The sequence below is a fragment of the Methylocystis sp. JR02 genome (assembly GCF_030063565.1).
Taxonomy (GTDB): domain Bacteria; phylum Pseudomonadota; class Alphaproteobacteria; order Rhizobiales; family Beijerinckiaceae; genus Methylocystis; species Methylocystis iwaonis.
The window spans coordinates 1,687,501-2,140,228 of the sequence record NZ_JASIRC010000001.1 but is presented as its reverse complement, the minus strand read 5'-3'; the positions used below and the strand labels follow the sequence as shown (position 1 = coordinate 2,140,228).

General features: G+C 64.1%; 400 protein-coding genes, 5 tRNA genes, 1 other RNA gene, 5 pseudogenes and 1 riboswitch (2 of these 412 running past the window's edge). Of the genes and pseudogenes, 231 read left to right on the top strand and 180 right to left on the bottom strand.

Translation table 11 applies throughout. The features are described 5' to 3' along the window. Positions 1-455 carry the 5' portion of an SGNH/GDSL hydrolase family protein gene (locus QNA11_RS10130; RefSeq protein ID WP_283482932.1) on the bottom strand. The gene continues 337 nt to the left of window position 1, outside the view, so 455 of the gene's 792 nt are visible here — the first part of the coding sequence; the start codon lies at positions 453-455; its stop codon lies beyond the left edge, outside the window. Between the two features lie 80 nt (positions 456-535). After that, entirely contained in the window at positions 536-1,558 is a 1,023-nt protein-coding gene (locus QNA11_RS10125) for an acyltransferase family protein (RefSeq protein WP_283482931.1), read from the bottom strand. A 193-nt stretch (positions 1,559-1,751) separates the two neighbouring features. Here QNA11_RS10125 and QNA11_RS10120 point away from each other — a divergent pair, with 193 nt between their 5' ends. Further along, entirely contained in the window at positions 1,752-2,552 is an 801-nt protein-coding gene (locus tag QNA11_RS10120) for an enoyl-CoA hydratase (RefSeq protein ID WP_283482930.1), read from the top strand. Between the two features lie 352 nt (positions 2,553-2,904). On the opposite strand, the gene rpoC is transcribed toward QNA11_RS10120, so the two are convergent. The 13 genes from rpoC to QNA11_RS10055 form a co-directional block, all read right to left on the bottom strand. Continuing rightward, positions 2,905-7,080 (bottom strand): DNA-directed RNA polymerase subunit beta', encoded by a 4,176-nt coding sequence (gene rpoC, locus QNA11_RS10115; RefSeq protein WP_202072871.1) that lies wholly within the window; start codon positions 7,078-7,080, stop codon positions 2,905-2,907. A 236-nt stretch (positions 7,081-7,316) separates the two neighbouring features. Next, entirely contained in the window at positions 7,317-11,459 is a 4,143-nt protein-coding gene (rpoB, locus tag QNA11_RS10110; protein WP_283482929.1) for a DNA-directed RNA polymerase subunit beta, read from the bottom strand. Between the two features lie 150 nt (positions 11,460-11,609). Beyond that, complete coding sequence (gene rplL, locus QNA11_RS10105; RefSeq protein ID WP_202072869.1) at positions 11,610-11,987, bottom strand: 50S ribosomal protein L7/L12; 378 nt, start codon at positions 11,985-11,987, stop codon at positions 11,610-11,612. Positions 11,988-12,032: 45 nt separating this feature from the next. After that, positions 12,033-12,548, bottom strand: a complete 516-nt coding sequence (rplJ, locus tag QNA11_RS10100; RefSeq protein ID WP_202072868.1) for a 50S ribosomal protein L10 — start codon at positions 12,546-12,548, stop codon at positions 12,033-12,035. Positions 12,549-13,059: 511 nt separating this feature from the next. Beyond that, positions 13,060-13,473 carry a hypothetical protein gene (locus tag QNA11_RS10095; protein ID WP_283482928.1) on the bottom strand — a complete coding sequence of 138 codons (414 nt, stop codon included), beginning with the start codon at positions 13,471-13,473 and terminating at the stop codon, positions 13,060-13,062. Then, positions 13,470-15,881, bottom strand: a complete 2,412-nt coding sequence (gene pheT, locus QNA11_RS10090) for a phenylalanine--tRNA ligase subunit beta (protein WP_283482927.1) — start codon at positions 15,879-15,881, stop codon at positions 13,470-13,472. The genes QNA11_RS10095 and pheT overlap by 4 nt, the downstream gene beginning before the upstream one ends. A 139-nt stretch (positions 15,882-16,020) precedes the next feature. Continuing rightward, entirely contained in the window at positions 16,021-16,296 is a 276-nt protein-coding gene (locus tag QNA11_RS10085; RefSeq protein ID WP_349362192.1) for a DUF2442 domain-containing protein, read from the bottom strand. After that, complete coding sequence (locus QNA11_RS10080; RefSeq protein WP_283482926.1) at positions 16,293-16,517, bottom strand: DUF4160 domain-containing protein; 225 nt, start codon at positions 16,515-16,517, stop codon at positions 16,293-16,295. Before QNA11_RS10080 ends, QNA11_RS10085 begins: the two co-directional genes overlap by 4 nt. 2 nt (positions 16,518-16,519) lie before the next feature. Beyond that, entirely contained in the window at positions 16,520-17,599 is a 1,080-nt protein-coding gene (pheS, locus tag QNA11_RS10075; protein ID WP_283482925.1) for a phenylalanine--tRNA ligase subunit alpha, read from the bottom strand. 194 nt (positions 17,600-17,793) lie between these two features. Further along, positions 17,794-18,771 carry a bifunctional enoyl-CoA hydratase/phosphate acetyltransferase gene (locus tag QNA11_RS10070; RefSeq protein WP_283482924.1) on the bottom strand — a complete coding sequence of 326 codons (978 nt, stop codon included), beginning with the start codon at positions 18,769-18,771 and terminating at the stop codon, positions 17,794-17,796. 13 nt (positions 18,772-18,784) lie between these two features. Further along, a complete protein-coding gene (locus QNA11_RS10065) occupies positions 18,785-19,303 on the bottom strand; it encodes a DUF3280 domain-containing protein (protein WP_283482922.1) in 519 nt (172 codons plus the stop codon). Next, on the bottom strand, positions 19,300-20,061 hold the full coding sequence (locus QNA11_RS10060; RefSeq protein WP_202072862.1) for a M48 family metallopeptidase: 762 nt from the start codon (positions 20,059-20,061) through the stop codon (positions 19,300-19,302). Before QNA11_RS10060 ends, QNA11_RS10065 begins: the two co-directional genes overlap by 4 nt. A 280-nt stretch (positions 20,062-20,341) precedes the next feature. Then, on the bottom strand, positions 20,342-20,986 hold the full coding sequence (locus QNA11_RS10055) for an SCO family protein (protein ID WP_202072861.1): 645 nt from the start codon (positions 20,984-20,986) through the stop codon (positions 20,342-20,344). Between the two features lie 551 nt (positions 20,987-21,537). Here QNA11_RS10055 and QNA11_RS10050 point away from each other — a divergent pair. Next, positions 21,538-23,052, top strand: a complete 1,515-nt coding sequence (locus QNA11_RS10050; protein WP_283482921.1) for a helicase HerA-like domain-containing protein — start codon at positions 21,538-21,540, stop codon at positions 23,050-23,052. Positions 23,053-23,266: 214 nt separating this feature from the next. Further along, positions 23,267-24,151 (top strand): RNA polymerase sigma factor RpoH, encoded by an 885-nt coding sequence (gene rpoH / locus QNA11_RS10040; RefSeq protein ID WP_202072859.1) that lies wholly within the window; start codon positions 23,267-23,269, stop codon positions 24,149-24,151. A 128-nt stretch (positions 24,152-24,279) separates the two neighbouring features. Here rpoH and QNA11_RS10035 read toward each other — a convergent pair whose 3' ends face one another. The 4 genes from QNA11_RS10035 to QNA11_RS10020 all read right to left on the bottom strand — a co-directional run bounded on the left by QNA11_RS10035 (position 24,280) and on the right by QNA11_RS10020 (position 29,187). Further along, positions 24,280-24,579 (bottom strand): hypothetical protein, encoded by a 300-nt coding sequence (locus tag QNA11_RS10035; RefSeq protein ID WP_283482919.1) that lies wholly within the window; start codon positions 24,577-24,579, stop codon positions 24,280-24,282. A gap of 88 nt (positions 24,580-24,667) precedes the next feature. Beyond that, positions 24,668-27,406, bottom strand: a complete 2,739-nt coding sequence (locus tag QNA11_RS10030) for a type ISP restriction/modification enzyme (RefSeq protein ID WP_283482918.1) — start codon at positions 27,404-27,406, stop codon at positions 24,668-24,670. Beyond that, positions 27,403-27,981 (bottom strand): hypothetical protein, encoded by a 579-nt coding sequence (locus QNA11_RS10025; protein ID WP_283482917.1) that lies wholly within the window; start codon positions 27,979-27,981, stop codon positions 27,403-27,405. Before QNA11_RS10025 ends, QNA11_RS10030 begins: the two co-directional genes overlap by 4 nt. Before the next feature lie 111 nt (positions 27,982-28,092). Beyond that, positions 28,093-29,187: a M48 family metallopeptidase gene (locus tag QNA11_RS10020; protein WP_283482916.1), complete on the bottom strand. Its 1,095-nt coding sequence runs from the start codon at positions 29,185-29,187 to the stop codon at positions 28,093-28,095. 91 nt (positions 29,188-29,278) lie between these two features. Between QNA11_RS10020 and QNA11_RS10015 the strand changes: the two genes are divergently transcribed. Further along, positions 29,279-29,968, top strand: coding sequence for an SDR family oxidoreductase (locus QNA11_RS10015; RefSeq protein WP_283482915.1), 690 nt, complete (start codon positions 29,279-29,281; stop codon positions 29,966-29,968). Positions 29,969-30,215: 247 nt separating this feature from the next. After that, complete coding sequence (locus QNA11_RS10010; protein WP_283482914.1) at positions 30,216-30,752, top strand: GNAT family N-acetyltransferase; 537 nt, start codon at positions 30,216-30,218, stop codon at positions 30,750-30,752. 21 nt (positions 30,753-30,773) lie between these two features. Here QNA11_RS10010 and QNA11_RS10005 read toward each other — a convergent pair whose 3' ends face one another. The 4 genes from QNA11_RS10005 to QNA11_RS09990 are packed head-to-tail and all read right to left on the bottom strand — an operon-like array spanning position 30,774 to position 34,476. Next, a complete protein-coding gene (locus tag QNA11_RS10005) occupies positions 30,774-31,517 on the bottom strand; it encodes an ABC transporter ATP-binding protein (RefSeq protein WP_283484193.1) in 744 nt (247 codons plus the stop codon). Then, on the bottom strand, positions 31,468-32,223 hold the full coding sequence (locus tag QNA11_RS10000; RefSeq protein WP_283482913.1) for an ABC transporter permease: 756 nt from the start codon (positions 32,221-32,223) through the stop codon (positions 31,468-31,470). The genes QNA11_RS10005 and QNA11_RS10000 overlap by 50 nt, the downstream gene beginning before the upstream one ends. Beyond that, on the bottom strand, positions 32,220-33,185 hold the full coding sequence (locus QNA11_RS09995) for an ABC transporter substrate-binding protein (RefSeq protein WP_283482912.1): 966 nt from the start codon (positions 33,183-33,185) through the stop codon (positions 32,220-32,222). The genes QNA11_RS10000 and QNA11_RS09995 overlap by 4 nt, the downstream gene beginning before the upstream one ends. A gap of 58 nt (positions 33,186-33,243) precedes the next feature. Beyond that, the gene (locus tag QNA11_RS09990) at positions 33,244-34,476 is read right to left on the bottom strand and encodes a glycosyltransferase family 4 protein (RefSeq protein ID WP_283482911.1); all 1,233 of its coding nucleotides are present in this window, start codon (positions 34,474-34,476) and stop codon (positions 33,244-33,246) included. A 262-nt stretch (positions 34,477-34,738) separates the two neighbouring features. Here QNA11_RS09990 and QNA11_RS09985 point away from each other — a divergent pair, with 262 nt between their 5' ends. From QNA11_RS09985 to QNA11_RS09975, 3 genes are all read left to right on the top strand, one after another. Then, a complete protein-coding gene (locus QNA11_RS09985) occupies positions 34,739-36,559 on the top strand; it encodes a putative bifunctional diguanylate cyclase/phosphodiesterase (protein ID WP_283482909.1) in 1,821 nt (606 codons plus the stop codon). 74 nt (positions 36,560-36,633) lie between these two features. Next, positions 36,634-38,649, top strand: a complete 2,016-nt coding sequence (parE, locus tag QNA11_RS09980; protein WP_202074145.1) for a DNA topoisomerase IV subunit B — start codon at positions 36,634-36,636, stop codon at positions 38,647-38,649. Between the two features lie 190 nt (positions 38,650-38,839). Then, the gene (locus tag QNA11_RS09975; RefSeq protein ID WP_283482908.1) at positions 38,840-39,904 is read left to right on the top strand and encodes a sensor histidine kinase; all 1,065 of its coding nucleotides are present in this window, start codon (positions 38,840-38,842) and stop codon (positions 39,902-39,904) included. A gap of 110 nt (positions 39,905-40,014) precedes the next feature. Here QNA11_RS09975 and QNA11_RS09970 read toward each other — a convergent pair whose 3' ends face one another. The 4 genes from QNA11_RS09970 to argJ form a co-directional block, all read right to left on the bottom strand. After that, positions 40,015-41,388 carry a DUF2252 domain-containing protein gene (locus tag QNA11_RS09970; protein ID WP_283482907.1) on the bottom strand — a complete coding sequence of 458 codons (1,374 nt, stop codon included), beginning with the start codon at positions 41,386-41,388 and terminating at the stop codon, positions 40,015-40,017. Between the two features lie 40 nt (positions 41,389-41,428). Further along, positions 41,429-41,830 carry a (deoxy)nucleoside triphosphate pyrophosphohydrolase gene (locus tag QNA11_RS09965; RefSeq protein WP_283482906.1) on the bottom strand — a complete coding sequence of 134 codons (402 nt, stop codon included), beginning with the start codon at positions 41,828-41,830 and terminating at the stop codon, positions 41,429-41,431. Between the two features lie 8 nt (positions 41,831-41,838). Next, a complete protein-coding gene (locus QNA11_RS09960) occupies positions 41,839-42,357 on the bottom strand; it encodes a carboxypeptidase regulatory-like domain-containing protein (RefSeq protein WP_283482905.1) in 519 nt (172 codons plus the stop codon). A gap of 462 nt (positions 42,358-42,819) precedes the next feature. Then, complete coding sequence (gene argJ, locus QNA11_RS09955) at positions 42,820-44,067, bottom strand: bifunctional glutamate N-acetyltransferase/amino-acid acetyltransferase ArgJ (RefSeq protein ID WP_283482904.1); 1,248 nt, start codon at positions 44,065-44,067, stop codon at positions 42,820-42,822. 224 nt (positions 44,068-44,291) lie between these two features. Here argJ and QNA11_RS09950 point away from each other — a divergent pair, with 224 nt between their 5' ends. Next, positions 44,292-46,055, top strand: a complete 1,764-nt coding sequence (locus tag QNA11_RS09950) for a patatin-like phospholipase family protein (RefSeq protein WP_283482903.1) — start codon at positions 44,292-44,294, stop codon at positions 46,053-46,055. 222 nt (positions 46,056-46,277) lie between these two features. On the opposite strand, the gene QNA11_RS09945 is transcribed toward QNA11_RS09950, so the two are convergent. After that, on the bottom strand, positions 46,278-47,165 hold the full coding sequence (locus tag QNA11_RS09945) for a peptidylprolyl isomerase (protein ID WP_283482902.1): 888 nt from the start codon (positions 47,163-47,165) through the stop codon (positions 46,278-46,280). An 89-nt stretch (positions 47,166-47,254) separates the two neighbouring features. Beyond that, the gene (locus tag QNA11_RS09940) at positions 47,255-50,233 is read right to left on the bottom strand and encodes a bifunctional [glutamine synthetase] adenylyltransferase/[glutamine synthetase]-adenylyl-L-tyrosine phosphorylase (protein ID WP_283482901.1); all 2,979 of its coding nucleotides are present in this window, start codon (positions 50,231-50,233) and stop codon (positions 47,255-47,257) included. A gap of 1,118 nt (positions 50,234-51,351) precedes the next feature. Here QNA11_RS09940 and QNA11_RS09935 point away from each other — a divergent pair. Together QNA11_RS09935 and QNA11_RS09930 are read left to right on the top strand one after the other, a co-directional pair. Next, positions 51,352-52,200, top strand: coding sequence for an ATP-binding protein (locus QNA11_RS09935; protein WP_283482900.1), 849 nt, complete (start codon positions 51,352-51,354; stop codon positions 52,198-52,200). After that, the gene (locus QNA11_RS09930; protein ID WP_283482899.1) at positions 52,201-52,530 is read left to right on the top strand and encodes a hypothetical protein; all 330 of its coding nucleotides are present in this window, start codon (positions 52,201-52,203) and stop codon (positions 52,528-52,530) included. It abuts the gene before it with no gap. Between the two features lie 164 nt (positions 52,531-52,694). Here QNA11_RS09930 and QNA11_RS09925 read toward each other — a convergent pair whose 3' ends face one another. After that, complete coding sequence (locus QNA11_RS09925) at positions 52,695-53,156, bottom strand: cupin domain-containing protein (RefSeq protein ID WP_283482898.1); 462 nt, start codon at positions 53,154-53,156, stop codon at positions 52,695-52,697. A gap of 140 nt (positions 53,157-53,296) precedes the next feature. Here QNA11_RS09925 and QNA11_RS09920 point away from each other — a divergent pair, with 140 nt between their 5' ends. From QNA11_RS09920 to QNA11_RS09900, 5 genes are all read left to right on the top strand, one after another. Further along, positions 53,297-54,175, top strand: coding sequence for a chorismate mutase (locus tag QNA11_RS09920; RefSeq protein WP_283482897.1), 879 nt, complete (start codon positions 53,297-53,299; stop codon positions 54,173-54,175). A gap of 3 nt (positions 54,176-54,178) precedes the next feature. Further along, positions 54,179-55,291, top strand: a complete 1,113-nt coding sequence (locus tag QNA11_RS09915; protein WP_283482896.1) for a pyridoxal phosphate-dependent aminotransferase — start codon at positions 54,179-54,181, stop codon at positions 55,289-55,291. Further along, positions 55,284-56,195, top strand: a complete 912-nt coding sequence (locus tag QNA11_RS09910) for a prephenate/arogenate dehydrogenase family protein (RefSeq protein WP_283482895.1) — start codon at positions 55,284-55,286, stop codon at positions 56,193-56,195. The genes QNA11_RS09915 and QNA11_RS09910 overlap by 8 nt, the downstream gene beginning before the upstream one ends. A gap of 207 nt (positions 56,196-56,402) precedes the next feature. Further along, positions 56,403-57,005 (top strand): response regulator transcription factor, encoded by a 603-nt coding sequence (locus QNA11_RS09905; protein WP_281928875.1) that lies wholly within the window; start codon positions 56,403-56,405, stop codon positions 57,003-57,005. Positions 57,006-57,177: 172 nt separating this feature from the next. Next, positions 57,178-57,615, top strand: a complete 438-nt coding sequence (locus QNA11_RS09900; protein WP_283482894.1) for a hypothetical protein — start codon at positions 57,178-57,180, stop codon at positions 57,613-57,615. On the opposite strand, the gene QNA11_RS09895 is transcribed toward QNA11_RS09900, so the two are convergent. The 5 genes from QNA11_RS09895 to QNA11_RS09875 all read right to left on the bottom strand — a co-directional run bounded on the left by QNA11_RS09895 (position 57,616) and on the right by QNA11_RS09875 (position 61,792). Then, the gene (locus tag QNA11_RS09895) at positions 57,616-57,945 is read right to left on the bottom strand and encodes a polyhydroxyalkanoic acid system family protein (protein ID WP_202074161.1); all 330 of its coding nucleotides are present in this window, start codon (positions 57,943-57,945) and stop codon (positions 57,616-57,618) included. Between the two features lie 397 nt (positions 57,946-58,342). Beyond that, a complete protein-coding gene (gene glnA / locus QNA11_RS09890) occupies positions 58,343-59,752 on the bottom strand; it encodes a type I glutamate--ammonia ligase (protein ID WP_202074162.1) in 1,410 nt (469 codons plus the stop codon). Between the two features lie 98 nt (positions 59,753-59,850). Next, positions 59,851-60,189, bottom strand: a complete 339-nt coding sequence (locus QNA11_RS09885) for a P-II family nitrogen regulator (RefSeq protein WP_165052984.1) — start codon at positions 60,187-60,189, stop codon at positions 59,851-59,853. A 188-nt stretch (positions 60,190-60,377) separates the two neighbouring features. Further along, on the bottom strand, positions 60,378-61,238 hold the full coding sequence (gene sseA, locus QNA11_RS09880; protein ID WP_283482893.1) for a 3-mercaptopyruvate sulfurtransferase: 861 nt from the start codon (positions 61,236-61,238) through the stop codon (positions 60,378-60,380). Between the two features lie 17 nt (positions 61,239-61,255). After that, on the bottom strand, positions 61,256-61,792 hold the full coding sequence (locus QNA11_RS09875; protein ID WP_283482892.1) for an NADPH-dependent FMN reductase: 537 nt from the start codon (positions 61,790-61,792) through the stop codon (positions 61,256-61,258). Positions 61,793-61,920: 128 nt separating this feature from the next. Here QNA11_RS09875 and QNA11_RS09870 point away from each other — a divergent pair, with 128 nt between their 5' ends. After that, positions 61,921-62,337, top strand: a complete 417-nt coding sequence (locus tag QNA11_RS09870; protein WP_202074166.1) for a hypothetical protein — start codon at positions 61,921-61,923, stop codon at positions 62,335-62,337. A gap of 55 nt (positions 62,338-62,392) precedes the next feature. Further along, positions 62,393-63,211 carry a DUF3108 domain-containing protein gene (locus QNA11_RS09865; RefSeq protein WP_246744986.1) on the top strand — a complete coding sequence of 273 codons (819 nt, stop codon included), beginning with the start codon at positions 62,393-62,395 and terminating at the stop codon, positions 63,209-63,211. A gap of 21 nt (positions 63,212-63,232) precedes the next feature. Here QNA11_RS09865 and QNA11_RS09860 read toward each other — a convergent pair whose 3' ends face one another. Further along, positions 63,233-63,631 (bottom strand): DUF1190 domain-containing protein, encoded by a 399-nt coding sequence (locus QNA11_RS09860; RefSeq protein ID WP_202074168.1) that lies wholly within the window; start codon positions 63,629-63,631, stop codon positions 63,233-63,235. 835 nt (positions 63,632-64,466) lie between these two features. On the opposite strand from QNA11_RS09860, the gene QNA11_RS09855 reads away from it, so the two are divergent. Then, positions 64,467-65,240 carry a response regulator transcription factor gene (locus QNA11_RS09855; protein WP_202074169.1) on the top strand — a complete coding sequence of 258 codons (774 nt, stop codon included), beginning with the start codon at positions 64,467-64,469 and terminating at the stop codon, positions 65,238-65,240. A 17-nt stretch (positions 65,241-65,257) separates the two neighbouring features. Here the strand turns inward: QNA11_RS09855 and QNA11_RS09850 are convergent, their stop codons facing one another. Next, entirely contained in the window at positions 65,258-66,052 is a 795-nt protein-coding gene (locus QNA11_RS09850; RefSeq protein ID WP_283482891.1) for a YdcF family protein, read from the bottom strand. Positions 66,053-66,263: 211 nt separating this feature from the next. Continuing rightward, positions 66,264-67,943 (bottom strand): electron transfer flavoprotein-ubiquinone oxidoreductase, encoded by a 1,680-nt coding sequence (locus QNA11_RS09845; RefSeq protein WP_283482890.1) that lies wholly within the window; start codon positions 67,941-67,943, stop codon positions 66,264-66,266. Between the two features lie 121 nt (positions 67,944-68,064). Here QNA11_RS09845 and QNA11_RS09840 point away from each other — a divergent pair, with 121 nt between their 5' ends. The 8 genes from QNA11_RS09840 to QNA11_RS09805 all read left to right on the top strand — a co-directional run bounded on the left by QNA11_RS09840 (position 68,065) and on the right by QNA11_RS09805 (position 74,777). Beyond that, complete coding sequence (locus tag QNA11_RS09840; RefSeq protein WP_283482889.1) at positions 68,065-68,562, top strand: HXXEE domain-containing protein; 498 nt, start codon at positions 68,065-68,067, stop codon at positions 68,560-68,562. Further along, positions 68,559-69,551: an HlyD family secretion protein gene (locus QNA11_RS09835; RefSeq protein ID WP_283482887.1), complete on the top strand. Its 993-nt coding sequence runs from the start codon at positions 68,559-68,561 to the stop codon at positions 69,549-69,551. Before QNA11_RS09840 ends, QNA11_RS09835 begins: the two co-directional genes overlap by 4 nt. A gap of 175 nt (positions 69,552-69,726) precedes the next feature. Next, on the top strand, positions 69,727-70,662 hold the full coding sequence (locus tag QNA11_RS09830) for an ABC transporter ATP-binding protein (protein ID WP_283482886.1): 936 nt from the start codon (positions 69,727-69,729) through the stop codon (positions 70,660-70,662). 17 nt (positions 70,663-70,679) lie between these two features. Further along, a complete protein-coding gene (locus QNA11_RS09825) occupies positions 70,680-71,840 on the top strand; it encodes an ABC transporter permease (RefSeq protein WP_283484192.1) in 1,161 nt (386 codons plus the stop codon). 43 nt (positions 71,841-71,883) lie between these two features. After that, positions 71,884-72,093 carry a hypothetical protein gene (locus QNA11_RS09820; protein WP_283482885.1) on the top strand — a complete coding sequence of 70 codons (210 nt, stop codon included), beginning with the start codon at positions 71,884-71,886 and terminating at the stop codon, positions 72,091-72,093. A 20-nt stretch (positions 72,094-72,113) separates the two neighbouring features. After that, positions 72,114-72,539 carry a hypothetical protein gene (locus QNA11_RS09815; RefSeq protein WP_283482884.1) on the top strand — a complete coding sequence of 142 codons (426 nt, stop codon included), beginning with the start codon at positions 72,114-72,116 and terminating at the stop codon, positions 72,537-72,539. Between the two features lie 97 nt (positions 72,540-72,636). After that, complete coding sequence (locus tag QNA11_RS09810) at positions 72,637-74,259, top strand: ABC-F family ATP-binding cassette domain-containing protein (RefSeq protein ID WP_283482883.1); 1,623 nt, start codon at positions 72,637-72,639, stop codon at positions 74,257-74,259. Between the two features lie 200 nt (positions 74,260-74,459). Next, on the top strand, positions 74,460-74,777 hold the full coding sequence (locus tag QNA11_RS09805) for a hypothetical protein (RefSeq protein ID WP_283482882.1): 318 nt from the start codon (positions 74,460-74,462) through the stop codon (positions 74,775-74,777). Positions 74,778-74,968: 191 nt separating this feature from the next. Here QNA11_RS09805 and QNA11_RS09800 read toward each other — a convergent pair whose 3' ends face one another. Then, the gene (locus QNA11_RS09800; RefSeq protein ID WP_283482881.1) at positions 74,969-75,340 is read right to left on the bottom strand and encodes an ArsR/SmtB family transcription factor; all 372 of its coding nucleotides are present in this window, start codon (positions 75,338-75,340) and stop codon (positions 74,969-74,971) included. An 85-nt stretch (positions 75,341-75,425) separates the two neighbouring features. After that, on the bottom strand, positions 75,426-77,366 hold the full coding sequence (locus tag QNA11_RS09795) for an ABC transporter ATP-binding protein (protein ID WP_283482880.1): 1,941 nt from the start codon (positions 77,364-77,366) through the stop codon (positions 75,426-75,428). Positions 77,367-77,710: 344 nt separating this feature from the next. On the opposite strand from QNA11_RS09795, the gene QNA11_RS09790 reads away from it, so the two are divergent. The 6 genes from QNA11_RS09790 (at position 77,711) to thrS (ending at position 81,353) form a co-directional block, all read left to right on the top strand. Then, positions 77,711-78,148 (top strand): KGG domain-containing protein, encoded by a 438-nt coding sequence (locus QNA11_RS09790; RefSeq protein ID WP_246744988.1) that lies wholly within the window; start codon positions 77,711-77,713, stop codon positions 78,146-78,148. Between the two features lie 25 nt (positions 78,149-78,173). After that, entirely contained in the window at positions 78,174-78,371 is a 198-nt protein-coding gene (locus tag QNA11_RS09785) for a hypothetical protein (protein WP_202074181.1), read from the top strand. A gap of 28 nt (positions 78,372-78,399) precedes the next feature. Further along, complete coding sequence (locus QNA11_RS09780) at positions 78,400-78,600, top strand: hypothetical protein (RefSeq protein ID WP_202074182.1); 201 nt, start codon at positions 78,400-78,402, stop codon at positions 78,598-78,600. A 37-nt stretch (positions 78,601-78,637) separates the two neighbouring features. Next, positions 78,638-78,859 carry a hypothetical protein gene (locus tag QNA11_RS09775; RefSeq protein ID WP_281928848.1) on the top strand — a complete coding sequence of 74 codons (222 nt, stop codon included), beginning with the start codon at positions 78,638-78,640 and terminating at the stop codon, positions 78,857-78,859. Between the two features lie 18 nt (positions 78,860-78,877). Then, positions 78,878-79,174 (top strand): DUF5789 family protein, encoded by a 297-nt coding sequence (locus QNA11_RS09770; RefSeq protein ID WP_202074184.1) that lies wholly within the window; start codon positions 78,878-78,880, stop codon positions 79,172-79,174. Positions 79,175-79,415: 241 nt separating this feature from the next. After that, positions 79,416-81,353, top strand: coding sequence for a threonine--tRNA ligase (gene thrS / locus QNA11_RS09765; RefSeq protein WP_283482879.1), 1,938 nt, complete (start codon positions 79,416-79,418; stop codon positions 81,351-81,353). 100 nt (positions 81,354-81,453) lie between these two features. On the opposite strand, the gene QNA11_RS09760 is transcribed toward thrS, so the two are convergent. Then, on the bottom strand, positions 81,454-82,554 hold the full coding sequence (locus tag QNA11_RS09760; RefSeq protein WP_283482878.1) for a HupE/UreJ family protein: 1,101 nt from the start codon (positions 82,552-82,554) through the stop codon (positions 81,454-81,456). A 171-nt stretch (positions 82,555-82,725) separates the two neighbouring features. On the opposite strand from QNA11_RS09760, the gene QNA11_RS09755 reads away from it, so the two are divergent. The 3 genes from QNA11_RS09755 (at position 82,726) to QNA11_RS09745 (ending at position 85,273) form a co-directional block, all read left to right on the top strand. Further along, positions 82,726-83,865 (top strand): HupE/UreJ family protein, encoded by a 1,140-nt coding sequence (locus tag QNA11_RS09755; RefSeq protein ID WP_283482877.1) that lies wholly within the window; start codon positions 82,726-82,728, stop codon positions 83,863-83,865. Positions 83,866-83,913: 48 nt separating this feature from the next. After that, complete coding sequence (gene nikR, locus QNA11_RS09750; protein WP_283482876.1) at positions 83,914-84,348, top strand: nickel-responsive transcriptional regulator NikR; 435 nt, start codon at positions 83,914-83,916, stop codon at positions 84,346-84,348. 88 nt (positions 84,349-84,436) lie between these two features. Continuing rightward, positions 84,437-85,273, top strand: coding sequence for an outer membrane protein (locus tag QNA11_RS09745; protein WP_283482875.1), 837 nt, complete (start codon positions 84,437-84,439; stop codon positions 85,271-85,273). On the opposite strand, the gene QNA11_RS09740 is transcribed toward QNA11_RS09745, so the two are convergent. Then, positions 85,274-86,629 carry a transposase gene (locus QNA11_RS09740; RefSeq protein WP_283481505.1) on the bottom strand — a complete coding sequence of 452 codons (1,356 nt, stop codon included), beginning with the start codon at positions 86,627-86,629 and terminating at the stop codon, positions 85,274-85,276. On the opposite strand from QNA11_RS09740, the gene QNA11_RS09735 reads away from it, so the two are divergent. Both QNA11_RS09735 and QNA11_RS09730 read left to right on the top strand, forming a co-directional pair. Beyond that, entirely contained in the window at positions 86,548-87,231 is a 684-nt protein-coding gene (locus QNA11_RS09735; RefSeq protein ID WP_283482874.1) for an outer membrane protein, read from the top strand. The genes QNA11_RS09740 and QNA11_RS09735 overlap by 82 nt on opposite strands. Positions 87,232-87,404: 173 nt before the next feature. Beyond that, positions 87,405-89,834 (top strand): TonB-dependent receptor, encoded by a 2,430-nt coding sequence (locus tag QNA11_RS09730; RefSeq protein WP_283482873.1) that lies wholly within the window; start codon positions 87,405-87,407, stop codon positions 89,832-89,834. 61 nt (positions 89,835-89,895) lie between these two features. On the opposite strand, the gene QNA11_RS09725 is transcribed toward QNA11_RS09730, so the two are convergent. Together QNA11_RS09725 and QNA11_RS09720 are read right to left on the bottom strand one after the other, a co-directional pair. After that, on the bottom strand, positions 89,896-90,123 hold the full coding sequence (locus tag QNA11_RS09725; protein ID WP_283482872.1) for a BrnA antitoxin family protein: 228 nt from the start codon (positions 90,121-90,123) through the stop codon (positions 89,896-89,898). 34 nt (positions 90,124-90,157) lie between these two features. Beyond that, the gene (locus tag QNA11_RS09720) at positions 90,158-90,451 is read right to left on the bottom strand and encodes a BrnT family toxin (RefSeq protein WP_283482871.1); all 294 of its coding nucleotides are present in this window, start codon (positions 90,449-90,451) and stop codon (positions 90,158-90,160) included. Between the two features lie 171 nt (positions 90,452-90,622). On the opposite strand from QNA11_RS09720, the gene dnaG reads away from it, so the two are divergent. The 3 genes from dnaG (at position 90,623) to QNA11_RS09705 (ending at position 95,469) form a co-directional block, all read left to right on the top strand. Beyond that, the gene (gene dnaG, locus QNA11_RS09715) at positions 90,623-92,530 is read left to right on the top strand and encodes a DNA primase (protein WP_283482870.1); all 1,908 of its coding nucleotides are present in this window, start codon (positions 90,623-90,625) and stop codon (positions 92,528-92,530) included. 209 nt (positions 92,531-92,739) lie between these two features. Next, a complete protein-coding gene (rpoD, locus tag QNA11_RS09710) occupies positions 92,740-94,758 on the top strand; it encodes an RNA polymerase sigma factor RpoD (RefSeq protein ID WP_202072208.1) in 2,019 nt (672 codons plus the stop codon). Between the two features lie 75 nt (positions 94,759-94,833). Further along, complete coding sequence (locus tag QNA11_RS09705) at positions 94,834-95,469, top strand: Uma2 family endonuclease (RefSeq protein WP_283482869.1); 636 nt, start codon at positions 94,834-94,836, stop codon at positions 95,467-95,469. A gap of 210 nt (positions 95,470-95,679) precedes the next feature. Here QNA11_RS09705 and QNA11_RS09700 read toward each other — a convergent pair whose 3' ends face one another. Genes QNA11_RS09700 through QNA11_RS09685 form a run of 4 tightly spaced genes read right to left on the bottom strand, consistent with a single transcriptional unit; the run spans position 95,680 to position 98,880 of the window. After that, positions 95,680-95,886, bottom strand: coding sequence for a type II toxin-antitoxin system HicB family antitoxin (locus QNA11_RS09700; RefSeq protein ID WP_283484191.1), 207 nt, complete (start codon positions 95,884-95,886; stop codon positions 95,680-95,682). 34 nt (positions 95,887-95,920) lie between these two features. Further along, positions 95,921-97,192, bottom strand: a complete 1,272-nt coding sequence (locus QNA11_RS09695) for an MFS transporter (RefSeq protein WP_283482868.1) — start codon at positions 97,190-97,192, stop codon at positions 95,921-95,923. Further along, complete coding sequence (locus QNA11_RS09690; protein ID WP_502867528.1) at positions 97,192-97,935, bottom strand: DUF1345 domain-containing protein; 744 nt, start codon at positions 97,933-97,935, stop codon at positions 97,192-97,194. The genes QNA11_RS09695 and QNA11_RS09690 overlap by 1 nt, the downstream gene beginning before the upstream one ends. A 12-nt stretch (positions 97,936-97,947) precedes the next feature. After that, positions 97,948-98,880 (bottom strand): polyprenyl synthetase family protein, encoded by a 933-nt coding sequence (locus QNA11_RS09685; RefSeq protein WP_283482866.1) that lies wholly within the window; start codon positions 98,878-98,880, stop codon positions 97,948-97,950. Positions 98,881-99,268: 388 nt separating this feature from the next. Between QNA11_RS09685 and QNA11_RS09680 the strand changes: the two genes are divergently transcribed. After that, positions 99,269-99,556 carry a YMGG-like glycine zipper-containing protein gene (locus QNA11_RS09680; RefSeq protein ID WP_202072213.1) on the top strand — a complete coding sequence of 96 codons (288 nt, stop codon included), beginning with the start codon at positions 99,269-99,271 and terminating at the stop codon, positions 99,554-99,556. Positions 99,557-99,764: 208 nt separating this feature from the next. Here QNA11_RS09680 and QNA11_RS09675 read toward each other — a convergent pair whose 3' ends face one another. The 4 genes from QNA11_RS09675 to QNA11_RS09660 all read right to left on the bottom strand — a co-directional run bounded on the left by QNA11_RS09675 (position 99,765) and on the right by QNA11_RS09660 (position 103,158). Next, entirely contained in the window at positions 99,765-100,184 is a 420-nt protein-coding gene (locus QNA11_RS09675) for a DUF2267 domain-containing protein (protein ID WP_283482865.1), read from the bottom strand. A gap of 73 nt (positions 100,185-100,257) precedes the next feature. After that, the gene (locus tag QNA11_RS09670) at positions 100,258-101,142 is read right to left on the bottom strand and encodes an isoaspartyl peptidase/L-asparaginase family protein (protein WP_283482864.1); all 885 of its coding nucleotides are present in this window, start codon (positions 101,140-101,142) and stop codon (positions 100,258-100,260) included. A 129-nt stretch (positions 101,143-101,271) separates the two neighbouring features. Further along, positions 101,272-102,168 carry a helix-turn-helix domain-containing protein gene (locus tag QNA11_RS09665; protein WP_283482863.1) on the bottom strand — a complete coding sequence of 299 codons (897 nt, stop codon included), beginning with the start codon at positions 102,166-102,168 and terminating at the stop codon, positions 101,272-101,274. A gap of 408 nt (positions 102,169-102,576) precedes the next feature. Further along, positions 102,577-103,158 (bottom strand): helix-turn-helix domain-containing protein, encoded by a 582-nt coding sequence (locus QNA11_RS09660; RefSeq protein ID WP_283482862.1) that lies wholly within the window; start codon positions 103,156-103,158, stop codon positions 102,577-102,579. Positions 103,159-103,457: 299 nt separating this feature from the next. Between QNA11_RS09660 and QNA11_RS09655 the strand changes: the two genes are divergently transcribed. Beyond that, positions 103,458-103,940, top strand: a complete 483-nt coding sequence (locus QNA11_RS09655) for a hypothetical protein (RefSeq protein WP_283482861.1) — start codon at positions 103,458-103,460, stop codon at positions 103,938-103,940. 30 nt (positions 103,941-103,970) lie between these two features. Here QNA11_RS09655 and QNA11_RS09650 read toward each other — a convergent pair whose 3' ends face one another. The 6 genes from QNA11_RS09650 to QNA11_RS09625 all read right to left on the bottom strand — a co-directional run bounded on the left by QNA11_RS09650 (position 103,971) and on the right by QNA11_RS09625 (position 112,855). Continuing rightward, positions 103,971-105,611 carry an efflux transporter outer membrane subunit gene (locus tag QNA11_RS09650; RefSeq protein WP_283482860.1) on the bottom strand — a complete coding sequence of 547 codons (1,641 nt, stop codon included), beginning with the start codon at positions 105,609-105,611 and terminating at the stop codon, positions 103,971-103,973. Beyond that, positions 105,608-106,732, bottom strand: coding sequence for an ABC transporter permease (locus QNA11_RS09645; protein ID WP_283482859.1), 1,125 nt, complete (start codon positions 106,730-106,732; stop codon positions 105,608-105,610). Before QNA11_RS09645 ends, QNA11_RS09650 begins: the two co-directional genes overlap by 4 nt. A gap of 2 nt (positions 106,733-106,734) precedes the next feature. Beyond that, the gene (gene rbbA / locus QNA11_RS09640; RefSeq protein WP_283482858.1) at positions 106,735-109,515 is read right to left on the bottom strand and encodes a ribosome-associated ATPase/putative transporter RbbA; all 2,781 of its coding nucleotides are present in this window, start codon (positions 109,513-109,515) and stop codon (positions 106,735-106,737) included. A gap of 48 nt (positions 109,516-109,563) precedes the next feature. Continuing rightward, entirely contained in the window at positions 109,564-110,592 is a 1,029-nt protein-coding gene (locus QNA11_RS09635) for an HlyD family secretion protein (RefSeq protein WP_283482857.1), read from the bottom strand. Positions 110,593-110,711: 119 nt separating this feature from the next. Next, positions 110,712-111,887: an acetate/propionate family kinase gene (locus QNA11_RS09630; RefSeq protein WP_283482856.1), complete on the bottom strand. Its 1,176-nt coding sequence runs from the start codon at positions 111,885-111,887 to the stop codon at positions 110,712-110,714. Positions 111,888-112,174: 287 nt separating this feature from the next. Continuing rightward, positions 112,175-112,855: a hypothetical protein gene (locus QNA11_RS09625; RefSeq protein WP_283482855.1), complete on the bottom strand. Its 681-nt coding sequence runs from the start codon at positions 112,853-112,855 to the stop codon at positions 112,175-112,177. Between the two features lie 447 nt (positions 112,856-113,302). Here QNA11_RS09625 and QNA11_RS09620 point away from each other — a divergent pair, with 447 nt between their 5' ends. After that, complete coding sequence (locus QNA11_RS09620; protein ID WP_349362190.1) at positions 113,303-114,157, top strand: hypothetical protein; 855 nt, start codon at positions 113,303-113,305, stop codon at positions 114,155-114,157. A gap of 237 nt (positions 114,158-114,394) precedes the next feature. On the opposite strand, the gene QNA11_RS09615 is transcribed toward QNA11_RS09620, so the two are convergent. From QNA11_RS09615 to QNA11_RS09605, 3 genes are all read right to left on the bottom strand, one after another. Further along, positions 114,395-115,156 carry an FkbM family methyltransferase gene (locus QNA11_RS09615; protein ID WP_283482854.1) on the bottom strand — a complete coding sequence of 254 codons (762 nt, stop codon included), beginning with the start codon at positions 115,154-115,156 and terminating at the stop codon, positions 114,395-114,397. A 237-nt stretch (positions 115,157-115,393) separates the two neighbouring features. Continuing rightward, positions 115,394-115,469 (bottom strand) — tRNA-Lys (locus QNA11_RS09610). Positions 115,470-115,581: 112 nt separating this feature from the next. Beyond that, on the bottom strand, positions 115,582-116,127 hold the full coding sequence (locus QNA11_RS09605) for a hypothetical protein (protein ID WP_283482853.1): 546 nt from the start codon (positions 116,125-116,127) through the stop codon (positions 115,582-115,584). A gap of 271 nt (positions 116,128-116,398) precedes the next feature. On the opposite strand from QNA11_RS09605, the gene mdh reads away from it, so the two are divergent. Beyond that, complete coding sequence (mdh, locus tag QNA11_RS09600; RefSeq protein ID WP_202072228.1) at positions 116,399-117,361, top strand: malate dehydrogenase; 963 nt, start codon at positions 116,399-116,401, stop codon at positions 117,359-117,361. A gap of 9 nt (positions 117,362-117,370) precedes the next feature. On the opposite strand, the gene QNA11_RS09595 is transcribed toward mdh, so the two are convergent. From QNA11_RS09595 to rpmB, 3 genes are all read right to left on the bottom strand, one after another. Beyond that, positions 117,371-118,396, bottom strand: a complete 1,026-nt coding sequence (locus QNA11_RS09595; protein ID WP_283482852.1) for an SDR family oxidoreductase — start codon at positions 118,394-118,396, stop codon at positions 117,371-117,373. Between the two features lie 84 nt (positions 118,397-118,480). After that, a complete protein-coding gene (locus QNA11_RS09590; protein ID WP_202072230.1) occupies positions 118,481-119,752 on the bottom strand; it encodes a family 1 glycosylhydrolase in 1,272 nt (423 codons plus the stop codon). A 169-nt stretch (positions 119,753-119,921) separates the two neighbouring features. Next, positions 119,922-120,218, bottom strand: coding sequence for a 50S ribosomal protein L28 (gene rpmB, locus QNA11_RS09585; protein ID WP_202072231.1), 297 nt, complete (start codon positions 120,216-120,218; stop codon positions 119,922-119,924). A 389-nt stretch (positions 120,219-120,607) separates the two neighbouring features. On the opposite strand from rpmB, the gene QNA11_RS09580 reads away from it, so the two are divergent. From QNA11_RS09580 to QNA11_RS09570, 3 genes are all read left to right on the top strand, one after another. Then, positions 120,608-121,498, top strand: coding sequence for an NAD(P)-dependent methylenetetrahydromethanopterin dehydrogenase (locus QNA11_RS09580; protein ID WP_202072232.1), 891 nt, complete (start codon positions 120,608-120,610; stop codon positions 121,496-121,498). Between the two features lie 172 nt (positions 121,499-121,670). After that, positions 121,671-122,180, top strand: a complete 510-nt coding sequence (gene fae, locus QNA11_RS09575; protein WP_281930978.1) for a formaldehyde-activating enzyme — start codon at positions 121,671-121,673, stop codon at positions 122,178-122,180. A 127-nt stretch (positions 122,181-122,307) separates the two neighbouring features. Then, the gene (locus QNA11_RS09570) at positions 122,308-123,336 is read left to right on the top strand and encodes a hydantoinase/oxoprolinase family protein (protein ID WP_283482851.1); all 1,029 of its coding nucleotides are present in this window, start codon (positions 122,308-122,310) and stop codon (positions 123,334-123,336) included. 98 nt (positions 123,337-123,434) lie between these two features. On the opposite strand, the gene QNA11_RS09565 is transcribed toward QNA11_RS09570, so the two are convergent. From QNA11_RS09565 to QNA11_RS09510, 12 genes are all read right to left on the bottom strand, one after another. Then, positions 123,435-124,025, bottom strand: coding sequence for a DUF447 domain-containing protein (locus tag QNA11_RS09565; RefSeq protein ID WP_283482850.1), 591 nt, complete (start codon positions 124,023-124,025; stop codon positions 123,435-123,437). Beyond that, entirely contained in the window at positions 124,009-125,427 is a 1,419-nt protein-coding gene (locus QNA11_RS09560) for a DUF6513 domain-containing protein (protein WP_283482849.1), read from the bottom strand. Before QNA11_RS09560 ends, QNA11_RS09565 begins: the two co-directional genes overlap by 17 nt. Positions 125,428-125,870: 443 nt before the next feature. After that, complete coding sequence (locus QNA11_RS09555; RefSeq protein WP_281930982.1) at positions 125,871-126,431, bottom strand: flavoprotein; 561 nt, start codon at positions 126,429-126,431, stop codon at positions 125,871-125,873. Then, positions 126,428-127,063 carry an amino acid kinase family protein gene (locus tag QNA11_RS09550; protein WP_283482848.1) on the bottom strand — a complete coding sequence of 212 codons (636 nt, stop codon included), beginning with the start codon at positions 127,061-127,063 and terminating at the stop codon, positions 126,428-126,430. Before QNA11_RS09550 ends, QNA11_RS09555 begins: the two co-directional genes overlap by 4 nt. A gap of 1 nt (position 127,064) precedes the next feature. Continuing rightward, complete coding sequence (locus QNA11_RS09545; RefSeq protein ID WP_283482847.1) at positions 127,065-128,180, bottom strand: (5-formylfuran-3-yl)methyl phosphate synthase; 1,116 nt, start codon at positions 128,178-128,180, stop codon at positions 127,065-127,067. A 217-nt stretch (positions 128,181-128,397) separates the two neighbouring features. Further along, positions 128,398-129,708: a bifunctional folylpolyglutamate synthase/dihydrofolate synthase gene (locus QNA11_RS09540; RefSeq protein ID WP_283482846.1), complete on the bottom strand. Its 1,311-nt coding sequence runs from the start codon at positions 129,706-129,708 to the stop codon at positions 128,398-128,400. A gap of 21 nt (positions 129,709-129,729) precedes the next feature. After that, positions 129,730-130,593, bottom strand: a complete 864-nt coding sequence (accD, locus tag QNA11_RS09535; protein WP_202072240.1) for an acetyl-CoA carboxylase, carboxyltransferase subunit beta — start codon at positions 130,591-130,593, stop codon at positions 129,730-129,732. Continuing rightward, complete coding sequence (gene trpA, locus QNA11_RS09530) at positions 130,590-131,480, bottom strand: tryptophan synthase subunit alpha (RefSeq protein WP_283482845.1); 891 nt, start codon at positions 131,478-131,480, stop codon at positions 130,590-130,592. Before trpA ends, accD begins: the two co-directional genes overlap by 4 nt. A 178-nt stretch (positions 131,481-131,658) precedes the next feature. Then, on the bottom strand, positions 131,659-132,057 hold the full coding sequence (locus tag QNA11_RS09525; protein ID WP_283482844.1) for a PIN domain-containing protein: 399 nt from the start codon (positions 132,055-132,057) through the stop codon (positions 131,659-131,661). A gap of 26 nt (positions 132,058-132,083) precedes the next feature. Beyond that, the gene (locus QNA11_RS09520) at positions 132,084-132,326 is read right to left on the bottom strand and encodes an antitoxin (protein ID WP_202072243.1); all 243 of its coding nucleotides are present in this window, start codon (positions 132,324-132,326) and stop codon (positions 132,084-132,086) included. Between the two features lie 54 nt (positions 132,327-132,380). After that, entirely contained in the window at positions 132,381-134,303 is a 1,923-nt protein-coding gene (locus QNA11_RS09515) for a potassium transporter Kup (RefSeq protein WP_202072244.1), read from the bottom strand. 24 nt (positions 134,304-134,327) lie between these two features. Further along, complete coding sequence (locus QNA11_RS09510) at positions 134,328-136,283, bottom strand: potassium transporter Kup (RefSeq protein WP_283482843.1); 1,956 nt, start codon at positions 136,281-136,283, stop codon at positions 134,328-134,330. Positions 136,284-136,527: 244 nt separating this feature from the next. Between QNA11_RS09510 and QNA11_RS09505 the strand changes: the two genes are divergently transcribed. From QNA11_RS09505 to QNA11_RS09485, 5 genes are all read left to right on the top strand, one after another. Then, positions 136,528-137,319 carry a dienelactone hydrolase family protein gene (locus QNA11_RS09505; RefSeq protein ID WP_283482842.1) on the top strand — a complete coding sequence of 264 codons (792 nt, stop codon included), beginning with the start codon at positions 136,528-136,530 and terminating at the stop codon, positions 137,317-137,319. A gap of 212 nt (positions 137,320-137,531) precedes the next feature. Further along, a complete protein-coding gene (locus tag QNA11_RS09500) occupies positions 137,532-138,557 on the top strand; it encodes a Ppx/GppA phosphatase family protein (protein ID WP_283484189.1) in 1,026 nt (341 codons plus the stop codon). 71 nt (positions 138,558-138,628) lie between these two features. Continuing rightward, the gene (locus QNA11_RS09495; RefSeq protein WP_283482841.1) at positions 138,629-139,849 is read left to right on the top strand and encodes a divergent polysaccharide deacetylase family protein; all 1,221 of its coding nucleotides are present in this window, start codon (positions 138,629-138,631) and stop codon (positions 139,847-139,849) included. Continuing rightward, the gene (locus QNA11_RS09490) at positions 139,846-140,352 is read left to right on the top strand and encodes an RNA pyrophosphohydrolase (protein ID WP_283482840.1); all 507 of its coding nucleotides are present in this window, start codon (positions 139,846-139,848) and stop codon (positions 140,350-140,352) included. The genes QNA11_RS09495 and QNA11_RS09490 overlap by 4 nt, the downstream gene beginning before the upstream one ends. Positions 140,353-140,516: 164 nt before the next feature. Beyond that, a complete protein-coding gene (locus QNA11_RS09485; protein WP_283482839.1) occupies positions 140,517-141,128 on the top strand; it encodes a class I SAM-dependent methyltransferase in 612 nt (203 codons plus the stop codon). A 39-nt stretch (positions 141,129-141,167) separates the two neighbouring features. Here the strand turns inward: QNA11_RS09485 and QNA11_RS09480 are convergent, their stop codons facing one another. From QNA11_RS09480 to QNA11_RS09465, 4 genes are all read right to left on the bottom strand, one after another. Further along, positions 141,168-141,740 carry a GNAT family N-acetyltransferase gene (locus QNA11_RS09480; protein WP_283482838.1) on the bottom strand — a complete coding sequence of 191 codons (573 nt, stop codon included), beginning with the start codon at positions 141,738-141,740 and terminating at the stop codon, positions 141,168-141,170. A gap of 62 nt (positions 141,741-141,802) precedes the next feature. After that, entirely contained in the window at positions 141,803-143,425 is a 1,623-nt protein-coding gene (locus QNA11_RS09475; RefSeq protein ID WP_283482837.1) for an autotransporter outer membrane beta-barrel domain-containing protein, read from the bottom strand. Between the two features lie 466 nt (positions 143,426-143,891). Then, the gene (locus QNA11_RS09470) at positions 143,892-144,158 is read right to left on the bottom strand and encodes a helix-hairpin-helix domain-containing protein (RefSeq protein ID WP_283482836.1); all 267 of its coding nucleotides are present in this window, start codon (positions 144,156-144,158) and stop codon (positions 143,892-143,894) included. A 189-nt stretch (positions 144,159-144,347) separates the two neighbouring features. Beyond that, positions 144,348-144,872 (bottom strand): hypothetical protein, encoded by a 525-nt coding sequence (locus QNA11_RS09465; protein ID WP_283482835.1) that lies wholly within the window; start codon positions 144,870-144,872, stop codon positions 144,348-144,350. A 339-nt stretch (positions 144,873-145,211) separates the two neighbouring features. Between QNA11_RS09465 and QNA11_RS09460 the strand changes: the two genes are divergently transcribed. Beyond that, entirely contained in the window at positions 145,212-146,522 is a 1,311-nt protein-coding gene (locus QNA11_RS09460) for an IS4 family transposase (RefSeq protein ID WP_283482376.1), read from the top strand. 257 nt (positions 146,523-146,779) lie between these two features. On the opposite strand, the gene QNA11_RS09455 is transcribed toward QNA11_RS09460, so the two are convergent. Then, positions 146,780-148,126, bottom strand: a complete 1,347-nt coding sequence (locus tag QNA11_RS09455; protein ID WP_283484188.1) for an RsmB/NOP family class I SAM-dependent RNA methyltransferase — start codon at positions 148,124-148,126, stop codon at positions 146,780-146,782. A gap of 139 nt (positions 148,127-148,265) precedes the next feature. Here QNA11_RS09455 and QNA11_RS09450 point away from each other — a divergent pair, with 139 nt between their 5' ends. After that, positions 148,266-148,499: a DUF1674 domain-containing protein gene (locus tag QNA11_RS09450; protein ID WP_283482834.1), complete on the top strand. Its 234-nt coding sequence runs from the start codon at positions 148,266-148,268 to the stop codon at positions 148,497-148,499. Positions 148,500-148,504: 5 nt separating this feature from the next. Here QNA11_RS09450 and QNA11_RS09445 read toward each other — a convergent pair whose 3' ends face one another. After that, on the bottom strand, positions 148,505-148,927 hold the full coding sequence (locus tag QNA11_RS09445) for a SufE family protein (RefSeq protein ID WP_283482833.1): 423 nt from the start codon (positions 148,925-148,927) through the stop codon (positions 148,505-148,507). A gap of 118 nt (positions 148,928-149,045) precedes the next feature. On the opposite strand from QNA11_RS09445, the gene QNA11_RS09440 reads away from it, so the two are divergent. Genes QNA11_RS09440 through yidD form a run of 3 tightly spaced genes read left to right on the top strand, consistent with a single transcriptional unit; the run spans position 149,046 to position 150,824 of the window. Next, positions 149,046-149,642: a LemA family protein gene (locus QNA11_RS09440; RefSeq protein ID WP_283482832.1), complete on the top strand. Its 597-nt coding sequence runs from the start codon at positions 149,046-149,048 to the stop codon at positions 149,640-149,642. Between the two features lie 10 nt (positions 149,643-149,652). Beyond that, entirely contained in the window at positions 149,653-150,501 is an 849-nt protein-coding gene (gene cysE / locus QNA11_RS09435) for a serine O-acetyltransferase (protein ID WP_283482831.1), read from the top strand. An 8-nt stretch (positions 150,502-150,509) separates the two neighbouring features. Next, positions 150,510-150,824 (top strand): membrane protein insertion efficiency factor YidD, encoded by a 315-nt coding sequence (yidD, locus tag QNA11_RS09430; RefSeq protein ID WP_283482830.1) that lies wholly within the window; start codon positions 150,510-150,512, stop codon positions 150,822-150,824. 7 nt (positions 150,825-150,831) lie between these two features. Here yidD and QNA11_RS09425 read toward each other — a convergent pair whose 3' ends face one another. After that, complete coding sequence (locus tag QNA11_RS09425; protein ID WP_283482829.1) at positions 150,832-151,635, bottom strand: hypothetical protein; 804 nt, start codon at positions 151,633-151,635, stop codon at positions 150,832-150,834. Positions 151,636-151,797: 162 nt separating this feature from the next. After that, entirely contained in the window at positions 151,798-152,142 is a 345-nt protein-coding gene (locus QNA11_RS09420) for a DUF6477 family protein (protein WP_283482828.1), read from the bottom strand. 116 nt (positions 152,143-152,258) lie between these two features. Between QNA11_RS09420 and QNA11_RS09415 the strand changes: the two genes are divergently transcribed. Then, entirely contained in the window at positions 152,259-152,627 is a 369-nt protein-coding gene (locus QNA11_RS09415; protein ID WP_283482827.1) for a helix-turn-helix domain-containing protein, read from the top strand. Further along, positions 152,624-153,466: a DUF6456 domain-containing protein gene (locus QNA11_RS09410; protein ID WP_283482826.1), complete on the top strand. Its 843-nt coding sequence runs from the start codon at positions 152,624-152,626 to the stop codon at positions 153,464-153,466. Before QNA11_RS09415 ends, QNA11_RS09410 begins: the two co-directional genes overlap by 4 nt. Before the next feature lie 128 nt (positions 153,467-153,594). On the opposite strand, the gene QNA11_RS09405 is transcribed toward QNA11_RS09410, so the two are convergent. Beyond that, entirely contained in the window at positions 153,595-154,119 is a 525-nt protein-coding gene (locus QNA11_RS09405; RefSeq protein WP_283482825.1) for a hypothetical protein, read from the bottom strand. Continuing rightward, positions 154,112-155,914, bottom strand: coding sequence for a family 1 glycosylhydrolase (locus QNA11_RS09400; RefSeq protein WP_283482824.1), 1,803 nt, complete (start codon positions 155,912-155,914; stop codon positions 154,112-154,114). The genes QNA11_RS09405 and QNA11_RS09400 overlap by 8 nt, the downstream gene beginning before the upstream one ends. A gap of 235 nt (positions 155,915-156,149) precedes the next feature. Between QNA11_RS09400 and QNA11_RS09395 the strand changes: the two genes are divergently transcribed. Then, positions 156,150-156,833 carry a L,D-transpeptidase gene (locus QNA11_RS09395; RefSeq protein WP_246744782.1) on the top strand — a complete coding sequence of 228 codons (684 nt, stop codon included), beginning with the start codon at positions 156,150-156,152 and terminating at the stop codon, positions 156,831-156,833. 144 nt (positions 156,834-156,977) lie between these two features. Here the strand turns inward: QNA11_RS09395 and QNA11_RS09390 are convergent, their stop codons facing one another. The 3 genes from QNA11_RS09390 to QNA11_RS09380 all read right to left on the bottom strand — a co-directional run bounded on the left by QNA11_RS09390 (position 156,978) and on the right by QNA11_RS09380 (position 159,416). Continuing rightward, complete coding sequence (locus tag QNA11_RS09390; protein ID WP_283482823.1) at positions 156,978-157,571, bottom strand: hypothetical protein; 594 nt, start codon at positions 157,569-157,571, stop codon at positions 156,978-156,980. 1 nt (position 157,572) lies between these two features. Continuing rightward, entirely contained in the window at positions 157,573-158,421 is an 849-nt protein-coding gene (gene cysE / locus QNA11_RS09385; RefSeq protein ID WP_283482822.1) for a serine O-acetyltransferase, read from the bottom strand. 227 nt (positions 158,422-158,648) lie between these two features. After that, positions 158,649-159,416 carry an alpha/beta fold hydrolase gene (locus QNA11_RS09380; RefSeq protein WP_202072270.1) on the bottom strand — a complete coding sequence of 256 codons (768 nt, stop codon included), beginning with the start codon at positions 159,414-159,416 and terminating at the stop codon, positions 158,649-158,651. Between the two features lie 160 nt (positions 159,417-159,576). Between QNA11_RS09380 and QNA11_RS09375 the strand changes: the two genes are divergently transcribed. The 3 genes from QNA11_RS09375 (at position 159,577) to QNA11_RS09365 (ending at position 160,925) form a co-directional block, all read left to right on the top strand. Further along, positions 159,577-159,653 (top strand) — tRNA-Arg (locus tag QNA11_RS09375). A 279-nt stretch (positions 159,654-159,932) separates the two neighbouring features. Next, on the top strand, positions 159,933-160,472 hold the full coding sequence (locus QNA11_RS09370; RefSeq protein ID WP_283482821.1) for a site-specific integrase: 540 nt from the start codon (positions 159,933-159,935) through the stop codon (positions 160,470-160,472). Between the two features lie 45 nt (positions 160,473-160,517). Beyond that, positions 160,518-160,925, top strand: a complete 408-nt coding sequence (locus QNA11_RS09365; RefSeq protein ID WP_283482820.1) for a hypothetical protein — start codon at positions 160,518-160,520, stop codon at positions 160,923-160,925. A 66-nt stretch (positions 160,926-160,991) separates the two neighbouring features. On the opposite strand, the gene QNA11_RS09360 is transcribed toward QNA11_RS09365, so the two are convergent. The 6 genes from QNA11_RS09360 to QNA11_RS09335 form a co-directional block, all read right to left on the bottom strand. Further along, a protein-coding gene (locus tag QNA11_RS09360; protein ID WP_502867526.1) for an IS3 family transposase occupies positions 160,992-162,142 on the bottom strand; the annotation gives its coding sequence in 2 pieces (ribosomal slippage) (positions 160,992-161,881 and positions 161,881-162,142; 1,152 coding nt in all). A 71-nt stretch (positions 162,143-162,213) separates the two neighbouring features. Further along, on the bottom strand, positions 162,214-162,339 hold the full coding sequence (locus tag QNA11_RS09355) for a hypothetical protein (RefSeq protein ID WP_283482817.1): 126 nt from the start codon (positions 162,337-162,339) through the stop codon (positions 162,214-162,216). A gap of 100 nt (positions 162,340-162,439) precedes the next feature. After that, positions 162,440-162,649, bottom strand: coding sequence for a KTSC domain-containing protein (locus QNA11_RS09350; RefSeq protein WP_283482816.1), 210 nt, complete (start codon positions 162,647-162,649; stop codon positions 162,440-162,442). Beyond that, positions 162,646-164,565, bottom strand: a complete 1,920-nt coding sequence (locus QNA11_RS09345; protein ID WP_283482815.1) for an ATP-binding protein — start codon at positions 164,563-164,565, stop codon at positions 162,646-162,648. The genes QNA11_RS09350 and QNA11_RS09345 overlap by 4 nt, the downstream gene beginning before the upstream one ends. Then, positions 164,562-165,815: an SIR2 family protein gene (locus tag QNA11_RS09340; RefSeq protein ID WP_283482814.1), complete on the bottom strand. Its 1,254-nt coding sequence runs from the start codon at positions 165,813-165,815 to the stop codon at positions 164,562-164,564. Before QNA11_RS09340 ends, QNA11_RS09345 begins: the two co-directional genes overlap by 4 nt. 64 nt (positions 165,816-165,879) lie before the next feature. Further along, complete coding sequence (locus QNA11_RS09335; protein ID WP_349362189.1) at positions 165,880-169,302, bottom strand: TM0106 family RecB-like putative nuclease; 3,423 nt, start codon at positions 169,300-169,302, stop codon at positions 165,880-165,882. Positions 169,303-169,562: 260 nt separating this feature from the next. On the opposite strand from QNA11_RS09335, the gene QNA11_RS09330 reads away from it, so the two are divergent. The 9 genes and pseudogenes from QNA11_RS09330 (at position 169,563) to QNA11_RS09290 (ending at position 186,064) form a co-directional block, all read left to right on the top strand. Further along, positions 169,563-170,258, top strand: coding sequence for a hypothetical protein (locus QNA11_RS09330; RefSeq protein WP_283482813.1), 696 nt, complete (start codon positions 169,563-169,565; stop codon positions 170,256-170,258). Between the two features lie 4 nt (positions 170,259-170,262). Next, positions 170,263-170,814: a BREX protein BrxB domain-containing protein gene (locus QNA11_RS09325; RefSeq protein WP_283482812.1), complete on the top strand. Its 552-nt coding sequence runs from the start codon at positions 170,263-170,265 to the stop codon at positions 170,812-170,814. Further along, positions 170,811-174,272 (top strand): BREX system P-loop protein BrxC, encoded by a 3,462-nt coding sequence (gene brxC / locus QNA11_RS09320; protein WP_349362188.1) that lies wholly within the window; start codon positions 170,811-170,813, stop codon positions 174,270-174,272. Before QNA11_RS09325 ends, brxC begins: the two co-directional genes overlap by 4 nt. A gap of 12 nt (positions 174,273-174,284) precedes the next feature. Beyond that, complete coding sequence (locus tag QNA11_RS09315) at positions 174,285-177,848, top strand: Eco57I restriction-modification methylase domain-containing protein (RefSeq protein ID WP_283482810.1); 3,564 nt, start codon at positions 174,285-174,287, stop codon at positions 177,846-177,848. After that, positions 177,845-180,181, top strand: a complete 2,337-nt coding sequence (gene pglZ / locus QNA11_RS09310; RefSeq protein WP_283482809.1) for a BREX-1 system phosphatase PglZ type B — start codon at positions 177,845-177,847, stop codon at positions 180,179-180,181. The genes QNA11_RS09315 and pglZ overlap by 4 nt, the downstream gene beginning before the upstream one ends. Beyond that, complete coding sequence (brxL, locus tag QNA11_RS09305; protein ID WP_283482808.1) at positions 180,178-182,232, top strand: protease Lon-related BREX system protein BrxL; 2,055 nt, start codon at positions 180,178-180,180, stop codon at positions 182,230-182,232. Before pglZ ends, brxL begins: the two co-directional genes overlap by 4 nt. A 254-nt stretch (positions 182,233-182,486) precedes the next feature. Then, on the top strand, positions 182,487-183,437 hold the full coding sequence (locus QNA11_RS09300) for an ArdC family protein (protein ID WP_283482807.1): 951 nt from the start codon (positions 182,487-182,489) through the stop codon (positions 183,435-183,437). Then, a pseudogene (locus tag QNA11_RS09295) lies at positions 183,434-183,804 on the top strand (DUF2958 domain-containing protein). Before QNA11_RS09300 ends, QNA11_RS09295 begins: the two are co-directional and overlap by 4 nt. Positions 183,805-183,925: 121 nt before the next feature. After that, positions 183,926-186,064, top strand: a complete 2,139-nt coding sequence (locus QNA11_RS09290) for a ParB/RepB/Spo0J family partition protein (RefSeq protein WP_283482806.1) — start codon at positions 183,926-183,928, stop codon at positions 186,062-186,064. A gap of 70 nt (positions 186,065-186,134) precedes the next feature. On the opposite strand, the gene QNA11_RS09285 is transcribed toward QNA11_RS09290, so the two are convergent. After that, entirely contained in the window at positions 186,135-188,141 is a 2,007-nt protein-coding gene (locus QNA11_RS09285; protein ID WP_283482805.1) for an ATP-binding protein, read from the bottom strand. A gap of 213 nt (positions 188,142-188,354) precedes the next feature. Here QNA11_RS09285 and QNA11_RS09280 point away from each other — a divergent pair, with 213 nt between their 5' ends. The 4 genes from QNA11_RS09280 to QNA11_RS09265 all read left to right on the top strand — a co-directional run bounded on the left by QNA11_RS09280 (position 188,355) and on the right by QNA11_RS09265 (position 195,960). Further along, positions 188,355-192,689, top strand: a complete 4,335-nt coding sequence (locus QNA11_RS09280; RefSeq protein ID WP_283482804.1) for a strawberry notch-like NTP hydrolase domain-containing protein — start codon at positions 188,355-188,357, stop codon at positions 192,687-192,689. Beyond that, positions 192,689-193,750: a DUF7146 domain-containing protein gene (locus QNA11_RS09275; protein ID WP_283484186.1), complete on the top strand. Its 1,062-nt coding sequence runs from the start codon at positions 192,689-192,691 to the stop codon at positions 193,748-193,750. The genes QNA11_RS09280 and QNA11_RS09275 overlap by 1 nt, the downstream gene beginning before the upstream one ends. A gap of 323 nt (positions 193,751-194,073) precedes the next feature. Next, positions 194,074-195,009 (top strand): DUF2493 domain-containing protein, encoded by a 936-nt coding sequence (locus QNA11_RS09270; RefSeq protein WP_283482803.1) that lies wholly within the window; start codon positions 194,074-194,076, stop codon positions 195,007-195,009. Positions 195,010-195,066: 57 nt separating this feature from the next. Further along, positions 195,067-195,960, top strand: a complete 894-nt coding sequence (locus QNA11_RS09265) for a hypothetical protein (RefSeq protein ID WP_283482802.1) — start codon at positions 195,067-195,069, stop codon at positions 195,958-195,960. A gap of 229 nt (positions 195,961-196,189) precedes the next feature. Here the strand turns inward: QNA11_RS09265 and QNA11_RS09260 are convergent. After that, positions 196,190-196,933: pseudogene (locus QNA11_RS09260) on the bottom strand (SDR family oxidoreductase). Between the two features lie 181 nt (positions 196,934-197,114). On the opposite strand from QNA11_RS09260, the gene QNA11_RS09255 reads away from it, so the two are divergent. From QNA11_RS09255 to QNA11_RS09240, 4 genes and pseudogenes are all read left to right on the top strand, one after another. Then, positions 197,115-197,270, top strand: a complete 156-nt coding sequence (locus QNA11_RS09255) for a hypothetical protein (RefSeq protein WP_283484244.1) — start codon at positions 197,115-197,117, stop codon at positions 197,268-197,270. A gap of 82 nt (positions 197,271-197,352) precedes the next feature. Beyond that, a complete protein-coding gene (locus tag QNA11_RS09250; protein ID WP_283482801.1) occupies positions 197,353-197,607 on the top strand; it encodes a FitA-like ribbon-helix-helix domain-containing protein in 255 nt (84 codons plus the stop codon). Then, positions 197,604-198,026: a type II toxin-antitoxin system VapC family toxin gene (locus QNA11_RS09245; protein ID WP_283482800.1), complete on the top strand. Its 423-nt coding sequence runs from the start codon at positions 197,604-197,606 to the stop codon at positions 198,024-198,026. The genes QNA11_RS09250 and QNA11_RS09245 overlap by 4 nt, the downstream gene beginning before the upstream one ends. A gap of 13 nt (positions 198,027-198,039) precedes the next feature. Continuing rightward, positions 198,040-198,277, top strand: a pseudogene (locus QNA11_RS09240) (hypothetical protein); the annotation flags it as partial. 8 nt (positions 198,278-198,285) lie between these two features. Here the strand turns inward: QNA11_RS09240 and QNA11_RS09235 are convergent. Further along, positions 198,286-198,984 carry a PIN domain-containing protein gene (locus QNA11_RS09235; RefSeq protein WP_283482799.1) on the bottom strand — a complete coding sequence of 233 codons (699 nt, stop codon included), beginning with the start codon at positions 198,982-198,984 and terminating at the stop codon, positions 198,286-198,288. A 4-nt stretch (positions 198,985-198,988) separates the two neighbouring features. Next, on the bottom strand, positions 198,989-199,651 hold the full coding sequence (locus QNA11_RS09230) for a hypothetical protein (protein ID WP_283482798.1): 663 nt from the start codon (positions 199,649-199,651) through the stop codon (positions 198,989-198,991). Positions 199,652-199,814: 163 nt separating this feature from the next. Between QNA11_RS09230 and QNA11_RS20740 the strand changes: the two are divergent. Further along, positions 199,815-200,254 (top strand): annotated as a pseudogene (locus QNA11_RS20740) (hypothetical protein). A 606-nt stretch (positions 200,255-200,860) separates the two neighbouring features. Next, positions 200,861-201,190: a DUF736 domain-containing protein gene (locus QNA11_RS09220; RefSeq protein ID WP_283482797.1), complete on the top strand. Its 330-nt coding sequence runs from the start codon at positions 200,861-200,863 to the stop codon at positions 201,188-201,190. A 161-nt stretch (positions 201,191-201,351) separates the two neighbouring features. On the opposite strand, the gene QNA11_RS09215 is transcribed toward QNA11_RS09220, so the two are convergent. Next, entirely contained in the window at positions 201,352-203,253 is a 1,902-nt protein-coding gene (locus QNA11_RS09215; protein ID WP_283482796.1) for a patatin-like phospholipase family protein, read from the bottom strand. A gap of 102 nt (positions 203,254-203,355) precedes the next feature. Beyond that, positions 203,356-203,583 (bottom strand): helix-turn-helix domain-containing protein, encoded by a 228-nt coding sequence (locus QNA11_RS09210; RefSeq protein ID WP_283482795.1) that lies wholly within the window; start codon positions 203,581-203,583, stop codon positions 203,356-203,358. Between the two features lie 197 nt (positions 203,584-203,780). Between QNA11_RS09210 and QNA11_RS09205 the strand changes: the two genes are divergently transcribed. The 16 genes from QNA11_RS09205 (at position 203,781) to QNA11_RS09130 (ending at position 218,970) form a co-directional block, all read left to right on the top strand. Next, positions 203,781-204,071: a DNA -binding domain-containing protein gene (locus QNA11_RS09205; RefSeq protein WP_283482794.1), complete on the top strand. Its 291-nt coding sequence runs from the start codon at positions 203,781-203,783 to the stop codon at positions 204,069-204,071. 148 nt (positions 204,072-204,219) lie between these two features. Continuing rightward, positions 204,220-204,429, top strand: a complete 210-nt coding sequence (locus tag QNA11_RS09200) for a transcriptional regulator domain-containing protein (protein WP_283482793.1) — start codon at positions 204,220-204,222, stop codon at positions 204,427-204,429. Further along, positions 204,395-205,003, top strand: a complete 609-nt coding sequence (locus QNA11_RS09195) for a DUF2285 domain-containing protein (protein ID WP_283482792.1) — start codon at positions 204,395-204,397, stop codon at positions 205,001-205,003. The genes QNA11_RS09200 and QNA11_RS09195 overlap by 35 nt, the downstream gene beginning before the upstream one ends. 185 nt (positions 205,004-205,188) lie before the next feature. Beyond that, complete coding sequence (locus QNA11_RS09190; RefSeq protein WP_283482791.1) at positions 205,189-205,440, top strand: helix-turn-helix transcriptional regulator; 252 nt, start codon at positions 205,189-205,191, stop codon at positions 205,438-205,440. Positions 205,441-205,455: 15 nt separating this feature from the next. Beyond that, a complete protein-coding gene (locus QNA11_RS09185) occupies positions 205,456-206,571 on the top strand; it encodes a replication initiator protein A (protein WP_283482790.1) in 1,116 nt (371 codons plus the stop codon). Further along, positions 206,568-207,206, top strand: coding sequence for a ParA family partition ATPase (parA, locus tag QNA11_RS09180; RefSeq protein ID WP_283482789.1), 639 nt, complete (start codon positions 206,568-206,570; stop codon positions 207,204-207,206). The genes QNA11_RS09185 and parA overlap by 4 nt, the downstream gene beginning before the upstream one ends. After that, positions 207,203-207,457, top strand: coding sequence for a ribbon-helix-helix protein (locus QNA11_RS09175; protein WP_283482788.1), 255 nt, complete (start codon positions 207,203-207,205; stop codon positions 207,455-207,457). Before parA ends, QNA11_RS09175 begins: the two co-directional genes overlap by 4 nt. Then, positions 207,454-207,972: a DUF2840 domain-containing protein gene (locus tag QNA11_RS09170; protein WP_283482787.1), complete on the top strand. Its 519-nt coding sequence runs from the start codon at positions 207,454-207,456 to the stop codon at positions 207,970-207,972. The genes QNA11_RS09175 and QNA11_RS09170 overlap by 4 nt, the downstream gene beginning before the upstream one ends. Continuing rightward, positions 207,969-208,514, top strand: a complete 546-nt coding sequence (locus QNA11_RS09165; protein ID WP_283482786.1) for a S26 family signal peptidase — start codon at positions 207,969-207,971, stop codon at positions 208,512-208,514. The genes QNA11_RS09170 and QNA11_RS09165 overlap by 4 nt, the downstream gene beginning before the upstream one ends. A 34-nt stretch (positions 208,515-208,548) precedes the next feature. Next, positions 208,549-208,884 carry a DUF736 domain-containing protein gene (locus QNA11_RS09160; RefSeq protein WP_283482785.1) on the top strand — a complete coding sequence of 112 codons (336 nt, stop codon included), beginning with the start codon at positions 208,549-208,551 and terminating at the stop codon, positions 208,882-208,884. Positions 208,885-209,116: 232 nt separating this feature from the next. Then, on the top strand, positions 209,117-209,821 hold the full coding sequence (locus tag QNA11_RS09155) for a lytic transglycosylase domain-containing protein (protein WP_283482784.1): 705 nt from the start codon (positions 209,117-209,119) through the stop codon (positions 209,819-209,821). A gap of 288 nt (positions 209,822-210,109) precedes the next feature. Next, entirely contained in the window at positions 210,110-211,849 is a 1,740-nt protein-coding gene (locus tag QNA11_RS09150) for a relaxase/mobilization nuclease domain-containing protein (protein WP_283482783.1), read from the top strand. A gap of 232 nt (positions 211,850-212,081) precedes the next feature. Further along, positions 212,082-215,264 (top strand): tetratricopeptide repeat protein, encoded by a 3,183-nt coding sequence (locus tag QNA11_RS09145; protein ID WP_283482782.1) that lies wholly within the window; start codon positions 212,082-212,084, stop codon positions 215,262-215,264. 326 nt (positions 215,265-215,590) lie between these two features. Next, entirely contained in the window at positions 215,591-217,573 is a 1,983-nt protein-coding gene (locus QNA11_RS09140; RefSeq protein WP_283482781.1) for a conjugal transfer protein TraG, read from the top strand. A 7-nt stretch (positions 217,574-217,580) separates the two neighbouring features. Then, complete coding sequence (locus QNA11_RS09135; RefSeq protein WP_283482780.1) at positions 217,581-218,015, top strand: CopG family transcriptional regulator; 435 nt, start codon at positions 217,581-217,583, stop codon at positions 218,013-218,015. A gap of 151 nt (positions 218,016-218,166) precedes the next feature. After that, entirely contained in the window at positions 218,167-218,970 is an 804-nt protein-coding gene (locus tag QNA11_RS09130) for an HNH endonuclease (protein WP_283482779.1), read from the top strand. Between the two features lie 11 nt (positions 218,971-218,981). Here the strand turns inward: QNA11_RS09130 and QNA11_RS09125 are convergent, their stop codons facing one another. Further along, positions 218,982-219,758 (bottom strand): YecA family protein, encoded by a 777-nt coding sequence (locus QNA11_RS09125; RefSeq protein ID WP_283482778.1) that lies wholly within the window; start codon positions 219,756-219,758, stop codon positions 218,982-218,984. A gap of 638 nt (positions 219,759-220,396) precedes the next feature. Between QNA11_RS09125 and trbB the strand changes: the two genes are divergently transcribed. The 11 genes from trbB (at position 220,397) to QNA11_RS09070 (ending at position 230,100) form a co-directional block, all read left to right on the top strand. Continuing rightward, complete coding sequence (gene trbB, locus QNA11_RS09120) at positions 220,397-221,347, top strand: P-type conjugative transfer ATPase TrbB (RefSeq protein WP_283484185.1); 951 nt, start codon at positions 220,397-220,399, stop codon at positions 221,345-221,347. Next, the gene (locus tag QNA11_RS09115) at positions 221,344-221,685 is read left to right on the top strand and encodes a TrbC/VirB2 family type IV secretion system protein (protein WP_502867525.1); all 342 of its coding nucleotides are present in this window, start codon (positions 221,344-221,346) and stop codon (positions 221,683-221,685) included. The genes trbB and QNA11_RS09115 overlap by 4 nt, the downstream gene beginning before the upstream one ends. Then, a complete protein-coding gene (locus QNA11_RS09110) occupies positions 221,685-221,960 on the top strand; it encodes a VirB3 family type IV secretion system protein (protein ID WP_283482777.1) in 276 nt (91 codons plus the stop codon). Before QNA11_RS09115 ends, QNA11_RS09110 begins: the two co-directional genes overlap by 1 nt. Before the next feature lie 7 nt (positions 221,961-221,967). Further along, positions 221,968-224,406: a conjugal transfer protein TrbE gene (trbE, locus tag QNA11_RS09105; protein ID WP_283482776.1), complete on the top strand. Its 2,439-nt coding sequence runs from the start codon at positions 221,968-221,970 to the stop codon at positions 224,404-224,406. Then, entirely contained in the window at positions 224,403-225,140 is a 738-nt protein-coding gene (trbJ, locus tag QNA11_RS09100) for a P-type conjugative transfer protein TrbJ (protein WP_283482775.1), read from the top strand. The genes trbE and trbJ overlap by 4 nt, the downstream gene beginning before the upstream one ends. 11 nt (positions 225,141-225,151) lie before the next feature. Then, positions 225,152-225,487 carry a putative entry exclusion protein TrbK-alt gene (gene trbK-alt, locus QNA11_RS09095; protein WP_283482774.1) on the top strand — a complete coding sequence of 112 codons (336 nt, stop codon included), beginning with the start codon at positions 225,152-225,154 and terminating at the stop codon, positions 225,485-225,487. Next, entirely contained in the window at positions 225,484-226,839 is a 1,356-nt protein-coding gene (gene trbL / locus QNA11_RS09090; protein WP_283482773.1) for a P-type conjugative transfer protein TrbL, read from the top strand. Before trbK-alt ends, trbL begins: the two co-directional genes overlap by 4 nt. A gap of 3 nt (positions 226,840-226,842) precedes the next feature. Further along, positions 226,843-227,532: a conjugal transfer protein TrbF gene (trbF, locus tag QNA11_RS09085; RefSeq protein ID WP_283482772.1), complete on the top strand. Its 690-nt coding sequence runs from the start codon at positions 226,843-226,845 to the stop codon at positions 227,530-227,532. 125 nt (positions 227,533-227,657) lie between these two features. Continuing rightward, entirely contained in the window at positions 227,658-228,650 is a 993-nt protein-coding gene (gene trbG, locus QNA11_RS09080; RefSeq protein ID WP_502867559.1) for a P-type conjugative transfer protein TrbG, read from the top strand. After that, entirely contained in the window at positions 228,647-229,846 is a 1,200-nt protein-coding gene (locus QNA11_RS09075; RefSeq protein WP_283482770.1) for a TraB/TrbI/VirB10 family type IV secretion system protein, read from the top strand. The genes trbG and QNA11_RS09075 overlap by 4 nt, the downstream gene beginning before the upstream one ends. Next, a complete protein-coding gene (locus QNA11_RS09070) occupies positions 229,843-230,100 on the top strand; it encodes a DUF2274 domain-containing protein (protein ID WP_283482769.1) in 258 nt (85 codons plus the stop codon). Before QNA11_RS09075 ends, QNA11_RS09070 begins: the two co-directional genes overlap by 4 nt. On the opposite strand, the gene QNA11_RS09065 is transcribed toward QNA11_RS09070, so the two are convergent. From QNA11_RS09065 to QNA11_RS09050, 4 genes and pseudogenes are all read right to left on the bottom strand, one after another. Then, the gene (locus QNA11_RS09065) at positions 230,064-230,960 is read right to left on the bottom strand and encodes a LysR family transcriptional regulator (protein ID WP_283482768.1); all 897 of its coding nucleotides are present in this window, start codon (positions 230,958-230,960) and stop codon (positions 230,064-230,066) included. The genes QNA11_RS09070 and QNA11_RS09065 overlap by 37 nt on opposite strands. A gap of 74 nt (positions 230,961-231,034) precedes the next feature. Further along, positions 231,035-231,367 (bottom strand): annotated as a pseudogene (locus QNA11_RS09060) (aldo/keto reductase); the annotation flags it as partial. A 484-nt stretch (positions 231,368-231,851) separates the two neighbouring features. Continuing rightward, positions 231,852-233,222 (bottom strand): tyrosine-type recombinase/integrase, encoded by a 1,371-nt coding sequence (locus tag QNA11_RS09055; RefSeq protein WP_283482767.1) that lies wholly within the window; start codon positions 233,220-233,222, stop codon positions 231,852-231,854. Between the two features lie 349 nt (positions 233,223-233,571). Then, positions 233,572-234,045, bottom strand: a complete 474-nt coding sequence (locus tag QNA11_RS09050; RefSeq protein ID WP_283482766.1) for a hypothetical protein — start codon at positions 234,043-234,045, stop codon at positions 233,572-233,574. Between the two features lie 110 nt (positions 234,046-234,155). Between QNA11_RS09050 and QNA11_RS09045 the strand changes: the two genes are divergently transcribed. Both QNA11_RS09045 and QNA11_RS09040 read left to right on the top strand, forming a co-directional pair. After that, a complete protein-coding gene (locus QNA11_RS09045; RefSeq protein WP_283481505.1) occupies positions 234,156-235,511 on the top strand; it encodes a transposase in 1,356 nt (451 codons plus the stop codon). A 605-nt stretch (positions 235,512-236,116) separates the two neighbouring features. After that, complete coding sequence (locus tag QNA11_RS09040; RefSeq protein ID WP_283482765.1) at positions 236,117-236,896, top strand: SDR family oxidoreductase; 780 nt, start codon at positions 236,117-236,119, stop codon at positions 236,894-236,896. 277 nt (positions 236,897-237,173) lie between these two features. Here the strand turns inward: QNA11_RS09040 and QNA11_RS09035 are convergent, their stop codons facing one another. Beyond that, positions 237,174-238,232, bottom strand: coding sequence for an alkene reductase (locus QNA11_RS09035; RefSeq protein ID WP_283482764.1), 1,059 nt, complete (start codon positions 238,230-238,232; stop codon positions 237,174-237,176). 113 nt (positions 238,233-238,345) lie between these two features. Here QNA11_RS09035 and QNA11_RS09030 point away from each other — a divergent pair, with 113 nt between their 5' ends. Beyond that, positions 238,346-239,701, top strand: a complete 1,356-nt coding sequence (locus tag QNA11_RS09030; protein WP_283481505.1) for a transposase — start codon at positions 238,346-238,348, stop codon at positions 239,699-239,701. A gap of 27 nt (positions 239,702-239,728) precedes the next feature. Here the strand turns inward: QNA11_RS09030 and QNA11_RS09025 are convergent, their stop codons facing one another. Further along, entirely contained in the window at positions 239,729-240,259 is a 531-nt protein-coding gene (locus tag QNA11_RS09025) for a flavin reductase family protein (protein WP_283482763.1), read from the bottom strand. 407 nt (positions 240,260-240,666) lie between these two features. Here QNA11_RS09025 and QNA11_RS09020 point away from each other — a divergent pair, with 407 nt between their 5' ends. The 17 genes from QNA11_RS09020 to hypE all read left to right on the top strand — a co-directional run bounded on the left by QNA11_RS09020 (position 240,667) and on the right by hypE (position 254,807). Next, positions 240,667-241,749: a hydrogenase small subunit gene (locus tag QNA11_RS09020; RefSeq protein WP_202072275.1), complete on the top strand. Its 1,083-nt coding sequence runs from the start codon at positions 240,667-240,669 to the stop codon at positions 241,747-241,749. Between the two features lie 195 nt (positions 241,750-241,944). Continuing rightward, positions 241,945-243,735 carry a nickel-dependent hydrogenase large subunit gene (locus tag QNA11_RS09015; protein ID WP_283482762.1) on the top strand — a complete coding sequence of 597 codons (1,791 nt, stop codon included), beginning with the start codon at positions 241,945-241,947 and terminating at the stop codon, positions 243,733-243,735. 11 nt (positions 243,736-243,746) lie between these two features. Next, positions 243,747-244,475 carry a Ni/Fe-hydrogenase, b-type cytochrome subunit gene (gene cybH / locus QNA11_RS09010; protein ID WP_202072277.1) on the top strand — a complete coding sequence of 243 codons (729 nt, stop codon included), beginning with the start codon at positions 243,747-243,749 and terminating at the stop codon, positions 244,473-244,475. After that, the gene (locus QNA11_RS09005; RefSeq protein ID WP_283482761.1) at positions 244,475-245,038 is read left to right on the top strand and encodes a HyaD/HybD family hydrogenase maturation endopeptidase; all 564 of its coding nucleotides are present in this window, start codon (positions 244,475-244,477) and stop codon (positions 245,036-245,038) included. Before cybH ends, QNA11_RS09005 begins: the two co-directional genes overlap by 1 nt. A 33-nt stretch (positions 245,039-245,071) precedes the next feature. Continuing rightward, a complete protein-coding gene (locus QNA11_RS09000) occupies positions 245,072-245,302 on the top strand; it encodes a hypothetical protein (RefSeq protein WP_283482760.1) in 231 nt (76 codons plus the stop codon). Positions 245,303-245,310: 8 nt separating this feature from the next. Further along, the gene (gene hypC, locus QNA11_RS08995; RefSeq protein ID WP_283482759.1) at positions 245,311-245,610 is read left to right on the top strand and encodes a HypC/HybG/HupF family hydrogenase formation chaperone; all 300 of its coding nucleotides are present in this window, start codon (positions 245,311-245,313) and stop codon (positions 245,608-245,610) included. Positions 245,611-245,619: 9 nt separating this feature from the next. Next, on the top strand, positions 245,620-246,057 hold the full coding sequence (locus tag QNA11_RS08990) for a thioredoxin domain-containing protein (protein WP_283482758.1): 438 nt from the start codon (positions 245,620-245,622) through the stop codon (positions 246,055-246,057). Next, positions 246,054-246,905 (top strand): hydrogenase expression/formation protein, encoded by an 852-nt coding sequence (locus tag QNA11_RS08985; protein ID WP_283482757.1) that lies wholly within the window; start codon positions 246,054-246,056, stop codon positions 246,903-246,905. The genes QNA11_RS08990 and QNA11_RS08985 overlap by 4 nt, the downstream gene beginning before the upstream one ends. Beyond that, positions 246,902-247,105 (top strand): rubredoxin, encoded by a 204-nt coding sequence (locus QNA11_RS08980; RefSeq protein WP_283482756.1) that lies wholly within the window; start codon positions 246,902-246,904, stop codon positions 247,103-247,105. Before QNA11_RS08985 ends, QNA11_RS08980 begins: the two co-directional genes overlap by 4 nt. Before the next feature lie 150 nt (positions 247,106-247,255). Beyond that, the gene (gene hybE, locus QNA11_RS08975) at positions 247,256-247,738 is read left to right on the top strand and encodes a [NiFe]-hydrogenase assembly chaperone HybE (protein ID WP_283482755.1); all 483 of its coding nucleotides are present in this window, start codon (positions 247,256-247,258) and stop codon (positions 247,736-247,738) included. Next, entirely contained in the window at positions 247,735-248,862 is a 1,128-nt protein-coding gene (locus QNA11_RS08970) for a nickel-dependent hydrogenase large subunit (protein ID WP_283482754.1), read from the top strand. The genes hybE and QNA11_RS08970 overlap by 4 nt, the downstream gene beginning before the upstream one ends. Next, complete coding sequence (hypA, locus tag QNA11_RS08965; protein ID WP_202072286.1) at positions 248,855-249,196, top strand: hydrogenase maturation nickel metallochaperone HypA; 342 nt, start codon at positions 248,855-248,857, stop codon at positions 249,194-249,196. Before QNA11_RS08970 ends, hypA begins: the two co-directional genes overlap by 8 nt. Further along, positions 249,196-250,134, top strand: coding sequence for a hydrogenase nickel incorporation protein HypB (gene hypB, locus QNA11_RS08960; protein ID WP_283482753.1), 939 nt, complete (start codon positions 249,196-249,198; stop codon positions 250,132-250,134). The genes hypA and hypB overlap by 1 nt, the downstream gene beginning before the upstream one ends. A 5-nt stretch (positions 250,135-250,139) precedes the next feature. Continuing rightward, on the top strand, positions 250,140-252,431 hold the full coding sequence (gene hypF / locus QNA11_RS08955; protein WP_283482752.1) for a carbamoyltransferase HypF: 2,292 nt from the start codon (positions 250,140-250,142) through the stop codon (positions 252,429-252,431). Beyond that, positions 252,422-252,646, top strand: coding sequence for a HypC/HybG/HupF family hydrogenase formation chaperone (locus tag QNA11_RS08950; RefSeq protein ID WP_283482751.1), 225 nt, complete (start codon positions 252,422-252,424; stop codon positions 252,644-252,646). The genes hypF and QNA11_RS08950 overlap by 10 nt, the downstream gene beginning before the upstream one ends. After that, the gene (gene hypD / locus QNA11_RS08945) at positions 252,643-253,767 is read left to right on the top strand and encodes a hydrogenase formation protein HypD (protein WP_283482750.1); all 1,125 of its coding nucleotides are present in this window, start codon (positions 252,643-252,645) and stop codon (positions 253,765-253,767) included. The genes QNA11_RS08950 and hypD overlap by 4 nt, the downstream gene beginning before the upstream one ends. Continuing rightward, positions 253,725-254,807, top strand: a complete 1,083-nt coding sequence (gene hypE / locus QNA11_RS08940; RefSeq protein WP_283482749.1) for a hydrogenase expression/formation protein HypE — start codon at positions 253,725-253,727, stop codon at positions 254,805-254,807. Before hypD ends, hypE begins: the two co-directional genes overlap by 43 nt. Before the next feature lie 198 nt (positions 254,808-255,005). Here the strand turns inward: hypE and QNA11_RS08935 are convergent, their stop codons facing one another. The 9 genes from QNA11_RS08935 to QNA11_RS08895 form a co-directional block, all read right to left on the bottom strand. After that, entirely contained in the window at positions 255,006-257,216 is a 2,211-nt protein-coding gene (locus QNA11_RS08935; protein WP_283482748.1) for a TonB-dependent receptor plug domain-containing protein, read from the bottom strand. A gap of 16 nt (positions 257,217-257,232) precedes the next feature. Beyond that, on the bottom strand, positions 257,233-258,534 hold the full coding sequence (locus QNA11_RS08930; protein WP_283482747.1) for a di-heme oxidoreductase family protein: 1,302 nt from the start codon (positions 258,532-258,534) through the stop codon (positions 257,233-257,235). Then, a complete protein-coding gene (locus QNA11_RS08925; RefSeq protein WP_283482746.1) occupies positions 258,531-259,868 on the bottom strand; it encodes an ABC transporter substrate-binding protein in 1,338 nt (445 codons plus the stop codon). Before QNA11_RS08925 ends, QNA11_RS08930 begins: the two co-directional genes overlap by 4 nt. 303 nt (positions 259,869-260,171) lie before the next feature. After that, complete coding sequence (locus tag QNA11_RS08920) at positions 260,172-261,029, bottom strand: xanthine dehydrogenase (RefSeq protein WP_283482745.1); 858 nt, start codon at positions 261,027-261,029, stop codon at positions 260,172-260,174. A 206-nt stretch (positions 261,030-261,235) separates the two neighbouring features. After that, positions 261,236-261,808, bottom strand: a complete 573-nt coding sequence (locus tag QNA11_RS08915) for a hypothetical protein (RefSeq protein ID WP_283482744.1) — start codon at positions 261,806-261,808, stop codon at positions 261,236-261,238. 360 nt (positions 261,809-262,168) lie between these two features. After that, positions 262,169-264,565, bottom strand: coding sequence for a glycosyltransferase (locus QNA11_RS08910; RefSeq protein WP_283482743.1), 2,397 nt, complete (start codon positions 264,563-264,565; stop codon positions 262,169-262,171). A gap of 339 nt (positions 264,566-264,904) precedes the next feature. Beyond that, a tRNA-Ala gene (locus tag QNA11_RS08905) sits at positions 264,905-264,980 on the bottom strand. Between the two features lie 123 nt (positions 264,981-265,103). Beyond that, positions 265,104-266,465: a PleD family two-component system response regulator gene (locus tag QNA11_RS08900; RefSeq protein ID WP_283482742.1), complete on the bottom strand. Its 1,362-nt coding sequence runs from the start codon at positions 266,463-266,465 to the stop codon at positions 265,104-265,106. A gap of 14 nt (positions 266,466-266,479) precedes the next feature. Continuing rightward, positions 266,480-266,854 (bottom strand): response regulator, encoded by a 375-nt coding sequence (locus QNA11_RS08895; protein WP_165053463.1) that lies wholly within the window; start codon positions 266,852-266,854, stop codon positions 266,480-266,482. Positions 266,855-266,937: 83 nt separating this feature from the next. Here QNA11_RS08895 and QNA11_RS08890 point away from each other — a divergent pair, with 83 nt between their 5' ends. After that, positions 266,938-267,243 carry a DUF3572 domain-containing protein gene (locus QNA11_RS08890; protein ID WP_202072299.1) on the top strand — a complete coding sequence of 102 codons (306 nt, stop codon included), beginning with the start codon at positions 266,938-266,940 and terminating at the stop codon, positions 267,241-267,243. A 71-nt stretch (positions 267,244-267,314) separates the two neighbouring features. Here QNA11_RS08890 and QNA11_RS08885 read toward each other — a convergent pair whose 3' ends face one another. Further along, on the bottom strand, positions 267,315-267,725 hold the full coding sequence (locus QNA11_RS08885; protein ID WP_281931083.1) for a GlcG/HbpS family heme-binding protein: 411 nt from the start codon (positions 267,723-267,725) through the stop codon (positions 267,315-267,317). Between the two features lie 199 nt (positions 267,726-267,924). Between QNA11_RS08885 and QNA11_RS08880 the strand changes: the two genes are divergently transcribed. The 5 genes from QNA11_RS08880 to QNA11_RS08860 are packed head-to-tail and all read left to right on the top strand — an operon-like array spanning position 267,925 to position 272,579. Beyond that, the gene (locus tag QNA11_RS08880; RefSeq protein WP_283482741.1) at positions 267,925-269,418 is read left to right on the top strand and encodes an FAD-linked oxidase C-terminal domain-containing protein; all 1,494 of its coding nucleotides are present in this window, start codon (positions 267,925-267,927) and stop codon (positions 269,416-269,418) included. A gap of 1 nt (position 269,419) precedes the next feature. Continuing rightward, a complete protein-coding gene (gene glcE / locus QNA11_RS08875) occupies positions 269,420-270,637 on the top strand; it encodes a glycolate oxidase subunit GlcE (RefSeq protein WP_283482740.1) in 1,218 nt (405 codons plus the stop codon). A 1-nt stretch (position 270,638) separates the two neighbouring features. Next, positions 270,639-271,925, top strand: coding sequence for a glycolate oxidase subunit GlcF (gene glcF, locus QNA11_RS08870; protein ID WP_283482739.1), 1,287 nt, complete (start codon positions 270,639-270,641; stop codon positions 271,923-271,925). Between the two features lie 31 nt (positions 271,926-271,956). After that, the gene (locus QNA11_RS08865; protein WP_283482738.1) at positions 271,957-272,247 is read left to right on the top strand and encodes a nucleotidyltransferase family protein; all 291 of its coding nucleotides are present in this window, start codon (positions 271,957-271,959) and stop codon (positions 272,245-272,247) included. After that, positions 272,244-272,579, top strand: a complete 336-nt coding sequence (locus QNA11_RS08860) for a HepT-like ribonuclease domain-containing protein (RefSeq protein WP_283482737.1) — start codon at positions 272,244-272,246, stop codon at positions 272,577-272,579. Before QNA11_RS08865 ends, QNA11_RS08860 begins: the two co-directional genes overlap by 4 nt. A gap of 6 nt (positions 272,580-272,585) precedes the next feature. Here QNA11_RS08860 and trpS read toward each other — a convergent pair whose 3' ends face one another. After that, positions 272,586-273,620 (bottom strand): tryptophan--tRNA ligase, encoded by a 1,035-nt coding sequence (gene trpS, locus QNA11_RS08855; RefSeq protein WP_281931092.1) that lies wholly within the window; start codon positions 273,618-273,620, stop codon positions 272,586-272,588. Between the two features lie 132 nt (positions 273,621-273,752). Here trpS and QNA11_RS08850 point away from each other — a divergent pair, with 132 nt between their 5' ends. Together QNA11_RS08850 and QNA11_RS08845 are read left to right on the top strand one after the other, a co-directional pair. Beyond that, positions 273,753-274,046: a type II toxin-antitoxin system TacA family antitoxin gene (locus QNA11_RS08850; protein WP_283482736.1), complete on the top strand. Its 294-nt coding sequence runs from the start codon at positions 273,753-273,755 to the stop codon at positions 274,044-274,046. Further along, on the top strand, positions 274,043-274,531 hold the full coding sequence (locus QNA11_RS08845) for a GNAT family N-acetyltransferase (protein WP_283482735.1): 489 nt from the start codon (positions 274,043-274,045) through the stop codon (positions 274,529-274,531). Before QNA11_RS08850 ends, QNA11_RS08845 begins: the two co-directional genes overlap by 4 nt. Here the strand turns inward: QNA11_RS08845 and hslU are convergent. The 3 genes from hslU to QNA11_RS08830 all read right to left on the bottom strand — a co-directional run bounded on the left by hslU (position 274,521) and on the right by QNA11_RS08830 (position 277,499). After that, the gene (gene hslU / locus QNA11_RS08840) at positions 274,521-275,822 is read right to left on the bottom strand and encodes an ATP-dependent protease ATPase subunit HslU (RefSeq protein WP_283482734.1); all 1,302 of its coding nucleotides are present in this window, start codon (positions 275,820-275,822) and stop codon (positions 274,521-274,523) included. The genes QNA11_RS08845 and hslU overlap by 11 nt on opposite strands. After that, positions 275,822-276,385 carry an ATP-dependent protease subunit HslV gene (hslV, locus tag QNA11_RS08835; protein WP_283482733.1) on the bottom strand — a complete coding sequence of 188 codons (564 nt, stop codon included), beginning with the start codon at positions 276,383-276,385 and terminating at the stop codon, positions 275,822-275,824. The genes hslU and hslV overlap by 1 nt, the downstream gene beginning before the upstream one ends. A 223-nt stretch (positions 276,386-276,608) precedes the next feature. Beyond that, entirely contained in the window at positions 276,609-277,499 is an 891-nt protein-coding gene (locus QNA11_RS08830) for a hypothetical protein (RefSeq protein WP_283482732.1), read from the bottom strand. A gap of 405 nt (positions 277,500-277,904) precedes the next feature. Here QNA11_RS08830 and hisB point away from each other — a divergent pair, with 405 nt between their 5' ends. From hisB to coaA, 7 genes are all read left to right on the top strand, one after another. Next, on the top strand, positions 277,905-278,501 hold the full coding sequence (gene hisB / locus QNA11_RS08825; protein ID WP_281931095.1) for an imidazoleglycerol-phosphate dehydratase HisB: 597 nt from the start codon (positions 277,905-277,907) through the stop codon (positions 278,499-278,501). 43 nt (positions 278,502-278,544) lie between these two features. Beyond that, positions 278,545-278,952 (top strand): DUF2628 domain-containing protein, encoded by a 408-nt coding sequence (locus QNA11_RS08820; protein ID WP_283482731.1) that lies wholly within the window; start codon positions 278,545-278,547, stop codon positions 278,950-278,952. After that, the gene (gene hisH, locus QNA11_RS08815) at positions 278,949-279,599 is read left to right on the top strand and encodes an imidazole glycerol phosphate synthase subunit HisH (RefSeq protein ID WP_283482730.1); all 651 of its coding nucleotides are present in this window, start codon (positions 278,949-278,951) and stop codon (positions 279,597-279,599) included. Before QNA11_RS08820 ends, hisH begins: the two co-directional genes overlap by 4 nt. After that, on the top strand, positions 279,596-280,330 hold the full coding sequence (gene hisA, locus QNA11_RS08810; RefSeq protein WP_283482729.1) for a 1-(5-phosphoribosyl)-5-[(5-phosphoribosylamino)methylideneamino]imidazole-4-carboxamide isomerase: 735 nt from the start codon (positions 279,596-279,598) through the stop codon (positions 280,328-280,330). The genes hisH and hisA overlap by 4 nt, the downstream gene beginning before the upstream one ends. A gap of 223 nt (positions 280,331-280,553) precedes the next feature. Then, positions 280,554-281,333 (top strand): imidazole glycerol phosphate synthase subunit HisF, encoded by a 780-nt coding sequence (hisF, locus tag QNA11_RS08805; protein WP_283482728.1) that lies wholly within the window; start codon positions 280,554-280,556, stop codon positions 281,331-281,333. A 190-nt stretch (positions 281,334-281,523) separates the two neighbouring features. After that, positions 281,524-281,847 carry a phosphoribosyl-ATP diphosphatase gene (locus QNA11_RS08800; protein ID WP_283482727.1) on the top strand — a complete coding sequence of 108 codons (324 nt, stop codon included), beginning with the start codon at positions 281,524-281,526 and terminating at the stop codon, positions 281,845-281,847. Beyond that, a complete protein-coding gene (coaA, locus tag QNA11_RS08795; RefSeq protein ID WP_283482726.1) occupies positions 281,844-282,803 on the top strand; it encodes a type I pantothenate kinase in 960 nt (319 codons plus the stop codon). The genes QNA11_RS08800 and coaA overlap by 4 nt, the downstream gene beginning before the upstream one ends. A gap of 175 nt (positions 282,804-282,978) precedes the next feature. Here coaA and clpB read toward each other — a convergent pair whose 3' ends face one another. The 4 genes from clpB to QNA11_RS08775 all read right to left on the bottom strand — a co-directional run bounded on the left by clpB (position 282,979) and on the right by QNA11_RS08775 (position 299,569). Continuing rightward, a complete protein-coding gene (gene clpB / locus QNA11_RS08790; protein ID WP_283482725.1) occupies positions 282,979-285,606 on the bottom strand; it encodes an ATP-dependent chaperone ClpB in 2,628 nt (875 codons plus the stop codon). 551 nt (positions 285,607-286,157) lie between these two features. After that, positions 286,158-288,380 carry a transglycosylase domain-containing protein gene (locus QNA11_RS08785; RefSeq protein WP_283482724.1) on the bottom strand — a complete coding sequence of 741 codons (2,223 nt, stop codon included), beginning with the start codon at positions 288,378-288,380 and terminating at the stop codon, positions 286,158-286,160. After that, on the bottom strand, positions 288,377-294,196 hold the full coding sequence (locus QNA11_RS08780; RefSeq protein ID WP_283482723.1) for an alpha-2-macroglobulin: 5,820 nt from the start codon (positions 294,194-294,196) through the stop codon (positions 288,377-288,379). The genes QNA11_RS08785 and QNA11_RS08780 overlap by 4 nt, the downstream gene beginning before the upstream one ends. A gap of 129 nt (positions 294,197-294,325) precedes the next feature. Next, positions 294,326-299,569, bottom strand: a complete 5,244-nt coding sequence (locus tag QNA11_RS08775) for a hypothetical protein (RefSeq protein WP_283482722.1) — start codon at positions 299,567-299,569, stop codon at positions 294,326-294,328. Between the two features lie 252 nt (positions 299,570-299,821). On the opposite strand from QNA11_RS08775, the gene QNA11_RS08770 reads away from it, so the two are divergent. The 12 genes from QNA11_RS08770 (at position 299,822) to QNA11_RS08715 (ending at position 312,574) form a co-directional block, all read left to right on the top strand. Then, entirely contained in the window at positions 299,822-300,223 is a 402-nt protein-coding gene (locus QNA11_RS08770) for an SH3 domain-containing protein (protein ID WP_283482721.1), read from the top strand. Positions 300,224-300,555: 332 nt separating this feature from the next. Beyond that, a complete protein-coding gene (ccoN, locus tag QNA11_RS08765) occupies positions 300,556-302,211 on the top strand; it encodes a cytochrome-c oxidase, cbb3-type subunit I (protein WP_202072324.1) in 1,656 nt (551 codons plus the stop codon). An 11-nt stretch (positions 302,212-302,222) separates the two neighbouring features. Then, positions 302,223-302,978 (top strand): cytochrome-c oxidase, cbb3-type subunit II, encoded by a 756-nt coding sequence (ccoO, locus tag QNA11_RS08760; protein WP_283482720.1) that lies wholly within the window; start codon positions 302,223-302,225, stop codon positions 302,976-302,978. Next, the gene (locus QNA11_RS08755; protein ID WP_283482719.1) at positions 302,968-303,171 is read left to right on the top strand and encodes a cbb3-type cytochrome c oxidase subunit 3; all 204 of its coding nucleotides are present in this window, start codon (positions 302,968-302,970) and stop codon (positions 303,169-303,171) included. The genes ccoO and QNA11_RS08755 overlap by 11 nt, the downstream gene beginning before the upstream one ends. After that, positions 303,155-304,069 (top strand): cytochrome-c oxidase, cbb3-type subunit III, encoded by a 915-nt coding sequence (ccoP, locus tag QNA11_RS08750; protein WP_283482718.1) that lies wholly within the window; start codon positions 303,155-303,157, stop codon positions 304,067-304,069. Before QNA11_RS08755 ends, ccoP begins: the two co-directional genes overlap by 17 nt. Before the next feature lie 155 nt (positions 304,070-304,224). After that, positions 304,225-305,676 (top strand): cytochrome c oxidase accessory protein CcoG, encoded by a 1,452-nt coding sequence (gene ccoG, locus QNA11_RS08745; RefSeq protein WP_283482717.1) that lies wholly within the window; start codon positions 304,225-304,227, stop codon positions 305,674-305,676. 9 nt (positions 305,677-305,685) lie between these two features. Beyond that, a complete protein-coding gene (locus tag QNA11_RS08740; protein ID WP_283482716.1) occupies positions 305,686-306,216 on the top strand; it encodes a FixH family protein in 531 nt (176 codons plus the stop codon). 197 nt (positions 306,217-306,413) lie between these two features. Continuing rightward, positions 306,414-308,705, top strand: a complete 2,292-nt coding sequence (locus QNA11_RS08735) for a heavy metal translocating P-type ATPase (RefSeq protein ID WP_283482715.1) — start codon at positions 306,414-306,416, stop codon at positions 308,703-308,705. Next, positions 308,702-308,857, top strand: coding sequence for a cbb3-type cytochrome oxidase assembly protein CcoS (gene ccoS / locus QNA11_RS08730; RefSeq protein ID WP_283482714.1), 156 nt, complete (start codon positions 308,702-308,704; stop codon positions 308,855-308,857). The genes QNA11_RS08735 and ccoS overlap by 4 nt, the downstream gene beginning before the upstream one ends. After that, positions 308,854-309,957 (top strand): MFS transporter, encoded by a 1,104-nt coding sequence (locus tag QNA11_RS08725; protein ID WP_283482713.1) that lies wholly within the window; start codon positions 308,854-308,856, stop codon positions 309,955-309,957. Before ccoS ends, QNA11_RS08725 begins: the two co-directional genes overlap by 4 nt. Before the next feature lie 231 nt (positions 309,958-310,188). Beyond that, entirely contained in the window at positions 310,189-311,352 is a 1,164-nt protein-coding gene (locus QNA11_RS08720; protein WP_283482712.1) for a serine hydrolase domain-containing protein, read from the top strand. A 526-nt stretch (positions 311,353-311,878) separates the two neighbouring features. Further along, positions 311,879-312,574: a hypothetical protein gene (locus QNA11_RS08715; RefSeq protein WP_283482711.1), complete on the top strand. Its 696-nt coding sequence runs from the start codon at positions 311,879-311,881 to the stop codon at positions 312,572-312,574. A gap of 246 nt (positions 312,575-312,820) precedes the next feature. Here the strand turns inward: QNA11_RS08715 and QNA11_RS08710 are convergent, their stop codons facing one another. Beyond that, entirely contained in the window at positions 312,821-315,085 is a 2,265-nt protein-coding gene (locus QNA11_RS08710; protein ID WP_283482710.1) for a lytic transglycosylase domain-containing protein, read from the bottom strand. 206 nt (positions 315,086-315,291) lie between these two features. On the opposite strand from QNA11_RS08710, the gene dapA reads away from it, so the two are divergent. Both dapA and smpB read left to right on the top strand, forming a co-directional pair. After that, positions 315,292-316,185 (top strand): 4-hydroxy-tetrahydrodipicolinate synthase, encoded by an 894-nt coding sequence (gene dapA, locus QNA11_RS08705; protein ID WP_202072338.1) that lies wholly within the window; start codon positions 315,292-315,294, stop codon positions 316,183-316,185. Positions 316,186-316,194: 9 nt separating this feature from the next. Further along, entirely contained in the window at positions 316,195-316,671 is a 477-nt protein-coding gene (gene smpB / locus QNA11_RS08700) for an SsrA-binding protein SmpB (protein ID WP_202072339.1), read from the top strand. Positions 316,672-316,825: 154 nt separating this feature from the next. On the opposite strand, the gene QNA11_RS08695 is transcribed toward smpB, so the two are convergent. Beyond that, positions 316,826-317,437, bottom strand: a complete 612-nt coding sequence (locus tag QNA11_RS08695) for a LabA-like NYN domain-containing protein (RefSeq protein WP_202072340.1) — start codon at positions 317,435-317,437, stop codon at positions 316,826-316,828. 443 nt (positions 317,438-317,880) lie between these two features. Between QNA11_RS08695 and rpoZ the strand changes: the two genes are divergently transcribed. Both rpoZ and QNA11_RS08685 read left to right on the top strand, forming a co-directional pair. Beyond that, on the top strand, positions 317,881-318,267 hold the full coding sequence (rpoZ, locus tag QNA11_RS08690; RefSeq protein ID WP_165053578.1) for a DNA-directed RNA polymerase subunit omega: 387 nt from the start codon (positions 317,881-317,883) through the stop codon (positions 318,265-318,267). A 368-nt stretch (positions 318,268-318,635) separates the two neighbouring features. Next, the gene (locus QNA11_RS08685; RefSeq protein ID WP_283482709.1) at positions 318,636-320,852 is read left to right on the top strand and encodes a RelA/SpoT family protein; all 2,217 of its coding nucleotides are present in this window, start codon (positions 318,636-318,638) and stop codon (positions 320,850-320,852) included. Between the two features lie 178 nt (positions 320,853-321,030). On the opposite strand, the gene QNA11_RS08680 is transcribed toward QNA11_RS08685, so the two are convergent. From QNA11_RS08680 to QNA11_RS08665, 4 genes are all read right to left on the bottom strand, one after another. Further along, entirely contained in the window at positions 321,031-322,422 is a 1,392-nt protein-coding gene (locus QNA11_RS08680) for a cytochrome-c peroxidase (protein ID WP_283482708.1), read from the bottom strand. Between the two features lie 270 nt (positions 322,423-322,692). Beyond that, positions 322,693-323,541 carry an MOSC domain-containing protein gene (locus QNA11_RS08675; RefSeq protein ID WP_283482707.1) on the bottom strand — a complete coding sequence of 283 codons (849 nt, stop codon included), beginning with the start codon at positions 323,539-323,541 and terminating at the stop codon, positions 322,693-322,695. 309 nt (positions 323,542-323,850) lie between these two features. Next, entirely contained in the window at positions 323,851-324,738 is an 888-nt protein-coding gene (locus QNA11_RS08670) for an AraC family transcriptional regulator (RefSeq protein WP_283482706.1), read from the bottom strand. A 248-nt stretch (positions 324,739-324,986) separates the two neighbouring features. Beyond that, complete coding sequence (locus QNA11_RS08665) at positions 324,987-326,615, bottom strand: carboxylesterase/lipase family protein (protein ID WP_283482705.1); 1,629 nt, start codon at positions 326,613-326,615, stop codon at positions 324,987-324,989. A 159-nt stretch (positions 326,616-326,774) separates the two neighbouring features. Between QNA11_RS08665 and QNA11_RS08660 the strand changes: the two genes are divergently transcribed. Further along, complete coding sequence (locus QNA11_RS08660) at positions 326,775-327,533, top strand: pyridoxine 5'-phosphate synthase (RefSeq protein ID WP_283482704.1); 759 nt, start codon at positions 326,775-326,777, stop codon at positions 327,531-327,533. Positions 327,534-327,590: 57 nt separating this feature from the next. Here the strand turns inward: QNA11_RS08660 and QNA11_RS08655 are convergent, their stop codons facing one another. Next, entirely contained in the window at positions 327,591-328,847 is a 1,257-nt protein-coding gene (locus QNA11_RS08655) for a DUF2336 domain-containing protein (RefSeq protein WP_283482703.1), read from the bottom strand. A 108-nt stretch (positions 328,848-328,955) separates the two neighbouring features. Between QNA11_RS08655 and QNA11_RS08650 the strand changes: the two genes are divergently transcribed. Beyond that, positions 328,956-329,624: an aldolase/citrate lyase/malate synthase family protein gene (locus QNA11_RS08650; protein WP_283482702.1), complete on the top strand. Its 669-nt coding sequence runs from the start codon at positions 328,956-328,958 to the stop codon at positions 329,622-329,624. Positions 329,625-329,644: 20 nt separating this feature from the next. Continuing rightward, positions 329,645-330,628 carry an RgsD C-terminal domain-containing protein gene (locus tag QNA11_RS08645; protein ID WP_283482701.1) on the top strand — a complete coding sequence of 328 codons (984 nt, stop codon included), beginning with the start codon at positions 329,645-329,647 and terminating at the stop codon, positions 330,626-330,628. Positions 330,629-331,031: 403 nt separating this feature from the next. On the opposite strand, the gene QNA11_RS08640 is transcribed toward QNA11_RS08645, so the two are convergent. Continuing rightward, positions 331,032-332,525, bottom strand: a complete 1,494-nt coding sequence (locus QNA11_RS08640; RefSeq protein ID WP_283482700.1) for an outer membrane beta-barrel protein — start codon at positions 332,523-332,525, stop codon at positions 331,032-331,034. A gap of 341 nt (positions 332,526-332,866) precedes the next feature. Here QNA11_RS08640 and QNA11_RS08635 point away from each other — a divergent pair, with 341 nt between their 5' ends. After that, on the top strand, positions 332,867-334,387 hold the full coding sequence (locus tag QNA11_RS08635; protein WP_283482699.1) for an FAD-dependent oxidoreductase: 1,521 nt from the start codon (positions 332,867-332,869) through the stop codon (positions 334,385-334,387). A 328-nt stretch (positions 334,388-334,715) separates the two neighbouring features. Here QNA11_RS08635 and QNA11_RS08630 read toward each other — a convergent pair whose 3' ends face one another. Next, positions 334,716-341,711, bottom strand: a complete 6,996-nt coding sequence (locus QNA11_RS08630; protein ID WP_283482698.1) for an apolipoprotein A-IV repeat region-like domain-containing protein — start codon at positions 341,709-341,711, stop codon at positions 334,716-334,718. 282 nt (positions 341,712-341,993) lie between these two features. Here QNA11_RS08630 and QNA11_RS08625 point away from each other — a divergent pair, with 282 nt between their 5' ends. After that, positions 341,994-342,395, top strand: coding sequence for an Hpt domain-containing protein (locus QNA11_RS08625; RefSeq protein ID WP_283482697.1), 402 nt, complete (start codon positions 341,994-341,996; stop codon positions 342,393-342,395). 76 nt (positions 342,396-342,471) lie between these two features. On the opposite strand, the gene QNA11_RS08620 is transcribed toward QNA11_RS08625, so the two are convergent. Continuing rightward, on the bottom strand, positions 342,472-343,068 hold the full coding sequence (locus QNA11_RS08620; protein WP_283482696.1) for a cysteine dioxygenase family protein: 597 nt from the start codon (positions 343,066-343,068) through the stop codon (positions 342,472-342,474). Positions 343,069-343,215: 147 nt separating this feature from the next. On the opposite strand from QNA11_RS08620, the gene QNA11_RS08615 reads away from it, so the two are divergent. From QNA11_RS08615 to arsA, 6 genes are all read left to right on the top strand, one after another. Next, complete coding sequence (locus QNA11_RS08615) at positions 343,216-343,557, top strand: hypothetical protein (RefSeq protein WP_283482695.1); 342 nt, start codon at positions 343,216-343,218, stop codon at positions 343,555-343,557. Positions 343,558-343,662: 105 nt separating this feature from the next. Continuing rightward, positions 343,663-343,977: an ArsR/SmtB family transcription factor gene (locus tag QNA11_RS08610; RefSeq protein ID WP_202072355.1), complete on the top strand. Its 315-nt coding sequence runs from the start codon at positions 343,663-343,665 to the stop codon at positions 343,975-343,977. A 13-nt stretch (positions 343,978-343,990) separates the two neighbouring features. Then, positions 343,991-344,497, top strand: a complete 507-nt coding sequence (locus QNA11_RS08605) for an ArsI/CadI family heavy metal resistance metalloenzyme (protein WP_283482694.1) — start codon at positions 343,991-343,993, stop codon at positions 344,495-344,497. Positions 344,498-344,499: 2 nt separating this feature from the next. Further along, positions 344,500-344,922, top strand: a complete 423-nt coding sequence (arsC, locus tag QNA11_RS08600; protein WP_283482693.1) for an arsenate reductase (glutaredoxin) — start codon at positions 344,500-344,502, stop codon at positions 344,920-344,922. Between the two features lie 10 nt (positions 344,923-344,932). Then, entirely contained in the window at positions 344,933-345,292 is a 360-nt protein-coding gene (arsD, locus tag QNA11_RS08595) for an arsenite efflux transporter metallochaperone ArsD (protein WP_202072358.1), read from the top strand. 9 nt (positions 345,293-345,301) lie between these two features. After that, positions 345,302-347,062 (top strand): arsenical pump-driving ATPase, encoded by a 1,761-nt coding sequence (arsA, locus tag QNA11_RS08590; protein WP_283482692.1) that lies wholly within the window; start codon positions 345,302-345,304, stop codon positions 347,060-347,062. 126 nt (positions 347,063-347,188) lie between these two features. Here the strand turns inward: arsA and QNA11_RS08585 are convergent. The 5 genes from QNA11_RS08585 to amoC all read right to left on the bottom strand — a co-directional run bounded on the left by QNA11_RS08585 (position 347,189) and on the right by amoC (position 351,487). After that, positions 347,189-347,262 (bottom strand) — tRNA-Gln (locus QNA11_RS08585). Between the two features lie 176 nt (positions 347,263-347,438). After that, positions 347,439-348,134, bottom strand: coding sequence for a hypothetical protein (locus QNA11_RS08580; RefSeq protein ID WP_283482691.1), 696 nt, complete (start codon positions 348,132-348,134; stop codon positions 347,439-347,441). Between the two features lie 241 nt (positions 348,135-348,375). Then, entirely contained in the window at positions 348,376-349,662 is a 1,287-nt protein-coding gene (gene amoB, locus QNA11_RS08575) for a bacterial ammonia monooxygenase, subunit AmoB (RefSeq protein WP_202072361.1), read from the bottom strand. Positions 349,663-349,731: 69 nt separating this feature from the next. Next, positions 349,732-350,502: a bacterial ammonia monooxygenase, subunit AmoA gene (amoA, locus tag QNA11_RS08570; protein WP_202072362.1), complete on the bottom strand. Its 771-nt coding sequence runs from the start codon at positions 350,500-350,502 to the stop codon at positions 349,732-349,734. Positions 350,503-350,716: 214 nt separating this feature from the next. Then, positions 350,717-351,487 carry a bacterial ammonia monooxygenase, subunit AmoC gene (amoC, locus tag QNA11_RS08565; RefSeq protein ID WP_202072363.1) on the bottom strand — a complete coding sequence of 257 codons (771 nt, stop codon included), beginning with the start codon at positions 351,485-351,487 and terminating at the stop codon, positions 350,717-350,719. 744 nt (positions 351,488-352,231) lie between these two features. Here amoC and QNA11_RS08560 point away from each other — a divergent pair. Next, on the top strand, positions 352,232-352,987 hold the full coding sequence (locus QNA11_RS08560; RefSeq protein WP_283482690.1) for a hypothetical protein: 756 nt from the start codon (positions 352,232-352,234) through the stop codon (positions 352,985-352,987). 301 nt (positions 352,988-353,288) lie between these two features. Here QNA11_RS08560 and QNA11_RS08555 read toward each other — a convergent pair whose 3' ends face one another. From QNA11_RS08555 to QNA11_RS08530, 6 genes are all read right to left on the bottom strand, one after another. Beyond that, positions 353,289-354,083: a TOBE domain-containing protein gene (locus QNA11_RS08555; RefSeq protein ID WP_202072364.1), complete on the bottom strand. Its 795-nt coding sequence runs from the start codon at positions 354,081-354,083 to the stop codon at positions 353,289-353,291. A 58-nt stretch (positions 354,084-354,141) separates the two neighbouring features. Beyond that, entirely contained in the window at positions 354,142-354,927 is a 786-nt protein-coding gene (locus QNA11_RS08550) for a cyclase family protein (RefSeq protein ID WP_283482689.1), read from the bottom strand. Positions 354,928-355,035: 108 nt separating this feature from the next. Then, positions 355,036-355,845: a hypothetical protein gene (locus tag QNA11_RS08545; RefSeq protein ID WP_283482688.1), complete on the bottom strand. Its 810-nt coding sequence runs from the start codon at positions 355,843-355,845 to the stop codon at positions 355,036-355,038. A gap of 87 nt (positions 355,846-355,932) precedes the next feature. After that, a complete protein-coding gene (locus QNA11_RS08540; protein WP_283482687.1) occupies positions 355,933-356,823 on the bottom strand; it encodes a substrate-binding domain-containing protein in 891 nt (296 codons plus the stop codon). A 652-nt stretch (positions 356,824-357,475) separates the two neighbouring features. Continuing rightward, positions 357,476-359,224, bottom strand: a complete 1,749-nt coding sequence (locus QNA11_RS08535) for a PQQ-dependent sugar dehydrogenase (RefSeq protein WP_502867524.1) — start codon at positions 359,222-359,224, stop codon at positions 357,476-357,478. Between the two features lie 199 nt (positions 359,225-359,423). Next, positions 359,424-360,515: an AI-2E family transporter gene (locus tag QNA11_RS08530; protein WP_283482685.1), complete on the bottom strand. Its 1,092-nt coding sequence runs from the start codon at positions 360,513-360,515 to the stop codon at positions 359,424-359,426. A 78-nt stretch (positions 360,516-360,593) separates the two neighbouring features. Between QNA11_RS08530 and dinB the strand changes: the two genes are divergently transcribed. Then, positions 360,594-361,715: a DNA polymerase IV gene (gene dinB, locus QNA11_RS08525; RefSeq protein WP_283482684.1), complete on the top strand. Its 1,122-nt coding sequence runs from the start codon at positions 360,594-360,596 to the stop codon at positions 361,713-361,715. Between the two features lie 244 nt (positions 361,716-361,959). Here the strand turns inward: dinB and fae (QNA11_RS08520) are convergent, their stop codons facing one another. The 8 genes from fae (QNA11_RS08520) to QNA11_RS08485 form a co-directional block, all read right to left on the bottom strand. Then, entirely contained in the window at positions 361,960-362,502 is a 543-nt protein-coding gene (gene fae / locus QNA11_RS08520; RefSeq protein ID WP_283482683.1) for a formaldehyde-activating enzyme, read from the bottom strand. Between the two features lie 89 nt (positions 362,503-362,591). Continuing rightward, entirely contained in the window at positions 362,592-362,987 is a 396-nt protein-coding gene (locus QNA11_RS08515) for a hypothetical protein (protein ID WP_283482682.1), read from the bottom strand. Positions 362,988-363,102: 115 nt separating this feature from the next. Beyond that, entirely contained in the window at positions 363,103-364,185 is a 1,083-nt protein-coding gene (locus QNA11_RS08510) for a quinone-dependent dihydroorotate dehydrogenase (RefSeq protein ID WP_283482681.1), read from the bottom strand. Beyond that, positions 364,182-364,523 (bottom strand): DUF952 domain-containing protein, encoded by a 342-nt coding sequence (locus QNA11_RS08505; RefSeq protein ID WP_283482680.1) that lies wholly within the window; start codon positions 364,521-364,523, stop codon positions 364,182-364,184. Before QNA11_RS08505 ends, QNA11_RS08510 begins: the two co-directional genes overlap by 4 nt. Beyond that, on the bottom strand, positions 364,520-364,921 hold the full coding sequence (locus QNA11_RS08500) for a type II toxin-antitoxin system VapC family toxin (protein WP_283482679.1): 402 nt from the start codon (positions 364,919-364,921) through the stop codon (positions 364,520-364,522). The genes QNA11_RS08505 and QNA11_RS08500 overlap by 4 nt, the downstream gene beginning before the upstream one ends. Beyond that, positions 364,918-365,226, bottom strand: a complete 309-nt coding sequence (locus tag QNA11_RS08495; protein ID WP_283482678.1) for an AbrB/MazE/SpoVT family DNA-binding domain-containing protein — start codon at positions 365,224-365,226, stop codon at positions 364,918-364,920. Before QNA11_RS08495 ends, QNA11_RS08500 begins: the two co-directional genes overlap by 4 nt. Before the next feature lie 6 nt (positions 365,227-365,232). Further along, entirely contained in the window at positions 365,233-367,434 is a 2,202-nt protein-coding gene (mdoH, locus tag QNA11_RS08490; protein WP_283482677.1) for a glucans biosynthesis glucosyltransferase MdoH, read from the bottom strand. Beyond that, positions 367,422-368,960, bottom strand: coding sequence for an OpgD/OpgG family glucan biosynthesis protein (locus tag QNA11_RS08485; RefSeq protein ID WP_283482676.1), 1,539 nt, complete (start codon positions 368,958-368,960; stop codon positions 367,422-367,424). Before QNA11_RS08485 ends, mdoH begins: the two co-directional genes overlap by 13 nt. A gap of 228 nt (positions 368,961-369,188) precedes the next feature. Between QNA11_RS08485 and glmU the strand changes: the two genes are divergently transcribed. From glmU to glmS, 3 genes are all read left to right on the top strand, one after another. Beyond that, complete coding sequence (glmU, locus tag QNA11_RS08480; RefSeq protein WP_283482675.1) at positions 369,189-370,556, top strand: bifunctional UDP-N-acetylglucosamine diphosphorylase/glucosamine-1-phosphate N-acetyltransferase GlmU; 1,368 nt, start codon at positions 369,189-369,191, stop codon at positions 370,554-370,556. A gap of 102 nt (positions 370,557-370,658) precedes the next feature. Further along, on the top strand, positions 370,659-370,862 hold the full coding sequence (locus QNA11_RS08475; RefSeq protein WP_283482674.1) for a hypothetical protein: 204 nt from the start codon (positions 370,659-370,661) through the stop codon (positions 370,860-370,862). A gap of 191 nt (positions 370,863-371,053) precedes the next feature. After that, the gene (gene glmS, locus QNA11_RS08470; protein WP_283482673.1) at positions 371,054-372,883 is read left to right on the top strand and encodes a glutamine--fructose-6-phosphate transaminase (isomerizing); all 1,830 of its coding nucleotides are present in this window, start codon (positions 371,054-371,056) and stop codon (positions 372,881-372,883) included. A gap of 203 nt (positions 372,884-373,086) precedes the next feature. Here glmS and QNA11_RS08465 read toward each other — a convergent pair whose 3' ends face one another. Continuing rightward, positions 373,087-374,568: an FAD-dependent oxidoreductase gene (locus QNA11_RS08465; RefSeq protein WP_283482672.1), complete on the bottom strand. Its 1,482-nt coding sequence runs from the start codon at positions 374,566-374,568 to the stop codon at positions 373,087-373,089. 137 nt (positions 374,569-374,705) lie between these two features. On the opposite strand from QNA11_RS08465, the gene QNA11_RS08460 reads away from it, so the two are divergent. Further along, positions 374,706-375,530 carry an ABC transporter permease gene (locus QNA11_RS08460; protein ID WP_202072383.1) on the top strand — a complete coding sequence of 275 codons (825 nt, stop codon included), beginning with the start codon at positions 374,706-374,708 and terminating at the stop codon, positions 375,528-375,530. After that, entirely contained in the window at positions 375,520-376,281 is a 762-nt protein-coding gene (locus QNA11_RS08455; RefSeq protein ID WP_283482671.1) for an ABC transporter ATP-binding protein, read from the top strand. Before QNA11_RS08460 ends, QNA11_RS08455 begins: the two co-directional genes overlap by 11 nt. Here the strand turns inward: QNA11_RS08455 and QNA11_RS08450 are convergent. Both QNA11_RS08450 and QNA11_RS08445 read right to left on the bottom strand, forming a co-directional pair. Continuing rightward, a complete protein-coding gene (locus tag QNA11_RS08450; RefSeq protein ID WP_202072385.1) occupies positions 376,260-377,423 on the bottom strand; it encodes an LptF/LptG family permease in 1,164 nt (387 codons plus the stop codon). The two genes, QNA11_RS08455 and QNA11_RS08450, sit on opposite strands and share 22 nt — an antisense overlap. A 142-nt stretch (positions 377,424-377,565) precedes the next feature. Continuing rightward, entirely contained in the window at positions 377,566-378,459 is an 894-nt protein-coding gene (locus tag QNA11_RS08445; protein WP_202072386.1) for a hypothetical protein, read from the bottom strand. A 51-nt stretch (positions 378,460-378,510) separates the two neighbouring features. On the opposite strand from QNA11_RS08445, the gene QNA11_RS08440 reads away from it, so the two are divergent. The 4 genes from QNA11_RS08440 (at position 378,511) to hrcA (ending at position 383,311) form a co-directional block, all read left to right on the top strand. Continuing rightward, on the top strand, positions 378,511-379,746 hold the full coding sequence (locus QNA11_RS08440) for a glycosyltransferase (RefSeq protein WP_349362220.1): 1,236 nt from the start codon (positions 378,511-378,513) through the stop codon (positions 379,744-379,746). Further along, positions 379,743-380,987: a glycosyltransferase gene (locus tag QNA11_RS08435; RefSeq protein WP_283482669.1), complete on the top strand. Its 1,245-nt coding sequence runs from the start codon at positions 379,743-379,745 to the stop codon at positions 380,985-380,987. The genes QNA11_RS08440 and QNA11_RS08435 overlap by 4 nt, the downstream gene beginning before the upstream one ends. A 158-nt stretch (positions 380,988-381,145) precedes the next feature. Then, positions 381,146-381,934, top strand: a complete 789-nt coding sequence (locus QNA11_RS08430) for an outer membrane protein (protein ID WP_202072388.1) — start codon at positions 381,146-381,148, stop codon at positions 381,932-381,934. Positions 381,935-382,225: 291 nt separating this feature from the next. Beyond that, the gene (gene hrcA / locus QNA11_RS08425) at positions 382,226-383,311 is read left to right on the top strand and encodes a heat-inducible transcriptional repressor HrcA (protein ID WP_202072389.1); all 1,086 of its coding nucleotides are present in this window, start codon (positions 382,226-382,228) and stop codon (positions 383,309-383,311) included. Positions 383,312-383,482: 171 nt separating this feature from the next. Here hrcA and QNA11_RS08420 read toward each other — a convergent pair whose 3' ends face one another. From QNA11_RS08420 to QNA11_RS08410, 3 genes are all read right to left on the bottom strand, one after another. Next, positions 383,483-383,986 (bottom strand): hypothetical protein, encoded by a 504-nt coding sequence (locus QNA11_RS08420; protein ID WP_283482668.1) that lies wholly within the window; start codon positions 383,984-383,986, stop codon positions 383,483-383,485. Between the two features lie 221 nt (positions 383,987-384,207). Further along, positions 384,208-384,489 carry a hypothetical protein gene (locus tag QNA11_RS08415; protein WP_283482667.1) on the bottom strand — a complete coding sequence of 94 codons (282 nt, stop codon included), beginning with the start codon at positions 384,487-384,489 and terminating at the stop codon, positions 384,208-384,210. A 288-nt stretch (positions 384,490-384,777) separates the two neighbouring features. Then, positions 384,778-387,021, bottom strand: a complete 2,244-nt coding sequence (locus tag QNA11_RS08410) for a primosomal protein N' (protein ID WP_283484183.1) — start codon at positions 387,019-387,021, stop codon at positions 384,778-384,780. 97 nt (positions 387,022-387,118) lie between these two features. On the opposite strand from QNA11_RS08410, the gene QNA11_RS08405 reads away from it, so the two are divergent. The 21 genes from QNA11_RS08405 (at position 387,119) to recN (ending at position 412,652) form a co-directional block, all read left to right on the top strand. Next, entirely contained in the window at positions 387,119-387,649 is a 531-nt protein-coding gene (locus tag QNA11_RS08405; RefSeq protein WP_283482666.1) for a hypothetical protein, read from the top strand. Between the two features lie 53 nt (positions 387,650-387,702). Further along, positions 387,703-388,089: RNase P RNA component class A (gene rnpB, locus QNA11_RS08400), an RNA gene on the top strand. A 341-nt stretch (positions 388,090-388,430) separates the two neighbouring features. Continuing rightward, positions 388,431-389,471, top strand: a complete 1,041-nt coding sequence (gene rsmH / locus QNA11_RS08395; RefSeq protein WP_283484182.1) for a 16S rRNA (cytosine(1402)-N(4))-methyltransferase RsmH — start codon at positions 388,431-388,433, stop codon at positions 389,469-389,471. After that, complete coding sequence (gene ftsL / locus QNA11_RS08390) at positions 389,471-389,950, top strand: cell division protein FtsL (protein ID WP_283482665.1); 480 nt, start codon at positions 389,471-389,473, stop codon at positions 389,948-389,950. Before rsmH ends, ftsL begins: the two co-directional genes overlap by 1 nt. A gap of 38 nt (positions 389,951-389,988) precedes the next feature. After that, a complete protein-coding gene (locus QNA11_RS08385) occupies positions 389,989-391,776 on the top strand; it encodes a peptidoglycan D,D-transpeptidase FtsI family protein (protein ID WP_502867558.1) in 1,788 nt (595 codons plus the stop codon). After that, positions 391,776-393,230 carry a UDP-N-acetylmuramoyl-L-alanyl-D-glutamate--2,6-diaminopimelate ligase gene (locus tag QNA11_RS08380; RefSeq protein ID WP_283482664.1) on the top strand — a complete coding sequence of 485 codons (1,455 nt, stop codon included), beginning with the start codon at positions 391,776-391,778 and terminating at the stop codon, positions 393,228-393,230. Before QNA11_RS08385 ends, QNA11_RS08380 begins: the two co-directional genes overlap by 1 nt. Continuing rightward, positions 393,227-394,645, top strand: coding sequence for a UDP-N-acetylmuramoylalanyl-D-glutamyl-2,6-diaminopimelate--D-alanyl-D-alanine ligase (locus QNA11_RS08375; RefSeq protein ID WP_283482663.1), 1,419 nt, complete (start codon positions 393,227-393,229; stop codon positions 394,643-394,645). Before QNA11_RS08380 ends, QNA11_RS08375 begins: the two co-directional genes overlap by 4 nt. Positions 394,646-394,655: 10 nt before the next feature. Next, positions 394,656-395,738, top strand: coding sequence for a phospho-N-acetylmuramoyl-pentapeptide-transferase (gene mraY / locus QNA11_RS08370; protein ID WP_202072396.1), 1,083 nt, complete (start codon positions 394,656-394,658; stop codon positions 395,736-395,738). Between the two features lie 2 nt (positions 395,739-395,740). Further along, a complete protein-coding gene (gene murD, locus QNA11_RS08365; RefSeq protein ID WP_283482662.1) occupies positions 395,741-397,168 on the top strand; it encodes a UDP-N-acetylmuramoyl-L-alanine--D-glutamate ligase in 1,428 nt (475 codons plus the stop codon). Beyond that, entirely contained in the window at positions 397,165-398,325 is a 1,161-nt protein-coding gene (locus QNA11_RS08360) for an FtsW/RodA/SpoVE family cell cycle protein (RefSeq protein WP_283482661.1), read from the top strand. Before murD ends, QNA11_RS08360 begins: the two co-directional genes overlap by 4 nt. 2 nt (positions 398,326-398,327) lie before the next feature. Then, complete coding sequence (gene murG / locus QNA11_RS08355) at positions 398,328-399,428, top strand: undecaprenyldiphospho-muramoylpentapeptide beta-N-acetylglucosaminyltransferase (RefSeq protein ID WP_283482660.1); 1,101 nt, start codon at positions 398,328-398,330, stop codon at positions 399,426-399,428. A gap of 14 nt (positions 399,429-399,442) precedes the next feature. Continuing rightward, positions 399,443-400,855, top strand: coding sequence for a UDP-N-acetylmuramate--L-alanine ligase (murC, locus tag QNA11_RS08350; protein WP_283482659.1), 1,413 nt, complete (start codon positions 399,443-399,445; stop codon positions 400,853-400,855). Positions 400,856-401,000: 145 nt separating this feature from the next. Then, positions 401,001-401,921, top strand: coding sequence for a UDP-N-acetylmuramate dehydrogenase (gene murB / locus QNA11_RS08345; RefSeq protein ID WP_283482658.1), 921 nt, complete (start codon positions 401,001-401,003; stop codon positions 401,919-401,921). Next, positions 401,922-403,466 carry a hypothetical protein gene (locus QNA11_RS08340; protein ID WP_283482657.1) on the top strand — a complete coding sequence of 515 codons (1,545 nt, stop codon included), beginning with the start codon at positions 401,922-401,924 and terminating at the stop codon, positions 403,464-403,466. It begins immediately after the preceding gene. Positions 403,467-403,565: 99 nt separating this feature from the next. Next, a complete protein-coding gene (locus QNA11_RS08335) occupies positions 403,566-404,489 on the top strand; it encodes a D-alanine--D-alanine ligase (protein WP_283482656.1) in 924 nt (307 codons plus the stop codon). Then, entirely contained in the window at positions 404,456-405,451 is a 996-nt protein-coding gene (locus QNA11_RS08330; RefSeq protein WP_283482655.1) for a cell division protein FtsQ/DivIB, read from the top strand. Before QNA11_RS08335 ends, QNA11_RS08330 begins: the two co-directional genes overlap by 34 nt. 4 nt (positions 405,452-405,455) lie before the next feature. Further along, positions 405,456-406,769, top strand: a complete 1,314-nt coding sequence (gene ftsA / locus QNA11_RS08325; RefSeq protein ID WP_202072405.1) for a cell division protein FtsA — start codon at positions 405,456-405,458, stop codon at positions 406,767-406,769. A gap of 154 nt (positions 406,770-406,923) precedes the next feature. After that, positions 406,924-408,636: a cell division protein FtsZ gene (ftsZ, locus tag QNA11_RS08320; protein WP_283482654.1), complete on the top strand. Its 1,713-nt coding sequence runs from the start codon at positions 406,924-406,926 to the stop codon at positions 408,634-408,636. A 128-nt stretch (positions 408,637-408,764) separates the two neighbouring features. Next, positions 408,765-409,727 carry a UDP-3-O-acyl-N-acetylglucosamine deacetylase gene (gene lpxC, locus QNA11_RS08315; protein WP_283482653.1) on the top strand — a complete coding sequence of 321 codons (963 nt, stop codon included), beginning with the start codon at positions 408,765-408,767 and terminating at the stop codon, positions 409,725-409,727. Positions 409,728-409,904: 177 nt separating this feature from the next. Beyond that, positions 409,905-410,792 carry an outer membrane protein assembly factor BamD gene (locus QNA11_RS08310; protein ID WP_283482652.1) on the top strand — a complete coding sequence of 296 codons (888 nt, stop codon included), beginning with the start codon at positions 409,905-409,907 and terminating at the stop codon, positions 410,790-410,792. A gap of 183 nt (positions 410,793-410,975) precedes the next feature. Continuing rightward, entirely contained in the window at positions 410,976-412,652 is a 1,677-nt protein-coding gene (gene recN / locus QNA11_RS08305) for a DNA repair protein RecN (protein ID WP_283484180.1), read from the top strand. A gap of 110 nt (positions 412,653-412,762) precedes the next feature. Here recN and nth read toward each other — a convergent pair whose 3' ends face one another. Beyond that, positions 412,763-413,461, bottom strand: a complete 699-nt coding sequence (gene nth, locus QNA11_RS08300) for an endonuclease III (RefSeq protein ID WP_283482651.1) — start codon at positions 413,459-413,461, stop codon at positions 412,763-412,765. Between the two features lie 49 nt (positions 413,462-413,510). On the opposite strand from nth, the gene QNA11_RS08295 reads away from it, so the two are divergent. Further along, positions 413,511-414,002 carry a DUF2244 domain-containing protein gene (locus QNA11_RS08295; RefSeq protein WP_283482650.1) on the top strand — a complete coding sequence of 164 codons (492 nt, stop codon included), beginning with the start codon at positions 413,511-413,513 and terminating at the stop codon, positions 414,000-414,002. On the opposite strand, the gene QNA11_RS08290 is transcribed toward QNA11_RS08295, so the two are convergent. From QNA11_RS08290 to QNA11_RS08280, 3 genes are all read right to left on the bottom strand, one after another. Beyond that, the gene (locus QNA11_RS08290) at positions 414,003-414,647 is read right to left on the bottom strand and encodes a DedA family protein (protein WP_283484179.1); all 645 of its coding nucleotides are present in this window, start codon (positions 414,645-414,647) and stop codon (positions 414,003-414,005) included. Between the two features lie 81 nt (positions 414,648-414,728). Then, positions 414,729-415,205 (bottom strand): hypothetical protein, encoded by a 477-nt coding sequence (locus QNA11_RS08285; protein ID WP_283482649.1) that lies wholly within the window; start codon positions 415,203-415,205, stop codon positions 414,729-414,731. A gap of 277 nt (positions 415,206-415,482) precedes the next feature. Then, positions 415,483-415,923, bottom strand: a complete 441-nt coding sequence (locus tag QNA11_RS08280; protein ID WP_283482648.1) for a VOC family protein — start codon at positions 415,921-415,923, stop codon at positions 415,483-415,485. 156 nt (positions 415,924-416,079) lie between these two features. Between QNA11_RS08280 and QNA11_RS08275 the strand changes: the two genes are divergently transcribed. Together QNA11_RS08275 and QNA11_RS08270 are read left to right on the top strand one after the other, a co-directional pair. Further along, the gene (locus QNA11_RS08275; RefSeq protein ID WP_283482647.1) at positions 416,080-417,483 is read left to right on the top strand and encodes a cation diffusion facilitator family transporter; all 1,404 of its coding nucleotides are present in this window, start codon (positions 416,080-416,082) and stop codon (positions 417,481-417,483) included. Positions 417,484-417,553: 70 nt separating this feature from the next. Continuing rightward, the gene (locus QNA11_RS08270) at positions 417,554-417,814 is read left to right on the top strand and encodes an exodeoxyribonuclease VII small subunit (RefSeq protein WP_283482646.1); all 261 of its coding nucleotides are present in this window, start codon (positions 417,554-417,556) and stop codon (positions 417,812-417,814) included. A 3-nt stretch (positions 417,815-417,817) separates the two neighbouring features. Here QNA11_RS08270 and QNA11_RS08265 read toward each other — a convergent pair whose 3' ends face one another. Genes QNA11_RS08265 through recF form a run of 3 tightly spaced genes read right to left on the bottom strand, consistent with a single transcriptional unit; the run spans position 417,818 to position 420,498 of the window. Further along, positions 417,818-419,134, bottom strand: a complete 1,317-nt coding sequence (locus QNA11_RS08265; RefSeq protein WP_283482645.1) for a DUF3422 family protein — start codon at positions 419,132-419,134, stop codon at positions 417,818-417,820. Positions 419,135-419,139: 5 nt separating this feature from the next. Beyond that, the gene (locus QNA11_RS08260; protein WP_283482644.1) at positions 419,140-419,328 is read right to left on the bottom strand and encodes a hypothetical protein; all 189 of its coding nucleotides are present in this window, start codon (positions 419,326-419,328) and stop codon (positions 419,140-419,142) included. 36 nt (positions 419,329-419,364) lie between these two features. Then, positions 419,365-420,498 (bottom strand): DNA replication/repair protein RecF, encoded by a 1,134-nt coding sequence (recF, locus tag QNA11_RS08255; protein ID WP_283482643.1) that lies wholly within the window; start codon positions 420,496-420,498, stop codon positions 419,365-419,367. Between the two features lie 231 nt (positions 420,499-420,729). On the opposite strand from recF, the gene coaBC reads away from it, so the two are divergent. The 7 genes from coaBC to QNA11_RS08220 all read left to right on the top strand — a co-directional run bounded on the left by coaBC (position 420,730) and on the right by QNA11_RS08220 (position 427,174). Beyond that, a complete protein-coding gene (gene coaBC / locus QNA11_RS08250) occupies positions 420,730-421,977 on the top strand; it encodes a bifunctional phosphopantothenoylcysteine decarboxylase/phosphopantothenate--cysteine ligase CoaBC (protein WP_283484178.1) in 1,248 nt (415 codons plus the stop codon). Beyond that, positions 421,974-422,438 (top strand): dUTP diphosphatase, encoded by a 465-nt coding sequence (gene dut, locus QNA11_RS08245; protein ID WP_283482642.1) that lies wholly within the window; start codon positions 421,974-421,976, stop codon positions 422,436-422,438. The genes coaBC and dut overlap by 4 nt, the downstream gene beginning before the upstream one ends. Beyond that, on the top strand, positions 422,435-422,872 hold the full coding sequence (locus QNA11_RS08240) for an RrF2 family transcriptional regulator (protein ID WP_202072419.1): 438 nt from the start codon (positions 422,435-422,437) through the stop codon (positions 422,870-422,872). Before dut ends, QNA11_RS08240 begins: the two co-directional genes overlap by 4 nt. Positions 422,873-422,884: 12 nt before the next feature. Then, on the top strand, positions 422,885-423,661 hold the full coding sequence (locus QNA11_RS08235; RefSeq protein ID WP_283482641.1) for an enoyl-CoA hydratase: 777 nt from the start codon (positions 422,885-422,887) through the stop codon (positions 423,659-423,661). Between the two features lie 184 nt (positions 423,662-423,845). Beyond that, on the top strand, positions 423,846-424,118 hold the full coding sequence (gene rpsT / locus QNA11_RS08230; RefSeq protein WP_165055313.1) for a 30S ribosomal protein S20: 273 nt from the start codon (positions 423,846-423,848) through the stop codon (positions 424,116-424,118). Between the two features lie 938 nt (positions 424,119-425,056). Then, positions 425,057-426,553 carry a chromosomal replication initiator protein DnaA gene (gene dnaA, locus QNA11_RS08225; protein ID WP_202072421.1) on the top strand — a complete coding sequence of 499 codons (1,497 nt, stop codon included), beginning with the start codon at positions 425,057-425,059 and terminating at the stop codon, positions 426,551-426,553. A 141-nt stretch (positions 426,554-426,694) separates the two neighbouring features. After that, on the top strand, positions 426,695-427,174 hold the full coding sequence (locus QNA11_RS08220; protein WP_283482640.1) for a J domain-containing protein: 480 nt from the start codon (positions 426,695-426,697) through the stop codon (positions 427,172-427,174). A gap of 216 nt (positions 427,175-427,390) precedes the next feature. Here the strand turns inward: QNA11_RS08220 and QNA11_RS08215 are convergent, their stop codons facing one another. After that, entirely contained in the window at positions 427,391-428,470 is a 1,080-nt protein-coding gene (locus QNA11_RS08215) for a polyamine ABC transporter substrate-binding protein (protein WP_283484177.1), read from the bottom strand. Between the two features lie 75 nt (positions 428,471-428,545). Here QNA11_RS08215 and QNA11_RS08210 point away from each other — a divergent pair, with 75 nt between their 5' ends. Next, positions 428,546-429,016, top strand: coding sequence for an MmcB family DNA repair protein (locus tag QNA11_RS08210; RefSeq protein ID WP_283482639.1), 471 nt, complete (start codon positions 428,546-428,548; stop codon positions 429,014-429,016). Between the two features lie 241 nt (positions 429,017-429,257). On the opposite strand, the gene QNA11_RS08205 is transcribed toward QNA11_RS08210, so the two are convergent. The 7 genes from QNA11_RS08205 to yajC form a co-directional block, all read right to left on the bottom strand. Then, positions 429,258-429,860, bottom strand: a complete 603-nt coding sequence (locus QNA11_RS08205) for an ActR/PrrA/RegA family redox response regulator transcription factor (protein WP_283482638.1) — start codon at positions 429,858-429,860, stop codon at positions 429,258-429,260. Between the two features lie 157 nt (positions 429,861-430,017). Next, complete coding sequence (locus QNA11_RS08200; protein WP_283482637.1) at positions 430,018-431,352, bottom strand: ActS/PrrB/RegB family redox-sensitive histidine kinase; 1,335 nt, start codon at positions 431,350-431,352, stop codon at positions 430,018-430,020. 30 nt (positions 431,353-431,382) lie between these two features. Further along, positions 431,383-432,231, bottom strand: a complete 849-nt coding sequence (locus tag QNA11_RS08195; protein WP_283482636.1) for a phytoene/squalene synthase family protein — start codon at positions 432,229-432,231, stop codon at positions 431,383-431,385. 85 nt (positions 432,232-432,316) lie between these two features. Next, positions 432,317-432,691: an Mth938-like domain-containing protein gene (locus tag QNA11_RS08190; protein ID WP_281928590.1), complete on the bottom strand. Its 375-nt coding sequence runs from the start codon at positions 432,689-432,691 to the stop codon at positions 432,317-432,319. A gap of 24 nt (positions 432,692-432,715) precedes the next feature. Then, positions 432,716-433,792, bottom strand: coding sequence for a protein translocase subunit SecF (gene secF / locus QNA11_RS08185; protein WP_283482635.1), 1,077 nt, complete (start codon positions 433,790-433,792; stop codon positions 432,716-432,718). 15 nt (positions 433,793-433,807) lie between these two features. Continuing rightward, complete coding sequence (gene secD / locus QNA11_RS08180) at positions 433,808-435,397, bottom strand: protein translocase subunit SecD (protein WP_202072428.1); 1,590 nt, start codon at positions 435,395-435,397, stop codon at positions 433,808-433,810. Between the two features lie 43 nt (positions 435,398-435,440). Then, entirely contained in the window at positions 435,441-435,950 is a 510-nt protein-coding gene (yajC, locus tag QNA11_RS08175; protein WP_283482634.1) for a preprotein translocase subunit YajC, read from the bottom strand. A gap of 262 nt (positions 435,951-436,212) precedes the next feature. Here yajC and QNA11_RS08170 point away from each other — a divergent pair, with 262 nt between their 5' ends. Next, on the top strand, positions 436,213-436,530 hold the full coding sequence (locus tag QNA11_RS08170) for a hypothetical protein (protein ID WP_281928586.1): 318 nt from the start codon (positions 436,213-436,215) through the stop codon (positions 436,528-436,530). 77 nt (positions 436,531-436,607) lie between these two features. On the opposite strand, the gene argE is transcribed toward QNA11_RS08170, so the two are convergent. Together argE and apaG are read right to left on the bottom strand one after the other, a co-directional pair. Then, entirely contained in the window at positions 436,608-437,765 is a 1,158-nt protein-coding gene (gene argE, locus QNA11_RS08165; protein WP_283482633.1) for an acetylornithine deacetylase, read from the bottom strand. Positions 437,766-437,783: 18 nt separating this feature from the next. Beyond that, complete coding sequence (gene apaG, locus QNA11_RS08160; protein WP_202072432.1) at positions 437,784-438,176, bottom strand: Co2+/Mg2+ efflux facilitator ApaG/CorD; 393 nt, start codon at positions 438,174-438,176, stop codon at positions 437,784-437,786. Between the two features lie 207 nt (positions 438,177-438,383). Here apaG and QNA11_RS08155 point away from each other — a divergent pair, with 207 nt between their 5' ends. The 6 genes from QNA11_RS08155 to QNA11_RS08130 all read left to right on the top strand — a co-directional run bounded on the left by QNA11_RS08155 (position 438,384) and on the right by QNA11_RS08130 (position 443,068). Continuing rightward, positions 438,384-438,758, top strand: coding sequence for a DUF2946 family protein (locus tag QNA11_RS08155; RefSeq protein ID WP_283482632.1), 375 nt, complete (start codon positions 438,384-438,386; stop codon positions 438,756-438,758). A 164-nt stretch (positions 438,759-438,922) separates the two neighbouring features. Continuing rightward, complete coding sequence (locus QNA11_RS08150; protein ID WP_283482631.1) at positions 438,923-441,559, top strand: TonB-dependent receptor; 2,637 nt, start codon at positions 438,923-438,925, stop codon at positions 441,557-441,559. 1 nt (position 441,560) lies between these two features. Then, on the top strand, positions 441,561-442,067 hold the full coding sequence (locus QNA11_RS08145; protein ID WP_283482630.1) for a DUF2946 family protein: 507 nt from the start codon (positions 441,561-441,563) through the stop codon (positions 442,065-442,067). A 105-nt stretch (positions 442,068-442,172) separates the two neighbouring features. Continuing rightward, positions 442,173-442,391 carry a hypothetical protein gene (locus QNA11_RS08140; RefSeq protein ID WP_246744794.1) on the top strand — a complete coding sequence of 73 codons (219 nt, stop codon included), beginning with the start codon at positions 442,173-442,175 and terminating at the stop codon, positions 442,389-442,391. Positions 442,392-442,402: 11 nt separating this feature from the next. Further along, positions 442,403-442,810 carry a hypothetical protein gene (locus QNA11_RS08135; protein WP_202072437.1) on the top strand — a complete coding sequence of 136 codons (408 nt, stop codon included), beginning with the start codon at positions 442,403-442,405 and terminating at the stop codon, positions 442,808-442,810. A 99-nt stretch (positions 442,811-442,909) separates the two neighbouring features. Further along, positions 442,910-443,068 carry a hypothetical protein gene (locus QNA11_RS08130; protein WP_202072438.1) on the top strand — a complete coding sequence of 53 codons (159 nt, stop codon included), beginning with the start codon at positions 442,910-442,912 and terminating at the stop codon, positions 443,066-443,068. A gap of 362 nt (positions 443,069-443,430) precedes the next feature. On the opposite strand, the gene QNA11_RS08125 is transcribed toward QNA11_RS08130, so the two are convergent. Continuing rightward, positions 443,431-444,615, bottom strand: a complete 1,185-nt coding sequence (locus QNA11_RS08125; RefSeq protein ID WP_283482629.1) for an O-succinylhomoserine sulfhydrylase — start codon at positions 444,613-444,615, stop codon at positions 443,431-443,433. Between the two features lie 76 nt (positions 444,616-444,691). After that, a riboswitch (SAM riboswitch) is annotated at positions 444,692-444,770 on the bottom strand. Positions 444,771-444,876: 106 nt separating this feature from the next. On the opposite strand from QNA11_RS08125, the gene QNA11_RS08120 reads away from it, so the two are divergent. From QNA11_RS08120 to QNA11_RS08080, 9 genes are all read left to right on the top strand, one after another. Then, entirely contained in the window at positions 444,877-445,983 is a 1,107-nt protein-coding gene (locus QNA11_RS08120; RefSeq protein WP_283482628.1) for a 2'-deoxycytidine 5'-triphosphate deaminase, read from the top strand. A gap of 27 nt (positions 445,984-446,010) precedes the next feature. Further along, a complete protein-coding gene (locus QNA11_RS08115; protein WP_283482627.1) occupies positions 446,011-447,411 on the top strand; it encodes an ATP-binding protein in 1,401 nt (466 codons plus the stop codon). A gap of 58 nt (positions 447,412-447,469) precedes the next feature. Beyond that, positions 447,470-447,544 (top strand) — tRNA-Gly (locus QNA11_RS08110). Between the two features lie 153 nt (positions 447,545-447,697). Next, positions 447,698-447,922, top strand: coding sequence for an integrase (locus QNA11_RS08105; protein WP_283482626.1), 225 nt, complete (start codon positions 447,698-447,700; stop codon positions 447,920-447,922). A 133-nt stretch (positions 447,923-448,055) separates the two neighbouring features. Next, on the top strand, positions 448,056-449,396 hold the full coding sequence (aroA, locus tag QNA11_RS08100) for a 3-phosphoshikimate 1-carboxyvinyltransferase (protein ID WP_283482625.1): 1,341 nt from the start codon (positions 448,056-448,058) through the stop codon (positions 449,394-449,396). Then, complete coding sequence (gene cmk / locus QNA11_RS08095; RefSeq protein ID WP_283482624.1) at positions 449,393-450,025, top strand: (d)CMP kinase; 633 nt, start codon at positions 449,393-449,395, stop codon at positions 450,023-450,025. Before aroA ends, cmk begins: the two co-directional genes overlap by 4 nt. A 154-nt stretch (positions 450,026-450,179) precedes the next feature. After that, positions 450,180-451,073, top strand: a complete 894-nt coding sequence (gluQRS, locus tag QNA11_RS08090) for a tRNA glutamyl-Q(34) synthetase GluQRS (protein ID WP_283482623.1) — start codon at positions 450,180-450,182, stop codon at positions 451,071-451,073. Positions 451,074-451,190: 117 nt separating this feature from the next. Then, complete coding sequence (locus QNA11_RS08085; protein ID WP_281928563.1) at positions 451,191-451,463, top strand: phosphopantetheine-binding protein; 273 nt, start codon at positions 451,191-451,193, stop codon at positions 451,461-451,463. A gap of 20 nt (positions 451,464-451,483) precedes the next feature. Further along, positions 451,484-451,741, top strand: coding sequence for a phosphopantetheine-binding protein (locus QNA11_RS08080; RefSeq protein ID WP_283482622.1), 258 nt, complete (start codon positions 451,484-451,486; stop codon positions 451,739-451,741). Here QNA11_RS08080 and QNA11_RS08075 read toward each other — a convergent pair whose 3' ends face one another. Further along, on the bottom strand, positions 451,742-452,728 hold the final stretch of the coding sequence (locus tag QNA11_RS08075) for a peptidoglycan DD-metalloendopeptidase family protein (RefSeq protein WP_283482621.1). Its footprint extends 1,053 nt past the window's final position; the window shows 987 of its 2,040 coding nt (coding positions 1,054-2,040); the start codon falls outside the window, past its right edge; it ends in the stop codon at positions 451,742-451,744. It lies immediately after the preceding gene.

The following is a 452,728-nucleotide window of genomic DNA, read 5'->3' as shown; positions in this document are numbered from 1 at the left end:
AAATAATCGACGAGCTTCTCGGTGAACTCCACATAGGCGCTAGCGCCGATATGTTGGATCGCGTCATTGACGCCGGTCATCAGAATGACCTTGTCCGGCGCATTGCCCTCAAAGAGGAAAGAGAGCCTGTCTTTTGGGAATTTCTTGCGCAGCTCCGCGTAGAGAAGGCGGGAGTTGCGGCCGTTGAAGCCGATGCTGCAGGCCCGCACGCCGCGGCCGCCAAGCCGCTCCGAGACGGTCCTGGGCAGGTCCGGGAAAATCTTTCCGTCGGAAGCCCAGGATTCGCCGACGACCAAAATCCGGTAATTATTCGGGCCGTCGTTGACGAGGGAGCAGTCGACCGTCGGCGCGTCGGACCGCTTGAGGCTCAATAGGCCGAGGCCGGTCACGACGGCGAGGAGGAAGCACGCGCGCCGCAGATTTGGCAGCAGAACCGCAAACCTCAGCCTCAGCAAAGCGCCGCCCTCCGCTGCGGCATGACGCCGCAGCGGCCGGAAGCTATCAGCTTCGCGCGCCAGCCGCTACATCGACGAGATCACGCCGCCGCTGTTTGCGCGACGCCCATCGGCTCGGCCGCCATGCGTCGGCCGGAGACCCAGGCCGCGCGCAATTTCCCGATCGGGCGGTCGATCAGCAGCCAGATGAGATAAGAGCCGGCGAGGATGAGGGCGATCGCCTCGGCGCTGAGCAGAAGGCGATCCATATAGGAGCCTTCGCCCGTCCCGATCGCGCCGATCACCGACCAGTGCAGCAGGTAGAAGATATAAGACATGTCCCCAACCATGCGGTCGGTCGAACCGGACGCCTGCCGCGTGGTGTAGATGGCCCAGGGCGTCATCAACACGGCGATGACGAGATTGGCCTTGCTGCTGAAGGCGAGCGCCGCCGTCTGCGTCGGGTCGAGATTTATGAAAAAGAAAAATCCATAGGCCAGGAGCAGCGCGACGCTCGCCGCAAGCGAGCCATAGGCGAGACGACGCGAGGGCCTGAGGTCATGGGTCGCCGCCGCGACGCCGATGCCGAAGAAGTAAAGGAAGGGCAGGACAGTCGCCGAGCCGCCGAGCTTGGGCGCAAACAGTGAGAGCGCCACGCAGCCGAGCACGGCGTAGAGGTTGCGCGAGACGAGGAAGACGACCATCGGCGCGACGAGATAGAACTGGACTTCCATATCGAGCGACCAGCCCGGCACATTCGCCTGATAGGGCAGTGAATTATAGCCGAGGATCATCACATTCGAGAAAAGCTGGTGGATGAGCCCGCCGACATTTTCCGGCGCGCCGCCGCGCCACCAGAGCAGCGCCCAGGCGATGGCCGAGCACAGCGCAAAGACCGGCGCGACGCGCCACACGCGCGAGACGAGAAAGGTGACATAGGACCAGTTGGTCTTCGAATAGGTCTTCGTCCACATGGTCGCGACCCAATAGCCGCTCAGCACGAAGAAGATCAGCACGGCCGACATGCCGAGGTTGAACTTGGTCGTGTGATGCAGAAAGACCGACAAGGCCAGCGCCATTCTCAGCGCGCCGGGCGCGGCGAACTTATCCGTTGTGACCGACATTGCTGCTCCAAGTCGCGCCGGGATCGAAGCTGCCACCATTACGCGCTTGTTGCGCCGCGGCGGTGTGGCAAGAGGTCGCGAGGGGGCGCGGGCGCCTGTGGCGTGGGGTCGCAGGCGGCAAGCCCAAATGCTTGCGTGGATTGTCCGCGAGACTGGTGTTTGCGGCGCAAACCAAGTCCTGTACTAATCCGGCATGTCCATTATCTCTCCCACGCCCAAGCTCCGCGTCGAACTCGCTCATGGCGTCGCGCGGCTCCTCATCGACAATGGTTCGAAGCGCAACGCCTTCGATCTCGAAATGTGGCGCGCCTTGCCGACGCTGATGGCGGCTTTGGAGGCAAAAGTCGACGCGCGCGTCATCGTGCTCTCCGGGGCGCCGGGGCTGCCCTTCTGCTCGGGCGCCGATATTTCGGAGTTTTCGACCGTGCGCGCCACGAGCGGCGGCGGCCGCGCTTATGAGCAGGCCAATGTCGAGGCGTTCGACGCCATTTCGTCCTGCTCCAAGCCGACTGTCGCCGCGATCAGCGGCTTTTGCATGGGCGGCGGCATGGGGCTGGCCTCGGCCTGCGATCTGCGCGTGGCGCGGGAGGGGACGGTGTTCGGCATTCCGGCCGGGCGCCTCGGCGTCGGCTATCCGCCCTCCGCCATGCGCTATGTGGTGACGGCGGTCGGCGCGCAACGCGCCATGGAAATGTTCTTCACCGCCCGCCGCCTCACGGCGCGAGAGGCGCTGGGCGCCGGTTTTCTTTGCCGCCTTCTGGATCAGGAAACCTTCGAGGGGGCGGTCGACGAGCTCGCCGAAACGATCGCCGCCAACGCCCCCTTGACCCTATGCGCCGCAAAAGCCGCGATCCGCGCCGCAGCGCAATTGCCGAATACGCCGACGCTGGAAGAATGCGAGGCGCTCGCCGCGAAATGTTTCGACAGCGCCGATTACATGGAGGGCAGGGCGGCCTTTCTGGAAAAGCGCGCGCCGAAGTTCACCGGAAAATAAGCACGCCGTCATTGCGAGAAGCGTAAGCGACGAAGCAATCCAGAGCCACATCATGGCACTGGATTGCTTCGCTGCGCAATGACGGCGGCGATCATATCATTTCCGTTTAAATAGCTCGGATTGCGGCTTGTCATTCCCGACGGGCCGAAGGCCCGATCGGGAATCCAGAGCCGCGCCCGTCATTGCGAGCGAAGCGAAGCAATCCAGGGCGGCGAGGCGGCCCTGGATTGCTTCGTCGGCTCCGCCTCCTCGCAATGACGGCGGTGGTTTCCTGTGTGTCCAAACGGCGCGAATAGCTAAAAAAAGGCCGCCCGTTTCCGGGCGGCCTCTGTATCTCACGCGCTGAGCAGCGTCACTCCGCCGGCGGCAGGGCCGGGGCGGGTTCGACGCCTTCCGCGCGCTGCGTGATGATGAGTTCGTCACGCCCGCCGGCGATGCCGCGGTATTTGGCCATCGCCGCGCCGGTGCCGGCCGGGATGAGACGGCCGACGATGACGTTCTCCTTGAGGCCGACGAGCGGGTCGATCTTGCCGTTGACGGCGGCCTCGGTGAGGACGCGCGTCGTCTCCTGGAAGGAGGCGGCGGAGAAGAAGGACCGCGTCTGCAGCGAGGCCTTGGTGATGCCGAGCAGCACCGGGGTGCCATGCCCGGGCTTGCCGCCGTTCTCGATCGCCTTGGCGTTCGCCTCTTCGAGCTCGAGCTTATCCACCTGCTCGCCTTCGAGGAAGCCGGTGTCGCCCGGATCGACGATGTCGATCTTCTGCAGCATCTGACGGACAATCACTTCGATGTGCTTGTCGTTGATGTTCACGCCCTGCAGACGATAGACCTCCTGGATCTCGTTGACGAGGTAAGCGGCAAGCTCCTCCACGCCCTTGATCGCCAGAATGTCGTGCGGCGCCGGATTGCCGTCGACGATGTAATCGCCCTTTTCGACGACGTCCCCGTCCTGAAGGTGAATATGCTTGCCCTTCGGGATCAGATATTCGACCGGCTCCGCGCCGTCTTCCGACGGCACGATGCTGAGACGCTGCTTGTTCTTGTAGTCCTTACCGAACTGCACCGTGCCGGAGACTTCCGCGATGATCGCGTGATCTTTCGGACGGCGCGCTTCGAAGAGTTCGGCGACGCGCGGCAGACCGCCGGTGATGTCGCGGGTCTTGGCGCTCTCCACCGAAATACGCGCGACAATGTCGCCGGCCTTCACCGTGCCGCCGGGCTCGACCGCGATGATCGAGTCGACGGGCAGCAGATAGCGGGCGTCGCCGCCGCGTTGCAGCTTGGCGACCTTGCCGTCCGGGCCCTTGATGACGATCGAGGGCTTGAGGCTCGCCGAACGCAGGTTGAGGCGATAGTCCATGACCATGCGCTTGGCGATGCCGGTCGACTCGTCGACCGTTTCCGCCAGCGACTGGCCTTCGACGAGATCCTCGAAGCCGATGGAGCCGTCCACCTCGGAGATGATGGGACGGGTGTAGGGGTCCCATTCCGCGAGGCGCTGGCCGCGCTTCACCTGATCGCCGTCGTCGACCTTCAAGCGCGCGCCGTATAGGATACGGGTGGCCGCGCGCTCCGTTCCGTCGGGGCCGAGGATCACCACGGCGACGTTACGCGCCATGACGATCAGATCGCCGTCGGAGTTGCGGGCGACGTGACGGTTGCGGATGTGGACCGTGCCTTCGAAGTTCGACTCCAGGAAGGACTGGTCCGCAAGCTGCGCCGCGCCGCCGATGTGGAAGGTGCGCATGGTGAGCTGCGTGCCCGGCTCGCCGATCGATTGCGCCGCGATGACGCCGACGGCCTCGCCCATATTGACGGGCGTGCCGCGCGCGAGGTCGCGACCATAGCATTTGGCGCAGACGCCGTTCTTGGCCTCGCAGGTGAGGACCGAACGGATCTTGACCTCCTGAATGCCGGCCTTCGTGATCGGATCGAGATGCCATTCCTGGATCATCTCGCCCGCGGGCACGATCACCGACCCATCCTGCGCCTTCAAATCCTCCGCAGCCGTGCGGCCGAGGATGCGCGACGCAAGCGAGGCGACGATCTGGCCGGCGTCGATGATCGCCCGCATGCGGATGCCGCCCGTGGAGCCGCAATCCGTGGAGGAGATGATCGAATCCTGCGCGACGTCGACAAGGCGGCGCGTGAGGTAGCCCGAGTTCGCGGTCTTCAACGCCGTGTCCGCGAGGCCCTTACGGGCGCCGTGGGTGGAGTTGAAGTATTCGAGAACCGTCAGGCCTTCCTTGAAGTTCGAGATAATCGGCGTCTCGATGATCTCGCCCGAGGGCTTGGCCATCAGGCCGCGCATGGCGGCGAGCTGGCGCATCTGCGTCGGCGAACCGCGCGCGCCCGAGTGCGACATCATATAGATCGAGTTGATGGGCATATCGCGTCCCGCATCGTCCTTACGGACGGCGGAGATGCGCTGCATCATCTCCTCGGCCAGCTTCTCGGCGCATTTCGCCCAGGCGTCGACGACCTTGTTGTATTTCTCGCCCTGGGTGATGAGGCCGTCGTTGTACTGCTGCTCATATTCCTTGGCGGCGGCGCGCGTCTCGCCGACGATGCGCTCCTTCGTCTCCGGCACGACCATGTCGTCCTTGCCGAAGGAGATGCCGGCCTTGAAGGCTTCGCGGAAGCCCATCGCCATGATGCGGTCGCAGAAAATGACCGTCTCCTTCTGACCGCAGTTGCGGTAGACGGTGTCGATCATGTTCGAGATTTCCTTCTTGGTCATCAACTTGTTGACGACGTCGTAGGGAATCTTGTTGTGCCTGGGCATAAGCTGGCCGAGCATCATGCGGCCCGGCGTCGTGTCGAAGATTTTCGCCACACGATTGCCCGCCGCATCATAGGTCCAGCCGCGGCCTTTGATCTTGCTGTGCAGCGTGATCGCCTTGGCCGCGAGCGCATGCTCGATCTCGCCCTGATTGGCGAAGCACATGCCCTGGCCCGGCTCGCCGTCGCGCTCCTGCGTCAGATAATAGAGGCCGAGAACGATGTCCTGCGACGGCACGATGATCGGCTGACCATTGGCCGGGTGCAGGATGTTGTTCGTCGACATCATCAGCACGCGCGCTTCCAACTGCGCTTCGAGCGACAGCGGGACGTGCACGGCCATCTGGTCGCCGTCGAAGTCGGCGTTGAAGGCCGCGCAGACGAGCGGATGAAGTTGGATCGCCTTGCCCTCGATCAGCACCGGCTCGAAGGCCTGAATGCCGAGACGGTGCAGCGTCGGCGCGCGGTTGAGCAGCACCGGATGCTCGCGAATGACCTCGTCGAGGATATCCCAAACCTCGGGCTTTTCCTTCTCGACGAGCTTCTTCGCCTGCTTGACTGTCGCCGAATAGCCCTTCGCGTCGAGGCGCGAATAGATGAAGGGCTTGAACAGCTCCAGCGCCATTTTCTTGGGCAGGCCGCACTGATGCAGCTTCAGCTCCGGACCGACGACGATGACCGAGCGGCCGGAGTAGTCGACGCGTTTGCCGAGCAGGTTCTGGCGGAAGCGGCCCTGCTTGCCCTTCAGCATGTCGGCGAGCGACTTCAGCGGACGCTTATTGGCGCCCGTGATGACGCGGCCGCGGCGGCCGTTGTCGAACAGCGCGTCGACGGCCTCTTGCAGCATGCGCTTTTCGTTGCGGATGATGATGTCCGGCGCGCGCAGCTCGATCAGCCGCTTCAGGCGGTTGTTGCGGTTGATGACGCGGCGGTAGAGATCGTTGAGGTCGGACGTCGCAAAGCGGCCGCCGTCGAGCGGCACGAGCGGACGCAGATCCGGCGGGATGACCGGGATCTCTTTCAGGATCATCCATTCCGGGCGGTTGCCCGACTGGGTGAAGGCCTCGATGATCTTGAGACGCTTGGCGAGCTTCTTGGGCTTCAGCTCGGTCTTCGCCTCGGCGATCTCCTGACGCAGGCTCGCGGCGATGCCTTCGAGGTCCATCGACTCGAGCAGGCGGCGGATCGCCTCCGCGCCGATCATGGCGGTGAAGTGATCCTGGCCATATTCGTCCTGCGCCGTCAGATATTCCTCTTCCGACAGAAGCTGACGCTCCTTGAGCGGCGTGAGGCCCGGATCGATGACGATATAGGACTCGAAGTAGAGGATGCGCTCGAGGTCCTTCAGCGTCATGTCGAGCAGAAGGCCGATGCGCGAGGGCAGCGACTTCAGGAACCAGATATGCGCGACGGGCGCCGCGAGCGAGATATGGCCCATGCGGTCGCGCCGCACGCGCGCCAGCGTGACTTCGACGCCGCACTTCTCGCAGATGACGCCCTTGTACTTCATGCGCTTGTACTTGCCGCACAAGCACTCGTAGTCCTTGATCGGCCCGAAGATGCGGGCGCAGAACAGGCCGTCGCGCTCGGGCTTGAAGGTGCGGTAGTTGATCGTCTCGGGCTTTTTGATTTCGCCGAAGGACCAGGAGAGGATCTTCTCCGGGCTCGCGATCGAAATCTGAATCTGGTCGAAGGCCTGCGTCGCCACGACCGGATTGAAGAGATTCATGACCTCTTGCTGATTCATGGTCTTCTCCTGAGGCGCAGCGGAAGCAGCTTCTAACCGGCTTGCCGTTACGCCGAAAATCTTTCCGCTCGATCCTCTCCCGCTTGCGGGAGAGGGTGATCCTCGCGTGAGCGAGGGTCGGGTGAGGGCCCTCATCCGTCATCGCCATAGCCCGTCTGTAAGGACGGGCGTCTTTGCAGACGCCCTATGGCGGCGACACCTTCTCCCGCAAGCGGGAGAAGGGAGGCATGTGTTGATTACTCCGCCGCCTCCGCGGCGGTGGGCGGCGCGAGCTCTTCTTCCTCGGGCGTCGCATTGGTGAGCTCGACATTGAGCGCCAGCGAACGCATTTCCTTGATGAGCACGTTGAAGCTCTCCGGAATGCCCGATTCGAAGGTGTCGTCGCCGCGCACGATCGATTCGTAGACCTTTGTGCGGCCCGCGACGTCGTCCGACTTCACCGTCAGCATTTCTTGCAGCGTATAGGCGGCGCCATAGGCTTCGAGCGCCCAGACCTCCATTTCGCCGAAACGCTGGCCGCCGAACTGCGCCTTGCCGCCCAGCGGCTGCTGGGTGACGAGCGAGTAGGGGCCGATCGAGCGCGCGTGGATCTTGTCGTCGACCAGATGGTGGAGCTTCAGCATATAGATGTAGCCCACGGTCACCTTACGGTCGAAGGGCTCGCCCGTGCGCCCGTCGAAGAGCGTCACCTGACCGGACGACTGATGCCCGGCCTTGGTCAGCATGTCGACGATGTCCTTCTCGCGCGCGCCGTCGAAGACGGGCGTCGCGATCGGCACGCCGCGCTTCAAGTCCTTCGCCGTCTCGACGAGAATCGTCTCGTCGAGATTGTCGATCTCCTCGTCCGGCCCATAGACGTCGGTCAGCGCGTTGCGCAGCACGCTCGCGTCCCGCGACTTCATATAAGCGTCGACGGCGCGGCTCACCTGCTTGCCCAGACCCGCGCAGGCCCAGCCCAGATGCGTCTCCAGAATCTGGCCGACGTTCATGCGCGACGGCACGCCGAGCGGGTTCAGCACGATGTCGACGGGCGTGCCGTCCTCGAGGAACGGCATGTCCTCCTGCGGCACGATGCGCGAGACCACGCCCTTGTTGCCATGGCGGCCGGCCATTTTGTCGCCGGGCTGAATCTTGCGCTTCACCGCGACGAAGACCTTGACCATCTTCATCACGCCGGGCGGCAGCTCGTCGCCGCGCTGCAGCTTCTCGACTTTGTCGAGGAAGCGGTTTTCGAGGCCCTTCTTCGACTCGTCATATTGCTTGCGGACGGCTTCGATCGACGCCATCAGCGCGTCGTCCTCGATGACGAAAGTCCACCACTGCGAGCGGGGATATTCGTCGAGGATCGCCTGCGTGAGCGCCTGATCCTTTTTGAAGCTCTTCGGGCCGGCGATCGCGTTCTTGCCGATGAGCGTCTCGGCGAGACGCGCATAGGTGTTGCGGTCGAGGATGGCGAGCTCGTCGTCGCGGTCCTTGGCGAGACGTTCGATCTCCTCGCGCTCGATCGCCTGGGCGCGCTCGTCCTTCTCGACGCCGTGGCGGTTGAACACGCGCACTTCGACGATCGTGCCCTGCACGCCCGGCGGCACGCGCAGCGAGGTGTCGCGAACGTCCGACGCCTTCTCGCCGAAGATGGCGCGCAGAAGCTTTTCTTCCGGCGTCATCGGGCTCTCGCCCTTCGGCGTGATCTTGCCGACGAGAATGTCGCCCGCCTGCACTTCGGCGCCTATATAGACGATGCCCGCTTCGTCGAGATTCTTCAGCGTCTCTTCCGAGACGTTGGGAATATCGCGGGTGATTTCCTCGGGGCCGAGCTTGGTGTCGCGCGCCATCACCTCGAATTCATCGATATGGATCGAGGTGAAGACGTCTTCCTTCACGATGCGCTCGTTGAGGAGGATCGAGTCTTCGAAGTTGTAGCCGTTCCACGGCATGAAGGCGACGAGCACGTTGCGGCCGAGCGCGAGATCGCCGAGGTCCGTCGAGGGGCCGTCGGCGATGATGTCGCCCTTCTTCACCAGATCACCGACGCGAACGAGCGGCTTCTGGTTGATGCAGGTCGACTGGTTCGAGCGCTGGAACTTCATCAGCCGGTAGATGTCGACGCCGGGCTTGGCCGGATCGAGGTCGCCCGTCGCGCGGATGACGATACGGGTCGCGTCGATCTGGTCGACGACGCCGGTGCGGCGCGCCGAGATGGCGGCGCCGGAGTCGGCGGCGACCACAGCCTCCATGCCGGTGCCGACGAGCGGCGCGTCGGCCTTCACCAGCGGCACGGCCTGACGCTGCATGTTCGAGCCCATGAGCGCGCGGTTGGCGTCGTCGTTCTCGAGGAACGGGATGAGCGCCGCGGCGACCGAGACGAGCTGCTTGGGCGACACGTCCATCGCGTCGACCTTCTCGCGCGGGACGAGCATGACGTCGCCGGCGTGGCGGCAGAGCACGAGGTCTTCCGTCAGATTGCCGTCGGCGTCGACCGGCGCATTGGCCTGGGCGACGTGATATTTCGCCTCTTCCATCGCCGAGAGATAGGCGACCTCATCCGTCACCTTGCCGTCGCGCACGCGGCGGTAGGGCGCTTCGATGAAGCCGTATTTGTTCACGCGCGCGAAGGTCGCGAGCGAGTTGATGAGGCCGATGTTCGGACCTTCCGGCGTCTCGATCGGGCAGATGCGGCCGTAATGCGTCGGGTGCACGTCGCGCACCTCGAAGCCGGCGCGCTCGCGCGTCAGGCCGCCCGGACCCAGCGCCGAGAGACGACGCTTATGCGTGATCTCGGAGAGCGGGTTGGTCTGGTCCATGAACTGCGAGAGCTGCGAGGAGCCGAAGAACTCGCGCACCGCCGCGGCGGCGGGCTTGGCGTTGATCAGATCCTGCGGCATGACCGTGTCGATGTCGACCGAGGACATGCGCTCCTTGATCGCGCGCTCCATGCGCAGCAGGCCGAGGCGATACTGATTTTCCATCAGCTCGCCGACCGAGCGGACGCGACGGTTGCCGAGATGGTCGATGTCGTCGATTTCGCCGCGGCCGTCGCGCAGATCGACGAGCGCCTTCACCACCGCGAGAATATCGTCGCGGCGCAGCGTGCGCATGGTGTCGGGCGCATCGAGGTCGAGGCGCATGTTCATCTTCACGCGGCCGACCGCCGAGAGGTCATAGCGCTCGGCGTCGAAGAACAGCGAATGGAACATGGCTTCCGCCGTGTCCATCGTCGGCGGCTCGCCCGGACGCATCACGCGGTAGATGTCGAACAGCGCTTCTTCGCGGCTGGAGTTCTTGTCCACGGCAAGCGTGTTGCGGATGTAGGGGCCGATGTTGATGTGGTCGATGTCGAGAATCGGCAGCTCGTCGAAGCCCTTCTCGAGCAGCGTCGGAAGGGTCTTCGCCGTAATTTCGTCGCCAGCTTCGGCGAAGATTTCACCGGTCGACGGATCGAAGAGATCCTGCGCGAGATACTGCCCGTAAAGGTCCTCCGCCGAAACGCGGATCGCCTTCACGCCCTTTTCGGCGAGCTGGCGCGCGGCGCGCACGGCGAGCTTCTTGCCGGCTTCGAGAATGACCTGGCCGGTGTCGGCGTCGATCATGTCGGCGACGGCCTTCACGCCCTTCATGCGCTCAGCGTCGAAGGGCATGCGCCAGTTCTCGCCATCGGCGGCGTAGGTGATGGTCTTGTAGAAGGTCGACAGGATTTCTTCGCCGTCGAGGCCGAGGGCGAAGAGCAGCGACGTCACCGGAATCTTGCGGCGGCGGTCGATGCGCGCATAGACGATGTCCTTGGCGTCGAATTCGATGTCGAGCCAGGAGCCGCGATAGGGAATGATGCGGGCGGCGAAGAGCAGCTTGCCCGAGGAGTGGCTCTTGCCCTTGTCGTGGTCGAAGAACACGCCCGGCGAGCGATGCATCTGCGAGACGATGACGCGCTCGGTGCCGTTGACGACGAAGGTGCCGTTCGACGTCATGAAGGGCATGTCGCCCATATAGACGTCCTGCTCCTTGATGTCCTTGACCGACTTCGCCTGCGTGTCGGGATCGACGTCGAACACGATCAGGCGCAGCGTCACCTTCAGCGGCGCGGCGAAGGTCATGCCGCGCTGGCGGCACTCGTCGACGTCATATTTCGGCTGCTCGAATTCGTAGCGGACGAATTCCAGCAGCGAGACGCCCGAGAAGTCGGAGATCGGGAAGACGGATTTGAAGACGGACTGGAGGCCTTCGTCGGGGCGGCCGCCCTTGGGCTCGTCGACGAGCAGGAACTGATCGTAGGAGGCCTTCTGCACTTCGATCAGATTGGGCATCGCCGCGGCTTCCCGGATATGTCCGAAGAATTTGCGTGCGCGCTTGCGACCGGTGAACTTGCGGGCCAACGTCTGAGCCATGTCGCTTTTCGAGCCTCTTGTGATGAGAGCGAATGGGGATTAGCGAACAGCGGATCTATCCGTCCTGCGCTGCTCGCTATTCGCCACTCCCTCTCCCGATGCGGAAAAACCCTCTCCCGCCGCAGCGGGAGAGGGGAAATAATCGCGAGCTTACTTGAGCTCGATCTTGGCGCCGACCTTCTCGAGGGTCGCCTTGATCTTCTCGGCCTCTTCCTTCGAAGCGCCTTCCTTCAGCGGCTTCGGAGCGCCTTCGACGAGGTCCTTGGCTTCCTTCAGGCCGAGGCCGGTGATCGCGCGGACTTCCTTGATGACCTCGATCTTCTTGTCGCCGGCCGAAGCCAGGATCACGTTGAACTCGGTCTTCTCTTCAGCGGCCGGAGCGGCGGCGCCGCCGGCCGGAGCAGCGGCGACGGCGACGGCGGCGGCGGCGGAGACGCCCCACTTCTCTTCGAGGAGCTTCGCGAGCTCAGCCGCCTCGAGGACGGTGAGAGCCGAGAGGTCTTCGACGATCTTTTCGAGATTAGCCATTTGTAGCGTCCTTTGAATTTGGTTCGATTTGGTTCTGCAAGCCTCTTAGGCCGCGTCCTTGTTGGCGTAAGCGCCGAACACGCGCGCAAGCTTGGCGGCTGGCGCGGTCGAGAGCTGGGCGATCTTGGTCGCGGGCGCATTGATGAGGCCCACGAGCTTGGCGCGCAGCTCGTCGAGAGACGGCAGGGTCGCAAGCGACTTGACGCCGTCCGTATTCAGCAGCGTGGCGCCCATGGCGCCGCCCAAAATCACGAATTTGTCGTGATCCTTGGCGAATGCCACGGCGACCTTCGGCGCCGCCACCGGATCGTCCGAATAGGCGATCAGGGTCGGCCCCTTGAGCAAGGGGCTGATGTCGGCGACGTCCGTGCCATCCAGAGCGATCTTGGCGAGGCGGTTCTTGGCGACCTGAACGGTGGCGCCCGCTTCGCGAGCCTGCTTGCGCAGCCTCTGCATCTGGGCGACGGTCAAGCCGGAGTAGTGCGCAACGACAACTGCGCCGGCCTTCGAAAAGACCTGCTGCAGCTCCGCTACGGCTTCTTTTTTCTCCGCTCTATCCACGGTTGCTCTCTTCTAACAGGCGGGAAACCCCGCCGGTTGCGACATGCCGCCCGCGGGAAGCAGGCGGCGCCGTAGATCCTGTCCCCGAAACGAAGCGCCAGACTGGCGAACCGCTCCGGTTGAAGGGGCGCGAACCAAATTCGAAGGACGGTGGCGTTTCCGCCAGCGGCCAAAAATTTCGGTTTCCCCGTCTGTGCAGGCCGCCTTCGGACGACAGATTTCTCTGAGGTCCTCCGGGCGATTGAGCCGCTTGGAGTTGTGGATAACTCCGCGCCGGCGCCGGCAGTCTCGGACAGGACATGGCCGGACAGGACGCGAGGCTGAAGCCCCGGGTCCGCCGGCCTATCCACCGTCTTTCCCTTGAGCCATTGACAAAGCCGAGGTTCGGACGGAAGCTTCAAAACTGAGGTCGGGGTCGATTGCGTGTCTAGCCCCGGAACGGCCTATTTAATGGGGCCGCGCGCGTTTGCCAAGAGGCAATTTTGATCCCCTTGCCCCTCGGGCATTCGATCTAGCGCCTCCCCGGCGTAAACTCCATCCGTATCCGGCCGTGCGTGTGAAAACCCCGGCCGTAGCTCGATGCGGTTGCGTGGCCTGAGCCGGATTTCGAGGCTCCTCTGCTTGCGCCGCCCTTCTCCCCCTCGCTCGCAACGCCCGGATAGCTCGCGCCATGCTGGCCCCGCATCGGGCCGAAAGAGGCGAGGCAGAGATTATAGGCGTTGGCGTCCTTGATCGCCTCGCAGTCGTCGATCTTGCGCGGACCGGCGAGGGCGGGAGACGCCAGGAAAAGGGCGATGATAGCCAAGAGCGGCGCGTCATTGCGAGCGAAGCGAAGCAACCCAGGGGTGGCGACGCGGCTCTGGATTGCTTCGTCGCTGCGCGCCTCGCAATGACGGCGGGCGCCTTCTTGCTGGCTGGTCGTCACCGCAGCGTCGCCCCGGTCTTCTTGCTCGCCTCGGCGACGATCTTCTGCGCCACAGCCTCGATCTCGGCGTCGGTCAGCGTCTTCTCGCGGGGCTGGAGCGTCACCGCGACGCCAACAGACTTCTTGCCCTCCGGCACGCCGACGCCCTCATAGACGTCGAAGACGCTGACATCGGTGATGAGCGCTTTGTCTGCGCCCGCGACGGCCTTGACGAGATCGCCCGCTGGCGCCGAGCGGTCGACGATGAAGGCGAAATCGCGCGAGAGCGGCTGAAGGTCGGAAAGATCGAGCTTCGGCTTGATCTTGGTCGGCTTGGCCTTGGGCGCTGGCAGCACGTCGAGGATGATCTCGAACGCCGCGATCGGTCCCTCCACGTCGAGCGCCTTGAGCGCGCGCGGATGCAACTCGCCGAAATAGCCGACCACGGCCTTGGGGCCAAATTGCAAAGTCGCCGAACGGCCCGGATGGAACCAGGCGGGCCCGCCGGGGACGACCTGCAGCCCGCCGGTCGCCACGCCAAGCGCGCCCAGGAGCGCCATGACATCCGCCTTGGCGTCGAAGGCGCCGGCGCGCTGCGCGGGCGCGGACCAATGCCGGCCCGCGCCGGAAAGGCCGCGGCGGATGCCGGCGGCGGCGAGCCTTTGGCCTTTCTCGGTCGGGTCGATGAAAATCTGCCCGACCTCGAAGAGGTCCTGATCGCCCAGCCCGCGGGCGGCGTCGCGATGCGCGGCGGCGACGAGGCCCGGCAGCAGGCTTGGCCGCATGTCGGAAAGGTCCGCCGCGATCGGATTGGCGAGGGCGAGGCCCGGCGCGCCGCCGCCGAAGGCTTCCGCTTGCTCCTTGGAGACGAAGGACCAGGTGACGGCCTCGACGAGCCCCTGCGACGCCAGCGCGCGGCGGGCGTTGCGGGCGCGTTTCTGCATCAGCGTCAGCACGGCGGCCGCGACGCCTTCCGGGCGCGGCAGCGGCGTCGAGGGCACATTGTCGACGCCATAGATGCGGACGATCTCCTCGACGATATCGGCCTTGCCTTCGATGTCCGGCCGCCATGTCGGCGCAGTGATCTTGGCGCGCTCGGTTCCGGTCTTTTCGACGGTGAAGCCCAGGCGCTCGAGAATGGCGGTCGCTTCCGCTTGCGTGACGTCGACGCCTGCAAGGCGCTGCGTTTCACTCCAGGGGAAGTCCACGACGCGCCCCTCGCGTGGGACAGCTCCGGCGATCACAAGTTGCGAAGCCTCGCCGCCGCAAAGCTCCAAGACGAGCTGCGTCGCGAGCTCCATTCCGGGGAGAGCGAAGTCGGCGTCCACGCCGCGTTCGAAACGGTAGCGCGCGTCGGTGACGATGCCGAGTTTGCGGCCAGTATGGGCGATGTTCTGCGGGTCCCACAACGCCGACTCGATCAGCACGTCGGTCGTGTCGTCGTTGCAGCCGGAAACCTCGCCGCCCATGACGCCCGCGATGGATTCGACGCCATTGTCGTCGGCGATGACCACCATGGTCTCGTCGAGCGCATGCGTCTTGCCGTCGAGCGCCAGCAGCGTCTCGCCAGCGCGCGCGCGGCGCACGGCAAGATTGCCCGTCACCTTATTGGCGTCGAAGACATGCAGCGGGCGGGCGCGGTCGAAGGTGAGAAAATTGGTGATGTCGACGAGCGCATTGATGGGACGCAGGCCAATCTCGCGCAGGCGCTTTTGCAGCCAGGACGGGCTCGGGCCGTTCTTGACGCCCTTGACGAGGCGCAGCGCAAAGAAGGGCGCGAGATGTTTGTCGTCCGCGACGAAATCGAGCGTGACGCCGACCGGGCAGGGGAATTTGCCCTCGACGGGGAGAATGTCCCTCTCCTTCAGCACGCCGAGCCCCGCCGCTGCGAGATCGCGCGCGACGCCATAGACGCCGGCGGCGTCCGGGCGGTTGGGCGTGAGATTGATCTCGATGACTGGATCGTCGAGCCCCGCCCATTGCGCGTAGACGGCCCCCACGGGCGCGTCCTCGGGCAGCTCGATGATGCCTTCGCTTTCCGTTGCAAGGTCGAGCTCCTCGAAGGAGCACATCATACCGAGCGACTCGACGCCGCGAATGACGCCCTTGCCCAGCGTAATCTTCTTGCCGGGAATATAAGCGCCCGGCGCCGAGAAGACCGTCTTGAGACCGGCCCGCGCATTGGGCGCGCCGCAGACGACCTGCACCAGATCGCCCGCGCCCGTATCGACCTTGCAGACGCGAAGCCGGTCGGCGTTCGGGTGCTGCGCCGCCTCGGCGATTTGCGCGATGGTGAAGTCTTTAAGCTGCGCGGCGGGGTCGTGCACATGCTCGACTTCGAGGCCGATGCGCGTCAGCGTCTCGACGATCTCGGCGAGCGTGGCGGAAGTGTCGAGATGCTCTTTGAGCCAGGAGAGGGTGAGTTTCATTTCTTAATCTCGATGCATTCGCAAGAAGACGTGTCCTTGAATGTCGTCTTCGATGCCGAGTTTCGGCGTAGACTTCTTCGTAGCGCGCTAAGCAGTTGGTCTCCCGACGGCGGGGCATATTTCCGACATCGTCGCAGAATCAGGCTGCCCTTTCCGGCGGAACCGCGCCGGGCGCTCTCTGTCCACGCAACATGCTGGCGACGCTGATATCTTCGTCGACCTGCGGCCAGTGCATTCCCATCGGGGAAAGTTCGACGACGTTACGCTCCTCACGCGACGCCGTCGCCAGACGCGGATACCACCATAGCGGCGTGCGCAAGATGCGACCATCGGCGAGTGCGACAGTAAGAAACTCGTCGTCGCATTTTGCCTCGATTGGCCGGCTGTCTTCGACCTCAATTTGCAAAGTGGTCATGCCACACCTTCAGAAAGGGTTCCATCCCGTTCGTCACGGGTCTTCTTGATGATTTCGTTCAGCTCCTTGGCCGAGAAGCCTATATTGACCGCGAGGGTGACGTTCTCAAGCCAGATTTTCGCTTCGTTCCGGTCCTTCGCAACGTGGATGTGGGCTGGTTCCCACCCATCCGCCGAGTAGAAAAAGAAGCGATAGCCTTTCCATCGCAGCAGCGTCGGCATCGCTACCCGCTCAACCCGCCCGCAAGCGTCGGGAAATCCAGCGGCCTGAACCCATAATGCTCCAGCCAGCGCGTATCGGCGTCGAAGAAGGCGCGCAGGTCCGACATGCCATATTTCAGCATGGCGAGGCGGTCGATGCCCACGCCGAAGGCGAAGCCCTGATAGATATCGGGGTCGTGCCCGCAATTGCGCAGCACATTGGGATGCACCATGCCGCAGCCCAGAATCTCCATCCAATCCTCGCCTTCGCCGAAGCGGATTTCGCCGCCCTGGCGCCGGCACTGCACGTCGACCTCCATCGAGGGCTCGGTGAATGGGAAGAAAGAGGGGCGGAAACGCAGCTTCACGCCCTTCACCTCGAAGAAGCTCTTCAGGAACTCCTCCAGCACCCATTTCAAATGCCCCAGATGCGTCGACTGGTCGATCACGAGCCCCTCGACCTGATGGAACATGGGCGTATGGGTCTGGTCGAAGTCGCAGCGATAGACGCGCCCCGGGCAGATCACGCGGATCGGCGGCTTTTGGGAGAGCATGGTGCGCACCTGCACCGGGCTCGTATGGGTGCGCAGCAGCCTTTTCTCGCCGGCCTCCGGCGAGAGGAAGAACGTGTCCTGCATCTCGCGGGCGGGGTGGCCCTCGGGAAAGTTCAGCCGGGTGAAGTTGTAATCGTCGCTTTCGATGTCCGGCCCCTCGGCCACAGCGAAGCCCATATCCGCGAAGATGACCGAAAGCTCGTCCATCACCTGAGAAATCGGATGGATGCGGCCGCGCTCCAGCGGGCTCCGCGCCGCGGGCAGGGTCACGTCGAGCGTCTCGGCCTTGAGCCGCGCCTCCAGCGCCGCCTCGGCGAGCGCGGCGCGGCGGGCGGCGAGCGCCTCGGTGGCCTTGTCCTTCAGCGCGTTGATCTTGGCGCCTTCGGTCTTGCGCTCCTCGGGCGACATTTTGCCCAGCGTCGAGAGCAGCGCCGAAATCGCGCCCTTTTTACCCAGCGCGGCGAGACGCACAGCCTCGAGCGCCGGTTCGTCGGCGGCCTCTGCAATCTGGCGGAGCGTGTCTTGTTCGAGTTTCGCGATATCGGTCATGTCGGCGCGTCTGTTTGCGGAATAGGCGGTAAGCGCCCGTCATTGCGAGCGAAGCGAAGCAATCCAGGGCGGCGATGGCGACCCCTGGCTCGCTTGGCGGCTTTCCCCTCGCAATGACGGCGGAAGCCAGAGCCTGCCCCGCTGCCTGAAAGATTTCCCGCGCCTTCTGCCACGCGCGGGGCCTTCTGTCGAGGCTAGGTCGTCGCCCTCGGCCGATGCGCGAAAAGCTGGGCCAGGGCCGAGGAGGCCACGCGCGACTTCACATCGTCAGCGCGGCTGGTCAAAACGATGGGAACACGGGCGCCCAGCACGACGCCCGCCGTGTCGGCGCCGGCCAGAAACACAAGCTGTTTGGCGAGGATATTCCCGGATTCGAGGTCGGGCGCGACGAGAATGTCGGGGTCGCCAGCTACCTCGGAGGCGATATGCTTGGCGTCGGCGGCGTCGCGGGAGATCGCATTGTCGAAGGCGAGCGGACCGTCGAGGATCGCGCCGGCGATCTGGCCGCGGTCCGCCATTTTGCACAAAGCGGCGGCTTCGACGGTCGAGGGGATTTTCGCCTCGACGGTCTCGACCGCCGAGAGGATGGCCACCTTCGGGCGTTCCATGCCGATCGCATGGGCGAGGTCCACGGCGTTGCGAACGATGTCGCGCTTGATGTCGAGCGCGGGCGCGATGTTGATTGCGGCGTCGGTGACGAACAGCAGCTTGTGATAGGTCGGCGCGTCGATCACGAAGACATGGCTGATGCGCCGGTCGGTGCGCAGGCCCGTGCCGTCGCGCACCACGGCCGCCATCAGCTCGTCGGTGTGCAGCGCGCCCTTCATGATGGCGTGAAGCTTGCCGCGCCGTACCAGCTCGACCGCCTGATCCGCCGCCGCATGGCTATGCGGGGCCTCGACGATGTCGACGTCCTCCAGCGAGACGCCGGCCTCGCGCGCGGCCGCCTCCATTTTCTTGCAGGGGCCGATCAGCGTCGGCACGATCAGCCCCTTGTCGCGCGCCGCCAGCGCGCCTTCGAGCGACGGCCGGTCGCAGGGGTGAACCACCCCCATGCGGATCGGCGGCAGGGATTGCGCGCGCGTGACCAGCTCTTGCAGCAGCGCCCCGCGCGGCCGGGCGAAGACGGCGCTCCAGGGCGGAGGGGCTTTGCCGCTGTCGCATTCGCTCATCTCTGTCGCCCTTTCAGATCGCCGGGTCGCGCGCCAGCCGCTCGATGAAGAATTTTGCCGCCCGCGCGTAAGATTGGTCGTTGTCGCCGCGGAAGTCGAAGCCTTGATGATAGATAAGCTCGCCGGACGACGCCTGCGTGATGGAGACGCCCAGGCTCAATATCAGCGTGCTCACCTTGTTGACGAGGCCGGTCATGACGAGATCGGCGCCGGCCTTTTTGCCGAGCGCGGCGGCGCAATTGCAGGTGCGAATATAGGTCTGGGCGAGGAGCCTATCGAGCTCGTCCTGCACCGCCGCGCGGTCGACGATCTCATAAGTGCCCTGCGCCGCGAGCCCCGAGGCGATGGCGTCGCGCACGTCCGCGAGCCGCCGCGCGTGCTCGGCGCGCTGATCTACGGGTTCGTTGGAGGTGTCGATAATTTCGAAATCGAGGACGAGAAGACGTTTCTCGGTCTTGACGCCAGCCTGCGCCCGGGCCGCGAAGGGAAGAAGCGCCGTCGCAGCGATGAGCCGCCGCCGGTCGAGCATCATCCTTTGGCTCCATATTTGTGCAGATGCGCGCCATGCGCCGAAAGCCATGCCTCGGCGCGATCGGTCTCGGGACACAGGCGGCGCGCCAGCGACCAGAATCGCGGCGAATGGTCGAGATGCACCAGATGCGCCACCTCATGGGCGGCGAGATAGTCGAGAACGAAAGGCGGCGCCATGATCAGCCGCCACGAAAAATTCAGCGATCCTGTCGATGAGCACGATCCCCATCGGCTGACCGGATCGCGCAGCCCGACGCCGCGCGGCGGCAGGCTGAGCGCCGAGGTGTGGCGCGCGACGGCGTCTTCGAGGTCGCGACGCGCCTCGCGCTTGAAGTGATCCTGCACGCGCCGGTGCACATGCTCGGCCTGGCCGGCGACACAAAGCGCCAGCGGCGTCTCTACATCGTCGCGCTCTTCCGTCCACACGGTGCCGCGCCGATCGGGCAGATGGATGACGGCGTGATCGACGCCGCGGAGGGGAATGAGCGAGCCATGCGCGAAGGGAATCGTCTCGGGCAGCCGGTTCAATCGCGTGGCGATCCAGGCGGCGTGACGCTGGGCGAAGGCGCGCGCCTCGCGAATCGAGGCGCGGCTCGGCATGGTGAGAACCGCGTCACGCGCGGCGAATCGAACCCTCAGGGTAAAACGCCGCGCAGTGGTCGCGCGGCGCAAAGCGACGACGATCGTTTCGCCGGCGTGTTCTAACGTAAGGAGGGACGTTCCCTTGCCGGAAGGGCCGTCGCGCAAAAGGCGAAGCATGCGGACATGCTAGCGAAAGGCTGCGTGAGTCGCGAGTTCGAAAAACGCAACTACCGCAAAAAATTCGCTTGGCGTAGACTTGCGAGTCGTCCTGCGCCGCGGTGAGGGCGCGTGATAGGAGATCGGCTTGTTCGGGCGGCGTCATTCCCGACGCTCGCTCGAGCGAGCGATCGGGAATCCAGAGCAAAACCGGCGCTTTTGTGGCTCTGGATTCCCGGTCGGGCTTTCAGCCCGCCGGCAATGACATGCCCCAGTGCGAGCTATTCAAACGGAAATGGCGTTACAGATAACGCGCCAGATCCTTCGCCGCTTCCTCGGGTTTCCGGTTGACGTTGAAGGAAGTGACGAAGCGGCCGTTCTTGTCCATCAGATAGACAACCGTGGTGTGATCCACGGCGTAGTCCTCATCCTTGCCCGGCGCACGCTTCGCGTAGATGCGATAGGAGCGCAGCATGGGTTCGAGCTGCGCGCGCGGACCGGTGAGGCCGGTGATGCGCGGGTCGAAATTCGCCAGATAGTCCTTCAAAACCTCCGGCGTGTCGCGTTCTGGATCGACGGTGACAAAAAGCCCGCCGACTTTTGCGTCGGGTCCGAGCGCGCGCAAAATCTCCGACATCTCGAAGAGGGTCGTGTGGCACACGTCGGGGCAATGCGTGTAGCCGAAGAAGATGAGATAGGGCTTGCCGAGCAGCTCCTTCTCATTGACCTGCGCGCCCGTCTGCGACGTCAGTTGAAACGGGCCGCCGATGGCGGAGGCCGGCGGCGCAGGCGGCGTGTTGCTCGTCACGGCGACGAAGACGCCGAAGATAAGGGCGAAAACTGCGCCCGCGCCGATGAGCAGGCCTTTGGAGATCGCAGGACCGTTCGCCGCCTTTTTGTCGCCGCGCTTGTTCCTGCCGTTTCCCTTCACCGACCCTCTGGACATGCGTGCCTTCCCTGCGTCTTGTCGGCCGTCGCGTTACGGCGTCTCGTTTTGATTTTCGAACTTATGCGCCTGAATCGAATTCCGCAAAAGTTGGCCGCTTTCGCGATGGAGAACTCGCTTCGCTTATCGGTCGGCGCGGTTTCTGGTCGCTCCGCCAATTGGGGTCGAGCGGAAAGCAGGCCAGGCGATGTGCGCGTCGAAGTCATCGCGCCGTCGGTCTCGAGTTTCGCGACGTCGCGCCGTGGCATTCTGTCCTTCGGGTGCGGGACGATCGTAACGTCGACGGCGCTGCCGGGCTTTGTTCTCCAGATTGACGGCGGCTGCAAGCTAGAGGGCTGCCGGCCGTGGCTTGGGGCGCTTGCCGCATGCGCCCGGTTGCGACGGCGAACCTCTCCGACACGAATTTAGCCCGGCGCAGCGCATTCGCCAAGTCACGGCTTTTCGTCACGGCGTTTCGCCTGCGCGAAGATGCTGCGCTGCAGCGCGGATGCGGGTGGGGCGAGAATGATGTAGCTTCCGTCTCCGCCGATTCCCAGCGAGAGCGCCACGTCATGAGCCAAGCCAGCGAAAGCCGCCCCAACGCCGTCCCCGGTAAGATTCTCGTGGGCGCGGCGCATGGCGGGGCGGGGGCGCGCGCCTATCGCTATCTGACGCTGTCGCTCGGCAACCGCCACGGGCTCATCTCCGGCGCGACCGGCGGCGGCAAGACGGTGTCGCTGCAGCTCCTCGCGGAAGGCTTCTCCAATGCGGGCGCCTCGGTCTTCCTCGCCGATGTGAAAGGCGACCTTTCGGGCCTCTCCCAACCGGGCGACGCCAAGCCTCCCTTCGTCAAACGCGCCGAGGAAATCGGGTTGGATTACGAGCCCGACCGTTTTCCGGTGGTCTATTGGGACGTCTTCGGCGAGCAGGGCCATATGGTGCGCGCCACCGTTTCGGAAATGGGCCCGCTGCTCATCTCCCGCCTGCTCGACCTCAACGAGACGCAGGAAGGCGTCATCAATATCGTCTTCAAGGTCGCGGACGAGCAAGGGCTTTTGCTGCTCGATCTGAAGGACCTTCGCGCCGCGCTCGCCCATGTCGCCGAAAACGCGGCGGAATACAAAGTCAAATACGGCAATATCGCGCCGGCGAGCGTCGGCGCGATTCAGCGCCAGCTCCTCGTGCTGGAGACGCAGGGCGGCGACAAATTCTTCGGCGAGCCGGCGCTGGAGATTACGGATTTCATCCGAACCGATCGCGACGGGCGCGGCGTGGTGAATATTCTCGCCGCCGACAAGCTGATGCGCGCGCCCAAGCTCTACGCCACTTTTCTTCTGTGGATGCTCTCGGAGCTTTTCGAGACGCTTCCCGAGGTCGGCGACCAGGATAAGCCGAAGCTCGTCTTCTTCTTCGACGAGGCCCATCTCCTTTTCGACGATGCCCCGAAGGCGCTGCTCTCGGCGATCGAGAAGGTCGTCCGGCTCATTCGCTCCAAGGGCGTCGGCGTCTATTTCATCACGCAGAATCCGCTCGACGTGCCGGACGCCGTGTTGGGTCAGCTCGGCAATCGTATCCAGCACGCGCTGCGCGCCTTCACGCCGCGCGACCAGAAAGCGGTGCGCGCGGCGGCGGAAACCTTCCGCAAGAACCCCTCTTTCGACACGGCGGACGCCATCATGCACCTTGGCGTCGGCGAGGCGCTCGTCTCCATGCTCGGCGACAAGGGCGCGCCGGAGATCGTCGACCGCGTGCTGATCGCGCCGCCCGCCGCCCGCGTCGGCCCCGTGACGCCGCAAGAGCGCGCCGCGGTCATGGGCGAGAGCAAATTCGCCGGCAAATATGACACGCCGGTCGATCGCGACTCGGCTTACGAGAAGCTACAGGCGGGCGGACAAAACGCCGCAGGCGGCGGCTTGATCGGGACCATCGGCTCCGTGTTGGGCAAGCTCTTCGGCTCGGCCAAGGGCAAGAATCTCTCGCCGGCCGAGGCCGCGCTGCGGTCGGCCGTCCAAAGCGCTGCGCGCACAGCGGGAAATCGCATCGCCAAGGAAATTTTGCGCGGCGTCCTGGGCGGCATCAGTAAATAGAATCTTAAGCTTCGCGAAGTGTCGGGACACCCCGGCGACGCTTTCGCCGGGCCTTTATTACGGAATCTTAATCCCGACTTTAGCGAGTTGTCACGTAGCGGTCATTTTCCTGCCCGTCGTTTCCGGCCTATACTATCCTTGTTGCGATCGGCGAATGCGCGATCGACCGTCGCGGGCTTGCCGCCCCGGGAGCCCGTCAGGGGAGGGACGAGATATGGCGAATACTTTGCCCATCGTCGCGGAAGGCGGGCTCGCCCGTTACCTTGCCGAAATCCGCCGGTTCCCGATGCTGGAGCCGCAGCAGGAATATATGCTCGCCAAGCGTTGGCGCGAACATGAAGACCCGAAGGCCGCTCACGCGCTTGTCACCTCGCATCTGCGCCTCGTGGCCAAGATCGCCATGGGCTATCGCGGCTACGGCCTGCCGATCGGCGAGATCGTCTCGGAGGGCAATGTCGGCCTGATGCAGGCCGTCAAGCGCTTCGAGCCGGACCGCGGCTTCCGCCTCGCTACCTATGCGATGTGGTGGATCCGCGCCTCGATTCAAGAATACATCCTGCGCTCCTGGTCGCTCGTGAAAATGGGCACGACGGCGAGCCAGAAGAAGCTCTTCTTCAATCTGCGCAAGGCCAAGAGCCGCATCTCCGCCTTCGAGGAGGGCGATCTGCGGCCCGAGAATGTCGAGAAGATCGCGACGCGCCTCGGCGTCTCGCAGCAGGACGTGATCGAGATGAACCGCCGCATGGGCGGCGACGCCTCGCTCAACGCGCCGCTGCGGGAGGAGGGCGAAGGCGAATGGCAGGACTGGCTCGTCGACGAGAGCGACGACCAGGAGCGCATTCTCGCCGCGCAGGAGGAGAGCAACAATCGCCTGAAGGCGCTGCGCGGCGCGCTCGACGTGCTCAACCCGCGCGAACGCCGCATCTTCGAGGCGCGCCGCCTCGCCGACGATCCGGTGACGCTCGAGGCGCTTTCCGAAGAGTTCGGCGTCTCCCGCGAGCGCGTCCGCCAGATCGAGGTCCGCGCCTTCGAGAAAGTGCAGGCGGCGGTGAAGACCGGCGTGGCTCGGATCGAGGAGACGCACGCCGCGGCGATGTGAGGGGGCGAGAGCCCCTTCACCCGCTCTCCCCGTCATTGCGAGCGCAGCGAAGCAATCCAGGGCCACGATGAGGCTCTGGATTGCTTCGCTTCGCTCGCAATGACGTAAGCGCGCAGATTCAGTGCGCGCTAAGCGGCGATGTCGAGGCGCTTCAGCTCGGCCTCGAACTCCAAACGAAGCTGATCCCGTTCGTCTTCCGGCAGCCAGTTCGACATTTGCGGGAAGAGCAGCCGGTTCAGCCGCGTCGTCTCATGGGGCCAAGGCGATCCGTGCTGGCCGGCGCGCAGCTCCGCGAGCATTTTTTGCAGGCGACGCCTGATCATCTCGGGATCGACCTTCGCAGCCGCGGGCGCGCGGGCGGGCTCGCCTGCAAACAGATCGCCTTGCGCCGGGCGATGGCCGAAGAGGTCGGGCGCGTCGTGGGTCATCCGCTCACCTTGTTTCCGTGAGGCGAAATTACCCCCTCGACAGCGCGCCTTGAAGGCGCCGGCCGCAGGCGTCCACAGCCGAATGGGCTCATGTCTCTGAATCTGCGAAGGACGCAGGCAGAAGCGGCGCGGCGCAGATGCGCGCGAGGAGGTCCGCTTGCGCCGGTTCGAGCCTGACCAGGCGCCCGAGCACGTGAAGCAGATTCATCAGATCGGTCGTATAGTCGTCGAGCCAATGGTCGGGCTGGATTTTGTCCAGCGGCGAGGGCGGGCGCCGGTCGCCGATGATCGGCCGCGAGCAGTCGAGACGGCGATAGCTGAACCATTGACGAAGCACATTCTTGCCCGAGACCTCATAGTCCCACACGGCCTGCGGAACATTGTCGATGAAGCCCTTGCCGATCAGCAGCCGCCGTGCGATCGGGTCGTAGTCCATCGTGTCGGGCAGAGGCTCGGGCGCGCCGGGAATGCCGCCGCCCTTGGGGATGAGGGGGCCGTCGCCCTTGGGCAGACGCGGCGGACCGGCCGGGCGACTGGCCGTCGGGTCGGCGAAGCGCTCGCCATAGCAATGAAGCCAGACGATCTCGCGGCCGCGCCGCGCCGCTTCCGTGAACAGCGCGGCGTCGGCGGTGAGGGGGACGCACAGGCCCGGCCGCACGAGATCGGCCTGAAAGCGCGCCGCGAAAGCCGGATGCGCGAGCAAAGCGGCGATATAGGCCATCACATCCTCTGGGCCCACGTCGAAGCCATAAGCGGCGGAGAGAAGCGCGGTGAGTTCGGGCTTGATGTTGGGAATCGTTGCGGCGGCGTCGCGCCAGAGCGGGAAGACGCGGCCGCCACGGCCGTGGAAGTGGTCGAGGTCGGGAATCGATCCAGCCAAGGAAACGGCGGGGCCGGCGCTTGGCGACGCCCTAACCAAGGCGGTCAAATGCACCTGCATGTTCGAGTGCCACTCCCACAATTTCGGGTTCGGTTGATTTATCAGCCTCGCGTCGGGAATGATCCACTGACGGTCTAGGGTTCGAAATGCATATCTCTCCGAGCGCGCCATTGGGCCCGTCTCATTGAGAATCCTTCCTGTTCCGGCATGCCGTCCCGCCAAAGCCCGCGCTACGGATTTGCGAATATGTTTGTCGCCGGGCTCGTCGCTGCGAATATGGGGATGGAATAACAGCTCCTTTCGATCGGGGTCTTTCTCATTGAGAAGCTGATTCCACCGCTCTGATAGCGAGCCCGCGTCAGGCGCAACGACCCATGTCCTACCCGGCATGACCCCCGAGCCGTTATACTCAAACAAATCCTCGAGCGCCGCGAACTCGCTCCACGAGCCGCCGGCTTCCGGCAGAAATGGATCGCGCCAGCCACTTGGCCCGTCGACCCAGCCGGCGCCCACGAGCGACACTTCTGCTAGTTCCTCGAACTTTACCTCCCGCTTTCCCTCGGGCAGCGCACGAAAATGCAATCGCGCCGGCGTCGTTCGGTCCTTGCCCGCCGGGCGGACGGCGAGCACGATGCACACCGGCTGCTGCACGCCCTGAAAGATGCGCGTCGGCACATCTGGTTGATGGCCTTCCGGCGAACAGTCGATGACCCAAATATCCGAGCAGTCGCGACGCAGATCGTCACGCATCTTCTGGAAGCCCGGCCCGTTGAGGAAGCCCGCGACAGTGATGAAACAGACGATCCCGGCGCGTTCCTCATCCGGCTCGCCGGTGGCCGCATACCAGCCGGAGCCGAAGACCTTCAGCGTCGCCCAGCGCCAGAAATAGACGTAGAGGTTCTTCAGATGCTTGGCGTGGGCGCTGACGCCCCATTCCGTCGGCGGCGACCAACGGGCCAGCGGCGCCGGGAGTTCTTTGTTCGTGTCGCTCCCCGCCTCGATCCAACCGCCGCGTCCCTTCGCCTTTTCCTTGTAAGGCGGATTGCCGATCACCACCGTGATCTTCTCCCGCCGCTTGATCTCATTCGCCTGCTTGCGCGACTCGCCGATGGGCTGGGTCAGCGCCGAAAACTGCGTTTGCGTCGCGTAAGGGTCGCCGAGCGTGTCGGTGATGAAGAGGCGCAGGGCCGGCAGGTTGCGCCCGTCGCCGTCCTTGACGCTCATCAGCGTCTGGATTTCCGCCATGAGCCGCAATTGCGCCACCGCGAAGGGGCCGAACTGCATCTCGAAGCCGATGAGCCGCTCGACGGCGGAAGCGACGGCGCCGGGCACCGCGCCCGGACCGAGGTCGTTCTCCACCGTCCGGGCGATCGCCCGCAAAGCGCCGAGCAGATAGGCGCCGGTGCCGACGGCCGGGTCGGCGAGCGTCACCTCGCGCGAGGCCAGTCCTTGCGGCAGGCCGAAAAGCGAAGGGTCTCGCAGCGCTTCATCCACCAGCCGCACCATGGCGGCGACAACTTCCGGCGGCGTGTAGTAGGAGCCCGTGCGCTTCCTCAGCGCATTGTCGTAGACCGCGAGGAAGTCCTCGTAGAAATACAGCCAGGCGTCGGCGTCGCCCTTGGTGAGCGTCGGCCAGTGCACGGCGTCGAGCACGCGGGCGAGCGTGCGCAGCGCGCTGTCCAGCGCCTGCTGCACCTCGGGACTGTCGGTCAAGAGGCGAAGCGCGGTGGCGATCAGCGAATTCGACTTGCGAAGCGCCAGCGCCGCCTTGTCGATGCCGTCCTTCAGCTCGATCTCGCGGGCGCGCGCGACCAGTAGGCCAAAGGTCACCGCCTGCGCATAGCCGTCGGCAAATTCTGCGTCGGTCGCTTGCGGGAAGAGAAGCCCGCGCCACTCTTGCGCCAGCGACGTCAGGCCGGGATTTTTGCGTTCCAGCTCCTCCGTCACTTCGTCGCGCAGCAGACGGCACAGCCGCGCGGAGGTTTCGGCGAGCTGCTTGACCGAGCGGGCGGTTCGGGGCGCCAGCGAAGGAAATCGGCGATGAGCGGGAGAAGCGTCGCCGGCGCCGCGAGCTTCGCGCCGGCGGTCTCGACGTCGCCTTCCAGCTCGACGATCTTGTCGATCATTTGGCCATCGCGCCACAGGCTGAAGCTGTTGCCGTCCGTGTAGAGCAGGTTCGGCAAGGATTTCAGTTTCAGCCACTGCTTTTTGTCGTGCTCGTCGGTGAAGCGGTGCGGGTTCGCGCCTTTCCCCGGAGCCTTCACCTCAATGAAGCCGACGAGGGCGTTCAGAACGGCGACCGCATAGTCAGGACGCGTCGCCAGCGCGCCGAGCGCGCTTTCGCCGACCAGCGTGACGGCCGCATCCGGCAGGCCGACGAGCGTCGTCAGCTCCTGGAACAGGCGTTCGAGCGGCGCCCGCAATTGGTCTTCGGGCGCGCCGGAAGCCGCCCGGTTGGCGAGCTTCGCTTTGCAGCTTTTTCCAAATGTGGAGACAACGACGGAAAGAGTAGGGGATGTCACGACGGCTAAAATGTGAGGGTGAAGATTGGGCCGCTACGATGCAGGCCCTGGCGCTTTTTCGCAAGCCCATGATCGTCGCCCGAGTGCATGGGCCCTGCAGCTCGCGCCAAATCAGCCCTTGGGGCTGCTTCCCTCGCAAATCCCCTTCAGCGCATCCCACTCTTCATCGCTCAAAAGCGCCGGCGCCGTTTCGCCTTTGTCGGCGGCTTTCAGCGCCTCCAGTCGGTCCGCGCTCAGCGGATGGTCGTGAAGAATGCTCGACGGGCCGCCGCCGTCCGCGCCGGTGATGCGCACCAGCAATTCGCCCATGGGCTTTGCGGGCCGGCCGAGCGCGTTGAGCGTCCTGGCGGCGAAAGCGTCGGCCTGCGCCTCGTTTTCACGCGAATAGGCGGCGGTGAACACGGAGTTGCCGACCAGAATCATGGCCGAGCCCCCGGTCACATCGCCGAAGACAAGGCTGACGAGCATGGCCGCGCCGCCCGTCTCGATGAGGCGGCGCAGATGGTCGCGGTGCTCCAGATGCCCCAGCTCATGGGCCAGCACGCCGATGACTTCGTCCTGCGAGCGGGCCTTATCCAGCAAGCCGGAGAGCAGATAGACCTTGCCGCCGGGCAAGGCGAAGGCGTTCGGCGTCGTGGCGGCGACGACCTCGATCGTCGCGGGCAGGCGCAGATGGGCGGCGCCCTGGAGGCGGCGGGAGACTTTCTGCAAGGCTTCCACGCCCTTGGGCGCGTTGCAGCTTTTGCCGGAGAAGGTCTTGCGGGCTTCGTCGTCGGCGCTTTCGCCGAGTTTCTTTTCCCAGTCCACGGGAATGGCGGGGGCGATGAGGCCGGCCATGCGCGGCACGCCGCCCCAGAGGAGGGCGCCGAACATCACGCTGGCGGCGAGGCCATAGACGAGCCTCTTGCGCCCTTCGAGGTTAGGCGCGTCCTTCTCGCCCAAAAGCAAGAGGCAGTGGCGCGCGATGTCGGCCTGCGTTTGCGGATCGTCGATTTCGAGGCAGGCGCCCTTGGGCGCGCCGAGCGCCGCGAGCCGCATGAGGCCGCCGGGCGGCGGCAGCCGGCGCACTTCCGCATAGGGCCAGGCTGCGACGAGGACGCCGTTTTCCACGATTTCGAGCGCGGGGCCGAAGACGAGTATGACCGCGCGGCGTCTTTCGACATAGCCGTCGAAAAAACTGGCGTTGCCGGTCGCTTCCCTCGTCACGCGCCCCTCCTCGACCGAAGGCTAGCACCGCGAGAGCCAAAGATAAAACGCGGCGCTATATTGAAAGGCGAAGCGCAGCGGGAGATCGATTATGTCGCATTGGTTTATCGCCGGCGCGAGCCGGGGCATTGGTTTGGAGCTGGCGCGCCAGCTCGCGCTCAGGGGCGCGCGCGTCACCGCGAGCGTGCGGAGCGAAAACGGCCGCGCGGCCCTGCGGGAGGCGCTGGCCCCGTTGGGCGCCAGGGGGCAAATTCTCATCTTCGACACGCGCGATGCGGCGCAAATTCATGCGGCCGCCGCAGAGGTGAGCGAGCCGATCGACGCGCTTGTCGCCAACGCCGGCGCCTATGGGCCGCAGCGCCAATCGACGCTCGATATGGATTTCGACGGCGTGCTCGATCTCGTCAACATCAATACGCTGGGGCCTTTGCGCGTCATTCAGGCGTTTCTGCCGCTTCTGCGGCAGGGCGAGCGGCCGCGCATCGCAGTGATGTCGAGCGTGCTGGGCTCCATGGCGCTGGAAGGGACGTTCAACGTCGGCTACCGCCTCTCCAAAGCCGGGCTCAACAAGATCGTTCAATGTCTCGCCGACGATCTGAAGCCCGAGGGCGTCGCGGTCATTTCCATGCATCCGGGCTGGGTGCGCACCGACATGGGCGGGCCCGACGCGCCGGTCGGCGTCGAGGAAAGCGCCGCAGGAATCATTGGCGTCGTCGAGCGGCTGACGCTCGCGGATACGCGGCGGTTCGTCGATTACAAGGGCGCGGAAATCGATTGGTGAGCGCGGCCGACAGGCCCCCTCCCTAACCCTCCCCCGCATAGGGCGTCTGCAAGACGCCCGTCTCTCCACGGGCTATCGCGGGAGAGGGGACGCTCACGATCGGCGAACTCGATGCGGGCGGCAATCTGCTCCCTCTCCCGCGTAGCGGGGGAGGGTTGGGGAGGGGGTCACTTCTTGGAGCGCCCGACCGCCAACGCCAACAAGGCGGAATACGAACCGCAGGAATGAAACCCGACAGGAACTTCGAATGGACATTGTCGAAACCGACCGGCTGATTTTGAGAAACTTCAGGCAGGGCGACGCCGCCGATCTCTTTGCCTATTTGCGTCAACCCAGGTCGAATTGTTTCGTCTCACTCAGACTTGCGGATCTCGACGCCGCGCAAGCGGAAGTGGAGACGCGCAGTCGCAGTGATGAGCATATCGCTGTGTGCTTGCGGGGCGTCGACAGGCTGATCGGCGATTTGTTCTGCGTCCATGAGCCGCCCGACACATTTTCTGTGGGGTGGAATTTCAACGCGGATTTCGGCGGCGCCGGTTACGCCACCGAAGCCGCGCGGGCGCTCGTCGAGTATTTGTTCACGGTGAAGCAGGCCCGGCGTCTCTACGCTTATGTGGAGGAAGACAACGTCGCCTCGCAGCGCCTGTGCGAAAGATTGGGGATGCGGAGGGAGGGGCTGTTCAGAGAGTTCGTGTCCTTTGTGACCGATGACGACGGCGCCCCAATATTCGAGAACACGATGCAATACGCCATCCTGCGTAAAGAGTGGACGGCGCGACGATAGCCGTCCAGGTCTTCTCGCGGGCTATGAAGGCTCGCGTCGCGCCGCGGCCAACGCCTCGCGCGCTTGCGCCTCCAGCGTCTCGGCCGCTTCCTTGCTGAGCCGCCCCCTTGGCGTCGCAATATCGAGCGTCGCGACGACGCGGGCGGGGCGCGGCGAGAGCAGGAAAATCCGGTCCGCGAGCGCGATCGCCTCGGCAAGGTCATGCGTCACGATCAGCGTCGTGATGTGTTTCTCCTCGATCAGCGCCGCGATCCTGTCGCGCAGCGCGCGCGCGAGCGCGGCGTCGAGCGACACGAGCGGCTCGTCGAGAATGAGAAGATCGGGCTTTACGGCGAGGGCCCGCGCGAGCGCCGCGCGCCGCGCCAGGCCGAGCGACAATTCGCCCGGATAATGCGTCGCATGTTCGGCGAGCGAGAGTTCGTCGAGCAGCGCGGCGATCTCATCCTCGCTCGCCTCCGGCGCGGCGATCCGGATATTGTCGGCGACGCTGCGCCATGGCAGCAGGCGCGGCTCCTGAAACACCATGCCGAGCCGGCCATGCGCGGGCAGATGAATATGTCCGGCATAATCATGGTCGAGCCCGGCGATCAGCCGCAGCAGGGTCGTCTTGCCGCAGCCCGAGGGGCCGACGAGGGCGCCCGCCTGTCCGATCGGCAGAGTCAGGCGCAGATCGTCGAGCGCGCGCAACGCCCGCCCGTCGGCGCTCCTGTGATCCTTATGCGCGATCGCGACGTCGAGCGCCGCCGCGCCGCCAGCGGGCGACATGTCGTTCAAGGGGTTGCACCAGAAAGGTTTCGACGGCGAGCATGAGGCCGACGAAGGGAAGAGCGTAGGCGAACAGCAGCTTCATGTCGAACTGCTGGAACGCCATATTGATCTCGAAGCCCACGCCATTGGAGCGCCCGAGCAGCTCGACGACGAGCACGATTTTCCACACCAGCGACAGGCCGGAGCGCGTCGCTGCGGCGAAATAGGGCGCAAGCTGCGGCAGGACGATGTGGCGCAAGCGCGTGGGCGGCGAAAACTTGAAGGCCTGCGCCATTTCTTCGAGCTGCGGATCGAGCGCGCGGGCGCCTTCGCGGATCATGACGACGGCGTTCGGCAGCTTGTTCAGCGCCACGGCGCCGATGGCGGCGGCCTCCGTCAAGCCCGCCCAGACATAGGCCAAGACGATCACGACCAGCGCCGGCAGATTGAGCAGCGCGACGAGCCAAGGGTCGAGCAGGCGGTCGGCGATCCTGTTGCGGCCCATGAGGTAGCCGATCGCCGCGCCGAGGCTTATGGCGAGAACGAAAGCCACGATCACGCGCGCGAGCGTGATCGCGAGATTGGAGAATAGCGCGCCGGAACGCGCTTCCTCCATGATCGCCTCGAATACGAGCGCCGGCCCCGGCAGGCGCCGCGGCTCCGAGAGCCATGCGCCGATCTGCCAAAGACCGAGAAGCGTCGCGAGCGATATGAGGCGGATCAACGCGCGGCGGCCTCGCCGCCCTTGTAAAAGGTTCCCGGCGCGAGGGTTTTGCCGGGACCGACGAGCTTCTCGCCCCCGGTTTCGGCCAGCACTTTATAGAGCGCGGCGGCGTCCTTCTCCTCCTCCGCGATCGATCGCTTGGGGATTCCCGCGACATAGCGCTTACGGTAGATGTCGAGCGTCGCGGCGTCCTTTTGGCCGATGCGGCTTGCCGCCGCCGCCCAGGCTTTGTCGTCCGTGGCGAGAAGCGTTTTGGCCTTGCCCGCCATCGTGAAAAACCGGGCCAGCACATCCTTGTTTCTGGCGGCGAAAGCGTCGTCGAACACATAGCCGGTGATGACGACATTGCCTTTGGCGCCGAGCGCCTTCTCCACATCGACGATGTCGATCGCGCGCGCGAAACCCTTGCCTTCGAGATCAGCCGCGAAATTCCAAAATTCCAGCGCCGCATCGATTTCGCCCTGCACGGCCTTCTCGGCGATGAGCGGCGGCGCGCCATAGAGAATGGTGGCGCTTTTGGCGAGATCGACGCCTTGCTTCAGCGCGAAGGCTTCGAGCATCAGCCAGCTCTTATCCAAAGGCCCGCCAGCGACGCCGAGCTTCTTGCCGACGAGATCCTTCACGCTTTTGATCGAGGCGTCCCGCGTCATCACCGCGCCGACCCCGGTGGAATAGGGGTAAAGCGTGAGCTTTGCGCCCTGGGCGCGCTCGCGGGCGACCCAGAGCCAGTCCGAAACGATAAGATCCGCGCTTCCGCCTTGGATGGCGATCTTGCCCGCCTCCGGCGAAGCCAGCTCCGTCACCTCGAGCTCCAGCCCCACCGCCTTGTCGAGGCCGAAGCCTTTCACGACGGCCATCTCCCAGCCGGTGGTGCCGGTCTTCTGCAAGGCGAGGCGCAGTTTTTCCGCCTGCGCTGGCGCGGCGAAAAGAACGGCGGCGGCGAGAAAGGCGAGGCGTTTCATGTGCTTTCCTGGATTAGCGACGATGGTCTTACCGCAGGAAAAGCCCTGCGTCGATGCGCTACCGGGTCGCGCGCGCAAGCATTTGGTCATAGACCGCAAGGGTTTCCGCGACATGGCGCTCCAGCGTCGCCGGCGACGCCCAATAGGCGTCATAGGCGCGGTTCGACATTTGCGCGATCACCGCGTCGTTTCTCAGCTCGCGGATGGCGGAGGCCAGCGACTCCACGTCGCCGCTCTTGAACCATAATCCGGTAACGCCATCCTCCACCGCCTCGCGCGCCGCGCAGCCGTCGGCCACGATAACCGGCGTGCCCATCGCCTTCGCTTCCAGCGCGGTGAGCCCGAAGGTCTCGTACCAGAGCGAGGGAAACACCAAGGCGCGCGCCGCGCGCATCGCCGCGCGCACCTCTGCCGGCGAGCGCCAGCCGAGGAGTTGCGCTTGCGGATAGCGCGCGGCAAGCTCCCCGGCGATCGGGCCGTCCCCGATGAAGATCGGCGTCACGCCCACCCGCTGCGCCGCTTCGGCGAAGAGAAACGCGCCCTTTTCGGCGGAAAGCCTGCCCACGAAAAGGAAGCCGCCGTCTGTCGGGTCGCCCTTATGGCCGAGCGGCTCGGCTTCCACCGGATTGGTCACGCGATGGATGGCCGCACCTGCCGGCAGACAGGAGGCGAGCACTTTCTCCTGCAGATCGGAGAGCAGCAGAATATCTGAAAAGGTTTCAGCCAGATGCGCGACATGCTCGGCGATGAAAAGGCGGATGTTGCGCCAGAGTTTGAACGGATAGTTGCGCGAGTCGCAATGCGTCGTCCAGCAGGCGACCGACATGGGTTTCAGGGGGCAGACGTCGTTTTTCTGGAAATTATAGAATCCGCCATTCGGGCAGCTCAGAAAGAATTCATGCATCGTATAGGCGGCGGGCAAGCCGCTCGCCTGTATCGGCTTGGCGATCGACGGCGACAGCGCCTTCGCCCAGCCATGCACATGGACAATCGCCCGCTCCCTCGCGAGTGCGCTCAGCGTCTCGTCGAGCGCCTTTGCGGCTTCGAAATTCCAGATTCCCTGCCGGGCCGCGTCGAGGCGGGAGGGATTGCCGAGAATATCATGCTGGCCGAGACTAACGGTTTCGACGCCGGCCGCCTCTAAGCGCGCATCGGCCGGGCCGCAGGCGGAAAAGAAAATCACTCGGGCGCCCGCGGCCTTCAGGCCCAGCGCGCTTTCGATCGCGACCTTGGATTGGCCGCCGCTGACAAAGGCATGATCCACGCAGATGATGACGGTGAAGGGGCGCATGGCGGCTCCAGGGAAAAGACGCGGAACCTTACCGGGGCGAGCTTGCGCGGGCGTAAATGCGCGACGCCCCAATGTATTCATAGGTTTAAAGCTAAGCTTTATTAATCTTTTGCGCGCAATTCTGGCGACTGTGCAATTATCGAGTGCTTTGTCTGCGAAACGCGTTGCGAGCGAGAGACAATCCATTTGATTTTAGCGCGGGCACGGGAAGCGCTTCATGGATAGGGCGGACATGGACTGCAGCGGCTGCGGGAAGCCTTCCATGCTCGGGCTGAAAGCAATACAGCACGCGGCTCTGGAAGGCGTCGCGCGCGACCAGCCCGTGAAGGCGATCATGAACCGGCTCTGCCTTCAGGTGGAGCGGCTGGCGCCCGGCGTCATCTGCTCGATTCTGTCGGTGGACCCTCTGGGAAAATTGCGTGTGCTGGCGGCGCCCAGCCTGCCGGAGGATTATTCCGCCGCGATCGACGGTTTGCTGATCGGCCCGTCGGTCGGCTCCTGCGGCACGGCCGCCTATTTCGGAAAATCCGTGGAGGTGACGGACATCGCCACCGATCCGCTCTGGGCGGATTTCAAGGATCTCGCTTTGCCGATCGGGCTGCGCGCCTGCTGGTCGTCGCCCATACGCGCCTCCGACGGCCGGGTCATCGGCGCATTCGCCTTCTATTACCGCACCTGCCGTGGCCCGAGCGCGCTCGACCGCACCATTGTCGAGGCCTGCATAAACCTTTGCGCCATTGCTCTGGAGCAAGAGGAGCGCAAAGCCAGCATCCATCGCCTCGCTTATTTCGACGGCCTGACCGGGGTCGCCAATCGCGCGGCGTTCGAAAAGCGTGGACGCGAGGCGGTGTCGGAGGCGGTCAAGAACGACTCCAGCCTCGCCATCCATTGGATCGATCTGGACGGCTTCAAGAATATCAACGATACGCTCGGCCACGGGGCCGGAGACGCGGCGCTGCAAATCATCGCCAAGCGGATTGCGGACGTGCTGCGCTCTGGAGAGTATCTCGCCCGGATCGGCGGCGATGAATTCGTGGTGCTCCAGCAAGCCGCCGGCAAGCAGGAGGAGGTCGAGGCGCTCGCCCGCCGGCTGATCGCGGCGGCGGGCGAGCCCGTCGATTTCGGCTTCGGGGTCTTCACCTCCATCGGCGCCAGCATCGGGGTCGCGCGCGCGCCGCAGGACGGCCTGGCTCTGCCCGATCTGATGAAAAAGGCCGATCTCGCGCTCTATGAGGCAAAGCTCGCCGGCCGCAGGCGGTTCTGCTTTTTCGACGCCGAGATCGAAGCCCATTTCGCCTCGCGCTGGCAATTGGAGCAAGATCTCAAGCTGGCGCTCGCCCGTCAGGAGTTCGAGCTCTATTTCCAGCCGATCGTCGATCTTGCCGAGGCGAAGCTCGCAGGCTTCGAGGCGCTGCTGCGCTGGCGCCGGCCGGGCCACGGTTTGCTGAGCCCCCCGCTGTTTCTCGACATCGCCGAACGCATGGGGCTGATCAACGACATCGGCGCCTGGGTTTTGAAGGAGGCCTGCACATGCGGGGCGTCGCTGCCGCACCCGCTTCGCGTCGCCGTCAATCTCTCGCCGACGCAATTGCTCAAGCCCGGCTTTGCGCTGGAGGTGGCCAAGATCGTCGGCGAAAGCAAATTCTCCCCACGCCGGCTCGAACTCGAAATCACCGAATCGGCGCTTTTTCTGGAGAACAGCGCCACGCTCGCTTGCCTGAAGGATCTGCGGCGCCTCGGCATTTCCGTCGCCCTCGACGACTTCGGCACGGGATTTTCGGCTTTGTCGCATCTGCGGGTTTTCCCGGTCGACCGGATCAAGATCGATCGGTCCTTCGTGCAGGAGGCCGACAAAAACCCCGAAACGGCGTCGATCATCCGCGCCATCACCGGGTTGGCGCGGGAGCTCGGGGTCAGGACGACGGCCGAGGGGATCGAAACCGAGGCGCAGTTGCGCAAGCTCAAGAGCCTGGGCTGCGACGAAATCCAGGGCTATCTCGTCAGCCGCCCCAAGCCGCTCGGGGCCTTCCAGAATTTGGAGGAGCTGGCGGTCGGCGGCTCCCGCCCGGCGAAAACGGCGTAAGCGCGGCCATTCGTCCGCCAGTCCTTTGGCTGGAGCCTCGCGCATCGCCTTCCGAATCGCGCTAAGATGGCCGTATGGCCACGAAACCTGATCTTTTCGGCGGCGCGCCGCGCAAGGCGCCCGCGCCCAAAACCGCCGCGAAACCGACACCCGCGGAATATGACGCCGGCTCCATCGAGGTGCTCGAGGGGCTGGAGCCCGTCCGCCGGCGCCCCGGCATGTATATCGGCGGCACGGACGAGACCGCGCTGCACCACCTCTTCGCCGAGGTGCTCGACAACGCCATGGACGAGGCTGTCGCCGGCTACGCCACCTTCATCGAGGTGACGCTGGAGCCCGATGGCTGGCTGACGGTCAACGACAATGGCCGCGGCATTCCGGTCGGCCCGCATCCCAAGATGAAGGACAAATCCGCGCTGGAGGTCGTCATGACCGTCCTTCACGCGGGCGGCAAATTCGATTCCGGCGCCTATCAGACCTCCGGCGGCCTGCACGGCGTCGGCGTGTCGGTCGTCAACGCTTTGTCCGAGAAGGTGGAAGTCGAGGTCGCGCGCGAGCAGCAGCTCTACCGCATGGCGTTCTCGCGCGGCCTGCCGCTCGGCAAGCTCGTCAATGTCGGCAAGATCAACAATCGCCGCGGCACGCGCGTGCGCTTCAAGCCGGACGCCCAGATTTTCGACGCGAACGCCCATTGGAAGCCGGCGCGGCTCTTCCGCATGGCGCGCTCCAAGGCCTATCTCTACGGCGGCGTGGAAATCCGCTGGCGCTGCGACCCCTCGCTCATCGAGCCGGGCTCGGACGTTCCCGCCGAGACGGTGCTGTGCTTCCCCGGCGGGTTGAAGGACTATCTCGCCCGCGAGACGCATGACAAGGAGCTGGTCACCGACCAGCCCTTCTCCGGCAAGGTGACGCGCGAAGGGGGGCATGGCTCGCTCGAATGGGCGGTCGCCTGGTTCGCCGAGGATGACGGCTTCATCCATTCCTACTGCAACACGGTCTGGACGCCCGACGGCGGCACGCATGAGGCAGGTCTTCGAAACGCGCTGTTGAAGGCGCTCAAGGACCACGCTGATCGCACTGGTCAGACAAAGCGCTTCAAGGACGTGACTGCCGACGATCTGATGAGTCAGGCGGCGGCGATGATCTCGGTCTTCATCCGCGACCCGCAGTTTCAGGGCCAGACCAAGAACCGGCTGATGAGCGCCGATGGCGCGCGCATCGTCGAGGGCACGGTGCGCGACGCCTTCGACCATTGGCTCGCCGCCGCGCCGACGCAGGCCAATAAGCTGCTCGATTTCGCGGTCACGCGCGCCGAGGAGCGCCTGCGCCGCAAGGCCGAGAAGGACGTCGCCCGCAAGACCGCGACGCGCAAATTGCGCCTGCCGGGCAAACTCGTCGACTGCACCAATAATTCGGCGGAAGGCTCCGAGCTCTTCATCGTCGAAGGCGATTCCGCCGGCGGCTCCGCGAAGGAGGGCCGCAATCGCACCATGCAGGCCATTCTTCCCCTGCGCGGCAAAATCCTCAACGTCGCCTCGGCGACCAAGGACAAGCTCCTCGCCAATCAGCAGCTCGCCGATCTCACGCAGGCGCTGGGCTGCGGGCTCGGCGCGCATTATCGCGAGGAGGAGCTTCGCTACGAGAAGGTCATCGTGATGACCGACGCCGACGTCGACGGCGCCCATATCGCCTCGCTGCTCATCACCTTCTTCTACCGGCAGATGCCGCGGCTCATCGAGAACGGCCATCTCTATCTGGCGCAGCCGCCGCTCTATAAGCTCACGCAAGGGGCGAAAACGGTCTATGCCCGCGACGACGCCCATCGCGACGAGCTGATCCGCACCGTGCTCACCGGCAAGGGCAAGGTCGAGACCAACCGTTTCAAAGGCCTGGGCGAGATGAGCGCCGCCCAGCTCAAGGAGACGACCATGGACCCGGGTAAGCGCACGCTGCTCAAGGTGGTTTTGGTCGGCGAGGAGCGCGAGGAGGTGGCCGATTGCGTCGAGCGGCTGATGGGCAACAAGCCGGAGGCGCGCTTTGCGTTTATCCAGGAGAAGGCGGCGTTCGCGACGGAATTGCTGGATATTTGATTGCCCCCCTCCCTGTCCCTCCCCCGCAAGCGGGAGAGGGGACGCTCACGATCAGCGTGGTCTATGAAGTCCGCAATCTGCCCCCTCTCCCGCGAAGCGGGGGAGGGTTGGGGAGGGGGCCAACCAGCTACCACCCGCTCGCGCCCGCGCCCGTCTGCCTCTATAATGCCGCATCTCCGAAAGGTGATGCGTGAGCGATACGGACACATTCCCCGACGCCGGCGAGGCGCGCGGCGCGGCTTCGGACTGCGGCGCGATCCAGGATCAGGCCTATGCGCTCGAGCGCATGCAGCTCGCGCTCGACGCCGGCCGCACGGGCGTCTGGGATTGGAACCTCGTGACCGGCGCGGTGCATCTCGACGCCCGCGTGCGCCAGCTCTGGGGCCTCCACGACGACACCGAGCCGAGCTTCGACGTCTTCCGCAATGCGCTGCACCCGCAGGACAAACGCCGCAGCAAGGAGGCCGTCGGCCTCGCGCTCGATCCGACCTATGAAGGCGATTACGAGATCGAATATCGCGTCATCGGCGTGAAGGACAAGATCGAGCGCTGGGTGTCGATCCGCGGCCGCACCTTCTTTGAGAACGGGCGGCCGGTGCGCATCCTCGGCACGGCGCGCGACATCACCGAGCGCAAGATGCGCGAGCAGCATGTGCGCGTGCTGCTGCGCGAATTGGTGCATCGCTCGAAAAACCTCTTGGCCGTCGTGCAGGCCATGTCGCGCCAGACCGCGGCGGGCGCGCCTTCGGTGGAAGAATTTCAGCGCAAGTTCAGCGCGCGCCTTCAGGCGCTTTCCATGGCGCATGATCTTCTTGTGTCGCAGGATTGGCGCGGCGCCTCCATGCGCGAATTGGTGGGCGCGCAGCTCGCCTATTGCATGGACGTTCCCAAGGACGACCTTCCCGAGCATGCGCGGATCGAGGGGCCGAAGATCAATCTCAAGCCGGAGGCCGCGCAGAACATCGGCCTTGCGCTGCACGAGCTCGTCACAAATGCATTGAGCTATGGCGCGCTCTCCGTGCCGGAGGGAAGCGTCTCGCTGACATGGGATTTCGAGGACGACCGGCTCAACATCGAATGGCGCGAGCGCGGCGGCCCGCCGCTCGTCACGCCGCCGAAGGAAGGCTTCGGCCACAAGGTGGTCAAGAAGCTTGTCGCCCAGGCGCTCGACGGCGAGGCCACATTGAGCTTCCCGCCGGACGGGCTGATCTGGACGCTGTCGATCCCCGCGAGCTTCGCAATGATGCGCGAGTAGCCAATCAGGCCCCGCGCCGTCATTGCGAGCGAAGCGAAGCAATCCAGGGCCGTAATGCGGCTCTGGATTGCTTCGTCGCTTTGCTCCTCGCAATGACAGCGGGTGTCGAATTACTCCGGCTGCGCCGCACGATAGGCGTCGAAGTCATCCTTCGTCTGCTTCGCATAAAGCATAGCAAACGAAGCCAGCGCATCCTCGAAAGCCTCGCCCTTGCCCATGTAGCCCGCGAGCACGGCCGGCCGCGACGAGCGCGCATGGGCGCGCGCCAGCGTGCTGCCGCACAGCTCTGCGTAGCGCGGGAAGGCCTCGTCCTTCAGCAGTTCCGAGATCGAGCCGAGACGTCGCGTCTTGAGATGGCGCATATAAAAGCGCCTCCCGGTCTCGGCGTCATCCGCATGGGCGAGGAAAATATCCGACGCCGCCTGCATGACTCGCTGCCCTGTGGTCACGCGCTTTCCTTGCGACTCTTTCCAGCCTCCCTGGCCGAAACGCTCCAGCACGGAAGGCCGCGCTTCCTTGATCTGCAAAGCGAGCGGCTGGTCATCTTCCGACATATAGAGGCCGATGGCGCAGAATGTGCCGACGCTGCCGACGCCCACGGCCTTGAAGGCGGTGTCGCTGAGCCGATAGCGCTCGAACAGCGTGGCGAAGGGCGCCTGTAGGCCGTCTTGCACGAGATGCTCGAAAAGCTTCGGCAGATCGACATCCGCGCCCGGATCGCGCAGCGACTCGAGATGTTGAAGCTTCGGCGGCTTGTCGACGAAGCGCCAGCCGTCGCCGACCTTTTCGATTTTCGGCAGACCGTCGATGCGGTCCTGAGGACCATTCCCCTCATAGATCGCGGCGCTGAGCTTGTCGTGCAGCACGCGGTCGCGCAGGGCTTTGACAATGTCGCGCAAATGGACGCGCACATTCCAGACCTCGATCGGCGACATGGCCGCGAGCTCGAGCATGCGATTGCGATAGGTCTTGACCGTGCGGCGGGCGAATTGGCGCGCTTGGCTTTTGGAGAAATTCATATCCAGCGCCGCCACTGCGACGCTCGTCGCCAAACGCCGCAGATCGAAGATGATGTCGACATGCGGCAGCGTCTCGTCGAAGTCGTTGACGTCGAAGAGGATGTTGCCTTCCGGCGACGAGAAGGCGCCGAAATTCATCAAATGACAATCGCCGCAGGCCTGCGCGGTCACGCCGGGCGTAAGCTGGCTTGCGAGATCGAACGCCATGACATCGGCTGCGCCGCGCAGGAAAGCAAAGGCGGACTCCGCCATCGCTTTGCGCCGCATGGGCAGCAAGGATTGCAGACGCGGGCGTTCCGTCTCGGCAATGATCGCGATCGGATCGCGGATTTCGGGCGGGACAAAATCCGCGAGCGCCTCGCGCGGGACCGCCTCACGCAGGCTTTTCCCGAGCTTGTAGCAGTCGCGCCGACCGAGGCCGGCGGCGTCGCGATGTCCGAGATCTTGCCAATCGATTTCCGTCATGAGCGGATGTTAGCCCGCCCACATGGCGTTACCAAGTCGTCTACCCAAGCAGATCGATCAGCGGCGCGATGAGCGGCGCGTCGGCGGGCGGCATGTCATATTTGCGCAAATCCCGCGCGCGCGCCCATTTCACCGCCTGGCCTTCCGCGGGCGTCACGAAGCCTTCCCATTTGCGGCAGACATAAAGCGGCATGAGGAGATGGAACTCCTCATAGGCGTGGCTCGCGAAAGTGAGCGGTGCGAGGCAGGGGGCTTTCACGGCAATGCCGAGCTCCTCCGCAAGCTCGCGGATCAATGCATCTTCGGGCCGCTCGCCGGGGTCGATCTTGCCGCCGGGAAACTCCCACAATCCGGCAAGCTGCTTGCCCTCGGGACGCTGCGCGATCAGCACGCGATTATCGGCGTCGACAAGCGCGCAAGCGACGACGAGGAGGAGTTTCATGCAAAGCCCTATTTGCCGGAGATGACGACCTCGACCGGCTTGGTCTCGGCGCCGGTCACTGTGGCTTCCTCATATATCAGGCCGCCTTCCGTCACAAAGGACTGCTCAGGCTTCCAGATCACCTGCGTGGACAGATAGTAGCGGCCCGGCGGCACGTTTTCGAATTTGAATTGTCCGGTGGGCCCGGCCTTGGTCGTGCGGGTGTGGGCGACATAATCCGGGTCGGGGTCGTTCTTCGGGATGGACGAGGCGGGCGCGAATTTGGCGCCGTGGAAGTAATAATCGAGCCGAGCCTGGGCGTAGCTCGTCACCGGGATCAGCCGCACGACTTCGCCCATCGCATAATGAACATGCGCCCCGGTTTTATCGGGCAGAAAAGCCTGGCCTTGAATCGTTGTCTTGCCCGGTTTGTCGAGAAAGGCGGCCTCGGCCGCGTCAAAGCGCGCCTGTGGCGGCGGGGCGGACGTCGAATTGCAGGCGAGGAGGGGGAGAGGAAGGAGAATAAGGAAAAGACGCGATAGAAACATATGCAACGCCTTAAAAACGATTGTGCAAAAATGCAGGTCTCCGGGCAATCGAGTGAATAGAGAACTCGCGTCGTTAGCCCCAATACCTCCCCTTTACGGGGAGGTCGGCGGCCAAAGGCCGCCGGGTGGGGCTCGCGCCGCAACCATTTCGATGGGGCTGGGCCCCACCCGACTCAGCTTCGCTGCGCCACCCTCCCCGTAAAGGGGAGGGATCAGCTCACGCCCAGCATCCACTCGATTGCCAGAAGCAGAGTTTCAGTATGGCGTGTGAAAAGCAAGCGCCGTCATTGCGAGCGGAGCGAAGCAATCCAGAGCCGCGCCGACGTCGCTGGATTGCTTCGTCGCTTACGCTCCTCGCAATGACGGTTGACCTTGCGCGACTGCGCCCGTCATTCCCGGCAGGCCGGAGGCCTGACCGGGAATCCAGAGCAACGGCGACGCTCTTGCGAGCCTTCAGGAAACTCAGCTCCGGTAATCCCCGTTGATCGCGACATATTCCTTCGTCAGATCGCACGTCCACACGGTCGCGGCGCCGTCGCCGAGGCCGAGGTCGACGTTGATGACGATCTCCTGCCGCTTCATGATCTCCGAGACTTCCTGCTCATTGTAATCCGGATCGCGCAAGCCCTTGAAGGCGACGCGCACGCCGCCGAACCAGATGGCGAGTCTGTCGCGCTCGGCATATTCGCCGGCCTTGCCGACCGCCATCACGATGCGGCCCCAATTGGCGTCTTCGCCGGCGATCGCCGTCTTCACCAGCGGCGAATTGGCGATTGCAAGCGCAACCCGCTTCGCCGCCTTCGCGCTTTCGGCGCCGGTCACCGTCACTTCCACGAATTTGCGCGCGCCCTCGCCATCCTTCACCACCTGATGGGCGAGGTCGAGCAGCACGGCGTCGAGCGCCTTCTTGAACTCAACGAGACGCCGGTCGCTGGCCTTTTCGATCTTCGGCGCGCCGCGCTTCTTGGCCGCGCCGGTCGCAAACAGCAGCAGCGTGTCGGACGTAGAAGTGTCGCTGTCGACCGTGATCGCGTTGAACGAGCCCTGCACGGATTTGGCGAGCATCGTCTGCAGCGCTTCGGCGGCGATGGGCGCGTCGGTGAAGACGAAGGAGAGCATGGTCGCCATGTCCGGGGCGATCATGCCGGCGCCCTTGGCCATGCCGCTGATCGTCACTTCCACGCCGCCGATCGTCGCCGTGCGCGTCGCGAGCTTGGGGAAGGTGTCGGTGGTCATGATGGCGCGCGCCGCCTCTTGCCAGCCGTCGGGCCGCGCCTCGGCGGCGAGCTTCTCCAGCACGCCCTCGAATTTCGTCGCGTCGAGCGGCTCGCCGATCACGCCCGTCGAGGCGATGAAGATCTGCCGGTCGCTCGCGCCCGTCGCGGCGGCGGCGATCTTGGCGGAGCGCTTCACCGCTTCCGCGCCGACCTTGCCGGTGAAGGCGTTGGCGTTGCCGGAATTGACGAGCAGCGCCTTCGCCTTGCCGCCCTTCAGTTTTGCGCGGCACCAGTCGACCGGCGCCGAGGGGCATTTGGATTTGGTGAAGACCCCCGCGACCGCGGCGCCCTCGTCCATGACGGCGAGCATCACGTCGGTGCGGCCGGCGTAGCGAATGTTCGCCGCGCCGGCGGCGAAGCGCACGCCGTCGAGCGGCGCGATTTCGGGAATGGTTGCGGGCGCGAGCGGCGAGAGGGGGGCGTCATGGGCCATGGTGAAAACCCTGCGTATATCGATGCGGCCGCCTGAAGAGGGCGGCGCGGAGAATGTGTTTGCAAATGGGGTTTGGCGGCATGGAGCCGCGCCGTCAAGCCGCGACGCGCGCGGCGGCGGCATTTTGCGCAGTCATTCTCCGTTGCGTGCAAAAGTTTATACTCCCGTCACGGCGGCCTGCTTGTCTGGCCCTTCGCCGCAAAGCACTTTTCAAGGAGATTGATGTGTCGAAGCCTTTCTACGAAATCGGCGTGGTGTTATCCGGCGCCATCTCGGCGGGCGCCTATTCGGCCGGCGTCATGGATTTTCTCATCGAAGCGCTCGACGCCTATGAGAGCGCCAAGGCGCATCCCGGCTGGGACGGCCCCACGCATGACGTGCGCATTCCGATCATGGCAGGCGCCTCGGCGGGCGGCATGACCGCGGCGATTTCCGCGCTCCACGCCTTTCGCCGGCCCGAGCATGTGTGGCCCGGCAAGCCGCTGCCGCTGCCGCCCGCCAATCGACTTTATTCGAGCTGGGTTCACGACATCGACATCATGCGCCTTCTCGAGACCACCGATCTCGACGGCGCCAGGGCGGCGCAGGGCGTGAAATCGGCCTTGTGCTGCGACGTCATCGACGAGATCGTCGCTAACGCTTTCGAGCTTTCGGGCGAAATACGGCGGCCAAATTGGGTGGGACGCGGCGCCTCGCGCGATCTGCGCGTGTTTCTCACGCTCACCAATCTGCGCGGCGTGCCCTATTCCTTCCAGCTCTTCGGCTCCGACGATCCGCGCCGATACGGCATGCTCAATCACGGCGATTATCTCGATTTCAACATCGGCGTGGCGCCGGGGCAGGCGGATGGCGCGCTGGCGCTGGACATTGGGAGCACGCAGACCGACGGTTGGGAGCTTTTCCGTACGGCCGCCAAGGCGACAGGCGCCTTTCCGGTCGGCCTCGCGCCGCGCTTCATCCAAAGGAACGAGCTCGATTACTGGCATAGCCAGCGGGTCGGCTTCGACTCCGATGGCGGCTTCACGCCTGTCTATCCGGACGACTGGGTGAAATCGGTCCAGCCCTATTCATTCGTCGCGGTCGACGGCGGGACGATCGACAACGAGCCGCTCGAGCTCGTGCGGCGTTATCTTGCCGGGACAGGCGGAAGCAACGAGCGTAGCGCCGACAGAGCGAATAGATCGATCATCCTCATTTCGCCCTTCCCCAATCTGCAGAAGACGACCCTCGAGGGCCGCGGAGAGAGGCTTCTCGACGTCCTGCCCAGATTATTCTCGACGCTGATCGATCAGGCGCGCTTCAAGCCGGACGAGCTGGCCCTGGCGCAGGACGAGCGCGTCTATTCGCGCTACATGATCGAACCAGAGCGGGCGCCCAATGCGCATCCCGACTCCAAGCTCTATCCGATCGCCTGCGGCGTTCTCGGCGGCTTCGGCGGCTTCCTGCACCAATCCTTCCGCCACCATGATTATTTGCTCGGCCGGCGCAATGCGCAGGCGTTCTTCCGAGCGAATTTCTCGCTGCCTGTCAGCAATCCGCTGTTTGCGGAATTCCCCGAGGCGTTGCGCGAAAAATGGCTCGTGCGCGACATCGACAGCGGCGATCTTCGTTTGCACGACACCGAGCGCGGCAAGGAGCCGGGTCTGCCGATCATCCCGCTCACGCCGGAGATACAAGGGGTCACGCCCGACATGATGAAAGAAATCGCCATCGGCGCCAGCGATCTGCCGCGCCCTCAGGTCTTCGACAACCCGGTTGTCAGAGGCGATCTGCAGAGCGCGATCGAGAAGCGCGCCGCGACGGTCGTCGCCGCTTTGGTGGAAAACGATCTCAAAGCCTTCACCTCGGGACCGCTCGGCTTTTTCAAGCGTCTCGGCGCCCGGCATTTCGGAACGGATATGGTGGTCGCGAAAGCCAATAACGCCATTTTCGGCATTGGGGGCGCAATCGACAATGTCAGAAACGCTTTTTTCGAAACGAAAGTTTGAAGGCGGAAAATGCGCCGTTACTCCCGTCGGGCGAAAAGCCCGACGGAGAATCCGGCCCCCACCGTCATTGCGAGGAGCGAAGCGACGAAGCAATCCAGGGCAGCGAGCGTGGCTCTGGATTGCTTCGCGTCGCTCGCAATGACGGAGCTGGTTTTGCTCTGGATTCCCGATCGCTCGCTTTGCGAGCGTCGGGAATGACATCGACCCGGTCGAGCGGTCGCCTTACTTCTTCTTCTCTTCCGGCTTGGCCGCCGGCGCCGGAGCCGCTGCGCCCTTGGCGGCGTCGGCCGGCTGGTCGGTGCGCTCGATCTTGGCGCCTTCGCGCAGCTTCATCACCAGCTCGCTCTGCGCCTTCTGCACGACATAGCGGGCGACCTGCTCCTTGACCTGATCCATCGGCGGGAAGGTCTTCGGGCGGGTCTCGTCGAGCTTGATGATGTGCCAGCCGAACTGGGTCTTCACCGGCTCGGAGATGTCGCCGGGCTTCATCTTCGAGGCCGCCTCGCCGAATTCCGGCACCATGCGGTCCTTGGTGAACCAGCCGAGGTCGCCGCCCTTGGAGCCCGGGTCTTTCGAGACTTCGCCGGCGACCTTGGAGAAATCCTCGCCGCCCTTCACGCGCGCGAGCGCCTTCTTGGCCTCTTCCTCGGTGGGCACGAGGATGTGATGGGCGTGGAACTCGGTCTCGGGCTTCTGGTTCTTGGCCGCCTCGTCATAAGTCGCCTTGATGGCGGCGTCGGTCGCGGCGTTCTTGGCGACATTGCCGAGCAGGGTCTCCATCAGCGCCTTGTCGCGCAGATAGGCCATCTTCCTGGCGAAATCCGGGGTTTCGGCGAGCTTGTCGGCCTGCGCCTTCTGCACGACGAGCTGCTCGTCGATGAGGAAGTCGATAATATAGCTGTCGCGCGCCTTGCCTTCGAGCTGACGCGGAATGCCCGGGCCGAGGTCCTCCATGGCGATCTTCAGGTCGTCGTCGGTGATCTCGACGCCATTCACCTTGGCCAGCACCTTGGCCTGCGCGGGCGCGGCGGCGGCCATCAGGGCGACGAGACCGAGCGTCCCGAAGGCGACGCCGGCCAGGGAACGCGCGTTATAGCGGGCATTTGACATGATATGCTCCAGAAATCGAGGCAGAAGGCCCCAGAAAAGCCGCCGCCACGGTCGGCGCGGAAAGTTCCTGCGTGACGAATGGGGCGTATCTATGCCGGAGGCGGCGCCTCTGACAACTCCCCAGCGCCGGTAGCGGGCCCAGAAAACGGTCCGATGACAGACAGGAAAATCTCCCGCGTTCTCTTCTGAGAATCGGCGAGCAGCGCCTCGAGATGGGAGAGATTGGGCGAATCCCCGACCCGCAGCAGAAGCTCGGTCAGCCCGCGCGGCGCGTCCGTCGCCCGGAATGGCCCATCGACGGCGAGGCGCAGCACTTGCGTGAGCCCCTGGTAAAGGCTCGCGGCGGCGCGAAGCGTCTCGGCCGCGCCGGCGTCTAGCAGGCCGGCGTCGCGCAGTCCGCGCAGCGCCAGGGGCGTCGTCGTCGAGAAAATCTCCGGATGCGCCGCGCCATGCAGAAGCATCAGATATTGGGCGATGAACTCGATGTCGATCAGCCCGCCCGCGACCTGCTTCACCTCCCAAGGGCTGGTTGAGCCCTTGGCCTGCTCGATGCGCTTGCGCATGGCGAGCACGTCGATTTTCAGCTTATGCGGATCGCGCGGCCGGGTCAGCGCGGCGCGGATCGCCTCTTCGACTCGGGCGGCGAAGTCAGCCGGCCCGGCGACGACGCGGGCGCGGGTGAGCGCCATATGCTCCCATGTCCAGGCTTCTTCCGCCTGATAAGCCTCGAAGGATTTAAGGCTCACCGCGATCGGCCCCATATTGCCGGAGGGGCGCAGGCGAAAATCGGTTTCGTAAAGCGTGCCTTCGGCGGTCGGCGCCGAAATCGCGGTGATGAGACGCTGGGTGAGGCGGGCGTAATATTGCGCCGTCGAGAGCGAACGCTCGCCGCCGACGGACTCCGCGTGGGGATCGGCCTCGTAGAGCAGCATGAGGTCGAGATCGGAGGCGGCGGTCATCTCGCGCCCCCCGAGCTTGCCCATGGCGACGACCGCCGCCGCGCCCTTTTCGATGCGGCCATGCGCCTTTTCGAACTCCTTGCAAACCTCTTCGAAGAGGCAGGCGATCAGCGTCTCGGCGAGGCGCGTATAGGCGGCGCCGGCGTCGGCCACCGAGATCGAGCCGGTCAGCACGCGCACGCCGATCAGAAATTTCTGCTCCTGGCCGAAGATGCGGGCGCGGTCGAGCGCATCTTCATAGCTGCGCGCCTCGGCGAATTGCGCCGTAAGCCGCTCGCGCAGATCGGCGTCGCTCGGCAAAGTGTGGAAGAACGCCGGCTCCATCAAGGCGTCAAGCACGCGAGGCCGCTTCGAGATGGTGGCGGAGAGCTTCGGCGCCGCGCCGGTGATGGCGGCGAGCAGCGTGAGCAGGCGTGGCTGCGAGACGAGCAGCGAGAAGAGCTGCACGCCGGCCGGAAGCTTCTGGATGAGCTTATCGAACGCGAGAAAAGCCTGATCGGCGTTTTCCGTCGCGGCGAGGGCTTCCAGTAATTTCGGCGTGAGTTCGGTGAGGCGTTCGCGGGCAACGGTGGAGCGCGTCGCGGCATAGCGGCCGAAGTGCCAGCCGCGAATGGTCGCCGTGACCATTTTCGGGTCTTTGTAGCCCATGCGCGCGAGCGTCTCGATTGTCTCAGGATCGTCGTCATCGCCCGTGAAGACGAGATTGCCGCCCGTGGCGGAAAGCTCGGGCGCGCTTTCGAAGAGCCGCGCATAATGGCCCTGCACGATGTCGAGCCGCTTCATGAGCGCTTCGGCAAAGTCGTCATAGCCCGCAAAGCCCATCATGCGGGCGATAGTCTCGACGCCTTCCTTCGTGTCGGGCAGCGTGTGTTTCTGCTCGTCGGCGACCATCTGAATGCGATGCTCGACGTCGCGCAGGAAGAGATAGGCTTCGCGCAAATCGTCGCGCGCCTGCACCTCCACCCAGCCGCTTTCGACGAGCTGGTCGAGCATGGGCAGCGTCGCGCGGCCGCGCAATCTTTTGTCGCGTCCGCCGGTGATGAGCTGCTGCGTCTGCGTGAAGAACTCGATCTCGCGAATGCCGCCGCGCCCCAATTTGATATTGTGGCCAATGACCGCGATCTTGCCGTGACCTTTATGCGCGTGGATCTGCCGCTTGATCGAATGCACGTCAGCGATGGCCGCGAAGTCGAAATATTTGCGCCAGACAAAGGGCGACAGCTCCTGCAAAAACTGTTCGCCGGCGTAAATGTCCCCGGCGACGGGCCGCGCCTTGATATAGGCCGCGCGCTCCCAATTCTGGCCCATGCTTTCGTAATAGGAGAGCGCCGCTTCCAGCGGAATGGCGATGGGCGTCGCGCCGGGGTCGGGGCGCAGGCGCAGATCGGTGCGAAAGACATAGCCGTCGCTGGTGCGCTCGCTCATGATCTTCACGATGCGCTTGGTGAGCTTCACGAAGAGATCGACGTCTTCGGAAGGATCGGTCAGACGGGCGCGGGAACGGTCGAAAAAGACGATGAGGTCGATGTCGGAGGAGTAGTTCAGCTCATAGGCGCCGCCCTTGCCCATGCCGAGGAAAATCCAGCCCGAGGCGCGTTCGGGGTCGCGCTGGTCGGCGAGCTCCAGCTTGCCTGCGTGCTGGGCTTGGCGCAGCGTGAAGCGAATGGCGGCGGAAAGCATGGCGTCGGCGATGCGGGTGAGCGCCTCCGTCGCCTGCAAAGTGTCCCAGGCTTTGGAGAGATCGGCGAGCGCGATGACGAGCGCCGCCTCCTGCTTGATGAGCCGCAGGCGGCGCATGATCTCGGCTTCGTCGTCGGTCTCCAGCGCCTTGGTTTCGTCGATCAACGCAGCGATGCGCGTCTGCGGATCGGCCGCCAGCGCCGCCGCCAGCCGCGCCGGATCGCGCGCCGCAAGATCGGTGAGATAGGGGGAGGAGCCGAGAACGCCGAAGAGCAGGTCGCGCGCCTTTTGGTGTTCGGCGAGGAAGGACGCGAGCGGGCCCTTGTCTTTCTCCAGCACGCGGTCGAGCGCCTTTTGCGCTCTTTCGGCGTCCGCGGGGGAGATGATGATTTTCGCGCGGGAGAGCAGGGCGTCGGCGTCGAGCGTCAAGGCTGTCCTCTAGTTTTTGTGTCAGCGCGGCATCGCCATCCGCGCCAATCCCTCCTCTTAACACGCGAAAGCGGGTTCGGGACCCACGGACCGCGAGCCTTCAGGCTCGCATATCGCAGAGCGAGCCTGAAGGCTCGCGGTCCAAGGGCGCCCGGCGTTCTGCGATGGGCTGCTCATGATTCCCAAAACGCCGTGCTCTCCCCTTCTCCCGCTTGCGGGAGAAGGTGGCCCTCGCGTCAGCGAGGGTCGGATGAGGGCCCACCGTTTATCGTTCCCACTCATCCCCAAGCCCCTCACCCAACCTCTCCCCGCGCTGTGCGCGGGGAGAGGGGCAGAGCGCGGCCGTCGCAAAGAATTTCGCCCCCTAATTTATCCCCACCCTCAAAAACCGCCTTATCCTTCCCCCGCCTCGCCAACTTGCAGGGGCGTCGTCAGGGTCGGCGGCGCCGGCGGGGTCGGTTAAGCGCGGGACGCGACCCTCGTTCCGTGCGGGACTCCGGCGCCGCCCGCCGGGTCTCTCCTTCGTGGGGAGATTGCGCGGGAGAAATCCCACGCAAAGGCTGGGCATAGTTTTCGCGCCCGCAACACGCGGCCCGAGTACCGAAAGGGAAAGCGCCGGCGGGCCGGAGGCGGCGCATGTCGAGGCCCTTGCGACGCGCTCGGAGGCTGATCCAGCCTCCGGGAAAGAAGCGGCCGCCGTCTGGCGGTCGTGCCGGACGGAGGAACCGCCACAAGAGGCGCTACTTCGGCCCGGAAAGGTGCGCGCGAATAAAGACCGCAGCCGGGACGCTCCGGCCCCGATGCGCTTATTTTTCACGCTACCGGCCGAACGGGGCCGGGGCGTCCCGGCTTCCTGTATCGCCTCGCGTCGGAAATCGGCGGCGGGATTTGTGGCGCTGCATTGCCCCCTCCCCAACCCTCCCCCGCTTCGCGGGAGAGGGAGCAGATTGTGGCCTTCATCAGCAATGCAGATCGCGAGCGTCCCCTCTCCCGCTTGCGGGGGAGGGACAGGGAGGGGGCGTTTCAGTGATGTGACGGATGCACGTGGTCACACGCGCCAGCGCACCTCACGCAATTTGCGATAAGGTTGCGCTCGAGATTTTTGTTTAGGACGCCCCATGTCGAAAAAGAATATCGCCGCCCATCTTTCCCGCATCGCCGACGCGCTCGAGCGCCTCGCGCCGCCCGCGCCGCCGGCGCCGGATTTCTCGGCCGCCGAAGCCTTTGTCTGGCGCGCGGCGGGCTCGGTCTTCCATCCGGTCGAGCGGATCAACCGCGTGAGCCTCGGCCTGCTCGAGGGGATCAACCTTCAGCGCGATATTCTCTTCTCCAACACCGCGCGTTTCGCCCAGGGTCTGCCCGCCAATAACGCGCTGCTCTGGGGCGCGCGCGGCATGGGCAAATCCTCGCTCGTCAAGGCCGTGCATGGCGCGCTGGCGGGGGAGGGGCTGCTCAAGCTCGTCGAAATCCATCGCGAGGACATCGAGGCTCTGCCCGATCTGCTCGGCGCCCTCGCCGGCGCGCCCTACCAGTTCATCGTCTTTTGCGACGATCTCTCCTTCGACGGGCCGGAGACGAGCTACAAGGCGCTCAAAAGCGCGCTGGAGGGCGGCGTCGAAGGGCGCCCTGGCAATGTCCTCTTCTACGCGACGTCGAACCGGCGCCATCTCATGCCGCGCGACATGATGGAAAATGAAAGCGCCAATGCTATCCACGGCAAGGAGGCGGTCGAGGAGAAGGTCTCGCTTTCCGACCGTTTCGGGCTTTGGATCGGCTTCCATAATTGCAGTCAGGGTGATTACCTCGCGATGGTCTTCGGCTACGCCCGCCATTATGGCCTGGAGGCGGCGGAGGCCGATATACGCGCGCAGGCTTTGGAATGGGCGATGACGCGCGGCGCGCGCTCGGGCCGTGTGGCGTGGCAATTCGTGACCGACCTTGCCGGGCGGTTGGGGAAGACGCTGTAGATGAGACGGACGGCTCTCCTCATCGTCGCGCTGGCGATCGCTCTGCTCCTGCTTTGGCTGTTTGCGCCGAGGCCGGAGGAGGAGGCGGGGCGGCGCATCGAGGGCCACGCCAAAATCGAACTGATTGAAGCCTGCAATCAGGCGGCCGCCGATACCGGGCGCGCCATTCGCTTCACCACTGCCGATGTCGTCGCGCCCGCTAAGGAAGCGGTCGAGACGGCGAGCGGCGTGGCGCTGCTCGCCTCGATCCTGCAAGCGCGCCGCGCCGGCCAGCTCTGCGCCTGGAACGGGATCGACCCGCCGACGATCACGGCGGAGGGATCGAGATGAAATCCGGCTCGCCGACACAGCGTCCGAGGCGGTCTCGCTTGCTCCTCAGGAAGACGCCTAAGTGTTTGGCGCAGATGCAGAAGTCCCTCATGCTGAGGAGCCTGCGCAGCAGGCGTCTCGGAGCACGAGGGGCGTCGCAACGCCGCTTTGTCAGCAGAACCGCCTCAGGGCGCCGGATGCGAGTGGCCTTCGCCCTCCTTGGGCTCGGGGATCAGCGAGCCTTTGCCGTCCGGCAGGCCTGCGGGCAACAGCTCGAAATTCAGCAGCACGACCGGCGCCTTGCCGACATTCGACGATTCATGGGTCTGGGCGCCGGTCTCGGTGAAGCAGTCGCCTGCTTTGTAGACGGTGGTCTTGCCGCCGATGGCGTAGGCCATTTCGCCCGAGACCATGCAGCGGATGCCCGGCCCGACATGGTGGTGGGCGTGCATATAGCCGGCCTCGTCCATCGTGACCTGCGTCACGCGGATTTTGTATTTGCCGGTGAGCTCGGCGAGATGACCGAGGTCCGAAAGCTCCGCCAGAGCCTTGGCGTGGAAGCCCTTGAGATCGACGCCATCGGCGCGAGCGGCGCCGGCGAAGGAGAGGCAGAAGAGGGCGAGGCAGGCTGCGAGCTTATTCGACATGGCGCTTCCTTTATTTCTGGCCCGCCAGTCTATCGGAGCCCGGGCGCCCAGCAAGCGACCTTGTCGCTTTGCGCCGGCGCCAGGGGAGGCCCGCGCCGCCCCCCTTCACTCTCGCGGCCTGCTGGCCTAAGAGAAGCGCCATGCGCGACACGCCCGAGCTCACCTCCGCCGCCGACATGCTTGCCGATTTGCGCGGCGAGATCGACCGCATCGATCTCGATATGCATCGGCTGCTGATGGCGCGCGGCGAGATCATCGACCGACTGATCGCGGCCAAGCGCGCTCAGGGCGGCGGCTGCGCCTTCCGGCCGGATCGCGAGGCGCAGATGATGCGCGCGCTGGTCGAGCGTCATCATGGCCTGCTGCCGCTCGACGCGGTCGAGGGCATCTGGCGCGTCATCGTCTCGACCTTCACTTATGTGCAGGCGAATTATTCCGTGCATGCCGACGACTCGGGCGGCGACGCGCAGATGCGCGACAGCGCTCGCTTTCACTTCGGCTTCACCGTGCCTTATGTGGCCCATCACGGCGCTCGCGCGGTGATCGACGCGGTTGCGGCCTCGCGCGGCGATCTCGGCATGTTGCGCGCAGCCGGCGCCCTGGAGGAGGGCGCCTGGTGGATGCGGCTCATCGGCGAGCGCGCGCCCAAGATCATCGCGCGGCTGCCTTTCGTCGAACGCCCCGATCATCCGGCGGGTCTGCCCGTCTTCATCGTGGCGCGGCTCGCCGCGGACGCCGCGTCGCGCGACATTCTTCTGCACGCAATCAATTTGCCGCATTGGACGCACGCCATCCCCGCCGTCGTCTCGGCGCTAGAGGGCGAAATCCTCGCCAGCGCGCCCCATGCCGGCGGCCTGTCGCTCATGGTGGCCGCCCCGGGCCGCGTCGAGGCCGCGCGCTTTGCGCAGGAGTTGGCGGCGGCCGGCGTGGCCGACGCCATCGTGGAGCCCATCGGCAGCCACGCCGAAAGATATGAACTCAGCGAAGCGCGCAGCGGCGTCTTTGCGCCCAGGAGCTAAGCCATGACGCGTCCCATTCCTCGCCCCGGCGTCCTCGATATCGACGCCTATGTGCCCGGCAAGGCCGGCGCGCCCGGCGCAGGCCGCGTCTTCAAGCTCTCGGCCAATGAAACGCCGCTCGGCCCGTCGCCCGCCGCCGTGCAGGCGCTGCGCGACATGGCGCATCAGATCGCCATCTATCCGGAAGGCTCGTCGGCGGCGCTGCGCGAGGCGGTCGGCGCCCGCTATGGGCTCGATCCTGCGCGCATCATCATGGGGGCGGGCTCCGACAATATTCTCGAGCTGCTGGCGCTTGCCTATATCGGGCAGGGCGACGAGGGCCTCTACAGCCAATATGGCTTCCTGGAATATAAGATCGTGACGCTCGCCGCCGGCGGCGTCCCTGTCGTTGCGCCCGAGACCGATTACACGGCGAATGTCGACGCCATATTGGAGCGCGTGACCGAGAAGACGAAGATTGTCTTCCTCGCCAATCCGAACAATCCCACCGGCAGCTATCTTCCGGCCGCGGAGGTCGAGCGGCTCGCCAAGGGCCTGCCGGCGCGCACGCTTCTCGTCCTCGACGCCGCCTATGCCGAATATGTCATGCGCGCCGATTACGAAGCGGGGATCGCGCTCGTCGACGCCCATGAGAATGTCGTCATGACGCGCACCTTCTCGAAGATCTATGGTCTGGCGGGCGTGCGGCTCGGCTGGGGCTATGGGCCGGCGCATGTGATCGATTCGCTCAATCGCATCCGTTCGCCGTTCAACGTGTCGAGCGCGGCCTCGATCGCGGGCGTCGCCGCCGTTCAGGATACGGCGCATGTCGCGGCGGCCGTGGCCCACAACGAAAAATGGCTGCCCTGGCTGACGCGCGAAATCTCGGGGCTAGGGCTCGAGGTGTTGCCGAGCGTCGGCAATTTCATCGCCATCCGTTTCCCGCAAACGCCGGGCCGCACGGCCGCCGACGCCGATCGGTTCCTGACAGCGCGGGGCCTCGTGCTGCGCGCCATCGGCGCCTATGGCATGGGCGAATTTCTGCGCCTGACCATCGGCTCGCAGGAGGCCAATGAAGCGGTGGTCGCCGCGCTCGGCGATTTCATGTCCGACAGGAAAGCGGCGGCTAATGGCTGAGCCGATCTTCGACAGGCTTGCGATCATCGGCGCGGGCCTCATCGGCTCGTCCATCGCCCGGGCGGCCCGTGACTATGGGGCGGCCGGCGAGATCGCAATTGTCGACGCCTCGCAGCAGGTCATGGCGCGCGTGCGCGAATTGGGCATTGCGGACGACGCAGGCGGCGATGTGGCGCAGGCTCTGAAGGGCGCCGATCTCATCATTATCTGCACGCCGGTCGGCGTCTGCGGCGTGGTCGCGCAAGCAATCGCGCCACATCTCGAAAAAGGCGCCATTCTCTCCGACGTCGGGTCGGTGAAAGGCGCGGTTGTGGCGCAGATTGCGCCCCATGTGCCCTCGGGCGTTCATTTCATCCCCGCGCATCCGCTCGCCGGCACCGAATTCTCGGGCCCCGACGCGGGCTTTGCGACGCTGTTCCAGAATCGCTGGTCCATCCTCACGCCGCTCGAAGGCGCAGACGTGGCTGCGGTGGCGCGGCTCGCGAATTTCTGGACGCGAATCGGCGCGAAAGTCGAAACGATGAGCCCCGAGCACCACGACAAGGTGCTGGCGCTCACGAGCCATCTGCCGCATCTCATCGCCTACAACATCGTCGGCACGGCGGATGATTTCGGTGAGCAGACGCGCTCGGAGGTCATTAAATTTTCGGCCTCGGGCTTTCGTGATTTTACCCGCATCGCCGCCTCCGATCCGACTATGTGGCGTGATATTTTCCTCAATAATCGCGAGGCGGTCCTCGAAATGCTCGGACGCTTCAACGAGGACTTGAGTGCGCTTCAACGCATGATTCGCCGCGGCGACGGCGAGGGACTCTTCGACTTCTTCACCCGCACGCGCGCTATTCGCCGTTCGATCGTCGAGCAGGGACAAGACACGTCCGCGCCGGATTTCGGCAGGAGATAATCAAAACCAAAACACAACTTAGACGAATTTAGCTTCGCCTCGAGCATTGACTGTGCTAGAGTGCTTTTATTCTAGCAGCGCGTTTTCCGTCGACATCGAAACATGTGGACGCCAGAAATCGCGAATTTTTCAAGAATGAAGCGCGCTTGTCGCAGAAGACTTATGAGCTTTTGCGGGTGGCGTTCTAAGACGTTCAAGGACGTCGACATGCCGACTATCTATGTCGTTGCGCAAGAGCAGGACGAACGGGCGGCTATTGCCGCGCTTGTTTGCCAGGAGTGTCGCTCCGTCGAGGTTTTCAAAGACGTGTCGGCCTTTCTCGCCCATAAGGACCCGAGCGAGCCCGGATGCGTCATTCTGGAGCTCAAAGAGCCAGCCTCCGCGTCGATTCGACGGTTGCGAGAGTTCCTCGAGCCGCTGCCGATCATCGTTGTCTCGCCCAGCGCAGTCGTTGCGCGAGCGGTGCAGGCGATGAAACAGGGCGCCGCGGATTTCCTCGCCAAGCCGCTCGAAAAAGAGAGGCTCGTTTCCGCCGTGCAGCGGGGACTCGACATCAGTTGGGCGCGAATGGAGCAGACGCGGCGCAAGAATGAGTTGCTCGCGCGATACCAAACGCTCAGCGCGCGCGAGAAGGATGTGGTCGGCGCCATCCTCGATGGGCGCCCGAACCGGGAAGTCGCTTTGCAGCTCGGCATTCGACCACGCACCGTCGAGATTCACCGCTCGAATGCAATGGCCAAACTTGGGGCGCGAACCTTGCCCGAGCTGGTGCGCATCTGGTTCGACCTCGCAGACGGCGATATGTGCTGAATTAAGCGCCAAAGAGGCACTCGGGAGTCATGTAAATACTTGCGAAAACCTCGTTTCACAGAGAATTAGGTATATTCCCCAAATTGAGCGGCGCGCCTGTCGCGGCTAGGTTCCGGGCCACAGTTTCGGTGTCCGCTGCGGCTTGTTCCAGCGTTTCGTGCGGGGAGTACAAATGACCGAACTCGGCAAATTTGGCGTTGCTTTGGCGTTGAACGAAATCACTCTTTCAGCATCCGTTACCCCCATGCATCGGACGCTTCTCGCAAGTTATCGGATGAATGCGCATCGCGGCGAGACGTCGGCTCGCGAGCTGATTCTGAGCGATCTTCGCAGCTTTCTCGATCTCGGCGCGCTCGACCGCGCCACGGACATACTGATCGTCCTGGCGCTTTTCATGAGAGAATCAGCGCGCAATGAGCGGCGTCTGTCGCTCGCGAAAAGGCGCCATCACGACGCCATTGCCCTCCAACGCGGGCGTGGCGCCACGCGGGCGCATTACGCGGTTGGCAAGAATGCGAATGCTCTACAGCAGCCGAACCTGCGACTGGTGTCGTCCGAAAACATGCATCTCGAGGCGGTGGAAAGCGAGGGGGGCGACGCCCTTCGCTGATCAGGAGGTCTTTTTTCCGGGGCCGATGCGCAAGACGTCATTCGCGTTGCGAGAGATGAAATCCTGAAGCCCGCCGGAGAGCTTGGCGAGCAACCAGGGCAGTTGCACCTCTATCCGAACCAGCTCGGGCAGCACCGTCATTCGCGCCGTCGCGCTTTGGCCCAGCGCGGCGACGCGGACCGTGGCGACGTCGCCCGCCCAGCTTACTTCTGACTGCGCGACCTTATCCACATATTCACGCTGCAGCATCTCGATGCGCTCGGCGAGACGCTTTTTCGCGGTCTCCACTCCAAGATCATGCGGCACGGTGATCGTTATGGTGTTCGCCATGAGCGCTTCTCTCTGCCCGACGCTGATGTAGGCGCCGGCGCGCCTAAAGGAAAGCGTCGCCCTCTCCCTATCTGATAGCATTTCCGTTTGAACAGCTCGCATCGAATCCAGAGCCATAAAAGCGCTGGTTTTATTCAGAGCCCGTCATTGCGAGCGAAGCGAAGCAAACCAGGGCAGCGATGCGGCCCTGGTTTGCTTCGTCGGCTCCGCCTCCTCGCAATGACGGCGGTGAGTTCCTGTGTGTCCGAGCGTCGGGGATGGCGCCGAACCAATCGCGCGGATCTCGGATGAACTATCGCAGTAAGCCGCGCCGCTAAAAAAATGGGCCGCCCAGAGGGCGGCCCACCGATTCTCATCCGTAAGTCTCCAGCTTCACCAGAAGCCGGCTCCTTATGGATCAGTAGCTGTAATACATATCGAACTCGACCGGATGGGGCGTCATTTCGAAGCGATAGACGTCCTGCATCTTGAGGTCGATGTAGGCGTTGATGAAGTCTTCGTTGAACACGCCGCCGGCCGTCAGATAGGCGTAGTCGGCCTTGAGGCTGTCGAGCGCTTCACGCAGCGAGCCGCAAACCGTCGGGATCGCCTTCAACTCTTCCGGCGGCAGATCGTAGAGGTCCTTGTCGGCCGGCGCGCCCGGATCGATCTTGTTGGCGATGCCGTCGAGGCCGGCCATCAACATGGCCGCGAAGGCGAGATAGGGATTCGCCGTCGGATCGGGGAAGCGAACCTCGATGCGCTTGGCCTTCGGGTTGGAGCCGAAGGGAATGCGGCAGGAGGCCGAGCGGTTGCGCGAGGAATAGGCGAGCAGCACCGGCGCCTCGAAGCCCGGGACCAGACGCTTATAGGAGTTGGTCGACGGGTTGGTGAAGGCGTTCAGCGACTTGGCGTGCTTGATGATGCCGCCGATGTACCACAGGCACTCCTGGGAGAGGCCGGCGTATTTGTCGCCAGCGAACACCGGCTTGCCTTCCTTCCAGATCGACTGGTGGACGTGCATGCCCGAGCCATTGTCGCCGTAAACCGGCTTCGGCATGAAGGTCGCCGACTTGCCATAGGAATGCGCCACCTGATGGATCGCATACTTATAGATCTGCAGGTGGTCGGCGACGGTGACGAGCGTCTCGAACTTGAGGCCGAGCTCATGCTGGGCGGAAGCCACTTCGTGGTGGTGCTTCTCGACCTTGACGCCCATGGCCGCCATGGCGGCGAGCATCTCGGAGCGCATGTCCTGGGCCGAGTCGACCGGCGGAACCGGGAAGTAGCCGCCCTTGGTGCGGACGCGGTGGCCGAGGTTGCCGCCCTCATAGGCGGTGTCGGAGTTCGTCGGCAGCTCGACCGAGTCGAGCTGGAAGCCCGTGTTGTAGGGGTCGGACGAGAAACGGACGTCGTCGAAGACGAAGAATTCGGCCTCGGGGCCGAAGAAGGCGGTGTCGCCGACGCCAATCGACTTCACATGCGCCATGGCCTTCTTGGCGATCGAGCGCGGGTCGCGGTTGTAGGGCTGGCCGGTCGCCGGCTCCACGACGTCGCAGACGATCGACATGGTCGAGGCCGCGAAGAAGGGGTCCATGGTGACGGTCGAGAGGTCGGGCAGGAGCGTCATGTCCGACTCGTTGATCGCCTTCCAGCCGGCGATCGACGAGCCGTCGAACATGATGCCTTCGTTCAGCGCCTCTTCGTCGACGATCGACACGTCGAAGGTCACGTGCTGCCACTTGCCGCGCGGATCGGTAAAGCGGAAGTCGACGTATTTTACGTCGTTGTCCTTGATCTGCTTGATTACGTCCTTGGCAGTTGTCATGTCGATCCTTGCCTCTTCCTTGGGTTTAGTTGCATGCGTTTGCGGCGCAGCGGAGCGGCGAAACAGTCTTTCTAGGAAGCTCACGATAGCCCCGAAGGTTAAATCGCGTCCACGCCGGTTTCCCCCGTGCGGATTCTGATTGCGCCCTCGATGTTCGAAACAAAAATCTTGCCATCGCCGATGCGACCCGTCTGGGCGGCCGTGCGAATGGCCTCGACGGCGCGATCGACGGCCTCGTCCGCAAGAACGATCTCGATTTTTACTTTCGGCAGGAAGTCAACGACATATTCGGCCCCCCGGTAAAGCTCGGTGTGACCCTTCTGGCGGCCGAAACCCTTCGCCTCGGTGACAGTGATGCCTTGCAGGCCAGCCGCCTGCAGCGCCTCTTTCACTTCATCGAGCTTGAAAGGTTTAATGATCGCCTCGACTTTTTTCATCGCTTGTCCCCGCTGCGCCTGAAGCTCCCGCCCGCACCCGCGCTTCGCCTTTGCCGACGCCGCCGAGCTTCTACCACCTGAGCGATTTCCGCGCCATGGCCAATCGGTCGGCGCCGAAACCCGTGATGATGCCTGATATTTAGGCTATATGATTAAGTTATGAGCTAAATTTGCTCGATTCATCAGCGCTAGTCCGAATAGGAAACAACCGGCAGATCGGCGCGGGCGCCCCACTCCGACCATGAGCCGTCATAGACTGTCGCCATCGGCCGGCCAGCGGCGGCGAGGGCAAGGCTGAGGATGCAGGCGGTCATCCCCGATCCGCAGCTTGCTATCGTCCGCTTTGCAGGATCGAGGCCCGCCGCTGCGAAAGCGGCTTCCAATCCCGCTTTGTCTTTCATCTTTCCGCCCTCGATCACCTCGCCAAAGGGCAGATTGTGAGCGCCGGGCATATGGCCGGCGCGCAGCCCCGCACGCGGCTCGGGGGCGCGGCCCATGAAGCGCTCAGCGGCGCGTGCGTCGACGACCTGAGCGTCGCCGCTCGAAAGCGACGTATCTAGCTGTTTCCAATCTGCGACGAGTTCCGGATTGAATGCGGGCGTAAAGTCGCGCGGTTCGCGGGTGACATCGCCCGTCTCGAGCGGCCGGCCCTCCGCCTTCCACGCCGGAAGGCCCCCGGAAAGGATCGAGACCTTTTTCACGCCGAAGACCTTCATCGTCCACCAGAGGCGCGGGGCCGAGAAGAGGCCGACGCTGTCGTAGATGACCGCGCGCATGCCGTCTCCAAAGCCCAGCCGGCGCATCTCGGCGGCGAAGACCTCGGGCGAGGGGAGCATATGCGGCAGGCCGGTCGAGTGATCGGCGATCGCGTCTATGTCGAAGAAGACGGCGCCCGGGATATGCCCCGCCAAATATTCGGCCCGCGGATCGCGGTTCGCCGCCGGCATATGCCAGGACGCGTCGAAAACGACGATGTCAGGCGACGCGAGATTATCGGCAAGCCACTGCGGCGGAACGAAAAGCGTGGAGGGGTTGATGTCAGGCGCCATGTATTCTTCTTCCCTCTTCAAGTGGCGGCGCGGGCCAGCGCGCTCGTGACGGCGGCGATTTTTCGCAGAAGCGTTTCGTTCCGGATCTCCCCGTCCGCGTCCAGCGCGTCCCGGCCAACGGGGACGTCGGCGCAGGCGGCTTCGACGACATTTGCGCCGGCCTTGTCAAGGACAAGGCGCAGCGCATGGACGTGCGCGCCGCCATGGGCGGATGGATTGATCCACCCCACGGGGCGGCGGTAGAGGCTGCCTGCGCCGATGGTCCAATCGAGCTGGTTTTTGAAGCTGCCCGGCAAGGACCCGGCATATTGGGGCGTCGAAAACAGGATGGCGTCGGCGCGCGCGAGGTCTTCTCTCAGGTCCCGCACGCCGGGCGGCGGGGCGTCATGGTCGCGATCCGGATTGAAATGCGGCAATGCGTCGAGCCCGCAATAGGGCGACATCTCGACGTCGGGGCCCGCGAGCCGCGCCGCCGCCGCAAGCACGGCCGCATTGACCGAGCCGGCGCGCAGGCTACCGCAGATCGAAACGATTCTGGTCCGTCCTTGCGTCATCCTCGCCGCCGACTCTTCACCGCCGCCCCTTCGTCGCCGTCCCTTGGGCGCCGGCGCTGCTTGCATCCAGCGCCATCCGGGGGACAATAAGCCGATTCGATTCTCACTGTCTCCCTGGCGCGGTTATCATGCTCGACATCCCCGGCAAGGCCTGCGGCCCCTGCCATTTCTGCTGCAAGGTCCTCGAAATCGAGGAGATGAAGAAGACCGCGGGCAAGCTCTGCGAACATTGCGCCGGCGCGGGAGGTTGCGGCGTTTACGCAACGCGCCCCGAGGTTTGCCGGGATTATTACTGCCAATGGAAAGAAGATCGCGGGCTGCCGGCGACGATGCGGCCCGACAAGGTCGGGACGCTCCTCATGGACGATCCGGACAGCGACGAGTACCACGCCGTTTGCGATCCGGAGAAGCCCTTTTCCTGGCGCAATCCTCTCATATTCAGACATCTCGTCTCGGAAGCGAAAGCCGGTAGGATGGTCGTCGCCAAGGCGGGGCTGCGCGCCTGGCGCATCTATTCGGACGGGCATTGGCAGGAGTCGGCGTGAGGCTTCGTTCCGCGGCGCGCCACCTACTGCAGTCTTGAGCAACATGAGCCGGATCTTGAAGCTTTTCCCGCCCTCCGCGGCTTTGCCGATTGCGGCGCTGCTTTGCGCCGGCGCCGGGCCGACCGCGGCCGAAACGATCAAGGCGCACTACGCCTTGAGCCTGATGGGGCTCTCGATCGGCAGCGCCTCCGCCTCGGGCGTGGTCGAGCCGGAAAGCTACCGCGTCGATATTTCCATGCGGACCTCGGGACTCGCCAATCTCGTGAACAACACCAAGGGGGCGGCGACCGCGAGCGGCGGCTTGACCGCCGCCGGCCCGTCGCCTTCGGCCTACGCCAATACGACCTCGAACAATGACGAGACGCGCACGGTGCGGATGTCGCTCGCCAGCAACGCCGTGCGCGCAGTCGAGGTGAAGCCGGAGCCGTGGGACGCGGAAATGCGCGTTCCGCTCAATGACGGCGCCAAGAAACGCATCGTCGATCCCGTCAGCGCGCTGATCATGAGCGTTCCGCAGAGCCAGGAGCTCATTGGGCCGGCCGCCTGCAACCGCACGATCTCCGTGTTCGACGGCGTGACCCGTTTCGACGTCCAGCTCTCTTTTGCGGGCGCTCACACGGCTCAGACGCACGGCTATTCGGGGCCAGTCGCCGTTTGCTCGGCGCGCTACACGCCGATCGCCGGACACCGCCCCGATAGTAAGTCGACCCGCTATTTGGCTGAGAACCGGGATATAAACGTGTGGCTCGCGCCCTTGCCGGACGTGCATGTCGTCGTGCCGATCCATATCGACATGCGCACCGGCGCGGGCCAGCTCGTCATCGACGCCTCGGATTTCCAGATCGCGCCACGGCGCGCCGACGCGGGCAGATGAGCCAAGCGGAGCCTTAGCCGCTTAATCGATACGCACTTCCTTGGTCTTTTTCCGGTTGCGGCGATCGGACTCATATTCGAGGTAGCGGATTTCCTTCGGCTCCCCGTCGGCGCGCAGGCAGAACGCCGGGCGAGGCGTAAAGCCGCCGGCCGGATTTTCGAAGCAATCAGAGAAACGCAGCTCGCACTGGAACATGGTCTCGGTTTTTGGAGCCGCCTGCGCAGCGACGGCGTGGGCTTTGTCGACCGCCTGCTTGCAGAGCCCGGAATCGAACCCCCAGGCCTGACATTCGCTCACCGAGGACATGTATTTCCCGTCTTCCGTGCAGGCTGGGGCCGTGCGCCGCGCATAGAAAAACGAGAAGCCGGCGGCGGCCAGCGCAACGAGGATGACGACCAATTTCAAAGGCGTGTTAGCCATGAGCGCTCGCTTTGTTAATCATTCGGACATTAGTCGTCTGCAATACGGGCGGGCAAGCGCAATCTCCACGGCCGTCTCGCGCGACGACAGTCCCGCGCCTGCGCATTTGCGCGCCGACAACGAGGTCGCTTGACAAGGATCAGCGACTACAATAGTTCGTTGCATCACCGCATTTCGGAACCACGGTCGATGAGCTGTGGAAGCAAACGCTCACCGAGCGCGGACAGGGCAGAACAGATATGCGCCCGCCCTTTCGAGGATCGCGTTAAACGCGCGATGGGAACATGTCGGCGATGCGATCCTAAAACTTGGTATCTGACGATTCCGCCGGCGACGACGGATCAGATGGCAGCATGTCGGCTAATGGTTAGAACCGACAGTTAAGTGTGACAGAAGGAGGAGATAATGGGCGCTATTCTCGAACTCACCAGCTATGCGGCGACCCCCGTCGGCATGATCGCGATCATCGTGATCGGCGCGGCTGCTTACTTCGCTGCGCGTTGGGTCTTCACCGACTAATTCAGCGCTTCTAGCAGCTTACGTTCAGGCGCGACGCGTCGGCACTTGCCGATGCGGCGCGCCTTAATTTTTGCGCGCACGCATTTTGGCTTCTTGTCACGTGAGAACGCTTGCGTCTTGCCGCGCTATGAGTATTCTTGGCCCACCTCCCAACTCGAATGGGCAGGTATTTATTCGGCGTCGCTTCGAGGACGGCCAAACAGATCAGCGGCTGTCGCGATGCATATGAGGCGTTTTTTCCGTTCTCGTGGCGCGGCCATGCGAAGCTGGAAGAAATGGGAGCGCCTACCTTTTCGATCAGGGCTGGGAGGGGCGGATGGACAATATCCGGGCGAGCGGGGAAAGTGCGGATCTCGCGAAGACCGCTCCGCGCCCAGAAGGTGACGACGGCGCGCCCTCGCAGCAGGCCGCCAGCATCGATGTCGCCATCGCCGACAAGAGCCCGCTGATTCTTGCCGGCCTCGACAAGCTCCTGTCCGACGACAAGCGTTTCAACCTCGTCCTCAAAGTGACGGATGGCGAAGAGTTTCTCGAGGCCGCCCGGCAGCAGAAATTCGCGATCGCGGTCATTGGCTGGCAATTGCCTACACTGCATGCGCGCGATGTTTTACGCGCCCTCTCGCGCCAGGTCTCGGCGCCCAAGATCGTGGTCTATAGCGGCACCAACGATCCCGCGGCGCCTGCCGAGACACTGCAGCTCGGGGGCGCGGGCTTCGTCTCCAAGCGCGCCCCGCCGGAACGGCTTCTCGACGTGCTGGCGGCGGTGGCGGCGGGCGATATGGTCTTTCCCTTCGTCGATATCCGTAAGATGCGCAGCGATCCTTTGGAGAATCTCACGCTGCGCGAGAGAAGCCTCTTGTCGGCGCTGGGGTCGGGCCACACCAACAGCCAGCTCGCCAAGGATTTCGGCGTCTCGATCAACACGATCAAATTTCATCTGCGCAATCTTTTCGAGAAGCTCGACGTGCGTAACCGCGCCCAAGCGATCGCTTTGTTTCTCGAAATGAAACACGGTAGCTGGCCGGGCGGCTCCGGCGGGCGCAGCATGGAGCCGACGACAACCACGCGCGGGCGGCGGCGCGCCGAATAAGCGCGCTCTGCAATTTTTTAGGGCGCCGGAAAGAGCGCGTCGGTCTTTCCCGTCAGCCAATAGGCGGCGAGGCCCACCCATTCATGCGCCGCGAATTCGAGGAGCCCGAAGCTTCGCGACGCGTGGCGCGGCACGCTCCAGCCGCTCATCTCGCCGGCCGTGCGGTAATCGACGGGATAGGCGATCACGGGAAAGCCGGCCTTGCGGAAGATGCCGACCGAGCGCGGCATATGCATCGCGGAAGTGACAAGCAGCCAGCGCTCGCCGGGCTTGGGCTGCACGAGGTCGCGCGTGAAGGCGGCGTTCTCGAATGTGTTCCGGGATTTGTCTTCGTAAAGCACATCGCCCTGGTCGAGGCCGACCTCCCGCCAGAAGCGCCGCACCGTCCCCGCTTCCGTATAGGCCGACCCGCGCAAGGCCGAGGTGCCGCCCGTGAAGACGAGGCGCGCCGTCGGATACTGCCGCTTCAAGGCGATTGGCGCGGTGAGGCGCTCCGCCGCTTCGGCGAGGGTGACGCGGTTGCGCATGCCGCTCAGATTTTCGTCGACAGAGCCGCCGAGCACGATAATCCCATCCGGCGCCGGCATGTCATCGGGCGGCGGCGGAAAACGCGCTTCGAGCGGAATCGCGACGAGACCGGCGAGCGGCGAAAAGCCCATGACGAGCAGAAGGACGATCGCGCCGCCGGAGAGCGCGCAACCTGTCCTTTTGAAACGGGTGACAGAAAGTGCGACGCCGAGAGCGCCGATAAACAGCGCGAAATGCGTCGGCGTCGCGAGAAACTCGAAAATCTTGGAAAAGATGAAGAACATGGGAGCTCAGTGAGAAAATGCGCGCCTCACGCCATTGGCGCAGGGTTGGCGCCGAGAAGGGAGAGGAAGTCGAGCATCGATCGGTTCTCTGTCATTCCCGACGCTCGCGAAGCGAGCGATCGGGAATCCAGAACGACATTAGCGCTATTGAGGCTCTGGATTCCCGGTCGGGCTTTCAGCTCGCCGGGAATGACAAGCCGTCCGAGCGGCCTCACATATTCGGATAGTTCGGCCCGCCGCCGCCTTCCGGCGGCACCCAGGTAATGTTCTGCGCCGGGTCCTTGATGTCGCAGGTCTTGCAGTGCACGCAATTTTGCGCGTTGATCACGAAGCGCGGATCGGCCTTCGCCTCCTCGTCGCCATAGACGACTTCATAGACGCCCGCCGGGCAATAGAGCCGCGCCGGCTCGCCATAGATCGGCAGGTTTTGCTCGATCGGAATCGACGGGTCGGCCAGCTTGAGATGCACCGGCTGGTCTTCCTCGTGGTTGGTGTTCGAGACGAAGACCGAGGAGAGCTTATCGAAAGCCGGTTTCTGCGTGAGCTTCTGATAGACGATCGGGGTGACTTCCGAGAGCGGCTTCAGGCAGGCATGGTCCGGCTTGCCGTGCTTAACCGTGCCGAAGAACGAGAAGCCGAAGAGCTCATTCGTCCACATGTCGAGGCCAAAGAGCGGCGCCCCGAGATAAGTGCCGAGCTTGGACCAGATGGGCTTGACGTTTCGCACCGGCTTGAGGTCGCGGCCGATATCCGACGCGCGCCAGGCGGCGTCGTAAGCGCTCACCTCGTCATGCGCGCGGCCTTCCGCGATCGCCGCGGCCACATGCTCGGCCGCGAGCATGCCTGAGAGAATGGCGTTGTGAGAGCCCTTGATGCGCGGCACATTCATGAAGCCTGCCGCGCAGCCGATCAGCGCGCCGCCGGGGAAAACGAGCTTGGGCACGCTCTGCCAGCCGCCTTCGGTAAGCGCGCGCGCGCCATAGGCGAGACGCTCGCCGCCTTCCAGCGTCGGCGCGACCATCGGGTGGCATTTGAAGCGCTGGAATTCGTCGAAGGGCGAGAGGGTCGGGTTCGAATAGTTCAGGTGGACGACAAAGCCGACCGACACCAGCCCATCCTCGAAATGATAGAGGAAGGAGCCGCCGCCCGTGTCGGACTGCAGAGGCCAGCCGAAGGAATGCTGCACGCGGCCGGGGTGGTGCTTCTCCTTGGGGATGCGCCACAGCTCCTTGAAGCCGATGCCAAATTTCTGCACGTCGCTGTTCTTGCAGAGATCGTATTTGGCGAGCACTTGTTTCGACAGAGAGCCGCGCGCGCCTTCCGCGAAGAGCGTATATTTGGCGCGCAGCTCCATGCCGCGGGTGAAGCTGTCCTTTGGCGTCCCGTCGCGGTCGACGCCCATGTCGCCCGTGGCGACGCCGAGCACCTCGCCCTTGTCGCCGTAGAGAATCTCGGCGCCCGCGAAGCCGGGATAGATTTCCACGCCCAGCGCCTCGGCCTCCGAGGCCAAGAAGCGCACGACATTGCCGAGCGAGCCGATGAAATTGCCGTGGTTATTCATCAGCTTCGGCATCAAAATATTGGGGATGCGGAAGCCGCCCTTCTCGGAAAGCAGCAGGAACTGGTCGTCGTGCACCTGCGTCTTCAACGGCGCTTCGTCGTGCGACCGCCAGGAGGGGAGGAGGCGATCGAGGCCGATGGGATCGATGACGGCGCCGGAGAGAATATGCGCGCCGGGCTCGGAGCCTTTTTCGATGACGACGACGGAAAGATCGGGCGCGACCTGCTTGAGTCGAATCGCGGCGGCGAGGCCGGCCGGTCCTGCGCCGACGATCGCGACATCGTAGTCCATGCCCTCGCGCTCGGGCAATTCCGTAATCTCTTCAGACATTTCCGATCCCTTTTCGCGTCCTTTTCGCGCAGCGTCGGCGGCACTCTAGCCTTTTTCTTCGCGGCGCGCCAAAACTAGGCCCTGGAGTCGGCGGATTGGGCGGCTCGGAGGCGATCAACCGATGTTTTCTTGCCTCTCCTGGCCTGCCGCAGTCTGGTTGTTTATCGCGGCGACTGCATTGCACAATCTGGAAGAGGCGATCTGGTTGCCCGGATTCTCGGGCTTTCCTCCTCTCGCCTCGGTTCCGCCCCGCGCATTTCGCTTTGCCGCGGCGGCGCTCACCCTGCTTTTTGGCGCGGCGGGCGCGCTTGCGATTGGCGGCGGCGCGCATAGCTTGGGCGCTTATCTGATTTGTGGCCTGGCGCTGGCAATGAGCGTTAACGCCGTCGCGCCTCATCTGGCTCTCAGCCTCGCGCGTCGAAGCTATATGCCCGGCAGCGCGACGGCTCTCGCGCTCGTTTTGCCGAGCGGCGTTTTCCTTATGGGCAAGTCGCTCGGCGAGGATTATCTCTCCCCGCGCGTCTTCGCTGCGGCGGGGCCAGCGACGGCGCTTCTCCTTCTTCTTGCGACGATCGGCTTGCTGCGTGTCGGCGTCTTGCTCGAAAGGGCGGGCGCATGAGGCGACTCGTCGCGCTCCTCGTTCTCGTCATCGTGCTCGCCGGTCTTTGGTGGGGCCTCACGCGCAATAATGGGGCGCGGCAGATTGCCTTCCTTGGCTACGTGGAAGGTGAAACCCTCTACATTGGCCCCAATGAAGGCGAGCGGCTGGCGCAGCTTTTCGTTGCGGCCGGCTCCGTCGTGAAACCCGGCGATCGGTTGTTCGACATGTCGACCACGCTTCTCGATCGCAGCCGCGCCGAAGCCGTCGCGCGCATCGGCCAGCTCGAGGCGCAGGTGCAGAACCTCCAGGCGGCCATCAACCGCCCGCAGCAGATCGCGGTGCTGCAAGCCGCGCTGGAGCGCGCCGAGGCATCGCTCACCTTGTCGCGCAATGATTACGATCGCCAGCGCAAGCTTTTCGCCACCGGCGACATTCCGAAGTCCACACTCGACCGCGCCGAAATGGCGCTGAGGCGCGACGAGGCCAGCGTGAAGGAGGCGCGGCGACAGGTGGAGGCGGCGCGGATTCCGGGGCGCACGCAGGAAATCGAGGCGGCGCAGGCATCGCTCAATCAGGCACATGCGCAATTGCAGGCGATCGACATTCGCATCGGCCGCCAGAATGTCGTCGCGCCGGCCGGCGGGGTGGTGCAGGATGTGTTTTTTCGACCCGGCGAAGTGGTGAACGCCGGCCAACCCGTGGTGGCGCTGCTGCCGCCGGAGAACCGCAAGGTGCGGTTCTACGTGCCGGAGCCGCGTCTCGCCGGCGTCAGGCTCGGTGGGCGCGCGCGGGTGCAATGCGACGGCTGTCCGGGCGATCTCTACGGCCGCATTTCATTCGTTGCGAGCCGGCAGGAGTATACGCCGCCGGTGATCTTCAGCGATGTCGAGCGGGCGAAACTCGTTTTCAAAGTGGAGGCGCGGCTCGAAGGGAAGGCGCGGGAGCTGCCTTTGGGAATGCCGGTTTCGGTGACGCCACTTGCGGAAGCGGCGGAGGTGGGAAAATGAGAAAGCCGCTGTTTTTGGTTGTTGCCGGAAACCTCTCGGCGTCATGCCCGGCCTTGTGCCGGGCATCCACGCGAGGCAGCCGCGGCGCGGTCGCCATGCCATCAAGGTCTTTGCAGCTTCGGGGCGTGGATGGCCGGGACAAGCCCGGCCATGGCGGTTGAGAGGCGGGCGGGCAATGACAGAATCGGCCTCGCCCGATATTGCGATCGACGTCTCGGGCCTCACCAAAATCTTCGGCGAGAAGAAGGTCGTCGATAATTTCACCCTGCGCGTTCGTCGTGGCCATATCCAAGGCTTCCTAGGCCCCAACGGCAGCGGCAAAACGACGACGATCCGCATGCTGTGCGGCCTGTTGACGCCCGATGGCGGCGAGGGGCGTTGCCTCGGCCTCGACATCCGCACGCAGCAGGACGAGATCAAGCGCCAGGTCGGCTACATGACCCAGGGCTTCTCGCTGTATCGCGACCTCACCATCCGCGAGAACCTTGAATTTGTCGCGCGCATCTATGGTCTCGAGGCGCCGGAAGACATGGCGCAGGCGGCGCTGGAGCGGCTTGGGCTCACGGCGCGGGCGGGCCAGCTTGCGGGCGAGCTCTCCGGCGGCTGGAAACAGCGGCTCGCGCTCGGCGCCTGCATTTTGCCGGGGCCTTCGCTGCTTCTGCTGGACGAGCCGACGGCCGGCGTCGATCCGAAAGCCCGCCGCGATTTCTGGGACGAGATCCACAATCTCGCCAATGAAGGCCTGACCGTGCTCGTCTCGACGCATTACATGGACGAGGCCGAGCGCTGTCACGAGATCGCTTATATTCTCGATGGGAAACTGCTGGTCTCGGGCACGATCGAGGACATTGTGCGCAACGCAGGGCTCACGACCTATGTCGTCACCGGCGAAGGGCTCGACGCTTTGGCGGCCGAATTGAAACATGCGCCGGGCGTCGACATGGTCGCGCGTTTCGGCGCGGCCTTGCATGTCGGCGGTCGCGATGCCGGCGCGATGGAGGCGGTCGCCGCGCGCTACGCCAACGCGAGCCATCGCTGGACGCATGACCAGCCGACGCTGGAAGATGTCTTCATCGACCTGATGACGCGCAACCACCGGAACGGCCAATGACGCAAGCGCCGAGACGCATGGATGCGAGACCCGCGCGGCGGGGGCGCCTCGCGCAATCCTGGCAGCGGCTCGTCGCCATGTTCGTGAAAGAGTTTATTCAGCTCCGCCGCGACCGACCGACGCTCGCCATGATCGTCGGCATTCCGCTCATGCAATTGCTGCTCTTCGGGTTTGCGATCAACACGGACCCAAAGCATTTGCCCACCGCAGTGCTGATGAGCGACGACAGCCCGATTGCGCGCGCGCTCCTCGGCGCCTTGCGGGCGACGGACTATTTCGACGTCAAATATGTTGCGAAGGGAGAAGAGGACGCCGATGCGTTGATCCTCTCGAACCGCGCGCTCTTCGTCATCCAGATCCCGCCAGATTTCTCGCGCCGGCTGGTGCGCGGCGAGCGTCCTTCGCTCCTTGTCATCGCGGATGCCACTGACCCCACTGCGACCATCGGCGCCGTTGCGGCGGCTGCCGGCGCCGCCAATCAGGCGCTGGATCGCGAACTCACCGGACCGCTCGCATCGCTCGCCCAAAACGCGCCGCCCTTCGATTTGCAGGTGCAGCGCCGCTACAATCCGGCGGGAGAAGCGCGCCGCAATATTGTGCCGGGGCTCATCGGCACCATCCTCACCATGACGATGCTGATCTATACGGCGCTATCCGTCACGCGCGAGACGGAGCGCGGCACGATGGAAGCGCTGCTCGCTATGCCGGTGAAGCCCGTCGAAATCATGCTCGGCAAGATCACGCCCTATGTTTTGGTCGGCGCCGTGCAGATGGCCACGATTCTGATCGTCGCGCGCTTTCTCTTCCAGGTTCCGATCGTCGGCTCGCTCTTCGTGCTCGTGCCGCTGACGCTGCTGTTCATTATCGCCAATCTGTCGATGGGCTACACGCTTTCGACCATCGCCGAGAATCAGCTCCAGGCGATCCAAATGACGTTCTTTTTCTTTCTGCCGAGCATGCTGCTCTCGGGCTTCCTCTTTCCCTTCTATGGCATGCCGGTCTGGGCGCAATATATCGGCGAGGCGCTGCCGCTCACCCATTTTTTGCGAATCGTGCGCGCTGTGATGTTGAAAGGCTCGGGCTTCGTCGATCTCGCGACGGACGCCGGCGCGCTGGCGCTGTTCGCGCTTGTCGCAATGAGCATTGCCGTCATGCGCTTCCGCCAGACGCTGGATTGACGGACGGCCGCGGACGCCTAACATTGAGACCATGGAGGCAGCCATGACGAAGCCAGAAGCCGACCCGATCACGCGCTTCAACACAATCTGGAAAGTTGCATTTGTTCTCGCGCTGCTTCTTGGCGCCTATAATCTCTGGTCCTTCTTCAACAGCAGCCGCTATCAAGCCCTCTGCGGCGCCTCCTATTGGGAGCTGAGCCGCGCGCAGCTCGACGCCTGCCTGGAGCAGAAGCAAAATCTGGAAGGCAAATAGGCCGGCGAGGGGAAATCGCGATGGGCAGGACTTTCGCTTACGCCATTTGCTGTGCGCTTATCCCGGCGGCGGCTGGCGCCACCGAAATTCATCTCGATTGCGCGCGGTCAAACCAGACAGCGATGGTCGATATCGACACCGACCGGCAGTTTTTGCAGATCATGTGGGGCGAAGGGGTCGCCGAGGAATATAAGCAGGGCGACTCCTATATTTCCGGGCCGGACAAATACGGGCGCAAGGAAAAGGTCGTCTATGTGATGGGCCTCGACAAGAGCCTCGTCACCTTCGGCACGGACCGGCTCTGCATGGAGGACGGCGCCAAAAAATGCCGCGAGCAGCACGTGCGCAACACACTTGACGTCGCGCGCGGCGAAATGAAATACGATAATGGCGACGAGATCGCCGTTCTGACCTGCCATCCGGCGCCGCCGGGGCGGCGGTTTTAGGCGTAAAACCGCGCTCCCAGCTTCTGACGGGCCCGCTTTCATCCGGAAAGGCTGCGGCGTCGTAAGTCGCACAGCTCCCTCCGTGACAAGGGCCCCTATGATTCGCGTGGAAAACATCAGCAAGCAGAACGGCTCCCAGATCCTTTTCGTCGAGGCGTCCGCGGCGCTCCTGAAAGGGGAAAAAGCCGGCCTTGTCGGCCCGAACGGCGCCGGCAAGACGACGCTGTTTCGGATGATCTCGGGCCGCGAGCTGCCAGACGAAGGCCAGGTCTCGACTGATCGCGGGGTCACGATCGGCTATTTCAATCAGGAAGTCGGCGAAATGTCGGGCCGCAGCGCCGTGGCAGAGGTGATGGACGGGGCGGGGCCCGTCAGCGCCGTCGCCGCGGAGCTGCGGGAGCTCGAGGCCGCCATGGCCGATCCCGACCGCGCCGACGATATGGACGCGATCATCGAACGCTATGGCGAGGTGCAGGGCCGCTTCGAGGAGCTCGACGGCTATGCGTTGGACGGGCGCGCGCGCGAGGTTCTCGCCGGCCTCAACTTCAGCCAGGAGATGATGGACGGCGATGTTGGCGCGCTGTCCGGCGGATGGAAGATGCGCGTCGCGCTCGCCCGCATCCTGCTCATGCGCCCGGACGCCATGCTGCTCGACGAGCCGAGCAACCATCTCGACATCGAAAGCCTCATCTGGCTCGAGGCCTTTCTGAAAGGCTACGAGGGCGCGCTGCTGATGACCTCGCACGATCGCGAATTCATGAATCGCATCGTGTCGAAGGTCATCGAGATCGACGGCGGCGCGCTGAACACCTATTCCGGCGATTACGAATTCTATGAGCAGCAGCGCGCGCTCAACGAAAAGCAGCAGCAGGCGCAATTCGAGCGTCAGCAGGCGATGCTCGCCAAGGAGATCAAATTCATCGAGCGCTTCAAGGCGCGCGCCTCACACGCGGCGCAGGTGCAGAGCCGCGTGAAGAAGCTCGACAAAATCGAGAAGATCGAGCCGCCGAAGCGCCGCCAGACCATTCTCTTCGAATTCCGACCCGCGCCGCGCTCGGGGGAGGATGTCGCGACGCTGAAGAGCGTGCACAAGAGCTACGGAAGCCGCCGTATCTATGAAGGGCTCGATTTCGCGGTACGCCGCAAGGAGCGCTGGGCGGTGATGGGCGTCAACGGGGCCGGGAAGTCGACGCTGCTCAAGCTCATCGCAGGCGCGGCGCAGCCGGACGACGGCGCGGTGACCATCGGCGCCAGCGTGAAAATGGGTTACTTCGCCCAGCATGCCATGGAGCTTCTCGACGGCGACCGCACGGTTTTCGAGGAGCTGGAATATACTTTCCCGCAGGCGGGGCAGGGGTCGCTGCGCACGCTCGCCGGCTGTTTCGGCTTTTCCGGCGACGACGCGGAGAAGAAGTGCAATTTTCTCTCTGGAGGGGAGAAGGCGCGGCTCGTGATGGCCAAGATGCTTTACGATCCGCCGAATTTCCTCGTGCTCGACGAGCCCACGAACCATCTCGATCTCGCGACAAAAGAGATGCTCATCGCCGCGCTCGCCGAATATGAGGGCGCGATGCTCTTCGTCTCGCATGATCGCCGCTTCCTGGGGGCGCTTTCAAATCGCGTTCTCGAGCTGACGCCCGAGGGCGTTCATAAATATGATGGGGGCTATACGGAATATGTTGCGCGCGCGGGCTATGAAGCGCCGGGATTGCACGATTGACCGGCGCGGCTTCTTCTTGGAACTATTATAAAAAGCTCAATATTTGAGCGCTCCGCCCGCTTGGCTAAATCTCGGACATGCGCCACTATGTTGCGTGTCTATATAGCGCTGGCGGGCGGCCTCCAAAGCTGGGCCGGGAGAGAAGATCGGACGCTGCTCTCTTGACCATCGGCGCGCAACCTTGATGACGGAACGCATCCATGACCGATCTGGTTGAACAACGCGCCTTACAGTCCACGCAAACGCTTCCCGGCGCCGCCCCCGCCGAAGAGCAACCCAACGCTTTTGCGAGCGGCGTCGCTCTTCAAGACGCGACTGTCCTGATCCATGTGCGCTTCCGGCCGGATGGCAAGGTTTGGGAAATCGCCGAATGCCCCGACGGTCTCGATAAGGACGAATGGTTCAAGCGGCTATGCGGGCGCGCGGGAGACAGATTCCAGACGCGCTGCGGCGCGCGTGGACTCTTCCGCCTGTCGCTCGCGCAACTCGAGGCGCTGAAAGCGCCCATCCTTCACTGATACGAAATCTGCTGGTTGGCTCGCTGTATTCCCGACGCTCGCAAAGCGAGCGATCGGGAATCCAGAGCAAAACCTGCGTTCTTGTGGCTCTGGCTTCCCGGTCGGGCTTTCAGCCCGCCGGGAATGACAAAAGCCTGCGAGATGCAGAAGCGATTAAGTGTTCGGAGTCGCGTCGCCGCGCGCCTGCATAATTATCTCCCGCAAAAGACGTCGTGCAGCAGCGCGATCACGCGTTGCACGCGCTCGTCCGCGAGCGAATAATAGATTGTGCGAGAGTCGCGCCGCGTCGCCACAAGGCCGTCCTGCCGCAATCTCGCGAGATGCTGCGAGAGCGCGGATTGGCTCAGCCCAACGGCCTCCTGCAAATCGGTGACGCAAATTTCGCCCTTATGCAGCTCGCACAAAACCATGAGCCGATGCGCATTGGCGATCGCTTTCAGAAAATGCTCGGCCTCCTCGGCCTTGGGAATGAGGGCCTGGATAACGTCGGCTTGCGGTTTCGACGTCGAGCTTCTGGCTGTCCTCTGGGGTTTCGGCAAAAGCGTGAGATCCTGAAGCGTCATATGCGTGGCCCCTTGCTGGTCAGCGGGCAGATCGCGTTCTGAAAAAGCCATGTTGACGCAGTGCTAGCGCCAATCCGGACTATAGTCAACTAGTTCTATAGACTTTGGCAGCAACTTCTTGTTCGGCCGTCGCAACTTTGGCGTCCCGGCCTTTGCGCCCAGCGCCGGCGCCGCGTTTAGCGCGGCGAGCGGCCTTGTCGTCTGTCTGCCGGCGCCAGAGCCGCGCATAGGCGCCGCCCTGCGCCAGAAGCTGCGCATGCGTGCCAGTTTCGACGATCCGCCCGGCGTGCATCGCAAAGACCTGATCGCAGTCCACCACTGAATCGAGCCGATGGGTGACGAGCAGGACGGTGCGGCGTCTCTTGAGGCGGTGCAGAGTGTCGATCAGCCGCAGCTCGTTTTCGGGATCGAGCGCGCTCGTCGGTTCGTCTAGGACGAGGAAGGGCGCTTCGCTCACCAGCGCTCTTGCAATCGCGAGGCGCTGTCGTTGGCCGCCGGAGAGATTGGCGCCCCCTTCGCTGAGCACTGTGTTGTAACCCTCCGGGAGCGCGTCGATGAACTCCGCCGCGCCTGCGAGCGCTGCGGCGTCTTCGATATCCGCGTTGCTCGCCGACGGCCTTCCATAGGCGATGTTCTCGGCGACGCTTGTCGGAAGCACGAGATTGTCTTGTGTCACGAAGGCGAAATGCGCGCGCAGATCGACGAGACGCGCTCGGCGTATGTCGAGGCCGTCGAGCCGCACGGCGCCGCGAGACGGGTCGTGAAAACGCAGCATCAACTTGAGCAGCGAGCTTTTGCCAACGCCGCTCGGCCCAACAAAAGCGACCATCTCGCCCGGCGCGACTGTGGCCGTGATGTCCGACAGCACCGGGCAGTCGCGCCGATAGGCGAAGGAAACATGGTCGAAAGAGAGACGTCGCGGGCGCGGCGGCAGCGGTTGTGCGTCCGGCCTGTCCTTGATCGCCTCAGGCTCGTCCAGGACGAAAAACACACGCCGCGCGGCGGCTTCGAATGTGCGAATTTTCGAGAAAAACTCGGCGAGCCATTTCAGAGGGTCCCAAAGCTTACGCAAATAATCCATGAAAATGATCAGCGCCCCGACCGTCATGCCGTCCGGCGTCGGCGCGAGAAACTGGTCATGATACACGAGCCAACCGCCATAGCCGAGAATGATCGCGCCGCCGATCGAGAGGATAATGTCGCGCGCGAGCGGATAGAGCTGCTCCTGCCAGTTCAGTCGCAATAGCGCCTTTACGCTGCGCGCGACGGCGTTCTCGAAGCGGCGGAACTCGAAGGGCTCGCGTCGGAAGGCCTGCGACAGCGGCACGCGCGACATCGCCTGCTGGATATGCGCGGTGAGATCGGCGTCGATCTGCTTCGACTCGAGCGCGCGCTGGTGGATGCGCATGCCGAAACGCCAGTTGCTCCACAAGATCAGCGGAGCCACTGCATAGGCTGCGAAAGTGAGCGGCGCGCTGCGCGACAGCAGGATGGCCGTCATGACGGTAAGCGTTACGGCCGCAACGGAGGTGCCGATCATAATGTCGACGACGCCCCACGGTCCGAAGGCGTCGGTGGTCAGGCGGTAGATGGAGTCGCCCAGCGGGCGCGATTGGTGATAGCCCAGATCGAGCCGTTGCAGCTTGCCGAAAAGATCGGCGCGCACGCGCGTGGTGCCCCAATAGTTCAGGTAAAAATTGATCATCATCCGCACCATCCAGGCCGAATAGCCGATGATCTGCAGAGAGAGGCCGATAATGACGAGGCCGACAATCTGCCCCGGCTTGTCCTCTGGCAGGACGGCGAGAAAATAGCCGTGCAGCCAGCCGCCTTTCGGCTCCGTTGTCAGCACCGAGTCGACGAGGACGGCAAGCGGCCAGGCTTCCAATAATCCGACGCCCACGGAAACGCCGATGAGGAAGACCAGCGTCGCGATCCAGGGCCAATTGGGCGAAAAGTAAGAGAAGGCGCGTTCGTAGACGGTGCGTTTTGCGCCGGCGTGCAGTCGCTCGTCTGTCGGGTTCATGCGCCCTTCAACGCGCGGCCAAGCAAAAAGGTCGCGCTGGCGCGCTGTGCAAACATACTGGCAAACAAGAAAAAACCTGTCTTGCGGAAGCGGGGCCGGCGATCTGCCCATATGAACGTCTTGCTACGTATTCGTACTTACTTCCCATGCCCAACGCGCAAACGATCTAGCGCTGATCGCTTCGATCGTCCGGCGATCGCGACCGGCGTTTCAGTCTCTGAAGCGCCGGCGCTCTGGCAACCGGATGAGAGGCTGCTCGGCTGGAAGGATGCGCTGACCGGCTACGGCAGGGGCTGAAAAGAGCCCTCGAACTTCCAGCGCAGCGGTGGAAACGGGAGGTCAACATGCCACGCAGTCACGGCACGGAACAGGGAAAAGGAACCGAGAAGTCCAAGGGCACCATGACGGTTCAGGAAGCCGGCAAGATGGGCGGCGAGATCCGCAAGGAAGAGCTCGGCCCGGAAGGCTATTCCGAGATCGGCAAGATGGGCGGCGAGGTCCGCAAGGAGCAGCTCGGCCACGAGGGCTATTCGGAAATGGGTAAGAAGGGCGGCGAGGCGCGCAAAGAGCAGCTCGGCCCGGAAGGCTATTCCGAACTCGGCAAGATGGGCGGCGAAGCGCGCAAGGAGCAGCTCGGTCCTGAGGGATACTCCGAACTCGGCCACAAAGGCGGGCAGCGCGTGAAGCAGCTCATCGAGGAAGGCAAGCGCGCCGAAGGCGAGGGCGCTGGCGAGGAGGAAGAAGGCGGCGAGGAAAGCCCTCGCGGCAAACCGCGCCACTGACGCCGACTTTTGAAGGAGAAGCGAGATGGCCCAGCGGCAATCTGGTCAGGAACCCGGGAAGGCCGGCAAGGGAAAGATGACCGTCCAGGAAGCCGGCCACCTCGGCGGCGAGAAGGGCGGCCATAAGGGCGGTCAGCGGGTCAAGGAGCTGATCGAGGAAGGCAAGGAGAAAGAACAGGAACAGTCGACGGGCAAGGGCGCCCAACCCAAGCAGCGCCACTGACGGTGGGCCACAGGAGAAGGAGGCCATCATGCCGCAGAAGCACACTGAGCCCGAGAAGCCGCCGGTTCGGCACGGGCAGATGACGGTCGAGGAGGCGGGACGCCTCGGCGGCCACAAGGGCGGCCAGCGCGTGAAGCAGCTTGTCGAGGAAGGCAAGCGGGTCGAGCGCGCGGAAGGCGCCGAGGACATCGAGAACACGCAGGATGAAGAGGAGGACGGCGAAGCCTGATCCTTGGGTTTCGCCGCAACGGCGAAAGGAACAGAAGATGCCGCAGAAACACAGTGGAACGCAGGGCGGCGGGAAGTCGCCGGCCAAGCCGATGACCGTCAAGGAAGCCGGCAAGATGGGCGGCGAGATCCGCAAAGAAGAGCTGGGGCCCGAGGGCTATTCCGAGCTTGGCCACAAGGGTGGGCAGCGCGTGAAGGAGCTCATCGAGGAAGGCAAGCGCTCCGAGGGCGGCCCCGCGAAGGGCGGCAAGAAGCACTAGCCGCGCTAGGAGGACATCATGCCTCGAACGACCGAAAACACGGGCGAGGGTCGCGGCAGCGGCCATAAGGGACCTGCGAAGGGCTTCGCCTTCGGCGTCGCATCGGTGACGCAGGCGCTCCATGGCGCAAGCTTCCCGATCTCCAAGGAGGATCTCATCCGAGAGCACGGCAAGGAGGAGGTCAACTGGACGAAGGACAGCTCCGAAAGTCTGGGCGACATTCTCAGGGACGTGGATAAGGACGAGTTCCTTTCGGTCGCCGACGTCGCTTCGGCCGTTTCCGAAGCGCACCGGGAGGAGGGGGAGGAGGAGTAGCTTCCCCCCTCCAAGACCATCGACCAAGACCGTCGACCAGAGGGGGGCCGGCGGGCTGCTCGAAAGCAATATTCCCAAGATTGTGAAGCGTTGTTTTTTGCGCAGAGGCCGGCGGCGGAGGCCGACTGGCTGCGGCCTCGATTGCGCCGCCGCGCCCGCGGCGTTACAACGCGCTCCTTCACACATCGCTGAGCGACTCACGCCGATCCGTGTCGGCGAATGAGCGCGACAGGAGCGTCATATGGTTGCGGTTACTTTCCCCGACGGGGCGTCCCGTCAGTTCGAGGCCGGCGTGACGGGCTTCGACATCGCCAAAAGCATCTCCCCCTCTCTGGCCAAGCGCAGCGTCGCCATGACGCTCGACGGCGCGCTCGTCGATCTGATGAAGCCGGTCGAGAAGGACGCAAAGCTCGAATTCGTCTCGCGCGACGACCCCCGCGCGCTGGAGCTTATTCGCCACGACGCCGCCCATGTGCTGGCCGAGGCCGTGCAGGAGCTTTACCCCGGCACGCAGGTCACCATCGGCCCGGTCATCGAGAACGGCTTCTATTACGATTTCCATCGCGCCGAACCCTTCACGCTCGAGGACCTGCCCGTCATCGAGAAGAAGATGCGCGAGATCATCGCCCGCGACGCGCCGATCGTGCGCGAGGAATGGGACCGCGATCACGCCAAGACATGGTTCATCGCCAAGGGCGAGACCTTCAAGGGCGAGTTGATCGACAGCATCAAATCGGACGAGCCGCTCTCCGTCTATAAGCAGGGCCACTGGCTCGATCTCTGCCGCGGCCCGCATCTGCCGTCGGTCGGCAAGATCGGCAACGCCTTCAAGCTGATGAAGGTCGCGGGCGCCTATTGGCGCGGCGACTCCACCAAGCCCATGCTCTCGCGCATCTACGGCACCGCCTGGACGACGCAGGAGGAGTTGGACGCCTATCTGCATCGCCTCGAGGAGGCCGAGCGCCGCGATCATCGGCGTTTGGGCCGTGAGATGGATCTCTTCCATTTCCAGGAGGAGGGACCGGGCGCGATCTTCTGGCATCCCAAGGGCTGGACGCTCTTCCAGTCGCTCGTCTCCTACATGCGCCGCAAGCAGAAGGCCGCCGGATATACGGAGGTCAACACGCCGCAGGTGCTCGACCGCGTGCTGTGGGAGACCTCCGGCCATTGGCAGACCTATCGCGAGAACATGTTCGTCACCAAGACGGAGGACGAGCGCGTCTTCGCGATCAAGCCGATGAACTGCCCCGGCCATGTGCAGATCTTCAAGAACGGCTTGAAGTCCTACCGCGACTTGCCGGTGAAGATCGCCGAGTTTGGCGTCGTGCATCGCTACGAGCCCTCGGGCGCGCTGCACGGCATGATGCGCGTGCGCGCCTTCACGCAGGACGACGCGCATATCTTCTGCTCCGAAGACCAGATCATGGACGAGGCGCTGAAGATCAACGATCTCATCCTCACCATCTATCGCGACTTCGGCTTCGACGACGTTGTGGTGAAGCTTTCGACCCGGCCCGAGAAGCGCGTGGGCTCCGACGAAGCCTGGGACAAGGCGGAATCCGCTTTGTCCCGTGTGCTGGATGAGCTCGCCAAGCGCGGGTTGAAGACCGGCGTTCAGGAGGGCGAAGGCGCTTTCTACGGGCCGAAACTCGAATATACGCTGCGCGACGCCATCGGCCGCGAATGGCAATGCGGCACGACGCAGGTCGACTTCAACCTGCCGGTGCGCTTCGGCGCTTTCTATATCGGCGCCGACAGCGAGAAAAAGATTCCGGTGATGATCCACCGCGCGATGTTCGGCTCGCTGGAGCGCTTCACCGGCATTTTGATCGAGCATTACGCCGGCCATCTGCCGCTGTGGCTCTCGCCGCTGCAGATCGTCATTTGCACGATCACGCAGGAGGCCGACGACTACGCCTATGAGGTGGCAGCGGCGGCGCGTAAGCTCGGCCTCAATGTCGACGTCGACGCGCGCAACGAGAAGATCACCTATAAGGTGCGCGAACATTCGCTCGCCAAGGTCCCCGTGCTTCTCGTCGCCGGCAAGAAGGAGGCGGCCGAACGCACCATCTCCATCCGCCGCTTTGGCTCGCAACAGCAGACGCAGCTCGGCATCGACGAGGCGCTGAGGCAGCTCGCCGATGAGGCGACGCCGCCGGATGTGAAGGGGGCGGCGTAGGTCGCATATGCCGGGGGGGGGGTGCTGAGGCGCCCCCTCCCCACCCTCCCCCGTTTCACGGGGCGCTTTAGCGGGGGAGGGACAGGGAGGGGGCGTTACGTCACGCCCCCGGAATGACCCCGATGCGCTGCAGGAACCAGAAGGCGCCGGCGAGCGCGATCAGCCCGGAGAGGGCGTAGACGAGCTTGTCGTGGCGTTTTCCGTCGGTGTGGCGATCGATGTAGAACAGGATCGGCAGCACCGCCATGACGATGGCGACCTGGCCGGCTTCGACGCCGATGTTGAAGGCCGCCAGCGCCGGCACGACCGCGCCCTGCGGAACGCCCATCTCGGTCAGCGCCGAGGCGAAGCCGAAGCCGTGGATGAAACCGAAAAGAAAGGTGTTGCGCCAACGCTGGTCAATTTTGCGCGACCAGAAGTTCTCCGCCGCGACGAAGATGATCGAGGCGGCGATCAGCGCTTCGGTCAGCGACGAGGGCAGGGTGAAGATATTGAGCGCCGCGAGCGACAGCGTGATCGAGTGCGAGATGGTGAAGGCCGTGACGATCTTCACCACGGGCATGACGCTATGCGCCCAGAGGATCAGCGCGAAGAGGAAGCAGAGGTGGTCGTAGCCGGTGACGATATGCTCGACGCCCGCCTCGAAGAATTTCACCATGAGCTGGCCGGTCGTCTCCATGGGCTGTGAGAGGTCGAGCGGCGGATTTTGCGGATAGAGCATGGTCTCGCCGGCGTTCTCGCCGAAGAGCGAGACGAGATGCTTGCCCTTGGAGCCCTGGGCGGCGAGAAGCTTGGTCGCGTCGTAGAACGCCTTGCCGGTCGTCCCCGAGCAGTCGAAGCGCATGACGATCAGGGCGCTGTCCTGGTTGGTCGGGTCTTCGCCGGCTTTCTCGACCTTGGCGAGGCAGGCGCGGCCGGCCTCGTCACGCATGGCGACGCGCTTGGCGACGAATTTGCCGATCTCCTCCTCCAGCACGCCCGGCGGCGAGAGATCGACGCCGGCGCGCTCGTCCATCGTGTCCTGGAACATGCGCTCGAGGTCGGTCGCGAGGAAGCCGACGTCCACCACATAGACGCGATTTGCCTGCGGCGTGATTTTGGCGGTGGAAATATCCGGCGTATGCGCCAGCGCCGGCGCGGCAACTCCGATCCCCATGCAGAACAATAGAAGGGCGGCCAGTCTCCTCCCGAACCCGGTCATCTCGACGTTCCTCTTGTTATGGTTGGCGCGCACCATGCCAAAGCTGGGGAGGGCGGACAAGATCGCGCGCAGGTGATTCGTTTGGCAGGAGCTTGGCGCTACTGTTTGTATGATGTATTTAGTTATTCATCATACAGCGCCGCTGCGAGGCGCCAAGGAGAGCAGGCGTCCATGTTTCCCAAATTGGCTATTCTTCCAGCGTGTTTGATCGCGGCTTTGAGCTTCTCGACCCCGGCGGCGGCGCATACCGCCGACATTTCCAGCGCCCGGGTCGTGCCGGAAGGCGAGAGCAAATTCCGCGTGGACGTCGGCGTGCTGGGCACAGACATCGAGCGCATGTTCCAGGAAACCCAGGCCGAGCGCGCGGGCGTCGATCTTTCTCCGCCAGGCGTGCTGGAACAGGAGATCGGCAAATTCATTCAAAGCCGCGTCTCTTTGCAGAATGAAGGAGGCGTCACGTGCAAAAGCGAGGTGGGCTCGGTCGGGGAGGACCCGACCAATCCTTACGACGCCAAAATCGTCCTGCATGTCGACTGCGCGGAAGCGCCGGGCCAGATCTTTTACCACCCCGAGAAGCTTCTCGCCGCGCAAGGGGCGCGCGGCAAGCATCTCTTCAGCGTCGGCGAAAAGAAAGAGAGCGATCAGCTTACGGAAGCCCAGAAGCGCGGCGCCGAGCCCGCGCCGGGGCAAACGATGCTTTTTCCCGGCGACGCCCCCGTCGATCTCTCCAAGCCCTTGCTCTCGCCTTGGCAGCTCGCGCCCAAATTTTTCGCCGCCGGCGTCGAGCACATCATGACCGGTTACGATCATTTGTGCTTCCTCCTCGCCGTCGTCCTGTGGGCGACGCGGGTATGGCCGGTCGTGAAGATCGTCACCGCCTTCACGGTTTCACATTCGATCACTTTGACGCTGGCGGCGTTGCAACTGGTCGATTTGCCGAGCTACTGGGTCGAGATCGCCATCGCATTGTCCATCATCTATGTCGCTGTCGAAAATTTCTTCACCCGCAAGACAGAGGGCCGGTGGCGCGACACTTTCGCCTTCGGCTTCATTCATGGTTTTGGTTTCGCCAGCGGCCTGATCGAACTGGGCGTGCCGCAACGCGCCATCGTGCCGGCGCTCGCAAGCTTCAACCTCGGCGTGGAAGCCGGTCAGATCGGCGTGGTGCTTGTCGTGCTGCCCCTGCTTATGGCCACCGACAGGGTCTTCAACAAGGGCGAGCGCAGTCCGCGGCTTGTCTATGCGTGCTCGGCGGTCATCGCGGTTTTTGGGGCGTATTGGCTGCTGGCGCGGGTCGGCGTTGTAAAATAGCGCGTGCGTTGCTAGTTGCTTCGGGGTTCACAAGCCGGAGCAACTGCCTTGCAACGCGTGACGGTGACGATCGACGACGAGCTGATGAGCGCGCTCGATCTCTACATGGAGGCCGGCGGCCATCAGAACCGCTCGGAAGCCGTGCGCGACCTCGTGCGAGCGGGGTTGCTCAAAGAGCCCAAGGTCGATGACGACGCGCGCAATTGCGTGGCGGCGCTCGTTTATGTCTATGATCACGAGACCCGCCAACTTTCCAAGAAGCTCGTTCACGACCATCACAGCCACGCCGATATGTCCATCGCGACGCTGCATGTGCATCTCGATGAAGCGAGCTGTCTCGAAGTCTCGCTGCTGAAAGGGCGGAAATCCGAGGTCGAGCATTTCGCGAGCCATCTCATCGGCGAGCGCGGCGTGCGCTATGGGCAGCTTGTCGTGGTTCCGGCGCAGCCGGAGGATGAGGAGAAGGGCGCGACGCCGGCGTGACGTTCGACTGCTGGAAGGCTCAGGCGTCGAAAGGAAAATTAACCAAGCTTTGCAATTAAATTCTAACTCTAAAGAAGGGTTGGGATTTATGAGAAGGCTTCTGATTACAGGTTCTTTACTCTTTGCTGCCTCCGACCTCGCCCAGGCGGGACATGCGACGTTGTATAATCACCCGGCGAATTTTTCCCCCGCGCCGCTTCCCGCCCCGGTTTTCGCGCCACAAAGCGCGCCGCTCGTCACGAAATCGGGGATCGTTCCGCCGCCGGCTCCACCCATTGCGCCAAGTTGGACAGGCTTCAACCTGGGCGTCAATCTGGGCGCGGGATGGGCGAACACGAGCCTCAACGCCCCCATGCTGGGGAATTTCAGCGGCATCGGAATGTATGGCGTTACCGGAGGCGTAACGGCCGGCTTCGACTACCAATTTTCGCCGCAGATCGTCGCCGGCGTCCTTGCCGAGGGCAATTTGAACAGCACGAGCGCGGTTGGCTCTCTCGCCGGCGCCGGCGAAGCCGATTTCCGGGAAGCCGGTTCGTGGGCATTACGCGGCCGGCTCGGCGCTCTGACGTCCGAGGAGACATTGGTCTATGTTACCGCCGGCGTCTCGGAGGCCTATACGCGGCTGAGCTTCCCCAATACCGGGCTCAACGGCGGCGGCGCCACCTATACAGGACCCGCCTTCGGCATCGGCGTCGAGACGCGGCTGGATGGCGGTCTTTATGGCCGCTTCGAATATGTGCACGCAATCTACGACAGGCATTGGTTCATGGCCGGGCAGCTCGGGGCGGCGCCGGAGGCCGGCTTGGCGCGCGTGGGCCTTATCTTCAAGCCGGCGGAATACCTTGCGACGGGCGTTTCGAGCGCGCCGCCGATGCGGGAGGATTGGACAGGCTTCTATCAGCGCGGTGACGAAGTCGCAGCTTGATTAATCGGGTTCCGGAGCGGCGATGACGGCGAGCAAGGCCGGCGCGCCGCCGATGTCGGCGATGATGACGATGCCCGTGGCGCTATCTGTCCGAATAACGAACAAAAAGGCGTTTCTGGCCGCCTCGGCGCGTTCTCTTGGCGTCCCGCAGCCGACGAGGGCGCGCATCAGGACGCCAAGATTGAAGCCTGCGACGTGGATCAGATAGCGCTTGGCGATGTTCTCGCGACCGCGAAGCCAAGCCCGGCGCATGCCGCCGCCATCCAGCACATGGGCGAAGCTGCGTTCGACCAGCTCACCGCGCTTGCGCATGGCGGCGCGTCCAACGCCCGATTTCAGCCGTGCGCGGTTGGCGTAAACGGCGTCGCGCGCTTCTTCGTCTCCATGCCAGCGCAAATAGCCCTTCGCCGGCAAAGGCTCGCTGATCCGGCTCTTCCACTCGCCGTCGTCAAGGCCTTTCAAAACCTCGCGCGAATGATAGCCTTTGTCCGCGATGATTTCGCAAGGATCGTCCGGCGTCGGCGCGAGGCCGACAGCCGAGAGATTGGCCTTCGCCGTCTCCAGCGTGTCGCCAAGCGTCGTCGTATCGCCCTTGTCCGCCTCGTGGATCGGCGCGGCGACGATCACGCCTGTGTCGAGGTCGACCGCATGTTCCGGCTTGTAGGCGAGATGCGTCGTTCCGTCCTTCATCCGCGCGATCTTCGCCTCGGCGTCCGTGGCGCTCGTCCAATCGTCGTTCGAGAGCTTCTTGCCTTTGCGCTTACGGTCGAAACGCGCCAAATCCTCGGCGTTCGGCGTCGCGATCCCGCTTTCCTTCGCCATGCCCTCGAGCATTGCGCGATAGGTCTCGCCATTGTCGCGCCGCACGATGCTGCGCAGCGCCGCGTTCGCCTCCATGGTCGAGCCGTCGACGCCGATGCGCTCGCCCTTCACGAGGCCGCGCTCGGCGACGAGCTTCAAGATGAAACCGAATACCTTCTCGTGAACCTCATGCGGCAGACGCGAGCGCGTCTTCGACAGCCATGAATGATCCGGGACTTTCTCGCGCGTCGATAGCCGCAAGAAATCCCGCAACGAAAAGGAATCCGCGCAGCGCCATACGATGCCGCGTTCGCTGTCGAGCCCTTCGAAGTAGCCCACCATGTGCATGCGGAAATAGCGCCCTGGTGGCAACGAGGGCGCGCCCATCTTCGCCGCGTAGTAGGGCTTGCAGGCGTTCTCGACGAAAACGTCGAAGCCCGCGTCCAGTAGAACCTTCTGAAGCTCGTCGTAAAATGCGTGCCCCGGAGAGCGCGGCAGATCCGCCCAGCCGACAACCAGATCTTCCTGCGTCCCCGTCTCACGCCGCATCGCCATCGAACCAACCTCGGCCGAATCTCACTTGGAAACGGAATCAGTCAGACGCGACTTCGTCAACGGGCTGCTATGCCGGTCTTCAGGGCGGCTGGGGATGGAACAGCACTCGCCTCGCGGGCAACAACAATGCGTGGAAATTGGATGGCATTGGCGGCAGCGGGCCTATCGGCGGTGGGTTGATCGGCTACGAACGTCAATTCGGCGTCGGGGTGGCGGCGCTGGAGGCGGACGCGAGCGCGAGCGGGGTCAATTCGTCGTTTTCCACGCCGAACCTCAACGGAAAAATCGCCTACGACTGGGATTATTCTCTGCGCGCGCGCTTCGGGCGGCTCTTCGGCAACACGCTTGCTTTTGCGTCGGTCGGCTGGACCCAGACATATGCGAGGCTGACGACGGGCGGGCTTGGCGGCCTCACCACGTCTCACGTCTTCAGCGGCGTGCAGCTCGGCGGCGGCGTGGAGACGATGCTGACGCCGCATATCGGCGCGCGACTCGAATATCTGCACAGCTTCTACGGCAAGTATGCGAGCGTTCTGGGCTCGTCGATCGACGCGACGCCAACCGCCGGCAAAACGCGCGCGGCGGTCGTCTATAAGTTCTGATAAATAAATGGCCTGATCCTTAGAATCAGGCCATTTATTTCGAAAAGAGCAAAAGAGCTTCGTTGCAAAAAAGTCACATAAGCAACCAATCGTTTAGCCCTCATTGACAGCCAAAACATGGCGTAAGAAGCTTTTAAAAAAAGATCACACGTATAGGTTTGGCTGGGGGGCTAATGAAGCACCGTCTCACGTCCGTCTCTGTCTTCGCTATAGGGGCGGCTCTCGGCGTTTCCCCGGCTTTTGCGCAACAGGCGTTGCCGACGATCACCATCGGCCATACCCATGCCGTTTCCCATACGCATGGCGGCAAGACGCACACCCACGAAGTTTACCACACCCATGTCGTGCCGGCGCCGCGTTTGACCGTCGCTCAGCCGGCGCCCGCCGCGCCGGCCGGCCCCACGCCGCCGCCGATCACCTCCTCGAGCGAGAAATTCTTCACCGGCAAGGAAGTCAATTCCATCCCCTTCGCGCGTCCGGGCGAGGCTCTGGAGATCGTGCCCGGGCTCGCGGTCACCCAGCACTCGGGCGAGGGCAAGGCGAATCAGTATTATCTACGCGGCTTCAACCTCGATCACGGCAGCGACCTCGCGCTCTATCTCGATGGCATGCCGCTCAACATGCGCACGCATGGCCACGGGCAGGGCTATGCGGACGCCAATTTCATGATCCCAGAGCTGCTCGGCTATGTGCTCGCCCGCAAGGGGCCCTATGACGCGCAGGACGGCGATTTCTCCTCGGCCGGCTCGATCTATCTCCAATACAAAGACAAGATCGACAAGGGCTTCTATCAGTTCACCGGCGGCAGCTTCGGCTATGGCCGCGCGCTCGCCATCGCCCCCTATAAGGATTTTGCCGGCGGCTCGGCCTATGGCGCCGTCGAATCTCAATATTACAACGGGCCCTGGGAGCGCGGCGACAATCTGCGCCGCATCAACAGCGTGTTTCGCTGGCAGCGCGGCACGCAGGAAGACGGCGCGGCGGTCACCTTCATGGGCTACGCCAACCGCTGGTATTCGACCGATCAAATCCCCGAGCGGGCGGTCAATAGCGGGCTTCTTTCGCTCTGGGGCACGTTGAACCCGACGGACGGCGGCGACACCACCCGCTTCTCACTCTCGGGCCGATGGAGTCAGACTGAGGGCAATCATTCGAGCCGCGTCGAAGCCTATGTCGTGCGCTCCACGCTCGATCTCTACAACGACTTCACTTATTTCCTGTCGAACCAGAATCTCGGCGACCAGTTCCGCCAGTTCGACCGGCGCTGGATGGCGGGCGTCAATGCGCAGCACAGTATCAAATGGGACAGTTTCGGCCTGCCGGTCGAGACGCGCATCGGCCTCCAGGGCCGCTATGACGATATTCGCCTCGGCTTGCAGAACGCGTTCCGCCGCACGCCCTTCGAGACGGTCCGCAACGACGGCGTGGGCGAGGGCAGCATCAGCTTCTGGACCGATACGACCGTGCGTTGGACGCCCTGGCTGAAAACGGTCACGGGCGGGCGCTTCGATTATTTCAACGCCAACGTCAATTCGCTGCAGTCGCTCTGGGGCTCTCCTGTCGTTGCGACGAGCGCGGGCCTGCCCGCCTTTCTCTGGACGGGGCCCTTCAACAGCGGCTCGAAAGACTCGGCCCTCTTCAGCCCCAAAGCCTCGATCATCCTCGGGCCCTGGGCGAAGACGGAGCTCTTCGCCAACTACGGCGAAGGCTTCCATTCGACCGACGCGCGCGGGACGGTGCAGCGTTTCTCGACCTCGGAGCTCTCGGACCAGGATAGTTTCTCGGTTGTCGCGCCCATTCCGCTGCTGGTGAAGTCGCGGGGCGCCGAGATTGGCGCGCGCACCAAATTCATCGAGGGTCTCGATTCGAGCGTCAGCTTCTTCTGGCTCAATCTCGACTCCGAGAACCAATTCGAAGGCGACAGCGGCACGACGATATACGGCCGTCCGAGCCGCCGCTACGGCGTCGAAATCGCCAACCATTACCGTCCCGTGTCTTGGATCAATTTCGACGGCGACGTCGCGCTGGTGCATGCGCGCTATCGCGGCTTCGACACAGGCCAGGCGCTGGCCTACGCCGATCTGCTGACGCCGGAGGCTCTCCCTTACGGAACCTTCCTCGGCAATGCGCCCGGCAATTATCTGCAAAATTCAGTCGCCATAACGGCCATGGGCGGACTGGAGATCGGCGAGGCGACGGGCTGGTTCGGGGCGATCAAATATCGCTATATCGGCCCCCGCCCGCTGACCGAGGACGGCTATCTGAAGTCGCCGGCGACGGGCACGGTCAACGCCCGGCTCGGCTATCGCTGGGCGGATGGCTGGCGGTTGCAGCTCGACGCCTTCAACATCTTCAATTCGCGCTCCGACCAGATCACCTATGGCTATGGCTCGCTGCTGCCGAGCGATCCGCTCTACGGCCAGTGCCGCGCGGGCGTCGCGCCGAGCGCGGTCTGCGGCGTCGGCGTTATGGACCGCCACTTCAAGCCCGTGGAGCCGCCGGCGGTGCGCGTGACCTTCTCGGGGCCGCTGAATTTCGACGGCGGGCCGGTGACGACGTTGCCGAATTTCGCCGAGCCGTTTGGGCCGCTTGCGAAGAACTGAGGGTTGCGATCGCGGTCGCGGCTATTTGGGGAAGCGAGTCGCAAATAAGCCGCCGCCGCATCTAGGCGCGTTTGCGCTCCTGCATGTAACTGCGCAAGACGGCGTTGATGCGGCGCTGATAGCCAGGCCCTTCCGACTTGAAAAAGTCGATCAGGTCCTGGTCCAAGCGGATCGAGATGGCCTGCTTCTTCGGCGGAACGACGAGTTCCGCCTTGCTCCAGTCGATCGGTTCATATTCCGCCCAATCGGGATCGCTCGCGATCGCGGCGTCTTTTTCCGCGTCGTCCATATCCCGGATGGGTCTTTTTTTTCGAGCGCCGTCTTCAAGAGCCGTCGCTGCAAAGCTTGTTGTAGGTTTCACGTTCATTGGTCCTCGCCATTCGGGCCGAGATGATGCGCGTCCGTTCGTTCCGTTCGGTGCAGACTACCGCGACCACCGGCCCCGCCGCGGAGCCGACTGCGATCCAGCGAACCTCACCGTTTCGATCGGATGGAATCCGCAGATAGGGCCCCTCGAACACTTCAATCGCCGTTTCGAAGTCGATGCCGTGTTTCTCCCAGTTCGCCTCATTCTTTGCCGGGTCCCATTCAAAGGCCCCAAAATGGACGCCTGCCATAGATTTCACCTATGATTTTTTGCACCGGAGATGCGGCGCATATCAGTGATTTTTTTGAAAATTATCGCTTCGGAGAAGTGGCGTGGCGCAAAATCGCATATATGATCGTATATACGTCCCGCCTGGAGTCAAGTCCATTTGCCTCGACCGTTTGGGCCTGTAGAAGACAACATGCGTTTCTCTCCCTCCTTCCTCGATGAAATCCGGGCGCGCGTGCCCGTCTCCGAGGTGGTGCGCCATAAGGTGAAGCTCAAGAAGCAGGGGCGCGAGTGGCGCGGGCTCTCGCCCTTCAACGCCGAGAAGACGCCTTCCTTTTACGTCAACGACCAGAAGATGCGCTGGTTCGATTTCTCGGCCGGCAAGAGTGGCGACATCTTCGATTTTCTTACCGAATCCGAAGGGGCCTCTTTCCCCGAGGCTGTCGAGCGATTGGCGGCCATGGCGGGCCTGCCTATGCCCCTCGAAACGAACGAGCAGCGGGTCGAGGAGCAAAAGCGCGCAACGCTGCAAGAGGTTTCGGATTGGGCGGCCGAGTTCTTCCAAAAGCAGCTCGCGGGCCCTGCCGGGCGCGAGGCGCGCGCCTATCTCGATCGCCGGCAGGTCTCCGCCGCCTCGCGCGAAAAATTCCGCCTCGGCTTCGCGCCGGCCGAACGCCATGCGCTGCGCGACTATCTCGCGGGCAAGGGCGCGACGGTCGAGATTATGATCGAGGCCGGGCTCCTCATCCACGGCGACGATATTCCGGTTCCCTACGACCGTTTCCGCAACCGCGTAATGTTCCCGATCTGCGACCGGGGTGGGCGGGTCATCGCTTTCGGCGGGCGCGCCATGGAGGCGGACGCGCAGGCGAAGTATTTGAACTCCCCGGAGACGCCGCTCTTCCATAAAGGAGCCACGCTCTACAATCTCCACAATGCCCGCAAAGCCGCCCATGACGCGGGGACGGTCATCGCCGTCGAGGGCTATATGGACGTCATCGCCCTCACGGCGGCCGGGTTCGCGCATGCCGTCGCGCCGCTCGGCACCGCGCTGACGCCCGAACAATGCAATCTCCTGTGGCGCATGGCCGAGGAGCCCATCCTCTGTTTCGACGGCGACAAGGCGGGGCTCAAGGCGGCCTTCCGCGCGGTCGATACGGCGCTGCCGCTCATTGGTCCCGGCAAGACGCTGCGCTTCGTGCTGCTGCCGGATGGGCAGGACCCGGACGAATTATTGCGCGCCGGCGGCCCGGGCGCCGTGCAGCAGGCGGTGAGCCAGACCTTGCCGCTCGTCGATCTGCTCTGGATGCGCGAGACCGAGGGCGTCGCCCTCGATACGCCCGAGCGCCGGGCCGGGCTCGAACGGCGCTTGCGCGAGATCGTCGGCCAGATCGGCGATGAAACTTTGCGCCGCTATTATGGAGAGGAATTGCGCGACCGCCTCGCCCGGCTTTTCGGCCGCGCGCCTGCGACGCCTACCAGGGCGCGCGATTTCACGCCACGGCGCGGCGGGGCCTACCGTCCCGGCGCAACGGAGGCGGGGCCAGTCCGGATCAGCCAGTCGCTCGCCAATTCCCCGCTCTTTCGCGGCGTCAAGCCGCCGATCGCGCCGCGCGACGCCCTGATTCTGCTCATTTTGATGAATCACCCGGACGTGCTCGCCGCCCAGGTCGAAGAAGTGGCGGGGCTGGAGTTTGCCTCGAACGAGGCCGCCGCCCTGCGCGACGCCTTCGTGCGCTGGACCGAAACCGGCGGCGGCGAACGCGCCGATCTGATGCAACACCTTGAAGAGTCAGGTCTTGGCGGCGTCGCGTCGCGGCTCGAGGGCATGGTCGCGCATGCCGCGCTCTGGAGCGTGCGGCCGGAGGCGTCGCCTGCCGACGCCGCGGAGAGCCTGCGTCAGGCTTTGGTCTTGCATCGCCGTTTCTGGGCGCTAAATAAGGAGCTTCGCGCGGTGGAAGCCCGACTGGCGGCGAACTCCAGCGAGCAAGATTTAGCGCGTCTGAGGGATATTCAAACGCAACTCTCCGCGCTAGATGGCGCGGAAGCGGCTCTGGAGGGGTTCGGCGCCTCTTCGGGCCGTTCGACGCGCTCGCTTTGACTTTCTGGACCCAGCGCGCAATTTGAGTGTGGTTAGCGGGACTTTAAGACCCCGCGCGGAATGTGGAATACGAGCCGGCGCCTGGGTTTTTGGCCCGCGCCCGGGCAGGGGAAAGCCGGAGTTCGCGACCTCCGGCTGGCGATCGACAGATACGAGGCCTGGCCAGCAGCCCCATGAGGCGCTGCGGTCGGGAGCGTGTGGAGCTGTGTATGGCGAAGAAAGACGAAGACAAGGTCGATAATGAAGGCGCCGTGACGGCAGACGCCGCCGACGGGCCGCTTCTCGACCTCAATGACGCCGCCGTCAAGCGGATGATCAAGTCCGCCAAAAAGCGCGGCTTCGTCACCTATGCCGAATTGAACGCCGTCCTGCCGTCGGAGGAGGTTTCCTCCGACCAGATCGAGGACGTTTACGCGATGCTCTCCGAGATGGGCATCACCGTCTCCGAGGGCGAGGATCCGGACGACGCCGAGGAAGAGCAGGCCGCCGAGGAAGAGGAAGCCGAGGGCGGCGAGCTCGTCGAGAACACGCGCGCGACGGCGGTGGCCACGCGTTCCTCCGAGCCGGCCGATCGCACCGACGACCCGGTGCGCATGTATCTGCGCGAAATGGGGTCGGTCGAGCTGCTCTCGCGCGAGGGCGAAATCGCCATCGCCAAGCGCATCGAGGCCGGCCGCGAGGCGATGATCGCGGGCCTCTGCGAGAGCCCGCTGACCTTCCAGGCGATCATCATCTGGCGCGAGGAGCTCGAGGCCGGAAAGGTTCTGCTGCGCGACATCATCGACCTCGAGGCGACCTACGCCGGCCCCGAGGGCAAGGCGGGCGCGAAACCCGCCGAGGAGGAAGAGGGCGAGGGCGGCGAGATGGCGCCGGCCACCGCGCCGCGCACGCCGCCGGCAGGTCTTGCCGAGGGCGCTCCCTCAGAGGAAACCTTCGAGGAAGAAGACGACATGGAGAATTCCGTGTCGCTGTCAGCCATGGAGGCCGAGCTCAAGCCCAAGGTTCTGGAGACCTTCGCGCGCGTCGCCGACGCCTATAAGAAGCTGCGCCGTCTGCAGGACCAGAATGTCGAGAACAAGCTCAAGAACGAGACGCTGACGCCCGCTCAGGAGCGCAAATACAAGCAGCTCAAGAAAGAGATCGTCACCGACGTCAAGTCTCTTTCCCTGAACCAGAATCGCATCGAGGCGCTGGTCGAGCAGCTCTACGACATCAACAAGCGTCTCATCGGCTATGAGACGAAGCTGCTGCGCCTTGCCGACAGTTATGGCGTTGCGCGCGAGGACTTCTTCGACAAATTCCACGGCTCCGAGCTCGACCCTAAATGGGTGATGCGCGTCGCGCAGCTTCGCTCCAAGGGCTGGAAGGAATTCGTCGCCGAGGAGAAGGACCGCATCAAGGATCTGCGCGCGGAAATCCATGCGCTGGCGACCGAGACGGGCTTGGAGATCTCCGAGTTCCGCAAGATCGTGCATATGGTGCAGAAGGGCGAGCGCGAGGCCCGTCAGGCGAAGAAGGAAATGGTCGAGGCCAATCTGCGTCTCGTCATCTCCATCGCCAAGAAATACACCAACCGCGGCCTGCAGTTCCTCGACCTCATTCAGGAAGGCAATATCGGCCTGATGAAGGCGGTCGATAAGTTCGAATATCGCCGCGGCTACAAGTTCTCGACCTACGCCACCTGGTGGATTCGTCAGGCGATCACGCGCAGCATCGCGGATCAGGCGCGAACGATCCGCATTCCGGTGCATATGATCGAGACGATCAACAAGATCGTGCGCACCTCCCGCCAGATGCTGCATGAGATCGGCCGCGAGCCGACGCCGGAGGAGCTGGCCGAAAAGCTCGCCATGCCGCTCGAAAAAGTGCGTAAGGTGCTCAAAATCGCCAAGGAGCCGATCTCGCTCGAAACGCCGATCGGCGACGAGGAGGATTCGCATCTCGGCGATTTCATCGAGGACAAGAACGCCGTGCTGCCGATCGAGGCGGCGATCCAGTCGAATCTGCGCGAGACGACGACGCGCGTTCTGGCCTCGCTGACGCCGCGCGAGGAGCGCGTGCTGCGCATGCGCTTCGGCATCGGCATGAACACCGACCACACGCTGGAGGAAGTCGGCCAGCAGTTCTCGGTGACCCGCGAGCGTATCCGCCAGATCGAGGCGAAGGCGCTGAGGAAGCTGAAGCATCCGAGCCGGTCGAGGAAGCTGCGGAGCTTCTTGGATAACTGAGTCCCAGTTAGGGAAGATAATGCGAGCCTTCAGGCTCGCCGCATTTAGAAAAACGACGCCGTCCTGGCGCGCGGCGTGTTATCATCCTGCGCCATGAACCCGCATCTGCGACCAGACGCTTTGCCTCTCGTCACCCAGGCCGCCGACGGCATGCTCCGGCGGCGCTTCAGCGTGAGCGAGATCGAGGCGATGGTCCGCGTCGGCATCATCGACGCGGACGAGCGCTTCGAGCTGATCGGCGGGGACGTCGTGCCCATGTCGCCAAAAGGCGCCCGGCACGAGTGGATCAAGGGTGAGCTCAATCGTTTCTTTCAAAGAGTCGCGCCGCAGCATTTAACCGTTGCGCCGGAAACCACGCTGCGTCTCGACGCCTCGACCTTTGTCGAGCCCGATTTCTGCGTCTTTCGGCGCGACCTCGATTTGAGGGCGCTCGACGGACCGGCGGTTTTGATTGCGATCGAGGTCGCGGATTCGAGCCTGAATTACGACAAGGGCCGCAAGATCGGCATTTACGCCGCCTATGGCATTCGAGAAGTCTGGGTCGTCGACGCCTTACGAGCGACGATCTGGGTTCACCGCCATTTGGGGGCGGCAGGCTATGCGGAAATTATAGAGGCGCCGGCGAGCGCGGTGGTAACGCCGATGCTTGCGCCCGAGCTTGCTGTCCGCTTGGCGGATTTGGGCATAGGGCCGGTCGCAGAGAGCGTTTGATACGAGATCCGCTTGGTCGGTTCGGTGTCATTCCCGGCGCTCGCGAAGCGAGCGATCGGAAATTCAGAACCAAACCAGCGCTTTTGTGGCTCTGGATTCCCGATCACGCTGCGCGCGTCGGGAATGACAAGGCCGAATGCGAGCTGTTCAAACGGTAACGGTGTGACTGCCCGTCCGACCGTCGAGCCGTGAACACGGCGCGATTTCGATTCAGGCGTCGATATACTCGGCGACTGCAGCTGGCGCGGGAACCGGAAGCCCGTCCGCTTCGAGCCCCTCGATGTGGAAGCGAATGGCGTCGCGGATCTCTTGCTTAATCTTTTCCAGCGTGGCGCCCGTGGCGATGCAGCCGGGCAAATCTGGGACGTAGGCTGAGAAATTACCGGCTGCTTTTTCAATGACGATAGCGTAGCGCATCATTTTTTCCTTATGCCGGGCTATCAGCTTCCAGCTACCTTCGCATCTTCTCTCCCGTCTCGGGCATGGTCGCATAAACAACCAGCGATACGAAAATCGCCGCGCTCGCATACCAATAGAACCAGCTCTCATGGCCCTGCGTTTTGAACCACAGCGCCACATATTCGGCCGAGCCGCCGAAGACCGAGACGGTCGCCGCATAGGGCAGGGCGACCCCTGTCACGCGGATGGCAGCTGGGAATAATTCGGCCTTCACCACCGCATTGATCGACGTGTAGAGCCCGACGATCAGCCAAGCCACGCAGATGAGGGTGAAGGCTGTCCAGGCGTTGCGCGCGTCTTGGATGGCGGCCAGCAGCGGCGCGGTGCATAATGTTCCGAGCAGGCCGAAGGCGATGAGCATGGGGCGGCGTCCGATCCGGTCGGAGAGCGCCCCATAGATGGGTTGCAGCATAAGCGCGAAAAGCAGAGAGCCCGCCGAAATCCATGTGGTCTCCGCGGCGCTCAGCCCCGCCGAGAGCTTGAGGAATTTCTGCATATAAGTCGTGTACACGTAGAAAGCGATCGTGCCGCCGAGCGTCAGCCCCACGACCGTCGCCGTCTCGCGTTTATGCGAGAGCAGCGCGTGTAGCGAGCCGCGCGCCTTCTCCGCGCGCGCCGCTTTGAAGGCGGCGGTTTCGACAAGATCGCGGCGCATCAGCAGAGCGACGATGGCGAGAAGCGCGCCGATGGCGAAAGGAATGCGCCAGCCCCAAGCGCGCAGCGCATGGTCGTCGAGCAAGACATTCTGCAGCACGAGCAGCACGACAAGGGCGAGGAGCTGTCCCGCAATCATCGTGACATATTGGAAGCTCGCGTAGAAGCCACGCTTCTCTGGCGTCGCCGTCTCGGCAAGATAGGTTGCGCTCGACCCATATTCGCCGCCCAGACTCGCGCCCTGCAGCAGCCGCGCGAACAGCAGCAGCGCCGGCGCCGCCGCGCCGATCGTGGCGTAGGTCGGCGCAAAGGCGATGATGAGCGAGCCCGCGCACATTAGAAGCACGGAGAGCATCAAAGCCGCGCGCCTGCCGCGCCCGTCGCCGATGCGTCCGAAAATATAGGCGCCGATGGGGCGCATGAAAAAGCCGAGCGCGAAGACGCCCGACGCTGAAAGCATCTGCGCCACGGGATCGTCGCCGGGAAAGAAAGCGTCGGCGAAATAGAGGGAGAACGCCGAATAAACGTAGAAGTCGAACCACTCCACGAGATTGCCGATCGAGCCAACGAGAATGGCGCGGATGCGCGCTTTGTCGTCGGCGCAAAGCATCAGACGAATTGGCTCGCAATATTCACCATCAAAGCGAGGATGGTGGTGTTGAAGAAAAACGAGACGACGCCATGCATGAGCGCCACGGCCCGCATCGGCCGCGAGCAGATGTTGACGTCGGCTGTCTGGCAGGCGACGCCGATGACGTAAGAGAAATAGAGGAAGTCGATATAGTGCGGCGCGGGCGTGTTCGGGAAGTTCAGGCCGCCGCGCGACGGCGAGGCGCTATCCGACGCATGGGCTTCTTCACTGTAATATTCGTGGGCGTAATGGAATGCGAAAATCAGATGCATGAAGGTCCATGAGGCGACGACGGTTGTCACCGCCAACGCAATATGCGCGCCTTTTTCGTCGGCGAAGAGCATCTTCGACTGCCCAAGCTCTGCGATGATGGCGCCGATCGCCACGAAGGTTGTCGTGGCGGTGAGGAAAAGCACGGCGCTGCGGCCTTCGTCGGAAAGCTGGGCGCGGCGGCGGATCGACTCATGCGTCGCGCGTAGAATGATCCGCGCCGCGGTGAGGAGATAGAGCAGCACGGCGATATCCCAGCCGATCAGCGCGCGCGTCACGAGCGCAAATTCGGTTGGAAGCCAGTCGATGGCGACCTCGGCTCGATCGATCGCTTGCGGGATGGCAAGCCCGGCGGCGGCGCCGATCGCGCCGCAGACGGCAAGCCTGTCGTGCGCGCGCAGCACTCGCCACGGCGCGAGAAATGGCGACCGGCGCGGCTTCGTTTCGCGCACGGGCATGTCGTTTCAGTTGCGCCGTGCGGCGACGAAGCGAGCGGCTTCGGCGAGGATTTCGGTTTTTTCCGCCAGCCCGGTGTCGGCGAGCGCGGTTGTCGCTTCTTTCACGAGCGTATCGCAGCGCGCCTTTGCGCCGTCCAATCCCAGAAGTCCGACCAGCGTCGCCTTGCCGCGTTCGGCGTCCTTGCCGGCGCGCTTGCCGAGCGCGGCGCTGTCGCCTTCGGCGTCGAGAATGTCGTCGGCGACCTGGAACGCCGCGCCGAGCGCTTTGCCGTAACGGGTGAGCGCCGCCGCCTGCGCGGCTGTCGCGCCGCCGAGAATGGCGCCGGCGTCGACGGCGAAGCGCAGCAGCGCGCCCGTCTTCATCGCCTGCATCTGCAGCGTCTCTTCGATGGTCAGAGGCACGGCCGCCGTCTCGGCCGCGAGGTCCAGCGCCTGGCCGCCGACCATGCCGCCGAGCCCCGCGGCGCGGGCGAGCGCCAGCACCAAAGCGGCGCGCAGAGCAGCGTCGGCGTGGGTCGCGGGATCAGCCACGACGTCGAAGGCGTAGGTCAGCAAGCCGTCGCCGGCGAGAATGGCGGTCGCCTCATCGAAGGCCTTATGCGCGGTGGGGCGGCCGCGGCGCAGATCGTCGTCGTCCATCGCCGGGAGGTCGTCATGGACGAGCGAGTAGCAATGGATCATCTCCAGCGCGCAGGCCGTGCGCAGCGCGCTCGCGCCTTCGACGCCAAAGAGGCGCGCGCTCTCGATGACGAGAAACGGCCGCAGCCTCTTGCCGCCGCCCAGCGTCGAATAGCGCATCGCCTCCAGCAGGCGCGCAGGGCGCGTAATCTCATCCGGCAGCGCCGCCGGGCCGAGCAAGGCGTCGAGCGCGGCTTCCGTCGCTTCGGCGGCGGAATCCAGGCGGCGGCGAAACTCTTCGGCGCGGTGGGCGGCGTCCATTGGCTATCCTTTGCAACTTAAGGGGTGCGCCCCTGCTACCAAATTTGGCGGACGAGCCCAAGCCCTCCGCCCAAGCCGACCGAGGCGGTCGCCGCCGCAAAGGCGCCCGAAAGGCCAAGTTAGAATGGCCCCCGGCGGAAACAAACGGCCTGTTGTATTTTCGCGACAGCGACGCGCGGAGCTTTTCTTTAGTCTCCCGTCGCGCCAGAGGCATCGCTGGCGCATCACCCGCGCGGCGGGTCGATCGAAATGTCGCCAAGCTGCGCGGCGGGTTCCTGGGCGTTTGCGTCGAAGACTCGGTTTCGCCGAAGAGTTCAAAACTTGGTTTTGGCGACGACTTGCGGCCGCCGCGCCAGGCGCGCGCGGTCATTCCCGAAAGGAGACGGATATGAAAAAGATTCTGCTGCTGACGGCGGCGATCGTTGCGGCGCCGCTCGCCGGCTGCAACTCGCCCACCGACCGCGCGCTTGGCGGCGCGGCGATCGGCGGCCTGGGCGGCGCCGGCATCGGCGCGCTGGCCTCGGGCGGAAGCGCCACCGGCACGCTGGCGGGCGCGGCGATCGGCGCCGGCACGGGCGCGCTTGTCGGCGCCGCGACGGCTCCGGCGCCGCGCTGCGCCAAATGGGGCTATGACTATTACGGCCAGCGCGTCTGCGTCGCCTATTATAACCAATAATACCATTTCCGTTTGAACAGCTCGCATTGGGGCTTGTCATTCCCGGCGGGCTGAAAGCCCGACCGGGAATCTAGAGCCGCCAAAGCGCCGGTTTTGCTCTGGATTCCCGATTGCTCGCTTTGCGAGCGTCGGGAATGGCAGCGAACCAATCAAGCGGATCTCATAATAAGTTACGAAGGCCGCGCGGCGTTTGCCCGCGCGGCCATGTTTATCCGTTTGGCCACAGGAATTGCGAAAGGCCCGGAATAGGGTCGGTCATCACGCGCAGCTTCTCCTTGCCGATGACGAGCTCCGCGCCGCCGAAAATCTCATGGGCGAGGCGCTTGAGTTGATCCGCCGAGAGGCCGAGCGCCGAAAGCTCGGAGGTCAGCGCAAGCATATCGCCCTTGGCGCCGCCCATCAGCCCGCCCATCCCGCCGAGCACGCCGCTCAGCAGGCTCTTCTTGCGCGGCGCCGCCTCGGCCTCGGCGATGGCCGCTCGCGAGCCCGGAACGCCGTCGATCAATTCGTCGGCGGGGCCGTTGGGATAGCGCTTGAGGAGGAAGCCGAAGACGTGGCCGACCGCAAGACGCGCAATGGCGGGGTCGGTCCCGACGGAATTGGCGATATGGGCAATCCACTGGTCCATAAAGTTCTCCAAGATCGACAGTCTGGGAGCCTTCTCGCGTGCCGAGGCAGGAGGCGCAACCATTGGGCTGGCGTCAGCCCGCCGCGACGGCGATTTCGCCGTTCTCGAAAGAAGCCCTGAGCATGCCCGGGGTCGAATAGGCGGCGCCGCATCCGCCGTTGCGATCAACGATGATCAGGCCGCCCGAACCCTTCACTTTTCTCACGAGATAGGCAATCGCGGCCGTTGCTGCGTCCGTCGCGGTCATGCCTTGCGTCTCCACGAAGACGGAGGCGACGCGCGCCAGCGAGGTGCGCAGGAATTGCTCCCCGATCCCCGTGCAGGAAACAGCGCAGGAGTCGTTATCGGCGAAGACGCCCGCGCCGATCACCGGCGAATCGCCGATCCGGCCGAACATTTGATTGACGAGGCCGCCCGTCGAGGTCGCCGCCGCGAGATTGCCGGCGCTGTCGCGCGCCACCGCGCCGACAGTTCCGAGCTTGCCGTCCTCTGTCGCAGCGTGATCGAGCGTCGTTGCGCTGTGCGCCTTCGCGCGGGCGAGCTGCGCTTGCCTCTCGGGCGTGAGAAAATAGGCGTCTTCTTCAAAGACCGCGCCCTGGTCGCGGCCGAAGCGTTCGGCGCCTTCGCCAATGAGGAAGACGTGCGGCGTCCGTTCCATCACGAGCCGGGCGAGCAGGACCGGATTGCGCACGCGTCTGACGCCAGCAACGGCGCCGGCCGTTAAGCCGCGTCCATCCATGACCGATGCGTCGCAATAGACGGCGCCATCCGCGTTGAGCACAGAGCCACGGCCAGCGTTGAAGAGCGGATCGTCTTCGAGCAGGCGCACACACTCTGTCACAGCGTCGAGCGCGGAGGCGCCTTTTGTCAGCAGGTCGGCGCCGGTTTCGACAATGGCGCGCAGCGAGGGAGCGAAGCGCTCGGGCGCGCCTATGGCGCCGGCGCCGCCATGGATCATCAGTGAGTAGCCCATGTCGTAAGAATGGCGTCTCCTGCGCCGCCCGGCAACGCCGGATACTCGCGTTCGCAAGTTTTACGACATGGCGCTAGCGAGGACGGGCGCTAGCGAGGATGGGCGCTCGAGCGTTCAGTCGCTGGGATAGTCTTCGGGCTCCACCACCGCGCCATGCGGAGCGAGGGGCGTATATCGACCATGCTTGGCGCGGCCCTGCCTCCTTATCTCGCGCGGCGATGCGCCGAAGCGTTTTTTGAAGCAGCGATTGAAGTGGGATTGGTCCGAGAAGCCGACCTGATAGGCGATGTCGCCGATGCGGCTCGTGTCGAAGCAGGAAGAATTCAGCATGCGGAGGGCGGCGGTCAGACGGAGCTCCTGCAAGCGTTCCGAAAATGATTTTCCGCTTTGCTTGAGAAGCGCATGCACATATCGAACGGTGATCGACAGGTTCCGCGCCACCCTCCTCGGTGAGAGCTGCGGGTCTGTATAGTTCCTCTGAATTTCCCTTAAAATGTTGCTCATATGCTTCGCGGGCAAGCCCGTCAGCCCGGGTGGCGCCGTCCGATCCTCGCAGGCGTTCAGCAGGTAGGAAACGCTGTCGATCACAAATAACTTCAGCGTCGAATCGATCAAACGACTGGTTTTTTCGTCGATTTCCTCGTTCTTGACGCATGTATCCAAAATGCCGTCGGTGACGCTGTCGAGCAGTCTCAACAGGCAGGCGATTTCATTGTCGGACGCGGCAGGGTCGTATTTCTTGTGGTATGCATGCTGTCTGGATTTGTTTTTGTCCTCGACGCCGATCACCCGATACAGACAGGAGGTCCGCGTCCCCGCCAGGCGGCTTCTCTCCGCGCTCACAATCCGGCTCAGATCAGTTGAGAGATGCACGAGCTTAGCTTCTGGATGCAAGGCGGAAACGTACCAGATGCGGTTCTTTCCGGATGACGGAGGCAAGCTGTCGCACAGCTCCGCTTCTCCTCGCGCAATGAAGAAATCCCCATTGGTGGCTTTGCTGAAATAATTCATCGTTACGTCCGCCGTCTATTGCCGCGCTCCGCGGTAAAATGTCGACGCGCCACGCCCCGCCAGGGGCGGGGTCGGAAAAATCCGGGCGACGTCCTTCTCCATAGAGAACGAATGTCGGAGCGGCATTGACCTGTCTCAAGATTAAATGTGTAGATAAGGCTCAGGTCAAGAGAATTATAATAGTAAACAGCTTGGATGCGTCCTTTATTTGTTTGTCTGACGTATACATTGATTGTGAACGCGGCGATTAATATTTTGTTTTGGCATGCGAATGCGTCTGTATTTGAGTTTTCCTCGGGACAGGGCGTGCTTGTGCTGTCGCCGGCTCTCTTTGACGATGGCCTGTGCGAGCGCCGGCGCGCGAAGCTACAAATAGCGGCCTGGCCCGATTGGGCTTCCACGCTCATCTCATCTGGGATCGTCGGCCGATTGCGTGGTTCGTGCGATCCGTCGACCATCGGAAGCCGCTTTGCCAAAGGTCCTCCGATACGCGTGAGCGAAGTGGGCCGAGTCGAAAAAGCCCGATGCGTGGGCGGCCTCGGTGAGAGAGGCCCCCTCGGCGACTTGACGCCAGACGCCGCGCAGCCTGCTCCAGGCGCGATACCGACGAAACGGAACGCCGATCTGTCGCGTAAACAGGTGCTGAAAGCGAGAGGCGGATAATCCAACCCTCCGCGCGAGCTCGTCCACCGGTGTCAGATCGAAATAACGTGCGTGGAGCAAATCGACTGCGGCGGAAAGACGGGGATCGATGAGCGCGGCGTTCGATGTTTTCTTGGCAAATACCGTTACGTCGGACAGCGCATCTTCAAGCCACTGCACGCTGGATGAGTCCTCATAAAACGAGCGGAACAGCGGGATTTCGGCCGAGTCGCCGATCAGCGCGCGGTTGGTCTCCGAAAAATTGCGAAGAAGCGGAGACAGGACCCCCGACGCGCCCAAATTCGGCTCCAAATAGAGAGCGGCGAAAGGCTCTCCGGCAAAATCCAATTCATGCGAGACGCCCGGGGGGATGATTGCGGCGCGGCACGTGAGCCAAGGGCCGCCTTGCAAGCGCAAACGAAACTTCCCGTAAAGGCCGGCCAAAAGAACCGGCGCGCCGCCCTGGTGATCGCCGAGATAGGCTGTGGCGCCGGCCCAGAAGGCGCAGCCCCTCCCGACGTGCAGAATTGGCGCTGGCTGCTCCACTCCCGCAGCACGTTTATACAAGCGCGTCGCATCCGCCATCGATAATCTCCTCAGATCGCAATTCGACGCTGAAACGCGTCGTCATTTAAAGAAGGCCAAAAATGCGGATTACTTTTCTTTTAGCGTTTGCCGGCCTGTTGCTGGCAATCGCCCTTACGATCGCCTGGGTTTTGGCGGTAACGCTGTTCTTCCCGCACGGGCAACTCGCAGGGCTCATTGTCGATCGCAACAGTCTCATCAGATCGCATATAGACTACCTGATGATGGCCCAATTCATATTTCTCTTTGCGCTGCTTTTCCGGCAGTATTCAATCATTCCGCCGTGGTGGGTGATGGGCGCTAGCTGTTATGGCGCTTTCTTCAATCCCCTGGGATTTCTGAAGTGGGCGCTAATTGCGAAGCCCCCTGCAGACGCGCCGCCGATCGAGCCTCATTTCTCGCTTCAGGGCGCGGCGACTTTCACCTGCACGACGGTCGGATTTCTTGCAGCCGTCGTGCTCATAATCGGAGCTGCATGGCGATCATCAAAGGCTAGGAGCGAGGCTTTCGCATCGCAAGCCCGCGCGGACGCCAGCGCTATTTAAACCCGTCCGCCGCCGGCCAAAGGACCTGCTCTAATTCGCGGGTCTGCCCGGCGGCATGGGCGCCGCTTCGTAATCGGGCGGCAGCAGAAGCGGCGTTTGCCCGGCCGGCGTGGGCAGCGTCAGTTGTTCCGCCGGTGGCGGGGTCTCGGAGGGCAGAAGATTGCCCCAATCGGTGCGGTTCATCATGCCTGCCTGCATGATCTCCGGCACGATCGGCTTGCCATTGCGGATTTCCCAACCGCCGCCGAGAGCCTTGTAGAGGGCGACAAGATTGGTGGCGATGTTCGAGCGCGTGTCGGCGAGCCGGTTGCGTTCCTCCAGCAATCGCGTCTGCGCGTCGAGCACGCGCTGAAAATTTTCGGCGCCCTCGCGATATTGGATGAAGGAAAGCTCGACGGCGCGCTCCGCGGCTTTCACGGAATTTTGCAGACTGGCGGCGCGTTGCTGCGCCTTCAGGAAGCCGACAAGCGCATCCTCGACCTCGCGGGCGGCTTTGAGCACCGTATCTTCGTAATTGACCAGCGCCTGCTGGAAGCGCGCGTCCTGCGCCCGGATATTGTTGGCGATGCGGCCATAGTTGAGAAGCGACCAGCGAAAGCTCGGTCCCGTCGAGAGGAAAAGACTGCCGGGCGCGAAGATTTTGCCTAAATCCGAGGCCTGCACGCCGATCTCGCCGAAGAGGAAGAAGCGTGGATAGAGATCGGCTTCCGCAATGCCGATGCGCGCGCTCTCGGCGGCCGCATTCATCTCGGCCTTGTGGAGATCGGGCCGGCGCCGCAGCAACTCCGCCGGCAGGCCAACGGCGACGCGCGGCGAGGCGGAGGGGATTTGCCGCGGCCCTTGCAGCAATTTATCCACGCCGCCCGGCGGGCGGCCGAGCAGGACGCTGAGCGCATTTTTGGCGCGCTGCAGACCGGTCTCCAAATCGGGAATGCTGGCGATGGTATTTTCGAGCAGAGCGCGCTGCTGAGCGACGTCGAGCTCGGACGTCGCGCCCGCGCGGAAGCGCGCTTCGGCGATCTGCAGGCCCTCTTTCTGGAGCCGCACGTTCTCACGCGCGATCTCGATGAACCTTTCGAAAGTGCGTACGCTGACATAGCTGCGCGCCACTTCCGCCGTGAGAGAAACGAGCGCATTGTCGTAATCTGCGATCGCGCTCGACATTTGCGCTTCCGCCGCCTCGACATTGCGGCGGTAGCGGCCCCAGAAATCGATCTCCCAGCTCGCGTCGAATCCGATCGAATAATCGGCGAAGGCGTGCGTCGGCAGGCTGGCTCTATTCGCGGCCTGTTCGCTGATCTTGTTCCAGGTCGCGGCGCCGCTCCCCTCCTGCTGCTGCGGGAAAAGCTGGCCGATGGCGACGCCGAGCTGGGCGCGCGCTTCGAGAATGCGCAGCCCGGCGATTTGCACGGGCAGGTTCTGCTCGGCGGCGAGATGAACGAGGCGATCGAGCGTGGGGTCCTTGAAGGTCCGCCACCAATTGCTCATGACTTGTTTGTTGGAAACGCGCTTGTCGCTCTTTTCGATCCAATTGTCCTGGACCGAGGCTTCCGGCGGCTGGAAATCCGGGCCAACCGCGCAGCCGCTGATCGCGAGCGCCAGGCCCATCGCAGAAAGGGCGCTTCCGGCGAAAGTAGCCGACGGCCGCGGCTTTTTCTTTGCGCGCATCATTTCGTCACCGTGATGGATTTTCGAAACAGCGAGAGGCTGTAGCTGAAAAAAGCGAGGCCGATCGCCGCGACCATGACAAATTGCGGCCAGACGGCGCTCAAGCCGCCGCCGCGATAGATGATCTTCTGCGAGAAGCTGACGAAGTGCCGCGACGGCAGAAAGACGGTGATGTATTGCAGCCACACCGGCTGGCTTTCGACCGGCGTGTTGCCGCCCGAAAGCAATTCCAGCACGACGACCACGAGAATGATGAGCAGCGCGAATTGCGCCATGGAGCGTGAGATCGTGCCGAGGAAGATGCCGAGCGCGGTGGCGAAGAAAAGATAGAGCCCGACGCCGGAGAACCATAAGGCCACCGAGCCCGCGAAGGGAACTTCCAGCGCCTTCATCACGATGAGATAGAGCGACGCCGCTGTGGCGAAGAGGATCACGAGACTATTCGCCCAGACTTTCGCCATCGCGATCTCGAAGGCGGTGAGCGGCATGACGAGGAGATGCTCCAGCGTCCCATGCTCGCGTTCGCGGATCACGGCCGCCCCGGTGAGAATGATGGTCAATATGGTGATCTCGTTGATGATGCCGACAATGCTCGCAAACCATGCGGTGACGCCGTTTGGGTTGAACAGGCGGCGAATGACGAGATCGATGGGTTGGGGCGAGGCGCCGCTGGCGCGGCTGAAGAATGAGGTGATGCGCTGATTGACGATATTTTTGATATAGCCGGCGCCGATCGACGCCTGTTGCATCGCGGTAGCGTCGATGCTGAGCTGAATATCGGGATGGCGTCCGGCGCTGAGATCCGACTGGAAACGCGGCGGGATCGACAGGACGAACATATAGCGGCCCTCGTCCATCGCCGGCTCCGCCTCGTCGGCGGTGATCATTTCCGGCTCCTGGAAGCGCGGCGGATAAAAGGCGTTCATCAGCTCCTTGGAGAGCGCCGAGCGGTCTTCGTCGACGAAAGCGATGGAGGCGTTGTTCACCTCGCTCGACGTGCCGGTGGCCTGCGCATAGATCGAGCCCGTGAAAGCATAGGCGACGAAGAAGAGCATGACGGAGTCGCTTGCGAGGCTGCGAAGCTCCTTCAATCCGAGCCAGAAAATATTGAGCAGCGACTTCATCGCTACTTCTCCTGCTTTCTGAGCCCGAGCGTGCTCACGATCCAGAGAACGGGGGTGCAGCAGGCGAGGAAGATCACGTCGCGCATCAGGAGATCGGCGCCCAGCCCCTTGGTGAAGGCGCCGGTGCTCGCATGCATGTAATAACTTGTCGGCCAGATCGAGCCGATGATCTTGGCGTTGCCGGCGAGCGTCGAAACCGGCTGCAGCATGCCCGAGAATTGGATCGTGGGAAGCAAGGTGATGATGGCGGTGATGAAGACCGCCGCCACCTGGCTGCTCACGAAGGTCGAGATCACGAGGCCGATGCCGGTTGTCGCCGTGACATAGAGCAGGGTGCACAGGGTGAGCATCAGGAAGCTCCCCTTGATCGGGATGGCGAATACGGTGACCGCCATGGCGACGAGGATGAAATAATTGAGCATGCCGATGGCGATATAGGGAATTTGCTTGCCGAGCAGATATTCGATCCGCCGCGTCGGCGTGACGTAGAAATTGATGATCGAGCCGAGTTCCTTCTCGCGCACCACGCTGATCGCCATCAGAATGGCGGGGATCAGGATCAGCAGGATCGGCGGGACGCTCGGGACCATCGCATAGACGCTCTCGAACGTCGGATTATACATGTAGCGCTCCTGAAAATTGGCGCTGTACTTTTGCGGCTTCAGATCGAGCCCGTTGGCGGGATCGCGCAACGCCGTGCTTTGCACATTCTGCACATATTGCGACACCGTCTCGCCGCGAAACGTATTGGCGCCGTCGACCTGGGCCATGACCTCGGGCCGCGCGCCTTTGCGCAGGTCTCGTCCGAAACGAGGCGGAATTTCCAGAACGAGCGATATGTCGTCGGCTTGCAGCCGCTTCAGCGCCTGCTCGGCTGACTCCACCGCCGGGGTTTCGACGAAATAGCGCGGCGTGCCCTGGAACTCGTCGAGATAGGCGCGGCTCTCGAAGGATTGGTCGTGATCGAAGGTCGCGTAACGGACATGCTCGACATCCGTCGTGATGCCGAAACCGAACACGAGCATCAGCAAAGCCGAGCCGACGAAAGCAAAGGCGAGGCGAACCGGGTCGCGCAGGATTTGCATGGCCTCATTGGCGCTATAGGCGCGCAAGCGCTCGAGCCGCAGCGCAATGCCGGAGAGAGGGGCCGGCGTTTTCTGTTCTTGGCTCTCACCCGCGGAAGTGGCGGCCGCCTCGCTCTTGCCCGCCGTTCCAGCGCCGATCGCGTCTTCCATATAGCCGATGAAGGCTTCCTCCAGTGTGGCGGCGCCGCGCGCCTCGATGAGCTTCTGCGGCGCGTCGCAGGCCAGCACCTTGCCGGCGTTCATGAGCGAGATGCGGTCGCAGCGCATCGCCTCGTTCATGAAGTGGGTGGTGACGAAAATCGTCACGCCCTGATTGCGCGACAGATCGATCAGCAGCTCCCAGAAACTGTCGCGCGCGACCGGATCGACGCCGGAGGTCGGCTCGTCGAGAATGAGGAGCGGCGGATCGTGTAGAACTGCGACGGCGAGCGACAGGCGCTGGCGCAGGCCCATGGGCAAATCGCTAGCAAGCGCGTCCATATAGGGGCCGAGGCCGAATTTCTCGACGAGAGTGTCGATGCGCGCACGCGCCGTTTCATCGGGGATATGATAGAGCTTCGCGTCGAGCAGGAGGTTCTGACGCACGGTCAATTCGCCATAGAGCGAAAAGGCCTGCGTCATATAGCCGATATTGTTGCGCACCTCTATGCTGCCGGCTTCGACAGAGTGGCCGAACAGCGTCGCTGTCCCTTCCGTTGGCGGCAGCAGGCCGGTGAGCATCTTCATCGTCGTCGATTTGCCGCAGCCGTTCGAGCCGAGAAATCCGAAGATTTCGCCGCGCTCGATGGTCAGCGTCACATGATCGACGGCGACGAAATCGCCGAAGCGGCGCGTCAATCCTTTTGCGTCGATCGCGATTTCCGTCTTGCCTTCCGGGCGCGGAGGAATCGTCAAATCGACATGCCCCGTGCGCTTTTCTTCCGGCAGAAGCTGGATGAAGCATTTTTCCAGATCGCTGACGCCCGTGCGCGCCATCAGCTCGGCGGGCGCGCCGGTCGCGAGCACTTTGCCGGCATCCATGGCGACGATCCAATCCCATTGCTGGGCTTCGTCCATATAGGCCGTCGAGATGACGACGCTCATCGTTGGACGGCTGGCGCGGATGTCGTCGATCAGAGACCAAAATTGGCGGCGCGACAGCGGATCGACGCCGGTGGTCGGCTCGTCGAGTATGAGGAGGTCCGGCTCGTGCACCAGCGCGCCGCACAGGCCCACTTTCTGCTTCATGCCGCCAGAGAGCTTGCCGGCCGGACGATCAGGGAAGGGGCCGAGACCCGTGGCGTCGAGAAGCTCTTTGACTTTGTCTGCGCGCTCCTGCTTCGAGAGGCCGAAGAGCCGCGCCATGAAGTCGACGTTCTCTTGCACGCTCAGCTCGAAATAAAGATTCTTGCCGAGGCCCTGCGGCATATAGGCGATTCGCGGGCAGGCGTCGCGGCGGTGGCGCGCGTCGGACATGTCGCCGCCGAGCGCGACCACCTTGCCTTGCTGAATCTGCTTCGAGCCGGCGATCAACGCCAAGAGAGTCGATTTGCCGACGCCGTCGGGCCCGATCACGCCGACCATACGGCCCGACGGAATCTCGAGCGAAAGATCGTCGACGGCGACCGTCGCGCCATAGCGATGGGTGACGCGCTCGATCGAGACGACGGCGCCCGGCGTTTCAGTCTTTGTGGCGGAGAGCGGCGGCTCTGTGCTCATGGTCCCCGAGCTTCTGCGCGCGTGTCGGTTGGGCGCATCAGCGCCGGCTCACTGGCCGTTCTCTTTGGCGGCGGCCGCCTTGCCATTGGTCTCGGGCGGCTCCAGCGTCTTCTGCAGCCACGACGGCCACTCGACGGAATCGTCGAGCTTCACATAGCCGACCCCGCGCACGCCGGTTTTCAAATATTCGATGAAAGCCGAGACCGTCTTCTCCGGCACTTTGATCTTGACGCGGAACATCAGCTTCTCACGCTCGCTGCGCGTCTCGACCTGCTTCGGCGTGAATTGCGCCTCGGGCGAGACGAAGCTCACATAGCCTGCGACAGTGCGGCCCTCGACGTGATCCGGGACGATGCGCGCTTGCGCGCCGAGCCTCACGCGCGCCGCGTCGGCGGCGGGAAGATAGATTTCCATATAGACGTCTTGGAGATTGACCAGCGTCATCGCCTTGCCGCCGGCCGCGAGAACTTCGCCCACCTCCGCGAGCTTGTAGAGCACGCGCCCGAGCACCGGCGAGCGTAGCGTCGCGTCGTCGATGCGCGTCTGGATCGTCGCGACCTTCGCCTGCGCGACGGCGACCTCCTGCAGGATCGTGCGCAACTTGGCTTCTTCTTCCTGAAGACTGGCGGTCGTGGTCTTCAGTTGCGTATTGCGCACATCGAGCTCACGCTGGGAGCCGGCGCGCTGGGCGACGAGATTCTTGCTGCGAACGACCTCTACTTTTGCAAGCTCGATCTGCGCCTTGATGCGCTCGATCGTCGCCTTCTCAACCGCTTCTTTTTCCTGAGTGGCGACGACATTGAGCTTGGCTTCCTCGAGCTGCGCTTCAATCGTATTGGTGTCCATCAGGACGCAAATGTCGCCGGGATTGACGAGGTCGCCTTCCTGAAAGCGGATTTCCTTGACCCGCAGGGATTCCTTCGGCGAGATGTCGACGAGCTTGGCCTCGACGCGTCCATTGCCGGACGCAATGCCCGCGGGCAGCGCATTCTGCCGGCTAAGCCAATATTGATAACCGAAATAGCCGCCGATGCCGACGACAGCCGCGACGATGATCAAAGTGGTTCTTCGAGACATCGGAGCAAATTCCCCGGCCGCCGCCACAACGGAGCGATTCCATCCGCGAGCGGAACACTAGCATTTTTTCGGCGGGAGCAGGGCCATTGGCGCCCTTGTTCACAGGAGATGGCGAAGCGTCATCCGGCGCTCAGGATCGCCCAGGCGCTTTTCGCGATTTCGAGTTCCTCATTGGTTTTTATGACAAAAACGGCCACGCGGGACCCCGCGGCGGAAATTCTTTGCTCTCCCGTTTGATTCGCGGCCGGGTCGAGCGCGACGCCGAGCCAGGCGCAGCCTTCGCAGACCTCCGCGCGGGTTTCTTTGTCGTTCTCGCCAATTCCGCCGGTAAAGACGATGGCGTCGAGCCCGCCGAGCGCCGCGGCGAGCGAGCCGATCTCGCGCAGGATGCGATAGACGAAAAGCGCGGTCGCTTCCCGGGCCGCGGGCTCGGATGAAGCGCGCAGCGTTCGCATGTCGGAGGATATGCCGGAGACGCCGAGGAGCCCCGATTTGCGATAGATCAAATCCTCGATCTCGCGCGGGCCGAAACCGTATTGGTCGATCATATGCAGCAGCACGCCGGGATCGATCGAACCGCAGCGCGTGCCCATCATCAGCCCGTCGGCGGCGGTAAATCCCATGGTGCTCGCGACGCTGCGCCCGTCCTTTACCGCGCAGAGGCTCGCGCCATTGCCCAGATGCGCAATGATGACGCGGCCTTTCGCGATCTCGGGCGCAATCTCTCTCAATCGGCCCGTCACATATTGATAGGAGATGCCGTGAAAGCCGTAACGCCTGACGCCCGCTTCCGAATATTTCCGGGGAATGGCGAAGGACTGGGCGATCGGCGGCTGAACGCGATGGAAGGCCGTGTCGAAACAGGCGACCTGGGGCAGGTTGGGATGCTCGGCGTGCATGGCGCGGATGACCGCAAGATTATGCGGCTGATGCAGCGGCGCGAGCGGAATGAAGGACGCAAGCCTGTCGGCGATGTTCCCGGTCACGATCAAGGGCGCGGCGAAATCCGGCCCGCCGTGCACGACCCGATGGCCCATGATGGAGATGTCCTTGCCGTCGAGCCAGTCTGCGGCGATGCGCATCATTGTTCTTGTGGCGGCGGCGTGGTCGAAGCCTTCGGGCGGCGGGTTTTCCGTCAGGAGCGTTTCGCCGGCCGCGTTCGAGAGCCTGGCGCGCGGCGTCGCGCCAATGCCTTCGACGAGCCCCTTGAGCCGCAATCGAGGCGCGGCCGCCGCGTCGAAGACCGCGAATTTTATGCTGGAGGAGCCGGCGTTGACGACGGCGATGCTGGACATGTCGTTGATCCGCTACGGCGACGAGAGGAGAGTCGCCGTCAGTATACGCTGCGTCGACGCCGGGGTCCGCCTAAAACCGCTCTACGGCTGGTTTTATGGGTCGGCGCGCGGGCGCGCTGTCTTCATGGCGCATAAGCCCCTCGCAGCGCACACGCATCTTCGCGCCGCCGCCCGGCTGGGATCGTTATGAAACATATGCGTCGGCGCGAACGTCGGGGCGAGAACCCGGCACATGGGCTGCGCGCGCCCGTCTCGATCGCTTCGAGGGCCGCGCCGCTGGCCACATGCTAACTCACGGCGGCGCTCTGCGGCTCTCGCTGCGCGGCAAGCGGTAAAGTCGCCAGGTTTTCGCCGAGCGGATCGAGGCCCAAAGCGTTCATTTTGAAGTAAAGCACCTTGGCGCCCGCCGCATTGGTTCGCTCGTGCCAGATCGTGGAGCCCCAGAAAACGATCAAATCGCCTGGCCGCGTGTCTATCGTCACCGGGTCTACGCCCCTCAATGCGTTTTCGGGCTTCTCGCTTTCGGAAAGCGAAGCGAGGAATTCGTCGTAGCTGTCGAAGGTGTTTTCGCTACGCTCGTGATAGGGATAAAGAATAAGACGCGAGGCGGCTCCGACCTCCAGCGGAACGCCGATCGAGAGTTGCGTTCCGTGCCTGTCCTTGTGCGGCGGCGGATTTTGCGGCGCGTCCTCACGATAGACTTTCAAATGCCGTTCCGAGATGATGAGATCCGTGTAGGGCAGCCCGGTCAATCGGCCGATCGTCTCGACGAATTCCGCGACGGCTTCTCGCTGCTCGGGGAACGTAAAGAGATATTCCTGCTTGAGACGCCGCTTCGAGCGGGAGATGTCGCCGCCGCTTATGCAGCGCTCGATCTGCGCCTTCGCATAGTCGAGGAACTCGGTGTGCATTCCTTGTTTGACGACGATAAAACCATTCGCGGCGAAATCATCCGCGTACGCGCTCAAATTGTCCCGCCACGATCCGAACAGTTTCATCATAGCTCGAGCCCTCTTGCGACAAGGAATTGCTCGCACAAGCCGTCGCGCAAAGGAACGGGTCATGATGCGTAATTCGTTTTTGCCGCACGCTACTCCTCGAAGCGCCTTTTCTCAGCAGATCGGAGGCGTAATTATAAGGCGCTCGAGAACGTACAGGCGGCGGGGTGTTTGGAGAAGCCCTGTGATTTTGGAGGCAGAATGATTTTGCGCGGGGCTTACCTTATTCGCCGGTTTCTCACTTCAGCTCGCCGCAACGAAAAACAGGCGCAGGCGGACAGGATTCGCGATCAGTTCTATGAGCAATGCTGGCGAGAGGCGGCTCAATCGTGTGGCGGAGAATTTGCGCGCATCGGGGAAGGCGTTTCCCGGATTACCCACAAGATCGTCCGCCGGCCTATTTTTGTGGACCGTAACTTGAACGTGCTCGACAGTCACGCCGCGGTTCAGGCAACGGATGACAAGCCGGCGACCTACCGGCTGGTTCGAGAACTCGGGGCGCCTGTTCCGGACCACGTCGTGCTGCGCGCCGATGCGCACAAGGCGGCTTTGGCGTTCATTCAGTCCCACGGCGGATCGTTCGTTGTAAAACCGGCGTCGGGAACCTCGGGCGGCGTCGGGGTGACGTCGAATGTTCGCACTGCGTCGGAGCTGAGACATGCAATGGCGTGGGCTGGGGCCTATTGCTCCCGCGTGCTCGTCGAGCGCCAAATCGAAGGAGACACATACCGGCTCCTTTATTTGAACGGCAATCTCTTGGATTGCGTGCTGCGAATGTCGCCGAGTCTCGTGGGCGACGGAACCTCGACTGTCCGAAAGCTGGTCGAAGAGGAGAATCGTTTGCGGCTTTCCGAGGGGTTCAAACGCAGCCAATCCCTTCTGAGGATCGACCGGGACATGAAAGCGACGCTCGCCGCGCAAGGGCTCGGCCTGAACTCTGTCCCCACAGACGGTCAGAAGTTCATGATCAAGCAAGTCGCCAACGACAATTCCGCAAACGAGAATGTGTCGATGATCGATAGTGTGGCGGTGTCGACGATCGAGATCGGCCAACATATTGCAGCGATATTTGGCCTGAAATTGGTGGGTTTGGATATAATGACGCCGGATATCAGCAAGCCTCTCGGGGAAGCGCATGGCGCAGTCATAGACATAAATGGCGATCCGGGTTTCTACTATCACTATTACAAGGACAGCGGGCGGATCGCCCTTGCCGAACATATTCTGACCGAGGTGATAAAAGCGGCCGAGAGCGACGTTTGTCCGGCGTGATCGGTTCGCGATGAAAAAGTTCGCTTGGGGCTTTCGTCATTCCCGGCCGGCCGAAAGCCCGACCGGGAATTTAGCGCCGCAAAAGCGCTGGTTCGGCGCTGGATTCCCCATCGCTCGCTCGAGCGAGCGTCGGGGTGACGTCGAACCAATCGAGCGGATCTCTTATTGGCCCGTCGCGGGGCGTGTCAGCCCAATGCGGGGAAAGACAAAGCGATGCATGGCCGGGCGTGCATTCCCTCACGCCGCTTCCCTTGCGCTGGCGGGATTCGCGACGCTCTCGCCGAGCTGAGACAGGAGACAAAGTGTGTCGAACTCGAGCTCGCTGAAGCGATAGCCTTCCTTCAGGAGCCTGCGGTAGAGCTTCTCGAGCATCGCGCGCGTCGAGTGGCAATGTTCGAAATGAATGATCTGCGGCCTCATGCCGCAATCGAGGAATTGGTGGACGATCTCGACGTCATAGCCTTGGACGTCGGTCAACAGCACATCGACCGACTCTATGCCGTGCTTTCGAAGCAGGGAGCGAACGGACAGACAGGTCACCTCGATCGACCGCGTCTCGGCGTCGAAATCGTGCACTGCGCGCTGCAATGCGTCTTTCTTGAGGCTTGCGAAGACGGTCAGGTTCGCCGAGCCATCCGGCGAATCTGCGACGTGCAGCTTTGCGACGCCGTCGACGTCGCTGATCGCCGCATTTTCGAAGGAGAGCTGCGGTTCGCAAGCGTAGTTTTGCTTAAGGCTTTCGAATACCCGCCGCTGGGGTTCGACAAGCAGGCCGCGCCAGTGATGTTTCAGCACGAAGCGACGCAGCGGATCGTCCCTGATCCCGTCATTGGCTCCGATCTGCACGAAAGAAAAGCCCGGCCGGTCCGTCGACGCCTGGATCAGAGCCAGCTCCAGGAAATCGATCGGCGCCTCCATTCGCCGTTTGATTGGCGAGAGCCGGTAGCCACAGCGCCCGAGACCCTTCTGAACGAGTGATTTAATTTTGCTCACGATCATTTGTCCGATCCTCCGGGACGGATCAGACTATTGTCGTCGGCGCTTCGGACAAGCGAGATTCAGGGGTAGCTCGATTGATCCATGCTGACCCGCCGCCGATTGAGACTGGGGCCACGTCCATCTGTCATTGCTGGATGGTTCGTTGGCTGCCACGATGGGCTATTACGGATACGAGGGAGGGCTCGCCGCCCGTGCGCCACTCGGTCCTACATCAGCGATATAAGCCTATGATTTTAATGGTGGGCGCACAAGGGCTCGAACCTTGGACCCGCTGATTAAGAGTCAGCTGCTCTACCAACTGAGCTATGCGCCCGTCCGGCGGGCTCACGCCCTCGGAACGAGGGTGCGAATAACAAATGCCGGCGCCCCTGTCCAGCGCCGTCTTGCGTCCGCCGTCAAATTTCTGTCGTGCGGGGACTTATCCCCTATTTTTGCGCCGGCCAGCCATGGATGGCGCGCGCCTTGGTGACGAGATCGGCCCAGGGACCCTTGTAGGCGTTGCCGGCCTCCGCCGTCGCCGCGGATTGCTTTTTCTCGCAGATGTCCTTGGCTGAGGCCGATTTCGGGCCCTCCACGAAGAAATAGACGACGTTCAGCTTCAGCGTCGAATAATGCTGGTCGAGCACCGTGCCGCGCTTCAGCACATTCACGCCCCAGACCGTATTTTTGCGTTCCGCCGGGGCGACGCCGGGCTTGAACCCATAGCCATAGTCGCCTTCGCCCTTCACGAGGTCGAAGCGCACATAGCAAAGCTCGCCCTTGGGCGGGGCCGGCTGGAAGACCAGTTCGCGCGTGACGATGGTGTCCTGATTATTGTAGCGAACCGTCGTATCGACCGGGAAATGCCAGACATCGACTTTGTCGAATTGCTGCAAAAGGTCCGCCTCGTCCTTGTCCTGGGCGGCCATGGCGGAGTCGGCGGCCATCAGAGCGGCGGCGACGATAAGGCTGCGAAAAACAGAAACGCCCATTTATGTTCCCCTCCAGGCGCGGCGAAACGCGCTTCTTGGCAGGTGGGAAGCGGCGCTTGCGCCCGCAAGCCCTGCGCTCATGCGCCCGGGGGCGGGATGCGCGGGATTGAGGCGCCGTCCTGCGGGCGCCATGGATTTGGGCGAAGTGCGACAGAGTTGGGCCCTTTGTTACGCCGGGCCTTTCTTGTGTCGAAAAAGCGGTCCGCGCGTCTTCCATCCGGCGCCAAACCGCGCTAGCAGTTTTCGCGAAGATCCCAGCACGAGATTGATTATGTCGCGAAAGAAAATCGCTCTGGTCGGCGCCGGCAACATCGGCGGAACGCTCGCTCACCTCGCGGGCCTGAAGGAGCTTGGCGATATTGTTCTCTTCGACATTGTTGATGGCGTGCCTCAGGGCAAGGCGCTCGACATTGCCCAGTCTTCGCCCGTCGCCGGCTTCGACGCGCATCTCTCGGGCGCTTCGGACTATTCGGCCATCGCGGGGGCCGACGTCGTCATCGTCACCGCGGGCGTGCCGCGCCAGCCGGGCATGAGCCGGGACGACCTTCTGAGCGTCAATCTCGGCGTCGTGTCGAAAGTCGCCGGCGGCATCAAGCAATATGCGCCGGACGCCTTTGTCATCTGCATCACCAATCCGCTCGACGTCATGGTCTGGGCGCTGCAGAAAGCCTCGGGCCTGCCGACCAACCGCGTCGTCGGCATGGCGGGCGTGCTCGATTCGGCCCGCTTCCGCTATTTCCTGTCCGAGGAATTCAATGTCTCGGTCGAGGATGTCAGCGCCTTCGTGCTGGGCGGCCACGGCGACGACATGGTGCCCTCGGTCCGCTACTCCACCGTCGGCGGCGTCCCGCTGCCCGATCTCATCGCCTTGGGCTGGACGACGCAGGAGCGCATCGACGCCATCGTCGACCGCACGCGCAAAGGCGGCGGCGAGATCGTCGGCCTGCTCAAGACCGGCTCGGCCTATTATGCGCCGGCGACCGCGGCCATCGACATGGCCGAGAGCTATCTCAAGGACAAGCGCCGGGTGCTGCCCTGCGCCGCCTATCTCAATGGCGAATACGGCGTGAACGGCCTTTATGCCGGCGTGCCGACCATCATCGGCGCCAATGGCGTCGAGAAGGTGATGGAGATCAAGCTCGACGTCATCGAGCAGGCTATGTTCGACAAATCGGTGAACAGCGTGAAAACGCTGATCGAGGCCGCGAAAAAGCTCAACTCGGATTTCGCCTGAGGCGGCGTCTCAATGGGGGCGTGAGGCGCGCCCCCATAAAAAGGCGCCCGTCAGCAAGCCCAGCCCCGCCATAATGGCGCCGCCGCGCAAATGCGCCGGATCGACCGCCATAATGTGATCCTTTGCCCTTTGCGTAAAGCGGCCGCGCGGACCATGATCCCGGTGGTCGGGGCCGATGAGCTCGTCCGGGTCTCCCGGTAAAACAGGGTCGTTGGAGAGCTGCTTCTCGTAAGCGTTCCAGGCGAGATAGCGGTCGAGAAATCCTGGCGCGACCATCTGCCCGATAATGCTCTGCACGGTCGGCGCGCCGAGCCACAATTCGCGCGGCGCGCGCCGGGCCTGCGCCGCTTCGACAATCGCTTGCGCGATGGCTTCCGGTTCATAGACGGTCCCGATCGGCTGGTGCCGTTTTACAAAATGCGTATGCGACCAGTCGAATTGCGGCGTGTTCACGCCGGGAAGCTGGGCCATGGTGAGGCGGATGTTGCTGCGATCGTGAATAAGCTCGGCGCGCAGCGAATCGGTGAAGCCGCGGATCGCGAATTTGGCGGCGCAATAGGCCGATTGCAGCGGGATGGCGCGATAGGAGAGGGCGGAGCCGATTTGAATGATGTGGCCCTGGTCGCGCTGGCGCATATGGCGTAGCGCCGCGAGCGTCCCGTGGACGTAACCGAGGAAAGTCGCTTCCATCACGCGCCGATATTCCTCGGGGGTGATCGCATCGACAGGGCCGACGACCGTTTCCATCGCGTCATTCACCCACACATGAATATGACCCCAGCGCGCGACGACCGCTTCCGCCGCGGCGAAGACGTCGTCGGCTTTGGAGACATCCGCCAGAAGCTCGAAGGGCTGGCCGCCCGCATGGGCGACGTCGTGATAGGCGCCGTCCAGGCCCTCCGGGCTTCGAGCCAGGAGAGCAACGCGATAGCCGCAGCGCGCGAAGGCGACGGCTACCGCGCGGCCGATTCCTGCCGAGGCGCCGGTGACGACCGCGACGGGGGCTTCCTCATTCGGGGCAGACTCTCGTGACATGGGGCCACTCCATTCAGCCGCCCGCGACAGACATGTGAGACGCGCGCCGCGCGCGGCAACAGGCGCGGCGCTTTTTCGGCGCCCCTACCGATTTTCCGATGTTTCCGTTTTCTGCTGGACGGCGCGGGGCTCGGCGCGTTCGGGGCCATAGGGCGCGAGCGGCACCTTGAGGCAGACGCTTTGCGCCGGCAGCACTTCGCGCCAGTCCTTGATGAGCTGCTTATAGGCTTTTCCGACCGCTCTGGGCTTGCGGTCGAGATCATAGAGACCAAGCGGATTCACCCTGCCGCGCGCTTCGCGCAAGGCAATGTCCCAGTCGATCTGGTCGATCAGCGAATACCATGTGAAGCCGACGATCGGCATGCCGGAGTTTCTGACGCGCAGCACATTCGCCCATTCCTTGCGAAGCCAGCGCACAGCCTCGTCGCAGCACGGGCCTTCGCTGGTGTTGGTTTCCGTATGCATCACCGGCAGGCCGTAGCGCTCGTAATATTGGCGCGTGATCTCGTTGTAGCCGAAGATCTCGCCGGAGGAGGCGGTCTTGCCGTCCTTCGTCACGGTGTGCTCGTTGCGCCAATAGTAGTCGTTGCCCATGATGCAATGGCTCTTGAGATGCTCGCGCATGAAGAAGTCATATTCGTCGACGCTCATTCCGTTATCCATGAGGAAACGGAACATCTCCGAGTTGACGCGCCGGCCGTAATTGAGATCGAGCGAGAGAAAACGCCGCTCGTTCAGCCGCTCGGCGTGATCGAGCGATTGCGGATTTTCTGCATGGAAATACTCAGTCGATTCGCTCTGGATGAAGATCGCGTCCGGCCGCACGGCGAGGATGGCGTGCATGGCGAGCACATTTGCTTTCACAATGTGCTTGAGCGCCGTGACGAAGCCGCGATCGGTCGTGAGCTGCTCGTTCCACCAGCCGTAAGCGGCGGAGTAGGTGGCGCAGACGAACATCTCATTGACGGGCGTATAGAGCTGCACGGCGGGGAAGCGCTTGGCGAAGGCGCGGGCGTAGCAAGCGAAGAGCTCAGGGAAGTCCGGGTTCTGAAAATTGCCGATCCAATCCGGCACACCGAAATGGCAGAGATCGGTGATCGGAATCACACCACGTTTCTCGAGATCGCCGAAGGTCAGATCGGCGAAGCTCCAGTCGTAGCGGTCGGGGCCCAGCCAGGTAATATGCAGCGGTACGCCGTAGCGCAGCGTTTTGACGCCGAGATCCTGGGTGAGATCGAAATCCTCCCGCCAGCGGCGATAATGGTCGCAGATTTCCATCTCGTCGATTCGCTTGCGGCCATTGTCGATCGTCGGGCTGCTGTTCTCGATCCCCGTGCTGAACATGAAATGCGTCATCGCGCGCCTCGCCGACCGCCGCCCAAACGATTAGCTATGGGAGACGCTGCGGACGGAAAGGCGCGATCAAACAGGAAAACCCCGCCGCCCGAGGCGACAGGGTTTGGGCGAGCCTTCAGGCTCGCAATTCAGGGAGCGAGCTGAAGGCTCGCGGTCCGTTTCCGGAAGATCAAGCCGTCGCGGCGGCGGCCTGCTTCTTCTCGATCTCGCGCTTGAGCACGCGGGCGCCCTGCGACAACTCCTCGTCGCGCGCCTTGGCCAGGAAGGCGTCGAGGCCGCCGCGATGCTCGACCGAGCGCAGCGCCGCAGCCGAGATGCGCAGGCGCACCGAGCGGGCGAGGACGTCGGAGGCGAGCGTCACATTGACGAGATTGGGCAGGAAACGCGTGCGCGTTTTGCGATTGGAGTGGCTGACGAGATTGCCCGTCTGCACGCCCTTGCCGGTCAGCTCGCAACGCCGGGACATTGAACTTCCTTTCGAACCGTTTAGTGCTTCCAAGCGCCGAGAGAGCCAGAGGCCCAGTTTCCACCGGCGATGGGGGAAAACGACAAAAAAGCTCGTCACTCCCGCGCCGAGCCCTGTTCGCGAGCCTTATAAGAGCAAAGCCCGCCGAGCGTCAACCGGGCCAAGCGCATTGCTTTGCGGCGGCGCACATGGCGTTTCGCGGCGCCATATTCGCCTCTGGACATTGGCTTCGTTCTGGGCTCTAAGCCTGTCGGCTCCGGGGGTGAGGCGCGCCTGCGCTTATCTTGCCCGGATAAACTTGAGAAATCGACAGCGCCGGCGCCTGTCCTTCAGACGCGCCCGCCTCGCCAGGGCGCCGGGCCATAATGACAAAGGTTGGGGATCTTCCTATGGCCAAAGCAATTCTGCATATGCTCAGCACCTTGAAGCATATGAGTCCGTTCGACGTGAACATGGCCCTCGACGCCGGCTATGACGCCGCCATTCCCTACACCAATGTCACGCTCGACGAGGTCACCGCGCTGGTGCAGGACGCCATGTTCTCCCGCGCCCCCTCCGCCGCGCTGAAGACGGGCATTTTCTTCGCCGGCCGCGACGCGGTTCTCGCGCTCGACATGCTGGAAGCGGCCAAGAAGGCGCTGCTCAAGCCCTTCGAAATTTCGCTCTTCGCCGACCCCTATGGCTCCTTCACCACCGCCGGCGCGATGGTCGCCTGCACCGAGAAAGTGCTGAAGGACAAGAAGCAGCGCGACCTCAAGGGCGCCAAGATCGTCATCTACGGCGCGACGGGCGTCGTCGGCTATTCCTCCGCGGTGATCGCGGCGCTCGAAGGCGCCGAGGTGACGATCGTCGGCTATAGCGGCCTCGAGCGCGTCACGGTCCAGGCCGAGGAGATGAACAAGCGCTTCAATATCAAGGTGGCCCCGGCCGACGGCAGCACCCAGGATCTCGTGCGCGCGCTGCTGCTCGATCATGAGATCGCGCTCTGCTGCGCCCGCGCCGGCGTGCAAGTGCTCTCGAAGGCGGACCTCTCAGCGGCCAGCAATCTGCTCATCGCCGCCGATGTCAACGCGGTGCCGCCGCTCGGCGTCGAGGGCCTGGGCCTGCACGACAATGGCGTCGTGATCTCGGAGCATGGCGCGCTCGGCATTGGCGCGCTCGCCATCGGCAATGTGAAATACGGCGCCGAATCGGGCCTTTTCAAGCAGATGGTCACCTCCGACAAGCCGCTCTGCCTCGATTTCCGCCACGCTTTCGCTCTGGCGCGCGAGCTCGTTTAACATACCGCGCGTCCGCGGATTTTCCGCCTTGGCAAGGACGCGCGAAACTGATTGAGTGCGCGCCGCGGAAGGGCCCGCGGCGCTTCTCAAGGCCGGCGCAATTTTGCGCACGGCCCTTTCCGAAACGCCTGCCGTCGAGGCAGGGCGTAGGTTTCTTCGAAAGGAAACGCACATGGCCAAGATCACCAAGATGCTGGTCGGCGAGTCGCTCGTCGGCGAGGGTAACGAAGTCGCTCACATCGACCTCATCCTGGGCCCGCGCGGCTCGGCCGCCGAGCTCGCTTTCGCGAACGCTCTCGTCAACAACAAGGACGGCTTCACGACCCTTCTCGCGGTTGTCGCGCCGAACCTGCTCTGCAAGCCCAACACGATCCTCTTCAACAAGGTCACCATCAAGGGCGCCAAGCAGGCCGTCCAGATGTTCGGCCCGGCCCAGCACGGCGTCGCCAAGGCCGTCGCCGACTCGGTCGCCGAGGGCGTGATCCCGGTCGACGAAGCTGACGACCTCTTCATCTCGGTCGGCGTGTTCATTCACTGGGACGCCAACGACGACAAGAAGATCCAGGACTACAACTACCAGGCCACCAAGGAAGCCATCGCCCGCGCCGTCGCCGGCGAGCCGAAGGCCGCCGAAGTCGTCGCCAAGCGCAACGACGCCAAGCACCCCTTCGCTCCGAACTAAGTTCGAGCCAAGGCTTGGAATTGAAGGGGAGCCGACGGGCTCCCCTTTTTTGTTTGGACCGCGAGCCTTCAGGCTCGCTCGATAAAAGCGAGCCTGAAGGCTCGCGGTCCCCTGCACGTTAGCGACAATGACCGCGATCATCGGCTGGGATATCGGCGGCGCCCATGTGAAGGCGGCGCGAGCGGAGAATGGGCGGCTCGTCGCCGTGACGCAGCGCGCCTGTGCGCCGCATCTTGGCCTGGCGCATCTCGAGGCGCCGATCCGCGAGACGCTGAAAGAGCTGGGGCCGGCGACGCATCATCGTGTGACCATGACCGCCGAGCTGTCGGACGCTTTCGAGAATCGCGCGAGCGGCGTCGTTTCAGTGGCGGCGATCGCGGCGCGAGAGATCGTCGGCGATGCGCTTTTCTACGCTGGCGCCCGCGGCTTCGTCGCGCGCGCGCAAATCCGTGAGGCCGCAGAGGCCGTGGCTTCCGCCAATTGGCGCGTCAGCGCGGAGCTTGTCGCGCAGCATTGTGCCGACGCTCTGTTCATCGACATGGGCTCGACGACGACCGATCTCGTTCCGATTCGCGGCGGCCGCGTCTGCGCTGAGGGCGCGACGGACGCCGAGCGGCTCATGAGCGGCGAGCTTTGCTATGCTGGGTTTTCGCGCGGCGCGCCCCAGGCCTACGCCACGCGGGCGCCCATCGACGGACGATGGACGCCCCTCGTCAACGAGGCCTTCGCGTCGATGGCGGATGTTCGTCGCATTCTCGGCGATTTGCCGGAGGGAGATTGCGGCGCTGATTTGTCGCCGACAGCCGATGGCAGGTCCAAGACCGTCACCGCCTCTCACGCGCGGCTTGTGCGGCTCGTCGGTCTCGACACAGGGCAGCTCACGCCATTGCAGGGGCGCGCGCTTGCGGAACATGTCGCGCGGGCGCAGATGCGCGCGATAGAGGATCAGATCGCTCTGCTGGCTTCCCGCGAAGCCGTCGCGCCCGATGCGCCCGTCATCGGCGCCGGCGTCGGCCGCGCGCTTGTCGCGCGTCTCGCGCAGGCGCAGGGCCGCGCCTATCGGGATTTCGCCGACTTTATCGCCGCATCAGACGAGCTGCGCGCTCTGGCCGCTAATTGCGCGCCAGCAGCGGCGTTGGCGCTTCTTTCGGTTTGATCGGTGACCCCCTCCCTGTCCCTCCCCCGCTTTGCGGGAGAGGGGACGCTCACGATCCGCTTTGCCGATGAAGGCTGCGATGTGCCCCCTCTCCCGCGTCAGCGGGGGAGGGTTGGGGAGGGGGCCGCGGCTTTCTCCAAATGCGCAGCGATCTTCCTCATCACCATCTCCCAGGCCTCGCGCTCGTCCTCTCCGGCCGTCTTGTCGATCGCGATCTTGAGATAAGCGATCTCGCTATCGATCTTCTCGCGCGAGAGCCTATCGAGCCGCGTCGCGAGAATTGCCGCCTCCAACACGGCGGCGCGCGCGCGATTCATGCCGAGAAACGGACGGTGCGATTCCGTGTGCTGCACGCGGCAAAAGAAGCGTGGGCGCACGGCGTCCTCCTCCACGCGCTCCACTTCGAGCGCCGCATGCGCGAGCGCCGCCGACAGGCGCGGCGCCGGCCAGCCAGTCACATCCGTCAAAGAAAAGTTACGCACGCCCGTCACAAGGCTCGCGAAGATGCGCGCGTCATCGGTGAAGCTCGCCGTGAGCTTCCCATTGCGTTCAAGATTGCTCAGCGTCGTCGAGGGCCGGAAGGGCGCGGCGATCCAATAGCCGCCTTCCTCGATCAATCCGAGCGGCGCCACATGCGGCAGGCCTTCTGCCGTCAGCGTAGTGACGACGCATTCATGAATCAGAGGCATTGCCTTTTTCCTCGCGGGCCTTGCGCATGGTGTGTCCCATCTCTTTGAAGCGGGCCGCGTCTTCTTCGTCCTTGTCGATGGCGGCGCCGAAATCGAGCGGCTCGTCCTGGCGGTAGCGCTTGCCGAGCTTATAGGCGAGTTCGGCCTTCATCAGCTCCGCGCCGAGATAGAAGGCATGCGCGCCGTCCTGCTCGACGTTCAGATGCGGAAAGAGCGACATGGCGTCGGTCTCGACACAGTGGAAATTCTTGGCGAAGACATGCACGCCGTCGCGCGTGACATCTATGCGGTAGTTCACATCGCGCAATTCGCGGGCAAGTTCGGCGATCTCTTCCGGCGTCGCGGAATAGGGGCGCTTGTCGTGCACTTGCAGCAGCGCGTCGCTGTAGCCTTTTGGCAAAGCGCGATCGGCGCGCGCCGCATACATCAGGCGCCGCGCCGCGTCGTGCTCCTGCAGCGTGCGGCGCGTGTGCGGGCTCACCTGCACGGTGAGAAGATGGCGGATATTCAGCTCCGAGCAGATGCCGAGCATGGCCGCCGTGACGCCGGCCGAATCGGCGTCGGTCAATTCGGTGAGATTGCCCGTGCCCATCATGATCTCTGCGTCGGGCTCGCGCGCGCGGATTTCGACGTAACGCGCGATCGAGGCTGCGAAGCCGAAGTGAATAGGGTCGAGAATCGGATCAAGAATGAAATCGATTCCGCGACGTCTTGCGATGCGCGCGGCGCGTTGCAGCGAATCGAGATCGCCATGCGGGCGCGGCACGAGGATCGGCACGAGCGGCGAATTGTCGGGTAGGATCGAGAGCGTTTCTTCGTCAAGGCTCAAGAGATGATCGACGCCGGCCTTGGCGGCGCGCGTCAGCTCCGCGACGCTGGCGGAATCGACCGAGACCTTGAAGCCTTCTAACTTCAGCGCTGCGATCGTTTCTTCCATATGGTCGAAGGGCGTATCCGGCAGGCAGCCGAGGTCGATCACATCGGCGCCGGCGCGTCGAAGCTCGCGCGCCTTGGCGATCACCTCTGCGACGCTCATCTTCGAGGCGTCGACGATCTCCGCGAAGATGCGCATGTCGTGGCGCGAGAGATCTGGCTTGGCGCCGCCGCGGCCGAGATAGGCGGGGAGGTCGGCGACCTCCTCCGGTCCGCGCTCAAAGGGCACGCCGAAGCGCTGCGAAAGCGTATCGAGATCGGCCCGGCAGCGGCCCGGCACGATGACGCGGTCGGCTTCGACGGGGCGCGGCAGGCGGCGCTCGATGATCTCCTGCGTCATCAGCGCCGCGACTTTCACGCCGATATTGTGAATGCGCCAGCCCTGCGCCGCCTCCCCGAAGCCGGCGACCATCCGCTCCAGACGCGGATAGGCCAGATGGCCGGTGAGAAACAGCAGGCGCTCGCTCATGCTTGGGCTTTCTTGGCAAGGTTTCTTGGCGTCACGCTTGGTCGCTGGGCGTGAGCGTATCCCTCCCCTTTACGGGGAGGGTGGCGCGCGAAGCGCGACGGGTGGGGTCAGCCCCAACCACTGTCGTAGCGGCTCGAACCCCACCCGGCGGCCTTCGGCCGCCGACCTCCCCGTAAAGGGGAGGTAAGGGGGTCAACCACGCCAGATCGCCATTTGCCCAACTACCTTCGATCCGATTTAGCACGAAGTAGGGGCCTTACCCCACCCCGGCCTGCTTTGCAGGCCGACCCCATTTGAACGGCTTGCATGGGGCGCTGTCATTCCCGGCGGGCCGAAGGCCCGACCGGGAATCGCTGGTTTTGCACTGGATTCCCGATCGCTCGCTTTGCGAGCGTCGGGAATGACCCTCGCCCGATGACGGCGCCACGCCACGGACCGAGGGCTCAGCTCTGCCCCGAAAGCTCGCGCTTGCGCCGCTCCACGGCCTCCTGCAGCGCGGCGAGGCTTTCGGCGACTTGCGTCGCCTCGAAGGATTTCAGCCGGTCGGTGTTCTCCAGATCGATGCGGCGCGGATAGACCATCACCATGCCCTTGGGGGCGCGGGTCTCGAGCTCCGGCGCGGTGTCGCAAGCGAAGACGATGGTCGGCACGCGGCATTTGCCGGCCTGCGCGAAGACATTGGTCGCGAGATTATCGGAGATGCCGGCGACGGCCTTGGCGACCGTATTGGAGGTCGCGGGCGCGACGACGAGCGTATGGTAGACGTTGTAATAGAAATTGCCGACCGGCGCGGCGCTTGCGGTCGTGTCCTTAAAGATGCGGATCGTGTCCGGCAGATCGAGGTCGTGCTTATACATCCGCACGACTTCCGCCGCCGCCTTGCTGACGAACAGGTCGCAATGGTCGAGACCGCGGATCATCTCGAGACATTCCGTGAAGAAATGGCCCGAGCCCGTGAGCGCCCATCCCCAACGCGGCGAAACGACGTCTTTCTTTTTTGTCATGAAGCGATCTTCTGTGTTGCGGAAGCGACAGGCGCGCCGGGCAGGGCGCCGCTGGCCATGAGCGCGCCCGCATTGGCGAGCGCGCGTGGGCCGGCGACATTGACGGGCATGCCGTCGACATAGTCACGAAAAGCCGGATCCACAATGCCGGCGGAGGCGATGCTTTCCAAAGCAGAATCGGCGCCGATATCGACGCTTTTGATCAGTAACAAGGCGCCTGCGCCCGTTTGCCGCGCGAGCCAGGCGGCGAGACTATCCGAGGTGACGTCCCAGCCGGGCGCGATGTCGCGCGCCGCGCCGACCATCTTTGCGGCGCGCCACAAAGCGATCTGGCCGCGCCGATGCGCCGCGTCGATCTCTTCGCGCGTCGCCGCCAGCGCAAGGCCATAGAGGTCGGCGAGCGCCAGCGCATATTGCTCCATGGCGAGGATCGCCATGGCGTGCGCGGCTTCTTCGGAAAATTTGAGCTTCGGCTGCGCGGCGCGCACGGCGTCGGCGAAGGGGCCGCCGCCGCAAACCAGCGTCAGCCGGTGCGGCCAGCGCGCGAGCGCCTCGATCCAGCGCGCGAGATCGGGCGAGTCGTGGAGACTGCCGCCGACCTTCGCGACGAGGAGGGGCGCGCGCGTCGTCATGTCAGTCCGGCACAGCGTGCTTATGGTCGTGGCGTTCGCGGCGGATTTTGACGCCGACGGCGCCGGGCGCCACGTCGAGCTTCTCGACCTGCACGGTGACCGCGCGCACGCGCTCGTGCAGCAGCACGCTTTCGGCGAGGCGCTCGGCGATCGTCTCCACCATCGCGACATGCCCGCCGGCGAGGATCATTTTGATCGCGTCCATGATGACGTCATAGGAGAAGACCGCGCGCATGTCGTCGGAGATTTCGGCGCGCGTCACCTCGGCGTCGACATTGAAGCGCACGCGCTGCGTATGGCCATATTCATGCGCATAGGCGCCGACTTCCATGGGCAGCACATAGTCGTGCAGGAAGACGCAATCCGTGTCGTCGACGCCCGGCGGCTGGATGAAGCCGCGGGCGATCAGCGCCCATTCGGCCGCCATTTCCTCGACGACGTCGGGGCGGGTCGGGATGAGGTCGCGGATCAGCGCCACGGCGGCGGCGGAGAGCGCGCCCTGCCGATCGCCTTGCTCGCAGAGCGCGCCGCGAAAGCCGATGACGTCGGCGCCGGTGACGAGAAGACGCGGCACGTCCGGCGGCTCCAGCGCGCCGGCGAGGCCCGCCGCCAACCGCAGCTCGTGGCAGCTCGCCGCAAATTCGGAAAGCGCGCCGACCGTCATGATGTCGATCAAGCGGCCGTTGTTTTTATGCGCCGTGTCGAGCATGGCGCCATGGAAGCCGGCCTTGGCCAGCGCTGGCAGCCGCGAGAAATCCGGATGCAGATCGGCAAAGAGCACGGCGACGAGCTTCACGCGCTTGGCGATCGGCGCGAGGGCGGCGATGATCTCGTCCGCGTCGGGCGTCGAGGGCAGGGCGAATTTCACATATTCGACGCCGGTCTCGATCGCTTCCTCGAAGGCTTGGCGGGCGTGTGCGGCGTCATGCGGGAGATCCACCACGGCGCTGACCGGGCGCCGGCCCGCCACAGCGGCGACGATCTCCTTGATCTGCGCCAAAGACAGCGCGCCCAGTGCGCCGCGGATGGGGTCCTTGCAGTCGATGATGTCGGCGCCATAGGCGAGGGCGGTCTCCGCCTCCTCTCGCGACAGAACGCTGGCCAACATCAGTGTCATTTATTCAGGCTCCAGGAGAAACTCATCGCGCAGTTTTCTCCCTCTCCCGCTTGCGGGAGAGGGTGGCCCCTGCGTCAGCAGGGGTCGGGTGAGGGCCCGCCCTCATCCGTCACCGCTTCGCGGCGACACCTTCTCCCGCAAGCGGGAGAAGGAAGAATTCCGCGCGGGGCGGATTCTCCATATACGCTCTTGTCACTTCTGTGAATTGCCGCGCTGGCTACTCGATCTGCGACCCATTGGCCGAGAGCACCGCCGCCGCGAGATAGAGCGAACCGGCGATCAGCACGCGCGGCGGCTGATCGAAGTGGTGCGAGGCGAGGATTTGCAGCGCTTCCTCGACATTATTGGCGTGCGCCGCCACAGGGATGCCTTCGGCCCTGGCGAGCGCCGCGACTTCCTCGGGCGGCCAGCTTTTGTGCTCGCCCTCCACCGGCACGGCGACCATCTCGCGCGCAAGGCCGGCGAAATGGCGCAGCAAGGCGCGGACGTCCTTGGTGGTTTGCGCGCCGCAGATCAGCGCCAGCGGCCGGGGCGCGCGGTCGTGGAACTCGGCCATGGCTTCGGCCAGCACGCGGCCGCCGTCGTCATTGTGGCCGCCGTCGAGCCAGACTTCCGCATTGGCGGGCGCGAGATCGACGATATGGCCGCGCACCAGCCGTTGGAGCCGCGCCGGCCATTCGGCGCGGGTGAGGCCGGCCTCGATGGCGGCGGTCGGCAGATCAGGCGCGACGGCGCGCAGCGCGGCGATGGCGTTGGCGGCGTTCTGATGCTGGTGGCGTCCGGGGAGGCGGGGCAGGGGCAGATCGAGCAGCCCGCGCTCATCCTCGAAGACGAGCCTGCCATTTTCCTCGCGGACGTAGAAATCCTGTCCGGCGACACAGAGCGGGGCGCCGACGCGGCGGGCTTCGCGCTCCAGCACCCTCTCGGCCCCCTCCGGCTGGAAGCCGATGATGGCGGGGGCGCCGCGCTTGAAAATGCCGGCCTTCTCATAGGCGATCTTTTCGACGCTATCGCCGAGGAACTCCATGTGGTCGAGCGAGACGGAAGTGACGATCGCGGCCTTGGGGCTTTTGATGACGTTGGTCGCGTCGTAGCGCCCGCCAAGCCCGGTTTCGAGCAGCAGCCAGTCGGCGGGGTTGTCCGCGAAGAGCGAGAAGGCCGCCGCCGTCGTCACCTCGAAGAAGGTGATGGGCTGGCCGCCGTTGACCTCCTCGCAGCGTTCCAGAATGGCGTTGAGGCGCGCGTCGTCGACGAGCTTGCCGCCGCCCTCGGCGCCGAGCCGGATGCGCTCGTTGAAGCGGATCAGATGCGGCGAGGTATAGACATGCACCCGCTGCCCGGCGGCTTCCAGCATGGCGCGCAGAAAGGCGATGGTCGAGCCCTTGCCATTGGTGCCCGCGACATGGATCGTCGGCGGCAGGCGCAGGTCAGGGCGCCCGAGCGCCTCCAGCAGCCGCTCGGCGCGACCGAGCGACAGGTCGATTTTCTTCGGATGGAGTGTGAGCAGCCGCGACAGGATCGCGTCCATTGCCGTCGCGCCTTTCGTAAATCAGGCGGCCCGGCGGGGCGGCGTCTTGGTGAGAAGGCCGCACAGGCGCCCGAGCGTCTCGCGCATCTCCTGACGCGCCACCACCATGTCGACCATGCCGTGATCGCGCAGATATTCGGCGCGCTGGAAGCCTTCGGGCAGCTTCTCGCGGATGGTCTGCTCGATGACGCGGGCGCCGGCGAATCCGATAATGGCGCCGGGCTCGGCGATCTGCACGTCGCCGAGCATGGCGTAGGAGGCGGTGACGCCGCCTGTCGTGGGATTGGTGAGCACGACGATATAGGGCAGGCGCGCGTCGCGCAGGCGCTGCACGGCGATGGTCGTGCGCGGCATCTGCATCAGCGAGAACATGCCTTCCTGCATGCGGGCGCCGCCGGAGGCGGTGAAGATGATGAAGGGCGTGCGCTTGGCGAGCGCATGGTCGATGCCTGCGACAATCGCCTCGCCAGCCGCCATGCCGAGCGAGCCGCCGAGGAAGTCGAAATCCTGCACGGCGGCGGTGACCTGCGATCCGTTGAGCTTGCCGGTGGCGAGCGTCACGGCGTCCGGCGCGCCGGTCTTGACGCGATATTCCTTCAGCTTGTCGACATAGCGCTTGATGTCGCGAAACTTTAAGGGGTCAATCGGCGCTTCCGGAGTCGGCAGCAGCTCCAATTCGCCATTGTCGAAGAGGTTGGTCAAGCGCACGTCGACCGGGCAGCGCATGTGATAGCCCGAACTCGGCACGACATAGAGATTGGCCTCGATGTCCTTATGGAAGACGAGCTGGCCGCTCTCGGGGCATTTGACCCAAAGATTTTCCGGCGCCTCGCGTTTGATGAGGGCTTTGATCTTCGGCGGAACGACGTTGGAATACCAGTTCATGCCCAAAGCCTCTTGAGCCAGGAAAATACGCCGCCGTTTTTGGCCGGGGCCCCGCCGGCCGGCGCCCGCGCGCTCCGCACGCCGGCCGCGATGCTCGCGACGAGCGAGGTCACGGCCTCGACGCTCTTTTCCGTCGCCTTGCCGCCCTCGTCCAGCGACGCCTTCAACGCGTCGACCAGCGCCGAGCCAACCACGACGCCGTCCGCATAGCGGGCGATCTCGGCGGCGTTCTGAGCGTTTTTGACGCCGAAGCCCACCGCGATCGGCAGCTTCGTATGTCCCTTGATCCGTTTCACGGCCTCGCTCACGCCGGCGTAATCCGCGAGCGCCGCGCCGGTGATGCCGGTCAGCGACACATAATAGACGAAGCCTGAGGTGTTTGCGAGCACCTTGGGCAAGCGCTTGCCGTCGGTCGTGGGGGTGGCGAGGCGGATAAAGTTCAGCCCCGCGTTGCGCGCCGGGATGCAGAGCTCGGCGTCTTCCTCCGGGGGCAGATCGACGACGATCAGACCGTCCACGCCCGCCGCCTTGGCGTCCGCCAGGAATTTATCGACGCCATAGACATAGATCGGATTGTAATAGCCCATCAGCACGATAGGCGTGGCGTTGTCGCCGGCGCGGAAATCCTTGACGAGCTGCAGCGTCCCTTTCACCGTCATGCCGCCCTTGAGCGCCCTGAGCCCCGCGGCCTGGATCGCCGGGCCGTCGGCCATGGGGTCGGTGAAGGGCATGCCCAGCTCGATGACGTCGGCGCCGGCCGCAGGCAGCGCCTTGAGGATGTCGAGGGAGGTCACGGGGCCAGGGTCGCCCGCCATCACGAAAGTCACGAGAGCGGCGCGCCCTTCGGATTTCAGGGCGGCGAAACGGTCGTCGATACGGGTGGACATATTGGCGGCGATCTCTCGGTTCCCCCCTTCTCCTGTCGGAGAAGGCGCCGCGCGGAGGCGCGGCCGATGCGGGCTCTCACCCGGCCCCCGCTCACGCTGGGGCCACTCTCTCCCGCAAGCGGGAGAGGAGAGAGCGTGGGTGCTGATTATTCCGTGGCCAGCGTTCCGTCCACCCTCTTTATGAATCCCTCGTCCAATCCACGACTTTCATGATCGGGGCGAGCTTTAGAAGCGCGGCGTCGTTGGTGACGAGGACAGCGCCAGCGGCGCGCGCGTGGGCGGCGATCAGCATGTCCATGTTCGTAAGAGACAAACCTTTCGCCGCGAGATCGCAACGAAGCAGCGCGTATTCCGCCGCCGCTTCCGATGTCCACGGGAGAATCGCGACATGCGAGAGGAAATTCTCGACCAGACGTGCGAGGTTCGTGGCGTGAGCCGTTTTGGCGACGCCGAAACGAAGTTCCGCCTCTGTCAACACCGAGACGCTGAGGTCTGCGGGCGGCGTCTTTTCCAGATGGCGCTTTAGCGGCTCAGACGCCTTGCGGATGATAAAGCTCGATATATTGGTATCGAGCATGAAGTTGGGCTCCCGCATCAGGCTAATCAGGGAAAGTCGCGCGTCGGCGGCGGACTGGCGTCCCTGTCTGTCAAGAAATCCGAGGGCACTTCGGTTTCCGACGCAAGCTCGAAGAAATCCTCCCAGCTCGTCGGGCGTCTCGAAAGAATGACATCGCCGGTGACTTCGTCTCGACGGATGAAGACTTCTTCACCCTCGAACCGATATTTCGCAGGCAAACGAACGGCCTGGCTGCGGCCGTTCATAAAGAGTTTGGCTGTATCGGTCATTGACGCACCCCGAGCTATACCAGAGTATAGATCGGGTTCGATCCTCAGACAAGCCTAGATCGTCACCTGCGCCCCAAGCTCCACCACGCGATCGGACGGGATCGAGAAGAAGTTTGTGGCGTTCGCCGATTGCTTGGTGAGGGCCACATAGAGCTTGTCCTGCCAGGGCGGCATCTCCGAGGACGGGCTTTCTTTGATTGTCCGCCGGCCGAGGAAGAAGCTCGTGGTCATGATGTCATATTTGTAGCCGGCCTTGCGCATCAGGGCGAGCGCCGCGGGCACGCGCGGGCTTTCCATGAAGCCGAAATGCAGTATGGCCAGGTCGAAATCGTTCGAGATTTTCGTTAGCTCGAAGCGCTTGTGCGGCGGCACGCGCGGGCAGTTTTCCGTGCGCACGCACAGGATCAGCACGCGCTCGTGCAGCACCTTGTTGTGCTTGATATTGTGCATGAGCGCGGTCGGCGCGACATTGGGGTCGTTGGTGAGGAAGATCGCCGTGCCCGGCGCGCGCATCGGCTTCGATTTCTCGAGCATCGGGATGAGTTCGGTCAGCGGAATCGAGTCGCGGTGAGTCTTTTCAGTGAGCAGCCGCGTGCCGCGCACCCATGTCCACATCACGATCATCGAACAGGCGCCGAGCGCTAGAGGCACCCAACCGCCCTCGACGATCTTGAGGAGATTGGCGGCGAGGAAGGCGAGATCGACGGTGAGAAAGGAGGCGATCACGCCGACGCTCAACCACAGCGGCCATTTCCACTCGCGCCAGACGACGATGAAGGCGAGGCTGGTCGTCACCACCATCGTGCCCGTGACCGCAATGCCATAGGCCGAGGCGAGCGCCGAGGAGCTGCGGAAGACGATGACGAGCAGCAGCACGCCCAGCAGCAACAGCCGGTTGACGCGCCCGATATAGATCTGCCCCTCCTGCGCTTCCGACGTGTGGGTGATTTCGAGGCGCGGCAGCAGGCCGAGCTGGATCGCCTGACGCACGATCGAAAATGCGCCGGTGATCACCGCCTGGCTGGCGATGATGGTCGCGACCGTCGAGAGCAGAACGAGCGGCAGCAGCGCCCAATCGGGCGCGAGCAGGAAGAAGGGATTACTGACCGCTTCCGGATTCGACAGAATGAGCGCGCCCTGGCCGAGATAGTTCAGCAGCAGCGCCGGCAGCACGAAGCCGAGCCAGGCGGCCTGAATGGGAAAGCGCCCGAAATGGCCCATATCGGCATAGAGCGCCTCGGCGCCGGTCACGCCCAGAAACACCGAGCCGAGGATCGCGAAGCCGAGCCAGCCATGGTTGAGCAGGAAGCTCACGCCGCTGCGCGGATCGAAAGCCCAGAGCACCTGTGGCGCGTCGCCGATATGCATGGCGCCCAACGCGCCAATAGCGGCGAAAAAGACGACCATGATCGGGCCGAAGAGCGTCGCGACGCGCGCCGTGCCATGGCTCTGCACCCAGAACAGGGTGATGAGGATGAACAGCGTAATCGGCAGCACATAATCGCTGAAGCGATGGGTGACGAGCTCGAGACCCTCGACCGCCGACAGAACCGAGATGGCCGGGGTGATGATGGCGTCGCCCGAGAAGAGCGCCGCGCCGGCGACGCCTAACAGGAAGATCGCGAGCGAACGGCCGCCGACGGAGGATTCGGCGAGCGCCATCAGCGACAGCGTGCCGCCTTCGCCGCGGTTGTCGGCGCGCATCAGGAAGAGGACGTATTTCAGCGTGACCGTGAAGACGAGCGCGAGAATGAGGAGCGAGATCGCGCCGATCACCGCCTCCTGGGTCAGCGCGTCGGCCTTCACGCTATGCGAGAGCGACTCGCGCAAGGCGTAGAGCGGGCTCGTCCCGATGTCGCCGTAAACGACGCCGATGGAGCCCAGGATCAGCGCGGCGGTCGACTGTTTCGCGTGCTCGGCGCCTTCTGCGCCGGCCGGTTCAGATGCGCCCGCGCCGATCTGCATATGCTTGGTCATTTACCGTCTCCGATAAAAAGCGGATCAGATGGTTAATTGCGCGCCGAGCTCCACGACCCGGTCGGACGGAATGGAGAAGAAGTCCGTGGCGTTCGCGGACTGTTTTGTCAGAGTGACGTAAAGCTTGTCTTGCCAGGCGGGCATTTCGGAGGCGGGGCTTTCCTTGATGGTGCGCCGGCCGAGGAAGAAGCTCGTGGTCATGATGTCGTATTTGAACCCCGCCCTGCGCATGGCGGCGAGCGCGGCGGGGACGCGGGGGCTCTCCATGAAGCCGAAATGCAGGATCGCCTTGGAGAAATCTTCCGAGAGGCTCGTCAGCTCGTAGCGTTTTTCGGGCGGAACGCGCGGGCGGTTTTCGGTTTTGACCGAAATGATCAGCACGCGCTCGTGGAGCACTTTGTTGTGCTTCAGATTATGCAGCAGCGCCGCCGGCGCGACATTGGGATCGCTGGTGAGAAAGACCGCCATGCCCGGAACGCGGGTGGGCTTCGACTTCCGCATCATGGCGATGAGATCCATGATCGGGATCGAGTCGCGGCTCGTTTTCTCGGCGAGGAGGCGCGTGCCGCGCACCCAGGTCCACATCACGATCATCGACGCGGCGGCAAGCGCGATCGGCGCCCAGCCGCCTTCGCCGACCTTCAGAAGATTGGCGGCGAGGAAGGTGAGATCGACCGAGAGGAAGGCGCAGACGACGAGCGCCGTGAGCCACACCGGCCAGCCCCATTTTTTCCACACGACGAAGAAGGCGAGGGCGGTGTCGACGACCATCGAACCAGTCACCGCGATGCCGTAAGCCGAGGCCAGCTCGGAGGAGCCTCGAAACGTCACGACCAGCAGCAGCACGCCGATCAAGAGCAGGCGGTTTATCCGGCCGATATAGATCTGCCCTTCCTGCGTCGCGGAGGTATGGGTGATTTCGAGACGCGGCAGAAGGCCAAGCTGGACAGCCTGACGCGCGATCGAAAAAGCGCCGGTGATGACGGCTTGGCTGGCGATCACGGTCGCGAGGGTCGAGAGGATCACGAGCGGCAGCAGCGCCCATTCGGGCGCAAGCAGGAAGAAGGGATTGGCGATCGCCTCGGGGCGCGACAGGATCAGCGCGCCTTGGCCGAGATAATTGAGCAGCAGGGCCGGCAGGATGAAGCTGAGCCAGGCGACGCGGATCGGGCGGCGCCCGAAATGTCCCATGTCGGCGTAGAGCGCCTCGGCGCCGGTGACGCCGAGAAAGACGGAGCCGAGCACCGCGAAGCCGAGCCAGCCGTGCTCGGCAAAGAATGTAAGGCCCAGCGCCGGATTGAAGGCCGCCAGCACCTGAGGCGCGTCTTGAATATGCGCCGCCCCCAGCCCGCCGATGGTGACGAAGAAAACAGTCATCACCGGGCCGAAGAACGCCGCGACCCGCGCCGTGCCGTGACTCTGCGCCCAGAATAACGTCACCAGGATGAAGATCGTTATCGGGACCACGAAGTCACTGAAACGATGCGTGACAAGCCGCAGTCCTTCGATCGCCGACATGACGGAAATCGCGGGCGTAATGATGGCGTCGCCGGAAAACAGCGCCGCGCCGGCGACGCCGAGCAGAAACACGAAGAGGGGCTTGCCGCCGACAGACGATTGCGCCAGCGCCATGAGCGACAGCGTGCCGCCTTCGCCGCGGTTGTCAGCCCGCATCAGGAAGACGACGTATTTGATGGTGACCGTGAAGATCAGCGCGAAAATCAACAGCGAGAGCGCGCCGATGACGGCCTCTTCGGTCAAAATATCGGCTTCCACAATATGCGCGAGCGACTCCCGCAAGGCGTAAAGCGGGCTGGTGCCGATATCGCCGTAAACGACGCCGATCGAGCCGAGGATAAGGCCGATGAGTCCGCCTTTAGGCTGTTCATGCGCGTGTTCCGACGGGGCCTCTTGCGGCGCGCCGGGAGGCTGTTTGGTCGGCGGGACCTTTCGTATTTCCGCGCCCGATTGTTGCGTCATGAAAACGTCCCTTCGGGAAAGCGGATATAGCGCGCAGCGCGCCGCGCCGGGAGTGGCTCGACCACGAGCTTCAAACAAACGCAACCTCGGCCCTCTCAGCGCGAGAGGTCTCTCCCTCCCGCGAAGGGCGCCGCGATATACGCCCTTTTGTGGTCGAAGAGAAGGCTTAGTTTTGCGCTGCGAAAGCCCCCTTGCGGGGGGAGGCGCCGGCGCGCAATTTGATGTGGACAAAAGAGGATCGTCGATGAAAGACAAGCATGTCCCCGGCTTCGCCGCCGCCGCCGGATCGGTGTCCGCCCACGCGATCCATACGGATTCCGCGGGTCTGGAGACTGGCCTCACGACGCTTCCCGGCGGCGCCCCCGCTTATTTCGCGATGCCCCAGGGCGGCGAAAGCCTGCCGGTTGTTCTCGTCGCCGAGGAGATATTCGGCCTGCACGAGCATATGCGCGATGTCGCGCGCCGCCTCGCCAAGCTCGGCTTTTTTGCGATAGCGCCGGACTACCTCGCCCGCTATGGCGACCCCATGGCGGCGCCCGACATCGACGCGCTTCGCGCGATCGCCGCCAAGGTCCCCGACGCGGAAGCGATGGCGATCTTCGACGAAGCGCTGGCTTTCACTGAGGGCAAGGGCGCCGACGCGGCGCGCGCCGCCGTCATAGGCTTTTGCTGGGGCGGCCGCATCGCCTGGCTCTACGCGGCGCATAATCGGGCGCTTTCGGCTTGCGTTCCCTGGTACGGGCGCCTCGATGGATTGCATACCGCCGTGCAGCCGCGCTGGCCGATCGATATTGCCGGCGAGATCGAGGTTTCGACGCTCGGACTTTATGGCGGCGACGATCCGTCCATCCCGCGCGATGTCATCGCGCAAATGCAGGACAGGCTCACAGCGACCGGCGCGCCGGCGGAGATCATCGTCTATGACGACGCGCCGCACGGCTTTTTTGCAGACTATCGGCCGAGCTATCGCGAGACGGATGCGCATGACGCCTGGGCGCGCATGCGCGCCTTTTTGCGGGCGCAGGGCGTCGGCTAGCCGATATGGGCTCGAATTGCGCTGAGCCATTTTCGCCTTGCGGGCGGGTCCGCAATCCGGCAATTAAGACGATTAACGCGAATTGGGTCGCGCGAGCGGCAACACGCGACGAAGCTTATCGCGGGAGCAGGAATTTGGCAGGGACCGTTCGGCCCGCTTATGCGGGCCCAGGTCTGGGGGCGGCTGGCCATGCGGCGCGGGCGCAGGCGGCGTTGACGGCTGACGCCGCCGGCGACGATCACGCGGCGCATGGCAACGGCCACACCTACGCCGCGCTCGATCTCGGCACCAATAATTGCCGCCTGCTGATCGCCCGGCCGGAACGGCGCGCCCGCCGGCGCGCCAATGAATTTCTGCGAATCATCGACGCTTTCTCGCGCATCGTGCGCCTCGGTGAGGGCCTGGGCCGCGCCGGCCGCATCAGCGAGGCCGCCATCGAACGCACCATCGTCGCGCTGGAAATCTGCCGGGACAAGATGGAGGCCCGCGGCGTCACGCGCGCGCGGCTCGTCGCCACCCAGGCCTGCCGCGGCGCCGCCAATGGCGAGGAATTCGTCGCCCGGGTGCGCGAGCGCACCGGCCTCGAGCTGGAGGTGATCGACCGGGAGACGGAGGCGCGCTTCGCCGCGCGCGGCTGCGGCTCGCTCGCCGATCCGCAGGCGGCGAGCGTGCTGCTTTTCGATATCGGCGGGGGATCGACCGAGCTGGTCTGGCTCACCCGCGCGCCGGCCGGCGCCGAGGGCCGCGAGCTGCATAGCTGGACCTCGCTGGAGCTCGGCGTCGTCACGCTCGCCGAACATTTCGGCGGCCGGGTGGTCGACGCGGCGACATTCGCGGCGATGAAAAATTACGCGGTGGACGCGCTGGAGCATTTCGTGCGCGAGACCGCCGAGGTGCGGCGTTGCTCCCGTTTCCATCTGCTCGGCACCTCGGGCACCGTCACCACCCTCGCCGGCGTGCATCTGGGGCTCGAGCGCTACGACCGCTGGCGGGTCGACGGGCTGTGGATGACCGACGCCGAGGCCACCAGGGCCATCGACCGCCTGCGCGGCATGGATTTCGAGGCGCGTGTGGCAAATGGCTGCATCGGCCCGCAGCGCGCCGATCTCGTGCTCGCCGGCTGCGCGATTTTCGAGGCGATCCGCGAGATGTTCCCGGCCGCGCGCACCCGCATCGCCGATCGCGGCCTGCGCGAGGGCATGCTTTTGGAGCTGATGGAGGCGGATGGGGCGCTGTGAGCGTCTCGACGGGTCGCGGCTCAGCCGTCACAATGTAGCCAAGATGATTCGCCCCGCGAGCGCCCGCCTGTATGACCGATGAATTGAACCAGCCCCTCGGACGGGAAGCGCCGCGGCCCGCGAAGCGGGAGCCGCGGCGCCCGCTCGCTGTTGCGATTGGCGCGTTGGCGGCGGCGGGCGCGGGCGCGCTTTACTTCCTTCCCCCCGATCCCTTCGGCGGCGAACCCTACGCCATCGCCAGGATCGAGCCCTACAAGCCGCCGGAGACCGCGCCCGCCCTGCCGCCGGCTCAGCCGCAGACCGCCGCCGTCGAGCAGACGCAGGGGCAACTGCCGGATGACTCCGGGATCAGCGAGATCGAGCAGCTTTCCGGCGTCAAGGTCACCCGCCCTGGCGGCGAGGGGTCGACCGCCCGCATCATCCGGGTCGAGCCTACCTCCGGGGTGCGGCTCACGCCGGCCCCCGACCGCCGCGTAACCGAAAAAGGCCCCTATGGCCTGCTACCTAAGATCGGCGCCGACGGCGCGCGGCCGATGGACGTCTATTCCCGCCCCTTCGTCACGGCGACGACGATCAAGCCGGGCGCCCCGCGCATTGCGCTCGTCGTCGGCGGGGTCGGGCTCAACGCCCAATCGTCGCTGGAGGCGATCGACCAGCTTCCCGAGGGCGTGACGCTCGCCTTCGCCCCTTACGGCGCCAATCTCGATCGGCTGGTCGCCCAGGCGCGCGCGCGCGGCCATGAGGCGCTGCTGCAGGCGCCCATGGAGCCCTTCGACTATCCGCAGAACAACCCGGGCCCGCATACGCTCGTCACCAGCGCGCAGGATGGCGGCCTCGACGATCTGCGATGGCTGATGAGCCGGTTCACGGGTTATGCGGGCGTGATGAATCATCTCGGCGGTCGCTTCATGGCGGATGAGACGGCGCTCTACGGCGCCTTGAGCGAAATGGCGCAGCGCGGCTTGTTTTTCCTGGACGACGGCGCCTCGGCGCAATCGCTTGCCGGAAAGCTCGCGCCCAAGCTGTCGCTGCCCAACGCCAAGGTCGACGTCGTCATCGACCAGCGCAATTCGCTGCAATCCATGGACGCGGCTTTGTCGCAGCTCGAAACGGCGGCGCGCGACAAGGGCGCCGCCATCGGCTTCGCCAGCGCCACGCCGACGGCGATCGCGCGCGTCGCGCGTTTCGCGCGGGATCTGGAGCGGCGCGGCATTGCGCTGGCGCCGGTCTCCGCCGTGCTGTCGCAGAAAATTTCGAACGGAGCCGCCGCAAACATGGGCCCAATCAGATGATCACGCCCGACAACCGCTACCGCCCCTGCGTCGGCGTGACGCTCATCAACGCCGAGGGGCTCGTCTTCATCGGCCATCGCAAGGCAAAGGGGACGTTCGATCAGACGACGGAGCCCTATCTCTGGCAGATGCCGCAGGGCGGCATAGATGCAGGCGAAACGCCCTATAAGGCGGCGCTACGCGAGCTGCAGGAGGAGACAAATGTCGCGAGCGTCGAGTTCCTCGCCGAGGCGCCGCTGTGGCTCTCCTACGATCTGCCGCCCGAGGCCAATAAGCGCTGGAGCGGCAAATATATCGGCCAGACCCAGCGCTGGTTCGCGCTGCGCTTTGTCGGGTCCGAGAGCGAGATCGACATTCACGCGCCGGGCGGCGGCAAGCACAAGCCGGAATTCGACGACTGGCGATGGGAGAAGCTGTCCAAGCTTCCGGATTTGATCGTGCCGTTCAAGCGGCAGGTCTATTTGGATGTGGTGGAGGCGTTCAGGCCATTTGCGGCGGCTTAACATGAGATCCGCTTGATTGGCTCACCGTCATTCCCGACGCTCGCAAAGCGAGCGATCGGGAATCCAGAGCAATATCATCGCTATTGCGGCTCTGGATTCCCGGTCGGGCTTTCAGCCCGCCGGGAATGACAAGGACCCCATGCGAGCTGTTTAACGGAAACGGAATGAGTGACGCTTCCGAAGCAATTATCAGCCTCTATCAGCGACACGCGCACGCTTGGGCGAAGAAGCGGGGGCGTGGAGTTCGACAGCTCATGGAGGCGCACTGGCTCGATCGTTTTGTCGGTCTCATGCCGCGCCAGCCTGCCGTTCTCGACATCGGTTGCGGGTCTGGCGAGCCGATGAGCCGCTATTTGGTCGAGCGCGGCTGCGCAGTAGCCGGGATAGATTCTTCTCCCGAAATGATCGCTTTGTGTAAAAGTGCGTTGCCCTGCCAAAGTTGGCGGGTGGCCGACATGCGGTCTCTGTCGCTGTCCGTGCGTTTTGACGGCCTTCTCGCATGGGACAGCTTTTTCCACCTGTGTCCTGAAGACCAAAGAAAGATGTTCCCCATCTTTCGCGACCACGCTTCGCCACGCGCCGCCTTGATGTTCACATCGGGGCCCAGCCACGGCGTCGCAATCGGCGCATTCGAAGGCGAACCTTTGTATCACGCGAGCTTGGACGCCGACGAATACCGCACTCTGCTCGACGAGAATGGATTTGCGGTCGTCGCGCATGTGGTCGAGGACGAGGCCTGTGGGCGTCATACAATTTGGCTCGCGCAGTTTATTTAGCGAGGCAGGCTCGGAAGGCGCTGCTGCTAGGACGTTGCGTTATGCGAGGCCGAACACTTGTTTGATTTTCATGTCAGGCGTCTCCTGTCCCGATCTGTAATCCATTATTCTGCGACGATAACTGTTTGTGTAATAATGCAAGTGTATCAACACGCCATACCTGTCATCGAGCTCCATTTTCGAGATGATAAATCCGGCTTTCAGCTTAGGAATTATGACGTCGTTATTTGTGGCGCAATGCCTGGAATAAACCAGTTGGAATCCCGCTTTCGAAAGGCGCTCAATGCTGTGAGCGATCAAGGCGCTATAAATTCCTTTTCGCCGATGTCTTTCAAGAATGGCGGAGCTGACCATGTAGAAGGTGGACGCATTTTCCTGCTTCCCCCAGCTCCAACCGACAAATTCATTATCGATGTCGAAAACACCGAGGTAGAGCTTGTAGGGCGCGCCCAGATTCTCCTCTAGCTCTTTAATTCGCTGTTGTTCGGCGTCAGTTAGAACATGCTGGATGTCATAGCTGTGGACGCCCGCGAACATCGAAAACTTGTGTTTGTCGAAGAGTGGCTCGAACTCTGCCTCGCTCAGCTCCCGTATTGAATAGGATTCGTCCATATCTGTTTCCGAAAGCATTTTGAGTGCACGCCGCGTAATTCCACGAAAATAGCGCCGGGCGTTCAAAACGCAATCTGCACCCCGCCGGTGGCGCTATGAATGGCGGCGCTGCTCGCGACCATGCCGTCATAACGAACAAAAATATTTGCGCTCTCCACTGGCAGGCTCAAACGCGCGCCGACTGCCGCCGCGTCGCGCGGCCAACGCGCGCCATTGACGATGAAGTTCGAACCCAGCGCGCCCTGGAAATTCGCCATAACGCTGCGGCGGACGTCCGCATAATCATGCATCCAGCCGGCCCGCGCCGAAAAGCTCAAGGGCTTTGCGAGCCGAAGCGGCAAATCATAAGTCAGCTCGGCGCCGAGCGTGCTTTGCGCGGACGCCGCGGTTCGACCGGCCACATTGAGATTGATCGCTCCCGCCCCATTCTCGGCGAAGCTGTTTTGCGCGGCCACAATTCCTTGGAATGACGCGAAGGGGGTCGCGCTGATCTGTTCGCTGAATGGGAGGCGATACCCCGCCTCGAGGCGCGACAGGAAAACATTGTCATACACATTCGCCGAAGCGCCGCGGGTAACGCCGGGAAAGACGATGTTACGTCCCGCGCCGAAACGATTGTAGGAATAGCCGAGCGCGCCGTCGACATAGAAAGGCCCAGCCGCGTAACCGGCGTATGAGATGACAGCGAAACTATCCAGCCCGCCGCTTCCCGAAGCGCCATTCAGGCCGAACGAGCTGCGCATATAGCTCAAGGCGACGCCCGCCAGAAGTTCGGGCGTCAGGCGATAGTCCGCGCCCACAGAGACGCCGCCGCCACTGAAGCTGACGCCGTGCAAGTCGCCATTGCCGTAGATCGCGCCGCCGCCGCCCAAACCGCTGATCCATGTCCGCAGCCCTCTGGCGCTAGTAGTCCGGGCCAAATGGGTTTGGGCGCGCACCGCGTCGAGAAACATCCGCGACACGCCGATCGAGACCGACAGCAAATCCGCGTAAACCTCGCCGTCGAGTTGGGATAGCGCGGAGCGCAGCGCTGCGGGGTCGCCGAAGTTCAAGAGGTCGAGCGCGTTGTAGATCGAGTCCATGTCGCTGAATAAAGGCGGCGGCAGCGCGTGATCGAGCGCGAAGGCGACCGCTCCGGCGTTGCCGGCGCCGGCGCGCGGCACATAGGCGAGAGCATATGCGCCGATCGGCTGCCCGTTAACGAAACTGCTGGCGGACAGGAACACCGGCTGAGAGCCCGGCCCGCATCCGGGAACCGCGCTTTTGCCAATGATGAATTCCTGCAGGGCGCCGCCGCGTCCCCAGACGCCGACCGGGCTCGCCGGAGGTTGGGCATCGAGAATTGGCCCCGCCGTTCCAACGAGAAGGCAGGTGCCAGCGGGCACCTGCACGATCGCCTCCATCGTAGGCGTGCCGGGCAGCGCGAGAATATCTCTTACCTGCGCCGGGGTCAAACCGCGCACCATATTCGAGCCGGCGATAAAGTTTCCGAGGATGCTGTTTCCCGAATAGAAACGCACATATTGCGTTGGGGCGGTGGTCAAGACGACGACTGCCGGCGACGATGTGGAATTGGTATAAGAGAGTGTCGAGGGCGTCACGAGCGGATTGACGAGCGGCGGGTTGCTGTTGAGCAAATATTGATTGGCGTCGAAACCGTTCGAGATCGAGGGCGATCCGATCATGCCGACGCAAGCCTTGGTCGTTCTGCAGAACGCTTGTCCCAGCACGATTGGCCCTGTGACGATTTGGCCAGGGGGCAGAGCTAATCCAGCGCTTTGAGCCGATGCTTTGCCCGCCAGTCCGATTGCCAGGGCGCATGAGCCGCAGAAGAGCAAATTGCGAAATAGGCGCATCGAGGCCCTCATAAAGTCAGTTTGAATTTTGTACAGTAATTATGGCTACAAATGTCTATTCCGCCTCGCGATTTACGCTCTCGGGGAGGGGCTCTGGAATTCTGCCTAAAAACTATCCGCAGAAATACGAGGGTGTCAATGCAACGCGCGGCTAATTCAAATGATTTTATTGGACTTCGATGTGCATAAACTTGTAAGGCGTAGCTTGTGTTAGTTTAAATCTAACCGCCGACTGTCAGCTTAAGCTTGCAGCGATTTCTTGGTCTCCGCTACAGCGGGCCGTGACCAGCACACCTCAGCTTTCGTCGTTCACTTTCCCTGAAGCGGATTGCGCGGCGGATATTGCTGCGGCGACTGCATTTCGTGCTTGTGGGCTGTTCTTCCAGCATGTGCCGCCGACCAGCAATGAAGCCTGCTCACAGATCGCTCGCGCATCCTGCTTCGCAAGCTTTCGCAGCGTATGAATGCCAAGTTGCTCGAACCGCTCGACAACCGTCGGGCCAATCCCTTTGACTTCGAGCAACAAATCTCTTTCAGCGGGGAAAAACCGTTTCACACTCATTTGCGCTCTCCCGATTAAAAAATGGAACAATGATGTAGCCGGATTAGCTGCTGGCGCCGCCGTAATCCAGGCTGCGGCTCGCCATCGTGCGATCGTATAACTCGAGCCTCACGCGCACCGAAGCCCCTCGCCTTGAGGAGGCCGCAAAGCGGCCGTCTCGAAAGGCGAGGGGCTTGCGCCGGCTTTACATCAATGCGGCGTGAAGCGCGTTTCGATGAAATAGCTGTAGCCGATCTCCGATCCGAAACGCACGAAGACGGAATCGAGATTGAGGAGACGCGTGTCCGTCAGCGGCACATCCTTCACGACGCGCGAGTTGATCGTCACCTGCACCTGGTCGGCGATCGGATTGCCGGGGTGGAAGGCGTAGAGCGTATAGGTGACGGGCGCTGTCGTGCTGGAGAAGACATTCGTCGCGAAGAGCTTCAGCCCCGTGAGATCGAAGGTCTTGCCGGGCAGCTTGAAATAGCCGCCGATGCGATTGGCGATATAGAGACCGCTGCTGCTCGTCTTCACATCCCAGCCGTTCGGCAGCAGCGTGCCATCGGCGTAGACGACGAGGCCGGTCGTATCCTTGGCGGTGCAGTCGGGGCAGCCCGAGACCGGCGCTGCGGTGAAGGTCGCCGTGTCGGCCAAGGCGCGCGCGGGCGCTACAGCGAGAACGGCGAGGCAGGCGTAAGCAATCAGTTTTCTGGCGTGAATATTCGTCTTCATGCGAGCTCCATCCGGCCGAGTCTTGCTTGTTCGAGTCGGCGCGGAGCGGAAGCTAGGTCGCATATATGTTGGGAATGAGTCTTTTAGCGTAACTCTATGGATTCTCAGGATTGTCGCTTTGGAACGACCTTTTTGCCTCGCTTGTTCTCGGCCTGCGACAAGCAGAGGCGACGACCCGCTCCTCTCCCCGCTTGCGGCTATCGAATGCACACATCGTGATTGCCTCGGTGGGGTCTGTTTGATTCCGTGGGTCGCGTATTGATTCGCGGGGTGGGGCATGGCGATTTCGTATGGACTGGGGCGGTTCGGCGACCGCCGCCTGGAAAAAGGGGGGTCTCGTTGCATCGGGGCCTCGTCGCGCGGCCGTGCGCGCGCATCCGTCGGATCGCCGGCGGGCGGCGGGCGCAGGAGGTGCGGCTCGCGCGCTTCCTGCGCAATCCTGCAGTGACAGCCGAGGAGATGGCGCGGCACGCCGCCGGGCTCACAGCGGCGCGGGCGGCGGGTCGCGACATAGTGGTGGCGCAGGACACCAGCGAGCTGGCGCTCGGCGGCAAGCGCGCGCAGGCGAACGGCTATGGGCCGGTCGGCAAGGGCGGCGGGACGCGCGGCCTTTTGCTGCACGCGGCCCTGGCGCTCGACGCCGGCACGGGCGCGCTGCTCGGCCTCGCTCATGCCGAGGTCTGGAACCGCGACACGGGGGCCAAGGTCGCGGCGCGGCGCTCGCGCGCGCTCGCGGACAAGGAATCGCAGCGCTGGCTCGATGTGGCGGCGCATGCGCGCGAGGATTTCGCGGCGGCGAAGCGGATCACTGTCGTCTCGGATCGGGAGAGCGACATCTACGCGCATCTCGCGCAGCGTCCGGGCGGCGTGGAGCTGATTGTGCGCGCCTGCCAGAACCGGACGATCGCCGCAGACGGCGAGGATGCGATCGAGCTTTTGTTCCCCTTCGCCGACGGATTGGCCGAGGCGGGCCGCTTCGTCGCCGAGATCCCGGCGGCTCCGGGACGCAAGGCGCGCAAGGCGGCGCTCGCGGTCCGCGTCTCGCCGGTCACTTTGCGCAAGCCGCGCCACGGCGCGCGCGACTTGCCGGACGCGGTCGGCGTGACTTTGGTCGACGTGCGCGAGGTCGGGGCCGCGGAGGGCGTCGCGCCCATTCATTGGCGGCTTCTCACGACCCATGCGGCGACGAGCCTGGCCGAGGCGCGCCGGGTGATCGACCTCTATCGAATGCGCTGGACCATCGAGGAATTCTTCCGCACGCTGAAGACGGCGGGCTTCGAGATCGAGCAGGCCGACATCTGCGATCCGAAAGTGATGATCAAGCTGGTGGCGGCGACGGCGGTCGCCGCGGTGACGGTCATGCAACTGGTCAAGGCGCGCGACGGCGCGACCGACCAGTTGCTGACGGACGCTTTCGAGCCCGAGGACGAAGCGCTGCTCGAGGCCGTCTCGGCGAAGCTCGAGGGCGCGACGGCCCGCCAGAAGAACCCCCACCGCAAAGGCAGCCTCGCCTTCGCCGCCTGGGTCGTCGCCAGGCTCGGCGGCTGGACCGCCTATTACGGAAAGCCCGGCCCCAAAGTAATGCGCCAGGGCCTCGACGACTTTCGACGAATAAAGTTCGGAGCCGCGCTGACCTTCTACGATGTGTGAATCCGATAGCCGCTTGCGGGGAGAGGCTGGGTGAGGGGCCGGGGGATGAGCCCGCGCGTGCATTAAGAACCCGAGCGTCTTGCGCCGTTTATCGTTCCCACTCATCCCCAAGCCCCTCACCCAACCTCTCCCCGCGCGCGGGGAGAGGGGCAGAGCGCGGCCTTCCTCGCGCACTTGGGATCAAGTGTGTGGGGGGCGTTTCAGTGATGAGGACGATGCACGATGTCACACGCTCGACCGAAGAGCACCGCCCCCGCCTAAGCCTGCCGCACCAGCCGCGCTGCGAAAAACCCGTCGATCCCCGCAAGCCGGGCGTCGTCATTCGGCCAAAAGCTCGGCACAGTGCGCAGATCGCCGTCGCGGTTGATGAACTCGGCGGGTATGCCCTCGACCGTCGTCACCGGCTCGCGACGGAAATCCGGGTTGCGGCGCAGGAAGGCGGCGATCTGCTGCTCGCCCTCCTCGGGTTCGAGCGAACAGGTGCAATAAACGAGGCGTCCGCCCGCCTTCGTCAGCAGCGCGGCGCGGGCCAGCATTTTGGCCTGCAAGGCGGCGAGCGTCTCGATGTCGCCGGGCTTCTTCGTCCAGGGCACGTCGGGGTGGCGCCGCGACGTGCCAGTCGCGGAGCAGGGCGCGTCGATGAGGATGGCGTCGAAAGGCTGCGCCTGATAGCCCGTGGCGTCGGCCACCGCCACATCGGCGTGGAGATCGAGGCGCGAGAGATTGGCGGCCAAAAGCTTCAGCCGCTCGGCGGAACGGTCCAGCGCAACGACATGGGCGCGGGTCAGGGCGAGCTGCGCAGTCTTGCCGCCCGGCGCCGCGCACATATCGAGCACGCGCTCGTCCGGCTTCGTCGCCAGCAGCCGCGCCGGCAGCGCGGCGGCGGCGTCCTGCACCCACCATTCGCCGTCGCTGTAGCCGTCGAGCTCCGTGATCGGCGTGCGGGTCTTCAGCCGCACCGAGCCTGTCGGCAGCACGACGCCGTCGAGGCGCTCGGCCCATCCTTGCGGGTCGGACTTCACGGAAACGTCGAGCGGCGGCTCCTGCATATGCATGGCGATGATCGCCCGCGCGCCCGCCTCGCCATAGGCCTTGCGCCAGCGCTGCGCGAGCCAGGGCGGCGCGTCATGCTCGCCGCTCGCCGCGAGCGCCAGGAATTCATCGCGCCGGCGCAGGAGATTGCGCAGCACGCCATTCACCATGCCGGAATAGGCGCCGGTCTTGGGTTCGAGCTTGGTCGCGCGCACGGCGAGGTCGATCGCCGCATGGTCGGCCGCCTCCAGATAGAGAAGCTGGGCGGCGGCGGCGATTAACGTATATTCGAGCCGCCCGGCCTGACGCGGCAGTCCCTTTTCGAGAAGCTCGCCCAGCGCATGGCGGATGACGCCCAGCCGGCGGAGCGAGACGGTCGCGATGGAGCGCGTCAGCGCCACGTCGCGCGGCTCGAGCCCGGCGAGGCGGTTGGGCACGGCCTGGGGCGAAAAACATTCGTCCAGCCGGTGGCCGCCCTGAATGACGTCGCCGATGATGCTGGCGGCGGCGAGACGCGCGGGGAGGCCGGGGGTCCTTGCCGCCTCGGCCTCGCGGGCCGCCTCGGCCGGCACGAATCCCTGACGTGAGGAGTAGCGCGATGGTTTCGACCGCCCGAATGATCTACTGTCGCTCAAACGGTCTCTCCGCTGCCCCGCTTCGCGAATCATAGCACAAGGGGCGGTCGAGGGGCGAGACGCTCAGGAGCCGGATATGTCTCAAGCCGAAGGGACGGGCGGCGACGCCAAGCCGGCCCAAACAGCGGAGTCTGCCCGAAAAATAGCGGATATGCCGCCCGCCGCGCAGCGCGCGCTGGCCGAGGCGCAGGCGCGTAGAAACGCCGCAGCCGCTGGCGCGGCCGCTCCCGAGGAACAAGGCGGCCGGGGCGGCCTCGATCCGTCGCGATACGGCGACTGGGAGGTCAAAGGAGTCGCGAGCGACTTTTAAGCGCGCTACGCCGTTGCGGCCTCGCGCGCCTCTCTCTTGATCCGCTCGACCATGGACCGCAGCCCATTGGCGCGCTGGGGCGTCAGATGCTCGGCAAGCCCAAGCTGCTTGAACAGGGGCGCGGCGTCGGTGTCGATGATCTCCTGCGCCCGGCGCCCGGAATAGAGCGCCAGAACCAGCGCCACGAGGCCGCGCACGATATGGGCGTCGCTGTCGCCGCGGAAAGTGAGCGTCGGCGCGCCGGCGGCGTCCTGACCCTGCGTGGTTTCCAGCCATACCTGGCTGGCGCAGCCGCGCACTTTGTTCTCGTCCGTATAAGCTTCCTTCGGCAGCGGCTCGAGCGTGCGGCCGAGCTCGATGAGATAGCGGTAGCGATCCTCCCACTCGTCGAGCAGCTCGAAATTGCCGATGATGTCGTCTATAACCATAGCTGTTTCCTTCTCAGGCTATTCTAAACGAAATGCGCGCCCTTTTCATGCTTTTGGCGAGCCCTTAAGTTTGCGCCTGTCACACGCGCGGGTCCGCCCCGCTTTTACGGAGATGCATATGAGCCTCACGTCCCGGTGGCGCGCCCTCGTCGTCGCGATTGTCGCCGCCCTCTCGCTTTCGGGCTGCGGCTACAATACGATCCCGACGCTCGAGGAAAACGCCAAAGCCAAGTGGTCGGAGGTGCAATCCCAGTACCAGCGCCGCGCCGACCTCATCCCGAACCTCGTCGCCACCGTGCAAGGCTACGCCAAGCAGGAGAAGGAGGTGCTCACCTCCGTCGTCGAGGCGCGCGCCAAGGCGACCTCGGTGAAGATCGACGCCTCGACCCTCACCGACCCGGAGAAAATGAAGCAGTTTCAGGACGCGCAGGCGCAATTGACCGGCGCGCTGGGGCGGCTGTTGGCGGTGAGCGAAGCCTATCCGGACCTCAAATCCAATCAGAACTTCCTGGCGCTTCAGTCGCAGCTCGAAGGCACGGAAAACCGCATCAATGTGGCGCGGCGCGACTACATTGAGGCGGTGCGCGAGTTCAACCTCTCGCTGCGCACCTTCCCGACGTTACTTTGGGCCAAGACCTTCTTCGCGGGGACGAAGCCGATGGCGGAATTTTCGGCAAGCGAAGCGGCCCAGCAGCCGCCACAAGTGAAATTCTAACGGAGCAACGATGGAGCCGCGCCAGCCCGATGAGCTCTCCGCCCTTTGCGCGCGCAGCGACGCCATGTGGGCGCATATGCGACAGGAGGCTGAGGATGCGCTGCGCCTCGATCCGGCGCTTGCGCCTCTGTTTATCGGCGAGCTGCTGAACCGCCATAGTCTCGAAGAGGCGGTGATCCATCGCGTCAGCGGCCGGCTCGGGGCCTCGGCGCTGGACGCCGCGGCCATCGCCGACGCCTTTCTCGCCGCGCTCGAGAGCGAGCCCGAGCTCGGCGAGGCCTTCCGCATGGATGCGGCGGCCTATGTCGAGCGCGATCCCGCCTGCCGGCGGCTCATCGAGCCCTTGCTCTATTTCAAGGGCTATCACGCGATTCAGGCGTCGCGCCTCGCCCATGCGCTGTGGCGGGCGGGCAAACGCGACTTCGCCTTCTATATCCAGAGCCGGACCTCCGACGCGCTCGCCGCCGACATTCATCCGGCGGCGCGCTTCGGCAAGGGCGTCTTTCTCGATCACGCCACCGGCTTCGTGGTCGGCGAGACGGCGGTGGTCGAGGATGAAGTCTCCATCCTCCACGGCGTGACGCTCGGCGGCACCGGCAAGGTCGCCGGCGACCGGCATCCTAAAGTCGGGCGCGGCGTCATGATCGGGGCGGACGCGAAGATCCTCGGCAATATCGAGATCGGCGCCTGTTCGCGCATCTCGGCGGGCTCGGTCGTGCTGCATCCCGTGCCGCCGAACTCCATCGTGGCGGGCGCGCCGGCGAAGGTCGTCGGCGTCGAGCCCAGGGCGCTGCCGGCGCGGGACATGGACCAGCTCCTGCGCGGCCTGGCCTATGATTCCTTCGATTATGTGATCTGAAGGCGCCGATGACCTCGCCCGTCGCCCTGCTCGCCCGGGGCTTGATCCTTCTCTATCGTGTGACCTTCTCGGCCTTTGCCGGAAGAAGCTGCCGCTACGCGCCGACATGCTCGGAATATGCCGACGAAGCTATTGCGCGCCATGGCCTGTGGGCCGGCGGCTGGATGGGCTTCGCGCGCATCTGCCGCTGCCGGCCGGGCGGCGGCGAGGGGTTCGACCCCGTTCCCCAAAAATTGCCGGAAAACGCCGGCCCGTTCACACCCTGGCGCTACGCCCGCTGGCGCGGGCCATTCCGCTGCGAGGAGATCGAGGAGGAGAAGTAGCCTCTCCCTACGACTTCGCCATCAGCTCCAGCGCCAGCCCATAAATCCGCGAGCGCGGGGCCTCGGGCAAGGTCCGCAAGACTTCGAGATAGGTTTGTCCAGCGGCGCACATTTTGGCGTCTTCCAGCGGCGGGTCCGGCATTTTGCCGTCGAGCAGCGCTTCGATCTCCGGCTTGGCGAGGCCGCGCGCGGCGAGCGCCGTCTCCAGCGCCTTGAAGTCGGCTTCGGTCGGTTGCTCGCGGGCGATGTTCTTGGCCTGGCCGTCGACCATGGCCTCCAGGCTCGCGCTCGCCATATCGGCGACGAGCGGGCGCCGCGAGGCGGCAAAACGCTGGAAATCGAGATTATTCGCGCCGTAAAGGAAAGCGACGCATAGTTTTTTGTCCTCGCGCGCGATCGCCTGCAGAACAGCGAGCTGCTTGGCGAACACGCGCGACATGGCCTCGGGCTCGGCTTTGGCGGCGAGCGCGCCGCGCGATTGGCGCAGGCGGCGCATCGCCTCGGACAGATAATAATCGGCGCCCTGATCGGCCTTCGTCTCCGAGAGACGCGACGCGAAGCCGCCGATCGTTCCCTCATAGTCCTGGGGGAATTTCTCGCGCAGCCGCGCGAAAAAACGCCCATATTCCGGCGCGGAGGCGATGGTCGTCTCGACGGCTTGCCGCGGGCTCGGCTTTTCGGAAGGGGCCGTTGTCGCGCTCAGCGCGCCCCGCGCAGGCGGCGGCGACAGAGCCATCATCGTCAGGCCGACGCCGAGCGCGACGGCGACGACAGCGGCGGCGGCAAGGGCCAGAATTCGTTCGATCATCATCGCAAGCCCTGGGCGCGGCGGAAAGACGCTCGCAATTTAAGCAAAACGAGGCTGTGTGAAAAGCGCTTCCCACGCGCGCGCCCTGTGGCCGGGCGACGGACGTCCGCCGTCAAAGGACTCTATTCGAGGCCTCTTCACGATGAAGGGGAGGAAAACAATCCTTCAGCCGTGTCTGATGCCCGCAAGCCGGGCGCTCTCCGCGCGATGCGCCACGAGCAAAGCGATATGGCGGTTGAGATCATAGGTCCAATGGCCGCGCCTGGCGCGCTCTTTCCGTAACGCCTGCTCGATTTCACGGAGCACGGCGCGCGCCGCCTCGGGCGTTTCGCTGAGGATCGTGTCTCGCGAAAGCCGATGAAAACGCGCGAGCGCATCAAGCCGGTCGTAACCGGCGAGATTGGCGCCGAGCGCGGCCTCGACGGCTGGGCGGGCATGGGCTTTCAGGCGTCTGACGGCGGCGGATTGGGCGACCGGCTTGGCGGCGGGGGCTGGATGGGCGATGGGCATGGCTTGCTCCTCCTTTGCGGTGAGCATGACCGGCGGCGCGCCCCTGGGGATAGATTTTTTTCCTTGAATAGGATTTTTTTCAGAACTAGCCTGATCGACGTCGATTAGGAGGTCTCATGCCCAACGCCTTTTCCAAACGAAAGCTGTTTCCCCCCATCCCCGGCTTGAGCATTGCCGCCGCCGCGGCGGCGTCGGGCGTCCCTGCCGCTTCCTTGGCGGCGCCGGATCGCGGCCGGGCGAGGATTGCCCGGGCGCGCCAATATGCGGTCTATCTGCACCATGTGGCTTTGAGCGCGAGCCTTTCCGCTTGCGCGCGGCAATTCCGGCGCGATCGCGCCACCATGCGGCACGCCTGCGCGGTGATCGAAAATCTCAGAGACGCGCCGCGCTTCGATCTGGCGGCGGCGCGAATGGAGCGCGCGGTCGCGGCGCAGCGCGACATGGTCCTGGCGTTGCTCGCGGACTGTGAAGGAGCGGCGCAATGAGCAAGAGCGACCACAAAAATGAGGCGTCGACACGTATGCTGCGGCGTTTCCTGCAGGCGCTGGACGAGCCCCAAGCCCTTGCGGCGCCGAGCGGCCTCGACGATGGCGCGCTTGTCGTGGCGGCGCCTCGGAACGGGATCACCGTCGTGCGCGCGCGCCTGCCGGAGACGACGGGTAAGGCCGCCTTGGCCGAAGGGCTCGTCGTCGACAGCGGGGCAGGGCGGCTGCGCCTCAACGACTCTGGCCGCGCCTATTTGCGCCGGCTGGCCGTGGCCGAGCCGGCGCTCGATCCGTTCCGCGCTCAGCATGGGGAAATCGAGAAACGTCCGGGGCCGCAAGGCGAAAGGCCGACGCTCGTCAACGAGGCCGAAAGCCCGCTCGCCTGGCTCGCAAGGCGCAAGGGCGCAAACGGCAAGCCTTTTCTGGATCGTGCGCAAGTGGACGCCGGCGAACGCTTCCGGCGCGACATCGAGCAGGCGCAAATCCTCCAGCGCGTCACCGCCAATTGGGAGGTTTCTGGCGCCGGCGCGCGGCGCGGCGCCGACGCCGGCGTCGTGGTGACGGAGATCGCCATGGACGCCCGCAGTCGTCTCGCGCGCGCCTATGACGCCGTCGGCCCGGAGCTCGCCGGCCTTCTCACCGACGTCTGCGGCTATCTCAAGGGGCTCGAAACCGTCGAAAGCGAACGCGGCTGGCCGGCCCGCTCCGGCAAGGTCGTCTTGAAGATCGCGCTCGACCGTCTGGCGCGGCATTACGGCATCGCCAGCGCGGCCGTCGGGCCGGCGCGGGCAAGAGGGACGTTGCATTGGGGAGCGGAGGACTACCGGCCGACAATGTGAGGCCCATGGCTTTCCGATGCTTCGCGCCGGCCGCCCCCGTCACTGCGAGGGGCGTAAGCGACGAAGCAATCCGGGGCAGCTACGGCGGCTCTCGGATTGCTTCGCTTCGCTCGCAACGACGGAGCACGTCAGCGACCCCGCGCCAAATGCGGGTCGCAGGCTGCTTGCGGACCCGTGCGCGCGGTAGGCGGCGCGAGCTGGGCGCTCAAGTTGGGGCGCAGCGGACGATGCACATAGGGAAAAGCCACCCCCAGGACCAAGCCCCAGAGCAACTCGCCCAGCAGAAGCCCAACCGCTGGATAGCCGGTCAATAAGGGCTGCGTCGGGAGCCATTGCAGGAGCGGGATCGGCCCGAGCATCCACAGCACGAACCCGAAAGCCATGCCGAAAAGCCAGCCTCCCCGCGGGTCGTTCGCGGCCCGCTGAAACAGCCAGCCATACAGCACGCCGCCAAGCAGCATCAGGCCGATATAGGCCAGGGCCGGGAGGATGACGGAAGCATGCGTCGCCTGAGCGAGGGCGCCCAGCGATCCAAAGGCTTGCAGCAACCCTAAGGCTGGAATGTCGGCGACAATGCTCGCCGCCATGCCGGCCAGCAGCGGTCGCTGCGTCGGACCGGCGTCCAGCCCATGGGCGCGCAGAATCTCAAGCATGACGTCTTCTCTTCTCGATCGTCATCTGTTGCTGGGCGTCAGTCAGCACGGCTTCGATGGTCGGCGCCTGGCGAAGGTCCGGCTCGAAAAGTTGCGCCAAATATTTGTAGGTCAGGCCGACGAGGCGGGGATCGCGATTGAGATCGAAGAGCCCGACCGGGTTGACGTTGCCCAGCGGCGCCCGCAGCGCGATGTCCCAATCGACCTGGTCGGTGAGCGAATACCAGGTAAAGCCGACGATCGGTACGCCCGCCTGGCGCATGAGCTGCACATTATGCCACTGCCGCCACAGCCAACGCGGCGCGTCGCGCGCGTCCAGGCGGTTTGTCTCAGTGTGCATCATGGGCCGTTCGTAGCGTTCGTAATATTGGCGGGCGATGACGTACCAACCGAACAACTCGCCGAGCGCCTGCGCGTCGCCATTGGCGTTGATAAGCTTTTCGTTCCATTCGTAGTAATCGACGCCGAGGATGGCGCGTGCGCCGACGTCCTGTTGCATGAACCACGCATATTCTTCGGGCGGCATGCCATTTTCGATCAAATAGCCGCGCATATCGTCGCGCACGCCGCGCGCATAGAGCAAATCGAGCGCGATGAAGCGGCGCTGGTTTTCAAAGTCCGCGATGCGGCGGACCTTCGGATCGGGGCAGCAAGGCTGATAAAACTCGCCGCTCTCGCTGTTGACGAACACCGCATCTGGCCGCGCGGTTGAGATGGCCTGCATCATCAGCACGCTGGCTTTGGCGAGATGTCGCGTCGCGGTGACGAAGGCGCGCTCGTCCCGGCGTTGCTCGTTCCACACGCCTTCCAGCGCGCTGAGCTTGGCGCACACATACATCTCGTTGACAGGCGTGTAGAAGCGCACCCAATCGTAGCGACGAACGAAGGCGCGCGCATAGTCTGCGAGCGCATAAGGCGCCTCGGGATTTTGGAAATTCTCGAGCCAGTCAGGCAAGCCGAAGTGGCAGAGGTCCATAATCGGCGTAATGCCGAGTCGCTGCATTTCGTCAGCGACGTCGTCGAGAAAAGCCCAGTCGTATTGGCCCCTGCGCGGGTTGATGAGATGCAGCGGCGGCCCGTAACGCAAATAGCGCAGCCCCAAGTCGCGCACCAGCGCGAGGTCCGTGCGCCAGTGACGATAATGGCCGCAAGCGGCCATCTCATCGATACGCCAACGCCCGCCTTGAAGAGTTGGGTAACTGCATTCGACGCCGGTGGCGAACATGAACCTGTCTTCGGCGGGCGGGCGCGCCGCGGCGATGGGACGCGCAGGTCTCCGCCCTTCGAAGATGAAGCGGGGCAGCCGCTCGGCGGCATAGCCGACGGGTCTGACATAGACGAGGCCGAGAACCGCGCCCCAGATAAGATGCCCCGCGGCGATCGACGCCGGCTCGCGCCATCCACCCGAAAGGCCGAACAGGCCCGAGTACGGCAGCTCGCCGCTTTGGACGAGCGGGTGCATGAGTTCGAACTGCGGATGCATGATGAAGAGCGCCAGAGGCATGGGCACAAAGGCGAACAGCAAGCCTTGGAGCATCGGCGGCAAAGGCAAGACCGACCAGAAAAAATAGGCGTAGAAAACGCCCCAGATCGCGCCCACCAGCAAGTGCAGCGACATGCCGACCGCCCACCACGCCCATGCGCTGGCGTGAGGGAGCGCCAGCGTGCCCAGCGTGCCGACAATGTCGAAGTAGGGGACGCCGGCCAGGATGAGCGGACGCGCGACGGCCTCCCAAGCGACGGCGCCAGCCATGCCCGCGAGGACCGCCTTGCGATAAGCGACGTAACGGATCATGCTCCGCGCTCCCGGTCTCCCGCCGCATCCATTCCGAGCGGCACGCCGTTTGCTCTTGAATGCAATGGCGGAAACCCGGGCCGACGCGGCAAGTTCCTCTGCGCGGCCGGGGCCAGCGCGGCCACAAGAAAAGCCGAGGTTCTTCACATTCCTGAAAGCGAGTTGACGGCAATCTCACAGCTCGCCAAAAAGACGTTCGGCGGGTTTATGTCAGCGTATTCTCGGGTGATAGGACATGGGAAACTCCAAAATCGTGATCACGAAGGACGGGATGTCAGGGCGGCTCGACCGGCGGTCGTTTCTGTCCGGCTCCGCCGCCAGTCTCGGCGCCCTGGGGCTCGCCGGTTGTGTGACCTCCGACGACATGGGCCGCGCCGAGGCGGCGAAGTTTTACGCGGCGGTCCCGAGCGAGAAATTCCCGATCCCGGCGGTCGATATCAGCAAGATCGATCCGAAATATTTTCGCCGGCTCGTGCGCTACGACACCAAGGAAGCGCCCGGCACGATCATCATCGATCCCAAGAATTACCACCTTTACCGCGTCGAAGGCGACGGAATGGCCACCCGCTATGGCGCCAATGTCAGCCGCCCCGGTTTCCTGTGGAGCGGTGAAGTTTATGTCGGGCGCAAGGCGGAATGGCCCACCTGGACGCCGCCCAAGGAGATGATCGCGCGCCAGCCGGAGGCGCGCCAATACGCCCGCGGCATGCCGGGAGGTCTGGACAATCCGCTCGGCGCCCGCGTGCTCTATCTCTATAAGAACGGCGTCTATACGGTTTACACGATCTACAGCACCAGCGACCCCGAGACGATCGGGAACGGCATTACGAGCGGCTGCACCGGCCTGCTCAGCCAGGACATGATCGACCTCTATTCCCGGACGCCGGTCAAGACGAAGGTCGTAATGCTGCCGGCATAGCGCGGGCGGCGCCGACCACTCCGAGGAACGTCATCCAGAGCCGCAGAAGCGTTGGTTTGGCTCTGGATTCCCGATCGCTCGCTTTGCGAGCGTCGGGAATGACACCGAACCTTCCCTACTGGGAAACAGCGATGCGCCTTCGCGTCACGATGGCTTGGCGAAGTTCGGGATTTTGAAAAAGAGCTTCCCCTGCCGCCACATGGTGAACGCCACGCCGCCGGCCAGGACGATGAAAATTCCGAAGCCGATGTAGAGGTAGAATTCCTCGTCGGTGACGAGGCCCACCGAGAAGGGGTGGCGGCCCTCGTAGCTCTTGGCGCCGTCGTCGCTCGTGAGCTTCACATAGAGCTGGTAATTGCCGGCCTGTTTGAAATTCTGGTCGAAATTCATCATGCCGTTGCGGAACTTCTGGATCGGCTGGCGGCTGACGGCGTCGGCCTCCGGGTCGGGCTGGCTGTCGGGCGCCTTGGCGCGCAGCACGCGGACGTCCCAGTTCATGTCGCGCAGCTCATTGTCGCTGGCGTCGAGCACGATGACGGAGGCGCCGGTGTCGGGCAAAGCGTCGCATTCGCGGTCGATGTTTTTCTTGGGCTGCATGGCCACGAATTTCATCGACTTCGGCCCGATCGCGATGGGGCAGTCGGGGTCGTAATAATGCCAGCCGGCGGCAAGCGCATGTGATGAGACGCCCGCGGACGCCAGAATGGCGAGCGCCGCGCCAAAAAACAGTTTCTTCACCTTACAACCCCGCCCTCTTGTCCATTCCCGCATCTAGAACCGCCAGCATCTGGTCCATGGCCAGCGCCGGTTCGGCGCATTTCGAATCGCCGACGATTCGCGCCGGCACGCCCGCCACCGTCTTATTCGCCGGCACCGAATCGAGCACGACCGAGCCGGCCGCGATCATGGCGCAGCGGCCGATCTCGATATTGCCGAGCACCTTGGCCCCGGCGCCGATCAGCACGCCGCGCCGCACCTTCGGATGGCGGTCGCCGCGCGCTTTGCCTGTGCCGCCGAGCGTCACGCCATGCAGCATGGAGACGTCGTCCTCGATGACGCTCGTCGCGCCGATGACGACGCCCGTGGCGTGGTCGATGAAGACGCCCTTGCCGATCCTGGCCTGGGGGTGGATGTCGGTCTGAAAAATCTGCGAGGACAGGCTCTGCAGCGTCAGGGCGAAATCGCTGCGGCCGTTTTTCCACAGCCAATGCGCCAGCCGATAGGTCTGCAAGGCGTGGAAGCCCTTGAAATAGAGCGCCGGCTCCAGGAGCCGCGTGCAGGCCGGGTCGCGCTCGACGACGGCCAAAAGATCCGCCCGGAAGGCCTCTGCAAGGGCGCCGTCATGGGCGAGGCAGGAATCGAACGCCTGGCGAATCGCCGCATAGGGCGCTTCCGGTCGGTCGAGGCGCTGCGCCACGCGATGGACCACGACGCCGGCGACGCTCTCCTGCGCCATGACGGCGGGGTAGATGAAACCGCCGAGCTCCGGCTCGCGGCGCAACACATCCTCCGCCTCCAGCCGCAGGCGGGCGAGGAGCGGGTCGAAATCGATGACGGACGCGGCTATTTCCCGCTGTTCGGCGGCCATGGGACGCTTCCTCTTCTCCGTTTCCGCTCGAACAGCTCGCGTTCGGCTCCCGGCGGGCCGACGGCCCGACCGGGACTCCAGAGCCACGATGGCTTTGATTTGGCGCTGGATTCCCGATCGTTCGCGTCGCGAGCGTCGGGAATGACAGTGAGCCGTTCCCGGAAAGCGCGCATCTCGGAACGAAAGCGCGCCAAGCGGCTATATAGCGCCTCGGGCGCGGCCGCGCATCAGGGGCGTTGGCCCAGGAATTCCAGCACAGCCTGCTTATAGATGCGGTCGCCCACGGCGCGGTTGTGGTCGCGGCCAGGAATGTCGACAACGCGGGCGTTGCGGAACAGCGGCTGCAGGGGCGAGGGATCGCCGGCGACGTCGTCGCGCGTGCCGACGCAAATCAGCACCGGGCATTCGATCTTCGAGAGGAGCGCCGGGTCCAACGCCTTGCGGGCGCCGCGGACGCAGGCGGCGAGCGCCTTGAGATCGCTACGGGTCGATTCGGCGAAGCCTCTAAAAATTTTGAGCATCGAATTGTCGATGTCCTCGATTCGCTCGGCCTCCATGGCTTCGGCGAGCCCTGAGGGCAGGCCGGCGTCCTGCACGAGATATTGCCCGATGCCGCCGAGAATCAGCGAGCGGACGCGCTCCGGATGGGCGAGCGTCAGCACCGTCCCGATTCGCGCGCCGAGTGAATAGCCCATGACGTCGGCGCGGGCGATGGACAAATGGTCGAGGAGATTGGCGACGTCCTGCGCCATTAGGTCGAGCGCATATTCCGCTGGATCGTAGAGCTTCTGCGACCGGCCATGGCCCCTGCTATCCAGGACGACGACGCGGCGTCCGTCTTCGGTCAGCGTCTTCACCCATTGGGTGAACATCCAGTTCACCGCATGGGTGGAGGCGAAGCCATGAATGAGGACGATCGGCTCGCGTCGGTCGTCGCCAAGGGGCTCGAAATCCGAATAGGCAATCTCGACGCCGTGCGAGACGAAAGTTTCCATGGCAAATCCTGTGTGACGATTCCTACTTAAAGAATCAGATCGGCGGCGCAAGCGCGGGCCCATAAAAATAAACAGGCCTTGCCAAGCGCTCCGGTTGTCGCTAAACGGTCGCATGTCACGGCGCTGATCCCCAAGCGGGATCGAAACCGCCGGCCGACAGGCGCCCGTAGCTCAGCTGGATAGAGCACCAGACTACGAATCTGGGGGTCAGAGGTTCGAATCCTTTCGGGCGCGCCATTCAAATCAACAAGTTGCGCAGGTCGAGCCGTTCTAAAATTTGATTTAGAACGGTAATTAGAACGGCATAAATATAGGGTCGGATCGCCGATCCAAAACGCGCATTCGGTGAACTGAAAAGTGCGCCAGTTCCGATGCCCAACGGTTCCCAATCAGAGGGTTACAAATGGGCCGCCGCAAGGTGGCCTTCGTCGTTTCGGGCGTGGTGTCTACATAGTGTCCGCCCCGTTCAGCGACGACGTCGTGGAAGGGCAATGCAGCAGTCCTGGTAGCGTGGCAGTGTCGGTCTCATTGGGGCGCAGGGCGAAGACCGTCCTCGGCAAGATTGCCAAGGGCGTCGATCCGCTCAAGGAGAAAGCACGCGGCTGTCGGCGACGCCATCACTTCAGCCGCGGCGGCGTTACGACCGGCGGCGAAGGCGTCGCCGCGCGCACCATGTCGACGCTGCACGCCGTCTTCGAACACGCAGTCCGGCTCGGGAAGATCGAGAGCAACCCAGCGAAGGGCGTACGCCGCCTCGCCAGCACGCCGCGCGACAGCCGGCGGAGCCGCGCCGAGATCGAGAAGCTCGGCAAGGCGATGCGGAGCCCGGAGCAGGAAGGGGAGCATCCGACCGGCCTCGCGGCGGTTCGTTTCTTCCTGATGACCGGTTTCCGTCGCATGGAGGGGCTCGCTCTGGAGCGAGCCTGGCTCAACGACGAGGAGGGCTCGATCCGCTTTCCCGACACGAAGAGCGGCGCGCAGACGCGGGTTCATCGGCCGCGTCTTCGTCGGAATCCGCAGGCGGATGTCATCGAGGAAGAACGCCTGGCCGCATAGTTCCCGCCGAGCGCCGCCGCCAAACTTAATTCGCGAACGAACAAAATGCCCTACAAGTTCGTCGACGCCATTCTGAAGCCCGACGCTCGCTTCGCTGATCTTTGCGTTGTCGAACATGGCACGGTCCGGCCCATGAGCGTCGTCGATCACCATGCAGCGCTCGCCCGCATCGGGCTCGCCGGCGCCGCTCCCGAGGAAGTCCGCGCGGCCTTCGATCGGGCCCGCAACACAATGATCTACGCGTTCTTCGATTACGACCTCCTTGTAGTCGGCGAGATGCAGGCCTTCGGCGCATTTGAATTGTCGTTGAAGCACCGCCTCAACGGCCACGGCGGAGCGTCTCGCGGTACGCTGCTGCGCAACCTCGTCGAACGAGGCGAGAAGCGGCCGGATGGGCCATCGCTCAAACTGCTCAATCTCGTGAGGGCGGAAGGCCTGCGAGCGATCGCCTAAGCTATTCGCAGGTACCTTCGATTTGCTCGGGGTGACTGAGCTGCTGCCGGTTTCATGGACGCCGAGTTAAGTTACGCCGACCTTCTTTTCGAACTCAACCGGGCTGAGATAGCCGATCGTCGAGTGCCGGCGGACGGGGTTGTAGAACCGCTCGACATAATCGAAGACATCGGCCCGAGCGTCATCACGCGTGCGGTAGACTTTCTTTCCGATCCGCTCGGTCTTCAGCGAGGAGAAGAAGCTCTCCATCGCCGCATTGTCCCAGACATTGCCGGATCTGCTCATCGAGCAAACTACGCCATTGTCGGCCATCAGGCGTTGGAACTGCTCGCTCGTATATTGGCTGCCCCTATCGGAGTGATGCAACAAGGCGTCCGGCTTGCCGCGGCGCCAGATCGCCATCATCAACGCATCCGCGACGAGTTGCGCAGTCATCTCGGTTTTCATCGACCAGCCGACGACCCTTCGTGAGAACAGGTCGATGACCGCCGCGACGTAGAGCCAGCCTTCCGCCGTCCAGATATAGGTGAAGTCCGCAATCCATTTCTGGTTCGGCGCCTGCGCGGCAAACTGCCGGTCGAGAACATTCGGCGCGACGACTGCTGACCTTTGTCCGTCATCTTTCGGCAGACCGCGGCGGCGCGGTCGCGCACGTAAGGCGTTCGCCCGCATCAACCGTTCGATCTTGTGCAGGCCGCAGGAGACCCCTTCGGCCAGAACGTCCCGCCAGACGCGGCGGGCGCCGTAGGTTCGGGCGCTGCCCACGAAGCTCGCGCGGATTTTCTTGGTCAGCTCCTCGTCGGTGACCGACCGGGCGTTCGGCCCGCGACGCAGCCAGGCGTGAAAGCCCGAGCGGGAGACGTCCAGCGCTTCGCAGAGCCACGCCACCGGCCAGACGCTCCGGTGCTTCGCGATGAAGGCGAACCTCATTTCGCTTCCCTCGCAAAGAAGGCTGCGGCCTTTTTTAGAATGTCGCGCTCCGCCCGCAGTTTAGCGACTTCACGGCGCAGCCGCTCGAGTTCCTGTTGCTCCGGCTTTTGCTGGCCGTGGCCGGGGAACGCCTGCGCGGGATTCGCGGTCAGCTCTCGAATCCAGCGCCGCAGCACATTCTCATGCACGTCCAGATCGCGGCATGCCTGCGCAACACTGACGCCGCGCTCCTTGACCAGCCGAACCGCCTCGACCTTGAACTCCCGACTGAATATCCGTCTCGCCATAACCAACCTCCGGTCTCATGAAACACCGTTTCTCGGCGTCCATGAAACCGGCAGCAGCTCAGACAAATCTGTTAGCCAGCACCGAAATTGAAGCCCACATCGATCTGCGTCAGCACACTGAGAAAGAAACATTCATCCTGGATGAGGCTTTTCGATTGATGCCGGTCGAGCCCCCTCAGGATTAACAATCTGGTCACCGAACTCCAATCATGCGTGAATCCACCCGGGGCCTCACTTCGGTCCCGACTTACAGTCCGGATCTTTCTGTGCATGTTAATCGAGCCGGATATAGAAAAGTCACACGCGAGCGTAACGAAAATTCCCCTTAATGTTGGCGTTGAGATACTGCCCGACCGAACCAGCTTGCATCAACTCCGTGTAAATTTGCGGAGGAACATCAAAATACTGATATAGATTTCCACTCGTAAATAGAACTTCAAGCGTTCTACTGTTCTCATCGTATCCAACTTCAGAGATATTGGATGAAGTAACCGCCTGTCGTCTCATGCTTTATCCCCCTCGGTCTCCGAAACCGCGACTTCCACCTCGACGTCTGAATGTGTGCGGTTTGATCGCGAATTTTGCCGCCGCCAAAGTTCAACCGCCTCGGCATAGTCGGCGGGATCACGCTTTTGGTTCCAGCCTCCCGGGCTCTCGTAACCTTCTTCTTCCGTGCCGGGCACAACAACCTTCGGGTCCGTACTATCTGGCCGCCGTCGCGAATCTGGCCGATCGATTAGGGTTCGCACCGGCAGATTCACGGCTTCGCCGACAATGATCGCTTCGCCAGTCCTCAGTACCGGCAACATAGCGAACAGGCCCTCAAGGTTGTCGCTCGCCGCCCCCTTAACGTGACCCCGGTCGGTCGAATTGCTCAGTCGAAGCGCGAAAATCGTACCGCACTGCGACAGGATCGTCTGATCGATTTCTGCAGGACGCTGGCTCACGAGCATCATGCCGATGCCGTACTTCCGTCCTTCCTTGGCGATTTTTCGGACGGCCACCGCCGCGATCTGCCTCGGGTCGAGATAAGAGTGCGCCTCTTCCAGCACGATCAACAGCGGGCGCTCACGGCCGCCCTCGGGGAGGTTTCGAGCCCAGAAGAGGGCATCGTAAACAATCCGCAGAACCGAACCCACGAGCTCAGACTGGATCATGGGCGGGATGCCGGAAAGGTCGAGAATGGTGATCGGACTAGCGTCCCCGAGCCATCCCGCCAGAAGAGAGTCAAGATCCTGCTTTACCCTACCGTCTTCGTCCGGCGTGTAGGGGCCAGGCCGTAGCAGAAAGTCGAAGCGTGGATCGCGGAGCTTCGAGCCGAGGGCGTCGATGGGTCGGCCAATGCCAAGATTGGAACGGCTCAGCCGAATTTTCTCCGGGTCGTCCTTGTTGTCCTTTGGCGGGAGGAAGCGTGGCGGGATGCCTCGCATGGCATCGCCGGCGTGCAGCGGTCTTCCGTCGGCGCCTTTCTCCAAGGCCCAGGTCGCCCGCGTCTGAGGCTGGCCCTGCTTCTCATAATATGTCGCGCGCATCTCGCAGTGCAGATCGAACCACAGTTTGTGAATCGAGAACGGCACCGGTGTATCAACGCTCAGACTGTCGGATGAAACGCCTGGTTTCGCCGACTTCTGAAGCGCCCCAAGCTTCAATTCCGTGATCTTGTCTATGACGGCGCCGCGATCCCCGCCGTTCTCGATTGAGCCAACGGTCACGGGCAAAAGTTCATCGAGCGTCATAGCCCAGTACGGGATGTAAAGCGCGCGTTCGCCTTTCGCCGTATCCGGATTAATACGGAAGATCGCGGCTCGGTCAGCAAGGGCCTTGCCGTACTCCCCGTGGATATCGATCACCAAGATGCGGGCCGAGGGGTAGTTTTCGGCGTCAGACAGCGCGGTAAGAATCCCGGCCACGGTCGTCGATTTCCCAGAGCCCGTGGTGCCGACCACTGCACTGTGACGTGTCACGAGTTTGTCGATTTCCACCAACGCGGGGATCGAATTTGCGCTCGCGAGGCGACCCACCTGAACATAGCGGCGATCATTCGGACGCCCATAGATCGTTCGAAGGTCAAGCTCGGTAACGATGTGCGCAGAGTCACCGACGGTGGGAAACTGCGAAATGCCGCGGTCGAATCCCGCGCTCGGGTGCCCTTCGCCAACCAGTTGAACGGTCATCCAGCGATTGCCGTGTTCTTCAATCTCCGCGAGCCGCTCGGGAACCGCGCTTGCTCCGACTTGCGAGATCACGCCGTATAGGTTGACGAATCCGAGAGGAATTCTAACGAATCCGCCAACCTGGCCGACGCGGTAGCTTTGTCCCTCGATAAAGCTGAGCCCCGATACCGTCCCCTGAGCCAATTTGATGCGAATTGAGGCGCCGCTGACGTCTTCGACGGTGCCTAGAAGGGTGGGGTCGGAATTCATTGAGACGCCCCCGCGCTGCCGGGCGCGCTGAAGCCCGAGAACTCATCGAGGAACTCCCCAAATCGCTTGAAGTCCCCCAAAGTCATTCGACAAGGACGAGGCGCTTCAGGTGCCGACGCGTCAGCTGCATCCTTCTTTCCGTCGCCGTCTTCGACGATCTCGAAGGCACCCCCCAGAGTCGCAACATCGGTCGTCGGATTTGCCAGCCACACCCCTGCACGGCGCCGGATGACGGCCCCATCCGATGCGAGCACAGACAGGTTGGCATTGTCCTTCGCAAGTGCCGTGGCGGCTTGATAGTCCGCGAGCTTCCCAAACTGCAGCGCGAAGCACGCCGCGGATGCGTTGGCCTTGAGGCTCTCCACGATCGCCTCGTTGATGTGCTCATCTCCAAACGAATAGCCCGTCAGGATCAGAGCGACCGGGCGTTCCGAATGACGAAGAAAGCCGCGAAGCCTGTCGATCATCACGAAGTAGGGCATCCGCCGGCTCTCATCGTATTTCAGATGGGAGGGGTGGATCAGCAGTTCGTCGCCGTCGTCGGAGTTGTCGCTCCGAAATACGGCCTTCGTCGTCTTGTTGTAGCGCCAATTGATGGACCCGTGGAGCTTCCAGAGGCGCGACCACCGCTTTGGAATTTCCTTATCTTCGATCGCGCGCTGGTCGAAGAAGGGCCGCGACGAACCCACAAACCCGTCGAAGTACGGAACGCGCCGTTCCTCGAGGGCCTGTTCGACTAGCACATCATAGTTGGTCGTGAAGATCTCCGTGAACGGAGAGCGATGACCGTCAATGAAGCTCGCGAGGGCATGGTAGGGGGTTGGTTTGGCCGGAAGCGAGCAGGTTACAACCTTCCGGATGGACTGGCATATCTCACGGTCCAAGTCATTGAGCTGATCGAATGACAGTCCGCGAACCCCGGCCTTCCCAGCAACTTCGCGAAATGACCGAATCCGATTGAGTTTCGCTTCGATGGTCGGGTCTGCGATTTCGTCTTCGGCGAATGTCTTGGTGAGCGCTTCGTAAGGGGTCTTGAACGCGTCCGAGGCGGCCATGGTCGCGTGAACTTGGTTCGTCAGGCCCCTAATATCGGGAATGATAGCCCGTTCGCCGCTCCCATCCTCCTTCGGGACGTGCACGGCGCATGGACATCCGGCACCGAGGAAAAAGCCGATCGACAGTTTATCCGCAGACAATGTTTGGCGGATCTGTGTTAAGAATTGAAGCGGGTCGTGACGTTCTTCGGCCATTTCGCATCCCAGCTAGATTTGTCGCCCTTTGTCGACGACTTAGGAGTTTCCTAGATTAACTTCCTTATTGCGACGCCCCGAGCCTGATGAGCCTCGCCATCTCAAAATAGCGGCAGAAGGCGTTCGCCAATTGAATCTGCCGTGGCGTCCGGCATTCCGCTTCGAAAATCTGCGGCGAACCGACAAGGATCGATGCACACTTGGCGCGGGAGGTCGCGACGTTGAGCCGGTTGAGACTGTAGAGGAACTCCATCCCGCGCGGCGCATCCGCATGACTCGACGTTGCAGTTGAATAGATGGCGATCGGCGCCTCCTGGCCTTGGAATTTATCGACCGTGCCGACGCGGGCACCCGGCAGGCACTGCTGAATCTCGAAGACCTGCGCGTTGTAAGGTGAGATGATAACAATGTCGTCGAGCGTGATCGGCTTCTCCCGCCCCTCGCGATCAATCCAAGTCGCGTTGCCGGCGAGGATTGCCCTTACGAGATCGCCAATCGCCTGCGCCTCCTCGGGCGAGCAATTCTGGTTGCCGCTGTGCGCGACCGGGAGGAAGTAGAGGCCCGATCCGTTGATCGGCCCGGCCCCTTTGGCGACCTGCTGCTCGAGCCCCCGCTTCGAGTGGAGCTTGCCGTCGTAGAAGAGCTCGGAGGTATAGGCGCAAATGTCCGGGTGGAGCCGCCAAGTCTCCTCAAGGAACAGCCCTTTGTCCGCCGGAACCGTTCGTTCGCCACCAAGAATGTGATCAAACGCTGATACATCGGTGCCCTCGGGATGGCTTCCCTGCATGGGCTGATCGAGCTGCTGCGGATCGCCGATCAGCACCACCGCCTTCGCCGCCTGCGACACCGCGAGCACGTTGGCGAGCGACATCTGGGCGGCTTCATCGACGAACAGCACGTCCACCGTGTCGAACGCGTGAGGGCGCGACCAAAGCCACGCCGTGCCGCCCCCGACGGCGGCAGAGCCGCTGCTCAACGCGGTGAACAGGTCCTCATTCTTCTTGGCGAAGAAGAGGCGGTGCTGCGGGTTTCCGACCTCATCTGCCTTTTGGCAGCATTGCAAGGTAATCCCCAGTTCATCGGCAGCCTTGATGGTCGCGTCAATCAGGTTACGGATCACCTTGTGGCTGTTGGCCGTGATCCCCACCTTCTTGCCGCAGCGCACCAGCTCGCAAATCATCCGCGCTCCAGTGAAGGTCTTGCCTGCACCCGGCGGGCCTTGAATCGGCAGAATGCCGCCGGCGAGATGCGCGCAGAGCCGAACTGCGGCATCAACAGTCGTCTCGTCCGTGCGATGCAGAGACTCGCTTCCGACGCTCGGCCGCTCCCGGAGCAAGAGATCGCGCGCCGCTTGATAAGGCCCGTCGCCTCTCATGCCATGATCGGCGACATACTCGCCGATCTGCACCAGCGCCTCGGCAATGACCTTCGTATCGATATGGCTGTGGGCGAACACGGCCTGCGGATGAAGGTCGGCGGTGTCCTGGCGCTTTTTGACGTCGATGGTCTCGTCGGCGAATGAAATCGCCTCGACCTTGCCGAATTTGTCGCCGCCTAGATTGCGGAGCTCCTCGCCGCCGCGAAGCTCGGTCTCTTGCGGCTGGAAGCGATAGCGATGGATCGGCGCCTTGGCGGTGCCGCCGACTACCCCGACAAATTCCAAGCCGGCAAGACCGGCGCGCTCCTCGCGCAAATCTTCCGCCGAAAGATCGGCCAGCCGAAAAAACTCCCACCAAACCGCCTTTTCTTCGCGCCGGTGCCAATCCAGGATGTTGGCCAAGATCCACCGAGCTTGCTGCTCGTCGCTCCGTTCCGCGGGATCGGCCGGCACATCGGCTGTCAGCCTGCCGATCAAGGCGTTGATCTTGATCAGCCAGTCGGTGATCTTTTCGTTCGGTGCCCCATCCCCGGGCTGGGGGCGGGGCACGTCAATGCCGTCAGCGACGAGCTTGGTCCGGAGCGCTTCGAGCCAATCGCACAAGCTCGCGGCGGAACGGCAATCGTCCTCATTATAGGCGCGGACCGTAGCCTTGATGTCGTCGGCGATCGACGGAGCGTCGCTGAGCTCCAGATGAGCCTGGAAATTGGCGAGGGCAACATTTGCATCAGCGAGCGGGATTCCGCGCGTAAAGGCGTAGAAAGGCTCCATCTGCTTGATCGAATAGCTCTCGACGCTGGCGCGCAGGCCGTGCCGCACGATCTGGTAGAGATCGACGAATAGGCCGGCGCGGAGCATCCGGTCGATTTCTTCCTCGCGCGTCGCATAGCGGCCCATCAGGCGCTTCAAGGCTGCCGGCTCGTATGGGGCGTAATGGTAGACATGCAAGCTGGGGAACTGCGCCCATCGCGCCATAACGAAATCGACGAATTTCTCGAAGGCGCGCTTTTCATCGACGCGCGTGAGCGCCCAATCGCCTTCATAGGCGAGGGTGCCGTCCGCATCCTTGAACAGATAGCCGAACAGATATTCGAGACCGTGCTCGCCTACAAAAGGATCGCCCTCGAGGTCGAGAAACACATCTCCATCGGAAGGCTCGGGCAGGCAGGTGAGCCCGAATCCAGTCTCCACCGGCAGCAGCTCGAACTTGCCCACGCCCGCTGCGCGAGCTTCGACTACGATGCGTGCCTGTTCGCGAACGCGGATGTAGGAGTCGGCCGAGCCGCGATCGGGTTTCCAGGCGAGCGGCAATGGCATGCCACCCAGCTTCTGCACCGTCGCGATGCCATGCGCCTTCAGCTCGTTGATCTGTAATTTGGAGATGCCGGCGACGAGGCAAAGATGGTCATCGTCGCGACGGCGCTTGTCGCACGTTTCGCGCCAGCGGCAGATGTCGCAATGCTCGATCGGATCAGGATAAGTATCATCGGCGGCCGAGGCGGCCGCGGCGGCAACGAGCGCGCGCTTTGCCTTCCGGAAGAAGGCCGCGTAATCGGCAAAGCGGAATTGCTGCGGCTTAAACTCCGACCACGGCGCCACGACATGCATGTATTCAGGCGGAAGGCCCTGCATGTCCGCGAGTAGATCGGCATAGAGACAGAGTTGGAGAACGGCGCCGGCTTTCGTTTCGCGCGCGAGCTTGGTGTCGATCGGTTCATAGGACCAGCCGCCGAGTCCGCTCGGGCTTTCGACGCGGCGCAAGATATCGGCGCGCCCGTTCCAACCCTGATGCGTCAGAGCCGCCTGGACGATCACCGGAGCGCCACGCTGCATGGCGGCGTGCGTCTCGGTGACGGCTGTGGTCGTCACGTCTATGCCGTCGATGCGGACGACGTCCAGCCCAGCTTCCGTCAGATGTTCGACATAGCTCTGCTCGTGGGCGGCGCCGCGCTCCGACAGGATTTGCAAGAGCGGGTCCCATACCTTTGGCTTCGATAACGCCCCGTCGGCTACCGCGCGGTCCAAGGCCGTGAGGTGATGGCAGTTCAGATGACCGACCAAGTCGGTCGCGCTGAATTCGAAGGTAGCCCCGACCTTTTTCATCGCCATCCCTCCGCCTTGGGCCGGATGGCACAAAGAGCCAGCGACCGTAGATTGACATCAATCCATGCCGGCAAGTTTGCCGGCGGAGCGATTCCCTAATATGGGTTGACCAGAGAGTCAAGATTGGCCATTTTGCGCCGGCAAATTTGCCGGCGGGGTGTCGAATGGATCGGGCTGGTCCTTTTTCCTTGTTTTCTGGACCAACTCAGGAGGCGGAGCGTGCGGGCTTCCGATTCGGAGCGAAGGGTACGCACACAAGCCGGACGATGATGCTGGAGGAGCTCACCCGCGTGCTAGAGGCGACTAGACAGAACGCGCGGCGAGCCGACTACGCGGCGGCGATAGTCGACGGCAATTGCCTGTCAAAGCCTACAGCTTCAACGCGCCGGCTCAGCAACCAACGGCTCGGCGAACTGTATGGCCTCGATCCCACGATCCCCCTGTTCCGGGTTCTGCGCAAGCTGTGGGACATTGGCCCCGACGGCCGACCACTTCTTGCGCTCCTGGCGGCGATCGCGAGAGACCCGCTACTGGCAGCGACCTGTGCTGCAATCGTCGCCATGGCCACTAACACCGACCTTCAGCGCGACGCCTTGAAAGAAGCGCTTCAAGCCGTTGTCGGCGATCGGCTGAACGACAGCACGCTGGAGAAGGTGTGTCGCAATGCGGCGAGCACCTGGGCGCAATCGGGCCACCTGGAGGGCCGGACATTCAAGAAGCGGCGCATAGTGCTGCCGTCGGCGACAGCAGTAACGTTCGCCATTTACCTGGCCCATGCCGCCGGTTTCCGCGGCGCTGAAATCTTCGCGTCCGGCTGGTTGAAGGTGCTCGACTGCGACCCGTCTCAGGCGCGAGCGCTGGCGCTCGATGCCAAGCGATCCGGTTTGCTCGACTTGCGAATGGCCGGTGACGTTGTCGAGCTCAATCTGTCGCGCCTCGATCCCCACTCGGCAAAGGCCTGAGACCATGGCTCGCATCGAAGACATTGCGGAGCGCTACGGCCGTCATATCGCCACTCCCTGGCAACGAACGATCGCGGGTGCCCAACGCGTCGTGATGGTGGTCTATGACAAGGAGCTGGAACGGACCCTTAGAGCCCGCAAGCTCGCCTTCGAGACAGCCACCCGCGAGGCCGGACATGACTGGTTTGAAGTCGACCTTTCCGACGCCTTCGCCGAATGGATGGCGGCCGACGATTATCGCGACGAATACTTCTCGTCGCCGGAAGACCTTCAGCTAAAGCTGGATGCTGAATTTCCAGAGTTCGTTGCCGGACGAATTCGGTACATGCTTCGCAAGCCCGAGGTCACCGCAAACAGCGTGGTCGCTGTTATTGGCGTAGGGTCCCTCTTTGGCTTCGCTCGAATTTCTCAAGTCCTGAAAAAGATCGAGGCCGACATCAAAGGGCGTCTCGTCGTTTTCTTTCCGGGTCAATTCGAGCGGAATAATTATCGGCTCCTCGACGCGCGGGATGGCTGGAATTACCTCGCAGTACCAATCACGCAGCATGGCGAATGAGGAAACACATGAAAATCAAAGACGCGCTCCAGCGTGACCCAGCGACAAATCCTCTCGTCAATCAGGGCCAGGCGCGCATCTCGGACACCCGGGACGAGCGAACGCAATCGGAATTGCGCGGCGAACTTGAAACATTCGTCTGCGAGGGTCAGTACGCCGATGGCGTCCAAAAGATCATCCGCTCGTTCCTCGACAACCTCAGCAAGACGAGCCAACGCGGCGCTTGGGTCAGCGGCTTCTTCGGAAGCGGCAAGTCGCATCTTCTGAAAATGCTCTGCCATCTTTGGCAGGACACCGCTTTCCCCGATGGCGCCACCGCACGCAGCCTCGTCCCGTCGGTTCCCGAGGACCTCAAAGCTCTGCTGCGTGAACTCGACACGGCCGGACGACGCGCCGGTGGTCTAATCGCCGCCGCCGGGGCATTGCCTAGCGGCACGACCGACAACGTGCGCCTGACGATTTTAGCTATCCTGCTTCGCGCCGTCGGCCTGCCCGAGCAGTATCCCCAGGCGCGGTTCTGTCTGTGGCTCCATTCTCAGGGGCTGTTCGACAAGGTGAAGGCCGCCGTCGAAGCGGCCGGCAGGTCCTTCGAGCGCGAGCTCAACAATCTCTACGTGAGCGGCCCTATCGCCCGCGCCGTCATGGCCGGCGACGCCAACTTCGCCGCAAGCGAGGCGGAAGCAAAGCAGCTTCTCAAGGCGCAATTTTCGCCTCAGACGACGGACATCACGACCGAGCAGTTCCTCTCGATCGTGAAGGACGTGCTGCGGCTGAAAGGCAAGGATGGCCGGCTGCCATGCACACTCCTCATCCTCGACGAGGCGCAGCAATACATCGGCGACTCTCAGCAGCGCGCCTCGCTCCTGACGGAAGTCACCGAGGCCGTTTCGAAGCAGCTAGACAGCCACGTCATGGTCGTCGCGGCGGGCCAAAGCGCGCTCACCGAAATTCAGCTTCTGACCTATCTACTCGACCGCTTCACAATCCGCGTCCCTCTGTCCGACGCGGAGGTCGAGACGGTCACCCGCAAGGTTCTCCTGCAAAAGAAACCCACCGCAGTCTCGGATGTGCGCGCCCTGCTTGATAAGCACGCCGGAGAAGTATCGCGCCAATTGCAGGGGACGCGGATCGGCGAGTCCATCGAGGATCGCGCGATCGTCGTCGACGACTATCCGCTCCTGCCAGTTCGCCGTCGTTTCTGGGAGAACTGCTTCCGCCAGATCGACGCGGCGGGCACGCACAGTCAGTTGCGTTCGCAGTTGCGCATCATCCACGATGCAGTGGCGAAGGTCTCCGAGCGCCCCCTCGGTTCGGTCGTCCCGGCCGACGACCTCTTCGAAGCTCTCGCCCCGGAAATGGTGAATACGGGCGTCCTCCTTCGGGAGATCAACGAACGCATCATCCAGGTCGGCCGCTCGGAAGGAGCCACAGCGCAGCGCATTTGCGGCCTGGTCTTCCTGATCGGCAAACTCAAGCGCGAAGCCGGCGCCGACATCGGTGTTCGCGCCACCAAGGAGCATATCGCCGATCTTCTGATCGACGACTTGACCGCCGACAACGGCAAGCTGCGATCGGACGTCGAGGACCTGCTCAAGAAGCTGAGCGACCAGGGCGTCCTCATGCCGGTCGGCGACGAGTACCGCCTTCAGACGCGTGAAGGCAGCGAATGGGACCGAGAGTTCCGCAACAGGCAAACCAAGCTGAACAACGACGATGCCGCGATCCAGTTCAAGCGCGACCAGTTGCTGTACGGCGAGATTGACAAGACGATACGCGGTATCCGCGTCATCCAGGGCGCGGCCAAAGAGCCCCGGCAATTTCTGATCCATCGGGAACAGACGGCGCCGGTCGTCGACGGCAGCAGCGTCCCAATCTGGATCCGCGACGGTTGGTCGTGCGCCGAAAAGGACGTGCTGGACGCCGCGCGCGCTGCCGGCACTGACAGCCCGATCCTATTCGTCTTCATTCCGCGTCAATCGGCTGAGGATGCCCGGCGGCTGATCGTAGAAGCGGATGCTTCCCAGCAAACGCTGGACGCCCGGGGCAATCCCACGACGGCGGAAGGCCAGGAGGCCAGGCAGAGCATGGATAGCCGGCGTGCGCGGGCCGTCGGCGATCGCGATCGGCTGATCGGCGAGATCGTCGCCAACGCCAAGGTGTTTCAGGGCGGCGGAAGCGAAGTGCTGCTGACATCGCTCGGAGAGCGCATCAAGGCCGCGACCGATGCTTCCCTCGTGCGGATGTTCCCGCGCTTCAAGGAGGCGGATTCGGCGGCCTGGGAGGCGGTCATCAAGCGCGCCCGTGAGGGAGCGGATCATCCCTTCCAGCCGACCGGCCACACGGACGCGACGGAGAAGCACCTCGTTTGCCAGCAGGTGATCGCGACGATCGGCGCCGGCAGGTCGGGCTCGGACGTTCGAAGGGCGCTGAGCGGAACGCCCTTCGGTTGGCCCCGTGACGCGGTCGACGCCGCGCTGATCGCGCTTCACCGGCTCCAGCACATCACCGCGACACTGAACGGCCAAGCCATCCCTCTTGGCCAGCTCGATCAGAACAAGATCGCCAAGGCGGAGTTTCGGGTCGAGCACGCGACCTTGTCGGTCAGCGACCGGCTGGTTCTGCGCAAGCTGTTCCAGGCGTTGGGCCTGTCCTGCAAGAGCGGCGAGGAAGCCGTCCGTGCCGCGGAGTTCCTTTCCGGGTTGATCTCTCTAGCAGGCGCCGCCGGCGGTGACGCACCAGCGCCGGTGGCGCCGGCGACCGTCGACATCGAGGACATCCAGCGGCTCGTCGGCAACGAACAGCTCGTCGCCATCAAGGCCAAGGCGACCGATTGGGAACAATGCATTAAGGACTGGACCGCTACGCGGGACCTGATCGCGACTCGTCTCCCACCCTGGAGAATTGTCGAGCGGTTAGCCAAGCCCGCCGGCGCGATTGCGGAGGCCAAAGCCACCCTCGAACAGGTCGACGCGATCCGATCCCAGCGGCTGCTGCTGGAGACCTCTGACCCGGTCAACACCGCTCGCCAGTCGCTTGGAGGTCTACTCCGCGACGCCGTCCAAAAAGCCCACGCCGCGCACGAGAAGGCGTTCGCCGACGCCGTTGCGGCTCTGGCTGCGAATACCGTTTGGACGAAGCTGACCGCCGCGGATCAGGACAGCATCAAGGCAGCGGTCGGGCTGACGCTGCCGGCGAAGCCGAACGTGACAACGGATGAGGCGCTGGCGGATGCGCTCGATCGCAAGCCGCTCTCCAGCGCTCAAGCTGAGATCGACGCGATCGCAGGCCGGGTCAACCAGGCCATCGAGCGCGCGGCCCGCCTCCTGGAGCCCAAGGTACGGACCGTGACGCTGGAGCGCGCAACCCTGCGCGACGCCGCCGAAGTGAACGCCTGGATCGAGCGGCAGAAGACGACGCTGCTCGAAAAACTCGCCGATGGCCCCGTGCTGGTGAACTGAGGAGACGGCCGCATGGCGTCGTTGGAACGCAATCTTCGCAAAGACCTGGAGCGCGCCGTCAAGAGAGCGCGAAATGTCGCTGAAGCCGGCGCGCGCCAGGCGATAGCGCAGCTCGGCGTCGGCGAGGCGGAGTCGCCGAGGCATCTGACGGCCGAGCAGCGCGCCTTGCGCACCGGGCTTCGCGCCCATGGCCGGCAGTTGGGTGATCGGCGAGACCCAAAGACGGGCGCGCAAGCGACCGCGCATCTCGCGCAGGAATGCGCTTACGAACATTGGCACCGGATGCTCTTCGCGCGCTTCCTCGCCGAGACCGACCTGCTGATCGAGCCGGAGTCCGGGGTCGCGATCAGCCTGGATGAGGTTCAGGAACTCGCTCGTGAAAAGCGGTCCGACTGGCTGCCGCTCGCCAGCGAATACGCCGAACGCATGCTGCCGCAGATCTTTCGCAAGGACGATCCGGTCCTGGACATCGCGCTCCCGCCGGAGACGCGGTCGGAACTCGAGGACCTGCTTAAGGCGCTGCCAAAGGCAGTGTTCGAAGCCGATGACAGCCTTGGATGGGTCTATCAGTTCTGGCAGGCGGAGAAGAAGGACGAGGTCAACAAGTCCGAAGTGAAGATCGGCGCTGACGAGCTGCCGGCGGTCACCCAGCTCTTCACCGAGGACTACATGGTCCTTTTTCTTCTGCACAACACGCTCGGGGCCTGGTGGGCGGGTAAGATGCTAGCCGGCAATCCCGCCCTGGCAGGTTCAGCGGCGAGCGAGGATGCTCTCCGCGCGGCTTGTAGTGTCGGTGACGTGGATTGGACCTATCTCCGCTTCGTCCGCGACAAAGCGGAAGATGGCGCGGAGGGACCGTGGCGGCCGGCAGCCGGCACGCTCGACAGTTGGCCCAAGGCCGCCAAGGACATCACCGTGCTGGATCCCTGCATGGGATCGGGACATTTTCTCGTCTTCGCCCTGCCGATCCTCGTCGCCTTCCGCATGGCCGAAGAGGGCCTCAGTGAACGCGAAGCCATTGACGCAGTGTTGCGCGACAATCTGTTCGGACTGGAAATCGACCCGCGTTGCACCCAGATCGCGGCGTTCAACCTCGCCTTCGCGGCGTGGAAGCGGACGGGGTTCTATGTCCTACCGCAGCTTAACCTTGCATGTTCGGGCCTCGCCATCGGCGTCACCAAGGCCGAGTGGTTGAAGCTGGCGGAGAAGGCCGTGACGGTGGCCGATCCGGCGACGAAGCGCGATCTGCTCGGCGTCGAGCAGAATCTCCTCACCCATGGGTTGGAGGAGCGCGTCAAGAACGGGCTCGAAGCGCTCTACGACCTCTTCGCCAAAGCGCCATGGCTCGGCAGCCTGATTGATCCGCGTCGCGCCGGCGGGGACATTTTTCGCGAAGGTTTCGACAAGCTGGAGCCGTTGTTGGCGTCACTCATGGCCGCCGCCGATACGGATGATGCCCGCGAAATCGCGGTCGCAGCGCAGGGCATGGCAAAGGCTGCCGAATTGCTGGGACGCAAGTTTACGGTGGTGATTACCAACGTTCCCTATCTAGGCCGTGGGAAACAAGCGCAAACGTTGGCTGACTTTGTCGTCGGAGCATTTCCGGATGCAAAGGCGGACTTGGCGACCGCCATGTTGTCGCGCCTAATGAAGTTAGTCGCCGAAGGCGGCACCCTCGCGTCCGTCACACCACAGAGTTGGCTGTTTCTTGGCAGCTATAAGAAGGTGCGTGCGGCAATCTTGAAGGCAATGACACTCGATCTTCTTGTCGCGCTCGGTCCACGCGCGTTTGAAACCATCAGTGGCGAGGTAGTGAATACCGCTCTGATCGCAGCGTCCGCAAACCAACCGGTTGACGCCAGCACATTCTGTGGCTTGGATTCTATTGAAGCTGAAACACTGCAGAAGAAGAAATACGAACTGCTGTTGGGAAAGATTTCGATTCTTAATCAGAAGGAACAAAGAAGCGATCCAGAATATAAGATAACGGTCCGTCAAAATCTGAAGATTGGTCAGTCGCTCCGAGAGATTGCATCGGTTTTGGTCGGTGCAACGACGGGAGACTCACCGAGATACATTTATAAATTTTGGGAGTGGCATGAAAAATCAGATACATGGGAGTACTTTCAGACTACCGTTGATAGGACGGCCAATTTTGGCGGAATGACTGATTCTATATTATGGGAAAGAGAATCCGGGGCGCTTTATCGCTTTGCTGAATCTGTAAGGCATCTTAATCACATCGCGCAGAATTGGCGTAGAGGCAAGCCGAACTGGGGGCGGCGAGGCGTTTCCGTCAGCATGATGACCCAGCTCGAAGCAAGCATCTACACAGGGGAGCGGTACGACTCAAATTGCTGCGCCATAGTTCCGAACGATGAAGAAGATACTGCCGCTATTTGGGCTTATTGTGCATCCGGAAAATTCTTCGAAGAGGTGAGGTCATTTAATCAAAACCTAAAAGTAGAAGTTGGAACGATTCTCTCATCGAAGGTTGATCTGGCGCACTGGCGGAAGGTAGCTGCTGAGAGATACCCCGCAGGTCTGCCAAAGCCATATTCCGATGATCCAACGCAATGGTTGTTCCACGGCCATCCAGCCAAATGCGGAACAGGTTACACGTTGCAGGTTGGCCTCGCCCGTCTCCTTGGTTATCGCTGGCCGGCTGAAACTGATGCATTAATGGATCTGGCACCCGAAGCCCATGAACTCGTTGCCAAGTGTGCCGCATTCGAGATCGATATTCTATCAAGTGACGATGGCATTATCTGTCTCTCATCCACAAAGGGCTTGCCCCCAGCGCATGAGCGAGTTGTCTCGATTCTCGCTGAGGCCTTTGGGGCGGAGTGGTCAGCCGCAAAACTCGCAAACTTACTTTCAGAAGCCGGCTTTAGTGGTAAGTCGGTTGACGAATGGCTGCGCGACTCTTTCTTCGAACAGCACTGCGAGCTGTTTCACCAACGGCCCTTCATCTGGCACATTTGGGACGGACGGCGCGATGGCTTCCACGCGCTGGTCAACTACCACCGGCTCGCTGCGCAGAACGGCGAGGGCCGGCGCACGCTCGAGAAGCTGATCTACTCCTATCTCGGCGATTGGATCGACCGGCAGCGCGACGAACAGAAAGCAGGTGTCGAAGGCGCCGATGCGCGCCTCGCCCATGCCGAGCATCTGCGCGCAGAGTTGATCAAGATCTTGGAGGGCGAGCCTCCCTACGACATTTTCGTCCGCTGGAAGCCGCTCCACGAGCAGCCGATCGGCTGGGACCCGGATGTCAATGACGGCGTGCGGATGAACATCCGCCCCTTCATGACGGCGAGGCCTCTCGGGGCGAAAGCGAAGGGCGCGTGCATCCTCCGAGCAACGCCGAAGATCAAGTGGGACAAGGACCGCGGCAAGGAGCCCAACCGGGACAAGACCGACTATCCGTGGTTCTGGGGTTGGAACGAGGCGAGCGCCGATTTCGTCGGCGGCGCGACGTTCGACGGCAATCGCTGGAACGACCTGCACTACAGCCGCGCCGTCAAGCAGGCGACTCGGAAACGGCACGCTGCTAAGGCCGGAGCGGAGCCGTGAGCGACACCGCTCCCCGAACCCTTGTCGATGCGATCGACGTTTCGTTGAAGCGGGCCTTGCGCACGCCCGACGGCGTCGCGCCGCCGACGGCGCTGCTGTGGACCGACACTGACGGGCAATGGGCGCCGCTGATTCCCACGCTGCAGAAGGTTCTGCCGCAACTCTACGTGCTCAGCGCCTATGCGCCTGAAGATCGTCATGGGCCAGTGATATGGCTCCGGTGCATCGTCGAGCGGAGCTTGCCCGAGGTCTCCCCGCCGCCCGACGTTGTGCCAATCCTCTATCTGCCGAAGGTAAGCCGGCAGGACCTCCGGGCCGGCGGCGACTGCCCAGCCGATCTTCGGCCCCTCATCGAGCTTCAATACCGTGGGGCCGTCTGGCATCAGCGCAACGGGCGCGAGTGGACCGTTGAGGCCTTCCTTACCTCCGAGGATGGCGTCGGGCTGGACGTCGCCAAGGACAATCGCACTCGCGATGCGATGCTGCGGGCCTTGGCGCTGCTGGCTCCCGAACCCATTGCAGGACTGCGCGGCCGTCGCCTGGAAGCCGACGATTTTGACCGCCTGGCGATCGGCGATCCTGTCCGCGACCTGCTCAGTTGGATGAGCGACAACGAAGGATTCGAAAGCCGATGCGATCCGACCCGTTGGGCGACTTTCAAAGACATCTGCTGGCGTGAATTCGGCCTCGATCCTGACGAGGATGGAATCCAGGGGGCCGCCGACGCTTTGCTTCACGGCGGTGGGAAATGGGACGACGTCTGGCGACGCTTCTGCGATGCGCCACGCCTATATCCAGGCGTTTCGACCGTGTTGCGTCAGGCTCGGCCGCGCGACTTGCTCGGCCTCGCCGATCATTCCCGCCGGCCCGGCCTCAACGAGGAGCGGGAGGACAAGCTTCGCAAGGAACTCGAAGCAGCGCTTTCCCTGCCGCATGGGCAGGCCTGCGACAGCATCGTGGCGCTGGATGCCGAGCACAAAGAGCGGCGAAGTTGGGTTTGGGCCCAACTAGGTGAAAGTCCCTACGCGATCGCGCTGGAGCCGCTCGGCAAGCTGGCGAAGGTAGCCAAGGTCCCTCTCGGAGGAATCACCGCCGAGGCCATGGCGGCAGACTATGCGGCGCAAGGCTGGCAGTGCGATCGCGCCGCGATCGACGCGCTCAGCCGCCTCAGGCAAGGCGGCGAGAGCGTCCTCGTCACTAAGGTCGTCCGAGCTCTTTACCAGCCATGGCTCGATCGCACGGCGCGTCGGTTTCAGGAATTGATGTCCGCGCCAGGCATGGATCCTCGCAAGCTCACGGCATCCGTCAGCGCAGAGCGCGATGCCTGCGTTCTTTTCGCGGATGGCCTTCGATTCGATGTCGGCGCCGTCCTTCAGGAACGCCTGGAGGCGCGGGGGTTCCGGGTGCGGATGTCGCACCGTATTGCGCCGATACCCACCGTCACGGCGACGGCGAAACCGGTCGCCTCCCCGGCGCATGGCTCATGTTCAGGCAGGACTGACACAGAGGATTTCGCACCAATCATCACGACGAGCGGCCAGCCCGCAACGGCATCACGGCTTCGCGATGCGATGGCCCGGGCCGGCACGGCGATACTCGATGACGATCAAGCGAGCATGGCGGTCAGCAGCGAGGGCGGCGGTTGGACGGAGACCGGCAAGCTCGACACCTTGGGCCATTCTCTCAATGCCTTGCTCGTCCGCCAGATCGACTCGGAAGTCGATGCGCTCGTCGATCGTATCAGTGCTCTGCTGACCGCAGGATGGAGCCGTGTCCGTGTCGTCACGGATCACGGGTGGCTGCTGCTCCCCGGTGGCTTGCCCAAGGTGGAACTCTCACCGCACCTGGTCGCCACCAAATGGTCGCGGTGTGCGGCGGTGAAGGGCGGCTCGACCCCGGACATTCCGACTTACCCCTGGTACTGGAATCCGATTTTACGCATCGCTTCGCCGCCGGGCATCGGCGCGTTCGTTGCGAACACGGAATATGCGCACGGCGGCGTCAGCCTTCAGGAATGCGTCATCCCCGAGCTCATCGTGGAGCGGGGCGAGGCCGCCGTCGCCGCCACGATTACCGGTATCAGTTGGCGCGGCATGAGATGCCGCGTGACGGTCGAGTCCAACGCGGCCGGACTGCAAGTTGACCTGCGACTGAACTGGAAACAGGCGGCATCCAGCATCGTCGCAGCCGCCAAGGAAGTAGGACCGAACGGCGAAACGAGCCTTGCTGTCGCAGATGACAAACACGAAGGCGCCGCTGCCTCGGTTGTCGTGTCCGACGCATCGGGACGAGTGCTCGATTACAAGCCGACAACCGTCGGAGAAGACGCATGAGTATGGAACTCGATCAACTCGATAATCTGGGCGCATCGGTCTTCGATGGCTATCTCGTGCGGAAAGACCTGGTGCGGAAATACTCGCGCCAATACCCTGTGCCAACCTATGTGGTCGAATTCCTGCTTGGGCGCTACTGCGCCAGCGTTGACGAGAAGGAAATCGCTGAAGGCCTGGAGATTGTTGAAAAGCAGCTCAAAGATCGCACGGTCCGCACCGGCGAAGAAGAACTCTTCAAGGCCCGCGCGAAGGAGACGGGATCGGTCAAGATCATCGATATTCTACGCGCCCGCCTGGACGCGAAGAACGACTGTTATGTCGCGGAACTTCCCAGTTTGAATCTGAGAGATGTCCGTATCGATGACCAGCAAGTGCGCGAAAACGAAAGAATGCTGACCGACGGCTTCTATGCCGAAGTCACGCTCGCTTACGATGGTATTATCGCTCAGGAAAAAGGCGGACGTCCGTTCAAGGTGGAAGGTCTACGCCCGATCCAGATGTCGAAATCCGACGTCTTGGACACCTTCGCCAAGGCCCGTGAGAAGTTCAGCACCACGGAATGGATCGACTTCCTGATGCGGTCGATCGGTCTCGAAGCGTCCGCCTTCACCGAGAGGGCGAAGCGCGTGGTACTGCTCCGCATGATTCCCTTTGTCGAACGGAACTATAATCTCATCGAACTTGGCCCGCGCGGAACGGGCAAGAGCCACCTCTTCCAACAGATCTCGCCATACGCCCACTTGATTTCCGGCGGTAAAGCCACCGTGGCGAAGATGTTCGTGAACAACGCCACCGGCCAGCGCGGGTTGGTCTGCCAATATGACGTCGTGTGCTTCGACGAGGTAGCCGGCATTTCCTTCGACCAGAAGGACGGCGTGAACATCATGAAAGGCTATATGGCCTCAGGCCAATTCAGCCGCGGCAAGGAGAACATTCGCGCCGAAGGCAGCATCGTGATGGTCGGCAACCTCGACGTCGATGTCGAGCAGCAGCAGAAGATCGGACACCTTCTCAGCCCGTTGCCGCCCGAAATGCGGGATGACACCGCCTTCATGGATCGTATCCACGCCTATGCGCCTGGCTGGGACTATCCGAAACTGAAGCCGAGCGAGCATCTCACCGATCACTTCGGGTTGGTCAGCGACTTCCTCAGCGAGTGTTGGAGCCGATTGCGGTCTGGCAACCGGGTCTCGGTCTTGCAGGGGCGTGTGCATCTCGGCGGAGCCCTCAGCGGACGCGATATTGAAGCCGTCAACAAAACAGTCAGCGGGTTGACCAAGCTCCTGTTTCCCGACCCGGAGACGCCGGTGCCCGACGAGGATCTCGAATGGATCGTGCGGGTGGCGCTGGAATCCCGCCGTCGCGTCAAGGAGCAGCAGCGCCGCGTCTTCAAGAGCGAATTCCGCAACACGCACTTCAGCTACATCATGGGTTCAGATGGAGCGGAGCAATTCGTCTCGACACCGGAACTGCACAGCGACGAAGCCATCGAGAGCGATCCTCTGCCGCCGGGCCAGGTCTGGGGCGTCAGCTTGGGCGCAGGCGAAACGGGCCCCGGTCTCTATCGTATCGAAGTGACGTGTGGACCCGGCAGTGGGGTCAGAATCCTGAACCAGCCGACCCCCCCGGCCTTTCGCGAGAGCGTGCGCGTTGGCGAGCAGAACCTCTACACCAGAGCCAAGGAGCTGGTTGGAGACCGCAATCCCAGAGAGGAGGAATTCTCGCTTCAGATGCGTCCTATGGATGCCGACAAGACAGGAGCCGGCCTCGGCGTTCCCGTGCTTGTCGCTCTGTGTGGCGGCTTGCTCGGACGAAACACGCGCGGCGGCACGATTGTTGTTGGCGCTCTTAATCTCGGGGGCTCTATCGAGATGATCCCAAACGCCACCCGGATAGCCGAGCTCGCGATCGACAAGCAGGCGCAGACACTGCTCATGCCTGTCTCTGCACGTCGGCAACTGAACGACCTTCCGGACGATCTTTGGACGAAGATCAGCATCGAGTTCTACAAGGATGGGGCCGACGCGGTATTCAAGGCGCTGACGGAATAGCCAACGGTGGCCTTGGCCTCCATCCCGGCAGATTGGTAGCCATCGCGCCGCCAGTTGGTAGTCACCAGGAGGTTTCGATCCGATAGGCCCTTGAGGGGAAAGCCTTCCCCTGCGGCCGAGCCGAGGTCTCTGCCGACCCCTTCTGCGGGGCGGTCCCCGCAACGCCCCCGGTAGAGTAAGAGTGCGGACCGGATTCGCCGTGACGGGTTGAGGGCTGGAGGAAAGGCCTCCGGCGCCCGTCGCGGAGACCCGCGATGTCCAGAAACACCGCCCCCGCTCGCGCCGGCTCGGACCGGGCGAGCCTCTATGACGAAATCACGAGCAAGATCGTCGCCGAGCTGGAGGCCGGCCGCGTGCCTTGGGTTCAGCCCTGGGGAACCGCCGCGGCAAAGGCGCCGCTCGCCATGCCGAGAAATGCCGCCACCGGGAGGCAGTATTCCGGGATCAATGTGCTGATCCTCTGGGGCGCCGTGATCGAGCGCGGCTTCCCCGCCCAGAGCTGGCTGACCTTCCGCCAGGCGCTCAGCATCGGCGGCAATGTGCGCAAGGGCGAGCGCGGCACGACCGTCGTCTACGCCGATCGCTTCGTGCCCGAAGACGAGAGACAGCGGTCGCGCGAGACCGGGGAAGAGGCCCAGGCGATTCCGTTCCTCAAGCGCTTCACTGTCTTCAACGCAGCCCAGTGCGAGAACCTGCCCGAGACCATCGCCGCAGCCGCGCCGCCTCCACCTGCGGGGTTGATCGAACCCCAGGTCGAGGCAGTGATCCGCGCGACCGGCGTCGATTTCCGCATTGGGGGTGACCGGGCCTTCTATGCGCCCGGCCCAGACTTCGTGATGGTGCCGCCGCCGCAGGCCTATTTCGAGCCAGTCAACTGGCACCGGACGGCCCTGCACGAGCTCGGGCACGCCACCGGTCACCCCTCCCGTCTTGACCGTGATCTGAGCGGCTCCTTCGGCACGAAGAAATACGCCTTTGAGGAGCTGGTGGCGGAGATGAATGCCGCCTTCTGCTGCGCCTCGCTCTGTATCCTCCCGACGGTGCGCCATGCCGACTATATTGGCTCCTGGCTGGAGGTGCTGCGCGAGGATAATCGCGCCATCGTTCGCGCGGCTTCGCAGGCGAGCAAAGCTGCGGACTGGCTGCTCGGCTTCTTGCCGGCGCAAGACCAAGCCGAACCCTCGGTCGAGAGGAGGGCGGCATGATCCTCCTGACATCCGAGTTACGCGAGCGGCTGCTGGCCAAGGCCGTCATCCCGACGTCGACCACGTCCCGGTCGTCAAATTCTTCAACCCGCTCGGCGAAAGCGTCTGGCTTGCCACCGAGCTCGGCGCGGATGGCGACACGTTGTTCGGCTTGGCCGACCTCGGAGAACCGGAATTTGGCTCGTTCAGCCTAGCCGAAATGATCGCGGTGCGCTTGCCGCTCGGTCTCGGGATCGAACGTGACCTCCTGTTCGAGGGGATGTTCCCGATCTCGGCTTGGGCGGATGCGGCGCGCCGGACCGGCAGTATCCGGGAGGGGGAGCGCGTGCTCTACGCCGCCCTTCGCGCCCAACGGCAGTATGGATGAGGCGTTCCTGCTCGGCGCAGGCGGTCCCAGGAAGCAGAGAGCGAAAGGGCTGCGCCGGTTTTCGCGGCGGGTTGGAGGTCGAGAGAGAGGCTCTCGGCCGCCCGCCGCGGAGACAACCGAGATGGCCACTGCCGTTCAGAAAATCACCCTGTCGTCCTCGCGCGACATTCCCTTCAACAAGCTGGTGCTGAGCCAGTCCAACGTCCGGCGCGTGAAGGCCGGCGTCTCGATCGAGGAGCTTGCCGAGGACATTGCGCGACGCACGCTGCTCCAAGGCCTGAACGTCCGGCCCATCCTCGACGCGGACGGCGCTGAGACGGGCATGTTCGAGATCCCCGCCGGCGGCCGCCGCTATCGCGCGCTCGAATTGCTGGTGAAGCGGAAGCGCCTCGCCAAGACCGCGCCCATTCCCTGTGTGGTCCGCGATCCCTCGACCGATATTCTGGCCGAGGACGACTCTTTGGCCGAAAACATCCAGCGCGCGCCGCTCCATCCCCTCGATCAGTTCCGCGCCTTCCAGGCCCTGCGCGACAAGGGGCGGTCCGAGGAGGACATCGCCGCCGCTTTCTTCACCTCGGTGAACGTGGTGAAGCAGCGTCTGCGGCTGGCCTCGGTCTCGCCGGCGCTGCTCGACGTTTACGCCGAGGACGGCATGTCTCTTGAGCAATTGATGGCCTTCTCCATCACCTCAGATCACGCCCGCCAGCAACAAGTCTGGCAAGCGATCTCCGCCTCCTGGTCGAAGGAGCCTTATCAGATCCGCCGCATGCTCACGGAAAAGTCCGTGCGCGCTTCCGACCGCCGGGCGGTCTTCGTCGGGCTCGACGCCTATGAGGCCGCCAGCGGCGTCGTGCTGCGAGACTTGTTCCAATCCGATGACGGCGGCTGGCTCGAAGATGTCGCTCTGCTCGATCGTCTGGTCGCCGAGAAGTTGAAGACCGAGGCCGAGACGATCGCCGCCGAAGGCTGGAAGTGGATCGAGGTCGCGGTCGATTTCCCTTACGGACACAATCGCGGGCTGCGCAGGCTGGAGGGCGTCGCGACTGCTCTCACGGAGGACGAGCAGGCGACCATCGCGACGCTCAACGCCGAATACGCCAAGCTCGAAGCCGACTATGCAGAAGTCGACGAGCTGCCGGACGAGGTGGATCAACGGCTGGGCGAGATCGAGAAGGCGCTCGCCGGTTTCGACGACCGGCCTGTGGCCTATGCGCCTGCCGACATCGCCCGCGCCGGTGTCTTCCTCAGCATCGACTCGGAGGGCGCGCTGTCGATCGATCGCGGCTATGTCCGTCCGGAAGACGAGGCACCGGCGGTGGAGCCCGAGCCGGACGGCGATGCCGCTTCTACGACCGGCCCGGAAGGCGCCGCATCGGCGGCGCCCGTGATCCAACGCGCGGTCATCACCATCGGCGGTCACACGCCCGAGCCGGAAGACGAGGACGACGATGTCGTGAAGCCGTTGCCGGACCGTCTGGTGATGGAGCTCACGGCCGAGCGCACCTTGGCGCTGCGCAACAAGCTGGCAAGCACGCCGTCGGTCGCCTTCCAGGCCGTGCTGCACAAGGTCTGCCTCGACGTCTTCTCTCGCGATCTGGCCCATGGGACGGCCATGGAACTCGCGGTGCGCAGCGTCAGCTTCCCGGTGCAGCCGCAGGGCCTGAAGGACACGCAGGCGGCGAAGGCGATCGCCGAGCGTTACAAGGCTTGGGAAGAGCGCCTGCCCAAGGACAAGGCCGACCTCTGGGGCTGGCTCGCTACGCTCACGGGCGACGAGCAGGCCTCGCTGTTCGCCCACTGCGCGTCGTTCGGGGTCAACGCGCTTTATGAGAAGGCCGACCGCTATGGTGGCGGCGTCTCGTCGCTCATGGTCGATCAACGCATCGCTGACGCCGATCGCATCGCGAAGGCCGTCGACCTCGACATGGTGCAGGCCGGCTGGCGTCCGACCGTCGAGAACTATCTCGGCCGCGTCCCGAAGCGCCGCATTCTCGAAGCGGTGCGCGAGGGCGCCGGGGAGCGAGCCGCCCAGCTCATCGACCACTTGAAGAAAGGCGACATGGCCAAGGAGGCCGAGCGCCTTCTGGCCGACACCGGCTGGCTGCCCGAGCCCCTGCGCATGGCGGACGCCAGCGACGCCACGTCCGACGACGCCGCCGAAATCGAGGGTGACGGCGATGAGCTGCCGGAATTCCTCGCCGACGACGATGAAGAGGCCGCCGAAGAGCCCGACGAGCCGGACATGGTCGCCGCCGAGTAACGCAGCTTGGCGGGGCGGCTTCGGCCGCCTCGCTCCTCAAACAACTATTTCGGACGAGACAACCTTATCGTTACTCGATCCCGAGCTTGCTGAAGAATATCCTGTTTCGCATCTCGGCGTCGCGCAGGATCTTGGTCCAGCTCACAACCTCGATATAGAGGTTAAGCTTGCTATGCCAGTAGAACCAGCCAAGCCCGTCTGGCATCGACTTGAAGTCCTTCTCAAGCTCCAGCCAGTCAGCGACCTTCTTCGGGGTATCGCATACGATATAGCCATAGAAGGGCGTGTTCTCGTTGACCAGGATGTCGCGGTTCTTGGGCGTCTTGAACTTCCCGGTCCTGATCTGGTTCACGTACCGTATGATCTGCGCCACCGGATCATCGTCCGACGACGGGTTCGCGAAGTCGGTTCGCTGGGGCCTTTTGAATTCGAAGATGGTGATAGGATTGCTGGCTACGTTTTCTCCCCGAAACGCGACTCTGTTGTTGAAAATGGTGATGTCGGTCCGATCGCCGTTCGGCTTATTGATCGCCTTCTCGGAGGATATGTAGGTACAGAAGTTCAGGCGCTCGTCCAGTATCCAAAGGTTATGGGCGTCGAAGTCGATCTCGTCGGAATCCTTTCGCCTCTGCATGATAATGTCATGCACCTCGCCCTCGGATCTGTGGCGCCCGTCCTCATCGGCCTCAAGCGCCTTGCCGAAGATGTCGAGAACGCACTTCCGCATTGAGACATAGTGGATCAAGTCGTTCTTGCTGGTTTCCGAAATGCTCTCCATGACCTGCGCGATACGCGAATCGAGGTCGGTCTCGTTCTTTGATTCGAGGATCGCCGCCACTTGCGCGCGCGTGGCTACCTCCTTTTCGAACTTCTTCTGCTGCAGGTGCAGCTCGATATCCTGATTGCTCGGACGCATCGGGAGCGCGCTGAAGTCGACCTCGCTGCTGAGCGAGCGATGCCACGGTGCCTGGGTCGAGACGTAATCGTCGATGCGAGCCTGCTTGCGCTGCTTGCGCTCGGATATTTCATCACCGACGGTTTGCTGGGCGATCTCGGCGGCGCGCTGCTCGATCTGGCTCTGGGAGATACCGTTCAGCAGGTCGGACTCGGTCTGGAACCGGAACTCGCCGCGTTCCAAAGACACATTGTCGTTCAGATAGTCGCCAAAGACATAAGCCTTGATGACGAAGTTGCGCCCCCGACCGCTGTCGTCCCCGGGCACCGGCTCGAAGAACTCGTCGGCGAACTCTGGAATATGGGACTGCAATGCGACGTCGGTCACCTCGCGCCGGTGCGCAACGAGGCTGATCTTGCTCCGGCTCACGCGCGGTGAGTAGAATTTGAACACACGGACTTGAAACGTCTTCTCCTCGCCGTTCGCTGACAAGGCAAACGAGCCGTCGGAGACGGCCATCTCGACGATCTGGCTGTTCTCCTTCGCCAGATAGTCGTTGAGCGCGATGGGAGGCGCGACGCTCCCTTCGTCGCGGATTACGACGCGCGGACACGGCCTCTCGTCGTCAACAAAATAGGGAAGGAGCCGCTCCACAATCACGCGGCTGATGGTGTCAATGCCCTTGTCGGGGAACTTAACCGACTTGACGCCGGCGATCTCCACGACGCTGCCGGTCTCGCCCTCCGTCACCGCGCGGACACTCTCGTCGACGATGATATCCTTGTCTAGGCCCATGCGGAACGTGCGTTCCTGGCGCGTGCCGCCTTCAACGAAGATGCTGCGGACGTGCATGCGGTCGAAGTACTTGAGGCAGGTGAAGCGCCCGAAGCCTTTTCCGCCATCCGGCTTCTTTTGCTCCGAATAGAGTTCGTCGAACGAATCTCGGTTCCGCTGATTGAAGCCGACGCCGTTGTCCGAGACGATGAAGCCGTCGACGCTACGCAGGCGCTCAATTAGGTCCTCCGGGCCATCGCGCTTTATCTGGATGTCGACCAGACCTCTGCAGGACTTGGTCTCGTCTATGGCCTGTATCGAATTGACGATCAGCTCGACGACGGGTGTGTAGACGTTGGTGCCGGAGCGGATGTTCTCGACGAGACGCTTGATGTTGACGTTGCTCATTCTGTCCGACCCAAGTGCGTATGCAGGCGGTTGAATCTAACTGATAAGGCTAATGCAGGCGCGCCTCAACACTGCGCGGTCTTGAGCTAGCCTCCTTTCGGAGGCGAATGATCCGCCTAGAGCGAGAGATGGGCCCGGACGGGTTCGAGCCGGTGGGGTCCGAGAGAGAGCGCCGACCGGCTTGTCCGCTCCCGCTCTCCCGAGGGTTCCTACATGAACGACCTTTCCCCGATCGCGGCCGGCGACGCCGCGCAGCGTCCGCTTGTCTGCGACCGCGATCCCGCCTCCGCCATTCTCGCGGCGGCCGGGCGCCTGCTCCCACATCTCGAGCACGGTCAGCGTATAGACGCGACGATCCTGCGCGCCGCCATGGAGGCGGCCTTCGGCGCGTCTGATGCGACGGGCGCCTGGGACTGGAAGAACGCCTACGACGCCTGCGAAGCGGCGACGGTCCTTTTCTTGAGCAAATACGGGAAGGCGTTGTTCCGTAAAGCCGACTCTCCGGCTTCACGGCTTTCCGCGCTGACCAAGATCGCGGGTCTTCTCCCAACACACACACGCCGCTCCGTCGAGAGCGATACCTTCCAGCAATTCTCGACGCCGATCCCGCTCGGACTTGCCGCTCTGACCGCCGCCGCCGTCACGCCCGGCGATCGCGTTCTGGAGCCTTCGGCTGGCACGGGGCTGCTCGCGATCTTGGCGGAGATTGCCGGAAGCGCCCTGATGCTGAACGAGCTGGCCGAGACGCGCGCCAGCCTGCTTTCCTCTCTGTTTCCGGCTACCGCCGTCACCCGCTTCGACGCCGCACAAATCGACGACCACCTCGACCCGGCTCTCGTCCCGACCGTCGTCCTGATGAATCCGCCATTCTCGGCGATGGCGAATGTTTCCGGCCGGATGGCCGACGCCGCCTGTCGCCACATCAAGTCCGTGCTGGCGCGCCTCGCCGATGGCGGACGATTGGTCGCGATCACAGGCGCCAACTTCGCGCCCGAGGTGCCCGCCTGGCGTGATGCCTTTATCCAACTGCAGGAGCGCGGTCGCGTGGTGTTCAGCGCCGCGATCGACGGCGGGATCTATGCCAAGCATGGGACAACGATCGAGACGCGGTTGACCGTCATCGACAAGGCTCCTGCGGACGATCCACGTTCGTTCCCGGAATCTCCGGGCATGGCTCCCGACGTCGCGACGTTGCTCCGATGGATCGGTGATCGCGTTCCCGACCGCCTTCCCGTTGCGCCAGATGTCGCCATCCCTATCTCGGCGCCCAACGGGCCACGTCCCGTTCGCGGCTATCTCGCGCGCACAGTCGGCGCGCAACCGGCGAAGCCATCTCTCGCCGATCCAAAGGCCATCGATCTCGTCTATGAGACGACCGACTGGACGCCGCCCGAGGGCGGGCGCCTCAGCGACGCGATCTATGAGGAATACCGGCTTCAATCGATCCGGATTCCCGGCGCCCAACCGCATCCCACCAAGCTCGTGCAGTCCGCGGCGATGGCCTCGGTCGCGCCGCCGAAGCCGAGCTACCGGCCGCATCTGCCGCACCGTCTCGTCAGCGAAGGTATTCTGTCAGATGCCCAGCTCGAGACCGTGATCTATGCGGGCGAGGCGCATGGCGAATATCTCGCCGGCGCCTGGCAGGTGGACGAGACCTTCGATCTCGTCACCGCCGCCCACGACGACGCGCCGAACGCCCTGCGCTTCCGGCGCGGCTTCATGCTGGGCGACGGCACCGGCGCTGGCAAGGGCCGTCAATCGGCCGGCATCATCCTCGACAACTGGCTTCGCGGCCGGCGTAAGGCGCTCTGGATCTCGAGGTCCGACAAGCTGATCGAGGACGCGCAGCGCGATTGGTCGGCGCTCAGCATGGAGCGGCTGCTTATCACGCCGCTCTCGCGGTTCCCGCAAGGCAAGCCGATCCGGCTCGACGAAGGTATCCTATTTTTAACCTACGCTACGCTGCGGTCCGACGACCGCGGCGAGAAGCTTTCGCGCGTGCGGCAGATCGTCGAATGGTTGGGCTCCGACTTCGACGGCGTCATCATCTTCGACGAGAGCCACGCCATGCAGAACGCAGGTGGCGGCCGGAGCGAGCGGGGCGATGTTGCACCCTCGCAGCAGGGACGCGCGGGCCTGCGCCTGCAGCACGCCTTGCCCGGCGCGCGCGTGGTCTACGTCTCGGCGACGGGCGCTACCACCGTCCACAATCTCGCCTACGCCCAGCGCCTCGGCTTGTGGGGCGGCGAAGACTTCCCCTTCGCCACGCGCGCCGAATTCATAGAGGCGATCGAAGACGGCGGCGTCGCGGCGATGGAAGTTCTCGCCCGCGATCTTCGCTCGCTCGGGCTCTACACCGCCCGTTCCCTCTCTTACGACGGCGTCGAATACGAGCTGGTCGAACACCAGCTCACCGATGAGCAGCGGCGCATTTACGACGCCTACGCGGGGGCGTTCGCCGTCATTCACAACAATCTCGACGCGGCGATGGAAGCCGCCAACATCACGGGCGAAACCGGCACGCTGAACCGTCCGGCGAAGTCGGCCGCGCGCTCGGCATTCGAGAGCGCCAAGCAGCGCTTCTTCGGCCATCTCTTGACCAGCATGAAGGTACCGACGCTTATCCGCTCGATCGAGCGCGATCTTCAGGAAGGCCATGCCGCCGTCGTCCAGATCGTCTCGACCGGCGAGGCGCTGATGGAACGCCGGCTTGCCGAAATTCCCACCGAAGAATGGAACGACGTCCGGGTCGACATCACGCCGCGCGAGCTCGTACTATCCTATTTGCAGCACTCCTTCCCGGTGCAGCTCTACGAGCTCTTCACCGACGGCGAGGGCAATTTCTCCTCGCGGCCCGTCTTCCGCGACGGGCAACCCGTCGAGAGCCGCGAGGCGGTCGCCCGACGCGACGAGCTGATCGAGCGGCTCGCTTCGCTCCCGCCCGTGCCGGGCGCGCTCGATCAGATCGTGCAGCGCTTCGGCGCCGATCTCGTCGCCGAGGTGACGGGCCGCTCGCGCCGGATCGTTCGCAAGGGTGAGCGCCTCGTCGTAGAGAACCGCGCCGCCTCGGCGAACCTCGCCGAGACCGCTGCCTTCATGGACGATCTGAAGCGGATTCTCGTGTTCTCGGACGCAGGCGGCACCGGGCGCAGCTATCACGCCGAACTCTCGGCGCGGAACCAGCGCCTCCGGATCCACTACCTGCTCGAACCAGGCTGGAAAGCCGACGCCGCCATTCAGGGGCTTGGTCGAACGAACCGCACCAACCAGGCCCAGCCGCCGCTCTTCCGCCCGATCGCGACGGACGTGAAGGCCGAGAAGCGCTTCCTCTCCACCATCGCCCGCCGGCTGGACACGCTTGGCGCGATCACGCGCGGGCAACGGCAGACCGGCGGCCAGGGCCTGTTCCGCCCCGAGGACAATCTCGAAAGCCCCTATGCGCGCGACGCCTTGCGCCAGCTCTATCTCCTGCTCGCCCGCGGCAAGGTCGAAGGTTGCTCACTTCAGACCTTCGAGGAGGCCACGGGCCTGTCGCTCATGGACGCCAACGGGATCAAGGACGACCTGCCGCCGATCACCACCTTCCTCAACCGGCTGCTGGCGCTGACGATTGACTTGCAGGGCATTCTGTTCACCGCCTTCGAGCAATTGCTGAACGCCAGGATCGAAGGCGCCATCGCCAGCGGCGTCTACGATGTCGGCTTGGAGACCTTGCAAGCCGAGAGCTTCATCGTCACCGATCGGCAGACGATCTACACCCATCCTGCGACCGGCGCTGAAACAAGGCTGCTCACCATCACCGAGCGGCGGAGCAACCATCCCGTCAGCCTCGACCGGGCGCTCGACCATCTTTCCGATCGCCGGGCGGTTTTGCTGCTCAACGAGCGCTCTGGTCGCGCGGCGGTGCAGATTCCGGCGCCGAGCGTCATGCTCGACGACGGTGAGATCGAACGCCGCGTGCGGCTGATCCGGCCGACGGAGCACCACAACGTATCGCTAAAGGCGATGGCGGAAAGCCATTGGAGCGAAGCCGATCCCGATGCCTTCGGCGCCGCATGGAACGGCGAGGTCGCGCAGATTCCCGAATTTTCGGACAGCACGCTGCACATCGTCGCCGGCTTGCTGCTGCCGATCTGGAAAAGGTTGCCGAACGAGTCGACGCGCGTCTATCGGCTTCAGACCGACGAGGGCGAACGCATTATCGGCCGCAAGGTCTCGCCGGCCTGGGCGGCAAACGCCACGACCACGGGGATCGACAAATTGACTCCCGACGCCGCCTTCGCGGCGCTGATGGAGGGGCGCACGGTGCTCGACCTCGCCGAGGGCCTGCAGCTCCGGCGTGCTCGCGTCATGGGCGCCAATCGCGTCGAGCTGTCCGGCTTCACCGACGCGATGCGCGATCGGCTGCGCGCCTATGGCCTGTTCAGCGAGATCATCTCGTGGAAGCTGCGCATGTTCGTGCCGACCGACCCATCCGGCGTCGACGTTCTGGCGCGGGTGCTCGACCGCTATCCGGTCGAGCGCATCGGCAAAAGGGAGGCGGCGTGATGGAACGCCTCGACGCCTCCGAATTGGCGCATCGCCTCGCACGCAATGCCGAGGCGGTCTGCCGTCATTACCTTTCGACAGGGCGGCGCGAAGGCGCCTACTGGCTTGTCGGCGATGTCCGCAACACGCCGGGTCGATCCATGTTCGTGCGGCTCAAAGAGACCCTCAGGGGTCCGGCCGGGAAATGGGTGGATGCGGCCACGTCAGAGCATGGCGATTTGCTCGATGTCATCCGCGAAAGCCGGGGACTCGCCGATTTCAAGGATGTCGCCGAAGAAGCGCGTTCGTTTCTCAGCCTGCCGCGTCCTCAGCCACGGCCGATGGCAACGCGTCCTTCGTCGCCGAGATCGAACGCTCCAACCGGACCATCCGACGCGGCGCGACGCCTGTTCGCCATGTCACAGCCGATCGAACGCACTTTCGTAGAAGCGTATCTCCGCCGACGCGGCATTACGGCTTTGCACGGAACCGGGAGTCTGCGCTTCCACCCGCGCTGCTACTATCGGCCCGAAGAGCACAGCCCAACCGAGACCTGGCCTGCCATGATCGCCGCCGTCACGAATCTCTCAGGCCACGTCACCGGCGCGCATCGCACCTGGCTCGATCCGGGCGGATTCAGCGAGGCGACGCTAGGCAAGGCGCCGATCGACACGCCAAGACGGGCAATGGGCGACCTGCTCGGTCACGCCGTGCGTTTCGGCATTGCTGGCGAGGTTCTGGCGGCCGGCGAAGGCATCGAGACGATGCTTTCGCTTCGTTGCGTTCTGCCCTCCATGCCGATGGTCGCAGCCCTCTCGGCGGCGCACCTCTCCGCCATCCTGTTCCGGGACGCGCTGCGGCGCCTCTATATCGCCCGCGACAACGATCCGGCCGGTGATGGCGCGATGACAACGCTCATCGACCGGGCGCAATCCGCGGGGATCGAGGCGCTCGTTCTTTCGCCACGTCTCGGCGACTTCAACGAGGACCTGCGGCTGCTGGGGGTCGACGCGCTTCGGGCGGCGCTCCGGGTGCAGATCGCGGCGCAGGACGTCGCCCGTTTCATGGAGCTCGCGGCATAGCCGGAACGGGGACTAGGGGCGTCGCAGCATCGTCGCGAAGAAGCCGGCAGTCTTCCCCTCGGCGCCGGAGAGGACCGCGCCCACGGCCTTCTCAGAGGGCGATCGGGCGGCGAACGGCGCGGACCGGCAATGGCTGCGGCCGACGATTTTCCGGCGCGACCCGAAGGCCGCTTTCCATCGCGAAACAAAATCGCCGGCCTTCGCCGTCCTCCGCCAAGGCTTCGGCCCTCCGCTTCGCTGCGGGTGCAGATCCGCGCCGCCTGCCGCCTTCGTCGCCATGAAGGCCGCGATGGACGCGGCCGATCCGACGAGGGAAAGCCGCCATGACCACCGACCACCACGACGATTTCGAGCCGCCCCACAGCTCATCCCCGACCGACCGGGTTCTCAACGAACTCCAGCTCTATGGCTACCGGCCTTTTCACGACGAACCCGATCCCCGGCCGCTTCCCGAAGCGCATGTGCTCGCCGGCAGCGTGGCCGACATCTTCGACGCCCTCGTGGTCGCACTCTCCGAAACCCGCCTCGAACCCGACCTCGAGAACCTCCTCTGGTCGACGGTGAACGTCTTCCACCGGGCCATCGATCGGATCGAGCGCGAACTCGACGACAACGAGCTGGCGCAGCGGCGATTGCAGCGCGAACAGGATGGCAGCGAGGTCAAATCCGTCGAGCTCGAACGACTGACGGCGCAAGGCCAGACGCTGATCGAGCGGCGCGACGCTTTCGAGCTGATGCGCGACCAGGCCGCCGACGAATTCGAGCGCCACACGCATTCAGCCTGGCGCCCCCGCAACGGATCGAAGGTCAACCATCGCCATCTCACCGCTGCGATGATCGATAGCCGCGACTTCCTCGCCGCGAAGAAGCGCGCCGACAAAGAGGTGCTTCTGCCAGCAGGACCGAAAGTGGCGGTGACCGGAGGGTTTGAATTCAACGATTACCGGCTGATCTGGGCCAAGCTCGATCAAGTCCACGCCAAACACCCCGACATGGTGCTGCTGCACGGCGGCTCGCCCAAGGGCGCCGAGCTGATCGCCGCCAAATGGGCCGACACCCGCAGGGTGCCGCAGATCGCCTTCAGGCCCGATTGGACGAAGCACGCCAAAGCGGCGCCCTTCAAGCGCAACGACGCGATGCTGGAAACGCTGCCGATCGGCGTCCTTCACTTCCCCGGTACCGGCATCCAGGACAACCTCGCCGACAAGGCCAGGAAGCTGGGCATCCCGGTCTGGCGGTTCGCGAACGGCGGCGCATAATGCGCCGCAATCCCATTCGTCTTTTTCGGGTGAGGTTGAATCGCTATTATCAAATGCATGTTCAATATCGATTCGAACACAGAAAGCCTGTTTCGACCCTCTCAAGAATTGCCAAAAGGGGACGATGCGGTGTGGAAGAACCACAGATTCTGCTGGAGATCAGCTGATACCTGGGTTCCCCAACTTTCGGCTTGGCTAACTCCAAAGTTCCACAAAGACGGCATCCGACGTCTGAAGCCCGGCCACTTCCGCAATCTCCCATGGGATGATCTCGAATGGCTTGACTTGCTAGGGCGTTGTCTCACCTCTGACATCCAGTACCACACAGAGACGTTGGCCGACGCCCTTGAGCCCTCGACCCTACGAACATTTCATGGCTGCCGTACGGATGATGCCGGCAGGTATTTCAGGGAAGGGCTTCACCTTCACGACCGCGACGCGATGACGCAAAGGCTGACTGCGATCGTCGAAAAGAACGACGAACTCGCATGGATGAGGTCTCGTCTGGATGATGCAATCGCCGAGATCAACAGTACACTGGATATAGGTTGTCTTTACGTCGTCGCGGATGACACTGCGCTGCTGGAGTACGCCGCTCATTATCTTATATACGGAAGTGAATGGATCACTGCCGTGCTTGGGTACGGACGGCGCGCTCTGCTAAAGACCGGCGTGCCGACCTTGATCGAGGTAGACCTGCCGCTTCGGGTCACAACACCCGATACCCGCGTCGAGTTTGCGCGGAAGATGCTGGGTGAATGGACACGTCGCGCCTGCAATCTTCCTGATTGGCACGCGCCAATCGATTTCTCGTTCTGTCTGCGCGAGAATATTCCCCCGGCTTGGGTCGTCGGTCACTCCCATCCAGCGCAATTGCGCGATCCGCTCGAACGGCAGAAGCTCTATCAATCGCCCCGGACGCGCTGCGCCCATTGTTCGTCCGACTCCTGACCGACAGGAGCCATCCCCCCATTCATTGCGCAGTTCCTTTTTCCGGCCGACGGCCTGACGCAACCCATGAAGGGTCGGACTATGCATGGGCGTGCCGCCGCTCCGTCGTCGTCTACGCGGTGATCGCGGCCCTCGGCCCAATACATTGGGCGACTGTCACGCCGGCGATGGCCCCCAGAAACCGTCCCCTAGTCGTCGCTTCGCTCCAACGACAGAAAGTTGCGCGCCGTCAGATCGTCAGCGCGCACAATCCTCCGTCAACGAGAAGGTTCTGGCCCGTGATGAAAGCGGCTTGCTCGCTGCACAGGAACGCGCATGCGGCTCCGAATTCCTCTGGCTTTCCGGCTCTCCCGGCGGGCACACGGGCTATCAGCGCATCCGCCGTCGCCCCGAGTTCGAGGAGCCGCTCCGTCATGACGGTTCCCCGCAGCAGATTGTTGATCGTCACGCCATCCTTGGCGATCTGTCGAGCGACGCCCGCCACATATCCGGTGAGCGCCAGCCGAGTCGATGTGGAGAGGTCAAGTCTCTCCACCGGCATCCGGACCGTCGCCGACGTGATGTTGACGATTCGGCCAAAGCGCCTTGTGCGCATGTCAGGAGCGAACATCCGGATCATCTCGACCGCGGACAGGAAATTGGCGTCGAGAGCCCGCTGCTAATCCTCGCGCGTCAAGTCCATGAAATCTTTGGTCGGGGGGCCGCCGGCATTGGTGACGAGGATGTCGACCTCGGCGTTCGACGCCTGGACTGCGGCGCGCCCTTGCACGGTGCCGACATCAGCGACGATGAAGGAGGGCCGATTTCCGGTCGCCTCCGCAATACGGTCAGTGGCAACCTGTAGGGCCTCGGCCCGACGTGCGACGAGCGTGACATGGACGCCTTCGCCGGCGAGCGCCCAGGCGCACGCCATCCCTAGCCCTCGAGAAGCATCACAGACGACGGCGGTTCTGCCCTGTATCCGAAAATCCATCCGCCTGCTCCTTGTCTCAAACGGCAAAAGAGAGCGGTGGGCCGTCTTAGCGTTCGATTACCAGTTGGTTCGACACACCGCGGCGGAAATTCGAAGATGGCCCGACGTGTGTCAAGCGCCAATAAGCCAAGGCATTGAACACCTCCGGGATTTCCGCTCCGGCTCGTGGCCGTTTGCGGCTATGCTCGCCATTGCGCCGCCATTCAAGCGCAGCGACGCGATGCTGGAAACCCTGCCGATCGGCATCCTTCACTTCCCCGGCACCGGCATCCAGGACAACGTCGCCGACAAGGCCAGGAAGCTCGGTATCCCGGTCTGGCGGTTCGGCGGCGAATGACCGCCGCCTCGCCACCCTTGCCCAATGCTATCGCATACCTTATATTGATGGCAACGCTATCATTTTACGTAGAGATGCTATCATGCCCGCCGTCACCATCCGCAATCTCTCCGAAGAGACGCATCGCGCCTTAAAGGTCCGAGCGGCGCAGCACGGCCGCAGCACGGAAGCAGAAATGCGCGACATTCTGGAAACCGCCGTGCGCCCGGCCGATCGTCTTCGCCTTGGCAGCGCGCTGGCGGAAATGAGCCGGAAGATCGGCCTGACCAACGCCGACGTCGAAGCCCTCGAACAGGCCCGCGACCGCAAGCCCGCAGAGCCGCTGCGCTTCGGATGATCCTGCTCGACACGAATGTCGTCTCCGAGGCGATGAAGCCTGAACCGGACCCGGTGGTCCGCCGATGGCTCGATGAACAGGCCGTGGAAACGCTCTATCTCTCCAGCGTCACGATCGCCGAGCTGATCTTCGGCATCGGCTCGCTTCCCAAGGGCAAGCGCAAGGACAAGTTGGCCGCCGCGCTCGAAGGCGTGCTGGAGCTGTTCGCGGACCGCATCCTGCCGTTCGATACGAATGCGGCGCGCCGCTATTCCGATCTGGCGGTGAAGGCGCGCGCCGCCGGAAAGGGCTTCCCCACGCCGGACGGCTATATCGCCGCCATAGCCGCGTCGCACGATTTCGTCGTCGCCTCCCGCGACGCCAGCGCATTCAGAGCCGCCGGCCTCACTGTGATCGACCCCTGGACCGCCGGCGCCTGAACTGCCGGTTTGCAAAGGCGCAGAATTCATCGCCGCCAAATGGGCCGGCAATCGCAAGGCGCCGCAGATCGCCCTCAAGCCCGAAGCACGTCAGGGCGGCTCCGTTCAAGCGCAACGACGCGATGCTGGAAACCCTTTCGATCGGCGTCCTTCACTTCCCCGGCACCGGCACCGGCATCCAGGACAACCTTGCCGACAAGGCCAGAAAAATCGGCATTCCGGTCTCGAAGTTCGGCAAAGGAGGCGCGTGAGCGCCGCTTTACAAGCCCAAAAAATGCTTGGCTGCTGCAAGGTTGGGAGCGAATTCCAGGGCGAGCGATGCGAATTCGCTGGCGAGATCACTGTGCAGTCGCGTTCCCGTTCCCTCTGCGTAGTCTTTTACATTCGAGGACACAAAGACAATCGGCGCGGACAGACCAGCAGCGCGAAGCCCGGTCACAACATCCAGATATGTCTCGATGACCACGCAGTCCTTGGTCGAGTCCTTGCCCTTTTTCGCCGGTGTTCGCGCTTCAAGCACCCGCTGAACAGCTCTCGAAGGGATGTCAGCTCCTGGCCGTACGAGCGCTGCCGCTCTGATCCATCGATCCGCAACTTGCCGAGCCTGAATGACGTGATTGTTGAGGTGGTCGAGGTTTGTTAGCCCCACTGCACCATAAACGGCTGCAATTTCGTCGATCCTCTGAATTTGCGCCTTGAGCTTGCGAAGAGCTGCCCGCGCGTCTTCTTCCACTCCGTCAGCGTTCTCGTTAAATTCTCGTTGAACCTGCTCGGCCATGAGCAAAGCGGGAGGCCCCAAATTTTCAATTGCACTCAGAAGGTCCAGCGCAGCACGACGTTCGTGCGCTTTAATGGCCTCTCGGGTTGGATCACGCATCAGATCAAGAGCCGTACATGTGTCGAAGCATAGCACAGGCACTCCCAAGGCAACGATGCGGGCGACGTCAGCTTCGGCCATCAGTTCAGGCCCGCCGGCTGTCGTATGCTTTCAGAAGATCCAGGCCGAACTCGTATTGAATAGCGAGGTCGTGCGCCTTTTCTTCAGGCCAATTCTCAACTTCAACCAGCCAGCGCATTAAGCGATCCGTATCGAGTGGCTCTGACGACCGGTGCGCCAAGAAGAGGAATGCGAACCAACGTTGGCGATCAAGAGGGTGCGAAGACCCAGTTGACTTGTTCGCCAATGAAGAAAAACGGCTCAGCGCCTCGGCCATATCCGAAGACACCCAATCGTTCAACGATTGCCGTTCGGGCGTAATCGCAATCTGAAAACTGGCAACTTGCCTCGCGGGCTCCACTACACGCGAGACGAAATCCTGCAGCGCCGCGTTGTACGCTTCAAATCCCAATTCACCGACATCGCGAGGAACGATGTTGGTGACTTTGTAACTCGCACCTTCTGACCAAAGCAGGAGACCAACAGCTTCAATGCCATCTCCTTTCTCCCGAGTGAACGCGACGACATCGTGGCCGGGGGCGGAATGTACAGAAATTTCCTTCTCTCGTTCGTCAGCGTGCTTCCAAGGAGCTGCCGTGTGGTCGAGCAGCGCTGTACGAACAGCCTGCAAGCTACCCCGATTCGCACGCAGGACGAGGTCCTGGAAAACCAACATTTCCTTCGCCACGACTGTTATCTCCCGCCTTATGCTCACCCAATGCTGGCCGGGCGTTGGAACTCGATCTCGATTCCCACTGCCGTGCGCGCCTGTTTGCTGTTATATATAAGCTGCGCCGTGGTGGTGGTGGAAGGCGCGACCGTCAGAAGTTGATCTCACGGAGACCGCCACCATGACCGTCCTCGGCCCACTGCTCGTCCTTCTCGCCATCGCTTCTTCTGCTGGCTGCTGTTCACCCTTGCTGTTTTTGCGCTGCCTTTCTTCGTCGGCCTGACGGCAGGCGTCTGGGCCTTTCACACCGGCGCCGGCGCGCTCGGCGGCATCCTTGTCGGCCTTGTCGCAGGCGGTGTAACCTTCGGCGCGGGGCAATTCGCGCTGGGCTTCGCGCCCTGGACCTGGCTCCGACTGCTGATCATCCTGCTCTACGTCGCGCCGGCGACCATTGCCGGCTACAACGCCACGCATGGGATCGCTCAGATCGCCATGCCCTCCACGACCTGGCAGATGATCTTCTCGGTGATCGGCGCCATCGCCGTCGGTGCCACGACGTTTATCCGCTTCACGGGAATAGCAGCCCCCGGCCGGACCGGACAGGGCATGGCGCGGGGGTAACGCCACCGCGGGGCGGCGGCGAGATCGGATCAGGCGTTTTGCAACAGGGCGTCTCTCATCGTGAGGGCGCGAGCTTGATTGGAGCGATGTACAGACCATCGCAACGCAGGCGCCAGTCGACAGGCCCTTCAAGAGCGGCGCCAAGGCAAGCGATGACGTCTTTCGCGGCGCAGACGACATCCAGGCAAAGCTGGGGCGCACGCATCCCCGAAGCGATCTCGGAAACGGAAGAACGTCGGGTCTGCTCGGTAGAGGTTTCAACGCCGTTCGAATCTGTCGCTGCGGTTTTGGCGGCGGCACGAAAGCCGCCACGTTCTCCCTGACGCCATCTCTGTTTGGATCGAGCGCACCGAACGGCCTCTTCGATGGGTTGATCTAGCCGGAGGCCGGCTGAAGCCTCGACCGCCTATGACGCAACGGCGAATGCGCGACTTTCTTCCCCTGACGCCGGCGGCGTCATTCCGCGCGAAACAAGAAAGTCGCTTCTTCTCCGTCCTCCGCTCTGCTTCGGCCCCAAGGGGTGCGCCGTCGATCGCCTCCGGCCTGTCGATCACCATCGAGGCCGCAATGGTGCGGGCTCGGAAACAGAGATCAAGGAGAACTACCATGGCGACCATCGGCACCTTCAAGAAGTCCGGCTCGAACGAATTCACCGGCGAAATCGTCACCCTTTCGGTCCAGGCCAAGAACGTCCGCATCGTCCCCGAGACGAGCCGCTCCGGCGAGAACAGCCCCAGCCACCGGGTCTACTGTGGCCGAGTCGAGATCGGCGCCGCCTGGTCGAAGCGCTCCAACGAGGGACGCGACTATCTAAGCCTCAAACTCGACGATCCGAGCTTCACCGCCCCGATCTTCGCCAACCTCTTCGACGACGAGGACGGCGAAGGCTACAGCCTGATCTGGTCCCGCCCGAACGGCCGCCGCAGCGGCGACTGACCCACTCACGCTGCCCCGCCCGGCCAATCCGGGCGGGGCAGCGCCCGTATTGGAGCTGATGCTAAAGCGGCTTTCGGCTCTTCGCGCTAGGCTTCAAGCGCGATAGGGTGTTGTGAATCGAACCGAAGGTAGGCTCCGAGGCGCACGGGGGAGAACTATCTCTAACGTCCCAAAGAGAGTTTCAACACGTCCAGCGTCTCCTTCAGCCTATCTCGTTCCGACGTATACCGGTTAAAGCCGGGAGGATCTTCCCCGTGCGCGCCCCCAGAACAATTGTTATGCACACCATTGACCAATGCGACCAACTCCCGTTCAGCAGAATCGATTTGTTGCAGAACATTCTCTGTCTGCCCTTGCGCCAAAGCCACTTTTGCAGCGGTGAGCGCATTCACAGCCGCGTTGCCGTGGGGCTGCAAATCGGTCCAGTTAACCGGGGGCACTCCGTGCGGCCCACCTGAGCATCCCTGGCTCAGCGACACCATTAAGTTTTGGATCCGAGAGATTGTGCCGCTCAGTACCTGCGCTTGTGCAGCATCCCTTGCAACCTTCGCTGTAGCCGCCTGCGCTTGCGCGACAGCCTTTGCAGCCTCCGCTGCAGCCGCGGCATCTACAGCTTCAGCGGCCCTTTTTGCATCGACGGATGATTGCAGAGCGAAGAGAAGAGTTGGAGTTGCTAGAAGGAGACAAATGAAAAGGGCATAAAACCCGGTGATCCAGCTTATCGGATCACCTCCCGACCACAGCCGCCACTTTCTCAGACGTGAACGCTGGAGTTCGATGGCGGGGAGTGCCTTTACCACCTCCCAATTTCCTAACGGATCCCAGGCGAATTTTGGGGCATCAGACCCTACCAAATTCTTGTCGAGCAAGGCTTCACGCGCCTTGCTATATCCATGAGCGATGAGCGCAGTTACCTCATTAGGTGTAAAGAGATCCAAGTCGGTCCTAACATTGATCAATGCGCGCTGAGCCTCTGGCTCAAGAACCGTCCTGTCATCCAAATCACGAACTGGCTCCCTTATCTTAACTCTGACAAATGAAGCTTCTTCCTCTTCGGCGGCCCGTCCAAAAACGCGGTCAAAGTCTTGAAGCTGTAAAATGCTGACTCGCTTCATTAGGAGATCATTGGCTCTAACATTGCGATTCACAGGAAATAGATATTTAGCATCAAAATCTGAGTCGAAGTTTCCTTCCGCATCGCTGATGATGATGGTATCGAGCGGTATCCGTTGGTCCGGAGCGGACGTTCCCTCCTTATAGCTCGCAACAAGCGCCTCAATGCCAAGATTGTCGTACACTCCACCATCTGTAAGACAATGGTCGTGCTCAAAATTTCTTTGATCACAAGATAGCGTCTCGTAAGAAATCTCAACCGGTGGAAACAAAGGCGGGAATGCCGAAGAAGCTGCAACCGCATAAGCCACCCGCAAGCTGAGCGCAGGCATAGGTGCTTCTATTACACCATCTTTATAGCGGCCGAAGCCGGCTTGATCGAAATAGCACGGGTCCCCGGTCGTTAGACTTGTGCAATTAAACCTCACTGCCGGACGCCCGCCCCGAAGATCCCTAATGGTTGCTTCACGATAAGTGGCGGCTCTGGTGGGTCCCATCGTAGCTTCTCGAGCGCCGCCAGACCCCTGGATAGCAGTAGGTTCCGACGCAACTTCAGACCTCGCGACTGGGACGCGAAAAAGGCGCGCATATTGGCGTTGCAATAGGTTGACTAATGACCATTTCCATTTTTTCGGCAGCAAGAAACGCGGTATAACTGTTGAACAGCCAAGCATCCAACGTCGAAGTACCCGCCCGCGAATATCGGCTTGGACAAAATTCAAAACTTCACTGGCTGCGTCGTCGAAGTTTTCCTTAGAACCTATGTATCTCTCCCAGTTAAGGATGAGGTGAGCCGCTAAGATACTGCCCCCAGAGACCGCGCTCACCAGCTTGATATCTTTCAATAGCTCAGCTTCGAAAAGAAATCTAACTGCGCCAAGGTGGAATAACGTTGCCCGGAATCCTCCTCCGGACAGCGCCAATCCGATGCGGCCGCCCTCATGCTTCATAGTCATGGTCCCACTATAGTGAGAGGCCCGATAGGCCGGAATCAGGTTCGACCGCCCGTAATGCAATCTTGGCTGAGTTTGCAACACGCCTGAGGGCCGCGTCTACTTCCCGCCTCTCGACGGCAGGGCGCGCACCAATTCGCACGCATCCACTTCGAGCGCATCGGCGATCTGACCGAGAACCGTAACGCGCGCCGAAACGTCCGCGCGCTCGATCGCGCCGATGTAGCGGGCGCTCCGCCCGGCCTTCTCGGCCAGTTCTTCCTGCGTCATTCCTTTCGCATGACGCAACCGACGCAGATTGACCGCCACGACCTCCTTGAGATCCATGGCTATGATGGAGCCCGCGCAGGAACAATCGTTCCAGGAACGTTCGTTCCGATTCGTGCAAGGCCGTGCTACCTTGAGGCACGAGCGACGTTCCTGTTTGCGATAGGGGAGCTGCGCGTGATGCACGGCTCGCATCGCTGATCGGAAGCATTGTCAGCCCAAACCCTGGAAAATCTGCAATAAATCCGCGAGATAACTTGCGCGCAGCACTCACGAGGTTCGAAATGGGCATACAGCCTTTCGAGGATCGGCCACCGGTGACCGAGCGCGTGAACGCCTATGACGAGCAGCACCTCGTGACCTATCTGCGCCTGCTCGACGCCGACGCGGAGGGCGCCGACTGGCGTGAGGTCGTGATGATCGTCTTCGGTCTCGATCCGGCGCGCGAGCTCGAGCGCGCCAAGATCGTCCACGACAGCCACCTGGCTCGCGCGCGTTGGATGACCAAGAGCGGATACCGCCACTTGCTGGAACCGAGAATGCAGTAAATCTCGGCGGCGTCTCCGATGCCGTCGCCCAAAGGTTGTGCGTCGCGACGAAGGACGTGATGCAACCTCGAGGTCTATCGAAAAGCTGAGCTTTTCGGAATCGTAGGCGCTTCCTCCGAACAAGGGCCACATTGTGAGGGAGGCGCCCATGCCCAGATCCTTCTGGCGGTCGGCAGATGCCGTCGCGCAGCTGAACCAGCTTGAGCGTACCGGCTTCGCGCTCGAATTCCTTCGCCGCAACCCCGCCTACCGTGACGATTACGCCCGCACGCAGCGGCGCATCGCACGCCGTCGCGTCGACCCCGACGAGGCATGCGCTGACCTTGCGCGACGATGGGGGTTGCGTTTTCGCCTATGACCCCAACATCCCAACCACACACAGCTCGGTTCTCTGGCGGCCTGAAGTCTTTCCCGGCGTATTGCTGCTGACGGAGGCGCCGTCCGCCTTCGCCACTGCGCCATTTTCCGCGGCGGCGATTGGCCCGGTGTTCGACGAGCGCGCCGACGCCGATGGTCGCGAGATCGTAATACGCGACTCGTCGGGAGAGCTTCACATTTCGCTCCGACATGCCGAGGCGGAGAGGCACCCGGCGATCATTCTGCCGCTCGACGACATGATGGAGCTGCGCCTCGATGTCGCCGCGAGCCTCGTTCGCCGCCTTTGCCGAAAGGACGTCGATTTGCTTCCGGCGCGCTTGCGCCTCACGCCGTTGCAGAAAGCGAGGCTGATCCAGCTTTTGCACACCTTCGACATTCTTCGCGACGGTGGCGGTCGGCGCGATATCGCCAAAGAGATTCTGAATTCAGAGCAAGCAAGGCTTCCTTCCGTCGAATGGAAGGATTCGGCGGCCCGCCGCAAGGCCACGCGTCTGGTCCAGGACGCCACCGCGCTCGTCGAGCGCGGCTACCTGAAGCTCCTTCGCGGCGACTAATCCAGCCATTTCCCGCGCGCCCATCCTCATAAACTGGAAGGTCACACACGGCTCGTCCGCCCCAAAGGGGGACACGCAAAGAACTCGAATCTTCGTCCACCCCCTGCGCCGGACTTCTCCGCCACTCTGGTCCAGACACGCCGCGGCTTTGCCTGCGGCGCATGCGACCGACACGGAGATCGCTCATGTCCGCCAGACTTGCCGAATTCGCGGCGCGCTTCCTTCGAACCCATGAAGCCGCGCGCCTTCTCGGCCTCTCGCCGCGCACGCTGGAAAAATACCGCTGCCACGGCAGCGGCCCGACTTTCCGCAAGCTCGGCGGCCGCGTCGTCTATGCGATCGACGATCTCGAAGCCTGGGCGGACCAGGCGGCTTGTCGCTCCACGTCTGATCCTCGCTATGTCGAGGCCCGCACTGCCGGCCACGCGTCCCGCTGAAGCGACGCATCGCCCATGTCGTCGCGCCGCCCCATCACTGTCAGCGAACGCAGCAAGCTCGACCCGTTCGTCGTCGCCACGGGCGACGCCAGCCCGCGCGACCAGCGCGACCTGATGGAGCGTCCGTTCTTCTCGCTCGCCAAAGCCAGGCGCATCGCGCCGATCCTCTATGAGGCCGGCGATGTCCGGGTCGAGGTCCATGCCGTGCCCGAGCACGGCATGGCGACTATCTGGGACGCCGATGTGCTCATCTGGGCCGCGAGCCAGCTCGTCGAGGCCGAGAACCTCGGCTTCAAGACTTCGCGCTTTCTGCGCTTCACGCCCTACCAGCTTCTCACCTCGATCGGCCGGAAGACCGGCGCCCGTGACTACAAACTCCTGAAAGGCGCTTTCTCCCGCCTGCAGGCGACCGTCATCCGCACCACCATTCGCAATGGCGAACATTGGCGGCGCCACCAGTTCTCCTGGATCAACGAGTGGGAGGAACGCACAACGCGCGACGGCCGCGTCGAGGGCATGGAGTTTGTTCTCCCCGATTGGTTCTACCGCGGCGTCATCGATCGCTCGCTCGTCCTCACCATCGATCCTGCCTACTTCCGGCTCACCGGCGGCATTGAGCGCTGGCTCTATCGCGTCGCCCGTAAGCACGCCGGCCGCCAACCCAAGGGCTGGTTGTTCGAGATCGCCCACCTTCACCAGAAATCCGGCAGCCTCGCCAAACTCGCCGACTTCGCCTTCGACCTGCGCCGGATCGCCGCCCGCCAGCCCCTTCCGGGCTATCGGCTGCTCATAGAACGCGAAGATCGTCGCGAGTTGCTGCGCATCCTGCCTGCCGATTTATCCACAGCTCCTGTGGATATCCCTGTGGACAGCCTCGGGACTTCCGGCGTTCCCCCTATCGGGACTTCGGGCGTGGCGGTATCGGGACTTCGGGAGTGCGAACCGCAGCTAATACTTTGGCCTGAAACGAAAAACTCGGCGCGTAACTTAGAGTCTAACTTAGAATCTAACTTTTGTTATCGGCCCCCGCGACTTCGGGACCAACGAACCAGGGCCGCCGCGCCGGTCTCCAAGCAATCAGAAAAACACCCCTCCTTGCCCTTCGGTCGCAAGCCGGGAGGGAAGCGATGATCGTCGCTCTGCTCAATCAGAAGGGCGGCGTCGGCAAAACCACGCTCGCCTTGCACCTCGCCGGCGAATGGGCGCTGCAAGGCAAACACGTCACGTTGATCGACGCCGACCCGCAGGGCTCGGCCTTGGACTGGTCGCAGCAGCGCGCACGAGAAAGTCTTTCTCGTCTCTTCGGCGTCGTCGGCCTGGCGCGCGACACGCTCCATCGTGAGGCGCCGGAACTCGCCCGCGCCGCCGATCACATCGTCATCGACGGACCGCCACGCGTCGCCGGCCTGATGCGTTCAGCATTGCTTGCCGCCGACCTGGTGCTGATCCCCGTGCAGCCGTCGCCGTTCGACGGCTGGGCGTCGGCCGAGATGCTCGGCCTGCTCCGCGAGGCGCGCATCTATCGCCCGCAGCTCGCCGCGCGCTTCGTGCTGAACCGTTGTGGCGCTCGCACCGTCATCGCCCGCGAAACGGCGGAGACCCTGGCCGATCATGATCCGCCGGTGCTCGCCAGCACTATCGGCCAGCGCGTCGCCTTCGCCGACGCCGCGCAATCGGGCCGCCTCGTCTTCGAGCTCGCCGAGCAGAGCGCCGCCGCCCGCGAGATCGCGGCGCTCGCCACCGAGGTCGCGAGGATCGCGCCATGACCGAGCGCTCGACCAGACGCGGCTTCGCCTCGCGACCCGGCGACGCGGAGAGCTGGATCAAAGCTCCCGAGGCTCATGCGCGTCGCGCCGATGAAGCCTCGGCTTTCACCGCGCGGCTGACGATTGACGTCACGCCGGCGCTACGCGGCCGCATCAAGGTCGCCGCCTTCCGGCGCGGCGTCACCGTCGCCGACATGCTGCGCGACCTCCTCGCGCGCGAATTCCCCGCCGATCCCGGAGAGCCCTCATGAACGACAATGAGCCATCACCCCAGCAAGCCATGCCGCCGGCGCATCGGCGCGCCGTCACACTCACCCATGTCGAGCTGACCTGGATCGAGAAGAAGATCGAGCACTGGCTGCGGTTCGGCCGCCGCGCCGAGGAGAAGATCCTCGACCGCCGCCGCAGCATCGCGAGCTTCACGCCCAACAGCATCTTCGCGTTCGTACGTTGGGCCTCGAACGATTATGGCACCATCATCTCGCGGATGGACATCGTGCGCGCGGTCGAGGCTGGCGCACGCTTCCAGACGCTGCCTTTTGTCCGTCCGGGCGGCGAGATTCTGCTTCGGGTCGACAGCTGGCCGAAGGTCGAGCGCGCGCTGCGGGCAATCGACGCGATCGAGGCGCTCAGAATCGATCCCGCCGACGTCGCTCCGGAATACTGGCGTCACCTCCATAACCGACTCGCTGCCGGCCACGAGCCGCGCGCCTATACGCGCGAGCAGCACGCAGCGTGGCTCAAACGCCGGAGCGTCACCCGATGAGCCGCTTCGGCTACGTGATGGCGACGTACTTCGCCGCGCTCGCCGCTGGCGGGTTTGTGTTCGTTCACCCGGCACCACGGCTGATCTGGAACGCCACCGCGAGCACGCCGACTGGGCTCTATGTGCTGCGCCCGGTCAGACAACTTCGCAGCCTTGAGTTGATCGTTTTGCATCCGCCGGAACGCATTGAGAGCTATCTCGCCGATGGCGGCTTCCTGCCGAAGGGCGTGCTGCTCCTGAAACATGTGATGGCGCTGCCTGGGCAGACCGTGTGCCGGGCAGGCGACGTCGTCACGATCGATCACGTCGAGGTCGGCGCGGCGCAAAGCCGTGATCATCTCGCTCGCCCGCTGCCGCGCTGGAACGGCTGCCGCACGCTTCAGCCGGGTGAAGTCTTCCTCATGAATCCGACCATGCCGGACAGCCTTGATAGCCGGTACTTCGGCCCGCTTCCCGTCGCTTCGATCCTCGCTCGCGCGGTTCCGCTGTGGACCGACGAAGCTGGCGACGGCCGCTTCATGTGGCGCGCCGCCACCGAGTGACTCGCTTTCCAATCGCCAAGCACGGAGTCTTCTCATGGCCCAGATCGGTCAGTTCACACGCGACAAATCCGGCTTCGCCGGGCGCATCCACACTCTCACCGTCGACTGCGACCTCATTCTCGTCCCGGCCGAATCGTCGGACGCCGAGAATGCGCCGGACTTCCGCATCCATCTCGGCGACGCCGACGGCCCCGAAATCGGCGCGGGCTGGAAGCCCACCGGCGAAAAGGCAGGCGATTACGTGTCGCTCGTCATTGACGACCCGTCTCTGACGCAGCCGATCCGCACCAACCTCTTCCAATCCGGCGACAACAAGTCCGCGTGGGTTCTGAACTGGAATCGACCGCCGAAGCGCAGCGAGCGGGACTGAACTCATGTGTTTACAGATCCCTTCCGCGCGCGCGATGGCGCGCCCAAGCTCCATCCCTCTGTTCGTGGACGGACCGTCTCATCCCTCCGTCCCGCTTGAGGAGATTCCAGCCGTCGCGCGCAGACGCGGTCAAGGGCGGCCTTTGGCCGGCGCTTGCGCCTTGCCCTTGACGGCGGCGAGCACGATGGCTCGCTCGCGCCGGAGCGGAGGCCGGGCATGCGCTCGCATTGCATTGCTGCTTGTCGCCGGCGTGATCTGGCTCGTCGCTTCCGTCACTCCGGCGCATGCGCAAAGGGCGACGACGCGCCTGCAGACAGCCGGCGATCCGTTCAGCGCTTTCGTGGCGGAGGCGGCGCAGCGCTTCGGCATTCCGACGGCCTGGATTCGAGCGATCATGCATATCGAGAGTCGTGGCGATCGGCGCGCGATTTCACCTAAAGGCGCGATGGGCCTGATGCAGCTCATGCCCGACACCTGGGCTGGCTTGCGGGCGCGCTACGGCCTCGGACGCGATCCCTACGATCCACGAGACAACATCCTGGCGGGCGCCGCGTATTTACGCGAGATGCATGACCGCTACGGATCGCCCGGCTTCCTCGCGGCCTATAATGCGGGACCTGGACGCTATGAGGACTACCGCGATCGGCGCCGTCCGTTGCCGGGTGAGACCATCGCCTATGTCGCCGAATTACTGCCGCTGATCGACGGTGGCGACGTCGACCAGGCAGTTCTCACCATTCCCTTCACTCGGTTCGCCTGGGCCAAGGCGTCGCTCTTCGTCACGCGCCCGGATGGCGCGCAAGCCGCAGATCGCACGGCCTCGGATCGGCCCTCGCGCGATGCCTCCGCCGCTGTCGGCGTGCGCGACGTATCGGCGATCGCGCCGCAGTCCAAAGGCCTGTTCGTTGCGCTCTCGTCGTCAGGACGAAAGCCATGATTGCGCGCATTCCACCTCGACTGAAACTGAAAGGCCCATTCTCTCGTCTCGGCTCGCTGGAGCGCGTGCTGGCGCAGATGAGCGAACATGAGCAAGCGGACGGGCGATATCGCCGACAACCGACCGAAGGAGGGCGAGATAAAAGGCCGCAAGGTGCGGCTCGGTCGGTTGGTTGTTTTTGCTGGCGTCGTTCGCTGATCCGGCAATGTTCGGCCTCCGCGCGCAATGTGCACGCGATGATCAGCCCATTGCTTCGACTCCCATTTCCGCACATTGCCGAGTTTGACGATGGCCGACGAGAGCGATTTCCAGCCCCGACCTGGCCGCATCCGTTCCTCGCGCAGCCAGCGCGCCAAACCCTTCATCGCTCAAGCGCTCGCCGCCGCGCAGCGCGCCGGCGGCGGCGTCTCGCAACAAGGCATGCTGAAGTCCGGGGGCCGCTCGACCTTCGGGCGCGGGCGCGTCGCCAGCGTGCGGGCGAACCATTTGCTGACCGGCCGGTCTCGTCTGGTGACGGTGAAGGCGCGCGTCGTCCGCCACACCGCGCGCTCGACGCCGCTCGCAGCCCATCTCGGCTACCTCCGGCGCGAGGGCGTCGCCCGGGACGGGGAGAAGGCCAGGTTGTTCGGTCCAGAGACGGAGGACGCCGATCCGAAGGCCTTTGCCGAGCGGTGCCAGAAGGACCGTCACCATTTCCGCTTCATCGTGTCGCCCGAGGATGCGCCGGAGATGGCCGACCTGAAAGGCTTCGCGCGCGAGCTGGTCGGCCAGATGGAGAAGGATCTCGGCGCAAAGCTCGATTGGGTCGCCGTCGATCACTGGAATACGCAGCATCCGCACGTCCACATCATCCTGCGCGGCGTCGCCGACGACGGCCAGGACCTGGTCATATCGCGCGACTACATCAAGGAAGGGATGCGCGCCCGCGCCCAGGATCTCGTCACGCAGGAGCTCGGCCCGCGCACCGACCGCGACATCCAGCTTGCGCTCGAGCGCCAGGTCGAAGCCGAACGCTGGACCCAGCTCGACCGGCAGCTTCTTCGCGATGCCGACCGGCATGGCGTCATCGACCTTGCCCCGGACGCAAGTCGCCAGCCCGACCAGTTCCACGCGCTCAAGGTCGGGCGATTACGGCGTCTGGAGAGCCTCGGCCTCGCGCACCAAGTCGGGCCTGGCCAATGGACGATGGACGAGGGTGCCGACACGACGCTGCGCGAGCTCGGGGAGCGCGGCGACATCATCAAGCGCATCCACCGCGGCCTGACCCAACGCGGCATCGAGCGCGCGACCGCGAGCTACGTCCTCGCTGGCGAGAGCCTCGACGCGCCCATCATCGGCCGGCTGGTCGATCGCGGCCTAGATGACGAGCTGAAGGGCACCGCCTACGCCGTGGTCGACGGCGTGGACGGCCGCACCCATCACATCAAGCTCCCCGACCTCGACGCCGCCGGCGACGGCGCGCCGGGGTCGATCGTCGAGCTGCGCAAGTTCGATGACGCGCAGGGGCGGCGCCGCGTCGCGTTGGCCGTGCGCTCGGATCTCGCCATCGAAGATCAGGTGACGGCCAGCGGCGCGACGTGGCTCGACCGGCAGGCCGTGGCGCGCGATCCGGCGCCGCTCGGCCAGACGGGCTTTGGCGCCGAAGTCCGTGATGCGATCCAACGCCGGGCCGAGCAGCTCGTCGAGCAGGGCCTCGCCGAGCGCCGGTTGCAAGGAATCGTCTTCTCCCAAAACCTGATCGGCATGCTCCGGCGCCGCGAGGTCGAAGCCTTGGGCGAGCGACTCGCTGCAGAGACCGGCCAGCCATTCAACACCGTCGCGTCCGGGGAATTTGTCGCCGGAACCTACCGGCAGCGCTTCGCGCTCGCCTCCGGCCGCTTCGCCATGATCGACGACGGCCTCGGCTTCCAGCTCGTGCCCTGGACGCCATCCCTCGAGAAGCAGCTCGGCCGCCACGTCTCCGGCGTCGCGCGCGATGACGGCGGCGTCGATTGGGGCTTCGGCCGCAAGCGGGGTCTTGGCTTGTAGGTCAAGGCCCGGGAAGGGCGGTCCTGTTATGGGAGCGCTCATCATGAGCCTTGCCCCTGCAACCGGCGACTGCGATCAGCAAACGCGATCTTCAACTTTGCCGTCGGCCAGGAGGCAAGGTCGAAATCGGTCGCGCTGACCCGGCCCAAATTGACTATGATCCTGAAGAACGGCGTCCGCGCGTCAAAACGCGGCACTGCCGCCGAAGGTGGCAGAGAGGGGGAGGAGAGGCGTGACGGCGAAACGGCAGGGCGATCGGACCGAAATCGACGAGCAACTAGCGAAATACGCCCGCAACTACATGGCTCGGCAGATCGTGCAGGATCCGGGGGACGCTCTTGGAGACCCTCAGCTCGGCAGCATCGTAGGTCACCTGAGCGAGGCGCTATCTGCTGCGAACGAAGGCCGGCTGTATGACGTCGGCTGCGGCCACGGCTCGTTGCTGTCCCGCCTGGCGAAATTGCCGGCGTTTGCGTCGCGCCCCGGCTGGCGCTACTGCCCGGTTGATTTCGAGGAGCATCTGGATGAGGTGCATCGGCTTGCCCGCAAGCTGAGGCTGACCGGCCGAACCGATGAGCTTACCCTTGATCAGTTCGCCACAGAGCCGCCAACCTCTGTTCCCAAAATCTTCTTTTGCCGCAATGTGCTGCACGAGCTGAGGATCGGCGAGACAGCCGAGCTCCTCCATTCTGTGCTTCGGCTGCTGCGTCCGGATGATGTAGTGCTGATCCAGGACCTGCTTCGATTTCCGGAGGGCGAGCGCAACAACCACTGCTGGACGTCCGAGCTGCTGGCCGAAGCTTTGGGCGAGATCGGGTTTTCCAACATCCTGGTCTATGAACAGGGAACCACTAGAGGGAACGGCTGGCTAAACCTGAAGACCCGTTTTACGGGCGCTCAATTACCCGGGAAGGAGGTCATTCACCAAGCCCTGCTCTCGGCTCGTCAACGGCAGTGGACGCTGTGGTCCGCTTTAGAGGCGGCCGGCAACACGCTTCCAGAACGGGACCAACTGATCGAGGCCTTGGACCTCGACCTCCAACTCGCGTCACTAACCCGAGAGCTGCGCGGAATTGGTGGGCTGGAGGTGAGGCTTGATCCGGCCGTCGAACGCCGGATTCGGCTCGCGGAGATTAGCAGACGGATTGAGGCGCTCGCCGACAACGGCGTGAAGCCCGGCGAACCCGTACAGCCGCACGCGCACTTTCGGGAGCGCGGCGCCCAAATGACAGAGGCTGAGACGTTTCTGCGCTCGCAGGCGCGGCTCGCAGTCGTTCACGGCGGCGGCGGAACCGGTAAGAGCACGTTCCTTGACCAGCTTCTTGCCAACCGCCTGTACGATAAGTTGCTGGTCCGTATCGAAGCACGGCTGGCGCGAGGCGTGTGGGCCATGATCGAGCAGATGATGGCGCAACTCGGTGTCAATCTCGCGGCCGACGTCATCAGCGTGCTCGGCGACCTGACCTACAATCAACTGTCCCCGTCGATAGGACGACTTCTTAACGCCATCGCCCCCCGCCTGGTATTTGTCGTGGAGGATCTCGACGAGGTTCTTGACTCCAACCAACGGTTTATCGATCCGCAGGTCGATGCATTCCTGACGCAGGTTGTGGGCAAAGACGGCATTAAAGTCCTCGTGTCGTCACGTCGTGAGTACCTCCCCGCGACTCTCCATAGGGCGGCGGGAAATTATCCCTTGGTCTCCGTTAGGATGGGGCGATACGCCACAACGGAGACGGTGATCAACGTTCTCGATGATTATTTCGACCGGGCCAAGGCTGGATTGGCCGAGTATCCGGCGGCCCTCATCGACGCAATCGACCGACATCCGCTCGTCGCGGCGTTGACGGGCCGCATTCTTCAGCAGGATGGCCAGGGGGTACTGTTAGACGAGAGTTTCATCAAGCAAGTCCGGCAGAAGCTACAGGTCAACCTTTTCGCGCGTCTGGTGGACGGCCCTGCCCAGGCTGCCATGGAGGCAGCCTCCGACCTTCGCATCCCAGTCCCGTCCCGCGTGCTTGAGGCGCTCGCCGGGCACGAAAGCGTGCACCATGCCCGCGGGAACGACATAATTTATGCGGTGCGCGACCGACGCTGGGGTGAGCTCCTTACCCCGCTCGGGCTATTCAGAAAGAGGGCCAGCAACGACCTTATGCCTGCTTCCGCTCGCGACGTTGAGGACAACCGAACTGTCAACCATGCCCGCATCGCCGAGCAGCTCGAGCGCGTATACCGTGAGGACGATGACCCAAAATGGCTTCGCGAGAGCTACTATCATCGTATGCTCTCCGGACAGACGCAGGGGCTGAGCCTTACCGAGTTCGCGGGTAGATATTACTTCACCGAGCTCGTAGCGTCAGCGGGCTATTGCTTCGACCACCACGACTACGGAGCAGCGCTGGCGCTGTACAATGCAGCTTTGACCCTCGGTCCGATGGGCGAGAGTGCGCTAATGCGCCGTGCGTCGTCGATGGTCAGGACTGGAGCGATCAAACAGGGCAGTGAGGAGTATCGCTCGCTGGTCTCGGTCTATCCGAACAATGTGGGCATGCGTCGATCGCACGTAGACGCGCTGCTCTACAAGAGCGAGTTCGAGCAAGCTAAAGAGTTTCTGAACGAGTACGGGCTGTTGCCGTCTGAAAACGCTTGGCACGCCCTCCAGTGGGCTCGAGCGGAGCTCGGCCTGCACAACTATGCGCGGGCAATCGAGTTGTTCACCGATCTCAGGAAGGAACGCAACGACGATCCGTTTATCGTGACATACTTGGCCCGCGCCCTCCAACAATTCGGCGACCTATCGCGCGCGATTGAGGTACTCCAGTCCGGTGCCGCCGAGTTCAGGGATAACGTCGCGATCCTGACCGCGTTGGCTAACAATCTAGAGCGCGCGCGCCGCGACGAGGAGGCGCGGCCGCTCTTGATCAAGCTCCTGGCGGATGACGCCGGCAATGCACGCGCAGCTCTGTCGATGGTGCGCATTCTGCTGCGCGAAGAAAATCGCGACGAAGCGCAGAAGGTCGCCAAACGTGCCGAGCGCGAGGCGTATGGCTCGCTCAAAACCTTCGCTCTCATGGCCTTAGCCGAAGTGATGCTAGCGGACGGCCAGCCGGAAATCGCAGCCGATTTCTTGCGCGACCATCTGCAAGAGGACGAGGGCGTCGGCGCTTTCATCATCGACGCTCTGCTCCGCGCAGCCGACGAAGCAGAAGACCCCGCCGCGCGTGCCGCGTTGATACGCAAAGCTGTCGAGGTGCGCATACCGCCCGCAATGGCGTTCAATGTGCCAGTGCAGATTGTGATAGTGAGGCTTGCCGTCGCCGCGCGCGACCGCGCTGCTTTTGACGCGGCGATCACGAATCTCGCCGGCACGCGAATTGACCTTGCCGAGCTGGAGCGGCAGCGCGCCCTATGGTGAGCGTGGCTGGCGCCGATGGTAAGGATTCAACTCTCGAAACCAGGTAGGTCACTTTCTGACTTTCCCCGTGCCGATCCATGGACTAGTCACAATTTCGCCCCGTCCGCCTTTAGTTAGCGAATCGCAATGGCTCGGATTTCATACAACCGCTAGTCATCGCCGGGTTGAAGAGAAAGAGCGGGCACGAGCCGTCGGTTACTGAGATCCCAAGTACGCTGCATCCAATATTTTCACGCGCCGATACGCCAGGCTACGACACCGGCTTCATGAGCCTTGCAATCCACGGCATCCGGCACCGACTACTTTTCCTTGAAAGGAAACCTGCAATGTCGGCGACCAAGATTTTGTGGGGTCCAGTGACCACCGTCTTCGCCATCGTCCTGCTGGCTATCTGGGCCGCGACGGAGTGGACGGCTTGGCGTCTCGGATTTCAACCGGAACTCGGACGCCCCTGGTTCGAGGTTCTGCATTTCCCCTTTTACCTGCCGCCGGCCTTCTTCTGGTGGTGGTATGCCTACGACGCCTATGCGCCGTCGATCTTCGAGGAGGGGGCCTATATCGCGGCGTCGGGCGGGATCATCGCCGCTGCTGTTGCGATCGGCATGTCCGTCTGGCGCGCCCGCGAGGCGAAGAACGTCGAGACCTATGGCTCCGCGCGATGGGCGCAGCCGAAGGAGATCGAGCAAGCCGGCCTGCTCGGACCCGACGGTGTGGTGCTGGGACGTTATCAGCGCAGCTACCTCCGCCACGACGGGCCGGAGCATGTCCTTTGTTTCGCGCCAACCCGGAGCGGCAAGGGCGTCGGCCTCGTCATCCCCTCGCTCTTGACCTGGCCGGGCTCGGCGATCGTCCACGACATCAAGGGCGAGAATTGGCAGCTCACAGCCGGCTTCCGCGCGCGGCACGGCCGCGTGCTCTTGTTCGATCCGACCAACGCGAAGTCGTCGGCTTACAATCCGCTGCTCGAGGTTCGTCGCGGCGAGTGGGAAGTGCGGGATGTGCAAAACATCGCGGACATTCTCGTCGACCCCGAAGGCAGCCTGGAAAAACGAAATCATTGGGAAAAGACCAGCCACGCGCTGCTGGTCGGCGCCATCCTTCACGTCCTTTACGCCGAAGAGGACAAGACGCTCGCGGGCGTCGCGGCCTTCTTGTCCGATCCCAAGCGGCCGATCGAGTCGACGCTCTCCGCCATGATGCGCACGGCGCATCTCGGCGAGGCCGGCGTCCATCCGGTCGTAGCGTCCGCCGCGCGCGAGCTCCTGAACAAGTCGGCCAACGAACGGTCCGGCGTCCTGAGCACGGCCATGTCTTTTCTCGGCCTCTACCGCGATCCAGTCGTCGCGGAAGTGACGCGGCGTTGCGACTGGCGGATCGGCGATATCGTCACCGGCGATCGGCCAACGACGCTATATCTCGTCGTTCCGCCCTCGGACATCGCTCGCACCAAGCCGCTGATCCGTTTGATCCTCAACCAGATCGGCCGGCGCTTGACCGAGGACTTGCAGGCCAAGGCCGGTCGGCAGCGATTGCTGCTCATGCTCGATGAATTTCCCGCGCTCGGCCGGCTCGACTTCTTCGAGTCCGCGCTCGCCTTCATGGCGGGCTACGGCATCAAGAGCTTCCTGATCGCGCAATCGCTGAACCAGATCGAGAAGGCCTACGGCCCCAACAACTCGATCCTCGACAACTGCCATGTGCGGGTCAGCTTCGCGACCAATGACGAACGCACCGCCAAGCGGGTCAGCGACGCGCTCGGCACCGCGACCGAGATGAAGGCCATGAAGAACTATGCCGGTAGCCGGCTCAGCCCTTGGCTCGGCCACCTCATGGTTTCCCGTTCGGAGACCGCGCGTCCGCTGCTGACGCCGGGCGAGGTGATGCAGCTCCCGCCGACCGACGAGATCGTCATGGTGTCGGGGGTCCACCCCATCCGCGCGAAGAAGGCCCGCTATTACGAGGACGAGCGCTTTCAGGAGCGCATCATGCCGCCGCCGGCGCCGAAGCGGCTCAAGAAAGCACGGCCCGACGACTGGACTTCCCGTCCACTGCCGCCGCGTCCGCCGACGCCAGCCATGCCTGACGGCGAACAGATGGACGACGAAGATCCGAAGCACGCGGATCGCCGGCGGCAGCCCGAGCTCGGTCAAGTCGCCGTCGAGAAGAATGCGCCGATCGAGAACGAATTCGTGCTCGATGAAATCGATGAGTCCGACGAGGACGCTCCGCGGATCGGCCGGATGAATGACCTCATGCGGGGCCTCGCTCAGCAAGCCGCGCTCGATCCGGGCGACGATCTCGGAATGTGAGGCCTGCATGGCCGCGCCAAAGAAAAAGATTCAGATCTCCGTCTATCTCGATCCCGCGCTCATGCAGGCCCTGTCGGCCTATGCGGCCCGGCGAGAGCAGTCGATGTCGCTCATCGCCGAAGCCGCCATCGCCTCCTTCCTGTCGCCGGATGCCGACGAGCGACGCGAGGCGGCAATTGCCAAACGCCTCGATCAGCAGGACCGGCGCCTGGCGCGCCTCGAGCGCGACATCGGCATTGCCGTCGAGACGCTCGCCTTGTTCATCCGGTTCTGGCTCACGACGACACCCGCGCTGCCGGAGCCCGCTGCCAAGGCCGCGCGTGCGCAAGCAGGAGCGCGCTATGATAATTTCGTGTTGGCATTGGGGAGGCGGCTTAGCCAAGGCCCCAAACTACGCCAGGAAATCCCGGAGGATCTGGATAGCAGCAAAACCAGTGAGTAGCCTCGGTCCTGGGCCCATTCCTCTGCTCCGCTCAGCCCCGAAAACCGCCATTAGTAGAGGCGGGCTGTCCCCTCCGCCGCAGACGCCGATCGATTGGGATATAAACGGCCAGCTTCGCCCCGCGCTCGCGGGCAATCCTATAGAAAAACCTATGGATGTAACCAAGGATAAGTCTCGGGTCTTTCCGTCGATCGGTTGCTGTATTTATTGCGGCAGCGACGGCAACGGAGAGCCGCTCACGACAGAGCATATCTATCCGAAAGGGATGGGTGGCGGCCTCGTCTTTCTCGATGCAAGCTGCAAGGCCTGCCAGCTTGTTATCGATGGCGTCGAAAACGCGTACATGAAGAGAACGCTGCTTCCTTATCGCACCGTCTCGCAGCTGACGAAAAACAAGAACGGTCCCAAGACCGTGCCACTGCTCCTCGATTTCGATCTCAAGGGACCAACAAAGGTCGCGGTCGAGGACCATCCGCAGATTGTCATCCTCCCGGGACTGCGGTCGATTCCCGGCGTGCTGGAGGGCAGGCCTCGGCAGTCGGTCTTAAACTTCGAGTACAAAATCTTCGGGGCTACCGGGATAGTCGACGAGACCAAGGAAAAGCTGCAACGACAAAAGCACGTGGGGTTTGACCTTGACGGCGTCGCCTGGCTGCGGATGCTGGCGAAAATAGCCCACGGCTACGCGGTCGCCGAGCTTGGACACGATGGCTTTTTGCCGATGCTGCCGGATCTTATACTCGGCCGTGATCTGAGCCTTTGTACGCACCTGGTCGGCCAGTATCCCGAAGCGTGGCCCATTCCGGAACTTCCGCCCATAGCGATGATCGACATGAGGCGGGCTGAGGTGAATGGGCAGGTCTACGTAGCCGTCATTCTTCATCTGTTGGCTGAACTCGGACCAGTAACGCCCGCATATGCGGTCATCGCCGGCACCTTCATCGACAAACATTGACCGGTTGCGGCTCAAACGATAGGCGCCGTATTTTTCTCGAACCAGAGAAAGTTTCTTATCTCCAACAAGGTTAGGATGAGGATCAACGAATTTTCCTCGGTGTTGTACGTGACGTTGGCACCATGCAGGACCGGGTTCCGATTGAATTCGTCTGCCCTCCGCCTTCCCTCATAGAGACGGCTGAGGAAGGCGTTGAGCATGACAGCGCTTTCGCTCATGCCAAAAAGCATTCGACTGTCCCAGTCGCGCTTTATCGTGGCCTTAAAGTCATCGCGGGGATCGATCTTGCCGATCGTCCGCAGTACGCCTTCCAGCTGTACGAATAAGACCGGCACCGATAGCGTATATCGCCCCTCGTAATGTGCCGACACGGCGTCCAAAAGGATATTACGCCTCGGACCGAAGGAGGGAAAATTCCCACACGCATCTTCGATCCAGGCGACAACGTGCTCTTCCTTGGCGACCTCGATGTAGTGCTCGATCAGGGCCGTCTTGGTCAGCATTCCGGCGGACAACGCCGCGGTTAGTTCCTCCATCTTCCCGACCGTGACAACAGACGAAAAGAAGAAGATGCCGTTATCTTTACAGAAATAATGAAGCGACCGGCCCAACGCGGAGGCGAAGTTCATCCAGTCATTGGTTAAGTCGACGGTTTCGGGCGAACCTGGGGCATGCATTCCCTTTGTGATGGGAACGATCCGTTGCCGCGTCTCCTTGTTGATGCAGCAATACTTGTATTTCCAACCCGAATTGCACGGGCATGGATCGTTCCGGCCGACCTTGCTCATTGATGCGCCTACGCTTTGAATCCCCACCCCTCGGAAGGGCGTAGACTAACATCGAGGTTAAGACCGGCGCCAATCTGACGCAGGTCCCATGCGCCTCATCGGCGTCGACCGTTTGCCCGGACATTCCCTCCGTAAGTTACGGAACGCCTAAGGGTCGCCTGGCTCGCTTGGCGCAGGGCGGCTGCTTCCTTCGGCATCATGGAAATTGGCCTGCCGCGACGCGCGCCCTTGGGGCGTTTTGTTCCGGCACCGATGGCCGGAACGTCCGCTCCCCCGTGTCGGCTGTTTGTGCGCACGCTGATGCGCCACCGGTGACGGCGATACAAGAGCGCTTCGGCCAGACCACGCCTTTCGCGCCCCCGGATATGCGCTTTCCCTGACCGGACGCGAGTCGCGGAGCGAAGGCCTCGCTCAAGCCCATACTTCTCGGGAAGAATCGTTGCGCCGCACCCAGCAAGTATTTTTTCTCTCCACTACGCCGCGTTGCTATGCCGTCCAGAACCGTGTTGAACTGCCGCATCTATTGCCTTTTCTAATCATCCCCGTCGCCGATCGCGCTTCGCGGTCGGCCGTCGACGGGGACGATCGTGGCGGCCACACTTGATGCTTCTTCCGAGGCCTTTTCCCGCGGCGCGCGCATGCTGCGCACCGCGCTTGGTCCGGCGATCGCGACCTTCCTCGAAGACCCATCCATCGTCGAGGTAATGCTCAATCCCGACGGTCGGCTCTGGATCGACCGGCTGTCAGGTGGGCTCGAGGATAGCGGGCGCACCCTGTCCGCCGCAGACGGCGAGCGGATTGTACGCCTGGTCGCCCATCATGTTGGCGCAGAGGTTCATGCCGAGCGGCCGCGCGTCTCCGCCGAGCTCCCCGGGACGGGCGAGCGGTTCGAGGGCCTGCTGCCGCCGGTCGTCGCCGCGCCGGCTTTCGCCATCCGCAAGCCCGCGGTCGCGGTCTTCACCCTCGATGATTACGTCGGCGTGGGCATCATGGCGACCGACCAGGCGGCGGTGTTGCGCAAGGCCGTGGCCGCGCGGAAGAACATCCTCGTCGCCGGCGGCACTTCGACCGGCAAGACCACGCTCACCAATGCGCTGCTCGCCGAGATCGCCGGCACCACGGATCGCGTGGTGCTGATCGAGGATACGCGCGAGCTGCAATGCCGCGCGCCGAACCTCGTGGCGATGCGCACCAAGGACGGCGTCGCTTCGCTCTCCGATCTCGTTCGCTCTTCGCTGCGCCTCCGGCCCGACCGTATCCCCATTGGCGAGGTGCGCGGCGCCGAGGCGCTCGATCTCCTGAAGGCGTGGGGGACAGGTCATCCCGGCGGCATCGGCACCATCCACGCCGGCACGGCGCTCGGCGCTTTGCGCCGTCTCGAACAGCTCATCCAGGAAGCCGTCATTACCGTCCCCAAGGCTCTTATCGCCGAAACCATCGACGTGGTGGCGGTGTTGCGCGGCCGCGGCGCGGAACGCCGCCTCGCCGAGCTCGCCACCGTAGCCGGCCTCGATCCCGCCACCGGCGACTACCGCGTTCTCTCCGCCGCGGCGGGCGGCGACCTATCACTTCCGGGAGAATTGTCATGATCCGCTTGCTTTCCGAGGCCCGTCGCGTTCGTCGCCGCATCGGCGCCCTGATTACGCTCACCGCAATCTCGCTGGCCTTTGCGCCAGCGGCGTATGCGTCGGGCTCTTCCATGCCGTGGGAGACGCCGCTCAATCAGATCCTGCAATCCGTGCAAGGCCCGGTCGCCAAGATCATCTCGGTTATCATCATCACCGTTACCGGCCTGACGCTCGCCTTCGGCGACACCTCGGGCGGCTTCCGGCGACTGATCCAGATCGTTTTCGGCCTGTCGATCGCCTTCGCCGCATCGAGCTTCTTCCTCTCGTTTTTCTCGTTCTCGGGCGGGGCGCTGATCTGATGACGGCGATCGTCGATCCGGACGTGCCCGGCTTCTTTGCGCCGGTCCACCGCGCGCTTACCGATCCGATTCTTATGGGCGGCGCGCCGCGCGCCGTCGCGATCGCTAACGGCACGCTCGCGGCGGCGATCGCGTTGGGCCTGCGGCTATGGATTGCTGGCGCGCTGATCTGGGTCGTGGGTCACGCCGCCGCCGTCTGGGCCGCCAAGCGCGACCCGCAGTTCGTCGACGTAGTGCGCCTGCACCTGCGTTACCCCGCGTATTTCGGAACGTGAGGCGGCCATGCTGAACCTCGCCGAATACCGCAAACATCCCGCGAGCCTCGCCGACTTCCTGCCGTGGGCGGCGCTCGTGGCGGAGGGCGTCGTCCTCAACAAGGACGGCTCGTTCCAGCGCACGGCGCGTTTTCGCGGACCGGATCTCGATAGCGCGACGCCCGCCGAGCTGGTGGGAGTGACGGCCCGGCTCAACAATGCGCTCCGCCGTCTCGGCTCCGGCTGGGCCATCTTTGTCGAAGCGCAGCGGATAGCAGCCAAGACCTATCCGCGCAGCAGCTTTCCGGATGCAGCGTCGGCGCTGGTCGACCTCGAACGGCAGGACGCCTTCGAGGAGGCGGGAGCGCATTTCGAGAGCCGCTATTTCCTGACCTTCGTCTGGCTGCCGCCGGCCGAGGACGCCTCCCGCATCGAGGGCTTCCTCTATGAAGGCCGCGCGCAGACCGGCGTCGATCCGTGGGAGCTGCTGCGCGGCTTCGTCGATCGGACCAACCGCGTCCTTCAGCTTGTCGAAGGCTTCATGCCCGAGGTCGGTTGGCTCGATGACGGCGAAACGCTGACCTACCTGCATTCCACCATCTCGACCCGGCAACAGCGCGTCCGCGTCCCCGAGACGCCGATGCATCTCGACGTGCTGCTCGCGGATGAGTCGCTTGCAGGCGGCCTCGAGCCCCGGCTCGGCGCGCACCATCTGCGCACTCTGACCGTGGTCGGCTTCCCGACGGCGACCCATCCCGGCATTCTCGACGAGCTCAATCGGCTCGCCTTCCCGTATCGCTGGTCCACCCGCGCGATCCTCATCGACAAGACCGAAGCGGTGAAGCTGCTGACCAAGATCAGGCGTCAGTGGTTCGCCAAGCGCAAGTCGATCGCGGCCATCGTCAAGGAGGTGATGACCAACGAGGCGTCGACGCTGGTCGACTCCGACGCCGCCAACAAAGCGGCGGATGCGGATCTCGCCCTGCAGGAGCTCGGCTCCGACGATGTCGGCGAGGCCTATGTCACAGCGACCGTCACCGTGTGGGACGAGTTCGCGCCGATCGCCGCCGAAAAGCTCCGCCTCGTCGAGAAGGTGATCCAGGGGCGCGATTTCACCTGCATGCCGGAAGGGGTGAATGCGATCGAGGCCTGGCTCGGGAGCCTTCCAGGCCACGCTTACGCAAACGTCCGCCAGCCGCCGGTCTCGACTTTGAATTTGGCGCACATGATCCCGCTCTCGGCGGTTTGGGCCGGGCCTGCGCGCGACGAGCACTTCAAGGCGCCGCCGCTATTGTTCGGCAAGACAGAGGGCTCGACGCCGTTCCGTTTCTCGCTCCATGTCGGCGATGTCGGCCACACCTTGATCGTGGGGCCGACCGGCGCCGGCAAGTCCGTGCTGCTGTCGCTGATGGCGATGCAGTTCCGTCGTTATCGGGATAACCAGATCTTCGCCTTCGATTTTGGCGGATCGATCCGCACGGCCGCGCTCGCTTGTGGAGGCGACTGGCATGACCTCGGCGGCAGCCTCTCGGCCGGAGCGGAGCATTCCGTGTCGCTCCAACCGCTGGCTCGCATCGATGATCCGTTCGAGCGCGCCTGGGCGGCCGAATGGGTGACCGCCATCCTCGCCAAGGAGGGCGTCGCGATCAGTCCGACGGCCAAGGAACACGTCTGGTCGGCGCTGACCTCGCTGGCGTCGTCGCCGATTCAGGAACGAACGATCACTGGCCTCGCGGTCTTGCTGCAATCGACCGCGCTGAAACAGGCGTTGCAGCCCTATTGCGTCGGCGGCCCTTCCGGCCGGCTGCTCGACGCCGAGACCGAGCAGCTCGGGTTCGCCTCTGTGCAAGCCTTCGAGACCGAGGGCTTGATCGGCTCTGCCGCCGCGCCCGCGGTCCTCACCTATCTCTTCCACCGCATCGAAGGACGTCTCGACGGAAGGCCCACGTTGCTCATCATCGACGAGGGCTGGCTCGTCCTCGACGACCCCGCCTTCGCGCAACAGCTTCGCGAATGGCTGAAGACACTGCGCAAGAAGAACGCCTCCGTCGTCTTCGCCACCCAGTCGCTCTCGGACATCGACGGCAGCAATATCGCGCCGGCCATCGTCGAAAGCTGTCCGACGCGCATCTTCCTGCCGAACGAGCGGGCGATCGAACCACAGATCACCGCCATTTATCGCCGCTTCGGTCTCAACGACCGGCAGATCGAGATCATCGCCCGCGCGACGCCCAAGCGTGACTACTACTGCCAATCCCGCCGCGGCAATCGCCTGTTCGAGCTCGGTCTCGGCCCCGTCGCGCTCGCCTTCTGCGCCGCATCGTCGAAGAGCGATCATGCCGCAATCGAGCGGATCCTCGCCGAGCACGGGCGCGAGGCCTTCGTCGAATCCTGGCTCGTCGATCGCGATCTCGCCTGGGCGGCCGATCTCATCCCCAATCTCTTGAACCTGGAGACCTCGCCATGAACAAGCTCCGCACCCAGGCAGTGGCAAGCGCCGCCGCCCTCACGCTCGCTGTCGCCGCGCCGCCGGCCTCCGCGCAATGGATCGTGTTCGATCCCAACAACTATGCGCAGAGCGTGCTAACGGCCGCGCGCGAGCTGCAGCAGATCAACAACCAGATCCAGATGCTGAACAACCAGGCTCAGAGCCTGGTCAATCAGGCGCGCAATCTTGCAAGCTTGCCGATGTCGACCCTGACCCAGCTTCAGTCGACGATCACTCGGACCCAGACGCTGCTCGGCCAAGCGCAGAACATCGCCTTCAACGTCCAGCAGATCCAGCAAGCCTATTCGACGAACTATGGCGCCGCCGCGGGCACGGGCTCGACCAGCGCCATGCTCGCCTCAGCCCAGACCCGTTGGCAGAACTCGGTCGGCGCCTTCGAGGACTCGCTCAAGATTCAGGCCGGCGTCGTCGGCAACATCCAAAGCAATTCGAGCGCGATGACCTCGCTCGTCTCGGCAAGCCAGTCTGCGACGGGCGCGCTTCAGGCCGCCCAGGCCGGCAATCAGCTCCTCGCCCTCCAATCCCAGCAGCTATCCGATCTCGTTTCGGTGCTTTCCGCCAAGAGTCGGGCCGATGCGCTGGAGCAGGCGCGAACTGCATCGGCCGAAGCACAGGGGCAGCAACAGTACAAGACCTTTTCGACGCGCACGGGCTATGTGCCAGGCAGCGTCACCATGTTCAGCGGCAACTGAGGGCTTAGATCATGGGGCGCCTCGACGGCTTCCGCATAGTGGCGATCGGCATCCTAATCGGCGCAATCGTCGCCGCCCTGATCGCGACGCATCAGCATCCGCCGGCGCCTTCAGTGGTGAGTCTGCCCTCCACACCAACATCTGACGACCTCGCGCCCGAGCTGCGCCGTTGTAGCACACTCGGGCCTAGTGACGCCGAAGATCCGCAATGCCTGGCGGTCTGGGACGAGAACCGCCGCCGGTTCTTCGGCAGGCCGGCGCGGCCGCTGCGAAATCCTCCCGCGCATGAGGCGACCGCGCCGGCCACCCCATCATCATCTGCCCCTCCATCTGGAGGGGCGCGATGAACAACGTCGGCGTCATCGACACCTTCCTCAACACCTTCACGACCTACATCAATTCCGGCTTCGGCCTGATCAAGGGCGAGGTCGGCTATCTTTCCTCGACGCTGATCGTGATCGACATCACGCTCGCCGGGCTCATCTGGGCCTGGGGCGTGGACGAGGACATCCTGCAACGGCTGGTGAAGAAGACTCTCTACATCGGCTTCTTCGCCTTCGTCATCACCAACTTCAACAACTTCTCAGGCATCGTCTTCAATAGCTTCGCGGGCCTCGGACTGAAGGCCGGCGGCTCGTCGATCTCGACCGCGACCTTCCTGCAGCCTGGCCATCTCGCCCAGGTTGGCCTCGACGCCGGTCAGCCGCTGCTCGATGCGGCGAGCCAGATGATGGGGTTTTCGAGCTTCTTTGCGAACTTCGTCCAGATCGCCGTGCTCATGCTGTCCTGGCTCTTGGTGCTGATCGCCTTCTTCATTCTGGCAGTGCAGCTCTTCGTAACTCTGATCGAGTTCAAGCTCACGACGCTCGCGGGCTTCATCATCATTCCCTTCGCCCTCTTCAACAAGACCGCTTTCCTCGCCGAGAAGGTGCTCGGCAACATCGTGGCTTCCGGCGTGAAGGTGATGGTGCTGGCCGTCATCGTCGGCATCGGCACGGGCCTCTTTTCCCAATTTAGTCTAGGCTACGGCGGCGGCCAACCGACGATCGAGCAGGCGCTCTCCGTCGTGCTCGCGGCCCTCGCGATGTTGGGCCTCGGCATCTTCGGTCCCGGCATCGCCACGGGCCTCGTCTCCGGCGCGCCGCAGCTCGGCGCGGGCGCCGTCGTCGGCACGGGCCTCGCCGTCGCCGGCACGGCCATGGCTGGCGGCGCGGGGCTGGGCCTGGCCGGAAGGGGAGCGGTGGGCGCCGCATCCGGCGCGGCCGCCGCGGCGCGCGGTGGGGCGGCGATCGCCGGCGGAGCGGCCTCCGCCTACAGCCTCGCTTCTTTTGGGGAGTCCGGCGCCGCCGGCATGGCGTCCGGCCTCGCCGGTGTGGGGCGCGCGGCGGGCGCGGCCGCCGTCGCGCCCATGCGCCGGGCCGCGTCCCGAGCCGCGAGTTCGCTTCAGGAAAGCTTCGCCGCTGGCGGTCGCTCTGGATTCGCCGCGACCGGCGGCGGCCAGCTCGTGGGAGCCGCGAACGGCGACATCGCTGGCGGCGGCGAGGCTGCGACCACAATCGATTCCGGCGTGCCCGCTTGGGCTCAGCGCATGAAACGCAACCAGGCGCTCATGCGCGGCGCTGAGACCGCGGGCCACGCCCTGCGGTCCGGTGACAGCCATGGCGGCGGCCATTCCATCGACCTTTCGGGAGGAGAATAGGAGATGTCGATCTTCAGCCGATCGTCGGTGCGCTATGGGCGCACCCCCGAGCCGGAGACGCCCTATCAGCGCGCCGCCCAGGCCTGGGACGAGCGCATCGGGTCAGCCCGGGTGCAGGCGAAGAACTGGCGGCTCATGGCCTTCGGCTCGCTGTTCCTCTCACTGGGCCTCGCTGGCGGTCTCGTCTGGCAGTCGACGCACGGCAGCGTCGTTCCCTGGGTGGTCCAGGTCGATAAGCTCGGGCAAGCCCAAGCAGTTGCGCCGGCGACCGCGGATTATGCGCCGTCCGACCCCGAGATCGCCTGGTATCTCGCCCATTTCATCGAAATGGTCCGCGCGCTGCCGGCCGATCCGATCATCGTTCGGCAGAACTGGCTTCAGGCCTACGATTTCACGACGACGGGAGGGGCGCAGGCGCTGAACGAATATGCGCGCGCCAACGATCCCTTCGCGAAGCTCGGCAAGCAGCAGGTCGCCATCGACGTATCGAGCGTGATCCGCGCCTCGCCATCGAGCTTCCGCGTCGCCTGGGTCGAGCATCGCTACCAGAACGGCGCGCTCGCCGACACCACCCGTTGGACCGCGATTCTTTCGGTCGCAATCCAGACGCCCACCGACGCTGATCGCCTGCGCAAGAATCCGCTCGGCATCTACGTCAACGCCATCAATTGGTCGAAGGAGCTGGGACAATGACCCCGCCGAATTCCTCTGGAGCCGGCGAGCCGGCTTCACGCATTTCCGCAATTCCGTATCGCCGGATAGGCGAGACGACGGCTTTCCTCAAACCCGTCGATCCGCAAAAGCGCAGAAGCGCGATCATGCTTTTCCGAGGATGCGGAGTGGCGGCTTTGCTGATTGGAGCGACGGCGCTAGGAGGCTGCGCCAACAAGTTCATCCCGCCCGACGTCGACTATGATGACGCAGCGCCGGCGAAACTTTCGGGCAATCCGCCGCTGCCGGTGAAGGTCGTCGAGCTGCCCAAACTCCTGCCGCTCCCCGGACAGTTGAAGCCGCTTGCGAACGGCAAACCCATCCCTGAAGCGACCGATCCGGCGGTGCGTGTCAATCAGGCCAACGCCGCCGCGCGCGTGCAGCCGGTGAGAAACGGTTTCATCAACGCAGTGCAGGTCTATCCATTCTCGGCCGGCGCGCTCTATCAGGTCTACACTGCGCCTGGCGAAATCACCGACGTCGCGTTGCAGGAGGGCGAGCAGCTCGTGGGCTCTGGCCCCGTGGCCGCTGGCGACACGGTGCGCTGGATCATTGGCGACACCGAGAGTGGCGCGGGCGCCGCGAAGAAGATCCACATCCTGGTGAAGCCGACCCGGCCGGACATCACCACCAACCTCGTCATCAATACTGATCGGCGAACCTATCTCCTTGAGCTACGCTCGACCGAGAAAACCTACATGGCCTCGGTCTCCTGGCAATATCCGGAAGACCAGCTAATCGCGCTTCGCCGACAGAACCAGGAGGCGCAAGAAGCCGCGCCAATCGAGAAGGGAGTCGATCTCGCCGCGATTAATTTCCGCTATGCGATCCAGGGCGACAATCCCGCCTGGCGGCCTTTGCGTGCCTTCGACGATGGCCAGAAGGTCTATATCGAGTTCCCGCGCGGCATAACGCAGGGCGAGATGCCTCCGTTGTTCGTCATCGGTCCTGCGGGCGGCTCGGAGCTCGTCAACTACCGCGCCAGCCGCAACTACTACATCGTCGATCGGCTGTTCGCCGCCGGCGAACTGCGCCTCGGAGACAAGGACAGCGAGCGCCGTGTCCGCATTATCCGTACTGATGGAAGGCCGCGGTCATGACGACGAACGGCGAAGAGGACGACCGCCCGACTCCCTCCCTTGCGCCGGCCGATCTGCGATTGCGCGGCGAGCAACCGCGCGTCACTCGTCTGTCGCGCAAGGTTTTGATCGGCCTAGGCGCAGTTTCCGCGCTCGCGATCGCCGGCGCGCTCGGTTACGCGCTTCAGCCGCAACACAACTCTCAGAATGGCGAGGAGCTGCTCAGCACCCAGAACCGCCTTTCGGCCGAGGGCTTGGCCGGATTGCCTAAGGATTATACAGGCCTGCCGCGCCAGATTCCCCAACTTGGCCCGCCGCTGCCCGGCGATCTCGGCAGGCCGATCCTGAACGCCGGTGCTGCGCCGACGACTGTTGGGGCCGCGCCGGATGCGGAAGCACAGCGCGTCGCCCAGGAGATGGAGGCCGCGAGGGTCAGCCGACTGTTCGCGCAGACGAGTCAGCAGGCCCCAGCTATCGCCGCCGTCGCACCGCCGGTGACTCCTGCAATAGCGACGGGCGCGACGCCGACGGCGCCGGTCGACGCCGGCTCGGCGCAGAACATGCAGGACCGCAAAACGGCCTTCCTCAACGCCTCGATCGACCGACGAACGGTCAGCGCCGACCGGCTCCAGACCAAGGCGTCGCCCTATGTCGTCCAGGCAGGCACGGTTATCCCCGCCGCGCTCATCACCGGCATCCGTTCGGACTTGCCCGGCCAGATCACGGCCCAGGTGACTGAAGCGGTCTATGACAGTCCGACCGGCAATTACCTATTGATCCCGCAAGGCGCGAAGCTGATCGGCCAATACGACAGCTCGGTCGCCTTCGGCCAGTCGCGCCTTCTGCTCGTCTGGACTCGGCTCATCATGCCCGACGGGACCTCGATCGTGTTGGAACGTCAACCCGGCGCCGACACGGGCGGCTATGCCGGGCTCGAAGACGAGGTCGACAATCACTGGGACAAGCTGCTCGAGGGCGCCGTACTTTCGACGCTGCTCAGCGTCGGCGCCGAAGCCGGCACGAGCCAGAATGAAAACAACCTCGTTCAGGCCATCCGCTCGGGCGCGTCCAACTCGATCAGCCAGACCGGTCAGCAGATCATTCAACGCCAGCTCAACGTCCAGCCGACCCTGACCATTCGCCCGGGGTTTCCGGTCCGCGTCGTGGTCACGCGCGATCTCGTATTGGCGCCCTACGGACAGGGAGCGAAACCATGACGAAATTGAAGCTCGGACCGCTTGCCGACGACAAGCCGCTGAAGGTCACCGTCGAGCTGCCGGCGGCGGTGCATCGGGACCTTGTCGCTTACGCTGAGGCGCTCGGGCGGATGAACGGGCAACCAGCCCCGGAGCCTGCCAAGCTGATCGTGCCGATGATTGAACGGTTCATGGCAACCGACCGAGCCTTCCTAAAGGCGCGCCGTTCAGGCAATCTTCAGGCCGTCGCGACAACTGGTGAGAGATCCGGATAGCGCTCGCGCAAGATGTCGAGAAACGGTCCGAGCGTCGGATTCTTGTTGGCTTGGCGCCAATAGGCGGCGAAATTGAATCGGGTAGGCCCGTCGTTGTCGTGAATCTCTCGATAGACGACGCCATCATATCGGGCCCCGGTGGCGCCCTCGAGCATCAGGCAGATGCCGATCCCGGCGCCGACCAGACTCATCAACCGATCGAAGCTGACATCCTGATGCAGCATCCGCTGCGCCCCAAACGCATCGAGCTTGGTCGCAATGAGCTTACGCATCTCAGGCCCCAAGCCGCGCTGCTTGCCAAGCAACGGCTGGCCAGCGAGATCAGCCCACTGGATCGCTGGCTTCTCGCAAAGCGGATGTCCATCCGGCAGAGCCGCAATCACGCGTTCGCTCCAGAGCGGCAGCTTTCGATCGTCCCAACCCGGGCAACAGGTCGTCATGATCGCCACATCGACGGTGCCGGCGATCAGATCGCGGAGCAGCCGATCCTGAGCGCCGTCGACGGTGTGTATGTCGACCTCCGGGAGCCGCCTATGGTATTCGGCCAGCGTGGCTCGCAGGTTTCCGGCGGCAAGCGATACATAGACGCCGATCGTCAGTCGCCCCGTTTGGCCGCTCGACATGGCCTTCAGCCTTGCGAACGCGGCGTCGGTTTCTTCAATGATGTTCCGGGCCGCTTCGAGGAACTCGCGGCCGACCGCGGTCGGTCGGGTGCCGCCGTTGGTTCGTTCGAATAGTTCCGCTCCCAAGCGATCTTCGAGATCGCGGAGCGTGCGGCTTAATGTCGACTGGCGCACGTGCAAACTTTCGGCGGCCTTGCGAAGGCTACGATGCTGAGCTGCAATGATCGCCCATCTCATATATCGTAAATCGAAATCCATTCCGCAGCCCTTTCAAAAGGGGGGAACCCAAGCCGATACCCATCGAAACCTCATTAGCGTGACGAGTGTGGCCTGAAATTGTTTTCAGAGCCGGCAGCGATTTCATCCAGCGCGGCGACGGTCTCTTGAGGAAGGCGAAGCGCAGCCGCTTCCAGGTTCTCGTGGAGATGTTCGACTGACGACGTTCCGGCAATTACCAGGATGTTGGGCGATCGCTGCAACAACCACGCTAGCCCGACCTGCCGCGTGGTAGCGCCTAGAGAAGCCGCTGCGGAATCGAGCGCCGGCGATCTCAGCGGTTTAAATCCGCCCAGTGGGAAGAAGGGTACGAAGGCTATCCCCATCTGCGCGAGTTCATCAATGAATGCGTCATCACGACGGAAGGCTGAGCGATCCGCGCGTGGCCGATTTTGGGCGCCCATTGCTCGCGCGTTCAGTCGAGCTCATTCGTCAAATTGCTCCGGCGCCGGGAGCCAGCCGGGTTTCAGATGACCCGGAACGTCTCTCGCTGCTCCTATGGACAGGCCTTCATGGAATCGTGTCGTTACGCGTGAACAAGCCCACGTTGGAGTGGCCTTCGGCAATCGAGCTGGCCGAGCAAATGACACGTGCGATCATCCAACCCGATCTCGCCACTCTGGGGACAAGTTGAAATGCGGCGGCTAGCCGAACGCGCACCAGCAATTCCTCAACCCCGCAGTTTATCCGATCCGGCAGCGTTTCCGTCCACCGCGGCGAAGCGCGATGTGCGGAATCTATTCGCTTCGGCTACGATGCGGACGCTGAGGCGCCCTTCGTAGTTTTTTAGAGAAGGAGATTGAGGACAGTCTATTCGGACGCGTTATGCTACCACCGAACTCTCACCCATATTCATGGACGCCGGCCCGTGAGATCCAATATCTTGGAGAGGAAATCTCGGCCTCCCACCAGTGGCCATGTCCCCCGTGGGCTACTCTTGCCTTTGCGGTCGGCGCGAGCAGCTTCGAGGATTTTCCGGGAGATGCTCTCTTGCTGGCTGCGCAGATGGTCGCGCAATAACGCATTGCGCGTGATGTAGCCCGCGTTCACGCCCGGTATCGAATGATTCATCAGCAAATGGACGTCGAGCTCCGGCACACCGGCCGCCTGTGCAATGGTTCGGAAAGTCTGCCGAAGCTCGTTGCCCCATTTGGATAGATCGCTTCGCTTTTCCTTATGCTCCGCGAGATGCCCGCTCTTGCTGTCCGCGGGAAACAGCCATTCACTCGCCTGATCAGGGTAAAAGGTGCGGCCGATCCGAATAGCGCGAACCAGGCAACGGATCATTGGTCGCGACAATGGGATATCGAACGCCTTCGTCTCTCCGCCTTTTGGTTTCGGAATGTGAAGCACTCTGTTTTTGAAATCGAGGTGTTCAATGCGCGCCTTCTTGATGGCATCTGGGCGATGCCCCGAAAATAGCAAGAACAGGTGGAATTCCCGTCGCATCGCGTTGTCGAGCGCGGCCAACTCGGCGAACCACCCGGGCAGGTCGCTTAAGCCTAAAGCCGTATCTCGCCTGCTTTCGGCGTTCCAATCGACTGCGGAAACGGGATTGTCCGCCGGGAGCGCCCGCGCCGCCTTGCGCGCATGGTTATATATTGCGCGAAGGGTCCTCATGCACCCGTTGGCGATATAGGATCCGTGCTCTTTGGTGATCTTTTCGTGTCTGACGACTACCAAAGCGGGATCCTCGCCAAAACGCGAAAGCGGCTCGTCGAGCCAATCCGACATCAAGCGCTCGACGTGATCCCGGTAGTTCTCGATCGTTCCTTCACTCCTGTTCTTCCGCTTCATGTGGCCATCGCGATACCGGCCCCAAGCCTCGCGCAACGTGGGATCGTTCGAGTTCGACGGAACGCTTGCCCCGGGTTTTGCCTTCGGGCGAGGGTCTATGCCGTCCGCAATTGAGCCGAGCAATGCCTTTGCCTTTGCCCTGGCCTCGCGAGCAGTGATCTTGCCTACCTCTCCGACCTTGATCCGGATCGTTTGGCGCTTGCCGGCCACACGGAGGTCGCCTTGGATCATGAAGGTTTTCGACCGAGCGCCGACTAAGAGGAAGAAGCCGGAGAGATCCGCGTCGCGCACGATCTCCTGTCGTGACGCGACGAAGGGGAGGGCGGCGATGTTTCGATCCGAGAGGGAGTTGCGATGCTGGGTCATGGCTTTTAGAACGGCATTAAAACGGTGAATGCATCCATGAGAGTCTTTGGGGTTGGCCACGCCACCATACGCCACGGCCACATAAAGGCAATAAAAATCATTCAGATCCGTCGTCGTCGTAGGGGCGGCGCGCAAAAGAGGAAACTGCGGGGTAGCGTATGCGACTAACTACGAATCTGGGGGTCAGAGGTTCGAATCCTTTCGGGCGCGCCATTAAACCCGAGCAGTTGAAAAACGCCAGATCGAGCCCTGCAAGGGGAAGCGTGCGCGGCTGTTTGCCGCGCCGAGGGGGCGCTCCAGGTCGCGCGCTGCTGCGCCTTGGCGGAGTTAGCCCCGGCGCGCCGCGCCTGCGTCTCTGTGAGAGGAAGGGGCCAATAGCGAGGGGCTTCGACGCGTTGCGTCAGTCGGATCAAAAGACTGAAAATCGCATCCCGGTCGATATGTAGTTGGAAGCGCCATGCACGCCGTCGATGAGGCCGTAGACGCCAGACCGATGATGCACGCGTACGAATACTTCGAAAGGCGCGTCTTTAGACGGCGCGAAGGTAAATTCCGGCACAAGCAGATTCAGGAACCGCGCGCTGTGATGGCTACTATCGAACTGCCTTTCGAAATCTGAAATGCCGGTCACATAGCTTGCGCCGATAAGACCCACCCTGAAGTTCGTATAAATGAAATCGTTCCATGGAAAATATTTCCACCGCGCCATCGGAATGAGGTCGAACTCCCACTGACGCCCGCCAGCGTCGCTGCCAAAACGCTTGGCGACGCCGCCCTCGATTTCGAGGTCTAAAGGGACGCGCTCGAAGCGATAAGCCGTATAAATTGCGTGGGCGTCCACCATCGCGCCCGGAACGAAATGCGCGTCCCAAGGGCGACGCACTGTGATGTTGATCAGTGATTGATTGCTGAGCGCCCCAACATAGCAGCCCGTTGACGAAGTCGCGTCTGACTGATTCCGTTTCCAAGTGAGATTCGGCCGAGGTTGGTTCGATGGCGATGCGGCGTGAGACGGGGACGCAGGAAGATCTGGTTGTCGGCTGGGCGGATCTGCCGCGCTCTCCGGGGCACGCATTTTACGACGAGCTTCAGAAGGTTCTACTGGACGCGGGCTTCGACGTTTTCGTCGAGAACGCCTGCAAGCCCTACTACGCGGCGAAGATGGGCGCGCCCTCGTTGCCACCAGGGCGCTATTTCCGCATGCACATGGTGGGCTACTTCGAAGGGCTCGACAGCGAACGCGGCATCGTATGGCGCTGCGCGGATTCCTTTTCGTTGCGGGATTTCTTGCGGCTATCGACGCGCGAGAAAGTCCCGGATCATTCATGGCTGTCGAAGACGCGCTCGCGTCTGCCGCATGAGGTTCACGAGAAGGTATTCGGTTTCATCTTGAAGCTCGTCGCCGAGCGCGGCCTCGTGAAGGGCGAGCGCATCGGCGTCGACGGCTCGACCATGGAGGCGAACGCGGCGCTGCGCAGCATCGTGCGGCGCGACAATGGCGAGACCTATCGCGCAATGCTCGAGGGCATGGCGAAGGAAAGCGGGATCGCGACGCCGAACGCCGAGGATTTGGCGCGTTTCGACCGTAAGCGCAAAGGCAAGAAGCTCTCGAACGACGATTGGACGAGCGCCACGGACGCCGAGGCGAAGATCGCGCGGATGAAGGACGGAACGACGCATCTCGCCTACAAGCCGGAACATGCGGTCGACCTCGACACAGGCGTGATCGTCGCCGCGCCGATCCACGAGGCGGACAAGGGCGATACGACGACGCTTGGCGACACGCTGGAGACGGCGAAGGCCAATCTCTCGGCTGTCGGCCTCGCGCCGACGCCGGACGATCCTTGCGAAATCATCGCGGACAAAGGCTATCATTCGCGCGAGGTTTTGAAAGGCCTTGACGACGGCGAGTGGAAGAGCCGGATCAGCGAGCCTTTGCCGGCGAAGGGCTATTTGCGCTGGCATGGAGACGAAGAAGCGCGCGACGCCGTTTACGCCAACCGCGCACGGCTGAAATCGGGCGTTGGACGCGCCGCCATGCGCAAGCGCGGTGAGCTGGTCGAACGCAGCTTCGCCCATGTGCTGGATGGCGGCGGCATGCGCCGGGCTTGGCTTCGCGGTCGCGAGAACATCGCCAAGCGCTATCTGATCCACGTCGCAGGCTTCAATCTTGGCGTCCTGATGCGCGCCCTCGTCGGCTGCGGGACGCCAAGAGAACGCGCCGAGGCGGCCAGAAACGCCTTTTTGTTCGTTATTCGGACAGATAGCGCCACGGGCATCGTCATCATCGCCGACATCGGCGGCGCGCCGGCCTTGCTCGCCGTCATCGCCGCTCCGGAACCCGATTAATCAAGCTGCGACTTCGTCACCGCGCTGATAGGCCCCGACTCTGAGAGTTGGCTGTGGCTTTGGCGTAAGCATCCAAGGTAACGCAGGAGGCGCCAAAGCGGACAAGTCGCCAGCCAGCGCCGAGATTCCCGAGAAGAACAAAGACATAAGCGAGGCAATAAATAATTTCCTCATGCTTGCGCGCCCTTTATCCTGAATACGCAGTGGAAACGAAGTGGGTGCTGTTGATTCTGTAAGATAAAACCGCGACTTAGATAAATATTCTCTCATCAGAGCGCAGTAAAAATGCTGCGAAAAAAGGTCGTTTTTGAGGCGCGTCCGAATAATGCGACATAGCTGCGCTCGAGCCTTACTATGTTTGTCTAGATTTGCATTGAAATCATGGGGATGGGCCTTGGCCGCCGCGCTTGTCCGGGTAGGCGCGCTGCTGGCCGCGCCGAAGCGCCGCGCAGAGACATTTTATGGGTGGCGTTGCGGGGCGGCGTGGGCACAGGTAAATAAATCTTGTCTCGGGAGACTTTCGAAATGATCCAGCGTCACCGCTAAGGCGGGAAGGCATTCGATGGCGGAGCGATCCGCCGGCTGGACTCTTTTTCGAGATCATCATGGAAAGACTTCACAAAAAGACCTGCGTCATTACTGGCGCGGCGCGGGGCATTGGTCGCGCGATTGCGCGCCGCTTTCGTGAGGAAGGCGCAATCGTCATTCTCACAGACATAGACGAAGCGGCTGGCGCCGCGGCCGCCACGGAAATCGGCTGTCGGTTCGAGACGCTCGACGTGCGGGAGGAAGCTGATTGGCGGCGCCTGGCCGAACGCGTCCCGACAGCCGACGTGGTGGTCAACAATGCAGGCGTAACGGGATTTGAGCAGGGCGCCGCGGCGCATGATCCCGAACAGGCCAGCCTTGCCGATTGGCGGGAGGTCCATCGGGTCAATCTCGATGGGACCTTCCTTGGCTGTCGCTACGCCATCAAGGCGATGAAGGCGCAGGGCGCCGGCTCGATCATCAACATCTCGTCGCGTTCCGGTTTGGTCGGCATCCCGCTGGCGGCTGCTTACGCCTCATCCAAGGCGGCGATTCGCAACCACAGCAAGACGGTTGCGCTTTATTGCGCGCAGAAAGGATGGAAAATCCGCTGCAACTCGATCCATCCGGCCGCGATACGCACGCGAATTTGGGAGCCGATGCTGGGAACGGGCCCCGACCGCGCGGCCAAGATGCAAGCGTTGGTTGCCGACACGCCGTTGAAGCGTTTCGGGATGCCCGAGGAAGTCGCGGCGATCGCCGTCACTCTGGCGTCTGACGAAGCGACCTATGTGACGGGGACAGAGATTCATGTCGACGGCGGGTTGCTGGCGGGCTCCGCCGTATCCCCCGGCTGATGCGAATTCCGCTTGAGTGGTTCGCTGTCATTCCCCACGCTCGCTCGAGCGAGCGATCGGGAATCCAGAGCCGCAAAAGCGCTGGTTTTACTCGGAGCCCGTCATTGCGAGCGAAGCGAAGCAATCCAGGGCGGCGATGTGGCCCTGGATTGCTTCGTCGGCTTCGCCTCCTCGCAATGACGGCGGTGACTCCCTGTGTGTCCAAACGGCGCGAGCGTCGGGGATTGATTGAGCGCCCGCGCGAAGCCGCGCTCGATCAATCGGCCGTGTAACGCCCTCACCCTCGATCGAGCGTCGGATAATCCACGTAGCCTTCCGGGCCTTTCGAATAAAAGGTCTCGACCTTTGGCTCGTTGAGGGCCGCGCCCAGGCGTAAGCGTTCGACGAGGTCGGGATTGGCGATGTAGAGCTTGCCGAAAGCCACGGCGTCGGCATCGCCCGCCGCAATAGCGGCTCCGGCGGTTTCGCGCGTATAGGCTTCGTTGGCGATATAGGCCCCGCCGAACTCTTGCTTCAGATAAGGCCCCAACGCATCCGGGCCCTGGTGCTCGCGCGCGCAGATGAAGGCGATCTTGCGCCGGCCCAGCTCGCGCGTGACATAGCCGAAGGTCGCCTTTGGGTCTGAGTCGCCCATGGATTGGGCGTCGCCACGCGGCGCGAGATGCACGCCGACGCGCCCCGCTCCCCAGATGTCGATGGCTGCGTCGGCAACCTCCAGCATCAGACGCGCGCGGTTCTCGATCGAGCCGCCGTAGCGGTCGGTTCTTTTATTCGCGCTGTCTTGCAGAAACTGATCGAGCAGATAGCCATTCGCGCCATGGATCTCCACGCCGTCGAAGCCGGCGCGCTTGGCGTTCTCGGCGCCTTGCCGATAGGCCGCGACGACGCCGGGAATCTCGTCGATGTCGAGCGCGCGCGGGACGGGATAGGGCTGCTTTGGCCGCAGCAGGCTGACATGCCCTTCCGCGGCGATGGCGCTGGGCGCGACGGGCGGCGCGCCATCGAGATAGACCGAGTGGGAGAGGCGCCCGACATGCCACAATTGCAGCAGAATGCGGCCGCCTGCTTCATGCACCGCGCGCGTGACCTCGCGCCATCCGTCAACTTGCGCGTCCGACCAAATGCCGGGCGTGTCAGGATAGCCGACGCCCATCGGCGTGACGGAGGTGGCTTCCGATAAGATCATCCCGGCGGAGGCGCGCTGGACATAGTAATCCCGCATGAGCGCATTCGGCGTGCGGCCCTCGCTCGCCCGGCAACGCGTCAGCGGCGCCATGACGATCCGGTTGGGGAGGCGCAGATCGCCGATATGCAAAGGGTCGAAGAGATTGGACATCGAGGCTCCGGTCAGTGCGATACGGGGTGGATTTTTTATAGCTTAACAGCCCGTTGACGAAGTCGCGTCTGACTGATTCCGTTTCCAAGTGAGATTCGGCCGAGGTTGGTTCGATGGCGATGCGGCGTGAGACGGGGACGCAGGAAGATCTGGTTGTCGGCTGGGCGGATCTGCCGCGCTCTCCGGGGCACGCATTTTACGACGAGCTTCAGAAGGTTCTACTGGACGCGGGCTTCGACGTTTTCGTCGAGAACGCCTGCAAGCCCTACTACGCGGCGAAGATGGGCGCGCCCTCGTTGCCACCAGGGCGCTATTTCCGCATGCACATGGTGGGCTACTTCGAAGGGCTCGACAGCGAACGCGGCATCGTATGGCGCTGCGCGGATTCCTTTTCGTTGCGGGATTTCTTGCGGCTATCGACGCGCGAGAAAGTCCCGGATCATTCATGGCTGTCGAAGACGCGCTCGCGTCTGCCGCATGAGGTTCACGAGAAGGTATTCGGTTTCATCTTGAAGCTCGTCGCCGAGCGCGGCCTCGTGAAGGGCGAGCGCATCGGCGTCGACGGCTCGACCATGGAGGCGAACGCGGCGCTGCGCAGCATCGTGCGGCGCGACAATGGCGAGACCTATCGCGCAATGCTCGAGGGCATGGCGAAGGAAAGCGGGATCGCGACGCCGAACGCCGAGGATTTGGCGCGTTTCGACCGTAAGCGCAAAGGCAAGAAGCTCTCGAACGACGATTGGACGAGCGCCACGGACGCCGAGGCGAAGATCGCGCGGATGAAGGACGGAACGACGCATCTCGCCTACAAGCCGGAACATGCGGTCGACCTCGACACAGGCGTGATCGTCGCCGCGCCGATCCACGAGGCGGACAAGGGCGATACGACGACGCTTGGCGACACGCTGGAGACGGCGAAGGCCAATCTCTCGGCTGTCGGCCTCGCGCCGACGCCGGACGATCCTTGCGAAATCATCGCGGACAAAGGCTATCATTCGCGCGAGGTTTTGAAAGGCCTTGACGACGGCGAGTGGAAGAGCCGGATCAGCGAGCCTTTGCCGGCGAAGGGCTATTTGCGCTGGCATGGAGACGAAGAAGCGCGCGACGCCGTTTACGCCAACCGCGCACGGCTGAAATCGGGCGTTGGACGCGCCGCCATGCGCAAGCGCGGTGAGCTGGTCGAACGCAGCTTCGCCCATGTGCTGGATGGCGGCGGCATGCGCCGGGCTTGGCTTCGCGGTCGCGAGAACATCGCCAAGCGCTATCTGATCCACGTCGCAGGCTTCAATCTTGGCGTCCTGATGCGCGCCCTCGTCGGCTGCGGGACGCCAAGAGAACGCGCCGAGGCGGCCAGAAACGCCTTTTTGTTCGTTATTCGGACAGATAGCGCCACGGGCATCGTCATCATCGCCGACATCGGCGGCGCGCCGGCCTTGCTCGCCGTCATCGCCGCTCCGGAACCCGATTAATCAAGCTGCGACTTCGTCACCGCGCTGTTAAGGCATGGCGGATTTCAGCTTGATCCTGTCGCCATCGACGACGAAGCTCCCATGCCCTTGATGGTGGATCGTCTTCGACGCTTTGCGCGCCGGATCGATCCAGCCTTTCACGCCTTGCAGCACAAAGAGACAATATTTGTTGGCGAGGCGCGTATCGACGACCTTGCATTCGATGTTGGCGAAGCACTCGAAGATAAGCGGCGCAGACACTTTTTCGGCCGCCTGCCTGGTGAGCGCGAAAGCCTCGAATTTATCGACTTCCCGCCCCGAGCAATTGCCGATCGCCACGACCGTCTCCGCCATCTCCGCCGGCGGGATGGCGATGACGCATTCCTTTGTCGCCCGCAAGGCGGTGAAGCTGTGGTCCCGGTCGCTGACCACGCAGGCGATGAGGGGCGGGTCGAAGTCCACCATCATGTGCCAGGACATGGTCATGACATTGGCCCGGCCTTTATGGGCGGTCGTCAGCAGAACCACCGGGCCGGGCTCGATGAGCCGGTAAACTTCGCCCAGAGCCAAATCTTTCATGGCCGGACCTCCGCGATAGCCGCCACAGGGTTGGATTCCATAAGGCATCGCATCTCGTGCTTTTGATTGAGAAGATGGGCTCTGTCTCCGCCGCTTTCAAAAGCTTTATGTGGCGAGCAGAGTCGAGTTTGTTTGGTTGTCCCGCCCCCTGCGACTCTAGGTCGCGCAAACTAGACAGTTTTGTGCAAACCATGACATGCTTGTCGTGATAGAAACGAAATTGTCGGCTTTTCCGGGCGTGAAGCAGCGGCTGATCGTTCTGAAGCGCCTGTTTTCCTGCAGGTTTGAAGACTACGTCGCAGGATCGCGATTGGCTCGTTCCTTGCTGCGATCTTTGCGAAAGAAGAGTGGCTCCCGTCCTCGACGCGAGAAGCCGCCGCTTTTTGGAAACGCAATGGGGGAGAGGAATGCCCGCCATCGAGTCGTTTTACGACGTGATCCGACGTCAGGGGATCACACGCCGCAGCTTCACGAAATTCTGCTCTTTGACGGCTGCGAGCCTGGGGCTCGGTCCCCTTGCCGCCTCCAAGATGGCGCAGGCGCTGGAGACAAATCCGCGCGTGCCGGTCATCTGGATGCATGGCCTCGAATGCACCTGCTGCTCCGAGAGCTTCATTCGCTCGGCGCATCCTCTGGTGAAGGACGTCGTCCTTTCCATGATCTCGCTCGACTACGACGACACGATCATGGCGGCCGCCGGCCATCAGGCCGAGGCGATTCTTGAGGAAACCAAGCAAAAATATAAGGGCAAATACATTCTCGCCGTCGAGGGCAATCCGCCGCTCAACGAGGGCGGCATGTTCTGCATCGACGGCGGCAAGCCTTTCGTCGAAAAGCTGAAATGGATGGCTGAGGACGCTTTCGCCATCATTGCCTGGGGCGCCTGCGCCTCCTGGGGCTGCGTGCAGGCGGCGGCGCCCAATCCGACGCAGGCGACGCCGATCGACAAGGTCATCAAGGACAAGCCGATCATCAAGGTCCCCGGCTGCCCGCCGATCGCGGAGGTCATGACCGGCGTCGTGACTTACATCACGACCTTCGGCCGTCTGCCGGAGCTCGACCGCCAGGGGCGGCCGAAAATGTTCTATTCCCAGCGCATCCACGACAAATGCTATCGCCGCGGGCACTTCGACGCCGGGCAGTTCGTCGAGGAATGGGACGACGAGGCCGCGCGCAAGGGGCATTGCCTCTATAAGATGGGCTGCAAGGGGCCGACGACCTACAACGCCTGCTCGACGGTGCGCTGGAACGGCGGCGTCTCTTTCCCGATCCAATCCGGCCACGGCTGTATCGGCTGCTCGGAAGAGGGCTTCTGGGACAAGGGGCCGTTCTACGAGCGCCTCTCGAACATCAGGCAATTCGGCATCGAGAAGAACGCCGACGAGATCGGCTTGGCGGCCGTCGGCGTCGTCGGCGCGGCGGTGGCGACGCATGCGGCCGTCACGGCGGTCAAGCGCGTCGTGACGAAGCGGGACGGAAACCAAGTGTAATCCTTGCCCTCATGCTGAGGAGGCGGCGAAGCCGCCGTCTCGAAGCACGAGGGCGATCCACGGACGACGGTTTCCTCTTCCTTCGAGACGCCCGCTTCGCGGGCTCCTCAGGATGAGGAAATCTTTTCGGCCGATCACCCAGGACGAAACACGAAAGACGCCGATCCAACGGCCGATCTTCGAGGAAACGCAATCATGGGCATCCAGACTCCCAACGGCTTCAAACTCGACAATTCCGGCAAGCGCGTCGTCGTCGATCCGGTCACGCGCATCGAAGGCCATTTGCGCATCGAGGTGAATGTCGATTCCAAGAACGTCATTCGCAACGCCGTCTCCACCGGCACGATGTGGCGCGGCATCGAGGTCATCCTCAAGAACCGCGACCCCCGCGACGCCTGGGCCTTCACCGAGCGGATTTGCGGCGTCTGCACCGGCACCCACGCGCTCACCTCCGTGCGCGCGGTCGAGAATGCGCTGAACATCAGCATTCCCGAGAACGCCAATTCGATCCGCAACATCATGCAGCTCTGCCTGCAGGTGCACGATCATCTGGTACACTTCTACCATCTGCATGCGCTGGATTGGGTCGACGTCGTTTCGGCGCTCTCCGCCGATCCGAAGGCGACCTCGGCGCTGGCGCAGTCGATCTCGCCCTGGCCGCTGTCCTCGCCGGGCTATTTCAAGGATTTGCAGACGCGGCTGAAGAAATTCGTCGCGTCCGGCCAGCTCGGGCCGTTCAAGAACGGCTATTGGGGGCATCCCGCCTATAAGCTGCCGCCCGAAGCCAATCTGATGGCGGTGGCGCATTATCTGGAGGCGCTCGACTTCCAGAAGGACATCGTCAAGATCCACACGGTCTATGGCGGCAAGAATCCGCATCCCAACTGGCTCGTCGGCGGCGTGCCCTGCGCCATCAATGTCGATGGAACGGGGGCGGTCGGCGCGATCAATATGGAGCGCCTCAATCTCGTCTCGCAGATCATCGATCGCTCCATAGAATTCGTCGAGCAGGTCTATATTCCGGACGTTGTCGCCATCGGCGGCTTCTATAAGGACTGGCTGTATGGCGGCGGGCTCTCGGGCAAGAGCGTCATGAGCTATGGCGACATTCCCGAGCACGCCAACGACTATTCGGCCGGCAATCTCCTGCTGCCGCGCGGCGTGATCTTGAACGGCAATCTCAAAGAGGTTCTGCCGATCGACAATGCCGATCCGGAGCAAATACAGGAGTTTGTCACCCACTCCTGGTACAAATATCCGGACGAGACCAAGGGGCTGCATCCTTTCGACGGCGTCACCGAGCCGAACTACAAGCTCGGCCCCAACGCCAAGGGCACGCCGACCAATATCGAGTCGCTCGACGAAGGCGGCAAATATTCCTGGATCAAATCGCCGCGCTGGCGCGGCAATGCGGTCGAGGTCGGCCCGCTCGCGCGCTACATCATCGGCTATGCGCAGGGCAATCCCGAGTTCAAGGAGCCGGCGGACCGTCTCCTCAAGACGCTGGGCGTTCCCGTCACGGCGTTGTTCTCCACGCTCGGCCGCACCGCCGCGCGCGGGCTCGAATGCCAGTGGGCGGCGCGCAAAATGCGCCACTTCCAGGACAAGCTCGTCGCCAATATCAAGAATGGCAAGACGGCGACCGCAAATGTCGATAAGTGGGAGCCCAAGAGCTGGCCGACGGAAGCTAAGGGCTATGGCTTCACCGAGGCGCCGCGCGGCGCGCTCGGGCACTGGATCAAGATCAAAAACGGCAAGATCGACAATTACCAGTGCATCGTGCCGACGACCTGGAACGGCAGCCCGCGCGACCCGCAGGGCAATATCGGCGCGTTCGAGGCGTCGCTCATGGACACGCCCATGGCTGATCCCGAAAAGCCGCTTGAAATCCTACGCACCATTCACTCCTTCGACCCTTGCCTGGCCTGCTCGACTCACGTGATGAGTCCGGACGGCCAGGAGATGGCGTCGGTGAAGGTCCGTTAAAGGAGGCGTCCATGGTCGACGGCATCCAAGTTGCTGGCGTCGGCGACGCGCATGGCGCGCGCGCCGTCGAACGTCAGACCGTCTATGTCTATGAGGCGCCCGTTCGCGTCTGGCATTGGATAAATGCGCTCTGCATCACCGTGCTGTTCGTTACGGGCTATTTCATCGCGAGCCCTTTTCCGAGCGTGACCGGCGACGCGAGCAGCAGTTTCCTGATGGGCTATATCCGCTTCGCGCATTTTGCGGCGGGGCAGGTTCTCGCGGCTTTCTATCTGCTGCGCATCTACTGGATATTCGCCGGCAATGCGCATTCCCGGCAGATATTTTACGTGCCCTTCTGGAGCCGAGACTATTGGGCGGGCGTGGCGCATGAGGCCGCATGGTATCTCTTCCTCGCCAAGGCGCCGAAGAAATATGTCGGGCACAACCCGCTGGCGCAGCTCATCATGTTCTCCATGTTCACCGTGCCGCTGATCTTCATGATCGTGACGGGCTTCGCGCTTTATTCGGAAGGCGAGGGGATCGACTCCTGGCAGTATAAGGTTTTCGGCTGGGTCTTCCTGATCTGGCCGAACAGCCAGGAGGTGCATACGCTGCATCACATCGGCATGTGGGCGCTCGTCACCTTCACGATCGTTCACATCTATGCCGCCGTCCGAGAGGATATTGTGAGCCGCCAGAGCATCATCTCGTCGATGATCTCCGGTGAGCGCATTTTCAAGGACGAGGCGGCGGAGTGATGAGCGCGGGCGCCCCGAAAATCCTCGTGCTGGGCATCGGCAATATTCTGTGGGGGGATGAGGGTTTCGGCGTGCGCGCCGTCGAGGCCTTCCACCGGCGCTTCGAGACGCCCGAGAATGTCACCGTGCTCGACGGCGGCACGCAGGGGCTTTACCTCGTGCATTTTGTCGAGGAGGCGGATTATCTCCTCGTCTTCGACGCCATCGATTACGGCCTCGATCCCGGCGCCTTGAAGATCGTCCGCGACGAAGAGGTGCCGAAGTTCACCGGCTCCAAGAAAATGAGCCTGCATCAGACCGGCTTTCAGGAAGTGCTGAGCGCCGCGGATTTGCTCGGCCATTACCCGCAAAAGCTCGCGCTCATCGGCTGTCAGCCGCTCGATCTCGAAAATTGGGGCGGCGCGCTGACGGCGCCTGTTCAAGAGGCGATCGACGTCGCGGTCGAGGCGGGCGCACAGCTCCTCGCCGAGTGGGGAGTGGCCTTGTCCTTGCGTGACGACAATACGGCGATCGCGTTGCTCGCCAATGACATCGATCATCAGAGCTATGAAAGGCGCGTCTGATCCGGCGCGTCGGAGGTTCACAAGGAGCTGGCCATGAAGTCCTTCGCCAAAGTCGCCTTCGCTCTCCCCCTCATGGTCGCGGCCGGGGCGGCGCAGGCCAATCCCGGGTTGCATGTCCATCCGCATCTAACTGAAGCCCCATTGGTCGATCTTCATCCAGCGCTGGGGCTGGCGCTCGTCGTGGCGTGCTGGGCGGCTCTCGTCTGGGCCGCGGAAGCTTACGTGACGGCGCGTCGTCGTCCTTTGGCGGCCCTCACGAGATAGCGCCGACGATGTGTCTCGGTTTCCCGATGACCGTGCTGTCCGGCGATGACGCGCGGGCGCTTTGCGAGCGCAAGGGCGAAACGCAATCCGTCTCGATGCTGCTCGTCGGGGCGCAGACGCCGGGAACGAAAGTGCTGGTACATCTGGGAACTGCCATGCGCGTTCTCGACGCCGAGGAAGCGCAGTCGATCGACGATGCGCTCGATGGGCTCGAGGCGGCCCTGAGCGGCGGCGACTTCGAGCAATATTTTGCCGATCTGATTGACCGGGAGCCGCAATTGCCGGATTTCTTGCGGGATCAGAAGTAAGGAGTAGGCATGCCCCTGCCGCAGGCTATCATCGACCGCATCGGCGCCCCGCTCATCGATGATGCGAATGCCGACGCCCTTTTGAGCGCGCAGGGCGAAGACGGGCGGTTCCTCCTGCTTTTCGCCGGCGACCCGGCGCAGCGTCCAGAGGCGACGGATGTCGCGGTGATTTTCCCCGAGCTTCTGATCGCCTTTGACGGCCGTCTCTCCGGCGCGCTGGTCGCAGCCGACGCCGAGAAGAGCCTGGGTCAAAGATTTCAGGTCGACGTGCTACCGGGCCTCGCTGTGATCCGCGGCGGCAAGACCATCGGCGTCATTCCGCGTATCCGCGACTGGTCGGAATATCTCGACAAGATCGAGGCATTCCTCGCCCCCGACGCGACGCCGCTCGCCAAGGCGGGCCCTCGCGTCGAAATCACTTTCTCGCAAAAAGGAGCGACCGCGTGAAGGCCGGCTTTTGGGTGGCGCCCGACGGCGCCGACGACTCCATAACGCTGCTGCCGATCGGCGGCGAGGAGGCGCTCGATACGCGCCGGGAGGTGAATTTCCTCGCAACCCGTTCGGCGGCGGAACTGATTGCGCGCTGCCCTGCCGTCGCGAACCTCCTGCCGCAGCTTGCCGACGCGCTTGCCGCGCAAACGGCGCAACAGCCGAACAGGCTGTTCGACATCACCGATCTGCCGGCGGACGATCGCGAGCTCTTGTCGCAAGTGGTGGGCGAGGGCGAGGTCGCAGGGGTCGCGGTCTTGACCGATGGCGTCGTCGCGCAAGTTCAGGAATCCGTCATGGCGGGCCTGTGGCGGGTGCGCTTCACGGACGCCAGCGGCGCGCTGGTCGCGGATTATCTCGAGATCGGCGCCATTCCGCAGGCGGTGCGCAAGGCCGCGGAGCTTGCCGCGGCCGACATCAGCTTCGGCGCGCCGCCCCAGGGCGCAATGAACGTCATGCCGGTGCTGGCGGAAATTCGCGAGCGGATGGCGGCCCACACGCCGGGCGCCGCAAGCCATATCATCAACTTCTCGCTTCTGCCGATGAGCGAAGCGGATATGGGCTTTTTGCAGGAGACGCTCGGCGACGGGCCTGTAAGGCTGGTCTCGCGCGGCTACGGCACCTGCCGGGTGCTCGCGACCGGCGCGCGCAATGTCTGGTCCGTGCAATTCTTCAACGCCATGGATACGATCATCCTCGATACGCTCGAAATCGGCGGCGTTCCCGCCGCCGCCTGCGCGGCGGATGAAGATTTCCGCGACTCCGCCGAGCGGCTGCGAGAGATCGACGAGGCCTATTTCAAATGAGCTTCGAGAATTTCGGCCAGACGGAAACCTCCGACGACGACCGCATGGAATGCGGCGTCTGCTGGAGCGTCTATGATCCGGCCGAGGGCGATCCCGTCTGGCAGATACCGCCGGGCACGCCGTTCTCCGCTTTGCCGGAGGACTGGCGTTGTCCGACTTGCGACGCGCCGCGTGCGCGTTTCATGCGGCTCGGCAAGTGAGGTCATTCCCGACGCTCGCGCAGCGAGCGATCGGGAATCCAGAGCAACACTCGCTGCTATCGCTCAGGATTCCCGGTCGAGCCTTCGGCCCGCCGAGAATAACAAGCCCCGATGCGAGCTGTTCAAATGGAAATGGTACGGGACACCGCGATGGACGATGACGCGGTCAGGACGATCGGGGAGACTCTCGCCGAGATTTACGCCGGCGTGCGCGCCGGGCCGATGCGCGGCGTGCCGATCTGCAACGACGCGCTCGACGTCGAGGCGATCGGCTTCCGCGCTCTGGGAGAGACCGCTGTCGGTATCGTCGTGACGCCCTGGTTCATGAATCTGATCGTCGTTCCGCAATCCGCCATTTCGTCGAGCGGCGCCGTCCGCGTCGCCTTGCCGGCCGGCGACGTCGAATGCGTTCCCGCTGAGCTCGACGGCTTCGGCGCGATCCTTGCCTGCTCGCTGTTCTCGCCCATGTTCGAATTTTCCGATATGTCAGCGGCGCGAGAAGCTGCGAGAGAGGCGATGAAGGCGCTCTTCGATCCTGAACTGCTCGACCAAAAGCCGGCGCCAAAACCTGCAGGGCTGGATCGCCGCGCCTTGCTGCGAGGAAGGCTGGCGACCGAAGAGGCGACGTCATGAGCGCGCTGGCCGGCCCCGGCGCGATACGCATCGGCGCGGACGTCGATACGGACGGGCGCGTCGTCTCGGTGTTCGTGAATTCGAGCAGGCCGGCGGGCGTCGCGCGTATCTTTCGCGGTCGCGGCCCGCAAGAGGTCCCCCGGCTCGCAGGTCAGCTCTTTAGCCTGTGCGGTTTTTCGCATGGCGCGGCGGCGCAGCTCGCCATCGCTGCCGCACGGGACGAAGAGTTGAGCGCCGCCGCGCAATTCTCCGTTGTCGTCGGCCTCGCCGCCGAACAGGCTGCGGAATCGCTTCGCTCGCTGGCCCTGGGCTGGCCGCAGACGGGCGAGTCGATGGATATAGCGTCCGCCGCCGCGCCCCTGCGCGAGGCGATGAGCGCCGCGCGCCTCATCATGGCCATTGCGGCGCGCGGCGAGGCCCGGGCGCAATGCGCCGAGCTTGGCGCGCCCGTAAACGCCATAGAGGAGGCGGCGCGGTCCTTGGGCCTGCGCTGCGAGGCGCCGGATGCGCCCGAGCGCGAGAGCTTTCTGGCGGCCGTCATGGCGCAAGCCCAGGCCGACGCCTTTCTCCACCCACACGCGCCCGACGCCTTGGAGAGGGCGGACGACATCTTCGTCATCGAAGCCTTGCGAAAGGGCCGGGATCATTTCGCAGCCTCTCCAACCCTGCCGCATCGCATCGTTGAGACGGGGGCTTTCGCCCGGCATTGGCGGGAGACCGAGAGCGGCGGTTCGGCCGTTGCCGCGCGCCTCGCGGCGCGGTTGATTGCGATCGGCGAGGCGCTGGACATTCTGCGTCGCGCGCTGTCGCGGGGCGAGGCCGACATGAACGGCGCGGCCATTCTTTGCCCGCTTGCCGCGGCGGAAGGCTTCGCCGCCGTCGAGACCGCGCGCGGGCGCCTCTATCACTGGGCGCGCCTCGACGACGCCATGCGCGTGCGCGACTATGCGCTGCTCGCGCCGACCGAGTGGAATTTCCACCCGGCGGGCCCTTTCGCCGCAGCGCTGCTCGGCGCCAATATCGGTTTTGGCCCCGAGGCGCGGCTGCGCATCCGGCGGCTTGCGGCCGTCTTCGACCCTTGCGTCGCCTTTCAGGTCGAGCTGCGCGAGCCGCTTCATGCATGAGATGGCGCTGACGGAAAGCATCGTCGACATCGTCTGCGAGGAGGCGCGCAAGCAGGGCTTCGGCAAGGTGCGCGTCGTGCGGCTCAAGGTCGGCGCAATGGCGCATGTCGAGCCCGAGGCCTTGCGCTTTTGTTTCGACGCCGTCTCGCGCGGCACTGTGGCCGACGGCGCGACTCTGGACATCATCCGCGCGCCGGGCGAAGGTTGGTGTCTCGACTGCGGCAAGACGGTGCCGCTCGACGAGCGCTTCGGCGCCTGTCCCGAATGCGGCGGGCGGCATGTGCAGATGACCTCGGGCGACGAGTTGCGCATCGAGGAGTTGGAGGTCGACTGATGTGCACAGTGTGCGGCTGCGGAACGGCGACGGTCGAAGGCGAGAAGGCGGGTGCGGAGAAGCACGCGGCTGACCATCACCATCATCACAACCATGCGCATGATCATGATCACGGCCATGATCATCACCATGGCCATGATCACGATGGACACCATCATCATCACGATCACGCGCATGACCACCACCACGATCATGCGCATGGCGAGGCCATCGATTTCGGCGCCGGCGCCGCGGGCGTGCATGTCCCCGGCCTGAGCCAGGAGCGCATCGTCCGCATCGAGCGCGACATTCTTTCCAAGAATGACGCTTATGCGCGGGGCAATCGCGCGGTCTTTGCGCAAAAAGGCGTGCTGGCGCTGAACCTCGTCTCCAGCCCCGGCTCGGGCAAGACGACGCTGCTGGTGCGCGCGATCAACGATTTGAAGGAGAAAGCCGCGGTCGCCGTCATCGAGGGCGATCAGCAGACCTCCAACGACGCCGAGCGCATTCGCGCCACCGGCGCGCCAGCCATTCAGATCAACACCGGCAAAGGTTGCCATCTCGACGCGCATATGGTCGGCCATGCGCTCGAGAGCCTCGAGTTGAAAAAGGGCAGCGTGCTGTTCATCGAGAATGTCGGCAATCTCGTTTGTCCGGCGGCTTTCGATCTCGGCGAGGCGCATAAGGTTGTCGTGCTTTCCGTGACGGAAGGCGAGGACAAGCCGCTCAAATATCCGGATATGTTCGCGGCCGCGGATCTCATGCTGCTGAACAAATCCGATCTGCTGCCGCATCTGACCTTCGACGTCGGCAAATGTCTCGCCAATGCGCTGAAGGTCAATCCGCATCTGCAGACGCTTGTCGTCTCGGCGCAGACGGGCGAGGGAATGGCGGCGCTCTACGCCTGGATCGAGGCCCGCGCCGCGCACGCCGCCGCCGGCGCCGCAACAGCGGGCTGAGAGGCATGAGCGTCGTCGCGGCCACGGGCGCTTCGCGCGAGCCGAGCGCGCGGCTGCGTATCCGGCTGCGTGGGGCGGTGCAGGGCGTGGGTTTCCGACCCTTCGCCTATGGCCTCGCCGCGCGTTACGGCTTGAGCGGCTTCGCGCTGAACGACGGCGAGGGCCTGCTGCTCGAAATCGAAGGCGCGCGGCACGAGGATTTTTTGTCGGCGCTGCGCCGGGAGAAGCCGCCGCTCGCGACGATCGACTCGATCGACGTCGAGCGCATCGATTTATGTGGCGACAGCGATTTCTCGATCCGCGAAAGCGCGGGCGGTCGAAGCCATACCCGCATCGTCGCGGACGCGGCGACCTGCGAGGCTTGCCTCGACGAACTTTTCGACGCGACGAGCCGCTTCCATCTCTATCCCTTCATCACCTGCACGCATTGCGGGCCGCGCTTCACCATTTCGTCTTCGTTGCCATACGATCGCCCGCAGACCTCTATGTCGCCCTTCGTCCTGTGTGCGGATTGCGCGCGCGACTATGCCGATCCGCGCAGCCGTCGCTTCCACGCCGAGACGATCGCTTGCCCGAGATGCGGCCCGCGGCTCGACGTCGATCCGGGCGTCATTGTGGAGAGGATACGCGCGGGCGCCATTGTCGCGGTGAAGGGGATCGGCGGCTATCATCTCATGTGCGACGCGCGCAATGAGACGGCTGTCGCCGAGCTGCGCCGCCGCAAGGAACGTGACGCCAAACCCTTCGCCGTCATGGCGGCCAATGTCGCGTCGCTCGCGCTTTTCGCCGAGCCGACTGAGGCGGAATTCGACCTGATCCAGCATCGCGCGCGGCCGATCGTGGTGGTGAAATCGACAGGAACGCTTGCGCCCGCCATTGCGCCGCGTCTGACGCGCATCGGCGTCATGCTGCCTTACGCGCCTCTGCATCATTTGCTGTTTCACGCGGCGGCGGGTTTTCCTTCCGGGCGCAACTGGCGTGAGGATGTGAATGAGTTTGTCATCGTGGCGACGAGCGCCAATCCGGGTGGCGAGCCGCTCGTGGTCGATGACGAAGACGCGCGCCGCAGACTGTCCTCCATCGCCGACCTCATTGTCGGCCATGACCGCGCCATCGTCGTGCGCGCCGATGATTCCGTTGCTGCGGTCGTCGACGGCGCGCCCGCCTTTCTGCGGCGCGCGCGCGGCTATACGCCCGACCCGATCGATCTTGGCGCAGACGGGCCAAGCGTCGTCGCCTTGGGCGCGCATCTCAAGACAACTGTGACGGTGACGCGCGGGCGGGAGGCTTTCGTCTCGCAGCATATCGGCGATCTCGATGACGCAGAGAGCGTGCGGTTCTTTGATGAGACCCTGCGCCATCTCCTCTCGATACTCGACGTAACACCGGAAGCCGTCGCCTGCGATCTTCACCCCGATTTTTATTCGACGCGTATCGCGGAGGAGATGACTCTCCCGCTTCTGCGCGCCCAGCATCACGCGGCGCATGTCGCGGCGATTGCGGCGGAGCATGTCGTCTCGGGGCCGGTGCTCGGCGTGGCGCTCGACGGCTATGGCATGGGCGGCGATCGCGGCGCCTGGGGCGGCGAATTGATGCGCGTCGATGGGCCGACATGGACGCGCCTTGGCCATCTTGCGACGCTCGCGCTGCCCGGCGGCGACCGCGCTGCGCGCGAGCCCTGGCGCATGGGGCTGGCGGCGCTCGCAGCTATCGGGCGTCTCGATCTCGCCGAGCGCTTGTTTCCCGACGCGCCCCTTTCGGCCAAGATCGCCGAGAGCCTGCGTCGCGGCATGGCGGCGAAAACCACCAGCATGGGGCGCCTTTTCGACGCGGCGGCGGCGCTCGCAGGCGTCTGTCTCGAACAGCGTTACGAGGGACAGGCGGCGATGGAATTCGAAGCGCTTGTCGAAGCGCCGCGTACATTGCCGGGCGCTTTCGCCCTTCGTGGCGGCGTTCTCGATTTCTCGCCACTCCTGTCCCTCATCGCAACCGAGCGACCAAGCCCGCGCGAGGCCGCAGAATTTTTCCACGGCGCAATGATAGAGGGTTGCGCCGAATGGATTGCCGCTGCGTCGCAAGCGCAGGGGCATTCGCGTGTGGCGCTCGGGGGCGGCTGCATGATGAACCGGATTCTGGCCGAGGGTCTCGCCGAGGCCCTGCGCTTGCGGGGGCTTTTTCCTTTGCTGGCGCGGGCCGTTCCATGCAATGACGGCGGCCTGTCGCTGGGACAGGCCGCGATGGCGCGCGCCGCTTTCGCGGCCGCCGAGAGAGAGAAAGAGAGCGCGGCATGTGCCTAGCCGTTCCCGTGCGCGTCACCGAGCTGTTGCCTGATCAGATGGCGAAAGTGTCGCTCGACGGCGTCTCCAAAAGCATATCGGTCGCGCTGGTCGATGATGTGTCGGTCGGCGATTATGTGATTCTGCATGTCGGCTTCGCGCTCTCCAAGGTCGACGCGGTGGAAGCCGAGCGCACGCTCGCTATGATCCGCGACTTCGCCGGAATGAACGAATGAAATATGTCGACGAGTTTCGCGATGGCGACTTGGCGCGCGGTCTCGCGCGCAGCCTTGCGACTTTGGCGCGCGATGATCGCGACTATCGCTTCATGGAATTCTGTGGCGGCCATACCCACGCCATTTCGCGTTACGGGCTTGAAGATCTGCTGCCGCCCAATATTCGCATGATCCATGGGCCCGGATGTCCCGTCTGCGTTTTGCCTGTGGGGCGCATCGACGCGGCGATTGCGCTCGCGCGCGATCCGAAGGTGACGCTCTGCACTTATGCCGATCTCATGCGCGTGCCGGCCTCGGGCGGCATGAGCCTCATCAAGGCGAAGGCGGCGGGCGCCGACATCCGCATGGTCTATTCCACGCTCGACGCCATTCGCATCGCCGAGGCGGAGCCATCTCGGGAAGTCGTCTTCTTCGCCATCGGCTTCGAGACGACCACGCCGCCGACGGCGCTGGCCATCAGGCTTGCCGCGCAAAAGAAGCTCTCGAATTTCTCCGTCTTCTGCAACCATGTGCTGACGCCCGCCGCCATGCGTGCGATCCTCGCCGGGGAAGGCGAGGGCGTGGAGATCGACGGTTTTGTGGGGCCCTCGCATGTTTCCGCCGTCATCGGCGTGCGGCCCTATCAATTCGCCGCGCAGCAATTCAACAAGCCGATCGTGATCGCGGGCTTTGAGCCGCTCGATGTGATGCAGTCCATCATGATGCTGGTGCGCCAGTTGAACGAGGGCCGCTGCGAGGTCGAGAACCAATATGGCCGGGCCGTCACGCACGAGGGCAATCTCAAAGCGCAGGCCGAAGTCGCCGATATTTTCGAGCTGCGCGACTCCTTCGAGTGGCGCGGGCTCGGCGAGGTTCCCGCGAGCGCCTTGCGGCTGCGCGAGGCTTATGCGGATTATGACGCGGAGCGCCGCTTCGGCGTCACGACGCCTAGCGCCAAGGACAATCCCGCCTGCGAATGCGGCGCGATTCTGCGCGGCGCCAAGCGGCCGCATGATTGCAAGCTGTTCGGCACGGTCTGCACGCCGGAAACGCCAATGGGCTCCTGCATGGTCTCATCCGAGGGCGCCTGCGCCGCGCAATGGACCTATCGCCGCTTCGACACGCAGAGGGTCGCCTCGTGACCAAGACTTATCGTCGCAAGCTCGACATCGGGAACGGCCGTGTCGATCTCTCGCATGGCGCCGGCGGGCGCGCGATGGCGCAGCTCATCGCCGATATTTTTCACGCGGCGCTCGACAATGACTGGCTGCGGCAAGGCAATGATCAGTCTATTTTCGAGGCGCCCAAAGGCCGCATGGCGATGACGACCGACGCCTTTGTCGTCTCGCCGCTGTTTTTCCCTGGCGGCGACATCGGTTCGCTTGCAGTGCATGGCGCCGTGAACGACATCGCCATGTCGGGCGCGCGGCCGCTGTATCTCTCGGCGAGCTTCATCATCGAGGAAGGTTTTCCGCTTTCCGATCTCGCGCGTATCGCGGAGAGCATGGGCGCCGCGTCGCGTGCGGCGGGCGTGCCGGTGATTACCGGCGACACCAAGGTCGTCGAGCGCGGCAAGGCGGATGGCGTGTTCATCACCACGACGGGCGTCGGCGCCGTTCCAGATGGGCTTGATCTTTCCGGCGACAAGGCGCGGCCAGGTGATGTTCTGTTAGTGTCCGGCTCGATCGGCGATCATGGCGTCGCCGTGATGTCGAAGCGCGAGAATCTGGAGTTCGACTGCGAGATCTTATCGGACTCCACGGCGCTGCATGGGCTCGTCGCGGATATGGTCGCCGCGGCCGGCGCGGCGCTGCGGCTGATGCGCGATCCGACGCGCGGCGGCCTTGCGGCGACCTTGAACGAGATCGCGCAGCAGTCGCGGGTCGGTTTCCGTATCGAGGAAGCCGCTATTCCGGTGAAGCCGGAAGTCGCCGCCGCCTGCGAGTTGCTCGGCCTCGATCCGCTTAATGTCGCCAATGAGGGCAAGCTGATCGCTGTCGTCGCGCCGGAGGCCGCGCCGGCGCTGCTGGAGGCGATGCGCGCCCATCCGCTCGGCCGCGACGCCGCGATCATCGGGGCGGCGGTCGAGGACGAGCGGCGCTTCGTGCAGATGACGTCGTCCTTCGGCGGCGCGCGCATTGTGGATTGGCTTGCGGGCGAGCAGCTTCCGCGTATTTGCTGAGCTTGGCTAGAGTGACCAGCTCGGGTGTCGGGCGCCCATACCTCCCCTTTACGGGGAAGTCGGCGGTCGAAGACCGCCGGGTGGGGCTCATGCAGCAACCACAGTGGGTGGGGCTGGACCCCACCCGACGCCGCTTCGCGGCGCCACCCTCCCCGTAAAGGGGAGGGATCGAGCGCCGGCACTTTGCTATCATCTCACTCAGAACGTCGCCTTCACCGCCAAATACATGCTGCGCCCCGGCTCGGGGAAGCCGTCGGTCAGGACGTAGAGCTGGTCGAAGAGATTGCGCACGCCGGCGGTGACTTTGAAATTGCTGGTCACCTGGTAATCCGCGTTGAAGTTCGTCAGGAAATAGGCCCCCGTGCGGTAGTAGGATTGCGTATTCTGATAAGCCGTCCAGCGGCTGCTGGCGATTTCGATATTCGGCGTGAGCGTGATCTCCGGAATGGGTCGGTAGCCGGCATAAAGGAAGAGCTTGGTGTCCGGCACGCCGATCGGCTGGAACGTCGGAATATAAGGCGCGTAGACGCGCCGGCGCATGACCGTAAGATTGCCGCCGAGCGAGAAATCTTCCCGCGGCTCGTAATCCACGGAAACTTCTGCGCCAGTGAAACGCCCCGCGCCGACATTCTGTGATTGCGTGACATTCGGCCCATAGATGGGCATGGGCACATTCTGGATCAGGTTTTGAACCCAGCTATGGAACAGATCGACCGTGAGACGCGCATTGGGCGCGAATTGGGTCGACCAGCCGAGGTCGTAATTGACCGCGCGCTCGGGTTGAAGCGTGGGGTTGGAGGTGGCGCCGCCGAAACGCGTGCTGAAGCGCTCGAATAGCGTCGGATAGCGCACGCGGTCGGAGACGTTGAAATAGAGGCGGTCGGCGTCGGTTCCGTTATAGCGCCAGATGACGGCGCCCTGGTAGTTCGGCGCGCTCATGTCTTTTGGCGTATAGGTGATCGTGCCTTGAGGCAGAGCGAAACCTTGCGCCTGACGCAGATGTCGCCAGTCGTAGCTGAAGCCGCCGACGATATCGATGTCCTTGCGCGGATGAAACGTATTTTCGATCGCGACGGAATAAGTGTCTTCCAGGCTCGCGATCACCGGCTGAGAAGAGCAAGGCACATTCGCCACGCAGCCTTTCGGCTTGCCCTGATAATTCGTGCCGTAGTTGTTTTGCCACTCGGTGTGGGTGTCGAGGCGGTAGTAGAACAAGCCCTTGAGCGTATCGATGTCTTCGAACTGCGTTCCGGCCTCGACTTCGGCGCCTAGCGCGTAATCGGAATAATGGCTGTCGAAGGATTTGGGCGTCGCCTGGTTGAATAAGCCGTAATTGTCAAAGGCGAGGATGGAGTTCTCATATTTGCTCCAATAGCCCCGCGTCTTGACATAGGAGGCGTCGCCGAGCTGCGTTTTCGAGAGGAAGTAGAGGTTCTGGACGCGCCAGTAAGGCCATTTCCAGTTGTTTTGCGTGTTGATCGGCTGAGAGACATGAAACGGCGCGCCCTTGTCGCCGTCCTGCCGCGAAAAGGTCAGTGAATATTCATCCGTGGCGTTGGGCGTCACGCCGACCTTGGTGTTGACGCTGTAATCCTGCGTGTAGGATTGGTTGCGAAAGCCCCAGCCTTGGATGGGCGTCGAGACATAGCTTTCGGGCAGCAACCAACCGTCGAACTTCTGCCAGGCGCCGCTGAGCTGCGCGTAATAGAGATCCTTCTTCGTGCCGACGAAACCGTAGTTCTGGACGCCCTGATAGGTTCCGTCGCGCCCGAACTCCACACGGCTTCTGAATTCGCTTTCGATCTCGCGCGAGGGTTTGCGCGAGACGAGATTGATTTGTCCGCCCATGCCGCCGGGCCCGTCGAGCACAGAGGCATAGCCCTTGGCGATTTGCGCCTCGGCAATGTCCGGCGTCATGAAGCGGGCGAAGTCCAGCCGGTTGTCGACAGGGAGCATGACTCGCACGCCATCGACAGTGAGCGGAACCTGCCAGCGATCGAAGCCACGCACATAAATATTCTGCTCGTTGCGCGCGGTGCCGGTCGTGTTGGCGTTGACGCCCGGTGCAATATTGATGGCGCGATCTAGCGTGTCGCGTGCAAAGGTTTCGATCTGGCGATTGGTGATCGTGTAGCCGCCGAAAGCGTCGGTATGCTGCTTGGGCGTCGGCGCGTTATCCGCATTGGCGGACGCAGCAGATGACGAGGCGCCGCCAGCGCCAGAGCCATTGCCTTGGCTGGGGGCGGTCGGCGTCGCCAGTCGTCGCTCGCCGACCTTGATCTGCCCGAGCTCGAAAGCCTTTGGCGTGCGAATTTCGATCGGCGGCAGGGCGGTTTGCGCCAGCGCCGGCGCGCAGAGCGCCAGCAACAGGCTGCCGGAAAGCGAAGTGGAAGTGAGATATTTGGTCACGCGCGCCCCCCGGCCGCTAGAGAGAGTTGAGAAAAGCGAGCAGGGCGTCGCGCTCCTGCTTTTGAAGTTGGCGAAAGGCCTCGGCGGCAGGTTGGGCTTCGCCGCCATGCCAAAGGATCGCTTCCGTGAGCGTGCGCGCGCGTGCGTCATGCAGATAATTTGCGCCGTCGCCGCCCTTGCCGGCGAGGCCGAGGCCCCAGAGCGGCGGCGTGCGCCAGTCGCGCGGGCCGGCGTCGTAATCCGGGCGCCCGTCGGCGAGGCCCTCGCCCATGTCGTGCAGCAGCAGATCCGTATAGGGGTGAATCTCGGCGCCGCTCAGCGCAGGGAGCGCCGGAAGGGCCCCGAGCCGCAGCGTCTCGCGATGGCAAGTCGCGCAGCCGAGCGTGTGGAATTGCTTTTCGCCGGCGACGACCTGCGGCGCGTCGGCCGCGCGGCGCGCGGGAACCGCAAGCCAGCGGATGTAATCCGTGACCGCGTCGAGCTGTGCGTCCGTCAGATCGGGCTTTAGCGAGCCGGCGGCGCGGCAGGCTTCCTGTGTCGCCGAGCACGTCTCGGTCGGAAACATCGACGAGGTGACGCCAATGTCTTCGGCGAAGGCGTTGGCGATCTGCTGGCGCAAACTGGGTTGATTGGCCTTCAATCCAAAGCGGCCGAGCATCCTGGCGTTGGTCTCGAGGCTCCAGACAAAATTGCGCCTGCCTTTGCCGGCGAGGATTTCCGCATCCGGGACGGCCTCCAGCAGTCCCAGGCCAAAGACCGGCGGCGCGTTGCGCAGCGAGGTCTTCGTGTCCTGTCCCAGCGCGCCATAGGCAAGGCGGCGGAAAGCGAGCTTGGGGCGGCGCAGGGACACGCGCTCGCCATCGGCGAGAGCGACGGTTGTCTCGTCGAAGGCGGCGGTCGCCTGGCCTTCTCCAGGGACTCCGGGAACGCCCTCGGGATTGAGCTGAGCGCCGTATATGGGATGGGCGCGCGGTCCGCCATGCGCATCCGTTCCCTCGACGCTCAGCCTCGCCACCATATGTCGCGTCACGCCATTCTCGGGGTCAGGAGCGGCGCCGCGTCCGTTTTTGACATGGCAGGCGATACAGGAAAGGCGGTTATACAGCGGACCAAGCCCGATGAGATCGGGGTGATCGTCAGAGGGGCCGATCAGCCAGGCCTGGCGGAACAACCCCGAGCCGCGCCGGAAGATCGGCGTCTGCGCGGCCGTCAGGCCGTCGATCGGCTGGGTGAAAGCCTCTCTCGGCGGCGCGCTGGTTTCATAGCGCGCCGCGCCCATGAGCAGCAGCGCGCCGAGAAGAAGGCCGGCGCGTTTCATGGCGCGATCCCGAGGCTCGCGAGCTTTTCTTTCGCCTGTCGGCGCGCCGTCGCAAGCTCGTCGCGCCATTTGGCGATCCGCTGGGGATCGACGGCGTCGCGATTGCTGAAGGCGTCGAGAAAGGCGGGGTCTTTCGCTTCACGCTCCGAGACCGGCACGACGCTCAAAAGCCGGCGCACCTCGCTCAGCGTCTCTTTGGCTTTGGCCCCACTGTCCTTGCCTTCGGCCTCGTGGACGGCGCGCCACAGCGCCGCGCGCTCGTCATGGCCTTCGACGATGGCGAGGTCGAAGAGGAGCGTGATCAACGGCGGCCGCCGCCGCCCGATGTCCATATCGTAATCGAGGATCGAGTCGGCCGGCAGTTTGAAAGGATCGACGAGCGCCGCCGGCGCGCCCTGATAGGCGTCTGGCCTTGCGGGATGGCGCATGCTGTCGCGCTCGATCATCAGCTTTTGGCCGTCCGCGGAAAGCGCGAAATCGACGAAGGACTTGGCTTCCGCCGCATGTTTCGTCGCGGCCGTGATGGCGATATGCGCCGGCAAGAAGGCGCTGCGCTCGGGATAGATCATCTCCACCGGCGCGCCATTGGCCTTGGCGCTCACCGCGAAGAAGTCGATGGTGAACGCAAAGACCGCCGCGCCGTCGCGCACTTGCGCGGTCGGCAGCGCGCCCTGGGCGAGGAGCGCGGCTTCTCCCGCCATTTCGCTCAACTGCGCCCAGCCGTTTTCCCATCCTTCGCTTTGCAGGAAGATGTCGTAGAGCGCAGGGGAGAAGCCGACCTTCGCCGCAATGGGCATCGCCAAGCGGCGCGCATAGTTCGGGGCGGCGAGATCGCGCCAGCGCTTCGGCGCCGCGAGACCGCTCGCCGCGGCGAGCGCCGGATTCATTACGACGCCATAGCCGGCGACGTCATAGGCCTCGTAAAATCCTTCCCGGTCTGAGATTTGTTCGCGCCCGAGGCGGCCCGGCAGCGCCGTGCGGTCCACCGAGATTTTCTGGAAGGCGCCGCGCTCGCGCAGGGTCGCGAAATTGGCGATGGTCGGCGCCCAATAGACATCGGCGCCGCCTTGCGCGGGCTTTCTGAGCTCGGCAAGCGCGTCCCGCGATTGCTTCCAGACGAACTGAATATGGATGTCCGGATAGCGTTTTTCGAATTCTTGCTCGTAGCGCGTCGTGAGCTCTTCCGGGAAGCTCGTGACGACGACGATCTTGGTTTCCTCCGCCTGCGCCAGGCGAAGCGGGATAGCGGGGAATGCGATGCATCCCAGGAGCGTCGCGCGGGAGAGGGCGGCGACGCCGCGCTTGAATCGATTCGATATGTTTATCTTGTACATAACGGAAAGCTATGACAAGCTGTGCAATACTGTCAACAGAGGCCAAGCTTAAAAAGTACGCGAATATAGCGCTAAATGACGGCGCCAGAAGGCTTGTAAGCAAGCGCGGTATCGCAGTCCTGCATTATATAGGGCGCCTATATGTATATGGCGCGCCGGCGTGGCAAAGGCGGGCGCAAGCGCAGATCGCCCGCCCGCGGAGGGCAGGGGCGTGCGCAGATAATCCTGTGGCGGCGCGCGGCCGGCTCAGAGCGCATTCCGCAAGAGTTAGTAGACTTTTGATTCCATGCGAGCGAAAGCGCGCTAGAGTTGGAACGGGACGAGAAGCTGGCTGATTGGCGCCCTCGCCATCGCCGCAATCACCGCCTCTGCGATGGCGCGGCCTCTCTCGTCCGTGCCCGTCCAACAAGCGGCGCGGCCGCGCGGGTCGATCTCGACGAGCTTCACTTCGGCGGGCGCAGCAACGCCGTCGCGCGCGATCCCGCGCAGGAAACCGTCCATCGGCGCCTTTACCGGCTGGCTGTCCAAATGGCCGAGCACAAAGCCCTTGAAGACCTGCGCGCCGATATCGAGCGGCGTGCGCCACACGCCCGGCCGCGTCGAATAGATGAAACGCTCCTTGCCGACGCCGCCCAAGGCGCGCGCGACTCCATCGGCGTCTCGCGTCTCCCCGGCGTCGAGAAGCGCGCCGGTCTTTGCGGGGTGGGTTTCAACGGCAATGTCGCAATTTTCGCCCACGGCGAATTTAGGCCCGACGCCGATCGCGAGTCCGGCGACGCCGCGAAGGTCTGGCGTGACGCGGTGTTTTTGAAGTCGCGCGTCGACGACGGCGACGGGCGCGCGCAAGGTGATCAGATCTGTCAATTGAAGATGCGTGACAGCCGCCCGCCCGCGCAAGGCGAGGGCGTCGATGATCTCCAGAGCGGTCTCGGCGCGCTGCCCGACGACGCCGTCGACGGCGACCTGATCGTCGAAGAGCGCGTCATGGAACGCCATCCCACGCCGGATGACGGGTGGGAACGGGTCATGGCTCAGCACGACGCGGAAACGCTCCCAGCAGAGCCTGACGGCGATCGCCGAGGCGATCTCATTCGTCCCGAGGATAATCGCGTATGGATCGGCCTGATTATGCAGAAAGCTACGCGGCTGGAGATCGTTCATCGCTGCATCCCTTTTCTCGGGAGATTGGCAGCAAGGAGCGGGCCAATGAGGCGTCTAACGGGCAATCGAAAGGAATTCAATATATATAGCGCTGCAAAGTAGAGGCGTCCGGTTTCCGGCGTCTTGAAGCGTCATTGGGCCAGCCTTGTGCCGTCTGACGCAATTTGTGGCAAAGCGGACATCGAGGGCGCTCGCCCGCGCCGGCCTCAGGCGCCGAGCTTCTTCTTGAGCGCCGCTACCGGGTCTTGCGACGTTTCCAGATTGTCCAAGACGATCGCCGCCCCGGCAAGATTGGCGTTGATCAGATCGCTGACCTGCGACAGCCATTGTTCCGCATCGCTGGCGTCAGCCTCCGCCTTGGCGGCCCGTGCTTCGGCGGCCCCGGCCCTCGTCCGCTCTTTCAAAAGCTCGGTTTCCGCTCTCACGGCGCGTTCTTCAGCCTGAATGGCGCGTCGCTCGGCGGCGGAGAGTTTCTTGCCGAGGTCGCAGTTGAGCTGCTCGGCCTCGCGGACGCGATCGCGGTAAAGCGCAACTGTGTTCTCAGAGGATGCAAAATCCGCCTGAAGTTGGCGAATAGCCTCGACAGCCCAATTCTCTATGTCGGCGTTCCGCTTTTCGAGAAACTCCAGAGCCGTGTTCGCTCTCGTCAGGAGGTCGAGGGCGGCCGTCAGCGCCGGGCGCGGAGGAAAGCCGAGCGCGCTGTTCAGCTTTTTCCGCAAGACGTCGAGGTCGTTGTCCAGCGCGGAACCCAGGGGATTTTGAATAAATTGATGCTTCATAACGGCCATCGAAGTCTGCCAGTCAGTGGAGGATTTCGAGAACGAAGAGACGGCGCAGGGCGTCGTCTAGAAGCCGGCGCCGTTCGCTCTCCGCGGCTGGGGCATCGGTGTCATCGGTAAAGGCAAGTCGAATCATATGCGCGTGTAACCTTGGCAATTCTTGCTGTTTAATGACTGATTCGTGAAGAAAAAAGAAGCGGGCTCAGTTCCCCAAGCTGAAGGTTCCATGGAGTCGTAGACTAAGGTAGCGGAAATATTTATTTTTTAGTTAGTGGGTGTGAGGGAAGGCGTATGCGGTTTCTTGCCGCGGCAATGCTCTGCGAGTGCCAAAACGACCGAGGCTGCTTTCTGCAGCCGCCATTACTTCTGAAACCCGCCGACTGCGCGCAGTCGTGCATCGACGCGCGCGGCAAAAGCGCCAAGGGAAAAATGACGCTGGGCGAACTCGCGCGCGTTCTCCGCCAATCCTTCGCGAAATCTCGGGTTCGCATAGATTGTCCTCATCGCGGCAACGCTTGCCTCGAAATCGGGCTCGGCCCATGTCTGCGCGGCGCTGGCGCGGGGATAATCTCCGTGCTCCAGATGGACGATTTCCGCGGGGATGAGAACGCTCGTCAGCTCGTTGCAGAAATCCATGTTTCCGGAATAGGCCGTCGCGATCACCGGCGTATCTAGGGCCATCGCCTCGAGCATATGATAGCCAAAGCCCTCGGCGCGGTGCAGGGACACAAGGCAATCGGCTCCCTCGATGAGGGCCAACTGCTCATCGTCATCGAAAACCTTGTCGAGCAAGATGATGCGCGAGTCTTGCGCGGCGATTGCCTGGATGATCTGCCAGATATGGATTTCGCTCCCTGGGGCAACCCGCTCGAGACTGTGGACCTTGACGACGAGCTTGACATGACGATCGTTCGGAAAGGCATGAACGAACGCACGGATTGCTCCGAGTGGATTTTTGCGGCGAGCGCCCGAAAGCGCGTCGCCTGTGGTCAGAAAAACAAAATCCTCCGCTTCTACGAGAGTCCGATAAGCAATCCGGCGGGCGTTTGCTTTGCCCACCGAGCGGATAGGCCGGAGGGCTGTTCCGACCGTAAAGGTTTGCTTGTGGGCGCTCAGCGTTCGCGTCGTGAATTCCGAGGCGGACCAGATTTCGTCCACGAGTGAAACGCCGAGACGTTGAGCGGCTGAGAGTGTTGGCAGTTCGAGATAAGGAAAGGCGACGAGCGGCGCGCCCGTGAAGACGTCCGGGAAATAGGCGACGGCGTCGGGGAGATCTTCGAGGTTGAGGTGAACGATATTGACGCGCGTGGGGCCGGGTTCGCGCAGATCGCGCTTGGAATCGCGCGGAGCGTTGGGGTGCTCGCGTGTGAAATCACAAAGACGCAGCGAATATCCGAGCGATTCTATTGCGTCTGCGAGCGTTAGGGCGCTTTGTGATATTCCTAACTGCCGAGAGAACGGCGCGATTATTTGAACGTCGACAAGCCTCTCTCCGGTCGATCGAAGAGAAGCCGCTTCGAGCCTGTCGCCCCTCGGCGTAACGGACCTGAACTTTTTCTGGCGAATATCGAAGCCTGCCGCGTCGAGAAGCGCGCGCCAACGGTGGGCGTCAAGATCGACGCCTGGAAGGACGTGCGCCGCGACGAGATCGAAGGGCGCGCATCCTGCTTTGCCGTCGTCCAAAAATGCGTCGAGCCATCCCGACGGCACATAATTGCAGAGGTGCGGCGCCGTAATGGCAAACAGAAGCACAGCGAAATAGGCCAGCATGCGGCCGTCTTCCGTCCCGATGTCTATGTCTGCGAGAAACGTATTTTCAGCGAGGAAGCGCTTCATAAAACGCGACAAAGGATAGGGAGCGCCGTCATTTTCGCAAGCGCTCAACGCGTCGCGCAACGCGGGGGCTAACAGACAGTCGTCGATATTCAGCGCACGACTGTGGTAGACAGCCCATCGATAAGAGTTCGCGGCCTCATCATTCTCACTGTCGCGCGCGGGCGCGCAAAGCGATTGAAGCTTGCTGGGCCCGAACGGACTCTCGTGCGTCGGCCCCTTATTCAAATAGGCGATGTCGTCGGCGGAAAGCGGGACCCGCTGCGGGCGCGCCGAGCGCCCATACGACCCGATATAATGCTGGAGAAATCTCTCATATTCCTCGACGGCCTCGCCCACGGCGAATTTATTCTGAAGCTCCCACCTATGGCGCTGATAATCTAGGTAAGCGCAAAGCGGTCGCCCTGCGATGGGCGGCGGGGACGGAACCGGGGATTGATCGAATAGCTTGTCGAAGACACGGCCGGCGCCGGCTTCGGTCGAGACTTTCGAGGCAGTTGATCTGTTTTTTGGGGCGGCGTCCAAGAGGGCGGCTGAAAAGGTCGCACGCAGGTAAGTCTCGGGGCTGCGGACACGCTGAAACTCGATAACTGTCCCCGGGCGGAAGGAGATCAGCTCCGGCCGATTGGCCCCCACGACAAGCGCGCGCACGCCTTGCTCCTTTGTGCCTGGCCGAAGGCACAGCTCGAAGCCATAGCAGCCGTCGCCAATGTGGTTTGCTGCAAGATCGTCGCGTCGAAGGCAGGCGCAGGTCTGTCCCTCGAAACGACCGTCGATATAGACATCTATGAGGGGACGAAGCTCCGGTTTTGCCGGATACCAGGCCCAGCCGTAAAGGACGCCGTTCTGAATCTCGTCGACATGGCCGACGACCTTTGATGTGGCTTGTTTTCCAGCGATCAAAGCAAGCAACTGTCTTTTCACCGGCCTATCGTCTCCGTCTGGCGCCAATTCCATTATGCCAGTCAAACGCCGTCAGCCAAATCAGGCTGGTTGGGACTGGGATATGGGCTCGGGGATACGAACTGCTCCCAGGAGCAGGCATGGTGCTCGCTGGCAGTCTGTGAAGTCATATGTGATTAAGGGTAGCCGAGGCTCGGTACGCGGCGGAGCGCGGGCGGGCCGTCAATCTTAGAAAAATCCACTGAACGATCGCGCTCGGCCCCCGTCGACCACGGAGGCTTGTGGGAGCTGCTGCGATTACAGCCGGATCGCTCCTGCTGGGGGCAGGACCAAGCGTCTCGCTTATCTATTCTTGATTGATGGTGGAGCCAGACGGAATCGAACCGACGACCTCTTCAATGCCATTGAAGCGCTCTCCCAACTGAGCTATGGCCCCATCTTTTCTACGGGCCTCTTGGGGGAGGCTGCGGCCGACGCGGCGTCGACGGGCGGTGTATAGTTCAGCCGGGCTTTGTCTGCAAGCCCGGCGAGCGGCTTTATGTCAATTTTCTCACAGGCCTCAAGCGGCGGCCGCCGTCACCCTGTTGCGGCCCGAGGTTTTGGAGGCGTACAGGGCCTTGTCCGCGCGCCGCATCAGGGCGTCGGCGTTGGCGTCGGCGCCGCGCTCGGCGAGGCCGATGGAAGTGGTGACCGGAATCGTCCGCGTCGCCTTGGGGTCGACCGGGAAGCGCGCGCCCTCGACCGCCGCGCGCACGCGCTCGGCGATTCGCTCCGCAACGGCGAGCGGCGTGTCGGGCATGACGACGACGAACTCCTCGCCGCCCAGGCGGCAAACGAGATCGGCGCTGCGCAGGACGCGCTTGATGCGTTGGGCGAAGGCCTTCAGCACCTCGTCGCCGGCGTCGTGGCCATAGGTGTCGTTGACCGATTTGAAGTGGTCGATGTCGAGAATCATCAAGGACAGAGGCCGGCCCTTATGGGCGGTCTGGTCGAGCGCCGTGGCGAGATGGGTCTCGAGGAAGCGGCGGTTGTTCAACCCGGTGAGCGCGTCGACGACCGCGAGCTCGATCGCCGCCTGCACGTTTTCGTGCAGCGAGTCCGTGTAGCGCTTGCGCCGCAACTGCGTGCGCACCCGCGCCAGAAGCTCGTTCCGGTCGATCGGCCGCATGATATAGTCGTTCACGCCCAGATCGAGACCCCGCAGGACGCGCTGGCGGTCGTCCATATCGGCCAGCAGGAGGATCGGCAGCGTGCGGGTGCGTTCCAGCGAGCGCAATTGGCTGCACAGCCGCAGCGCGTCGAAATGGGCGAGGTTGAGGCTGACGACGACGAGCTCGTAATTATTCTCGGCGGCCCGGAACAAGGCTTCCTGCGGATGCTGTTCGATGTCGATGTCGTGGAAGTCGCGCAGCGCGGAGTCGATCCGGTCGGCCGAGCTCGGGCGATCCTCGACCAGCAGGATGCGGCCGCGCGCCCCGTCGTTGGGCTCGCGGGAGGCGAGGCCGAGATTGGCCGAGGTGCTGGCGCGGGCGCGCAATTCGTCGATGGTGATCTTGAGGCGCGCCAGCGACCGGACGCGCGCTATCAGCGCGATCTCGTCGACGGGCTTGGTGAGGAAGTCGTCGGCGCCGCATTCGAGGCCGTGCACGCGATCCTCCGGTTGATCGAGCGCCGTCACGATCACCACCGGCAGATGCATTGTGGCGGGGTCGGCTTTCAGCCGGGAGCAGACCTCGAATCCGTCCATGCCTGGCATCATGACGTCGAGCAGAACGATGTCGCAGCCCCCTTCGCGGCAGAGTTCCAGAGCCTGCGGGCCGTTCGTCGCCGTCACCACGTCGAAATATTCAGCAGAGAGGCGGGCTTCCAGCAGTTTGATGTTGGGGAGCAGATCGTCGACGATCAGGACGCGCGCGGTCATAGGGCTGACGTCTCCTAGTTCTTGTCCGCAAGGAAGGAATTCACCGTCTCCAGAAATTTCGCGACCGAGATCGGCTTGGAGAGATAAGCCTCGCAACCGCCCTGGCGGATTTTCTCTTCGTCGCCCTTCATCGCGAAGGCGGTAATGGCGATGACCGGAATATCTTTCAGTTCATCGTCATCCTTCAGCCAGCGGGTGACTTCCAGGCCGCTGACCTCTGGTAATTGAATATCCATCAAGATGAGATCGGGCCGGTGCTCGCGCGCGAGCGAAATCGCGTCCACGCCGCTCTTGGTGCGAAGCGTCGCGTGCCCATTCGCCTCCAACAGATCGTTGAAGAGCTTCATGTTCAATTCGTTATCCTCTACGATGAGGACTGTTTTCTTCATGGCCCAGCTCTTGAAACGCGGCTGCTTCGAGGCGGCAAAAGGATCGAAGGGCCGTTTCGTTCATGCCTAACATGGGAGTATTAATGAAAATCGGCCGGAATGCGCGAGATATTCGCGCCCCAAAGACGATCGAGCCGGCGCCGGCGGAATTGGCTTTGCGCGCGCTGGCTTATCTCACCCACGACGAAGAGCGCGTGTCGCGATTTCTCGCTTTGACAGGGCTCGACGCGGGCGATGTGCCGGCGCTTCTCGGCGATCGCGGCTTTCATCTCGCGGTTCTCGATCATTTGGCCGGGGATGAGGATGTGCTTTTGGCCTTCGCCGCCGCCGAAGGGCTGTCGCCGGAGGCCGTGGGTCGCGCCCGAAGGTCTCTCGGCGGCGGCGATTAGGCTACAGGCCCTGTCTGATTGGACATGCTCGAAAGATCGCGCGGGCCTTCGCCATTATCGTAACGAGAGGCTTAAGCGCTTGCGCCAAGGGCATCCGCGCCGGCCTTGGCGACGATCCCATCCTCGAATGATTGCACCCCGGACACGCCGATGGCGCCGATGACTTGCCCCTCATAGACGAGCGGCAGGCCGCCTTCGACAGGGATGATATGGGGCAGGCTCAGCAGCGCGACCCTGCCGCCTGCGACGGTCTCTTCCAGCGCTTTGCTCGGGCGTTTAAACAGCGCCGCGGCGCGCGCCTTCGCCTGGGCGATGTCGCAGGAGGCGGGCTGCACGCCGTCGAGCCGCTCAAGATAGACGAGCAGGCCCGCGTCGTCGACGATGGCGATCACCACGCTCCAGCCGTTGCGCTGGGCTTCCTCCGCGGCCGCCGCCGCCACGCGCTTGGCGTCGGCGAGCGTCAAAACGAACTTCATTTTCATTGCGTCTCCTTTTGATTAGACCGTGAGCCTTTAATTGGACCGCGAGCCTTCAGGCTCGCTCGAGAAGCGCGCGGCCCGGAAGCGTCGGACTTGCGCCCATCCTGCGCCTCGACTAGGGAAAATTTCCGAGGCCGCTGCAATCCCACGCCCGGAGCGCCGGCGCAACGGCGCGCTCGATGCGCTGAGGAGGCGCTGATTAATGACGCTGGCCATGCCTGCGCCCGAGCCCGAGATTCTCGCGCGGCGCGACGAGCTGATCGAGCGCCTGCGCGCCATATTGCCCGCGCAGAACCTCATCGTGGACGAGACGGCGCGCCGCGCTTACGAATGCGACGCCTTCACCATGTATCGCGCGCTGCCGCTCGTGGTCGCATTGCCCGAGACCGTGGCGCAGGTGAGCGCCGTTCTGGCGCTTGCCGCCGAGATGAACGTCAAGGTTGTGCCGCGCGGTGCGGGCACCTCGCTTTCCGGCGGCTCGATGCCGCTCGAAGACGGCATTCTGCTCGGCATGTCGAAGTTCAACCGCATTCTCGAGATCGACTATGAGAACCGCTGCGCGCGCGTGCAGCCTGGCGTGCAAAATCTCGCCATCTCCAAGGCGGTCGAGAGTCGCGGCTTTTATTACGCGCCCGATCCCTCCTCGCAGATCGCCTGCTCCATCGGCGGCAATGTGGCCGAGAACGCCGGGGGCGTGCACTGTCTCAAATATGGCCTGACGACCAATAATATCCTCGGGCTCGAAGTCGTGCTGATGGGGGGCGAGGTCATTCGCCTCGGCGGCAAGCATCTCGATAGCGAGGCCTATGATCTTCTCGGCCTGATGACCGGTTCGGAAGGCTTGCTCGGGGTCGTTACCGAAGTCACCGTGCGCATTCTGCAAAAGCCGGCCGTTGCGCGCGGGCTGCTCGTCGGCTTTTCGAGCGTCGAGGCCGGCGCGCGCTTTGTCGGCGCCGTCATCGCGCGGGGGATTATCCCCGGCGGAATGGAGATGATGGACAAAGCGACGATCCACGCCGTCGAGCGTTTCCAGCCCTGCGGCTATCCGCTCGACGCCGAGGCGATCGTGATCGTAGAGCTCGACGGCGCGCAGGCGGAGGTCGACCACCTCGTGGACCTCGTCGAAACAATTGCTCGTGACGAAGGGGCGACGACGACCAAGGTTTCCACAAGCGAAGCCGAGCGCTTGCAATTCTGGGCCGGCCGCAAGAACGCCTTTCCGGCAGTCTCCTGCATCAAGCCGGATTATCTGTGCATGGACGGCACGATCCCGCGCGCGCGCCTGCCGGAGGTGCTCGCGGGCATGGATGAGATCGCCAAGCGCGAGGGCCTGCAGGTCGCCAATGTCTTCCATGCGGGCGACGGCAATCTGCATCCGCTCATTCTTTATGACGCTTCGATCGAGGGGGAAATGGAACGGGCGGAGAAGGTCGGGTTCGACATCTTGCGTCTTTGCGTCGCTGTCGGCGGCGTGCTCACCGGCGAACATGGCGTCGGCGTCGAGAAGCGCGATCTGATGAGCGAGATGTTCAACGAGACTGATCTCGATCAGCAGTTGCGCGTGAAATGCGCCTTCGACTCCTTGAACAGGCTCAACCCCGGCAAGGTTTTCCCAACGCTGCATCGCTGCGCCGAGTTCGGCATGATGCATGTGTCGGGCGGCAAGACGCCGTTCCCCGATCTGCCGAGATTCTGACATGGACGCTCTCCTGGCCACGCTCGATATTCGCGACGCCGCCGACGCCGTCGACGCCTTGCGCGCCGCCAACACGCGAAAAGCACCTTTCGCCATTGTTGGCGCCGGCTCGAAGAAGCGCCTCGGCCGCCATGCGCCTTTGCAGCAACACATCTCCACGCGCGCGCTGACGGGGGTGACGCTCTATGAGCCCGAGGAGCTCGTGCTTTCCGCCCGTGCCGGGACGCCTTTGCGCGAGATCGAGGAGTTGCTCGACGCGCATGGCCAGCAGCTCGCTTTCGAGCCGATGGATTATGCGCCGCTGCTCGGCGGCGCGACGCGGAGCGCGACAATCGGCGGGGCGATCGCCGTCAACGCTTCCGGCCCGCGCCGCATCAAGGCAGGAGCCGCGCGCGATCATCTGTTGGGGTTTCACTGTGTGACCGGGCGCGGCGAGGTGGTGAAATCCGGCGGCCGCGTCATGAAAAACGTTACGGGTTATGATCTCTCAAAGCTTGTCTGCGGCTCCTACGGCACGTTGGCGCTTCTCACCGAAGTGACGTTGAAGGTTCTGCCGAAGGCCGAGACCGAACAGACTCTCTTGGTTCTCGGTCTCGACGAAGCGCAAAGCCTTGCTCAATTGCGCCGGGCGTCGGGATCGCCGCATGAAGTGTCCTCCTTCGCCATGCTGCCGGCCGGCGCCGCGCCACTCGGGCTCGACGCCAACGCCGCTCTGCTGCGCATCGAAGGCCCCGAGATTTCAGTTTCCGCGAGGCGCGAGGCGTTGATCGCGCAACTTGGCGACTGCGGCGCGCGCTTCGAGACATTGCCGCGAAACGAGTCGGCGGCGCTCTGGGCGGCGCTGCGCGACGTCACGCCGCTTGCCGCGCACAGCGGGCAAATCTGGCGCGTTTCGGTCGCGCCGACAGACGGGCGCGCCGTCCTGGACGCGCTGCGCAACGCCGGCGCGCCGATCATTGCCTATTACTACGATTGGGCGGGCGGGCTCGTCTGGCTTTGCCTGGAGCCGGCCGGCGACGCTCATGCGGGGACAATACGCGCTGCTGTCGACGCCTGTGGTGGCCATGCGACCCTCATCCGCGCGTCCGACGATATTCGGGCGCGCGTAGACGTCTTTCATCCGCAGCCGGCGCCGCTGGCGGCGCTGAGCAAGCGCGTGAAGGAGAGTTTCGATCCCGCGCATATTCTGGAGCGCGGCCGCATGCGCGAGGCGTTTTGAGATGCAGACGCATTTCTCTCTTGCCGCTCTCGCGGACCCGGATATGGCGCAATCGGAGAAGATTCTGCGCGCCTGCGTGCATTGCGGCTTCTGCACGGCGACCTGCCCGACCTATCTCCTCACGGGCGACGAATTGGATTCGCCACGCGGGCGCATTTATCTCATCAAGGAAATGCTGGAGAATGGGCGCGCCGCCGACGCGCGCACGGCGCGGCATGTCGATCGCTGCCTCTCGTGCCTTTCTTGCATGACGACCTGTCCGTCGAGTGTGCATTACATGCATCTCGTCGACCATGCGCGCGCCCATATAGAGGCGACCTATCAGCGGCCATTCGCAGACAAGGCGCTGCGCGCGTTGCTTGCATTCGTTCTGCCGCGCCCGACAGTGTTCCGGTTTGCGTTACGCTTGGCTGGTGCGGCGAGGCCGTTCGCCCGTTATTTGCCGGAGCGCCTGCACGCGATGCTATCGCTCGCGCCACCAAATTTGCCGGCGCCGTCGGATGTCGACCGCCCGCAGGTTTTTCCGGCGCAAGGCGCCCGCCAGATGCGCGTCGCGCTTCTGAATGGTTGCGCGCAAACCGTGCTGGACACGCGGATCAATGAAGCCACCGTGCGTCTCCTCACGCGCCACGGCGTCGAGGTCGTCGTCGCCGAGGGCGCCGGATGTTGCGGGGCGTTGCCGCATCATCTCGGCAAGGTCGACCAATCCCATGTCTTCGCGCGCCGGAACATCGACGCCTGGACGCGCGAAATCGAGACAGGCGGGCTCGACCATATCGTCATCAACACGTCGGGCTGCGGCACGAGCGTGAAGGACTACGGGTTCATGTTCCGCGATGAGGCTGATTTGGCGGACAAGGCCGCACGCATTTCCGCGCTGGCCTGCGACGTGAGCGAGCTTGTCGATAAATTGCAGTTCCAGCGCGTCGCCGTCCCGCGCCTGAGGGTCGCCTATCACTCGGCTTGCTCGTTGCAGCACGGCCAGAAAGTCACGCGCGAGCCGGTTGCAGCGCTGGAGAGCGCCGGCTTCGAGGTTGTCGCTGTGCCCGAGGGGCACATCTGCTGTGGTTCGGCGGGAACTTATAACTTACTCCAGTCGGAAATGGCCGACCGGCTTCGCGCGCGCAAGGTCGCCAATATCGAGAGCCTCGCGCCGCAAGTCATCGCCGCGGGCAATTTCGGCTGCATGGCGCAGATCGGGGCGGGGACCGCCATCCCGATCGTGCATACGGTGGAACTGCTGGATTGGGCGACCGGCGGGCCGAAGCCGGAGGCGTTGACAGGCTGATTTATGTTATAGTGGGCGCGAGGTGTGTGCCATGCCGTTGCTCGAATCCCTGCTCGATAAACGCTCGGAGCTGATTGCAGCCGCCCGCCGCCATGGCGCGTCGAACATCCGCCTGTTCGGCTCGGTCGTTCGTGGGGAAGAGACGCCGTCGAGCGACGTGGATTTGCTCATCGATCTCTCTGAGGAACGCGGGTTCGACGATTATCTCGCGTTGGCGGAGGAACTGGAGGCGCTGATCGGGCGCAAGGTCGATCTTGTGACCTCGCGGGGCGTGAGTCCCTTTCTCAGGCTGCTGATCGAACGTGAAGCGTTGCCCTTGTGAAGTCCGATCGCTTCTATCTGGAGCATATCGCGGACAGCATCCGTGCGATCGAGAGCTATGTTGCGGGCGGCCGGGATGTCTTTTTGCGCGAGCGCATCATCCAGGACGCTGTCATCCGCAATTTCGAGATCATTGGCGAGGCGGCAGGCAAGCTCTCGCCCGAGCTAAAGGCGACGGCGCCAGCTCCCTGGACGAAAATCGTGGCCTTCCGAAATCGGCTCATCCACGCCTATTGGGGCGTCGATCTTTTTCTTGTCTGGGACGTTATCTCGAAGGACCTGCGCCCGCTCGGGGAGGAGGTCGAACGCCTCCTCGCCAAGCGAGGCGAGTAGGCTGATTTACCGCAAGAACCCTACAATATCCTTCACGGCGTTCATGTTCTCGCGCGCCAGCGCGCGGGCGCGGTCCGAACCGTCTCGCAACACCTGATCGATATAGCCTTCATCCTCGCGAATGCGGCGCATCTGCGCGGTAATCGGCGAGAGCTTGGCGACCGCGAGATCGACCAGCGCGCTCTTGAAGGTCGAGAAATTCGCGCCGCCGTATTCGCTCAAAACCTCCGCCTTCGCGCGCCCCGATAGCGCAGCGAAAATGCCCACGAGATTATCCGCCTCCGGCCGGCCTTCGAGACCCTTTTCCTCGGAGGGCAGGGGCTCGGGATCGGTCTTGGCTTTCTTCACCTTCGTGGCGATCTGGTCGGCGTCGTCGGAGAGATTGATGCGTGAATAATCCGAGGCGTCGGATTTCGACATTTTCTTCGTGCCGTCGCGCAGGCTCATCACCCGCGTCGCCGGGCCGGCAATCAGCGGCTCGGGCAGGGGGAAGAAACCTTCCCCGAAGCCATTGCGCTCGATCGAGGCGCCGAAATCATTATTGAACTTCTGCGCAATGTCGCGGGCGAGCTCGAGATGCTGCTTCTGGTCCTCGCCGACCGGCACATGGGTGGCGCGATAGAGGAGGATGTCGGCGGCCATCAGGACAGGGTAATCCAGAAGGCCCATCGAGGCGTTCTCGCGGTCCTTGCCGGCCTTGTCCTTGAACTGGGTCATGCGGTTGAGCCAGCCGATGCGGGCCACGCAGTTCAAGACCCAGGCGAGCTCGGCGTGCTCGGCGACCTGGCTCTGGTTGAAGACGATGTTCTTCTTGGGATCGATGCCGCAGGCGAGAAAGGCCGCCGCGATCTCACGCGTGTTGTTGCGCAGCTCGATCGGGTCCTGCGGCACGGTGATCGCGTGCAGGTCGACGACGCAATAGAGGCACTCGAAGCGCTCCTGCAGCTCGACGAATTTGACGATGGCGCCGAGATAATTGCCGAGGTGCAGATTGCCGGTGGACTGCACGCCCGAGAAAACGCGCTGGGGGAAGCTGGACATGGATTGCGCCGTCGAGGGTTGAGGAACTTTGGCGGGGGTTATGACAATGCGCGGGCGCGGGCGCAAGTGTGGACAGTTTGACCCGCGCCAGTTGGGCCAATATACAATGTCTTTACATCCTTGGGAGCGCACATGGCGCAGGCGACCAAAACCAGCGATCGTTCCCGCCGCGGGCTGGTCAATGTCCGCATGGCGGCGGAAGACCGCAATATCATCGACCGCGCCGCGAAAGCGGCAGGCAAAACGCGAACCGAATTCATGGTCGAGGCGGCGCGCCGGGCGGCGCAGGAGACGCTGCTCGACGCCAATTTGATCGTGGTCGACGCTAAGACCTTCGAGCGTTTTCGTAAAATCTTCGACGCGCCGGCAAAGCCCAACGAGGGCCTGCGGAAGCTCATGAATCTGAAGGCGCCGTGGGAGAATTGACGCCGCCCTCGGCGCCCGCGCCTTTGGGCGAGCGGCACGACGTCGCGCAATTTGATTGCGGCGTGGCCGTCTTGAACGACTGGCTGCAGCGTCGCGCCCGGGCGAACCAGCTCAGCGGCGCTTCGCGCACTTTCGTTGTTTGTCGCGACGAACGGGTCGTTGGCTACTACGCGCTGGCGGCGGGAGCGATCGCCTCGAACGAAGCGCCCGGAAGGCTGCGGCGCAATATGCCAGACCCGATTCCGGTTTTTGTTCTCGGACGGCTTGCCGTCGACCTCCAGGAACAAGGACGCATGCTCGGCTCACTCCTGCTCCGGGATGCTGTCATCCGCACCCGCGCCGCCGCCGAGTTCGGCGGCGTCGCAGGGCTTTTGGTCCATGCGCTCTCCGAAGACGCCAAGCGTTTCTACATGCACCGTGGCTTCTCGGAATGCCCGTCCAACACGATGACGCTTGTTGCGCGGCTCAAGGACATCACAGAATAAACCGGCTCAAATCCCGGTTCTTCGCCAAATCCCCGATGTGCTTCTCGACGAAATCGCCGTCGATCGTCACCGTCTCGCCCGCGCGGTCGGAGGCCGTGAAGCTGATGTCGTCGAGGACGCGCTCCATCACCGTCTGCAGGCGCCGGGCGCCGATGTTCTCCACCGAGGTGTTCACGGCCACGGCCACTTTGGCGATGGCGTCGATGGCCGAGGGCGCGAATTCCAGCGTCACGCCTTCCGTGCCCATCAAGGCCGAATATTGCTTGCTGAGACAGGCTTCGGTTTCGGTCAGGATGCGGCGGAAGTCTTCTTCATTGAGCGAGGCCAATTCCACGCGGATCGGCAGGCGGCCCTGAAGCTCGGGCAGGAGGTCCGAAGGCTTCGCGACATGGAAGGCGCCGGAGGCGATAAAGAGCACATGGTCGGTCTTCACCGACCCATGCTTGGTCGCGACCGTCGTGCCTTCGATCAGCGGCAGCAGGTCGCGCTGCACGCCCTCGCGCGAGACATCGGCGCCGCCGCGTCCTTCGCGGGCGCAGATTTTGTCCATCTCGTCGATGAAGACGATGCCATTATTCTCCACCTCGTGGATGGCTTCGCGGACGCTCGCTTCCTGGTCGATGAGCTTGTCGCTCTCTTCGGCGATCAGCGGCCCATGCGCTTCCTTCACCGTGAGCTTGCGCGGCTTGCCGCGCTGCATCTTGCCGAAGAGGTCGCCGAGCGAAAAAGCCGAAACACTGGCGCCCGGCATGGTCGGCAGCTCGAACATGGGCGTGGAGCCGCCCGATTGCTGCAATTCGATCTCGACTTCCTTGTCGTCGAGCTCTCCGTCGCGCAGCCGCTTGCGGAAGGTCTCGCGCGTCGCGGGCGAGGAGGCGGGGCCCACGAGCGCGTCGAGCACGCGTTCCTCCGCGGCCTTTTCGGCGCGGGCCTGCACATCCTTGCGGCGGCGGTCCTTCACCATCACCAGCGCGACTTCGATGAGGTCGCGCACGATCTGCTCGACGTCGCGGCCCACATAGCCCACCTCGGTGAATTTCGTCGCCTCGACCTTCAGGAAAGGGGCGTTGGCGAGGCGGGCGAGGCGGCGGGCGATCTCGGTCTTGCCGCAGCCCGTCGGGCCAATCATGAGGATGTTCTTGGGCATCACCTCTTCGCGCATCTGCCCTTGCAGTTGCAGCCGGCGCCAGCGGTTGCGCAGCGCGATCGCGACGGCGCGCTTGGCGTCCTGCTGTCCGACGATATAGCGGTCGAGCTCGGAGACGATCTCGCGGGGGGAGAAGTCGGCCATCAGATTTTCTCCACCACTATGCTATGGTTCGTATAGACGCAGATGTCGGCGGCGATGTTCATGGCGCGGCGCGCGATGGTCTCGGCGTCGGCCGGCGTGTCGATAAGCGCGCGGCCGGCGGCGAGCGCATAATTGCCCCCCGAGCCGATCGCCGCGACGGCGCCGCCCTCAGCCGCCTCGGGCTCCAGCACGTCGCCGGAGCCTGTGAGCACCAGGCCGACATTTTTGTCGGCGACGAGCATCATGGCTTCGAGACGGCGCAGATAGCGGTCCATACGCCAATCCTTGGCGAGCTCGACGCAGGCGCGCATGAGCTGCCCTGGATATTGCTCGAGCTTGGTCTCGAGACGCTCGAAGAGGGTGAAGGCGTCGGCGGTGGCGCCGGCGAAGCCCGCGATGACGTCGCCCTTGCCGAGACGGCGGACCTTTCGGGCGTTGCCTTTCATGATGGTCTGGCCGAGGCTGACCTGGCCGTCGCCGGCAATGACGGTTTCGCCTTGTTTTTTCACCAGTATGATCGTCGTCGCATGCATCAGGAGCGACTTCTCGCGTTCGCTTTCCATTCTCGCCATCCAGACTAATATGTCAGGCGGATGTAGGCGTTTGGCGGGTGTTGAGCAAGGGCGGGGGCCCTCATCCGACCCTCGCTGACGCGAGGGCCACCTTCTCCCGCGCGCGGGAGAAGGAGAGAACCCCGTGTTTAGAGATCACAAAGATTGCAACGCGATTCCTTCTCCCGTTTACGGGAGAAGGTGGCCCCGCAAAGCGGGGTCGGATGAGGGCGCGCTACTTCCCGCCGAAACGATCGGCGATCTCCTGCGCCTCTTTCACCAGCGCGGGGAAAAACGCTTCGTTCGGCGCGCGCTGCCGGTAGCAGGCGCGAAAGTCGGCGTCGCCCTTTTCGCGCGTCTGCGTATAGTCGTTGAAGATCTTTTCGTCCTTCGCGCTGCTCGCCTGATATTTCTTGAAGATTACGTCGGCTTTCGCTTCCGCCGCCTTCAGGCTGGCGTCGCAGGCGGGGATGGGCTTATAGGCCTTGGCGCGCTCGCTCGCGATATAGACCTTTCCCTCCCGGCGCACCGCCAGGACAATATCCTGTATCGGGTTCGGGCCGTCATCCTGCGCCCAGCCGCCGAGCAGCGCGACTGCGAGGGTCGCCCCTTCGGGCTTTGCGATGGGGATGTCGGCGGTTTTTGTCAGGGCGGCGTCCTGTCCAACGGCGAAAGTATAGAATTCGGCATTGGCCAGCGCCTCGTCGATCGACGGCCGCTTGCCTTTCTTCGTCCCCCAGTCCCGCGGCCGCTTTAGCCATGTTTCCAGCAGGCCGTCCGTCGTGACGACGAGCTGCGGCCCGTCGCCGTCCTTGCCGAAGCGCAGGCCGTCCAGTCCGTCCGCGCCGAGCTCGCCCTCGGAAAGACTGTCGTACTCCATTCTCCCCTTCTCGGGATAAGGCTTGATCGCAACCGGGCCGATGATCGCCTGCAGGCGTTTCTCGAGAGCGGCCAGAGCGCTTTTATTGATTTTCGAAATGTCGGCGTCGGGGTTCTTCGCCTCGATCTTCTTGATTTTGGCGGTGGCCGCGTCGCGGGCGGCGACGTAATCTTCCTCGGGCGTTCCGGCGACGGCGGCCGCAAGGCCAATGAGCAGCGCGGGAGCGGCGAAATAGGCGAGCTTCATCAATTCTCCTGAAAACGTGCTATGTTGGCTAGGAACCTCCGGCGAGCATAAAGAAGCGCAAGCGCAGCGGCCAGTGACTTGGCGCACGGCTCAGGGCTCCGAATTCGGGGGAACGAGCAGATGTGTTCCAGCGTCATGGCCGCGCTTGTCGCGGCCATCCGCGCCGAGGCGGAAAGCTTAAGAACATGAGCGGAACAACGCCGCTTCTTCTTCCCGCTTGTCTTAATGTCCTGGCGTCATGCCCGCGACAAGCGCGGGCATGACGCGGCTGCGTAGGGTTGTTAACCTGGATTAAGAGCCCTGGCGCACGGCTCCGGCTGGCGCCGTTGCGACGAAATTGCTACAACCCGCCCGCTTGCGGCCGGCGAATGTTCGGCCCGCGTCCCTTTGGAAGGCCTATTCTCCATGCGCAGCGCCCAGATCGAGCGCGTCACCAAGGAAACGACGATCTCCGTCGCCGTCGACCTCGACGGGGCGGGGAAATCCGACATTTCGACGGGAATAGGCTTTTTCGACCATATGCTCGACCAGATCGCCCGCCATGCGCCGCTCGATCTGACCGTGCTCGCCAAGGGCGATCTGCATATCGACGGCCACCACACGGTCGAGGACGTGGGCCTCGCGCTCGGCCAGGCGGTGGATCGCGCGCTCGGCGACCGCAAGGGAATCGCCCGCTATGGCGACGCCCATGCGCCGCTCGACGAGGCGTTGACCCGCGTCGTCGTGGATGTCTCCGGCCGGCCCTTTCTCGTCTATGACGTGAATTTCCCGGCGGAGCGCATCGGCGCCTTCGATACCGAGCTCATGCGCGAATTTTTCCAGGCCTTCGCCGTGCAGGCGCGCATCGGGCTGCATATCGACAGCCTCAAGGGCGTCAACAGCCATCATATCGCCGAAAGCGCCTTCAAGGGTTTCGCCCGGGCCTTCGGCAAGGCGGTGGCGATCGACCCGCGCCGCGTCCAGGGCGAAGCGCCCTCCACCAAGGGCACGCTGACTGCCTGAGGGGCGGCCGGCAAAAGCCCGAAAAAGGAGGAGGGAAGCCGAAATGGCGATATTCACCGTTCATTTGCCGCCGGAGGGCGCCGCGCGCCCCGAAAAGATCGTGTTCCTGCGCGATTCCTTCTCGACCCCGGCCTTTATCTTCGGGCCGCTCTGGCTGCTTTGGAAGCGCGCCTGGATCGCCGCTCTCGGCTGGTCGCTCCTGCTCGCCTCCATTTCGGCCTTGGGCGTATCCTTCATGCTGCCGAAGCTGACCACGTCTTTTCTCGCGCTCGCCGCCGCGCTCGTGCTCGGCTTCGAGGGCGACCGCATCCTCGCATGGAGTTTGCAGCGGCGGGGCTATGTCGAGGGCGACCTGGTGAACGCCGACACCGAGGAGGAGGCCGAAATGGTCTACTTCGGCCGGCTGCGGGCGTCCTCCCCTGAAACGCTTCCCTCGGAGAGTCGCGCGTGACGACGGCGATCATCGATTATGGTTCGGGCAATCTACACTCGGCGCAGAAGGCCTTTGAACGCGCCGCGCGCGAGGCGGGGCTCGAGGGCGCCATTCGCGTGACCAACGACCCCGAGATCGTGCGCGTGGCTGACCGCGTCGTTCTGCCGGGCGTCGGCGCCTTCGCCGATTGCCGCGCCGGCCTGCTGGCGCTGCCCGGCCTCTATGAGGCGCTGCATGAAGCCGCAATCACGCGCGGCCGGCCATTCCTCGGCATTTGCGTCGGCATGCAGCTCATGGCCGCGCGCGGACTGGAGCATGGCGAGACGCCCGGCCTCGATTGGGTCGGCGGCGACGTCGTCGCCATCGAGCCGAAGGACCCGTCGCTCAAAATCCCGCATATGGGCTGGAACACGCTGTCGCTTGCGCGCGAACATGCGGTCTTTGCCGGCATCCGGACAGGCGAGACCGGCCTGCACGCTTATTTCGTGCACTCTTATCATCTGACGCCGGCCGAGCCCGACCATGTGTTGGCGACCAGCGACTATGGCGCGCCGCTCACGGCCGCGGTCGCGCGCGACAATCTCGTCGGCGTTCAGTTTCATCCCGAAAAGAGCCAGAGGCTCGGCCTCGCGCTCATCGCCAATTTCCTGAGGTGGCGCCCGTGATACTTTTTCCGGCAATCGATCTGAAGGAAGGCCAGTGCGTTCGTCTCGCCCAGGGCGACATGGACCGCGCCACCGTCTTCAACGACGATCCCGCCGAGCAGGCGCGCGCCTTCGAGCGCCAGGGCTTCGAATATCTGCATGTCGTCGATCTCGACGGCGCCTTCGCCGGCGCGCCGCGCAATGCGGAAGCCGTCGAGGCGATTCTTGCCGCACTGCGCATTCCTGTGCAGCTCGGCGGCGGCATTCGCGACATGCGCACGCTTTCGGGCTGGCTGGAGAAGGGCGTCACGCGCGTCATCATCGGCACGGCGGCGGTGAAGGACCCGTCCTTCGTGCGCGAGGCGGCGCGGGTCTATCCCGGCCGCGTGGCGGTCGGCATCGACGCCAAAAACGGCATGGTCGCCGTCGACGGCTGGGCGCGCACCACGCGCATGTCGGCGCTGGATTTGGGCAAAAGCTTCGAGGACGCCGGCGTCGCGGCGATCATTTACACGGATATCTCGCGCGACGGGATTCTGACGGGACTGAACATCGAGCAGACGCTCGCGCTCGCCAATGCGCTGACGATTCCGGTCATCGCCTCTGGCGGGCTGGCGTCGCTTGCAGATATCGAGCGGCTGCTGCAGCCCGACTGCGCCAAGCTCGCCGGCGCCATCACCGGCCGTGCGCTTTACGACGGCCGTCTCGATCCGGCTGAGGCGCTGGCGCTGATCCGGAGCGCGAGGGCGTGATGAATAGCAGGCAATTGCGCGAACGCTGGGCGCGAGCAAATCCCTCCCCTTTACGGGGAGGGTGGCGCAGCGAAGCTGCGTCGGGTGGGGCCCAGCCTCAACCACTATCGTTGCTGCGCGAACCCCACCCGGCGGTTTTCAACCGCCGACCTCCCCGTAAAGGGGAGGTATGGGGATCGCTAAGCCAGATTGCTATTCGCCCGATGGCGACCGAGGTAGCCTGATGCTCAAAGCCCGCGTCATCCCCTGCCTGGACGTCAAGGAAGGCCGCGTCGTCAAAGGCGTTAATTTCGTCGATTTGCGCGACGCCGGCGATCCGGTCGAATGCGCCATCGCCTATGACGCCGCCGGCGCCGACGAGCTCTGCTTCCTCGACATCACCGCGAGCCACGAGAATCGCGGCATTCTCTTCGATGTCGTGCAGCGCACCGCCGAGGCCTGCTTCATGCCGCTCACCGTCGGCGGCGGCGTGCGCACGCTCGACGATATCCGCAATCTTCTGCTCGCCGGCGCCGACAAGGCCTCGATCAACACGGCCGCCGTCTCCAACCGCCAATTCGTGCGCGAGGCCGCCGAGAAATTCGGCTCGCAATGCATCGTCGTCGCCATAGACGCCAAGCAGGTCGGGCCCGGAAAGTGGGAAATCTTCACCCATGGCGGGCGCCGGCCGACAGGCATCGACGCCGTCGATTACGCCCGCGAGGTGACGTCGCTCGGGGCCGGGGAAATCTTGCTCACCTCCATGGATCGCGACGGCGCCAAGATCGGCTTCGACATTGCGCTCACGCGCGCGGTGGCGGACGCGGTGCGCGCGCCGGTGATCGCCTCGGGGGGCGTCGGCAATCTCGACCATCTGGTTGCGGGCATTCGTGAGGGACATGCGACCGCCGTCCTGGCGGCGTCGATCTTCCACTTCGGCGAATATTCGATTCCGCAGGCGAAGCGCCATATGGCTGCGGCGGGCCTGCCGATGCGGCTCGATGGTTTGGAGGCGTTGGGATGATGGGGCGTTTTCGCGCAACCTCCCAACCGCGTCATGGCCGGGCTTGTCCCGGCCATCCACGCCTTTCGGTTTCGGCTAGGATTGAGTTTGGAGCGCGGAGCCGGCTTCCTTGCAAAGACGGCTGTAGCGGCCCGGCGTGGATGGCCGGCATAGAGCCGGCCATGACGGGTGAGAGGCGGGAGAACATGCTGTGACCTTCACCCTCGACGATCTCGCCGCGCTGATCAAATCACGCCGCGACGACAGCGCCTCGAATTCCTACACAAAGCAGCTCTTCGAGGCCGGCCCGCCGCGCATCGCCAAGAAATTCGGCGAGGAGGCGGTGGAAGCCGTCATCGCCGCCATGGAGGGCGACAAGAAAGCGCTGACCAGCGAAGCCGCCGACGTTCTTTACCATCTCCTCGTGCTGCTCGAGGCGCGCGGCGTCTCTCTCGAGGAGGTTGTGGCGGAGCTTGGCCGGCGCACGGCGCAATCCGGCCTCGCCGAGAAAGCTTCGCGCGGAGCGGGCAAATGATCGACGTCGCCGGGCAGGCGAATGGGGCCCTCTCGCCCTATCGCCGCTTCATGCGTTCCGAATGGGCGAGCCTGCGCGCCGATACGCCGCTGACATTGACGCTCGACGACCTCACGCGGCTGAAATCGGTCGGCGATCCGATCTCGCTCGAAGAAGTCATCGAAATCTATCTGCCGCTTTCGCGCCTGCTTGCCCTCTACGTCGCCGCGACGCAGGGGCTCTTCAAGGCGACGCAGCGGTTCCTGGGCGCCGAGGACGGCAAGGTTCCCTATATCATCGGCGTCGCGGGCTCCGTGGCCGTCGGCAAATCCACGACCGCGCGCATTCTCAAGGCGCTGCTGTCGCGCTGGCCGAACACGCCGAAAGTGGAGCTCATCACCACCGACGGCTTTCTCCTCCCCAACGCCGTGCTGGAGCGCGAAGGGCTGATGGAGAAGAAGGGCTTTCCGGAAAGCTACGACAACAAGGCGCTGCTGCGTTTTCTCTCGGCCGTGAAGGCCGGCCAGCGTTATGTCTGCGCGCCGGTCTATTCGCATCTGACCTATGACGTCGTTCCGGGCGAGTCGGCCTGTTTCGATGGGCCGGACATTCTCATCGTCGAGGGCGTGAACGTGCTCGCCGCGCGGCCGTCGCGGCAGCCGAAGGAAATTCCCTTCGTCTCGGATTTCTTCGACTTCTCGGTCTATCTCGACGCCAGCGAGGAGCTGCTGGAGCGCTGGTATGTGGAGCGCTTCCTCCAGTTGCGCGAGACGGCGTTCCGCGACCCGCGGTCCTACTTCCGCAAATACGCCGATCTTTCCGACGAGGAGACAGTGAGCGTCGCGAAAGACATCTGGACCCGCATCAATCTCGAAAACCTGCGCCAGAACATCGCGCCGACGCGGCCGCGCGCGAGCCTGATCCTCACAAAGGGCGCCGATCACCGCATCGAGGAAGTGGCGCTGCGGAAGTTGTGAGGTGGCCCTCATCCGACCCTCGCTGACGCGAGGGCCACCTTCTCCCGCAAGCGGGAGAAGGAGTGATCGTATCCTAGTTTGGTTATTTACCCGCGGCGCCGGCGGCTTTCTCCTTCTCCCGCGTGCGGGAGAAGGTGGCCCCTGCGTCAGCAGGGGTCGGATGAGGGCGCTCTCGTTACGCGTTCCCCACGGTCCGCAGCAGCGGCTTCGCCGGCCCGTGCGTCGGCTTGCCGTCGATCGTGAGCGACGGGCCTTCGGCGGAGATCTCCACCGTCGCGCCGTCGATGATCTCGCCCGCGAGCAGACGTTCGGCCAAAGCGTCCTGTAGCTCCTTCTGCATCACGCGCTTTAGAGGCCGCGCGCCATAGGCGGGGTCGTAGCCCTTGGCCGCGAGCCAATCGCGCGCCTTCAGGTCCAGATGCAGCGTGATCTTGCGATCCTCCAGGAGCTTCTGGAGCCGCTTGATCTGGATATCGACGATCGCGCCCATATCCTCGCGCCGCAGGCGGTGGAACAGGATGATCTCGTCGACGCGGTTCAGGAACTCCGGCCGGAAGTGCGACCGCACGACCGCCATCACCTCGTCGTGCACGGCCGTCGAGTCCTCGCCCTCCTGCTGCATCACCAGGAATTCGGCGCCGAGGTTCGACGTCATGATGATCAGCGTGTTCTTGAAGTCGACCGTGCGGCCCTGGCCGTCGGTCAGGCGCCCATCGTCGAGCACCTGCAGCAGCACGTTGAACACATCCGGATGCGCCTTCTCGATCTCGTCGAACAGCACGACCTGATACGGCCGGCGACGAACCGCTTCGGTCAGCGCGCCGCCTTCCTCATAGCCGACATAGCCGGGAGGCGCGCCGATGAGGCGGGCGACCGAGTGCTTCTCCATATATTCCGACATGTCGAGCCGCACCATCGCCGTCTCGTCGTCGAAGAGGAAATTCGCGAGGGCTTTGGTCAGCTCCGTCTTGCCGACGCCCGTCGGGCCGAGGAAGATGAAGCTGCCGATCGGGCGGTTGGGGTCCTGCAGGCCGGCGCGAGCGCGGCGCACGGCGGTCGAGACCGCAATGACCGCCTCATGCTGCCCGACGACGCGCCTGGCCAGCTCCTCCTCCATATGGAGAAGCTTCTCCTTCTCGCCTTCGAGCATTTTATCGACCGGCACGCCGGTCCAGCGCGACACCACCGCCGCGACGTCATTCGCGGTTACGGCCTCTTCAATCAGCGCGCCTTTGCCTTCGCTGGCTTCGGTCGCCGCGAGCTTCTTTTCCAGGTCGGGGATCTGGCCATAGGCCAGCTCGCCGGCGCGCTGATATTCGCCGCGGCGCTGCGCCTGGGCGAGTTCGTTGCGCGCGTGTTCGAGCTGTTCTTTTAGCTTCTGGGCGTTGCCGAGCTTGTCCTTCTCCGCCTTCCAGCGCGCGGTGAGCGCCGCCGACTTCTCTTCGAGGTCCGCGAGTTCGCCTTCGAGCTTTGCGAGCCTGTCCTTGGAGGCCGTGTCGGTCTCCTTCTTCAATGCCTCCTGCTCGATCTTGAGCTGGATGATGCGACGGTCGAGCTCGTCCAGCTCCTCGGGCTTGGAGTCGATCTGCATGCGCAGGCGCGACGACGCTTCGTCGACGAGGTCGATCGCCTTGTCGGGCAGGAAGCGGTCGGTGATGTAGCGGTTCGACAAAGTCGCCGCCGCGACGATGGCGCTATCGGTAATGCGCACGCCGTGGTGCATCTCGTATTTTTCTTTCAAACCGCGCAGGATCGAGATGGTGTCCTCGACTGTCGGCTCATCCACGAAGACGGGCTGGAAGCGACGGGCCAGCGCCGCGTCCTTCTCCACGTGTTTGCGATACTCATCGAGCGTGGTCGCGCCGACGCAATGCAGCTCGCCGCGCGCCAGCGCCGGTTTCAGCAGATTGGAGGCGTCCATCGCGCCATCCGCCTTGCCGGCGCCGACCAGCGTGTGCATCTCGTCGATGAAGAGGATCACACTGCCCTCGGCCGCCGTGACCTCGTTGAGCACGCCCTTGAGGCGCTCCTCGAACTCGCCGCGATATTTCGCGCCGGCGATGAGCGCGCCCATGTCGAGCGCCAGCAGCTTCTTGTCTTCGAGAGATTCCGGCACGTCGCCGTTGACGATGCGCAGCGCGAGGCCCTCGACGATCGCCGTCTTGCCGACGCCGGGCTCGCCGATCAGCACGGGATTGTTCTTGGTGCGGCGCGAGAGCACCTGCACGGTGCGGCGGATTTCTTCGTCGCGGCCGATGACCGGATCGAGCTTGCCCTCGCGCGCCGCTTCCGTCAGGTCGCGGGCGTATTTCTTCAGCGCGTCATATTGGTTTTCAGCCGAGGCCGTGTCGGCCGTGCGGCCCTTGCGCAAATCCTCGATCGCGGCGTTGAGCGACTGCGGCGTCACGCCGGCGGCTGCGAGAATTTTCGCGGCCTCGGAGTCCTTTTCCATCGCCAGCGCCAGCAGCAGGCGCTCGACGGTGACGTAGGAGTCGCCGGCCTTCTGGGCGATCTGCTCGGCGTTGGCGAAGAGCCGCGCCGTCGCCGGCGCGAGATAGAGCTGGCCGGCGCCGGAGCCCGCGACCTTGGGGAGCTTGGCGAGGGCGGCCTCGGTCTTGGCCAAAGCCTCGCGCGAGCGCCCGCCCGCGCGGTCGATGAGGCCGGCGGAGAGGCCCTGATCGTCGTCGAGCAAAACCTTCAGAATATGCTCGGGCGTGAATTGCTGGTGCCCCTCACGCGTGGCGAGCGACTGCGCGCTCTGCACGAATCCGCGCGCGCGTTCGGTGTATTTCTCGAAATTCATAAGATCCCCTCTCGACCGGAAGGGCGCAGCCTCTCTTCGAGCGAGGCGCCCCATGTCATGGAATTTTTCGGGCCCCTTTCGGCGGCCTTCGAAAGCGATATGGGGAGGGTCGGCGGGAGTTGAAGAGGGCGCGACACGAAAGCGCGGCCTTTACGTGAAATCGCCAACTGGGCTTTAAGAAAATTGTGTGTGCGACCCTCGATCATGTCAAGCTAGCGACGACTCAGCCTTGGCAATCCGCCCCTCTCCCCGCTTGCGGGGAGAGGCTGGGTGAGGGGCCGGGGCAGGAGCCCGGGCGTGCATTAACGACCCGAGCGCCCTGCAGCGTTTATCGTTTCCACTCGTCCCCCAGGCCCCTCACCCAACCTCTCCCCGCGCGCGGGGAGAGGAGTTGCAGTGTGTCTACGAGTGGCGCGCAATCCACCCGTCATTGCGAGCGCAGCGAAGCAATCCAGGGCCACAATACGGCCCTAGATTGCTTCGTCGCTTCGCTCCTCGCAATGACGGCGGAGGTCGCTACGGGTTTCCCGGCCGGTCGAGTGCGAGCTGCGTCACTCGACGATCACCCGCACCGGCCGCGACGCCACGGGCGCCAGCGCCAATCTCGCCTGAATACGATGCGCGCCGGGCGTCATGGGCCAGAAAACGGTCTCATCCGCCTGCGCAACAGTGAAAGGCGCGCCGTCGATCAGCCAGACGATCTGGGCGTCCTTTCCGCCATCAGCGAGCTTCAAAGCGAGCTTGTTCAAGGGAGCCGGCTGCTCCGGATTGCGCCATATGTGCATATTGTGCTCGGGCGTCGCGATGACGAGCGCGCCGCTCTCCGCTGCGAGCGCCTCTTCGACGGCCGCCGGGGCGTGCGCGGCGGGCCGGGCGGAAATCTCGCCCGGCCGCACCCATTCGCGCAGCGTCTGCTGGCACTCCGGCCCGGCGTCCGCATGGCAGAGATCGATGGCGACGCGTCCGGGCGGCGGCGCGAAAGTCTCGGGGGCGAGATCGCCGGGTTTCGTCCCATGCAGTCTCGTCATCATTGCATGCGCGAGTCGCGCCGCCGAACTCGCGCCCGTGAGGGCCCGCATGCCGCTCGCGTCGCCGCGCCCGATCCAGACGCCGACAATGAACTTGTGCGAGAAAGCGAGCGTCCAGGCGTCGCGATAGTTTTGCGAGGTGCCGGTCTTCACGGCGACGGCGAAGGGATATTCGAGCGGCCCATAGCGCGGGAAGGAGGGCAGGCGCGCCTGCGGGTCGGACAGGAACGACGTCACCAGCCGCGCCGTGTCGAGCGACATCACGCGGCGCGGGGGCGCGCGCGCTTCGTCGCGCGCGAAAGAGAGATCGCGCATCACGCCGTCGTCGGCGAGCGCGGCGTAGGCGCGCATCAGGCGTTCGAGCCGCGTCGGCAAGGCGCCGATCGCCATGGAGACGCCGAAGCTCTCCGGCGCCGCTTCGAGATCGTGCAGGCCGAGCTCGTGGAGGAAAAGGAAATTTGCGTCGAGGCCCACGCGGCGCAGCAGATTGGTCGCCGGCACATTGCGCGAATTGGCGAGCGCCTGACGCGGCGTCAGCGGCCCGAGGTAGAGGCCGTCGGCGTTGGAAACGCCCGAGGCGCCTTCGGGAAGATCGTCGAGAAGATCGGTGGGCTTCAGCGCGCCGCGCTCCAGAGCGAGCGCATAGATGAAGGGCTTGAGCGTCGAGCCGGGCGAGCGCGGCGCGCGGGTGAAATCGAAGGCGCCGGCGCGCGGATCGTTGTAATCGGCGGAGCCGACATCGGCGATGATGGCGTTGGAGCCGCGCTCCGCCACCATGATCGCAACCTGCCGCGCGCCGGCGTTGCGGAAGATGGAGAGATAGCGGCGCGCGAGCTGCGTCGCCTCGCGTTCGACGGAGAGGTCGATGGTCGCATGGATGCGCGGATCATATTGCGAGGCGGCCCAGACGCGGCCCTCGCGTGCAAGGCGTTCGTAGCGCAAGGCGAGATGCAGCGTGTCCGGGCGCCGCTTGGGCGCGAGCGGCCGCATGGCGGCAAGCTCGCGCCGCGCCAATTCGGCCTGGGCGGCGTCCACCGCGCCTTCTTTTTGGAGCTGCGCGATGGCGTAGCGCGCGCGTTCGACAGCAAGCCGCAGGCCGCTCTCGCGCGTGACGTTCATGCGGCCCGGCGATTGCGGAATAGCGGCGAGCAGCGCCACTTGCGCCCAGGAGAGATCGTCGACCGGCTTGTCGAAGTAAAAGCGCGCAGCGTGCGAAATACCGTGGCTGCCGAGCCCATAGGGCGCAAGGCGCAGATAATGAGAGAGCGTCGCCTCGCGCCCCTGGCGCGCGACGATTGCAAGCCCTGTCGCCGCTTCCCAGAATTTGTTGGCGTATGTGCGTGGCCCTGGCCGCTGCATGCGCGCGACCTGCATGGCGATGGTCGAGGCGCCTTCCATTTGGCGGCGATGCGCGAGATTGTTCCACAGCGCCCGCGCCACGGCGCGTGGATCGACGCCGGGGTGCGCATAAAAGCGCCTGTCTTCGAGAATGAGCGTCGCGCGCGCGACGCGCTCGGGGATGCGCTCCAGCGGCCAATAGCCGTAGTCGATGCGCTTCTCGCCCTTCTCGTCGCGGGTCGCATTGCCGATCTGCGTGAGAAAGGCGCCGTTGCGATCACAGACGATCTGGCTCGCGGGCGGCGCCGTAAGATCGGCGCGGCCCGCGGCTTCCTGCGAGATCATGAGCCCGCCGCGCAGCGCCGTCGCGACGAAAGCGAGCGCGGCGAGAAGCGCTAATCGGCTCATGGCTGCTTGGCGATTTCCACGCGCGCGCCGGCGCTCTGGCCGCGCAGGCCTTTCTTATACATCGTCTCCACAAGCGCGGGCGGTTGCGTATAGGCCCCCGCCGTCTGCGCCTTGAGGCGGAAGGCGAAGCGGTAATTGCCCTTGGGCAGCGAGTCATAGGCATAGAGCACGCGGTCGTCGCCATAGGAGACCCAGGTCGGCGGTAGCGTCGGCGCGCTGGAGGGCTGGGCTTCCGCAGGCGCCGTTGCGATATTGGGATTGAGCGGCTCATAGCCCGCCGCGAGCGGCAAAGAGATCGCGACATAAGTGCGATCTTCAGGATTCACGACTTCCGCCGTCTCCTCGATGACGTCGCCCTGGTTCACGCGCAAGGCGCCGTTGGCTGCCTCGAGCTTCTCCGGCGCCTGCCCGTTCTTCACGCGCCAGCTCTGCCGCGTGATGACGAAGCCTTCGCTCGCCGCTTGCGCTTTGGCGCCGGTCTCGGCGGGCATGTAGCGCGTCTCGACAAGCGCGATCAGCGGCGCGTTCGATGTGTTGGCGATGGTCAGCGGCGCGTCCTTGTCGCTTGCGTGGCGCGCCACGGGATTGTTGGCGTCGATCGTGACAGTCTCGGGCGCGCCGCCTTGCGCGAAGGCGACGGTGATCGGCGTCACGGGGCGGCGCCAACCTTCGGCGAGCGCTTCGATGGCGCTGGCGTTGGCGTTTGTGCTGCCCCAGCCGTCGCCTTCGCCCAGCCGCAGCAGCGCGTCGCGTAGCACCGGCGCGCGCGGATCGGAGGGCGCCGCGAGCGCCGCCGCGCGCAGCATCTCCGCGAGGCTGCGCGTCTCGGAGGGCAGGATGACGTCGGAAGCGCTTTCGCCCGCGATGCCCGCATAGACTTGCGCGCCGCCGCGGTTCGCGAATGTCACGCGGCCCCACATGGTTTCCATGAGAGAGGCGAGAATGCGCTGATCGACATTGGCGAGGCGTGCGGCCGCCGCCGCCATTTCGGCGACGCTTTCATTCGGCAGGAAGTCGGCGCGGCGGGCGAACTCCGCGACATAGGATTCGTCGAGCTTTCCGCCTTCCGCAAGCGCCGCGAGCGCCGCCGCGCGCTCGCGCATTTCTTCGCCGCCGAGCAGGCGCGCGTAGTCGGAGCGTAGCGAGAGTTTCAGAATATTGGCGAGTCGCTCCATCAGAGTCTTATCCACCGGCTCGCCCGCGCGATCGGCATGCGCGAGGAAGGCGTAGGCCCACGCCGTGAGCAAGACATTGCCACGCGCGCGCGGCCAGAAGGCCACGAGCCCGTCGCTGTCGACCGATTGCTCGATCTGCGTCGCGGCGCTCCGCACGCTCGCCGAGACGCGGTCCTGCAGGCCCGCCGCCGAGAGAATTGGCGAAAAGCCTTTGAGCGACAGGCTGGCGCGCGCGAGCGCAAGGCGCTGCTCGGTGCAGCCGTAAGGATAATCGACAAGCATATCGAGGCCGGCGACGAGCTTGACGATCGCCGGGTCGGCCGCAACGACGATGTTGCGTGAGAAGGTTTTCGGGCGGCTCGCTTCGCCGGTTGCGGCGAGCGTCTTGGTTTCGCCCGGCGCGATTTCGACAACCTCATAGCGGCGCGTGGGCTCGCGGTCGGGCTTCACGGGAAGGTCGATCTCGACGGCGTCCTTTGCGCGGTCGACGTCGCGGTCGATACGGAAGTTGAGCTTCACGCTGTCTTCGAGCGAAGCCGGCGCCTCCGCGCGCAGATCGACGCGCACCGGCTTGTTCTGCGCCCACTCGATCTTGCGGCTTGTCTCACCTGCGAGTTTCAGCGCCGGCGCAAAGATCGCCGCCTTGCCGGCGCCGCCGGGGCCCTCCACGACGCGCGCCACGAGGCCGATGTCGAAAGAATCGCCGGGGCGGATGAAGCGCGGCAAAGCCGGCTGCGCGACGAGCTCCTGCCGGATGAACATCTCGCCGCCCGCGGCGCCGAAACGATCCGGCCCGCTCACCGCCTTGGCGCGCAGCTTGAAGACAGTGAGCGTATCGGGCAGCGCGACCTTAATTTTCACGACGCCGTCGTCGCCCACTTTCACGCTCGGCAGATAGATCGGCACCGGCGTGAAATTCTTGCGCACGGAGATGTTGTTCTCCGCGCCCCATTCCTGAAGCTCGGCGTCGCCGCCCGCGATCTCTTCGAGCGGAATAACGCCGAAGGCCATGTTGCGCGTGTCGCGCGCCGCCATTTTCGTTTCGCGCGCCACGATGAAATCCGGCAGCGGATCGAGCGGGCGCTCCTTGGCGAGCGAGAGCACCGCCTGATCGACCATCCAAAAAGTTGCTTCGCCTGCGATCGGCTTGCCCGTGTCGTCGGCGAGCTTCAATGTCACCTCGACTTCCTGGCCGGGGCGCGCTTTGGCGGGGGCTTCCAGTTTGACGTTCACGATGTTTTTCACCGGCGTCACCTCGACCCATTTGGTCGCGGCGATGGTGACGGGCTTGCCCTGATCGAAATTGCTAGAGGGAAGCGGCGCGCTGTCCTTGAGGCGCCCGCGCATGATCAGGAAATGCACGGCGAGCTTGGGCGTCTGCTCCTTCTTCACCGGCAGCGCGAAGCGGCCGAAGCCATTGGCGATGTCGACGTAGCTGTAGTCGTAGACGCCGCTCGGCTGCTCGACGATGGCGAGCGCGCGCGCGTTCTGAAACGGCGACTGTATGACCAGCGTCGCGGTTTCGCCCGGCGCATATTTCTCCTTGTCAGTGGTGATCGTCGCCGAGGCGGCCGGCGGGCGCGCGAAGGTGACGGGCGTATCGCCGCCGACGAAGAAATCGACGCTCACCTGCTGCCGGCGCTTCAGTTTGTCATAGGCCTCGAGCTGCACGACATAGACGCCCGCGTCCTTGGTCGTCAGCTCGATCTTCTGCGCCTCCTTGGCGCTCGTCACCTTGCGCTCGAAGACCGTCTCGTCCTGCACCTGCGTGACATATTTCGCCGCGCCTTGCGCGAAGTCGCTCGCCTGCAGCGTCGAAATCCAATTGCGCTTGATGAGCCGCAGCATCATCTCGACGCCCGCGATCATCTCTCCCTTGCCGTCGACGGCGATCAGCTCTGGCGTCACGACGCCGGGCTTTTCGACATAACGCGGCGTCTTCACGCCGAGCACGAAAGGCGGCAGGGCGATGACGTTCTGCACATTGCGCACTTCTATTCCATCATCGCCCGTGACCGTCGCTTCGATCGAGTAGCGGCGGGGTTGCGCCGTGGGCTCGATCGTCGTGTCGAATGTCATACGCGCGGCGCCGCCGGCGTCGGTGCGCGCGTCTCGCTCCAGCACGGCGGTGGATTTGAACTTGCCGTCGCTCGAAAAACGCGCGTCTGTCGAGAAGAGAAAGCCCTCGCGGTTCGGCGGCGTGAACACATGCGGGAATTGCGCGGCGCGCCATTTGATGGGCCGATCGGCCGCTAGGCCGCCAGCGAAATAGCGGGCGAGAAGGTCGACGTCGAAGGTCCCGTCGAGCGCGACAGTCTGCGGCGCGTTGAGCACGACCTCGAAGGTCGGCAGGCGATAGGCCTCCTTTTTGAAGGTGAACTGGCCGCAGGACGTATCCTGCGCGACTTCCGCCGTTTCGCCCTCAGTGGGGTCCGCTTCTTCGCTCTTCTCAAGCTTCTTCGCTTTCGGCGCGTCGGGCTCGAACTTCACCGAATAATCGCCCGTCGCCTGAGTCTGCGCGTCGAATTTGTGGTAGAAGCCGCCGCTGGCGTCGAGCTTCACGGGCACGCGCCATTCCTGATTATTGGGCGCGGTGACGACCAGCGTGCCGCCGGTTTTCGTGAGCTTCAACGCGCCGCCGACATAGCTGCGCACAAAGCCCTTGATATGGGCGGGCTCCTCGGGCCGATAGATCGGCCGCTCGGAAAACACATGGCAGACCGTGCGCGGCTTTTCAGCACGCTGCGAATCCTCGGAAACCCAGGAAAGCCATTGCGCCTCGGGCTTCGACCACAACTCCCTTGAATACTCGGATGGCGCGCTGTCGGGATCGATAACGAGCGTGTCGAGCCCTTTGCTCACCACCACGCGGCGCAACTCGCCGTCGCCGCGCTTGATCGGCGTCCAGGAGAAGAAGCCGTTCGCATCCGTTACGCCGTTCGCGAGCGTGGCAAACTTATCGTCCTTGACGCCCTCGACGCGGATCTGCGCGCCGCTCACCGGCTGCGCCGTCGCGAGCGACGTCACGGCGAAGCGCACGCGCGCGGACTCCTCGATGGCGGAAAGCGAAAGATCCGTCACCTGCACGCGCAGCCATTTGCGCTTGTCGCTGTCGACGGCGCGAAGCCCGACGAGATAGGTTCCCGGCTGCTCGCGGCCCGCAACGCGCGCGAAGTCGTCTTTCAGATCAACGCCGAATTTGGCGTCCACGCCATTGCGCTTGATCGGCAGATCGACAAGCCGAGAGACCGCCGGCGAGCCGAACATTTTGATCCGCTCCTTGATGGCCTCGGCTTCGATATTGCCGCTCTCGCTCCAGCGCGAAGGCTCATTGCCGGGAAGCGGCGGCGTTTCGGCGTCGATGGTTTCGACGCCATGCTCCGGGAAGGGCCAGAAGTCGCGCGCGAGCGGGTCAATGGCGTGGATGCGGATGTCGGCGCGGTCATAGCCGCGGCCGCGCAAGGGCAGGAGCTGCGCGCCGAAACGCTCAACGACGCCATAGCCTGCGTCCCATTGCAAAGCCGGATTATCGCGCGTGAAGGCGAAGCGCTGCGTGAATGGCGCGGCAAGCGGGCGGCCGCGCTTGTCCTTGATGGCGCCCGGCGCGATCGACAGCTCATAGGCTTTGTCGGAGAGAAATTTGCCTGTGATCTTGAGATGGCTGGAGTCGGACTCGACAGCGAGATCGTCGACCGGCGGCGTGATGCGCAAGGCGTCGCGCGCGCGCAATATATCAAGCGTCTCGGGTTCGGCGTTGAGGCTCAGGGTCAGGCGGCGCTTGGCTGTGGGATTATAGGTCGAAGCGGCGTCGCCGCCTTCCTCGTCGCCGCTCTCAGGCGCCGGCGCATCGCCATTCGCCGCGCAGCGCAACACGCCGCCGAGCTTCTCGTCGCTCCAGCCGCGCCCGCATGTCGTTTCCGTCACGGCGAAGGGAAGGGCGGTGCGAATGCGCAGCTCGTAAATTTCGTCGTCGAGACCGGGTTCGTCGGAGAGCTTGAGGCGCACAATCGCAACGCGGCCATCATTGATGCTGTCGCGCAGCCGGAGCACATAGGTCTGTTCGGCCGCGCTGCCCGCGCGCTCCAGCGGGCGAATATCATAGGCCGAAGGGCTCAGGAGCTGCCCGCCCTGCGCCGAGACTCCCGGCGCCGGACGCAGCTCGACCGTCATAAGCCGCGCGAGCGCCGCGACATCGACGGGTTGCGCGAAAGTGAGCGCGATCTGCGCCAATTCAGGCGTGGGATCGTCGCTCGCGGAAGGATTGTTGGAGACGGGCGTTGGCAACAATGCGACGAGCTTCTGCTCGGCGCCGCCGCTCTTCACCGTGATGTGCGAGAGCGGCTTCCAGGGCTCGGCTGGCCGGAACTGCAGCGCGCGCGCGCCGATCCAGCGCCATTCGCCGGCGGGCTGCGGCGTGATGGCGGCATATCTGGCGGGCAAATCCTCGGGGCCGCCGGCTTTGGGGCCGACGTCGCCGGGGAAGAAGATCGTCAGCGGATCATAGGCGCGCAGGAAACGGTCGGGCGTGATGCGGGCGCCGTCGGCGCGTTGCGCGCGGTCGAAAACCGGCGGCGCTTCGGCGCGCAGCGGCGCTGCGAAAGAGACCGCCGCCAAAAAGCAGAGAGCAAGAGTCTTTTTCATCGCTGCGACTTTCATTGGCTCAATCAAGCAAAAATTGGGTTGAATGACGGGCGCGAGTTGGACCGCGAGCCTTCAGGCTCGCTTCTTTCTGGCGAGCCTGAAGGCTCGCGGTCCAAGTGTTCGGCCGGCTCATTTGGTCTTCCTCATGCCCGCCTTGTCGAGGAGGTCGGCGACGGCTTCTTCCGGCGGCGTCGCGGGCGGGGGCGATAGGCCGACAATGGCGGCGCGAATGGTCGTCGCGCTGGCGTCGGCAGGGACGCGCGCTTCCACGAAATAGCGGCCCGGCGCGAGCTTCGTGATTTGGTTGACGCCTTCGGAGAGCGTTTTGCCGCTCGCGTCGAGAAGTCGCACGCTCACGCGGTCGGGCTCGGCGCGTATGCCAATGCCGACGTCGGCGTCGCGTTTCGTCTCAAAGGAGAAAAGCGCGCTGGCGCCGGGCGCGACAGCGATGGCGTCGTTCACGCCCTCATGCGCCTCGATCACCTTCTGCGCGGCGAGGTTGAGTGCGCCCGAAAGCGCGCCCTCATTCGGCGCATAGATGTCGAGGGCAGCGTCGCCCGCCGCCACATAGTGGCGGAATTCGACGCCCGCGGGGAAGGCGAAGGTTTCGCGCTTGCCGTTCTGCGTGAAGGAGATCAGCGCGGGCGCGCCGCTCGACGCCGTCAGCATCGCTGGCGCATCGCGCTTGATGGCAAAGCGCATGGCCTGGCCTTCGAGTGTGACGCGTTGCGGCAGGTCGATCGCGCGCGCTGCGGGAAGTGGCCAAGGCGCGGCGCCGTTGCGTTCGATCCAGGCCGCGACCAGGCCGGGCTTGTAATCGAGGATGGCTTCGCCAGCGCCATCGAGAGCGAGATCGCGCCCACGCAGGATGCGCCCGCTCTGCGAGACGAAGGTCGCATCCGCGCCGATGGCGATGAGGCGATCGCCCTTCTGCGCATCTACTGGGAGAGAGATCTGTCCTGCGACGCCGAAGAAGCGCTTGAGCGCGATCTTCGTGTTGAGAGTGACGCTTGCGTCGGTCGCGCGCGCAATGCGGGCGGGCAGCGGCGCATTCGTTGTGTTGACAAGCAGCACACGCGCGCCTGCGCCGTGGATCGTGCGCGAGACCGACGCGCCATCGCCGAAGATGCCGCGCTTGTCGATGAAGGCCGCGAGGCCGCCCGCGAGGTCAAGGGCAAGCGGCGCGTCGGATTTCTCCATGTCTACCGGCTGCGCGCTCATCGGCGGAATGACGCCCGCAAACAGCGCGCCGCCGTTGAGCGCCGGGCGCGTCTCCGTGTCGATCGCCGAAAGCGTGGCGCGCATCGCGCCGGCGTTGCTCGCGTTCCACAATTGTGGGGCGGCGTCGCTTGCGAGCGCCAGCGCGGCGCCCTCGGCGACGCCCATGCCGTTTGCGGCGTCGATCGCTGGCTGCGCGAAGGTCGAGCGGGTCACCCAAAGACGCGTTTTGCCGCGGGGCGCGCCGAGCGGGGGCAGGAAGGCGCGTTCACCTTCGCCGATGTCGAGCGCGACATCTTCGCCCAGCCATTCGAAGGCGGCGACGCGGGCCTTCGACTTGCAGTCGCGCGTCATCAACCACAGCGCCTGTGATTGCGGCGCGAGCGCGCCCGAGCGTACGGGGCGCAGGAGGCGGTCTTGCGCCGAACCGGCAATAAGGGAGTCGGCGGTGGTCACGTCGACGAGCGCCGCGCTGGGCGTGTCGATCTTGGCGACGCAGAGCTGAGGCGCGACGTCGCTTACCGTTTCAAAAGCAATGTCGCCGGGGCTGCGCGCGCGGCGGTCAATGGCGCGCGCCGCAATCGTGATGGGCTCCGCGCCGCCGCCGACGGGCCATGCGGTCACGCGCCATTCGCTCTTGTCGCCCGTAGACGGCCATGCGGCGACGGGCGCGAGGCCGCGGTCGGCGCCGATCACGCGCCAATCGCCATTGGTCTCGCGATGCTCGATGGAAATAGCGACTTCTGCGGTCGAACGCGCGGCGACGAGCGTGAGCGCGCCGGCAGGCGCGGCGGGCAAAGCGAGCCGCTGCGCGCCGGCGCCCGTCAGAACCGCCTCGCCACTCGCGGCAAGCGGCGCGCCATCCGTCTCGCTCATGATCGCGAGACGAACCTCGACGCCGCTGTCATCCTCTTCGCTTTCCGTCTGCGTGTTTTCGTCGGAGGCGGCGTTTTCGGCCGAAGCGGATTCCTCACTCGAATCCGCTTCCGACTCGTCGGACGCCTGAGTGTCGCTCGCCGCGTCCGACGCGGCCTTGCGCGTTGCGCCAAGTTCCTCCAGCTCCAGCTTGTAGGCGCCGGCGGGCAAGCGGCGGGCGAGCGCCACATTCCAGTCACTGGCGCGCGGTTCGAGGCGCTCCACCAAGCCGCCTGCGGCGGTTTTCAGAACTCCGATCGTTTCCTTGTCGCCGAAAGTCGAGAGATCGACGACGCTTTCCTTCGCCAGATTGAAGTCGAGCGTCGCCGGCAGGTCGACGCGCTGCGGCGCGCCGGGTTGGAGTTGGTCGGATGACAGCGCGATCTCGTAATCGAGCCGGTCGTCATGCGCAAGGCTGCGCGCCTCGACCCGATAATCGCCGGCGCCGAGCTTGCCCTTGAAGGGACGATCGCCCACCACTTTGCCAATGTTCTCGGCGTCGCCCTTCACGATATCGCCGATCATGCCTTCGCCGATGGAAAGCTCGATGTCGGAGTCGCCCAGGAGCGTGAAGCGCCAGACGTCCGGCGCGCGCGGCGCGTCCTTCGCCTGCGGCTCGCGCCATTGCAGCTTCTGGGGCTTCTCGAAGGGCAGGGGATGCGGCCCATGGCCTTCGAGCGCCGCCTCCGCGACGATCGGCGTCACGCGCGCGATCATTCTTGCTTCGGCGTCGGCGGGGCTCACCACAAGGCGATAGGCGCCGGGCTCCAAATGTTGGGTCTCGCGCTTGAAGGCGCCGGGCTTGGTCAGCGGCCAGCCGTCGGCGTCTTCGAGACGCGCCTGCCATTGCTGCGTCAGGCTGAAAAGCTCCAGGCGATAATCGCCGGCGCGGGTAATCTCGATTGGAACGATGGCGCCCTTCGCCGGCGCGAGCGTCGCGCGCGCAACGCCCTTGTCGGTGATCTTGGGGGTTGGCGTCAGCGACGCCGGCGCGACCGAAAGGCCAAGATGGCCGGCGGAGTCTTTTGCCGTGACGACGGCGCGATAAGCGCCTGCGCGCAGAAAAGTGGCGACCAGCGCATTATTGCCGGGGCCGTTGGCTTTTCCTTCGGCAAGCTTGGGCGACATGATCGCGCCGATGCGCAGCGCCGTCTTCATGCGTCCGAGCGTTTCGAGCCGATACAGCCCGCCCTGCGCGACATCGAAGGGGACGTTTTTTGTTTCATCCCGCTTGAGGTCGAAGAAGGCGGGGCGGCCAGAAGCCGCGCGCGTTTTGGCGACCTCGGCGCCGTCGGGCGTCTCCGGCATGGAGACGAGCGTCTCGGGCAGATAGATGATGGCGAGCGCGCGCTCCTTGGCGGCGGGCGCGATCGTCGCCGTGAGGATGCGGTAATCCCGTTCCGCCTTTTCCTGCGGGAAGGAGAGCGGCACATCGGCGCCGGTGGCGTCGCGCGCGACGATCTTTCCGCCATTGGGCGCGCGCAGCGTCACCGAGATTTCCTGCCCAGCCGCTTGATGCAGCGCGAGCGGCGCTTTGGTCAGATCGGCGGGCAGCGGGACGACGCGCGGGCCGGTGAGAAGCTGCGGCGCGACATTCGTGAGGATGAGATAGGCGCTGTTCGAATCCAACGTCTGCTCGCCGAAGGAGAGAGACGCGCGCGAGGGCAAAGCCGTGGGCTGGGGCGCGGTGAGGCCGGGGGGCCCGAGCGTGACGTCGACCACGCCGCCGGCGCCGTTCAGCGGCTCCAGCGTGAGCAGATAAAAGCCTGCGACGACGTCGTAGACATTCGAATCCTTCGCTGTCGCGTGTGGGGCGAGATTGCCCAGCGCCGGCTCGACGCTCGCATGCAGCCGCACGCCCTTTGCGTTGATCGCGACCTGGCCGTCGCGCGTCGCCTCGAAGAGCAGCGACACGGGATCGAGCAGATTGAACTTGCCGCGCCACGCCTTACCGGCGCCGATGCGCGGCATGTCCGAGGCAAGAACGCGCGTGCGCCCGTCTCTCTCGATGCGCGCGAAGAGCGCGGTGAGAGGCGCCTCGTCGCCGCCTTCTCCGGCGACGTCGATCGAGACGAGATGCGGGCCGGCGCCCTCGAAAGTTTCGCGGTTCGATTGATGAACGGCGTGCAGCGTGTAGGACTGGCCCTCATAGCCGGTCACTTCCAGGCGCGCGGGCGAGACGCTGTCGCCGGCAAGACGCAGCGTGGCGACGGGCGCACGGCTGGATTTGCCGATCGAGGCGACATCGCGCGCGCCGCCGCGTTTCGCTTCGAGGCGCGCCGAGGCCTGTTGCGGCAGTTCGAGACGGAAGGAATCATAGCTTGCCGGCGCCTCGAAGCGCGCCGAGCCGAAGGGGCCGATCACGCCCTCGGCGACGCCGGCCGCAAGCAGCGCGGGCTCCGCCATGTGCAGCGCGAAGGGTTGCGCAGGGGAGCCGTCCGGCCAGACGAGCTTCTCGCCGCCATAGGCGGTGACGACATAGCGGCCGGCGGGGAGCTTCCCTTCGAGCCGTAAGCGGTTCACGGAATGGCTCGGCCGCGTCTCGATCGTCGTGCGCTCGAAGGCGAGATCGGCCAGCGCGCCATCGGCCTGCCACACGCGAAGATCCTGCAGGGCGCGGCCGATAGCTTCCAGATAGACGGGCTTGTCGGTCGTTACGTTGAACTCATAGGAGCGCTGCTGCAGATCGCCGAGCTCGCCGCTCTGCGTCACGCCGGGGGCGAGCGTCGGGCGAGCCGTCTCCACCTCCGCGAAGGGTTCGACGGCGACGCTCGCTTTGCCGCTCGCGTTCTTCACCGCGCCGATGCGCAATTTATAGACGCCCTTGTCGAGCAGCGCATCGATCCGCCCGTCGCGCAACCCCGCCGCGCCGGATGAGTCGAGCGGCCCTGCGATCATGTCGACGAGCTCGATGCGCGCGCCTGTCGGGCTTTTGGCGCGGATGGAATAGCGGCCGGGCGCGGGGATCGTCAGCAGGCTGGCGCCGTCCTTGTCGAGCGCAACCTCTTTTGGCGAGACCGTTATGGCGGCGGCGGCAGGCCGGACCTCGGCAATTTTGTCCTTGGCGAGGGAGAAGCTGGAGGAGAAGAAATAGGCTGCGCCCGCAGCCAGAAGGGAAAAAGCAATGCGCCGCATGAGGCCACCATAATAAACGCGCGCGGCGCAGCCGCCGCGACAGGAAGATAGGACCAGCTTTGCGCAGGAGTCGAGGCCGTCCGACGGCTTGTTCCCCATTGCCATGACGCGCTCCTTCGCCCGAATTTGAGACGAGCCGTTTTTCTTCTAGACTATGTGAGGAAGAGAGAAGTTGCGCTGGCGCACAGGCCGGCGTCCTGGTGCGTCGTCCGCGTCATTGGTCCGCGCGCGCCGCCCGGTTGCACACCGTTGTCATTCCCGATCGGGCCTTTGGCCCGTCGGGAATGACGGCGCCCGACGAGCCGTTCGAAAGGGAGCGGTTGTCAGTTTTTGTTTGACGACGCCTTAGGAGACAATATGCGGCGCTTCATTTGCACACTGGCTTTTGTTTTCGCTCTCGTCGCCCCGATAAGCGCGGCTTTCGCGGAGGCGCTGACGCTTCATGACCCTGTGGATTTGCGAACGCGGCCGGGCGCCAGGCGTCCCATTGCGCTGACCGTCCCCGCCGGCGCCGAACTCATTATACTTGGCGAGGGCGACAAATGGGTTCCGGTCGCATTCGAGGGCCGGCGTTTCTATGCGCCCTACGCGCAGCTCGTCGCCGCGTCGCCGAGCGATCAGCCGTCGCCGGATCCGACCTGCGACTATGGCTATCCTTATTCGGGCAGCGGTTATTTCTTCACGCGTCCACTCGCGCAATTGCGTCATAGCGAACCGCTCGGAGCGCTACTCGGCTACCACCGATTCTACCCCTGTTGAGCGGTCCGATTCCGGCCGTGCGCGGCTGCGACATATAGGCACAAAGGCATGTCGGGGCGCGTTGGCGAAATGTCGCCATCGCAGTGTTTGCTGCACGAAAATGCTGGCGCGCCTGAGACAATCGCCTTTACATAGATTTGATCTGTGACAATTGCGCGCAGAAGCTGTTCGACTTGAGTTTCTTTGACGCCCGTCAAATTCGGGCGATTGTTGCGCAGTACAATACCCAATGTGAATCGGTGAAAGCGCAGTGAGACTTTGTCACGCCCGATTGGCGTCGGCGAGTTCTCGCAAACGCGGAAAACATGCGGAAACCTCCAGAGGACAAGATCATGGAGCGTACCCTCCCCATCCCCAAGCAAATGACTTTCGGCGAGATATCTCTCAGCGCCGTTTTCGTAGCCTTGGCCATTGCCTCGGCCTTCATCGCCGTCAAGGCTTATACCCCCGCTTACGCTTTCCATGCGGCGCTTTTCGCGCTTGGGTCGCTCGGCGCCGTCGTTGCGATCGTTTTGCGTTTCCGCGCCAGGGACGCGGCGCCGCCGCCGCTCCTGATCAACGGCCGGCCGAACTATAATTACGGGCCGATCAAATTCACCTCGATCGCCGCGCTGTTCTGGGGCGTCGCGGGCTTTCTCGTCGGACTTTATCTCGCCCTGGAGCTCGCCTATCCGGCGCTCAATCTTGATTTGCCCTGGACCAATTTCGGGCGTCTGCGGCCCCTGCATACATCAGCGGTGATCTTCGCTTTCGGCGGCAATGTGCTGCTCGCGACGTCCTTCTACATCATGCAGCGCACGAGCCGCGCGCGCATCGCCGGCGACCTTGCGCCCTGGTTCGTCGTGCTGGGATACAACTTCTTTATCCTGATCGCGGGCACCGGCTATTTGCTCGGCGTCACGCGCGGGCATGAATATGCCGAGCCCGAGTGGTACGCGATCCTCTGGCTCGTCGTTGTGTGGGTGGTTTATCTCCTCGTCTATCTATTCACCCTCGCGCGCCGCGCCGAGCCGCATATCTATGTGGCGAACTGGTTCTTCCTCGCTTTCATCGTGACGGTCGCCGTGCTGGTGCTCGGCAACAATGTCGAGATTCCGATCTCGGTATTCTCGCCGAAATCCGTCATCGTCTGGGCCGGCGTGCAGGATGCGATGATCCAGTGGTGGTACGGCCACAACGCCGTGGGCTTCTTCCTCACCGCCGGCTTCCTCGGCATCATGTATTACTTCATCCCGAAGCGCACGGATCGGCCGATCTATTCCTACCGGCTGTCCATCGTGCATTTCTGGGCGCTGATCTTCCTTTATATCTGGGCCGGTCCGCATCACCTGCATTACACCGCGCTGCCCGATTGGGCGCAGACGCTCGGCATGGTGTTCTCGGTCGTGCTGTGGATGCCCTCCTGGGGCGGGATGATCAACGGCGTGATGACGCTTTCGGGCGCCTGGGACAAGCTGCGCACGGACCCGGTGCTGCGCATGCTGGTCGTGTCGGTGGCCTTCTACGGCATGTCGACCTTCGAAGGCCCGCTGATGTCGGTGAAGGCGGTGAATTCGCTGTCGCACTACACTGACTGGGGCATTGGCCATGTGCATTCGGGCAGCCTCGGCTGGGTCGCCTTCGTGTCCTTCGGCGCGCTCTACTGCCTCATTCCCTGGGTGTTCAACAAACGGCTCTATTCGCTCAAGCTGGTGAACTGGCACTTCTGGATTTCGACGATCGGCATCGTCTTCTACATCTCCTCGATGTGGGTGGCGGGCATCATGCAGGGGCTGATGTGGCGCGCCTATACGCCGCAAGGCTTCCTCGAATATTCCTTCGTCGAGACCACTGAGGCGCTGCATCCTGAATATGTCATTCGCGCCATCGGCGGCGGGCTGTTCCTCATCGGCGCGCTGATCATGGTCTACAACATCTGGCGCACGCTCGCCTCGCCCGCGCTCGAATCCGCGCAAGACGTCGCCGCCTCTCCCCTGCCTGCCGAGTGAGGACGAAAGCCATGTCGCAATCCGCTCAACATGCGCCCGCCGGCGGCGGGCTTCAAAAAATACTCGAAACCAATTCGATTCTGCTCATCGTCGGCATCCTTCTTCTGGTGTCGGTCGGCGGCATCGTCGAGATCGTGCCGCTGTTCTATCTCAAGAACACGATCGAGCAGGTGGAAGGCGTGCGGCCCTATTCGCCGCTGGAGCTCGCGGGCTACAATATTTACATCCGCGAGGGCTGCTACACCTGCCATTCGCAAATGATCCGACCCTTACGCGACGAGGTCGAGCGCTACGGCCATTATTCGCTCGCAGCGGAGAGCATGTACGACCATCCGTTCCAATGGGGCTCGAAGCGCACGGGGCCCGATCTCGCGCGCGTCGGCGGCAAATATTCGAACGATTGGCATCGCGATCATTTGCGCAACCCGCGCTCGGTGGTGCCGTCCTCGATCATGCCGGGCTACGCCTTCCTCTCGCAGACGCCGCTCGACGGCGAGCATCTCGCCGAGCAGATGCAGACGCTGCGCGTCGTCGGCGTGCCTTACACCGACGAACAGATCGACAACGCGCCGGCCGATCTCGCCGCGCAGCTTTCCGCTGACGCACAGGGCGCTAGCGAGATGCAGAAGCGTTATCCCAACGCCGCCTTCACGGACTCGCCGTCGAAATCCGGCGTGACCGAGGAGGATGCGCTCGTCGCCTATCTGCAGCATCTCGGCGTCTCGGTCGATTTCAAGATCTACGACGATAAAGCGAATGTCAGGTGATCCGATGAACGCTGGAAACGCCGAAGTCATCTCGACCTATGAAAGCTTGCGCGCCTTCGCGGCCTCCTGGGGTCTGATCTTCTTCGGCCTGATTTTCCTGGGCGTCATCGTTTACGTCTTCTGGCCGTCGCGGCGGAAGCAATTCGAACAGGACGCCCGAATTCCCTTTCGAGAGGATGACGACGATGTCTGACGACACGTTTGAGAATGGCCAGGCAAGAACAGGCAAGGTCAGAATCGACCCGGCGAGCGGCGTGCCGACCACGGGCCATGAATGGGACGGCATAGAGGAGCTGAACACGCCGCTGCCGCGCTGGTGGGTGTGGACCTTCTGGATCACGATTATCTGGGGCGTCGGCTATACGATTGTCTATCCCGCCTGGCCGACGTTGTCGGGCGGAACACAGGGTCTTTTCGCCTGGAGCTCGCGCACACAGGTGGCGTCCGACGTCGCCGAGCTGCAAACAACGCGTGGCCCCGTGCTCGAGAAAATCGCCGCTGCGCCGCTCGACAAGATCGAGTCCGATCCCGAGCTTCTCGCGGCCGCGCGCATGGTGGGCAAGGTGGCTTTCGCGACCAATTGCGCGTCGTGCCACGGCGCCGGCGGGCAGGGCGCCAAGGGCTACGCCAACCTCAACGACGACGATTGGCTGTGGGGCGGCAAGCTCGCCGACATAAAGCAGACGATCGAGCATGGCGTGCGCTGGGACGCCGATAAGGCGACCCGTTCCTCCTCCATGCCGGCCTTCGGGCGCGACGGCATTCTGACGCCGGAGCAGATCGCGATCGTCGCCGATCACGTGCGCACCTATGCCGAGACGCCGGACTCGGATGCGCCGACGCCGCAGGGCGAAAAGCTCTACGCCGACAATTGCGCGAGTTGCCACGGCGTCGAAGGCAAGGGCAATCCCGAGATGGGCGCGCCGGCGCTTTACGATCAGGTCTGGCTCTATGGCGCCGACAAGCCGACCATCGTCGCGCGCATCGCCAATGGCGGCGGCGCGGTGATGCCGGCCTGGAAAGGCAGGCTGGACGACACGACGATCAAAGCGCTCGCCGTCTATGTGCATTCGCTCGGCGGCGGGCAGTAAGGGAGGATTCTCCTTCTCCCGCTTGCGGGAGAAGGTGTCGCCGCGAAGCGGTGACGGATGAGGGCCCTCACCCGACCCTCGCTGACGCGAGGGCCACCCTCTCCCGCAAGCGGGAGAGGGGGAGCCCGATCATCTGAACCAGTGAGTTCAAAGCCATGTCCAGCGCGGAAGCCCAATCAATTCTTCTCGACGAACCCATCGTCGAAGCGCCGCACAAGGTCTATCCCAAGAAGGTCGACGGACAATTCCGCCGCATCAAATGGGGCATTCAATTCGCGACGCTCGCAATCTATTATTTTCTTCCCTTCGTGCGTTGGGATCGCGGGCCAGGCGCGCCGAGCCAGGCCGTTCTCGTCGATTTCCCGCACCGGCGCTTTTATTTCTTCTTCATCGAGATCTGGCCGCAGGAAGTCTATTACGTCACCGGCCTTCTGATCCTCGCGGCGCTGGCGCTTTTTCTCATGAACGCCGTCGCCGGCCGCATCTGGTGCGGCTATATGTGCCCGCAGACGGTGTGGACCGATTTTTATTTGACGACGGAGCGTTGGATCGAGGGCGATGCGCGCGACCGCGTCAAGCTCGACGAAAGTCCGTGGACGCGCGACAAAATCCGCAAAAAGGTATCGAAGCATTTCTTGTGGCTGCTCATCGCCTGGTGGACCGGCGGCGCCTGGGTGCTCTATTTCACCGACGCGCCGACAGTGGTGTGGAAACTGGCGACATTCCGAAACGGCGCCTTCGACACCTATCTCTGGATCGGCATTCTCACCTTCACGACTTACGTCTTCGCCGGCGTGATGCGCGAGAAGCTCTGCCTGCACGCCTGTCCCTGGCCGCGCATTCAGGCGGCTCTGACGGACGAATATGCGCTGAACGTCACTTATCGCTACGATCGCGGCGAGCCGCGCATGTCGCTCAAGCAAGCGACCGCGGCGCGCGCGGCCAATCTGCCGTCGGGCGATTGCGTGGATTGCGGCCAATGCGTCGCCGTCTGTCCGACGGGGGTCGACATACGCAAGGGATCGCAGCTCGGCTGCATTCAGTGTGGCCTCTGCATCGACGCCTGCGACGCGATCATGGAGAAAATTCATCGCCCGGCGCGGCTCATCGGCTACGATACGGAGATGAACGTCAAGCGCCGCCAATGCGGCGAGAGCGCGATCTATAAGCCGTTCCGCGTGCGGACCGTGCTTTACGTCCTGCTCATTCTCGGCGTCGCCGGCTTCATGTCGGTAACGCTCGCGACGCGCGACGACATGCATGTGAGCGTGCTGCACGATCGCAATCCGCTCGCCGTGCGTCTGAAAGACGGCGGCGTGCGCAATGGCTATACGCTGCGCTTCGCCAATAAGAAGGCGGAGGCGCGGAGCTTCACCATCGCCGTCTCCGGCGTCGCGGGCGCGCAGTTGGAGATCGTCGGCGTGACGCCGGGCGACAAAGGCAAGGCCGTGATCGAGGTCGGCCCGGATCAAACCCGCGAAGCGCGCGTTCTGCTCTCGACCCACGGCGCGGGCGGGAGCAAGGGACAGGCCCCCGTCACCTTCACCACGACCGACGCCGTAAGCGGCGAGGCGACGCAGGTGACGGACGTTTTCATCTGGCCGTGAGGAAGCGACATGAGCATGGTCATGAGCAATCCGCGCAATATGAAATCCGACTATGAAGCCGGCGGCAGGCCGCTCAGCGGGCGGAAGGTGCTGGCGATGATGGTCGGCTTCTTCCTCTTCGTCGGCGCCGTCAATGGCGTGATGATCTACAAGGCGCTGAACACCTTTTCGGGCGAAGTGGTGGCGCGTCCTTATGAGCGCGGCCTCGCCTATAATCGCGACATTGCGCATGCGAGAGAGCAGGCGATGCGCGACTGGAAGGTCGACGCGCGGCTGTCGCGCCTGGCGACCGGCGAGACGGAAATCCGCGTCGTCGCGCGCGATGGCGACGGGGCCGACGTGTCGGGCGCGCAGATGACGGCGCTGTTCGCGGCGCCCGCGGATCTCTCGAAGGATGTGCGCGTGAAGCTCGAGCAGACCGCGCCGGGGCGCTATGCGGGCAAGGCCGCAATCCCCGCGGGGCAACGCGATCTCGTCTTGACGGCGTCGCGGGGCGGCGATGAAGTGTTCCGCTCGAAGAACAGGATCGACGTGGAGTAAGGGTATTGGCGACGGTGGGCGTGAGCCCATCCCTCCCCTTTACGGGGAGGGTGGCGCGCGTAGCGCGACGGGTGGGGCCCGCCCCAACCCCAGTCGTAGCGGCGAGAACCCCACCCGGCGGTCTACGACCGCCGACCTCCCCGTAAAGGGGAGGTAGAGGGGCTCACCCCCAGTCTGGTTGATTCAAAGAGGCTCGCATGACCGCCGCTTTCGATCTCGACTCTCTCGTCACCCGCAGCGAAAATGGCGCGCGCCGCTTCGAGGCGGCAATCGACGGCATGACTTGCGCCGCCTGCATCGGCGAGATCGAGCACGGCTTGAGCGATCTTCCCGGCCTCGATCATGCCCGCGTGAATTACGGCAACCGTCGTCTGGCGTTGGAATGGCGCGGCGATTCATTCGATCTCGCCGCCGCCTTCGAGCGCCTGCGCCGCATGGGCTACACGCTGCATCCTTTCGAACTCGCTGAGAGCGAGCGCGAGGAGATCGAAACCTCGCGCTTTCTGTTGCGCTGCCTCGCCATCGCCGGCTTTGCGGCGATGAACATCATGCTGCTCTCCGTCGGCGTCTGGGTCGGCGGCGACATCGATCCCGCGACGCGCGATCTTTTCCACGGCGTTTCGGCGCTCATCGCGCTGCCTGCGGCGGCTTTCGCCGGCCAGCCTTTCTTCAAGAGCGCTTTCGGCGCGTTGCGCGCCGGGCGCCTCAACATGGACGTGCCGATCTCGCTCGGTGTGCTGCTGGCGCTCGGCATGTCGGTCTATGAGACGCTGACGCATGCCGAGCACGCTTATTTTGACAGCGCAACCATGCTGCTGTCCTTTCTGCTGCTGGGCCGTTTCCTCGATCACGCCATGCGGCGCAAGACGCGCGCAGTCGCGGCCAATCTTGCGGCGTTGCGCGCGCCGCTTGCCTGCCGCCTGTCCAGCGACGGCGCCGAGACGCTCGTTCCGCTCGCTAAAATCGCCGCCGGCGACATCGTGCGGGTGAAGCCGGGCGAGCGGCTTCCCGTCGACGGCGTGATCGAAATAGGCGCGTCGCAGCTCGACGAAAGCCTCATCACCGGCGAGACGAAACAGCGCGCGGTTGTGTCGGGCGATCAAGTCTATGCCGGCAGCATGAATTACGACGGCGCGCTCACCATCCGCGTCGAAGCCGGCAATGGCGAGACACTGCTAGACGACATCGAGCGGCTGTTGGAAAAGGCCACCAATGCGCGCTCGCGCTATCGGCGCCTCGCCGATCGGGTCTCGCGGCTTTACGCGCCCATGGTCCATCTCGCGGCGCTGTCGACTGCGCTCTTTTGGATGTGGCGTGGCGCAAGCCTGCATGATGCGCTCATTATGGCGATCTGCGTGCTCATCATCACCTGCCCCTGCGCTCTCGCGCTCGCCGTGCCGGCGGTGCAGGTCGTGGCGAGCGGCGCGCTGTTTCGCGCCGGCGTGCTGCTCAACAGCGCCGACGCCATCGAGCGCCTTGCGGAAGCCGATACGATTGTCTTCGACAAGACCGGCACGCTGACCACGCCCGAGCCGCGCGTCGTCAATGGCGGCGAGATCGACGCGGGGGCGATGGAGCTGGCGGCGCGTCTTGCACGGGCGAGCAGTCATCCACTCGCGCGCGCCGTCGCGCAAGAGCGTCCGCGCGCATCGGCGCTCGAGGCGCGGGAGGATCATGGGCAGGGCGTCTGCGCCATGGTCGCGGGCGTCGAGGCACGGCTCGGATCGCCGCATTTTTGCGGACTGGACGAAGAAGCGGCGCGTCTCGATGCGCTCGACGGAGATGTCTCGCTCGTCGCCTTCCGGCATGGAGACGCGCATGCGCTTTTCCAAATCCGGCAGGTCTTGCGCAGCGATGCGGTCGAGACGATCGCGGCGCTGAAAAGGCGCGGCTTCGCAATCGAGATCCTCTCCGGCGACCGTGTCGAGGCCGTCGAAAAGATCGCTCTCGCGCTCGACGTTTCGACATGGTCCGGCGCATTGAAGCCCGCCGGGAAGGTCGCGCGGCTCGATGCGCTGCGCGCCGAGGGCCGCAAGGTTTTGATGGTCGGCGACGGATTGAACGACGCGCCGGCGCTCGCCTCGGCCTATGTGTCCATCTCGCCGATCGACGCCACGCAGATCACGCAAGCGGCGGCCGACGCCGTGTTTCTCGGCGAACGCCTCGCGCCCGTCCTCACCGCGCTGGAGGTTGCGCGAAAGGCGCGCGCCTTGATGCGCGAAAATTTGACGCTCTCGGTGATCTATAATGTTCTGGCTGTGCCGCTTGCGATGGCGGGTCTGCTCACGCCTTTGATTGCTGCGGCGGCGATGTCGGGATCGTCGATCCTGGTGACGTTGAACGCCTTGCGGGCTGGGGCAAATGGCGGAAGATGGCCGTCTCCCGAGGCGCCCCCTCTCCACCTCTCCCCCGCTTCGCGGGAGAGAGAGCAGGATGTCGCCTCCGGCGAAGCACGGGAAACAGTGACAAGATTGGAGGCGGCGGAATGACCGTGCTTCTCTTCCTTATTCCGCTCGCCTTGTTGCTTGGCCTGCTGGCGCTTATCGCCTTCATGTGGTCGCTCAAGCGCGGCCAGTTCGACGACCTCGACGGCGCGGCGCATCGCGTGCTGATGGATGATGATGTCGAGGGTGGGAAGTGAGCGTCAATCTGGATGATCTCGTCCTGGGGAGGGACGAAGACAGGGAAACGGCCATGCGTGTCGGGCAGATCGTCTGCGCCTGTCCGGCCTCGCTGCCGCGCGCCGACATCACCGATCATCGGCTGACGCTCGCGATCGGCTTCGGACTCGCGGTGCTGGCGCAGGCGCTGGTTCTTACCGTTCTCCCCGAGCAAAGCCGGCTCATCGCGCCGAGCGCCGAGCGTGTGGGCTGGCCCTTCGCGCTCCTCCTCATCGGCGCGGCGGCGGCGAGCTTTCCGGCGGCGATGCTCGTCGACTCTTTCGGGCGCCGCGCGGCTTTCGGCCTCGGCGCCAGCCTCGGCGCGGCGGGCGGGGCGCTTTGTGCTTTCGCAATCGCCAAAGGCAATTTCTTCGGCCTGTGCCTCGGCGCCTTCTGGCTCGGACTCGCGCAGGGCTTCGCGCTTTTCTACCGTCACATCGCCGCGCAGGGCGCGCCGCGCGACGGGCTGATCGTTCTGGCGGGCGGCGCCGGCGCGGCGTTGCTTGCGCCGCTCTTCGTTTCGCTCGCGGAGAGCCCCGGCGCCGTGCTGCTGATCGCCGCGGGCCTGCATATTGCGGCGCTCGCTCTCTCGGTGCGCATGCCGCATGCGCGCGTCGGCAAGCCGGGCGCAGCCGAATGGCGCCTCTCGCGTGGTTTCGTAATCGCGACGATTGCGGGCGCGCTCGCCTGGTTCGTGATGTCGGCGGGCATGTTGCACGGGCCGCTGACGCTCGCCGTCTGTTCGGCCGCGCCGGCCTTCATCGGCGGCGCCATGGGCTGGCATCTCTTCTCGATGTATGGACCAGCCGCGCTCGCCGCGCGCTGGCCGGCGCTTTTCCCGCCACTGCCGATTGTCGGAATCGGTCTTGCCGCCATGCTCGCGGGCGCCGCCGCAGTGCTTTCGGCCGCATCGGTCACGCGTGTGACTGTGGGGTTGCTTGCGATCGGGATTGGATGGGGCGCGGTGAATGTTGCGGCCCTGCGTTTGCTGCATGAAGGCGCGCGCCCGTCGCGGCTTGCGCTCGCATTACATGATGTATGCCTCCTTGGAGCGGCGGCCGCAGGGGCATTGGTGTTTTAATGGTCAAAGTACAGTAAAGCGCCACAAGCAGACTCCGGTCGCGGGTTTGCGCACGACCGCTTTGGACATAGCGTAGGGACACGCGCGTGCGTAGCGCAGCCGTGTTGACGGTGATTATGGAACGGCCCACCCCTCGCCTCGGGCGATGTAGTCTCGCCGGAGACTCGATGAGAGGGAGGGAAGGCTCGTTGAGTTTATACAGGAATTTCTTATGCTTTCAGGAGGACGGCAATGTTGAACCCAAACCAAATTGGTGAGCTCGTTAAGAACAATATCTCTCCACTGATCGGATCATTAAAAGATCCAGAACCGAATAAATCCGTAGGGATCCTCGTCGGCGTGACCTATGGCGGCGTTCGATACTACTACCACTACGGTCAAGTTGATCTGGCAAGCGGAAGCGCCCAAATAAGGGAGAGCGTCCACATCAAGGATATCGTGTTTTTCATTGGCTCGAACAGCAAGGTCTTTACAGCGACCTTGCTGGCGCTCGCGGCTTCGTCGGCGAATAATCCCGTCACACCCTCAACATCTGTCGCGAGCCTTCTGCCATCGAATGTCAGCATCAACCAACCGTATGGCGAAATTCTCCTTTGGCACCTGGCCACGCACAGCGCCGGATATCCGGACGGGACGTGCGGCGCTCACCCGTTCGGCGACTATTCATTCACATTGATGGGGCGATTTCTGAGTAACTTCGAGCCGTCTTATACGCCGGGCAAATATTGGGTCTACAGCAATCAAGGCTTCGCTCTTCTGGGCGTTTTGCTGTCACATGCCTATGGCGGCGGCGCGAGCTCGGACTGGGACGCCACATATCAGAACTGGCCGGCAGTGGTGGTCGACAACATCTCCGCGCCGCTCGGGATGGCAAGTACACAAGTCGACTACAGCAATGTATCTGGGCGGGTGGCGCAGGGCCATATCTATACCGACGCTGCCGGCGGGCCAGCGTATAATCGCGTCGATCCGCCCAATTGGGCGCTGACGTCTGCGGGCCTCGGCGCGGGCGCGCTGTCATCGACGCTTGAGGACATGCTGACGTTCTTGGAGGCTTCCATCAGCCCGCCGCCCAATCCCCTCGGCGCAGCAATGACCGAGACCCAGCAAGCCTACGCCGGATCCGAGGGACTTTCCATGGGCCTTGGGTGGCAATTGTCGAATGACTACCTCGACAAGAACGGCGGCCTCAGCGGCTATGAAACCTACATGGTCTTTGATCAAGGCGCCAAAATCGGCGTTTTCTTGTTTGGCAATACGAGTGGTGGGAACAAAGCCGCGCACCCAGGGACCGCTCTCGATCAAGCAGGACGTCGTTTGCTGGGCGCGCTCCGCGAAAGCGTGGCCAATCCCTCGAGATTCCCGCGCCCGCCAACGACTCCCCAGTGCCCATAGGATGGGGCAGGCAAGTTGCGCGGACATTGAGGCCCCTGGGATGTCTCCTGGGGGCCCATACGATACCGTCCGGTGGACGTCCATTTGATTGGACCAAGATCCCCTTCCCCAATGCTGAACTTTAAACTGAGACACTGCCAATGGCGGCTTCCGGGTCAAGAGCAGCCTTCCGCACTGGACCGCGTGGCGCCAAAAATGGCCCCTCCTATGAAAAGCTTGATCGCGACTGCAACCAAGATGTGCGTCCGAGAACTTGTGTAACGAGATTGTTCGGCGCGGAAGCGGATTCTTCACAAATTCGCCTGGTTTGCTTCTTCCTTTCTCCAGGTAGCAGCTTTCGATCTGAGTAATGAAAGTTGAGAAGCGCTCTCCGTGTCCGACGGCGGCGGAAGTTGTTCCGCGTCTGACAGAGACGTAGAGTTGATAGGAGCTCCAACCGCAACGCCAGCGCTTTGCATCTTGCGGGGCAAAAAAGCCGGAAGTTCAATCTGGCAAGTCATAAGAAACTGACGAACGGGAGTGACGCATGAAAAAAGCTTTCCTCAGCGACTGGACTCTCGACGCTTTCGAACAAAGAGAGGAAGAGCGCCGCAGCAAGGAGCGGGACGAGGCGGCTCACGTCCGGTCGAGCGAGGAAAAGCAGCGCGGCAATGAAATACTTTGCGGCGAGTGGACCGTCGCCGGTCTACAAAAAAGATTCGCTTCTATAGAGCAAAGGCTCGCAGCTCTGGAAAAAAGAGAAGAAGAGCGGCGTCAGAAAGAACAGCCCGAGCCGCCTCGGGCCGCTCGCCCCCAATTGCTGGAGGAAAAGCACGGCAACAGGGAGGCGTTTCTCAACGACTCGACTGAGCTTGGCGAAGCGAGGATCGTGCGCCAACAGACAGAAGCCATCCGCTGCGCCGATGAGCGAGGGCTCGAGCCAGAGGCGGCTGCAACCGTGACGCTCGACGAACAAGTGAGGCTACAGAGGGCTCGTTTGAAAAACCGCACCCTCGAGGAGGCGGAGAATGTTCGAGTTGGAGACGCGCATAGTATGCTGCGCGGTTTGTTTTCTTTCGTGATCATTGCTTCTATTGCCGGAGCGATCGGTTTTGGGATTGGCCTTTCCATAGTGCCGATCGACAAAGCCGTTCAATTTCGCTCTCTGGTAGAGCGGGGGCTCGACTCCATCCATGGAACGATAGTGACCTTCGAAGAACGACTTCGGCAGATATCCAAGTGAACTCAACCGGCAGGCTTTCACAGACGCGTCATCCGAAATCCGCTTGATTGGTTCGGTGTCATACCATTTGCGTTTGAACAGCTCGCATCGGGCGCGTGTCATTCCCGGCGGGCAGCCACAAGAGCGCTGGTTTTGCCCAGAGCCCGTCATTGCGAGCGAAGCGACGCAATCCAGGGCGGCGATGCGGCCCTGGATTGCTTCGTCGACTCCGCCTCCTCGCAATGACGGCTGTTCAAATGGAATTGCTCACAGCCGCACGCCCGCATGCGCGAGCTCCACCTGCGGGGCGCGCGTGTCCCTGTCGCCGAATTTGGCGCGATAGACCACGAAATTCTCCATCACGCGCTGCACGTAATTGCGCGTCTCGGAGATGGGAATGCGCTCCACCCAGTCGATCGGATCAACGCCGGGCTTGCGTGGATCGCCATAGGCGTCGATCCATTGCTTCACGCGGCCGCCGCCGGCGTTATAGGCCGCGAAGGTGAGGAGATAAGCGCCTCTATATTCGCCGAGCAGAATGCCGAGATGCGCCGCGCCCAATTTAGCGTTGAAGGCGGGCTCGCTCAGCATGCGCGGGAGATCAAAGGCGACGCCATGCGTATAGGCGGTGTGGCGCGCGGTCGAGGCGATCATCTGCATCAGGCCCATTGCGCCGGCGGACGAAACCGCTTTCGGATCGAAGGCGCTTTCCTGACGCGCAATGGCGTAGACCACCGAGCGCGGCGCCGAATTCGGCAGCGCGTCGAAATTCGGGATGCCATAGGAGGGGAAGGCCACGTCGTCGAGCGGCACGCCGCGATAAGAGGCGCTCTTGCCGAAGACGAGGGACATTTTCGCGTCGCGCTGTTTCGAGACGACCTCGCCGAGCGCCGCGACCTGCGCGATGTCGCGCATGTTTTTGGCGGCGTCGAGCGCGAGCGGGGCGGCGATGTCCTTGTCGCCGGTGGCAAGCAGCAGCTCCACCACTCTCACGGCCTCGTGACGATCAGTGTCCTTTGCCGCCGTGGGGGCGGGGCGCAGCGGGCGATCTTCCGCGCCGAGCTTGGCGCAGGCGAGCTGGCCGTAGAAGGTCGTCGAATGGGCGGCGGCCCGGCGGTAGAAATCACGCGCGCTCGCGTCGTCGTCCGGCGTGCGATAGGCTTCCGCCGCGCGGCCGCGCCAATAAAGCGCGCGTGACTTCTGCAGCGGCGTTTCGGCGACCTGCTCGAGCGCCGCGAAATGGCGGGCGGCGCGGGAGGGATCGTCCAGGAAGCGCAGGGCAATCCAGCCGGCCTGAAACTCGGCCTCCACCTTGTTGCTGGTCGAACGGGCGTTGTGCTGGGCGGCGACGATATAAGCGCTGTCCGCATCGCCGAGGTCGAGCAGCTTGCGCGAAGTCTGACGCCGCTCGGCCCACCAGGCGTCGCCGTCGATCACCTTGCCCGGATCGGTGGGCGCTTTCTTCAACAGCGCGCCGGCGTCGGCGAATTTTTTGGCGTTGTTGAGCATGCGCACGCGCGAGAACAGCAGGCCGGGATCGTTCTGCAGCGCCGGCGGCACGGAGGCGAAAACCTTGTCGCCGGCGGCGCCGACATTCGCTGCGATGCGGGCGCGGGCTAGCAGGGTCACGTCCTTGCCGGCGAGCTCCGCGGCGCGCAGCGCCTGGGCGTTCTTGCCGGCGTAGAGCAGCCGGTCGGCGCGATATTTATGGTCGGCGGGGGTGAGAAGCTCGCCGAGCTCTTTGAGGAACTGGTTTTCGAAGCCGCCGAGATCGTCTTCCCGCCAAGCGTCGCGGGCGTAGAAGGCGGCCGTGTCGAAATCGCCGTCGCGGCCGAGCGCCTTGGCCAGCGCATATTTGCCGTAAGGCGTGAGCGGCGGCTTGTCCTCGAACCAGGATTTCGCGACCTTGTCGGGCTGGTGCTCGGCGACGAGGGCTTCTTCGGCGCGGCGGCGCAGCCAGTCTGCCGCCGGCCAATCTGGATGCGTTTCGAGAAAGGCGTTGATCCGCTTGAAGCCGGCCTCGCGCGGGTGGAGCTTGAGCGCCGTCCAATGAACCGCCGTATGGGCGAGCCCGCTCGTGAGATTGGCGGCGGCGGCGTCGCCCGCCGCGAAGTCGGCGCTCTTGAAGGCAGCGAGCGCATGGGAGAAGGCTTCCCAATCGCCGCCGAGGATCGTCGCCGGGTCGAGCGCGGCCGTCGTTTCGCGCAGCCAGCCCTCCGGGGGCGCGTAATCGGCGAGAGGTGTCGATGTGAGGTCGTCGGAGCCAAAGAGCGCCGGCTGCGCGGGATGCGCCGCCTCCGTGTGCGGCGGCGCGCCCGTGACAAATCCGCGCAGCGTTTCTTCGAGATTGCCGACGCGCGTGCGCCAGGCGCCGAGGCTGAAGGGGATATAGGGAACCCAGCGCGCCGCCCTGGGCGCCGCCTCCTTGTCGCGCAAAGCGTCAAGACCCGTGAAAGCAGGCGTGACGACGGCGATGGCGGTCGCCGTCGCGAGAATATGGAGGCGGATCGAGACGCGTGGAGGCAACGTCATCAGCGTGGGTCCCCGTTGCGCAGAAGCTGCTCTCTAATCATTTACGAAGCGTCAACCATACTTCCCGCCGCCGCGCTCCGGCCTCGCCCGAGACATGTAGGGCGCAGGTGGGGCTTTTCTCCCAAGCGCCCAGCGGCTATGAAGGGCGCTTCCATGATACGGACGCGAATACGGCGGCTGTGAGGCGCAGGGAAGTTCCTGATTCTATGAGAACAAAGCCTATTTTTCACGGGTCGAACACCGCTCTCGTCACGCCATTCGCCAATGGAGAGGTCGATTTCGAGGCGCTCCGGGCTCTCGTCGAGTGGCAGATCGAGCAAGGGACTCATGGGCTCGTGCCGGTCGGCACGACCGGTGAAAGCCCGACGCTGTCCCACGAAGAGCATGGCCGCGTCATCACCGAGACGATCCGCGCCGCGCGCGGGCGCGTGCCGGTCATCGCCGGCGCCGGCTCCAACAATACGCGCGAGGCGATCGCCATCGCCGGCCATGCCGAACGGGCCGGCGCCGACGGCCTGCTGATCGTCACGCCCTATTACAACAAGCCCAATCAGGAAGGGCTTTATCAGCATTTCAAGGCGATCAACGACGCCGTTTCTATTCCGATCATCATCTACAATATCCCGCCGCGCTCGGTGGTCGATATGAGCGTCGAGACGATGAAGCGGCTGTCCGACCTCAAGAACATCGTGGGCGTGAAGGACGCGACCGGCAATATCGGACGCATTTCCCTGCAGCGCGACGCGATGGGGCCGGAGTTCATCCAGCTCTCGGGCGATGATCTCACCGCGCTGTCCTGCATGGCGGCGGGCGCGCATGGCTGCATTTCCGTCGTCTCCAATATCGCACCGCGGCTCTGCGCCGATCTGCAGAACGCCTGCCTGGCCGGCGATTACGCCAAGGCGCTGGAAATTCAGGATAAACTTGTGCCGCTTCATGTCGCGACCTTCCTGGAAGCCGGCGTGACGGGCGCCAAATATGGTCTGTCGCTGCTCGGCAAGGCGCGCGAGGAAGTGCGTCTGCCGCTCGTTCCCTCGACGCAGCCCACGAAGGACCGCATCCGCGCCGCGATGATCCACGCCGGCGTGCTGCCGGCTTGAAGGTAATCCGTGGCCGCTAAGCAAGAGCCAAATCACAAGGTCGTCGCCGACAACCGCAGAGCCCGCTTCAATTATGAAGTCGGCGAGACCTTCGAGGCCGGGCTTGCGCTGACCGGCACGGAGGTCAAGTCGCTGCGCAGCGGCAAGTCGACGATCGCCGAGAGCTACGCCCATGTCGACCGGCATGGCGAAGCCTGGCTGGTGAACGCCAATATTCCGGAATATCTCTCGGGCAATCGCTTCAATCACGAGCCCAAGCGGCCGCGCAAGCTGTTGTTGAAGACGCGCGAACTCGCCAAGCTGTCGCAGGCCATTGAGCGCGAGGGCATGACGATCGTGCCGCTCAAGCTCTATTTCAACGACAAGGGCCGGGCGAAGCTGCTGATCGCGTTGGCGCGCGGCAAGAAGATCCACGACAAGCGTGAAGTCGAGAAGAAGCGCGATTGGAGCCGCGAAAAGGGTCGGCTCATGCGCGAGAAGGGGTGAGCCTCTCTCTTCCCCCCAACAGGAACGCAAAAAGCCCGGCCTAAGACCGGGCTTTTTTGATGAGAAATCCGTTTGCTGTTACTTTCCCGGTCGGGCCGCCGCTTGCCCGCCCGGAATGACGCGGCTCGAGTGAGCCGCTCACGCGAAAACAGGATTACTCCTCGTCTTCCTCGTGTCCGACCGGAGCCGTCGCAGGCATGGGGCGGCGTTCCTGATAGCGCTGCATGCGCTCGGCGCGCTCGCCGGGGTCGCGGCCGATCTTGCCGACAAGATGGATGAGGTCGATGAACTCGTCCGCCTGGCGGCGCAGCTCGTCGGCGATCATCGGCGGCTGGGTGGTGATCGTGGAGATCACCGAGACGCGCACGCCCTTGCGCTGAACGGCCTCGACCAGGGAGCGGAAGTCGCCGTCGCCGGAGAAGAGCACCATGTGGTCGATGTGCTCGGCCATCTCCATCGCGTCGACCGCGAGCTCGATGTCCATATTGCCCTTGACCTTGCGGCGACCGAGAGAGTCGACGAATTCCTTCGTCGGCTTGGTCACGACGGCATAGCCATTATAGTCGAGCCAGTCGATCAGAGGACGGATCGAAGAATATTCTTGATCTTCGATCAACGCCGTATAGTAAAAGGCGCGGATCAGGCGACCCTTGCCCTGGAATTCGCGTAGTAGACGTTTATAGTCAATATCGAATCCCAGCGATTTGGCGGTCGCATAGAGATTCGCGCCGTCAATGAATAGCGCAATTCGTTCGATATCTGCCATTTTTTTCTCGCGTTCAAGCTGTGTGTAACATTGCCTGATCTCCGTCGCCCGCCACGCGACTTTCGAGATCGTGGTGAGTGTTGGGCGTCCAATTTCAGCGCAACTGGCTCGGCTCTCGGGCCGACTTCAAATCTTTTAGGTTTGAAAGCGGCTTACCGTCGACTCACGTCGCCGGCGCGACCGCCATAGCGATTATTTGTCGAAGTCGAGACGCCAAAGCGTCATGTTCGATAAATTGCCGCTCTCGGGCGCGAGGTCAAGAGGATAGATACACTTTTACCATAAATGATTGCCCAAAAGGCGAAAAACTTCCAGTCTCGCTACAGTCGAGTTCGATTCCAAACGAAGGCGGGCGATCCGGAAGCGGCGCAAATGTGATTGATTAATCTGCATAGCTGTTGTAGCAGCGCTCTTCCCCCTCTTCAAGTAGGAGCCAGAGAAAAATGGCGCGCGTCACAGTCGAAGACTGCATCGACAAGATTGAAAACCGCTTCGATCTGGTTCTGCTCGCGGCGCATCGTGCGCGGCTGATCTCCTCCGGCCAGCCGATCCTGGTCGATCGCGACCGCGACAAAAATCCCGTGGTCGCCTTGCGCGAAATCGCCGAGACTCATCTTTCTCCGGAAGATCTGTCCGAAGATTTCATCCATTCGCTGCAGCGCCATGTTGAGGTCGATGAGCCGGAGGCCGAGGCCGCTCCGGCGCTCACCCCCGCCGTCGGCGGCGATATCGAGGGCGAGGCGCAGTTCGACCGCATGACCGAGGAAGACTTGCTGCGCGGCCTCGAAGGCCTCGTTCCGCCGGCCGAAGTCGAAGAGGACGGCGAGTAAGTCGCGTCTTCTTCAAGACAATCGGGTCAATAGCAATTGGCGTCGTGAACCCCAAAATACCTCCCCTTTACGGGGAGGTCGGCGGCCAAGGGCCGCCGGGTGGGGTTCGCGCCCAACGATGGCGGTGGGGCGCGAACCCCACCCGACCCCGCTGACGCGGGGCCACCCTCCCCGTAAAGGGGAGGGATGGGCTCATGCCCGGCGCTCGCCCGATTGCCCACCCTCTTTTTGCGCCGCACTAGAGGCGGCGGCGAAGCTGGGTTACACTTCTTCCTGAATCCCTGCGGCCTCGCGCCGCTTTGTCGGGCGAAGCCGCGCGCTGAGCGCGCCATGGCGGCGCCCGCGTAGCACTGCCGTGGCTTTCGCCCATGATGCGTCAATACGAGCTCGTCGAGCGCGTTCGGAAATATAATCCGAACGTCGACGAGGATTTGCTGAACCGCGCCTATGTCTACGCCATGAAGGCGCATGGCCAGCAGACGCGCGCCTCCGGCGACCCTTATTTTTCCCATCCGCTCGAAGTCGCCGCGATCCTTACCGATCTCAAGCTCGACGACGCGACCATCGTCGCCGCGGTTTTGCACGACACGATCGAAGATACGGAGACGACGCGCGAGGAAATCGATCGTCTCTTCGGCGTGCAGATCGGCAAGCTCGTCGACGGCCTCACAAAGATCGAGAAGCTCGACCTCGTCTCCAAGCAGGCGCGGCAGGGCGAGAATTTCCGCAAGCTTCTGCTCGCCGTCGCCGACGACGTGCGCGTGCTGCTGGTGAAGCTCGCCGACCGTCTCCACAATATGCGCACGCTGCATTATGTGCCGCCGGAAAAGCGCGCCCGCATCTCGCAGGAGACCCTCGATATTTACGCGCCGCTCGCCGGGCGCATGGGCATGCAGCGCCTGCGCGAGGAGCTGGAGGGTCTGGGTTTCCGGCATCTCATGCCGGAGGCGCATCGCACGATCGAACAGCGCCTGCATGATCTGCGCACGAAAAACGGGCGCATCATCAAGCGGATCGAAGAAGAGCTGACGGGCGAGTTTTCGCAGCGCGGCATCGAGGCGGCGGTCACCGGCCGGCAGAAGACGGCCTATTCGGTCTGGCGCAAGATGGAGCGCAAATCTATCTCCTTCGAGCAGCTTTCGGATATTTTCGGCTTTCGGATCATCGTGGGTTCTGTCGAGGACTGCTATCGCGCGCTGGGCGTCATCCACACCAAATGGCCGAGTGTGCCGGGCCGCTTCAAGGATTACATCTCGACCCCCAAGCAGAATGATTATCGCTCACTCCACACCACGGTGATCGGCCCCGGCCATCAGCGCGTCGAGCTGCAGATCCGCACCGCCCAGATGCACGAGATCGCGCGTTTCGGCATCGCCGCGCACGCGCTCTACAAGGACGCCACCGGCGACGAAGGGCGCGAGGAGCTCGCCAAGGAGAGTCGCGCCTTCCGCTGGCTGCAGGAGACGCTCGAGCTGCTCGCCCATGGCGACAGCCATCCCGAAGAGTTTCTGGAGCATACGCGGCTCGAGCTGTTTCAGGATCAGGTCTTCTGCTTCACGCCCAAGGGCGGGCTCATCGCCTTGCCGCGCGGCGCCACGCCGATCGATTTCGCTTACGCCGTGCATACGAAACTCGGGGACTCGGCGGTCGGCGCCAAGATCAATGGCCGGGTCGCACCCGTGCTGTCGCATCTTCAAAATGGCGACGAGGTGGAGATCATCCGCGCCGAGGGCCATGTGCCGCCCGCCGCCTGGGAGGCCGCAGTCGCGACCGGCAAGGCCCGCGCCGCCATCCGTCGCGCCACGCGCGAGGCGGTGCGTCAGCAATATGCCGGGCTCGGGCGTCAGATCGTGGAGCGCGCCTTCGAGCGCGCCACGCGTCCCTATTCGGAGGACAAGCTGAGGGCGGCGCTGACGCGTCTGGCCCGGCCTTCGGTCGAAGACGTTCTCGCGGCGGTCGGACGCGGCGAAATCTATTCGGGCGATGTCGTGAAGGCGGTTTACCCGGATTTCACCGAGGAGCGTAAGGCGCCGATGGCGCCGATCGCGCCGGGCGAGCCCGGCTGGTTCGGCGTGAAGGCCAACGCAAATGTCGTCTTCAAGGCGCCGGGCGCCGTGGGGGACGGCGCCGCCGGGGCCATCCCCATTCGCGGGCTGCGCGGGGATTCGCCGGTGCGTTTTGCGCCGGAGGGCGGCGCCGTGCCGGGCGACCGCATCGTCGGCATTTTCTCGCCGGGCGAGGGCATCACGATCTACCCGATCCAATCGCCCTCGCTCATGGCCTTCGACGATCAGCCCGAGCGCTGGCTCGACGTGCGCTGGGACGTCGACCCCGAAACCCGCGCGCTCTTCCCGGCGCGCGTCATCGCCACCGCGATCAACGAGCCGGGCACGCTCGGCGCCCTCGCGAGCCTCATCGGCGAGACCCACGCCAATATCGACAACATCACTTTCCGGGCGCATTCGCCGGATTTCCGAGAGATGACCTTCGATCTCGAGGTCGCGGATCTGAAGCATCTGACGGAGGTGCTCACCCGGCTGCGGGGATCCCCGCTGGTGAGCAAAGTTGAGCGCGTGATCGGATGACGCGCGCATTATAGGCTGAGAAGCGACACCCGCCGTCATTGCGAGGAGCGTAGCGACGAAGCAATCCAGAGCTACGCTACGGCCCTGGATTGCTTCGCTTCGCTCGCAATGACGAGTTCCTATTCGACAAGAGAAGAGCGCCCGCTTAGCGAGCGGACGCTCTCATCATGCTCAGCGCTCAGCGCTCATACGGCCCCGGGTCATTGGACGACACGCGCGGATCGCGTCCCCAGATTGGATAGCCGTCGGTCAGCGTTTTCAGAAATGCGACGATCGCGGCTTCCTCTTGCGCGGTGAGACCAAGGTTTCCGATCGAACTTGCGTTGACGTTTTGGGGAACCTCGGGAAGCGGCCAGCCTTTGATCCCGAAGCCCGGGTCGCGGTTGTCCGCCACGCGCCCGAGCGTGTCGCGCGTGTTGTAGAAATGCGTGATCTGCTCGAGTGACTTGAAGACGCCATTATGCCCATAGGGCGCCGTGATGGCGATGTTGCGCAGGGACATGGTCTTGTGCTTGCCGATCTCCAGCCCCTGCGGATCGCGGGCCGCGATGTCGGGCCGGCCGCCCAATCCCTTATTGGGTTCGGGATTGCCGGGGATGTCGAGATTTCGCGGCGCGCCGATGTTGTCGTAGCCGTAGTCGGTGAACAGCGCCGGCGTCCACGACCCCTCGCGGTTCTTCTTGGGCGCGCTGACATGGCAGCTCGCGCATTGGGCTTTATTGTTGAAGAGATCGAGGCCGAGCCGTTCCTGCGGCGTCAATTCGATTCTGCCGGCCATGAAGTAATCATATTTCGACGTGAACGGACCGAAGGAGCGCGTCCGCTCGAAAGCGGCGATCGCCTTCCCCATGGCGTTATAGGCGACGTCGGTTTCCGCAGCGGATAGCAGGCCGGCGATATTCAGCCGATAGGCGGCCCAGAAGAGCGCGCGATAGGCGGCGTTCTCCTTCAGCCGCTCGATGACCGCGGCTTTGCTGGGCATCGCCATTTCCGCCGGATTGAGCGGCGGCCCGCCGGCTTGTTCGGCGAGCGTCGAGGCGCGACCGTTCCAGAACTGGCCGCCGACATAAGCCTTTTGCGTCTGGTCCCAATGAAACGGCGGGGCGAAGGAGGCGTAACCGGCGCTGGGCGCATTGAGGGCGCCGAAGGCTCCTGCAACCGAGCCGTCGGATACGGGCGTGCCTTTCTCGACATTATCGGCGTCGACAAACCCAGGCGCCTGGTAGGGTTGCCCGGTCTCCGGATTGATTGCCGGCGTGATCTGATGACACGTCGCGCAGGACTGGTTTCTTTGGAGGGAAAGATTGTTGTCCGAATATAGCTTCTCGCCGAGAAGGCGCTCCGGCCAGTTTCGCGTTTCTTTGTCCGGGTTGAAGGGCAAATGCTGGAGATCGCTCTGCAGCGCATGCCGGATCGACTCGAATTCGCCCGGCGTCAGCAAAGGCTCCGCCGCTGCCGCGGGTTGAGATGACGTGATCAGGCCCGCCGCCGTTGCGGCGAGAAACATCTTCCGGGGATCGACAGCGCGCCACAGCACGCGCAGTAAGTAAAAATTGCTATATTTCTTCATGATACGCCTCCGCCAGTCGGCGTTGCTTCGAGAAGGCTGCTCACAAAGCCTCTGATGATGACGAAAATTGAAAAAGGTCAAAAAGAGGCTCTGAAATGAGCAACCTTGCGAGATTTTGCAACTTTATGAGGCGGAGTAATGGCTGGAAGACGTCGTTTTCATTCGTCGACAAAGAACTTCTGCGCTTTTGATGCGCGTTTTTCTGAGACGCCGGTGCCGCTAGACTTGATATTTCTCAATTCGAGCGGCTCCGGCGTGAGCAAAAAGCTTTTAGGCTTCTATCTCGACAGCATCGCCGCGCTTCAACGCGCCGCCAGAAATCACTCGGGCGTAGACGCCCACCGAGGGAAGCGCTTTGCCGGCGAAGGGGACATAGACCTTGTTCTGCAAGACCCCCTTGTGAAGGATGCCTAGGTCCTTCGGCAGATCGCCCTGGGCGAGCGTCGGCATGACGCAGCGGGGGCAGGGGTCGGTGATCTGCAGGCGAACCTCGCCAATGCGGATGGTTTTACCGATCCAGTCATTTTCGACAAATTCAGCCGCCGCGCCGGTGTCGATAACGATATTGGGGCGGAACCGCCGCGCTTCGAAACGGCCTTCGGGATAAAGCTCGCGCAAGCGGTTGATCGTTCCGGTGGTCAGCAGATGCACCGTGGCGTAATCGAAAAAGGTGCCCGCCGGCGCGTCTGCGGCGACGGCTTCCTCGCTCACTTCGTTGGCTTCGCCCTCATTCTCGGGCCAATATTGCTCCAGCGTCGGTTTCTGATGCGCCGAGGCGCTGAGACGCACGCGGCGCGACAAGGCCGCCGAGAGCACGTCCTCGACGTCGGGAGCGTCGGTGCGGACCATTTGTCCGGACGGCAGGCTGATCCACACCGGCGGAATGGACTGCGCGTCGAGCGGCGACGCATAGGCGGCCCGGTAGAAGAAGAAATCCGGCCATTTCTTGGGATTTTTGGCGCTGACCACCTTGCCGGTCTCGACGTCCACGAGCGCAAAGGCGCGATCGCCGAGCAGGCCCGCGGGCGTGACGACGGAAGCGGTCAGCTCCTCGCCCATCATGGATTTGACCGGATATCTCCAGACGGTGGAAACGGATAATGAGGAGGAAAGAGTCATGGCTGTCGCCCATCTTAAGTTGAGGCCGTGGGCGTCAATTGAAGCGACTTTGCTCGAACTCCTAGCGCCACACAGCGTAATTTCGGTTGGTCCAGCAGGGGGGGTGGCGCGCCAATCACGGCGCGGGCGCTGGCTCCGAGAGCGGACGCCCGTTCCGCTTGGACAGCGCGCATGGGGATTTGTCATTCCCGACGGGCCGAAGGCCCGATCGGGAATCCAGAGCCCAAAAGAGCGATGGTTGCTCTGGATTCCCGATCGCCCGCTGCGCGAGCGTCGGGAATGACAACGAGCCATTCGAGCGCAATGATATTACTTGAGAGGCAAATAAATTTCGGTCAGATGGCTCTGCTCCGGCGTATCGTGGTCGAGATTGAGATAGTGGAAATAGACCGGAAAATCGCGAAGCTCCTCGCCGCTTTTCGGTAGCCACTCTCGATAGAGCGCATAGACGCTGTCGCTGATCCGCTCACGCGAGCCGGCGTGGATGGTCAGGGCGCAGCGCCCGCCCGGGATCGTCTTCGTCACGATCCCCTGCGGATTGGCGGGCGCCGGTTCCGTCAGCGAAGCGCAGATGTCGAACCGGAATTCGTCTGGCGGCGTGACATTCGGGTCATTGTACGGAACGCCGTAGGTTTCGCATTCGTTGATCGGGGAGAGGCCGAAGGCCTTCCGCCATTCGATGAAACGCTGCACCGAGGCGTTGAGCAAAGTGTGGGGGCCGCGATGTTCCAGCGCCGCGACCAAGACAGGTTCGACTTCAACGATTTTGACCTCCATTTCATTGGTCCTTTCACGAGGGGGGAGGGGAATGCGATAGCGTTCGCTCCACGAGGCCCAATCGGGCTTTTTGCGGAACGCGCTTGGGGTTTGGCCCAGACTGTTCTTGAAGGCGCGGGAGAAGGACTCCGGATTTTCGAACCCGGCGTCGAGCGCAATGTCGATAATCTGCGCGCGCGGATTGAAGGCGAGCCGGTAGGAGGCGCGCTTGAGCCGCATGAGCTGAACGTAGCGGGAGAGGCTTATCCCGCAATATTCCGAGAATTGCCGGTGAAAGTGGAATTTCGAGAAATTGGCGACCGCGCTCAGGCGGTCGACCGAAAGCTTTTCATCGAGATGCTTGTCGATGTAATCGAGCACGCGATTGATGCGTTGCGCATAATCTCGTTCCTGGCGGGTCGCTTCTTGTTCCATACGCATACAGTAATGGAACCTGGCTTTCGCTTCCTGACCGAGATTGCTTTTTGCGTAGCAGGTTGGCAGCCCAGATGGACTCGCGATCCACTCGGTTGGCCGCTGTCATTCCCGACGCTCGCGCAGCGAGCGATCGGGAATCCAGAGCAGAAGCAGCGCTTCTGTGGCTCTGGATTCCCGGTCGGGCCTTCGGCCCGCCGGGAATGACAGGAGCCCGATGCGGGCGGTTCAAACGGATTGTCTTCCGCCAGCCTCTACTGCGTGAGGATCGAAGGATAGAGTGATTTCCAGAAGCCGCATTTATGCGCGCTCGACGCGTCGAAAAGTGCTGTCTCGCCGGGCGCGAAGCGCATCACGTCGCTATCCGCCGTGAAGAGCGGCCAGGTCGGCCCGTTGCCCGCGACCGGACGGCCGGTCTTTGCGAAGCTCGTCCAGTAGGCCGTCATCTGCTCGGCTATCAGTTTCGACCCGCCTTGGAGATCCGGCCCCGCAATTTGGCGCGTGTTGTCGAAATGCGGGAAGAGATAGGGCAGCTCCGACGAATGCACGGCGCCCATCTCGAAGCCCGGATTGGTCGTGACGGCCGGCGCGTTGCGATCGGCGAAAACGAACTCGTAGACGGGGACAGACTTTCTCAAAAGCTTCGCGGTCTGGAGATAAATGCAATTGTTGATGCCGACATCCGGACGGAAATCCGACCACACCGTGCCGAGAGCGGCGGGGGCCGAGGAGTAGTCGGCGAGCGGATATTTGGCGGCGATCGCGTCTGCGTTCTTGCCATAGGTGTGCGTGAGCTCAGTGGTGTAATTGTCCTTCGTCACGGACAGGCCCGCCTGAATGGCGTAAGCGACATAGAGTCGAAGCTCGTCGCGCGTGCCGCCCATGATGACGGGCGCATGCACGAATTTCCCTTGGGGGATCGCTTCGGCGCCTGGCAGGGGCACAGTCTTCGTGCCGGTGACTGGCAGGAAGGTCACGATATTGCCGCCGGCGATCGTCACGCCGGCGTCGAGCAAATCCTTCACGGGCTTCTTTCGAAGGCAGGCAAGGGCGGTCGACTCGTCCTTGCAGTCGACGAGATCGGACATCTTCTTGCCGATCTCCTTGCCCTCCGCGACGGTCGGGAGCGGCGTGACGCAGCCTGCGCTTTGAACGATCGCCTTGTTGTAGAGGCCCGTCGTCTCTTCGGGCGCGAGAAGATGCATGCAGACGCCCGCCCCGCCGGCGGACTCGCCAGCGACGGTGATATTGTTCGGATCGCCGCCGAAGGCCGCGATATTGCGCTTCACCCAACGGAGCGCGGCGCGCTGATCCTCCAACCCATATCCGCCGTTGTGATCCGGTGCGAAGGCGGGATGGGCGATGAAGCCGAAGACGCCGAGCCGGTAATTGAAGGACACGACGACCGCGTCGCCGGATCGCGCCAGATGATCGAGCGGGTAAAGCGCGCTCGATCCGCCGACGAAGGCGCCGCCGTGAATCCACACGATGACCGGGCGTTTGCGTTTGTCGGCCTTTCCAGGCCAGGGCGCGGTCACATTGGCGTAGAGGCAGTCTTCGTCCTCGCTGGCTTCGGGAATGCCATAGCGCGCGGCCTGCGGGCAGGCGCTTTTATATTTGGTCGCGTCCAGAAGCCCGCTCCAGGCGCGCGCAGGCTGCGGCATCGCCCAGCGTAGCTCGCCCGTGGGCGGCGCGGCGTAGGGGATTCCCTTGAATTCGCGCAGGCCGTCACGCACGACGCCGCGCACCAGGCCCTTGTCGGTTTTGACGATCGTTGGGTCTTGTTGCGCGTTGCGGGCGCTGGCGGAAGAACCGCAGACCAAGAGCGCGGCGATCCCTATGAGTTTAAGGCTGGAGACAAATAGACCCGTTGTTATCTTCATTTTCTCTCGCCGTTTTTTCGCCGGAGGTCGCGACGCCGCCAAGCTTATCAAGCGGGAGAGGGATGCAGAATTGGTTAAACCCTTGCGGGCGCGCCGGCTGAACGCAACGACACACCTCCGCCCAATGACAAAGGCGGCGTCGGCGGGTTATGAAAGCGCATGAGCGCCAAACCTCTCCGTCTCGGAATCAATGTCGACCATGTCGCCACCATCCGCAACGCGCGCGGCGGCCCCAGGCCCGACCCCGTGCGCGCGGCCTTGCTCGCGATCGAAGCCGGCGCCGATGGGATCACCGCCCATCTGCGCGAGGATCGCCGCCACATCCTCGACGCCGACATGGCGCGGCTGAAGGCGGCCATCTCCAAGCCGCTCAATTTCGAAATGGCGGCGACCGGGCAGATGCTCGACATCGCCCTCGCCACCGCCCCGCACGCCGTCTGCCTCGTGCCCGAGAAGCGCACCGAGCGCACGACCGAGGGCGGGCTCGACGTCGTCGGCGGGCACGACTACCTCGTGCCTTATGTCGACCAGCTCGCGCGCGGCGGCATTCGCGTGTCGCTCTTCGTCGAGCCGTCGACCGAGGCGATCGACGCTTCCGTCTCGATCAAGGCGCCGGTCGTGGAGCTGCATACGGGCGCCTGGTGCCATGCGGTCGAGGTCGGTGACGCGGCGCTGGCCGAGCGCGAATTTGCGCGGGTCACGGCCGCCGCGGCCTATGCGGGCGAGCGCGGGCTCGAAGTGCACGCCGGCCACGGCCTCGATTACGAGACCGCGCGGCAGGTCTCGGCGCTGCCGCAGGTGGTCGAACTCAATATCGGCCATTTCCTGATCGGCGAGGCGGTTTTCGTCGGCCTCGCCGAGGCGATCCGCCAGATGCGCAAGGCGATGGACGAGGGGCGGGCGGCTGTGCGCGCCTGAAGGCGCGCGGTCCAGGCGCGCGCGGCCCCGGACCGCGCGCCTTCAGGCGCGCATTGATCACGCCGCGATTTGCATCAGCTCCGCTTCGAACGCCACGAGATCGATGAGCGGCGCCGAACGGGCCGGCACGCAGGAGAAGGCGGCGGGCGCCGCAACCTCGGGCGCTTGCGCCTCGGCGGCGATGCGCGCGGCTTCCATCCGGGCGTCGTCGAGCGCCGCTTCCATCTCGAAGCGGCGCAGCAGCGCCATCAGCCGATCGAGCTCGCCGCCGTTGATTTCGTCGCAGGCGGTCAGCACGCGTTCGATCATCATGAGCGAGAGGCGCGTCTCGCCGTCATGGATGCCGGCGTATTCTCGCTGGGCTTCGAGCGCCGCGCGGAAGGCCGGCAGGAATTTCTCCGGCAGTCCGGCGCGGCTGTAGAGCGCGGCGAAGCCGGCGCCGCGGAAGTCGCGCAGCAGCCCGGCGACTTTTTCCTCACGCAAGCCGGAAAGCTCGACGAGCGCCGCCTCGAAGAGGTCGCGATTGCCGCTGAGCAGCGCGCGCAGCACGAGGCCGGCGGTAAGTTGCTGCGAGGCGCGTAGATGCGAGACGAGATCACGGACGCCCTGGCGGCCGTCGCGCTCGGCGGTCTCCGTGACGATGATGACATTGGCCTTGTCGCGCTCCTCTCGAGAGAGGCGCTCGGCGCGCTCATTGGTGAGCCAGCCGCAGTCGACGACAAAGGCGGAAAGGCGCGCCGCTGTGGCTTTGACGAGATCGTTCTTGACGGTCGCCGGCAGCCAGGGGCGGGCGAGCAAAGCTTCACGCATTTCGGCGTCGTCGCCGAAGCGCTCGATCATGCGGCGCATGGAGAATTCCGGGAGATCGGCGCCGGGATTGACCGCGAGCGAAATCGCCGCTTCGCGCGCGCCGACTTCCGCCAGCGCCGCGCAGACGCCGGCCGGCACGCGGGCGCGCAAGGCGATGGCGCTCTGGGCGAAAGCGTCGCCGATGGCGGCGCAATCGATCAGCTCGGCCTCGGTGAGGAGCGGCGAACGCGACAGAACCGGCGCGGCAATATCCGACTGGTCGGCGGCGAGGGCGGAGACGATGGCGTGGGGCGCGTCGACGGCGCTGGCGACATTATCGGCAAGGGCGCGCCGCACCAGCGGCGAGGGGTCGTCGAGAAGCGACATCAGCGCGATTTCCGCCGCACGCCGCTCCTGCGGCTCGATATCGCCGTAGAGATAGGCCCGCGCCAGCGCCCCGGCGCCCTCGGCCCGCTGCGCCGCATTCGCCGTCTGCGCCCAAGACAGGAAATTACGCACGATCATGGACGCCTCGGACCTCCGTTAACGCAGCGGCTTACGTAAACGAACAATGGCGATTTATGGTAAATTCTCGCTTAAACCTCGGCGTCGCCGTCTGAAAAAACTTGGCAAATGCGCTCTGTGCTCGTTCTTCCGGCCGATGGGCCGCTTCCAATGCGCGCGCTCGATAGCGGCGCGGCCGCGCTGCTGCTGCGCCTCGGCGGCGCGCTTTCCCGGAACGATGCGCGGGCGCGGGCGCGGGCCTTTGTCGAGGCGGCGCGGATGCGCGGCGAGCGGCCGAGACTCTTTGTTCAAGTCGCGCCCGTGACGAGCCGGGAGATCGACGGCGATCTCGACGCAATCATATGCGCGGGCCTCGACGGCGTTTTCCTCGAAGGCTGCGAAGGGCGCGGCGACATTCAAGGGCTTTCCGTCAAGCTTTCTGTCAGAGAGGCCGAGGCCGGCTTGCCTGCCGGCGCGCTGGCGATCGTCGCGCTTGCCGCACAGACGCCGGCCGCCGTGTTTCAGCTTGGCGGCTACAAAGGCGCTTCGCCGCGTCTCGCCGCGCTGGCGATGGACGAGAGCGTTCTGCCAGGCGGCGCGCAGGCCCGGGCGGCGGCGCGGGCTCTTCTCGCTCTCGGTGCCGCGGCGGCGGGCGTCTCGGCCCTCGATCTGGCGGCAGGCGAGGGCGCGCTCGCGGCTGCTCGGCGCGAGGGGTTTGCGGGCGTCATCGCCTTTTCCGAGGCCGAGATCGTCGCGATCGAGGCGATCTTTGGCGGCGCAATCGACAAAAGGCCATGATCGGCGCAATAGAACGGGCGATGAGCAAGAGAGACTTCCGCAGGATTGGCCCTATTCTCGCCGTGGCGCTTGCCCTGACGGCCGCGACCGATCCGGCGCTTGCCCGGCGCGGGCAGCTCCCGCCCGCGCCATCGGCCCCGTCGCAATCTCCGGCGCCGGCGGCGCCCGCGAATACGGAAGGCTTAGCGACGCTGCGCTTGAGCGCGACGCTCGGCGCCAATGATTCGCAGACCATCCGCTCCGGCATGGTGTGGCGCGTCTTCGAGGAGGCGGCGCAGCCGGACGGCTCCCACAAGCTCATCGCGCAATCCGACGAAGCGACGCCGACCCTGCCACTGCCGGACGGCGCCTATGTCGTGCATGCGGCCTATGGCCTGGCGGGCGCGACGCGGCGCGTCGTCGTGGAGGGCCACAACGTCGCCGAGCGGCTGCCGCTCAACGCCGGCGGCCTGAAGCTCGTCGATATGCTCGGCGAGACGAAGATTCCGTCGCAGCGCCTCGCCATCTCGATCTATGTGCCCGAGCGCGGAAACGCAGAAGCCAAGCTGGTGGTCGCCAACGCAAAAAGCGACGAGGTGATCTGCCTGCCCGAGGGGGCCTATCATATCGTCTCGACCCTGCTCGATACGAGCCAGGGCGCGCAGGGCGGCAATAATACGACAAACTCCGTGGTCACTGCCGATCTGAAGGTGCCCGCCGGCAAGCTGATCGAGGCGACGCTCAAGCATCACGCCGCCGCCATCACCCTCAAGCTCGTGAAGGCGCCGGGAGGCGAGGCGCTGGCCAACACCAGTTTTTCCGTGCTGACGCCGGGCGGCGACGTCATTCGCGAATTGATCGGCGCTTTTCCCTCGCTCGTCCTGGCGGAAGGCGAATATGTCGCCATCGCGCGGCACGACGGTAAAACCTATCAGAACACCTTCCGCGTTCAGTCGACCAAGGACGCCGACGTCGAGGTCGTCATGAAGGAAGAGGCCGCGCCGCAGGATGAGCGGCCGCAATAGCGAACGAGATCCGCTCGATTGGTTCGGCGCCATTCCCGACGCGCGCGCCGTTTGGACACGCAGGAAACCGCCGCCGTCATTGCGAGGAGGCGGAGCCGACGGCCGCATCGCCGCCCTGGATTGCTTCGCTTTGCTCGCAATGACGGGCTGTGGGCAAAACCAACGCTCTTGTGGCTCTGGATTCCCGGTTGGGCTTTCAGTCCGCCGGGAATGACAAATGGCGATCCGAGCTGTTCAATCGGAAACGGAAATCACGCCTGAGGAGCGAACATAGCTCGCGTCTCGAAAGACGAGTCCGCCGCGGAGGTTTGTCAAAAAACAATGCCGGCGACCGAAGGTCGCCGGCTGATTTTGTGGTGTCCCCGCCGCTCGCTTCACGAGCGCCGGGGGAGACGCCTCTCGCTCAGAGCAGCGAGAAGGGGATGATCACGTCCATGTTGAACATGCCCTGCGAGGAGCTGCGAGCGATCCCGTTGCCGGTGTTCTGGCCGCGGAAGAAGGGCTGCGTGCCGTTGACCGAGGTGTCCCAACGGAATTCCGGACGCAGGATCAAGCCGGTGATGATCGGCAGCTTCGGCAGCTCGGGGGTGATCGTCGCGCCGAGGGTGAGCGCCAGATAGCTGGTGCCGACATTGGCGGGCCCGAACTGGCAGGAGTAGCAGGGGTAGCCGTGGAGGAAGTTCGCGGCGTCGAAGTAGCCGGGGAAGCCCGCGACGAAGAAGTTCTTATTGTCGCGGTAGTATTCGATGCGGCCGTTGATCTTGAGGAGGTCATTGACCTTGTAGGACGCATATTGCGCGATCGCGTAGGACTCGGCGCCCTGCGGCTTCTGCGGGAGCGCAGCGAGGCCCGGCCACGCCGGATTCACGCCGGCAGCGAGGGTGTCGAAGCTGCCGTAGAGATTCTGCGGGATGCCGGTGACCGTGGAAATCGGGTTCCAGCCGCTCTCACGATTATACGCCATATCCGTGATGAGCGTGAGGTTCTCCGTCACCTTCCACGTCGTCGTGAGGTTGGTGTAGGTGCGGTTCGCCGTATTCGGATCGCAGACGCAGGCGATCGGCGTGTTCGGCCAGGTGAGCGGCGTCATGCCGGGGAGGGGCGCGAAGGCGATGGCGGGATTGCCACGCTGCACGGGGTTTTCCGGGCCGTGGTGAACAATGCCGAGGATGGTCAGATTGCCGTCGAGCAGGTTGAGGCCGAAACCGCCATGGAAGGACGGCGAGTTGTTGTTGTCGCCCGGCCAGCCGATGAAGGTGTTCACGCCCGTGGTGACGCCCGCATAAACATCGAGCCAATCGCGCACATGCGTCGTGGTCATCAAGCCGGTGTGAAGGAAGGGCCCGAAGTTGAAGATGTACGAGTGCGAGTAGAAGAGGTTGTCCTTCGCATACATCACCTCGGCGCCGTTATACGTCGGGAATATGCCGGCCTTTACGTCGACGCCGCCCTGCGAAATAAAGCTCGTCCAGGGAAGATGCGCCTGGACGTTGGCCTCCAGGAAGCCGAACTGCGTGCGGTCGTGGATCCAGTAATCGGTCGTGCCGATAGTATGGTTGTAGCGCATGTCCTCGCCGATCTGGGCTTGGACTTTAAAGCCGAAGTCATAGGACGTCGCTTTGGGGTCGATCGGGCGCTGCACGGTCAGAACAGCGCCGTTGAACGTCGGCCAATTGGCGCGATCGGTGTAGAGATGGCCCCAGTTCAGCTTGTTGTAGGGCTGGTTGAAGTTGATGGCGATGCCCCCCTCGACATAACCGTCGATGGTGAGCGTATCGAGCCATGCCGGAGGCGGCGCGGGAACTACGGCCGCTTTCTTGTTCGGCAGGTCGGCCGCGAGGGCCATGCCGGCCGCGAGCGACGCCGCAGTCACAACGGGAAGACTATACCATTTCATGCCAGGAACTCCGGTCTGGATAAAAAACCTGCATGAATATCAGCTCCGGCGAAGACTTCGTTCAAGCTTATCCGAATTGCATTTGCCTAATGAATAGGCAAAGCTGACGGATTGTCCGGATATGTTGCTGTGATGTCACATTTTGACAGGACTGCAATCTTGAGAAATTTGCCTTTTGTTAACCGGCGTCGCCGCGGCAAAGGCCTCGACGACGCCGAGACGCGCTCCTTAATGATTGATTCGGCGAGGTGATCACAAAGGCTCGCTTGCCGGCCTGCTTCGCCGTCCCACTTTCCCTCATGGGCGGCCACGTTCAGGTCCGCGCAAAAGGGAGGCACAAAATGTCTGAAAGCGGACAGCCAGAGCAGCCGGATTTCGCCAAGGGCGTGGCGCTGAGCGCGCTCGATGAGGGCGTCCCGTTACGCGGCTCTATCGACGGCGCTGCTGCGATCATGGTCCGCAAGGGGGCGGATGTCTTCGTCGTCGGCGCCGAATGCACGCATTATCATGGGCCGCTCGCCGAAGGGCTCACCGTCGGTGAAACGGTCAGATGCCCCTGGCACCATGCCTGTTTCAGCCTGCGCACCGGCGAAGCGATTCGCGCGCCGGCTTTCGATTCGCTGCCGCGCTGGCGGGTGGAAGAGGTCGACGGCAAAATCTTCGCCCGCGAGCGATTAGCCGCCCCGATGGCGAAACCTGCTCCAACGCGCGCGCCCAAGAAAATCGTCATCGTAGGGGCTGGCGCGGCGGGCTTTGCGGCGGCCCATAGGCTGCGCGCGGAGGGCTATGACGGCGCGCTGGAGATGATCGGCGCCGATTTACTTGCGCCCTATGATCGGCCCAATCTCTCCAAGGACTATCTCGCCGGGTCGGCGCCGCCCGAATGGCTGCCGCTGCGTGAACCCGCCTGGTATCACGACAATGGCGTCGTGCTGCATCTGGGACGGCAGGCGACGGCGCTCGATGTTTCTCAAAAGCTGCTCACCCTCGGTGACGGCTCCAGCGTCGGTTTCGACGCCTTGCTGCTCGCGACGGGCGCGGACCCCGTGCGCCTCCCGATTCCGGGCGCCGACCGGCCCAATGTCTTTTACCTGCGCCAGCTCGCCGACGCCGACCGAATCGCCGCCGCTTGCGGCGGCGCATCCCGCGCGGCGGTCGTCGGCGCGAGCTTCATCGGCTTAGAGGTCGCCGCCTCACTGCGCACGCGCGGCCTTGCGGTCGATGTGATCGCGCCGGAGGCGGTTCCTATGGCGCGCATCCTCGGCCCCGAGCTTGGCGCGCATATCCAGCGCCTGCACGAGTCGCATGGCGTCGTCTTCCATCTCGAGGACACGGTGACGGAGATCGGCGACGGCGCGTTGACGCTGAAGAGCGGCGCTGCGGTCGCCGCGGACTTCGTCGTCATCGGCATCGGCGTGCGGCCGAATCTGTCGCTCGCCGAGCGGGCGGGGCTCGCCGTGGATAAAGGCGTGCTGGTCGACGAGTATCTCGCGACGAGCGCGCCGGGCGTCTATGCGGCGGGCGATATTGCGCGCTGGCCAGATCGGATCACGGGTGAGCGCATCAGAGTCGAGCATTGGGTCGTGGCCGAGCGCCAGGGGCAGACGGCGGCCCGCAATATTCTGGGCTTCAACGAGCGTTTCGACGCCGCGCCCTTCTTCTGGAGCCAGCATTACGATCAGACGATCTCCTACGTCGGCCATGCGCCGCAGTGGGACCGTTGCGAGGTCTCGGGCGATCCGGCCTCCGGCGATTGCGCCGTCGCCTATTGGCAGGGCGCCCGCAAGCTCGCGGTGGCGACGCTGGGGCGCGATATCGAAAGCCTGCGCGTCGAGGTCGCTTTCGAAAAAGCCCTCGGCTAGGGCGGGCAATAAAAAGCGGCCATTCATTGGAGCGAATGGCCGCTGGGGGCAAAGTGGCGTTGACGCCCCTCGTGCTTCGAGACGCCTGCTGCGCAGGCTCCTCAGCAGGAGGGGCTTCTGCATCTGCGCCGAACACTTATACGACCGCTCGATCGGTTCGGCGCCATCCCCGACGCTCGCGCCGGTTGGACATAGAGGGACTCACCACCGTCATTGCGAGGAGGCGGAGCCGACGAAGCAATCCAGGGCCGCATCGCTGCCCTGGATTGCTTCGCTTCGCTCGCAATGACGGGCTCTGGGCGCGGGCTGTTCCCCGCGTCGCGCCGTTTTAATCGAAGCGCCCGGCGGCGTGGCCCAGCATGGTGTAGACCTTGCCGGCGTCGCCGGTCAGCAGATCGAGCGCCTTGGCGCCTTCGCGGTCGCCGCGGCTCGTCTCAACCAGAAGCTCCTCGAAGTGGCGGACATAATGGTCCACCGTCGCGCGGAACTCCGGATCAACGCTGTAGCGGCGACGGATTTCCTCGAAGGTCTGGTGGCCCTGCGCGGTGTAGAGGCGCCGCCCGAACAGGCCGCCCTTCTCGCCGCGCTGATAGCGCCGCCACAGCTCCGCGACCGCTGCGCTGTCGACCATGCGCGCGATGTCGAGCGTGAGGCTGTCGAGCGCGCCGCCGTTCTGCTGGCGCGTTGGCCGTAGAGAAGCCGTCTGGGCGGGGGCGGCGGGCTTTTGCGGCGCTTCCTCGCGCGATGCGCGGGCGAGGAGGTCCGTCAGCCAGCCGCCTTGCCCGTCGCGCGCCGGTTGGGCGGTGCGGGGAGCCGGGGCGGGGGCGGGCGCCGCCGCGAGCCGCGGCTTCGGCGCTTCGGCCTGTTGCGCCGGCTCGAATGTCCGCCGACCGGCGGGGGGAGCCTGCTCGGCGACGTCATAGACGCGGCCCGAACGCGCGACGATGTCCGTCAATTCGTTCAGCGCCTTCACCTGATCGCCGACGACGCGGCGGAGCGCCGCGGCCTGCTCGGCGGTCTCGCGCGGCAGCTCGGTGGCGCCGCGCCGCACCTCCTCGCGCGTCTCCTCGAGCTCGCGATGTATCTCGCGCGACAGGTTGCGGATGTCGGCGGCCGTCGACTGGAAGCGCGCATTCGCTTCGGAGAACAGGCGATTGATCTCCTCATTGGCGTTGCCGAAGGCGGCGCGCAGCGCCTGTTCGGTTTCCGTGCGCTGGCTTTCCGCGGTGGAGCGCAGATTGGCGAAGCGCGTCTCGACGAGATTGGCCGTCTCATTGGTCGCGGCGGACAAAGCGCCGCCGATCTCCTGCGAGCGGTTTTCGATCGCCTCGAAGGTCTGCTCCATCTTCTGCGCGAAGGTCGCCATCACATTCTCGACCTCGCTTCGCTTCTGCTCGACGAGGGACATGACGCTCTCCAGCGAACGCTGACGCGCGTCGAAGGCGGTGTCGAGCGCCTGCTGGGTCCGCGCGAGCCGCTCAGTGCTCTGCGCCAGCGCCTGCTCGCGTTCGCCCAAAGCGTCGACGAGATCGCTTGCATTGTTGACGGTCCCGCCCGCCACGTCGCCCATCCGTCGAACCTGGTCGGACACGGCTTCGACGGCCTGCTGGAATTCGCCGACCCGGGCGCCGAGTTCGCGCTCGAGAGCGACGAGATTGCCGCCCGTCTTGTCGATGATGGCGTGCAGCGACGTGTTGGTTTGGCCGAGCTTGTCGAGCAAGGTCGGCAGCTCGGCGCGGATCTTCTCGTTCATTGCGACGAGGGCGCCGATCGAGCTCTCCGCGCCGGCGTCGAGCGCCGCCGTCAGCGAGGACGTCGATTGGTCGATCGCCTGGGTCAGCTCCTCGCGCTTGTCGCCGAGGTGGCGCACGATGGCGGCGCCGCGCGTCTCGATCGTCTTGGCGACCAATTCGCCGACGCTCGCCAGCTCCTGCGTCACCGCGCCGCCGCGTTCGCCGAAGGTCGTCTCGATCTGCGCCATGCGCGTGTCGAGCGCCGTCTGGATCTGCGTGAGCCGCTCATCGAGGGCGCCGCTGATTTCGCCGACCCGTTCTGCGAGCGCCTGGCCGAGGTCGCCGGTGCGCGCATGCATGGTCGTGTCGAGCTCGCGGCGCGCTTCGGCCAGCGTGTGGTTGATGTCCTGCAGACGCGACGTGACCGACTCGATGACTTCGCGGCCGCGATCGTCGATTTCGGACGACACGGCCCCGAGACGCGCGACGACATTCTTCTCGAACAGTTCGATGCGGCCGTCGAGCGTGTTGGCCAGATCCTTGGCGCGGCCGTCGAGCGTCTCGTTGATCTCCGACGCCTTGGCGGACAGCGTCTGCGCCATCTCGCTGGAGCGCGCGACGAGCGTCGAATCGACGTCTTTGATCTTTTCGTCGAGCGTCCTGACGACCTCGCGGCCGCCTTCGCCCATCACGCGGGCGATCTCGAGCGCATGATTGGCGAGCGATTCTTGCAGCTTTTGGCCGCCGACGCCCAGGCCCGCGTCCATATGCTTGACGAGTTCCTCGATGCGCTGCGCGGCCTCGCGGGTGCGCGTGTCGCTGACGGTCTCGAAGGCTTCGATCTTGCTCGACATCGTCGCGGCGATATTCTCGGCGCGCGCGCCGAGCTTCTCGACGAGCTGCTCGCCTTTCTCGCCGAGCGCATTGTCGATGGCGTCGAGCTTGGAGGTGACCTCGTCGGCCAGCTTGCCGACCTGCTCGCTGAGCCGCGAGAAGGCCGTGACCGTGGTCGAGTCCAATTCGCTGAGCAGCTTGCCGCCGCGCACCGAAATGGCGTCGTCGATCGTCTCCAGGCGCGTGTCGATCTCCGTCGCGAAGTGGCGGGAGTTGTCGCCGATGCGCGCCGAGAACTGGTCGATCTGCTCGGCGATCCGATCGGCGAAAGCGCCGCCCTGGGCGTTGACCGTCTGGTCGAGCTCGCCGATCTTGGCGTCGATCTGCTGCGCGAGCTGCTGCGAGGTCTCGCCGATGCGGGCCGTCATCTCGTTGGACCGCGCGGCGATCTGCTCGACGAGCGCGGCGCCGCGCAAGGAGACGGCGTCGTCGAGGGCGCTCAGACGCGCGTCGATCTCCGCCGCGAAATGGCGCGAATTATCGCCGATCCGGGAGGTGAACGCATCGGTCTGCGCCGTGAGGCGATCGACCAGCGCGCCGCCCTGCGTGGCGATCGTCTGGTCGATGGCGTTGAGGCGATCGTCCACACTCGCGACGAAGCGTTCGGTCTGCGCGCCGATGCGCGCGTCGGCGTCTTCAGCGCGCGCCGCGAGATGTTCGACCAACTCGCTGCCGCGCGCCCCGATGACTTCCTCGATCGTCGTCAGCCGCGCCGCGACGTCCTGGCTCAACTTTGCGGCATGATCGGCGACGCGATCGGCGAGGACGCCGCCGTCGCGCAGCAAAGCGCTCTCGAACTGACCGAGCTGCTCGCCGAGCGTCGCGGCGATCTGTTCGCTATGCGAGGCAAGCGCGCCGACGACTTCCTGGCCTTGCGAGAGGACCGAGTTTTCGAAGGCCACGAGGCGCTCGGCGAGCGTTTCGTTGAGGCGCTCGCCCTGCACGGCGATCGCGAGAACCGCGTCGCTCGCGGTCGTCGTGAAGCGTTCCTGTATGGCGTCGGTATTTTCAGCGAGAACCGTCGCTGCTTCCTGGACGCTACGCTGCAAATTATCGCGCAAGGCGGCGCCATGGGCCTCGAACGCCTCGACGGCGCGCTCCCGCGTTTCGTCCATGCTGCGCGCCAGGAACTCGCCGGCGTTTTCCAAAGCGCTCATCCGCTCCATGAGCAATTCGTCGACGCGCTTGGCATGTTCGGCCACCAGCGTGGAGACGCTGTCGCTATGGCGCTTCACAGTGTCTTCAAAAGCGCCGACCCCTGACGTGAGCGTGCCGGAAATACGGGCGCTTTCCTCTTCGAGGCGCCGGGCGGTTTCGGCGTTTGCCTGCTGCACGGCGGTCTCGAAGGCCTGCAACTGCGCGGCGAGATTGTCGCCGGTCGCCGCGGTTTGATCGAGCACGCGGCGGGCGATCTCGTCCTGGCGCAAGAATGTGTCGTCGAAGGCGGCGAGCCCCTGTGCGAAGGCCGAGCTGACCTCCTCGCTCTTCGAAGCCACGCGCGCGGCGGCTTCGCCGCTCAAGCGGGTCACGGCTTCCGCGAAGGCGGCGAGGCCTTCGGTGATGGCGGCGGCGGCCTGGCCGCCATGCTGCGCGACGCTGGCGGTCACATTCTCGCTCTGGCGCAGTATCGCGTCCTCCAGAGACGCCAAGCCGACCGATAGATTGTTCAGCGCGCGGTCGCCATGTTCCGAAACGCGCGCCGCAGCCTCTTCGCTCCGGCGGACGAAGGTCTCTTCGAAGGCGGCGATCTGCCGTCCGAGCTCGCTTGTCGCGAGGTCGCCATGCGAGGACACGAGAGAGGCCAGTTGCTCGCTGCTGCGGGCGACCGTCTCCTCCAGCGCGGCGATCTGACGGTTGAGCTCCGACGACGCCTTCTCGCCATGCGCGGCGGCGAGCGCCGTGGCCTCTTCGCGACTGCGCTCGACCGTTTCCTGGAAAGCGGCGATCTGGCGGGTAAGCTCTTCATTGGCGCTGTCGCCATGCAGCGCGACGAGAGCGGAAATATCCTGCGTGCGGCGCGCGACGCTTTCCTCGAAAGCGGCGAGGCGATCGACGAGAATCGTCGTGGCGCGCTCGCCATGCTCGGCGACGCGGGCGGCGACATCCGCGCCATGATGGGCGACGGCGGCCTCGAAGGCGGCGATCTGCTCGGCGACCTCGGAGGAGGCGCGGCCGCCCTGTTCCGCAAGACGCGCGGCGATCGCTTCGCTACGCTGGAGCACGGCGTCCTCGAAAGCGGCGAGTCCGACCGACAGATTGCCGAGCGCGCGATCGCCATGCTCCGTGACGCGGGCGGCGACTGTCTCGGTCTGAGCCGCCACCGCTTCCTGGAAAGCGGCAAGTCTTTCGGCCAGCGCCGCCGTCGAGCGCTCGCCATGCTGCGAAACGCGCGAGGTCAACTCCTCGCCATGCAGCTCGACCGCGGTCTCGAAATTCGCGAGCTGCTCGGCGATGGTCGCCGCGGCGCGCGCGCCATTCTCGGAGAGGCGCGCAGCGGCCTCGTCGCTGCGCTCGGCGACGGCGGCCTCGAAGGCCGCAAGGCGATCCGACAAAGTCGTGGTCGCATATTCGGCCCGTTCGGCGACGCGGGCCGCCATGTCTTCCGCGCCCCGGGCAATGGCGCCCTGGAATTCCTCGAGCTGCGCCGTCAGCGCGCTCGCAGCGCGGTCGCCATGTTCGGCGATATGGGACGCAAGCTCGTCGCCGCGCGTGGCGAAGACCTCTTCGAACGCCGCGAGCCGCTCGGAAAGCGCAGCGGCGTTTTGCTCCGTGCGCTCGGCGATGCGGGCGGTCATTTCGTCGCCCTGGCGCGTGAAGGTCTCCTCGAAAACCGTGAGGCCCTCATTCAGGGCGGCGCTGACGCGGTCGCCATGCTCGGCGACGCGCATCGCCGCCTCGGCGCTGTTCTTCACAACGGCGTCTTCGAAAGCCGCCAGCCGCTCGGCGAGCGTTGTTTCGAGCTGGCCGCCGCGTTCGGAAACGCGGTCAATCATCTTCTCGCCGCGGTCGAGCACCATGCGCTCGAAATGTTCGAGCCGCTCGGCGAGCGTCTCGTTCACTCGGTCGCTATGCGCGCCCAGCGCAGAAACCGCGTCGCCCGCGACGCCGATGAAGCGCTGCTGCAGCGTTTCGGCCTGTTCTGTGAGCGTCGCCGCGGTCTCGCCGAGGCTCTGGGTCAGCGAGTCGTAGAGCGCCTTGCCGCGCTCCTCGAAGGTCTCGTGGGCCCTGGCGTTGGTTTCCTCCAGCAGGGCGACCAGCCGGGTTTCGGCGCCTTCGAAAGTGGATCTCGCTTCGTCGACCTGTTGCGAGACGTTGGAGGTGAGACGCTCAGTGGTCTCCGCCAGCGATTTGTCGAGCGCGCCGCCCTGAACGCGGATCGTTTCCTCTATGGCCGAGCTGCTCTCGGCGAGACGAATCGTCAGCCGGTCGCCCTGATCGCCGATCGACTCGGCGAAATGCACGCCCAGCTCCTCGAAACGCTCCAGAAGCGCCGCGCTGCGCGCGCCGAAATCGATCGCCAGCGCGTCGCCCGTCGTTTGCAGCCTGACGCCGACGTCTTCCACGCCTTCGGTGAAGCGCCGGGTCACCTCGTCGCTAGCGCCTGCGATCTTGAGAGCGACGACGTCGCCGGTTTGGGTCAGGACGCCGACGACCCTATCGCCATGGGAGGCGAGAGTCGCTTCGAAATTGTCGCCCGCATTCTCGAGCGCGAGTTTGATTTCCTCGCCCTTCGAACCGAGCGAGGAGGTAACGCGCGCGCCGGCGTCGCTCACTGCCTCAGCGAGATGCGCCGACGTCGCGGCGAGTTCCTGCGAAAGCGCATCGCGCGCGCCGAAAAGGGCGGTGCGGGCGTTGTCGGCGTTGACGACGATGGCTTCGCGCTCGCGCGTCAATTCGTCGATGAGCTGGCGGAGGCGGCGCTCGTTTTCGGTGTAGGAGCGTTCGAGATTGGTGACCTCGGTGCGCACGATCACTTCGAGTTCGCCGGCGCGCGCCAGAGCGCGCTCGATGCCGTCGCCCATGGACGCGGCCTCGCGACGGATCGCCTGCGACAGCGACACCACCTGCTCGGTGGCGATGGTCTCGGGCTCGATCAGGCGGATGGCGACTTCCGTCATGGAATTGACGATCAGCCGCATTTCATGGGCGCGGCGCGCCATGAGGCCGGTGATGAAGAGGAAGATCGTCGGCCCGAGAAGCGCTGCGATGGTGAGAAGCGGCTTGGGCGCGAAGAACGAGCCGTCGGCGTCGAGTATCTCGCCGCGATGGAAATAGACATAAAGAGTCCAGCAAACCGCCCACAGCGCGATCGACATGAAGGTCATCGCCAGAATGCCGCGGTTCGGCTGAATCTGCAGCGCAGCGCGCAACTCGCCCACTGTGCGGCGGTCGTCATTGGCCGGCGCGATGGCGGGCGCAACGGGCGAGGGCTTGGGCGGCTCGCTGCGCTCGGGCTTGCGCGCCGACATGGCCAGGGCGATGTCGGCGGCGCTGGCGGTCGCGGGCCGGTAATCGCTCGTGGCCGATTCCGTCCTCGCGTCGATCTTGGCCGTTTCGATCCTGGGCGTTTCAATCTTGGGCGCGGCCGTCTTGGGCGCAGCGCTTTCCGCGGCCGGGGGCGCGCCCAGGTCGAGCGCCTCCTCGATCGCGGAAAGAGCGGCGGCGGCCGCATCCTGAATCTTGCCCGATTTCGACATCGTCCGTCTCTCCGAGCAGCCACCGAGGCGGCCGCCCCCTGCCACGCCCGAGTCGACCCGGGCGCCAAAAAGAATTAACCAAACATTACAGCCCATCACCAGCAATTGAAACACGGCCTGCAGGCGTAATCCGAAACTTCGTTAACGCCGGTTTCAGAACTGCTGGCCAATCTTCTTTGCCGGACCCTTGGGAAGCGATCTTCGGTCTCGACGGATTCGCCTTAAAAGTGCGGCTTTTCAGCGGCTGGAAAGCATAAGCGAGCAAAAGCGGAGCCCAAGCGAATGCCCAAGTCTGCGGCCGTTAACCATGTGGACAATCGACAAATGGGCGATGACGCGGCGCCGGCGCTCGATCTCGTCCATCTTTCCCGCCAGACGCTCGGAGATCAAGCGCTCGAAACCGAACTGCTTAAGCTTTTCGATAGCCAAAACGCGCAATTCGCCGCCCGCCTGCGCGCGCCGCGCCAGCGGGGCGACGCGCGCGCGCGGGCCGATCTGGCCCATACTCTGAAGGGCTCCGCGCGCGCTGTCGGGGCTTTTGCGCTGGCGGAGGCGGCGGAAGCCTATGAAGAGGCGCTGCGTCGCGGCGATGAGAGAAGCGCGGCGCTATGCGAAAGGCTCGTGGCCGAGATCGAACGTGCGCATCGAGAGATCGGGGCTTTGCTCGATAACGCCGAACGCTAATACTTGGCCAGACAGTATTCGAAACCGAAATCGCCCCGTGATGCTTCCACGCGCCAAAGTGTCATCGAAGCCGCGTTCAGTCCCGGATGTTGGTCTGGATCGAAAAAATGTCGTAAGGCGGGGCGTTTTCGCCATTGGCGTAGCCGAGCGGCGGCGAGGGCGTTCCGTCCGGCGCGAGCTGGCGGCGGCTGAGCCCGCCAATCGCGCCGCCATAGACGTGGATCGCGATCGAGAGCTGATCGTCGAGGGCGTTGGATAGAGGTGAGGCGTCGCCGCCTTTCGATCCGAGCGTTTCCGCTGAGCCCGCCCGCAGCAGCCGGCCGCCGCGGTCGATCGCCCCCGTGAGCACGCCCATGATCTCCCAGGCGGCGGGTTGCGCGATCGAGAGGGCCGCGCCGCCCGCCAGGACCGTGCTCACGACGCAAAAGCGCTCCATGGCGTCGCTGTAGAGCTGAAATTGGCGCGCCGCGCCTGGGGGCGCTGCAGAAAAGGCCGCGGGCAAGGCGTCCGTTTCGCAGATGAGGCGCGCCATCAGATCACGGCCGATGAGGACAATCTCACGCTCGCTGTCGGCAAGCTCGACCATGGACTGAATGTCCCAAATGAAACGCTTCAGCGCCCCCGGGATCGGGCCCCTTTCGTCCGTTGGCGAAATCGGTTCGGCTGCGCTCATTGCTGTCCCGGCGTTGATTTTTCGCCCGGTTGAAAAGCAAGCATCGCGCCAAGCCATGTCTTCAGGCCGGCGGCACGAGAATTGATGGAAAGGGAGCGCCCGCCGGCGCTTCGAGCGCGCCAAGCTTGCGGGCGGAGCGTGGCGACAGTGAAGAAAGACTATATTCCCGAGCTCAGCGAGGTCCGCATGGTGCGCCGCGCGCCCGAGCGGCCCTTCGCCCTGAGCGGCGAAGACGCGCGTTACATCGAGGCCTGCCTGCGGGACGTCGAGGCGTCGTTCGGCTTGGAGGCGTTTCCGGGCGTGCCCTTCACGAGCATACCGGGGCGGGCGTTGATTGGCCGTTTCATCGATTGGTGGCGCGCCCTGGCGCCCGCGGATGAACGCCAGCGCGACGCCCATGCGCGCCTGCCCGCAGCAATCCGCTTGTTGGACACCGTCTCGTCGCTGATGGAGGAGAGAGCGCAGCGCGAGAGGACGAGTTCATCATGAAGACTGCCGCGCGTGCGCGAGGATCGCGTGAGAGATGCGACACTCATGCCTGATTGCGACTAGCCGGGGCCTTGCCACCGACCATATTTCCACTATATTCGAAATATGGAAAAGAAAGAAGCCATAACCGCCTTTGTCGCGCTCGGCCATGAGACGCGTCTCGATATTTTTAGACTGCTGGTCCAGGCCGGACCCAAAGGGCTTCCTGCGGGGCAAATCGGCGAACGGCTGGGGCTTCCGCCGGCAACGCTGTCTTTTCACCTCAACCAGCTCAAACACGCGAACCTCGTGACCTTCCGTCGCGAAAGCCGGTCGCTGATCTACTCGGCGGCCTATCCGGTCATGAACGCCTTGCTCGCCTACATGACCGAGAATTGCTGCCAGGGCGACGCCGATGGATGCTGTTCTTCAACCTGCTAGCCAAAGGAACGCCATGAAACGCTTGCACGTGCATGTCTCCGTTGACGACCTCGCGGCGTCCATCCGCTTTTACAGCGCGCTTTTCGGCTCCGAGCCGACAGTCGCGAAACCTGACTACGCCAAATGGATGATGGATGATCCGCGCGTAAACTTTGCGATTTCGGCGCGCGGCGGAAAGGTGGGCGTCGATCATCTCGGGATTCAGGTCGAGACGCCTGAAGAGCTGAAAGAAGTCTATGGCCGCCTGCAACGGGCCGAGCGGCCTGTGCTGGAAGAGAACACGACAACCTGCTGCTATGCCGAGTCCGAAAAAGCGTGGACCTCGGACCCGCAAGGGCTTTTGTGGGAGTCGTTTCTGACCACCGGCGAAAGCACAGTCTTTGGCGATGATACGAGGCTCGCGGGATTTCGCACCAGCGGCGGGAAGGCGGCGCCTTCGCCCTGCTGCGGCTCGAAACCTGCGCCTGTCGTTGAAGCCGCTTGTTGCTCTGGCGCGGCGCGCCACGATGCGGAGGCGTGAAGGTGTCGGTCACGATCTATCATAACCCCGCCTGCGGCACCTCGCGCAACACGCTGGCGATGATCCGCCAAAGCGGCGAGGAGCCGGTCGTCATCGAATATCTGAAAGACCCGCCGACGCGCGCGCAGCTCGTCGAGTTGCTCAAAGCCATGGGCATTTCCGCGCGCGAGCTGCTGCGGCAGAAGGGAACGCCTTATGAGGCGCTCGGCCTTGCCGATCCCAAATGGACGGAAGACGAGCTGATCGGCTTCATGCTCGAACACCCGATCCTCGTCAATCGGCCGATCGTCGTGACGCCGAAGGGCGCGCGCCTCTGCCGCCCCTCCGAGGCCGTGCTCGATATTTTGCCCAATCCGGATATTGGCGAATTCACCAAGGAAGATGGCGAAGTCGTCATCGGCAAGACCGTTCAACCTCAATCCTGAAAGGACTTCCATGACAACCATTCACGTTTTCGATCCCGCCCTTTGTTGCAGCACCGGCGTTTGCGGCGTCGAAGCCGATCAGGCGCTTATCACTTTCGCAGCGGATGTCGATTGGGCGAAAAAGAACGGCGCGCAAATCGAGCGCTTCAATCTCGCCCAGCAACCCATGGCTTTTGCCGACAACGCCACGGTGAAAGGCTTTCTTGAGCGCTCGGGGCAGGAGGCGCTGCCGCTGATCCTCGTCAACGGCGATATTGCGCTTGCCGGACGCTATCCCAGTCGCGCCGAGCTGGCGCGCTGGGCGGGCGTCAAGGAAGCCGCCGAAACCGCACAGGGCTCGTGCTGTGGTGGCAAGACCTCCTGCTGCTGAGATGACGCAATGAAATTCCTCGACAGCGCGCCGCGTTTCCTCTTCTTCACCGGCAAGGGTGGGGTCGGCAAAACCTCGCTGGCCTGCGCCACGGCGATCCGGCTCGCGGAAGCGGGACGCCGGGTGCTGTTGGTCAGCACCGATCCGGCCTCGAATGTCGGCCAGGTTTTCGGGGTTTCTATCGGAAACAAAATCACCCCGATCAGCGACGTTCCCCGGCTGTTTGCCCTTGAGATCGACCCCGAGGCGGCGGCGCAAGCCTATCGCGACCGCATCGTCGGCCCGGTACGCGGCAAACTGCCGGAGACCGTGGTCAAAGGCATTGAGGAACAGCTTTCGGGAGCCTGCACGACGGAAATCGCCGCCTTCGACGAATTCACAGCGCTGCTGACTGATTCCGAGATCGCCTCGGCTTATGATCACGTTGTTTTCGATACCGCGCCAACCGGCCACACCATCCGGCTGCTGCAACTGCCCGTCGCCTGGTCCGGCTTCCTTGAGGCGGGAAAAGGCGACGCCTCGTGCCTCGGGCCGCTGGCAGGACTCGAAAAACAGCGCGCGCAATACAATGCCGCCGTGCAGGCGCTCGCGGACGGGCGACGCAGCCGTCTTATCCTCGTTGCCCGCGCCCAGAATTCAGCGCTGCGCGAAGCGGCGCGCACGCATGGCGAGCTGGCGGCGATCGGCCTCACCCAGCAATTCCTGATCATCAATGGGCTGTTGCCCGACGCGGAAGCGGCGCTCGATCCGCTCGCCAAGGCGATTTATAGACGTGAGCAAGCGGCCTTGGCCGCGATGCCGGACGAACTGCGCGCCTTGTCCCGCGATGATGTGCTGTTGAAGCCGTTCAACCTCGTCGGCCTCGCTGCCCTGCGCCAGCTCCTTGTTGAAACCGCGCCTCAGCCGGACGCGGCGGTGGGGGAGCCGGTCGAGCTCCGTGCGCCAAGCCTTTCCGATCTCATCGATGACATTGCCGCCGAAGGCCATGGGCTGGTCATGCTGATGGGGAAGGGCGGCGTCGGCAAGACCACACTGGCGGCGGCGGTCGCCGTCGAGCTGGCGCGGCGCGGGCTGCCAGTTCACCTCACAACCTCCGATCCTGCTGCACATCTCACCGAGACGCTGCATGGCTCCATGGCGCATCTGACAGTCGGCCGTATCGATCCACACGGCGAAACGGAGCGCTATCGGCAGGAAGTGTTGCGGACGAAAGGGGCGCATCTCGACGCCCAAGGGCGCGCGCTGCTCGAGGAGGATTTGCGCTCGCCCTGCACTGAAGAAATCGCGGTCTTTCAGGCCTTCTCGCGCGTCATTCGCGAGGCGGGCGAGAAATTCGTGGTCATGGACACCGCGCCGACCGGCCATACGCTGCTGCTGCTGGATGCAACGGGAGCTTATCACCGCGAGGTCGCACGCATGCTCGACGCCAAAGGCGCGCATTACACGACCCCGATGATGCAGCTTCAGGACCCGAAGCGGACGAAGGTCCTTCTTGTCACTTTGGCGGAGACAACGCCCGTCCTCGAAGCCGCTAACCTGCAAGCTGATCTGCGGCGCGCCGGGATCGAGCCGTGGGCATGGGTCATCAATAACAGCGTGGCGGCGGCGCGCCCGTGCGCGCCCCTCTTACGCAACCGCGCTCAAAATGAGCTGGCCGAAGTGGAGAAGGTGGCGACGGTCCATGCCCGCCGCTACGCCGCCGTGCCGCTGCTCGAGGAAGAACCTGTCGGCGTCGAACGCCTTCTGAAACTGGCCGACCACGATCCTTGACGCCCATCACCAGCGCCGCGGCCCGGAGCTTGGCGAGGGCGCCATTCGAAAGTTCGAACAGAGAATAAGAATTCCCGACTGGCTGTCACGGTCTTATCGGCAAGGGAGAAAGCGCAAGGAAATCAGTGGCTGGGGGACCTGGATTCGAACCAAGATTAACGGAGTCAGAGTCCGCTGTTCTACCGTTGAACTATCCCCCAACGGTCGGCGTGTCGCCGTGACCGGACGTGATCTAGAGAGAGCGGCGCGCGCTGTCAACAGCTTGTCGCGTGGTCCAGCGAACTTGTCTATTCGAGCGGCGCAGGTTGGACGACGCGCGCGCGTATCTCTCGCAAGCCGTCACATCCCGCCGCCGTTCGCAGCGGGGGGAGGGGCGCTAGAGGCGGTCGATCGTGTCGAAAATCGCGGCGGCGCGCTGGCGGTCGAACTCCGGCGCCGAGGCTGGCGCGAGCGGATCGCCCCCGGCCAGCCATTCGCGCGCGGCCATCGGGGCGTCGCGAACGATTCGCAAGCCTGCGGCGATCTCGTACAGACCCCAGGACATCCCTTCGTAACGAAGCGCATTCATCATCGCGTTCTGCACCAGGCTACGCACGACGAGATGGGGCTTCGAGAGCGACGCTTCATTGTCTTCGCCGTTGTCGGCGGCGCAGGCGAGCTTGTCGCAGTCGCGCGCGCCGAGACAGGCGAGGCCGCGACAGGCGAGCGGGCGCAGCTTATGGGCGCGGCAGAGGCGGTTTTCGACGAGGGGGCAATGCGAGGGATGGTCTGGGCGTTGCGTCTCGTCATCGCTCTTGGCCGCGCCGCCACGCTCCACGCCGTAAAGGAAATGCGCCAACAGCAATATCTCCGGGGCCGTGGCGACGGCGCGCAGCCGGCTGCAGCCTGAACACTCCCTTTCACAGGCAAGCCCCGCAGCGTGCGGCAGGGCCGGGACCGTCTTGTCGAAACTCTCGAAAGCCTGCGCGCAGAGGACGCCGATGAGGCCCGCCTGGCCGCGACGGGCTTCGATCGCATCGCGGAAGCGTCGAGAGGCCGCCCTGAAAAAGGCGGCAGGACCATTTTCGCGCATGGCAAAAGTCCTTTCTCGCGATTGCTGAATCAAAGAAGTCGGACTCTGAACACATACGGCAGTCGGAAACCAACAGAAGCTTAACAGAAATGCGTCTCTCGGGCGAGACCCTTGCCGCGGGCGACGTTCGACGCGCCGCCGTAGGCCGTGAAAATAAAAATGCCCGCCAGGAAGACCCGGCGGGCAAGTCGCACCAACACGCGGAGAAGAGGAAGAGTAGCCGCGTGAAGAGCTGTTCAGCTTAGAGCGCAGCGCCAAGCTGGAATTTCGGGATCACCGGACCGCCGATCTCCACCTGCTTCCGCTCGCCCGACGGGCTGAAGAGGAAGAGGAGGCCGCCGAACTGGCTGTCCGTGTCGTAGGCCAGATCCGACAGACGCTCGACGTCGAAGCGGGCGTCCTGCACGGTGACGACCACATTCTTGGTCTCGCCGGGCTGGATCGGCGTCGAGTCGTCGAGCGACAGGCCGCGATCCGCCAACAGATAGTCGGGGAAGTCGGGACGGCTGGTGAACACGTCGGGGTTGAGGAAGCGCAGACCCGCCGTGGTGAACTCGCCGATCCGCAGCGGCTCCTTGCCATTGTTGGTGATGCGGAGGTTCACGGTCAGTTCGCGGCCCGGCACCTTGTAGGAGCCGCCCGAATAATGCGCAGTAACGGTGTCCTGTCCGAGGTAGAGCGGCGAGATGCCCGTGAGCAGACCGGCCTGCATCGGCAGCGTGCGCGGGAACTGGCTGTTGGCTTGCGCATAGAAGAAGAGCAGCGCGAGCATCGAGCCGGCGAGCCACAGACCGCCGAAGCGCTTGTCCGCCGTCGTGATGATCTCGTTCTTCTTACCGGCCGCAACCTGCCAACCGCGGACGATGATGCCCTTCTGCATGAACCAGTAGAGGATCCACACAGCCGCAGCGCCCATCCACAGGAAGTGGTAAGCGTACGTCCAGTTGATGCCGTAGGATTCGAGGTCGATCGTCGAGCCGTCGAGGAGCGTCACCGGATTGGTGAAGTCCTTCATGTCGCCCTTGATCTCGATCCACTGGCCGGGGCCGACGATCGGACCGCCGTCCTTCACATTGACCTGGACGTGGACGTGGAAGCGGCCGGGACGGCGCGCCTTCAGGACGATTTTGTAGTCATAGTCCTGACCGACATCCAGCGAGAAGGTGCGCGGCACCGGCACTTCGCCGACGAAGGCGCTCTTGCGGATCAACACCGGGCCGGGTTCGCCGACGTTGAGGAAGGCTTCCTGCGGCTTCGCGACGGCCTGCGGCCAGCCGGAGAAGACGTGGACCTTGCCGGTGAGCTCCATCTCTTCGTTGACGTTCAGCGTCGTCTTCGACCACTTCACGTCATACCAGTTGAGCGTGCGCATGCGCAGGAAGGCCTGCTGCGAGCGTTCGCCATGCGCCGCGGCCGGCGTCGCGGCGAAGGTCGTCGCGGCGACGATCGCAGCCGCGCCGACGGCGAGCAGACGGCCTGCGCGGCCCGACGCCGTTCTTGCCAGTTTCTGGAAGAAAGATTGTTTCATCTGTATTCGACTCCCTTTGTCGTCTTCTGCGCCGGGGCTCTGCGCCCCGGCCGTTGTTCGGTGTTTCGATTAGATGTCGTCGTTCTCGAGATACTTCGTCGTGGAGAACCAGCCGCCGACCTTCCACCAGAGGAAGTAGACGAGCATGGAGACGAAGCCGGAGAAGAAGGCCGCGACCGGCACGACGTCCTTACCGAAGGTGCGAAGCGTGCCGCGCTCGATCATGCGGATGTATTCCGGCGTGCCCGTGCGGACGTAGTTGAAGCCGATGAGATCCGCGAGCGTCAGCAGAACGCCGTCGACCTCGGTGGCCTGGTGGAACTGCGCCAGAACCGGCCAGTTGCTCGGATAGAACAGCAGACCCCAGCCCATCGCGCCGAGCACCGCCGTGACGATCCAGCTCCCCGAGAGCAGCAGGATCACGTCGAGCCAGAAGCCCATCGGGATCAGCGCGGACGGGAAGACGAGATTGATCGGGAAGAAGGTCCAACCCCAGAAGTTGTCGTAGCGGTTGATCCATTCGCCGACGAGCAGCGCAAAGCAGGCGACCGTCGCGCCGAAGGGCAGGCGGAACTTCTGCCAGAAGAAGGACTGCGCGGCGGCGGCGAAGCACATGGCGACAATCGGCGCCACGGTCGGCCACATACGGCGATCCTTGAAGTCGATCCAGAAATCCCAGTCGCCGGCGAGCAGCATGTAGTGGATGTGGAACGAGCCGAGCAGCACCAGGAAAAGGACGAGAAGCAGGATCCAGTCGGTCAGCTTGACGCAGCCGAGGAATTCCTCCTTCGACGCCCAGGCCCGGCCTGCCGCCGGAGCCGTTTCATTCGAAATAGACATATCTTGTCTCTCCTTGATTGTTCCTCCCGGCGAAGCCGCCGGGTTTTGTTTTTGCCGAGCGCTCTTCTGCGATCGGGCCGCAGCGCTCTTGGCGTCGGCCGGAAGCGGCCGCTCGCGACATCAGAGGGAGAAATTGTCGAAAGCGGCCGCTTCTTCTTCGGTCTCGCGCGCGCCCTGGGAGCGATGCGCGCGCCACCGAGAGCGACACTCGCAATCAGATCGCGAGCACGTCCTTTTCGTACTCCTTGCTGAGCTCGATCACGCGACCGAGGATCTGCAGCACGGTGCCGAACATGGCGAGGCCGAACCAGCCGAAGAACACGAAGCCCCAATGCAGCGGCGCCGTGAACAGTTCTTCCATGAACCAGAAGGTGTGGCCCCATTCATTCAGGCCGACGTTCGGGAAGATCATGAACGGACCGGCGAAGAACAGCAGGAAGGCCAGCGAGATGCGGTTCGCGAACTGCGGAATGCGCGTGCGGCCGTACATGAAGGCGCCCCAGCCCGCGATGATGTAGATCGGGTAGCTGAGGTAGAACTCCAGGATGTGCGACGGCGTGAAGTCCGTGTCGCGAATGACGGTCTGATGCCAGGTGCCGTCCTGCTCGGTGAAGTAGCTCGCGCCCCAGTAAACCGTGAAGGCGTAGACGAGCAGCCAGCCGATCAGCGTGATGAGGCGACGCATTTCTTCGCGCGGCGCGACAGCGTTGATGTTGCGGTCGCGGGTCTTCCAAAGATAGCCGCCGACCGCACAGAAGGCGATGAACTCGAGCGGCAGCTCGGTCCACATGATGTTGAGCCAGTAGGTCTGAAACTCCGGCGCGAAAGAATCGAGCCCGGCTTTCCAGCCGAAATACTGCTCATAGATTCGGATGCCGACGTAAAAGGTGCCCAGCGCCGCCATGGCGAGATAGGCCGGACGATAATTGACGATCGAGTCCGTCTGCGCCTTGGCCGCTACCCCTGCTTTTTCTGTTAGTGACATTCCTCTCCTCCAGTTTTCAGTTTGAACTGGGTTCGCGCACCCACGCGAAGCTTTCGCGCCGTTTCTGGGCGAAAAATTCCCGCGAAGTTGCGTGTCCTTTCATGTCTATCAGGCAGACTTTCAATGCTTTCTAAGCACTTTAGGCTATGGAGAAAGCATTCCTGACAGGGTCGAAAGCTATCATGGACGGGATGAGCAACGTCAATTGCCCAGTTGATGCCAAAACTGCGTCAATTGAGCGCATTGCATTGAATTGTATCAAATACATGTATTTTAAACTGAGATTCTTGCGTGTGTATTTAAATATGAGACTGATGTATATTATGATGATACTTGTGAATCGCGACTTTCTGCCGCACCAAAGTCTGTTGATTTGAAGCTTCGTCCGACGATTATGTGCGCTTGGCTGAACAACGGCCTTAGAAACTAGGGAGGCGCCAAGCAATGAAAACATTTCACTCCGCCAATGAACTCGGCTGGGTCGCGTTCTGGATCGGATTCATCATCTTCCTGTTCGCCGTCTTCATCCCGACGGTAAACCGCATGCTCAATCTCTGAGCGCGCAAACCAACCCTTTCTCCCAGCAATTTTGTCCCGGCTCGAGAAATCGAGTCGGGACATTTTTGTTTGTGCGACGCAATGGCGATAAATGGTCCGGCAATTCAGCGAGAGTCCACTGAATGTAAAAATCGCGCCTGTGGATGAGTCCGGCGTGCGACACTTTGAAGCAGAGCATGTATAAAATTGTCTCACTGCACAAAAATCGTCGGTTCAACTTTTGAACATTTCTATTTTTGGCAAGAACCCCTTGAATATTCGACATCCGTTCCCGTTGTTGCAGGGGGCGCGGGTGAGACGCTGGCCCCCCGGTTCTGGCGCGCGGCCCGTCAGGGGCGGAAAATCAAACATTCCCTTAGCTTTGTATTTATGAGAGAAATGATGGCCTGGCTTCCGGTTGCCACTCCTGGAGCCGATATCGGAAAAGCCCTAAATCGCTCCGTCAGGCACACGGCCGCCGTTGAAATGTCAGAAAATCACAAGAATAAACAAAATGTAGACGACGCCATGGATAGTAGAGAAGACAGGCAAAATCTCACGTTGCAGCGCAGGCGGGAAGACGCGCTGCGCTGCCTTCTGGCCCATGTGAATCGTGCGCCGACGCGGACGATCGTCGATGAGCTGAAGAAAGATTTGGGCGTCTCCCGCGCGACGGCCTATCGCATGATGAAGTCGTTTCGCACCTGCGGCGCCATCGCTCCGTCGTCCGCGCGCTCCGTGGGGCGCCCGAAGGGCACAAAGGGGCTCGATCCCAAGCGCGAGCGCATCATAGAAACGGCGTTGGCGGCCTTTGTCGCCGAGCCGGAGCGGCCGCGATTCAGCACGCTCGTTCAAGAGATTGCGCGCCAGTGCAAAGAAGAGGCGCTCCCTGTCCCCAATTGGCGAACGATTCGGGCGCGCCTTCGCGAACTCGAAAGTCAGCAGGCCGGCGGCGGCAATTAGCCAGCCCTTACGACCATCAGGCGGGCAAGTCATTCCAGACGCTCGCGACGCGGGCCGTAGAGCAAAACCAGCGCGACATTGAGAGCGACGCGAAGCAATCCAGGGCCGTGATGTGGCTCGGGATTGCTTCGTCGCTTTGCTCCTCGCAATGACGGCGGTGGTCGTTAGACGAGCGCGCGGCGGGGACGCTCATGATCATCCTGGATGAAGGCCACGCTCTGCCCCCTCTCCCGACATAGGGCGTCGAAAGACGCCCGTCTTTCGACGGGCTTTGGCGGGGGAGGGTTGGGGAGGGGGTCTCTCAATCCGCCGCGAGAATCACATTCTGCGGCGCGAATTGGGCGACGACATTGCCCCCTTCCGAGAGTCCCATCGCTTCGACGTCCTGTCTCGGCAGGACAGCGGTCATCGTCTTTCCAGAGCCGATATCGATCAGCAGCTCGCAATTGCGCTCGGCGTCGATGCGGCGCGTGATCACGCCGGCAAAGCGGTTACGGGCTTCCTTGGGCGTTTCCTGCGGCGCGCTCAATTCGATAAAGGAGGATTTGACCAGAGCGGCGACCTTACGGCCGGGTTTCAAATCGAGCTCCTCAGTCGCTTCATTGGTGATGATGGCGAGGAGGGTGTGCTCGCCGGAGATTCGCAAAGTGACCTCGACATCGACGGGCCACTTCTTGATCGAGACGACCTCCGCCTGGAAAACATTGCGGGCCGAGATGCGCACCGCGACGCCCCACAGCAGAAAATCCTCCTGCCCGTCGAGGCCCACTTCCGCAATCATCGAGGAGATGCTCGACAATCTGTCCTCGAGCCTGTGAAAGGTCTCGATCAGCTTGCGGCCCTCGGGCGTCACTTCGGCGCCGCCGCCGCTCTTGCCGCCGGCCTTCGTAACGAAGGCGGGGCTCGGCAGCAGATTATTGATGGCGGCGACGGCGTCCCACGCCGCTTTGTAGCTGAAGCCGGCCGCTTTCGCCGCCTTGGAAATGCTTCCATGCTGCGCAACGGCCTCGAGCACCTTGATTCGGTCCCGCCCGATGAGAAATTTGCCCTCGCTGCGGAGCGCAAGAAGCGCGTCTATCTTTTTGGCTGTCGTCATCCGTCTCGCGCCCGCTGACAAGTTTCACGTCAAGTCTATCATATCCTCGGTCGACGCCTCACTCATAAAGAAAGGCGGCGACGCGCGCCGGCGCGGCGGAGGCGCCCTTCAAACGCAGCGGAAAGATCGCCACGTCGAAGCCATGGCTCGGCAATTGGTCGAGGCCGCGCAATTGCTCCATCTGCCAATAGGGCTTGCGACGGCCGACGAGATGGCCCTGCCAGAAGAGATTCTCGTCGTTTTTCTCTTTGGAGACGCGGATTTGATGATGGAACGGCAGATCCCAGCCCCACTGATCGATCCCCATCACCAGGACGCCTTTATCGATCAGCCATTCGGTCGCCAGCGCGCTCATGCCGGTTCCGCGTTTCCAATAGTCTTTCGTTCCCTGCAGGCGGTCGCGGCCAGTGTGGATCAGGACGATGACGCCGTCGCCGAGCGCCGCGCCGCTGTCGCGCAGGCTTTGCTCCATATCGGCGACAGTGATCTCCTCGCCGTCGGCCTTGTGGCGCATGTCGAAGACGACGCCGGGGCCGAAGCACATGTCCAAGGGCATTTCATCCACCGTCGCGGGGCGGCGGCCGTCGGAAAGCTCCGGGCCGTAATGCCAGGGCGCGTCGATATGGGTCGTGGAATGGACGCCCATGCGCGTGATCGTGTCATCGGCCCAGCCGGCGAAATCCTTGGGGAAAAGCCGGAAGGGAAGCCCGAGCGCCCGCACCAGCCAACGCGCCTTGCGATGGCCGTGGTGTTTGATCTTCACGCGCATGAAGAAGGGGTCGTTCGGGTTATCGACGATTTCCTTGGACAGATCGACGATGCGCTTTGGTCTGATACGGGTCATGGAAAATCTCTATGCAAATTCTCTGAGGCGTCGTGGACCGCGAGCCTTCAGGCTCGCCAGACGATTGCGAGCCTGAAGGCTCGCGGTCCATGCGCGGCTCTAGTGGCGCTAGCCCCAGTCCTCGAAGGAGAAGGGCTTGATTCCCTCATTCTCCAGTTCGATCGCGAAGGAAGCGGCGCGCGCAACGAGCTGGCTTCGGCGGCTGACGCCGGCGACCCGCGCCGTCACATTCTCCGCGATCTCCGCGATGGGCGCGCCTTCGGCCACCGCCTGCTCCCTGCGGGCAATGCCGACGATGCGTCCGCCGAGCGGCGCGGGAATCGGCGTTTCCCCGATATATCCGATGGGCGCGCCCTGCGTCGCCAGCGCGCCGATCGGCATATCGGCGCGAAATTGCCCTGAGACGGGAGCCGAGACGACGCTATGTTGCGCTTCCGGCCATTCCTTTGGCCAGCCGTCGCCGGCGCGCAGAATCGCGCCTGGGTCGGGCCCGTGAGTGGCGATGGCCACGTCGCAATCGACGCCCGGCGAGAAGCTCGATCCGAGGCCGATCGTGAACTCCGCGAGATTGAGGAAGGAGCCGACGTCGTCTTCCTTGTCTTCCCGCGCCGCGATGATGACGTGCCAAGGCCAGCGCTCGATCACATCGGCGAGCTGCCCGCGCAGCAAGGGGATGAAGGCGCGGCTCTGCAGTCCGAGCATAAATTCCGACGCCACATCGGCGCGCCGGGCTTCGACGCCGTCGAGGACGGCGTAGCCGTCGTACCAGGCGTCGGCGAAGCTCATGCGGCGTCGCAGGGTGAGCGGGCTCGCGCATTTGTGCAAAGCGACCGCATAGCCTTCGCCAAAAAGCCCACGCGCCACGGCCGAGGCGTCTTCGCCGATGCCGCACACCAAGACGGTTAATTCACTGGACATTGGACCCGCTCCCCCGCCTGATTAAGCCCCGTGTGGCCCCAATTGGCAAGATTGGGCCGACGCATCGCTCGACCGCTCGAGGGATTCTCAGGGGCCGTTGAAGTGGACGGTTCCGAGGTTTGCGCAATCATAGCCGCCGAGGGCGGCGGCCCGGTCGCGGAAGGCGTCGCAGGCGCAAAAGCGGATCAGCTTCTGGAACGGCGGGTCGAAATAGGCCTTGCGCCACACGAGGATATCGAAACGCTCGACCACCAGCGGCGCAAAAGCGAGCTTGAATTGATTCGCCGCGGCTTCGATCCCGAGCCCGACGTCGGCGCGGCCCGAGGCGATCGCCATGGCGAGGTCGGTCTCCGACCGTTCGATCGCCTCGATCGCGTTCAGGTCGGTTTTTCGCATCTTTTCCTTCGCCAGCAGTTGCGAGAGCACCAGCTCGCTGCCGGCCTCCGGCTGGCGTGACTGGAAGCGACGATCGCCGATATCCGCGAGCGATGTGATGGACTGGCCGGGGGAGGAGCGATACATGAGGCCCCGACTGCGCTTGGCCCACTCCAACAGGACGACGGGCTCGCGGCCCATCGCCTCCTGCACGGCTGCGACGTTCCAATCGTCGAGGCGCGCTGAGGGAATATGCAACCCCGCCGCGACGCAATCTTTCGATTTCAACCGGGCGAGACCATCGAGCGCGCCATCGAGCAGCGCCGCAATGCCCGACCGCGATTCGCGCAGCGCCCATTCGAGGAGCGGGTCGTGCCCGCCCGCCATGACGAGCGGGAAATGTGCCGCGGCCGACTCTCGCTCCATCGACGCGCTCTCCTCGCCGCTGCCGGCGATCCAGGCCTCGATCTCCTTTTTCGGGAAGAGCAGCTTTCCCGTCACGCGCCGCACCGGCAGGGCCTTTTCAGAGACGAGATCGTAAACCTTGCGCTCCTTCACGCGCAGCAGCGCCGCGAGCTCGCGGGTCGTGAAGTAATCGGACATCCGCAAATTCCTTTCCGCGATTCGCGGAAATTTTGCATAGATTAGACAGGCGGGAAACGTCCGGGCGCTCTCCGGAGTGCATAAAAATACAGCATATTTGGGGGTGCGGGGGGCAGAGGCTGCGCCGCGACGTTCCGAAATAAAGACGCATGATTGCAGGGCATGCAGGGCTAAGGTCGCCGTTCACGCCGAGCTCAATCGCGCGCGCAAGTCCCATGCGCTGGGATGGCCCATTAACGGCATGATCGAAATTCGCCGGATGCCCAACCCGGATCTCTTCAGCGGGTATTACCCGCCTACTTTGCCATAAGAAGAACGTATGGCGCGTGAGGAGGCCGTTCTCACCTCGGAACTCAATCTGCTCCGAAATATCTAACAGCTCAAAAGGCTAATTTTCAATCAGGTTCCGAGCTGCCTCAGGGTTCCGAATTCGGGTTAACGAGCAGATGTGTTCCAGCGTCATGGCCGCGCTTGTCGCGGCCATCCACGCCGCGCCGACGCGGAAAGACGAGAACGTGAGCGGAACAACGTCGCTTCTTCTTCCCGCGTGCCGTAATGTCCTGGCGTGGATGCCCGCGACAAGCGCGGGCATGACGCGGTTGCGGAGGGTTTGTTAACCTGGATTTAGAGCCCTGCAAGCTGCTTGCTTGGCTCATTTCTTATTTTGATGCCCGATCGCCCACACATAGGCCGCAACGGCCGTCACATCTGAGTCGCTCAGTTGCGCGCCGCCTTTGGGCGGCATGGGGCTGCGATATTCCTTCGGCTTGGCGACGCCCTGGGCGATCACCTCCCGGATCGACTTCAAACTCCCATCGGACCAGAGCCATTTGCCGCTCGTGAGATCGGGCGCCAGCGGCGCGCCCTTGCCGTTTGCGCCATGGCAGCCGGCGCAGGTCCCGCCCGCCGCATGGCCGTTGAAAATGCGCTCTCCCAAAGCGACTTGCGCGTCCGTTGCACCCGGCGGGACCGGCAGGCTTTTCCCCTCCAAGGCCCCGGCTTCCGGATTGACGCCCTCCGGCGGGCCGGCTTCCTTTGCGCGCGCCGTCGTCTGCGCGGGCGCGGGCGCGGCTTCGAGGCCCTGCGCGATGTCGCCATGGTAGGTGATGCGCCAGATGCGGCCGTTGGTGTCGTCGGAGACGAAAAGGGCGCCGTCCGGCCCCTGCGCGAGACCCGAGGGCCGATGCGCCGCGCCGCCGGGCTCCTTGGCCCCGCCCGCGAATCCATCGGCGAAGGCGATGAAATCGCCCGCGGGCTTGCCGTCCTTCGCGGGTTGGAAAACGACATTATAGCCGCTCTGGGGGAAGGGGGCGCGATCCCACGAGCCGTGAAAAGCGATGAAGAAACCGCCGTGATAGGCGGTCGGGAATTGCCCGCCGCGATAGGCGAGCAGCGCATTCGGCGCCCAATGCGCCGGGAAAGCGGCGATCGGCCCCTGCTTCTCCGCGCAAACGCCGACCTTCTTGCCGCCGTCGCCGCCATATTCGGGCGCGAGCACGAGCTTCTTCTGAAAGCCGTCATAATAGCATTCGGGCCAGCCGTAATCGGCGCCCTCGCGCAGCTCGAGAAGCTCTTCGGCGGGAAGATCGGCGCCTTGCTGCGCCGTGTAGAGCTTCGGCCAGTTTTCCGCGAGCTGATCGCGCCCGTGCTGGGTGGCGTAGATTCGGTCCCCTTCGACGGTGAGGCCCTCGGCGTTGCGGATACCTGTGGCGAAGCGTTCGGCGGGCGAGAATTTCTGGTCGCGCTTCTTGGCGTCATAGCGCCAGACGCCGCCGCGCGTCTCGAGCTCCTTGCAGGGCGTGAGGCCCGGCGACTCCGGCATGCGGTTTTCTGCTTGGCAGGAATCGGTCGCCGAGGCGGAATCGAGATAGAGATTGCCGTTCGCGTCGATGACGAAAGGATGCATCGGATGGTCGCCGGTAACCGGCAGGCCGGAGATCACTATTTCGGGCTTGGCTTTCGGCGCGACGTCGCCGGTCGACAGCGCGTAACGGACGATCCTGTCGCGTTCTTCCGCATAAACGGCGCCGTCATAGAAGCCGACGCCGGTGCCGCCCGAGCCGCCGCTCTCCGGCGTCTCGCCGAAGCGCTCGACAACATCCGCTGCGCCGTCGCCGTTCTTATCCTGAAGCGCAACGAGGAAGCCGCCCTCATGCGTCTTTCCCCGCTTCCCGTAATAGCGCCCGCTCCATGTATTGACGTAAACGACGCCGTTATCGGCGACGGCGATATGGCGGGCGTGGCCGATCTTATCGGCGAAGATCGTGGCGCAGAAACCCGAGGGCAGCGTTATGCCGGGGTCGCCGCTGGGGCAGGCCGCTGGCTTGTTTTCGCTTTGCGCGGCGCGCGCGCAAAGCGCGGGGAGAGACGCCAAAACGGCCAGGGAGATCGTACCGAGCAATCTTCGACCCATCGACGCCTCATCGGTTTTCATGCTGAAAAACGTGCTCGCGGCGCTACCTCATTTAGAGCGACACTGGCGTGCGGCTAGCTGGGTGGGCGACAGGCGCGCGCCCGTCCGCCGCTCTCTAGCGCTTGTCATTCCCGATCGCTCGCTGCGCGAGCGTCGAGAATGACAACGGGGCCTCACATGAAGCGCTTTAGACGCCCTCAGGGCTGGAGAGTTCGCGCCAAAGCGCCATCAGCGCCGCCATGATAGCCGGGCCGATGAAAAGCCCGAGCAGTTGAAAACTTTCCGCGCCGCCAAGGATGCCGAGCAGGACCCAGATGAAGGGCAGCTTGATGGCGCTGCCGATGAGATTGGGCCGGACGAAATGGTCGGCGGCGAAGACGACGACGACTCCCCAGGCGGCGATGATGAGCGCCGGCGCCATGCCGGCGGTCGCCGCCGCCAGCAGCGCCGCGAGGCCGATGGCGAAGGCCGCCGCGAAGGGGATCATGGCCGCGAAAGCCGTCAACACGCCCAGCAGAATCGGATGCGGCGTATGGCTGAGCATATAGGCCGCGCCCATCAGAACGCCTTCGCCCAAGGCGACGAGCACGAGCCCGATCAGCGTGCCATGCACGGAGGCGATCATCTGCGCCGCCAGCAACTCGCCGCGCGCGCCGAAGAGTTTCGTCGAGGCGATGCGGCATTGGGAAACAAGGCTCTCGCCGCTGCGGAACAGGAAAAACAAAGTCAGCAGCGAAATCGCAAACAGAATGGAGCGGTGGGCGATATTGGCGGAGAGCGACGCGCCGATCTCCCGCGCCGAGGACGTATTGAGCTGCTGGGCAAGCTCCTTCGCCCAGCCCGCATGCGAGAGATGCTCCGCCCACCATTGCGACGCCCAGGCCCCGACGCCCGGCAGGCGCGCGAGCGCGTCGGGGACCGGCAGGCCGGTTTCCTCGGCGGCGCGGGCGTAGTCGAGAAGCTGGCGGAACTCGGCGGCTGCGTCGACCGCGAGCCCGGCGATCGGCGCCAATATCACGAGCCCGACGAGCAATGCGAATAAGGCGGGCGCAAGCTCTTTCGAGGCCGAGGGGCCGAAACGGCGTTTGAAGCGGCCATAAAGCGGCCAGACGGCGACGGCGAGAACCAGGGCCCAAAGCAGGGCGTGGAGATAGCCCGAGAGGATATAGACGCCCAGCCCCAGCAGGATCGCGCTCGCGACCAGGGACGCAACGCCTTGGCGCCAGGACAAGGCTTCGAGAGGGGCGGCGCTGTTTTGCGGTCTCGCGGGCTGATCCATGCGGCAATTCTCCGTGGGCGAGATTATCGCCGAGTTTCTTTGCGCGCCAATAGACCGGCAGCCGGTATAATTTCCGCCATGACCAGGCGCGAGGCGGATAGCGGGAAGATCGAGGAGACGAGCGACGCCGCCCGGCCGCGCAAGATCATCCATATCGACATGGACGCCTTCTTCGCCTCCGTCGAGCAGCGCGACAATCCGGAGCTGCGCGGCAGGCCGGTGGCGGTCGGCGGCGCAAGAGAACGCGGCGTGGTGGCGGCGGCAAGCTATGAGGCGCGCAAATTCGGCGTGCGTTCGGCGATGGCTTCCGTCACAGCGCGGCGCAAATGCCCCGAGCTGATTTTCGTGAAGCCGCATTTCGACGTCTATCGGCAGGTCTCGATGCAAATCCGCGCGATCTTCTCTGAGTATACGCCGATCATCGAGCCGCTCTCGCTCGACGAAGCCTATCTCGACGTGACCGATAATTTGAAAGGGATCACTTCCGCGACGCAGATTGCAGAGGAAATCCGCGACAAGATCAAAGCGACGACACGCCTGACGGCCTCGGCGGGTGTCTCCTACAATAAATTCCTTGCGAAGATCGCCTCCGACTATCGCAAGCCCGACGGGCTATTCGTCATCACGCCGAAGATGGGGCCGAGCTTTGTCGAGACGCTCGAGGTCGGCCGCTTTCACGGCGTGGGGCCGGCGACGAAAGAGAGAATGAATCGCTTAGGCATAGAGACGGGCGGCGATCTCAAGGCGCAGACGCTCGACTTTCTGCAAAGGCATTTCGGCAAGGCCGGCGCCTATTACTATTGGATCGCGCGGGGCGTGGACGAGCGGCCGGTGCGCGCCAATCGCATCCGCAAGTCGATAGGCGCGGAAAACACCTTTGCGGAAGACCTCTTCACCTATGAGGCCGCTTGCGCGGCGCTCGCGCCGATTGTCGCCAAGGTCTGGCGCGCGATCGAAAACGGCCCGGTTCGCGCACGCACGCTCACGCTCAAAGTGAAATACGCAGACTTCCGGCAAATCACCCGCGCGCGCACCCATGCGAGTCCGATTGCGTCTCTTCAAGAGTTCGAAGCGCTGGCCTTTTCGCTGCTGGGGCCGGTTTTTCCCCTGGAAAAAGGGATCAGGCTGCTCGGCGTGAGCCTGTCGTCGCTGAGCGCTGAGGAGGCGAAGGGTGATGGGCAATTGAAACTGGAAATTTGAACGCAGCGCCGGTTGGCGATCCACGGTGTCATTCCCGACGCTCGCTTGAGCGAGCGTCGGGAATCCGAGAATCAACAAACCCTACGCTAGCGCGTCATGCCCGCGCTTGTCGCGGGCATCCACGCCGGGACGTTGCGACACGGGGGAAGAAGAAGCGGCGTCGTTGCGCTCATGTTCTCAGCCTTTCCGAGGCGGCGCGGCGTGGATGGCCGCGACAAGCGCGGCCATGACGTCGGAGACGGTGTTACTCCTCGAAGACGCCTTCGAGCGCATAGTGGGAGATCGTCTTGCGGTTGGCGATCAGCTCGTCGATCGTCGGCTCGCCCTTCAGCGCGCGGGAGATGGCGAGCTTCGTCGCCTCGTAATTGGTGCGGTAGAGATCTCTCTTGTCGAGGTTCTCGTCCTTGGCGCAGCGCGGGTCGAGCCAGACCATGATGATCATGCACAGCTCATTGGTTTTATCCTTGGGGATAATCCCTTCCGCCACGCAATCGACGATGGCGTCGGCGGTCGCCGCCTGCACCACGCCGCCGAGCAGCTCGACGTAATCTTCCGACTTCACCGTCATCTTGGTGGTCATCATGGTCGCCGGGCGGACCTGCTGGTTCAGATCGCGGATGACGAACATGCGCGGATGGCCGGCGACCTGGCCGGTCATCGAGGCGAAAGCCTGGCCCACCGGACCCTTGACGCTGCCGATCAAGACTTCCGGCATGGCGTCGGTGTATTGCCCGTCCGCCGCGAGAACCGTCGCTTCGCCGGTCGCAAGCCAGATTTCGTCGCTCATTTCATGTCCTTTGGTTACGGTATGGCGCGGGGAATAGCATTGGCGCGCGGCCTGCGAAAGTGGCGCGCAAGTCTATGGGCCGCGCCGTGTCAACGCGCGTCGGCGGCGATGTAGGTCGAGGTCAGCGAGGCTCCCGACCACTCGGCGGTCATCGACAATTCCAGCTCGTCGCCGCGCGCTCTGAGACGCACCTGAAGAGGGCCGCCCCATGCGCCTTGCGTATTCCAGGAGCCGCCGCCAACCGCGCCGTGCGGCCCGCCGATCACTCTAGCCGACCAGCCGTTGCTGCTCGAGACGAGGTAGCCATCGCCATCCCGGCGGATGGCGATCGAGCAGGTGGGGCATTGGCCGGCGGTGGAATAGGTCTGGAGCCAGGTGCCCGTCAGCGGACGGCCACCGCCGTAATCGCCATAATCTTGCGCAAACGCGCCGAGCGGCGCGGAGAGGCAGGCGAGAAGACCGAGCGTCCGCAAAACTGATCGCATATTTAGGAAGCCTTCGCTTAGGTTTGCGCCGTGTGGACACGGCTCCGCCTAAGTATGCATTTTCCGCGTCGGCGCAAAAGCGCCGGACCCGTGCCTGCGGCTTGGGCTTCAACCGCTAGTCGGGGCGCGCTGCAAAGGCCGCGGCCTCGCGCCCGACGAGCGCCGCGAGGGAAATATTTTCCTGTTCAAGCCGCAGGACGAGGCCTCTTTTGATGCGCTCCACGAGGCCAGGGCCTTCATAGGCCAGCGCCGAATAGAGCTGCACGAGCGTCGCGCCGGCTTCGATTTTCTTCCAGGCTGCGTCGGCGCTGTCGACGCCGCCGACGCCGATCAGCGGGAACTGTCCCTCGACGCGCAGATAGGTTTGCGCGAGCATCGCGGTCGAAAGATCGAACAATGGCGCGCCGGAGAGGCCGCCGGTTTCCTTAGCGAGCGCCGAGCGCAGCGTGGGGGGCCGGGAGATCGTCGTGTTGGAGACGATCATCCCGTCGATACGCCGCGCACGCGCCACGTGCACGACGCCGTCGAGCTGCGCGAGGGAGAGGTCCGGCGCGATTTTCAAGAGTAGCGGCCGCCGCACCGGCGCGGCGTCACGCGCCTCGATCACGCGTGCGAGAAGATCGGAAAGCGCTTCCGGCTCCTGCAAATCGCGCAGGCCCGGCGTGTTGGGCGAGCTGATGTTGATGGTGAAGTAGCTGGCGACATCCGCGAAGGTCTTGGCGCCTTCGACGTAATCCGCGACGCGATCAGCGGCGTCTTTATTGGCGCCGATATTCACCCCGACAATCCTGTCGTCGCGGTGCTCCTCGCAATGACGGGCGGAGAGGCGCGCCAGCGCCGGCGCGTGGCCTTCGTTGTTGAAGCCGTAGCGGTTGATGACGCCGCGATCTTCCATCAGCCGAAAGGCGCGCGGCCGCGCATTGCCCGGCTGCGCGCGCGGCGTGAGCGTGCCGACCTCCACAAAGCCGAAGCCGAAACCGAGCATGGCGTCGGCGACCTCGGCGTTCTTGTCGAAGCCGGCGGCAAGGCCAACCGGGTTGGGAAAATCGAGACCGAAGGCCGAAACGGCGAGGCGCGGGTCGCTCTTCGGCGCTCGGCGCGCGGGCAGCAGCTTCAGCGCCGCGATTGTGGCGCGATGCGCGTCTTCGGCGTCGAGCAGGCGCAGAAAGGGGAGGGCGAGGCCGAAGACGTCGATCACAGCAGCCCCCCGAAGTCATGGCGTCCATCGGCGCCCAGCGGCAGCGGCGCCACGCGCGTCACGGCGTCGAGCAAAAGCGGCGCATAGAGATGCGGAAACAGCGCGCCGCCGCGGGAGACTTCCCATTTCAAGCCGTCGCCCAGCCTATCGGCGTCGATGGAAACGAGCAGCAGGTCGGGTTTCCCGGCGAAATGTTTTGCGGCGGTCTCTTCGACCTGTTCGGCGGCGGAGAAATGGATGTAGCCGTCTGCGAGATCGATGGCCGCGCCATGGAAGACGCCCTCGGCTTCCGCCGCGCGCCATTCGGGGGCGGAGATGATTTTGTAGATGATTGTCATGATTTCAAAAGGCGCGCTTCGCCTCTCGCTTTTTCGATTGTTTTAACAGCTTTGCGATCGAAGCTCACAAATACGTCGCCGCCTTTGCGCCTTCCGTCGAAAGCAATGACGCCATCCGCGAAATCGCCACCCGACTCGAGCATGGCGAGGCCGGCTTCCACTGCGGATCGATCTGTGACCACGATCGGGATGTCAATGAGTGTGCGAATGGCCTCGGCGATATCTGCCCTCGATCGCTTATAGCCCCGGCTCAATACCCAGCCGAACTCGCACAGGGTTGGAAGGGTTACAGCGATCAATTGGGCGTCTTTCAGAATGGCGACCGCAGCGGCTTGCTGCCGGGGATCGTCGCCCACTGCGATGCGGACGAGGACGTTCGTGTCCGGCGTTATCTTCACGCGTCGTCCGCCTCGTCCAGTTCGCCAGCCCAACCCTTCGCGATGAGAGTGTTCATCTCGTCGATCGACAGCGCGCGCATCCGGGGTTCGTGCAGGCAACCGATGAATTTATCGAGGGCTCCCTCCAGCTTCGCTGGTTTCAACTCGGCGCGCCCTGGCTCGACGACTTCGACGGTGATCTTGTCGCCCGGCTGCACGCCGAGTTCGTCCATCATCTTCTTGCGAAGCGTAACCTGGCCCTTCGACGTGATCTTCAGCGTGCTCTTCATGGGCGTGAAAGTAAGGCGCCGGCGCCTTACTTTCAATCGGGCCTACTCCGCCGCCTGAGCCTCTTGCAGATCGGCTCTGCGCGGCAGTCTCGCGATCATGCCGATCAGCGCGCGATCGGAGAGCGCCACGACACGCTCGCCGCGATTGAGCCATGCGACGGCGTCCTCGATCGTTTCGGCGTCGGCGATCTTGGCTTCGGCGACGGCGCGATCGGCGGTGATGGCGCCGCGCTGGCGCGGCTTGCGGGTCGGAAGCCAGGCTTCGTGCAGCGCGCGCAGCTCCGGGTCCGCGTGGATCGCGACGATGGCGTTCACCTCGTCCTCCTCGCCGCGCGCCAGCGCCTTGGAAAGCGCCTTGCCGCGCTTGGCGATCGGCGGCGTCGTGGTTTCCTCGGGCGTCACCAGCACGCCGGCGCGACGGAAGACGAGGCCGAGCCAGCGCTGGCTCGTGAGCCAGGAGATCGGAATGGCGAGGATGAGGCCGGCGATGGTCGGCGACATCCAGGCGACGAGCGAGGGCGAGATCAACAGGCCCGCGACAAGGGAGAGCGCGCCCATCGCCATATGCGAGCGGTGGCGGCGCACGATGTCGATCAGCGGCACGGAGCCGTCGTCGCGGCGCTGCGGGTCCCAGCCCGTGTCGAAGCCGAAGACGATATGCACGACATGGCCCGTCTGGATCAGCATCATGATCGGGGCCAGCAGCGCCGACAGCACGATTTCGAACAGGGTCGAGATCAGCAGCATGATCACGCCGCCCGAGCCCCTGCGCGTCTCCGGCTCATAGATCGCGACGAGCAGGCCGAAGAACTTCGGCGCAAGCAGAATGCCCATGGTGAGCGCGAAGAGCTCGAGCGAGCGCTCCGCATCGAAGCGCGGGAAGGTCGGGAAGAGCGCGAATTCGCTCGTGAAATACTCCGGCTTGAAGTAGCTCGCCTGGAACACGATCACGATGCCGACGAGCAACTGCAGCAGCCACAGCGGCGAGGTGAGATAGCCGAAGATGCCGGTGAGGAAGTGCTGGCGTGACGCCCAGCTCATGCCCCGTCCGAACAGCACGCGGGAGTGCTGCAGATTGCCCTGGCACCAGCGCCGGTCGCGGATCGAGAGGTCGATCAGCGAGGGCGGGCTTTCCTCATAGGAGCCGCCAAGCCTTGGCAGCATATAGACGGCGTAGCCGGCGCGGCGGATCAGCGCCGCCTCGACGAAATCATGGCTCATAATGTGCCCGCCCCACGGCGGACGGCCGCGCAGGTCGGGCAGGCCGCAGTGGCTTGCGAAAGCCTCCGTGCGGATGATCGCGTTATGGCCCCAGTAATTGCCGTCTCGGCCCATCCAGCAGGCAAGGCCCGTCGCGATGACCGGGCCATAGATACGCGCCGCGAATTGCTGCACGCGGGCGAACAGCGTGTTGCGGTTGATGATGAGCGGCAGCGTCTGGATGATGCCCGAATCCGGGTCCGCCTCCATGGCGGCGGCGAGCTTCACGATCGTCGGGCCGGTCATCAGGCTGTCGGCGTCGAGCACGACCATATGAGCGTAGGCGCCGCCCCAGCGCGAGACGAAATCCTCGATATTGCCCGCCTTGCGGCCGGTGTTCTTCTCGCGTCGGCGGTAGAAGATGCGGGCGCCCGGCCCGAGCCGGCGGCGGATGGCGATGAAGGCGCGCTCCTCGGCGATCCAGATGTCGGGATTGGTCGTGTCGGAGAGGAAGAACCAGTCGAAGCTCTCGCCCAGTCCCGTCGCCTGCACATCCTCATAGATCGTCTGCAGCGCCGCAAAGACGCGGCTCGGCGCCTCATTATAGATCGGCATGACGACGGCGGTCTTCTCGCGCAGCGTCTCGGGCAGGCCGGCCGACGGGCGGCGCGAGAGCAGCGCGACGAAGCCGACGACGCAGCTCGCGAAGCTCAGCGCGATCCAGGAGAAGTTGAGGATGAAGAGCGCGAGCAGCGCCCATTTCAAGGTCGTGACGCCGCCGACGTCGATGACCTTGTACATCTGCCAGCCGCCATAGACCGTGAGCGCGAGACCGCCGCCGAAGGTCACCAAGCGCGCGAGCCATGGCGAGCGCCACAACGACGGCGTCTGAAGCTTACGCCGCTGCCGCTGCTCGAATTTGAAGAGATTTTGCGCCGGCATCGAGAGCCGGTTTTCGATCGGCGTCGGCGGCGCGGCGGCCGGGTCTTTGAAGGCCGGCGCCGGCTGGGCGGAGTCGACGGGCGTAAGCGTCAGGGTGTCCATCTGTAGAGCCACGTTTCGCTGATCGGCTGCTCATCCGCGCGCAGGACGAGACGAATTTCACAGTAGTTTTCGCCGGCGGGATCGACGTCGAACACGACGCGGCATGTTTTCGCCTGCGGATTGAGAAACGTGCGCACGTTCGTCGCTGATCCGGGCGAAGTGGTCAAAGCGGCCGAAAGACGCGCCGTTTTTTGCGGGTCGCCCAGAACCTCGCCAGAAAAAACGACAACAAAACGGCGCAGCTTGGCGCTTGGGACTTTACCCGAGCGGGACTGAACGGCGACCGCCAGCGGCGGACGGCTCGGCGGCTCCCAGCACCAGAACTGGCGATAGGCGAAATTGGCCTGCGCGCCGCCGACCAGGGGCGACTTCGGGCGCCAGTAAGCGACGATGTTTTCGTTGTTTTCGGACTCTGACGGGATTTCGACGAGCTGCATGGCGCCGTCGCCCCACTCGCCGAGCGGCTCGATCCACAGGGAGGGGCGGCGCTCCCAATGCTGGTCGTCATCCTGATAGCTGGAGATGTCCCGATCGCGCAGCAGAGCGCCGAAGCCCTTGGGATTGACGTCGACGAAAGACGAAAATTGCAGCTCCTCGCGATTGGCGACCGGCCGCCACAGCCACTCGCCGGAGCCGGTCAGCATCTGCAGACCATTGATCGCAGTCACCATCGGCCGCAGATCGTCGTTGCGGCGGCGGGGATTGAGTGGCGCGTAGAGCGAGGCGGCGGCAAAGCCCGCGACGCCATAGTGATCGACATTGGTCCGCGGGAAGAGCGTCAACTCAGTGTCGATGATCGTCGCTTCACCCGGGCGCAGGGTGAAATGATACACGCCGGCGACGCTCGGCGAATCGAGAAGCGCGTGGATAACCAGCGCATTGGCCCCGAGAACGGGCTTCTCGATCCAGAAGCTGCGGAAGGCCGGGAATTCCTCGCCGCGCGGGTCGGCCGTGCGGATGGAGAGGCCGCGCGCCGTCACCCCGAGATTCTGGCCGGCGGCCACGGCGCGATAGAAGCTCGCGCCCTGGAAAATCGCGAGCTCGGCTTCCTGGCCGCCGGGCGGCGCGCGCAGCACGCGAAAGCCGGAATAGCCGATGTCCGGCAGTTTCTCTGGGACTTTCAGGCCGCCGTAGTCGAAGCGGCTCTGGTCATAGGCGATTTTGACCGCCGCGCCATTGTCGATGACGAAGAGGTCGACGGCCGCGGTGAAAATATTGCCGCGATGCAGCGGTTCGATCGAGAAGCCTTTGTTTTCTCCGGCCCATAAGGCCGATCCAGGCTTGGTCTTGATGCCGACGAATTGCTCATAGGTGAGGCTTGCGAAAGGCTCGCGCAAATCGGCCGGCGGCGCGGCGTAGGGGCGGGAGGCCAGCGTGCGCGCGAGCTCGACGATCACATCTCGCGAGAAGGTCGCCGGCGGCGCCGGGGTGGCCGGGGGCGTCGGCTCGGCATGGAGGATAGAAGGCGAAATGCCCGACGCAAGGGCGCCGAAAGCCGCTTTGAGAACATCTCTACGTTCAAACATTGAGCAACCGGGAGCGAGGTCGGACGTCGGTCGGGATGGCGCGTCGCTCCTCTATAGAAGAATTTCTGGGAACAAAAAGGAATTCTTGCGGCGCAAGCGCGCCTCTCGCGAGCTGCCCCTCATTTGCCAGTCCTCCGCTTGCACCCTTGCCCTCGGCGCTTCGAATCTGCAACAAACGGGCCGAAATTACCGCGGCCTCGCCGCGCTGCACATAACCAAAGGCGCCTCATGTCGAGCTCCCGCAAAGCGCTCGCGATCGTCCTCGCCGCCGGCGAGGGGACGCGTATGAAGTCGGATACGCCGAAGGTTCTGCACCAGGTCGCCGGCCGCTCGATGCTGGCCCATGTGCTCGCCGCAGTCGCCGAGGCTGGCGTCGAGACGGTCGCCGTCGTCGTCGGGCCGGGCCGGGAGGACGTTACGGCCGAAGCGCAGAAGCGCGCGCTCCACGCCCAGACCTTCGTTCAGTCGGAGCGCCTGGGCACGGCGCACGCCGTCCTCGCGGCGCGCGCGGCGATTGCCGGCGGTTGCGACGATCTCCTTGTTCTTTTCGCCGACACGCCGCTCGTGACCGGCGCGACGATCCGCGCGCTGCGGGAGGCGCTCGCGGCCGGCGCCGGCGTCGCGGCGCTGGGTTTCTCGGCGGCCGACCCCTTCGGCTACGGGCGTCTGCTGCAGGACGAGGCGGGGCGCCTTGTCGCCATCCGCGAAGAGAAGGACGCGAGCGCGGCGGAGCGCGCCATCCGGTTGTGCAACGCCGGACTGATGGCGATCGACGGGGCGGCGGCCGCGGATTGGCTCGGGCAGATCGGCAATAACAACGCCAAGGGCGAATTTTATCTGACGGATATCGTTGAAATCGCTCGCGCCTCCGGGCGCGAGGCGGGGGTTGTCGTCGCCGACGAGACGGAAGTGCTCGGCGTGAACGACCGCATTCAGCTCGCTCAGGCCGAGGCCGTGGCGCAGAACCGCCTGAGGCGCGCCGCCATGGCCGGGGGCGTCACCATGATCGCGCCCGAGACGGTCTTCCTGTCCGCCGACACGCTTTTGGGCAGAGACGTGACGATCGAGCCCCATGTCGTCATCGGCCCCGGCGTCTCGATCGCCGACAGGGCGGTGATCCACGCTTTTTCGCATCTTGAAGGCGCGAGCGTCGGGCAGGGCGCGACCATCGGGCCTTTTGCGCGGCTGCGGCCGGGCGCGGCGCTTGCGGAAGCGGCGAAGGTCGGGAATTTCGTCGAGATCAAGAACGCCACTGTCGCCAAGGGCGCGAAGGTCAATCACCTGACCTATATCGGCGACGCCGACATCGGCGCCAACGCCAATATCGGCGCGGGGACGATCACCTGCAATTACGACGGCTTCTTCAAATATCGCACGGAGATCGGCGAGAACGCCTTTATCGGCTCCAATTCCGCGCTGGTCGCGCCGGTGAAGATCGGGGCGGGGGCCTATGTCGGCTCGGGCTCGGTCGTCACCAAGGATGTGCGCGGCGACGCGCTCGTCGTGGCGCGAGGACGGCAGATGGAGAAAGCCGGCTGGGCGGCGTCTTTCCGGGCGATACAGGCGGAGAGGAAGGCTGCGGCCAAGAAGTCGTGACTATAGTTTGCGCGAGGCTGTGCTAAATTCGACGATATGATCGCCCTCTCTAAAGACTCAGAAGCGCTCGCTCGCCGTTTGGCCGAGGCGAGGCATCTTCCTGTGCAAGACGTAATCAAGCAGGCGCTCGAGGCGAGCGCCTGCTCGGCTGGGATTTCGCGTGAGCCTTTCGAGCCGAGCCGGCTGGCCGAAACCACGGCTGGGCGGAGAGCATCCGTCGCCCGGATAGTCGCCCAGGTTAAGGCCTTACCGATCCTCGACCCTCGGTCGCCGCAGGAGATCGTGGACGAACTCAACGAGCTGTGAGAATCTTGTAGGCTGCGTTGCCTAAGCCCTCGCCGCGTTGGTACGGCTGCCCCTCTCTGGATTTCGCCGCTACAGACATCCGCTTACGCCTTAAGGGGATCTAACGATCCGCTTAGCGGTTCCCTTAACCTTGAATCAAACCCAAGCGTGCTGCAGCGCTTTTGCTATGATCCTTTTTCGGAGGCAGCCCCATGTGCGGTATCGTCGGAATTCTCGGAAAAGGCCCGGTTGCCGGACAGCTCGTCGAGGCGCTGAAGCGGCTGGAATATCGCGGTTATGATTCGGCCGGGATCGCCACCCTCGAAGACGGTCGCCTGACGCGCCTTCGCGCCTCCGGCAAACTCAAAAATCTCGAAGAAAAGCTCGCCGCGAGCCCCATGCGCGGGTGCGTCGGCATCGGCCACACGCGCTGGGCGACGCATGGCAAGCCCAATGAGGACAACGCCCATCCTCACGCCAATTCCCGCGTCGCCGTGGTTCACAATGGCATTATCGAGAACTTCCGCGAGCTGCGTGAGGAGCTGATCGCCAAGGGCCATGCCTTCACCTCGCAGACCGATTCGGAGGTGGTCGCCCATCTCGTCGCCGACGAAATGCAGGCTGGCATGGCGCCGCAGGCGGCGGTCGCCGCGGCTCTGAAAAGGCTCAAGGGCGCCTTTGCGCTCGCTTTTCTCTTCAACAACGAGCCCGACCTGCTCATCGGCGCGCGGCGTGGCTCGCCGCTCGCCGTCGGCTGGAGCGAGGAGGGCGCTTATCTGGGCTCTGACGCGCTGGCGCTCGCGCCCTTTGCCACGTCGATCGCCTATCTCGATGAAGGCGACTGGGTCGTGCTGCGCCGCGAGGGCGCGCAATTCTTCGACGCCCAAGACGCGCCCGTCGAGCGGCGCCGCCTGCCGTTGCAGCAGGGCTCGTTCCTGGTCGACAAGGGCAATTATCGCCACTACATGGCCAAGGAAATTCACGAGCAGCCCGAGGTCGTCGGCCGCACGCTGTCGCATTACCTCGACCTCGCCGAGGGCGTCACACGCCTGCCCTTCGAGCTGAACTTCGATCCCAGCAAGCTGACGCGGGTGACGATTTCCGCCTGCGGCACCGCTTATTACGCCGGTCTCGTGGCGCGCTATTGGCTGGAGCGTTTCGCGCGGCTGCCGGTCGAGATCGACATCGCCTCGGAGTTCCGCTACCGCGACCCGCCTTTGGCCGAGAACGGGCTCATGATCGTCGTCTCACAGTCGGGCGAGACGGCCGACACGCTTGCGGCCTTGCGCTACGCCAAGGCGCATGGCCAGCACATTCTCTCGATCGTCAATGTCGAGACCTCGACCATCGCCCGCGAGAGCGACACGGTGGCCAAGACCCTCGCCGGGCCGGAAATCGGCGTCGCCTCGACCAAGGCGTTCACCTGCCAGCTTGCCGTTTTCGCCTGTCTCGCTTTGGCGCTCGGGCGCGCGCGGGGCGTTTTGACGAAGGAACGCGAGCGGGAGCTGGTCTCGGAGCTGATCGCCGCGCCTGGCCAGATGGCCGAGGCGCTATCCCGCGAGGCGGCGGTCGAGCCGGTGGCGCGCGACGTGGCGCGGGCGTCCAGCGTGCTCTATCTCGGGCGCGGCCCGTCCTTTCCGCTGGCGATGGAGGGCGCGCTCAAGCTCAAGGAGCTGTCTTATATCCATGCCGAGGGTTATGCGGCGGGCGAGCTGAAGCACGGCCCCATCGCGCTCATCGACTACGCCATGCCGGTGATCGTGCTGGCGCCGCCGGACGCGAGCCTCGAAAAGACGGTGTCGAATCTACAGGAAGTCGCCGCGCGCGGCGGGCATCTGATCCTGATCGGCTCGCCGCGCGCCCGGCAGGAGGCGGCGGCGGAGCTGGCCGGCTATATCGAGATGCCGGAGACGGTCTCGGGGCCCTTCGCGGCGATCGTCTACGCCGTGCCGGCGCAGCTTCTCGCCTATCATGTCGCGACTTTCATGGGCAAAGACGTGGATCAGCCGAGAAATCTCGCGAAGAGCGTCACGGTGGAGTAGGGGCGCCTTGCGCCTGATAAACCTCCTAGGCGGCCTCGTCCTTCGAGACGCGAGCTTCGCTCGCTCCTCAGGATGAGGCCTAAGTGTTTGATGCAGAAGTGTTTGGCGTAGATGCAGAAGCCCTTCATGCTGAGGAGCCTGCGTAGCAGGCGTCTCGAAGCACGAAGGGCGTCACCGCCACTTTATCAACGCTTTGCTCCCATTCACTTGCCCCTGATGACGGCGGCCGCCCGATGCGCCTCGGTGATCGCGCTTTCGACGGCCGGCATGCCCTGGCCGTCGGAATGGGCCAACAGGACATTGCCATAGCGCTTCGGCAGCGCGCGCATGGTTTCGACGATCCCGAGCGCCGGGATGAGATGGTGGTGCCCCCAGCGCGTCAGCCGCACTTCGGCGAGGCGCGTCCCTGAAAAGGCCTCCGGCAGGAAGCGCCGCAGCTCCGCCACGATCGGCTGGGCCAGCGCCGCCCCGTCGCCCGCCAGCAATTGCGCGCGCCCCATCTGCGGGTCTCGGAACGGCGCGTAGACGGTGAGAACCCCGTGGTCCTTCGGCCGTCTCTCGCCGAGCGCGGCGGCGGCGTCGACGGCGTCGGTGACGCGCTCGGCCTCCGGCGTCCAGCAATCATAGGCGCTGGGCGCCAGGGCGCCCTCGAAGCAGCAATTTGCGACGAGAAAGCTCCCCTGCCGCAGGCGCGTCATCGCCGTTTTGGCGGCGGGGTCGATCCCGCGCAGGAGTCGCGCCGCAAAGAAAAAGGGCGCGGCGAGCACGACCCATTTGGCGGCCACGCAGCGGGGCTCTCCGGGGTTTTCGGCGTCGAACCAGGCAACGCGGGCCTCGCCCCCGTCGCCCGACGGCTCGACCGCGAAGACCGCCGCGCCGGTTGCGATACGGCCCGCTCCGGCGCTCGAAACCCGGGCCGCCATCGCCTTCGCCAGCGCGGCGTTGCCGCCCGGAAAGGCGTAAATCCGGCCCGCAAGCTCCGAGAGGAAGTTCAATCCCACATAGGCCGAGACCTCGGCGGCCGGCGCGCCCATGGCCGAGCGGCTGAAGGCGTCCAGATAGGGGAGGAGGGCGGGGTCGATCTGCTCCCGAAGGAGAAATTGCCGCAGCGTCAGCCGGTCGAGCGCCAGCGTCGCGGATGGCGCCGCCTCGATCGGCGTTTTAGGGAGGTCGGGGCCCGCCACGAGCTTTTCCACTAAGCCGCGCAATCTCTCGAAGGGCTCGTGCAGCGGCCCGGCGATAGCGTCGGCAGAGCCGTTGGCGATGACGCGATTCTCAGGCTGCGGGACGGGGCGCGGCGTCAGTCCCAGCGCCTCGTAGAAGGGGCCGAAGGGTTCGGCGACATCGACGAAATAAGCCGAGCCCAGCGCATAATCGATCTCGCGCCAGCGCCCGGATTTAGCGGCGCCGCCGGGCTCCGTCTCGCGCTCCAGCAGCAAAATGTCGCGATCCCGCAGCAAGGTCGCGGCGGCGAGGCCCGCGAGGCCGCCGCCGACGATGGCGACCTCGACCCGCCGCTCCGGCGCGGGCGCCGGCCGGTCCCAAAGGCCGTCCCTGATGGCGTGCATGGGCGCGAAACTGTCGCCGGTCCATGCGCTGATCCGGTAATCCGGCTCGGCGGCCACGCGCCGCGGCGCAAGCGTGGCGGCGCCCAGGAGTCTCATGGTTTGCCGGCGAGTCAGCATTTGCGCCTCCCAGGCGAGCATAGGCCCGCGCGGCCCGCCGGTTAACCCTCGCCATTGACAGGGCGCGGCCGGAACTGGTCTATGCAGGCGACCGGCGCGCCTCATGGCGCTCGCTTTCGTAAAGGACGCTGAGACTGTTGCTCGCCTCGATCCCGCCCGCCTATATCGCCCCCTTCGAGCGGGCCTGGCGTCACCGGGAGCTTATTCGCGCCGTCGTGCGGCGGGAATTCATCTCGCGCTTTCGCGGCTCTTTCCTGGGGCCGGCCTGGGCGGCGCTCTCGCCGCTGGTGATGCTGCTCACCTATACGACGCTCTTCTCGATCACCGTACCGCAGCTCTCCGCCGGCATGAGCGTGACGGATTACGCCAGCGGCATCTTCATCGGGCTCATTGTCTTCAACCTCTTCAGCGAGCTCGCCTATCGCGCGCCGATCCTGCTCCATGAGCATGTGAATTTCGTCAAGCGCTCGATCTTCCCGAGCGAGACCATCGCCTGGACGGCGACGATCCGCGCTTTCACCTATGCCGGCGTCGCCTTCGGCGTTTATATCGCCTTCCGCCTGCTCACGGCGGGGAGCGTGCCGCTCACCATCGTGCTGACGCCGCTGCTCGTCGTCCCCTTCTTCCTGTTCATCCTGGGCGTCGTCTGGTTTCTGATGGCGCTCGGCGCCTTCACGCGCGACGTCTCGCATATCATGGCGTCGATCGTTCCGGTGCTGATGTTCGCGACGCCGATCTTCTACCGGCTCGACCAGATTGCGCAGATGTCGACCTCGACGGCGATGTGGCTGCGCCTCAATATCGTCGGCGACTATATCGAGATGCTGCGCGCCGTGGCGCTCGACGGCTATGTGCCGAACGTCTTCGGCTATCTGCTCGTCGTCGCGGTCTCCTACGCCGTGTTCATCGGGGGCTACCAGTTCTTCATGCGCTACAAATCGGTCATCGTCGATGTCATCTGAGCCGGCCATTCGCTGCAAGAGCATCGGAAAAGCCTTCCAGCTCTATGCGCATCAGAACGACCAGTTGAAGCAGATCCTCTTCGGCCTGTGGAAGACATTCTACAAGGAGAAATGGGTTCTGCACGACATGACCTTCACGGTCGAGAAGGGCGAGCGCGTCGGCATTCTCGGGCGCAATGGCGCCGGCAAGACGACGCTGCTGCAGATCATCTGCGGCATCACCATGCCGACCAAAGGGGAATTCGAGGTAAAGGGGCGCATCGCGCCGATCCTCGCTTTGGGCTCGGGGTTCGACGGGCTGCTGACGGGACGCGAGAACGCGCGCATCGGCGCGGCGATCCTCGGCCTGTCGCGCCGGGAGGTCGACGACTGCATCGAGGATATTGCCGCTTTCGCCGACATCGGCCCGTTCTTCGAGCAGCCGATGCGGACCTATTCGATGGGCATGATCGCGCGCGTCGCCTTCGCGATCTGCGCCCACGCCAAGGCCGATGTGCTCATCGTCGACGAGGCGCTTTCGGTCGGCGACGAAATCTTTCAGCGCAAATGCGAGAAATATATCGCTGACTTCAGCCGGACCGGCACGATCCTGATGGTCTCGCATGATCTCGATTTCCTCGAGAACCTTTGCGATCGCATCCTTTGGCTCGAGCAGGGCGTGGTCAAGGAGATCGGCGATCCCAAGCGCATCATCGCCGATTATCGCGCCGCGATGCTGGCCGAGGAAGCTCAGGCGGCCGGCGCGGCGTAGCCGGCCGTCGCCGTCGGCGCGGGAGCGTCGAAGCGCTTGGCGCGCGGGCTGTAATTCAACCGGCCGATGAGCCAGGCCGAGACGCCGATCTCGACGCCCATTGCGGCGACCAAGGGAATCGCGAACCAGGCGCTGATGCGCAGCAGCGATTCGAGCCCCACCAGAAAACCGATATGCGCCGCCGGAATGGCGATGATCGGCAGGCTGCCGGCCGCGCCGCGCCGACCTGTGATATTGCCGAAGGTCAGGGTCAGCGCCATGGCGAGTAGTGCGTGCGCGAGCGCGAGCGCCGGCGCGCCGAAGCGTTTCGCCGCCTCCGCCATCCACTCGCCGAACTGGCGATGATCCTGCTTTGCGAGCTTCATGCTGGCGAGGAATTCTCCCGCCGACAACTCGTAAACGCCTTTCCAGCCGCGATCGGGCAGGGAGCTGCTGCCCTGCATGGGAAGCGCCATGGCGTATTCGTCGAAATTGGCGATCCGCACCTCATTGCTCGTGACCGAGCGGGTCTGGATGCTGCCGTTGGAGAGCGCGACGATGACGCCCGAGTCGTTGCGGCGGAATTCCGCACGCGCGGCGGTGATCGTTTCTTCTTCCATCTTCTCGATGGAAATCTGCCGGATGAACAGATTGGCGGCGATGTCGGGCGTGATCCAGCGCTCGATGTAGAGCGTCTTCACGCCATTCGAGAAAGTGTAGAAATGCGCCGCGTCGAGCATGCGGTGGTTGAGCGAATTGCGGACGACGTTCAACACGTCCTGCATGTTGCTCGAATAGTGGGGGGCGATGATGTTGGCCAGAATGTAGCCGAGCACAACGACGCCCGCCGCGAGCGATAATGTCGGACGGCAGATCGACCAGACGGAAAGCCGCAGCGCATAGAGCACGGCGATCATGCCTTCGCTGGCCATGCGGGAGAATTCGAGCGCGGCGCCGACGCCGATCGCCATCGGCAAGGTCATATAAGCGACTGTCGGCGTGACGCCGACCAGCGCTGGGATAACGAGCCCGCCGCGCACAGCCGCCGGCGGCAATTGATAGAGCAGATAGGAAAGAACGACCGGAACCGACAAGGCGAGCTGAACAATCAGGACGCTGAAGCCCACGCGCTTGAAGAGGTAGAAAAAGAGGAGCCGGGGCATGGGTTATTGCCGCTTTGGCGTTGTGCCCGTCATTGCGAGGAGCGTAAGCGACGAAGCAATCCAGAGCCACATCGCGGCCCCTGGATTGCTTCGCTTCGCTCGCAATGACGGGTAAAAGATCACGGCGCGTCGTCCTGCAGCGCTACTTCTTGAACCGCGCCCAGGCGGCCTTGGAATATTGCGTCCAGGCTGGATCGAAGACGCCGCGCGCGGGCAGCGCGACCGCGCCGGCCCAGTGGGCGAAATAGATTTCCTTGCCTTCGTAATCCACCGGCTTCCCATCCACGAAGGTTACGCCCGGCGCCTTGTAGAAGCTCTCGTGCGAGGCTTTCTCCACCACATTGGGCAGCAGCTCGATCTTGATCCCCCGACGATGGGTGACAAAGTTCACCAGCGGCTGAGCGAAAAGCTGCCCGCGCTTGCGCACGTCGTGGAAAATCTCGGCGTCTTCCTTCATCGTTTCGATGAAGTCGGAGAGCTTGAGATATTTGTTCGACGTGACCCAGAAGCCGTCGTTGAAGAGCAGCGCGTCGTTGAGGAAGGCGTAATTGCTGCGCCTGTCGTTATAGACATATTCGAAGCTGGGCGAGGCGACGATGAATTCCCTTTTGCCGGCTTCGAGCCTGCCGAAAATGGGCGTGAAGTCGCGAAACAGAATGACGTCCACATCCACATAAGCGACTTCGTCGAGCGGCAGGGCCAGCGCCTGGAGCTTGCGCAGGCGGCGGCGGTTGTTGTTGAAAAAACCCGGATAGAGCTCATGGGAGAGCTTGTCGATCTCGACCGGCTCCTCGTCCACATAGGTCGCGCCGTAAACATCGGCGGCGCGGCGGGTCATTTCGACGTTGTCGTCATAGGGGATGAGATAGATCGGCAGCGACGAATTGGTGTCGCGGTAGCTCTCCAGGAAGGGCAGCAGCCAATCGATGATTTTGTCGTTGCCGACGATGGCGATGCCATAGCGCTTGGCGGGCGCGGCGGCGCCGGTCTCTGACTCCGGGGCGCGCAGGGGTGGATTCGAAGGTCGAAGGCTCATATAGGGGGTGTACTTGTAAAATTCGGGCAAAAGCAAGGGGGCGGTCGATTGGTGCAGATTTCGGAGACGCCGCCTTCCGCGCGGCCGCTCGCCGGGAAGACCGTCGCCGTCGTCCACGCCGCCTGGCACAGTTGCGGCAGCTATCAGGTCAACGTCAGTCAGATCGCCGCCTATAAGGCGCTCGGCGCGCGCGTGCTATCCATCGCGATGATGGATGCGCTGACCCCGCCGGCGCCGGATGGCGGGCGCTGGCCGTCCTATCTCGCCGCCACCCGCGACATCGGGGCCGATCGACGGTATTTCTGCGGCGCGCCGAACGCCGCTCTAGCCTCGCGACTGCTCCTCGACGGCTGGTGGCGCCTCATCCATGGCGATCAGGCGTCATGGCTGATCGAAATCGCCAAGCGCGTTCCGGTCCCCGACGACCTCGAGACGATCGATCTCTTTCACGCCAATCACTATTTCACGCTGCCCTTCGTCGAGCGATTGAAGCGGGGCAGGCGGGTTCCGGTGATCCTGGAGACGCAGGACATTCAGGCGCGGCAATATGTGCTGCGCAATCAGGGCGGCTTTTTCATTCCGCCTTACGTTGGCTACGATGAGATGCTGGCCGTCGAACTCGACTGGATGCGCCGCGCCGATCTCTGCGCGCATCTCAATGAGGAGGAAGATCGCGACTTTCGGGCGCTTTTGCCGCAGGCGCGTCATGCGCTGATTTACCCGGCGGTGCTCGAAGTGCCGCGCGCGGCGGGCGGCGAGATCGTCATCGTCGCGAGCGACAATTACGCCAATTACAAGAGCCTGCGCTGGCTTTTGCAGGAGGTCGTCCCGCGCGCGGAGGGCGCCCGAGTGGCGATCTACGGCAATATCGACGCGGGGGTGAAGCAGCGCGATCCCGCGCTTTACGAGGCGCATCGCCCGCTGTTCCGGGGGCGGGTCGAGAATATCGGCGCGGTCTACGCCAATGCGGGCTGCGTCCTGCTGCCGACGGTCGAGGGGCATGGCCTCTCCATCAAGGCTGTGGAGGCGCTCTCCTGCGGCGCGCCGCTCATCGCGACGCCGCTCGCTTTTCGCGGCATGAAGGTCGATCCGTCGGCATTCTCGAATGTCTCTCTGGCCGAGGACGCCGAGCAATTCGCCCGGCTTTGGCGCGAGGCGCAGGCGCGCGCCGACGCCGGCGAAACGCCCGCGGCCGCAAGCGACACACGCAAATACTATGAGGCAGTCTTCAGCCCCGCGGCCTATGCGCGGGCGCTGGCGGCGGAGCTGGAAACCCTTCCCGCATGAGCGCGATCGATCTTACCGGCCGGCGCGTGGCGCTCATCCATCCGGCCTGGCACTCCTGCGGCACCTATCGGGTCGTGCTCGGACAGATCGAGGCTTACCGGGCGCTCGGGGCCGAGGTGCTGCCGATCGCCATCAGCTCCGACCCCGGTTTCGTCCCTGGCCGCGCCTGGATCTGGAAGAGCTTTACCGAGGCCACGCCCGAGCTTGAGCCTGGCCCGCGCTATTTTGGCGGCGCGCCGTTCCACGCCATGCTCGGCCCGCGGTTCCTGACGCAGACGCTGTGGCCCTATATCCACGGCGATCAGGCGGCGATTCGATTGGGGATGGCCGAGCGCGCCGAGCTGTCGCCGCTGGTCGAGGCGCAAGACTACGACCTCATCCATTGCAACCATTTCTTTCTGATGCCGGTGGCGCGGCGGCTGGCGCGCGGCCGCGCGCCGATCTTGCTCGATACGCATGATTTGCAGGCGCGGCAGTTCGCGCTGATCAATGAGCGCATGCCCTGGCTTTCGCCGCGCGCCACCTATGAGGCGATGCTGGCGCAAGAGCTAGAGGCGATGCGCGGCGCCGACCTCCTGCTGCATCTCAATGCGCAGGAGGCGGAGGATTTCCGCGCCCTCCTGCCCGAGAAGCGCCATGCGCTGCTTTACCCGCCGACGCCCGCTGCGCCCACGGGGCCGGGCGGGTCCGACATCGTCATCGTCTCGAGCAATAACACGGCAAATGTCGAGAGCCTGATCTGGTTCTTGCGCGAGGTCGCGCCGAAAGCGCCCGGCGTTGCGGTCAAGATCGCCGGCAGCGTCGACGCCGGGGTGCGCGCCCGCGCGCCGCAGGAATATGCGGCTTATAAGGACTGGTTTCTGGGCCGGGTCGAAGACCCCGGCGAAGTCTACGCCGGCGCCAGGCTCGTCCTGTTGCCGACGATCAGCGGGACGGGGCTGTCGATCAAGACGGTCGAGGCCATGTCGAGCGGTCTGCCGCTCATTGCGACGCCGCAAGCCCTGCGCGGCATGGATCGCGACGCTCTCTCGCTCCCCGGCGTGACGCTCGCCGAAACCGCGGAGGATTTCGCCGCCGCGCTGCGCTCGGCCGCCGCCATGACGCCGCAGGACGATTCGCAGCGCAGCGTGAGCGCGGCCCGCATTTATTACGAGACCCGCTTCTCGCTTGCCGCCTATCAGCGCAACCTTGGCGCGCTGGCCGCTCCGCTCCCGGGGCGTCCTCTTAATGTTTCCAGATAAAAATCAGATGATTGTATGAAAGTGTGACTCCACGGCAACGCGGCCGGTAAATTCGCCGAACAGGGCGCGCGCGTAATTTCTTCATCAGTTATGCGGTGTTACTTTTACGACATGTTGCTGCGCCGGAGACCGGGCGGCCTTGCTCTTGGAGACTACATATGAATTTCAAGGCTGCGGTTTTTGGCGCTGCCGCGTCGATCCTGTCTTTCGGCGTTGCGACCGCCGCGGATCTTCCGAGCTATAAGGCTCCGCCGCCGCCCCCGCCGGCAATTGGCTTCGACTGGACCGGATATCATCTCGGCATCAGCGGCGGCTATGGCGCCGGCTCGACCGGCTATCTGTCCAACGTCACCGCTTTTGGCCCGACTCCGGTCGTCAACTGGAACAATGTGGCGACCAACCTCGGCACGAGAGGCTATCTTGTCGGCGTGCAGAGCGGCGCCGATTGGCAATTGCCGAACCGTATCGTGCTCGGCTACGAGTCCGAGTTCAACTACGCCGATGTGAGCAGCAACGTCACCGGCGGCTGGAATTGGGGCAATCAGCTCTACAGCCGCCTGCGCTGGTACGGCGCCGAGCGTCTGCGCATCGGTTACGCCTTTGGCCGGTTCATGCCCTATGTTACGGGCGGCCTCGCCTATGGCCAGTTGCACGTCAGCGGCGTGGACAGCGTCGCGGGCTATCTCTTCCCAACCTCAGCCTCGAGCTGGCAGGCCGGCTGGACGGTGGGCGCGGGCTTCGAATACGCCCTGTTCGACAAGATCAGCGTCAAGGCCGAATATCTTTATTCGAGCCTGCAGGGCACGCATGGCTCGGGCCTGGGCTACCCCAACGCCTACCGCACCTTCACCGGCAATGGCTTCGACACGCATATCGCGCGCATCGGCGTCAATTACCGCGTCAAGAACCTGGGCGCTCTGATCGGCATGCCCGATCTGGGGATTTAATCCCTCCACGACCGCTTCGAGGAGAAGCCCGGCCCAGGCGGCCGGGCTCAGTTTGTTGACAAACCTCCGAGGCGGCCTCGTCCTTCAAGACGCGAGCGTCGCTCGCTCCTCAGGATGATGCCTAAGTGTTTGGCGCAGTAGCAGAAGCTACTCATGCTGAGGAGCCTGCGCAGCAGGCGTCTCGGAGCGCGAGGGGCGTTACCGCTACTTTGTCAGCAGCCAGAGCCCGGCCCAGGCGGCCGGGCTTTTTTGATTCTCGACGCCGCGCGCCGATGCGTTATTCTTATGCCCATGATCCGACCATCGCCGATTGTTCCCTCCGCATCGGGCCTGTCGTTGCTCACCGACCGTTCGCGGGAAATCTTTCGGCAGCTCGTCGACAGCTATCTGGCCACGGGTGAACCCGTCGGCTCGCGGCAGATCTCACGCCTTCTACCGATGACCTTGTCGCCGGCCTCGGTCCGCAATGTGATGCAGGACCTCGAAGAGCTTGGTCTCATCTATGCGCCGCATACCAGCGCCGGACGCATGCCGACCGAGCTCGGTCTGCGCTTTTTCGTCGATTCGCTCTTGCAGATCGGCGATCTCGAAGAAGCCGAGCGCGCCCGCATTGCGGCGGAGGTCGAGGCCGCATCCAAGGATCACGATCTCGAAGGCGTGCTGGCGGAGGCCACGGGGCTGCTTTCGGGCCTGGCGCGCGTCGCCGGAGTCGTCGTCGCGAGCAAGGAGAATGTGCGCCTCAAGCAGATCGATTTCGTGCGGCTGGAGCCGGAGCGCGCGCTCGCCATTCTCGTCGCCGACGACGGTACCGTCGAGAATCGCGTCATTCCCGTCTCGCGGGATCTACCGGCTTCCGCTCTGATCGAAGCGGCGAATTATCTCAACGCGCGCATCATCGGCCGCACGCTGGCGGAGGCGCGCGACGGGATAGAAGCCTCGCGCCGCGCCGCGCAGATGGAACTCGACGAATTGACCGCGCGGCTCGTCCAGCAGGGGCTTGCGAGCTGGGGCGGCGCGCCGAGTGACAATCGCCAGCTCATCGTACGCGGCCAGGCGCATCTTCTCGAAGATTTGACCGCCGCCGCCGATCTCGAGCGCGTGCGCCTGCTATTTGCCGATCTCGAAACCAAGACCGGCGTGATCGATCTTCTGGAGCGCGCCGAACAAGGCGAGGGCGTGCGGATTTTCATCGGCTCCGAGAACAAGCTGTTTTCGCTCTCCGGCTCGTCGATGATCGCGGCGCCTTTGCGCGACAGCGAGCGGCGGATCATCGGGGCGCTCGGCGTCATCGGCCCGACGCGCCTGAATTACGCGCGCATCGTGCCGATGGTCGATTACACCGCGAAGATCGTCGCGCGCGTCGTCGGCGGCGCATAACGCGCGCATTTCGGTGTCACCTCCGTCATTGCGAGGAGGCGGAGCCGACGAAGCAATCCAGGGCCGCATCGCCGCCCTGGATTGCTTCGCTTCGCTCGCACTGACGGGCTCTGAGTAAAACCGGCGCCGGGAATGACACGCGCCGATGCGAGCTGTTCAGACGGAATGGCATCAGTCCTTCTTCGACTGTCCGCCATGCTCCTTCATCCCTTGCTCGGAGCGATATTCCCTGCCTTGCTCTTTGCCTTCGTCACGAGCGCTTTGCTCCCGTTCGCGATTCTTCTCCATGCCTTGACGCTCATGGTGTTTATCGCGGTCGATCCCGCCGCGCTCGTCATCCCAGCGGCCATACCGGTCACGATCGCGATATTCGCTGCGCTCGTCACGTTCGTCCCGATCGTAATCGCGACGGTAACGGCGGTAATCATAATCTCCATCGTGATGGCGATAGCCGTGCCGCCAGCCATGGTCGTGATCGTCATCCCAGTATCCGCCGCTGTGGCGCCGGTAGGACCACCAGCAATCGCCGTCGTCGTCGCAGATGCGAACGCCATGCGCTTGCACAACGCCGCTATCCTGACCGGCGGGCGCGAGCGGCATGGCCTTGGAGGCTGGCGCCGCAAGCGCGACTGCGCCGGCGGCCATGGAAGCGAGCAAGAGAAGCGTCTTCGGCATCGATTCGTCCTTTCCTGCTGAAGGCAGGCCAATGCCTCTCTTTTGCGAGGAGGCGCCTGCTATCTGTCGCGCGCCTCCGCGCTTTCAACGCGCGCTGGGAGGACCGCGAGCTCTCAGGCTCGCTTCACAGTTGTGCGAGTTGCGCGCCCGAAGGCGCGCGATCCAAAATAAAAAGGCTCGCGGTTGCGCCGCGAGCCATGTGTCATGCGCATCGTCCGCGCTCAGCGCCAATCATCGCGATCCCAGTCGCGATCGTGATCGCGCCAATGTTCGCGGCGCCATCCGCCGCCGTAACCATGATCGCCGCGCCAACCGCCGCCGTAGCCCCAGTGCTCGCGCGTCCGGAAGCAGCGGCCATGGTCGCAGATCATCAGGGAATGCGCCATTTGCGACTCCACGCCTGGCGCCTTCAGCGGCGCAAGCGTCATGGCGGAAGCCGGCGGCGCGACCGCGGCGACCCCGCCCGCAATAAGCGTGGCGAAGAAGACTGACCTGATCTTCATCTTTCATCCTTCCATGCAGGAAAGAGCAAAGCGCTGATAGGCGCTTTGCGGTCAGTGCTATCTGTCGCCGGGGTAGGTAGTTTCAACGGTGCGGCCCCCTCCCCAACCCTCCCCCGCCAAAGCCCGTCGAAAGACGGGCGTCTTTCGACGCCCTATGGCGGGAGAGGGAGCAGATTGTGGCCTTCATCGACATTGTGGATCGCGAGCGTACCCTCTCCCGCCATAGCCCGTCGAGAGACGGGCGTCTTGCAGACGCCCTATGGCGGGGGAGGGACAGGGAGGGGGCGTTCACAAAAAACTCTGCGGATCGACGTCGATCTGCACACGCACGCCGCCGCGCTCTTTCGGCGCCGCCACAAGGAGATCGCGCAGGAAGCATTGCACGTCGGCGCTACGCGGCGCCTTCACAAGTAGACGGTAGCGAAAGCGGCCGCGAATGAGCGCGATCGGCGCCTCGGCCGGGCCGAGCATCATGATTTCGTCAGCCTCGGGCAATCCGCCGAGCGCGGCGACGCGATAGCGCGGAGACGCCGGCAATTCATGCGCGGCGCGCGCCAAGGCCCGCGCATGCGCTTCGGCCGTGGCCGCGTCCTTGGCGGAGACGATCAGCGCCGCAAGGCGCCCGAAGGGCGGCAGTCCGGCGCGTTCACGCAATGCGATTTCCTGCGTGTAGAATTTTTCCGCGTCGCCAGAGAGCAGCGCGGCGATGACCGGATGCTCGGGCTGGAATGTTTGAATGAGCGCGCGTCCCGGCTTATCGCCGCGTCCGGCGCGGCCGGTGACTTGGTTGAGCAATTGAAAAGTGCGTTCGGCCGCGCGCGGATCGCCGCTGCCGAGCCCCAAGTCGGCGTCGACGACTCCGACTAATGTCAGATGCGGAAAGTTGTGGCCTTTGGCGACGAGCTGCGTGCCGATGACGATGTCGAAGGCGCCTTTGGCGATTTCGTCGAGCTCGCGTCGCAGCCTCTCGGCGCCGCCGGGAAAGTCGGACGAGAGCACGAGAATGCGCGCGTCGGGAAAGAGCGTCGCGGCTTCTTCCGCGAGGCGCTCGACGCCGGGGCCGCAAGCCGTCAGCGAATCTTCGGCCCCGCATTCCGGGCATGTGTCCGGGCGCCGCTCGGTATGGCCGCAATGATGGCAGACGAGCGCGCGGCGGAAGCGATGTTCGACAAGCCAGGCGTCGCATTGCGTGCAGCGGAAGCGGTGGCCGCAATCGCGACACAGCGTCAAAGGCGCATAGCCGCGACGGTTGAGAAAGAGCAACGCCTGTTCGCCGCGCGCTATGGTTTCGCCCATTGCAAGCGCAAGCCGCGGCGCGATCCAGCGTCCGCGTTCTGCGCCCTCAACGCGCATGTCGATCGGCTCGAGCAGCGGCATGGCGCGGGAGCCGGCGCGCGCATGCAGGCGCAAATGGCCGTAGCGTCCGCGCTCGGCGTTGACGCGCGTTTCGATCGAGGGCGTCGCGGACGCAAGCACGATCGCAGCGTTCTCGATACGCGCGCGCACCACCGCCATGTCGCGCGCGTGATAAGAGGCGCCGTCGTCCTGCTTATAGGCGCCTTCATGTTCTTCATCGACGACGATGAGGCGAAGATCGCGGAACGGGAGAAACAACGCCGAGCGCGCGCCCGCGACGACGCTCAGCTCTCCTGTCGCCGCCGCGCGCCAGATGCGCGCGCGCTTGCGCTCGGAGACGCCCGAGTGCCACTCGGCCGGCTTCTCGCCGAAACGCGCCGCGAAGCGCTCCAGAAATTGCGCCGTGAGCGCGATCTCCGGCATCATCACCAGCGCCTGGCCGCCGTCCTTCAAGGCGGCGGCGACGGCCTCGAAATAGACTTCGGTTTTGCCGGAGCCAGTGACGCCTTCGAGCAGAAAGGGTTTGAACGCGCGCGCATGCACGGCCTCGGTTAAAGCGTCCGCTGCCTCGCGTTGCGCGGGCTCCAAAACGGGCGCGGCGAATTCGGGGTCGAGTGCGCGCGCGACGGGCTCCGGCGGCGCTGCAATAGTCTCTAACGCGCCTTCGTCGACGAGCCCGTCGATCACGCCCGTCGAGCAGGCAGCGGCCTCGGCGAGCGCTTTCTTGGAGAAGGCCATGCCGCCTTGCGCCGCCTCCAACACGCGCGCGCGTGTGGGCGTGAGGCGCTCAGGCTTTTTGCCGCCCGCGCGATAGAGCGTGCGCAATGTATCGGGCGCCGCTTCCTCTGCGGCGCGGGTCGCCAGGCGCAGCGCCATGCCGCGCGGCGTCAGCGTGTAGCGCGCGAGCCAGTCGATGAAATCGCGCAGCTTCTGCGCGAGCGGCGGTCGGTCGAGCCGCGCGACGACTGTCTTGAGATTGCCGCGCGGCCGTTCGGCGTCGTCGACGGACCAGACCACGCCATAAGCCTCGCGCGCGCCGAGCGGAACTTTGACGCTGTCGCCCGGCTGCAAGCCGAGGGCGGGCGGGGCGAGATAGGAATAGGTCGTGTCGACGGCGACCGGCGCCAGCACGTCGACGATCTGGGCCCCTTTCGATTCATCCTGCGCCGCGCTCATGGCCACGGCTTAAAGCATCTCATGCGCCGCCGGAAGCCGCGGAACGAAGCCCGCTCCCTGTGGTTGCTCCTGCCGAAGACGTTCTCGGGAGGCCCGCATGACGAAGGTCCTGGACAGCAATTGGTCGCAGCTCGGCGTTTCGGCGGTGACGACGGGCACTGTGGCGGCGCTCGTCTCGGCGGCGGCCCTGGCGGCGCTCGCCAAGGCCGAGGGGAAGGGGGCGTTGCAGCCCTTGAACGCCACGAGCCATTGGGTTCAGGGCGACGCGGCGGCGAAAGTCGAGGCGCCCACCGCGCGCAATACGCTGGTGGGCTTCGCCACCCATCACCTCTCGTCGGTGCTATGGGCGGGGTTTTTCGAGGCCTGGCTGGCGCGCAATCCGCCGCGCTCGATGTGGGAGCTGCTGCGGGACGCCTTCGGTATGTCGGGAATCGCGGCAGCCGTCGATTATGGCGCGACGCCGCATCGCTTCACGCCGGGTTGGGAGCTGGCGCTCTCGAAGAAGTCGATGGTCGGTTCTTATATTGCGTTCGCCTTCGGGCTTGCGGCCGGGGCGCTGGTTTCCGCGCGGGCGCGAGAGGCGGGGCAGGCGGCATGGAGCGAGACGACGCCGCTCTTGCGCGGTTGAGCAAGCCGTCGCGCCTTGACCTTCCGCCTCCCGGTCCCTATCCCTAAAACGAGCCAGTCGGCCGGACGGCCGCTGCGTCATGCAGAGGAAAGTCCGGGCTCCACGGAGACACGGCGCCGGATAACGTCCGGCGGGGGCAACCCCAGGGAAAGCGCCACAGAAAGCAAACCGCCGGGCTTCACGCCCGGTAAGGGTGAAAGGGTGCGGTAAGAGCGCACCGCCTGAGCGGCAACGCTTCAGGGCATGGCAAGCCCCGCCGGGAGCAAAACCGAATAGGGGCGACTGAAGGCTCTCAAAGCTTTCGACCCGTCTCCGGGACGTCGCCCGGGTTGGTTGCTCGAGGCGGTCGGCGACGACCGTCCCAGAGGAATGGCCGTCACGCGGGGGTCGGGAAACCGGCCAACGCCATACAGAACCCGGCTTACAGGCCGACTGGCGCCCGGCTTTTTGGGGCGGGCTGTCATTGGGAGCGAAGCGAAGCAATCCAGGGCAGCTATTATGGCCCTGGATTGCTTCGCTTCGCTCCCAATGACGGGGTAATTGACGCGAATTCTCGCGGGGGCCGGTAACCCTCTCTTAATACTAACAAAGCTTAATGCTGTTTGGCGCCGGAGGCGGCGCCGCGGCTTGTCCGCCGCTCCGCCGACGCTTTGAACGAACCATGGCCCGCCAACCCCTTTTGCCGCGACGCCTTCGGACCGCGCGTGAGCCTCTCAAGGGCCCGGTCGCGCCTGTCCGCTGCGTCGGGGCGAAGGCAATGGCGAATGCGAGGGCGAGCGTGATGGGGAAGGACCGCGGCGCGGATGAGCCGCCGGCCGGCGAGGGGCCGGCCCGGCATGTGCCCGTGCTGCTCAATGAGGTGATCGACGCGCTGCGGCCGCGCGACGGCGGGCGCTATCTCGACGGCACTTTCGGCGCCGGCGGCTATACGCGCGCTTTGCTCGCGGCCGCCGATACGAAAGTTCTGGCGCTCGATCGCGATCCCACCGCCATCGCCGGCGGCGCCGATCTCGTGGCGCAGGCGCAGGGGCGGCTCACGCTTGTCGAGGCGCGCTTCTCACAGCTCGAAGAGGTCGCGCGCGCGCAAGACTTCGTTCCCCTCGATGGCGCCGTCTTCGACATCGGCGTTTCGTCCATGCAGTTCGACCAGGCCGAGCGCGGCTTCTCCTTTCGCGGCGACGGCCCGCTCGATATGCGCATGGAGGGCAGGGGCGTTTCCGCCGCCGACATCGTCAATGAGGCCGACGAAGAGACGCTCGCGGATATTCTCTATTACTACGGCGAGGAGCGCGCCTCGCGCCGCATCGCCCGCGCGATCGTCCACGACCGCAATCTCGCGCCCTTCACCTCCACCAAGGCGCTGGCCGAGATGATCGCGCGCGTCGCGCCGGGGCGGCCGGGCGATATTCACCCGGCGACGAAGAGCTTCCAGGCGCTGCGCATTGCCGTCAATGACGAGCTCGGCGAATTGCTCGACGGCCTCGCGGCGGCGGAGCGCACGCTTGGCCCCGGCGGGCGGCTCGTCGTCGTGACCTTCCATTCGCTCGAAGACCGCATCGTCAAGCAGTTCCTCGCCGAGCGCTCGGGGCGCGGCGAGACTGGCTCGCGCCGCCTGCCCGGCGAAGCCGCGCCGCCGGAAACGAGCTTTACCTGCGAGGGCCGCCAGCCGATCGCGCCGACGCGCGCGGAAGTCGATGCCAATCCGCGCGCGCGTTCCGCGAAGCTGCGCCATGCGACGCGCAACGCCTCGGCTCCGCTGCCGCTCGCCGACAAGCTGACGCGGCTCGTGCGCCTCCCGACGCGCGAGAAAGGAAAAGTCTGATGCTTCGGCTTCTCAACATTCTCGCGGTGGCGGCGCTGATCAGCTCGGCGGTCTACGCCTATACGATCAAATATCAGACGGCCTATCGCCTGGAGCAGATCACCAAGACAAAGCTCGAAATCAAGGCCGAGCGCGACGCCATCGCCGTTTTGCGGGCGGAATGGGCCTATATGACGCGCCCCGAGCGCCTGCAGCCGCTCGCCGACAAATATTTGCCAGAGTTGAAGCCGCTTCAGGTGTCGCAGCTCGTGCCGGCGACGGCCTTGCCGCAGAAGACCCGTAGCGACGCGATCGGGGCCAAGCTCAGCGAGATCGGCCTCTCCGCGCCCGCGACGCCTTCCGCGGCGCCGAGCGCCCCGACGACGACGCCCAAGCCTCAGGCCGCCAAGCCGAAGACGGCGACGCCCAAGACAGTCGCAACCAACAAGGCGCCGAGCGCCAATCCGCAGAGCCCGAGCCGCGAGCCCAAAAAGCCATGACAGAGCGTCAGCCCAATTGGGAACCCACGCCCGAGCCCATGTCGGACACGCTGGAAACGCCGCCGCCGCGTCCGACCAGGAAGCCGTCGAAATATGCGGGCATGGTGCGCGCCGTTTTTTCGACGAGCTTGGAGACGAGCGCCTCGCGCATGCGCCTCGCCGCGCTCGGCTTCCTCGTTCTTTACGGCGTCATCTGCGCAAAACTCGTCTATCTCGGCTTCAAGCCGGAGACGGTTCGTCATCCCGCCGCCGAAGCGGTTTCGGCGTCGCGTCCCGATATTCTCGACCGCAATGGCGAAGTGCTGGCGAGCGACGTCAAGGTGATGTCGGTTTTCGCGGAGCCGAGACGCTTGATCGACAAAGACGAGGCGACGGAGCTTCTCACCGCCGTTCTGCCCGACGTCCCGTCAAAAGAATTGCGCGAGCGTCTCGGCGCCTCGAAGAAGGGCTTTGTCTGGGTGAAGCGCGAAGTCACGCCGCATCAGCGCGACGAAGTGTTTCATCTCGGCCTGCCGGGCGTCGGCCTTATCGCCGAAAATAAGCGCGTCTATCCGAACGGACCGATCGGCGCGCATGTGCTCGGCTTCGCCAATATCGACAATCAGGGCATCGCCGGAATCGAGAAATATATCGACGGGCAAGGGCTCGCCGATCTGCATAATCTCGGCTTCGGCGCTACGCCCGACGAGCTTCAGCCGATCACGCTCTCGCTCGACATTCGCGCAACCCATGCGCTGCGCGACGAGCTGGAGAAAGGCGTCACGCGCTTCAAGGCGAAAGCCGGCGCCGCAGCCATATTGGAAGTGAACACAGGCGAAGTAATCGCGCTCGCGTCGCTCCCCGATTACGATCCGAACCATCCGACCGACGAAAACGCCAACGCGCTCGACCTTACCCACATCAACCGCATGAATGTCGGCGTCTATGAGATGGGCTCGACCTTCAAGGCGCTGACCATCTCGATGGCGCTCGACTCGGGCAAAGTGAACCTCGGTTCGCGCCTCGATGCGCGCGGCGCGCTCTCCTTCGGCCGCTTCAAGATCCACGACTATCATGCGCAGAACCGCGCGCTGACAGTGCCGGAGGTTTTCACTTATTCCTCGAACATCGGCACGGCGCGCATGGCGATGGGGCAGGGCGTCGAGAAGCACAAGGCCTATTTGCGCAAGATGGGCCAGCTCACGCGCATGCGCACGGAGCTGCCCGAAAGCGCCGAGCCGATCTATCCGAAGAACTGGAGCGAGCTGAACACTATGACCATCGCCTTCGGCCATGGTCTCGCCGTTGCGCCGCTACAGGCGATGATGGCGGTCGGCGCGCTGATGAATGGCGGCTATCTCATCACGCCGACCTTCCTCAAGCGCTCGCAGGAAGAGGCGATGAAGAACGCCGTGCAAGTGGTGAAACCCGAGACGAGCGAGGCCATGCGCTATCTCATGCGCCTCAACGCCGAGATCGGCACGGCTAAAAGGGTCAATGTCGACGGCTATTTCGTCGGCGGCAAAACCGGCACGGCGGAAAAGGTCATCGGCGGCCATTACAGCAAGACCCGCCTGTTCACGACCTTCATGGCCGTCGCGCCGTCGGACAAGCCGAAATATCTTTTCCTCACCATCATGGACGAGCCGCAGGGCCGGCCCGAGGACGGCGGCTACGCTACCGCCGCCTATAACGCCGGCTTCGTCACCGGCGAGATCATCGAGCGCACCGGCCCGATCCTCGGCCTCGCGCCGCGCTTCGAGCCGCCGCATATGCCCTTCCCGCTGCTCGCCAAACTCGGTTATGGCATGGCCAATGTTCCTGCTGCCGGAGGCCGTGGCCACTGATGCGTCTCTCTGAACTCCTCGCGTTGGGCGACCTCGACCCTTCCATCGGGAACATCGAGATCGCGGGCCTCTCGGCGGACAGCCGCGTCGTCAGCGAGGACTTTGCCTTTTTCGCCATCCCTGGCCATGCCGGGGATGGTCTTGCTTTTGTGGGGGACGCCAAGGCGCGCGGCGCGGCGGTCGTCATCGCTGAGCGCGCGGCCGAATGCGCCTTGCCGCTCGTCGTCGTCCCCGATGTGCGGGCGGCGGTGGCGCGCGCGGCGGCGCGCTTCTATCCGCGCCAGCCGCATACCATCGTCGCGGTCACGGGCACGAGCGGCAAGACCTCCGTCGTCGCCTTTCTGCGGCAAATCTGGGCGGCGATGGGCCATGAGGCGGCCTCGCTCGGCACGGTCGGCGTCGTCGATTCCAAGGGCGCCCATTACGGCGCGCTGACGACGCCGGGGCCGGTCGAATTGCACAAGACGCTGGCGGAGCTTGCCGAGGGGGGCGTGACTCATCTCGCGATGGAAGCCTCCTCGCTCGGCATCGACCAGCGCCGCCTCGACGGCGTGCGGCTGAGCGCGGCGGGCTTCACCAATTTCTCGCGTGATCACCTCGACCACCACCGCGACATGGAAGACTATTTCGCGGCAAAGATGCGCCTCTTCGATACGCTGCTGCAGCCCGGCCAGATGGCGGTGATCGACGCCGACAGCGATGTGGCCGCGCGTGTCGCCGCGGTTTGCAACACCCGTGGGCTGAGCGTCTTCGGCGTCGGCGCCAAGGGCGAGGCCATCGTGCTGAAAGACGCGCGCCCGCATGCGCTGGCGACGAGCCTCGACATCAGCCACGCCGGCAAGGATTATAAGATCGAACTGCCGCTCGCCGGCGCCTTCCAGACCTCGAATGCGCTTGTCGCGGCGGGGCTCGCCATCGCGTCCGGAGACGACCCTGCGCGGGTCTTTGCCGCGCTCGATCATCTCCAGGGCGCGCCCGGCCGCCTCGAACTCGTCGGCGCCCGCAATGGCGCGCCGGTCTTCGTCGATTACGCCCATAAGCCCGACGCGCTCGAAAAAGTGCTCGCGACCCTGCGGCCGCTGACCAAGGGCCGGCTGATCGTCGTTTTCGGCTGCGGCGGCGATCGCGACAAGGGCAAGCGGGCGCTGATGGGCGAGATCGCCGCGCGCGCCGCCGATGTCGCGATCATCACGGACGACAATCCCCGAAGCGAGGACCCCGCGCTGATTCGCGCCGCCATCATCGACGGCGCCAAAGGCGCGGGTCCGGCGCAGATCATCGAGATCGCCGACCGGGGAGAGGCCATCTCCCAGGCCGTCGCGGGCCTTTGTCCCGGCGACGCGCTCGTGGTCGCCGGCAAGGGGCACGAGACTGGTCAGATCGTCGGCAATCGAATATTGCCCTTTTCCGACCACGAAGCTGTCACGAAAGCGCTGCAGGAGCACGGCTCATGAAGCAGGAACCTCTATGGTCGGGGCTGGCGCTCGTCGGCGCCTTGCAGGCCCGCGTCAGCGGCGCGCTCGCCCGCCAAGCGACGGGCGTCTCGATCGACACGCGCACGCTACAACCTGGCGACCTTTTCGTCGCCATCAAGGGCGAGGCGCGCGACGGCCATGAATTCGTCCACGCGGCTTTCGAGAAGGGCGCCGCCGCGGCGGTGATCGACGAAGAACATGCGCGCGAGCTTGCAGGCGCCGGGCCGCTTTTTGTCGTCAAGGACGTGCAGCGTTCGTTGGAGCTCCTCGGCATGCGCGCGCGCGACCGCACGGCCGCCTTCATCGCCGCCATCACTGGCTCGGTCGGCAAGACCTCGACGAAGGACATGACGCGGCTGATGCTGGCGCATTTCGGCGCCACGCACGCGTCGATTGCCTCCTACAATAATCAATGGGGCGTGCCGCTGTCGCTGGCGCGGATGCCGGCGTCGTCGCGCTTTGGCGTTTTCGAGATCGGCATGAATCACGCCGGCGAAATTGCTGGTCTCGCCGCGCAGGTGCGCCCGCATGTCGCTGTGGTGACGCGCGTCGCGCCTGTGCATCTCGAGCATTTTGCGTCTCTCGAGGCCATCGCCGACGCCAAGGCGGAAATCTTCGGGGGCCTCGAAGGCGGCGTCGCCATCATCAATCGCGACGACGCGGAATATGAGCGGCTCGCAGAGGCGGCGGCGCCTTATGCGGGGCATATTCTCGATTTCGGCGAGGCCGAAGGCGCGCAGGCGCGGCTCATCTCCTATAAGCAGATCGATGGCGGCTGTGAGATAGAGGCCGAGATTCTCGGCCGGCGGCTTTCTTACCTCATCGGCGCGCCGGGCAAGCACATCGCGCTCAATTCGCTCGCCGCGCTGCTGATCGCTGTTTCTTTCGATCTCGATCTCGAAGAGGCCGCCGCGGCGCTTGTCGATTTCGCGCCGCCCAAGGGGCGCGGCCAGCGTGAGACGCTTCCCGTCGACGAGGGCGATTTCACGCTCATCGACGAGAGCTACAACGCCAATCCGACCTCGATGCGCGCCGCGTTGGAGCTTCTCGCTGCGACGGCGCCCAGAGCCGGCGGGCGCCGCATCGCGGTGCTCGGCGACATGCTGGAGCTTGGACCAGAAGGCGGGAATCTGCACGCGGCGCTGGCGGAGGATGTCGCGCACGCCAAGGTTGATCTGCTGTTCACGGCCGGGCCGCTGATGCAGCAGCTCTATTACGCCGCGCCGGAGGCCATGCGCGCCGCCCATCGCGCCACGGCGCTGGAGGTCGAAGAGCCCGTCCTCGCCGCAATTCGGTCGGGGGACGTCGTCATGATCAAGGGCTCCAACGGGACGCGCATATCGAAGATTGTCGCTGCCGCGAAAGCGAAATTCGCGCCCGAGATGGCCAGTTGAGGACTCTTGAATGCTGACGCTGCTTGCGGATCTCTCTTATCTCTACAGTCCGCTCAACATTTTTCGCTACATCACCTTCCGGGCCGCCATGGCGGCGGCGACGGCGCTGTTCTTCGTCTTCTTCTTTGGCCCCAACATTATCGCGGCGCTGCGCCTCAAGCAGGGCAAGGGCCAGCCGATCCGCGAGGATGGCCCCGAGTCGCATCTTCTGACGAAAAAGGGCACGCCCACCATGGGCGGGCTGATGATCCTCTCCGGCCTCATCGCCGCGACGCTGCTCTGGGCCAATCTGCGCAACTATTATGTGTGGATCGTGCTCTTCGTCACGGCCTCCTTCGGCGCGATCGGTTTTTACGACGATTACCTGAAGGTGACGAAACAATCGCACGCCGGTTTCTCAGGCAAGGCGCGCCTCGCGCTCGAATTCCTTGCCGCCGGCATCGCCTGCTATCTGATGATGAAAGTGGGGGGCGAGAACATGTCTAATCTCGCCATTCCGATGGTGAAGGGCTACGTCGCCTCGCTGGGCCTGTTCTTCATCGTCTTCGGCGCCTTCGTCATCGTCGCCGCAGGCAATTGCGTCAATCTCACCGATGGTCTCGATGGCCTCGCCATCGTGCCCTCGATGATCGCGGTCGGCACATTCGCGATCTTCGCCTATCTCGTCGGCAACTCGATCTTCTCGAACTATCTCGGCGTGAACTACGTTGCGGGCGCGGGCGAACTCACCATCGTCTGCTCCGCGCTGATCGGCGCCGGGCTTGGATTCCTGTGGTTCAACGCGCCGCCCGCGCAGATCTTCATGGGCGACACCGGCTCGCTCGCGCTCGGCGGCCTGCTCGGCGCAGTCGCAGTAGCGGTGAAGCAGGAGTTCGTGCTCGTCATCGTCGGCGGGCTCTTCGTGCTCGAAGGCGCCTCGGTCATCATTCAGGTCGCTTATTTCAAGGCGACCGGCAAGCGCATCTTCCTGATGGCGCCGATCCATCATCACTTCGAAAAGAAGGGCTGGAAGGAGCCGCAGATCGTCATCCGCTTCTGGGTCGTCGCCTTCGTTCTGGCGCTCATGGGTCTTTCGACCCTCAAGCTGAGGTGACCATGACGCCGGTCAGAACATTCAGAGGCAAGACTGTCGCCCTCTTCGGGCTCGGCGGCTCGGGGCTCTCCACCGCGAAAGCGCTGATGGCGGGCGGCGCCAATGTGCGCGCCTGGGACGATGGCGAAGCGGGGCGTCTCGCCGCCGCACGGAATGGCGTGCCGCTCGAAGATTTGTCGGACAGCGACTGGTCGTCTTTCGATGCCCTGGTTCTTGCTCCCGGCGTGCCGCTGACCCATCCGGAGCCGCATTGGACGGTCGCGCGCGCCCGCGCCGCCGGCGTCGAGATCATTGGCGACATCGAGCTTTTCTGCCGCGAACGCGCCGCGCATGCCGGCGGCGCGCCATTCATCGCGATCACCGGCACCAACGGCAAATCGACGACAACGGCGCTCATTGCGCATATTCTGCGCGAAGCCGGGCGCGACGTGCAGCTCGGCGGCAATATTGGCGTACCGATCCTCGATCTCGAGCCGCCGTCGGACGAGCGCATCCATGTCATCGAATGCTCGTCCTTCCAGATCGATCTCACGCCCTCGCTCAATCCGACCATCGGCATATTGATCAATCTGACGCCCGATCACATCGACCGCCACGGCACGATGGAGAATTACGCGGCGGTGAAGGAGCGCCTTGTCGCGGGCGCCGAGGTGGCGCTGGTCGGCGTCGACGACGCCTATACGCACGCCATCGGCGCGCGTCTCTCCGCCGATCCCAAACCCGGGCAGCGCGTCATGCCGGTTTCCGCCGCGCGCCGTCTGGATTGGGGATTCTATGTCGAAGACGGCGGCGTCTATTTCCGCGAACAGGGCCACCCGCCGGAAGAGGCCGAGCAGCTCGGCGCTTTGCAGGGCGCTCGCGCCCTGCGCGGCGCGCATAATGCGCAGAACGCGGCTTTCGCCGCCGCGGCCGCCTGGGAATGCGGGCTGGAGGACGAGGAAATCGCCCGCGGCCTGCTGAGCTATCCGGGCCTGCCGCATCGCATGGAGGAGGTCGGCCGCATCGAGCGCACGCTCTTTGTGAACGACTCCAAGGCGACCAACGCCGACGCAGCCGAGAAAGCGCTCGCGAGCTTTGCCGACATCTACTGGATCATCGGCGGCAAGGCGAAGGAGGGCGGCATCGAGCCGCTGCGGCCTTACTTCCCGCGCATTCGCAAGGCTTATCTCATCGGCCATGCGAGCGACGATTTCGCGCGCACGCTCGACGGGGCGCTGCCCTATGAGCGCTGCGAGACGCTCGACGTCGCGACCATGCGCGCGGCTTTCGATGCGCTCGACGGCGATGCGGCGGAGCCGATCGTGCTGCTCTCGCCCGCCTGCGCCTCGTACGACCAATTCAAGAATTTCGAGGCGCGCGGCGACGCGTTCCGCGCGCTCGTCAACGGATTGCCCGCCGTCATCGCCGCTCGCAGAGGAGAGCACCCATGATTTCGCGCGCCGAGCGAACACCAATCTCCGATTGGGCATGGACCATCGATCGTTGGCTTCTCGCCGGCATCGCGCTTCTCATCGTCGCGGGCCTCGTCTTCGGCATGGCGGGCAGTCCGCCGGTTGCGGAACGGCTGCATCTCTCGACCTTCCATTTCGTCAATCGCCAGGTCGCCTATCTTCTGCCGGCGCTGGCGGTGATGATCGGCGCCTCCTTCTTATCGCCGCGCCACGTGCGCCGCGCCGCGCTCGTCGTTTTCGTCGTGTCGCTCGCGCTCGTCGTCGCGACGCTGTTCTTCGGCCAGGAAGTGAAAGGCGCGCGGCGCTGGATTTTCGGCATTCAGCCGTCGGAATTCCTCAAGCCGTCCTTCGTCGTCGTCGTCGCCTGGGCCTTTTCGGAAGGCGCGCGGCGCAAGGACGTTCCCGGCAACTGGCTCGCGCTTCTCCTTTTCCCGCTCACCATCGGGCCGCTCGTTCTGCAGCCCGATTTCGGCCAGACCATGCTGATCTCGGTTGTCTGGGGCGCGCTCTTCTTCATGGCGGGGCTGCATCTCATTTGGGTCGTCGGGCTTGGCGGCCTCGGCGCATCCGCCGCGCTGCTCGCCTATAAATTCGCGCCGCATGTGCGCGCGCGCGTCGACGCCTTTCTCGAACCGCCGCCGCCTGTCGCCGGCGTGCCGACGAACTTCCAATCCGAGACCGCGCTTGAAAGCTTCAAGGCGGGCTCCTGGTTCGGCAAGGGGCCGGGCGAAGGCACGGTCAAGCGCATCCTGCCCGACTCGCATACCGACTTCATCTTCGCGGTCATCGGCGAGGAGTTCGGCGTCATCGTCTGCATTGTGTTGGCGCTTGTTTTCGCATTCATCGTGGTGCGGGGGCTCTTTTCCGCAGCGCGCAATGAAGACCCCTTCTGCCGTTTTGCCACGGCGGGGCTCGTCATGCTCTTCGGCCTGCAGAGCTGCATCAATATGGCGGTGAACGTCCACCTGATGCCCGCCAAGGGCATGACGCTGCCTTTCGTTTCCTATGGCGGCTCTTCGCTCATCTCGCTGTCGCTCGGCATGGGCTTTTTGCTCGCCGTCACGCGCAAGCGCCCGCGCACGCGGGTGCTCACCGAGGTCGCCGCGACGAGCGGGCCTGTGCCGGCGGCGGCCTGACGATGAACGATCGGCCCATTCTTCTCGCCGCCGGCGGCACCGGCGGCCATCTCTTTCCGGCCGAGGCGCTGGCGCATGCGCTCGAAGCCCGCGGCGCTGCGGTGGAGCTTGTCACGGACGAGCGCGCACTGGCTTATGGCGGCAGCTTTCCGGCGCGTGCGATGCATTGCATTCCCTCGGCGACGCCACGTGGCGGTTCGCTGATCGAAAAGGCGCGCGCCGTTGCGCAACTCGCCTACGGCACCGCGCAGGCCGCGAAGGTCATGAGCCGGTTGCGCCCGCGCGCGGTGATCGGCTTTGGCGGCTATCCCACCGTGCCGCCGCTGCTCGCGGCGTCTTTCCTGAAAATCCCGACCGTGCTGCACGAGTCGAACGCTATCATGGGGAAGGCGAACCGCTTCCTCTGCGGCCATGTCGACAAGATCGCCGCAGGGCTCCCCAATCTCGCCGTGCCGCCCGCTTTGCAAAGCAAGGTCGTCGTCACCGGCAATCCGGTGCGTCCGGCGGTGCTGGAAGCGGCGAAGCTCCCTTATCCTGATTTCGCAGATGACAGGTTCCGGCTCCTCGTCACCGGCGGCTCGCAGGGTGCGCGCGTGATGGCTGACATCGTGCCGGAGGCGATCGCCGCTCTGCCGGAGCATTTGCGTTCGCGCATTCGCCTTGTGCAGCAGACACGCGCCGAGGACATCCCCCGCGTCGAGGCGATCTATGAGAGCGCAAAGGTCGACGTCGAGATCGCGCCCTTCTTCAAGGATCTGCCGCTGCGCATCGCGCAGGCGCATTTCATCATCGCGCGCGCGGGCGCTTCGACCGTGTCCGAGCTTGCCGTCATCGGCCGCCCGTCGCTGCTCGTGCCACTACCGCAATCGCTCGACGGCGATCAGGCCGCGAACGCCGCCGTCATCGAACAGGCCGGCGCCGCGGAGACGGTGAAGCAGAGCGATTTCTCGCCGGCCTTCCTGACGGCGCGTCTCGCGCAACTCATCGACGCGCCGCAAGCGCTCGCGCAAAAAGCTGAAGCCGCCAAGCGCGTCGGCGTCGCCGACGCGGCCGAGCGTCTCGCCGATCTGATTTTGAACGTGGCGCAAAGCCGCGCGTCATAAGGAGACACATTGGGATGAAACTGCCGCGCGATCTCGGCCCCATTCACTTTGTCGGCATCGGCGGCATCGGCATGTCGGGCATCGCCGAAGTGCTGCTCAATCTCGGCTACACGGTGCAGGGCTCGGACGCCGCCGAAAACGCCAATGTGAAGCGTGTCGCGGAAAAGGGCGCCAAGGTCTTTGTCGGCCATGACGCGAAGAATCTCGCCGAAGCCGCCGTCGTCGTGGTCTCGACCGCCATCAAGCGCGACAACCCCGAGCTGGTCGCGGCGCGCGAGAAGCGCCTGCCTGTGGTGCGCCGCGCCGAAATGCTCGCGGAGCTGATGCGCCTCAAGCAATGCGTCGCCATTGCCGGCACGCATGGCAAGACGACGACCACCTCTCTCGTCGCGACGCTGCTCGACGCCGGCGGACTCGATCCGACTGTCATCAATGGCGGCATCATCAACGCCTATGGCACCAATGCGCGACTGGGCGCCGGCGATTGGATGGTGGTCGAGGCTGATGAGAGCGACGGCACCTTTTTGAAGCTCCCCGCCGACGTCGCGATCGTCACCAATATCGATCCCGAGCATCTCGATCACTTCCACACTTTCGACGCGATCAAGGAAGCCTTTCGCGCCTTCATCGAAAATCTGCCATTCTACGGCTTCGCGGTGATGTGTCTCGATCATCCGACTGTGCAGGAACTCGTCGGCAAGATCGAGGACCGCCGGGTTTTCACCTATGGCGAGAATCCGCAGGCCGACGTGCGCCTGCTGGACGTCAATCTCGATGGCGGCGTGTCGCGCTTCAACGTGCTGCTGCGCGACCGCAAGACCGCGCAGGCGACTTACCTCGAAAACCTGCTGCTGCCGATGCCCGGCCATCATAATGCGCTGAACGCGACGGCGGCGATCACTGTCGCCTATCAGCTCGGCCTGTCGCCGGATCAGATCCGCAAGGCGCTCGCGGGCTTCGGCGGCGTCAAGCGCCGCTTCACGCGCACCGGCGAATGGAACGGCGTGCAGATCTTCGACGATTATGGCCACCACCCGGTCGAGATCGGCGCCGTGCTGCGCGCCGCGCGCGCCTCCACCAAGGGCAAGGTCATCGCGGTGGTGCAGCCGCATCGCTACACACGCCTGCAATCGCTCTTCGACGCCTTCGCGACCTGCTTCAACGACGCAGACGTCGTTATCGTGGCCGATGTCTATGCGGCGGGTGAGCAGCCGATCGCCGGCGTCGACCGCGATGCGCTGGTCAACGCCATTCGCGCGCATGGCCACCGCCGCGCGGTGAGCCTGCCGTCGCCTGAAGTGCTGCCGGCCATGGTGCGGGAGATCGTGGCGCCGGGCGATTATGTCGTGTGTCTCGGCGCGGGGAACATCACCCAGTGGGCCTATGCGCTGCCGGAGCAGCTTGCCGCGGGCGGGGTCAGCGCATGACGCGCATTCTTCACGACTCCTCCCCTCTCCCGCTTGCGGGAGAGGGTGGCCCTCGCGTTAGCGAGGGTCGGGTGAGGGCCGCCCTCATCCGTCACGCGTTCCGCGCGACACCTTCTCCCGCAAGCGGGAGAAGGAGGAAGCGTCTATGACCTTCCGCGACCTCACCCCCGTCATCGCGCCGCTCATGCCCGAGCTGCGCGGAAAACTCTCCGCCAATGAGCCGCTCGCGCCCTACACGTGGTTTCGCGTCGGCGGACCGGCGCAGCTTCTCTTCATGCCGGCGGATGAAGCGGACCTCGCTTATTTCCTCTCGCGTCTGCCGAGCGATATTCCCGTCACCGTCATCGGGCTCGGCTCCAATCTCATCGTGCGCGACGGCGGCGTTGCGGGCGTGGTTATCCGGCTCTCGGCGAAAGGCTTCGGGGAGATCGCCATTGAAGAAAACGCGCGCCTGCGCGTCGGCGCCGCCGTGCCGGATGTGAAAGCCGCGCGCGCCGCGGCGGACGCCGGCATAGATGGTCTTGCTTTCTATCGCGGCATTCCTGGCGCCATCGGCGGCGCGCTGCGCATGAACGCCGGCGCGCATGGCGGCGAGACAAAGGATACGCTCATCGAAGCGCGCGGCGTCGATCGCGCAGGCAACATCCGTATCTTCTCCATCGCCGATATGGGCTACAGCTACCGCCACTGCTCGGCGCCGGCGGATGTGATTTTCACGCAGGCGCTGTTTCAGGGCCGGCCCGGCGACAGCGCGGCGATCCTCGCCGAGATGGATCGCATCACGCAGGCGCGCGAGGCTTCGCAGCCGATCAAGGAGAAGACCGGCGGCTCTACCTTCAAGAACCCCGAAGGCCATAAGGCCTGGCAATTGATCGACGCCGCTGGCTGCCGCGGCCTCATCGTCGGCGATGCGCAGGTGAGCGAGATGCATTGCAATTTCCTCATCAACCGAGGCCGCGCCACCGCCGCCGACATCGAAAATCTCGGCGAGACGGTGCGGGCCCGCGTGCTGGAGACGAGTGGGGTCGAGCTACACTGGGAAATCAAAAGGCTCGGCGTCGCTTAAATGAGCGCGGACACGCCCCGCGCCGACGAGGGCTCGAAACTCGAGGCGATCCTTGCGAGTCCCTGGACGACGCTTGCCCTGGTCTTGATTGCAATCGGCCAGCAGATCGCCGGCCATCTCGATTGCGACGTGTCCTGGTTCATCACTTTTGCCGAGCGATATGTCGACGGCGCCGTTCCCTATGTCGACATCACCGATCCAAACCCGCCGGCGTCCTTTCTCGTCCTGGCGCCGGCGATCAAACTGGCCCGCGCCTTGGGCCTTGCGGCCGAGCCGGTCGTTGCAGGGCTCGTGTTCTTTTCCGCCTTTCTGTCGATCGCGCTCAGCGCTGTGATCCTGCGTTCGGGCGCACCGCGTTCGCGTAAGGAATGGGGGCTTATCGCCAACGCAGCGGTTTTCCTGCTGCTCGTCGCGCCTGCTTTGGCTTTCGCGGAACGCGAGCATCTGGCGCTTCTGGCGCTGGCGCCTTTGCTTGCGACATTGGCGGCGTCAGCCGAGGGCGGGCGCGTCGCCCGGCCGTTGCGCATCCTCGCAGGTCTCGGCGGCGGGCTTGCGGTCTGCTTCAAGCCGTTTTTCGCGCTCGCGATCATCGCGCCGGCGCTCGCCCTTGCGTTTCGCGAACGCTCGCCGCGCCTGCTGCTAACGGCGGAAATGGCCACCGCCGTCGGCGTCTGCGTCGCCTATGGCGTCGCGACCCTCGTGTTTTTCCCGGGCTACGCGCATTACGCGCTGCCCGTGATCGCGGATGTTTATCAGCCGTCGCGCGAAACGACGGTCAATCTCGCCTTCCGCTCGCTCGCGCCTTTCAACGTCGCGCTTCTTGGCGCGCTTTTCATCGCCTCGGCGCGTGGCGTGGCGCCCGCCGCCGTGCGGGTCTGCGCCTTCGCCTCGGCCGCCTTTCTCGCAAGCTTTTTCTTGCAGGGGAAAGGCTGGATGAATCACGCCTATCCGGGCGTCGTGCTGGCGCTTCTCGCCTGGAGCCTGTTCGCGCTCGGCGACGACCCGCGCGCCAAGGCCGCGCGGGAAGGGCGGCTGTTCAAATTCGTCTTCCTGCCTCTGCTAATCGCCGCGCCCTTTGAATTCGGCGCTCACATGCTTTGGGTCAACGCCGAGGAGTACCCCGGCCTGCGCGCGGCGATCGAACGTGTTGCGCCGTCGCATCCGCGTGTGATCGCCATGGCGCGCCAGCTCGATTTCGGCCATCCCGTTACGCGCCAGCTCGGCGGCGTCTGGGTCGGCCGCCCCAATGCGCTATGGGTTGCGAGCTTCGCCGCCTATCTCTCGAAGGGCGCCGTCGACCCGGAACGGCGCGCGCTGCTGCAAGACTATCGCCGTCGCGATCTCGCCGGATTTGCCGAGGATGTTCGTCGCGGCAAGCCCGACGTCATCATCGTCGAGGATAAAGAGACGCGCGAGTGGGCGATCAAGCAGCCGGAGTGCGCCACTGTCCTCGATGGCTATGAAAAAACCGGGCAATCCGAGGAAATCGAAATCTGGACCCGCAAGACGCGGGACGCCGTTGCGCCGTCTCCGGGGGCGGCATAGCTTCGGCCGGGTAAGGGATTCGGGCGCGGCCCGATCAACGCGCGACAGAGGCAAAGACTTCTCTTTCAGCTTTGCTTTGGCGCCAATCAAGAGATCAACATGACCAAACACGTCGCCGTGCTGATGGGCGGACTCTCCGCCGAACGCGAAGTTTCTTTGCGCTCGGGCGCGGCCTGCGCCAAAGCGCTGGAGGAGCAGGGCTACCGCGTGACGCCGGTCGACGTCGGCCATGACGTCGCGAGCGTGCTGGCGTCGCTCAAGCCCGACGTGGCCTTCAACGCCCTGCACGGAAAATTCGGCGAGGACGGCTGTATCCAGGGCGTGCTCGAGCTGCTGCGCATTCCCTATACGCATTCGGGCGTGCTCGCTTCCTCGCTCGCGATGAAGAAGGACGTGGCCAAGGTCGTGATGGCGGCGGCCGGCGTTCCCGTGCCCAAAGGCCGCGTCGTGCATCGTCTGGAGGCGGCGCAGGCGCATGTGCTGCCGCCGCCCTATGTGCTGAAGCCCGTCTCCGAGGGCTCCTCCTTCGGCGTCTTCATCGTCAGGGAGGACCAGGCCCATCCGCCGCAGGAGCTGATGCGGGAAGATTGGGCGCATGGCGATCTGATGCTCGCCGAACAATTCGTGGCGGGGCGGGAACTTACCTGCGCCGTGATGGGAGACCGCGCGCTCGACGTGATCGAGATTCTCGCCGCTGACGGCGGCTGGTACGACTACCACGCGAAATACGCGAAAGGCGGTTCAAAACACGTTATTCCCGCGAATCTTAAACAAAATATTTACCAAGAGGTTCAACATTTAGCCATCGAGGCTCATCGGGCTCTCGGTTGCCGCGGCGTCAGCCGCGCGGACTTCAGATATGACGATCGCCCCGATGGAACGGGCGAGCTTGTCGTGTTGGAAGTGAATACGCAGCCGGGAATGACGGAGACCTCGCTCGTGCCAGATATGGCGGCTTATGCAGGTTTATCGTTCGGCGAGCTTGTGAAATGGATGGTGGAGAACGCATCCTGCGATCGTTGAGGGAGTCGCTCGCGACTTCCCTCCCGCCTGTACATTTTCCGCTCGCCCAGCCCGAGACGGCTGTCGCGGGCGCCTCCTACGCCAGCGCCGCCGCCACCGCCGATCTTCCGCCCCAGCCGCCGCATCGCCGCGACGATGGACCGTCCGCGCTGCAGCGCTACGCCTTTCTTGCACGCCCGGGCGTCGGCCTGGCTGCCGTGCTTCTTCTCTTTGGTTGCGTCGGCCTTGCCGGCGCCTTGCAGAACGGCGGCTATGACGCGCTGATCCGGCGCGAAGGCCAGCCCTGGGACATCGCCGCCCGCGCTTTCGGCTTCGATATTTCCGCGGTGACCATCACCGGGCAGTCGCGGCTGACCGAAAACGAGCTTTTGGACGCCGCCGGGGTCACGCCGCGCCAGTCGCTGCTCTTTCTCGACGCCGGCGCCGTCCGCGAGCGCTTGCTGGCCATCCCGCTCGTGAAGACCGCGCGGGTGATGAAGCTTTATCCCAACCGTCTCGTCGTCGCGATCGAGGAGCGGCGGCCGCAAGCGCTTTGGCAGCGCGACGGCCGCATCTCGGTTGTTTCCGATGACGGCGTCGCGATCGACGAGCTGCGCGACGAGCGTTACCTCGGCTTGCCCTTCGTTGTCGGCGAGGGCGCGCAGAAGCGTCTGCCGGAATTCCTGGCGATCAGAGAGGGGATGGGCGATCTCGCGCAGCGCGTGAAGGCCGGCGTTCTCGTCGCCAACCGCCGTTGGGACATCGAGATGACCAATGGCGTGATCGTGAAATTGCCGGAAGCCGATCCGGGCCGCGCCATCGGCGCCCTGATCCGCCTGCAGCGCGAGGCGCGCATTCTCGACAAAGACGTCATGGCCGTCGATTTGCGCGCGGCCGACCGCGTCACGGTGCGCCTGACAGAAGAAGCGGCGGCGGCGCGAGAAGCGGCGTTGCCCCATAAAACCAAGAAGGCTGGTGGGTAGAGTCATGAAGTCCCAGCTTGTTCCCCCCCGTCTCAAGCCGCTCTCGCCGCGCCGCGCCGCGACGTTCGGCGTCCTCGACATCGGCACGTCGAAGATCGCTTGCCTGATCGCGCGCCTGACGCCGGTCGGCGACGTTGCGCCGCGCGACTGGCGGACGCATCGTATCCGCGTCATCGGCATCGGCCACCAGCGCTCGCTCGGCGTGAAGCACGGCCTCGTGATCGACATGGACGCGGCCGAGCGCGCCATCCGGCAGACGGTGGACGCCGCCGAGCGCATGGCCGGAACGCAGATCGATCATGTGATCGTCACCGCGTCGGGCGGCCGTCTCGCGTCGGAACACTTTGCCGCGAAGCGCGCGATCGGCGGGCGTGAGGTCGCGGAAAGCGACATCCATCGCGTGCTCGAAGCCTCCGCCGCGCATCACCTGCATCGCGGCCGGGTCGCCGTGCATTCGATCCCGACAGGCTTCTCGCTCGACGGCGTGCCGGACATTCGCGAGCCCAAGGATATGATCGGCGACGAACTCGGAGTCGATCTCCATGTGGCAAGCTGCGATCAGGCGGCGGTTCGCAATCTCGTCCTCGCGGCGGAGCGCGGCCATCTCGGCGTGGAAGGCATGGCCGCTGCGCCTTACGCCGCCGGCCTATCGGCGCTCGAGCCCGACGAGGCGGAAATGGGCGTCGTCCTCATCGACATGGGCGCGGGCTCGACCTCGCTCGCGGTCTTCGCTCGCGGAAAATTGACCCATCTCGACGCCGTGACGCTCGGCGGCAATCACGTCACCATGGACATTGCCCGCGGCCTCGACGCGCGCCTTGCCGACGCCGAGCGCCTGAAGACCTTCCACGGCTCGGCGATCTCGTCTTCCTCCGACGAGCGCGAGACGGTGTCCTTCGATCATGTCGGCGAGAGCGGCCGTCACAAGCACTATGCGCCGAAGTCGCATCTCGTGCGGATCATTCGTCCCCGCATCGAGGAGACGTTCGAATTCCTGCGCGACCGGCTCGCGCGCGCCGGCTATCCGTCCGGCCCCAACCGCCGCATCGTGCTCACCGGCGGCGCCTGTCAGCTCACCGGCGCGGCCGAGTGTGCGCGGTCGATTCTCGGCGGGCAAGTGCGCATCGGCCGCCCGATCGGAGTCGATGGGCTTCCCGATCCGGCGCGCAGCCCCGCATTCGCGGCGGCGGCGGGATTGCTCGTCTACCCGCAGGTCGCGGGGCGCGAATATTTCGAGCCGCATCGCGGCGAAAGGTTTGCGACTGGTACGGATGGTTACATGTCGCGAGTGGGTAGATGGTTAAAGGAAAGCTTCTAGAATCGGAGCAAGTGATTCTCTCTACCGAAGCGATTCGGCCTGTCGAGGCGGGCCTCTGCGTAAAGTTACCGAGGACGACGCGTTCGGCGACGGGGCGTCCAAGGAAAGGACAACCGACGCCGATGAGCTGTGTTAATTCCGAGAGGCCTGGCAAATGACGATCAATCTCAAAGCGCCCGAACTGAGGGAACTCAAGCCCCGAATCATGGTCTGCGGCGTGGGCGGGGGCGGCTGCAACGCCGTCAACAACATGATCACGTCTGGCCTGTCGGGCGTCGATTTTCTCGTCGCCAACACCGACGCTCAAGCGCTTGCCTCTTCTTCCGCCGAGCGCGTGATTCAGATGGGCCTGCAGGTGACGGAAGGTCTCGGCGCCGGCGCCCAGCCGGAAGTCGGCCGCGCCGCCGCTGAGGAAGCCCGCGAGGAGATTCGCGAGCATCTGCAGGGCGCGCATATGTGCTTCGTCACCGCCGGCATGGGCGGCGGCACTGGCACGGGCGCCGCGCCGGTCATCGCGCAGATCGCGCGCGAGATGGGAATCCTCACTGTCGGCGTCGTGACCAAGCCGTTCCATTTCGAGGGTCAGCGCCGTCTGCGCATCGCCGACGCCGGCATTGGCGAGCTGCAGAAATGCGTCGATACGCTGATCGTCATCCCGAACCAGAATCTCTTCCGCATCGCGACGGAGAAGACGACCTTCGCCGACGCCTTCGCCATGGCGGATCAGGTGCTCTATTCGGGCGTGGCCTCGGTCACTGACCTCATGGTCAAGGAAGGCCTCATCAATCTCGACTTCGCCGACGTGCGCTCGATCATGCGCGGCATGGGCAAGGCGATGATGGGCACGGGCGAGGCGACCGGCGAGCGCCGCGCCAATCTTGCGGCCGAAGCGGCGATCGCCAATCCGCTGCTCGACGAAGTGTCGATGAAGGGCGCGCGCGGCCTGCTGATCTCGATTACCGGCGGCCACGACCTGACGCTTTATGAAGTCGACGAGGCGGCGAGCCGCATCCGTCAGGAGGTCGACGAGGACGCCAATATCATCCTCGGCGCCACTTTCGATTCCTCGCTCGAAGGCGTCATCCGCGTGTCAGTCGTCGCGACGGGCATCGATCTCGCCGCGATCACGGCCGAGGATCCGACGAGCCAGAGCCGGATGGCCGAGGCCGCCGAGCGGCTGCGCCAGCAGTTGCACGCTAAGTCGCAACCGGCGCCCGTCGCCGAGGCCGCCCCTTCGGCCCAGATCTACGCGATGCCGGAACGCGCGCCCGCGCCCGCCTATCAGCCCGAGATGCGCGAAGCGGCGCCGGCTCCTGTCTATTATGCCGAGCCGGCCCCGGCTGCGCCCGCCCATATGACGACGAATGGCGTCTATCTGGAGCCGGTCGCCGCGCGTCCGGCCTATGTCGAGCCGATGTCGGAGCCCGCGCCGCGCATGGCGGCGGAGCCAGCCGCGGCGCCTTATGTGCCGCCGGCGCCTGAGATGCCGCGCACCCCGCGCATGCCGTCGCTCGAGGATTTCCCGCGGCCGGTGCAGGACCAGATCCGTCAGCACCACGCCGAGGCGTCGCAGGACCCGCGTCGTAAGTCGATCTTCGAGCGCCTCGCCTCCTTCGGCGCGAGCCGGCAGGAAGACGCGATGCAGGCCGCTCCCGCCGCGCCTTATCCCCAGGCCCCAATGCCGCCCCGCGCGCCGCAGCCTTCTCCGGCGCATGCGGAATATGGCAAGCGCCCCGCGGCGCCTGCGCCGCAGGCGCCGGGTCACGCCGGGCTCGACACCCATGGCCGCCGCGCCCCCGCGCCGCGTCCGGTGGAGGAAGACCATCTCGAAATCCCGGCTTTCCTGCGCCGGCAATCGAACCACTGAGCTGCTTTGCAGCTTCGCAAAGGCCCGCCAGCGCGGGCCTTTGTCTTTTTTGCGCGTGGCTTGTAACAAACGGTAGCAAACCGTTACTGGAGCCTTGCCACGCCCCTGGGATAAGAATTATCCAGTAAGTGGCTCTAACTTGGGCCTGTTCCAGCCTTCGCCGGGAGGATCCCCTCATTCGCCCGAAGTCTCGCGCCCAGACATCGCTTGCGCGTTCCGTCACGCTCAGCGGCCGCGGCGTCCATAGCGACACGCCAGCGCGTCTCACGCTCTCGCCTTCCGCCGCCGATTCCGGCATCGTCTTCAGCGTAGAAGGCGCCGACATCCTTGCCGACTGGCGCAGCGTCGACGCCACGCAATTGCGCACGCGGCTTTCGGGCGAGGGCGCGCGCGTCTCGACCGTCGAACATCTGCTGGCGGCGCTTGCTGGCCTTGGCGTCGACAACGCCCTTGTCGAGATCGAGGGCGCGGAAGTCCCCGCCATGGACGGCTCCGCGAGAGCCTTTGTCGCCGCGCTCGACGAGGCGGGGCTGGTCGAGCTGGCCGCGCCGCGCCGCTTTCTGCGCGTCACTGCGCCCGTGCGCGTCTCCGACGGCGCCGGTTGGGCCGAGTTGACGCCAGCGGGCGGCGGGCTCAGCCTCGACGTCGAAATCGCCTTCGAGGGCCGCATCGGCCGGCAGCGCCGCGCTTTGAACCTCACGCCCGAAACCTTCCGCCGCGAGCTCGCGGGCGCCCGCAGCTTCGGCTTCCTGCGCGACGCCGAGCGACTGTGGCGCGGCGGCCTCGCGCTCGGCGCCTCGCTCGAAAATACAGTGGTGCTCGACGGCGAGGCCGTGCTCAATTCCGAGGGGCTGCGTTACGTCGACGAATTCGTTCGCCATAAAATGCTCGACGTCGTGGGAGACCTCGCGCTCGCCGGCGCGCCGATCCTGGGGGCGTTCCGCTCCTTCAGAGGCGGGCATGCGCTGAATGTGGCGCTGGTGCAAACGGCGATGCGCCAAGGCGCGCTGGAATTGGTCGAGCGCCATGTTGTCGCGGAGCGGCCGGCGGCGTCTTTCGCCATAATCTCGCCAGAACAAAGTCCTTCCTAATAACCGCATCATCCGTCGCCGCGCGCCGCCTGCGCCGAGACGGCGCGGGTCTGGCGCGCATGCGTATCGCAATGCGCTCTCGAGCGGGGCCGCGAGTGGCGGGTTATGGCGGTTTAGGCTAATAGGCTTTCAGAGCGCGGCGCGGTCGTCGCTCTTTGCCGCAAGGGGCGCTTCATAATGTCTGTTTTCGCTGCTTCTTTCCGCTCTTCCGCTATGCTCGCCGCGGCGGCCCTGGCGCTCGCCATTGCGCCGGCGCGCGCGGACATCATGGATACGCTCACGAGCGGCTTTGGCCTTTTGGGCGGCGGCGAAAAATATAAGACGGAAATCACCCCGGACATTCCGGCCGACGATCTGTACAACCAGGGCCTCGCCAGGCTGAAGGCCAAGGATTACGAGAAGGCGGCGAAGAGATTCGGCGAGGTGGAGAAAAACTATCCCTCGTCAGAATGGTCGCGCAAGGCGCTGCTGATGACCGTCTTCACGCAATATGAGAAGCCGGCTTATGACGAAGCCGTCCAGGCGGCGCAGCGTTACATTGGCCTTTATCCGAATTCGCCCGACACGCCCTATGTCTTTTATCTCGCCGGCATGAGCTACTATAACCAAGTGCCCGACGTGATGCGAGATCAGTCTTCGGCTGAAAAGGCGCTGCAGATTTTCTCCGAGCTGATCCAGAAATACCCCAAGTCCGAATATGTCGCCGACGCAAAATACAAGATGGGCGTGGCGCGCGATCAGCTCGCCGCCAAGGAAATGCAGGTCGGCCGCTTCTATCTGACGCGTAAGAATTATCCGGCGGCGATCAATCGTTTCCACGACGTGCTCGGCAAATATCAGACGACCCGCCACACGGAAGAAGCGCTTTACCGCCTGACGGAAGCCTATCTCGCTATGGGCGTCACCAATGAGGCGCAGACGGCGGCGGCGATCCTCGGTCATAACTACCCGGATTCGCAATGGTACAAGGACGCGCACGCCTTGTTGAAAACGGGCGGTCTGGAGCCGCATGAATATAGCGACTCCTGGCTTTCCAAGGTCGGCAAGACGCTGCACGCGATCTGAGGCTGCCTGGACCGCGAGCCTTCAGGCTCGCCCCTTAAAAATGCGCGCCTAAAGGCGCGCGGTCCCGATTGATTTCGCCGCCGGGCGTGCCAACCTTGGCGCGTCGGCGAATCGCGCTCTTCCGCCATCGGGCGGCAGGGCTGTTGCATGCGGTTCGCGCGCCGGAGCGATAAAGTCAGCGTCATGCTCACCCGCCTGTCCATTCGCGATATCGTGCTTATCGACGCGCTCGATCTCGATTTCGGGCAGGGACTGACGACGCTCACCGGCGAGACGGGCGCCGGCAAGTCCATACTGCTCGACGCTTTCGTGTTGGCGCTCGGCGGGCGCGGCGACGCCTCGCTCGTGCGCGCGGGCAGCGAGCAGGGCCAGGTGACGGCTGTCTTCGATCTCGTCCCGGACCATCCCGCCCATCTCGCCGCCCGCGAATTCGGCCTCGCCAGCGAGGACGAAATGGTGCTGCGCCGCGTGCAGGCGGCGGACGGGCGCACGCGCGCCTTCGTCAACGACCAGCCCGCGACGGCGCAGGCGCTTCGCGCCATTGGCCGCGAGCTGGTGGAAATCCATTGCCAGCATGACGATCGCGCGCTCGTCGATCCGAGCGCCCATCGCACGCTGGTTGACGCCCATGGCGGGCTGCTCGGTCAGGCCACTGAGGTGCGCGGCCGGCACAGCGCCTGGCAGGCGGCGCGGCGCGCTCTGGCCGATGAGGAGGCGCGCATCGCCAAGGCCCGCGCCGACGCCGATTATCTGCGCCACGCCCATGAGGAGCTGACCAAGCTCGCCCCCGAGCCGGGCGAGGAGGAGACGCTCGCCGAACGCCGGCTGTTCATGCAGCGCGCCGAGAAGGTCGCGACCGACATTCGCGACGCGCTCGCGGTTTTCGCGGATGACCGGGCTCCGGCTGTCGAAATCGGCCACGCCGCGCGCCGGCTGGAACGCCGGCTGACGCAGGCGCCGCAAATATTGGAGCCGCCGGCCAAGGCGATGGCGCAGGCGGTCGACGCCTTGTCGCTCGCCGAGCAGGCGCTGGAGCAGGCGCTCGCCGAAACGCGTTTCGATCCGGCGGAGTTGGAGCGCGTCGAGGAGCGGCTGTTCGCGCTGCGCGGGGCGGCGCGCAAATATCAGGTTGGAATCCCGGAGCTGCCGAAGCTCGCCGAGAAATTCGCTGGAGATATTGCGGCGCTCGACGCCTCTGAGGCGCGGCTGACAAAGCTTGCTCAAGAGCTGGCGACCGCGAAATCCGCCTATGACGCTGCGGCGCAAGCTCTCTCCGCCGCCCGCCAGAAGGCGGCGAAAAAGCTCGACGCGCTGGTCGATGCCGAGCTGAAGCCGTTGAAGCTCGAGGGCGCGCATTTCTCGACGCAGGTGACGAGCGAGCCCGAGAACGGCGGACCGGAGGGGATCGACCGCGTCGAGTTCTGGGTGCAGACCAATCCCGGCTCGCGCCCCGGGCCGCTGACAAAGGTGGCGTCGGGCGGCGAGCTTGCGCGCTTCATGCTGGCCTTGAAGGTCGTGCTTGCCGATCGTGGCTCGGCCCCGACGCTGGTCTTCGACGAGATCGACACGGGGGTCGGCGGCGCCGTGGCCGACGCCATCGGTCAGCGCCTCGCGCGGCTCGCGGGCAAGGCGCAGGTTCTGGCGGTGACGCATGCGCCCCAGGTCGCCGCCCGCGCCAGCCGTCATTTGCGCATCAGCAAGGGCGCCTCGGCAAAGGGCAAGGAGAAGCGCGTGGCGACGAGCGTCGCCGTGCTTGCCGAGGCCGAGCGGCGGGAGGAGATCGCGCGGATGCTGTCCGGCGCGGCGATCACCGACGAAGCGCGCGCCGCGGCGATGCGGTTGCTGGAAGGGGCGGGGTAGCGGTTACGGTCGTCCACCGCCGTCATTGCGAGCGAAGCGAAGCAATCCAGGGCCGTAATGTGGCTCTGGATTGCTTCGTCGCTGACGCTCCTCGCAATGACGGGGAAGCTTTACGCCGTCTTCTCCTTGAACTTGCACAAATCATACAAAATGCACCGCGCGCATTCGGGCTTTCGCGCCTTGCATACATAACGCCCGTGCAGGATCAGCCAGTGATGCGCGTGCAGGAGATATTTCTCCGGCACGACCGCCTCGAGCCCTTTCTCCACCGCCTCCGGCGTCGCGCCCTTGGCGAGGGGCAGGCGGTTGGAGATGCGGAAGATATGGGTGTCGACGGCGATGGTCGGCTGGTGGAAGGCGATGTTCAGCACGACGTTCGCCGTCTTGCGGCCGACGCCGGGCAGGGCCGTCAGCGCCTCACGGTCCTGCGGCACCTTGCCCCCGTGGCGCTCGATCAGCAGTTGCGAGAGCGTGACGACGTTCTTCGCCTTGGTGCGGAAAAGGCCGATGGTCTTGATCGCCTCGCGCACGCGGTCCTCGCCGAGCGCGACCATTTTCTGCGGCGTATCGGCGATGGCGAAAAGCGCTGGCGTCGCCTTGTTTACCCCGGCGTCGGTCGCCTGCGCGGAGAGCACCACGGCGATCAGCAGGGTAAAGGGGTTCGTATAAAGAAGCTCGCCCTTGGGCTCGGGATTGGCCTCAGAAAGGCGCGCGAAAATGGCCTCGATCCGCGCCGCCTCCGCCGCTGGCAGGCGGCGGCGGACAGTAGGCTTCCTTGACTGTGCGTTTTCGCTGTTTCTTCCCGCCATGACCGCGTTATATCTATTGGTTCGCAGGGACGGAAGCGCTGTAGAGCCCATGGCTGAGCCCTTTGACGAACCGATTTATTCCAAGCGCCTCTCGCCGCATCGATCGATGACGCCGCGCGCCTTCTATCTCTTCATCGTCGCCTATTGCGTCGCGCAGGGACTGTTCGCGCTGCCATTTCTGTTCATGGGGGCCTGGCCCGTCGCGGGCTTCATGGGGCTCGATGCGTTGGCGCTGTTCATCGCCTTCCGCCTCAGTTTCCGTGACGCGCGCGCCTATGAGACGCTCGACGTCACGCCGGTCGAGCTCGTCTTCGCTAAGGTCGGGGCCGGCGGCTGGCGGCGCGAATGGCGCTTCAATCCCGCCTGGGTTCGCCTGGAGCAGAAGGTCCACGAGGAATTCGGCACGCAGAGCGTCGCGTTGGTGTTTCGCGGCGAGACCGTCGAGGTCGGCTCCTTCCTGGGGCCGGATCAGAAGGCCGAGCTCGCCCGCGATCTCACCCACGCCCTCGCCACGGCGAAAAGGGGCCCGCGCTTTTCCTGACTATTGCTTGCGTTGCGAGAGGACGGCGTCGGCGTCGCGCAACAGCCGCTCCTCATTGACCTTATAGTAGCGCCACAGCACAAAGAGCCCGATCAGGCCACAGACAATGCCGAGCGTTGCGAGCCGCCCCTCGATCTTCTCGAAACCCGCTGTCAGCAAATAGGCGCCGAAGCCGAAGACGAGCGCCCAAACAATGCCCCCGGCCGCGTTGTAGAGAAAGAATTTGCCGGCCGGCAGGCGGTTGGCGCCTGCGAGCAGCGCCGCGAGAATGCGCAGCAGCGCGATGAAGCGGCCGAAGAAGACGATGGCGCCGCCCCATTTGTAGAAGAGATATTGCCCGAGCCGCAGCTTCTCCGGCCCGAGCCCCACGCGCCAGCCATGGCGCTCCAGGAAGCGGTAGCCGAATTCGCGGCCGATCCAATAGCCGATGTTGTCGCCCATGATGGCACCGGCGGCGGCCGCCGCGACGATCCAGTCGATGGAGAGCGCGCCGGAGAGCCGCGCATAGATTGCGGCGCCAACCAGCATGGTCTCGCCCGGCAAAGGCAGGCCGGAGCTTTCCAAGGCAACCACCAGGAAGATGGCCCAATAGCCATAGGTCGAGAGGATGGCGGCGATCTGCGCCTGATCGAGGAAATGGGCCATGATGACGTCGCGCAAGCTCGGATAAAGAAAAAGCGACACCGCGGCGCGATGTCGCTTCGACGCGTTGAGCCCTTTGGGCCGTTACTGATACTGATGCGCGCCGGCGCAGCTCAGGTTGATTGCGAAGGGTTGACCGAAGCCTTCATCGGCGAAGAGGGCTCCCTCTTCGAGCGCGGGTTCGAGCACCGCGCGCAGGCCCTTGAGCAACGGCTGGTCGTCGCCCGTGATCCGTTCGCGCAGCGCCTCGCGGACGCCGTCATCCGCCCGGCGGGCGAAGTCGCGAACGATAATCGATACGAATCTGCCGACGCTCATTCCCTTCTCTTGCGCCGCCACGCGGACGCGCTCGGCGAAGCGGCCGCCGATGCTTTTGAGGGCCGCCTGGGCGACCATCTCGTTCGAGCAGGAATGGATCAGATCCGTTACCAGCATATCGTCCTCCGCTTTGCTTTCTTTTTTCAGCCCGTCCTCTTCGCTTCCTACGCCGCCCGACCCCTCGGGCGCGGCGTCCACTTGAAAATTGGGCGGCGGCGACTGAACCGTCGCTGAACCGCTCACGCTGAAAACCTCGGATCCGCAACGGACCCGGGCGCCTTCGCCTCCGGCCCGGAAACGCGCCTTGCACGCTCCGTCCCCGCGTATCGCCGCTCCTATACGAGGCCTGTGACGCGCCTACGACGAGCGGTTGTAAATTTTTGCGTGGAGGAAGCGCGGCGCGCCCATGCCGCGCCTCCGTATTGTCCCAACGCGCCACTCTGGTCATAGTTTCATGGCGCAGTGAAAAAATCTTTGCTGCGCCTGCACAACAATTCCAAAGTCCATCGCGCCTGCGGCGTCACCAAACGCCGATATTCTGCGCCGAGGCCCAAGGCTCCTTGGGCTCCAAGGGCTTGCCGCTTTGCAGCAGCTCGATCGACACCGCGTCCGGCGTGCGCACGAAGGCCATATGGCCGTCGCGCGGCGGCCGGTTGATCGTCACGCCGGCTTTCTGAAGCCTCCCGCAGACCTCGTAGATGTCGTCGACGGCGAAAGCGAGATGGCCGAAATTGCGCCCGCCAGCATATTCGTGCTCGTCCCAATTATAGGTGAGCTCGATCGTCGGGGCGCCGCTGCGCTTGGCCTCCTCGATGTCGGCGGGCGCCGCCAGATAGACCAGCGTATAGCGGCCTTTTTCATTCTCCATGCGGCGCACTTCCGTGAGGCCGAGAATGTCGCAGAAAAAATGCAGCGAGCGGTCGAGATCGCCCACCCGGATCATCGTATGCAGAAACTTCATGCGTGAACTCCTGTTGATGGCGCATCCTAGCACCGGCGCGCCGGCTTGTGCGTGGCCGAGGGTGAGTCGTTCCGCCGCGGCGATCCACAAGCGGCGTTTGCGGCCGGGGCCGCCTCTTGCTAGGCAAAGCGCGTCAATCTTCGCAGGCAACCTCCCATGACCGAGACGAGGGCGCTCGACGCCCACGGCGCCAGCCGGAAAATCGCCGCAGCCAAGGCCTCCATCGCCGCGAGCGCGCTACTCGCCGTGGCCAAGCTCGCCGCCGGCCTCTGGTCCGGCTCGCTCGCGCTGCTCTCCGAGGCTGGCCACGCCTTTGTCGACACGGGCGCGACGGCGCTGACCTATTTTGCGGTGCGCGAGGCGGAGAAGCCGGCGGACGCGGAACATCATTACGGACATGGAAAATATGAGGCGCTCGCGGCGCTTGTCGAGACCGGCCTGCTGTTCGGCCTGGCGCTCGTGGTTGTCGGCGAGGCGATCAGGCGCCTCGGCGGAGAGCAGGTGACGATCGACGCCGGCTGGCCCGCCTATGGCGTCCTCGTGGCGTCTATCCTGATCGATTTCGTGCGCTCACGCCAATTGGCAGAGATCGCGCGGGAGGAGCGCAGCGACGCGCTCGCCGCCGACGCCCTGCATTTCGCCAGCGATCTCGTGTCGTCCGCTCTGGCGCTGATCGGCGTGGCGGCGGCGCATTTCGGTTTTCCGCAGGGCGACGCGCTCGCCTCCTTCGGCGTGGCGGGCTTCATCGCCATCGCCGGCTACCGGCTCGGGCGGCGCACGATCGACACTCTGGTCGACGTGGCGCCGGGCGATCTTACGCCGCATATCGAGCGGGCGATCCTGAACGTGCCGGGCGTCATCACGCTCGACGAATTGCGGCTGCGCAGCGCTGGGGCGGAGATCATCGGCGACGCGACGATCGGCGTCGCGCGCACGCTGCGCGTCGAGCAGGCGGCGCGCATCAAGGCGGCCGTCTCGGAAGCGATTCTCGCCGCCGTCCCGCATGCGCGCGTGACCATCACCGCCGACGCCAGGGCGCTCGACGACGAGACGGTGGTCGAGCGCATCATGCTCGTCGCCGCGCGCCGCCATATCACCGCGCATCACGTCATCGCCCAGCAGATCGGCGAGCGCCTGTCGATCGGCCTCGACATAGAGCTCGACGGCGTCATGCCGATGGGGCGCGCCCACGCCATCGCCACGGATTTCGAAAGCGCCATCCACGACGAATTCGGCGCAGACGTCGAGATCGAGACGCATATTGAGCCCTTGGCGCCGCATGTGCTCGTCGGCCGCGACGCGCCGGATGAACTTGCGCGGGAGATCGCGGCGGCGCTCGACCGCCACAGCGAGCAAGTCGGCTATATCGCCAATGTGCACGATGTGCGCGTGCGCGAAACCTCCGGCGGGCTCGTCGTGAATTATCATTGCGCGGTCGACGCCAGCGTGCCCGTCGAGACGGTGCATGAAGCGGTCGACGGGTTGGAGCGCCGGATGCGCGAGGAATATCCTCAAATCCTGCGCATTGTTGGCCATGCCGAGCCGGCCGATCATGATTAAGGGCCGGCGCGCCTGAAGGCGCGCGGTCCGGACCGCGGGCCTTCAGGCCCGCATTAAATCAAGGCAAGACATGAAAACCGAGAAAGAAGAAGCGGCCGCAGACGTCTCCGCCATGCCTTTCGAGAAGGCGATGCAGGAGCTCGAGAGCATCGTCGGAGAGCTGGAGAAGGGCTCCGTCTCGCTCGACGAATCGGTGCGCCTTTATGCGCGCGGCAAGGCGCTGCAGGAGTGCTGCGAGAAGCTGCTCGCCGAGGCCGAGGCGCGGGTCGAAAAGATCACGCTCGGCGAGAATGGCGCGCCCAAGGGCGTTGCGCCGCTCGACGTGGAATAGGGCCTAATCGCCCAGCTCTTCCTTGGCGGCGCGGATCGACAAGGCGCGCACGCGCGCCATGAAAGCCCAGGAAATGAGCAGCGCGAAAGGCACGAAGATCGCCCCGGCCATATCCGCGGAGATGGCCTCCGGCAATGCGCCTGACTCCTTCAATCCCTTGGCGATGAAGGCGAACAGCCCCACGAGATAATAGGCGAGGCCGGCGACCGAGATGCCCTGCACCATGCGGTTGAGCCGCATCTGCAGGCGCGTGCGGCGAACCATATCGTCGAGCAAAGCGCCGTTTTGCCGCTCCATCTCCAGCGTGATGCCGGTGCGCATCAGATTGGTCGTGCGGGCGACATCCGTCGAAAAGCGCGTCTGTCTGGCCTGCACGGCGTTGCAGGTTTCGATCGCCGGATCGAGCCTTGCGTTGAGAAAGCTCGAAATGGTCGGATATTGCCCTTCCTTGGCTTCCTGCAACAATTCCAGCCGGCTCTTCACCAGCGCATGATAGGCGCGGCTGGCGCTGAAACGGAAAGTCGTGCGCGTCGAAAGCGCCTCATTGGCGGCGAGAAGGTCGGAAAGCCGCTTGAGCAGCGCCTGATTGCTGCGCGACTCGTCGCGACGCAGCGCATTGGTGATTTCGGACAGCTCCTCTTCCATCATCGTCAGCTCGGGAGAAACCGCGCGCGCGAGCGGAAGGCCGATGAGCGCCATGCTGCGATAGGTCTCGACTTCGAGAAGACGCTGCGCGAGACGCCCGGCTTCAAGCGGCGGCGCCTCCAGTATGCGGATGGCCATGCGCGTGAAGCCATGAGCGTCGACGGCAAAATCGGTCAGCGCCTGGGCGCCGCCGGCCTTGCCGATTTCGATGACGCAGAGGCTCTGCGAATTGAAAAGCGCGGCCAGCTCGTCGAGCGGCGTTTGCCCGTCGATGACGCATAGATGCGTGGCGACGATCAGCGGTCCCGGCGGGCGAAAGGCGATTTCGCCGCGCGTCAGAGGATCGGCGTGATCGAAAGGCTTTTCCGCCCCTATGCTGGTCGACCAGCTATAGGTCGTGAATTCCGCGTGCTGCTCCCAGCGCAATCGCCAGCCGTTGAACGCGAGATGATGGAACTTCGCGTCGGGCGCCGGCGGTTCGAGCTGATGCGTTCGCGCCAATTGTTCGACCGCGGCGCGGTCCGCGAGGGCCTCGTCGCGATTGGTCGCGAAAGCGAAATGATAGACGCGGCGCGGGACCTGCAAAGGCAGGAAAGGCCGCGCATGCAACTCCGCGAGGATCGCCGCGCGCGATTCGTGCTCGATCCACTGCGCGCCCGTAATTGGCTTGTTCATTCCGCTTACCCGATCAGCCTATGCGCGATCCAGCCAATCAAGAGCGCGATGAGCGTCGTAAAGACGGCCATTCCCGACCAGACGGAAACGCCGGTGACGACGCCGCCTTCCTTGAAGGCGTTGCGCAGGCCGGCGCCGAGAATGAGCCAGGGCGCCGCCATGCCGGCGATGATCGCATACCAATACCAATCCATTGCCTGCTCCGTGAACCTCGCGATGGATAGCATGCGTCAGAAAGCTTTTTCTATGCGTCCGGGCGTCACCAGCAACATTTCCGCCCGCCCGTCGAGCGAGGCGAACAACAGCGGATCGGCGCCCGTCATCCAGACTTGTCCGCCTAGCGCCTCCAGCTCGGTAAAAAGCGCTTCGCGCCGCTTCGGGTCGAAATGCGCGGCGACCTCGTCCAGAAGCAACAGCGGCGCCTTGCCGGTCATTTCTCCGACGAGCCGGGCATGCGCCAATGTGAGGCCCATCAGCAGCGCCTTCTGTTCGCCCGTGGAGCAGTCGCGCGCGGCCTCGTTCTTGGGGCCGTGGCGCACGGCGAGGTCGCTCGTCTGCGGTCCGGTGAGGGTGCGGCCGGCGGCGGCGTCGCGGCGTCGCATGTCTCGAAGCGTCTCGCGGAAGCGCTCTTCGACGGCAAGCGCCGGCGCCTCGGCGAGCATCTTCTCGACCTCGCCCTCTATCGCAATCTCCGCCCAGGGAAAGACGCTCTCGCTCGCGACGATCAAAGAGGCAAGACGGGAGACGGTCTCCCGCCGCGCCGCCGCCACGGCGACGCCGAGCGCGGCGATTTCCTGCTCGGCGGCGTCGAGCCAGCGCTTGTCTGAGACGCCTTCCTCCAGCAGCCGGTTGCGGTTGCGCAGCGCGCGTTCCAGTCTGTTGACGCGCGCGCCGTGATCGGCGTCGACGCCCAGCGCCAGGCGATCGAGAAAGCGCCGGCGCTCGCCCGCCGGGCCGTTGAACAGCCCATCCATTGCGGGCGTCAGCCACAAGACGCGCAGATGGTCGGCAAAGGCGCGGGCCGAGGAGACCGGGGCGCGGTCGATGCGGAATTGCCTCTCGCCCTCGGCCGAGAGCCCGTGGCCGAGCTGCGCCGTCATCCCGTCCGCTTCGATCTCGATCGACACGGCGAAGCCGCCGGAGCCGTCCCGCCGGGCGCATTCGGACAGCTCGGCGCGGCGCAGGCCCCGGCCGGGCGAAAAAAGCGAGAGCGCTTCCAGCACATTGGTCTTGCCGGCGCCGTTCTCGCCGACAAGCGCCACGAGCCGCGCGTCGATCTCGCAGCGCGCCTGCGCATAGGAGCGGTAATCGGCAAGCGTGAGGCGCCGCACGCGCGGCGCGGGCAGGGAATCGGCGCGCGTCATTCGCCGTTAGATAACACCAAAGGGAGGGACGCGTCGCCGAGCCGCCGTCATTGCGCGCGAAGCGAAGCAATCCAGCGCCACACCATGGCTCTGGATCGCTTCATCGTTGCGCTCGTTCGAATGTCGGATTTCAGACGCGCGCCGACCATGGCCGCTTTGGCCTTGCGCCCAAAATCTGTATTCTCCGCGCGCGTTCATCGGGGAGTATTGGCCTTGCCGCGTCCAGAGATCATGCAAAGCCTTGAGGGGAAGAGGGTTTTGCTCGTCGTCGGGGGCGGGATCGCGGCCTATAAGTCACTCGACCTCGTGCGTCGGCTGCGCGAGCGTGGGGCGCGGGTGCGGGTGGTCATGACCGCCGCCGCCAAAGAGTTCGTCACGCCGCTCGCCTTCGTCAGCCTTGCAGGCGAAAAGGTTTACGACGATCTCTTCTCGGCGACGGACGAGCACGAGATGGGCCATATCCAGCTCTCCCGCGACGCCGACCTCATCGTCGTCGCGCCGGCGACCGCGCATCTCCTCGCGCGCGCCGCGCAGGGCCTCTGCGACGATCTCGCCACGACGCTCCTGCTTGCGACCGACAAGCGCGCGCTCTACGCGCCCGCCATGAATCTGCGCATGTGGCTGGCGCCCGCGACCCGGCGCAATGTCGCAACGCTCAAAAGCGACGGCGCGCTGTTCGTTGGCCCCAACAGCGGGGAGATGGCCTGCGGCGAATATGGCCCCGGCCGCATGGCCGAGCCGCTGGAGATCGTCGCCGCGATAGAGCAAGCGCTGGAAAGCGACACGCGGCTTTCCTTGCCGGCCGTCGAGCCCGGCGCGCTGGCTGGCCGCCACGTCGTCGTCACCTCGGGGCCGACGCATGAAGCGATCGACCCGGTGCGCTATATCGCCAACCGTTCCTCGGGCAAGCAGGGCCACGCCATTGCCGCCGCCGCCGCCATTGCGGGCGCCCGGGTGACGCTGATCTGCGGGCCTGTGATGCTCCCCGATCCGCCTGGCTGCGACGTCATCCACGTCGAGAGCGCCCGCGACATGCTTGCCGCGGTCGAGCGGGCGCTGCCGGCCGATGTTTTCATCGGCGCCGCCGCCGTCGCCGATTGGCGCGTCGAGGCGGCGACGCAGAAGATCAAGAAAGAGCAGGGGGCTGAGGCCCCGAGCTTTGCGCTTGTCGAAAACCCGGACATTCTGGCGAGCGTCGCGCGCGCGCAAAATCGGCCGCGGCTCGTCGTCGGCTTCGCGGCGGAGACCACCAACGTCATCGCTCACGCCCGCAAAAAGCTTGCCCGCAAAGGCTGCGATCTGATCGTCGCCAATGACGTGTCGGAAGGCTCCGGCGTCTTCGGCGGCGATGAGAACGAGGCGCATCTCGTCTCGCCGATCGGCGTCGAAAGCTGGCCGCGCCTGCGCAAGGAGGCCGTCGCCGAGCGGCTCGTCGCGCGGCTTGCGGAAGTTCTCAATAAAGAAGAGGCTGCTGAATGAAAGTCTCCATCCGCCGCCTCACCAATGGCGAGGGCCTGCCGCTCCCCGCCTATGCCAGCGAAGGGGCCGCCGGGCTCGATCTCTATGCGGCGTTGCCCGCCGGGCAGAAGCTCGTGCTGGAGCCGGGCGCACGCGATCTGATTCCGACCGGAATCCAGATCGCCTTGCCGGAGGGCTATGAGGCGCAGTTGCGGCCGCGTTCGGGGCTCGCCGTCGAATATGGCGTGACCGTTCTCAACGCGCCGGGCACCATCGACAGCGACTATCGCGGCGAGGTGAAGGCGCTGCTCATCAATCATGGCGGCCAGCCCTTCGAGATCACCCGCGGCATGCGCATCGCTCAGCTCGTCGTTGCGCCGGTCGTGCGCGCGATTCTGGCCGAGGTCGAGGATCTCGACGAGACAGCGCGCGGGGCGGGCGGTTTTGGCTCGACGGGCCTGCACGGGGGCGGTGAGGAATGAGGCTGCTGCCGCGACCGGCGCGATTCGCCTTGATGGCGGCGCTCGACGTCGCCCTTTATGCGCGCGGGCGTCCCGTCTCGTCGAAGGAGCTTGCCGCGCGCCACGATCTGCCGCCGCGCCGGTTAGAGACGCTGCTGCAGGCGTTGGTGCGCGCCGGCATATTGAAGAGTGTGCGTGGCCCGGCTGGCGGCTATGAGCTGGCGCGCGAACGGCGCCGACTCTGCGTGGGCGAGATCGTGCGCGTCGCCTTGCGCGCCGAGGAAGAAGAGGATCAGGCGCCGGCGCTGCTCGTCGCCGTGCTCGAGCCGCTGATCGCCGAGACCGAAGAGGCGGCGCTGGCGCGGCTCGACGACATCACCCTCGAGGATCTCTACGCCCGCGCCATTGCGCTGGGCTTCGGCCAGAAAGAGCCAGCCACTGACTTCGATATTTAGAAGGAGGCCCAGATGAGCAGCTACGAGACGATCGACGTCGAAACGCATGGCCGCGTGGGCCTCATCCGCCTCAACCGGCCGCAGGCATTGAACGCCCTCAACGCGCTGCTGATCAGCGAGGTCGACTGCGCTTTGGCGGGCTTCGAGGCCGACGACGGCGTCGGCTGCGTGGTGATCACGGGCTCGGAGAAGGCCTTCGCCGCCGGCGCCGACATCAAGGAGATGAAGGACAAGAGCTTCGCCGACGCTTATCTGAGCGACTTCATCGGCCGCTGGGACACGGTCGCGCGCGCCCGCAAGCCGATCATCGCGGCGGTCGCCGGTTTTGCGCTGGGCGGCGGCTGCGAACTCGCCATGATGTGCGACTTTATCATAGCCGCCGATACGGCGCAGTTCGGACAGCCGGAGATCAAGATCGGCGTCATTCCCGGCGCGGGCGGCACCCAGCGCCTGACCCGGGCGATCGGTAAGGCCAAAGCCATGGACCTCGTGCTGACCGGCCGCATGATGGGGGCGGAGGAGGCCGAGCGCTGCGGTCTCGTCGCCCGAATCGTCCCCGCCGCCGACCTTGTCGCCGAGGCGCTGAAGGCTGGGGCGGCAGTCGCCGCCATGTCGCTGCCGGCGGCGATGATGGCAAAGGAGGCGGTGAACGCCGCTTTCGAAACCACGCTCACAGAGGGCGTGCGCTATGAGCGCCGGCTGTTTTATTCGCTCTTTGCGACCCAGGATCAGAAAGAGGGCATGGCGGCCTTCGTGGAGAAGCGGAAACCCGCTTTCCAGAATCGCTGATGCGGACCGCGAGCCTTCAGGCTCGCTCAAAATGCGGGCCGGAAGGCCCGCGGTCCAAATGCGCATCGCCATTGACGAAAAAAGGGGGCGAGCCTATAAGGCGTGCGACGTGGCCGCGATTTCGCGGCCGCAATGTTTTCGGGCGGCCATGAGTCGCTGTTACAGCTTCGAGGACAGATAAGACATGGCCAATACAGCTTCGGCCAAAAAAGCCGTTCGCAAGATCGAGCGCCGCACCGCCGTCAATCGCGCGCGTCGCAGCCGCATGCGCACCTTCGTGCGCAAGGTCGAGGAGGCGATCGCTTCCGGCGACGCGTCGCTCGCCGCCGCTGCGCTGCAGAGCGCCGCGCCGGAGATGATGCGCGCCGCGCAGAAGGGCGTCATTCACAAGAACACCGCCTCGCGCAAAGTTTCGCGCCTGAGCGCCAGCGTGAAGGCGCTTGCAGCGAAGGGGTGAGATTTCTCGCCTATTGCGTGCAGCTTGCTCCGATTTCGGAGTGACCGGCGATACTCTTAAGGCCCAGCTCTGCTGGGCTTTTTTTATTTCCGGCCTCTGGTGGCGCAAACTTTGCTTGCGCCATTCGGACGCGCACACAAAAAATATCGCGTAGCGGTTGCGCGCAGATGAAAGTCCTCGGATTCAAGCCCTTGTGACCAAGTCGTCAAAAAGGCCTATCCAGATGGCCACTTGACATCTTTACGACAGTTAATTCACGCGCATTCCAAGTGCATAATGCGGAAAATCGGATTTCCTTTTATTCCCAGAGCTGAATCATAAGTTTACAGCCTACTTTGCGCCGTAAAGTCTTGCATCGGCGCCACAGGCGAGGCGAAAGGATGACGTCACATTGATGTCGATCATTGCGCGGATGAGGCGCCGCGTGTAGGTTCTTTTTTGTCGAACGAAAGCGATTATCGCCCACCATCAGCTACAGGCTGAGCACACAAAGGGAGCGACGATATGTCGAGATCCTGCTCGAAAAGCCGAGGCTTCCGGCGAGCGATTGCTTTCCCTCCTGTTCGATTTGAAATTCACGAGATCAGTTCGCGGGGCTGCTGAGTTCAAAGCAGTCAGGCGGGGGCGTTAGAAATCCAGGATCCTGCGATTCTGGAAACCGGGGGTTTTGTCATGAGAAGACAGCGGCGGGCCAATGAGATTGGAGTGCTGCGTAGAGTGCGTGAATTCTTCTCACGGCGTTCAATTGATTTTGTCCCCAGCGTCTATCTCGATCGTATAAGCCGCGAGGCGAGTAGCGAAGGGTTTGCGCTAGGTCCGCCCTGCTGAGCGTCGCCGACTGAGACTATTCTAGCAACCATCTGCGTCTATCTGAGCGAATTCACGTCGCCCGCGCGCTGCGGGCGCGACGGAACGCGTATTCTCGAAAAAGGTCACGAATGCTGGATCGCGCCATGCAACACGACGGGATTTGCCCGGAAGATCAAAAGCGCTGGGAAGGCGTACGTCAAAGGTTGCGCGCCGAGCTCGGCGACGCCGTTTACAGCTCATGGTTCACGCGCCTGGAGCTCGATCGCCTGAACGCCGGGACCATCTATCTCAGTGTGCCCACCAAATTTTTGAAGAGCTGGGTGCAATCCCACTATGCGTCGCGCATCAAAGCGCGCGTGTCGAACGAGTTCGAGAATATCGAGCATGTCGTGATCGACGTGCGTTCCTCCGCGCGCAAGGCGAAGCCGCGCGATGGCGCCGGCGAATCCGAGGCGTCGACGCCGCATTTGGCGGAGAAGCCGCAGACGCCTTATATTGTCGCCGCAGAGCCCGTCGAGACCTCCGCCGCGCAACGGCGGCCGGCGCGCGCCGTTGCCCCGCGCGGCGAGAACGACTCTGTCGTTGGTTCGCCGCTGGATCGGCGCTTGTCCTTTTCGACCTTTCTCGTCGGCCCTTCTAACCAGCTTGCTTACGCGGCCGCATGCCGCGTCGCAGACGCCCGGCCCGGCGACACGCCGATGTTCAATCCGCTGTACGCCCATGCGGCGGTAGGGCTCGGCAAGACGCATCTTCTGCAGGCGCTTGCCCATGCGACGAACGATAATCGACGTCGCGCGGTCTATCTCACGGCCGAACGATTCATGAGCGGCTTCGTTTCGTCGCTGACCACGCAGACGGCGCACGCCTTCAAGGAGCGGCTGCGCGCCATCGACATGCTCATCATCGACGATGTGCAGTTCCTGCAAGGCAAATCGATTCAGCAGGAGTTCTGCCACACGCTCAATGCGCTGATCGACGCGGGGCGTCAGGTTGTCGTCGCCGCCGATCGTCCGCCGTCCGATCTCGAAACGCTGGACGAGCGCGTTCTGTCGCGTTTCAAGGGCGGGCTTTGTGTCGACATCGGCCCCTTGGACGAATCCTTGCGCGCGAAAATCCTGGGCGCGCGCATCGCCGCCGCCCAAGAGATGCAGCCGGGCTTCCATGTGCCGCCGGACGTCATCAATTATGTCGCGCGCACGATCGTCACCAACGGCCGCGATCTGGAAGGCGCCGTCAATCGTCTTCTGGCGCATGTCACGCTCAACGGCGCGCCGCTGACCGTTGAGACGGCGGAAACGGCAATCCGCGATCTGGTGCGCACGCAAGAGCCCAAACGCGTCAAGATCGACGACATCCAAAAGCTCGTGGCCTCGCACTACAATATTTCGCGCTCCGACATTCTTTCCTCGCGCCGCACGGCGAATGTCGTGCGCCCCCGCCAGATCGCCATGTATCTGTCGAAAGTGTTGACCTTGCGCTCCTTGCCCGAAATCGGGCGGCGCTTCGGCGGCCGCGATCACACGACGGTGTTGCACGCTGTCCGAAAGATCGAGGAACTCGTCTCCAAGGACAAAAGCCTTGCGGAAGTCATCGATCTTCTGAAACGCATATTGAACGAGCAATAAGCCTCACCGCTGGAGCCCGCCGGCCTTTCTCCGCGCCTTGGCTCCGATCATGCATAGACGCACGGAATGTCCGGCTTCGCAGACCCTTTCGCACGCATAAGGCGGGGGCGCGCCGCTGGCCTGTGCGAGAAGGTCCGCTGCATGACGGACAAAGAGCAATGGGTCGTCTGGAATGGCTCGCTGGGCGTCCTGGATATGGTGACGATCGGCCATATCGAGGCGCGCGAGGACGGCAGGCGCGCCTATCTTGCGCCGCCTTACGGCGTTGTCGGCCCGTTTAGCCTCGATGAGCTCGAGGCGCAGGGGCGGATCGCCTTTGGCGAATGCCTCGTCATGTCGCGCCAGAGGTGGCAGGAAGATCAGGTCGAACTGCGCCTCGAAGCGCGAGAGAAGCGCCGCGCCTTCCAGTTTCAGTTTCGTTTCGCCGAGTCGGATCAGGAAGAGCACCGCGAGACGCTGAATTTGCCGACGGAGGGCGCGCTCACGCCGTCGGAGATCAACGCCGCCTTCCGGCGGCTGGCCAAAACCGCGCATCCCGACGCCGGCGGCAGCGCCGAGGAATACCGCCGGATCGCGGAGGCGCGCGACACGCTTCTTGAGCAATTCGCGGCTGCGTCATAGGGCGCTTGTCATTCCCGGCGGGCCGCAGGCCCGACCGGGAATCCTGAGCCTCCCGTCATTGCGAGCGAAGCGACGCAATCCAGAGCCGCGGTAGCTGCCCTGGATTGCGTCGTCGCTTACGCTCCTCGCAATGACGGCCGGCCGATATAGCGCTGGTTTTGCTCTGGATTCCCAGTCGCCCGATTTGCGGGCGTCGGGAATGAGGGTCGCATATATCTATCGCCCGGTTTTCACCATTGTCCAAAGCCGCGTGATGAACTTCTGCTGAGGCTGGTTCGGCGTTGTGACGGTGAAGAGGCGGCGCATGGTCGTGTCATTCGGGTAGACCGAAGGATCGTCGGCGATCGATTTGTCAATCAAGGCGCGGGAGGGGCCGACGCCATTGGCGAAATTGGTGGCCTTGGTGTTGCGCGCGGCGACATCGGGCCGCAGTAAATAATCGATGAACATATAAGCCTCGGCGACATGCGGCGCGTCGATGGGCATGGCGAGATTATCCATCGACATCAGCGTGCCTTCGCTCGGGATCGCATAGGCGATCTCGACATCCGAGCCCGCCTCGCGCGCGCGGTTGCGCGCCTGCAGGCTGTCGCCGGCCCAACCAATGGCGAGGCAGATGTCGCCATTGGCCAGCGCATTGATATATTCCGAGGAGTGGAATTTCTTGATGTAGCGCCGCAGCCCCACGAGATGATCGGCCGCGCGCTTGAGATCAGCTTCGCTCTTGGAGTTGGGATCGAGCTTCAGGAAATTGAGCGTGATGGCGAAAATGTCTTCGGGGCTGTCGAGCACATAGACCCCGCAATCGGCGAGCTTCTTCAAATTTTCAGGCCGCAGCACCTGTTCCCAGCTCGTGATCGGCTTGCCGATGCGATCCCTGATCTTCACGACATTATAGGCGACGCCGGTCGTGTACCACATGTAATTGATGGCATGGGCGCTGCCCGGATCGTAGCTCGACAGCCTGCCATCGATCTCGCTCCAGATGTTGGATGCATTGGCGAGGCGTTTGCGGTCGATGGGTTGCAGCACGCCGGCTTTGATCTGGCGTTGCAGAAAGGTCGCGGAAGGCACGACGATGTCATAGCCTGTCGCGCCGGCAAGCAGGCGCGACTCCAGAATTTCATTGGAATCGTAGGTGTCATAGACGACCTTGACGCCAGTCTCGCGCGTAAAATCCTCGAGCACGCCGGGGTCGATGTAATCGCTCCAATTGAAGATATTGACCACGCGCTCGGCGGCCGAGGCGGGAGCGCAGGCGAAAGCGAAGAGGAGGGCGGCGAGGATTTTCGTCATGAGCGGCCGGCTGGAGGGGCGCGGCTTGCGCCGCATGTCGCGGACGGAGATTATCACGCTCGCGTGGGAGAGACGATGCACTCCAATCTGCTTCCATCGGCGGAGGTCGGGCGGCCTGAGACGACCCGGCATGTGACGCGCGGCGCGCGGCGCTACCTGCGCGCCTGCGGCTTCGCCGTCATCGCTGAATTGCCTTTGCCCAATGGCACGCGGGCCGATCTGGTCGCGCTCGCGCCCGACGGCGGATTGCGTATCGTCGAGGTGAAATCCTCGCTCGAGGATTTGCGCGCGGATCAGAAATGGACGCGCTACCGCGACTATTGCGACCGATTCTATTTCGCCATTCCCATGGCGCTGGACGTCAAACTCTTCCCCGAGGACGTCGGCCTCATCGTCGCCGACGCGCATGGCGCAATGCTCGCCCGCGAAGCGCCGAGCCTGCGCCTCGCATCGGCGAGCCGAAAGGCGATGCTGGTGCGCTTCGGCGCCTTGGCTGCGGAACGCTATTGCGCGCTCGCCTTCGGCGATGAGCGGCTGGAGGGGTGAGTCAGAAACCGGACCGCGCGCCTTCAGGCGCGCTTTGAGTTGAGCGCGCCGACGACGACAAGATACCCTCGTGCTTCGAGACGCCTGCTGCGCAGCCTCCTCAGCATGAGGGGCTTCTGCATCTGCGCCAAACACTTAGGCCTCATCCTGAGGAACGAGCGAAGCTCGGGTCTCGAAGGAGGAGGCCGCCTTGGGAGGCGTCACCAAACCGAGCGCGCCTGAAGGCGCGCGGTCCAACTCCTCAGCGCGGCGCGCGCTTCGCCAGGATGCGCTGCAAGGTGCGTCGGTGCATGTTGAGGCGCCGCGCGGTCTCTGAGACATTGCGGTCGCAGGATTCGAAGACGCGCTGAATATGCTCCCACCGCACGCGGTCGGCGGACATGGGGTTTTCCTGCGCGTCGGGCTTCTCGATCGAGGTGGCCATCAGCGCGTGATAGATTTCGTCGGCGTCCGCGGGCTTGGCGAGATAATCAAAGGCGCCTAGCTTCACCGCGGTGACGGCGGTGGCGATATTGCCGTAGCCGGTCAGGATGATGCCGCGCGCGTCGGGCCGCGCTTCCTTCAACTTCTCGATGACGTCCAGTCCGTTGCCGTCTTCGAGCCGCATGTCGACGATCGCAAAGGCCGGCGGCCTGTTTTCGAGCGCCGCGAGTCCTTCCGCCACCGTCTCGCATTGGGTGACGACGAAGCCGCGCGCCTCCATGGCGCGGGCCAGACGATGCAGGAAAGGCTTGTCGTCGTCGAGGACGAGTAGCGACCGGTCGTCAGGCAGCGGGGGAACGAGCGCATCGGCTTGGGGCTCCGTGACGGCGTGTTCCGTGTCGCCGATGTCCTCGCGATTCATGCCCCGAGCTCCCCAGAGTGATTTTTGTCAAGATTACAACACGGATTTTACGACGTCGACTCTGCCGCAGCTCACGTAAAATCAAAAAGACAGGGAATTTTCAATCCTCGAATAATCAGGCTGAGCGCCCTTTTCATCGAAGAGTGCGGCGGATGCTCTATGCCTCCGCCGACTTCAACTTTGCAGCCGGTATTTCGAGCGCTGCGCGGGGCCAGGTGACCTTGACGATGGCGCCGGTGCGGGGCGGCGAAACATTATAGGCCTCCACTGTCGCCCCGGAGCGTTCGAGTAAGGTCTTGGCGATAAAGAGGCCGAGCCCCAAGCCCGACTGGCTGTCGTTCTTGGTGCGGCGGTCGGTCGGTCGGCCGCGCAGATAGGGATCGCCGAGGCGATCGAGAATGGCTGGCGTAAATCCGGGGCCGTCGTCCTCGATGGAAATGGTCACGAGGTCGCGCGACCACCAGGCGTCGATTCGCACGCGTGATTGGGCGAAATCGATGGCGTTTTCCACGAGATTGCCGAGACCGTAGAGGAGGCCGGGATTGCGCGCCAGCGCCGGGGAAGGGGTCGAGCCGTTGCTGCGCTTCGAGATTTCGAGCTTCACGCCGAATTCGCGTTGCGGCTCGACAACCTCCTCGATGAGCGTGTCGATGGAGAGCACGTTCATCATGGTTCCCTGATCGGCGCCGAGCGACGCCAACTTGCCGAGAATCTCGCGACAACGCGCGGCCTCCTGCGCAAGGAGATCGAGATCGTCTTTCAATCCCTCCGCGGGGCAATTGGCCGAGGACTTCTGCAATTCGCGCGTGATGAGCGTGATGGTGGCGAGGGGCGTGCCGAGCTCATGCGCGGCCGCCGCGGCGAGCCCGTCGAGCTGGGAGAGATGCTGCTCGCGCTCCAGCACCAATTCGGTCGCCGCCAGCGCCGTGGCGAGCAGCCGGCTTTCGTCGGACACGCGCGCGGCGTAGAGCGCGATGAAGGCCGCCGACAACGCGAGCGAAGACCAAATGCTGGCGCGGTAGAGCAGCGGGAATTTGAGCTGCTCGTCCTCGTACCATGGCAGAGGCTCGAATTCGACACAGAGGAAGGTCGCTGCGGCGAGCATCACGATGCCGAGGAACAGCGTGAGATTGCGCGGCAGCGAGACGGCCGAGATCGTCACGGGCGCGAGCAGCAGCATGACGAAGGGGTTGGTCACGCCGCCGGTGAGATAGAGCAGGAAGCTGAGCTGCACGAGGTCGTAGCAGAGCAGCACCACGGCTTCGAGATCGCTCAGGCGGAAGGTGCCGGAGGTGCCGAAACGCAATCCGAAATTGAGCGTCGCGGAGGCGACGATGAAGACGAAACACAGCCCGACGGGAAATTCGAAGTTGAGAACCAAATAAACGAAGAGACAGGCGATGCTCTGGCCGATAATGGCGATCCAGCGCAGGAAAATCAGCGTGCCAACGCGCAGGCGTCGGCTGTCTTCGTCATAGACGTCTGGTTTCATGCTTCTTTTTCCGGCGCCGGGCGGCGCTTGTCAAAGGCCGACGCCACGAGAGGCGCGCCAAATCCGCCATTGCCGCCGCAGCGGCGAGATTTCGCTCAAACCCCGGAGCGGATCGTAATCCGGAGCCGCGACCCGCGCCAGATAGGCCGGAACCGTCGCTGCGGCCAGCAAGGCCTCTCTGCCCTTGGGTAACGTAGCGGCTGCGTGGCGCGCCGCGTCATAATGGGTTTGCGCCTTGTCGCGCAGCTCCGAAAGGGCCGCGCGCAGGGCTTGGGTGTTGGCGTGAATGTCGGCGCCATGGCGCGCCAGCAGATCGGCCGGGAGTAGCGCGCCCGAGGGGAGGCGCAGCACGCGGGCGATGCACAGCGCCATGCCGGCGTCGTCGAAAGCCGGAGAGTCCGGCGCGCCGAGAATGCGCGCCGCCCAGCGGATGGGGCCGGCGGCGGTCGCGTGGGCATAGGTTTCCAAGGTTGCCATGTCGGGCATTTGGTCGTCGTAGAGATCGGCGACATGGGCGTCGGCGAGCGCGATCAACTCTTCGCGCGGCAAAGCGAAGCGCTCGATCGTGTCGATCAGCGCGTCGGCGACGGGGTGGGCGCGGGTTCCCTCGGAAACCTCATTCGAGAGCGCGTCCGTCCACCAGCGCAGCCGCATCTCCCCGAGCAGAGGCTGAGAGACTTTCGTGCGCACCTCGGCGGCCTCGAGCGCATAGGCGTAGATGGCGTGGATATGTTTGCGCGCGGCGGGTGGCGCAAAGAGGCTTGCGAGCCAGAGGTCGCGGTCACGCTCGCGCAGCGCCGCCTCGCAGAGGGCGTAGTGGTCGGGGGCGGCGGTCATGATGAGGCGGAATGCTTGCGCGCCTGAAGGCGCGCGGTCCATCGGGCGCCTCCGGACCGCGCGCCTTCAGGCGCGCTCAGGAGCGGTTGCTCTGGATGACAGGGGAGCGAGCCGGGCGCCTTATCCATCACACTGCAATCAGCAGCGCGCCGACCTGGCGGCCTTCGTCGATGAGCATGTTGTAGGTGCGCACGGCCGCGCCCGTCGCCATGGTTTCGCAGCCGATCCCGGCGTCGCGCAATTTGGCGCGCAGCGCCGAGGCGAGCGGCATCAGATCCTTGCCCGTGCCGACGATGAAGAGGTCGAGCTCGCCAGAATCGGACAGCGCCAGATCGATCGTCGCCGCGTCGATCTCGTTCCAGGCGCTTGGCGTGATCGCGCGAATGCCGGTGGGCAGGGCGAGGATCGAGCCGCGATGCGACATGTCGGCGAAGCGGAAGCCGCCATTGCCGTAATCGTCGATCTTGTAGCGGCCCGGGACATAGCCCTGCGGGTCGGTCATGATGCGCCCCTCTTGCGTGAGCGCTTACTTCGGGCGGCGGCGCGCGCCCGCCTTCGGCTTGGCGGTAGGGCGCTTCGGCGCGACGGGCACGGGCGTGTCGCCGATGTCGTCCGACATAGAGGCGGCGTAGGCGTCCGACGACCCGTGATATTCGATTTCGGTCCCTGCTTCGGCCTCCGCCTTTTCCTCGGCCGGGCGCGCGACGTCCTCGTTACGCAGGCCGAGATAGATCAGCATGGGCGAGCAGATGAAGATCGACGAATAGGTCGCGACGAAAATGCCCCAGATCATCGCCAGCGAGAAGGAGCGGATGACCTGGCCGCCGAAGACGACGAGCGCGATGAGGGCGAGCATGACCGTCGTCGCGGTCATGATGGTGCGCGGCAGCACGGCGTTGATCGACATATCGACCATCTGCGCCGTCGCCAGCTTCTTATACTTGCGCATATTCTCGCGGATACGGTCGAGCACGACGACCGTTTCGTTCAGCGAATAGCCGACGATCGTGAGAATGGCGGCGATCGAGGTCGTGTTGAATTCGAGCTGGGTGATCGAGAAGAAGCCGACCGTGAGTAGAAGGTCGTGCATCGTCGCGATGACGGCGCCGATGGCGAACTGCCATTCGAAGCGGAACCAGAGATAGGTCAGCACCGCGAGGATCGAAATGACGACGCCGAGCGTGCCCGACTGCACCAGCTCGTTCGACACGCGGGGGCCGACCACTTCGACGCGGCGCACGTCATATTGAGTCTCGACCGCGCCGCGGACCTTCTCGACGGCTTCCTGCTGCGCCTTGTCGCCGCCGGGCTGCAGGCCGAAACGCAGCGTGGCGTCGGCCTGATTGCCGAAAGCCTGCACTTCGATGTCGCCGAGCTTCAGGTTTTCGCCGAGGCCGCGCAGCGTCGCGACTTCCGCGAAGCCCGATTTGGCGCGCAGCTCGATGACTGTGCCGCCCGCGAAATCGATGCCGAAATTCATGCCCTTGAAGATGAAGAGCGCGACGGCGACCAGCGACAATACGGCCGAGAAGGGATAGCTCACGCGCCGGAAGCGCATGAAGGGGAATTTCGTATTCTCCGGAGCGAGGCGCAGGAGTTTCATCGGTCTTTTCGCCTCTTAGATCGGCAGCTTGGTCGGGCGCGCATAGTGATACCAGACCGCGATCATCATGCGGGTCATGGTCACGGCGGTGACGATGGTGGTCAGAATGCCGAGCCCCAGCGACACGGCGAAGCCGCGCACCGGGCCCGAGCCCAGGAAGTAGAGGATCAGCGCGGCGACGCCCATGGTGACGTTGGAGTCGACGATGGTCGCGAAGGCGCGGTTGAAGCCGGCGTCGAGCGAGGCCAGGATCGAGCGGCCCGCGTGGTTTTCTTCGCGAATGCGCTCATAGATGAGCACGTTCGAGTCGACCGCCATGCCGATCGTCAGCACGATGCCGGCGATGCCGGGCAGCGTCAGCGTCGAGCCGAGCAGCACGAGGCCGGCGAAGATGAAGGCGATGTGGACGAACAGCGCCAGATTGGCGAAGACGCCGAACACGCCGTAGGTGATGAGCATATAGAAGACGACGAGTCCGGCGCCGACGAAGGCGGCGCGCTTGCCGGCGTCGATCGAGTCCTGGCCGAGGCCGGGGCCGACGGTGCGCTCCTCGACGATGTTGAGCTTCGCGGGCAGGGCGCCGGCGCGCAACAGAATCGCGAGATTGTTCGCCTGCTCGACGGTGAAGCGGCCGGAAATCTGGCCGGAGCCGCCAGTGATGGGCGTCAGAATGCGCGGCGCCGAGATCACTTTGTTGTCGAGCACGATGGCGAAGAGGCGGCCGACGTTCTTGGAGGTGACGTCGCCGAATTTCTGCGCGCCGCGGATGTTGAAGCGGAAGTTCACGACCGGCTCGCCGCTGCGCTGCTGGTCGAAGCCGGGCTGGGCGTCGGTCAAATCTTCGCCCTGCACCATGATCTGCTTCTCGATCGGCAGCTTGCCTTGCTCGTCGACCTGCTCCAGCTCCTCGACCTCGGCCGGGTTTTGGCCCGGCTCGGCGACGAGGCGGAATTCGAGCTTGGCGGTCTGGCCGAGAATGTCCTTGAGCGTCTGCGGGTCTTGAAGGCCGGGCACCTGGACCAGAACACGATCGTCGCCCTGGCGCTGGATCGAGGGCTCGCGCGTGCCGAGCGCGTCGACGCGGCGGCGGATGACTTCGATCGACTGCTCGACCGCCTTGCGCGACTTGTCGCGCAGGCCCGTGTCGGTGACGGTGATGCGGACGAGGCCTTCCGGCGTCGCATCGACGTCGAGCGGCGACTGGCCGCCGACATTGGCGCTGAAGCTGTTGCGCAATTGGCGCAGGCGCGGCAGGATTTTCTCGCGGTCGGCGGCGTCGGGGACGCGAAGCTGCACGCCGCGCGCCGTCGCGCCGATGCCGCCGGTGATCGCCACCTTCTCCTCGCGCAGAATGCGGCGCACGTCGTCGCGCAGATTCTTGATCTGCGTGCTCAGAAGGTCGGATTGGTCGACCTCCAGCATCACATGCGAGCCGCCTTGCAGATCGAGGCCGAGCACGATGGTCGGCGGCATGAGCCATGACGGCAGCCGCGCCGCGAGCGCCTCGTAAGTCGATGGCGACAACATGCTCGGGACCGTCACCAGGACGGCGGCGAGAGTCATCGCCACGATGGCGAGGAATTTCCAGGTCGAGAATCGCAGCATCGTGTCGCTATTTCGTCAGAGGGTCGGCGCGAGGGGAGGCGTGTTACGGCTTGGCCTTGGTCTCGGGAGCAGGCTTGGCCGCCTTGGCGGGCGCCGGCGCCGGGGTATCCTTCACAGGTTCGCCTTTGGCGCGGACGCTGGCGATCGCCGTGCGAATGAGGCGGATGCGGGTGTTGGCGGCAATCTCGAGCTCGATCTCGTTGTCGTCGATCGCTTTGGTCACTTTGCCGACGAGGCCGCCGGTCGTGACGATCACGTCGCCGCGGCGGACATTGCGCAGCGACTCCTGCTCCGTCTTCTCGCGGCGCGCGCGCGGCCGGATGACGAGAATATAGACAATGCCCATCACCACGAAGATGGGAACGAGCTGGGCCATCATATCGGGAATCGACGGCGGCTGGTTGGCTTCGGCGCCGCCAGCAGCGCCGACGCTCGTCTGCGTCGCGGGCGCGCTCGGGGCGGGGGAGGGCGTCGGGGCGGCCGGCGCGGGAGCCGTTTGGGCGGGAGCCGCCGGCTGTTCGGTTTGCGCCATGGCGTCCGTGATCAGTTTCATCGCAGCGTCTCTATCGTAGGCGCGACGCGCGTCTTGAAGGCGTCGGGCGGGCGTCTGAACGGGCGCGGACTATAGCCGCTCGACTTACGAAAGCAATGCCGGATGCCGCTTCGCGAGGCAATTGCCGGTTCTGCGGCGCGGGGCTGTTTGCTTGCCAAGCGGAACAGCGGGGCCATGGCGCGCGTTCACCCATGGTTCAGGCGCCAAAGCGGACGCTCCAGTGCGCCCCTGAGGCAGTGGCAAGACTTCGGAGAATACGTCCATGCTCAAGAAGTTATCCTGTTTGGTCGTGGCGGCGGGCCTTCTCGCGTCGCCAAATGCAGCGTTTGCGGGCGGCTGGGGTCACGGCGGCGGCGGCTGGGGCCACGGTGGCGGTGGTTGGGGCCACGGCGGCGGCTGGGGTCATGGCGGTGGCTGGGGAGGACACGGCTGGCATGGCGGCCCAGGCTGGCATGGCGGCGGCTATGGGTGGCATGGCGGCGGTTATGGCTACGGCTGGCGCCGGCCTTATTATGGCGGATACGGCTATCGCGGTCCGTGCTGGCGCTGGTGGTATGGCCGCTGGGTTTGGGCCTGCTAAAAGGTCGTTTGCGACGCTTTGGGGCGCGCGGCCGGGACTTTGGTCGCGCGCGCTTTTCGTCTTTGACTGTTTGGAAACTACGTTTCCAGTTCCCGCGCCAGGGCGCGCATGAAGTCGACGCAGGCGGCCAGCTCGGAAATGTCGACATATTCGTCGGGCTGGTGGGCCTGATCGATGCGGCCCGGCCCGCAGACGACGGTCGGGACGCCCGCCTTCTGGAAATGGCCGGCCTCCGTCGCATAGGGCACGGCGATTGTGTTGTTGCGGCGCGCGAGGCGCAGCGCCAGAGTCTCGGCCGCCGAACCCGGCTGGGGCGCGAGACCAGGCACTTTCACCAGCGTGTCGGTGTCGATCCCGCACTGGGGGAAATTCGCGAAAACCGTTTTGCGCAGGCCGTCGGCATAGGCTTCGAGCCGATCGCGCGCCAGCGTCGGCGCGGCGCCCGGCAGGCCGCGGAACTCCCAGTGGAATTCGCAATCCTTGGCGACGATGTTGCGGGCCGTGCCGCCCTTGATGAAGCCGACATGGATGGTGGAGTAGGGCGGATCGAAACGGCCCGAGGGGTCGCCTTCGACGCGCAGCTCCTTCGAGATTCGCTCCAGCTCCGTCACCAGCCGGCAGGCGATATGCACGGCGCTCACCCCCCGGTGCAGATTGGCCGAGTGGATTTCGAAGCCGCGCACATGGGTCGTGAAGGTCGTGACGCTCTTATGGGCGTCGGCGACCTCCATGGAGGTCGGCTCGCCGACGATGACGGCGTTGGGGTGAGGCAGATCGACGCCGAGCCGCGCGATCATGTCCAGCGGGCCGAGGCAGGTCGTCTCCTCGTCGTAGCTCAAGAGAATATGGATGGGGCGCGCCAGCGCCGCCTTCTTGAATTCCGGGATCATCGCCAGAGCGACGGCGCCGAAACCCTTCATATCCACCGCGCCGCGACCGTAGAGACGCCCGCCGTCGCGCCGCAGCGTGAAAGGATCGAAGCTCCATTCCTGGCCTTCGACGGGCACGACGTCCGTATGGCCCGAGAGCAGCACGCCCCCCGGCGCCATGGGGCCGATGGTGGCGAAGATGGCGGCCTTGTCGCCAACGGCGTTGGGCGCGCGCGCGAAGGGCACGCCCTGCTCGCGTAAATAGGCCTCGACAAAATCGATGAGCGGCAGGTTCGACTTCGAGCTTTCGGTGTCGAAAGCCACGAGCCTTGCGGTCATGTCGATTGCGCGGTCGAGAGCGTCCATCAGGCGATCTGGGGCAAGCTAGTTCAGCGTAGGATTGGACATAGGGCTGTCGAGCGAGAAGGCCGGAACCTCCACGTCGAAAGTCTCGCCCGAATCCGTGACCATTCGATAACTACCTTGCATCAATCCCGACGGCGTGGCCAGCGGGCAGCCCGACTCGTATCGGAATGTCTCGCCGGGCTCGAGCACCGGCTGCTCGCCGACGACGCCGGGCCCGCGGACCTCCTCGCGTCGGCCATTGGCGTCGATGACGATCCAATGGCGCGAGAGCAGTTGCACGCGGTCGCGGCTGAGATTGGCGATCTCGATGGTGTAGGCCCAGAAGAACCGGCCTTGGGTGGGGTCGGAATTCTCGGGCAGAAAATCCGGCAGCGCCGTGACCCGAATATCTCTCGTTATGGCGGTATACATGGCTGCGGAGCTTAGAACGGCTTCTTCGAAAGGGGAACGTCATTCTCCGGGCGCCTCGGCCGGCGCAGCCGCCTCTTTCTTGGGCGCCCGACGGGTGTGGCGGATTCGACACGTCGCGAGGATTCCTGCAGCGGCAGGAAAACGCCCGCTTGGCTTACAGGCCAAGCTAAGCGATTAAATTACCATAAAATTTTTTGAGGAACGAAGATGCGGCCGTCATCGCTGCGCGCTTTGCTGCTCGCGTTCGTCATGGTCCTGCAGGCCGTGGCGGGCGGGTTCGGCGCTGCGCGGGCGGCGCCCAGCGGCTTCGATCCGCAAATCTCGGCCCATTGCGGCCAGTCGCACGCCAGCGAGACGGGCTCGGGCAACACAGGCCGCGACGCGCATCATCATATGTGCGAGTCCTGCCTTCTCTGCGCAGGGCCGCCCTCGCTTCCGGTCGGGGCTTTCTATCTCGTTCCCGCCCAGCCCCGCATCTTTCACAGCGCCCGCTTTGTCGCCGCCGATAGCGCCGGCGCGCCGGCGCGCCTTGCGCGCGGCCGGCTCGCGCGGGGCCCGCCTGCAATTTTCCCGAGCGCGTGAGCGGCGGCGCGTCCTCGCTGCCTGCCCGCGCATTTTCCTTGGTCCAGTTGAGCGGCGCCTGCCGCTCTCCCACAAGATTTGCTCCGCTTGTCGCCCTCGCGACGCCCCCCCCACGCGGGGAGCCGGCGTGCGAGAGAGCGCGCGAAGCTCTCCGGATTTGCACAATGAACCGTCACCATCTCCTGGGCGCCGCCTCGATCAACGCGCTTCTCTTCTTCGTGTCCGCCGATGCGCTGGCGCAGCAAAGCCTGCCCACCATCGACGTCGGCGCGCGGCGCGGACCGGCGCGGCAAAGCGTCTCCAGCGCGCCGCGCGGTCCCTCGCGGCCGTCGGCCCCCGCCGCGGGGCCGGTCGTCGCGCCCACGGCCGGGCTCGATCGTTACGCCGAACCCAAGCCCGCGCCGTTCAGCCGCACGATCCCACAAAATGTGCCGGCGGTGGTGGAGTCGCGCACGCGTCAGGAGATCGAGAAGACGGTCAATGTCATGACCTCGGCGGAGGCGTTCAAATATCTGCCCTCGCTGCTCATCCGCGAGCGCTATATCGGCGACCGCAACGCCATCGTCTCGGGCCGCACGACCGGCACGATCGAAAGCGCCAAGACGCTCGTCTACGCCGATAATGTGCTGCTCTCCAATCTGCTTGGCAACAGCTTCAACTTCCCGCCGCGCTGGGGCATGGTCTCGCCCGCCGAGATCGACCGCGTCGACGTGATCTATGGTCCCTTCTCGGCGCTTTATCCCGGCAATTCGATCGGCGGCGTATTGGCGATCACCACGCGCATGCCGGATAAATTCGAGCTGCACGCCTCGGCGACCGGCGCGCTGCAGCCCTTCAGCCTCTATGGGCGCAGCGAGCTCGATGGGGCGGGCAACGCCAATCTTCTCATCGGCGATCGCTTCGGCGACTTCCGCTATTTCTTCTCTTACGACCACCTCACCTCGCAGGGACAGGCGCAAACCTTCCCCGGCAATTTTATGACGCCCTTCGCCCCCAGAAACGGCACGCGCTTCTTCGGCGGCTATCAGGATTTCAACCAGAACGGCATTCCCCGCATCATCACGGGCGCGGCCGGCGCCGATTTCCAGCAGCAGGACATGGCGAAGCTAAAGATGTCCTATGACATCGCGCCGCTGCTGCGCGCGACCTATACGCTCGGCGTCTGGAACCTCGAAAACAAGACGACCGTCGAAAGCTTCATCTACGATCGCAACGGCGTTCCAATCTACAATACGCAGAGCGGCCGCGTCGCTATCGGCTCCTTTGCCGTGACGCCGGGCGGCGTGAACCCCGGCTGGGGCGGCTCGACGCATCTCATGCAGGCGCTCTCGCTCAAGCGCGACACGGGCGGCGTGTTCGATTTCGATCTCTCGGCGACGTCCTACAACTTCCTGCGCGATTATTCGCAAAACGCGACGTCCTACGGCCTGCGCCCCAACGACGCCGCGACCGCCTATAATATCAACACCACCGGCCAGAACACCGTAAACACGGGAACCTATTGGCGCACAGGCGACGCCCGCTTCATCTGGCGGCCTATGCAGGACGCCTTCGGAAAGCACGAAGTCTCCTTCGGCGGGCATGCCGACGTCTATTCGCTCAACACGGTGACGAGCCTGACGCCTTTCGCCGGCAATAATTATGCGATGGGCCTCACCGGCGTGAACTACGGCAAAACCGAAACCAAGGCGGTCTATATCCAGGACGCCTGGAAGTTCCTGCCGGATTGGAAGCTCATCGGCGGCGGCCGCGGCGAGTTCTGGCATGCCTATAATGGCTCGAATGTCGCGGGCGGCCTGGCCACGGGCAGCGGACCGGCCTCGGGTCTCGTGCCGGTCGTGCCGGCGCAGGCGAGAGTCGGGCAATTCCCCGACGCCTATAAAAATTCTTTCTCGCCGAAGGCGGCGCTCGAATATCAGGTCACGCCGGAATTCGCGATGCGCGGCTCGATGGGACGCGCCTACCGCTTCCCGACCGTCAACGAGCTGTTCCAGTCGCTCGCGACGTCGAGCACTCTGGTCATAAACAATCCCAACCTGCAGCCGGAAATCTCGACGTCCTGGGATCTGACCGGCGAGTATCGAAAGGTCGACGCGTTCAACGGCGCGGTCGGCCTGTTCAATCCACGCGTGAGCCTCTTCCTGGACGACCGCTGGAACGCCATCGTCAGCCAGTCCTCGATCGGTCCGACCGGGCAGATCGTCACGCAGAACGCCAATCTCGACAAAGCGCGCTTCCGCGGCGTCGAGGCGGCGATCGTGATGAAGGATATTCTGACTCCGGGCCTCGATTATTCCGGCAGCGTGACCTTCGTCGATTCGAAGATCCTCTCGAATGGGAGCGCTCTGGCGACGACGGGCGGGGCGAGCGGCTCGCCATTCCCCACAGCGGCCGGCGTCTTGCTGAACGGCATGCAATATCCGCGCGTGCCGCGCATCCGCATCCGCTCGGTTCTGAGCTATAGCCCGACGACGGATTGGTCGATCTCCTTTGGCGCGCGCTATGCGTCGGCCGCCTTCGTGACGCTCAACAACGTGGATTTCAACCACAATAATTACGGCAGCGCCGACAGCGAATATCTCGTCTTCGACGCCAAGATGAACTACAAGCTCGCGCCAGAGTGGACGTTGACCGCTGGCGTCGACAACATCGGCCGCTGGAAATACTATGTGAACCCCAATCCCTACAACCAGCGCACGTTCTTCCTTGGCTTGAAATACGATATCGGCGGGCTGGACGGCGCCGCGACGGTTGCGGGGCTGAACGGCGGCGTCGGCGCCGGCGTCCCCGGAGCGCGGTGAGATGGCGACGCCCGCGGCCCGTTTCTGCGGCGTTTTGACGCATGTCGACGCGGGCCTCGCAGCGCTGCTTGCGGACTCGGGCTGCGTTTGCTTCAATCCACCCGCTCATTTTGGCGAAATTGAAAGACAGGCTTTCTTCATGCCGCGTGTGTGGCTGACAAAGGTGCTTTTCGCTTTGGCGCTGGCCGTCCAGGTCCTTGCGCCATTGGCGAGCAGCCTTGCCGCCGCGCGGGAGAGCGAGGCCGACCCCGCCATTGGCGTTTGCCTGAAGGCCCCCAAAGGCGGGCAGAGTGGCTCTCAAGCGCCCGGCCATTCTCATGGCGGCCGTGACTGCCCGATCTGCCAGGCCTTTTGCGACGGCGTCGCGCCGATTGCGTCGCGCCCGACCTCGCTTGGCATGGCGCCTGTCCAATGGGTCGAGTTCCGCTGGTTTCCGGCGGACCGCGCTTTGGCGAGCTCGACGCTCGACGAGGCCAATCGCGCCCGCGGGCCCCCCAGCTTCTCCTGATCGTCCAAAGACTTTGTCATAGGAATCCGCCCTGTTTCAGGTGCGCGCGTTCCCATGCCCGAGCGACGACAATCGCCGTGTGACTGCGGTGAAGGGAGAAGTATCGTGAGCAGAAAGAAAAGACGGCCGAGCGGCCGAGACTGCGTCCTGGCGGGCGCCGCGCTCTCATCCTTGAAAGAACGCGAGCGTCATGAGCGAAAGATCATGGCTTCGGCGGCGCCGATGATCGCGCCGGTTGTCGCGATGTGGCGTGACGCCCAGCAGAGCGGCATCCGACTGATCAATCTGGAGCGACGGGCGCGTTTCGCGCGCCTCGAATCCTAAAGAACACCGAGATGACGCATCGCCTTTCTTTCCTGCGCCCCGCCGCAGCGAGCCGCCTTGCGCGCGCGCTGCTGCTGGCTGCGGCCCTTGTGACGGGAGCGCCGTTCGCGGCGTCGCTCGCCATGGGCCTGCGCGCGGGGGCGGGCGCCGTTGCGTCTCTTTTCGTTTGTTTCGCGTCGGGCGCCTCCTTGCCCGACGCGCAGACAGGGCGGCCAGGCTCCGTCAGCGACCACGGCATCGATTGCGTCCTATGTCAGACGCTCTGCAGTGGCGCTGCGCCCTTGGCCGTCCGGCCCGGTGTCGTCGTTGCGGCGCACATCCAGAGACTGAACCTCCCCTGGATGGTGGCGGACCGCGCTGCGCCGACGACCCGGACCCGTCTGCCGCACTGGGCGCGGGCGCCGCCGGCGACCGGTTGAAGCCCCCCAGGCGGGTTTGCGTCGGCGCTCGTTCCCTCCTTGAGGCGCCGACGCGAATCCCTGTTTCATTGTCGCCGCTGCGGCGGCGTGGAGGAAAGAATGTCCGAGTCAGTCCTATCGGTCGGCGTCGAGATGATCCTGGCGGTGCTGACGGCCGCCGTTTTCGTCGTCGACTGCTTGCGCCAGGAAGCCGCCCCCGCATTGCGGCCAGTCTTGGCGCGCAAGCGGTCGGCCTATCGCGCATTCCGCAAAAGTTGATAGACTTCTGCGAAAGGAATGCGCTCCAGCTTTTTGAATCTACGCGTTTTTCCATCGATCGCATGGTTCCATGCGAGCGGAAAGCGCGCTAGTCGAGAGCAACGGACGCGCCGCGCTCCGGCGCGCAAGTGGTCCCAATTGAAAGAAACGGGCGCGCTTGAGTGCGCCCGTCATACCATTTCCGATTGAATCGGTCGCATTGGCGCTTGTCATTCCCGACGGGCCGAAGGCCCGATCGGGAATCCAGAGCCACAAAAGCGCTGGTTTTGCTCTGGATTCCCGATCACTCGCTGCGCGAGCGTCGGGAATGACACGGACCCAATCGAGCGACGCGCGAGTCAACGCAGTTTGGTTGAAGGCCCTTATGCCGCCAAGCCTGCGGCGAGATCGTCGATCAGATCGTCGGCGTCCTCCAGCCCCACCGAGAGGCGCAGCATGCCGTCGGTGATGCCGAGCGTGGCGCGCGCCTCCGGGGTGAGGCGCTGGTGGGTTGTCGTCGCCGGGTGGGTGATCAGGCTCTTGGCGTCGCCGAGATTGTTGGAAATCTTGATCACCTGCAGCGCGTTGGCGAGCTTGAAGGCCGCCGCCTTGCTCTCCAGGAAGAAGCTCACCAGCGTGCCGCCGCCGCTCATCTGCCGGCGCGCCAGCTCCGCCTGCGGGTGGTCCTTGCGGAAGGGATAGAGAACCTTCGTCACGCCCTTCTGCTCGGCAAGGAAATCGGCGATCCTTGCGGCGCTCGCCGCCTGCTGGCCGACGCGAAGGGGAAGGGTCTCGAGGCCTTTCAGCATCACCCAGGCGTTGAAGGGCGATATCGCCGGGCCGGTCTGGCGCAGGAAATTATGGATGCTCTCCTCGATCAGCGCCTGCGTCGAGAGGATGACGCCGCCGAGGCAGCGGCCCTGGCCGTCGATATGTTTCGTCGCCGAATAGACGACGACGTCGGCGCCGAGCGCCAAGGGTTTCTGCAGCAGGGGCGTCGCAAAGACATTGTCAACGACGAGCCGCGCGCCGGCGTTGTGGGCGAGATCGGCAATCGCCGCCACATCATAGACTTCGAGGCCCGGATTGGTCGGGCTTTCGAGGAAGAAGAGCTTGGTTTCGGGCCGGATCGCCGCCTTCCATTGCGAGAGGTCCGCGCCGTCGACGAGCGTCGAGGCGACGCCGAAGCGCGGCAGAAGGTCCTCGACCACATAGAGGCAGGAGCCGAACAGCGCGCGGGCCGCCACGACATGATCGCCGGCCTTCAGTTGCGCGAGGATGGCGGCCGTGACGGCGGCCATGCCGCTCGCCGTGGCGCGAGCGGCTTCCGCGCCCTCCAGCAGGCACATGCGGTTCTCGAACATGGCGACGGTCGGGTTCGAGAACCGCGAATAGATGAAGCCCGGATCGTCGCCCTTGAACCGCGCCTCGGCAGCCTCCATCGTCGGATAGGCGAAGCTCTGCGTCAGAAACAGCGCCTCCGACATTTCGCCGAAGGGCGAGCGCGTCGTTCCGCCATGGACAAGGAGCGTCGCCGGCTTGAGATTGCGCGGGGCGTTCGTAGACATGCGTTTCTCCCTCGGGCGCGACTGCGCCGAACAAATCCATTGCGCGCTACCTCAGCGCGCGGCCGAAAACGGGTTTCCTTCGGGAGACCCGGCCTTTTAGCCCTTTGTTTTGCGTGGCGGCAAGCCGGCCGGCTCAAATAACCACGTTCGCTTATAGAAGGCAGAGGCCCCGTGGCTGTCAACGGGCTCGTCTTGCCTTGCGGCGCAATTTGGCGCTTATGCCTGCGTTAACCGGCTTTGGCCCGGCCGAGGAGGGGAAGAATGAGCGGCGTGCTCTCCAGCCGACAGATACAGGCGATGGCCGACAGCGGCGCGATCCAGGTCGCCGCGCCTTTGAGCCGGAATCAAATCCAGCCCGCGAGCCTCGATCTGCGGCTCGGCTCCAAGGCCTATCGCGTGCGCGCGAGCTTCCTGCCCGGCAAGGAGCGGGGCGTGCGCGATATTCTCTCGGCGCTCGCCTATGACGAAATGTCGCTCGAGGGCGAGGGCGCCATTCTCGAGCGCGGCTGCGTTTATGTCGTGCCGCTGCTCGAAAACCTGTCGCTCGGCCAGGATGTTTCGGGCGCGGCGAATCCCAAGAGTTCGACCGGCCGGCTCGACATTTTCACGCGGCTCATCACCGACAGGGGCGAGCGCTTCGACGAGGTCGCGCCCGGCTATGATGGGCCGCTTTACGCCGAGGTCTCGCCAAGGAGCTTCTCGGTGCGCGTGCGCACAGGGTCGCGGCTCAATCAGCTTCGCTTCCGGGCGCGTCCGGCAGGAGCGGGCGGGCAAAGCGGCTTCGCGCTCTCCGATGCGGCGCTCGCCGAGCTGCACGGCAAGGCGCCGCTCGTCGACGGGGCGCTCAATCTGCGCGACGGCGTGGTGCTGCGCGTGGCGCTCGGGGCCGAGGCTTTCGGCGGGATCATCGGCTATCGCGCGCAGAAACATACGGATGTGATCGACGTCGACCGGGTCGGCGCCTATCGCGTCGACGATTACTGGGACGAGCTGCCGGCCCGCGGCGGCAGGTTGATCCTCGATCCGGGCGACTTCTACATCCTGGCCTCGCGCGAGCGCCTCGCGATCCCGCCCGGCCTTGCCGCCGAAATGGCGCCGATGGACGCCGCAATCGGCGAGTTCCGCGTGCATTACGCCGGCTTTTTCGATCCCGGCTTCGGCGCCGGGCCGGATGGACTCCCAGCCGCGCGCGCCGTGCTCGAGGTCCGCTCGCGCGAAGTGCCCTTCATATTGGAGGACGGTCAATTCATCGGCCGGCTGGTCTATGAGCGCATGGCCGAGACGCCGGAGTCGCTCTACGGCGAAGAAGGACTTTCGAACTATCAGGGCCAAGGGCTGAAATTGTCGAAACATTTCAGGATCGGATAGGCGCCGGCGCGCTAGGGGAAAGACGTCATGGTCCTGTCGGATTTCATCCGCCGGCTGCGGCCGGATCATCTCCTCGGCCAGATTTCCCTCCTGATCCTCGGCTCGATCGTCGTTTATCAGGCGGTCATCGTCCTGATGCTGCATGTGATGGAGACGGAAGGGCGCCGCCATTACGTTTCGGAGGCGGATTTCCTCACGGGGGTGCTGCTGGCGCTCGACGCCGCGCCCATTGCGGAACGAGACGCGCTTATTCAGAAGATCCACTTCGCCGCGCCCTACGCCAACATTCACATTCGTGACGATCGGCCAGCGGCGCTCGATCCGCGGGACCCCGTCTTCAAAGCCGAAATTCATCGCATCAATGCGCATCTGACGGGGTTCTCCAAGGCCTTCGAGACGATCCCGTTTCACAATATGCAGGACACTCTGGCGCTGGAGCTGGAGAAGGGCGGCTACGCCATCCTCTCCATCGCGCAGCACCGGAAACCCTCGCGCCTTTTGTGGCGTTGGCTCTGGGAGCCGGAGCCGCGCTATCCGATCTTCATGACCCGCTGGGCCCGGGTGGGATTCCTTTTCTTCATCAGCGCCTCGGTGATTTTAATCTGGCTGTCGAACTATATTGTCGCGCCCTTGAACGAGCTGGCCCGGCGCGCCGAGTCCTTCCCGACCAAAGAGGGGCTCGCCTCTCCGCTCGTCGATCGCGGCCCACGCGAAATTCGCGATCTCAACCGGTCGATACGGGCGATGAAGGCGCGCATTCTCGCGATGGTGGCCGAACGCACGCATATTCTCGCGGCCGTCAGCCATGATCTGAAGACGATCATCACGCGCATGAGCCTGCGAACGGAGTTTATCGCCGACGATGATCTGCGCGGCAAAATGCAGAAAGACATCCGCGTCATGGATGCGATGCTGCGCAAGAATCTCGAATATCTGCGAACCGAAAATCCGCGCGTCGATCACTCCATCATCGATCTCGACAGCGTCATCCAGACAGTTGTGAACGAATTCAACGACCTCGGCCGCGACGTCGTCTATTCCTGCGATAAACGGCAGACGATGCGCGGCTCGCTTTCCGATATGCAGCGGGTCTTCACCAATCTCGTGGAGAACGCGACCCGACACGCCAGGCATGTCGAAATCGAGGTTTCCGAGATTTCCAGCAATATGATCCAGATCGACGTGGCGGACGATGGGCCGGGCATCCCCGACGCGTTGAAGGCAAAGGTCTTCGAGCCCTTCGTGCGCGGCGACATGGCCCGCACGATCAGCGAGCATGGCGGCTTCGGCCTCGGCCTCGCGATTGTGCGTTCGCTTGTCGAAGGGCATGGTGGAAAAGTGGAAATGCTGGATCGCGCGCCGCGTGGCCTGATCGTCCGCGTGACCCTGCCGCGCGCCGAATGCGCCGCCGAGCGGGAGAATGCGTGAAGAGCGCGCTCGGGAGCCCGTTGAAACCCGGCCGCACAAGCGCTACACATGGAATCGCGCGGGCGTAGTTCAGTGGTAGAACGACAGCTTCCCAAGCTGTATGTCGAGGGTTCGATTCCCTTCGCCCGCTCCATAATCTGTGTATCGGCAATCTTTTAGCGTCTAGGCGTACGCCGCCCCCGGGCCGACGGGCTGGGCAGCGTGGCTGCGCTAGGCGACCAGTCAATTGATTCTGCGCGCTCGCGCGCCTAACTTGTCGAAGGCCGCCATCTTGAGAGCCGGGCATATGAGCTTGATGATTTCCGAGGTCTATGACGCTTTCGTCGCCGCGGGAACGCCCGAGGACAAGGCGCGCAAGGCGGCTGAGGCGCTCACGGGTCACGAAGGTCGCTTTACCAAGATCGAGACTGAAATTGTCGCGATAAGAGGTGAGCTGGCGCTGCTGAAATGGATGCTCGGCTTCGGGCTCGCGCTCCTGACCGCCATCGCCTTGAAGCTTTTCCTGCATTGACAAGCGGGAGCGCTGGCGCAAGCGTTCTTCGGATTGACGCCGGGACTTTCCACTTTCACGGGAATGACATCGCGCGGCCGCCCGGCTAGAAGACGGCGGGACAGTTCCGCATTCTTCGCCGAGGATCACCTCATTGGACGCCGCCACCCATGCTCCCGCTGCGCCGCTGAGCGCCGTCGCTTCTGGCCCGCTCTCGGGCCGCGTGCGGCCGCCCGGGGATAAATCCGTCTCGCATCGCGCCATGATCTTCGGCCTTCTTTCCGTAGGCGAGACGAAGATCGACGGACTTTTGGAGGGCGAAGACGTGCTGCGCACGGCGCAGGCGGCGCGCCAGCTCGGCGCCAAGGTGGTGCGGCATGCGCCGGGAAGCTGGAGCGTCTGGGGGGCGGGGCTCGGCTCGCTTCTACAGCCGACGGAGACGCTCGATTTCGGCAATGCCGGGACCGGCTCGCGGCTAATGATGGGCGTCGTCGCCGGCCATCCGATCGTCGCGCGGTTCGACGGCGACGCTTCGCTGCGCAAGCGCCCGATGAAGCGCATTCTCGATCCGCTCGCGCTTCAGGGCGCGCAGCTCTTGGAGCAGGGCGAAGGCGGCCGTCTGCCGCTCGTGCTGCAGGGCTCCGCCGAGCCGCTGCCGGTGGAATATAAAACCCCTGTCGCCTCGGCGCAGATCAAGTCGGCCGTGCTGCTCTGCGGGCTCAACTCGCCCGGCCGCACCGTGGTGATCGAGGCCGAGGCCTCGCGCGACCACACCGAAAAAATGCTCGCCCATTTCGGCGCGACGGTGACGAGCGAGCCGCACGGTCCGCATGGGCGCAAGATCACGCTCGAAGGCCGCCCCGAGCTTATAGCGCGCCCCGTGCGCGTGCCGGCCGATCCGTCCTCGGCCGCCTTTCCGCTGGTCGCGGCGCTGATCGTTCCCGGCTCCGACATTGTCGTCGAAGGCGTGATGACCAATCCGCTCCGTAGCGGCCTGCTCACGACCCTCATCGAAATGGGCGCGGATATTTCTCTCGACAACAAGCGAGAGGAGGGCGGCGAGGAAGTCGCCGACGTGCGCGCGCGCTATTCGGCCCTAAACGGCGTCGACGTGCCGGCCGAACGCGCGCCCTCGATGATCGACGAATATCCGATCCTCGCCGTCGCCGCCGCCTTCGCGACAGGCGAGACGCGCATGCGCGGTCTCTCCGAATTGCGCGTGAAGGAATCGGACCGCCTCGCCGCCATCGCCGCCGGGTTGAAGGCCAATGGCGTCGACTGCGAGATTATCGGCGACGATCTCATCGTGCGCGGCGGCGTTGTGGCCGGCGGCGGCGTGGTCGAGACGCATCTCGATCATCGCATCGCCATGAGCTTCCTCGTCATGGGCTTGGCCGCGCAGAACAAGGTGACAGTCGACGACGAGACGATGATCGCGACGAGCTTCCCGTCCTTTCGCGCGCTGATGGAAGGCCTGGGAGCGCGATTCTCGTGAGCCTCATTATCGCCATCGACGGGCCGGCGGCCTCTGGAAAGGGCACGCTCGCGCGCAGGCTCGCCGCGCATTACGGTCTGCCGCATCTCGACACGGGCCTGCTCTATCGCGCCACCGCCCGCGCTCTGCTCGACGAGGGCCTGCCGCTCGACGACGTCGATGCGGCCGTGGAGGCCGCGCGCGGGCTGTCGCTGACCGATTTCGACGAGACGCGCCTGCGGGCGCGCGATATGGGCGAGGCGGCCTCGGTTGTCGCCGCCATGCCGGCCGTTCGCGCAGCGCTCGTCGATATGCAGCGGGCTTTCGCCGCGCGGCCCGAGGGAGCCGTGCTCGACGGCCGCGACATCGGCACGGTCATCTGCCCCGCCGCGCGGGTGAAGATTTTCGTCACGGCGTCGCCCGAGACGCGCGCCCAGCGCCGCGCTTTGGAGCTCGCCGGGCGCGGCGAAGAGGTGGATTACAACGCGATTCTCGAGGACGTGCGCAAACGCGACGCCCGCGATAGCGAACGCAGCGCCGCGCCCTTGAAGGCGGCGGCGGACGCCGTGACGCTCGATAGCAGTGAACTCGACCGCGACCAGGTATTTGCGGTGGCGCTCGAGATTGCGGAGCGGGCGCGCAATGCGTGACAGGCGTCGATGATAAGAAGAACGCCAATGAAAAAGGGAGGCCCGAAGGCCTCCCCGTCGATGAAAATGTCTCGAAATACGGCGCTGATGTAATCAACACTAAGCCTAAGGGTCATCACCCATTTGGGTGATATCGGAGCCGGAAAGGCGAAGCATGAGTGAGCGTCGGGTCTTCCGTTTCGCGCCCTCGCCGAACGGCTATCTGCACCTCGGCCATGCCTATTCGGCTCTGCTCAATTTTACTCTCGCGCGCGGTTGCGGCGGTCGTTTTCTGCTGCGCCTCGAGGATATCGATCTGGGACGCGCGCGGCCGGCGTTCGAGGCGGCGATCCATGAAGATCTCGCCTGGCTCGGGCTCGAATGGGAAAGGCCCGTGCGCCGCCAGTCCGAGCATTTCGAGGATTATGCCGCGGCATTGGAGTCGCTGGGCGCCATGGGCTTGCTTTACGCCTGCGATTGCAAGCGCTCGGACATCGGCCGCTTCGCCGCCGCGCATTCCGATTGGCCCCGCGATCCGGACGGCGCGCCGCTTTATCCGGGAACCTGCCGGGACAAACCCCGGCGCCCGGCGCGCGAGGTTTTGGCCGAGGGCGGCTCCGCGTTGCGGCTCGACATGAGGAAAGCGGCGGCGCTGGCCGGGGAGGGGCTCTTTTGGCGGGAGCGCTGCGCCCCTGGGCGTGCGCCCGATTCGACGGTCCCCGACGCAGAGGAAGGATTTTCACTTATGCGCGCCGACCCCGCGCAATGGGGCGACGTGGCGCTCGCGCGCAAGGACACGCCCGCCAGCTATCACATTGCAGTTGTCGTCGACGATGCGCTGCAGGGCGTGACGGACGTGGTGCGCGGGCGTGATCTATTCTTTGCGACAAGCCTGCACCGCCTGTTGCAGAAGCTGCTACGTCTGCCCGAGCCGCGCTACTTTCATCATGAGCTGATTCTCGACGACGCTGGCGAGAAGCTCGCAAAGAGCCGCAGTTCCACCACGCTGCGCGCGCTCAGGGACGCCGGGGTAAGCGCCGCGGAGGTTAGGCGAAAACTCGGATTTTAGACATCTGACGTGAGCGGCTGCAGCCGTTTCGCCCGACGTGCGCGTCCGCACGACGCTCCAACGCCCGCGCAGCTACATTGGCTTCATCGAATTTCTCTCGGGGCAAGGAGAAAAACAATGTTTGCAGCCATCCGTCGCATTATCGAGCGGGAAACGAAGCTCGCCGTTCCGGCCGCGCGCCTCACGCCGCACGCCAATCTTTATGATCTCGGGCTGACCCCTTTCGGGGCGGTTCTCGTGCTGGTCGCCATCGAGCGCGAATTCAAGATCGAGTTTCCACGCGCGTTGTTGACGCGCGAGACCGCCGCCTCGATGGCCTCGATCGCTCATGCGATCGACAGCCTGCAGACGCCGTCGCCAGCGGCCGAAACGCCGCGCTGCGCCGCGTAAAATAGCGGGAGACAGGGGCAATGTTTTCCACCATCAGGCGCATTATCGATCGGGAGGGGCGGCTCCCGATCGCCGCCGCCGATCTGGCGCCAAAAGCCGATTTGTTCGCCTCTGGGCTCACGCCCTATTGCGCCGTGCGGATCATGCTCGCGCTGGAGCGCGAGTTCGGCGTCCAATTTCCGCGCCATGCGATGAAGCGGGAGACGATGCGATCGCTGGAATCGATCGAGCAGGCGCTCCGCCTCGCGCTATCCGCTGCGCCGGTCACCGGGGCTTGATCACCGGCTCGCCGTGGCGCCCTGGACGGCGACCTTGTTGCTGTTGGGCGCCTTGGCCATCAATGAGTCGATCCGGTCACGCTCCCGCTTGAAATCCGCCAGCATGCGGCCTTCGATCTCGCGGGTGCGGGCGAGCTTGACGCGCATCGGATCGACGAAATGGCCGTTGACCATGACCTCGTAATGGAGATGCGGGCCGGTCGAGAGGCCCGTCGAGCCGAGGAAGCCGACGATTTGTCCCTGCTTGACGCGCACGCCTTCCGAAACGCCGCGGGCGAAGCCCGACATATGATTGTAGGTCGTGATGTAGCCGTTGGCGTGCTGGATCTCGACGCGGCGGCCATAGCCTGAGTCCCACTGCGCCTTGATCACCGTGCCGTTGCCGGCGGCGAGAATCGGCGTGCCGATCGGCGCCGCCCAATCGACGCCCGTGTGCATCTTGTAATAGCCGAGGATCGGGTGGCGGCGCATGCCGAATCCCGAGCGCGTCTCGCCGAGCGAGATGGGCTTGCGCACCAGGAATTTACGGCTCGAGCGGCCGCTCTCGTCGTAATAATCGACGAGCCCGTCGTCCTGGGTCTGGAAGCGATAGTAGCGATAGGTCTCATTATGCGTGGTCAGCGACGCATAGAGGAGAGAGTCGCGCGTTGGTCCCGAGCCGTCGTCCGGCTCGTCGTAAAAGACGTCGAGGGAATCGCCGCCGGCCGCGCCGCGCTGCAGATCGACGTCATTTGCGAAAATGCGCACCAGCTCGCCCACCACTGTTTTGGGGATCTGCTGTTTCAGCGCGGTCTCGTAGAGCGAGTTGTAGAGCCGCATGGCGCCGGAATCGTCGTCCTCGCCATCGGCGAAATCATCTGCGGGCGCGCGTTTCGACGCGCGTCGCGCGCCGCCCGAGGGCGCCGTCGGCGTCTGCACGAAGGCGCCTTGATCATTCGCGGCGACGATCGATTCGACCTCGTCGTCATTGTAAACCGACAGGCGCGC

Excerpts from the sequence above, each read along its gene's own strand:
- QNA11_RS10125 (WP_283482931.1), bottom strand. The coding sequence starts at position 1,558 with ATGTCGGTCACAACGGATAAGTTCGCCGCGCCCGGCGCGCTGAGAATG.
- QNA11_RS10120 (WP_283482930.1), top strand. The coding sequence starts at position 1,752 with ATGTCCATTATCTCTCCCACGCCCAAGCTCCGCGTCGAACTCGCTCAT.
- rpoC (WP_202072871.1), bottom strand. The coding sequence starts at position 7,080 with ATGAATCAGCAAGAGGTCATGAATCTCTTCAATCCGGTCGTGGCGACG.
- rpoB (WP_283482929.1), bottom strand. The coding sequence starts at position 11,459 with ATGGCTCAGACGTTGGCCCGCAAGTTCACCGGTCGCAAGCGCGCACGC.
- rplL (WP_202072869.1), bottom strand. The coding sequence starts at position 11,987 with ATGGCTAATCTCGAAAAGATCGTCGAAGACCTCTCGGCTCTCACCGTC.
- pheT (WP_283482927.1), bottom strand. The coding sequence starts at position 15,881 with ATGAAACTCACCCTCTCCTGGCTCAAAGAGCATCTCGACACTTCCGCC.
- QNA11_RS10085 (WP_349362192.1), bottom strand. The coding sequence starts at position 16,296 with ATGACCACTTTGCAAATTGAGGTCGAAGACAGCCGGCCAATCGAGGCA.
- QNA11_RS10080 (WP_283482926.1), bottom strand. The coding sequence starts at position 16,517 with ATGCCGACGCTGCTGCGATGGAAAGGCTATCGCTTCTTTTTCTACTCG.
- pheS (WP_283482925.1), bottom strand. The coding sequence starts at position 17,599 with ATGACCGATATCGCGAAACTCGAACAAGACACGCTCCGCCAGATTGCA.
- QNA11_RS10070 (WP_283482924.1), bottom strand. The coding sequence starts at position 18,771 with ATGAGCGAATGCGACAGCGGCAAAGCCCCTCCGCCCTGGAGCGCCGTC.
- QNA11_RS10065 (WP_283482922.1), bottom strand. The coding sequence starts at position 19,303 with ATGATGCTCGACCGGCGGCGGCTCATCGCTGCGACGGCGCTTCTTCCC.
- QNA11_RS10060 (WP_202072862.1), bottom strand. The coding sequence starts at position 20,061 with ATGCTTCGCCTTTTGCGCGACGGCCCTTCCGGCAAGGGAACGTCCCTC.
- QNA11_RS10055 (WP_202072861.1), bottom strand. The coding sequence starts at position 20,986 with ATGTCCAGAGGGTCGGTGAAGGGAAACGGCAGGAACAAGCGCGGCGAC.
- QNA11_RS10050 (WP_283482921.1), top strand. The coding sequence starts at position 21,538 with ATGAGCCAAGCCAGCGAAAGCCGCCCCAACGCCGTCCCCGGTAAGATT.
- rpoH (WP_202072859.1), top strand. The coding sequence starts at position 23,267 with ATGGCGAATACTTTGCCCATCGTCGCGGAAGGCGGGCTCGCCCGTTAC.
- QNA11_RS10035 (WP_283482919.1), bottom strand. The coding sequence starts at position 24,579 with ATGACCCACGACGCGCCCGACCTCTTCGGCCATCGCCCGGCGCAAGGC.
- QNA11_RS10015 (WP_283482915.1), top strand. The coding sequence starts at position 29,279 with ATGTCGCATTGGTTTATCGCCGGCGCGAGCCGGGGCATTGGTTTGGAG.
- QNA11_RS10010 (WP_283482914.1), top strand. The coding sequence starts at position 30,216 with ATGGACATTGTCGAAACCGACCGGCTGATTTTGAGAAACTTCAGGCAG.
- QNA11_RS10005 (WP_283484193.1), bottom strand. The coding sequence starts at position 31,517 with ATGTCGCCCGCTGGCGGCGCGGCGGCGCTCGACGTCGCGATCGCGCAT.
- QNA11_RS09995 (WP_283482912.1), bottom strand. The coding sequence starts at position 33,185 with ATGAAACGCCTCGCCTTTCTCGCCGCCGCCGTTCTTTTCGCCGCGCCA.
- QNA11_RS09990 (WP_283482911.1), bottom strand. The coding sequence starts at position 34,476 with ATGCGCCCCTTCACCGTCATCATCTGCGTGGATCATGCCTTTGTCAGC.
- QNA11_RS09985 (WP_283482909.1), top strand. The coding sequence starts at position 34,739 with ATGCTCGGGCTGAAAGCAATACAGCACGCGGCTCTGGAAGGCGTCGCG.
- parE (WP_202074145.1), top strand. The coding sequence starts at position 36,634 with ATGGCCACGAAACCTGATCTTTTCGGCGGCGCGCCGCGCAAGGCGCCC.
- QNA11_RS09970 (WP_283482907.1), bottom strand. The coding sequence starts at position 41,388 with ATGACGGAAATCGATTGGCAAGATCTCGGACATCGCGACGCCGCCGGC.
- QNA11_RS09965 (WP_283482906.1), bottom strand. The coding sequence starts at position 41,830 with ATGAAACTCCTCCTCGTCGTCGCTTGCGCGCTTGTCGACGCCGATAAT.
- QNA11_RS09960 (WP_283482905.1), bottom strand. The coding sequence starts at position 42,357 with ATGTTTCTATCGCGTCTTTTCCTTATTCTCCTTCCTCTCCCCCTCCTC.
- argJ (WP_283482904.1), bottom strand. The coding sequence starts at position 44,067 with ATGGCCCATGACGCCCCCCTCTCGCCGCTCGCGCCCGCAACCATTCCC.
- QNA11_RS09945 (WP_283482902.1), bottom strand. The coding sequence starts at position 47,165 with ATGTCAAATGCCCGCTATAACGCGCGTTCCCTGGCCGGCGTCGCCTTC.
- QNA11_RS09935 (WP_283482900.1), top strand. The coding sequence starts at position 51,352 with ATGTCGAAAAAGAATATCGCCGCCCATCTTTCCCGCATCGCCGACGCG.
- QNA11_RS09930 (WP_283482899.1), top strand. The coding sequence starts at position 52,201 with ATGAGACGGACGGCTCTCCTCATCGTCGCGCTGGCGATCGCTCTGCTC.
- QNA11_RS09925 (WP_283482898.1), bottom strand. The coding sequence starts at position 53,156 with ATGTCGAATAAGCTCGCAGCCTGCCTCGCCCTCTTCTGCCTCTCCTTC.
- QNA11_RS09920 (WP_283482897.1), top strand. The coding sequence starts at position 53,297 with ATGCGCGACACGCCCGAGCTCACCTCCGCCGCCGACATGCTTGCCGAT.
- QNA11_RS09915 (WP_283482896.1), top strand. The coding sequence starts at position 54,179 with ATGACGCGTCCCATTCCTCGCCCCGGCGTCCTCGATATCGACGCCTAT.
- QNA11_RS09910 (WP_283482895.1), top strand. The coding sequence starts at position 55,284 with ATGGCTGAGCCGATCTTCGACAGGCTTGCGATCATCGGCGCGGGCCTC.
- QNA11_RS09905 (WP_281928875.1), top strand. The coding sequence starts at position 56,403 with ATGCCGACTATCTATGTCGTTGCGCAAGAGCAGGACGAACGGGCGGCT.
- QNA11_RS09900 (WP_283482894.1), top strand. The coding sequence starts at position 57,178 with ATGACCGAACTCGGCAAATTTGGCGTTGCTTTGGCGTTGAACGAAATC.
- QNA11_RS09895 (WP_202074161.1), bottom strand. The coding sequence starts at position 57,945 with ATGGCGAACACCATAACGATCACCGTGCCGCATGATCTTGGAGTGGAG.
- glnA (WP_202074162.1), bottom strand. The coding sequence starts at position 59,752 with ATGACAACTGCCAAGGACGTAATCAAGCAGATCAAGGACAACGACGTA.
- QNA11_RS09885 (WP_165052984.1), bottom strand. The coding sequence starts at position 60,189 with ATGAAAAAAGTCGAGGCGATCATTAAACCTTTCAAGCTCGATGAAGTG.
- sseA (WP_283482893.1), bottom strand. The coding sequence starts at position 61,238 with ATGGCGCCTGACATCAACCCCTCCACGCTTTTCGTTCCGCCGCAGTGG.
- QNA11_RS09875 (WP_283482892.1), bottom strand. The coding sequence starts at position 61,792 with ATGACGCAAGGACGGACCAGAATCGTTTCGATCTGCGGTAGCCTGCGC.
- QNA11_RS09870 (WP_202074166.1), top strand. The coding sequence starts at position 61,921 with ATGCTCGACATCCCCGGCAAGGCCTGCGGCCCCTGCCATTTCTGCTGC.
- QNA11_RS09860 (WP_202074168.1), bottom strand. The coding sequence starts at position 63,631 with ATGGCTAACACGCCTTTGAAATTGGTCGTCATCCTCGTTGCGCTGGCC.
- QNA11_RS09855 (WP_202074169.1), top strand. The coding sequence starts at position 64,467 with ATGGACAATATCCGGGCGAGCGGGGAAAGTGCGGATCTCGCGAAGACC.
- QNA11_RS09850 (WP_283482891.1), bottom strand. The coding sequence starts at position 66,052 with ATGTTCTTCATCTTTTCCAAGATTTTCGAGTTTCTCGCGACGCCGACG.
- QNA11_RS09845 (WP_283482890.1), bottom strand. The coding sequence starts at position 67,943 with ATGTCTGAAGAGATTACGGAATTGCCCGAGCGCGAGGGCATGGACTAC.
- QNA11_RS09840 (WP_283482889.1), top strand. The coding sequence starts at position 68,065 with ATGTTTTCTTGCCTCTCCTGGCCTGCCGCAGTCTGGTTGTTTATCGCG.
- QNA11_RS09835 (WP_283482887.1), top strand. The coding sequence starts at position 68,559 with ATGAGGCGACTCGTCGCGCTCCTCGTTCTCGTCATCGTGCTCGCCGGT.
- QNA11_RS09830 (WP_283482886.1), top strand. The coding sequence starts at position 69,727 with ATGACAGAATCGGCCTCGCCCGATATTGCGATCGACGTCTCGGGCCTC.
- QNA11_RS09825 (WP_283484192.1), top strand. The coding sequence starts at position 70,680 with ATGGATGCGAGACCCGCGCGGCGGGGGCGCCTCGCGCAATCCTGGCAG.
- QNA11_RS09820 (WP_283482885.1), top strand. The coding sequence starts at position 71,884 with ATGACGAAGCCAGAAGCCGACCCGATCACGCGCTTCAACACAATCTGG.
- QNA11_RS09815 (WP_283482884.1), top strand. The coding sequence starts at position 72,114 with ATGGGCAGGACTTTCGCTTACGCCATTTGCTGTGCGCTTATCCCGGCG.
- QNA11_RS09810 (WP_283482883.1), top strand. The coding sequence starts at position 72,637 with ATGATTCGCGTGGAAAACATCAGCAAGCAGAACGGCTCCCAGATCCTT.
- QNA11_RS09805 (WP_283482882.1), top strand. The coding sequence starts at position 74,460 with ATGACCGATCTGGTTGAACAACGCGCCTTACAGTCCACGCAAACGCTT.
- QNA11_RS09800 (WP_283482881.1), bottom strand. The coding sequence starts at position 75,340 with ATGACGCTTCAGGATCTCACGCTTTTGCCGAAACCCCAGAGGACAGCC.
- QNA11_RS09795 (WP_283482880.1), bottom strand. The coding sequence starts at position 77,366 with ATGAACCCGACAGACGAGCGACTGCACGCCGGCGCAAAACGCACCGTC.
- QNA11_RS09790 (WP_246744988.1), top strand. The coding sequence starts at position 77,711 with ATGCCACGCAGTCACGGCACGGAACAGGGAAAAGGAACCGAGAAGTCC.
- QNA11_RS09785 (WP_202074181.1), top strand. The coding sequence starts at position 78,174 with ATGGCCCAGCGGCAATCTGGTCAGGAACCCGGGAAGGCCGGCAAGGGA.
- QNA11_RS09780 (WP_202074182.1), top strand. The coding sequence starts at position 78,400 with ATGCCGCAGAAGCACACTGAGCCCGAGAAGCCGCCGGTTCGGCACGGG.
- QNA11_RS09775 (WP_281928848.1), top strand. The coding sequence starts at position 78,638 with ATGCCGCAGAAACACAGTGGAACGCAGGGCGGCGGGAAGTCGCCGGCC.
- QNA11_RS09770 (WP_202074184.1), top strand. The coding sequence starts at position 78,878 with ATGCCTCGAACGACCGAAAACACGGGCGAGGGTCGCGGCAGCGGCCAT.
- thrS (WP_283482879.1), top strand. The coding sequence starts at position 79,416 with ATGGTTGCGGTTACTTTCCCCGACGGGGCGTCCCGTCAGTTCGAGGCC.
- QNA11_RS09760 (WP_283482878.1), bottom strand. The coding sequence starts at position 82,554 with ATGACCGGGTTCGGGAGGAGACTGGCCGCCCTTCTATTGTTCTGCATG.
- QNA11_RS09755 (WP_283482877.1), top strand. The coding sequence starts at position 82,726 with ATGTTTCCCAAATTGGCTATTCTTCCAGCGTGTTTGATCGCGGCTTTG.
- QNA11_RS09745 (WP_283482875.1), top strand. The coding sequence starts at position 84,437 with ATGAGAAGGCTTCTGATTACAGGTTCTTTACTCTTTGCTGCCTCCGAC.
- QNA11_RS09735 (WP_283482874.1), top strand. The coding sequence starts at position 86,548 with ATGCGTGCCCCGGAGAGCGCGGCAGATCCGCCCAGCCGACAACCAGAT.
- QNA11_RS09740 (WP_283481505.1), bottom strand. The coding sequence starts at position 86,629 with ATGGCGATGCGGCGTGAGACGGGGACGCAGGAAGATCTGGTTGTCGGC.
- QNA11_RS09730 (WP_283482873.1), top strand. The coding sequence starts at position 87,405 with ATGAAGCACCGTCTCACGTCCGTCTCTGTCTTCGCTATAGGGGCGGCT.
- QNA11_RS09725 (WP_283482872.1), bottom strand. The coding sequence starts at position 90,123 with ATGGACGACGCGGAAAAAGACGCCGCGATCGCGAGCGATCCCGATTGG.
- QNA11_RS09720 (WP_283482871.1), bottom strand. The coding sequence starts at position 90,451 with ATGGCAGGCGTCCATTTTGGGGCCTTTGAATGGGACCCGGCAAAGAAT.
- dnaG (WP_283482870.1), top strand. The coding sequence starts at position 90,623 with ATGCGTTTCTCTCCCTCCTTCCTCGATGAAATCCGGGCGCGCGTGCCC.
- rpoD (WP_202072208.1), top strand. The coding sequence starts at position 92,740 with ATGGCGAAGAAAGACGAAGACAAGGTCGATAATGAAGGCGCCGTGACG.
- QNA11_RS09700 (WP_283484191.1), bottom strand. The coding sequence starts at position 95,886 with ATGCGCTACGCTATCGTCATTGAAAAAGCAGCCGGTAATTTCTCAGCC.
- QNA11_RS09695 (WP_283482868.1), bottom strand. The coding sequence starts at position 97,192 with ATGCTTTGCGCCGACGACAAAGCGCGCATCCGCGCCATTCTCGTTGGC.
- QNA11_RS09685 (WP_283482866.1), bottom strand. The coding sequence starts at position 98,880 with ATGGACGCCGCCCACCGCGCCGAAGAGTTTCGCCGCCGCCTGGATTCC.
- QNA11_RS09680 (WP_202072213.1), top strand. The coding sequence starts at position 99,269 with ATGAAAAAGATTCTGCTGCTGACGGCGGCGATCGTTGCGGCGCCGCTC.
- QNA11_RS09675 (WP_283482865.1), bottom strand. The coding sequence starts at position 100,184 with ATGGACCAGTGGATTGCCCATATCGCCAATTCCGTCGGGACCGACCCC.
- QNA11_RS09670 (WP_283482864.1), bottom strand. The coding sequence starts at position 101,142 with ATGATCCATGGCGGCGCCGGCGCCATAGGCGCGCCCGAGCGCTTCGCT.
- QNA11_RS09665 (WP_283482863.1), bottom strand. The coding sequence starts at position 102,168 with ATGAATTATTTCAGCAAAGCCACCAATGGGGATTTCTTCATTGCGCGA.
- QNA11_RS09655 (WP_283482861.1), top strand. The coding sequence starts at position 103,458 with ATGCGGATTACTTTTCTTTTAGCGTTTGCCGGCCTGTTGCTGGCAATC.
- QNA11_RS09650 (WP_283482860.1), bottom strand. The coding sequence starts at position 105,611 with ATGATGCGCGCAAAGAAAAAGCCGCGGCCGTCGGCTACTTTCGCCGGA.
- QNA11_RS09645 (WP_283482859.1), bottom strand. The coding sequence starts at position 106,732 with ATGAAGTCGCTGCTCAATATTTTCTGGCTCGGATTGAAGGAGCTTCGC.
- rbbA (WP_283482858.1), bottom strand. The coding sequence starts at position 109,515 with ATGAGCACAGAGCCGCCGCTCTCCGCCACAAAGACTGAAACGCCGGGC.
- QNA11_RS09635 (WP_283482857.1), bottom strand. The coding sequence starts at position 110,592 with ATGTCTCGAAGAACCACTTTGATCATCGTCGCGGCTGTCGTCGGCATC.
- QNA11_RS09630 (WP_283482856.1), bottom strand. The coding sequence starts at position 111,887 with ATGTCCAGCATCGCCGTCGTCAACGCCGGCTCCTCCAGCATAAAATTC.
- QNA11_RS09615 (WP_283482854.1), bottom strand. The coding sequence starts at position 115,156 with ATGATCGTGAGCAAAATTAAATCACTCGTTCAGAAGGGTCTCGGGCGC.
- QNA11_RS09605 (WP_283482853.1), bottom strand. The coding sequence starts at position 116,127 with ATGGGCGTTTCTGTTTTTCGCAGCCTTATCGTCGCCGCCGCTCTGATG.
- mdh (WP_202072228.1), top strand. The coding sequence starts at position 116,399 with ATGTCGCGAAAGAAAATCGCTCTGGTCGGCGCCGGCAACATCGGCGGA.
- QNA11_RS09595 (WP_283482852.1), bottom strand. The coding sequence starts at position 118,396 with ATGTCACGAGAGTCTGCCCCGAATGAGGAAGCCCCCGTCGCGGTCGTC.
- QNA11_RS09590 (WP_202072230.1), bottom strand. The coding sequence starts at position 119,752 with ATGACGCATTTCATGTTCAGCACGGGGATCGAGAACAGCAGCCCGACG.
- rpmB (WP_202072231.1), bottom strand. The coding sequence starts at position 120,218 with ATGTCCCGGCGTTGCGAGCTGACCGGCAAGGGCGTGCAGACGGGCAAT.
- QNA11_RS09580 (WP_202072232.1), top strand. The coding sequence starts at position 120,608 with ATGGCCAAAGCAATTCTGCATATGCTCAGCACCTTGAAGCATATGAGT.
- fae (WP_281930978.1), top strand. The coding sequence starts at position 121,671 with ATGGCCAAGATCACCAAGATGCTGGTCGGCGAGTCGCTCGTCGGCGAG.
- QNA11_RS09570 (WP_283482851.1), top strand. The coding sequence starts at position 122,308 with ATGACCGCGATCATCGGCTGGGATATCGGCGGCGCCCATGTGAAGGCG.
- QNA11_RS09565 (WP_283482850.1), bottom strand. The coding sequence starts at position 124,025 with ATGCCTCTGATTCATGAATGCGTCGTCACTACGCTGACGGCAGAAGGC.
- QNA11_RS09560 (WP_283482849.1), bottom strand. The coding sequence starts at position 125,427 with ATGAGCGAGCGCCTGCTGTTTCTCACCGGCCATCTGGCCTATCCGCGT.
- QNA11_RS09555 (WP_281930982.1), bottom strand. The coding sequence starts at position 126,431 with ATGACAAAAAAGAAAGACGTCGTTTCGCCGCGTTGGGGATGGGCGCTC.
- QNA11_RS09550 (WP_283482848.1), bottom strand. The coding sequence starts at position 127,063 with ATGACGACGCGCGCGCCCCTCCTCGTCGCGAAGGTCGGCGGCAGTCTC.
- QNA11_RS09545 (WP_283482847.1), bottom strand. The coding sequence starts at position 128,180 with ATGACACTGATGTTGGCCAGCGTTCTGTCGCGAGAGGAGGCGGAGACC.
- QNA11_RS09540 (WP_283482846.1), bottom strand. The coding sequence starts at position 129,708 with ATGGACGCGATCCTGTCGCGGCTGCTCACACTCCATCCGAAGAAAATC.
- accD (WP_202072240.1), bottom strand. The coding sequence starts at position 130,593 with ATGAACTGGTATTCCAACGTCGTTCCGCCGAAGATCAAAGCCCTCATC.
- trpA (WP_283482845.1), bottom strand. The coding sequence starts at position 131,480 with ATGTCCACCCGTATCGACGACCGTTTCGCCGCCCTGAAATCCGAAGGG.
- QNA11_RS09525 (WP_283482844.1), bottom strand. The coding sequence starts at position 132,057 with ATGCTCGATACCAATATATCGAGCTTTATCATCCGCAAGGCGTCTGAG.
- QNA11_RS09520 (WP_202072243.1), bottom strand. The coding sequence starts at position 132,326 with ATGACCGATACAGCCAAACTCTTTATGAACGGCCGCAGCCAGGCCGTT.
- QNA11_RS09515 (WP_202072244.1), bottom strand. The coding sequence starts at position 134,303 with ATGACCAAGCATATGCAGATCGGCGCGGGCGCATCTGAACCGGCCGGC.
- QNA11_RS09510 (WP_283482843.1), bottom strand. The coding sequence starts at position 136,283 with ATGACGCAACAATCGGGCGCGGAAATACGAAAGGTCCCGCCGACCAAA.
- QNA11_RS09505 (WP_283482842.1), top strand. The coding sequence starts at position 136,528 with ATGAAAGACAAGCATGTCCCCGGCTTCGCCGCCGCCGCCGGATCGGTG.
- QNA11_RS09495 (WP_283482841.1), top strand. The coding sequence starts at position 138,629 with ATGACCGATGAATTGAACCAGCCCCTCGGACGGGAAGCGCCGCGGCCC.
- QNA11_RS09490 (WP_283482840.1), top strand. The coding sequence starts at position 139,846 with ATGATCACGCCCGACAACCGCTACCGCCCCTGCGTCGGCGTGACGCTC.
- QNA11_RS09485 (WP_283482839.1), top strand. The coding sequence starts at position 140,517 with ATGAGTGACGCTTCCGAAGCAATTATCAGCCTCTATCAGCGACACGCG.
- QNA11_RS09480 (WP_283482838.1), bottom strand. The coding sequence starts at position 141,740 with ATGGACGAATCCTATTCAATACGGGAGCTGAGCGAGGCAGAGTTCGAG.
- QNA11_RS09475 (WP_283482837.1), bottom strand. The coding sequence starts at position 143,425 with ATGATCGGATCGCCCTCGATCTCGAACGGTTTCGACGCCAATCAATAT.
- QNA11_RS09470 (WP_283482836.1), bottom strand. The coding sequence starts at position 144,158 with ATGAGTGTGAAACGGTTTTTCCCCGCTGAAAGAGATTTGTTGCTCGAA.
- QNA11_RS09465 (WP_283482835.1), bottom strand. The coding sequence starts at position 144,872 with ATGAAGACGAATATTCACGCCAGAAAACTGATTGCTTACGCCTGCCTC.
- QNA11_RS09450 (WP_283482834.1), top strand. The coding sequence starts at position 148,266 with ATGTCTCAAGCCGAAGGGACGGGCGGCGACGCCAAGCCGGCCCAAACA.
- QNA11_RS09445 (WP_283482833.1), bottom strand. The coding sequence starts at position 148,927 with ATGGTTATAGACGACATCATCGGCAATTTCGAGCTGCTCGACGAGTGG.
- QNA11_RS09440 (WP_283482832.1), top strand. The coding sequence starts at position 149,046 with ATGAGCCTCACGTCCCGGTGGCGCGCCCTCGTCGTCGCGATTGTCGCC.
- cysE (WP_283482831.1), top strand. The coding sequence starts at position 149,653 with ATGGAGCCGCGCCAGCCCGATGAGCTCTCCGCCCTTTGCGCGCGCAGC.
- yidD (WP_283482830.1), top strand. The coding sequence starts at position 150,510 with ATGACCTCGCCCGTCGCCCTGCTCGCCCGGGGCTTGATCCTTCTCTAT.
- QNA11_RS09425 (WP_283482829.1), bottom strand. The coding sequence starts at position 151,635 with ATGATGATCGAACGAATTCTGGCCCTTGCCGCCGCCGCTGTCGTCGCC.
- QNA11_RS09420 (WP_283482828.1), bottom strand. The coding sequence starts at position 152,142 with ATGCCCATCGCCCATCCAGCCCCCGCCGCCAAGCCGGTCGCCCAATCC.
- QNA11_RS09415 (WP_283482827.1), top strand. The coding sequence starts at position 152,259 with ATGCCCAACGCCTTTTCCAAACGAAAGCTGTTTCCCCCCATCCCCGGC.
- QNA11_RS09410 (WP_283482826.1), top strand. The coding sequence starts at position 152,624 with ATGAGCAAGAGCGACCACAAAAATGAGGCGTCGACACGTATGCTGCGG.
- QNA11_RS09405 (WP_283482825.1), bottom strand. The coding sequence starts at position 154,119 with ATGCTTGAGATTCTGCGCGCCCATGGGCTGGACGCCGGTCCGACGCAG.
- QNA11_RS09400 (WP_283482824.1), bottom strand. The coding sequence starts at position 155,914 with ATGATCCGTTACGTCGCTTATCGCAAGGCGGTCCTCGCGGGCATGGCT.
- QNA11_RS09395 (WP_246744782.1), top strand. The coding sequence starts at position 156,150 with ATGGGAAACTCCAAAATCGTGATCACGAAGGACGGGATGTCAGGGCGG.
- cysE (WP_283482822.1), bottom strand. The coding sequence starts at position 158,421 with ATGGCCGCCGAACAGCGGGAAATAGCCGCGTCCGTCATCGATTTCGAC.
- QNA11_RS09380 (WP_202072270.1), bottom strand. The coding sequence starts at position 159,416 with ATGGAAACTTTCGTCTCGCACGGCGTCGAGATTGCCTATTCGGATTTC.
- QNA11_RS09365 (WP_283482820.1), top strand. The coding sequence starts at position 160,518 with ATGCCCTACAAGTTCGTCGACGCCATTCTGAAGCCCGACGCTCGCTTC.
- QNA11_RS09350 (WP_283482816.1), bottom strand. The coding sequence starts at position 162,649 with ATGAGACGACAGGCGGTTACTTCATCCAATATCTCTGAAGTTGGATAC.
- QNA11_RS09345 (WP_283482815.1), bottom strand. The coding sequence starts at position 164,565 with ATGAATTCCGACCCCACCCTTCTAGGCACCGTCGAAGACGTCAGCGGC.
- QNA11_RS09340 (WP_283482814.1), bottom strand. The coding sequence starts at position 165,815 with ATGGCCGAAGAACGTCACGACCCGCTTCAATTCTTAACACAGATCCGC.
- QNA11_RS09335 (WP_349362189.1), bottom strand. The coding sequence starts at position 169,302 with ATGGCGATGAAAAAGGTCGGGGCTACCTTCGAATTCAGCGCGACCGAC.
- QNA11_RS09330 (WP_283482813.1), top strand. The coding sequence starts at position 169,563 with ATGATGCTGGAGGAGCTCACCCGCGTGCTAGAGGCGACTAGACAGAAC.
- QNA11_RS09325 (WP_283482812.1), top strand. The coding sequence starts at position 170,263 with ATGGCTCGCATCGAAGACATTGCGGAGCGCTACGGCCGTCATATCGCC.
- brxC (WP_349362188.1), top strand. The coding sequence starts at position 170,811 with ATGAGGAAACACATGAAAATCAAAGACGCGCTCCAGCGTGACCCAGCG.
- QNA11_RS09315 (WP_283482810.1), top strand. The coding sequence starts at position 174,285 with ATGGCGTCGTTGGAACGCAATCTTCGCAAAGACCTGGAGCGCGCCGTC.
- brxL (WP_283482808.1), top strand. The coding sequence starts at position 180,178 with ATGAGTATGGAACTCGATCAACTCGATAATCTGGGCGCATCGGTCTTC.
- QNA11_RS09300 (WP_283482807.1), top strand. The coding sequence starts at position 182,487 with ATGTCCAGAAACACCGCCCCCGCTCGCGCCGGCTCGGACCGGGCGAGC.
- QNA11_RS09290 (WP_283482806.1), top strand. The coding sequence starts at position 183,926 with ATGGCCACTGCCGTTCAGAAAATCACCCTGTCGTCCTCGCGCGACATT.
- QNA11_RS09285 (WP_283482805.1), bottom strand. The coding sequence starts at position 188,141 with ATGAGCAACGTCAACATCAAGCGTCTCGTCGAGAACATCCGCTCCGGC.
- QNA11_RS09280 (WP_283482804.1), top strand. The coding sequence starts at position 188,355 with ATGAACGACCTTTCCCCGATCGCGGCCGGCGACGCCGCGCAGCGTCCG.
- QNA11_RS09275 (WP_283484186.1), top strand. The coding sequence starts at position 192,689 with ATGGAACGCCTCGACGCCTCCGAATTGGCGCATCGCCTCGCACGCAAT.
- QNA11_RS09270 (WP_283482803.1), top strand. The coding sequence starts at position 194,074 with ATGACCACCGACCACCACGACGATTTCGAGCCGCCCCACAGCTCATCC.
- QNA11_RS09265 (WP_283482802.1), top strand. The coding sequence starts at position 195,067 with ATGTTCAATATCGATTCGAACACAGAAAGCCTGTTTCGACCCTCTCAA.
- QNA11_RS09255 (WP_283484244.1), top strand. The coding sequence starts at position 197,115 with ATGCTCGCCATTGCGCCGCCATTCAAGCGCAGCGACGCGATGCTGGAA.
- QNA11_RS09250 (WP_283482801.1), top strand. The coding sequence starts at position 197,353 with ATGCCCGCCGTCACCATCCGCAATCTCTCCGAAGAGACGCATCGCGCC.
- QNA11_RS09245 (WP_283482800.1), top strand. The coding sequence starts at position 197,604 with ATGATCCTGCTCGACACGAATGTCGTCTCCGAGGCGATGAAGCCTGAA.
- QNA11_RS09235 (WP_283482799.1), bottom strand. The coding sequence starts at position 198,984 with ATGGCCGAAGCTGACGTCGCCCGCATCGTTGCCTTGGGAGTGCCTGTG.
- QNA11_RS09220 (WP_283482797.1), top strand. The coding sequence starts at position 200,861 with ATGGCGACCATCGGCACCTTCAAGAAGTCCGGCTCGAACGAATTCACC.
- QNA11_RS09215 (WP_283482796.1), bottom strand. The coding sequence starts at position 203,253 with ATGAAGCATGAGGGCGGCCGCATCGGATTGGCGCTGTCCGGAGGAGGA.
- QNA11_RS09210 (WP_283482795.1), bottom strand. The coding sequence starts at position 203,583 with ATGGATCTCAAGGAGGTCGTGGCGGTCAATCTGCGTCGGTTGCGTCAT.
- QNA11_RS09200 (WP_283482793.1), top strand. The coding sequence starts at position 204,220 with ATGCCCAGATCCTTCTGGCGGTCGGCAGATGCCGTCGCGCAGCTGAAC.
- QNA11_RS09190 (WP_283482791.1), top strand. The coding sequence starts at position 205,189 with ATGTCCGCCAGACTTGCCGAATTCGCGGCGCGCTTCCTTCGAACCCAT.
- QNA11_RS09185 (WP_283482790.1), top strand. The coding sequence starts at position 205,456 with ATGTCGTCGCGCCGCCCCATCACTGTCAGCGAACGCAGCAAGCTCGAC.
- parA (WP_283482789.1), top strand. The coding sequence starts at position 206,568 with ATGATCGTCGCTCTGCTCAATCAGAAGGGCGGCGTCGGCAAAACCACG.
- QNA11_RS09175 (WP_283482788.1), top strand. The coding sequence starts at position 207,203 with ATGACCGAGCGCTCGACCAGACGCGGCTTCGCCTCGCGACCCGGCGAC.
- QNA11_RS09170 (WP_283482787.1), top strand. The coding sequence starts at position 207,454 with ATGAACGACAATGAGCCATCACCCCAGCAAGCCATGCCGCCGGCGCAT.
- QNA11_RS09165 (WP_283482786.1), top strand. The coding sequence starts at position 207,969 with ATGAGCCGCTTCGGCTACGTGATGGCGACGTACTTCGCCGCGCTCGCC.
- QNA11_RS09160 (WP_283482785.1), top strand. The coding sequence starts at position 208,549 with ATGGCCCAGATCGGTCAGTTCACACGCGACAAATCCGGCTTCGCCGGG.
- QNA11_RS09150 (WP_283482783.1), top strand. The coding sequence starts at position 210,110 with ATGGCCGACGAGAGCGATTTCCAGCCCCGACCTGGCCGCATCCGTTCC.
- QNA11_RS09140 (WP_283482781.1), top strand. The coding sequence starts at position 215,591 with ATGTCGGCGACCAAGATTTTGTGGGGTCCAGTGACCACCGTCTTCGCC.
- QNA11_RS09135 (WP_283482780.1), top strand. The coding sequence starts at position 217,581 with ATGGCCGCGCCAAAGAAAAAGATTCAGATCTCCGTCTATCTCGATCCC.
- QNA11_RS09130 (WP_283482779.1), top strand. The coding sequence starts at position 218,167 with ATGGATGTAACCAAGGATAAGTCTCGGGTCTTTCCGTCGATCGGTTGC.
- QNA11_RS09125 (WP_283482778.1), bottom strand. The coding sequence starts at position 219,758 with ATGAGCAAGGTCGGCCGGAACGATCCATGCCCGTGCAATTCGGGTTGG.
- trbB (WP_283484185.1), top strand. The coding sequence starts at position 220,397 with ATGCTGCGCACCGCGCTTGGTCCGGCGATCGCGACCTTCCTCGAAGAC.
- QNA11_RS09115 (WP_502867525.1), top strand. The coding sequence starts at position 221,344 with ATGATCCGCTTGCTTTCCGAGGCCCGTCGCGTTCGTCGCCGCATCGGC.
- QNA11_RS09110 (WP_283482777.1), top strand. The coding sequence starts at position 221,685 with ATGACGGCGATCGTCGATCCGGACGTGCCCGGCTTCTTTGCGCCGGTC.
- trbE (WP_283482776.1), top strand. The coding sequence starts at position 221,968 with ATGCTGAACCTCGCCGAATACCGCAAACATCCCGCGAGCCTCGCCGAC.
- trbJ (WP_283482775.1), top strand. The coding sequence starts at position 224,403 with ATGAACAAGCTCCGCACCCAGGCAGTGGCAAGCGCCGCCGCCCTCACG.
- trbK-alt (WP_283482774.1), top strand. The coding sequence starts at position 225,152 with ATGGGGCGCCTCGACGGCTTCCGCATAGTGGCGATCGGCATCCTAATC.
- trbL (WP_283482773.1), top strand. The coding sequence starts at position 225,484 with ATGAACAACGTCGGCGTCATCGACACCTTCCTCAACACCTTCACGACC.
- trbF (WP_283482772.1), top strand. The coding sequence starts at position 226,843 with ATGTCGATCTTCAGCCGATCGTCGGTGCGCTATGGGCGCACCCCCGAG.
- trbG (WP_502867559.1), top strand. The coding sequence starts at position 227,658 with ATGCTTTTCCGAGGATGCGGAGTGGCGGCTTTGCTGATTGGAGCGACG.
- QNA11_RS09075 (WP_283482770.1), top strand. The coding sequence starts at position 228,647 with ATGACGACGAACGGCGAAGAGGACGACCGCCCGACTCCCTCCCTTGCG.
- QNA11_RS09070 (WP_283482769.1), top strand. The coding sequence starts at position 229,843 with ATGACGAAATTGAAGCTCGGACCGCTTGCCGACGACAAGCCGCTGAAG.
- QNA11_RS09065 (WP_283482768.1), bottom strand. The coding sequence starts at position 230,960 with ATGAGATGGGCGATCATTGCAGCTCAGCATCGTAGCCTTCGCAAGGCC.
- QNA11_RS09045 (WP_283481505.1), top strand. The coding sequence starts at position 234,156 with ATGGCGATGCGGCGTGAGACGGGGACGCAGGAAGATCTGGTTGTCGGC.
- QNA11_RS09040 (WP_283482765.1), top strand. The coding sequence starts at position 236,117 with ATGGAAAGACTTCACAAAAAGACCTGCGTCATTACTGGCGCGGCGCGG.
- QNA11_RS09035 (WP_283482764.1), bottom strand. The coding sequence starts at position 238,232 with ATGTCCAATCTCTTCGACCCTTTGCATATCGGCGATCTGCGCCTCCCC.
- QNA11_RS09030 (WP_283481505.1), top strand. The coding sequence starts at position 238,346 with ATGGCGATGCGGCGTGAGACGGGGACGCAGGAAGATCTGGTTGTCGGC.
- QNA11_RS09025 (WP_283482763.1), bottom strand. The coding sequence starts at position 240,259 with ATGAAAGATTTGGCTCTGGGCGAAGTTTACCGGCTCATCGAGCCCGGC.
- QNA11_RS09020 (WP_202072275.1), top strand. The coding sequence starts at position 240,667 with ATGCCCGCCATCGAGTCGTTTTACGACGTGATCCGACGTCAGGGGATC.
- QNA11_RS09015 (WP_283482762.1), top strand. The coding sequence starts at position 241,945 with ATGGGCATCCAGACTCCCAACGGCTTCAAACTCGACAATTCCGGCAAG.
- cybH (WP_202072277.1), top strand. The coding sequence starts at position 243,747 with ATGGTCGACGGCATCCAAGTTGCTGGCGTCGGCGACGCGCATGGCGCG.
- QNA11_RS09005 (WP_283482761.1), top strand. The coding sequence starts at position 244,475 with ATGAGCGCGGGCGCCCCGAAAATCCTCGTGCTGGGCATCGGCAATATT.
- QNA11_RS09000 (WP_283482760.1), top strand. The coding sequence starts at position 245,072 with ATGAAGTCCTTCGCCAAAGTCGCCTTCGCTCTCCCCCTCATGGTCGCG.
- hypC (WP_283482759.1), top strand. The coding sequence starts at position 245,311 with ATGTGTCTCGGTTTCCCGATGACCGTGCTGTCCGGCGATGACGCGCGG.
- QNA11_RS08990 (WP_283482758.1), top strand. The coding sequence starts at position 245,620 with ATGCCCCTGCCGCAGGCTATCATCGACCGCATCGGCGCCCCGCTCATC.
- QNA11_RS08980 (WP_283482756.1), top strand. The coding sequence starts at position 246,902 with ATGAGCTTCGAGAATTTCGGCCAGACGGAAACCTCCGACGACGACCGC.
- hybE (WP_283482755.1), top strand. The coding sequence starts at position 247,256 with ATGGACGATGACGCGGTCAGGACGATCGGGGAGACTCTCGCCGAGATT.
- QNA11_RS08970 (WP_283482754.1), top strand. The coding sequence starts at position 247,735 with ATGAGCGCGCTGGCCGGCCCCGGCGCGATACGCATCGGCGCGGACGTC.
- hypA (WP_202072286.1), top strand. The coding sequence starts at position 248,855 with ATGCATGAGATGGCGCTGACGGAAAGCATCGTCGACATCGTCTGCGAG.
- hypB (WP_283482753.1), top strand. The coding sequence starts at position 249,196 with ATGTGCACAGTGTGCGGCTGCGGAACGGCGACGGTCGAAGGCGAGAAG.
- hypF (WP_283482752.1), top strand. The coding sequence starts at position 250,140 with ATGAGCGTCGTCGCGGCCACGGGCGCTTCGCGCGAGCCGAGCGCGCGG.
- QNA11_RS08950 (WP_283482751.1), top strand. The coding sequence starts at position 252,422 with ATGTGCCTAGCCGTTCCCGTGCGCGTCACCGAGCTGTTGCCTGATCAG.
- hypD (WP_283482750.1), top strand. The coding sequence starts at position 252,643 with ATGAAATATGTCGACGAGTTTCGCGATGGCGACTTGGCGCGCGGTCTC.
- hypE (WP_283482749.1), top strand. The coding sequence starts at position 253,725 with ATGGACCTATCGCCGCTTCGACACGCAGAGGGTCGCCTCGTGACCAAG.
- QNA11_RS08930 (WP_283482747.1), bottom strand. The coding sequence starts at position 258,534 with ATGAAACGCGCCGGCCTTCTTCTCGGCGCGCTGCTGCTCATGGGCGCG.
- QNA11_RS08925 (WP_283482746.1), bottom strand. The coding sequence starts at position 259,868 with ATGTACAAGATAAACATATCGAATCGATTCAAGCGCGGCGTCGCCGCC.
- QNA11_RS08920 (WP_283482745.1), bottom strand. The coding sequence starts at position 261,029 with ATGAACGATCTCCAGCCGCGTAGCTTTCTGCATAATCAGGCCGATCCA.
- QNA11_RS08915 (WP_283482744.1), bottom strand. The coding sequence starts at position 261,808 with ATGAAGCATCAATTTATTCAAAATCCCCTGGGTTCCGCGCTGGACAAC.
- QNA11_RS08900 (WP_283482742.1), bottom strand. The coding sequence starts at position 266,465 with ATGACCGCGCGCGTCCTGATCGTCGACGATCTGCTCCCCAACATCAAA.
- QNA11_RS08895 (WP_165053463.1), bottom strand. The coding sequence starts at position 266,854 with ATGAAGAAAACAGTCCTCATCGTAGAGGATAACGAATTGAACATGAAG.
- QNA11_RS08890 (WP_202072299.1), top strand. The coding sequence starts at position 266,938 with ATGAAAATCGGCCGGAATGCGCGAGATATTCGCGCCCCAAAGACGATC.
- QNA11_RS08885 (WP_281931083.1), bottom strand. The coding sequence starts at position 267,725 with ATGAAAATGAAGTTCGTTTTGACGCTCGCCGACGCCAAGCGCGTGGCG.
- QNA11_RS08880 (WP_283482741.1), top strand. The coding sequence starts at position 267,925 with ATGACGCTGGCCATGCCTGCGCCCGAGCCCGAGATTCTCGCGCGGCGC.
- glcE (WP_283482740.1), top strand. The coding sequence starts at position 269,420 with ATGGACGCTCTCCTGGCCACGCTCGATATTCGCGACGCCGCCGACGCC.
- glcF (WP_283482739.1), top strand. The coding sequence starts at position 270,639 with ATGCAGACGCATTTCTCTCTTGCCGCTCTCGCGGACCCGGATATGGCG.
- QNA11_RS08865 (WP_283482738.1), top strand. The coding sequence starts at position 271,957 with ATGCCGTTGCTCGAATCCCTGCTCGATAAACGCTCGGAGCTGATTGCA.
- trpS (WP_281931092.1), bottom strand. The coding sequence starts at position 273,620 with ATGTCCAGCTTCCCCCAGCGCGTTTTCTCGGGCGTGCAGTCCACCGGC.
- QNA11_RS08850 (WP_283482736.1), top strand. The coding sequence starts at position 273,753 with ATGGCGCAGGCGACCAAAACCAGCGATCGTTCCCGCCGCGGGCTGGTC.
- hslU (WP_283482734.1), bottom strand. The coding sequence starts at position 275,822 with ATGGCCGACTTCTCCCCCCGCGAGATCGTCTCCGAGCTCGACCGCTAT.
- hslV (WP_283482733.1), bottom strand. The coding sequence starts at position 276,385 with ATGGAAAGCGAACGCGAGAAGTCGCTCCTGATGCATGCGACGACGATC.
- QNA11_RS08830 (WP_283482732.1), bottom strand. The coding sequence starts at position 277,499 with ATGAAGCTCGCCTATTTCGCCGCTCCCGCGCTGCTCATTGGCCTTGCG.
- hisB (WP_281931095.1), top strand. The coding sequence starts at position 277,905 with ATGCGCAGCGCCCAGATCGAGCGCGTCACCAAGGAAACGACGATCTCC.
- QNA11_RS08820 (WP_283482731.1), top strand. The coding sequence starts at position 278,545 with ATGGCGATATTCACCGTTCATTTGCCGCCGGAGGGCGCCGCGCGCCCC.
- hisF (WP_283482728.1), top strand. The coding sequence starts at position 280,554 with ATGCTCAAAGCCCGCGTCATCCCCTGCCTGGACGTCAAGGAAGGCCGC.
- coaA (WP_283482726.1), top strand. The coding sequence starts at position 281,844 with ATGATCGACGTCGCCGGGCAGGCGAATGGGGCCCTCTCGCCCTATCGC.
- clpB (WP_283482725.1), bottom strand. The coding sequence starts at position 285,606 with ATGAATTTCGAGAAATACACCGAACGCGCGCGCGGATTCGTGCAGAGC.
- QNA11_RS08785 (WP_283482724.1), bottom strand. The coding sequence starts at position 288,380 with ATGAGCCGATTAGCGCTTCTCGCCGCGCTCGCTTTCGTCGCGACGGCG.
- QNA11_RS08780 (WP_283482723.1), bottom strand. The coding sequence starts at position 294,196 with ATGAAAAAGACTCTTGCTCTCTGCTTTTTGGCGGCGGTCTCTTTCGCA.
- QNA11_RS08775 (WP_283482722.1), bottom strand. The coding sequence starts at position 299,569 with ATGGCAATGGGGAACAAGCCGTCGGACGGCCTCGACTCCTGCGCAAAG.
- QNA11_RS08770 (WP_283482721.1), top strand. The coding sequence starts at position 299,822 with ATGCGGCGCTTCATTTGCACACTGGCTTTTGTTTTCGCTCTCGTCGCC.
- ccoN (WP_202072324.1), top strand. The coding sequence starts at position 300,556 with ATGGAGCGTACCCTCCCCATCCCCAAGCAAATGACTTTCGGCGAGATA.
- ccoO (WP_283482720.1), top strand. The coding sequence starts at position 302,223 with ATGTCGCAATCCGCTCAACATGCGCCCGCCGGCGGCGGGCTTCAAAAA.
- QNA11_RS08755 (WP_283482719.1), top strand. The coding sequence starts at position 302,968 with ATGTCAGGTGATCCGATGAACGCTGGAAACGCCGAAGTCATCTCGACC.
- ccoP (WP_283482718.1), top strand. The coding sequence starts at position 303,155 with ATGACGACGATGTCTGACGACACGTTTGAGAATGGCCAGGCAAGAACA.
- ccoG (WP_283482717.1), top strand. The coding sequence starts at position 304,225 with ATGTCCAGCGCGGAAGCCCAATCAATTCTTCTCGACGAACCCATCGTC.
- QNA11_RS08740 (WP_283482716.1), top strand. The coding sequence starts at position 305,686 with ATGAGCATGGTCATGAGCAATCCGCGCAATATGAAATCCGACTATGAA.
- QNA11_RS08735 (WP_283482715.1), top strand. The coding sequence starts at position 306,414 with ATGACCGCCGCTTTCGATCTCGACTCTCTCGTCACCCGCAGCGAAAAT.
- ccoS (WP_283482714.1), top strand. The coding sequence starts at position 308,702 with ATGACCGTGCTTCTCTTCCTTATTCCGCTCGCCTTGTTGCTTGGCCTG.
- QNA11_RS08720 (WP_283482712.1), top strand. The coding sequence starts at position 310,189 with ATGTTGAACCCAAACCAAATTGGTGAGCTCGTTAAGAACAATATCTCT.
- QNA11_RS08715 (WP_283482711.1), top strand. The coding sequence starts at position 311,879 with ATGAAAAAAGCTTTCCTCAGCGACTGGACTCTCGACGCTTTCGAACAA.
- QNA11_RS08710 (WP_283482710.1), bottom strand. The coding sequence starts at position 315,085 with ATGACGTTGCCTCCACGCGTCTCGATCCGCCTCCATATTCTCGCGACG.
- dapA (WP_202072338.1), top strand. The coding sequence starts at position 315,292 with ATGAGAACAAAGCCTATTTTTCACGGGTCGAACACCGCTCTCGTCACG.
- QNA11_RS08695 (WP_202072340.1), bottom strand. The coding sequence starts at position 317,437 with ATGGCAGATATCGAACGAATTGCGCTATTCATTGACGGCGCGAATCTC.
- rpoZ (WP_165053578.1), top strand. The coding sequence starts at position 317,881 with ATGGCGCGCGTCACAGTCGAAGACTGCATCGACAAGATTGAAAACCGC.
- QNA11_RS08685 (WP_283482709.1), top strand. The coding sequence starts at position 318,636 with ATGATGCGTCAATACGAGCTCGTCGAGCGCGTTCGGAAATATAATCCG.
- QNA11_RS08680 (WP_283482708.1), bottom strand. The coding sequence starts at position 322,422 with ATGAAGAAATATAGCAATTTTTACTTACTGCGCGTGCTGTGGCGCGCT.
- QNA11_RS08675 (WP_283482707.1), bottom strand. The coding sequence starts at position 323,541 with ATGACTCTTTCCTCCTCATTATCCGTTTCCACCGTCTGGAGATATCCG.
- QNA11_RS08670 (WP_283482706.1), bottom strand. The coding sequence starts at position 324,738 with ATGCGTATGGAACAAGAAGCGACCCGCCAGGAACGAGATTATGCGCAA.
- QNA11_RS08665 (WP_283482705.1), bottom strand. The coding sequence starts at position 326,615 with ATGAAGATAACAACGGGTCTATTTGTCTCCAGCCTTAAACTCATAGGG.
- QNA11_RS08660 (WP_283482704.1), top strand. The coding sequence starts at position 326,775 with ATGAGCGCCAAACCTCTCCGTCTCGGAATCAATGTCGACCATGTCGCC.
- QNA11_RS08655 (WP_283482703.1), bottom strand. The coding sequence starts at position 328,847 with ATGATCGTGCGTAATTTCCTGTCTTGGGCGCAGACGGCGAATGCGGCG.
- QNA11_RS08650 (WP_283482702.1), top strand. The coding sequence starts at position 328,956 with ATGCGCTCTGTGCTCGTTCTTCCGGCCGATGGGCCGCTTCCAATGCGC.
- QNA11_RS08645 (WP_283482701.1), top strand. The coding sequence starts at position 329,645 with ATGAGCAAGAGAGACTTCCGCAGGATTGGCCCTATTCTCGCCGTGGCG.
- QNA11_RS08640 (WP_283482700.1), bottom strand. The coding sequence starts at position 332,525 with ATGAAATGGTATAGTCTTCCCGTTGTGACTGCGGCGTCGCTCGCGGCC.
- QNA11_RS08635 (WP_283482699.1), top strand. The coding sequence starts at position 332,867 with ATGTCTGAAAGCGGACAGCCAGAGCAGCCGGATTTCGCCAAGGGCGTG.
- QNA11_RS08630 (WP_283482698.1), bottom strand. The coding sequence starts at position 341,711 with ATGTCGAAATCGGGCAAGATTCAGGATGCGGCCGCCGCCGCTCTTTCC.
- QNA11_RS08625 (WP_283482697.1), top strand. The coding sequence starts at position 341,994 with ATGCCCAAGTCTGCGGCCGTTAACCATGTGGACAATCGACAAATGGGC.
- QNA11_RS08620 (WP_283482696.1), bottom strand. The coding sequence starts at position 343,068 with ATGAGCGCAGCCGAACCGATTTCGCCAACGGACGAAAGGGGCCCGATC.
- QNA11_RS08610 (WP_202072355.1), top strand. The coding sequence starts at position 343,663 with ATGGAAAAGAAAGAAGCCATAACCGCCTTTGTCGCGCTCGGCCATGAG.
- QNA11_RS08605 (WP_283482694.1), top strand. The coding sequence starts at position 343,991 with ATGAAACGCTTGCACGTGCATGTCTCCGTTGACGACCTCGCGGCGTCC.
- arsD (WP_202072358.1), top strand. The coding sequence starts at position 344,933 with ATGACAACCATTCACGTTTTCGATCCCGCCCTTTGTTGCAGCACCGGC.
- arsA (WP_283482692.1), top strand. The coding sequence starts at position 345,302 with ATGAAATTCCTCGACAGCGCGCCGCGTTTCCTCTTCTTCACCGGCAAG.
- QNA11_RS08580 (WP_283482691.1), bottom strand. The coding sequence starts at position 348,134 with ATGCGCGAAAATGGTCCTGCCGCCTTTTTCAGGGCGGCCTCTCGACGC.
- amoB (WP_202072361.1), bottom strand. The coding sequence starts at position 349,662 with ATGAAACAATCTTTCTTCCAGAAACTGGCAAGAACGGCGTCGGGCCGC.
- amoA (WP_202072362.1), bottom strand. The coding sequence starts at position 350,502 with ATGTCTATTTCGAATGAAACGGCTCCGGCGGCAGGCCGGGCCTGGGCG.
- amoC (WP_202072363.1), bottom strand. The coding sequence starts at position 351,487 with ATGTCACTAACAGAAAAAGCAGGGGTAGCGGCCAAGGCGCAGACGGAC.
- QNA11_RS08555 (WP_202072364.1), bottom strand. The coding sequence starts at position 354,083 with ATGACGACAGCCAAAAAGATAGACGCGCTTCTTGCGCTCCGCAGCGAG.
- QNA11_RS08550 (WP_283482689.1), bottom strand. The coding sequence starts at position 354,927 with ATGACCCGTATCAGACCAAAGCGCATCGTCGATCTGTCCAAGGAAATC.
- QNA11_RS08545 (WP_283482688.1), bottom strand. The coding sequence starts at position 355,845 with ATGTCCAGTGAATTAACCGTCTTGGTGTGCGGCATCGGCGAAGACGCC.
- QNA11_RS08540 (WP_283482687.1), bottom strand. The coding sequence starts at position 356,823 with ATGTCCGATTACTTCACGACCCGCGAGCTCGCGGCGCTGCTGCGCGTG.
- QNA11_RS08530 (WP_283482685.1), bottom strand. The coding sequence starts at position 360,515 with ATGGATCAGCCCGCGAGACCGCAAAACAGCGCCGCCCCTCTCGAAGCC.
- dinB (WP_283482684.1), top strand. The coding sequence starts at position 360,594 with ATGACCAGGCGCGAGGCGGATAGCGGGAAGATCGAGGAGACGAGCGAC.
- fae (WP_283482683.1), bottom strand. The coding sequence starts at position 362,502 with ATGAGCGACGAAATCTGGCTTGCGACCGGCGAAGCGACGGTTCTCGCG.
- QNA11_RS08515 (WP_283482682.1), bottom strand. The coding sequence starts at position 362,987 with ATGCGATCAGTTTTGCGGACGCTCGGTCTTCTCGCCTGCCTCTCCGCG.
- QNA11_RS08505 (WP_283482680.1), bottom strand. The coding sequence starts at position 364,523 with ATGACAATCATCTACAAAATCATCTCCGCCCCCGAATGGCGCGCGGCG.
- mdoH (WP_283482677.1), bottom strand. The coding sequence starts at position 367,434 with ATGGACACCCTGACGCTTACGCCCGTCGACTCCGCCCAGCCGGCGCCG.
- QNA11_RS08485 (WP_283482676.1), bottom strand. The coding sequence starts at position 368,960 with ATGTTTGAACGTAGAGATGTTCTCAAAGCGGCTTTCGGCGCCCTTGCG.
- glmU (WP_283482675.1), top strand. The coding sequence starts at position 369,189 with ATGTCGAGCTCCCGCAAAGCGCTCGCGATCGTCCTCGCCGCCGGCGAG.
- glmS (WP_283482673.1), top strand. The coding sequence starts at position 371,054 with ATGTGCGGTATCGTCGGAATTCTCGGAAAAGGCCCGGTTGCCGGACAG.
- QNA11_RS08465 (WP_283482672.1), bottom strand. The coding sequence starts at position 374,568 with ATGCTGACTCGCCGGCAAACCATGAGACTCCTGGGCGCCGCCACGCTT.
- QNA11_RS08455 (WP_283482671.1), top strand. The coding sequence starts at position 375,520 with ATGTCATCTGAGCCGGCCATTCGCTGCAAGAGCATCGGAAAAGCCTTC.
- QNA11_RS08450 (WP_202072385.1), bottom strand. The coding sequence starts at position 377,423 with ATGCCCCGGCTCCTCTTTTTCTACCTCTTCAAGCGCGTGGGCTTCAGC.
- QNA11_RS08445 (WP_202072386.1), bottom strand. The coding sequence starts at position 378,459 with ATGAGCCTTCGACCTTCGAATCCACCCCTGCGCGCCCCGGAGTCAGAG.
- QNA11_RS08435 (WP_283482669.1), top strand. The coding sequence starts at position 379,743 with ATGAGCGCGATCGATCTTACCGGCCGGCGCGTGGCGCTCATCCATCCG.
- QNA11_RS08430 (WP_202072388.1), top strand. The coding sequence starts at position 381,146 with ATGAATTTCAAGGCTGCGGTTTTTGGCGCTGCCGCGTCGATCCTGTCT.
- hrcA (WP_202072389.1), top strand. The coding sequence starts at position 382,226 with ATGATCCGACCATCGCCGATTGTTCCCTCCGCATCGGGCCTGTCGTTG.
- QNA11_RS08420 (WP_283482668.1), bottom strand. The coding sequence starts at position 383,986 with ATGCCGAAGACGCTTCTCTTGCTCGCTTCCATGGCCGCCGGCGCAGTC.
- QNA11_RS08415 (WP_283482667.1), bottom strand. The coding sequence starts at position 384,489 with ATGAAGATCAGGTCAGTCTTCTTCGCCACGCTTATTGCGGGCGGGGTC.
- QNA11_RS08410 (WP_283484183.1), bottom strand. The coding sequence starts at position 387,021 with ATGAGCGCGGCGCAGGATGAATCGAAAGGGGCCCAGATCGTCGACGTG.
- QNA11_RS08405 (WP_283482666.1), top strand. The coding sequence starts at position 387,119 with ATGACGAAGGTCCTGGACAGCAATTGGTCGCAGCTCGGCGTTTCGGCG.
- rsmH (WP_283484182.1), top strand. The coding sequence starts at position 388,431 with ATGGGGAAGGACCGCGGCGCGGATGAGCCGCCGGCCGGCGAGGGGCCG.
- ftsL (WP_283482665.1), top strand. The coding sequence starts at position 389,471 with ATGCTTCGGCTTCTCAACATTCTCGCGGTGGCGGCGCTGATCAGCTCG.
- QNA11_RS08385 (WP_502867558.1), top strand. The coding sequence starts at position 389,989 with ATGTCGGACACGCTGGAAACGCCGCCGCCGCGTCCGACCAGGAAGCCG.
- QNA11_RS08380 (WP_283482664.1), top strand. The coding sequence starts at position 391,776 with ATGCGTCTCTCTGAACTCCTCGCGTTGGGCGACCTCGACCCTTCCATC.
- QNA11_RS08375 (WP_283482663.1), top strand. The coding sequence starts at position 393,227 with ATGAAGCAGGAACCTCTATGGTCGGGGCTGGCGCTCGTCGGCGCCTTG.
- mraY (WP_202072396.1), top strand. The coding sequence starts at position 394,656 with ATGCTGACGCTGCTTGCGGATCTCTCTTATCTCTACAGTCCGCTCAAC.
- murD (WP_283482662.1), top strand. The coding sequence starts at position 395,741 with ATGACGCCGGTCAGAACATTCAGAGGCAAGACTGTCGCCCTCTTCGGG.
- QNA11_RS08360 (WP_283482661.1), top strand. The coding sequence starts at position 397,165 with ATGATTTCGCGCGCCGAGCGAACACCAATCTCCGATTGGGCATGGACC.
- murG (WP_283482660.1), top strand. The coding sequence starts at position 398,328 with ATGAACGATCGGCCCATTCTTCTCGCCGCCGGCGGCACCGGCGGCCAT.
- murC (WP_283482659.1), top strand. The coding sequence starts at position 399,443 with ATGAAACTGCCGCGCGATCTCGGCCCCATTCACTTTGTCGGCATCGGC.
- murB (WP_283482658.1), top strand. The coding sequence starts at position 401,001 with ATGACCTTCCGCGACCTCACCCCCGTCATCGCGCCGCTCATGCCCGAG.
- QNA11_RS08340 (WP_283482657.1), top strand. The coding sequence starts at position 401,922 with ATGAGCGCGGACACGCCCCGCGCCGACGAGGGCTCGAAACTCGAGGCG.
- QNA11_RS08335 (WP_283482656.1), top strand. The coding sequence starts at position 403,566 with ATGACCAAACACGTCGCCGTGCTGATGGGCGGACTCTCCGCCGAACGC.
- QNA11_RS08330 (WP_283482655.1), top strand. The coding sequence starts at position 404,456 with ATGGATGGTGGAGAACGCATCCTGCGATCGTTGAGGGAGTCGCTCGCG.
- ftsA (WP_202072405.1), top strand. The coding sequence starts at position 405,456 with ATGAAGTCCCAGCTTGTTCCCCCCCGTCTCAAGCCGCTCTCGCCGCGC.
- ftsZ (WP_283482654.1), top strand. The coding sequence starts at position 406,924 with ATGACGATCAATCTCAAAGCGCCCGAACTGAGGGAACTCAAGCCCCGA.
- QNA11_RS08310 (WP_283482652.1), top strand. The coding sequence starts at position 409,905 with ATGTCTGTTTTCGCTGCTTCTTTCCGCTCTTCCGCTATGCTCGCCGCG.
- recN (WP_283484180.1), top strand. The coding sequence starts at position 410,976 with ATGCTCACCCGCCTGTCCATTCGCGATATCGTGCTTATCGACGCGCTC.
- nth (WP_283482651.1), bottom strand. The coding sequence starts at position 413,461 with ATGGCGGGAAGAAACAGCGAAAACGCACAGTCAAGGAAGCCTACTGTC.
- QNA11_RS08295 (WP_283482650.1), top strand. The coding sequence starts at position 413,511 with ATGGCTGAGCCCTTTGACGAACCGATTTATTCCAAGCGCCTCTCGCCG.
- QNA11_RS08290 (WP_283484179.1), bottom strand. The coding sequence starts at position 414,647 with ATGGCCCATTTCCTCGATCAGGCGCAGATCGCCGCCATCCTCTCGACC.
- QNA11_RS08280 (WP_283482648.1), bottom strand. The coding sequence starts at position 415,923 with ATGAAGTTTCTGCATACGATGATCCGGGTGGGCGATCTCGACCGCTCG.
- QNA11_RS08275 (WP_283482647.1), top strand. The coding sequence starts at position 416,080 with ATGACCGAGACGAGGGCGCTCGACGCCCACGGCGCCAGCCGGAAAATC.
- QNA11_RS08270 (WP_283482646.1), top strand. The coding sequence starts at position 417,554 with ATGAAAACCGAGAAAGAAGAAGCGGCCGCAGACGTCTCCGCCATGCCT.
- QNA11_RS08265 (WP_283482645.1), bottom strand. The coding sequence starts at position 419,134 with ATGAACAAGCCAATTACGGGCGCGCAGTGGATCGAGCACGAATCGCGC.
- QNA11_RS08260 (WP_283482644.1), bottom strand. The coding sequence starts at position 419,328 with ATGGATTGGTATTGGTATGCGATCATCGCCGGCATGGCGGCGCCCTGG.
- recF (WP_283482643.1), bottom strand. The coding sequence starts at position 420,498 with ATGACGCGCGCCGATTCCCTGCCCGCGCCGCGCGTGCGGCGCCTCACG.
- coaBC (WP_283484178.1), top strand. The coding sequence starts at position 420,730 with ATGCAAAGCCTTGAGGGGAAGAGGGTTTTGCTCGTCGTCGGGGGCGGG.
- dut (WP_283482642.1), top strand. The coding sequence starts at position 421,974 with ATGAAAGTCTCCATCCGCCGCCTCACCAATGGCGAGGGCCTGCCGCTC.
- QNA11_RS08240 (WP_202072419.1), top strand. The coding sequence starts at position 422,435 with ATGAGGCTGCTGCCGCGACCGGCGCGATTCGCCTTGATGGCGGCGCTC.
- QNA11_RS08235 (WP_283482641.1), top strand. The coding sequence starts at position 422,885 with ATGAGCAGCTACGAGACGATCGACGTCGAAACGCATGGCCGCGTGGGC.
- rpsT (WP_165055313.1), top strand. The coding sequence starts at position 423,846 with ATGGCCAATACAGCTTCGGCCAAAAAAGCCGTTCGCAAGATCGAGCGC.
- dnaA (WP_202072421.1), top strand. The coding sequence starts at position 425,057 with ATGCTGGATCGCGCCATGCAACACGACGGGATTTGCCCGGAAGATCAA.
- QNA11_RS08220 (WP_283482640.1), top strand. The coding sequence starts at position 426,695 with ATGACGGACAAAGAGCAATGGGTCGTCTGGAATGGCTCGCTGGGCGTC.
- QNA11_RS08215 (WP_283484177.1), bottom strand. The coding sequence starts at position 428,470 with ATGACGAAAATCCTCGCCGCCCTCCTCTTCGCTTTCGCCTGCGCTCCC.
- QNA11_RS08210 (WP_283482639.1), top strand. The coding sequence starts at position 428,546 with ATGCACTCCAATCTGCTTCCATCGGCGGAGGTCGGGCGGCCTGAGACG.
- QNA11_RS08205 (WP_283482638.1), bottom strand. The coding sequence starts at position 429,860 with ATGAATCGCGAGGACATCGGCGACACGGAACACGCCGTCACGGAGCCC.
- QNA11_RS08200 (WP_283482637.1), bottom strand. The coding sequence starts at position 431,352 with ATGAAACCAGACGTCTATGACGAAGACAGCCGACGCCTGCGCGTTGGC.
- QNA11_RS08195 (WP_283482636.1), bottom strand. The coding sequence starts at position 432,231 with ATGGACCGCGCGCCTTCAGGCGCGCAAGCATTCCGCCTCATCATGACC.
- QNA11_RS08190 (WP_281928590.1), bottom strand. The coding sequence starts at position 432,691 with ATGACCGACCCGCAGGGCTATGTCCCGGGCCGCTACAAGATCGACGAT.
- secF (WP_283482635.1), bottom strand. The coding sequence starts at position 433,792 with ATGAAACTCCTGCGCCTCGCTCCGGAGAATACGAAATTCCCCTTCATG.
- secD (WP_202072428.1), bottom strand. The coding sequence starts at position 435,397 with ATGCTGCGATTCTCGACCTGGAAATTCCTCGCCATCGTGGCGATGACT.
- yajC (WP_283482634.1), bottom strand. The coding sequence starts at position 435,950 with ATGAAACTGATCACGGACGCCATGGCGCAAACCGAACAGCCGGCGGCT.
- QNA11_RS08170 (WP_281928586.1), top strand. The coding sequence starts at position 436,213 with ATGCTCAAGAAGTTATCCTGTTTGGTCGTGGCGGCGGGCCTTCTCGCG.
- argE (WP_283482633.1), bottom strand. The coding sequence starts at position 437,765 with ATGGACGCTCTCGACCGCGCAATCGACATGACCGCAAGGCTCGTGGCT.
- apaG (WP_202072432.1), bottom strand. The coding sequence starts at position 438,176 with ATGTATACCGCCATAACGAGAGATATTCGGGTCACGGCGCTGCCGGAT.
- QNA11_RS08155 (WP_283482632.1), top strand. The coding sequence starts at position 438,384 with ATGCGGCCGTCATCGCTGCGCGCTTTGCTGCTCGCGTTCGTCATGGTC.
- QNA11_RS08150 (WP_283482631.1), top strand. The coding sequence starts at position 438,923 with ATGAACCGTCACCATCTCCTGGGCGCCGCCTCGATCAACGCGCTTCTC.
- QNA11_RS08145 (WP_283482630.1), top strand. The coding sequence starts at position 441,561 with ATGGCGACGCCCGCGGCCCGTTTCTGCGGCGTTTTGACGCATGTCGAC.
- QNA11_RS08135 (WP_202072437.1), top strand. The coding sequence starts at position 442,403 with ATGACGCATCGCCTTTCTTTCCTGCGCCCCGCCGCAGCGAGCCGCCTT.
- QNA11_RS08130 (WP_202072438.1), top strand. The coding sequence starts at position 442,910 with ATGTCCGAGTCAGTCCTATCGGTCGGCGTCGAGATGATCCTGGCGGTG.
- QNA11_RS08125 (WP_283482629.1), bottom strand. The coding sequence starts at position 444,615 with ATGTCTACGAACGCCCCGCGCAATCTCAAGCCGGCGACGCTCCTTGTC.
- QNA11_RS08120 (WP_283482628.1), top strand. The coding sequence starts at position 444,877 with ATGAGCGGCGTGCTCTCCAGCCGACAGATACAGGCGATGGCCGACAGC.
- QNA11_RS08115 (WP_283482627.1), top strand. The coding sequence starts at position 446,011 with ATGGTCCTGTCGGATTTCATCCGCCGGCTGCGGCCGGATCATCTCCTC.
- QNA11_RS08105 (WP_283482626.1), top strand. The coding sequence starts at position 447,698 with ATGAGCTTGATGATTTCCGAGGTCTATGACGCTTTCGTCGCCGCGGGA.
- gluQRS (WP_283482623.1), top strand. The coding sequence starts at position 450,180 with ATGAGTGAGCGTCGGGTCTTCCGTTTCGCGCCCTCGCCGAACGGCTAT.
- QNA11_RS08085 (WP_281928563.1), top strand. The coding sequence starts at position 451,191 with ATGTTTGCAGCCATCCGTCGCATTATCGAGCGGGAAACGAAGCTCGCC.
- QNA11_RS08080 (WP_283482622.1), top strand. The coding sequence starts at position 451,484 with ATGTTTTCCACCATCAGGCGCATTATCGATCGGGAGGGGCGGCTCCCG.